This is a genomic window from Roseovarius sp. MBR-154, from assembly GCF_053628595.1.
This window is the reverse complement of record NZ_JBRJGR010000001.1, coordinates 113,011-565,714: the sequence shown is the minus strand read 5'-3', so window position 1 is coordinate 565,714 and position 452,704 is coordinate 113,011. Positions and strand designations below refer to the sequence as shown.

424 protein-coding genes, 1 tRNA gene, 1 pseudogene and 1 riboswitch (2 of these 427 running past the window's edge) are annotated in these 452,704 nt (G+C 63.8%); of the genes and pseudogenes, 198 read left to right on the top strand and 228 right to left on the bottom strand.

Annotation, left to right across the window (positions count from 1 at the left end):
• The 8 genes from ACSSV4_RS02665 to ACSSV4_RS02630 all read left to right on the top strand — a co-directional run.
• A protein-coding gene (locus ACSSV4_RS02665) for an AAA family ATPase (RefSeq protein WP_454273221.1) crosses the window boundary here: on the top strand, positions 1-271 show its 3' end. Its footprint begins 956 nt before the window's first position; 271 of the gene's 1,227 nt are visible here — the last part of the coding sequence; the start codon falls outside the window, past its left edge; the stop codon is at positions 269-271.
• 13 nt (positions 272-284) lie between these two features.
• Positions 285-1,724, top strand: coding sequence for a CpaF family protein (locus ACSSV4_RS02660; protein ID WP_454273219.1), 1,440 nt, complete (start codon positions 285-287; stop codon positions 1,722-1,724).
• A 5-nt stretch (positions 1,725-1,729) separates the two neighbouring features.
• On the top strand, positions 1,730-2,698 hold the full coding sequence (locus tag ACSSV4_RS02655) for a type II secretion system F family protein (protein ID WP_454273218.1): 969 nt from the start codon (positions 1,730-1,732) through the stop codon (positions 2,696-2,698).
• Positions 2,699-2,707: 9 nt separating this feature from the next.
• Positions 2,708-3,691, top strand: coding sequence for a type II secretion system F family protein (locus ACSSV4_RS02650; RefSeq protein ID WP_454273217.1), 984 nt, complete (start codon positions 2,708-2,710; stop codon positions 3,689-3,691).
• Between the two features lie 12 nt (positions 3,692-3,703).
• Positions 3,704-4,255, top strand: coding sequence for a tetratricopeptide repeat protein (locus ACSSV4_RS02645; protein ID WP_454273215.1), 552 nt, complete (start codon positions 3,704-3,706; stop codon positions 4,253-4,255).
• Positions 4,256-4,284: 29 nt separating this feature from the next.
• Positions 4,285-5,139, top strand: coding sequence for a tetratricopeptide repeat protein (locus ACSSV4_RS02640; protein ID WP_454273214.1), 855 nt, complete (start codon positions 4,285-4,287; stop codon positions 5,137-5,139).
• A 5-nt stretch (positions 5,140-5,144) separates the two neighbouring features.
• On the top strand, positions 5,145-5,645 hold the full coding sequence (locus ACSSV4_RS02635) for a prepilin peptidase (protein WP_454273213.1): 501 nt from the start codon (positions 5,145-5,147) through the stop codon (positions 5,643-5,645).
• Between the two features lie 97 nt (positions 5,646-5,742).
• Positions 5,743-7,053, top strand: coding sequence for an ATPase (locus tag ACSSV4_RS02630; RefSeq protein ID WP_454273211.1), 1,311 nt, complete (start codon positions 5,743-5,745; stop codon positions 7,051-7,053).
• A gap of 42 nt (positions 7,054-7,095) precedes the next feature.
• Here ACSSV4_RS02630 and ACSSV4_RS02625 read toward each other — a convergent pair whose 3' ends face one another.
• Positions 7,096-7,323, bottom strand: a complete 228-nt coding sequence (locus ACSSV4_RS02625; protein WP_454273210.1) for a DUF1150 family protein — start codon at positions 7,321-7,323, stop codon at positions 7,096-7,098.
• A 6-nt stretch (positions 7,324-7,329) separates the two neighbouring features.
• The gene (locus ACSSV4_RS02620) at positions 7,330-7,743 is read right to left on the bottom strand and encodes an Hsp20 family protein (RefSeq protein WP_454273209.1); all 414 of its coding nucleotides are present in this window, start codon (positions 7,741-7,743) and stop codon (positions 7,330-7,332) included.
• 163 nt (positions 7,744-7,906) lie between these two features.
• On the opposite strand from ACSSV4_RS02620, the gene ACSSV4_RS02615 reads away from it, so the two are divergent.
• The 3 genes from ACSSV4_RS02615 to ACSSV4_RS02605 are packed head-to-tail and all read left to right on the top strand — an operon-like array spanning position 7,907 to position 9,735.
• Positions 7,907-8,131: a YdcH family protein gene (locus tag ACSSV4_RS02615; RefSeq protein WP_080456032.1), complete on the top strand. Its 225-nt coding sequence runs from the start codon at positions 7,907-7,909 to the stop codon at positions 8,129-8,131.
• 46 nt (positions 8,132-8,177) lie between these two features.
• Positions 8,178-8,666, top strand: a complete 489-nt coding sequence (gene purE, locus ACSSV4_RS02610) for a 5-(carboxyamino)imidazole ribonucleotide mutase (protein ID WP_454273208.1) — start codon at positions 8,178-8,180, stop codon at positions 8,664-8,666.
• Positions 8,659-9,735 carry a 5-(carboxyamino)imidazole ribonucleotide synthase gene (locus ACSSV4_RS02605; RefSeq protein WP_454273207.1) on the top strand — a complete coding sequence of 359 codons (1,077 nt, stop codon included), beginning with the start codon at positions 8,659-8,661 and terminating at the stop codon, positions 9,733-9,735. The genes purE and ACSSV4_RS02605 overlap by 8 nt, the downstream gene beginning before the upstream one ends.
• 167 nt (positions 9,736-9,902) lie before the next feature.
• Here ACSSV4_RS02605 and ACSSV4_RS02600 read toward each other — a convergent pair whose 3' ends face one another.
• Positions 9,903-11,615 carry a bifunctional sulfate adenylyltransferase/adenylylsulfate kinase gene (locus ACSSV4_RS02600; RefSeq protein ID WP_454273206.1) on the bottom strand — a complete coding sequence of 571 codons (1,713 nt, stop codon included), beginning with the start codon at positions 11,613-11,615 and terminating at the stop codon, positions 9,903-9,905.
• 291 nt (positions 11,616-11,906) lie between these two features.
• On the opposite strand from ACSSV4_RS02600, the pseudogene ACSSV4_RS02595 reads away from it, so the two are divergent.
• Positions 11,907-12,944: pseudogene (locus ACSSV4_RS02595) on the top strand (cytochrome-c peroxidase); the annotation flags it as partial.
• Positions 12,945-13,029: 85 nt separating this feature from the next.
• On the opposite strand, the gene ACSSV4_RS02590 reads toward ACSSV4_RS02595, so the two are convergent.
• A complete protein-coding gene (locus ACSSV4_RS02590) occupies positions 13,030-13,746 on the bottom strand; it encodes a LytTR family DNA-binding domain-containing protein (protein ID WP_454273205.1) in 717 nt (238 codons plus the stop codon).
• A 275-nt stretch (positions 13,747-14,021) separates the two neighbouring features.
• Here ACSSV4_RS02590 and ACSSV4_RS02585 point away from each other — a divergent pair, with 275 nt between their 5' ends.
• On the top strand, positions 14,022-14,399 hold the full coding sequence (locus ACSSV4_RS02585; protein ID WP_454273204.1) for a PaaI family thioesterase: 378 nt from the start codon (positions 14,022-14,024) through the stop codon (positions 14,397-14,399).
• A gap of 26 nt (positions 14,400-14,425) precedes the next feature.
• On the opposite strand, the gene ACSSV4_RS02580 is transcribed toward ACSSV4_RS02585, so the two are convergent.
• The 6 genes from ACSSV4_RS02580 to ACSSV4_RS02555 form a co-directional block, all read right to left on the bottom strand.
• Complete coding sequence (locus ACSSV4_RS02580; protein WP_454273203.1) at positions 14,426-15,322, bottom strand: DMT family transporter; 897 nt, start codon at positions 15,320-15,322, stop codon at positions 14,426-14,428.
• Positions 15,322-16,044: an SDR family oxidoreductase gene (locus ACSSV4_RS02575; RefSeq protein WP_454273202.1), complete on the bottom strand. Its 723-nt coding sequence runs from the start codon at positions 16,042-16,044 to the stop codon at positions 15,322-15,324. Before ACSSV4_RS02575 ends, ACSSV4_RS02580 begins: the two co-directional genes overlap by 1 nt.
• Positions 16,041-16,931 (bottom strand): NAD(P)-dependent oxidoreductase, encoded by an 891-nt coding sequence (locus ACSSV4_RS02570; protein ID WP_454273201.1) that lies wholly within the window; start codon positions 16,929-16,931, stop codon positions 16,041-16,043. The genes ACSSV4_RS02575 and ACSSV4_RS02570 overlap by 4 nt, the downstream gene beginning before the upstream one ends.
• 54 nt (positions 16,932-16,985) lie before the next feature.
• Positions 16,986-18,581 carry a TRAP transporter large permease gene (locus ACSSV4_RS02565; RefSeq protein ID WP_454273200.1) on the bottom strand — a complete coding sequence of 532 codons (1,596 nt, stop codon included), beginning with the start codon at positions 18,579-18,581 and terminating at the stop codon, positions 16,986-16,988.
• Positions 18,581-19,390 (bottom strand): TRAP transporter small permease subunit, encoded by an 810-nt coding sequence (locus tag ACSSV4_RS02560; RefSeq protein WP_454273199.1) that lies wholly within the window; start codon positions 19,388-19,390, stop codon positions 18,581-18,583. The genes ACSSV4_RS02565 and ACSSV4_RS02560 overlap by 1 nt, the downstream gene beginning before the upstream one ends.
• 96 nt (positions 19,391-19,486) lie before the next feature.
• Complete coding sequence (locus ACSSV4_RS02555) at positions 19,487-20,500, bottom strand: TRAP transporter substrate-binding protein (RefSeq protein ID WP_454273198.1); 1,014 nt, start codon at positions 20,498-20,500, stop codon at positions 19,487-19,489.
• A 209-nt stretch (positions 20,501-20,709) separates the two neighbouring features.
• Here ACSSV4_RS02555 and ACSSV4_RS02550 point away from each other — a divergent pair, with 209 nt between their 5' ends.
• The gene (locus tag ACSSV4_RS02550; RefSeq protein WP_454273197.1) at positions 20,710-21,414 is read left to right on the top strand and encodes a GntR family transcriptional regulator; all 705 of its coding nucleotides are present in this window, start codon (positions 20,710-20,712) and stop codon (positions 21,412-21,414) included.
• Positions 21,401-22,246, top strand: a complete 846-nt coding sequence (locus ACSSV4_RS02545) for a fumarylacetoacetate hydrolase family protein (RefSeq protein ID WP_454273196.1) — start codon at positions 21,401-21,403, stop codon at positions 22,244-22,246. The genes ACSSV4_RS02550 and ACSSV4_RS02545 overlap by 14 nt, the downstream gene beginning before the upstream one ends.
• Before the next feature lie 44 nt (positions 22,247-22,290).
• Here ACSSV4_RS02545 and ACSSV4_RS02540 read toward each other — a convergent pair whose 3' ends face one another.
• From ACSSV4_RS02540 to ACSSV4_RS02525, 4 genes are read right to left on the bottom strand one after another with little or no spacing between them, the layout of a single operon-like run.
• On the bottom strand, positions 22,291-23,241 hold the full coding sequence (locus ACSSV4_RS02540) for an NAD(P)-dependent oxidoreductase (RefSeq protein WP_454273195.1): 951 nt from the start codon (positions 23,239-23,241) through the stop codon (positions 22,291-22,293).
• Positions 23,238-24,176 (bottom strand): 2-hydroxyacid dehydrogenase, encoded by a 939-nt coding sequence (locus ACSSV4_RS02535; protein ID WP_454273194.1) that lies wholly within the window; start codon positions 24,174-24,176, stop codon positions 23,238-23,240. The genes ACSSV4_RS02540 and ACSSV4_RS02535 overlap by 4 nt, the downstream gene beginning before the upstream one ends.
• A gap of 23 nt (positions 24,177-24,199) precedes the next feature.
• Positions 24,200-24,937, bottom strand: coding sequence for an SDR family oxidoreductase (locus ACSSV4_RS02530; protein ID WP_454273193.1), 738 nt, complete (start codon positions 24,935-24,937; stop codon positions 24,200-24,202).
• A gap of 9 nt (positions 24,938-24,946) precedes the next feature.
• Entirely contained in the window at positions 24,947-26,728 is a 1,782-nt protein-coding gene (locus ACSSV4_RS02525) for an IlvD/Edd family dehydratase (protein WP_454273192.1), read from the bottom strand.
• 401 nt (positions 26,729-27,129) lie between these two features.
• Here ACSSV4_RS02525 and ACSSV4_RS02520 point away from each other — a divergent pair, with 401 nt between their 5' ends.
• Genes ACSSV4_RS02520 through denD form a run of 3 tightly spaced genes read left to right on the top strand, consistent with a single transcriptional unit; the run spans position 27,130 to position 30,163 of the window.
• Complete coding sequence (locus ACSSV4_RS02520) at positions 27,130-27,729, top strand: LysE family translocator (RefSeq protein WP_454273405.1); 600 nt, start codon at positions 27,130-27,132, stop codon at positions 27,727-27,729.
• 15 nt (positions 27,730-27,744) lie between these two features.
• Positions 27,745-29,154 carry an FAD-binding oxidoreductase gene (locus tag ACSSV4_RS02515; RefSeq protein ID WP_454273191.1) on the top strand — a complete coding sequence of 470 codons (1,410 nt, stop codon included), beginning with the start codon at positions 27,745-27,747 and terminating at the stop codon, positions 29,152-29,154.
• Positions 29,155-29,194: 40 nt separating this feature from the next.
• Positions 29,195-30,163, top strand: a complete 969-nt coding sequence (gene denD, locus ACSSV4_RS02510; RefSeq protein WP_454273190.1) for a D-erythronate dehydrogenase — start codon at positions 29,195-29,197, stop codon at positions 30,161-30,163.
• 286 nt (positions 30,164-30,449) lie between these two features.
• On the opposite strand, the gene ACSSV4_RS02505 is transcribed toward denD, so the two are convergent.
• Both ACSSV4_RS02505 and ACSSV4_RS02500 read right to left on the bottom strand, forming a co-directional pair.
• Complete coding sequence (locus tag ACSSV4_RS02505; RefSeq protein ID WP_454273189.1) at positions 30,450-31,364, bottom strand: sugar kinase; 915 nt, start codon at positions 31,362-31,364, stop codon at positions 30,450-30,452.
• Positions 31,364-31,993 (bottom strand): bifunctional 4-hydroxy-2-oxoglutarate aldolase/2-dehydro-3-deoxy-phosphogluconate aldolase, encoded by a 630-nt coding sequence (locus ACSSV4_RS02500; RefSeq protein ID WP_454273188.1) that lies wholly within the window; start codon positions 31,991-31,993, stop codon positions 31,364-31,366. Before ACSSV4_RS02500 ends, ACSSV4_RS02505 begins: the two co-directional genes overlap by 1 nt.
• Before the next feature lie 75 nt (positions 31,994-32,068).
• Here ACSSV4_RS02500 and ACSSV4_RS02495 point away from each other — a divergent pair, with 75 nt between their 5' ends.
• From ACSSV4_RS02495 to ACSSV4_RS02450, 10 genes are all read left to right on the top strand, one after another.
• Positions 32,069-33,802 carry a sensor histidine kinase gene (locus ACSSV4_RS02495; protein ID WP_454273187.1) on the top strand — a complete coding sequence of 578 codons (1,734 nt, stop codon included), beginning with the start codon at positions 32,069-32,071 and terminating at the stop codon, positions 33,800-33,802.
• A complete protein-coding gene (locus ACSSV4_RS02490) occupies positions 33,799-35,133 on the top strand; it encodes a sigma-54-dependent transcriptional regulator (protein WP_454273186.1) in 1,335 nt (444 codons plus the stop codon). The genes ACSSV4_RS02495 and ACSSV4_RS02490 overlap by 4 nt, the downstream gene beginning before the upstream one ends.
• 121 nt (positions 35,134-35,254) lie before the next feature.
• A complete protein-coding gene (locus ACSSV4_RS02485) occupies positions 35,255-36,274 on the top strand; it encodes a C4-dicarboxylate TRAP transporter substrate-binding protein (protein WP_454273185.1) in 1,020 nt (339 codons plus the stop codon).
• A gap of 76 nt (positions 36,275-36,350) precedes the next feature.
• Complete coding sequence (locus tag ACSSV4_RS02480) at positions 36,351-36,983, top strand: TRAP transporter small permease subunit (RefSeq protein ID WP_454273184.1); 633 nt, start codon at positions 36,351-36,353, stop codon at positions 36,981-36,983.
• A 12-nt stretch (positions 36,984-36,995) separates the two neighbouring features.
• Entirely contained in the window at positions 36,996-38,396 is a 1,401-nt protein-coding gene (locus tag ACSSV4_RS02475; protein WP_454273183.1) for a TRAP transporter large permease, read from the top strand.
• Between the two features lie 84 nt (positions 38,397-38,480).
• Positions 38,481-39,329 (top strand): flagellar motor protein MotB, encoded by an 849-nt coding sequence (locus tag ACSSV4_RS02470; RefSeq protein WP_454273182.1) that lies wholly within the window; start codon positions 38,481-38,483, stop codon positions 39,327-39,329.
• Positions 39,330-39,425: 96 nt separating this feature from the next.
• Positions 39,426-40,727 carry a flagellar hook protein FlgE gene (locus tag ACSSV4_RS02465; protein WP_454273181.1) on the top strand — a complete coding sequence of 434 codons (1,302 nt, stop codon included), beginning with the start codon at positions 39,426-39,428 and terminating at the stop codon, positions 40,725-40,727.
• A 29-nt stretch (positions 40,728-40,756) separates the two neighbouring features.
• Positions 40,757-42,196, top strand: coding sequence for a flagellar hook-associated protein FlgK (flgK, locus tag ACSSV4_RS02460; protein WP_454273180.1), 1,440 nt, complete (start codon positions 40,757-40,759; stop codon positions 42,194-42,196).
• Positions 42,193-43,194: a flagellin gene (locus tag ACSSV4_RS02455; RefSeq protein ID WP_454273179.1), complete on the top strand. Its 1,002-nt coding sequence runs from the start codon at positions 42,193-42,195 to the stop codon at positions 43,192-43,194. Before flgK ends, ACSSV4_RS02455 begins: the two co-directional genes overlap by 4 nt.
• A 17-nt stretch (positions 43,195-43,211) precedes the next feature.
• Complete coding sequence (locus ACSSV4_RS02450) at positions 43,212-44,312, top strand: flagellar basal body P-ring protein FlgI (RefSeq protein WP_454273404.1); 1,101 nt, start codon at positions 43,212-43,214, stop codon at positions 44,310-44,312.
• A gap of 11 nt (positions 44,313-44,323) precedes the next feature.
• On the opposite strand, the gene pncB is transcribed toward ACSSV4_RS02450, so the two are convergent.
• Both pncB and ACSSV4_RS02440 read right to left on the bottom strand, forming a co-directional pair.
• Positions 44,324-45,616: a nicotinate phosphoribosyltransferase gene (pncB, locus tag ACSSV4_RS02445; protein ID WP_454273178.1), complete on the bottom strand. Its 1,293-nt coding sequence runs from the start codon at positions 45,614-45,616 to the stop codon at positions 44,324-44,326.
• A gap of 69 nt (positions 45,617-45,685) precedes the next feature.
• Positions 45,686-46,564 carry a LysR family transcriptional regulator gene (locus tag ACSSV4_RS02440; protein ID WP_454273177.1) on the bottom strand — a complete coding sequence of 293 codons (879 nt, stop codon included), beginning with the start codon at positions 46,562-46,564 and terminating at the stop codon, positions 45,686-45,688.
• 98 nt (positions 46,565-46,662) lie between these two features.
• Between ACSSV4_RS02440 and ACSSV4_RS02435 the strand changes: the two genes are divergently transcribed.
• The 3 genes from ACSSV4_RS02435 (at position 46,663) to ACSSV4_RS02425 (ending at position 50,653) form a co-directional block, all read left to right on the top strand.
• Positions 46,663-47,679 (top strand): D-cysteine desulfhydrase, encoded by a 1,017-nt coding sequence (locus tag ACSSV4_RS02435; protein ID WP_454273176.1) that lies wholly within the window; start codon positions 46,663-46,665, stop codon positions 47,677-47,679.
• 113 nt (positions 47,680-47,792) lie between these two features.
• Complete coding sequence (gene pheT, locus ACSSV4_RS02430; RefSeq protein WP_454273175.1) at positions 47,793-50,192, top strand: phenylalanine--tRNA ligase subunit beta; 2,400 nt, start codon at positions 47,793-47,795, stop codon at positions 50,190-50,192.
• A gap of 14 nt (positions 50,193-50,206) precedes the next feature.
• Entirely contained in the window at positions 50,207-50,653 is a 447-nt protein-coding gene (locus ACSSV4_RS02425; protein ID WP_454273174.1) for a YtoQ family protein, read from the top strand.
• Here ACSSV4_RS02425 and ACSSV4_RS02420 read toward each other — a convergent pair.
• The 3 genes from ACSSV4_RS02420 to ACSSV4_RS02410 form a co-directional block, all read right to left on the bottom strand.
• Positions 50,650-51,063, bottom strand: coding sequence for a universal stress protein (locus ACSSV4_RS02420; RefSeq protein ID WP_454273173.1), 414 nt, complete (start codon positions 51,061-51,063; stop codon positions 50,650-50,652). The two genes, ACSSV4_RS02425 and ACSSV4_RS02420, sit on opposite strands and share 4 nt — an antisense overlap.
• Before the next feature lie 161 nt (positions 51,064-51,224).
• Positions 51,225-54,026 carry a DNA polymerase I gene (gene polA, locus ACSSV4_RS02415; RefSeq protein WP_454273172.1) on the bottom strand — a complete coding sequence of 934 codons (2,802 nt, stop codon included), beginning with the start codon at positions 54,024-54,026 and terminating at the stop codon, positions 51,225-51,227.
• A gap of 79 nt (positions 54,027-54,105) precedes the next feature.
• Entirely contained in the window at positions 54,106-54,285 is a 180-nt protein-coding gene (locus ACSSV4_RS02410) for a zinc-finger domain-containing protein (protein WP_454273171.1), read from the bottom strand.
• Positions 54,286-54,359: 74 nt separating this feature from the next.
• Between ACSSV4_RS02410 and ACSSV4_RS02405 the strand changes: the two genes are divergently transcribed.
• On the top strand, positions 54,360-55,289 hold the full coding sequence (locus ACSSV4_RS02405; RefSeq protein WP_454273402.1) for an ABC transporter ATP-binding protein: 930 nt from the start codon (positions 54,360-54,362) through the stop codon (positions 55,287-55,289).
• A gap of 31 nt (positions 55,290-55,320) precedes the next feature.
• Here the strand turns inward: ACSSV4_RS02405 and ACSSV4_RS02400 are convergent, their stop codons facing one another.
• A complete protein-coding gene (locus tag ACSSV4_RS02400) occupies positions 55,321-56,136 on the bottom strand; it encodes a cyclase family protein (protein WP_454273170.1) in 816 nt (271 codons plus the stop codon).
• A gap of 104 nt (positions 56,137-56,240) precedes the next feature.
• Here ACSSV4_RS02400 and ACSSV4_RS02395 point away from each other — a divergent pair, with 104 nt between their 5' ends.
• Both ACSSV4_RS02395 and ACSSV4_RS02390 read left to right on the top strand, forming a co-directional pair.
• Positions 56,241-56,507 carry a hypothetical protein gene (locus ACSSV4_RS02395; RefSeq protein WP_454273169.1) on the top strand — a complete coding sequence of 89 codons (267 nt, stop codon included), beginning with the start codon at positions 56,241-56,243 and terminating at the stop codon, positions 56,505-56,507.
• A gap of 11 nt (positions 56,508-56,518) precedes the next feature.
• Positions 56,519-57,100 carry a DUF1523 family protein gene (locus ACSSV4_RS02390; protein WP_454273168.1) on the top strand — a complete coding sequence of 194 codons (582 nt, stop codon included), beginning with the start codon at positions 56,519-56,521 and terminating at the stop codon, positions 57,098-57,100.
• Between the two features lie 14 nt (positions 57,101-57,114).
• Here ACSSV4_RS02390 and ACSSV4_RS02385 read toward each other — a convergent pair whose 3' ends face one another.
• From ACSSV4_RS02385 to pdxR, 7 genes are all read right to left on the bottom strand, one after another.
• On the bottom strand, positions 57,115-57,987 hold the full coding sequence (locus tag ACSSV4_RS02385; protein ID WP_454273167.1) for a dimethyl sulfoxide reductase anchor subunit family protein: 873 nt from the start codon (positions 57,985-57,987) through the stop codon (positions 57,115-57,117).
• Positions 57,987-58,769: a 4Fe-4S dicluster domain-containing protein gene (locus tag ACSSV4_RS02380; RefSeq protein WP_454273166.1), complete on the bottom strand. Its 783-nt coding sequence runs from the start codon at positions 58,767-58,769 to the stop codon at positions 57,987-57,989. The genes ACSSV4_RS02385 and ACSSV4_RS02380 overlap by 1 nt, the downstream gene beginning before the upstream one ends.
• Positions 58,766-58,915, bottom strand: coding sequence for a hypothetical protein (locus ACSSV4_RS02375; RefSeq protein WP_454273165.1), 150 nt, complete (start codon positions 58,913-58,915; stop codon positions 58,766-58,768). Before ACSSV4_RS02375 ends, ACSSV4_RS02380 begins: the two co-directional genes overlap by 4 nt.
• Positions 58,912-61,734, bottom strand: coding sequence for a molybdopterin oxidoreductase family protein (locus tag ACSSV4_RS02370; RefSeq protein WP_454273164.1), 2,823 nt, complete (start codon positions 61,732-61,734; stop codon positions 58,912-58,914). Before ACSSV4_RS02370 ends, ACSSV4_RS02375 begins: the two co-directional genes overlap by 4 nt.
• A 132-nt stretch (positions 61,735-61,866) precedes the next feature.
• Complete coding sequence (locus ACSSV4_RS02365; protein ID WP_454273163.1) at positions 61,867-63,036, bottom strand: acetate/propionate family kinase; 1,170 nt, start codon at positions 63,034-63,036, stop codon at positions 61,867-61,869.
• Positions 63,037-63,040: 4 nt separating this feature from the next.
• Positions 63,041-64,816, bottom strand: coding sequence for a sulfoacetaldehyde acetyltransferase (gene xsc / locus ACSSV4_RS02360; protein WP_454273162.1), 1,776 nt, complete (start codon positions 64,814-64,816; stop codon positions 63,041-63,043).
• A gap of 250 nt (positions 64,817-65,066) precedes the next feature.
• A complete protein-coding gene (pdxR, locus tag ACSSV4_RS02355) occupies positions 65,067-66,533 on the bottom strand; it encodes a MocR-like pyridoxine biosynthesis transcription factor PdxR (protein ID WP_454273161.1) in 1,467 nt (488 codons plus the stop codon).
• Positions 66,534-66,672: 139 nt separating this feature from the next.
• Between pdxR and ACSSV4_RS02350 the strand changes: the two genes are divergently transcribed.
• The 6 genes from ACSSV4_RS02350 (at position 66,673) to ACSSV4_RS02325 (ending at position 73,482) form a co-directional block, all read left to right on the top strand.
• Positions 66,673-67,020 (top strand): antibiotic biosynthesis monooxygenase family protein, encoded by a 348-nt coding sequence (locus ACSSV4_RS02350; protein WP_454273160.1) that lies wholly within the window; start codon positions 66,673-66,675, stop codon positions 67,018-67,020.
• Positions 67,021-67,101: 81 nt separating this feature from the next.
• Positions 67,102-67,581, top strand: a complete 480-nt coding sequence (locus ACSSV4_RS02345) for a hypothetical protein (RefSeq protein WP_454273159.1) — start codon at positions 67,102-67,104, stop codon at positions 67,579-67,581.
• Positions 67,582-67,631: 50 nt separating this feature from the next.
• A complete protein-coding gene (locus ACSSV4_RS02340; RefSeq protein ID WP_454273158.1) occupies positions 67,632-70,055 on the top strand; it encodes a ligase-associated DNA damage response DEXH box helicase in 2,424 nt (807 codons plus the stop codon).
• Between the two features lie 41 nt (positions 70,056-70,096).
• On the top strand, positions 70,097-70,762 hold the full coding sequence (gene pdeM / locus ACSSV4_RS02335) for a ligase-associated DNA damage response endonuclease PdeM (protein WP_454273157.1): 666 nt from the start codon (positions 70,097-70,099) through the stop codon (positions 70,760-70,762).
• Between the two features lie 71 nt (positions 70,763-70,833).
• The gene (locus tag ACSSV4_RS02330; RefSeq protein WP_454273156.1) at positions 70,834-71,640 is read left to right on the top strand and encodes an alpha/beta hydrolase family esterase; all 807 of its coding nucleotides are present in this window, start codon (positions 70,834-70,836) and stop codon (positions 71,638-71,640) included.
• A gap of 63 nt (positions 71,641-71,703) precedes the next feature.
• Positions 71,704-73,482, top strand: coding sequence for an ABC transporter ATP-binding protein (locus ACSSV4_RS02325; RefSeq protein ID WP_454273155.1), 1,779 nt, complete (start codon positions 71,704-71,706; stop codon positions 73,480-73,482).
• On the opposite strand, the gene ACSSV4_RS02320 is transcribed toward ACSSV4_RS02325, so the two are convergent.
• Positions 73,454-74,527, bottom strand: a complete 1,074-nt coding sequence (locus ACSSV4_RS02320) for a LacI family DNA-binding transcriptional regulator (protein ID WP_454273154.1) — start codon at positions 74,525-74,527, stop codon at positions 73,454-73,456. The genes ACSSV4_RS02325 and ACSSV4_RS02320 overlap by 29 nt on opposite strands.
• A 183-nt stretch (positions 74,528-74,710) precedes the next feature.
• Between ACSSV4_RS02320 and ACSSV4_RS02315 the strand changes: the two genes are divergently transcribed.
• From ACSSV4_RS02315 to ACSSV4_RS02280, 8 genes are all read left to right on the top strand, one after another.
• Positions 74,711-76,027 carry an ABC transporter substrate-binding protein gene (locus ACSSV4_RS02315; protein ID WP_454273153.1) on the top strand — a complete coding sequence of 439 codons (1,317 nt, stop codon included), beginning with the start codon at positions 74,711-74,713 and terminating at the stop codon, positions 76,025-76,027.
• A 105-nt stretch (positions 76,028-76,132) separates the two neighbouring features.
• Positions 76,133-77,080, top strand: a complete 948-nt coding sequence (locus tag ACSSV4_RS02310; protein WP_454273152.1) for a carbohydrate ABC transporter permease — start codon at positions 76,133-76,135, stop codon at positions 77,078-77,080.
• Positions 77,077-78,015 carry a carbohydrate ABC transporter permease gene (locus tag ACSSV4_RS02305; protein WP_454273151.1) on the top strand — a complete coding sequence of 313 codons (939 nt, stop codon included), beginning with the start codon at positions 77,077-77,079 and terminating at the stop codon, positions 78,013-78,015. The genes ACSSV4_RS02310 and ACSSV4_RS02305 overlap by 4 nt, the downstream gene beginning before the upstream one ends.
• Positions 78,012-78,200 carry a hypothetical protein gene (locus tag ACSSV4_RS02300; RefSeq protein ID WP_454273150.1) on the top strand — a complete coding sequence of 63 codons (189 nt, stop codon included), beginning with the start codon at positions 78,012-78,014 and terminating at the stop codon, positions 78,198-78,200. The genes ACSSV4_RS02305 and ACSSV4_RS02300 overlap by 4 nt, the downstream gene beginning before the upstream one ends.
• Before the next feature lie 2 nt (positions 78,201-78,202).
• The gene (locus ACSSV4_RS02295; protein ID WP_454273149.1) at positions 78,203-79,300 is read left to right on the top strand and encodes an ABC transporter ATP-binding protein; all 1,098 of its coding nucleotides are present in this window, start codon (positions 78,203-78,205) and stop codon (positions 79,298-79,300) included.
• A complete protein-coding gene (locus tag ACSSV4_RS02290) occupies positions 79,293-80,291 on the top strand; it encodes an ABC transporter ATP-binding protein (protein ID WP_454273148.1) in 999 nt (332 codons plus the stop codon). Before ACSSV4_RS02295 ends, ACSSV4_RS02290 begins: the two co-directional genes overlap by 8 nt.
• 11 nt (positions 80,292-80,302) lie before the next feature.
• A complete protein-coding gene (locus ACSSV4_RS02285) occupies positions 80,303-81,928 on the top strand; it encodes a dihydroxyacetone kinase subunit DhaK (RefSeq protein ID WP_454273147.1) in 1,626 nt (541 codons plus the stop codon).
• A gap of 155 nt (positions 81,929-82,083) precedes the next feature.
• Positions 82,084-83,373, top strand: coding sequence for a PQQ-dependent sugar dehydrogenase (locus ACSSV4_RS02280; RefSeq protein ID WP_454273146.1), 1,290 nt, complete (start codon positions 82,084-82,086; stop codon positions 83,371-83,373).
• A gap of 41 nt (positions 83,374-83,414) precedes the next feature.
• Here the strand turns inward: ACSSV4_RS02280 and ACSSV4_RS02275 are convergent, their stop codons facing one another.
• The 3 genes from ACSSV4_RS02275 to ACSSV4_RS02265 are packed head-to-tail and all read right to left on the bottom strand — an operon-like array spanning position 83,415 to position 87,473.
• Positions 83,415-84,452: a lipocalin-like domain-containing protein gene (locus ACSSV4_RS02275; protein WP_454273145.1), complete on the bottom strand. Its 1,038-nt coding sequence runs from the start codon at positions 84,450-84,452 to the stop codon at positions 83,415-83,417.
• Positions 84,442-86,826, bottom strand: coding sequence for an FtsX-like permease family protein (locus ACSSV4_RS02270; protein ID WP_454273144.1), 2,385 nt, complete (start codon positions 86,824-86,826; stop codon positions 84,442-84,444). The genes ACSSV4_RS02275 and ACSSV4_RS02270 overlap by 11 nt, the downstream gene beginning before the upstream one ends.
• Entirely contained in the window at positions 86,823-87,473 is a 651-nt protein-coding gene (locus tag ACSSV4_RS02265; RefSeq protein WP_454273143.1) for an ABC transporter ATP-binding protein, read from the bottom strand. The genes ACSSV4_RS02270 and ACSSV4_RS02265 overlap by 4 nt, the downstream gene beginning before the upstream one ends.
• Before the next feature lie 201 nt (positions 87,474-87,674).
• Here ACSSV4_RS02265 and ACSSV4_RS02260 point away from each other — a divergent pair, with 201 nt between their 5' ends.
• The 4 genes from ACSSV4_RS02260 to ACSSV4_RS02245 all read left to right on the top strand — a co-directional run bounded on the left by ACSSV4_RS02260 (position 87,675) and on the right by ACSSV4_RS02245 (position 94,139).
• Positions 87,675-88,559: an MBL fold metallo-hydrolase gene (locus ACSSV4_RS02260; RefSeq protein ID WP_454273142.1), complete on the top strand. Its 885-nt coding sequence runs from the start codon at positions 87,675-87,677 to the stop codon at positions 88,557-88,559.
• Between the two features lie 36 nt (positions 88,560-88,595).
• Positions 88,596-90,272, top strand: coding sequence for a TIGR01244 family sulfur transferase (locus ACSSV4_RS02255; RefSeq protein WP_454273141.1), 1,677 nt, complete (start codon positions 88,596-88,598; stop codon positions 90,270-90,272).
• Between the two features lie 90 nt (positions 90,273-90,362).
• Positions 90,363-92,078: a SulP family inorganic anion transporter gene (locus tag ACSSV4_RS02250; protein WP_454273140.1), complete on the top strand. Its 1,716-nt coding sequence runs from the start codon at positions 90,363-90,365 to the stop codon at positions 92,076-92,078.
• 96 nt (positions 92,079-92,174) lie between these two features.
• Positions 92,175-94,139, top strand: a complete 1,965-nt coding sequence (locus ACSSV4_RS02245; RefSeq protein ID WP_454273139.1) for a sensor histidine kinase — start codon at positions 92,175-92,177, stop codon at positions 94,137-94,139.
• 57 nt (positions 94,140-94,196) lie between these two features.
• Here the strand turns inward: ACSSV4_RS02245 and ACSSV4_RS02240 are convergent, their stop codons facing one another.
• The 8 genes from ACSSV4_RS02240 to ACSSV4_RS02205 form a co-directional block, all read right to left on the bottom strand.
• The gene (locus ACSSV4_RS02240) at positions 94,197-94,808 is read right to left on the bottom strand and encodes a ferric reductase-like transmembrane domain-containing protein (RefSeq protein ID WP_454273138.1); all 612 of its coding nucleotides are present in this window, start codon (positions 94,806-94,808) and stop codon (positions 94,197-94,199) included.
• Between the two features lie 18 nt (positions 94,809-94,826).
• The gene (locus tag ACSSV4_RS02235; RefSeq protein WP_454273137.1) at positions 94,827-95,315 is read right to left on the bottom strand and encodes a twin-arginine translocation pathway signal; all 489 of its coding nucleotides are present in this window, start codon (positions 95,313-95,315) and stop codon (positions 94,827-94,829) included.
• A gap of 238 nt (positions 95,316-95,553) precedes the next feature.
• On the bottom strand, positions 95,554-96,732 hold the full coding sequence (locus tag ACSSV4_RS02230) for an MFS transporter (RefSeq protein ID WP_454273136.1): 1,179 nt from the start codon (positions 96,730-96,732) through the stop codon (positions 95,554-95,556).
• Positions 96,729-97,142 carry an ester cyclase gene (locus ACSSV4_RS02225; RefSeq protein WP_454273135.1) on the bottom strand — a complete coding sequence of 138 codons (414 nt, stop codon included), beginning with the start codon at positions 97,140-97,142 and terminating at the stop codon, positions 96,729-96,731. The genes ACSSV4_RS02230 and ACSSV4_RS02225 overlap by 4 nt, the downstream gene beginning before the upstream one ends.
• 183 nt (positions 97,143-97,325) lie before the next feature.
• The gene (locus ACSSV4_RS02220; RefSeq protein WP_454273134.1) at positions 97,326-97,754 is read right to left on the bottom strand and encodes a GlcG/HbpS family heme-binding protein; all 429 of its coding nucleotides are present in this window, start codon (positions 97,752-97,754) and stop codon (positions 97,326-97,328) included.
• Positions 97,755-97,776: 22 nt separating this feature from the next.
• Positions 97,777-99,924 (bottom strand): malate synthase G, encoded by a 2,148-nt coding sequence (locus ACSSV4_RS02215; RefSeq protein ID WP_454273133.1) that lies wholly within the window; start codon positions 99,922-99,924, stop codon positions 97,777-97,779.
• Positions 99,925-100,087: 163 nt separating this feature from the next.
• Positions 100,088-101,062, bottom strand: coding sequence for a quinone oxidoreductase family protein (locus ACSSV4_RS02210; RefSeq protein ID WP_454273132.1), 975 nt, complete (start codon positions 101,060-101,062; stop codon positions 100,088-100,090).
• Positions 101,063-101,196: 134 nt separating this feature from the next.
• The gene (locus tag ACSSV4_RS02205; protein ID WP_454273131.1) at positions 101,197-101,673 is read right to left on the bottom strand and encodes an Lrp/AsnC family transcriptional regulator; all 477 of its coding nucleotides are present in this window, start codon (positions 101,671-101,673) and stop codon (positions 101,197-101,199) included.
• A gap of 137 nt (positions 101,674-101,810) precedes the next feature.
• On the opposite strand from ACSSV4_RS02205, the gene ACSSV4_RS02200 reads away from it, so the two are divergent.
• Entirely contained in the window at positions 101,811-102,830 is a 1,020-nt protein-coding gene (locus tag ACSSV4_RS02200) for a 1-aminocyclopropane-1-carboxylate deaminase (RefSeq protein ID WP_454273130.1), read from the top strand.
• Positions 102,831-102,882: 52 nt separating this feature from the next.
• On the top strand, positions 102,883-105,276 hold the full coding sequence (locus ACSSV4_RS02195; RefSeq protein ID WP_454273129.1) for a transketolase: 2,394 nt from the start codon (positions 102,883-102,885) through the stop codon (positions 105,274-105,276).
• Between the two features lie 153 nt (positions 105,277-105,429).
• Here ACSSV4_RS02195 and gyrB read toward each other — a convergent pair whose 3' ends face one another.
• From gyrB to ACSSV4_RS02155, 8 genes are all read right to left on the bottom strand, one after another.
• Positions 105,430-107,847, bottom strand: coding sequence for a DNA topoisomerase (ATP-hydrolyzing) subunit B (gyrB, locus tag ACSSV4_RS02190; RefSeq protein ID WP_454273128.1), 2,418 nt, complete (start codon positions 107,845-107,847; stop codon positions 105,430-105,432).
• Positions 107,848-107,936: 89 nt separating this feature from the next.
• A complete protein-coding gene (locus ACSSV4_RS02185) occupies positions 107,937-108,557 on the bottom strand; it encodes a LysE family translocator (RefSeq protein WP_454273127.1) in 621 nt (206 codons plus the stop codon).
• Positions 108,554-108,985 carry a VOC family protein gene (locus ACSSV4_RS02180; RefSeq protein WP_454273126.1) on the bottom strand — a complete coding sequence of 144 codons (432 nt, stop codon included), beginning with the start codon at positions 108,983-108,985 and terminating at the stop codon, positions 108,554-108,556. Before ACSSV4_RS02180 ends, ACSSV4_RS02185 begins: the two co-directional genes overlap by 4 nt.
• Positions 108,982-110,091, bottom strand: a complete 1,110-nt coding sequence (gene recF / locus ACSSV4_RS02175) for a DNA replication/repair protein RecF (protein ID WP_454273125.1) — start codon at positions 110,089-110,091, stop codon at positions 108,982-108,984. Before recF ends, ACSSV4_RS02180 begins: the two co-directional genes overlap by 4 nt.
• Positions 110,092-110,144: 53 nt before the next feature.
• Complete coding sequence (dnaN, locus tag ACSSV4_RS02170; protein ID WP_454273124.1) at positions 110,145-111,263, bottom strand: DNA polymerase III subunit beta; 1,119 nt, start codon at positions 111,261-111,263, stop codon at positions 110,145-110,147.
• A 168-nt stretch (positions 111,264-111,431) separates the two neighbouring features.
• Positions 111,432-112,790, bottom strand: a complete 1,359-nt coding sequence (gene dnaA / locus ACSSV4_RS02165) for a chromosomal replication initiator protein DnaA (RefSeq protein WP_454273123.1) — start codon at positions 112,788-112,790, stop codon at positions 111,432-111,434.
• Between the two features lie 487 nt (positions 112,791-113,277).
• The gene (gene rpsT, locus ACSSV4_RS02160) at positions 113,278-113,541 is read right to left on the bottom strand and encodes a 30S ribosomal protein S20 (protein WP_454273122.1); all 264 of its coding nucleotides are present in this window, start codon (positions 113,539-113,541) and stop codon (positions 113,278-113,280) included.
• 202 nt (positions 113,542-113,743) lie between these two features.
• Complete coding sequence (locus ACSSV4_RS02155; RefSeq protein WP_454273121.1) at positions 113,744-114,562, bottom strand: sulfotransferase family protein; 819 nt, start codon at positions 114,560-114,562, stop codon at positions 113,744-113,746.
• 151 nt (positions 114,563-114,713) lie between these two features.
• Here ACSSV4_RS02155 and ACSSV4_RS02150 point away from each other — a divergent pair, with 151 nt between their 5' ends.
• From ACSSV4_RS02150 to ACSSV4_RS02140, 3 genes are all read left to right on the top strand, one after another.
• A complete protein-coding gene (locus ACSSV4_RS02150; protein ID WP_454273120.1) occupies positions 114,714-116,291 on the top strand; it encodes a DUF5928 domain-containing protein in 1,578 nt (525 codons plus the stop codon).
• Between the two features lie 8 nt (positions 116,292-116,299).
• Complete coding sequence (locus ACSSV4_RS02145) at positions 116,300-116,674, top strand: histidine triad nucleotide-binding protein (protein WP_454273119.1); 375 nt, start codon at positions 116,300-116,302, stop codon at positions 116,672-116,674.
• Between the two features lie 79 nt (positions 116,675-116,753).
• Positions 116,754-117,545: an ion transporter gene (locus ACSSV4_RS02140; RefSeq protein ID WP_454273118.1), complete on the top strand. Its 792-nt coding sequence runs from the start codon at positions 116,754-116,756 to the stop codon at positions 117,543-117,545.
• Here ACSSV4_RS02140 and ACSSV4_RS02135 read toward each other — a convergent pair.
• On the bottom strand, positions 117,530-118,495 hold the full coding sequence (locus ACSSV4_RS02135; RefSeq protein ID WP_454273117.1) for a GlxA family transcriptional regulator: 966 nt from the start codon (positions 118,493-118,495) through the stop codon (positions 117,530-117,532). The two genes, ACSSV4_RS02140 and ACSSV4_RS02135, sit on opposite strands and share 16 nt — an antisense overlap.
• 78 nt (positions 118,496-118,573) lie before the next feature.
• Between ACSSV4_RS02135 and ACSSV4_RS02130 the strand changes: the two genes are divergently transcribed.
• From ACSSV4_RS02130 to pheS, 5 genes are all read left to right on the top strand, one after another.
• A complete protein-coding gene (locus ACSSV4_RS02130) occupies positions 118,574-119,824 on the top strand; it encodes a sarcosine oxidase subunit beta family protein (protein ID WP_454273116.1) in 1,251 nt (416 codons plus the stop codon).
• A 70-nt stretch (positions 119,825-119,894) separates the two neighbouring features.
• Positions 119,895-120,182 carry a sarcosine oxidase subunit delta gene (locus ACSSV4_RS02125; RefSeq protein WP_454273115.1) on the top strand — a complete coding sequence of 96 codons (288 nt, stop codon included), beginning with the start codon at positions 119,895-119,897 and terminating at the stop codon, positions 120,180-120,182.
• Positions 120,179-123,112 (top strand): sarcosine oxidase subunit alpha family protein, encoded by a 2,934-nt coding sequence (locus ACSSV4_RS02120; protein ID WP_454273114.1) that lies wholly within the window; start codon positions 120,179-120,181, stop codon positions 123,110-123,112. The genes ACSSV4_RS02125 and ACSSV4_RS02120 overlap by 4 nt, the downstream gene beginning before the upstream one ends.
• Complete coding sequence (locus ACSSV4_RS02115) at positions 123,105-123,671, top strand: sarcosine oxidase subunit gamma (RefSeq protein WP_454273113.1); 567 nt, start codon at positions 123,105-123,107, stop codon at positions 123,669-123,671. Before ACSSV4_RS02120 ends, ACSSV4_RS02115 begins: the two co-directional genes overlap by 8 nt.
• Before the next feature lie 68 nt (positions 123,672-123,739).
• Positions 123,740-124,813 carry a phenylalanine--tRNA ligase subunit alpha gene (gene pheS, locus ACSSV4_RS02110; protein ID WP_454273112.1) on the top strand — a complete coding sequence of 358 codons (1,074 nt, stop codon included), beginning with the start codon at positions 123,740-123,742 and terminating at the stop codon, positions 124,811-124,813.
• Positions 124,814-124,878: 65 nt separating this feature from the next.
• On the opposite strand, the gene ACSSV4_RS02105 is transcribed toward pheS, so the two are convergent.
• The 14 genes from ACSSV4_RS02105 to ACSSV4_RS02040 all read right to left on the bottom strand — a co-directional run bounded on the left by ACSSV4_RS02105 (position 124,879) and on the right by ACSSV4_RS02040 (position 140,939).
• On the bottom strand, positions 124,879-125,841 hold the full coding sequence (locus ACSSV4_RS02105) for a 2-hydroxyacid dehydrogenase (RefSeq protein WP_454273111.1): 963 nt from the start codon (positions 125,839-125,841) through the stop codon (positions 124,879-124,881).
• A 3-nt stretch (positions 125,842-125,844) separates the two neighbouring features.
• Complete coding sequence (locus tag ACSSV4_RS02100) at positions 125,845-126,003, bottom strand: hypothetical protein (protein ID WP_454273110.1); 159 nt, start codon at positions 126,001-126,003, stop codon at positions 125,845-125,847.
• A gap of 15 nt (positions 126,004-126,018) precedes the next feature.
• A complete protein-coding gene (locus ACSSV4_RS02095) occupies positions 126,019-127,362 on the bottom strand; it encodes an amidase (protein WP_454273109.1) in 1,344 nt (447 codons plus the stop codon).
• On the bottom strand, positions 127,352-128,773 hold the full coding sequence (locus ACSSV4_RS02090; protein WP_454273108.1) for a TRAP transporter large permease: 1,422 nt from the start codon (positions 128,771-128,773) through the stop codon (positions 127,352-127,354). The genes ACSSV4_RS02095 and ACSSV4_RS02090 overlap by 11 nt, the downstream gene beginning before the upstream one ends.
• Entirely contained in the window at positions 128,770-129,354 is a 585-nt protein-coding gene (locus ACSSV4_RS02085) for a TRAP transporter small permease subunit (protein ID WP_454273107.1), read from the bottom strand. The genes ACSSV4_RS02090 and ACSSV4_RS02085 overlap by 4 nt, the downstream gene beginning before the upstream one ends.
• Before the next feature lie 78 nt (positions 129,355-129,432).
• Entirely contained in the window at positions 129,433-130,563 is a 1,131-nt protein-coding gene (locus tag ACSSV4_RS02080; RefSeq protein ID WP_454273106.1) for a TRAP transporter substrate-binding protein, read from the bottom strand.
• A gap of 262 nt (positions 130,564-130,825) precedes the next feature.
• A complete protein-coding gene (locus ACSSV4_RS02075; protein ID WP_454273105.1) occupies positions 130,826-131,242 on the bottom strand; it encodes a BLUF domain-containing protein in 417 nt (138 codons plus the stop codon).
• A 107-nt stretch (positions 131,243-131,349) separates the two neighbouring features.
• A complete protein-coding gene (gene mdoH, locus ACSSV4_RS02070; RefSeq protein ID WP_454273401.1) occupies positions 131,350-133,233 on the bottom strand; it encodes a glucans biosynthesis glucosyltransferase MdoH in 1,884 nt (627 codons plus the stop codon).
• Positions 133,221-134,726 carry a glucan biosynthesis protein gene (locus ACSSV4_RS02065; protein ID WP_454273104.1) on the bottom strand — a complete coding sequence of 502 codons (1,506 nt, stop codon included), beginning with the start codon at positions 134,724-134,726 and terminating at the stop codon, positions 133,221-133,223. The genes mdoH and ACSSV4_RS02065 overlap by 13 nt, the downstream gene beginning before the upstream one ends.
• Positions 134,723-135,952: an OpgC family protein gene (locus tag ACSSV4_RS02060; protein ID WP_454273103.1), complete on the bottom strand. Its 1,230-nt coding sequence runs from the start codon at positions 135,950-135,952 to the stop codon at positions 134,723-134,725. The genes ACSSV4_RS02065 and ACSSV4_RS02060 overlap by 4 nt, the downstream gene beginning before the upstream one ends.
• 36 nt (positions 135,953-135,988) lie before the next feature.
• The gene (locus ACSSV4_RS02055; RefSeq protein ID WP_454273102.1) at positions 135,989-137,365 is read right to left on the bottom strand and encodes a tetratricopeptide repeat protein; all 1,377 of its coding nucleotides are present in this window, start codon (positions 137,363-137,365) and stop codon (positions 135,989-135,991) included.
• 210 nt (positions 137,366-137,575) lie between these two features.
• Positions 137,576-138,046, bottom strand: a complete 471-nt coding sequence (locus ACSSV4_RS02050; RefSeq protein ID WP_454273101.1) for a DUF302 domain-containing protein — start codon at positions 138,044-138,046, stop codon at positions 137,576-137,578.
• 78 nt (positions 138,047-138,124) lie between these two features.
• A complete protein-coding gene (locus tag ACSSV4_RS02045) occupies positions 138,125-139,300 on the bottom strand; it encodes a CaiB/BaiF CoA transferase family protein (RefSeq protein WP_454273100.1) in 1,176 nt (391 codons plus the stop codon).
• A gap of 10 nt (positions 139,301-139,310) precedes the next feature.
• Positions 139,311-140,939, bottom strand: coding sequence for a thiamine pyrophosphate-binding protein (locus ACSSV4_RS02040; protein ID WP_454273099.1), 1,629 nt, complete (start codon positions 140,937-140,939; stop codon positions 139,311-139,313).
• A gap of 210 nt (positions 140,940-141,149) precedes the next feature.
• Between ACSSV4_RS02040 and ACSSV4_RS02035 the strand changes: the two genes are divergently transcribed.
• The 6 genes from ACSSV4_RS02035 to ACSSV4_RS02010 all read left to right on the top strand — a co-directional run bounded on the left by ACSSV4_RS02035 (position 141,150) and on the right by ACSSV4_RS02010 (position 144,953).
• A complete protein-coding gene (locus ACSSV4_RS02035; RefSeq protein WP_454273098.1) occupies positions 141,150-141,761 on the top strand; it encodes a ribonuclease D in 612 nt (203 codons plus the stop codon).
• Positions 141,762-141,805: 44 nt separating this feature from the next.
• Positions 141,806-142,378 (top strand): LPS export ABC transporter periplasmic protein LptC, encoded by a 573-nt coding sequence (gene lptC, locus ACSSV4_RS02030; protein ID WP_454273399.1) that lies wholly within the window; start codon positions 141,806-141,808, stop codon positions 142,376-142,378.
• Between the two features lie 26 nt (positions 142,379-142,404).
• Entirely contained in the window at positions 142,405-142,878 is a 474-nt protein-coding gene (gene lptA / locus ACSSV4_RS02025; protein ID WP_454273097.1) for a lipopolysaccharide transport periplasmic protein LptA, read from the top strand.
• Complete coding sequence (gene lptB / locus ACSSV4_RS02020; protein ID WP_454273096.1) at positions 142,875-143,639, top strand: LPS export ABC transporter ATP-binding protein; 765 nt, start codon at positions 142,875-142,877, stop codon at positions 143,637-143,639. Before lptA ends, lptB begins: the two co-directional genes overlap by 4 nt.
• 240 nt (positions 143,640-143,879) lie before the next feature.
• Entirely contained in the window at positions 143,880-144,443 is a 564-nt protein-coding gene (gene hpf, locus ACSSV4_RS02015; protein ID WP_454273095.1) for a ribosome hibernation-promoting factor, HPF/YfiA family, read from the top strand.
• Positions 144,444-144,488: 45 nt separating this feature from the next.
• Positions 144,489-144,953, top strand: a complete 465-nt coding sequence (locus ACSSV4_RS02010) for a PTS sugar transporter subunit IIA (RefSeq protein WP_454273094.1) — start codon at positions 144,489-144,491, stop codon at positions 144,951-144,953.
• A 105-nt stretch (positions 144,954-145,058) separates the two neighbouring features.
• On the opposite strand, the gene ACSSV4_RS02005 is transcribed toward ACSSV4_RS02010, so the two are convergent.
• From ACSSV4_RS02005 to ACSSV4_RS01985, 5 genes are all read right to left on the bottom strand, one after another.
• Positions 145,059-146,486 carry a sulfotransferase family 2 domain-containing protein gene (locus ACSSV4_RS02005; RefSeq protein ID WP_454273093.1) on the bottom strand — a complete coding sequence of 476 codons (1,428 nt, stop codon included), beginning with the start codon at positions 146,484-146,486 and terminating at the stop codon, positions 145,059-145,061.
• The gene (locus ACSSV4_RS02000; protein WP_454273092.1) at positions 146,483-148,192 is read right to left on the bottom strand and encodes a DUF5927 domain-containing protein; all 1,710 of its coding nucleotides are present in this window, start codon (positions 148,190-148,192) and stop codon (positions 146,483-146,485) included. Before ACSSV4_RS02000 ends, ACSSV4_RS02005 begins: the two co-directional genes overlap by 4 nt.
• A 19-nt stretch (positions 148,193-148,211) precedes the next feature.
• The gene (locus ACSSV4_RS01995) at positions 148,212-149,198 is read right to left on the bottom strand and encodes a glycosyltransferase family 2 protein (protein WP_454273091.1); all 987 of its coding nucleotides are present in this window, start codon (positions 149,196-149,198) and stop codon (positions 148,212-148,214) included.
• 140 nt (positions 149,199-149,338) lie between these two features.
• On the bottom strand, positions 149,339-149,890 hold the full coding sequence (locus tag ACSSV4_RS01990; RefSeq protein WP_454273090.1) for an ActR/PrrA/RegA family redox response regulator transcription factor: 552 nt from the start codon (positions 149,888-149,890) through the stop codon (positions 149,339-149,341).
• Positions 149,891-149,961: 71 nt separating this feature from the next.
• Positions 149,962-150,588, bottom strand: coding sequence for an SCO family protein (locus ACSSV4_RS01985; RefSeq protein WP_454273089.1), 627 nt, complete (start codon positions 150,586-150,588; stop codon positions 149,962-149,964).
• An 89-nt stretch (positions 150,589-150,677) separates the two neighbouring features.
• Between ACSSV4_RS01985 and regB the strand changes: the two genes are divergently transcribed.
• The 13 genes from regB to ACSSV4_RS01920 all read left to right on the top strand — a co-directional run bounded on the left by regB (position 150,678) and on the right by ACSSV4_RS01920 (position 168,541).
• Positions 150,678-152,063 carry a sensor histidine kinase RegB gene (regB, locus tag ACSSV4_RS01980; protein WP_454273398.1) on the top strand — a complete coding sequence of 462 codons (1,386 nt, stop codon included), beginning with the start codon at positions 150,678-150,680 and terminating at the stop codon, positions 152,061-152,063.
• 70 nt (positions 152,064-152,133) lie between these two features.
• Positions 152,134-153,654 carry a PAS-domain containing protein gene (locus tag ACSSV4_RS01975; protein ID WP_454273088.1) on the top strand — a complete coding sequence of 507 codons (1,521 nt, stop codon included), beginning with the start codon at positions 152,134-152,136 and terminating at the stop codon, positions 153,652-153,654.
• Positions 153,655-153,694: 40 nt separating this feature from the next.
• The gene (gene tsaE / locus ACSSV4_RS01970) at positions 153,695-154,171 is read left to right on the top strand and encodes a tRNA (adenosine(37)-N6)-threonylcarbamoyltransferase complex ATPase subunit type 1 TsaE (RefSeq protein ID WP_454273087.1); all 477 of its coding nucleotides are present in this window, start codon (positions 153,695-153,697) and stop codon (positions 154,169-154,171) included.
• Positions 154,164-155,174 carry an aminoglycoside phosphotransferase family protein gene (locus ACSSV4_RS01965; protein WP_454273086.1) on the top strand — a complete coding sequence of 337 codons (1,011 nt, stop codon included), beginning with the start codon at positions 154,164-154,166 and terminating at the stop codon, positions 155,172-155,174. Before tsaE ends, ACSSV4_RS01965 begins: the two co-directional genes overlap by 8 nt.
• Positions 155,171-155,854, top strand: coding sequence for a nucleotidyltransferase family protein (locus ACSSV4_RS01960; RefSeq protein ID WP_454273085.1), 684 nt, complete (start codon positions 155,171-155,173; stop codon positions 155,852-155,854). Before ACSSV4_RS01965 ends, ACSSV4_RS01960 begins: the two co-directional genes overlap by 4 nt.
• On the top strand, positions 155,847-158,786 hold the full coding sequence (gene addB / locus ACSSV4_RS01955; protein WP_454273084.1) for a double-strand break repair protein AddB: 2,940 nt from the start codon (positions 155,847-155,849) through the stop codon (positions 158,784-158,786). Before ACSSV4_RS01960 ends, addB begins: the two co-directional genes overlap by 8 nt.
• Complete coding sequence (gene addA, locus ACSSV4_RS01950; protein ID WP_454273083.1) at positions 158,783-162,139, top strand: double-strand break repair helicase AddA; 3,357 nt, start codon at positions 158,783-158,785, stop codon at positions 162,137-162,139. Before addB ends, addA begins: the two co-directional genes overlap by 4 nt.
• 60 nt (positions 162,140-162,199) lie before the next feature.
• Positions 162,200-162,520 (top strand): thioredoxin, encoded by a 321-nt coding sequence (gene trxA, locus ACSSV4_RS01945; RefSeq protein WP_454273082.1) that lies wholly within the window; start codon positions 162,200-162,202, stop codon positions 162,518-162,520.
• Positions 162,521-162,604: 84 nt separating this feature from the next.
• Positions 162,605-163,753, top strand: coding sequence for an amidohydrolase (locus ACSSV4_RS01940; RefSeq protein ID WP_454273081.1), 1,149 nt, complete (start codon positions 162,605-162,607; stop codon positions 163,751-163,753).
• 63 nt (positions 163,754-163,816) lie between these two features.
• A complete protein-coding gene (gene hslV / locus ACSSV4_RS01935; protein WP_454273080.1) occupies positions 163,817-164,371 on the top strand; it encodes an ATP-dependent protease subunit HslV in 555 nt (184 codons plus the stop codon).
• On the top strand, positions 164,368-165,675 hold the full coding sequence (gene hslU, locus ACSSV4_RS01930) for an ATP-dependent protease ATPase subunit HslU (RefSeq protein ID WP_454273079.1): 1,308 nt from the start codon (positions 164,368-164,370) through the stop codon (positions 165,673-165,675). Before hslV ends, hslU begins: the two co-directional genes overlap by 4 nt.
• A gap of 128 nt (positions 165,676-165,803) precedes the next feature.
• A complete protein-coding gene (locus ACSSV4_RS01925) occupies positions 165,804-166,829 on the top strand; it encodes a DUF4238 domain-containing protein (protein ID WP_454273078.1) in 1,026 nt (341 codons plus the stop codon).
• 488 nt (positions 166,830-167,317) lie between these two features.
• Positions 167,318-168,541 carry an MFS transporter gene (locus tag ACSSV4_RS01920; RefSeq protein ID WP_454273077.1) on the top strand — a complete coding sequence of 408 codons (1,224 nt, stop codon included), beginning with the start codon at positions 167,318-167,320 and terminating at the stop codon, positions 168,539-168,541.
• Here ACSSV4_RS01920 and ACSSV4_RS01915 read toward each other — a convergent pair.
• The 3 genes from ACSSV4_RS01915 to ACSSV4_RS01905 are packed head-to-tail and all read right to left on the bottom strand — an operon-like array spanning position 168,524 to position 170,816.
• Entirely contained in the window at positions 168,524-169,120 is a 597-nt protein-coding gene (locus tag ACSSV4_RS01915; protein ID WP_454273076.1) for a Smr/MutS family protein, read from the bottom strand. The two genes, ACSSV4_RS01920 and ACSSV4_RS01915, sit on opposite strands and share 18 nt — an antisense overlap.
• Positions 169,117-170,160 carry a murein transglycosylase A gene (mltA, locus tag ACSSV4_RS01910; protein WP_454273075.1) on the bottom strand — a complete coding sequence of 348 codons (1,044 nt, stop codon included), beginning with the start codon at positions 170,158-170,160 and terminating at the stop codon, positions 169,117-169,119. Before mltA ends, ACSSV4_RS01915 begins: the two co-directional genes overlap by 4 nt.
• The gene (locus tag ACSSV4_RS01905) at positions 170,157-170,816 is read right to left on the bottom strand and encodes a Tim44/TimA family putative adaptor protein (protein ID WP_454273074.1); all 660 of its coding nucleotides are present in this window, start codon (positions 170,814-170,816) and stop codon (positions 170,157-170,159) included. The genes mltA and ACSSV4_RS01905 overlap by 4 nt, the downstream gene beginning before the upstream one ends.
• Positions 170,817-170,924: 108 nt before the next feature.
• On the opposite strand from ACSSV4_RS01905, the gene ACSSV4_RS01900 reads away from it, so the two are divergent.
• Both ACSSV4_RS01900 and secB read left to right on the top strand, forming a co-directional pair.
• Positions 170,925-171,410 (top strand): FxsA family protein, encoded by a 486-nt coding sequence (locus tag ACSSV4_RS01900; RefSeq protein WP_454273073.1) that lies wholly within the window; start codon positions 170,925-170,927, stop codon positions 171,408-171,410.
• A gap of 65 nt (positions 171,411-171,475) precedes the next feature.
• Entirely contained in the window at positions 171,476-171,973 is a 498-nt protein-coding gene (secB, locus tag ACSSV4_RS01895; RefSeq protein WP_454273072.1) for a protein-export chaperone SecB, read from the top strand.
• 1 nt (position 171,974) lies between these two features.
• Here the strand turns inward: secB and dnaQ are convergent, their stop codons facing one another.
• Genes dnaQ through ACSSV4_RS01875 form a run of 4 tightly spaced genes read right to left on the bottom strand, consistent with a single transcriptional unit; the run spans position 171,975 to position 174,715 of the window.
• The gene (gene dnaQ, locus ACSSV4_RS01890; RefSeq protein ID WP_454273071.1) at positions 171,975-172,703 is read right to left on the bottom strand and encodes a DNA polymerase III subunit epsilon; all 729 of its coding nucleotides are present in this window, start codon (positions 172,701-172,703) and stop codon (positions 171,975-171,977) included.
• On the bottom strand, positions 172,696-173,289 hold the full coding sequence (gene coaE / locus ACSSV4_RS01885; RefSeq protein ID WP_454273070.1) for a dephospho-CoA kinase: 594 nt from the start codon (positions 173,287-173,289) through the stop codon (positions 172,696-172,698). The genes dnaQ and coaE overlap by 8 nt, the downstream gene beginning before the upstream one ends.
• Positions 173,286-174,119: a shikimate dehydrogenase gene (locus ACSSV4_RS01880; protein ID WP_454273069.1), complete on the bottom strand. Its 834-nt coding sequence runs from the start codon at positions 174,117-174,119 to the stop codon at positions 173,286-173,288. The genes coaE and ACSSV4_RS01880 overlap by 4 nt, the downstream gene beginning before the upstream one ends.
• Positions 174,116-174,715 carry a Maf family nucleotide pyrophosphatase gene (locus ACSSV4_RS01875; RefSeq protein ID WP_454273068.1) on the bottom strand — a complete coding sequence of 200 codons (600 nt, stop codon included), beginning with the start codon at positions 174,713-174,715 and terminating at the stop codon, positions 174,116-174,118. Before ACSSV4_RS01875 ends, ACSSV4_RS01880 begins: the two co-directional genes overlap by 4 nt.
• Positions 174,716-175,249: 534 nt before the next feature.
• On the opposite strand from ACSSV4_RS01875, the gene rho reads away from it, so the two are divergent.
• The 6 genes from rho to ACSSV4_RS01845 are packed head-to-tail and all read left to right on the top strand — an operon-like array spanning position 175,250 to position 182,031.
• Positions 175,250-176,521 (top strand): transcription termination factor Rho, encoded by a 1,272-nt coding sequence (gene rho / locus ACSSV4_RS01870; RefSeq protein WP_454273067.1) that lies wholly within the window; start codon positions 175,250-175,252, stop codon positions 176,519-176,521.
• 20 nt (positions 176,522-176,541) lie between these two features.
• The gene (gene mnmE, locus ACSSV4_RS01865) at positions 176,542-177,828 is read left to right on the top strand and encodes a tRNA uridine-5-carboxymethylaminomethyl(34) synthesis GTPase MnmE (RefSeq protein ID WP_454273066.1); all 1,287 of its coding nucleotides are present in this window, start codon (positions 176,542-176,544) and stop codon (positions 177,826-177,828) included.
• A gap of 12 nt (positions 177,829-177,840) precedes the next feature.
• The gene (gene mnmG, locus ACSSV4_RS01860) at positions 177,841-179,703 is read left to right on the top strand and encodes a tRNA uridine-5-carboxymethylaminomethyl(34) synthesis enzyme MnmG (protein ID WP_454273065.1); all 1,863 of its coding nucleotides are present in this window, start codon (positions 177,841-177,843) and stop codon (positions 179,701-179,703) included.
• Entirely contained in the window at positions 179,700-180,305 is a 606-nt protein-coding gene (gene rsmG, locus ACSSV4_RS01855) for a 16S rRNA (guanine(527)-N(7))-methyltransferase RsmG (RefSeq protein ID WP_454273064.1), read from the top strand. Before mnmG ends, rsmG begins: the two co-directional genes overlap by 4 nt.
• Complete coding sequence (locus ACSSV4_RS01850; protein ID WP_454273063.1) at positions 180,298-181,107, top strand: ParA family protein; 810 nt, start codon at positions 180,298-180,300, stop codon at positions 181,105-181,107. The genes rsmG and ACSSV4_RS01850 overlap by 8 nt, the downstream gene beginning before the upstream one ends.
• An 18-nt stretch (positions 181,108-181,125) precedes the next feature.
• Positions 181,126-182,031: a ParB/RepB/Spo0J family partition protein gene (locus ACSSV4_RS01845; protein ID WP_454273062.1), complete on the top strand. Its 906-nt coding sequence runs from the start codon at positions 181,126-181,128 to the stop codon at positions 182,029-182,031.
• Between the two features lie 6 nt (positions 182,032-182,037).
• Here ACSSV4_RS01845 and hemW read toward each other — a convergent pair whose 3' ends face one another.
• From hemW to rph, 3 genes are read right to left on the bottom strand one after another with little or no spacing between them, the layout of a single operon-like run.
• Entirely contained in the window at positions 182,038-183,228 is a 1,191-nt protein-coding gene (gene hemW / locus ACSSV4_RS01840) for a radical SAM family heme chaperone HemW (RefSeq protein ID WP_454273061.1), read from the bottom strand.
• Positions 183,191-183,799 carry an RdgB/HAM1 family non-canonical purine NTP pyrophosphatase gene (gene rdgB, locus ACSSV4_RS01835; RefSeq protein ID WP_454273060.1) on the bottom strand — a complete coding sequence of 203 codons (609 nt, stop codon included), beginning with the start codon at positions 183,797-183,799 and terminating at the stop codon, positions 183,191-183,193. The genes hemW and rdgB overlap by 38 nt, the downstream gene beginning before the upstream one ends.
• Positions 183,792-184,508, bottom strand: a complete 717-nt coding sequence (rph, locus tag ACSSV4_RS01830; RefSeq protein ID WP_454273059.1) for a ribonuclease PH — start codon at positions 184,506-184,508, stop codon at positions 183,792-183,794. The genes rdgB and rph overlap by 8 nt, the downstream gene beginning before the upstream one ends.
• Positions 184,509-184,624: 116 nt before the next feature.
• Here rph and hrcA point away from each other — a divergent pair, with 116 nt between their 5' ends.
• On the top strand, positions 184,625-185,689 hold the full coding sequence (gene hrcA, locus ACSSV4_RS01825) for a heat-inducible transcriptional repressor HrcA (RefSeq protein ID WP_454273058.1): 1,065 nt from the start codon (positions 184,625-184,627) through the stop codon (positions 185,687-185,689).
• A 9-nt stretch (positions 185,690-185,698) separates the two neighbouring features.
• Positions 185,699-186,259: a nucleotide exchange factor GrpE gene (locus tag ACSSV4_RS01820; protein ID WP_454273057.1), complete on the top strand. Its 561-nt coding sequence runs from the start codon at positions 185,699-185,701 to the stop codon at positions 186,257-186,259.
• Positions 186,260-186,274: 15 nt separating this feature from the next.
• Here the strand turns inward: ACSSV4_RS01820 and mutS are convergent, their stop codons facing one another.
• A complete protein-coding gene (gene mutS, locus ACSSV4_RS01815) occupies positions 186,275-188,893 on the bottom strand; it encodes a DNA mismatch repair protein MutS (RefSeq protein WP_454273396.1) in 2,619 nt (872 codons plus the stop codon).
• Positions 188,894-189,122: 229 nt separating this feature from the next.
• On the opposite strand from mutS, the gene ACSSV4_RS01810 reads away from it, so the two are divergent.
• Positions 189,123-189,989 (top strand): ribokinase, encoded by an 867-nt coding sequence (locus ACSSV4_RS01810; RefSeq protein ID WP_454273056.1) that lies wholly within the window; start codon positions 189,123-189,125, stop codon positions 189,987-189,989.
• Here ACSSV4_RS01810 and msrA (ACSSV4_RS01805) read toward each other — a convergent pair.
• Positions 189,980-190,648 (bottom strand): peptide-methionine (S)-S-oxide reductase MsrA, encoded by a 669-nt coding sequence (gene msrA / locus ACSSV4_RS01805; protein ID WP_454273394.1) that lies wholly within the window; start codon positions 190,646-190,648, stop codon positions 189,980-189,982. The genes ACSSV4_RS01810 and msrA (ACSSV4_RS01805) overlap by 10 nt on opposite strands.
• A gap of 153 nt (positions 190,649-190,801) precedes the next feature.
• Here msrA (ACSSV4_RS01805) and ACSSV4_RS01800 point away from each other — a divergent pair, with 153 nt between their 5' ends.
• Positions 190,802-191,710 (top strand): D-amino acid aminotransferase, encoded by a 909-nt coding sequence (locus ACSSV4_RS01800; protein WP_454273055.1) that lies wholly within the window; start codon positions 190,802-190,804, stop codon positions 191,708-191,710.
• A gap of 15 nt (positions 191,711-191,725) precedes the next feature.
• On the opposite strand, the gene ACSSV4_RS01795 is transcribed toward ACSSV4_RS01800, so the two are convergent.
• Together ACSSV4_RS01795 and puuE are read right to left on the bottom strand one after the other, a co-directional pair.
• The gene (locus tag ACSSV4_RS01795) at positions 191,726-192,220 is read right to left on the bottom strand and encodes an ureidoglycolate lyase (protein WP_454273054.1); all 495 of its coding nucleotides are present in this window, start codon (positions 192,218-192,220) and stop codon (positions 191,726-191,728) included.
• Entirely contained in the window at positions 192,217-193,632 is a 1,416-nt protein-coding gene (puuE, locus tag ACSSV4_RS01790) for an allantoinase PuuE (protein ID WP_454273053.1), read from the bottom strand. The genes ACSSV4_RS01795 and puuE overlap by 4 nt, the downstream gene beginning before the upstream one ends.
• 171 nt (positions 193,633-193,803) lie before the next feature.
• Here puuE and uraH point away from each other — a divergent pair, with 171 nt between their 5' ends.
• Positions 193,804-194,157: a hydroxyisourate hydrolase gene (gene uraH / locus ACSSV4_RS01785; protein ID WP_454273052.1), complete on the top strand. Its 354-nt coding sequence runs from the start codon at positions 193,804-193,806 to the stop codon at positions 194,155-194,157.
• Between the two features lie 29 nt (positions 194,158-194,186).
• On the opposite strand, the gene ACSSV4_RS01780 is transcribed toward uraH, so the two are convergent.
• Positions 194,187-195,092 carry a LysR family transcriptional regulator gene (locus ACSSV4_RS01780; RefSeq protein WP_454273051.1) on the bottom strand — a complete coding sequence of 302 codons (906 nt, stop codon included), beginning with the start codon at positions 195,090-195,092 and terminating at the stop codon, positions 194,187-194,189.
• A gap of 110 nt (positions 195,093-195,202) precedes the next feature.
• On the opposite strand from ACSSV4_RS01780, the gene ACSSV4_RS01775 reads away from it, so the two are divergent.
• From ACSSV4_RS01775 to murJ, 5 genes are all read left to right on the top strand, one after another.
• Positions 195,203-196,441 carry a urate hydroxylase PuuD gene (locus tag ACSSV4_RS01775; protein WP_454273050.1) on the top strand — a complete coding sequence of 413 codons (1,239 nt, stop codon included), beginning with the start codon at positions 195,203-195,205 and terminating at the stop codon, positions 196,439-196,441.
• Positions 196,442-196,571: 130 nt separating this feature from the next.
• A complete protein-coding gene (gene galU / locus ACSSV4_RS01770; protein ID WP_454273049.1) occupies positions 196,572-197,465 on the top strand; it encodes a UTP--glucose-1-phosphate uridylyltransferase GalU in 894 nt (297 codons plus the stop codon).
• Between the two features lie 21 nt (positions 197,466-197,486).
• Positions 197,487-198,470 carry a UDP-glucose 4-epimerase GalE gene (galE, locus tag ACSSV4_RS01765; protein WP_454273048.1) on the top strand — a complete coding sequence of 328 codons (984 nt, stop codon included), beginning with the start codon at positions 197,487-197,489 and terminating at the stop codon, positions 198,468-198,470.
• Between the two features lie 35 nt (positions 198,471-198,505).
• Positions 198,506-199,537: a glycosyltransferase family 2 protein gene (locus ACSSV4_RS01760; protein WP_454273047.1), complete on the top strand. Its 1,032-nt coding sequence runs from the start codon at positions 198,506-198,508 to the stop codon at positions 199,535-199,537.
• 87 nt (positions 199,538-199,624) lie between these two features.
• Positions 199,625-201,163 (top strand): murein biosynthesis integral membrane protein MurJ, encoded by a 1,539-nt coding sequence (gene murJ / locus ACSSV4_RS01755; RefSeq protein ID WP_454273046.1) that lies wholly within the window; start codon positions 199,625-199,627, stop codon positions 201,161-201,163.
• A gap of 13 nt (positions 201,164-201,176) precedes the next feature.
• On the opposite strand, the gene ACSSV4_RS01750 is transcribed toward murJ, so the two are convergent.
• Positions 201,177-201,863: a rhomboid family intramembrane serine protease gene (locus tag ACSSV4_RS01750; protein WP_454273045.1), complete on the bottom strand. Its 687-nt coding sequence runs from the start codon at positions 201,861-201,863 to the stop codon at positions 201,177-201,179.
• A 74-nt stretch (positions 201,864-201,937) separates the two neighbouring features.
• Here ACSSV4_RS01750 and trpS point away from each other — a divergent pair, with 74 nt between their 5' ends.
• The 9 genes from trpS to ACSSV4_RS01705 all read left to right on the top strand — a co-directional run bounded on the left by trpS (position 201,938) and on the right by ACSSV4_RS01705 (position 210,095).
• Positions 201,938-202,966, top strand: a complete 1,029-nt coding sequence (gene trpS / locus ACSSV4_RS01745; protein WP_454273044.1) for a tryptophan--tRNA ligase — start codon at positions 201,938-201,940, stop codon at positions 202,964-202,966.
• Between the two features lie 66 nt (positions 202,967-203,032).
• A complete protein-coding gene (locus tag ACSSV4_RS01740; protein ID WP_454273043.1) occupies positions 203,033-203,515 on the top strand; it encodes an RNA pyrophosphohydrolase in 483 nt (160 codons plus the stop codon).
• Positions 203,512-204,000, top strand: a complete 489-nt coding sequence (locus ACSSV4_RS01735; RefSeq protein ID WP_454273042.1) for a hypothetical protein — start codon at positions 203,512-203,514, stop codon at positions 203,998-204,000. Before ACSSV4_RS01740 ends, ACSSV4_RS01735 begins: the two co-directional genes overlap by 4 nt.
• 190 nt (positions 204,001-204,190) lie before the next feature.
• Positions 204,191-207,049: a monovalent cation/H+ antiporter subunit A gene (locus ACSSV4_RS01730; RefSeq protein ID WP_454273393.1), complete on the top strand. Its 2,859-nt coding sequence runs from the start codon at positions 204,191-204,193 to the stop codon at positions 207,047-207,049.
• A 1-nt stretch (position 207,050) separates the two neighbouring features.
• Positions 207,051-207,404 carry a Na+/H+ antiporter subunit C gene (locus ACSSV4_RS01725; protein ID WP_454273041.1) on the top strand — a complete coding sequence of 118 codons (354 nt, stop codon included), beginning with the start codon at positions 207,051-207,053 and terminating at the stop codon, positions 207,402-207,404.
• Positions 207,401-208,918 carry a monovalent cation/H+ antiporter subunit D gene (locus tag ACSSV4_RS01720; protein WP_454273040.1) on the top strand — a complete coding sequence of 506 codons (1,518 nt, stop codon included), beginning with the start codon at positions 207,401-207,403 and terminating at the stop codon, positions 208,916-208,918. Before ACSSV4_RS01725 ends, ACSSV4_RS01720 begins: the two co-directional genes overlap by 4 nt.
• A 14-nt stretch (positions 208,919-208,932) precedes the next feature.
• Positions 208,933-209,424: a Na+/H+ antiporter subunit E gene (locus ACSSV4_RS01715; protein WP_454273039.1), complete on the top strand. Its 492-nt coding sequence runs from the start codon at positions 208,933-208,935 to the stop codon at positions 209,422-209,424.
• Positions 209,421-209,690: a K+/H+ antiporter subunit F gene (locus ACSSV4_RS01710; RefSeq protein ID WP_454273038.1), complete on the top strand. Its 270-nt coding sequence runs from the start codon at positions 209,421-209,423 to the stop codon at positions 209,688-209,690. Before ACSSV4_RS01715 ends, ACSSV4_RS01710 begins: the two co-directional genes overlap by 4 nt.
• 12 nt (positions 209,691-209,702) lie before the next feature.
• Entirely contained in the window at positions 209,703-210,095 is a 393-nt protein-coding gene (locus ACSSV4_RS01705) for a Na+/H+ antiporter subunit G (protein WP_454273037.1), read from the top strand.
• An 18-nt stretch (positions 210,096-210,113) separates the two neighbouring features.
• Here ACSSV4_RS01705 and zapE read toward each other — a convergent pair whose 3' ends face one another.
• Both zapE and pip read right to left on the bottom strand, forming a co-directional pair.
• Positions 210,114-211,184 (bottom strand): cell division protein ZapE, encoded by a 1,071-nt coding sequence (zapE, locus tag ACSSV4_RS01700; protein WP_454273036.1) that lies wholly within the window; start codon positions 211,182-211,184, stop codon positions 210,114-210,116.
• A gap of 46 nt (positions 211,185-211,230) precedes the next feature.
• Positions 211,231-212,205 (bottom strand): prolyl aminopeptidase, encoded by a 975-nt coding sequence (gene pip, locus ACSSV4_RS01695; protein WP_454273035.1) that lies wholly within the window; start codon positions 212,203-212,205, stop codon positions 211,231-211,233.
• A gap of 49 nt (positions 212,206-212,254) precedes the next feature.
• On the opposite strand from pip, the gene ubiG reads away from it, so the two are divergent.
• Positions 212,255-213,004: a bifunctional 2-polyprenyl-6-hydroxyphenol methylase/3-demethylubiquinol 3-O-methyltransferase UbiG gene (gene ubiG, locus ACSSV4_RS01690; RefSeq protein ID WP_454273034.1), complete on the top strand. Its 750-nt coding sequence runs from the start codon at positions 212,255-212,257 to the stop codon at positions 213,002-213,004.
• On the opposite strand, the gene ACSSV4_RS01685 is transcribed toward ubiG, so the two are convergent.
• Genes ACSSV4_RS01685 through ACSSV4_RS01670 form a run of 4 tightly spaced genes read right to left on the bottom strand, consistent with a single transcriptional unit; the run spans position 212,988 to position 215,283 of the window.
• The gene (locus tag ACSSV4_RS01685; protein ID WP_050663809.1) at positions 212,988-213,428 is read right to left on the bottom strand and encodes a MarR family winged helix-turn-helix transcriptional regulator; all 441 of its coding nucleotides are present in this window, start codon (positions 213,426-213,428) and stop codon (positions 212,988-212,990) included. The two genes, ubiG and ACSSV4_RS01685, sit on opposite strands and share 17 nt — an antisense overlap.
• Positions 213,429-214,259 carry a carbon-nitrogen hydrolase family protein gene (locus tag ACSSV4_RS01680; RefSeq protein ID WP_454273033.1) on the bottom strand — a complete coding sequence of 277 codons (831 nt, stop codon included), beginning with the start codon at positions 214,257-214,259 and terminating at the stop codon, positions 213,429-213,431.
• A 4-nt stretch (positions 214,260-214,263) separates the two neighbouring features.
• On the bottom strand, positions 214,264-214,521 hold the full coding sequence (gene grxC / locus ACSSV4_RS01675) for a glutaredoxin 3 (protein WP_454273032.1): 258 nt from the start codon (positions 214,519-214,521) through the stop codon (positions 214,264-214,266).
• A 30-nt stretch (positions 214,522-214,551) separates the two neighbouring features.
• Positions 214,552-215,283: a double zinc ribbon domain-containing protein gene (locus ACSSV4_RS01670; protein ID WP_454273031.1), complete on the bottom strand. Its 732-nt coding sequence runs from the start codon at positions 215,281-215,283 to the stop codon at positions 214,552-214,554.
• Positions 215,284-215,298: 15 nt separating this feature from the next.
• Between ACSSV4_RS01670 and ACSSV4_RS01665 the strand changes: the two genes are divergently transcribed.
• Both ACSSV4_RS01665 and hemH read left to right on the top strand, forming a co-directional pair.
• Positions 215,299-216,117: a methyltransferase domain-containing protein gene (locus tag ACSSV4_RS01665; protein ID WP_454273030.1), complete on the top strand. Its 819-nt coding sequence runs from the start codon at positions 215,299-215,301 to the stop codon at positions 216,115-216,117.
• 60 nt (positions 216,118-216,177) lie between these two features.
• Positions 216,178-217,242 (top strand): ferrochelatase, encoded by a 1,065-nt coding sequence (hemH, locus tag ACSSV4_RS01660; protein WP_454273029.1) that lies wholly within the window; start codon positions 216,178-216,180, stop codon positions 217,240-217,242.
• 72 nt (positions 217,243-217,314) lie between these two features.
• Here hemH and ACSSV4_RS01655 read toward each other — a convergent pair whose 3' ends face one another.
• Both ACSSV4_RS01655 and ACSSV4_RS01650 read right to left on the bottom strand, forming a co-directional pair.
• Complete coding sequence (locus ACSSV4_RS01655; RefSeq protein ID WP_454273028.1) at positions 217,315-217,503, bottom strand: hypothetical protein; 189 nt, start codon at positions 217,501-217,503, stop codon at positions 217,315-217,317.
• Between the two features lie 145 nt (positions 217,504-217,648).
• Positions 217,649-218,251: a L,D-transpeptidase gene (locus tag ACSSV4_RS01650; RefSeq protein WP_454273027.1), complete on the bottom strand. Its 603-nt coding sequence runs from the start codon at positions 218,249-218,251 to the stop codon at positions 217,649-217,651.
• A 167-nt stretch (positions 218,252-218,418) separates the two neighbouring features.
• On the opposite strand from ACSSV4_RS01650, the gene ACSSV4_RS01645 reads away from it, so the two are divergent.
• Positions 218,419-218,937 (top strand): CAP domain-containing protein, encoded by a 519-nt coding sequence (locus tag ACSSV4_RS01645; protein ID WP_454273026.1) that lies wholly within the window; start codon positions 218,419-218,421, stop codon positions 218,935-218,937.
• Here ACSSV4_RS01645 and ACSSV4_RS01640 read toward each other — a convergent pair whose 3' ends face one another.
• The 5 genes from ACSSV4_RS01640 to hslO form a co-directional block, all read right to left on the bottom strand.
• Positions 218,938-219,438, bottom strand: a complete 501-nt coding sequence (locus ACSSV4_RS01640) for a L,D-transpeptidase family protein (RefSeq protein WP_454273025.1) — start codon at positions 219,436-219,438, stop codon at positions 218,938-218,940.
• 82 nt (positions 219,439-219,520) lie between these two features.
• On the bottom strand, positions 219,521-220,744 hold the full coding sequence (locus ACSSV4_RS01635; RefSeq protein WP_454273024.1) for a class I SAM-dependent RNA methyltransferase: 1,224 nt from the start codon (positions 220,742-220,744) through the stop codon (positions 219,521-219,523).
• Positions 220,741-221,886: a CCA tRNA nucleotidyltransferase gene (locus ACSSV4_RS01630; RefSeq protein ID WP_454273023.1), complete on the bottom strand. Its 1,146-nt coding sequence runs from the start codon at positions 221,884-221,886 to the stop codon at positions 220,741-220,743. Before ACSSV4_RS01630 ends, ACSSV4_RS01635 begins: the two co-directional genes overlap by 4 nt.
• The gene (locus tag ACSSV4_RS01625; RefSeq protein WP_454273022.1) at positions 221,883-222,506 is read right to left on the bottom strand and encodes a CoA pyrophosphatase; all 624 of its coding nucleotides are present in this window, start codon (positions 222,504-222,506) and stop codon (positions 221,883-221,885) included. The genes ACSSV4_RS01630 and ACSSV4_RS01625 overlap by 4 nt, the downstream gene beginning before the upstream one ends.
• Positions 222,475-223,470: an Hsp33 family molecular chaperone HslO gene (gene hslO / locus ACSSV4_RS01620; protein WP_454273021.1), complete on the bottom strand. Its 996-nt coding sequence runs from the start codon at positions 223,468-223,470 to the stop codon at positions 222,475-222,477. Before hslO ends, ACSSV4_RS01625 begins: the two co-directional genes overlap by 32 nt.
• Before the next feature lie 78 nt (positions 223,471-223,548).
• Between hslO and ACSSV4_RS01615 the strand changes: the two genes are divergently transcribed.
• Positions 223,549-223,992: an NUDIX domain-containing protein gene (locus tag ACSSV4_RS01615; RefSeq protein ID WP_454273020.1), complete on the top strand. Its 444-nt coding sequence runs from the start codon at positions 223,549-223,551 to the stop codon at positions 223,990-223,992.
• On the opposite strand, the gene ACSSV4_RS01610 is transcribed toward ACSSV4_RS01615, so the two are convergent.
• Positions 223,967-225,250 (bottom strand): PP2C family protein-serine/threonine phosphatase, encoded by a 1,284-nt coding sequence (locus ACSSV4_RS01610; RefSeq protein WP_454273019.1) that lies wholly within the window; start codon positions 225,248-225,250, stop codon positions 223,967-223,969. The genes ACSSV4_RS01615 and ACSSV4_RS01610 overlap by 26 nt on opposite strands.
• Positions 225,251-225,391: 141 nt before the next feature.
• Between ACSSV4_RS01610 and ACSSV4_RS01605 the strand changes: the two genes are divergently transcribed.
• A complete protein-coding gene (locus tag ACSSV4_RS01605) occupies positions 225,392-225,727 on the top strand; it encodes an Hpt domain-containing protein (RefSeq protein WP_454273018.1) in 336 nt (111 codons plus the stop codon).
• Here ACSSV4_RS01605 and ilvA read toward each other — a convergent pair.
• Entirely contained in the window at positions 225,724-226,962 is a 1,239-nt protein-coding gene (gene ilvA, locus ACSSV4_RS01600; RefSeq protein ID WP_454273017.1) for a threonine ammonia-lyase IlvA, read from the bottom strand. The two genes, ACSSV4_RS01605 and ilvA, sit on opposite strands and share 4 nt — an antisense overlap.
• Positions 226,963-227,067: 105 nt before the next feature.
• On the opposite strand from ilvA, the gene ACSSV4_RS01595 reads away from it, so the two are divergent.
• Positions 227,068-228,294, top strand: a complete 1,227-nt coding sequence (locus tag ACSSV4_RS01595; protein WP_454273016.1) for an argininosuccinate synthase — start codon at positions 227,068-227,070, stop codon at positions 228,292-228,294.
• Here the strand turns inward: ACSSV4_RS01595 and ACSSV4_RS01590 are convergent.
• Entirely contained in the window at positions 228,284-229,003 is a 720-nt protein-coding gene (locus tag ACSSV4_RS01590; protein ID WP_454273391.1) for a sulfotransferase-like domain-containing protein, read from the bottom strand. The genes ACSSV4_RS01595 and ACSSV4_RS01590 overlap by 11 nt on opposite strands.
• Positions 229,004-229,121: 118 nt before the next feature.
• Between ACSSV4_RS01590 and tmpT the strand changes: the two genes are divergently transcribed.
• Positions 229,122-229,760 carry a thiopurine S-methyltransferase gene (gene tmpT, locus ACSSV4_RS01585; protein WP_454273015.1) on the top strand — a complete coding sequence of 213 codons (639 nt, stop codon included), beginning with the start codon at positions 229,122-229,124 and terminating at the stop codon, positions 229,758-229,760.
• On the opposite strand, the gene ACSSV4_RS01580 is transcribed toward tmpT, so the two are convergent.
• Complete coding sequence (locus ACSSV4_RS01580) at positions 229,757-230,593, bottom strand: bifunctional allantoicase/(S)-ureidoglycine aminohydrolase (RefSeq protein WP_454273014.1); 837 nt, start codon at positions 230,591-230,593, stop codon at positions 229,757-229,759. The two genes, tmpT and ACSSV4_RS01580, sit on opposite strands and share 4 nt — an antisense overlap.
• Before the next feature lie 412 nt (positions 230,594-231,005).
• On the opposite strand from ACSSV4_RS01580, the gene ACSSV4_RS01575 reads away from it, so the two are divergent.
• Positions 231,006-231,989 (top strand): GlxA family transcriptional regulator, encoded by a 984-nt coding sequence (locus ACSSV4_RS01575; protein WP_454273013.1) that lies wholly within the window; start codon positions 231,006-231,008, stop codon positions 231,987-231,989.
• Positions 231,990-232,384: 395 nt separating this feature from the next.
• On the opposite strand, the gene ACSSV4_RS01570 is transcribed toward ACSSV4_RS01575, so the two are convergent.
• Genes ACSSV4_RS01570 through ACSSV4_RS01525 form a run of 10 tightly spaced genes read right to left on the bottom strand, consistent with a single transcriptional unit; the run spans position 232,385 to position 241,602 of the window.
• Complete coding sequence (locus ACSSV4_RS01570; RefSeq protein WP_454273012.1) at positions 232,385-232,735, bottom strand: RidA family protein; 351 nt, start codon at positions 232,733-232,735, stop codon at positions 232,385-232,387.
• 21 nt (positions 232,736-232,756) lie between these two features.
• On the bottom strand, positions 232,757-233,851 hold the full coding sequence (locus tag ACSSV4_RS01565) for an NAD(P)/FAD-dependent oxidoreductase (protein ID WP_454273011.1): 1,095 nt from the start codon (positions 233,849-233,851) through the stop codon (positions 232,757-232,759).
• Positions 233,848-234,876 carry a histone deacetylase family protein gene (locus tag ACSSV4_RS01560; RefSeq protein ID WP_454273010.1) on the bottom strand — a complete coding sequence of 343 codons (1,029 nt, stop codon included), beginning with the start codon at positions 234,874-234,876 and terminating at the stop codon, positions 233,848-233,850. Before ACSSV4_RS01560 ends, ACSSV4_RS01565 begins: the two co-directional genes overlap by 4 nt.
• Positions 234,873-235,334 carry an N-acetyltransferase family protein gene (locus ACSSV4_RS01555; RefSeq protein WP_454273009.1) on the bottom strand — a complete coding sequence of 154 codons (462 nt, stop codon included), beginning with the start codon at positions 235,332-235,334 and terminating at the stop codon, positions 234,873-234,875. The genes ACSSV4_RS01560 and ACSSV4_RS01555 overlap by 4 nt, the downstream gene beginning before the upstream one ends.
• A gap of 24 nt (positions 235,335-235,358) precedes the next feature.
• Complete coding sequence (locus tag ACSSV4_RS01550; protein WP_454273008.1) at positions 235,359-236,285, bottom strand: 3-keto-5-aminohexanoate cleavage protein; 927 nt, start codon at positions 236,283-236,285, stop codon at positions 235,359-235,361.
• Entirely contained in the window at positions 236,285-237,637 is a 1,353-nt protein-coding gene (locus ACSSV4_RS01545) for an aminotransferase family protein (protein WP_454273007.1), read from the bottom strand. Before ACSSV4_RS01545 ends, ACSSV4_RS01550 begins: the two co-directional genes overlap by 1 nt.
• 4 nt (positions 237,638-237,641) lie before the next feature.
• The gene (locus ACSSV4_RS01540; RefSeq protein WP_454273006.1) at positions 237,642-238,712 is read right to left on the bottom strand and encodes an ABC transporter ATP-binding protein; all 1,071 of its coding nucleotides are present in this window, start codon (positions 238,710-238,712) and stop codon (positions 237,642-237,644) included.
• A gap of 60 nt (positions 238,713-238,772) precedes the next feature.
• The gene (locus tag ACSSV4_RS01535; protein ID WP_454273005.1) at positions 238,773-239,915 is read right to left on the bottom strand and encodes an ABC transporter substrate-binding protein; all 1,143 of its coding nucleotides are present in this window, start codon (positions 239,913-239,915) and stop codon (positions 238,773-238,775) included.
• A gap of 35 nt (positions 239,916-239,950) precedes the next feature.
• Positions 239,951-240,736 (bottom strand): ABC transporter permease, encoded by a 786-nt coding sequence (locus tag ACSSV4_RS01530; protein WP_454273004.1) that lies wholly within the window; start codon positions 240,734-240,736, stop codon positions 239,951-239,953.
• Positions 240,736-241,602 (bottom strand): ABC transporter permease, encoded by an 867-nt coding sequence (locus tag ACSSV4_RS01525; protein ID WP_350141695.1) that lies wholly within the window; start codon positions 241,600-241,602, stop codon positions 240,736-240,738. The genes ACSSV4_RS01530 and ACSSV4_RS01525 overlap by 1 nt, the downstream gene beginning before the upstream one ends.
• Positions 241,603-241,711: 109 nt before the next feature.
• On the opposite strand from ACSSV4_RS01525, the gene ACSSV4_RS01520 reads away from it, so the two are divergent.
• The 4 genes from ACSSV4_RS01520 (at position 241,712) to ACSSV4_RS01505 (ending at position 246,963) form a co-directional block, all read left to right on the top strand.
• Positions 241,712-242,671, top strand: coding sequence for a LysR family transcriptional regulator (locus ACSSV4_RS01520; RefSeq protein WP_454273390.1), 960 nt, complete (start codon positions 241,712-241,714; stop codon positions 242,669-242,671).
• A 106-nt stretch (positions 242,672-242,777) separates the two neighbouring features.
• Positions 242,778-244,133 (top strand): bifunctional UDP-N-acetylglucosamine diphosphorylase/glucosamine-1-phosphate N-acetyltransferase GlmU, encoded by a 1,356-nt coding sequence (gene glmU / locus ACSSV4_RS01515; protein ID WP_454273003.1) that lies wholly within the window; start codon positions 242,778-242,780, stop codon positions 244,131-244,133.
• Entirely contained in the window at positions 244,133-245,956 is a 1,824-nt protein-coding gene (glmS, locus tag ACSSV4_RS01510) for a glutamine--fructose-6-phosphate transaminase (isomerizing) (RefSeq protein WP_454273002.1), read from the top strand. Before glmU ends, glmS begins: the two co-directional genes overlap by 1 nt.
• Before the next feature lie 11 nt (positions 245,957-245,967).
• The gene (locus ACSSV4_RS01505; protein ID WP_454273001.1) at positions 245,968-246,963 is read left to right on the top strand and encodes a hypothetical protein; all 996 of its coding nucleotides are present in this window, start codon (positions 245,968-245,970) and stop codon (positions 246,961-246,963) included.
• A 316-nt stretch (positions 246,964-247,279) separates the two neighbouring features.
• On the opposite strand, the gene katG is transcribed toward ACSSV4_RS01505, so the two are convergent.
• The 6 genes from katG to rpe all read right to left on the bottom strand — a co-directional run bounded on the left by katG (position 247,280) and on the right by rpe (position 254,558).
• On the bottom strand, positions 247,280-249,445 hold the full coding sequence (katG, locus tag ACSSV4_RS01500; RefSeq protein ID WP_454273000.1) for a catalase/peroxidase HPI: 2,166 nt from the start codon (positions 249,443-249,445) through the stop codon (positions 247,280-247,282).
• Positions 249,446-249,603: 158 nt separating this feature from the next.
• Positions 249,604-250,770: a lytic murein transglycosylase gene (locus tag ACSSV4_RS01495; protein WP_454272999.1), complete on the bottom strand. Its 1,167-nt coding sequence runs from the start codon at positions 250,768-250,770 to the stop codon at positions 249,604-249,606.
• A gap of 71 nt (positions 250,771-250,841) precedes the next feature.
• Positions 250,842-252,122 carry an acetylornithine deacetylase/succinyl-diaminopimelate desuccinylase family protein gene (locus ACSSV4_RS01490; protein WP_454272998.1) on the bottom strand — a complete coding sequence of 427 codons (1,281 nt, stop codon included), beginning with the start codon at positions 252,120-252,122 and terminating at the stop codon, positions 250,842-250,844.
• 91 nt (positions 252,123-252,213) lie between these two features.
• A complete protein-coding gene (locus ACSSV4_RS01485; RefSeq protein WP_454272997.1) occupies positions 252,214-253,176 on the bottom strand; it encodes an NAD(P)H-dependent flavin oxidoreductase in 963 nt (320 codons plus the stop codon).
• A 27-nt stretch (positions 253,177-253,203) separates the two neighbouring features.
• Positions 253,204-253,860 (bottom strand): phosphoglycolate phosphatase, encoded by a 657-nt coding sequence (gene gph / locus ACSSV4_RS01480; protein WP_454272996.1) that lies wholly within the window; start codon positions 253,858-253,860, stop codon positions 253,204-253,206.
• Positions 253,857-254,558, bottom strand: a complete 702-nt coding sequence (rpe, locus tag ACSSV4_RS01475; protein WP_454272995.1) for a ribulose-phosphate 3-epimerase — start codon at positions 254,556-254,558, stop codon at positions 253,857-253,859. Before rpe ends, gph begins: the two co-directional genes overlap by 4 nt.
• Positions 254,559-254,748: 190 nt before the next feature.
• Between rpe and ACSSV4_RS01470 the strand changes: the two genes are divergently transcribed.
• The 12 genes from ACSSV4_RS01470 (at position 254,749) to ACSSV4_RS01415 (ending at position 267,541) form a co-directional block, all read left to right on the top strand.
• Positions 254,749-256,392, top strand: coding sequence for a long-chain fatty acid--CoA ligase (locus ACSSV4_RS01470; protein ID WP_454272994.1), 1,644 nt, complete (start codon positions 254,749-254,751; stop codon positions 256,390-256,392).
• Complete coding sequence (locus tag ACSSV4_RS01465; RefSeq protein WP_454272993.1) at positions 256,389-257,414, top strand: phosphotransferase family protein; 1,026 nt, start codon at positions 256,389-256,391, stop codon at positions 257,412-257,414. The genes ACSSV4_RS01470 and ACSSV4_RS01465 overlap by 4 nt, the downstream gene beginning before the upstream one ends.
• Complete coding sequence (locus ACSSV4_RS01460; RefSeq protein ID WP_454272992.1) at positions 257,411-257,821, top strand: PaaI family thioesterase; 411 nt, start codon at positions 257,411-257,413, stop codon at positions 257,819-257,821. The genes ACSSV4_RS01465 and ACSSV4_RS01460 overlap by 4 nt, the downstream gene beginning before the upstream one ends.
• A 135-nt stretch (positions 257,822-257,956) precedes the next feature.
• The gene (locus ACSSV4_RS01455; protein WP_454272991.1) at positions 257,957-259,408 is read left to right on the top strand and encodes an aldehyde dehydrogenase family protein; all 1,452 of its coding nucleotides are present in this window, start codon (positions 257,957-257,959) and stop codon (positions 259,406-259,408) included.
• Positions 259,405-260,412 carry a membrane dipeptidase gene (locus ACSSV4_RS01450; protein ID WP_454272990.1) on the top strand — a complete coding sequence of 336 codons (1,008 nt, stop codon included), beginning with the start codon at positions 259,405-259,407 and terminating at the stop codon, positions 260,410-260,412. Before ACSSV4_RS01455 ends, ACSSV4_RS01450 begins: the two co-directional genes overlap by 4 nt.
• Before the next feature lie 20 nt (positions 260,413-260,432).
• Positions 260,433-262,088 carry a hypothetical protein gene (locus tag ACSSV4_RS01445; protein WP_454273388.1) on the top strand — a complete coding sequence of 552 codons (1,656 nt, stop codon included), beginning with the start codon at positions 260,433-260,435 and terminating at the stop codon, positions 262,086-262,088.
• On the top strand, positions 262,088-262,801 hold the full coding sequence (locus ACSSV4_RS01440) for a DUF3726 domain-containing protein (protein WP_454272989.1): 714 nt from the start codon (positions 262,088-262,090) through the stop codon (positions 262,799-262,801). Before ACSSV4_RS01445 ends, ACSSV4_RS01440 begins: the two co-directional genes overlap by 1 nt.
• Before the next feature lie 54 nt (positions 262,802-262,855).
• The gene (locus tag ACSSV4_RS01435) at positions 262,856-263,818 is read left to right on the top strand and encodes an ABC transporter substrate-binding protein (protein ID WP_454272988.1); all 963 of its coding nucleotides are present in this window, start codon (positions 262,856-262,858) and stop codon (positions 263,816-263,818) included.
• Between the two features lie 95 nt (positions 263,819-263,913).
• On the top strand, positions 263,914-264,957 hold the full coding sequence (locus ACSSV4_RS01430) for an ABC transporter permease (RefSeq protein WP_454272987.1): 1,044 nt from the start codon (positions 263,914-263,916) through the stop codon (positions 264,955-264,957).
• Between the two features lie 14 nt (positions 264,958-264,971).
• Positions 264,972-266,033 carry an ATP-binding cassette domain-containing protein gene (locus ACSSV4_RS01425; RefSeq protein ID WP_454272986.1) on the top strand — a complete coding sequence of 354 codons (1,062 nt, stop codon included), beginning with the start codon at positions 264,972-264,974 and terminating at the stop codon, positions 266,031-266,033.
• A gap of 126 nt (positions 266,034-266,159) precedes the next feature.
• Positions 266,160-266,945 carry an FkbM family methyltransferase gene (locus ACSSV4_RS01420; RefSeq protein WP_454272985.1) on the top strand — a complete coding sequence of 262 codons (786 nt, stop codon included), beginning with the start codon at positions 266,160-266,162 and terminating at the stop codon, positions 266,943-266,945.
• Positions 266,945-267,541 (top strand): hypothetical protein, encoded by a 597-nt coding sequence (locus ACSSV4_RS01415; RefSeq protein ID WP_454272984.1) that lies wholly within the window; start codon positions 266,945-266,947, stop codon positions 267,539-267,541. Before ACSSV4_RS01420 ends, ACSSV4_RS01415 begins: the two co-directional genes overlap by 1 nt.
• Before the next feature lie 3 nt (positions 267,542-267,544).
• On the opposite strand, the gene ACSSV4_RS01410 is transcribed toward ACSSV4_RS01415, so the two are convergent.
• From ACSSV4_RS01410 to ACSSV4_RS01395, 4 genes are all read right to left on the bottom strand, one after another.
• The gene (locus ACSSV4_RS01410) at positions 267,545-268,516 is read right to left on the bottom strand and encodes a glycosyltransferase family 2 protein (RefSeq protein WP_454272983.1); all 972 of its coding nucleotides are present in this window, start codon (positions 268,514-268,516) and stop codon (positions 267,545-267,547) included.
• 44 nt (positions 268,517-268,560) lie between these two features.
• A complete protein-coding gene (locus ACSSV4_RS01405; protein ID WP_454272982.1) occupies positions 268,561-269,310 on the bottom strand; it encodes an FkbM family methyltransferase in 750 nt (249 codons plus the stop codon).
• 126 nt (positions 269,311-269,436) lie between these two features.
• The gene (locus ACSSV4_RS01400) at positions 269,437-270,483 is read right to left on the bottom strand and encodes a glycosyltransferase family 2 protein (protein ID WP_454272981.1); all 1,047 of its coding nucleotides are present in this window, start codon (positions 270,481-270,483) and stop codon (positions 269,437-269,439) included.
• A complete protein-coding gene (locus ACSSV4_RS01395; RefSeq protein ID WP_454272980.1) occupies positions 270,480-272,345 on the bottom strand; it encodes a glycosyltransferase family 2 protein in 1,866 nt (621 codons plus the stop codon). Before ACSSV4_RS01395 ends, ACSSV4_RS01400 begins: the two co-directional genes overlap by 4 nt.
• A gap of 98 nt (positions 272,346-272,443) precedes the next feature.
• Here ACSSV4_RS01395 and ACSSV4_RS01390 point away from each other — a divergent pair, with 98 nt between their 5' ends.
• The 3 genes from ACSSV4_RS01390 to ACSSV4_RS01380 all read left to right on the top strand — a co-directional run bounded on the left by ACSSV4_RS01390 (position 272,444) and on the right by ACSSV4_RS01380 (position 276,538).
• The gene (locus ACSSV4_RS01390; RefSeq protein WP_454272979.1) at positions 272,444-274,450 is read left to right on the top strand and encodes a tetratricopeptide repeat protein; all 2,007 of its coding nucleotides are present in this window, start codon (positions 272,444-272,446) and stop codon (positions 274,448-274,450) included.
• Positions 274,451-274,771: 321 nt separating this feature from the next.
• Complete coding sequence (locus ACSSV4_RS01385) at positions 274,772-275,818, top strand: sodium:calcium antiporter (protein ID WP_454272978.1); 1,047 nt, start codon at positions 274,772-274,774, stop codon at positions 275,816-275,818.
• A 111-nt stretch (positions 275,819-275,929) separates the two neighbouring features.
• Entirely contained in the window at positions 275,930-276,538 is a 609-nt protein-coding gene (locus ACSSV4_RS01380; protein ID WP_454272977.1) for a hypothetical protein, read from the top strand.
• Between the two features lie 62 nt (positions 276,539-276,600).
• Here the strand turns inward: ACSSV4_RS01380 and ACSSV4_RS01375 are convergent, their stop codons facing one another.
• The 13 genes from ACSSV4_RS01375 to ACSSV4_RS01315 all read right to left on the bottom strand — a co-directional run bounded on the left by ACSSV4_RS01375 (position 276,601) and on the right by ACSSV4_RS01315 (position 290,268).
• Positions 276,601-276,939 carry a copper-binding protein gene (locus ACSSV4_RS01375; RefSeq protein WP_454272976.1) on the bottom strand — a complete coding sequence of 113 codons (339 nt, stop codon included), beginning with the start codon at positions 276,937-276,939 and terminating at the stop codon, positions 276,601-276,603.
• A 37-nt stretch (positions 276,940-276,976) separates the two neighbouring features.
• Complete coding sequence (locus ACSSV4_RS01370) at positions 276,977-280,156, bottom strand: efflux RND transporter permease subunit (RefSeq protein ID WP_454272975.1); 3,180 nt, start codon at positions 280,154-280,156, stop codon at positions 276,977-276,979.
• Positions 280,153-282,093 carry an efflux RND transporter periplasmic adaptor subunit gene (locus ACSSV4_RS01365; protein ID WP_454272974.1) on the bottom strand — a complete coding sequence of 647 codons (1,941 nt, stop codon included), beginning with the start codon at positions 282,091-282,093 and terminating at the stop codon, positions 280,153-280,155. Before ACSSV4_RS01365 ends, ACSSV4_RS01370 begins: the two co-directional genes overlap by 4 nt.
• A 93-nt stretch (positions 282,094-282,186) precedes the next feature.
• Positions 282,187-282,582 carry a hypothetical protein gene (locus tag ACSSV4_RS01360; RefSeq protein ID WP_454272973.1) on the bottom strand — a complete coding sequence of 132 codons (396 nt, stop codon included), beginning with the start codon at positions 282,580-282,582 and terminating at the stop codon, positions 282,187-282,189.
• A 54-nt stretch (positions 282,583-282,636) separates the two neighbouring features.
• Positions 282,637-283,533: an MBL fold metallo-hydrolase gene (locus ACSSV4_RS01355; protein WP_454272972.1), complete on the bottom strand. Its 897-nt coding sequence runs from the start codon at positions 283,531-283,533 to the stop codon at positions 282,637-282,639.
• A gap of 25 nt (positions 283,534-283,558) precedes the next feature.
• Positions 283,559-284,104: a carboxymuconolactone decarboxylase family protein gene (locus ACSSV4_RS01350; protein ID WP_454272971.1), complete on the bottom strand. Its 546-nt coding sequence runs from the start codon at positions 284,102-284,104 to the stop codon at positions 283,559-283,561.
• Between the two features lie 53 nt (positions 284,105-284,157).
• Positions 284,158-285,366 (bottom strand): ABC transporter substrate-binding protein, encoded by a 1,209-nt coding sequence (locus ACSSV4_RS01345; RefSeq protein ID WP_454272970.1) that lies wholly within the window; start codon positions 285,364-285,366, stop codon positions 284,158-284,160.
• Positions 285,367-285,412: 46 nt separating this feature from the next.
• Positions 285,413-286,315 carry a branched-chain amino acid ABC transporter permease gene (locus ACSSV4_RS01340; RefSeq protein WP_454272969.1) on the bottom strand — a complete coding sequence of 301 codons (903 nt, stop codon included), beginning with the start codon at positions 286,313-286,315 and terminating at the stop codon, positions 285,413-285,415.
• A complete protein-coding gene (locus tag ACSSV4_RS01335) occupies positions 286,312-287,175 on the bottom strand; it encodes a branched-chain amino acid ABC transporter permease (protein ID WP_454272968.1) in 864 nt (287 codons plus the stop codon). The genes ACSSV4_RS01340 and ACSSV4_RS01335 overlap by 4 nt, the downstream gene beginning before the upstream one ends.
• On the bottom strand, positions 287,172-287,888 hold the full coding sequence (locus tag ACSSV4_RS01330) for an ABC transporter ATP-binding protein (RefSeq protein ID WP_454272967.1): 717 nt from the start codon (positions 287,886-287,888) through the stop codon (positions 287,172-287,174). The genes ACSSV4_RS01335 and ACSSV4_RS01330 overlap by 4 nt, the downstream gene beginning before the upstream one ends.
• Positions 287,881-288,654, bottom strand: a complete 774-nt coding sequence (locus ACSSV4_RS01325; RefSeq protein ID WP_454272966.1) for an ABC transporter ATP-binding protein — start codon at positions 288,652-288,654, stop codon at positions 287,881-287,883. Before ACSSV4_RS01325 ends, ACSSV4_RS01330 begins: the two co-directional genes overlap by 8 nt.
• Positions 288,651-289,307, bottom strand: a complete 657-nt coding sequence (locus ACSSV4_RS01320; protein WP_454272965.1) for a TetR/AcrR family transcriptional regulator — start codon at positions 289,305-289,307, stop codon at positions 288,651-288,653. The genes ACSSV4_RS01325 and ACSSV4_RS01320 overlap by 4 nt, the downstream gene beginning before the upstream one ends.
• A gap of 145 nt (positions 289,308-289,452) precedes the next feature.
• A complete protein-coding gene (locus ACSSV4_RS01315) occupies positions 289,453-290,268 on the bottom strand; it encodes an MBL fold metallo-hydrolase (RefSeq protein WP_454272964.1) in 816 nt (271 codons plus the stop codon).
• A 184-nt stretch (positions 290,269-290,452) separates the two neighbouring features.
• Here ACSSV4_RS01315 and ACSSV4_RS01310 point away from each other — a divergent pair, with 184 nt between their 5' ends.
• Genes ACSSV4_RS01310 through ACSSV4_RS01290 form a run of 5 tightly spaced genes read left to right on the top strand, consistent with a single transcriptional unit; the run spans position 290,453 to position 298,232 of the window.
• Complete coding sequence (locus tag ACSSV4_RS01310; protein ID WP_454272963.1) at positions 290,453-292,168, top strand: PHA/PHB synthase family protein; 1,716 nt, start codon at positions 290,453-290,455, stop codon at positions 292,166-292,168.
• Between the two features lie 12 nt (positions 292,169-292,180).
• A complete protein-coding gene (gene fabI / locus ACSSV4_RS01305; RefSeq protein ID WP_454273387.1) occupies positions 292,181-292,939 on the top strand; it encodes an enoyl-ACP reductase FabI in 759 nt (252 codons plus the stop codon).
• Positions 292,926-294,344, top strand: a complete 1,419-nt coding sequence (locus tag ACSSV4_RS01300) for a bifunctional enoyl-CoA hydratase/phosphate acetyltransferase (protein WP_454272962.1) — start codon at positions 292,926-292,928, stop codon at positions 294,342-294,344. The genes fabI and ACSSV4_RS01300 overlap by 14 nt, the downstream gene beginning before the upstream one ends.
• Entirely contained in the window at positions 294,344-295,525 is a 1,182-nt protein-coding gene (locus ACSSV4_RS01295; protein ID WP_454272961.1) for an acetate/propionate family kinase, read from the top strand. The genes ACSSV4_RS01300 and ACSSV4_RS01295 overlap by 1 nt, the downstream gene beginning before the upstream one ends.
• Before the next feature lie 13 nt (positions 295,526-295,538).
• Positions 295,539-298,232, top strand: coding sequence for a cation-transporting P-type ATPase (locus ACSSV4_RS01290; RefSeq protein WP_454272960.1), 2,694 nt, complete (start codon positions 295,539-295,541; stop codon positions 298,230-298,232).
• Here the strand turns inward: ACSSV4_RS01290 and ade are convergent.
• The 7 genes from ade to ACSSV4_RS01255 form a co-directional block, all read right to left on the bottom strand.
• Positions 298,229-299,923: an adenine deaminase gene (gene ade, locus ACSSV4_RS01285; protein ID WP_454272959.1), complete on the bottom strand. Its 1,695-nt coding sequence runs from the start codon at positions 299,921-299,923 to the stop codon at positions 298,229-298,231. The two genes, ACSSV4_RS01290 and ade, sit on opposite strands and share 4 nt — an antisense overlap.
• 105 nt (positions 299,924-300,028) lie before the next feature.
• Positions 300,029-300,430 carry a hypothetical protein gene (locus tag ACSSV4_RS01280; RefSeq protein WP_454272958.1) on the bottom strand — a complete coding sequence of 134 codons (402 nt, stop codon included), beginning with the start codon at positions 300,428-300,430 and terminating at the stop codon, positions 300,029-300,031.
• A 90-nt stretch (positions 300,431-300,520) separates the two neighbouring features.
• Entirely contained in the window at positions 300,521-302,569 is a 2,049-nt protein-coding gene (locus ACSSV4_RS01275) for an ASKHA domain-containing protein (protein WP_454272957.1), read from the bottom strand.
• A gap of 122 nt (positions 302,570-302,691) precedes the next feature.
• Entirely contained in the window at positions 302,692-303,387 is a 696-nt protein-coding gene (locus tag ACSSV4_RS01270; protein WP_454272956.1) for a hypothetical protein, read from the bottom strand.
• 131 nt (positions 303,388-303,518) lie between these two features.
• The gene (locus ACSSV4_RS01265; protein ID WP_454272954.1) at positions 303,519-304,784 is read right to left on the bottom strand and encodes an ABC transporter permease; all 1,266 of its coding nucleotides are present in this window, start codon (positions 304,782-304,784) and stop codon (positions 303,519-303,521) included.
• Complete coding sequence (locus tag ACSSV4_RS01260) at positions 304,781-305,590, bottom strand: taurine ABC transporter ATP-binding protein (RefSeq protein ID WP_454272952.1); 810 nt, start codon at positions 305,588-305,590, stop codon at positions 304,781-304,783. Before ACSSV4_RS01260 ends, ACSSV4_RS01265 begins: the two co-directional genes overlap by 4 nt.
• Positions 305,591-305,676: 86 nt before the next feature.
• Positions 305,677-306,672, bottom strand: a complete 996-nt coding sequence (locus tag ACSSV4_RS01255) for a taurine ABC transporter substrate-binding protein (protein ID WP_454272950.1) — start codon at positions 306,670-306,672, stop codon at positions 305,677-305,679.
• A 440-nt stretch (positions 306,673-307,112) separates the two neighbouring features.
• Between ACSSV4_RS01255 and ACSSV4_RS01250 the strand changes: the two genes are divergently transcribed.
• The gene (locus ACSSV4_RS01250; protein WP_454272948.1) at positions 307,113-308,510 is read left to right on the top strand and encodes an aminotransferase family protein; all 1,398 of its coding nucleotides are present in this window, start codon (positions 307,113-307,115) and stop codon (positions 308,508-308,510) included.
• A gap of 46 nt (positions 308,511-308,556) precedes the next feature.
• On the opposite strand, the gene ACSSV4_RS01245 is transcribed toward ACSSV4_RS01250, so the two are convergent.
• The 3 genes from ACSSV4_RS01245 to ACSSV4_RS01235 all read right to left on the bottom strand — a co-directional run bounded on the left by ACSSV4_RS01245 (position 308,557) and on the right by ACSSV4_RS01235 (position 311,939).
• On the bottom strand, positions 308,557-309,729 hold the full coding sequence (locus ACSSV4_RS01245) for a type III PLP-dependent enzyme (RefSeq protein ID WP_454272946.1): 1,173 nt from the start codon (positions 309,727-309,729) through the stop codon (positions 308,557-308,559).
• A gap of 198 nt (positions 309,730-309,927) precedes the next feature.
• Positions 309,928-311,061 carry an NAD(P)/FAD-dependent oxidoreductase gene (locus ACSSV4_RS01240; protein ID WP_454272944.1) on the bottom strand — a complete coding sequence of 378 codons (1,134 nt, stop codon included), beginning with the start codon at positions 311,059-311,061 and terminating at the stop codon, positions 309,928-309,930.
• Between the two features lie 116 nt (positions 311,062-311,177).
• Positions 311,178-311,939, bottom strand: coding sequence for a DUF1013 domain-containing protein (locus tag ACSSV4_RS01235; RefSeq protein WP_454272943.1), 762 nt, complete (start codon positions 311,937-311,939; stop codon positions 311,178-311,180).
• A 115-nt stretch (positions 311,940-312,054) separates the two neighbouring features.
• Between ACSSV4_RS01235 and ACSSV4_RS01230 the strand changes: the two genes are divergently transcribed.
• Positions 312,055-312,705: a ribonuclease T2 family protein gene (locus ACSSV4_RS01230; protein ID WP_454272942.1), complete on the top strand. Its 651-nt coding sequence runs from the start codon at positions 312,055-312,057 to the stop codon at positions 312,703-312,705.
• Positions 312,706-312,782: 77 nt separating this feature from the next.
• On the opposite strand, the gene ACSSV4_RS01225 is transcribed toward ACSSV4_RS01230, so the two are convergent.
• From ACSSV4_RS01225 to ACSSV4_RS01210, 4 genes are read right to left on the bottom strand one after another with little or no spacing between them, the layout of a single operon-like run.
• Positions 312,783-313,331 carry a hypothetical protein gene (locus ACSSV4_RS01225; protein ID WP_454272940.1) on the bottom strand — a complete coding sequence of 183 codons (549 nt, stop codon included), beginning with the start codon at positions 313,329-313,331 and terminating at the stop codon, positions 312,783-312,785.
• Positions 313,328-314,434 carry an exo-alpha-sialidase gene (locus tag ACSSV4_RS01220; protein WP_454273385.1) on the bottom strand — a complete coding sequence of 369 codons (1,107 nt, stop codon included), beginning with the start codon at positions 314,432-314,434 and terminating at the stop codon, positions 313,328-313,330. Before ACSSV4_RS01220 ends, ACSSV4_RS01225 begins: the two co-directional genes overlap by 4 nt.
• A gap of 10 nt (positions 314,435-314,444) precedes the next feature.
• A complete protein-coding gene (locus ACSSV4_RS01215) occupies positions 314,445-315,428 on the bottom strand; it encodes an NAD(P)H-quinone oxidoreductase (protein WP_454272938.1) in 984 nt (327 codons plus the stop codon).
• Positions 315,429-315,446: 18 nt separating this feature from the next.
• Positions 315,447-316,136, bottom strand: a complete 690-nt coding sequence (locus ACSSV4_RS01210; RefSeq protein WP_454272937.1) for a COQ9 family protein — start codon at positions 316,134-316,136, stop codon at positions 315,447-315,449.
• 104 nt (positions 316,137-316,240) lie between these two features.
• Here ACSSV4_RS01210 and rpsU point away from each other — a divergent pair, with 104 nt between their 5' ends.
• Entirely contained in the window at positions 316,241-316,447 is a 207-nt protein-coding gene (rpsU, locus tag ACSSV4_RS01205) for a 30S ribosomal protein S21 (RefSeq protein WP_008207378.1), read from the top strand.
• A gap of 91 nt (positions 316,448-316,538) precedes the next feature.
• Here rpsU and ACSSV4_RS01200 read toward each other — a convergent pair whose 3' ends face one another.
• Positions 316,539-317,291: an FG-GAP repeat domain-containing protein gene (locus tag ACSSV4_RS01200; RefSeq protein ID WP_454272936.1), complete on the bottom strand. Its 753-nt coding sequence runs from the start codon at positions 317,289-317,291 to the stop codon at positions 316,539-316,541.
• Between the two features lie 4 nt (positions 317,292-317,295).
• Entirely contained in the window at positions 317,296-317,619 is a 324-nt protein-coding gene (locus ACSSV4_RS01195) for a 2Fe-2S iron-sulfur cluster-binding protein (protein WP_050662369.1), read from the bottom strand.
• Between the two features lie 129 nt (positions 317,620-317,748).
• Between ACSSV4_RS01195 and ACSSV4_RS01190 the strand changes: the two genes are divergently transcribed.
• From ACSSV4_RS01190 to ACSSV4_RS01180, 3 genes are all read left to right on the top strand, one after another.
• The gene (locus ACSSV4_RS01190; protein ID WP_454272934.1) at positions 317,749-318,117 is read left to right on the top strand and encodes an OB-fold nucleic acid binding domain-containing protein; all 369 of its coding nucleotides are present in this window, start codon (positions 317,749-317,751) and stop codon (positions 318,115-318,117) included.
• A gap of 38 nt (positions 318,118-318,155) precedes the next feature.
• A complete protein-coding gene (locus ACSSV4_RS01185; protein WP_454272932.1) occupies positions 318,156-318,686 on the top strand; it encodes a peptidoglycan-binding domain-containing protein in 531 nt (176 codons plus the stop codon).
• Positions 318,687-318,753: 67 nt separating this feature from the next.
• Positions 318,754-319,602, top strand: a complete 849-nt coding sequence (locus ACSSV4_RS01180; RefSeq protein ID WP_454272930.1) for a DMT family transporter — start codon at positions 318,754-318,756, stop codon at positions 319,600-319,602.
• Here the strand turns inward: ACSSV4_RS01180 and ACSSV4_RS01175 are convergent.
• Positions 319,592-320,035: an NUDIX domain-containing protein gene (locus ACSSV4_RS01175; protein ID WP_454272928.1), complete on the bottom strand. Its 444-nt coding sequence runs from the start codon at positions 320,033-320,035 to the stop codon at positions 319,592-319,594. The two genes, ACSSV4_RS01180 and ACSSV4_RS01175, sit on opposite strands and share 11 nt — an antisense overlap.
• 133 nt (positions 320,036-320,168) lie before the next feature.
• On the opposite strand from ACSSV4_RS01175, the gene ACSSV4_RS01170 reads away from it, so the two are divergent.
• The 3 genes from ACSSV4_RS01170 (at position 320,169) to ACSSV4_RS01160 (ending at position 323,807) form a co-directional block, all read left to right on the top strand.
• A complete protein-coding gene (locus ACSSV4_RS01170; RefSeq protein WP_454272926.1) occupies positions 320,169-321,854 on the top strand; it encodes a thiamine pyrophosphate-dependent enzyme in 1,686 nt (561 codons plus the stop codon).
• A gap of 82 nt (positions 321,855-321,936) precedes the next feature.
• Positions 321,937-322,665, top strand: coding sequence for an esterase/lipase family protein (locus ACSSV4_RS01165; RefSeq protein ID WP_454272924.1), 729 nt, complete (start codon positions 321,937-321,939; stop codon positions 322,663-322,665).
• Positions 322,662-323,807, top strand: coding sequence for an alpha-D-ribose 1-methylphosphonate 5-triphosphate diphosphatase (locus tag ACSSV4_RS01160; RefSeq protein WP_454272922.1), 1,146 nt, complete (start codon positions 322,662-322,664; stop codon positions 323,805-323,807). The genes ACSSV4_RS01165 and ACSSV4_RS01160 overlap by 4 nt, the downstream gene beginning before the upstream one ends.
• 6 nt (positions 323,808-323,813) lie before the next feature.
• On the opposite strand, the gene ACSSV4_RS01155 is transcribed toward ACSSV4_RS01160, so the two are convergent.
• The 15 genes from ACSSV4_RS01155 to thiD form a co-directional block, all read right to left on the bottom strand.
• Positions 323,814-324,509: an ABC transporter ATP-binding protein gene (locus tag ACSSV4_RS01155; protein ID WP_454272920.1), complete on the bottom strand. Its 696-nt coding sequence runs from the start codon at positions 324,507-324,509 to the stop codon at positions 323,814-323,816.
• A complete protein-coding gene (locus ACSSV4_RS01150) occupies positions 324,496-325,212 on the bottom strand; it encodes an ABC transporter ATP-binding protein (protein ID WP_454272918.1) in 717 nt (238 codons plus the stop codon). The genes ACSSV4_RS01155 and ACSSV4_RS01150 overlap by 14 nt, the downstream gene beginning before the upstream one ends.
• Positions 325,212-326,144, bottom strand: a complete 933-nt coding sequence (locus ACSSV4_RS01145) for a branched-chain amino acid ABC transporter permease (protein ID WP_454272916.1) — start codon at positions 326,142-326,144, stop codon at positions 325,212-325,214. Before ACSSV4_RS01145 ends, ACSSV4_RS01150 begins: the two co-directional genes overlap by 1 nt.
• A complete protein-coding gene (locus tag ACSSV4_RS01140; protein WP_454272914.1) occupies positions 326,141-327,067 on the bottom strand; it encodes a branched-chain amino acid ABC transporter permease in 927 nt (308 codons plus the stop codon). The genes ACSSV4_RS01145 and ACSSV4_RS01140 overlap by 4 nt, the downstream gene beginning before the upstream one ends.
• A gap of 22 nt (positions 327,068-327,089) precedes the next feature.
• The gene (locus ACSSV4_RS01135) at positions 327,090-327,707 is read right to left on the bottom strand and encodes a hypothetical protein (RefSeq protein ID WP_454272912.1); all 618 of its coding nucleotides are present in this window, start codon (positions 327,705-327,707) and stop codon (positions 327,090-327,092) included.
• Position 327,708: 1 nt separating this feature from the next.
• Positions 327,709-328,989: an ABC transporter substrate-binding protein gene (locus tag ACSSV4_RS01130; protein WP_454272910.1), complete on the bottom strand. Its 1,281-nt coding sequence runs from the start codon at positions 328,987-328,989 to the stop codon at positions 327,709-327,711.
• 92 nt (positions 328,990-329,081) lie between these two features.
• Positions 329,082-330,443: a hypothetical protein gene (locus tag ACSSV4_RS01125; protein ID WP_454272909.1), complete on the bottom strand. Its 1,362-nt coding sequence runs from the start codon at positions 330,441-330,443 to the stop codon at positions 329,082-329,084.
• An 81-nt stretch (positions 330,444-330,524) separates the two neighbouring features.
• The gene (gene tenA / locus ACSSV4_RS01120; protein ID WP_454272908.1) at positions 330,525-331,205 is read right to left on the bottom strand and encodes a thiaminase II; all 681 of its coding nucleotides are present in this window, start codon (positions 331,203-331,205) and stop codon (positions 330,525-330,527) included.
• Positions 331,202-332,134 carry an ABC transporter substrate-binding protein gene (locus ACSSV4_RS01115; protein WP_454272906.1) on the bottom strand — a complete coding sequence of 311 codons (933 nt, stop codon included), beginning with the start codon at positions 332,132-332,134 and terminating at the stop codon, positions 331,202-331,204. Before ACSSV4_RS01115 ends, tenA begins: the two co-directional genes overlap by 4 nt.
• Positions 332,131-333,114: a ThiF family adenylyltransferase gene (locus ACSSV4_RS01110; protein ID WP_454272904.1), complete on the bottom strand. Its 984-nt coding sequence runs from the start codon at positions 333,112-333,114 to the stop codon at positions 332,131-332,133. Before ACSSV4_RS01110 ends, ACSSV4_RS01115 begins: the two co-directional genes overlap by 4 nt.
• Positions 333,111-333,707, bottom strand: coding sequence for a thiamine phosphate synthase (locus ACSSV4_RS01105; RefSeq protein ID WP_454272902.1), 597 nt, complete (start codon positions 333,705-333,707; stop codon positions 333,111-333,113). The genes ACSSV4_RS01110 and ACSSV4_RS01105 overlap by 4 nt, the downstream gene beginning before the upstream one ends.
• Positions 333,707-334,477 (bottom strand): thiazole synthase, encoded by a 771-nt coding sequence (locus ACSSV4_RS01100; RefSeq protein ID WP_350141471.1) that lies wholly within the window; start codon positions 334,475-334,477, stop codon positions 333,707-333,709. Before ACSSV4_RS01100 ends, ACSSV4_RS01105 begins: the two co-directional genes overlap by 1 nt.
• Position 334,478: 1 nt before the next feature.
• Entirely contained in the window at positions 334,479-334,676 is a 198-nt protein-coding gene (thiS, locus tag ACSSV4_RS01095) for a sulfur carrier protein ThiS (RefSeq protein ID WP_454272900.1), read from the bottom strand.
• Positions 334,660-335,646, bottom strand: a complete 987-nt coding sequence (locus tag ACSSV4_RS01090) for an FAD-dependent oxidoreductase (protein ID WP_454272898.1) — start codon at positions 335,644-335,646, stop codon at positions 334,660-334,662. The genes thiS and ACSSV4_RS01090 overlap by 17 nt, the downstream gene beginning before the upstream one ends.
• Positions 335,643-336,437, bottom strand: coding sequence for a bifunctional hydroxymethylpyrimidine kinase/phosphomethylpyrimidine kinase (gene thiD / locus ACSSV4_RS01085; RefSeq protein ID WP_454272896.1), 795 nt, complete (start codon positions 336,435-336,437; stop codon positions 335,643-335,645). Before thiD ends, ACSSV4_RS01090 begins: the two co-directional genes overlap by 4 nt.
• Positions 336,438-336,484: 47 nt before the next feature.
• A riboswitch (TPP riboswitch) is annotated at positions 336,485-336,589 on the bottom strand.
• A 127-nt stretch (positions 336,590-336,716) separates the two neighbouring features.
• On the opposite strand from thiD, the gene ACSSV4_RS01080 reads away from it, so the two are divergent.
• Together ACSSV4_RS01080 and ACSSV4_RS01075 are read left to right on the top strand one after the other, a co-directional pair.
• The gene (locus tag ACSSV4_RS01080; protein WP_454272894.1) at positions 336,717-338,084 is read left to right on the top strand and encodes an MmgE/PrpD family protein; all 1,368 of its coding nucleotides are present in this window, start codon (positions 336,717-336,719) and stop codon (positions 338,082-338,084) included.
• Positions 338,081-339,052 carry a D-2-hydroxyacid dehydrogenase gene (locus tag ACSSV4_RS01075; protein WP_454272892.1) on the top strand — a complete coding sequence of 324 codons (972 nt, stop codon included), beginning with the start codon at positions 338,081-338,083 and terminating at the stop codon, positions 339,050-339,052. The genes ACSSV4_RS01080 and ACSSV4_RS01075 overlap by 4 nt, the downstream gene beginning before the upstream one ends.
• A gap of 85 nt (positions 339,053-339,137) precedes the next feature.
• Here ACSSV4_RS01075 and ACSSV4_RS01070 read toward each other — a convergent pair whose 3' ends face one another.
• The 4 genes from ACSSV4_RS01070 to ACSSV4_RS01055 form a co-directional block, all read right to left on the bottom strand.
• Entirely contained in the window at positions 339,138-340,250 is a 1,113-nt protein-coding gene (locus tag ACSSV4_RS01070; protein ID WP_454272890.1) for a DNA methyltransferase, read from the bottom strand.
• 102 nt (positions 340,251-340,352) lie between these two features.
• Complete coding sequence (locus ACSSV4_RS01065) at positions 340,353-340,973, bottom strand: ribonuclease HII (protein WP_454272889.1); 621 nt, start codon at positions 340,971-340,973, stop codon at positions 340,353-340,355.
• An 81-nt stretch (positions 340,974-341,054) separates the two neighbouring features.
• Positions 341,055-341,510, bottom strand: coding sequence for a hypothetical protein (locus ACSSV4_RS01060; protein ID WP_454272887.1), 456 nt, complete (start codon positions 341,508-341,510; stop codon positions 341,055-341,057).
• Positions 341,511-341,539: 29 nt separating this feature from the next.
• Positions 341,540-341,923, bottom strand: coding sequence for a hypothetical protein (locus tag ACSSV4_RS01055; protein ID WP_454272886.1), 384 nt, complete (start codon positions 341,921-341,923; stop codon positions 341,540-341,542).
• Positions 341,924-342,117: 194 nt separating this feature from the next.
• Here ACSSV4_RS01055 and ACSSV4_RS01050 point away from each other — a divergent pair, with 194 nt between their 5' ends.
• Both ACSSV4_RS01050 and ACSSV4_RS01045 read left to right on the top strand, forming a co-directional pair.
• The gene (locus ACSSV4_RS01050) at positions 342,118-342,351 is read left to right on the top strand and encodes a hypothetical protein (RefSeq protein WP_080458137.1); all 234 of its coding nucleotides are present in this window, start codon (positions 342,118-342,120) and stop codon (positions 342,349-342,351) included.
• A gap of 25 nt (positions 342,352-342,376) precedes the next feature.
• The gene (locus ACSSV4_RS01045) at positions 342,377-343,081 is read left to right on the top strand and encodes a winged helix-turn-helix domain-containing protein (protein ID WP_454272883.1); all 705 of its coding nucleotides are present in this window, start codon (positions 342,377-342,379) and stop codon (positions 343,079-343,081) included.
• On the opposite strand, the gene ACSSV4_RS01040 is transcribed toward ACSSV4_RS01045, so the two are convergent.
• From ACSSV4_RS01040 to ACSSV4_RS01025, 4 genes are all read right to left on the bottom strand, one after another.
• A complete protein-coding gene (locus ACSSV4_RS01040) occupies positions 343,082-344,092 on the bottom strand; it encodes a cytochrome d ubiquinol oxidase subunit II (protein WP_454272881.1) in 1,011 nt (336 codons plus the stop codon).
• A gap of 1 nt (position 344,093) precedes the next feature.
• Positions 344,094-345,479, bottom strand: coding sequence for a cytochrome ubiquinol oxidase subunit I (locus ACSSV4_RS01035; protein WP_454272879.1), 1,386 nt, complete (start codon positions 345,477-345,479; stop codon positions 344,094-344,096).
• A 101-nt stretch (positions 345,480-345,580) separates the two neighbouring features.
• Entirely contained in the window at positions 345,581-346,276 is a 696-nt protein-coding gene (locus tag ACSSV4_RS01030) for a GntR family transcriptional regulator (protein WP_454272877.1), read from the bottom strand.
• On the bottom strand, positions 346,269-349,199 hold the full coding sequence (locus ACSSV4_RS01025; RefSeq protein ID WP_454272875.1) for an FAD-binding and (Fe-S)-binding domain-containing protein: 2,931 nt from the start codon (positions 349,197-349,199) through the stop codon (positions 346,269-346,271). The genes ACSSV4_RS01030 and ACSSV4_RS01025 overlap by 8 nt, the downstream gene beginning before the upstream one ends.
• Positions 349,200-349,344: 145 nt before the next feature.
• Here ACSSV4_RS01025 and ACSSV4_RS01020 point away from each other — a divergent pair, with 145 nt between their 5' ends.
• The 6 genes from ACSSV4_RS01020 to ACSSV4_RS00995 all read left to right on the top strand — a co-directional run bounded on the left by ACSSV4_RS01020 (position 349,345) and on the right by ACSSV4_RS00995 (position 355,559).
• The gene (locus ACSSV4_RS01020; protein ID WP_454272873.1) at positions 349,345-350,529 is read left to right on the top strand and encodes a pyridoxal-phosphate-dependent aminotransferase family protein; all 1,185 of its coding nucleotides are present in this window, start codon (positions 349,345-349,347) and stop codon (positions 350,527-350,529) included.
• Between the two features lie 121 nt (positions 350,530-350,650).
• On the top strand, positions 350,651-351,625 hold the full coding sequence (locus ACSSV4_RS01015) for a TRAP transporter substrate-binding protein (protein ID WP_454272871.1): 975 nt from the start codon (positions 350,651-350,653) through the stop codon (positions 351,623-351,625).
• Positions 351,626-351,742: 117 nt separating this feature from the next.
• On the top strand, positions 351,743-352,297 hold the full coding sequence (locus ACSSV4_RS01010) for a TRAP transporter small permease (protein ID WP_454272869.1): 555 nt from the start codon (positions 351,743-351,745) through the stop codon (positions 352,295-352,297).
• Positions 352,297-353,577, top strand: a complete 1,281-nt coding sequence (locus tag ACSSV4_RS01005; protein ID WP_454272867.1) for a TRAP transporter large permease — start codon at positions 352,297-352,299, stop codon at positions 353,575-353,577. The genes ACSSV4_RS01010 and ACSSV4_RS01005 overlap by 1 nt, the downstream gene beginning before the upstream one ends.
• A gap of 9 nt (positions 353,578-353,586) precedes the next feature.
• Entirely contained in the window at positions 353,587-354,360 is a 774-nt protein-coding gene (locus ACSSV4_RS01000; protein WP_454272865.1) for an enoyl-CoA hydratase, read from the top strand.
• Entirely contained in the window at positions 354,357-355,559 is a 1,203-nt protein-coding gene (locus tag ACSSV4_RS00995; RefSeq protein ID WP_454272863.1) for a CaiB/BaiF CoA transferase family protein, read from the top strand. The genes ACSSV4_RS01000 and ACSSV4_RS00995 overlap by 4 nt, the downstream gene beginning before the upstream one ends.
• A gap of 530 nt (positions 355,560-356,089) precedes the next feature.
• Here the strand turns inward: ACSSV4_RS00995 and ACSSV4_RS00990 are convergent.
• Positions 356,090-356,902 carry a calcium-binding protein gene (locus tag ACSSV4_RS00990; protein WP_454272862.1) on the bottom strand — a complete coding sequence of 271 codons (813 nt, stop codon included), beginning with the start codon at positions 356,900-356,902 and terminating at the stop codon, positions 356,090-356,092.
• Between the two features lie 44 nt (positions 356,903-356,946).
• On the opposite strand from ACSSV4_RS00990, the gene ACSSV4_RS00985 reads away from it, so the two are divergent.
• Entirely contained in the window at positions 356,947-357,315 is a 369-nt protein-coding gene (locus ACSSV4_RS00985; protein ID WP_454272860.1) for a hypothetical protein, read from the top strand.
• Positions 357,316-357,468: 153 nt separating this feature from the next.
• On the opposite strand, the gene ACSSV4_RS00980 is transcribed toward ACSSV4_RS00985, so the two are convergent.
• A tRNA-Leu gene (locus ACSSV4_RS00980) sits at positions 357,469-357,554 on the bottom strand.
• A gap of 147 nt (positions 357,555-357,701) precedes the next feature.
• Between ACSSV4_RS00980 and ACSSV4_RS00975 the strand changes: the two genes are divergently transcribed.
• On the top strand, positions 357,702-358,685 hold the full coding sequence (locus ACSSV4_RS00975) for a complex I NDUFA9 subunit family protein (protein WP_454272858.1): 984 nt from the start codon (positions 357,702-357,704) through the stop codon (positions 358,683-358,685).
• Between the two features lie 3 nt (positions 358,686-358,688).
• Here the strand turns inward: ACSSV4_RS00975 and ACSSV4_RS00970 are convergent, their stop codons facing one another.
• A complete protein-coding gene (locus ACSSV4_RS00970) occupies positions 358,689-359,492 on the bottom strand; it encodes an undecaprenyl-diphosphate phosphatase (RefSeq protein WP_454272856.1) in 804 nt (267 codons plus the stop codon).
• Between the two features lie 217 nt (positions 359,493-359,709).
• On the opposite strand from ACSSV4_RS00970, the gene ACSSV4_RS00965 reads away from it, so the two are divergent.
• From ACSSV4_RS00965 to tdh, 10 genes are all read left to right on the top strand, one after another.
• Positions 359,710-361,143, top strand: a complete 1,434-nt coding sequence (locus ACSSV4_RS00965; protein ID WP_454272854.1) for an NAD(P)-dependent oxidoreductase — start codon at positions 359,710-359,712, stop codon at positions 361,141-361,143.
• Between the two features lie 108 nt (positions 361,144-361,251).
• Entirely contained in the window at positions 361,252-365,784 is a 4,533-nt protein-coding gene (gltB, locus tag ACSSV4_RS00960; protein WP_454272853.1) for a glutamate synthase large subunit, read from the top strand.
• A gap of 139 nt (positions 365,785-365,923) precedes the next feature.
• Positions 365,924-366,424 (top strand): DUF1269 domain-containing protein, encoded by a 501-nt coding sequence (locus ACSSV4_RS00955; protein WP_454272851.1) that lies wholly within the window; start codon positions 365,924-365,926, stop codon positions 366,422-366,424.
• Between the two features lie 51 nt (positions 366,425-366,475).
• Positions 366,476-367,195 carry a monofunctional biosynthetic peptidoglycan transglycosylase gene (gene mtgA / locus ACSSV4_RS00950; RefSeq protein WP_454272850.1) on the top strand — a complete coding sequence of 240 codons (720 nt, stop codon included), beginning with the start codon at positions 366,476-366,478 and terminating at the stop codon, positions 367,193-367,195.
• Between the two features lie 59 nt (positions 367,196-367,254).
• Positions 367,255-367,920: an FtsZ-binding protein FzlA gene (gene fzlA / locus ACSSV4_RS00945; protein WP_454272848.1), complete on the top strand. Its 666-nt coding sequence runs from the start codon at positions 367,255-367,257 to the stop codon at positions 367,918-367,920.
• Between the two features lie 60 nt (positions 367,921-367,980).
• Complete coding sequence (gene queG / locus ACSSV4_RS00940) at positions 367,981-369,033, top strand: tRNA epoxyqueuosine(34) reductase QueG (protein ID WP_454272846.1); 1,053 nt, start codon at positions 367,981-367,983, stop codon at positions 369,031-369,033.
• 50 nt (positions 369,034-369,083) lie between these two features.
• Positions 369,084-371,084 carry a hydantoinase/oxoprolinase N-terminal domain-containing protein gene (locus tag ACSSV4_RS00935; RefSeq protein ID WP_454272844.1) on the top strand — a complete coding sequence of 667 codons (2,001 nt, stop codon included), beginning with the start codon at positions 369,084-369,086 and terminating at the stop codon, positions 371,082-371,084.
• Between the two features lie 78 nt (positions 371,085-371,162).
• A complete protein-coding gene (locus tag ACSSV4_RS00930; protein ID WP_454272842.1) occupies positions 371,163-372,359 on the top strand; it encodes a glycine C-acetyltransferase in 1,197 nt (398 codons plus the stop codon).
• A complete protein-coding gene (locus ACSSV4_RS00925) occupies positions 372,356-373,291 on the top strand; it encodes a PLP-dependent cysteine synthase family protein (protein WP_454272840.1) in 936 nt (311 codons plus the stop codon). Before ACSSV4_RS00930 ends, ACSSV4_RS00925 begins: the two co-directional genes overlap by 4 nt.
• A 1-nt stretch (position 373,292) precedes the next feature.
• Entirely contained in the window at positions 373,293-374,315 is a 1,023-nt protein-coding gene (gene tdh, locus ACSSV4_RS00920) for an L-threonine 3-dehydrogenase (RefSeq protein WP_454273383.1), read from the top strand.
• A 4-nt stretch (positions 374,316-374,319) separates the two neighbouring features.
• Here the strand turns inward: tdh and ACSSV4_RS00915 are convergent, their stop codons facing one another.
• A complete protein-coding gene (locus ACSSV4_RS00915; RefSeq protein WP_454273381.1) occupies positions 374,320-374,799 on the bottom strand; it encodes a transglycosylase SLT domain-containing protein in 480 nt (159 codons plus the stop codon).
• 117 nt (positions 374,800-374,916) lie between these two features.
• Here ACSSV4_RS00915 and ACSSV4_RS00910 point away from each other — a divergent pair, with 117 nt between their 5' ends.
• On the top strand, positions 374,917-375,771 hold the full coding sequence (locus ACSSV4_RS00910; RefSeq protein ID WP_454272838.1) for an SDR family oxidoreductase: 855 nt from the start codon (positions 374,917-374,919) through the stop codon (positions 375,769-375,771).
• A 104-nt stretch (positions 375,772-375,875) separates the two neighbouring features.
• Here the strand turns inward: ACSSV4_RS00910 and groL are convergent, their stop codons facing one another.
• A complete protein-coding gene (gene groL / locus ACSSV4_RS00905; protein ID WP_454272836.1) occupies positions 375,876-377,519 on the bottom strand; it encodes a chaperonin GroEL in 1,644 nt (547 codons plus the stop codon).
• A 51-nt stretch (positions 377,520-377,570) separates the two neighbouring features.
• Positions 377,571-377,882, bottom strand: a complete 312-nt coding sequence (gene groES / locus ACSSV4_RS00900; RefSeq protein ID WP_454273380.1) for a co-chaperone GroES — start codon at positions 377,880-377,882, stop codon at positions 377,571-377,573.
• A gap of 660 nt (positions 377,883-378,542) precedes the next feature.
• Between groES and ACSSV4_RS00895 the strand changes: the two genes are divergently transcribed.
• Entirely contained in the window at positions 378,543-379,463 is a 921-nt protein-coding gene (locus ACSSV4_RS00895) for a manganese-dependent inorganic pyrophosphatase (RefSeq protein WP_454272834.1), read from the top strand.
• Positions 379,464-379,535: 72 nt separating this feature from the next.
• On the opposite strand, the gene ccrA is transcribed toward ACSSV4_RS00895, so the two are convergent.
• Positions 379,536-380,825 carry a crotonyl-CoA carboxylase/reductase gene (gene ccrA, locus ACSSV4_RS00890; protein WP_454272832.1) on the bottom strand — a complete coding sequence of 430 codons (1,290 nt, stop codon included), beginning with the start codon at positions 380,823-380,825 and terminating at the stop codon, positions 379,536-379,538.
• A gap of 139 nt (positions 380,826-380,964) precedes the next feature.
• Positions 380,965-382,335, bottom strand: coding sequence for a 1-acyl-sn-glycerol-3-phosphate acyltransferase (locus ACSSV4_RS00885; RefSeq protein ID WP_454272830.1), 1,371 nt, complete (start codon positions 382,333-382,335; stop codon positions 380,965-380,967).
• Between the two features lie 152 nt (positions 382,336-382,487).
• On the opposite strand from ACSSV4_RS00885, the gene ACSSV4_RS00880 reads away from it, so the two are divergent.
• A complete protein-coding gene (locus tag ACSSV4_RS00880; RefSeq protein WP_454272828.1) occupies positions 382,488-384,542 on the top strand; it encodes a methylmalonyl-CoA mutase family protein in 2,055 nt (684 codons plus the stop codon).
• A 19-nt stretch (positions 384,543-384,561) separates the two neighbouring features.
• Here ACSSV4_RS00880 and ACSSV4_RS00875 read toward each other — a convergent pair whose 3' ends face one another.
• A complete protein-coding gene (locus ACSSV4_RS00875) occupies positions 384,562-384,948 on the bottom strand; it encodes a DUF4168 domain-containing protein (RefSeq protein ID WP_454272826.1) in 387 nt (128 codons plus the stop codon).
• Positions 384,949-385,135: 187 nt separating this feature from the next.
• Between ACSSV4_RS00875 and ACSSV4_RS00870 the strand changes: the two genes are divergently transcribed.
• Positions 385,136-385,576 (top strand): N-acetyltransferase family protein, encoded by a 441-nt coding sequence (locus tag ACSSV4_RS00870; protein WP_454272824.1) that lies wholly within the window; start codon positions 385,136-385,138, stop codon positions 385,574-385,576.
• A gap of 10 nt (positions 385,577-385,586) precedes the next feature.
• On the opposite strand, the gene mbfA is transcribed toward ACSSV4_RS00870, so the two are convergent.
• Positions 385,587-386,564, bottom strand: a complete 978-nt coding sequence (gene mbfA, locus ACSSV4_RS00865; protein ID WP_454272822.1) for an iron exporter MbfA — start codon at positions 386,562-386,564, stop codon at positions 385,587-385,589.
• 167 nt (positions 386,565-386,731) lie between these two features.
• Between mbfA and ACSSV4_RS00860 the strand changes: the two genes are divergently transcribed.
• Positions 386,732-386,890 (top strand): hypothetical protein, encoded by a 159-nt coding sequence (locus ACSSV4_RS00860; RefSeq protein WP_454272821.1) that lies wholly within the window; start codon positions 386,732-386,734, stop codon positions 386,888-386,890.
• A 111-nt stretch (positions 386,891-387,001) separates the two neighbouring features.
• On the top strand, positions 387,002-387,619 hold the full coding sequence (locus ACSSV4_RS00855) for a TetR/AcrR family transcriptional regulator (protein ID WP_454272819.1): 618 nt from the start codon (positions 387,002-387,004) through the stop codon (positions 387,617-387,619).
• On the opposite strand, the gene ACSSV4_RS00850 is transcribed toward ACSSV4_RS00855, so the two are convergent.
• The 10 genes from ACSSV4_RS00850 to eutB form a co-directional block, all read right to left on the bottom strand.
• A complete protein-coding gene (locus ACSSV4_RS00850; protein WP_454272818.1) occupies positions 387,607-389,229 on the bottom strand; it encodes a GMC family oxidoreductase in 1,623 nt (540 codons plus the stop codon). The two genes, ACSSV4_RS00855 and ACSSV4_RS00850, sit on opposite strands and share 13 nt — an antisense overlap.
• 102 nt (positions 389,230-389,331) lie before the next feature.
• Entirely contained in the window at positions 389,332-390,522 is a 1,191-nt protein-coding gene (locus ACSSV4_RS00845; RefSeq protein ID WP_454272816.1) for an ABC transporter permease, read from the bottom strand.
• Positions 390,523-390,525: 3 nt separating this feature from the next.
• Positions 390,526-392,193, bottom strand: coding sequence for an ABC transporter permease (locus tag ACSSV4_RS00840; RefSeq protein WP_454272814.1), 1,668 nt, complete (start codon positions 392,191-392,193; stop codon positions 390,526-390,528).
• A 104-nt stretch (positions 392,194-392,297) separates the two neighbouring features.
• On the bottom strand, positions 392,298-393,413 hold the full coding sequence (locus tag ACSSV4_RS00835) for an extracellular solute-binding protein (RefSeq protein ID WP_454272812.1): 1,116 nt from the start codon (positions 393,411-393,413) through the stop codon (positions 392,298-392,300).
• Between the two features lie 123 nt (positions 393,414-393,536).
• On the bottom strand, positions 393,537-394,640 hold the full coding sequence (locus ACSSV4_RS00830) for an ABC transporter ATP-binding protein (RefSeq protein WP_454272810.1): 1,104 nt from the start codon (positions 394,638-394,640) through the stop codon (positions 393,537-393,539).
• A 228-nt stretch (positions 394,641-394,868) separates the two neighbouring features.
• Positions 394,869-396,239: an aminotransferase class III-fold pyridoxal phosphate-dependent enzyme gene (locus ACSSV4_RS00825; protein ID WP_454272809.1), complete on the bottom strand. Its 1,371-nt coding sequence runs from the start codon at positions 396,237-396,239 to the stop codon at positions 394,869-394,871.
• 78 nt (positions 396,240-396,317) lie between these two features.
• Positions 396,318-397,793, bottom strand: coding sequence for an NAD-dependent succinate-semialdehyde dehydrogenase (locus ACSSV4_RS00820; protein ID WP_454272807.1), 1,476 nt, complete (start codon positions 397,791-397,793; stop codon positions 396,318-396,320).
• Between the two features lie 108 nt (positions 397,794-397,901).
• Positions 397,902-398,375, bottom strand: coding sequence for an Lrp/AsnC family transcriptional regulator (locus ACSSV4_RS00815; protein WP_454272806.1), 474 nt, complete (start codon positions 398,373-398,375; stop codon positions 397,902-397,904).
• On the bottom strand, positions 398,372-399,361 hold the full coding sequence (locus tag ACSSV4_RS00810) for a cyclodeaminase (RefSeq protein ID WP_454272804.1): 990 nt from the start codon (positions 399,359-399,361) through the stop codon (positions 398,372-398,374). The genes ACSSV4_RS00815 and ACSSV4_RS00810 overlap by 4 nt, the downstream gene beginning before the upstream one ends.
• Positions 399,351-400,352 (bottom strand): hydroxyectoine utilization dehydratase EutB, encoded by a 1,002-nt coding sequence (gene eutB / locus ACSSV4_RS00805; RefSeq protein ID WP_454272802.1) that lies wholly within the window; start codon positions 400,350-400,352, stop codon positions 399,351-399,353. The genes ACSSV4_RS00810 and eutB overlap by 11 nt, the downstream gene beginning before the upstream one ends.
• A 165-nt stretch (positions 400,353-400,517) precedes the next feature.
• Between eutB and ACSSV4_RS00800 the strand changes: the two genes are divergently transcribed.
• The gene (locus tag ACSSV4_RS00800) at positions 400,518-401,702 is read left to right on the top strand and encodes a M24 family metallopeptidase (protein ID WP_454272800.1); all 1,185 of its coding nucleotides are present in this window, start codon (positions 400,518-400,520) and stop codon (positions 401,700-401,702) included.
• A 54-nt stretch (positions 401,703-401,756) separates the two neighbouring features.
• Here the strand turns inward: ACSSV4_RS00800 and ACSSV4_RS00795 are convergent, their stop codons facing one another.
• Complete coding sequence (locus ACSSV4_RS00795) at positions 401,757-403,154, bottom strand: aspartate aminotransferase family protein (protein WP_454272798.1); 1,398 nt, start codon at positions 403,152-403,154, stop codon at positions 401,757-401,759.
• 87 nt (positions 403,155-403,241) lie between these two features.
• The gene (locus ACSSV4_RS00790; RefSeq protein ID WP_454272796.1) at positions 403,242-403,937 is read right to left on the bottom strand and encodes a GntR family transcriptional regulator; all 696 of its coding nucleotides are present in this window, start codon (positions 403,935-403,937) and stop codon (positions 403,242-403,244) included.
• 143 nt (positions 403,938-404,080) lie between these two features.
• Between ACSSV4_RS00790 and ACSSV4_RS00785 the strand changes: the two genes are divergently transcribed.
• The 5 genes from ACSSV4_RS00785 to ACSSV4_RS00765 all read left to right on the top strand — a co-directional run bounded on the left by ACSSV4_RS00785 (position 404,081) and on the right by ACSSV4_RS00765 (position 409,684).
• Positions 404,081-405,169: a polyamine ABC transporter substrate-binding protein gene (locus ACSSV4_RS00785; RefSeq protein ID WP_454272794.1), complete on the top strand. Its 1,089-nt coding sequence runs from the start codon at positions 404,081-404,083 to the stop codon at positions 405,167-405,169.
• Positions 405,170-405,239: 70 nt separating this feature from the next.
• Positions 405,240-406,604, top strand: a complete 1,365-nt coding sequence (locus ACSSV4_RS00780; protein ID WP_454272792.1) for an ABC transporter ATP-binding protein — start codon at positions 405,240-405,242, stop codon at positions 406,602-406,604.
• Positions 406,601-407,491 (top strand): ABC transporter permease subunit, encoded by an 891-nt coding sequence (locus tag ACSSV4_RS00775; protein WP_454272790.1) that lies wholly within the window; start codon positions 406,601-406,603, stop codon positions 407,489-407,491. The genes ACSSV4_RS00780 and ACSSV4_RS00775 overlap by 4 nt, the downstream gene beginning before the upstream one ends.
• A gap of 55 nt (positions 407,492-407,546) precedes the next feature.
• Positions 407,547-408,362 (top strand): ABC transporter permease, encoded by an 816-nt coding sequence (locus ACSSV4_RS00770; protein WP_454272788.1) that lies wholly within the window; start codon positions 407,547-407,549, stop codon positions 408,360-408,362.
• Positions 408,359-409,684 (top strand): NAD(P)/FAD-dependent oxidoreductase, encoded by a 1,326-nt coding sequence (locus ACSSV4_RS00765; RefSeq protein ID WP_454272786.1) that lies wholly within the window; start codon positions 408,359-408,361, stop codon positions 409,682-409,684. The genes ACSSV4_RS00770 and ACSSV4_RS00765 overlap by 4 nt, the downstream gene beginning before the upstream one ends.
• A 242-nt stretch (positions 409,685-409,926) precedes the next feature.
• On the opposite strand, the gene ACSSV4_RS00760 is transcribed toward ACSSV4_RS00765, so the two are convergent.
• The 3 genes from ACSSV4_RS00760 to msrB are packed head-to-tail and all read right to left on the bottom strand — an operon-like array spanning position 409,927 to position 411,857.
• The gene (locus ACSSV4_RS00760; RefSeq protein ID WP_454272784.1) at positions 409,927-410,880 is read right to left on the bottom strand and encodes a DMT family transporter; all 954 of its coding nucleotides are present in this window, start codon (positions 410,878-410,880) and stop codon (positions 409,927-409,929) included.
• Positions 410,881-410,898: 18 nt separating this feature from the next.
• On the bottom strand, positions 410,899-411,411 hold the full coding sequence (gene msrA / locus ACSSV4_RS00755; RefSeq protein ID WP_454272783.1) for a peptide-methionine (S)-S-oxide reductase MsrA: 513 nt from the start codon (positions 411,409-411,411) through the stop codon (positions 410,899-410,901).
• Positions 411,408-411,857, bottom strand: coding sequence for a peptide-methionine (R)-S-oxide reductase MsrB (gene msrB, locus ACSSV4_RS00750; RefSeq protein ID WP_454272782.1), 450 nt, complete (start codon positions 411,855-411,857; stop codon positions 411,408-411,410). Before msrB ends, msrA (ACSSV4_RS00755) begins: the two co-directional genes overlap by 4 nt.
• Positions 411,858-411,982: 125 nt before the next feature.
• Between msrB and ACSSV4_RS00745 the strand changes: the two genes are divergently transcribed.
• Positions 411,983-412,501: a glutathione peroxidase gene (locus ACSSV4_RS00745; RefSeq protein WP_454272780.1), complete on the top strand. Its 519-nt coding sequence runs from the start codon at positions 411,983-411,985 to the stop codon at positions 412,499-412,501.
• A gap of 22 nt (positions 412,502-412,523) precedes the next feature.
• Here ACSSV4_RS00745 and ACSSV4_RS00740 read toward each other — a convergent pair whose 3' ends face one another.
• Together ACSSV4_RS00740 and ACSSV4_RS00735 are read right to left on the bottom strand one after the other, a co-directional pair.
• A complete protein-coding gene (locus ACSSV4_RS00740; RefSeq protein ID WP_454272779.1) occupies positions 412,524-413,279 on the bottom strand; it encodes a class II aldolase and adducin N-terminal domain-containing protein in 756 nt (251 codons plus the stop codon).
• Positions 413,276-413,719: a VOC family protein gene (locus ACSSV4_RS00735; protein WP_454273379.1), complete on the bottom strand. Its 444-nt coding sequence runs from the start codon at positions 413,717-413,719 to the stop codon at positions 413,276-413,278. The genes ACSSV4_RS00740 and ACSSV4_RS00735 overlap by 4 nt, the downstream gene beginning before the upstream one ends.
• Positions 413,720-413,803: 84 nt before the next feature.
• Here ACSSV4_RS00735 and ACSSV4_RS00730 point away from each other — a divergent pair, with 84 nt between their 5' ends.
• From ACSSV4_RS00730 to ACSSV4_RS00720, 3 genes are all read left to right on the top strand, one after another.
• Positions 413,804-415,288 carry an AMP nucleosidase gene (locus ACSSV4_RS00730; RefSeq protein WP_454272777.1) on the top strand — a complete coding sequence of 495 codons (1,485 nt, stop codon included), beginning with the start codon at positions 413,804-413,806 and terminating at the stop codon, positions 415,286-415,288.
• 131 nt (positions 415,289-415,419) lie between these two features.
• Entirely contained in the window at positions 415,420-415,707 is a 288-nt protein-coding gene (locus ACSSV4_RS00725; protein WP_454272775.1) for an HU family DNA-binding protein, read from the top strand.
• A gap of 133 nt (positions 415,708-415,840) precedes the next feature.
• On the top strand, positions 415,841-416,713 hold the full coding sequence (locus tag ACSSV4_RS00720) for a DMT family transporter (protein WP_454272774.1): 873 nt from the start codon (positions 415,841-415,843) through the stop codon (positions 416,711-416,713).
• 67 nt (positions 416,714-416,780) lie between these two features.
• Here ACSSV4_RS00720 and aroC read toward each other — a convergent pair whose 3' ends face one another.
• On the bottom strand, positions 416,781-417,884 hold the full coding sequence (gene aroC, locus ACSSV4_RS00715) for a chorismate synthase (protein WP_454272772.1): 1,104 nt from the start codon (positions 417,882-417,884) through the stop codon (positions 416,781-416,783).
• A gap of 265 nt (positions 417,885-418,149) precedes the next feature.
• Between aroC and ACSSV4_RS00710 the strand changes: the two genes are divergently transcribed.
• Positions 418,150-419,793 (top strand): ABC transporter substrate-binding protein, encoded by a 1,644-nt coding sequence (locus ACSSV4_RS00710; RefSeq protein WP_454272770.1) that lies wholly within the window; start codon positions 418,150-418,152, stop codon positions 419,791-419,793.
• A gap of 249 nt (positions 419,794-420,042) precedes the next feature.
• Here the strand turns inward: ACSSV4_RS00710 and arsB are convergent, their stop codons facing one another.
• The 7 genes from arsB to parE form a co-directional block, all read right to left on the bottom strand.
• Entirely contained in the window at positions 420,043-421,050 is a 1,008-nt protein-coding gene (gene arsB, locus ACSSV4_RS00705) for an ACR3 family arsenite efflux transporter (RefSeq protein ID WP_454272768.1), read from the bottom strand.
• Positions 421,047-422,315 carry an organoarsenical effux MFS transporter ArsJ gene (arsJ, locus tag ACSSV4_RS00700; RefSeq protein WP_454272766.1) on the bottom strand — a complete coding sequence of 423 codons (1,269 nt, stop codon included), beginning with the start codon at positions 422,313-422,315 and terminating at the stop codon, positions 421,047-421,049. The genes arsB and arsJ overlap by 4 nt, the downstream gene beginning before the upstream one ends.
• Positions 422,312-423,310 (bottom strand): ArsJ-associated glyceraldehyde-3-phosphate dehydrogenase, encoded by a 999-nt coding sequence (locus ACSSV4_RS00695; protein ID WP_454272765.1) that lies wholly within the window; start codon positions 423,308-423,310, stop codon positions 422,312-422,314. Before ACSSV4_RS00695 ends, arsJ begins: the two co-directional genes overlap by 4 nt.
• Positions 423,307-424,158 (bottom strand): arsenate reductase/protein-tyrosine-phosphatase family protein, encoded by an 852-nt coding sequence (locus ACSSV4_RS00690; protein ID WP_454272763.1) that lies wholly within the window; start codon positions 424,156-424,158, stop codon positions 423,307-423,309. The genes ACSSV4_RS00695 and ACSSV4_RS00690 overlap by 4 nt, the downstream gene beginning before the upstream one ends.
• A 126-nt stretch (positions 424,159-424,284) precedes the next feature.
• Entirely contained in the window at positions 424,285-424,416 is a 132-nt protein-coding gene (locus ACSSV4_RS00685) for a hypothetical protein (RefSeq protein WP_008281428.1), read from the bottom strand.
• A gap of 614 nt (positions 424,417-425,030) precedes the next feature.
• A complete protein-coding gene (locus ACSSV4_RS00680) occupies positions 425,031-425,852 on the bottom strand; it encodes a HEPN domain-containing protein (protein ID WP_454272761.1) in 822 nt (273 codons plus the stop codon).
• A 9-nt stretch (positions 425,853-425,861) separates the two neighbouring features.
• On the bottom strand, positions 425,862-427,817 hold the full coding sequence (gene parE, locus ACSSV4_RS00675) for a DNA topoisomerase IV subunit B (protein WP_454272759.1): 1,956 nt from the start codon (positions 427,815-427,817) through the stop codon (positions 425,862-425,864).
• A 233-nt stretch (positions 427,818-428,050) separates the two neighbouring features.
• Between parE and ACSSV4_RS00670 the strand changes: the two genes are divergently transcribed.
• Positions 428,051-428,770, top strand: a complete 720-nt coding sequence (locus ACSSV4_RS00670) for a redoxin domain-containing protein (protein ID WP_454272757.1) — start codon at positions 428,051-428,053, stop codon at positions 428,768-428,770.
• 19 nt (positions 428,771-428,789) lie between these two features.
• On the opposite strand, the gene ACSSV4_RS00665 is transcribed toward ACSSV4_RS00670, so the two are convergent.
• Genes ACSSV4_RS00665 through ACSSV4_RS00650 form a run of 4 tightly spaced genes read right to left on the bottom strand, consistent with a single transcriptional unit; the run spans position 428,790 to position 431,136 of the window.
• Positions 428,790-429,167: a type II toxin-antitoxin system death-on-curing family toxin gene (locus tag ACSSV4_RS00665; protein ID WP_454272755.1), complete on the bottom strand. Its 378-nt coding sequence runs from the start codon at positions 429,165-429,167 to the stop codon at positions 428,790-428,792.
• Positions 429,164-429,400 carry a hypothetical protein gene (locus ACSSV4_RS00660; protein ID WP_454272753.1) on the bottom strand — a complete coding sequence of 79 codons (237 nt, stop codon included), beginning with the start codon at positions 429,398-429,400 and terminating at the stop codon, positions 429,164-429,166. Before ACSSV4_RS00660 ends, ACSSV4_RS00665 begins: the two co-directional genes overlap by 4 nt.
• Before the next feature lie 46 nt (positions 429,401-429,446).
• Entirely contained in the window at positions 429,447-430,373 is a 927-nt protein-coding gene (locus tag ACSSV4_RS00655; protein ID WP_454272751.1) for a glucokinase, read from the bottom strand.
• On the bottom strand, positions 430,366-431,136 hold the full coding sequence (locus ACSSV4_RS00650; RefSeq protein WP_454272749.1) for an HpcH/HpaI aldolase family protein: 771 nt from the start codon (positions 431,134-431,136) through the stop codon (positions 430,366-430,368). Before ACSSV4_RS00650 ends, ACSSV4_RS00655 begins: the two co-directional genes overlap by 8 nt.
• Positions 431,137-431,320: 184 nt before the next feature.
• On the opposite strand from ACSSV4_RS00650, the gene ACSSV4_RS00645 reads away from it, so the two are divergent.
• Positions 431,321-432,220 (top strand): DMT family transporter, encoded by a 900-nt coding sequence (locus tag ACSSV4_RS00645; protein WP_454272747.1) that lies wholly within the window; start codon positions 431,321-431,323, stop codon positions 432,218-432,220.
• A 3-nt stretch (positions 432,221-432,223) separates the two neighbouring features.
• On the opposite strand, the gene ACSSV4_RS00640 is transcribed toward ACSSV4_RS00645, so the two are convergent.
• Positions 432,224-432,934 (bottom strand): GNAT family N-acetyltransferase, encoded by a 711-nt coding sequence (locus tag ACSSV4_RS00640; protein ID WP_454272746.1) that lies wholly within the window; start codon positions 432,932-432,934, stop codon positions 432,224-432,226.
• A 189-nt stretch (positions 432,935-433,123) separates the two neighbouring features.
• Positions 433,124-433,933, bottom strand: a complete 810-nt coding sequence (locus ACSSV4_RS00635; RefSeq protein ID WP_454273378.1) for a division plane positioning ATPase MipZ — start codon at positions 433,931-433,933, stop codon at positions 433,124-433,126.
• A gap of 174 nt (positions 433,934-434,107) precedes the next feature.
• Here ACSSV4_RS00635 and ACSSV4_RS00630 point away from each other — a divergent pair, with 174 nt between their 5' ends.
• Positions 434,108-435,637, top strand: a complete 1,530-nt coding sequence (locus ACSSV4_RS00630) for an AAA family ATPase (protein WP_454272744.1) — start codon at positions 434,108-434,110, stop codon at positions 435,635-435,637.
• Positions 435,634-436,353, top strand: a complete 720-nt coding sequence (locus ACSSV4_RS00625) for an SDR family oxidoreductase (protein ID WP_454272742.1) — start codon at positions 435,634-435,636, stop codon at positions 436,351-436,353. Before ACSSV4_RS00630 ends, ACSSV4_RS00625 begins: the two co-directional genes overlap by 4 nt.
• A 12-nt stretch (positions 436,354-436,365) precedes the next feature.
• On the opposite strand, the gene ACSSV4_RS00620 is transcribed toward ACSSV4_RS00625, so the two are convergent.
• The 5 genes from ACSSV4_RS00620 to dctP all read right to left on the bottom strand — a co-directional run bounded on the left by ACSSV4_RS00620 (position 436,366) and on the right by dctP (position 442,059).
• Positions 436,366-437,883 (bottom strand): malonate--CoA ligase, encoded by a 1,518-nt coding sequence (locus ACSSV4_RS00620; RefSeq protein ID WP_454273377.1) that lies wholly within the window; start codon positions 437,881-437,883, stop codon positions 436,366-436,368.
• Between the two features lie 11 nt (positions 437,884-437,894).
• Positions 437,895-439,139 carry a malonyl-CoA decarboxylase gene (locus ACSSV4_RS00615; protein WP_454272740.1) on the bottom strand — a complete coding sequence of 415 codons (1,245 nt, stop codon included), beginning with the start codon at positions 439,137-439,139 and terminating at the stop codon, positions 437,895-437,897.
• Positions 439,139-440,452, bottom strand: coding sequence for a TRAP transporter large permease (locus tag ACSSV4_RS00610; RefSeq protein WP_454272738.1), 1,314 nt, complete (start codon positions 440,450-440,452; stop codon positions 439,139-439,141). Before ACSSV4_RS00610 ends, ACSSV4_RS00615 begins: the two co-directional genes overlap by 1 nt.
• A complete protein-coding gene (locus ACSSV4_RS00605; protein WP_454272736.1) occupies positions 440,452-441,000 on the bottom strand; it encodes a TRAP transporter small permease in 549 nt (182 codons plus the stop codon). The genes ACSSV4_RS00610 and ACSSV4_RS00605 overlap by 1 nt, the downstream gene beginning before the upstream one ends.
• Positions 441,001-441,075: 75 nt before the next feature.
• Complete coding sequence (dctP, locus tag ACSSV4_RS00600; RefSeq protein ID WP_454272735.1) at positions 441,076-442,059, bottom strand: TRAP transporter substrate-binding protein DctP; 984 nt, start codon at positions 442,057-442,059, stop codon at positions 441,076-441,078.
• Positions 442,060-442,199: 140 nt separating this feature from the next.
• Here dctP and ACSSV4_RS00595 point away from each other — a divergent pair, with 140 nt between their 5' ends.
• Together ACSSV4_RS00595 and ACSSV4_RS00590 are read left to right on the top strand one after the other, a co-directional pair.
• Positions 442,200-442,856, top strand: a complete 657-nt coding sequence (locus ACSSV4_RS00595) for a GntR family transcriptional regulator (RefSeq protein ID WP_454272733.1) — start codon at positions 442,200-442,202, stop codon at positions 442,854-442,856.
• A 44-nt stretch (positions 442,857-442,900) separates the two neighbouring features.
• Positions 442,901-443,545 (top strand): RluA family pseudouridine synthase, encoded by a 645-nt coding sequence (locus tag ACSSV4_RS00590; RefSeq protein WP_454272732.1) that lies wholly within the window; start codon positions 442,901-442,903, stop codon positions 443,543-443,545.
• Positions 443,546-443,555: 10 nt separating this feature from the next.
• On the opposite strand, the gene ACSSV4_RS00585 is transcribed toward ACSSV4_RS00590, so the two are convergent.
• The gene (locus ACSSV4_RS00585; protein WP_454272730.1) at positions 443,556-444,140 is read right to left on the bottom strand and encodes a c-type cytochrome; all 585 of its coding nucleotides are present in this window, start codon (positions 444,138-444,140) and stop codon (positions 443,556-443,558) included.
• A complete protein-coding gene (locus tag ACSSV4_RS00580) occupies positions 444,140-445,396 on the bottom strand; it encodes a PQQ-dependent sugar dehydrogenase (RefSeq protein WP_454272729.1) in 1,257 nt (418 codons plus the stop codon). The genes ACSSV4_RS00585 and ACSSV4_RS00580 overlap by 1 nt, the downstream gene beginning before the upstream one ends.
• A gap of 301 nt (positions 445,397-445,697) precedes the next feature.
• On the opposite strand from ACSSV4_RS00580, the gene ACSSV4_RS00575 reads away from it, so the two are divergent.
• Both ACSSV4_RS00575 and ACSSV4_RS00570 read left to right on the top strand, forming a co-directional pair.
• On the top strand, positions 445,698-446,423 hold the full coding sequence (locus ACSSV4_RS00575; RefSeq protein WP_454272727.1) for a metallophosphoesterase family protein: 726 nt from the start codon (positions 445,698-445,700) through the stop codon (positions 446,421-446,423).
• 236 nt (positions 446,424-446,659) lie between these two features.
• Positions 446,660-447,835 carry an acetyl-CoA C-acyltransferase family protein gene (locus tag ACSSV4_RS00570; protein WP_454272726.1) on the top strand — a complete coding sequence of 392 codons (1,176 nt, stop codon included), beginning with the start codon at positions 446,660-446,662 and terminating at the stop codon, positions 447,833-447,835.
• A gap of 143 nt (positions 447,836-447,978) precedes the next feature.
• Here the strand turns inward: ACSSV4_RS00570 and ACSSV4_RS00565 are convergent, their stop codons facing one another.
• A complete protein-coding gene (locus ACSSV4_RS00565; RefSeq protein WP_454273375.1) occupies positions 447,979-448,884 on the bottom strand; it encodes a LysR family transcriptional regulator in 906 nt (301 codons plus the stop codon).
• Positions 448,885-449,076: 192 nt separating this feature from the next.
• On the opposite strand from ACSSV4_RS00565, the gene ACSSV4_RS00560 reads away from it, so the two are divergent.
• Entirely contained in the window at positions 449,077-449,520 is a 444-nt protein-coding gene (locus ACSSV4_RS00560; protein WP_454272724.1) for a DUF4399 domain-containing protein, read from the top strand.
• A gap of 6 nt (positions 449,521-449,526) precedes the next feature.
• Here ACSSV4_RS00560 and ACSSV4_RS00555 read toward each other — a convergent pair whose 3' ends face one another.
• From ACSSV4_RS00555 to arfB, 4 genes are all read right to left on the bottom strand, one after another.
• Positions 449,527-451,554 carry an FAD-dependent oxidoreductase gene (locus tag ACSSV4_RS00555; RefSeq protein WP_454272722.1) on the bottom strand — a complete coding sequence of 676 codons (2,028 nt, stop codon included), beginning with the start codon at positions 451,552-451,554 and terminating at the stop codon, positions 449,527-449,529.
• A gap of 142 nt (positions 451,555-451,696) precedes the next feature.
• Positions 451,697-452,005 carry a type II toxin-antitoxin system RelE/ParE family toxin gene (locus ACSSV4_RS00550; RefSeq protein ID WP_454272720.1) on the bottom strand — a complete coding sequence of 103 codons (309 nt, stop codon included), beginning with the start codon at positions 452,003-452,005 and terminating at the stop codon, positions 451,697-451,699.
• Positions 452,002-452,259: a type II toxin-antitoxin system ParD family antitoxin gene (locus ACSSV4_RS00545; protein ID WP_454272718.1), complete on the bottom strand. Its 258-nt coding sequence runs from the start codon at positions 452,257-452,259 to the stop codon at positions 452,002-452,004. The genes ACSSV4_RS00550 and ACSSV4_RS00545 overlap by 4 nt, the downstream gene beginning before the upstream one ends.
• A gap of 64 nt (positions 452,260-452,323) precedes the next feature.
• Positions 452,324-452,704, bottom strand: partial view of an alternative ribosome rescue aminoacyl-tRNA hydrolase ArfB gene (arfB, locus tag ACSSV4_RS00540; protein ID WP_454272716.1) — the 3' portion only. 42 nt of this gene lie beyond the right edge of the window; the window shows 381 of its 423 coding nt (coding positions 43-423); the start codon falls outside the window, past its right edge; it ends in the stop codon at positions 452,324-452,326.

The window sequence follows — 452,704 nt, the reverse complement described above, 5'->3', positions numbered from 1 at the left end:
AGGCCTGCCCGTCGAAAAGCTGCGTTATTGCCTGAATCGTGCACCGAAATTCACTGATCTCAATGGCAAGAGCCGGGTCAAGCGCATGGCAGAAAGCCTCGAAATCGGCATCGAGTTGCAATTGCCGGATGGCGGACGTGCTGTTTCGCAAAGTTGCGACCACGGGTTGCCGCTTGCCTCGAGCGCGGCCAAGAATCCGCTGCGTCGGGAAATCGCGAAACTTGCCCAATCGCTCCATGCCTTGGGCAAGGATGACGCCGAGGCGGCGTAGGAAAGGATACCACATGTTTTCGCGCTACAAGAAAACCCAGTCGGCCAACAGCGCGGCCAAGCCGGTCGTCGATACCACGCCCAAGACAGCATCGTTCGAGGCGGTGGCCGCGCAGTCCTTTCGCAAGCCCGCGCAGAAGGCCGCTGCCGTTCCGGAAGCTGTGGACAAGGACCGCAAGCGCAAGGAACGTATGGGAGAAATCAAGATCGAGTTGCATCGCGCTCTGCTTGATCACCTGAATCTCGCAGCGCTCGACACCGCAACCGAAACGGATCTGCGGGCCGAGATCAGCTCAATTGCCGGAGAGATCCTCGAGGAAAAGGGAATCGTGCTGAATCGCGAGGATCGCGGCATCCTCACCCAGGAACTCTATGATGAGGTCAAGGGTCTGGGACCGTTGGAAACCCTGCTCAAGGATGACACGATCAACGACATACTGGTCAACGGGCCACATCAGATTTTCGTCGAGCGCGCGGGCAAGCTTGAACTCAGCGACGTCACGTTCAAGGACGAGCGCCACCTGCTGCGCATCATCGACAAGATCGTGAGCGCCGTGGGTCGGCGCGTCGATGAATCGAACCCCTATGTCGATGCGCGTCTCGCGGATGGATCGCGTTTCAACGCCATGGTACCCCCGGTCGCGGTCGATGGCAGCCTCGTCTCGATCCGGAAATTTAAGAAAGACAAGCTTGGGATCGACGATCTCGTGCGCTTCGGGGCTTTCTCCGAAGAAATGGCGGCCTATCTCCAGGCCGCTGTCGCTACGCGGCTCAACATCATCGTCTCGGGCGGGACAGGTTCCGGCAAGACGACGACGCTCAATGCGCTGTCCTCGTTCATCGACAATGCCGAGCGCATCCTCACCATCGAAGATACAGCCGAACTTCAGCTGCAACAGGTCCATGTCGGCCGAATGGAAAGCCGCCCGCCAAACGTCGAGGGCAAGGGCGAGGTGAGCCCGCGCGACTGTCTCAAGAACGCGCTCAGGATGCGCCCCGATCGCATCATCGTCGGCGAAACGCGCGGTGAGGAAGTGATCGACATGCTGCAGGCGATGAACACCGGCCATGACGGCTCAATGACGACGATTCACGCCAACAACCCGCGTGATGGTATCAGCCGAATGGAGAACATGGTCGCGATGGCCGGTATCGAAATGCCGCTCAAGGCCGTGCGCAGCCAGATCGCGAGCGCCGTCAACCTCATCGTGCAGGCCAGTCGTCTGCAGGACGGCTCGCGCCGGATGACCTCGATCACCGAGATCACGGGTATGGAAGGCGACGTCATTTCAATGCAGGAAATCTTCCGCTTTCAGCGGGTGGGCCTGACCCCGGACAACAAGATCATCGGCCATTTCACCGGCACCGGCGTACGCTCCAACTATACCGAGCGGTTCCGTCTGTGGGGATATGATTTGCCCGCAGCGATCTACGAACCCATTGCAGCGGAGTAAGGCAGATGACCCTCAGTGCAGAACCGATCATTTATGGCCTCATCTTCGTCGGCGTCCTGGTGCTGGTCGAAGGCATCTATCTCACTGTCTTCGGTCGGTCCATCAGCCTCAACAACCGGGTCAACCGGCGCCTCGAGATGCTCGACAAGACTGGCAACCGCGAGGAAGTCATGGAGAAGCTGCGCAAGGAAATGCAGCAGCATCTCAATGCGCGCAGGGTGCCGCTCTACTCGATCCTGTCCGACAAGGCGCAGAAGGCTGCGATAGCCTTTACTCCCAAACAACTGATCCTTCTTATGGTCGGCCTAAGCATCCTGGCGTTTCTCGGCCTGACGCTAGCCACCGCCACCGCCTTGCCCGTGCGTATACTTGCCTCCATCGGCATGGGCGTGGGCGGGATCTTCACCTGGATCAGCATGAAGGCAGCCAAGCGCATGGCCATGCTGGAAGAGCAACTGCCCGACGCAATCGAGTTGATGGTGCGCAGCCTACGCGTGGGTCACCCATTCTCGTCCGCTATAGGTATCGTCGCCACCGAGGTCGGTGACCCCCTTGCGACCGAGTTCGGCATCATCGCAGATGAGGCGACCTATGGGCGCGACATGGGCGAGGCGCTCAAGGACATGGCAGAGCGGCTCGACATGCAGGATTTGCGCTTTCTCGCCGTGGCCGTCACGATCCAGCAGCAATCGGGCGGCAACCTCGCCGAGATCCTTGCCGGTCTGGCCAAGGTGATCCGCGCGCGCTTTCGCCTGTTCCGCAGAGTCAAGGCCATTACCGCCGAGGCAAAATGGTCGGGCAAGTTCCTGTCAGGCTTTCCGATCCTCGCGCTCATCGGCATTCAGTTGATCAAACCGAACTACTACGACGAAGCCATGGAACACCCGTTCTTCATCCCTGCCGTGCTGGTCGTTGGCGTCTTTCTGGTGCTCAACCTGATCGTCATGCGCGCCCTCGTGAACATTAAGGTCTGAGAGGTTCCAATGGAAATGCTCGTCACAGTCAACACCTGGCTGACCGACTCGCTCGGGCCGTTCGGGCCGATGATCGCAGTCGGCGGACTCGGGCTCATTCTCATTCTTCTGATGATCCCGATGATGATCAAGGAAAGTCAGGATCCGCTCGAGAAGCTGAAAAGAGACAATTCCAGCCGCGCACCAAGCAATGAGACCAAAACGAATCTCCGTGCCGGTGCAAAAAACAAGAAGCTCGATAAATACGCCGGGTTTCTTGAACCTCAGGACGCCAAGCAACTGAGCGCCATGCGCCTGACCCTGATGCAGGCCGGATATCGGCATCGCGACGCGGTGCGGTATTTCCACTTTGCGCAATTGACGCTCGGGCTCGGGCTGCTGGTGCTGGGATTGGGTTACTTCCTGCTCTTCGTGTCAAGCGACACGACCGGCCCCACCGAGATGGTGCTTTATGTGCTCGGGCCCGGTGGCGTCGGCTACATGCTTCCAAAATACTGGGTCACGAAACGTCAGCAGCAGCGGCAGGAGGAAATCCAGGATGGCTTCCCCGACAGTCTCGACATGATGCTGGTCTGCATCGAGGCGGGTCAGTCGCTCGATCAGGCAATCATCCGCGTCTCGAAGGAAATGCGCGCCTCCTATCCTGCCCTGGCCGACGAATTCGAAATCGTGGCGCTTCAGATCAAGGCCGGACGCGACAAGGCGTCGGTTCTCAACGAGATGGGCGAGCGCTGCGGCGTGCAGGACATCTCGAGTTTCGTCACGGTTCTCGTGCAATCGCAGACCTTCGGCACCTCGGTTGGCGAGGCGTTGCGTGTCTATGCCGCAGAAATGCGTGACAAACGTGTCATGCGCGCCGAGGAAAAAGCCAACAAGCTGCCGACCAAGATGACATTGGCCACAATGATGCTTACGGTGCCCCCATTGTTGATTATTCTTGTCGGACCTTCGGTTCTTGGGATCATGGAACTGATGGCAATGTCCGCTGGCTGATAATGGGGCGAAATGGTCATACGCGGGGCGCTCTTTCTTACGGTGACGCTTGCTGTAGCAGGATGCCTCACCCCGCCGCCGGATCGCGGGCCCTATGCCCCCGGACCGGCACCCGGAGGCGAGCCGGTGGACGGGCTGATCGTTGGCCATCGCCTGATGGATGCCGGGGAATACGAGCTCGCACAAAAGGCCTATGGCCGTGCGGCCCTGGATGATGGTATGACGACCGACGTCCTCGCCGGTCTTGGCAGCGCCAATCTAGCGCTCGGTCGTCTCGGCACGGCCGAACGCCTGTTGCGGCGCGCAATCGAGAGCGACGACGCCACGCCGGAGATCTGGAACAATCTCGGCGTCGTTCTGGTCGAGAAAGGCGCTTATGCCGAGGCAGAACAGGTTCTGCGCCGCGCCTATGCGCTTGATAGTGGTGAAAGCGACGCGATCCGCGACAATTTGCGTTTGGCCCTCGCAAAATCTGAAAATCCATCGTATGGTGATGGTACAGAGCAAGGTTACAAAGTGGTACGGCGGGGCAGCAGCGAATATCTGGTCCGAAAGATACCATAAAGAGGCCGAGGCAGTAAAAGGACGCAAGCATGCGCCACCCTTTCCTTTTTACCCTGTGCGTGACAGGTATTTTCGCGCTTTCCGCGTGTGGGCAATCGTCTGGCGATGAGGTCGATCGCGCCCTGCAAGACATAAATGTCGTGGACGAAACCAATCTCAACGACGTGATGCTCAGCGCCGCCGACCCCGATGAGGCGGCGTCCTATTTCCAGCGTGCTGCCAGTCAGAAGCCCGATCGCATCGACCTGCTGCGCGGTGTCGCGGTGTCAATGGTGCGCGCCAAACGCAATACCGAAGCGGTTTCGGCCTGGACGCGGGTTACGGATCACAAGGACGCCAGTGACGACGATCGGGTTAACCTCGCCGATGCCCTGATCCGCAACAACGAGTGGAAACGCGCCGCAGCAGTCCTCGACAGCGTGCCACCAACGCATGAGACCTTCAAGCGGTACCGGCTCGAAGCGATGATCGCTGACAGCGAGGAAGACTGGAGCAAGTCCGACAGTTTCTACGAGACCGCCGTGGGCCTGACGACGCAACCCGCGAATGTGATGAACAACTGGGGCTATTCCAAGCTCACGCGTGGCGATTTCGAAGGCGCGGAGCGGCTCTTTTCAGAGGCCGTGCGACAGGACCCATCGCTCTTCACGGCCAAGAATAATCTCGTGCTGGCGCGCGGGGCACAACGCAACTATGCGCTTCCTGTGCTGCCCGTAACCCAGGTCGAGCGCGCGCAGCTTCTTTACACGCTTGGTTTGTCGGCCGTGAAACAGGGCGATACCGAGATCGCCAAAGGGCTGATGCGCGACGCGGTCGAGACGCATCCGCAGCATTTCGAAGACGCCACACGTAGCCTGCGGGCGCTTGAAACCAATTCCGGCTAGGGCCCATGACGCTCGAGATCACCGCCCGTGCCGCGCTCTGGTTTCTGCCCTTTGCCGTGCCGATCTGCGCATGGGTCGCGCTGAGCGACCTGCGGCGCATGAAGATCCCAAACATGGCGGTTCTGGCGCTTCTGGCGGTGTTCGTGGTGGTGGGCGTTCTGGCCCTGCCCTTCTGGGATTACGCCTGGCGCTTTGCGCATCTAGCGATCCTTCTCGTTTTGGGCATTCTGGCCAACATGATCGGCCTGATGGGAGCTGGCGACGCGAAGTTCATCGCGGTGGCCGCTCCATTCGTCGCACTTGGTGACGCGGCAATGGTCTGCCTGTTGTTCGCGGCGGTTTTGATCATCTCCTTTGCCAGCCATCGGATCGCCATGCACAGTCCGCTGCGGCGTATGGCACCGGACTGGACAAGCTGGCAGATGACCAAAAAGTTTCCCATGGGACTGGCGCTTGGGCCCACGCTCGCGCTCTATCTCGGGCTCGGGGCTATGCACGGCAGCTGAATGCGCCCCCGATCCGCCCGATGCCGACCTTAATTTCTGCACGATTGCCGGGCAGGGTTGGAAGCGAGTCCACCAGCATGCAGGACAGGCAGAACCAATGAACATGCAAGCCCCGACCGGTGTCCAGCCGCCGCCGCCGCCTACGCGCATCGAGGACATGCGGCTTCCCATCGTGATGATGCGCGATATCCTGCTCAAGACCATGTTCCGCAAGAACCTCGACATGGTCACCGACCTGGCCGAGGCGATTTGTCTGCCGCGTGCGGTCACACAGGAATTGGTCGACATGGCCCGTACGCAGCGTCTGGTCGAGGCGACGGGCACGCTCAATGCCAATTCCGGCGGCGAAATGGGGTATCAGTTGACCGATGCCGGCAAGGCGCGCGCACTGGATGCGCTCAGCCAGTCGGAGTATTTCGGCGCGATGCCCGTGCCGCTCGACGTCTACCGCGAGCAGGTCGCGCGGCAATCGATCCGCAACATCCAGATCACGCGGGAGCAGTTGACCAATGCCATGGGCCATCTGATCCTGCCCGACAACCTGCTCGACCATCTCGGGCCTGCCGTGAGTGCAGGGCGCTCGGTGCTGATGTATGGCCCGCCGGGTAACGGCAAGTCCTCGATTTCTAACGGAATTCGCGACGCCATGGGCGACCGGATCTATGTCCCCCGCGCCATCGAGTATTCCGGACAAGTCATCACCGTCTATGATCCGATCATACATTCATCGGCCGAGGTGGAGGTGGACGATCCCAATTCGCTGCGCCGCAAGCGCACCTTCGACACGCGCTATGTGCGTTGCGAGCGGCCCACGGTGATCACCGGCGGCGAACTCAGCCTTTCGATGCTCGATCTGGTTTACAACCCCACGGCGCGCACTTATCAGGCCCCGCTTCAGCTCAAATCCACGGGCGGCATCTTCATCGTTGACGACCTTGGCCGTCAGGCGGAACCGCCGCAGTCGCTGGTCAACCGCTGGATTGTGCCGCTGGAGGAATCCAAGGACATTCTTGCCCTGCAATCGGGTGAAAAGTTCGAGGTTCCCTTCGACACGCTGGTGATCTTCTCGACCAACTTCCACCCCAACAAGATTTTCGACAAGGCCGCTTTGCGCCGGATCTTCTACAAGATCAAGATCGACGGGCCGTGCCAAGCGGATTTTCTGAAGATCTTTGCCATGGTCGCCCGCAAGAAGGGGATGCCCTTGGACGAGGGCGCACTGATTCATCTGATCAAGGAGAAATATCCGACAATCGACAATGTCTACGCCAATTATCAGCCGGTCTTTCTGATCGACCAGATGATCGCGATTTGCGAATTCGAGGGTATTCCCTACCAGATGACACCCGACCTCATAGACCGGGCGTGGGACAACATGTTCGTGCGCGAGGAAGACATCCTGCACTGAACCCGGCGTGCGGCGCATCACCGCGTCACACGCCGATCACTATCAATGGACAGTAACGGGCTCCATGTTGTTCTGACGGGCCAGCAGAAAAGCCAGCTTGCGGTCGCGAACCACTGCCAGCCGCTCACCCTCGGTGCTGTGCACCGCATAGAGCGTGGTCAGATCGCCGACCTGCTCGCGCATCTCCTTGGGCAGTTCCTCAACCTTGACGGGACGCACATAGACGATGGCCCGGTCTTCGTTATCCCCGAAATCATATCTGGTATCCATGATGGCTTACCCCTTGTTGATCCTGATTTTCTGCACCACCGGTTCAGGTTGGGCGCGGGTGAGGTCCACGTGCAAAAGCCCGTTTTCCATGATAGCTTCGCCCACCTCTACCCCGTCTGCTAGCACGAAAGAGCGCTGGAACTGGCGCGCTGCGATACCGCGATGCAGGTAGATGCGGTCGTCGGCCTCCTCGCCCTGACGGCCCCGGATGACCAGTTGCCGATCCTCGACAGTGATTGCGAGATCGTCCTCGGAAAACCCGGCCACAGCCAGTGTGATCCGATAGGAATTCTGCGAGGTCTGTTCGATGTTGAAGGGCGGATAGCCCTCGTTGCCCGACTTGGCGCTGCGTTCCAGCATCCGTTCGAGCTGTTCGAATCCCAGCATGTAGGGATGCGACCCCAGAGTAAGCTTTGTCATCGACACGTCCTTGACTTTAAGCGACCGTCCATTGCGCAAGGCCCCGTTACGGCAGCCTGCCGCAGAAATATGGGCATTGCATATTACATGCACAAGGGCTTTGCGAATGAGCTTGATGCCTCTATCTTGTGGGACCACGCCCCTTTTGGAGGAATCGCTTGCCATGAACGCCTATAGCGACCTTTCGATGAAATCAGAGGATGTGCTGCGCGTGGAACTTGAAGAGTTTCGCCGCGAGCATGGCGATCTCGATGCGGCCATTCGAGCGTTGCAGGAGAAAGGGACCGCCGATCAGCTGACCCTGCAACGGCTCAAGAAGAAAAAACTCTGGCTGCGCGACATGATCGCCCGGATCGAGGACCGGCTTTATCCCGACATCATTGCGTAACCCCCCTTGATGGGTATAGTGCGCGCTTCAAAACGTGAGGCGTGACATGACAGGCGTGAAAATCGGCATCATCATGGGCAGTCAGTCGGACTGGCCGACCATGCGCGAAGCGGCGACGGTTCTCGACGAATTGGGTGTCGGATACGAGACGCGCATTGTCTCGGCGCATCGCACGCCGGACCGGCTGTGGGACTACGGAAAGACCGCCGTTGAGCGCGGGTTGCAGGTGATCATCGCCGGTGCGGGCGGGGCGGCGCATCTGCCGGGCATGATGGCGTCGAAAACCCGCGTGCCGGTGATCGGCGTGCCGGTACAGACCCGCGCGCTTTCGGGTGTCGACAGCCTCTATTCCATCGTGCAGATGCCAAAGGGCTTTCCCGTGGCGACCATGGCGATCGGGGCGGCCGGGGCCGCCAATGCCGGGCTCATGGCCGCCGCAATCCTCGCGAATTCCGATGCCGCCCTCGCGCAGCGCCTCGACGACTGGCGCGCCACCCTCTCTGCATCTATTCCTGACGAGCCTAGCGATGACTGATCCTCTCTCTCCCGGCGCGACCATCGGTATTCTGGGCGGCGGCCAGTTGGGCCGCATGCTCTCGGTCGCTGCCGCGCGCCTCGGCTTCAAGACCTGCATTTTCGAGCCGGGCGGCGATTGCCCTGCCAGCCATGTGGCGAATTTTCATTTCCAGGCGGAATATACAGACGAGGACATGCTGCGACGGTTCGCCGAAAGCGTCGATGTCATCACTTACGAGTTTGAGAACATCCCGGCGTCCGCGCTCGACGTGATCGAGCGGAGCAAGCCCGTCCATCCGAACCGCCGCGCCCTCAAGGTCAGCCAGGACCGTCTGACGGAAAAGGCGTTCCTCTCGGATCTGGGGCTGGCAACCGCCCCCTTTGCCGCCGTCGATGACGCCGAGGATCTGGCCGAAGCGATGGCCGAGATCGGTCTGTCCGCGATCCTCAAGACTCGCCGCTTTGGCTATGACGGCAAGGGGCAGGTGCGGATCATGGCCCGGGAGCAAGCCGCGCAAGCACTTGCGGACATGAACGGGCTCGACGCGATCTACGAGGGGTTCGTCGAGTTCAGTCACGAGGTGTCGGTCATCGCCGCGCGCAACGCCGCCGGTGACGTGGCCTGTTACGATCCGGGCGAGAACGTGCATGAAGGCGGCATATTACGCACCACCACCGTGCCCGCACGCCTGACGGCAGCACAGCGCACCGATGCAGTTCTGCTGGCGGCCAAGATCCTGAACGCGCTCAGATATGTTGGTGTCATGGGGGTGGAACTGTTTGTGACGCCCAAGGGTCTGATCGTCAACGAGATCGCGCCGCGCGTCCACAACTCCGGGCATTGGACCCAAGCGGGATGCAGCATTGACCAGTTTGAGCAACATATCCGCGCGGTCGCAGGATGGCCTCTCGGTGACGGTTCGCGCTACGCCGATGTGGTGATGGAGAACCTGATCGGGGATGACATGGACCGCCTGCCGCAAATCAGGCAGGAGGCCGGGGCTGCGATTCATCTTTACGGCAAGGCCGAGGTCAAGCCGGGCCGCAAGATGGGACACGTGAACCGTGTGTCCCCCCGGGTACGCTGAGCGTTTGGTCTCATGGTGGCCAAGGACCGACGCGCCTCGACATGAGAGAGTCGGGCAAAGCATCGCGGAATGAAGTCAGCGAGATCGCGGACATGTTCGCACCGCAAACGAAACGGACCGCCCCGTCAAGGGCGGCCCGCCCCCGTGAACGACGCCGCATCATGTGATCATCCCACGATGAGGCCCATGGACTCGAGTTTCAGAATGACCTGATGTGCGCAGTTGTCGACATCGACATTCTCGGTCTCGACGCGCAGTTCCGGGGTTTCAGGCACGTCATAGGGGTCGGAAATGCCGGTGAATTCCTTGATCTTGCCTTCGCGGGCCAGCCTGTAGAGCCCCTTGCGGTCGCGGCGCTCACATTCCTCGAGCGTGGTGGCCACGTGAACCTCGATGAAGGCACCGAACTGTTCGATCTCCTCGCGCACTGCGCGGCGTGTGGTGGCATAGGGGGCGATCGGCGCACAAATGGCGATGCCGCCATTCTTGGTGATCTCGCTCGCCACATAGCCGATGCGGCGGATGTTGAGATCGCGATGCTCCTTGGAAAAGCCCAGCTCGGAGCTGAGATTCTTGCGCACGATATCGCCATCGAGCAGCGTCACGGGACGCCCGCCCATCTCCATCAGCTTGACCATCAGCGCGTTGGCGATGGTCGACTTGCCCGAGCCCGAGAAGCCGGTGAAGAAGACGGTGAAGCCCTGCTCGCTGCGTGGCGGACGGGTGCGGCGCAGCTCGTTCACCACCTCGGGGAAGGAGAACCAGTCGGGGATCTCAAGCCCTTCCTGCAGGCGGCGGCGCAATTCGGTCCCCGAGATGTTGAGGATGGTGACGTTGTCCTTGTCCTCGATCTCGTCGATCGCCTCGTATTGGGCGCGCTCCTGCACATAGACCATGTGTTTGAAATCGACCATCTCGATGCCGATTTCCGCCTGATGCTCGCGGAAGAGATCCTGCGCCTCATACGGCCCGTAGAAATCCTCGCCCGCCGAGTTCTTGCCGGGGCCCGCATGGTCGCGCCCGACGATGAAATGGGTACAGCCGTGGTTCTTGCGGATCAGGCCATGCCAGACCGCCTCGCGCGGGCCCGCCATGCGCATCGCCAGATTGAGCAGGCTCATCGTGGTGGTCGAGCCCGGGTATTTGTCCAGCACCGCCTCGTAACAGCGCACGCGGGTAAAGTGATCGACATCGCCCGGCTTGGTCATGCCGACAACGGGATGGATCAGCAGGTTGGCCTGCGCCTCCTTGGCGGCGCGGAAGGTCAGTTCCTGATGCGCGCGGTGCAGCGGGTTGCGCGTCTGGAACGCCACCACGCGGCGCCAGCCGAGCTTGCGAAAGAGCGCGCGCAATTCGTTTGGGGTGTCGCGACGGCCGCGGAAATCGTAATGCACCGGTTGCTGAATGCCGGTGACCGGACCGCCGAGATAGACCGGGCCTGCCGTGTTGTGCAGGTAATTCACCGCCGGATGCGCGCTGTCATCGGCCCCGAACACCTTTTGCGCCTCGTGGGATTTGTCAGGTGTCCAGCGGTCGGTCACGGTCATCGTGCCAAGGATCACGCCCTCCTGGTCGCGCAGCGCGATATCCTGACCGATCTCGATGCCTTCGGCGAATTTCCCGCTGACATCCAGCGTGATCGGCATCGGCCAGAGCGTGCCATCCGTCAGCCGCATGTTGTCGACCACGCCATCATAATCGGCCTCGCTCAGGAAGCCCTTGAGCGGGTTGAACCCGCCATTCATCAAAAGTTCCAGATCGCAGATCTGGCGCGGTGTCAGGTCCCAACTCGTGAGATCGGCCGCCTCGACCTTGAGTTTCTGGGCGCTTTCGTATGAGACGTAAAGTTCCGGAACGGGGGAAAGGTTGGGCAGTTGCATTGTGAGCCTCGGGCAATTCGCGGATTTGAATGATGTTGCAGCGCAACAGGGTTGGCCGGGGATTAGCCCCGCTTGGGACATAACTTCAAGGCATAGCCGGTTTGTTTGGTGAATTGAGACAAAAATAACGCGAGAACCCGCCGGCCTGGAACAACAACCGCCATTCCCGCAAGATCGCCACTTATCGGTTCCAGACGCGGTGTTGTCTTGAGATAGATCAAAACTGCCTTTTCTCATAAAGCTTAGAATAGTTCCAAACGCGCGAATCCACGTAATCCAAGGAGAAATTCCTTGGCACGTCCCCTCAAACTCATTCTCGGCACGGTATCCTCCCTCGCCCAGGTCGCCGCCGCATCAGACTTGCGCGAGCGCGCACAAGTGACATTCGCGCCCCTGCCCTCGACCATTCCCGCCCTCAACGACAACATCATCACCCACGAAAAGGTCGATCTCGGCAAAGCGCTGTTCTTCGATCCGCGGATGTCGGCTTCGGGCGTGTTTTCCTGCAACTCGTGCCACAACCTCGCCACCGGCGGCGACGACGACATGGAGACCTCGATCGGCCATGCCTGACAAAACGGCCCGCGCAACTCGGCCACCGTGCTCAACGCCGTGTTCAATGAGGCGCAATTCTGGGATGGCCGCGCCGCCGACCTTGCCGAACAGGCCAAGGGGCCGGTAGAGGCCGGTGTCGAGATGGCCAACACGCCTGACAACGTGCTCGCTACCCTCAATTCCATACCGCAACATGTGGAGTGGTTCGAGGCGTCCTTCCCCGAAGAGGCGGCTCCGGTCAGCTTTTACAATTTCGCCAAGGCGATCGAGGCCTATGAGGCCACATTGATCACGCCTGCGCCGTTCGATGCATGGCTCAACGGGGTCGACGGCGCGCTCTCGGACGAGCAGGTGGTCGGGCTGGAACTGTTCATGGACAAGGGCTGTTCGGCTTGCCACAACGGCGTCAACCTCGGCGGCAATTGCTATTATCCCTTCGGCCTGATCGAGAAATCTGGGGCAGATGTGCAGCCACCCGATGACCGCGGCCGCTTTGCCGTGACCGAGACGGCGGATGATTCCTACGTGTTCCGCGCCGCGCCCTTGCGCAATATCGACCAGACCGCGCCCTATTTTCACTCCGGCAAGGTCTGGGATCTCAAGGTCGCGGTGCAGATCATGGGCACCTCGCAGCTTGGCACCGAGATCAACGAGCAGGAGACCGATCAGATCGTCGCTTTCCTAGGGGCGCTCACCGGCAGGATGCCCGAAGTGGTCTACCCGGTGCTGCCCGCCGAGACGTTGCAGACACCTCGGCCCACGGGCGATGTCCGGTCGTTGAGGCCAAGTGACGGGCGGATGGGCGGCAACAAGCGCCCTTCCACCCCCGTCAGAGGCTGCCCCGGGCCAACGCTCCGGGTCAGCCGCCCTGCCCGTCCGCCCTGTCGATGAGGCCTGCCTGTTCCAGTCTGGGGCGATACTTGCGGCTGACAGGCACCCGGTCGCCATTGCGCAGCACAACAAACAGCCGCGCGCCCTCACGCTCGATCTGTTCGATTGCACTGATCGCCACCCAATGCGAGCGATGCGTGCAGATGCCCTTAACCGGCTCCATTTCGTCAATTGCGTCGCCCAATCGCAGGCGCACCGTCTCCATGCCTTGCGAAGTCGCCACTTCGACAAAGTGATCATTGGCGGACAGGCGCAGGACCTCGGCATCGGGCCAGTCAGAGAGGCGACGATGCAGCCGGGTCCGCGGTGCCTTGGACACGCGGGCGGAGACGTCATAGCTGGCCGGCAGTTCCACGCCGAATTGACGACGCAACACGAATACCGGACCGACAATGAGAAGAGTATTTAGAGAGATGCTGAACAGGCTCAGGTCCGCACGGCTGATCTGGGGATCAAGCGCGCCCCGCAGGAGCCAGATCACCGGGGCGAGAAACAGGCTTGTCAGCAGGCTCACAACCGCATCGAAAACCGCCGGGTGCGGCCTGACACAAACGGTCTTCTTGATCGCCCGCACAACGCTGCCGATCAGAATACCGATGCTCGCCACAAGAACCCAATAGGCGAGGCGCGTGGGCCACATCATCGTGTCATAGGTGCCGAAAGGCCCTGCAACCACCGCGATCACGCAAACCGAAACCCAAATAGACAGTGTCAATGGAGAAAGCAGACCGTCCCGCGTCTCTGCCATATGCCGTCTAAACTCAGACCAATACAAACCAAAACCCTTACTCTTAATCGCCAAACGTGCATTTATCAGTGAGATACATCAAATCCAAGGTAGCAAATCACATGCAGGGCACTTTACCGTGAGATGAACAGCGCGAGGGCAAAATGGGAAATTCAGCCAGGTTATCCCCCGACATAGAGGCGCGAGTCAGACAGAGCTTTGCTGCGCAGGCGATGATGGCAACGCTCGGGGCGACTCTGGAAGACCTTTCTCCCGGGCACGTGCGCATCGAGGCGCCGATCCTGCCGGGCAGTCGCCAGCAGCACGGCTACGCCCATGCCGGCCTGACATTCGCCATCGGCGACAGCGCTGCGGGCTATGCCGCGCTCAGCGTGATGCCGGAGGGGTTCGAGGTGCTGACCACCGAAATGAAGATCAATCTGCTGGCACCGGCACGGGGCGAACGGCTGATCGCGCGCGGGCGGGTGATCAAAGCAGGCCGACGGCTGGTGGTCGTGCAGGCGGATGTCCATGCGCTCGACGAGGGCCGCGAAACCCATGTCGCGCTGCTGACCGGCACGATGATGCCGCTTGCGCCAAGCCTGTCCTGATTTGCGCTGATATCTCGGGGGTTCCGTCAACGGCGCCGCTCGCGCCACCAGATATAGAGCCCAGCCCCGGCGATGATCAGCCCGCCACCCAAGGTCCAGACCGTGGGATAGACCCCGAAGACGATGATGCTCGCCACCGCAGCGAGAACGATCTGGATATAGACGATCGGGGCCAGGATCGAGGCATCGGCCATGCGATGCGCATAGGTGGCGGAAATATGCCCGACCCCGCCGAATATGCCGATCAAGAGAAACGGCGCCCAGTCAATTGCCGCCGCCGGCCATTGCCAGACCCGGACCGCGAAAGGCGCAAGACAGACCGTCGCCAGGCCCGAAGCCCATAGCTGGCTGGTGGCGTTGCTCTCGGTCCCGGCCAGCATGCGGGTCATGATGAAATAGAGCGCCGCGAGGGTCATGGCGGCAAGGTTCAACAGCATGGCCGGGTGAAACTCGGCCCCCCAGGGCTGCATCACCACCAGCACGCCGACGAACCCGGTACACACCGCCGCGAACCGGTGCAGGCCAACCCGTTCCCCCAGAATCGGGATCGCCAGGACCGTCACCGCGATCGGACCGGCGAACATGATCGTCGTGGTCACCGTGATCGGCAGGAATTGCAGGGCAGTGAAATTGCAGATCGTACTGCCGAACAGACAGGACGAGCGCAACAATTGCCGACCCGGCGCATTGGAACGCAGCGCGGTCGGGCCCTCGCGGGGCAAAAACAGGGCAAGTGCCAGCAGGAAATGCACCGCATAACGCACGAACACCACTTGGATCGCGGCAAGGCCGGCGGTCACCAGCCACTTGGCCGAGGTGTCGATGCAGGTGAAGAACAGCACGGCCAACGCCATCATCGCCACGCCGAGGCCCATGCGGTTCTCTCGTTGGGCGACGGCGTGGTTCGGCTGGCCCACAGGCATCAGGCGGCGGCCCAGCCACCGTCGATGACATGCGCCTGCCCGGTCGTGAAGCTCGAGTCGTCCGAGCCCAGATAGACCGCGAGATGCGCGATCTCCTCAGGCTGTCCGATCCGGCCCATCGGTTGACGTGCGACAAAGGCGGCGCGCGCGGCCTCGTAATCTCCGGTGGCGCTGAGCCGGTCCTGCAGGCTCGGGCTCTCGACGGTGCCCGGACAGATGCAGTTCACCCGCACGCCCTTGGTCACGTAATCGACAGCCACCGATTTGGTCAGCCCGATGATCGCCGCCTTCGAGGTGCCGTAGATGCAGCGCCCGGGCGCGCCGATGATCGAGGCGACCACCGAGGCGATGTTGACGATCGAGCCGCCACCACGCTCCAGCATGCCCGGCACGGCAGCCTGCATGGCGTGGAACTGGGATTTCACGTTCAGGGTCATGGCGAAATCGAACTCGTCATCGCTGGCCTCGAGCAGCGTCCCGGCATGCACGAACCCGGCGCAATTCACCAGAATATCGGGCGCGGCGGTGCGGATCGCGTCTTGCAGCGCCGCCTTGTCGGTCACGTCGAGCGCGAAGGTCTCGGCCTCCAGACCGCTCAGCAGGTCAGCCTTGAGGTCGGTCGCCGTGACCTGCGCACCCTCGCGGATATAGGCCTCGGCAATTGCCCGGCCGATGCCCTGACCGGCGGCGGTGATAAAGGCGCGTTTGCCCTGCAATCTCATGCTTTCTTCTCCAGGTTTCGTGTCATCCAGTCGACCATCTCGGGCACCATCAGATCGCCCTCGCCGCCATCGCGCGCGCGCCGCAAGGTGGCGTCCGCCGCCCCTGACATGGCGCTGTCGAGGCCGAGCGCGTCGGCCATCTGCCGGTAATACCCCACATCCTTGGCGGCATTGGCCACCGAGAATGCCAGATCGACCTTGCCTTCGACCGCGTAGTTGCGGATGAAATCCATCATCCCCGAATGGAGCGGCCCGGCCGCCATCACGCCGTGGAGCGCGTCCCGGTCTATCCCCGCCGCATCGGCAAGGGCAAAGGCCTCGGACATGGCGCAGGCCGTCGTCATCGCAAAGAAATTGTTGATCAGCTTGATGGTGTGCCCATTGCTCAGCTTGCCGAGGTGAAAGACATTCTCGCCAAGCGTGTCGAGGATCGGCTTGACCCGGTCATAGGCGGCCTTGTCGCCCGCGCACATGATGTTGAGCTTGCCCTCCTTGGCATGGGATGGCGTGCGCCCGAGGGGCGCGTCGAGATATATCGCCCCCTTTTCGGCGAGTGCGGCGCCGATCTTGAGAGTCGAGTCCGGTAGCGAGGTGCCGAAATCGATCACCACCTGCCCGGCGGTGGTCCCCTCCAAAACGCCATCCGCGCCGAAGATGCGCGATTCCACCTGATCCGACGTGCCGACGCAGAGCATGACGATATCCGACCGCTCCGCCAGATCGCGCGCCGATTGCGCCTCCTGCCCGCCGCGCGAGATCGCCGCCTCAACGCCGCTGCGGTCGCGATTGCCCAGCACGACGACCGGATACCCGTCCTCTTGCAGACATTCGACCATGGCCCGGCCCATCAGGCCGAGACCGATGAATCCGATGGTTTGCTTGCTCATGCGAGCCTCCTTTCGTGGACCGGCGTGACATCATGTCCGCCGGTCGATTTCAGGTTAGAGAAACAGCGTGACGATGGGTGGCCAGATCAGCAGAACCGACAATGCCAGGAGTTGCAACGCAATGAACGGGAGAAAGCCGCGGAAAATATCCGTGATCGAGATGTCCGGCGGCGCCACCGATTTGAGGTAAAATGCGGCTGGGCCGAAGGGCGGCGACAGAAAGCTCACCTGCATGTTCATGGTAAAGACCACCCCGAACCAGATCGGGATATAGCGCGCATCGACCGAGCCGAGCCAGCCGATTTCCTCGGGCGGCAGCTTGACCACGATGGGCAGAAAAACCGGCATGATCAGCAGCACGATGCCGATCCAGTCCATGAACATGCCCATCACCAGAAAAATCGCCATCATCACCAGGATGATCCCCATGGTGGGCAATTCGGCACCGATAATCATGTTGGCCACATAACTCGGGCCTCCGACCAGCGTGTAGGCGGCGGCAAGCGCAGCGGCACCGATGGTGACCCAGATGATCGTGCCGGTGGATTTCAGGGTCCGCATCAGGCTGTCCCAGACAATGGTAAAGGTCATCTCGCGACGCAACAACCCGATCACAAAAACCGCGATAGCCCCCATGCCCGCCGCCTCGGTGATGCCGGTGATGCCGCCATAGATCGATCCAAGAACGACGCCGATCACCACGATCGGCGCGACAAGGCCCTTGCCCATCTCCCAGCCCCTTGCCGTGCGCGCACGCCCGACCACGAGAAAGATCACCGCCAGCGAAATCACAAAGGCTCCCACCAGCCAAGGCAGATCCGACACCATGCCGAGCGGAATGGGATCGGTACCCTCACGCACGGCGTTGTCGCCGGTCAGCGTGAAAAACACAGCGCGCAATGTGAGAACGCCGGTAATCCAAACCAGCATCCGCGACACGAAGCCCAGAAACATCAGCCCCTTTTCACGCCCTCTAGGGTCGTCCGGATCATCGGGCGGCAGGGGTGCCAGCGACGGGTTCAGGTTGGTGCGCAGGATTATGTAGATCAGAAAAAACGAGGCCAGCATGAAGCCCGGCAGGAACGACGCGGTAAACAGCGCCTTAATCGAGGTCTCGGTCACCAGCCCGTAGAAGATCAGCACGATCGACGGCGGTATCATCGTGCCGAGGCTGCCCGAGGCGCAGATCGTACCCACGGCAAGATTGCGGTCATAACCAAGCCGCAGCATCTGCGGCAAGGCGATCAGGCCAAGCAGAACCACCTCGCCGCCGATGATGCCAGACATCGCCGCCATGATCACCGCCATGATCGAGGTGACGATGGCGATCCCGCCGCGTGTCCGGCTGAGCCATTGGTTGAGCGAGGAATACATGTCCCGCGCGATTCCGGATCGCTCCAGCAGTGCTGCCATGAAGATAAAGAGCGGCACCGAGATCAGCACATAATTCGTCATCTGCCGGTAGACCGCCTGCGCCAGTACCGAAAGCGGGCCGCGCCCGAAGGTGCCGAACAGCAGATCGAGGTCGAATTTGAGCGCCAGCGTCACCACCGCCAGAAAGGCCGAGGCAAAGCCGAGCGGCATGCCGATGGCCAAGAGGGCGAACATCCCGAAAAGCAGGATCAGGCTGAGCGTGCCGATATCTATCATCAGGCCCGGTCCTCCAGGGTGCGGCGGATGGATTCAATCTCGACCTCGTCGATCTCGTCGGCGTGCAGATCGGCAGCCTCGCGGTTCCAGTCAGCGATCAGGTTCGAGACCGCCTGCACCGCCACCAAAATGATCGCAATGAGCAGGAACGGCTTGACGGTACCCGGCAAAGGCGGATCCCAGGCGGTGCCAAAGGTTTCCATCCGCAGAAACCGGGTCTCGGCATCGTTATAGCCGCCCCAGACCAACGCAAGGGCAAATCCGACAATGAGCAGCACCGACAGCGTATCCGACGCCTTGCGCATCCAGCGCGGCATGCTGTCGTAGATCACGTAGATACGGATATGGCTGCGCTGCTGCATGGCGTATTGCCCAGCCAGCAGAAAGACGAAAGAGGCCAGCCAGAGCGAAAGCTCGTTGGCCCAGAGGGTCGGTTGCGAGAAAACGTAGCGCGAAACCACCTCGTAGAACATCACCAGCACGATCAGGGCCACGAGGATCATTGCCGCGCGGCTAAGGACCAGGCTCACGATGTCGAAGAAGCCCTTCTTCGCAGGCTCGATGTGACCCTTGAAATCCGACAGGTAGAGTGAGGCAAAAACCAGCGCGCCCAACAGGGTGGCCAGCATAAGCTTGACCATCGGGCGGCCCTCGGGCCGGATCATCTCATACATGCCGATGGTGGTGTCCGGATCCATGATCCGCGCCGCCACGAGCCAGACATAGAGCAGAAGCGCAACACCGCAAAACCCGATCATCGCCAGCTTCACGGGTCGGCGCGCGCGTCCAAGCCAGACACTCTTGCTCATGATATTCGGTCTCCCACACCCGCGCCGCATGGAACGGCCCGTTCACTGACTGGAAGAAGACGGACCGCGAAGGCCCGCCTTGCGCTATGGGTCGGTTTATTTCAGAAGACCAAGTTGGCGCAGATAGGTCTTGTGGCTCTCGAGAATGGCGCGCGCCTGCTCGTTCTTGTCGCCCCAACGTTCCCAGGATACCTGCGCCGCCTCCCGGAACACCTTCCGATCCTCATCCGACCAAGCGTGCAGGGTCACGCCCTGTTCCTCCAGCTTGGCTGCGGCCTCGGCATTGGCGCGCTCGTTGGCGAGTGCGATGTGAAAGCCCATCTTTTGCCAGGCCGTGTCGACGATCCGGCGCTGCGATTCCGTCAGCCCGTCCCAGACGTCCTTGTTGCACGCAAGGTGATCCGACGGCATCGAGTGAAAGCCGGGATAGGTCGCGTGGTCGACGATATCATAGATCCCGAGCCCGACATTGTTGGCCAGACCCGAGGCATCCGCCCCGTCGATGATGCCGGTCTCGAGCGCGGTGAAGATCTCGGTAAAGTCCATCACGATAGGCGAGGCCCCGAGTTCCTCGAAAATCTCGGTCTCCATGCCGGGGGGCGAGCGGAATTTCCAGCCCTTGAGATCCTCGGGACCAGCGATCGGCTCGGAAGACGACAGCGATTCCTGGCCATAGATGGACCAGCCTATCAACTGCATGTTGTGTTCGTTATAGAGTTTCTGCGCCGCCTCGTAGCCGCCACCATAGTAGAGCCAGGAATATTGCTGCCAGGGTGTGTCATAGCCGCCCATGAAGTCGCCGACGAACTGGAAGGCAGGGTTCTTGCCGGTCTGATAGGCGCCACCAGTGGCGTCGCAATCGAGAATCCCGTTGATTGCTGCGTCGAAGGTTTCGGTCGTGGCGACGACGGCCGAGGAATAGAACATCTCGATCGCGATCTCGCCCTCGGACATGGTCTCGACATCGTCGATGAATCGCCCGAGCGCCTGGCCGGTGGGATGCTCCGTGGCGTAATGGGTCTGCATCCGCAGGGTCACCTCCTGCCCGAGGGCACCTGTGGCCAGTAGCGCGGCGGCAGCGGTAGATGTGAGTAGTGGCTTCAAGGTCATTGGTCTTTCCTCCCTGTCACGGCTTCTGTGCCGTCTCCTCCTTTGCAGGATCGCTCTGCAATAAATGGTATACCATTCTGGAATGGACGGTAAACAAACTGAATTTCACAATCAACTTGTTTTGGTATACCAAATCTAGAATTATGAACGCGCAACCCGACGCGGACTAACAGACCCCGGAAATGCACAAGTCGAGGAATTTCGTCGCGATGTCAGGACCAACGCTCGCAAATCGCATCGCCAACGAGTTGCGCCGCAGCATCCTGCGCGGCGAGCTTGTGCCGGGCGCGCCGATCAAGGAACGCGATCACGCGGCGACCATGGGCGTCAGCCGCACGCCGATGCGAGAAGCGATTCGCATTCTGGCCAAGGAGGGGCTGGTCGTGCTCAGCCCGTCGCGCAGCCCGGTCGTGAGCCGACCCACGGCGAAAGAGCTGTGCGATCAGGCGGTCGTGCTGGTGGCGCTCGAGAAACTCTCCGGCGAACTGGCCTGCGACCATGCAACCGACTCCGATCTCGACCATATCCGCGAGGCGGCACGTCACATGGAAGAAACCTTCTACACCGCCGAGCGGATCGACTCTTTTGAAATGGACATGGCGTTTCACACCACCATCGCCGAAGCGTCGCGCAACACCGCGCTCGCGCGCACGCACCGGGCCTATCTCGCTCGACTGTGGCATGCCCGCTACCTGACCTCGCGCATGCGCGAGAACCGAGAGCGCGTGTTGACCCAGCATGGCGGCATCCTCGACGCTATCCTGCGGCGCGACAAGGCCGCGCTTGTCACCGCGTTCGACGCGCATCTCGGGAACCTGCCCAAGGATCTCGAGAACCTGATGATCTCGCAAACGCGGGACAAACCCAAGACACCGGAAGAATCCGGAGAAGAGGAGACCCATGAAACTTCTTAGAGTTGGCCCGCACGGCGCGGAACGGCCTGCAATTCTCGATGCCGACGGACAGCTGCGCGACCTGTCGGGCCAAGTGCCCGATTTCGCCGGCGAGGCGGTGTCGCTCGACGCTCTCGCGCGAATTGCGGCGCTCGATACGGCGAGCCTTCCGGTGATCGAGGAACCGGGTCGCATCGGCCCGTGCCTGGGATGGGTCCCGAATTTCATCGCCATCGGGCTGAACTACGCCCAACATGCCGCGGAGACGGGGGCCAAGGAGCCAGAGGAGCCGATCATCTTTTCCAAGACCACAAGCTCCCTGTCGGGACCCAACGACCCGGTGCCGCTGCCGCGCGAGTCGAGCAAGGCCGATTGGGAGGTCGAGCTTGGGGTCATCATCGGACGTGACACGCTCTACGTCTCGGAGGAGGATGCACTCGATCACGTCGCGGGATATTGCGTGATCAACGACGTCTCCGAGCGCGCCTTCCAGATCGAACGCGGCGGTCAATGGATCAAGGGCAAATCCGCCCCCGGTTTCGGGCCGATCGGCCCCTGGCTGGTCACCGCCGACGAGGTGCCCGACCCGCAGAGCCTCGACCTGTCGCTGGCGCTCAACGGCGAGAAGGTGCAATCCTCCAACACCTCCGACATGATCTTCGGCGTAGCCGAGATCGTGTCGTATCTCAGCCGCTTCATGCTGCTGCGCGCGGGGGATATCATCGCCACCGGAACGCCCTCGGGTGTTGGCCTCGGCATGTCGCCGCAACGCTTTCTGAAACCGGGCGACGTTATGGAGCTGACCATCGAGGGCCTTGGCGATCAGCGCCAGGAGGTGATCGCGGCCAACTAAGGCACCGGGCCCGGCGACAACGGATCGCCGGGCCCGTCCTCACGTCAGCCGCGGCCCTTTTCGACCTCCGCGCCAAGATCGAGGCCATTGAGCGAGGCCACGTGATCGGCCAGCATCGGCATGTAATCGGCTCCCTTGCCCTGTGCCACGGCACTGGCAAAGGCATTGCGGATCGTGGCGGACATCGGATTGGCCATGCCCGCCGCCTGCGCCATCAGGCAGACATAGCCGATATCCTTGGCAGCATTGTCGAGACTGAAGACATGCGCCTCGCGGTTCCGGTCGCAGACCCATTGCGTGTAGGTCTCGAAGAACCCGCAACCCATGCGGCTGCCGCCGATCACCTCGCGGACAAGCTGCGGCGCGAGCCCGACCTTGGCGCCCATGGTGAACGCCTCGGCATAAAGCGCGGCATAGCCGGTGCCGAGGAAATTCATCACCAGTTTCATCTTGTGCCCCGCGCCCACCGGCCCGAGATGCGTGACCGTTCCCGCCCAGCAGTCGATCACCGGCCTGACCCTCTCGAACACCTCCGGCGCGGCCCCGACCATGGCGTCGAGCGTGCCGGCCTCGGCCTCCTTGGGCGTGCGGCCAAGCGGGGCATCGACCATATGCATGCCGCGCGCCTCCAACTCGGCGGCTAGCGCCTCGGTCGAGACCGGGTTGGCGGTGGTGGTATCTACCACGATCAGCCCCGGCTTGCCATTGGCGATCAACCCGTCTTCGCCCCTGATCACCGACTCCACCTGTGGCGAGTTCGACAGGCACAGAAACACGATGTCACAGGCCGCCGCCATCTCGGCGAGGCTTGCGGCCTCCTGCGCGCCCATAGCCGTCAGGCTTTCGACGGGCGCGCGGTTGCGGTTGCCCTTGACCATCAGGTTATAGCCGCCCTTGAGAATATTCTTGGCCATGCCGTGGCCCATATAGCCCACGCCGACAAAGCCGATCTTTGGTTGATCCGTCACACTCCTGTCCTCCCTGATCCGGTTCACGCGACCTGCGTTAAAAGCGGCTTGCCCGCCATGAAGGCCGCGACGTTGTCGCGTTGCAATCTTCCCATGGCCGCGCGCGTGACATGCGTGCCAGAGCCCTGATGCGGTTGCAGGATCACGCTGTCGAGCGCGGCAAAGCGCGGGTCGAGATCCGGTTCGGAGCGGAACACGTCAAGCGCGGCACCGCCCAGGCGGCCATCCTCCAGCCGGTCGAGCAACGCGCCCTCATCCACCGTCGAGCCGCGCGAGATGTTCACCAGCACCCCTTCCGGCCCGAGCGCATCCAGCACCTCGGCCGACACCATGCTCTCGGTCTCCGGACCACCGACAAGGGCCACCACCAGGAAATCCACCGCCCGCGCGAGGGACGCGGGATCGTCGTGATAGGTCCAGCCCGGCGTGTCCTTTTCGATGCGCGACCAGTAGTGCAGATCCATCTTGAACGCCGCCAGACGGTCCGCGATCTCGCGTCCGATCCGGCCCAGCCCGAGAATACCCGCGCGCCCGCCCGACATCTTGCGATTGAGCGGGAATGCCTGCCCGGCGGCCCAGGCACCGGAGCGGGCATGATGATCGCCCTGCACCATCCGGCGGCATTGCGCGATCATCATGCCAACCGCAAGATCCGCGACATCGTCATTGAGCACATCGGGCGTGTTGGTGACCGCAATGCCCCGGGTCTGCGCATCGGCCACGTTGATCGCGTCATAGCCCACGCCGTAATTGGCGATCAGGCCAAGCGCCGGGAAGAGATCCATCAACGCCCCGTCAAAACGCGTATGTCCCTTGAAGGCGATGGCGCGAACCGCGCCGCGACTCTCTTCGTGCAGCGCCGCGGCGACGTCGAGGCTGTCCACGATCCGCGCGCCGAGGTCGCCTTGCAGGGCGGTCTCGTCCACCTCGCTGAAGGATCCGATTGCGAGGGTTTCGGTCATCTGTTCATCTCCCTGAAGAATGTTCAACCACGTCCGATATAGGGCATGGCGCTGGCCATCACGGTCATGAATTGCACATTCGCCTCGAGCGGCAAGGAGGCCATGTACAGCACCGATTGCGCCACATGGGCCACATCCATCACCGGCTCCACCGCCAGCGATCCGTCCGCCTGCGGTACGCCTTGGGTCATGGCCTGCGCCATCTCGGTCAGGGCGTTGCCGATATCGATCTGGCCACAGGCGATGTTGAAGGCCCGCCCGTCGAGCGAGAGTGTGCGCGTGAGCCCGGTGATCGCGTGTTTCGAGGCGGTATAGGGGGCCGAACCCCAGCGGGGCACATGGGCCGAAACCGAGCCGTTGTTGATGATCCGCCCGCCCTGCGGATCCTGCCGCCGCATCTGCGCAAACACGGCGCGGGCGGCGATGAACGCGCCCGTGACATTTACGTCGATCAATGTGCGGATCTCGTCGATATCCAGTTCGTCTATCGGCGCGCCCTTCATCGCGACACCGGCATTGTTGAAGAGCGCGTCCACCCGGCCCCATTTCCCCGTGGCGCGCGCCACCATCGCCTCGGTCGCATCTGCGTCGCTCACGTCGCAGGGCAGGACAAGCGCCGCACCGTGGCCTGCCGCCGTCTCTTCGAGCGCCTCGGCGCGGCGTCCGACAAGGCCGACCTGCCATCCCGCATCGAGAAAGACCCGGGCGGTGGCGCGTCCCACGCCGCTGCCCGCACCGGTGATGATGATGCTCTGCGCCATGGCTCCCCCTCAGTGATTGTCGCGCGGCAGGGTGCGGGCGACACGCTGATAGGCGGTCGCCAGTTCGAGACACCCGCCCTCGGCCAGTTGCCCGACATGACGGCGATAGATCTCTTGCCAAGGGGTCTGATTCTCAATCTCGGGAGCGGTCCAGTCGGCCTTGCGGCGCGTCCATTCCTCCGGATCCACCAACGCCTCCATCGAGGCGGTGTTGAGGTCGAGCCGCACCCGGTCACCGGTCTGAAGATAGGCGAGGCCCCCGCCGACCACAGATTCGGGCGAGGCGTTGAGGATCGAGGGGCTTTCGGAGGTGCCCGATTGCCGCCCGTCACCGACCGTGGGCAGGTGATGCACACCGGCACGCAGCACCGCATCGGGCGGCTGCATGTTCACCACTTCGGCCGCTCCGGGGTAGCCGACACAACCGACATTGCGGATGAACAGGATGGTTTTCTCGTCGATGCCGAGGCTCTCGTCATTGATCCGGTCGTGGTAATCCTCCGGCCCCTCGAACACCACGGCCCGGCCTTCGAATATGCCCTCCGCGCCGGGGGTGGAGAGGAACCGGTTGCGGAAGTCGGGCGAGATCACAGCGGTTTTCATCAGCGCGGAGTCGAACAGATTGCCCGAGAGCACGATGAACCCGGCATTCTCGCGCAGCGGGCGGTCATAGGGGCGGATCACGTCATGATCGACGCTGACGCGGCCCGCCAGATTCTCGCCCATCGTCTTGCCGGTGGCGGTCATCACGTCGCCATGCAGCCGACCGGCCTTGTGCAGTTCAGCCATCACCGCAGGCACGCCGCCCGCGCGGTGGAAGCTCTCGCCGAGATACTCTCCGGCGGGTTGCATGTTGACCAGAAGCGGCTCTTCGAAGCCGACCGTCTGCCAGTCCTTGACCTGCAATTCCACGCCCGCATGGCGCGCGATGGCCTGCAGATGCGGCGGCGCGTTGGTCGAGCCACCGATGGCGGTGTTGGTCTTGATCGCGTTCTCGAAAGCCGCGCGGGTCAGGATGTCGGAGGGCTTGAGGTCCTCCAGAACCATCTCGACGATGCGCTTGCCGGTGGCATAGGCCATTTCCATCCGCTCGCGGAAAGGCGCGGGGATCGCCGCAGCACCGGTGAGTGTCATGCCGAGCGCCTCGGCCATGGCATTCATCGTCGAGGCGGTGCCCATCGTGTTGCAATGCCCCAGCGAGGGGGCCGAGGCGCAGGCGCGCTCCATGAATTCCTCGTAGTCTATCTTGCCCTCGGCCAGCAGGCGGCGGCCCTCCCAGACCACCATGCCCGAGCCCGCGCGCTTGCCCTTGTACCAGCCGTCGAGCATCGGGCCGCCATTGAGGGCAATCGCCGGAAGGTCCACCGTCGCCGCCCCCATGAGCTGCGCCGGGGTGGTCTTGTCACAGCCGGTGGTCAGCACCACGCCGTCGATCGGATAACCGTGCAGAACCTCGACCAGGCTGAGATAGGCAAGATTGCGGTCGAGCGCCGCCGTCGGCCGCTTGCCGGTTTCCTGGATCGGATGGATCGGAAATTCCATCGGGATGCCGCCTGCGTCACGGATGCCCGCCTTGATCCGGTCCATCAGGAAGATGTGGATCTTGTTGCAGGGTGCGAGATCGGAACCGGTATTGGCTATGCCGATCACGGGCCGGTCGCTCTGCAGTTCCTCGCGGGTGAAGGTCTGGTTCTGATAGCGCTCCAGATAGAGCGCGGTCATGCCCGGATTGTTGGGATTGTCGAACCATTCCTGCGAGCGGAAGCGCTTGTTGGCGCGGGTGTTGCTCATGCTGTCCTCCTCGAGACGTCCGCCTGCCCGAGTGCTGTCGCGCGGCGTTTGCGGCAAGCATCGAATTTGGTATACCAAAATGCAAGCCAAAACATGGAGCCTTTGAAATACAAGGCGCAGTGCCCGCCGCAGACACCTTGGCACCAGGATACAGCGCCCGCATAGGCGGTGGCGTCACGCCCGATCTGACCGCCTGAAACCGTCAAGGGCACAACGCGATTCGGTCGGTGGATGGCGGCCGTCCCGCCAACCCACAGCATGTCATCCGATATGGTCCAAATCGCTGTTGACCTTTGGGACGTGCTGGCACTAGTCAAATGGTATACCATAGTCGGCACGGCCACGGACCGAGCGGGAGAGCGGATGCACGCGCGCATGACGACGACGGACAGGGCGCGCGGATGCTGACATTCGCGCTTGCCGTGCTGTTCCTGATCATCACGCCCGGTCCGGGGGTCTTGTCCACCGCCGGTCTGGGATCGGCCTACGGGTTCAGGTCCGGGCTGGCCTACGTCACCGGGCTGTTCATCGGCACCAACCTTGTCGCGCTTGCGGTGATTTCGGGCCTTGCAGCGATCCTTCTGGCCGAGCCGGTGATCCGCACTCTCCTGATGGTCGCCTCGATTCTCTACCTGCTCTATCTCGCCACCAAGATCGCGCTGGCCGGGTCGCGCATCGCCTTCATCGAGGCACGTCGCGCACCCGGGATCGGGGCCGGGATCCTGCTTCAGGCGATCAACCCCAAGGCCTATGCGGTCAACACCACGCTGATGGCGGGCTTTCCCTACGCGCCCGAAAATCTGCTGTTCGAGACCGCGAGCAAGCTGGTCATCATGAACCTGATCTGGATTCCCATTCACCTCGGCTGGCTCTGGGCCGGGGTGGCGCTGCACCGGCTGAACCTGTCCGAGCGCGCACATCGCCGGATCAATGTCGCGATGGCGGCCTCGATGCTGCTGGTGGTGGTGCTGGCAACCCTTGCCGCACTAAGATCGGGCTGAGAAAGGACCGACACCATGACCCTCGATACCCCGTCCGCCCATCCCTCCGCGATTGACGCGCTCCGCACTCTGCTGGGGGACCGGCTGGTCACGACAAGGGCCGATCGCGACGCGCATGGCCGCTGCGAGACATGGTATCCGCCCACCCCGCCCGAGGCGGTCGCCTATCCCGAGACCACCGAAGAGGTCTCGGAGATCGTCAAGCTCTGTCAGGCGCATCGCTGCCCGGTCGTGGCCTACGGTGCGGCAAGCGCACTCGAGGGCCAGCATCTGGCCGTCCTGGGCGGCCTCAGTCTCGACATGACCCGGATGAATCGCGTGCTTGCGGTCAGCGCCGAGGATCTGCATGCGGTGGTGCAACCGGGCGTCACACGGCACGCGCTCAATGAAGACCTGCGCGCGACCGGGCTGTATTTTCCGGTCGATCCTGGGGCCGATGCCTCGCTCGGCGGGATGGCCGCGACACGCGCCAGCGGCACCACCGCCGTGCGCCATGGCACGATGCGCGAGAACGTGCTGGCTCTGGAGGCGGTGATCGCTGATGGCACGATCATCCGGACCGGATCGAGGGCGCGAAAATCCTCCACCGGCTATGACCTCACCCATCTGCTGATCGGATCCGAAGGCACGCTCGGGATCATCACCGAACTGACCCTGTGCCTGCAGGGCGTACCCGAGGCGGTGCTGGCCGCGACCTGCCGGTTCGCGACGGTCGAGGATGCGGTGACCTGCGTGATCACGACCATCCAATCGGGCCTGCCGATAGCGCGCATCGAGCTGCTGGACGAGATGATGGTGCGCGGCTTCAACCTCTATTCTGACAGCGGCCTGCCCGAGCGCCCGCATCTCTTTCTCGAATTCACCGGCACCCCGGCGAGCGTCACCGAGCAGAGCCGCAGTTTCGCGGACATCGCCGAAGAGTTCGGCATGCAGGCGTGGCAGACGGCCACCAGGACCGAGGACCGCAACGCGCTCTGGTCGATGCGGCACAAGGCGCATTATGCCAGTCAGGCGCTGGGCGGCCCTGGCACGCAGCTCTACGTGACCGATGTCTGCGTGCCGATCTCCCGACTGGCCGAGGCGGTGACCCATGCCCAGAGCCGGGCGCGCGATCTCGGGCTTGTCTCGACCATCGTCGGCCATGTCGGCGACGCCAACTTCCATTGCGGCGTCAGCATCGACCCGAGCGACCGCGACAACCTCGCCCTCGCCTCGGGGTTCGGGCATGAGCTTGCGGAGATGGCGCTGCGGCTCGGCGGAACGGTGTCGGGCGAACACGGCATCGGCATCGGCAAGCGCGACCTGATGCACGCCGAGCACGGCGCGGCGGTCGATGTCATGCGTGCGATCAAGATCGCGCTCGACCCGCAGGACATTCTCAACCCCGGCAAGCTGCTGCCGCCCGAGGAGGGCGGCGCGGCTTGACCCGGGCAACACCCGCAACACGACACCAAAAGGACGCAACATGAACATCACCATCATCGGCGGCGGCGGATTTCTGGGGCAAAAGCTGGCGCGCGCACTGGTTGCGCGGGGCATGCTCGGCGGCAGGCAGATCTCGCGCATCACTCTGGCGGATGTGAACGATCCCTCCAGGATGGAGGATGCCACGGTGCCGGTCGAGACCGCGCGGTGCGACATCACCGATCCGGCCTCGGTGGCGCGGGTGGTCACTGGTGAGACGGACGTGATCTATCACCTCGCCGCTGTCGTGTCCTCGCATGCCGAGGAGGAGTTCGAGGAGGGTATGCAGATCAACCTGCATGGGACGCTCAACATATTGGAGCGGTGCCGGGCGCTGGGCACGGCGCCGCTGTTGGTCTTCACCTCGTCTTTGGCGGTTTACGGTGGCGAGGTGCCGGACCCGATCACCGAGGTGTCGCTGCTCAATCCGCAAAGCTCTTATGGCACGCAAAAGGCCATTGGCGAATTGTTGGTCAACGACTACGCGCGCAAGGGTTATATCGACGGGCGCGGCGTGCGCCTGCCTACGATCTCGATCCGCCCCGGCAAGCCGAACCGCGCGGCGTCGAGTTTCATGTCGTCGATCCTGCGTGAGCCACTGAACGGGCAGACGGCCAATTGCCCGGTGGATGAGGATTTCCGGCACTATTACCTGAGCCCGCGCAAATGCGTCGAGAACCTGATCCGGGTGGCGGAGATTTCGGCCGCGGATCTGGGGGGTAACCGCATTCTGCAGATGCCCGGGCGGACCTTGTCGATCCGGCAGATGATCGACGCGATGACGGCCGTGGCGGGGCCGGAGCCCGCGACGTTGATCACCTGGCAGCCGGAAGAGGCGGTGCGCCGGATCGTGGGTGGTTGGCGGTTCGACATCCATGCCGACCGGGCGCTTGCGCTGGGGCTGGAGGCGGATGGCAGCTTTGAAGAGAATGTGCGGGCCTATATCGAGGATGACCAGCCTGTGGGGTGATTTTGGGTCAGAGGATATGCGGGTTTTGGCCTATTTCTGCCGTTGCCGCATCCCGCGCGAAACGCACCGAAGGTGCCGCGCGATCGCCGGGCCGCCCTGCAGCCTGGCGATTTGAGGGGTTGCGCAACGTGTCGAGGTTAAAATGACTTGGCTGGGATTAAGTACCCGCCACGAGCGTTGCATCGCCAGTCCCCAGCCCTGCGATCACGCGGCACCTTCTACGGGTCATGCAAGGACCGCAACAGGCCACTCACGCTCCTTCGCCCCGTGTTTCGAGGCTCGCCACCTAGGGCGTGGAAAGAACCGCCTCCACGTCCGCACACCTGGGGATCGGGGCAACGGCACCGTAGCCTTGAACCGCGATAGACGCTGCCGCGTTGGCATAGGCGGCGGCGGTAAAGGGATCGTCCCCGGCGATGATCCGCGCCAGAAACGCGCCGTCGAACGTGTCGCCTGCACCGGTGGCGTCCACGACCGCAACCGGCCGTCCCGGCACGCGCATCCGTTTTTCAGGCGTGGCTACCAACGTGCCCTCGGCCCCGAGTGTCAGTGCGACGATCCCTGCCCCGAGCCCGAGGTAAAAATCTGCGATCCTGTCGGGGTCGGTGAGCCCGGTCAAAGTCTCGGCATCCTCGAGCCCCGGCAGGGCGATATCGGCCATCGCCATGCCCGCATGAATGATCGCCCGCGCGCGGTCGAGCGGCCAGAGCTTGAGCCGCAGATTGCTGTCATAGGACACGCGCCCGCCCGCTGCGCGCAAAATCTCCATCGCGGCGAATACGGTATCGGCGGCGCTTTGGGAGATAGCCTGGCTGATGCCCGAGACATGCAGGATTTGCGCGGTCTCAAGAGCGGCGCGGGGCAGGTCTGCGGGGGTCATGCGGCTGGCCGCAGACCCGTCCCGAAAATAGCTGAACTCGTGCCCGTTCAGCCCGTGAGTGACGAAATAGATGCCGGTCTGGCCGCCCTCGACCTCGCGCACGGTGGTGGTGTCCACGCCTTCGGCCTGCCACAGGTCGATAAAGGAGCGGCCAAAGGCATCGGCCCCGACATGGGTGAGATATCCCACATGCGCACCCTGCCGCGCGGCGGCGATGGCACAGTTCGAGGTGTCGCCGCCATGGCCCGGCAGGTAGCGCCCGTCGGGCTGCTGGTTGAATTCGAGGATCGGCTCGCCGAGGCAGAGGAGATCGACGGCCATCAGCGCACTCCGTGCAAAGCTGCGCGGATGAGATCGCGCGCCGTGGCCTCGTCACCCGCCTCGAGGGCGGCAGCGGGCAGCAGGTTGCCGCCCATGCCGACGCAGAGCGCCCCGGCGGCCAGGTAGTCGGTTGCGTTACCCGGTGTGATGCCGCCGGTCGGCATGAGTGCAATATCAGGAAAAACCGCCCGGAGCGCCTTGAGAAACCCCGGACCGCCTGCGGCGTCGGCGGGAAAGACCTTGACCACATGCGCGCCCGCCTGTGCGTGATGGATCACTTCGCCGGGTGTCATGGCGCCAGGCAGATAGGGGATCTGTGCGGCGCGACAGGTTGCCGCCACAGTGTCGCACCAACAGGGCGAGACGACGAATTGCGCGCCCGAGGCGATGGCCGCCTGCGCCTGTGTTGCGTCAAGAACGGTGCCCGCCCCGAGAATGACATCGGGGTGTGCGGCACCAAGGCGCTGCAAGAGCCCGTTCGCATCCGGCACGGTCATGGTGATTTCGAGGACGCGCGCGCCTTCTTCGACGAGCAGGCGGCAGGCGGTTTCGGCGATGGTCGTGTCGGGATGGCGGATCACCGGAACGACGCGGGCGTCTTTCAGGGCGTGGGTCAGATGGTCGGTCATTGCTCCTCCGGCGTTGCGCGTCCGGGCCATGCTTTCGCTTGCGTGAACCCGCAAAGATACCGATACCTGTTTCCCATGCGACTGACCACCACCGCCCTTGCCGCCGTGACCGCGCTTTGCGTGATGATCGGCGTGTTCTGGCTCTCGCTCAGCTTTTTCCAATCCGAGGAAGAGGCCAAGGCGCGCGGGCGGCTGTCGCTGTATCACAGCACGGTTCGATCGGAACTGGAGCGGTTTTCGCACCTGACCTATGTGCTGGCGCGCGACAGTCATGTGATCGACACCGCCACGGGTGGACCGACCGGGCGGCTGGATCGCAGGCTCGCGGCCTTTGCGGAGCAATCGGGGCTAGAGGCGATCTATCTGATGCGGCCTGACGGGATGACGATTGCCGCCTCGAACGCGGGGCGACCTGGCACCTTCGTGGGGCAGGATTATTCCTTTCGTCCCTATTTTCAGGCGGCGCGGGCCGGTCTGCAGGGGCGGTTCTACGGCATCGGGGCGACCACGGGATTGCCCGGTTATTTCATCGCCGATGCGGTGCGCGATGCGGATGGCGGGTTGGCCGGGGTGATTGCGATCAAACTCGATCTCACCGATCTGGAGGAGTCATGGCGGCGCGCCGGGGAGCAGGTCTTGCTGGCCAATCGGGATGGCGTGGTGCTGCTATCCTCGGACCCGGGCGGGCGGTATCGCAGCCTTGCGGATCTGAGTGCCGAACAGCGGGCCCGGATCGCGCAGGACCGGCAGTTTCCGGGGCAGGCTCTTGCGCCGCTGGACTGGCAGCCCGTAGAGGGTGCGCGCGCTATGATTGACGGGACGGAGCGCATTCACCTCTCGGCCTCGGTCGCGCCGCATGACTGGGTGCTGCATTACTTTGCAGATGACAGCGCGGCGATGACGCGCAGCTGGCTGCTGACAGGGCTGGTGATTATCCTTACAGGCGCGGGATTCCTGGTGTCGCAGGTGCGTCGGACGCAACGCATCGGGGCGGCCTTGCGCCGGTCCGAAGCGGAGGAGGCCCAGTTGCGCGAGGCCAATGAACGGCTGGCAGTGGAGATCGAGGAGCGCCGAACCGCCGAGCGCCGGTTGAAGCGGACGCAGGATGAGTTGGAGCGCGCGAGCCGCCTGGCGGCACTCGGGCAGTTGGCGGCCTCGGTCACGCATGAGTTGGGACAGCCCATCGCGGCGATGCGCAACCACCTGACGGCGGCCGAGATCGGCGGACAACCGGCAGCACGGATCATCCCGAGGATCACCGGAATCGTGGATCGCATGGAGGGGATCACCCGGCAATTGAAGTTCTTTGCCCGCAATGACCGCGAGGAGTTCGGGCCGGTCGATCTGGGGGCGGTGGTGCAGGCGGCGCTGTCGCTGGTCGAGCCGAATATCGCCAAGGTCGGGGCCACGACATCGATTGATGCGCCGGATAAACCCGTTCTGGTGCGCGGCAATCAGTTGCGGTTGGAACAGGTGCTGACCAATGTGTTGCGCAATGCCGTCGATGCGGTGGAGGATTGTGCCGCGCGACGGATCGATATCACGTTGGGACAGGGCGATGGCGCGGGCTGGGTCGAGGTACGCGATACCGGGCATGGGCTGGGACAGGCGAGCCTTGACGAATTGCAGGAGCCATTCGTCACCACCCGCGAGAGCGGACGTGGCATGGGGCTGGGCCTTGCGATTTCGGCGAATATCGTCAAGGCGCATCAGGGCAGTTTCAGCGCCGATACGCTTGCCCAAGGCGGGGCAATGTTCCGGATCGAGATCCCGCAAGAGGGGATGGACGAGGAATTGAGCGCGGCATGAGCAGCACCCCCCGTATCCTGATCGTCGAGGATGATCGCGCGATGCGCCTGTCGCTAATCGACCTGCTGGAGGCGTCTGAGTGGTGCGTCGAGGCGCTGCCGCGCGCAGAGCGGCTGGCTGACCGGCTGGAGGCGTTTCAGCCGGATGTGATCCTGTCGGATGTGCGGATGCCGGGCATGTCGGGGCTGGAGTTGCTGGACAGTCTCGACCGCGATCTGTCGCCGCCGCTGGTGCTGATTTCGGCGCATGGCGATATCGCCATGGCGGTCGATGCGATGCAGCGCGGGGCCTACAGCTTTGTCGAGAAACCCTATGAGCCGCGCCGCTTGCTGAACATCCTGCGCCATGCCGCCGATCAGCACGCAATGCGACGCACGACCGAGCGGTTGAAATCGCGGTTGATGCAGCTGTCGGGGCTGAACCGGGTGATGCTGGGGCAGACGCGCGAGACCGTGGCGCTGCGCGAGGAGGTGCTGGACCTGTCGCAAAGCGGGGCGGCAGTGATACTGCAGGGCGAGACCGGCACCGGCAAGGAGCTGGTGGCGCGGGCGCTGCATGATCTGGGTGGCGATGCGGTGGGACCGTTTCTGGCGCTGAACTGTGCCGCGCTCTCGGTCGAGGGATTCGAGGCCGAGATGTTCGGGGCCGAGGGCGGCACCAAAGGGCGATTGCAGGGCGCTGATGGCGGCACGCTGTTCCTTGATGAAATCTGTTCCTGCCCGATGCCGGTGCAGGCCAAGCTTTTGCGGGTGATCGAGGACAAGCAGGTATTGCCACTCGGGGCCGGCGCCCCTGTGCCGCTGGCGTTCCGGGTGATTTCGGCGACCAACGAGGACCCCGATCTGGCGGTGCGCGAGGGGCGGCTGCGGGCCGATCTACTGTATCGGCTCAATACCACCGTGATCGTCCTGCCCACCCTGCGGCAGCGGCGCGATGACGTGATGCTGCTGGCGGCGCGGTTTCTGGACGAGTTTGCGCGCGTCTACGAGACCCGCGCGCCGGACCTCACGCCCGAGGACAGCGCCGCCCTTCTGGCGCATGACTGGCCCGGCAATGTGCGCGAGTTGCGCAATGTGTGCGAACGCCGGGTGCTGAGTGCGCGGCGCGGGGGCGGCTCGATGGCGCAGGCGCTGCGCCGCGACGCGCTGGCCGATGATGTGCCCGACACGCTGCGCGCCGCCGTGGCGGCCTTTGAGCGGGAACTGATCGCCAAGGCGATCACCGCGCATGAGGGAAAGATGGAGGCGGTGGCCGAGGCGCTCGGCATCGGGCGGCGCACGCTCAACGAGAAGATCGTCAAGCTGGGGCTGGACAAGGAGGCGCTGCTGTAGTCACCTTGCGGATATCCGCAGGGCGGCTGCCGGGGCATGCGCGGTTTTTTTCATAGCCATTGTGCCGGGGATGACCCAAGGTAGCGCCCATCATAAAGCATGACATCTGGGAGGAGAAACCATGCCGAAATTTCTGAGTTATACCGCTGTGGCCGCGATCAGCCTTGCCTTTGCCGGTGAGGCGATGGCGACCGAATGGAACGTCTCGCTTTGGGGCAAGCGCCGGGCGTTCACCGAGCATGTCGAGAAGCTGGCCGAACTGGTGAGCGAAAAGACGAATGGCGATTTCACCCTGAACATCAGCTATGGCGGCCTGTCGAACAACCGCGAGAACCTTGACGGGATTTCCATCGGCGCCTTCGAGATGGCGCAGTTCTGCGCGGGTTATCACCGCGACAAGAACCCGACGATCACGGTGCTGGAACTTCCGTTCCTCGGCGTCGAGAACCTTGAGCAGGAAACCGCGCTGTCGATGGCGCTCTATGACCAACCGGCGGTCAAGGCCGATCTGGCGCGCTGGAACGCGACGCTGCTGATGCCCTCGCCGATGCCGCAATACAACCTTGTGGGTCTGGGTGACGCGCCCCGCAGCCTTGACGATTTCAAGGGGCTTAGCGTGCGCGCGCTCGGTGGAATCGGGTCCGCGATGGAGGCCGTAGGCGCGGTGCCGACCTCGATGTCGGCGACCGAGGTGCGGCAGGCGATGGATAGCGGCGTGGTCAAGGCCGTGAGCTTTGCACCTCATGCGCATATGTCCTTCGGCACCATCGAGAACGCGAAATGGTGGACCGAAAACCTCAACCCCGGCACGGTGAATTGCCCGGTCGTGGCGAACACCGACGCGCTTGATGCGCTGTCGGATGAGCATCGCGAGGCGCTGTTGGGCTCGATCGACGAGGCGCTCGATCACTACATCGACAACTATCAGAACAACACGATGGAGGCGTGGGGTCCGGCACTCGAAGAGCGTGGGATCGAGGTGATCAGTTTTGATGAGGAGTCTCTGAAGAAGTTCGAAGAGGCGGTGGCCGGTCCTGCCGCTGCGTCCTGGATCGAAGAGATGGGCAATCGCGGTATTCCCGCGCAAGAGCTCTATGACTTTGCCACGAGCACGCTTGCGGAGCTCAAGGGCGACTCCTGAGCCTCTGACCATCGCGGCCTGCCTCGGATCATCCGGGGCGGGCCAATCCCCTTGCGCATGATCCGGGAGACGACCCATGGCGGGAGCGGCCTCTGTCCTGTCCGACGACAGCAGCCTGAGCAGGCTGGATCGCGGCCTTTACCGGATCGAGCGGCAGCTTGCGCTCTTGAGCGGGATCGCGGTGTTCTCGCTGATGGTGCTGGCGGTATTCTCCGTGGGCGGGCGCAATTTCTTCAATCAGCCTATGCCCGGATATGTCGACTGGATCGAGCAGATCATGCCGCTGATTGCCTTCATGGGCGTGGCCTATACGCAGCGCGATGGCGGGCACATCCGCATGGATATCTTCGTCGGGATGTTTCAAGGTCGCGCGCTGTGGCTGATCGAGTTGATCACGACGCTGGCAGTTCTGCTTTTGATGCTGCTGCTGGTCTGGGGCAGCTGGGCGCATTTCGAGCGCAGTTTCGACTGGAACGCGCCGCTCTGGAGCCGCGACAGCACCATTGATATCGCCCTGCCGATCTGGCCTGCAAAGATCCTCGCGCCGATCGCCTTTGGCGTGCTGTCGCTGCGGCTGATGCTTCAGGCCTGGGGGTTCGGACACGCGCTGATCACCGGGGCAGACCGGCCGGTCGCCGTGCCGCTGATCGAGGATGCCGCAGCACAGGCCGCGCGTGAGGCGGCGCAGCTGAGCGGGCATGATGAATAAGGATGTCACCTGATGGAGCCGATTGATATCGGGCTGGTCGTGACCGGCATGATGCTGGTCGTCGTGATCCTAGGCATGCGTGTGGCCTTTGCCGCCGCCCTTGCGGGCACGGTCGGGCTGATCTGGATCTTCTGGTCCAAGAAGGGCTATGCGGGCGACGAATTCGTCTGGGCGCTGACCGTCGCGGTAAAGACCGCCGGTCAGGTGCCGCATTCCAAGGTCAGTTCACAGGCGCTGAGCCTCATTCCGACATTCATCATGATCGGCTATCTCGCCTATTACGCGGGGCTGACCAAGGCGCTCTTCGAGGCGGCGAAACGCTGGATCGCCTGGGTGCCGGGGGGGCTTGCCGTCTCGACCGTGTTTGCCACGGCAGGCTTTGCCGCCGTGTCGGGGGCGAGCGTGGCGACGGCGGCGGTGTTTGCGCGCATCGCCATCCCCGAGATGCTCAAGATCGGCTATGACAAGCGCTTTGCGGCGGGTGTCGTGGCTGCGGGCGGCACATTGGCGAGCCTCATTCCGCCCTCGGCATTGCTGGTGATCTACGCGATCATCGTGGAGCAGGACGTGGGCAAGCTGTTGCTTGCCGGGTTCATTCCCGGCGTGTTTTCGGCCTTTGTGTATGCGCTTTTGATCATCGGATTAGCGCTGACCATCAAGGGGTTCGGCCCGCCGGTGGGGGGCTTTACCTGGCGCGAACGCTTCGTGTCGCTGCCCCCTGCCCTACCCATCGTCTTTGTCGTCGTGACGATCATCTTTTTCGTCTACAACCCGTTCGGCGGCGACGCCTGGGGCACGCCGACCGAAGGCGGGGCGATTGGCGCGTTCGTGGTGTTCCTGATGGCACTTTATCGCGGCATGCGCTGGCCCGAGTTGAAGGATGCGCTGCTGGAGACGGCGAAGCTGTCGGTGATGATCTTCACGATCATCTGGGGGGTGCTGATCTATGTGCGGTTTCTCGGCTTTGCCGATCTGCCCTCGGCCTTTGCCGACTGGATCACCTCGCTGAGGCTGTCGCCGATGCTGATCCTGATCTGCATCCTGCTGGCCTATGCGGTGCTGGGCATGTTCATGGACGCGATCGGCATGCTGCTGCTGACGCTGCCGGTGGTCTATCCGGCGGTGATGGCGCTCAACGGCGGGATCAATGTCAGCGCGGCGGACAGTGCGTTTGGCATGAATGGCCAGATGTGCGCGATCTGGTTCGGGATCCTTGTGGTCAAGATGGCCGAGTTCTGCCTGATCACGCCGCCTATCGGGCTCAACTGTTTCGTAGTGGCGGGTGTGCGACCCGACCTGAGCGTGCAGGACGTGTTCAAGGGTGTGATGCCGTTCTTTTTCGCCGACGCGGTGACTATCGCCCTGCTCGTGGCGTTCCCGGCAATCGTTCTGTGGTTGCCCGGCCTGGCCTAGCGAAGTCCCTAAAACTGAACATGTTAACAGGTCGGTAATCCATCACATGCTACCCCTTGGGTCGGGTGAGACAAGGTGGTGAGTATGGATGCGCGCAGCAACGCGGCACCGGTCATCATCAAACGGAAGAAGATCATTGCGAGTGGCGGGCATCATGGCGGTGCCTGGAAAGTGGCCTATGCCGATTTCGTCACCGCGATGATGGCCTTTTTCCTGCTGATGTGGCTGTTGAACGCGACAACGGAACAGCAACGCAAAGGAATCGCGGACTATTTCAGCCCCACCTTGCCGGTCAACCGCATCTCCGGCGGTGGCGACGGCGCGTTCGGCGGCGACAGCGTCTTCTCCGAGGAAATGCTTGCCCAAAACGGCATCGGTGCAACCAACACCTATACCAGCGATAGCCGCCAGGCCCGCGGCGACCAGGGCCTTTCGACCGACATATCCAAGGCGCAGCAGCGCGCGGTGGAGGATGCGGCCTTCACCCGAGTGGCCGATATGCTCACCGCAAGCAGTGGCGAAAGCCTCGTCTCGGACGAGATACTGCAACACATCCGCACGCGCGTGACCGATGAAGGGCTCGTGATCGAACTGTTCGACCTTGGCCGATCGGTGCTTTTCATCGACCGCGCCCAGCCAACACAACTGCTCAAGGCTCTCTCGGCTCTGATCGCGCAGGTTGTTCAACTGGTCGAGAATGACATGGCCATCGAAGCGCATTTGAGCGCGCGGCCCGTGACCTTGATCGACAATCCTGTCTGGGACGACTCATCGGAGCGCGCCAATCGGACGCGTATGCTGCTTGAGGAGGACGGTACCGCGCCAGCACGCGTCAAGCGTGTCACCGGGCACGCCGACCGCAGCCCCGCTGTTGCGGATCCGATGGCACCGCGCAACAACCGGATCGAGGTGATCCTCCTGCGCTCTGGCTGAGACGCACTGCGAATGTCGCGGGCGTTAGCCGCATGTTAAAGATACGCGCTTATGACGGACGTCGAGATTTGGTCGATACAGCAGAAAGGCGTGATCATGACGATATCCTCCTCCTTGAACGCAGGCGTGGCTGGGCTCAACGCCAACGCCTCCCGCCTCGGTGCGATTTCCGACAATATCGCGAATTCCTCAACCTTCGGATATCGCCGGGTCGAGACGAGCTTTGAATCGCTTGTGGTCTCGGACGGGGGCGCGACATTCGCGGCCGGCGGCGTGCGCGCCAATACCCAACGCCGGATCGATCAGGGCGGCGCGCTTGTCAGCACGTCGAATCCGACCGATCTGGCAGTGCGCGGCCGTGGCTTTCTTCCCGTCGCCCTGTCCAGCGACGTGGCGATCGGCAACGGAGACCCGCAGATGCTTCTGACCTCGACCGGATCGTTCCGCACTGATTCCACCGGGCGCCTCGTGACCGAATCGGGTCTTGTACTTTTGGGCTGGCCCGCGAATGCCGATGGCACGGTGCCCCCCTTCCCCCGCGACACAAGCCAAGGGTTGGAACCGGTGCAGATCAACGTCAACCAGCTCACCGGCGAACCGACGACCAGCATCAATCTTGGCATCAATCTTCCTGCCACCGACACCGAGGCGGGTGGCGACGGCACTGCACAACAGCTTTCGGTAGAGTATTTCGACAATCTCGGCAGGTCCGAGACGATCCAGATCGCCTTCACACCGACCGTGCCCGCAGATGGCACGTCGAATGAATGGACAATGGCCCTGTCGGATTCCGCCCAGGGCGGCGCACTTATCGGAGAGTATCGCCTCACCTTCGATGACGCGCGCGCCACAGGCGGAACCCTCCTCGACGTGACCGATGTCAGCGGCGGGCCCTATGACCCGGCCACGGGACGGGTGATCGTCAATGTCGAAAGTGGACCGGTCGAGATCAACATCGGACGACCCGGCACGTCCGAAGGGTTGACCCAACTTTCAAACAGCTTCGCTCCGCTCGCAATAACCAAGGACGGCTCGCCGGTCGGCAACATGACCTCTGCGACTGTAGACGAGAACGGGTTCGTGCATGCGACATTCGATACCGGAGCAAGCCGGGTAATCTACCAGGTTCCGCTTGTTGATCTGCCGAACCCGAATGGCATGCGATCCCTGGATCAGCAAACCTTCCTGCCCTCGACCGAAAGCGGCTCGTTCTTCCTTTGGGATGCCGGGGACGGCCCGACAGGTGACATGGTTTCCTTCGCACGCCAGGAGTCCGCAACCGATATCGCACGCGAACTCACCGACATGATCCAGACGCAACGGGCCTACTCCTCGAACGCGAACGTGATCCAGACCGTCGACGAGATGTTGCAGGAAACCACGAACCTCATTCGCTGAATCGGCAACACCCGTGAAAGGTACATGATATGACGATCTCGGCGGCCCTGTCCAACGCGCTGAGCGGATTGAACGCCGGTTCCCGCATTGCTGAAACTGTCGCCGGCAATATCGCGAATGTTCTGACAGAGGGCTTCGCCCCGCGGGACGTTGCGCTTGAATCGCGGCAAAATGGCGGCGTGTCCCTTGTCGGCATCACGCGGTTCGTCGATACCGCCCTGCTGGGCGATCGTCGGCTGGCTGACAGCGCGCAGGCGGCTGCCGAAACGCGGGCCGATTTCGCGCTGGCCTTCGAACGCATGATCGGGGCACCCGGTGAAGAGGGCGCACTCTCAACCCGGCTTGTCACATTCGAAACCGACCTCATTAGCGCCGCCACACGGCCCGAAGACCCGAACCGTCTTCAGGCGGCGGTTGACGCAGCCGCCGCGCTGAGCGCCGACATCAATACCATCTCTGGCAGAATCCAGGATCTGCGTGCTCGCGCGGATGCCGAGATCGCCGCAAATGTGGACAGTCTGAATACAAATCTCGAGACCGTTGTCGCCCTGAACCTGCAGATCGCGCAGGCATCCGCGAACGGGCGCGATGCGACAGGGTTCGAGGACCGGCGACAGGCGGTGATCGACGATATCGCGCAGATCGTGCCCCTTCGCCAACTGTCCAGAGACAACGGTGCCGTGGCCCTCGTGACCACCGGCGGTGCCGTGCTTGTCGACGGGCGGGCGGCCCACCTGGAGTTTGACGCGTCGCGAGTCGTTGCGCCACATATGACCCGCGAGAACGGTCTGCTCTCGGGCATACGCATTGCCGAGCAGGAAATGTCTCTTGCCGATCCCGGGCCCCTGGCAGGCGGCAGACTGGCCGCGCTTTTCCAGAGCCGGGACGAGATGGGCACAGGCGCCCAGGCCGGACTCGATGCCATCGCGCGGGATCTGATTGAACGATTCTCGCAAGCCGATCTCGATCCGACCCAGGCGCCCGGCGCACCGGGGCTGTTCACCGATTCCGGGGGCGCACTGCTCGCCGGGACCGAGACCGGACTTGCCGCCCGCCTTGGCATCAATCCCGTGGTCAATCCGCAATCCGGCGGCTCAGTCTCGAGATTGCGTGACGGTCTGGGGGCAACGCAGCCCGGTCCGTCGGGCAATGCCGACCTTCTGCAGCGCATGAGCGATGCCTTGACATCCCGCCGCCCGCTCGGCCCGGAGTCAGCGATCCGCGATGAGAGCGGCCATATCGCCGATTTCGCAAGCCAGTTGGCCCAGAACCGCCTCACCGCAGAGCGTGAGCTCAGCTTTGCCACGAACCAGTCCGGCGAATTGCGCACGATCGAGCTTGAGCACGGGGTGGATAGCGATGCGGAGTTGCAGCGCCTTTTGCTGGTCGAACAGGCGTTCACGGCCAATGCGCGCATGATCCAGACCATTGATGATCTGATGCAGACCCTTTTGAGGATAGGAACATGACCATGCAATCCATTGGCGATCTGGCGCAGAATTTCACCCTCCGTCGCCAAAGCGTGGAGATCAACCGGCAAATGGATCGCCTGACCCGAGAACTGTCGACCGGCAGGGCTGCGGATATCTCGGCGCATCTTTCGGGAAATCTCGTCCAGCTGGACGAGATCGAACGCGCGCTGAGCGTACAGACAGCGCTTCGCGATGCCGCGCGCGGTGCCGCGACTGACGCCGCGGTTATGCAGCTGTCGCTTGAACGAATCCAGGACTCGACGACGTCTCTGGCATCCACTGCGATTCTGGTCGGAGCCGATGCCGGCAACTCCGCTATATCAACGCTTGCCACCGAAGCACGCGGCGCCCTGGACAGCATCGTGTCCAGCCTCAATGGCTCCTCGGCGGGCCGATCCCTCTTCGCCGGAAACCGGGTCGCTCAACCGCCATTGAACAGCGCCGACCTTCTGCTCGACCAATTGCGCATCGCGCTGTCAGGGGCCACGTCTCCCACCGAGATGCGGCACAGGCTCGACACGTTCTTCGACGCTCCGGATGGGCCTTTTGTCACATCTATCTACCAGGGCGGAAGCGCAGATCTGAGCGCCATTGCCCTCGGCTCCGGTGAATCGGTCCGTTTGAGCATACGCGCGGATGACCCTGTGCTGCGGACACAGATCAAGGAGGTCGCTCTGAGCGCGATACTGGACGATGGCGTGGTCGCGCCTGGTCTGCGCAACGAACTGGCCCGCAGCGCGGGGGAAAATCTTCTCGGGTCGCAGGACGACCTGACGCGATTGCGCGCCGATCTCGGCTTTGCCGAAGAGCGCGTCGCCCAGGCCGAAAGCCGCATATCAGCTGAGATCAGCAGCCTCGGAATTGCCCGGAATAGCCTGACCTCGGTCGATGCGTTTGCGACCGCCAACGAGCTTCAGCAGGTCCAATTCCAGTTGGAGGCTCTTTACACACTTACTGCGCGGGCGTCGCGGCTGAGCCTGGTGAATTTCCTGTGACGTGGATCGTTCGGTTGATCCGGGCGCTGTGCCTGGGGCTTGCGCTTCATGTGCTTGTGCTGCCCGTGGCCGCAGGTCCGGTCCGGATCAAGGACCTGGTGGAATTCGACGGCGTGCGTGGCAACGATCTTGTGGGCTACGGCCTCGTGGTCGGGCTCAACGGCACAGGAGATGGTCTGCGAAACTCCCCTTTCACCGAAGAAATCATGACGAACATACTCGAGCGGCTCGGGGTGAATGTCACGGGCGAACAGTTCCGCCCCAAGAATGTGGCGTCGGTTCTGGTCACCGCCGAATTGCCGCCTTTTGCGAGGGCAGGCGGACAGATCGATGTCACGGTTTCCGCCATCGGCGACGCCGATAGCCTCCTCGGAGGGACACTCATCATGACCCCGCTGAACGGCGCGGACGGGCAGATCTACGCGGTTGCGCAAGGCACGATCATCGCCGGTGGGGTCGCCGCCGAAGGTGAAGGCGGCGGGATCGTCCAAGGTGTGCCGACCTCGGGAACGATCCCGGCAGGGGCCCGGGTGGAACGTGAGATCGCATTTGATTTCGCAAGCCTCGACAGGATTCGCCTCGCCCTGCGCGAGCCGGATTTCACCACCGCCGGGAGGATCGAAAAGGTCATCAACGGAGCCGTCGGCCATGGCGTCGCGGCGATGCTGGATTCCGGTACGGTCGGTGTCGATATCGCGAGGATGAAAGCCGCGTCACCCGCCCACGCCCTGGGCCGGATCGAAAACCTGCTGGTCGAGCCGGAACGACGGGCGCGCGTGGTCGTCGATCAGCGCTCTGGCACAATCGTCATGGGACAGGATGTGCGGATCTCGCGGGTTGCGGTGTCGCAGGGCAATCTGACCTTGCGGGTCCAGGAAACGCCACTAGCCGTGCAGCCCAACCCGTTCGCACGAGGCGAAACAGTAGTGGTGCCCCGCACCGACGCCGGGATCGCGGAAGAGCCAGGCATTGGCCTGGCCGAAGTGCCTGCAGGAACCTCGCTGTCCGAGGTGATCGCAGGGCTTAACGCGCTTGGTGTCGCCCCTCGTGACATGATCGACATTCTCAAGAGCATCAAGGCGGCAGGCGCCCTGCATGCCGAATTCGTGGTGCGCTAGCCTGTGCGGCGTCACACGATCACGTCGAGCACCTCTTGCTCGCCGACGCCGAACACGCGGCGATAGCGCGCGATCTCATCCTCAGGGCCCATGGCCTTGCGCGGGTTGTCCGAGAGTTTGACCGTGGGTCGCCCGTTGGCCGACACCGCCTTGCACACCAGAGAGAACGGCGCGAGTGCGTCATCCTCGGTCAGACCGCGGAAATCATTGGTGAGCAGCGTGCCCCAGCCGAAGGAGGTACGCACGCGCCCGGCGAACTGCGCCTGCAACTCGATGATCTTGTCGACGTCGAGCCCGTCGGAGAAGATCACCATCTTCTGGCGCGGGTCTTCACCGCGGTCTTGCCACCAGCGGATCGCGGTTTCGGCCCCGGCCTCGGGCGCGCCGGAATCGACGCGAATGCCGGTCCAGCCCGCCAGCCAGTCGGGGGCGTTTTCGAGAAACCCCTTGGTGCCGTAGGTGTCGGGCAGGATGATGCGCAGGTTGCCGTCATGTTCCTCGTGCCAGTCCGACAGCACGTCATAAGGGGCCTGCGCGAGGGCCGCATCGTCGGGCGCGAGGGCCGCGTAGACCATCGGCAATTCATGGGCATTGGTGCCGATCGCCTCGAGATCGCGGTTCTTGGCGATCAGGCAGTTGGAGGTGCCGACGAAGCGTTCGCCCAGCCCCTCGCGCATGGCCTGCACGCACCAGTCCTGCCACAGAAACGAATGCCGCCGCCGCGTGCCGAAATCGGCGATGCGCAGCCCGTCGATAGGGCGCAGCCGCTCGACCTTTTCCCAGAGCTTGGTCATGGCACGCGCGTAGAGCACCTGAAGCTCGAATTTCTTCATGTGGCCGAGCACCGCGCGAGCGCGCAGTTCCATCAGCACGGCCAGCGCGGGGATTTCCCAGAGCATGACCTCGGGCCATTTGCCTTCGAAGGTCAACTCGTATTGCCCGTCACGCACCTCGAGGTGATAGGGCGGCAGGGTCAGCCCTTCGAACCATTCCATGAATTCGGGCGTGAACATCTGGCGCTTGCCATAGAACATGTTGCCGCGCAGCCAGGTGCTTTCACCGCGCGACAGCGAGAGCGAGCGAATGTGATCGAGCTGTTCGCGCAGCTCTCCCTCGTCCACCAGTTCCGCCAGCCGGATGGATTTCGTCCGGTTGATGAGCGAGAACGTCACGGTCGTATCAGGCCGGTTGCGAAACACCGACTGGCACATCAGCAGCTTGTAGAAATCGGTGTCGATCAGGGACCGAACGATGGGGTCCATCTTCCAGCGATGATTGTAGACGCGGGTTGCGATGTCGACCATGATGCGGCCTCCGACAGGGGTATCGCGGAGGTTAAAGCAAAGGGGGCAGGGCTGTGCAAGGCGGAACGCTCAGCCGGGTTGCCCGAGGGCGGTCACGAGTCGGGACCAGTCGCGCGCCCAAGGGGCGGTTCCGCTTTCGGTCAGCCGTATCATCCAGAGCGCCATGTCGAGCGCGGGCAGCGCGTCATCAAGGCCGATCAGCCGCCCGCTTGCCAGATCGTCGCGCGCCATGCCTTCGGGCAACCAAGCCACTCCGATGCCGCGCCGGGCATATTCATGCGCGGCAAGCGTGAGCGCGGTTTCCGCGCGACGGCGCAGCACGCGGGGGGCAGGGATGCGCGGCAGGATCGCGCGCGCCATGACCTGACCCAGGAACACGTCGCCGGGATAGGCGATGTAGGGCAGGTCGGGGCCCTGCATGAGCCGCGGAGTGGCTACCGGCAGCAGGCGTTCGACCCCGAGCGAGACCCGGTCGAAGGCGCGGCCGAGGGTCAGGGGGGCGACCTCGGGCGCGGCATAGACCACCGCGAGATCGGCCTCGCCGGACAAAAGGCGGAGCAGGCATTCCTCGCGGTTGTCCGAACGCACGCGCACCGCGCGGCCACCCTGCGCGGTCAGAATGCTGACGATGGCGGGCGAATGGGTCGTGGTGATCGCGTGCTGACAGGCCAGTGTCAGGCCGCGCGCGTCCGACGTGTGCGCCAGCGTTTCGCGCAGGGTGCGCAGTTGCGTGGCGAGGCTGCGCATTTCGGGGATTTTTGCCGCAACATCTGGCAGCAGGGTGACGGGTTTGCGGCTGCGGTTGAGGAGCGGGGTGCCGAGCGCCTCTTCGATGGCGCGCAGGCGGCGGGTGAAGGCCGATTGGCTGACATGGCGCATCTCGGCCGCTCGGGCGAGCGAACCGGTGTCGGACACCGCCATAAGATCGTCGAGCCAGTCCAGTCGCATATTGCGTACCTTGCATAATATATGGCAAAAATAGCATTAGACGATGGGAATGTCCCGACTTACCCTGCGTGAAACGCATGTTTTATGGAGGACCTCAAATGCATCTCGCCCGTTATCCCCGCCACTTCATCGCCCATCTGCCGACCCCGCTGGAGCGGCTGGACCGGCTGACCAAGGAATTGAACGGCCCCGAAATCTGGATCAAGCGGGATGATTGCACCGGTCTGTCCACGGGCGGCAACAAGACCCGCAAGCTGGAATTCCTGATGGCCGAGGCGGAATTGCAGGGTGCGGATATGGTGATGACCCAAGGGGCCACGCAATCCAACCACGCCCGTCAGACGGCGGCCTTTGCGGCCAAGCTGGGGCTGGATTGCCATATCCTGCTCGAGGACCGGACCGGCTCGAACAATGCCAATTACAACAATAACGGCAACGTTCTGCTGGATCACATGCATGGGGCCACGACCGAGAAGCGCCCCGGCGGCGGTGACATGAATGCCGAGATGGAAAAGGTCGCCGACAAGTTCCGCGCCGAGGGGCGCAATGTCTACACCATTCCCGGCGGAGGGTCGAACCCGACGGGCGCGCTCGGTTATGTCAATTGCGCCTTCGAGATGCTGGCGCAGTTCAATGATCGCGCGCTCAAGGTCGACCATATCGTGCATGCAACAGGTAGTGCGGGCACGCAGGCGGGGCTGATTACCGGGCTCAAGGCGATGAACGCGCAAATCCCGCTGTTGGGGATCGGGGTGCGTGCGCCCAAGCCCAAGCAGGAGGAAAACGTCTATAACCTCGCCTGTGCCACAGCGGAAAAGCTGGGCTGTCCGGGTGTGGTGGCGCGCGAGGACGTCGTCGCCAATACCGATTACGTGGGTGAAGGCTATGGCATCCCCACCGAGAGCGGCATCGAGGCGATCCAGATGTTCGCGGAACTCGAGGCGATCCTGCTCGATCCGGTCTATTCGGCCAAGGGCGCGGCGGGTTTCGTCGACCTCATTCGCAAGGGACATTTCAAGAAAGGCGAGCGGGTCGTGTTCCTACATACCGGAGGGTCGGTTGCCCTCTTCGGCTATGACAGCGCGTTTGATTTCGCGTCCCGCTGGACGAGTTGAACGGCACGGCGCACTGATCAACAGCAAAGCCCCGCAGCAATGCGGGGTTTTCCATGTCCGACATATCCGGTAAAGCGCAGTCGGACCCACGTTTCGCAGTCGGAAGAGCACGCATGAAATTCACATTGTCCTGGCTGAAAGAGCACCTCGCGACCACCGCGTCGGTGGCGGAGATCGCGGAAACCCTTACTGACCTGGGGCTGGAGGTAGAAAGCATTTTCGACCCCGCCGCGCGGCTGGGGGATTTCACCATTGGCAAGGTGATCCGTGCCGAGAAACACCCTGATGCCGACAAGCTGCGGGTCTGTCAGGTGGCGACGGATGCTGGCGAAACGCAGATAATCTGCGGTGCGCCCAATGCGCGCGAGGGGATCACCGTGGTGATCGCCAAGCCGGGTGTCTACGTGCCCGGCATCGACACCACCATCGGCGTGGGCAAAATCCGCGGGATCGAGAGCCATGGCATGATGTGCTCGGAACGCGAAATGGAACTCTCGGACGAGCATGACGGAATCATCGAACTGCCGTCGGGGGAGGTCGGCGAGCGCTTTGTCGATTGGCTGGCCGTGCATCATCCAGCCAAGGTCGATCCGGTGATCGAGATCGCGATAACGCCCAACCGCCCGGATGCGCTTGGCGTGCGGGGCATCGCGCGCGACCTCGCGGCGCGTGGTCTTGGCACGATGAAGCCCGCCCCCACGGCGGATATCGAGGGCCAGTTCGCCTGCCCGGTCAAGGTGACGATCGACGAGGATACGACCACCGGCGGCTGCGAGGTCTTTGGCGGTCGTTTGATCCGCGATGTCCAGAACGGGCCATCGCCCGCGTGGCTTCAGGACCGGCTGCGCGCCATCGGGTTGCGCCCGATCTCGGCACTCGTGGATATCACCAATTTCTTCACCTATGATCGCAACCGCCCGCTGCATGTGTTCGATGCCGACAAGGTGACCGGCGATCTGCGGGTGCACCGCACCACGGGGGGCGAGACGCTCCTGGGGCTGGATGAAAAGGAATACACCTTTGGCCCCGGGCAGGTGGTCATTTCCGACGAGACCGGGATCGAGAGCATCGGTGGCATCATGGGCGGGCTTGCCACCGGCTGCACCGAGCAGACGGTGAACGTGTTTCTCGAGGCGGCGGTCTGGGACCATATCCAGATCGCCACGACGGGCCGCGCGCTCAAGATCAACTCCGACGCGCGCTATCGCAACGAGCGCGGGATCGACCCGGCCTTCAACATGGAGGCGCTGGATCTTGCGACGCAGATGATCCTCGATCTGTGTGGCGGTGTACCCTCGAACCGGGTGACGGCGGGCAAGGTGCCGGATGTAAGCCGCGCCTACAAGCTTGATCCGGCGCGGGTGCAGTCGCTGGTGGGTATGGACATCCCAGAAAGCGAGCAGCGCCAGACGCTGACGGCGCTCGGCTTCAAGCTCGAGGGCAACATGGCGCATGTGCCAAGCTGGCGGCCCGATATCCTGGGCGAGGCCGATCTGGTCGAGGAGGTGGCGCGGATTGCGTCGCTAACCAAGCTCAAGGGACGGCCGATGGCGCGTGTCGATGCCGGTGTGCCCAAGCCGATCCTGAGCCCGATGCAGAAGCGCGAACAGATCGCGTGGCGCAGCATGGCGGCACTCGGTTATAACGAATGCGTCACCTACAGCTTTATCGACCACGGCTCGGCCACCCTCTTTGGCGGAGGTGACGCGTCCACGATGCTGGCAAATCCGATCAGCTCGGAAATGAGCCATATGCGGCCCGATCTGTTGCCGGGGCTGTTGCAGGCCGCGGCGCGCAATCAGGCGCGCGGGATCATGGAACTGGCGTTGTTCGAGGCCGGTCATGCGTTTCAGGGCGGCGAGCCGGGCGAGCAGCATTTGCAGATCTGCGGCGTGCTGATCGGGCGGACCGGGCCCAAGGATGTGCATGGCACCTCACGCGCCGTCGATCTCTATGACGCCAAGGCGGATGCCGAGGCGGTGCTGTCAGCGATCGGTGCGCCCGCCAAGGCGCAGATCCTGCGCGGTGCGCCAGACTGGTGGCATCCGGGGCGGCATGGCATGGTCTGCCTTGGCCCCAAGAAGGTGATGGGCGTCTTTGGCGAGTTGCACCCTAAGGTGCTGCGCGCGATGGATGTGAAGGGGCCGGCGGTGGCCTTTACCCTTTGGCCTGCAGAGGTTCCGCTGCCGCGCAAATCCTCGGCCACGCGCGGGGCGATGGCGATCAGCGATCTGCAGACGGTGGAGCGCGATTTTGCCTTTGTCGTCGACCGCGAGGTCGAGGCGCTGACGCTGGTCAATGCGGCGGCGGGGGCCGACAAGGCGCTGATTGAGGATGTGCGCATTTTTGACGAGTTCATCGGCGGCACTCTGGGCGAGGGCAAGAAATCGCTGGCGATGACCGTGCGCTTGCAGCCGCGCGATACCACGCTGAAAGAGGCTGATATCGAGGCGGTTTCGGCCAGGATCATCGAGAAGGTCACCAAGGCCACGGGCGGCACGCTGCGCGGCTAAGAAAGGAGCAAACGATGCTGAATGTCTATCTGTCAGGCGAGATACACACCGATTGGCGTGAGCAGATCATCGCGGGGGCCAAGGGACTTGATGTGTCTTTCTCGTCCCCGGTGACGGATCACTCGGCGAGCGATGATTGCGGTGTTGCGATCCTGGGCGAGGAGCCCGAAAAGTATTGGCACGACCACAAGGGCGCGATGGTCAACGCGATCCGCACCCGCAAGGGGATTGCCGATGCCGATATCGTGGTGGTCCGTTTTGGCGACAAGTACAAGCAGTGGAACGCGGCATTTGATGCGGGCTTCGCGTCTGCCTTGGGCAAGTCGCTGATCATCCTGCAACCGCCCGAGCACGACCACGCGCTCAAGGAGGTGGATGCCGCAGCCCTCGCCGTGGCGCGCGAGCCGGGGCAGGTGGTTGATATCCTGCGCTATGTGCTGGAGGGCAAGCTGCCCGCTTAACTGCGCACCACGTAGACCGAACATTCGGCATGGGTCACCACGTGGCTCGCCGTGGTGCCGAGCAGGTAATCCTGTACCTTGGGGTTGGCGGATTCCATCACGATCAGGTCGACCTTGCGCTCATCCGCGAGCTTGACGATCTGGCGATGCACAGCGCCCTTGCGCACGATCAGTTCCATATCGACCCCTTCGGCGGGGTGGGCTGCGACGAATTTCCGGAGTTCATCGCCCCAATACACATCGGAATTGTAGATATTCATGTTGCGCTCGATCTCGGGTGCGACCGTCGCCACGATGAGCTTGGCCCCGCGTCTCTGGGCCATTTCCACAGCCTCGGTATAGGCGTTGTATTCCACCTTCACGTGTCGCAGGTTGACAGGGCAGAGGATGAGCTTGGTCTGGCGCGGCATGGTGATTTCCGAAATTGAGAACTGGCCGAGGCCTAACCCGATTCGTCTGCGGACATGCGCCCCCTATGCGACCGTTGCGTTGCGGCTGCGACGCGAACGTAGGGTCGATCTACCGGCATGCTCTGAAAAAGTCACGTCCGGGTCGATCTTGGTGCGCGGCCTCAATGCGCCTCGGCCCAGTTGGTGCCCTGTCCCGCATCCACCACCAGCGGCACGTCGAGATGCACCGCCGGGTCCGCGGCACCCTGCATGACGTCGCGGGCCACGTCGATCAGGCGGTCGATGCTGTCCTCGGCCACCTCGAAGATCAGTTCGTCATGCACCTGTAGCAGCATCTTGCAGGGCAGGCCCTCGATCGCGTCGGGCATGCGGATCATGGCGCGGCGGATGATGTCGGCGGCGGTGCCCTGAATCGGTGCGTTGATCGCGGCGCGGCGGGCAAAGCCTGCGCGTGGACCCTTGGCCGAGATCTCGGGGGTATGGATCTTGCGGCCAAACAGGGTCTGAACATGGCCGTGTTCCTTGGCGAAGGAGACGGTTTTGTCCATGTAATCCTTGATGCCGGGGAAGCGTTCGAAATACCGATCGATGAAGCCCTGCGCCTCTGACCTCGGGATGCGCAGGTTGCGGGCGAGGCCAAAGCCGGAAATGCCGTAGATCACACCAAAATTGATCGCCTTGGCCTGACGACGCACCTCGGGTGTCATCTCGTCCATCGGCACGTTGAACATCTCTGACGCCGTCATGGCATGAATGTCCAGGCCGTCGCGGAACGCCTGTTTCAGGCTGTCGATCTGCGCCACATGGGCGAGGATGCGCAGTTCGATCTGGCTATAGTCGAGACTGACAAGGCGATTGCCCACCTCGGCGACGAACGCCTCGCGAATGCGGCGACCTTCCTCGGAGCGCACGGGGATATTCTGCAGGTTCGGGTCGGTCGAGGCGAGCCGTCCCGTATTGGCCCCGGTCTGCACGTAAGAGGTATGCACACGGCCGGTGTCGGGGTCGATGTGATCCTGCAACGCATCCGTGTAGGTCGATTTGAGTTTCGAGAGTTGCCGCCAGTCGAGCACGCGGGCAGGCAACTCGTGCTCCGTCGCAAGATCCTCCAGCACATCCGCGCCGGTGGCATAGGCCCCGGTCTTGCCCTTCTTGCCGCCGTCGAGGCCCATTTCATCAAACAGGATCTCACCCAACTGCTTGGGCGAGCCGACATTGAAGCTACGCCCGGCCAGTTCGTGGATCTCAGACTCTAATCCAGCCATTTTCTGGGCGAACTTGCCCGACATGGCGCGCAGCGTCTCGCGGTCGACCTTGACCCCGTGCCGCTCCATCCGGGCGAGGACCGGAACAAGCGGGCGTTCGAGCGTTTCATAGACCGTGGTGACGCGGGCGCGGTGCAACTGCGGCTTGAAGATATGCCACAGGCGCAGCGTGATATCGGCATCCTCGGCGGCGTATTTCACCGCCTCGTCAAGCGGCACGCGGTCGAATGTGATGGCGGATTTACCCGAGCCCAGAAGCGACTTGATCGGGATCGGATCATGGCTGAGATAGCGCTCCGACAGCGTGTCCATGCCGTGCCCGTGCTCGCCCGCATGCAGCGCGTAGGACATCAGCATGGTGTCGTCGATGGGGGCAATGGTGATGCCATGCCCCGCGAGTATCTTGGCATCGTATTTCATGTTCTGCCCGACCTTGAGGATCGCGTCATCCTCGAGCACCGGTTTCAGCGCATCCAGCACGTCCTGCATCGGCAACTGCCCCTCGGCCAGCGTATCGGAGCCAAAGAGGTCATCCGACGCACCGTCCTTGTGCCCAAGCGGGATGTAGCAGGCGGTGCCGGGCGCCGTGGCCAGCGAGATACCCACCAGATCGGCCTGCATTTCATTGAGCGAGGTGGTCTCGGTGTCGATAGCGACAAAGCCCTGCGCGCGGATCGCGGCGATCCAGTCCTCCAGCTTTGCCATATCGCTGATGCGTGTGTAGGCGTCAGGCTCTATTGCAGGCCAATCGGGGGCCTTGGGCGCGTCCTCTGCTGCCTGTGCAGTGGGTTCGGGGATCACCGGCGCATCCTTGCCCAGTGCGTCCGCAATCCGCTTGGAGAGCGTGCGAAACTCCATTTCGGCCAGAAAACCGAGCAGCGTGTCGGGATCGGGGTCGCGCACCTCGAGATCGTCGAGCGTGAAGTCGAGCGGCGTGTTACAGTCAAGCTGCACCAGACGTTTCGACATTTCGATCTGCTCGCGCTTGGCGATCAGGGTCTCGCGGCGCTTGGGCTGCTTGATTTCTTCGGCGCGGTCGAGCAAATCTTCAAGGGAGCCGAATTCGTTGATCAACAGCGCAGCCGTCTTGATCCCGATACCGGGCGCGCCCGGGATGTTATCGACACTGTCACCGGCCAGGGCCTGCACATCGACCACCTGCGCCGGGTCCACCCCGAATTTCTCCCGCACGCCATCAACATCGATGCGGCGGTTCTTCATCGCGTCGAGCATCTCGACGCCGTTGCCGACCAGCTGCATCAGGTCCTTGTCGGAACTGATGATCGTCACCCGCCCGCCCAGATCGCGCGCCTGACAGGCGAGCGTGGCGATGATGTCATCAGCCTCATAGCCCTCGATTTCCTCGCAGGCGATGTTGAAGGCGCGGGTGGCGTCCCGCGTCAGCGGGATTTGCGGGCGCAGATCCTCGGGCATCGCCTCGCGATTGGCCTTGTAGGCGTCATAGAGGTCATTGCGAAATGTGTGGCTGCCCTTGTCGAAGATCACCGCCACATGAGTGGGGGCATCATGGCCATTGTTGCCCTCGACATAGCGTTGCAGCATGTTGCAAAAGCCCGACACGGCCCCAATCGGCAACCCGTCGGATTTCCGCGTCAGCGGCGGCAAGGCGTGATAGGCGCGGAAGATGAAGGCGGAGCCATCGATCAGATGCAGATGACAGCCTTTTCCGAATGACATGGCTCGCCCTCCCGATCAGGCTTCATCGTTCTAAAAATACTCAAACTCCGATGCCCGGCAGGGGCGCGGCGGCGGTCGGTCAGACCTTGCCCTCGAAATCGTGGTGAATGAGCTTGGCATCGCAATAGGGGCATTCGACATAGCCCGTCTCGCGCGGGATTTGCAGCCAGACGCGGGGATGACCCAATGCGCCCTCGCCCCCGTCGCAGGCGACACGGTAACTGTCCACGATACGGGTTTCCGGGGCCTGGGTGACCATGGGGGCGTTTCCTTTTGCCGTGCTTTCCACTAGGTGCGAATATGAGTGAAGCCAAGCCGAGGGGCAAGAGCAGCATGGCGGCAAATGCCATTGAAATCCGGGGATTGACGAAAACCTATGGCGGTCAGGGCAGAAGCCCTGCGAAACAGGCGCTCAAGGGGGTCGACCTGGCTATCCCGCAGGGCTCGGTCTTTGGGCTTCTGGGGCCGAACGGGGCGGGGAAATCGACGCTGATCAACATTCTGGCCGGGCTGGTCGTGAAAACCGCCGGTCAGGTGACGATCTGGGGCTTTGATCAGGACCGCAATCCGCGTCAGAGCCGTGCCTCGATCGGGGTTATGCCGCAGGAACTGAACCTCGATCCGTTCTTCACACCGCGCGGCGCGCTGGAAGTTCAGGCCGGGTTATACGGCGTGCCGCGCGCGCAGCGTCGCAGTGACGAGATCCTGCGGCTGATCGGGCTCGAGGACAAGGCCGAGGCCTATGCGCGCACCCTTTCGGGCGGGATGCGGCGGCGGCTCTTGCTGGGCAAGGCGCTGGTTCATCATCCGCATATCCTGGTGCTGGACGAGCCGACGGCCGGCGTCGATATCGAGTTGCGGCAGATGCTCTGGGAAAACGTGCGAAAGCTCAACCGCGAGGGGATGACGATCATCCTGACCACGCATTACCTTGAGGAGGCCGAGGAGATGTGCGACGAGATCGCGATCATCAATCTGGGCGAGGTGGTGGCGCGGGATTCCACGGCCAACCTCCTGGGTCGGCTCGATATCAAGACGATGATCATTCAGCCCGAACGGCCCGTGGCGGCCCTGCCCGAAGGCCCGGGGCTGACCGTGACTCGGCGCGAGAGCGGCGCGCTGGAAATCACCTATCACTCCGCCGACACTCCAGCCGAGGCGGTGTTGGCCGCGGTGCACGAGGCCGGGATCTCGATCCGCGACGTGAAGACCGAGCAGGCCGATCTGCAGGATGTGTTCCTAGAGTTGACGCGCAGCCGATAGGGCCTGCCTGCTTGGCCGCGCGCCGGCTTCCTCAGATCAGCGCGAAGATGCGCGCCGGACCACCGGTGCCGCCGCGATGCTTGGGCGCGCCAATGACCACGGTCGCCCCCGCCGCAGGCACCTTGTCGAGATTGGCCATGCATTCGATGCCGAACCGCCCCGTCGGCAGCCAGGCGTAGTGCGTGGCGAAATCCGCCGAGGGCCCGTGATCGAGCGACAGCGTGTCCGTGGCAATGGAGCGGGCCCCGGTTTGTTCGATCAGCATCTGCGCCGCATCGACGTGAAAGCCCGGATAATGCTGCACTTCGCCGTCAAAGCCCCTGAAGGCGTCGCTGCCGGTCTTGGCCCCCCAGCCGGAGTAAAGCGCCACACACGCCCCGTCGGGGATGTCGCCATTGGCCGAAATCCACGCCGAGAGATCATCGGGTGTGAGCAGCGCATCGGGATCTTCTGCCGCGCGCGCCGCGATATCCACGACGCAGAGCGGGGCCACGAGATCGCCCACCGGGATTTCGTCGACCGAGGCGCCATCCGCGGAGAAATGCAGCGGCGCATCGACATGGGTGCCAGTATGCTCGTTGATGGTGAGCGTGAGCAGGTTGAAGCCGTGTTCGGCAAAGTTGAAACTCTGCTCGGTCGAGATGCCGGGCGCGCCGAAATATGTTGGGAAGCCGACATCATAGGCATGGGTCAGGTCCGCGACCGCGCTATGGCTCATGGCCATCGCGGGTTGTGCACCCACAGCCGACAGAGCAGTCGCCGCTCCGGCCCCGGCAGCGGTGGAAAAGAAGGAGCGGCGTGACAGCATCCTGTCCTTGACCGCATTGATTACGCAAGCATCACACATGGCATGTCCTTTCCGGTTTCGTTGCATATGGGGTGCAGCCTAGCATGATTCTGCGCTATGCAGGGGTGCGGCTTTGGTCGGGAACCCGAATTAGGAGTATTTGGATGCTGGCATTGATGCGATTGCTGATCTTCGGGCTGATCGCTCTGACAGCGCTCTATCTTGGGATTTCCTGGTATTCGCGGTCCGTGCGGCGCAAGAAAATGGCGCGCGACTGGGAAGAGGCGGGTCGTCCCGGCGACCGGGATGCCTATATAGAGGCCGGGATGGCCCAGTACGAGCGCTCGCTGCGAAAGCGCTTGATCTGGCTCGTCTATATCGTTCCGGTGACGCTGATCGGCGTCACCATCTATGTCACGAATTTCATGTAAGGGGGCCACGCATGGTCTATGTCAAATGGGTATTCTGGGGCGTGTTCTGGTCGGTGTTGATCGCCTTTCTGCATTACACGCTGCCGCAGCATGACGTGGTGCGGATCACCGACACCTACGAAAAGCGGGTCAATCCGGGCGATAATGCGCTGTTCTGGTCGAACGCCGATACCGGTGAGGATCCCACGGCGGCCGAGCGCGACGTGTTCTTCATTCAGGCCTTCCGCGCCAATGACAAGCCGATGATCTATCGCAACGAGGATACCGGCTGGGGCTGGCCACCTTATTTCAAGTTCGACACGTCCAATTTGCAGGCCGAAGCGTCAGACATGGTGTCCAAGAAGAACGCCGAGAATGCGCAATGGGTGGTTGTGCGCCATTATGGCTGGCGCAATGAACTGTTTTCGATCTATCCGAACGCGGTGAGCATCCGTGAGGCGACGGGGCCGGACGAGCAGATCATTCCTTGGGTCAAGATCGTGATTCTCGTGCTGCTGGCTGCGTCGTTCTGGGCGATCCGCGTGCGCTGGAAGCGCTTTCGCAAGCGGCGCATCGAGCCGGTGATGGACGAGTGGAGCGAGGGGGCCCGCTGATCCCCGCGCGCCACTCAGCGCTTGCCGTAATATAGCCCGACCACGTGCTCGGCCTCGGCAAAGAACAGCCAGCGTGAGATGGCAATGCCTGCGACATGGGTCAGCACCGCGACCAGCGCCAGAAGATGCGAGAACGGCAGCAGCAGGAGCGCGACGGGCAGCACATAGCCAAGCCCGAAGGCGATGACGCGCAGTTTCACCGCATGCTTGCGCCCGATCTGATGCACCATTTCACGCAACAGGTAGTTGGTGCCGGTATGCGGTGGCTCGAACGAGCGCACGGTGCCGATGTTGCCGAGACTGGTCGCGGTCGCCATGTCGGTGCCCGATGCGGCAAAGGCCCCGTCGCCGCGCACCCACCACAGGATTTGCAGCACACCGGCGATGGGAATTAGGATCAGCGCGGCGCTGATTTCCCCGGCCAGCAGCGCGCCCCCGGCCAACGAGATGGCAATCAGCAAGGCCGGTGTCAGAGCGGTGTTCCAGCGCGGCACGGTTTTCATCTGCGTGTAAATCATCGAGGTGGTCAACACCGTACCGAGCGACAGCACGGCACCGACCCAACCCAGTAGCGCCAACCGCGTCTCGAACAACACCAGCCCTGCGCCGTAGGCGGCCATGACCGGAAGTGCGGCGACGGCGCAAACACCCTCGCGCGACAACCAGCTTGAGCGCCACTGACTGAACGCTTTCCACGCGCGTTCGGGATGCCCGAGGTGAAAGGTCGAGGCCAGGAGACCGCCCACGGCGAGCGCATAGGCGATGGCGAAGAAGGCGAAAGCAACCCAGCCGGTGACGGCAGGCAGGCCAAGGCCCAGCCAGATCAGCAGGCCGAAGCCAAGCCCCGAGAGGGTGGTGAAGACGATGACAGACGGGGCGGGATGCATCAGATCTTCTCCAATGTACGGTCGAGCCAGCCGAGAAAGCCCTTGGGTTCCTCCATCACCGACTCCAGAAACGGGGCGAGCACGTCGATCTCACCCGCCGGTTTGGGCTGGTCGAGCGTGTCCTTGGGGCGGGGCGGCAGATACTGGTTGACGGGGCGTGTGCCCTGTTCGGGCATGAGATCCATGCCGCCGCGCTCTGCCACAAGCTGGCTCACGTCGCTGTCGGGATCGCCGAGATCGCCGAAATGCCGGGCCCCGGCGGGACAGGTGCGCACGCAGGCCGGCACGCGATCCTCCTCGGGCAGGTTGTCGTTGTAGATGCGGTCGACGCAGAGAGTGCATTTCTTCATCACCCCCTCGGCCTGATCCATCTCGCGCGCACCGTAGGGGCAGGCCCATGCGCAGAGCCCGCAGCCGATACAATCGCTCTCATTGACCAGAACGATGCCGTCCTCCCCCCGCTTGTAGCTGGCTCCTGTCGGGCAGACGGTGACACAGGGCGCATCCTCGCAATGCAGGCAGGATTTGGGGAAGTGGACCAGTTGCGCGGCGGGGTGCGGCATGGCTGATGTTGCCAGCGGCTGCACCTCGTAGCTGTGCACGCGGTTGAGGAATGTGCCAGATGGATCGGCGCCATAGGGGGCCTGATCGGAGAGCGGCGCGCCGTAATTCTCGGTGTTCCAGCCTTTGCAGGACACCACGCAGGCATGACAGCCGACGCAGGTATCGAGGTCGATGACGAGGCCGAGTTTGCGGGTCGTGGTTTCGGGAAGCGTGGTCATGCGGGGCGCTCCTCAAGTATGTGGGGGCGAGTGCTCACTGGCTCTTCGCGGGACTTGTCCCATGTGGCAATGAACCAGATGAACGAGCCGACGCCGAAGGCAATAAAGGCCAGAATGGCGAGCAATGTCAGGGTCTTGCCGCTCATTCGCCAACCTTCCATTCGAGGTGGTCGGGGCCTTTCCCGACCGGCGATTTGATCGGCGCGAAGGCGGGTTGCGCCTCTGCCGGGACGATGGATTTCTCGATCTTCACCCGCAGGTCGAACCACGCCGCCTGCCCGGTGATCGGATCAGAGTTGGACCAGCGCAGCCCATCACCCTTTGGTGGCAAGAGCTCATGGATGAGATGGTTGAGCAGGAAGCCGCGTGTCGCCTCGGGCGCATCCTCCGACAGCGCCCAGGCCCCCTTGCGCTTGCCGATGGCGTTCCATGTCCAGACGGTGTTTTCATTGAGCGCGGCCATATGCGCCACCGGCACGGTGATCTCGCCATGCGCCGAGGTGACGCGCGCCCAATCGCCGTCGGCGAAGCCGTGCTTCTCCCACAGCTTGGTGGGCAGGTAGAGCGGGTTATGGCCATGGATCTGCCGCAGCCAGGCGTTTTGCGTGCCCCAGCTGTGATACATCGCCATCGGGCGCTGCGTCAGGGCATGGATGGGGAATTCGTCGGTATCAATGCTCGTATCCTCGAATGGCGGATACCAGATCGGAAGCGGGTCCATCGTGGATTTGATCCGGTCGCGCAGGTGATCGGGCGGTTGACGGTCGCCATGGCCTTCGGCGGCGAGTTGGAACTTGCGCATCGGCTCGGCGTAGAGATCGAAAATATAGGGCTGCGGTTTGTCGAATATGCCCATGCCGACGGCCCATTCCTGATAGGCCATGTTCCACGGCTTGTAGTAATTGGCACCCTCGGGGATGTGGCTGACGAAAAAGCCGCCGTTTTCGATATAGCGATCGATCTGCGCCGGGTTGGGCGCGCCGCGGCCCGTATCCGTGCCGTCCCCGCGAAAGCCCATGAGCGGGCCGATGCCCGGCTTGCGTTCATGGTTGACCATGTAATCGGCGTAATCAGTGTAGCGCGGTGTGCCGTCCTCGGCGGTAAAGCCGGGCAATTTCAGCCTGTTGGCCAGTTGCACCAGCACGGTCTGAAATCCGCGCACGTCGCGGTCGGGCTCGATCACCGGCCAGCGGATCGCGTCGGCCGCCGCATCCGCCTCGCATATCGGACGGTCGAGCAGCGAGATGCAGTCGTGGCGCTCCAGGTAGGTGGTGTCGGGCAGGATGAGGTCGGCATAGGCGACCATCTCTGAGCTATAGGCGTCCGAGTAGATGATGCGCGGGATGACATAGTCGCCATTCTCATCGGTGTCGGTCAGCATTTCCATCACGCCGCGCGTATTCATCGAAGAATTCCACGACATGTTGGCCATGTACATGAAGAGCGTGTCGATCTTGTAGGGGTCGCCCGCATGGGCGTTGGAGATGACCATGTGCATCAGCCCATGCGCCGACATCGGGTTTTCCCATGTGAACGCCTTGTCGATACGGGCGGGGCTGCCGTCGTCCTTGAGGGCGAGATCCTCGGGGCCCCGCACAAAGCCCAGATGCGGGCCATCGAGCGGTTGGCATGCCGCGTATTTACAATGCGGCGTGGGATGGGCGCTCACGGGTTTGGGATAGGGCGGTTTGAACCGAAAGCCGCCGGGCACCTCGACCGTGCCGAGGATGATTTGCAGCACATGCAGCGCACGGGCCGTCTGAAAGCCGTTGGAATGGGCCGATATTCCGCGCATGGCGTGAAAGCTGACCGGGCGGCCGGTCATGGTCTTGTGCGTCTCGCCGCGGAAATCGGTCCATTCGTGGTCGAGCGTAAACGCCTCGTCAAAGGCCACGCGCGCGATCTCGGCGGCGATGCGGCGGATCTTGTCGGGCGTGATGCCGCAGCGCTCGGCCACCGCCTCGGGGGCGTATTGCGGGTCAAGGTAACGGTCGGCCATGAGGTGCATCACGGGGCGGTGCGTGATCCCGTCAGCCTCATGCGTGGCGCTCAGGTCAGGGCGCACGCCGGGGGTGTCGAACGCCATAACCTTGCCGGTCTTGCGGTCTATGACTGTCGGTTTTCCGTCGGTATCGCGTAGGAAAAGCCCGTGCTCGGGCGAGTTCGGATCGGCATTCACCAGCACCGGCGCGTTGGTGTAGCGGGCGAGGTAATCGAGGTCGATCTTGCCTGCGCGCATCAGCTCGTGAATGAGCGAAAGGATGAAGAGCCCGTCCGTGCCCGGCGTGATGCCCACCCAGTCATCCGCCACGGCGTTATAGCCCGAGCGGATCGGGTTCACCCCGATCACCCGCGCGCCTCGCGCCTTGATCTTGCCGATGCCCATCTTGATCGGGTTGCTGTCATGGTCCTCGGCCACGCCGAACAGCATGAAGAGCTTGGTATGGTCCCAATCCGGCTGCCCGAATTCCCAGAACGCGCCGCCCATCGTGTAGATGCCACCAGCGGCCATGTTGACCGAGCAAAAGCCTCCATGCGCCGCGAAATTTGGCGTGCCGAAATTCTGCGCCCAGTAGCCGGTGAAGCTCTGTGACTGATCGCGCCCGGTAAAAAAGGCGAGCTTGGACGGGTCGGTCTTGCGGATCGGCTCGAGCCAGTCGCAGGCGATTTGCAGCGCCTCGTCCCAGGTGATCTCCTCGAACTCGCCCGAGCCACGGGGGCCGACGCGCTTCAACGGCGCACGCAGGCGCGAGGGGGCGTTGACCTGCATGATCCCCGCCGACCCCTTGGCGCAGAGCACGCCCTTGTTCACCGGGTGGTCGCGGTTGCCCTCGATATAGGCCACCTTGCCGCCCTTCATGTGGACGTTGATCCCGCAGCGACAGGCGCACATGTAACAGGTGGTCTTGCGCACCTCGTCCGAGACGTGGGGCGAGGTGTCGATATGTGGTTGATGATGCGTCATGTCAGGCCCTTGTCCTTGGTCGGCGTCACGTTAGGGCAGACGATGTCTGGCCGCGACCGTTTTCTGAGATCTTTGCATTTCCTGAACATCCGTCTTGGAAATCCCGAAGACAGCGGTTCATCGTTCCGGTTTTCATGGCGGTGATACATTCAAGAGATGAAGCGCATCGGCGGCGATCATGCGTTCCTCCTGCGCGGGCACGATCCAGCCGGTGATGGCGGAGGTGTCGGCGTGCAGGCGTGTGTCGCCGCGCGTGTTCGCCGCCTCATTCAGCTGCGCGCCAAGCCACGCGAGGCCCTGAAAGATGCGGGCGCGGATGGGGGCCGCGTTCTCTCCGATACCGCCGGTGAAGGCCACGGCATCGACCCCCTCCATCGCCGCGATCAGCGATCCGGCATGGCGGATGGCCCAGTAGCAGAAGTGATCTATGGCAAAGCGCGCCTCTGCCGTGTCCGCCTCCAACAACGCGCGCATGTCCGACAGCCCGCCCGAGAGGCCGCGCAGCCCGCTTTCTTTGTTCATGAGGTGATGGGTGGCCGCGATCCCGTCTTCCTCGGCGAGGCGCAGCACGGCGTTACCGTCGATCTCGCCGGTACGGGTGCCCATGGTCAGCCCGCCAAGCGGCGAATAGCCCATCGTGGTGGCCAGTGATTGCCCGTCGCGGATGGCACAGATCGAGGCCCCGTTGCCCAAGTGAAAGGCGAGCAGCCGCTTGGGCAGGGCCGTGCCGGTGAGGCTCGGCATGTGCCGCACGAGCGAGGCGTAGGAGGTGCCGTGAAATCCGTAGCGCCGGATGCCGCGCGCCTCGATCCCGGCGGGCACGGCATAGCGCGCAGCCACCTCGGGGTTTGTCGCATGAAAGGCGGTGTCGAATGTAGCGGTTTGCGGCAGATCGGGGGCAAGGCGCGCCAGCGTCTTTATGGCGGCAAGGTTATGCGGGTTGTGCAGCGGCGCGAGCGCCGAACAACGATCAATCGCCACGATCACCTCAGGCGTAACGCGCGCAGGTTCGGTCAGGTCCGTGCCGCCATGCACCACCCGGTGCGCGGCGGCGCGAAAGCGGCTGAAGGGCAGGCCGTTCGCCTCCAACCCCGAGAGCACCGCCTGCAGGGCGCTTTCATGGTCGGGGAAATCCTGAGCGGTCTTCTTTACGGTGCCCAGTTTCAACTGTCCCGCGCCGCCAATCCCCTCGGCGATTCCGGTCAGTTTCTCGGTCAGATCGCCGTCGAAAACTGCGAGTTTGATCGAGGAGGATCCGGCGTTCAGGACCAGTATGAGATCGCTATCCGCCGGATCACTCATAGTCTCAGACCCGCTGCTCGCGCATATCAGCCGCGTCTATCCCTGCAACGGCGACGGGTTTTTTCATCGCGTCACGGCGGAACGGATCGCCGAGTTCCTGATTGAGCAGCACCTCGATCAGCGTCGTGGTGTTGTTCTCCATCTGATCCTTGATCGCCTGATTTAGCGCATCGGTGAGCGCATCCATGGTCTTGACCTGCACGCCCTTGAGACCACAGGCCTGCGCGATCCCGGCATAGGACACTTTGGTATCGAGTTCCGTGCCGACGAAATTGTCGTCAAACCACAGCGTCGAGTTGCGCTTTTCCGCGCCCCACTGGTAGTTGCGGAAGACGATCTGCGTGACCGGCGGCCACTCCTCGCGGCCAATGGCGGTCAACTCATTGACGGCGATACCAAAGGCGCCATCGCCCGCAAAGCCCACGACGGGCACGTCCGGCTGGCCGATCTTGGCGCCGATGATCGACGGCAGGCCATAGCCACAGGGGCCGAAGAGGCCCGGCGCAAGGTATTTGCGCCCCTCCTCAAAACTGGGATAGGCGTTGCCGATGGCACAGTTGTTGCCGATGTCGGAGGAAATGATCGCCTCTTTCGGCAATGCGGCCTGAATGGCACGCCACGCCATGCGCGGGCTCATCCAGTCGGGCTTGTCGGCGCGGGCGCGTTCATTCCAGTTGGTGCCGGGGTCGTCCTCTTCGTGATCCATCGAGGAAAGCTGCTGCGCCCAGGTGGATTTCGTCTGTGCGATCAGGGCCTTGCGTTCCTCGCGGCCGGCGTCGCCGGCGCTGTCGGCGAGGGTGCCGAGGATTGAGGTCGCGACCTTTTTCGCGTCGCCCACGATGCCCACGGTGACCTTTTTGGTCAGCCCGATACGGTCGGGGTTGATATCGACCTGAATGATCTTGGCCTCCTTGGGCCAGTAGTCGATGCCATAGCCCGGCAGGGTCGAGAACGGGTTGAGCCGCGTGCCGAGGCAGAGCACGACATCGGCCTTGGCAATGAGTTCCATGCCCGCCTTGGAGCCGTTATAGCCAAGGGGACCGGCGAAAAGCGGGTGCGAACCGGGGAAAGCGTCATTGTGCTGATAGCCCACGCAGACCGGCGCATCGAGCCGCTCGGCCAGTTGGCGAGAGGCGTCGATGCCACCCGCCAGAACGACGCCCGCGCCGTTTAGGATGACGGGGAATCTGGCGTTGCTCAGCAACTTGGCCGCCTCGGCAATCGCCGTCTCGCCACCCGAGGGGCGCTCGAATTCGACGATGGCGGGCAGATCGACATCAATCACCTGCGTCCAGAAATCGCGGGGGATGTTGATCTGCGCGGGGGCTGAGGCGCGCTTGGCCTGAAGGATCACGCGGTTGAGCGTTTCGGCGATGCGGGTGGGGTCGCGCACCTCTTCCTGATAGGCGACCATATCCTCGAACAGCTTCATCTGCTCGACCTCCTGAAAACCGCCCTGACCGATGGTCTTGTTGGCGGCTTGCGGGGTTACGAGCAGCAGCGGCGTGTGGTTCCAGTAGGCGGTTTTAACGGCAGTCACGAAATTGGTGATGCCGGGGCCGTTCTGCGCGATCATCATCGACATCTTACCGGTCACGCGGGTGTAGCCGTCGGCCATCATGCCCGCGGAGCCCTCATGCGCGCAGTCCCAAAAGGTGATTCCCGCCTTGGGGAAAATATCCGAGATCGGCATCATCGCCGAGCCGATGATCCCGAATGCGTGTTGAATTCCATGCATTTGCAGAGTTTTTACAAAGGCTTCTTCGGTGGTCATTTTCATGGGTTTCATCCTTCGGGTCGGGCGCAATCCGGCGCCGGGCGTGACTATATGCACGAACCCTAGCCGCGCGGGCGGGGCAGTTCTAGGGCCAGATGATTATGTCAGATAGCGCCAAGAACGCAAATTAATGAGAACGATAGTATCAATAACATAATATTTTACCGTGTCGGAGCGTGAGGTGAATCTGCAAAATTGGCCGCCAAGACTCTGATATAAAAACAAGAGTGCCTCTCCCGGTTAGCTCCGTGGTTTACCCGGAAAAATCCGCCAATTCGCGTGCCAGTAGCGCGATGCCGGGGGGGATACGCTCTGAGGGGATAGAGGAATAGGCGAGGCGGTAGAAATTGCGCGGGCGGCGGTCGGCGTGAAAGAATGGGGCACCCGGTTCCACCAGAACGCCACGCTTGCGCAGCCGCGCGTCAAGCTGGCCCATATCGATATAGGCGGGGGCCTCCATCCATATGGACGAGCCGCCAAAGACCCCGCGCCCGGCGACGTCGAGACCGTGTTCGGAAAGCGCCTCCTCCATCACCTTGCGGCGGCGGCCAAAGACCTGGCCCATCCTCCGCACGAGGCTGTCGTAATGCCCCAGTGACAGGAAATAGGCCGCCGTGCGCTGGATATGGCCCGGCGGGTGCCGCAGCACCGAGGCGCGCAGGGCCCGACATTCGCGGATAAACGCTTTGGAGCCAACAAGATAGCCAAGGCGCAGGCCGGGAAAGATCGACTTGGAAAAGCTGCCCACATAAATCACCCGCCCCTCGGTATCCAGCGATTTGAGGGCTGGCAGGGGCGCGCGGAGAAAGGAGACCTCGAACTCGTAATCATCCTCGACGATCAGCGCACCCATATCTGCCGCCTTGGCCAAGAGCGCCTCGCGCCGGGCGCGGGGCATGGTGGCGTTGGTCGGGGCCTGATGGCTGGGGGTGGTAAAGATCACATCGGCCTGATCCGGCAGCGCCTCGGGGGGCAGACCGTCGCGGTCGACGTTTACCGGCAGAAGATGACAGCGCGATTGGGTGAGAATGTCGCGCAGCGCGTGGTAGCAGGGGTTCTCGATCACTGCCGTGCGGCGCTGTGTGAGCAGCACCTGCGCGGTCAGCCAGAGCGCGTTTTGCGCGCCCATTGTGACAAGGATCTCAGTGGGTTGCGCAATTATTCCGCGACGCGGCAGGGTATGGCGGGCGATGAATTCGATCAGTTCGGGATCGTCCTGATCGTAGTAGTCGGCGGTCAGCGCCTGAAAGTCCTTTTGCCCGAGCGCGCGCAGGGCGCAATGCCGCCAGTTGGTGTGATCGAAGAGCGCCGGATCGGTCTGGCCGTAAATGAACGGATAGGGGTAGCGCGCCCAGTCCTGCGGCTTCTCAGGCGTGTCGCCGCCGGTAAAGCGACGCCCCAAAGCGCGCGTCCAGTCGATCGTGTCGGCGCGCGGCGTGGGTGTGGTGAACGCAGGCGGTTCGGGTGCGTTTTCAGACACATAATAACCTGAGCGGTCGCGCGCCTCGAGATAATCATTGGCCTGCAATTCGGTCAGCGCGAGGGTCACGGTGATCCGGCTGACGCCCAGATGCGCGGCGAGTTTGCGCGACGAGGGCAGCTTTTCGCCCTTGCGGAAACGGCCCGAGAGAATACCCTGCGCGATCATCTGCTGGATCTGCGCCTGCAAGGTGCCCTCTGCCTCGGGGGCGAGAAAGAATGTCTCAACCGGAATCGCCATGGCGCAAGAGTAGACTGGACTTATGACTCGCGCAATCTGGTCTGAACGCGAATTGACAGGTTGTAAATGCCTGGCCGCGCTTCCTACAAAAGGTCAGGTTCTGCGCAGCCTGTGCGGGACCGGGAAAAGGAAAGCAGAGATGATCGCAATCATATTCGAGGTGGAACCGGCGGAGGGGCAGAAAGAGCCCTATCTGGAAATGGCGGCGAAGATGCGCTCGCTGGTCGAAGGGGTCGAGGGGTTCATCAGCGTCGAGCGGTTCCAGAGCCTGACCAACCCCGGCAAGCTCCTGTCGCTGAGTTTCTGGGAGGACGAGGCGGCGGTCGAGCGGTGGCGCACCCTGCACGCGCATCGGCAGGCGCAGCGCGCCGGGCGCGAGGTGATGTTCGACGACTACCGCCTGCGCGTCGTCAGCGTGATCCGCGACTACGGCAAGCACGACCGCGCCGAAGCCCCGAAGGACAGCCTTGAGGCGCATGGCGGCTGACACATGTCTCGCCAAGCCGTGATTTGATCGCGGGAAATTATGCCGCTAGCCAGAAGGCATCCGGAACGGGGGTCTTACGAGATGACGTTAAACGACAAGATCATCCTGTCGCCGCAGGACAAGCTGGACGGGCTGGCCCTGCTGGTGCTGCGGCTGGGACTGGCGTGGTTCATCTTTCTGTGGGCCGCACACAAGGTGATCACGCCAACGCAATACCAGAACCTCGCGCGGCATTTCGATGGCGTGGATGTGAGCCTGACACAGGTCTACGCGATGGGCGGCCTGCAGATTGTGCTCTGCGTGCTGGTGGCGATCGGGCTGTTTCGGTACTTCAGCTACGGCAGCCTGCTGATGATGCATTTCTTTACCGTCACCCGCCGGTGGGAGGGATTCTTCGATCCCTTCGCGGTGAATGACCGGGGCTTTCCGGTCAATCGAAATCAGGTGATCGACCTGGCGGTGCTGGGCGCGTTCATCGCGCTGGTGCTGCTGATCCGGCGCGATCATTTCAGCCTCGGCGGCTGGCTGGCGCGGCACGACCGGCTGCGCTGGTGGATGTGAGGCGCGGCTGAGCCTTTGCCTTGCGCGGGATCGCGTCTAGATTTGCGGTCATGCTCACCCTGCCCGCCCCTCTTGACCACTGGTTCGCCGCGCGCGGCTGGCAGTTGCACCCGCATCAGGCCGAAATGCTGGCGCGCGCCGAAGACCCCGCGACGCTGCTGATCGCGCCCACCGGCGGCGGCAAGACGCTGGCGGGGTTCCTGCCGACGCTGGCCGATCTGGCGCAGGGCGATCACGCCGGGTTGCATACGCTCTATATCTCGCCCTTGAAGGCGCTTGCAGCGGATATACGGCGCAATCTCACGCGTCCGGTCGAAGAGATGGACCTCGCCATCCGGATCGAGGATCGCACCGGCGACACCTCCTCGCACACCAAACGCCGCCAACGCGCCGATCCGCCGCATATCCTTCTGACCACGCCCGAGAGCCTTGCGCTGCTGACCTCCTTTGAGGACGCGCCGCGCCTCTTTGCCGGGCTGAAGCGCGTGGTGGTGGACGAGGTGCATGCCCTGGCCGAATCGAAACGCGGCGATCAGTTGATGCTGGCGCTGTCGCGGTTGCAGACGCTCTGCCCCGAGATGCGACGCGTCGGCCTTTCGGCGACGGTCGAAGACCCGCCCGCACTCGCCCGCTTCATGGAGCATCGCGATCACCCTTGCGACATCCTGCACGCCGATCCCGGCCCTGACCCCGATATCGCCATGCTGGAAACGGCCGAGGCGCCGCCGTGGTCCGGCGGCGGGGCCGCCTATGCAATCCCCGCCGTGCTCGATCAGGTGCGCCGCCACAAGACCACGCTGATTTTCCACAACACCCGCGCGCAGGCCGAGATCTTCTTTCACAACCTCTGGCTCGCCAACGAGGACGCGCTGCCCATCGGCATCCATCACGGCAGCCTTGACCGGGTGCAGCGCGAGCGGGTCGAGGGCGCGATGGTGCGCGGCGAGTTGCGCGCTGTGGTCTGCACCGGAAGCCTCGATCTGGGGCTCGACTGGGGCGATGTCGATCTGGTCATTCAGGTCGGCGCACCGAAGAACGTCAAACGCCTCGTGCAGCGGATCGGGCGGGCCAATCACCGCTACAACGCGCCATCCAAGGCGCTCCTGGTGCCCGCCAACCGATTCGAGGTGGTGGAATGCCTCGCCGCGTTGCAGGCCGTCAAGGATCGCGATCTCGATGGCGAGCCGCGCGGACCGGGGCCGCGTGACGTACTCTGCCAGCATATCCTGATCCGTGCCTGCGCCGGGGCTTTTGAGGCGGATGATCTCTATGCCGAGGTCGCCTCTGCCGGGGCCTACGCCACGCTCACGCGCACAGAATTCGACGCCTGCCTCGAGTTTTGCGCCACGGGCGGCTACGCACTCCGGGCCTATGACCAATGGCAGCGGCTGAAACAGCGCCCCGACGGTCTTTGGCAGCTGCGCGATCCGCGCAGCCCGCGCCTCATCCGGATGAATATCGGCACGATTCAGGACACCGACACGCTCAAGGTGCGGATGCGCCGGGCGCGCGGCGGTAAGCCATTGGGTGAGATCGAGGAAGGCTTTGCCGCCACGCTCAGCCCCGGCGATACCTTTCTGATCGGCGGGCAGATCGTGCGCTTCGAGAGCTTGCGCGAGATGGTCGTCGAGGTCAGCCGCGATCCTGGGCGCACGCCGAAAATCGCCACCTTCATGGGCACCAAGTTCGCCACCTCGACGCAACTCTCTGAGCGCATTCTCGCGATCCTCAATCAACCCGACTGGCCCGACCTGCCCGCCCATATCCGCGACTGGCTGGAGTTGCAGCGCACGCTCTCGGAAATGCCGCAGGCGGGCCGCCTGCTGATCGAAAGCTTTCCGCATGAGGGGCGCGAGCATGTCTGCATCTACGGCTTTGCGGGCCGCAACGCGATGCAGACGCTTGGCCTTCTGGTCACCAAACGGATGGAGGAAGAAGGCCTTGCGCCCTTGGGCTTCGTGTCAACCGATTACGCGACGCTGATCTGGGGGCTGGAGCCGCTGACCGATGCCGCCCCGATCTTTGCCCGAGAGGCGCTGCGCGACGGGCTTGAAAGCTGGCTGATGGGCAATGCGGTGATGAAACGCACCTTCCGCGCCTCGGCCACCATCGCGGGTCTCATTCAGCGCAACAGCCCGCAGGCGCGCAAGACCGGGCGGCAAACCACGATGTCGTCGGATATCCTCTATGACACGCTGGTGAAATACGACCCCGGCCACCTGCTGCTGGACATCACGAAGTCCGAGGCGATGCGCGGGCTGGTCGATTTCGGCCGCATCGAGGAGATGCTGGACCGCATCAATGGCCGGATCACCCTGCGCCGTCTCAAGCGCGTAAGCCCGCTTGCGGCCCCGCTCTTCCTCGAAGCCGGGCGCACCCCGGTCGAGGGCGCGGCACAAGAGCGTCTCCTGGCCGAGGAAAGCGCCCGGCTGATGCAGGCGGCAGGGCTGGTCTCGGTCGATCAGGCAGGTTGACCGGCCTTGCCATTCCGCGCGCGCCGCGCCACCAATACGGGATGGACGGTTACGCCTTCACCCTTGCCGGGGCCGCGCTCACGGCCCTGCCTTCGGGCGCGCTCTACTGGGAGGCGCGCAACCTGCTCTGCGTGTCGGATTTGCATCTGGGCAAGACGCTGCGCCGCGCCCGTCTGGGTGAGCCGCCCCTGCCCCCCTACGAGACGCGCGATACCCTCACCCGGCTGGAAGAGGACCTGCGCCGCACCGGGGCGGCCACGGTGATCTGCCTGGGCGACAGTTTCGACGACAGCGCCGCCGCCCATGCCCTGCCCGAGGCCGAAAAGCTGTGGATCGCCAAGCTGCAGGCCGGGCGTCGCTGGGTCTGGATCGAGGGCAATCACGATCCCGGCCCGGTGGATCTGGGCGGCGCGCATATGGCCGAATTGCCCAATCCGCCGCTGGTCTTTCGCCACATCGCCCGGGCCCGGCAATCGGGCGAGGTGTCAGGCCATTACCACCCCAAGGCGCGGCTGGCCCTGCGCGGCCGCAGTCTCAGCCGTCCGGCCTTCCTGATTGACAGCGACCGGGTGATCCTGCCCGCCTACGGCACCTATACTGGCGGGCTGTGGAGCGATGACGCCGCCTTTGCCGGGCTGATGCGTCGTGAGGCGATCGCGCTCCTGACCGGGCCGATGCTGCATGCGGTGCCGATGCCGCGCGCCTGACAGGCTTGTGACATGACATTTCAGGCGGCCCGGCTAGGTTGGCCTCGAATGCCCGAGACCCCGGAGTGCCCATGCGCCTGATCCCGTTCTTGCTGTGTCTTCTTTGGCCTGTCACCGCCCTCGCCTCCGAGCCTGAGCACGCCGCCTGTCACGCCGAGGTGCCCTGCCCGCTTGGCGCGCGCTCCTACCATGTCAAGGAACCCGATGAGTGGGACGGCACATCACCCCTGCCGGTGCTGCTGCATTTCCACGGCTGGATGCGGCAGGGCACGCTGATCGTCAAACATGGCCGCATCTCGGGGGCGACACGGCGGCGCGGGGTTCTGCTGCTCGCGCCCAACGGGCAGGGCAAGACCTGGAATTTCTGGACCAATGAGACCGATGACGTGGCGTTCGCCAGTGCGGTGATCGAGGACGCGGCCAGACGCTATCCGATCGACCGCAGCCGGATCTACGTCTCGGGCTATTCCTACGGCTCGGCCATGGCCTGGCGCTATGCCTGCGAGAGCGGCAATCGCGTGACCGCGCTGCTGGCAGTGTCGGGCACGCTGCGACAGTCTGAGACCTGCCCGGAGGCCCCGCGAGAGGTGCGCCACGTGCATGGCACCTCGGACAATGTGATGGATTTCCCCTTTGGCCCAAGCGGCGAGGTGACAGGGCCGGTCCGGCTGTGGCGTGAACGCATGAGCTGTACCGGGCCGGGTCGCGACGCGGGGGCGTGGAGCGTCACCAAGCATGACACGTTCATCCGCACCACGTGGGCCTGCGCCGAGGGGCGCATCGCGCTCGATGTGCACGGGCGAGGCCATTTCATCCCGCGCGGCTGGATCGCCCGGCAACTGGACGAATTGCTGGACCTGCCGCGCAGCTATCCGTGATGACGCGGGCAGCGATTGCCTCTATGACGGGGGTCGCGCCTTTCCAACCACGGCCCCGCCCGCATGTCCAAGCCCGACCAAACCGCCAAAGCGCCGACCGTCTCGTCAAGGGACCGCTCCAACCTGCGCTGGTTCTGGCGGCGCTACCTGCGGCGGCGCGCGCCCTGGCTGATCCTGGTCCTGGGCATGATCCTTGTGCAGGGGTTGGTCTATCAGCAATTCCTGTCGATCACCGAGACCGGGTTGCGGGTGATCTTCGAGCGCGGCACGCTGCGCGAACTGGCGGTGATCTGCCTGGCGGTCCTCGGCCTTTTCGTGCTGCGCGGGGCGATGGCCTGGCTGGTGCCGCGGATCGCGGCGACGGTGTCGAATGGCGCGATTCACGAGATGCGGGGCGATCTGATCGGCCATGTGCTGCGGCTCGACCTGGCCTATTTTGACCGCACCGGCAGCGGCGACATTCTGCACCGGATCGTGACGCAGACGCAGACGCTTGGCCATTTCATCGGGCTGTCCAGCGTGAACGCGCTGCGCGACGCGGTGACGGTGGTGATCGTCTCGGCCTATCTGATCTGGATGAACGCCCTTCTGTTCGGCGCCGCCGTTCTGGTGCTGCCGGTCATCGTCTGGGTGATGAACCACGTCTCGGCGCGGGTGAGAACCCTGCAAGGCGAAACCGACCGCGCGCTCGGGGGCTATATGAGCGCCGTCGAGGAAACCGTGAGCGCGATGCGCACGGTCAAGATCGCCGGGCAGGAAGAGGTCGAGGCGGCGCGGCTTGAAAAGGACACCGCCACGCTGCGCGATCTGTCGCTGAGCCTGCAACGCGCGCAGGCGCTGGTGATGCCGTCGATCGACCTGTCCTCGGCGGTGGTCTATGTGCTGGTGATCGGCGGCGGTGGCTACATGGTGCTCAGCCCGTCCTTCGACATGGACGGCGCGGGCATCATCACCTTTCTTCTGGGGCTGGTGCTGGTCTTCGATCCGGCGCGTCTGCTGGCGCAGTATCTCGCGCATTTTCAGGCCCATATGGTGGTGCTCGACCGGCTGCGCGCGCTGATGGACACGCGGCCCGCGATCACCGATGCCCCGGACGCGGTAAGCGCGTTCGACACCGGCGGCGACATCGTGTTCGACGAGGTCAGGTTCGCCTACGGTGCCGATCAGCCGCTTTTCGACGGGCTGTCGATGCGCTTTGAAGGTGGCAAGGTCTCGGCCATCGTAGGGCCCACCGGCGCGGGCAAGACGACCGTGCTCTCGCTGCTGTCGCGGCTCTACGATGTGCAGAGCGGGCAGATCTCCATCGGCGGCACCCCGATCCGGCACCTGCATATTCGCGCCTTGCGTTCGTCCTTTGCGGTGGTGGCGCAGGATATCGTGATCTTCGACAATTCGATCTGGGAGAACATCCGCTATGTCAGGCCGCAGGCCAGCGAGGCTGAGATCCGGCAGGCCGCCGAGAATGCTGAGATCGCCGAGTTGATCCACAGTCGCGGCGACGCGCCGGTCGGGCCTCGGGGCGCGCAACTCTCGGCCGGGCAGAAACAGCGGATCGCGATTGCGCGCGCGTTTCTGACCGATGCGCCGATCCTGCTTCTGGACGAGGCGACGAGCGCGCTCGATCAAGGCACCGAGGCGCGGATCAGGTCGGCGCTGCGGCGGCTGACCAAGGGGCGCACGACCATCGTGGTGGCGCATCGCCTCGCCTCCATCGCAGATGCCGATTGCATCCATGTGCTCGAGGCCGGGCGGCTGGTGGAACAGGGCCGCCATGCCGATCTTGTGGCATGCGACGGTGTATACGCGCGGCTGCTCAGGGCTCAGGCGAGTGACGGCCGCTGAGCGGCTGCCGGACCCGCGTGCCGCCGATATTCTCCTTCAGCAGGATCTCGATCCGGATATCGTCCTGGGTGGCGAGCGGCTGGCGGCCGTCGCAACGGCTCTTGAGCAGGCGCACCGCACTGCGCACCACATGGCCCGGGTTCTGCACGATCAGCGCATCCAGCCGGTCACGCTCCAGCAGGTCTAGGGTGCTCTCGGTGCGCTCATGGGCGATGATCGTCAACTGCTCGTGCCGGTCGTGGCGCAGGATCGCATCAAGCGGCGCGGCGGCCTCGGAACTCATGACATAGACCCCGACAATATCGGGAAAATTGCGAAAGGCGGCGGTGACGATGGTCTGTGCACGCGCCGGATCGCCATGAGTCTCCAGCGTGGGCAGGGCGGCAAGCCCCGTGAACCGCATGTTCAGCACATGATCGAAGCCGAGCCGCCGCTCGGCGCTGTCGAGCGAATTCATCGATTCGGTGATCGCGAGGACATGACCCTGCGGGTGTTGACAGAACCCGCCAAGCAGCCGCGCCGCCGTGGCCCCGGCGGCATGGTTGTCGATGCCCACGAAATCGAAGGGCCGCACGCCGTGCTGCCCCGAGATGAACTGCACCACGTGGATGCCCCGCTCGTTCAGGCGCAGGGTGGCGTCGCGGACCTGCGGGCTTTCAGAGGCCATGATCGCCACGCCTTCCACCTCGTCAGGCGAGAGCGCGGCGAGCGTCGCCACCACCTGATGCGGGTCGCGCTCGAGCACGCGGCGGGCGCGGATCTCGACGCTGTCGGCGCGCATCTGTCGGCCATGGTCGCGGATCTGCGTCTCGAGTTCTGCGAGAAACTCGCCACCCTCACGCGGCAACAGGAACTCGAAGCGGTAGACCCGCCGCTTGGCGAGGTTGGCCGCCGAGAGGTTGCGCTCAAAGCCGAGCCGGACAATGGCCTCCTCGACCGCTCGGACGGTCTTTTCCTGCACGCCGGGGCGGCCATTGAGCACGCGGTCCACGGTGGCGCGGCTCACCCCCGCCTCGCGGGCCAGATCCTTGGTCGTGGGGCGCATGTGGTTTGATTTCCTCACTCGAACTCACCCAATTTCGGCAATATTCCAGCGTCATGCAAGGTATTTGAGGCACGTGCCTCAGCTTTTTTTTTCTTGCTCTGACGCACGTGCGTCACCTAAGAAGATTTCACTACCGAGTCGCTGCGAGGAGGCTGCGACATCACTCTTGGGAGGAGTTTCGGAATGAAAAGCACACTCGCATTGACCGCAGCGGCGGCGCTCACCCTCGGCACCGCACCGGCGGCGCAGGCCGAGGATCTGACGCTGTGCTGGGCGGCCTGGGACCCGGCCAACGCGCTCGTTGAGCTGAGCAAGGACTTCGAGGCGCAGAGCGGTCATGACTTGAGTTTCGAATTCGTGCCCTGGCCCAATTTCGCCGACCGGATGCTGAACGAGCTGAATTCAGGCGGGCAGCTCTGCGACCTGATGATCGGCGACAGCCAGTGGATCGGCGGCGCGGCGGAAAGCGGGCATTACATCAAGCTCAACGATTTCTTCGCGCAGGAAGGCATCGATATGGCGGATTTCATCCCCGCCACCGTCACCGGCTATTCGGAATGGCCCAAGGGTACGCCGAATTACTGGGCCTTGCCGGCCTTTGGCGACGTGGTCGGCTGGACCTATCGCAAGGACTGGTTCGAGCGGCCTGACTTGCAGGCGGAGTTTCAGGAGAAACACGGCCGCGCGCTCGATGTGCCCAAGACGCTTGAGGAGTTGAAGGACATCGCCGAGTTCTTTCAGGGCCGCGAGATCGATGGCACCACCGTCTACGGTGCCGCGATCTATACCGAGCGCGGCTCGGAGGGGATCACCATGGGCGTGACCAATGCGCTCTATAATTACGGGTTCGAATACGACAATCCCGACAACCCCTATGAGCTTGACGGCTATGTCAACTCGGCAGGCGCGGTGGAAGGTCTCGAATTCTACAAGACGCTTTACGATTGCTGCACGCCGCCGGGCTCGTCCAACTGGTACATGGGCGAGAATATCGACGCCTACAAATCCGGGCAGGTCGCGCTTCAGATGAATTTCGCCTTTATCTGGCCGGGTGTCGAGGCCGATGCCAATGTGGGCGGCGGCAAGTCGGGCTATTTCCCCAATCCGGCAGGTCCCGGCGGGCATTTTGCGCAGCTTGGCGGGCAGGGGATCTCGGTCGTCGCCTATTCGGAAAAGCAGGATGCGGCGCTTGAATATATCAAGTGGTTCGCGCAGCCCGAGGTGCAGCAGAAATGGTGGGAATCGGGCGGCTATTCTGCGCTGAACGCGGTGGTCGAGGACCCCGGCTTCGCCAGCAGCCAGCCCTATGCGCAGACGTTCCTCGACTCGATGGCCATCGTCAAGGATTTCTGGGCGGAACCGGCCTATGCCGATCTGCTGCTGGCGATGCAGGATCATGTCCACAACTACGTGATCGCAGGCAGCGGCACGGCGCAGGAGGCGCTCGATGCGCTGGTCGAGGACTGGACCGTGATCTTCGAGGATGAAGGCAAGCTCTAGGCCCATCTCCCCGGGCGTAGGACCGCGCCCGGGACCACCACCCGACCCGCTGTCACAGGATCGCCGCGCCGCAACCCGAGCCCGGCGCAGGAGGATGCTCAGCCCATGGCCAAGTCACCGATTATCGGGGCCGCCCGCGCCACGCCGGAGCCCGTCGCGGCCCGCGTGCGCGGGCTGTCGGACCGGGCGATTGCGTGGATCTTCGTGGCACCCACGATCTTTCTGCTGCTGGCAGTCAATATCTTTCCGCTGATCTGGACGATCCGGCTCAGCTTTACCAATTACCGGGTCAATCGCCCAAACCGAGAGATCGACTGGATCGGGTTGCGCAATTACGAGCGTATCCTGACCGATGCGGATGTCTGGCAGACCATGCAGGCGACCGCGCATTTCCTGATCTGGACGATTGTATTGCAGGTGCTGATCGGCTTTGCGCTGGCCTGGCTGATCAACAGCAAGTTCCGGAGCAGCAATTTCTGGACCACGGTGATCGTGCTGCCGATGATGCTCAGCCCTGCGGTGGTCGGCAATTTCTGGACCTTTCTCTATCAGCCGCAAATCGGGCTCTTCAATCATGTGGTGGCGTTTTTCACCGGCGTTGACCCGGCGAGTTTCTCGATGATCGGCGATGTGCATCTGGCCCCCTGGGCGATCGTCATTGCCGATACCTGGATGTGGACGCCGTTCGTGATGCTGATCTGTCTTGCCGGTCTGCGTTCGATCCCGCCCTCGATCTACGAGGCCGCCGAATGCGACCGGGCCAGCAAGTGGCGCCAGTTCTGGACCATAACCGTGCCGATGGTGCTGCCGTTCCTGATGCTGGCGGTGCTGTTTCGCGGCATCGAGAATTTCAAGATGTTCGACCTGGTGGTGCAACTGACCGGCGGCGGGCCGGGCAACACCACGACGCTCACTTCCATCGACCTCAAGCGCGAGGCGTTCGAGCGCTGGCGCACCGGCTATGCCTCGGCCTATGCGGTGATCCTCTTCGTCACCGTCTTCGGGCTCGCGTCGATCTACGTCAAGGCGCTGAACAAGGTGAAGGAAAGATGAGCTATTCGGTCACCGACCCCTCGCCGCTGTCACGCTGGATCGCCGGTGTCACGGTGGTGCTCTATGCGCTGATCACGCTGCTGCCGCTTCTGTGGATCATCGCCACCGGATTCAAGTCGCCCGAGGATTCCATCGCCTATCCGCCCAAGGTCATTTTCGAGCCGTCGCTGGAGGGCTATGTCAACCTCTTCACCACGCGCACCCGGATCAGTGAGGAGGAACAGGCCACGCTACCCCCCGCCGAGACATGGTACGAGCGCATCGTGCGCGAACAGGGGCAGAGCATCGCCGGGCCGTCGCGCTATGGCGAGCGGTTTCTCAACTCGGTGATCATCGGCTTCGGCTCCACTTTCCTGTGCATGGTGCTGGGCACTGCCGCAGCCTATGCGTTCTCGCGCTTTCGGGTGCCGCTGCGGGATGACCTGATGTTCTTCATCCTGAGCACAAGAATGATGCCGCCCATCGCCGTGGCGATCCCGATTTTCCTGATGTTTCGGCAACTGGGCCTCAACGACACGCATCTTGGCATGATCCTGCTTTATACGGCGGTGAACCTGTCGCTGTCGGTCTGGCTGCTCAAGGGCTTCATCGACGAGATCCCGGTCGAATACGAAGAGGCAGCGCTGATCGACGGCTATACCCGGTTTCAGGCCTTTACCAAGGTGGTGCTGCCGCAGGCGGCCACGGGCATTGCCTCGACCGCGATCTTCTGCCTGATCTTTGCCTGGAACGAATACGCCTTCGCGGTGCTGCTCACCTCGGGCACCGCGCAGACGGCACCGCCCTTCATCCCGACCATCATCGGCGTTGGCGGCAAGGACTGGCCCGCCGTGGCCGCAGGCGCCACGATCTTTCTGGTGCCGGTCATGGTGTTCACCATCCTCCTGCGCAAGCATCTGCTGCGCGGGATCACCTTCGGGGCGGTGCGCAAATGAACAATATCCTCAAAGCCTTTCTGCGCCTGCGCCGCGGCCCGTGGGAGATGCTGGCCTCGATCCTCATCGCGGTGGGGGTGGTGATGCTGATGCAGCCGTTCTTTCTCTGGCTCTACACGTGGTCGTTCATCGTGATCCTCGCGGGTACGGTGATGTTCCTCGTCGTCAGCCATTTCCCGGAGTGACCATGGCCCAGATCAGGATCGACCATCTGCGCAAGGATTTCGGGGCTTTCACCGCCGTGCAATCCTCAACCTTCACCGTCGAGGATGGCGAGTTCTTCATGCTGCTGGGGCCGTCGGGCTGTGGCAAGACCACGACGCTGCGGATGATGGCGGGGCTCGAGCTGCCCACCTCGGGAAGGGTCTATATCGACGGTGAGGAGGTCGGCCAGAAACCGGCGAGCCAGCGCGATATCGCCTTCGTCTTCCAGATGTTCGCGCTCTACCCGCATATGAACGTGCGCCGAAACATCGCCTATCCGCTGGTCAGCCAGGGCATGAAACGCGCGCAGGTCCGCGAAAGGGTGGCCGAGGTGGCGCGCATCCTCGGCATCGAGGCGATGCTCGACAAGCCGGTGGGCGGGCTGTCGGGCGGCGACCGGCAGCGGGTGGCGCTTGGCCGGGCGATCGTGCGTGAGCCAAAGGCGTTCTTCATGGACGAGCCGCTTGGTGCGCTCGATGCCGAGTTTCGTGAGCGCATGGCCGAAGAACTGCGTGCGCTGCACGACCGGATGGGGGCGACCACGGTCTATGTCACCCATGATCAGCTCGAGGCGATGCAGATGGGCGACAAGATCGTGGTGATGAATCACGGCGTCGTCGAACAGTTCGGCGTGCCGCAGGATATCTATGACTGGCCCGCCACCATGTTCGTGGCCGATTTCATCGGCGCGCCGCCGATGAACATGCTGCGCGGGCATGGCATGCTCGGGGTGGGTGCCGATCACGTGACCTTGGGCGACGCACAGCTTTCCATGCCGACGCTGCGCGAGGGGATGGCGGGCGATTTCGCGCTCGGCGTGCGACCCGAGCATGTGCGGCTGAGCGACAAGGGTGCCCTGCGCGGCGAGGTGCTGGCGACCGAATATCTCGGCACCACGCAGATCGTCACGCTGCGCACGGAATTCGGCGAGGTGAAGGCGCGCATTGCCTCGGACCGGATGGTGACACCGCACGAGACCGCCGGGCTCGATCTCGATGCGCGCACGCTGTCTGTCTTTGACACCGCCACCGGGCGGGCGCTGCGCTCGGCCGGAAACGAGGGGGTGCTGGGCGATGGCTGAGATCGACCTGCGCGGCGTCACCGTCCGCTACGGCACCACCACCGCGCTCGACGCGCTCGACCTGCATGTGCCCGACGGCGGCTTCATGGTGCTGCTCGGGCCGACCGGGGCAGGCAAGACCACGACGCTGCGCGCGGTCTCGGGCCTCACCCGGCCCGATGCGGGCGAGGTGCGGATTGGCGGGCAGGCAGTGACCGGGCTGACGCCCGCGCAGCGCAACGTGGCCATGGTGTTCCAGCAATATTCGCTCTACCCGCATCTGACCGTGCGCGAGAACCTGGAGTTTCCGCTTAAATCGCCGCTCTTGCGCACGCCGCGCGACGCGATGACGCAAAAGGTCGCGCGCGTGGCCGAGACGCTTCAGATCGCGCACAAGCTCGACAACAAGGCGACCGAGCTTTCGGGCGGCGAGATGCAGCGCGTCTCGATCGGGCGCGCGCTGGTGCGCGACCCGGTGGCCTATCTGATGGATGAGCCGCTCAGCTCGCTCGACGCCAAGCTGCGCGCCGACCTGCGGATCGAGCTGAAATCCATCCAGGCGGATTCGGGTGCGACGATCCTCTATGTCACCCATGACCAGATCGAGGCGATGACCATGGCCACGCATGTGGGTGTGCTCGACGAAGGCAGGCTGGTGCAGACCGGCACCCCGCGCGAGATCTACGAGGACCCGGTCAGCATCTATACCGCCAGCCGCCTGGGCCTGCCCCGGATCAACATCCTGCCCGCCGATCTCTTCGGCACCGCACCGCCGGGCGCGCGCTCCATCGGGCTGCGGCCCGAGCAGATCCGGCAGGGAGAGGGGCTGGACGCACTTGTCACGCGGGTGGAACGGCTGGGCGATCAGACCCGGTTGCATCTGAGTTTTCGCGACCACGACATCGTCACCGTGACCGACCCGCATACCGCCCTGCGCAGGGGCGACGTGGTCGCCATCACACCGCACAATCCGTTTTTCTTTGCCGCCGACGGGGCGCGCATCCGGGCCTGAGGAGAGAGACCATGACCCAATTCATCAACCGCAAGGAAGATATCGTGCAGGAGGCCATCGACGGGCTGATCGCCACCTCGGGCGGGCGGCTGGTGCGGCTCGACGGCTATCCGCATATCCGCGTGGTGATGCGCGCGGGATGGGACCGGTCGCGCGTGGCGCTGGTGTCGGGCGGCGGCTCGGGGCACGAGCCGGCACATGCGGGCTTTGTCGGCGAGGGGATGCTGACGGCGGCGGTCTGCGGCGATGTCTTCGCCAGCCCTTCGGTCGATGCGGTGCTGGCGGGCATTCTGGCGGTGACCGGCGAGGCGGGGTGCCTCCTGATCGTCAAGAACTATACCGGCGACCGGCTGAACTATGGACTGGCGGCGGAACGCGCACGCGCCTTCGGCCTCAAGGTCGAAATCGTGATCGTCGATGACGATATCGCGCTGCCCGATCTGCCGCAGGCGCGCGGCGTGGCGGGCACGCTCTTTGTCCACAAGATCGCCGGTGCCCTGGCCGAGGACGGCGCACCGCTCCACGAGGTGGCGACGGCGGCGGCGCGAGTAGTGGCGGGCACCCGCTCCATCGGCATGTCGCTTGATACCTGCACCGTGCCGGGCGCGCCGAGGGAAGAGCGGATCGCACCGGGCAAGGCCGAGCTTGGCCTCGGCATCCATGGCGAGGCCGGGGTTGAACAGGTGGATTACACCGATGCCCGTTCGGCCATGCATATGGTCGCCGAAAAGCTGGCGGGGTTTACCGCGCCGGATGCGCGGCATGTGGCGCTGCTCAACAATCTGGGCGGGGCTTCGGTGCTGGAGATGGCCGTGCTGGCGCATGAACTGGTACAATCACCGCTCGGGGAACGCCTGTCGCATGTGGTGGGACCGGCGGCGATGATGACCTCGCTCGACATGCGGGGCTTTTCGGTGTCGCTTTACCCGGCGAACGCGGCAGATCTGGCCGCGCTCACCCGGGCGACACCTCTGGCCGCCTGGCCGGGGGTGGCCGAGATCGCCCAGGTGAGCACGGTCGAACTGCCCGACGGGTTGCGTCCGATCCGGCCTCTGGCCTCGGATCACGGGCCGACACGGGATTTTCTGACCCATTGCTGCGAGATCCTGATCGACGCCGAGACCGATCTCAACGCGCTCGACGCCAAGACCGGCGACGGCGATACCGGCTCCACGCTGGCGACGGCGGCGCGCGCGCTGATTGCGGCGATGGACCGGCTGCCGCTGGCCGATCACACACAGCTTTATCGCGCCATCGGGCAGGAGTTGAGCGAGACCATGGGCGGCTCTTCCGGGGTGCTGCTTGCGATCTTCTTTGCCGCAGCGGGCGATGCCGCCTCGAGCGGGCAGAGCATGGGCGAGGCGCTGGAGGCGGGCCTCACCCGGATGCAGGAGATCGGCGGCGCGCGGCCCGGCGACCGAACCATGATCGACGCGCTTCAACCCGCGCTCGCAGCACTTCCGCAGGGATTGGCGGCGGCGGCAGAGGCGGCCCGCGCGGGCGCGGACCGGACTGCGGCAATGGAACGGGCCCGCGCCGGGCGCGCCGCCTATATCAACACCGAGCAATTGCGCGGTCATGTCGATCCCGGGGCCGAGGCGGTCGCGCGTCTGTTCGAGGCGCTGAGCGCGCGCTAGCGGCCCCTGGACAACCTTTCATGGGTGACGCGTGGGCGAGGCCGCGTTGCATTTCGTGATCTCGCCGGTGTTGCGATACACGCATTACGGGTTATCATGCGACTCTCACACCAGCAAGTGCGACCGTGGAAACCGGTCGCTGAAGGGAGGAGATCATGACGATTGAAACAACCGACCGCGCCTTGGCCAGCCTGGTCGCAGGGGCCATCGCCACCGTGATCGGAGCAAGCCCTGCGCTTGCGCAATCCGGCATGAACACCACGAGCCTGCAACATGAGGTCGTGCTCGACGGGCTCGACAGCCCGTGGGACATGGCCTTTCTCGATGACGGCACGATGCTCTTCACCGAGAAATGCGACGGGCTCTCGGTGCGGATGCCCGACGGCACCGTCAACGCGCTTCTGGGAATGTCGGGCAGCGAGGATTATGCCGCAACCGCCGAGGATCTCGTCTGCGAAGGGCAAGCGGGCATGATGGGCGTCGCGATCGACCCGGATTTCTCCGAGAACCGCAGGATCTATGTCTATTCGACCTCCGAGAAATCCGATCCGCGCACCAATCGGCTGATGCGCCTCGTGGTGAACGAGGATTTCACCGAGGTGTCGGAGCGCACCGACATTGTCGATGACGTGCCCTACAAGGTGGAGGCCAGCGATCACCCGTTCGGAGGCCCCGGCGCGCATAATGGCGGGCGCGTGCGCTTTGGCCCCGACGGAGCGCTGTGGCTGACCACGGGCGACAACCACAATCCGGAGATCCCGCAAAGTCCGACGATGATGGGCTCCAAGGTGCTGCGGCTTGACACTGACGGCAACGCCCATCCCGACAACACGCCGCCCGAAGGTTTTGACACGCGGACCTACACCTATGGCCATCGCAACGTGCAGGGCATCGCCTTTCACCCCGGCACCGGGACACCGATCGTCGCCGAACATGGCCCCTGGCATTCGGACGAGGTCACCGTGTTGCAGAATGGCGGCAATGGCGGCTGGGATCCGCGCGACAACATGGCCGGGCGCGGCGACTGCCCGGACGGCTATTGCGGTTACATGCCCAACCAGTCGGAGGGGATGAACCGCTACGAGCGCGCCTCATTCATGCCGATGACCGATTTCGAGACCTATCCCGACGCGATGCCGCCGATCTGGACCAACAATGGCTGGTCGCAGGGCACCTCGGCGGCGGCCTTCCTGGAGGGTGAGCAATGGGGCGACTGGGACGGCGCCCTGGCGGTCAGCCTGATGGGCATCGGCTTTGGTGGCACGCCGATCGGCCAACGTATCGACGTGATCGAACTCGACGAGGAGATATCGGTGGTCGATGTCACCGAAATGACCCTGCCGATGCAATCGGGCCGCTTCCGCGCGCTGGTGCTTGGGCCCGATGGCAGTCTCTATACTGCCATGGAAGAAGGCTCGATCCACAAGCTCACGCCGGGCGGCTAAGGGCCAACCGGTCACGCCGCAGATCGCGCGGCGTGACCGGATCAGTCATCGTAGCCAGTCATTTCCAGATAGCCGGTGCCGGTGTGGCTGCCGCTGATGGTCACTGGCCCTTCCCAATAGGGCACCGAGGTGGTCATCCAGGCATCGGGATTGATCGCTGTCACCGTCGCGTCCAGGCCCTGTTCGGGCAGGCGCACTTGCCATTCGACCGGCACCTTTCGTCCGGCCACCTCATGCCATGAGAGCGGCGTCGCGGAAAAGGCCCCGTCGGGCAGTGCGGTCGTCGCGCCTGCGGCAGTGATCCATGTTCCGGCGGTGAAATCGCTGGCCCCGCGCAGCACGAAGCCCATCAGCTTGTCATCGCTGTCGAAAGAGAGCGAGAACCAGTCCCAGCCCTTCTGATCCTCGGCCAAGGGTTGCGAGGACCATTCCCGGTCAAGCCACGCCTGCCCGGTGACCGTCACATCGCCTTCGGGCAGGGTCAGCGTGCCGGTGAGATCGTAGAAGGGCTGCGAATAGTAGTAGCTGGCCTGACCCGCCGCCGATTTGACCGAATATCCCTCTTGCCCGTGCAGAACCAGCGGGCCGGTAGCTGCGAGATCGACATCATAGGCGAAATCCGCGCCCGACGCGGTGAGAGTGAGGGTGTCGAAATCAGGGCCCTGCATGGCCCAATCGTCGATCCACGCCTGAAACGGCGCGGGCTCCACCCCCGCCTGCCCGATGCCGCCGCGCGCCAGCCGCTCGGCCACGTGATGCGCCTCGGGCGTGGTCACGGCCGCATGGCCCATCCAGAGCTGCGGCGTGTCCCATCCCTCGCCATCCCTTGGGGCGAGGGCGGAGCGGAAGAGCGTCCACTGCAGCCCGTAGGCCGTGCCGTCGGGGCCGGTCATGTTGGCGGTCAGATACCACCATTCGATGCGATAGGCGGGGTGCGGGCCGTGATCGGCGGGAAACTCCAGCGCGCGGCCCGGCTGCGGCGTGGCAAAGCCGGCGGCAGTGGTGCCGAGCCCGGCAAAGCCCTGCGCCATGGCCTGCGCGGGCAGCAAAAGCAGCAGAAAAAGCGTCTTAACGTTCATTGCGGAACACTCCCAGCAATTGCGCGGGCGGTGTGCGCGACAGCCGCCAGGCGGGCCAGCTTGCGGCCAGTGCCGCCGCCAGCAGGCTGAGCCCGGTCAGGCGCAGGTAATCGAGCGGAAAGAGATACATCGGCAGCCGCCAGCCGAACGCCTCGACATTCACGACCGCCAGCAGTGCCCAGGCAAGCGCCAGGCCCAGAGGCAGGGCAAGCGCGGCGGTGAGCGCGGCCAGCACCACCGCGCGCAGCAGGTCGAGCCGCGCGAGGCTGCGCCGGGTGAGGCCAAGCGCCCAGACCGGGGCCAGTTGTGGCAGGCGCATCGCGGCAAGGGTCAGAAGGCTCATCAATATGGCAAAGCCCGCCACCGCCAGCGTCAGCACGTTGAGCGCGGTGGTGACGTTGAAGGTGCGCTCGAACACCGCGAGCGACATGCGCTTGAGCGCGGCCTGATCGGTGATCGCGGCCTGTGGGATACCGGCGCTCTCCAGGGCTTGGCGCAGCGCCCGGACCCGACCGGGATCGCTGCGCAATCCGAAGCGCAGGGCGGTCACCTCGGGGTAGAGATCGCGAAAGAGCCGCTCGGTCACGATCACCTGCCCAATGGAATTGCCGTAGTCGCCATAGATTCCCAGCACTGGCAGGCGTGTGCCCGATGCGATGCTGACTTCCTCGCCAAGCGCCAGCCCGGCGCGGCGGAACATCTGTTCGTTGATCAGCACGCCTTCGCCGCGCGCCAGCCGCTCCCACGGGTCAGGCGCGGCATGCAGGAACTGCCAGTTGTCGCGATAGGTGGCGTGATCGCGGGCGCCGTAGATCTCGGCTGGCAGTCCGGCGACCTGCCGGTCGGTCGACAAGAGCGGCAGGAATGCGTCGGCGTGATCGCGCGCCACCTCGCGGATCACCTCGGCCTGTGCGGCATCCTCGGCGCGAACGTAAAGTTCCGACGCGAGGCGCTGATCGAGAAAGCCGGTGAAGGTCAGGCGGAAGGACGAGACCATGGTGGAGACGCCGACATTCGCCGCCATCGCCAGCAACAACGCCATCAACGCCAGCGACAGCCCTGGCACCTGTTGGCGTGTGTCGGCCCAGAACCATTCCGCCGTCGCGCTGCGCGCGGGTCTCTCTGCCCATCTCAGCACCAGCCCCAGCAGGGGTGGCAGCGCCAGTGCCCCGCCGATCAGCAGCGTGCCCAGCATCGCAAAACCCGCGAGCAGCCCCTCACCCCAGAGCGCGAGCCCGGCGGCGACCAGAAGGAGGAGTGCGGCGACCGCCGCCTGACCGCCCCCCGAGCGCGCCATCATCAGCGCCCTTGGCTGCGCCCCGCTCAGAAGCGGCATGCGTGCCAGCGACCAGAGCGCACCGCTCGCCGCCAGGGCCGTGCCGCCCAGCGCAATGCCCAGACCCGAGAGCCACCAGACCGGGCGCAGATTGAGCTGGCCCGAGAGATTCGCGCCGTAAAGCCCGCGCAGGGTGGCCGCCACATCCGGGAGGAGGACCGCCGCGATCACATAGCCGAGCGCCACGCCAATGCCCCCCGCGATCAGCGCAAGCAGCGCCAGTTCCACCGCCATCAGGACAATCAGCCGCCGCAGCGGCACGCCGAGCGCACGCAGGGTGCGCACCATCGGGCGGCGCTGCTCGAAGGCCAGACCGATCGCGCCCTGCACGATGAAGAGGCCCACCGCAAAGGACAAAAGCCCGAAGGCGGTGAGGTTGAGGTGAAAGCTGTCGGTGAGCCGCGCCACGTCGCCACCCTCTTGGGGGGCGCTGCGGATGAGGTCGGGGGCGACCTGCTCCAGCGGGGGCTGCGTGAGCGGCTGAGCGGGCAGGACGATCAGCCGGTCGATCTGCCCGGGCCGCTCCAGCAGACGCTGCGCCACGCCGATATCGGTCAACGCAGTGTTGGGGGCCACATCGGGGGCGGTCACCGGCTCCGCGCCCTGATCAGGCAGGCGGGCGAGCGTGTCGGCGCGGGCAAAGACCTGCCCAGCACCCGACAGGAACGCGCCCAGATCGGCCCCGCTCCCAGCCCGCACCGCCCCCAGCCCGCCGGGGGCCGTCAGCGGCTCCAGCCCGATGAGGCGCACGCCGTCGATGCGGCCCTCGATCACCGGCGAGACGGCCCATCCGGCGCGGCGCAGCGCGACATACGTGTCTTGCGGGATCGCGCCGCCGTCGCGTGCGGTGATCTGCGCATATTGCCCGTCGCCCAACGTGGCCGCCGCCGCGTCATAGCTGGCGCGCGCCTCGGCATTGATCGCCTGCACGCCGGACCAAAGCGCGGTGGCGAGCGCCAGACCGGCCAGCAATGTGATCAGTTGCAACGGGTTACGCCGCCAATGCGACAGCAGCACCGAGAGGATGACGCGGTTCACGTCAGCCGCCCGGCGCGCAGGTGCAACCGCCGAGGCAGGCGCGCGGCGAGGCGTTCGGAATGGGTGACGAGGATGAGACCTGCGCCGGTTTCCTCGACCAGTTCCTGCAAGAGAGTCATGACCGCATCCGAGCTTGCCTCGTCGAGATTGCCGGTCGGCTCGTCGGCCAGAACCAGCTTCGGCCCGGCGGCAAGGGTGCGGGCGATGGCCACGCGCTGTTGTTGGCCGCCCGACAACTGCTCGGGGTATTTGTACAGGTGATCGTCCAGCCCGAGGCGCGCCGCCAGATCCGCATCGCGGGCCGGGTCATGCCGCCCCGCCAGCCGCGCCTGAAAGGCGATGTTGCCCGCCACGCTCAGCGACGGAATCAGGTTGAACTGCTGAAAGATCACGCCCAGGGTGCCGCGCCGCAATGCCGCGCGGCCCGCATCGTCAAGCGGGGTGAGATCGGTGCCGTCAATGCACACCCGCCCGCCATCGGCGGTGTCGAGCCCGCCGATCAGGTGCAAAAGCGTGCTCTTGCCCGATCCGGACTCGCCGGTGAGAGCGAGCATGCCACCCGCGTCGAGGGTCAGTGAGACCCCCCGCAGCACCGCCGTCTCGGTGCCGGGATAGCTCTTGGTGATATTCTGAACCTCAAGCAACATGCGATCTCCTTCGTGACGCCAGATAATCCTTAAGGCAGGGATGGGAAGGCGGAAAGGTGGCCCCGACACTTCAGGGAACGTCGCCGTGGGTCTTATATTCTAATGATGGAATGTTTGTGATCTTATCACCGAACATCCCGGCCCTACGCTTTATTCGTCGTGCAAACGTGACTTGCATCCCGGAGCAAAGGAGAAAGCATCATGGCCGATTACCCCGTGAACATGGAGGTCAAACCCGAGGTCGAGGCGTTCTTTGACGACGCCACGAACACGATCAGCTATGTCGTCAAGGATCCCGGTTCAGATGCCTGCGCCATCGTCGATTCGGTGATGGATATCGACTATGCAGCGGGCCGTATCACCTATGGGCATGCCGACGCGATGATCGCGGCGGTGGAAAAAGGCGGTCTGAGCCTCGAATGGATCATCGAGACGCATGTGCATGCCGATCACCTGAGTGCGGCCCCCTACATACAGGAGCGTCTCGGCGGCAAGATCGGGATTGGCGAGAATATCCTGATCGTGCAGGATGTCTTCGGCAAGGTGTTCAACGAGGGCGCCGAGTTTCAGCGCGATGGCAGTCAGTTCGACCGGCTGTTCAAGGATGGCGACAGCTACACTGTGGGCGGCATGCAGTGCTTTGCCATGCACACGCCGGGCCATACCCCGGCCTGCATGACCCATGTCATGGGCAACACGGCTTTTGTCGGCGATACGCTCTTCATGCCCGATGGCGGATCGGCGCGGGCGGATTTTCCCGGCGGCGATGCGGCCACGCTTTATGACAGCATTCAAAAGGTGCTGGCGCTGCCTGACGCCATGGGCCTCTTCATGTGTCACGATTACGGCCCGAATGGCCGGGACATCCAGTGGGAAACCACGGTGGCCGAGGAGAAGGCCCATAACATCCATGTGGGTGGCGGCAAGACCAAGGAACAGTTCGTCAAGTTCCGCACCGAGCGCGATGCGACGCTGGACATGCCGCGACTGATCCTGCCGTCGCTGCAGGTCAACATGCGCGCGGGCGAGGTGCCGCGCGACCGCGACGGCAATCCGATGCTGAAAGTGCCGGTCAACGCGCTCTGATTTCAGCGCAATCGACCCCAAACGGGAGGACATGCGATGCAATTCAACAAGGTGACCGCCGCGCTGTCGGTCAGCCCTCAGATCGGTGCCGATGACATGGCCGCGATCCGTGATGCGGGCTATCGGGCCATCATCTGCAACCGTCCCGATGGCGAGGGGGCCGACCAACCGACATTCGACGAGATCGAGGCGGCAGCGAACGCGGCAGGGCTGGAGGCGCGCTATCTGCCCGTCACCTCGGGCATTGTGCAGGATGGCGATGCCGACGCGTTCGGTCAGGCACTGATGGAACTGCCCGGCCCGGTTCTGGCCTATTGCCGCACCGGCACACGCTCGGCCACGCTCTGGTCATTGAGCCAGGCCAAGAGCCGCCCGGTGCCCGAGATCCTCGCCGCAACCAAGGCGGCGGGCTATGACATGGCCGGGGTGGCCCGGCGGATCGTGAATGGTGGCAAGACCCCCACCGACACAGGTGATGCGAAATTCGACGTGGTTATCGTCGGTGGTGGCGCGGGTGGGATTGCCGTGGCCGCGAGCCTCAGGACGCGCAAGCCAGGGCTGGAAATAGCCCTGATCGACCCCACCGAAATCCATTACTATCAACCCGGCTGGACCATGGTGGGCGGCGGCATCTTCGAGGCGCCCGAGACCGCCAAGACCATGGGCAGCCTCATCCCGCACGGCGTGCATTGGATCAAACCCGCCGTCGCCGCGTTCGAGCCCAAGGACAACGCCGTAATCCTTGATGGCTGCCGGGTGGTGAAATACGACCGGCTCGTGATCTGCCCGGGGCTCAAGCTCGACTGGGCAAGGATCGAGGGTCTGGAAGAGACGCTGGGGCGCAACGGTGTCACCTCGAACTATCGCTATGACCTGGCCCCCTACACGTGGGAACTGGTGCAGGGGCTGAAAGAGGGCCGCGCACTGTTCACACAGCCGCCGATGCCGATCAAATGCGCCGGCGCGCCACAAAAGGCGCTCCATCTTTCGGCCGATCACTGGTATCGCACCGGACGGCTCAAGGATATCGAGATCGGGTTCTGCAATGCGGGCGGCGTGCTCTTCGGGGTCAAGGATTACGTGCCCGCGCTGCAATCCTACATGGACAAGTACGTCGCATCGCTGAATTTCTTTCACAATCTAGTGGCTATCGACGGGCCTGCGCGCAAGGCGACGTTCGAGGTGAAGAAACCTGATTGCGACCCGGCGCGCGTGACCCTCGATTTCGACATGATCCATGTCTGCCCGCCGCAGGTGGCACCGGATTTCATCCGCGTCTCGCCCTTGGCCGATGCCGCCGGGTGGATCGACGTGGATCAGACGACGCTGCGCCACAAGGCCCATGACAATATCTGGTCTTTGGGTGACGTGTTGAACGCGCCCAATGCCAAGACGGCGGCGGCGGCGCGGATGCAGGCCCCCGTGGTGGCCGAGAATATCGTCGCCGACATCAACGGCCGCGAGCCGGTGGCGCAGTATGATGGCTATGGATCGTGCCCGCTGACCGTGGAGCGCGGCAAGATCGTGCTCGCCGAATTCGGCTATGGCGGGGTGATGAAACCGAGCTTTCCGAAGTTTCTGATTGACGGCACGAAACCCAGCCGCCTCGCCTGGCTGCTCAAGGAAAAGATGCTGCCGCCGATCTACTGGAAGGCGATGCTGCGCGGCCGCGAATGGATGGCGCGGCCCGAAAAGATCAGCGCCGGGGGGTAAGCCCGCGCCTGAGTCTATCCTTGACGGCCCCGGCTCATCGCGCCGGGGCCTGTTTCCTTACTCCACCCTGCACCCGAAAGACCGCCGCCCATGCCCTCTCTTGCTCGCTATTTTCCACCCCTCGATTGGGGCCGCAACTATAGCCGCGCCACGCTGACCAACGACCTCGTGGCGGCAGTGATCGTGACGATCATGCTGATCCCGCAATCGCTGGCCTATGCGCTTTTGGCGGGGTTGCCGGCGCAGGCCGGGATCTATGCCTCGATCGTGCCCATCGTGCTTTATGCGCTGTTCGGCACGTCGCGCGCGCTGGCGGTGGGGCCGGTGGCGGTGGTCTCGCTGATGACGGCGGCGGCCATCGGGCAGGTCGCCGAGGCGGGCAGCATGGGCTATGCTGCGGCCGCGCTGACGCTGGCGCTCTTGTCGGGGGCGATGCTCTTGGGGATGGGGCTGCTGCGGCTGGGCTTTGTCGCCAATTTTCTCAGCCATCCGGTGATCGCGGGGTTCATCACCGCAAGCGGGCTGCTCATCGCCACGAGCCAGCTCAAGCATATCCTCGGGGTGCCTGCGGGCGGGCATACGCTGGTCGAGATGCTGCGGTCGCTGGCGGCGCATCTGGCTGAGGTGCATCTGGCCACACTGGTGATCGGCACGCTGGCGGCGGCGTTCCTGTTCTGGGTGCGCAAGGGGCTGAAACCCTTGCTGATGCGGATGGGTCTTGCCCCGCGCATGGCCGATATCCTCGCCAAGGCGGGGCCGGTGGTGGCGGTGGCGCTGAGCACGGCAGCGGTCTGGCTGATGGGCGTCGAGGCGCGCGGCGTGGCCATCGTCGGGGCGGTGCCGCAGGGGCTTCCGCCGCTCACGATGCCTGATCTCTCGGCCGATCTTCTGGGCGCGCTGCTGGTGCCCGCGCTGCTCATTTCGGTTATCGGCTTTGTTGAATCGGTCTCGGTGGCGCAAACGCTCGCCGCCAAGAAACGCCAGCGCATCGACCCCGATCAGGAACTGATCGGGCTGGGTGCCGCCAATCTCGGCGCGGCCTTCACCGGCGGCTATCCGGTCACCGGCGGCTTTGCCCGTTCGGTGGTGAATTTCGATGCGGGCGCCGAGACCCCCGCCGCGGGCGCCTTTACCGCCATCGGTCTGGCCATCGCCGCCGTGGCGCTGACGCCGCTGATCTTCTTCCTGCCCAAGGCGGTGCTGGCGGCGACGATCATCGTCGCGGTCCTCAGCCTGGTCGATTTCTCGATCCTGCGCAAATCCTGGGCCTACTCAAAGGCCGATTTCGCCGCTGTTCTGGCCACCATCCTGCTCACGCTCGGGATGGGGGTTGAGGCGGGCGTGTCCACCGGGGTGATCCTGTCGCTCGCGCTGCATCTCTACAAGACCTCGCGCCCGCATGTGGCCGAGGTGGGGCTGGTGCCCGGCACGCAGCATTTCCGCAACATCCTGCGCCACGAGGTCGAGACCGATCCGGCGCTGCTGACATTGCGGGTGGATCAGAGCCTTTATTTCGCCAATGCGCGGTTTCTGGAGGATCTGGTGCAGGACCGCATCGCCGAGGATTGCGGGCTGCGCCACGTGGTGCTGATGTGCTCGGCGGTGAACGAGATCGACTTCTCGGCGCTGGAAAGCCTCGAGGCGATCAATGAGCGGCTGAAGGCGGCGGATATCACCCTGCATCTGAGCGAAGTCAAAGGCCCGGTGATGGACCGTCTGCGCCGCAGTCATTTCCTCGACGAAATGACGGGGCAGGTATTTCTGTCGCAATATGACGCGTGGCGGGCGCTGACCCCGGCCCGGTGACGCCCGGCCCGTTCCGAAATCCGTTTATCTTGTCCGGCCTGCGGTCCATAATGCCAAGTTGCGCATCCTGGCCATGGGGAGGAAACGGTCTCGAACATGCTGAAACAGCTTTTCTCCTCCGTGCGTATCCGCCTTCTGGTCATCGCGCTCTTGCCGATGCTGGTCCTGCTGCCGCTTCTGCTGGGCGGCACGACCCTGCGCTGGACCAGCCGGATCGACGATCTGCTGATCACCAAGGTCAACGGCGACCTGACGATTGCCGACCAGTATCTGAAACGGCTGCTGGAGAATTCCGGCGAGCGGCTGGATGCCATCGCCGCCTCCGTGGCCCTGCGCGAGGTGATGGAAAGGCCACAGGCGCGGGCGGCTCTACTGGAGGCGGAGCGTGAACGGTTGGGGCTGGATTTTCTCTACCTGACCGATGGCGAGACACCGCAGGCCGGGTTCAACCCGGCGGATTGGCCGGTGGTGCGCAGCGCCTTGCAGGGCCAGTGGCGCAGCGCGGTGGATATTCTCTCGCGGGATCAGATGACCGCACTCGCGCCTGGCATGGCCGAGCGGGCGGCGATCCGCCTGGTCGAGACGCGCGCCGCCGTGCCGACCGACCGCGCGGTCGAGGATCGCGGCATGATCATCCATTCCGCCGCGCCGATCCCCCTGCCCGACGGGCGACCGGGCGCGCTGGTGGGCGGCATGCTGCTCAACCGCAATCTCGATTTCATCGACACGATCAACGCGCTGGTCTACCGCGACCAGAGCCTGCCCGAGGGCAGTCAGGGCACCGCGACGCTGTTTCTCGACGATGTCCGCGTCTCGACCAATGTGCGCCTTTTCGAAAACGTGCGCGCGCTCGGCACACGGGTCTCGGCCGAGGTGCGGGCGCGGGTGCTGACCGAGGGGCAGACCTGGCTCGACCGGGCCTTTGTCGTCAATGACTGGTACATCTCGGCCTATGAGCCCATCGTGGACAGCCGCGGCGCGCGGGTCGGCATGCTCTATGTCGGGTTCCTGGAGACGCCGTTTCAGGCTGCCAAGACCAGCACCATGATCGTCCTTGCCGCGCTGTTCCTGCTGATCGCCATCCTGTCGGTGCCGATCTTTCTGCGATGGGCGGGGCATATCTTTCTGCCACTGGAACGCATGACCCAGACCATCGCCCGGGTCGAGGCAGGCGACATGGACGCGCGCAACCGCCCCGAGGGTGACACTGGCGAGATCGCCCAGGTCGCCGCCCATCTCGACGAATTGCTCGACCAGATACAGGAGCGCGACCGCCAGTTGCGCGAATGGGGCGAGCGCCTCGAACAGAAGGTCGAGGCCCGCACCCGCGATCTGCGCGAGGCCAACCGCAAGCTGGAAAAGACCACCGAACGGCTGATCATGTCGGAAAAGCTGGCCGCCGTGGGCGAGATCACCGCCAGCGTCGCGCATGAGATCAACAATCCGATCGCCGTCATTCAGGGCAATCTGGAAGTGGCCCGTAGCACGCTCCGACATAAGGCCGACGCGGTGAAAACCGAATTCGATCTGATCGACGATCAGGTCTACCGGATCAGCGCCATCGTCTCGAAATTGCTGCAATTCGCCAAGCCCGAGGAATATTCCGGGGCCAGCAGCACGATCAGGCCGGACGAGGTGGCGCGCGATTGCCTCGTGCTGACGCGGCACCAGATCGAGGCGGCAGGCGTCAAGGTCAGGCTGAATCTGGAAAGCGCGCGCACCGTCCTGATGGCGCGCACCGAGTTGCAGCAGGTGATTGTCAACCTGATCCTCAACGCGGTGCATGCGATGGCCGGGGGCGGCACGCTGACGATCCGGGTGTTCGATGAGGGGGACGGCGTGGCGATCCATGTCGAGGATACCGGCCACGGCATCACGCCGGAGGTGCGCAAGCGCATCTTCGATCCGTTCTACACCACCAAGCAGGCCGAGGGCACCGGCCTTGGCCTGTCGATCAGCCAGACCCTGATCACCCGCGCGGGCGGGCAGTTGAGTGTCACCTCCACCCCGGGCGAGGGCAGTTGCTTTCGCATCCACCTGCCGCAAACGGCGCAGGCATAATACGGGTCCGCCGGATCAGGGGGGTAAGCGTTCTGTGTGAACGCCCAAGCGCTCTGCCTACCTTCGGCGGCGCATCCCCGATGTCCAGACCCGCCGGTCGGCGATGACCTTGGCGAGCGCGATCACCACCAGCAGGCAGAGCAGGGATTTCGAGACGGTCTCCATCGTGCCCTGGATCAGCAGCGCATGCACGACCGTGCCCGCCACGACCACCAGAACGGCCCCGGTATGCGCCAGCCGCCAACTGCGCAAACGCCAGGGCCAGCGGCGGCGGAGGACGCCTAGAAGCGCGGCGAGGAACACCATCCACATGGCGATGACACCCCAGGCCGAAAACGGCGTGGGCGAGGTGAAGGTCAGCGCGTCGATGACATCCGGCGGGCTGGTGATCCAGAGGCCCGCGACATGCACGATCACCATCCCCACCAGAAGTGTGCCGACCAGCCTGTGCAGGCGCCGCCGCCGGGTCTGCGAGAGGCCCGGCAGGTAGCCGCCGATCAGCAGGGGTTGCAACAGGATCAGGACGAGACCGATCACCCCGGCGAATCCCGCCACGATATAGACCGGGCTGCGCCAGGCCAGAAGCGGGCTCAGACCGGCAGCGATGACCGGGATCGCGACCGTCAGAAGAAGCGCACCCCAGATCAGGATGGTCCGGATATGCGGCACGTCCTTCAACCTGCCGGATCAGGCGGGTTGCAGGACGAAATGCGCCTCGAGGCTGGTGTCGTTCGCGCTTGGCATGACGGGGCGGAGGAACACGGTCTCGAACCCCGCGCTGTCATAGGCGAGATGGCCATGCGGCTGACCGAAAGCCGGAACGATCTGGGGCATTTCGAGCCGGAATTGGCCGTTTTCGTCGGTGAGCGTGGCGCCGTGGCTATGTGGGTCGCGTTCGTGGCCTTCGGTGGTATGCGCCCAGATCTGGATGCGCTGACCGGGCAGCGGCGCGCCGTCGCCTGCGCGGCGCACGGTGCCCGTCATCCAGAAGCCGCCACCGCCGATCCGGTCGACGATGGGCGCATCGGGCAGGTAATTGTTCGCGCCGCCGCGCATGGTTGGGGTGGGTTCGAGCCCCGCCGCGCGGGCGGGAACGATGAGGCCGGACGCCCCGCCCCCGGCGATGGCACATCCGGCGGCGATGAAGGCGCGGCGGGTAAAGAAACGGGTCGGCATGTCGCGTCCTTTCTTCGGGGTTGGACAAATCCCTGATCGGTTCTAGCGTCCAATATAGCGCATTCCGGCGTGATTCCGAGAGTTTGCGGCGCGGAACCGGCGAGGTCGCGCGCACAGATCCGTGACGCGCACCCTGTTGCACCTTATCCTGACGCTTGGGGCCTGGCCGAAATCGTGCAGCATGCGTTGAGGGCGGGGGCGTATTGCGCGCCGCCAGTGGCCAGTCTGCGGATCAGTATCACGAAGGCTCCTGAACGGTGTCGGCGACCGCCCTCGTCCTGAGCATGCCGAACAGAACTGCCACGGGCAGGACAAGGGCAAAGAGCACGGCACCAAACAGGATGGCCGCGCCAGGCGCCCCGGTCCGGTCGAGGAGCCAGCCTGCGACCGGAGGGCTTGCCGTCATGATGGCATAATAGACAGTGAAAAACACACCCATGCCGAAGGCGCGTCGCTCGGGTGCTGCGGCCTGACCCGCCAGCGCCATGATCACCCCGGCAGGGGCCATCCCGACAAGGCCGAAAAGCAGGCTTGCCGCCAGCCCCGCGCCAGGCAGACCGAGCAGCATCAGCGCCATCACCGCACCCGTCATGCAGGCGGCAAGCACCGTATCGCGCCGCCCGAACCGGTCCACGATCTGACCGCAGGCGGTTCCCGACAGGATCATCAGCCAGCTTCCGACGCTGATCACCGAGGCCGCCGCAAGCGTGCCCATCCCCTGCGCCTCCAGCATGCCTGGACCGAAACTGAGGTAGACGACATAGCCCGCGTTGAACACGCCCCAGGCGATTCCGGCCAGCACGATCAGACCCCATTCGCGCGGCAAAAGCCCCCTGATCCGGCTTGCGACGCGGCAAGGCAGGTCATGCGGCGGACGGTAGAGGGTGAGAACGGCGACCGCCGCCAGTGCGCACCAGATCGCCGCCACGGCGAAGGGCGCGCGCCAGCCATAAAGACCCGCCAGCCAGGTGTGCCCGACCTGCCCCATGGCAATGCCAAAGGGCCAGCTCATCACCAGGATGCTCATCGCCGTGGCGATCTCGCGGCCCTCGAACCAGTCTGCCACCATCTTGGTGAAATAGAGCGTGGCGAAGAGGAACCCGGCCCCGCAGACGAGCCGCCCGACCCCGATGCCGACCGGATCAGACGCCATCGCCGTCAGCGCCCCGCCGAGCGCCAATGCCGCAAGCCCGAGCCCGGCCAGCAGGCGATCCGATGCGTACCGCCCGGAAAACCCCGCCGGCAGCGCCAGAACCAGACCCGGCGCCATGAACAGCCCGATCATCAGGCCGATCTGCGCATTGTCGAGGCCGAACGCGTCCGCGAGATCGGTGCCGACCGCACTCATCGTCTGGAACTGGACCCCCAGTCCGGTGCGGGCGGCGAAGAGCAGCGCCAGGATGTGCCAGCGCTTCACGCCCAGCCGAGTTGCCGCAACGCCTGCGCGTCGTTCCAGATCTTGGTCATATGCGCGAGCCGATCACCATCGAAGCGCATCACATAGGCATAGTCCGAGGCCACAGACTTGCCGGTGGGCGCGCCCGGTCCGCCCGCGCCGGTCTGGGTGCCCTGAAACACCGCCGTCGCCACGACCGTGCCACGCTCGTGGTCCGCCGCGAAGGCGGTCAGCTCATAACGCCCGTCCGGTATCGGACCCATGAGGCCCTTCATCCAGTCGGCATAGCCTTGCAGCGTGGTCGTATCTGCCAGCGCGTCGGCCTGACAGGAAAAGCTCGCACCATCATGACAAAATGCCTTGCAGGCCGCCCAGCCGCCGCCGGTCTCGCAGGCCTCGAAAAACGCGCGTGCTGTCTCTTTGATGGTCATCTGCCCGTCCCTTTCCTCGCTCTGCGGACAGGCTGCGCCGATTGCGGCGGGATGAAAATCCTGCATTTGCAGTAATTCGCACGCGTGAGCTGCAGTATTTTGTTACAGCATATGCAGGATTGTCGGCTTGCCGCCGGTGCAACACAGTGATGTGGAGCGTTCGATCACCGGCGCGGTCGTTGCCTAGTCTTCCGGCGTCAGGCCCACGGCCTCGATCCCTGCCACGGCGGCGATCACGTCATTGTCGGAACTGTCGCCGGTCACGCCCACGGCGCCGATGATCGCGCCGCGCTTGTCGCGCACCAGAACGCCCCCCGGCACCGGCACGACCTTGCCGCCATAGACGCCGTTCATGGCCGCCAGGAAATAGGCCTGCTGTTCGGCACGCGCCATCTGCGCGCGTCCCGCGATGCCCAGCATGATAGCGCCATAGGCCTTGCCCTGCGCGATCCCGAAGCGGCCCGGCGAGGCGCCATCCTCGCGCTCGAACGCCTTCACATGGCCACCGGTGTCGAGCACCACCACCGAGAGCGGCTTGAAACCTTCCTCGCGGCCCTTGGCGAGAGCCTTTCGGATGATCGTGCGGGCGCGGGTGAGCGAGAGTTCTGCCATAGGTGTCTCCTGTCGGTCGGGGTTACGAGGCTTGCGCGGCTTTGAGTTCCAGCCGGCGACGGTGCAGGACCGGTTCGGTATAGCCCGAGGGCTGTTCGCGGCCCTTGAAAACCAGATCGCAGGCGGCCTGAAAGGCGATGCCGTCAAAGCCGGGGGCCATGGGCTGATAGCCGGGATCACCGGCATTCTGCCGGTCCACCACCTGCGCCATCTTCTGCATCGCGGCCATCGCCTCTGCTTCGCTGACCACGCCGTGATGCAGCCAATTGGCGATATGCTGCGAGCTGATCCGGCAGGTGGCGCGATCCTCCATCAGGCCGATATCGTTGATGTCGGGCACCTTGGAGCAGCCAACGCCCTGATCAATCCAGCGCACCACATAGCCCAGGATGCCCTGCGCGTTGTTCTCGACCTCCCGGATGATCTGCTCTTTCGACCATTTTCGATAGGCGGCGACGGGAATATCGAGAAGTGTGTCGACAAAGGCGCGACGCCCCCCGGCCTTGAGCCTCTGCTGCACGGCAAAGACATCCACCTTGTGGTAATGCAGCGCGTGCAGCGTGGCCGCCGTGGGCGAGGGAACCCAGGCGCAGTTGGCCCCGGCCTTGGGGTGTTCGATCTTCTGTTCCAGCATGGCGGCCATCATGTCGGGCATCGCCCACATGCCCTTGCCGATCTGTGCCTTTCCGGACAGCCCGCATTCCAGCCCTATATCGACATTCTGGTTCTCGTAGCCGCCGATCCAGGCCTTTCGCTTGATGAAATCCTTGCGGCTGAAGGGCCCGGCTTCCATGCTGGTATGGATCTCGTCGCCGGTGCGGTCGAGGAATCCGGTGTTGATGAAGGCGACGCGGTGTTTGGCAGCGCGGATGCATTCCTTGAGATTGACCGAGGTGCGGCGCTCCTCGTCCATGACACCGATCTTGACCGTATGTTGCGGCAGGCCGAGAAACCCTTCGACCCGGGTAAAGATCTCGTCGGTAAACGCCACTTCCTCGGGGCCGTGCAGCTTGGGCTTGACGACATAGATCGAGCTGTGCAGCGAATTGCCGCTGTCGCGCTTGAGGTCGTGCATGCCGATCAGCGTGGTGATCGCAGCATCCATCAGCCCCTCAAAGATCTCGTTGCCCTCACCGTCCAGGATGGCCGGGTTGGTCATCAGGTGCCCGACATTGCGCACCCACATCAGCGCGCGCCCCTTGAGCGTCAGGTCGCTGCCATCGGGGGCGGTATAGTGGCGGTCGTCATTGAGGCGGCGGGTGACGGGCTTGCCGCCCTTGTCGAGCGTGGTCTCAAGCGTGCCCTGCATCAGGCCCAGCCAGTTGCCATAGGCCAGCACCTTGTCCTCGGCATCGACGCAGGCGACCGAATCCTCGCAATCCATGATCACCGTGACGGCGCTTTCCATCCGCACATCGGCCAAAAGCGCCTGATCGCGGCAACCGATGAAATGCGCCCGGTCAAAGATCAGTTCGACATGCAGCCCGTGATTGCGCAGCAGCACGGCATCGGGCGCGCGGGGATTGCCCCGGTAGCCCGCGAATTGCTCGGGCGACGCCAGCGGGCAGTCATCGACCAGAAGCGCGCCGTCCTGCACATGGTAGCGGCGCACATCGGCGTGGCTGGTGCCGACCAGTGGAAAGGCCTCGTCGAGAAACACCCGCGCCCGCGCCACGACCCGCGCGCCACGGCCCCGGTCATAGCCACCGCCCGGCGGTGGCGTGCCCATCGCGTCCGTGCCATAGAGGCAATCGTAAAGGCTGCCCCAGCGCGCATTCGCGGCATTGAGCGCGTAGCGCGCATTGGTGACCGGCACCACAAGCTGCGGCCCCGGCACCAGCGCGATCTCGGGATCGACATTCGCGGTCTCGATCTCGAAATCCGGGCCTTCCTCGACGAGATAGCCGATCTCCTCGAGAAACTGCTTGTAGGCCCCGTGGTCGTGCGGCTGGTTGCGGTGGCGGATGTGCCAATCGTCGATCTTGCCTTGCAACTCTTCGCGTCGTGCGAGCAGGGCCGTGTTCTTCGGTGTCATCTCCTCGACGAGCGCGGCGAAGCCGGACCAGAACTCGTCACCAGAAACCCCGGTGCCCGGCAGGGCCTCCTCATCGACAAAGCGGGCCAGTTGCTCCGCCACCTGAAGGCCATGCTTTTCGATACGCTGCACCATGTCTCGTTCCTTCGCTTGTGATCCGGTCAGGCATACAGTCGCATGCCGTCTTGCGGCTATCTATTCCGAAAGTTTTCGATAGACCACAAGATTGGCAAAGACTTTTTGCCAAAAGACCGGCAGAGCACAGGTTGAACGCGAGGGCCACGACCCAAAGCCGGGCTCAGATCTCCAGTATCGTACTGCCGGTTGTCTTGCGCGCCTCCAGCGCCTCATGCGCCTTTGCCACATCGCGCAACGCGAATCGCTGGCCGATATTGATTGTCACATCGCCTGCCAGCACCTTTTCGGCCAGATGCCGCGCCATGGCCTGACATGTCGCGTGGTCCGCAATATGCGTGAACAGCGTCGGACGGGTGATCTTGAGCGACCCCTTCTTGCCCAGAAGACCAATTTCGAAAGGCGGCACCGGCCCCGAGGCATTTCCGAACGAGATCATCATGCCCAGGGGTCTCAGGGACTCGAGCGATCCGTCGAACGTATCCTTGCCGACGGCATCCATCACCACGTCGACGCCTCTGCCGTCGGTCAGGCTACGCAGCTGCGCCACCCAATCGCCATGGCGGTAGTTCAGACAGTGGGTTGCGCCATGATCCAGTGCCAGTTGGCATTTTTCGTCGGTTCCCGCCGTGCCGATCAACGTGATCCCTTCCGAGCGCGCCCATTGGCAGGCCAGAAGGCCCACGCCCCCCGCCGCCGCGTGAAACAACACCGTGTCCCCTGACGTCAGAGGCGTCGTGCGATGGAACAGATACTCCACCGTCAACCCCTTGAGCATCATCGCGGCCCCTTCCTCGAAGGAGATGCCGTCGGGCAAGGGGCAGACCTGCGCGGCGGGCATGACCCGCGCCTCGGCGTAGGCACCGGGCGGATTAGAGGCATAGGCGGCGCGATCACCCACCTTCAGATGCGTGACCCCCTCGCCCACGGCCTCGATCACACCTGCAGCTTCCATGCCCATGGCATGGGGCAATTGCATCGGATAGAGGCCAGTACGCTGATAGACATCAATGAAATTCAGGCCCACAGCCTTGTGGGAGATGCGGACCTCGCCCTTGCCCGGCTCGCCGACATCGAGATCCACCAACTTGAACTGCTCCGGTCCGCCATGTGCTTCGATTATCGCTGTAAGTGCCATTTTCGATCCTCTCCTTATTTTCTGCACCATGAAGATAATTCTGCCAGGATGTCCAATGGTACTTGGTCCCGTTGCAGGCGCGTGCGCAATGCCGGTCCCGGACCGGACCAGCCAGGACGCTGCATGGCAGCGCTTCAGAAGGCGAGCGGGGCGTTCTCCTTGATTTCCTTCAACACGAAAAAGGTTCTGATCTGCCGGACGCCGGGAAGCGCAATGAGCATCTTGGTGTGTAAGGTGTTGAAGCTGTTCATGTCCCGAACACGGATTTTGAGAAGATAGTCGAAATCGCCTGCCACCAGGTGGCAATCGAGCAGTTCCTTCATGCCATCGACCGCTTGCTCAAATTCAGCAAAGCTTTCGGGCGTTGAACGATCAAGGATCACCCCGACCATGACCAGGGTACCAAGATCGACCGATGCCGGATTCACATGCCCCATCACCTTGGACAAGTGTCCGGCCCGAACCAGTGCCTGGGTGCGTCTGTGGCAGGTTGCGGGGCTGATATTGGCGGCCTTGGCCAGTTCCGCGTTTGTCAGCCGCCCATTGGCTTGCAGGTGTCGCAGGATGTTCTTGTCGATTCGATCCAGCGCGCCTCTGAGAGATTCTTCCATTTATCACCACCCTATGTCCCAGATCCGGAATAATCCTTTTCAGATTGCGGGTTGGTGTCAACTCGAAGGTCCGATTACGAAAGCACCTTTCGTCTTCTCTTTGTTACGCTTCGACCAGGAAAACTAGGAGAACGCCCATGTCGCTGCTCGACAAATTCGAACGCTACCCTCTGACTTTCGGCAAGACCGCCATCGAACATCTGCCGCGTCTGACCGCGGCTGTCGGCGCGGATGTGGAGTTCTACGCCAAGCGAGAGGATTGCAATTCCGGCCTGGCATTTGGCGGCAACAAGTTGCGCAAGCTGGAATATATCGTCCCCGACGCGATCGCGAGCGGAGCGGATACGCTGGTCTCGATTGGCGGGGTGCAATCGAACCACACCCGCATGGTCGCGGCCACGGCGGCCAAGATCGGCATGAAATGCGTGGTCATCCAGGAAAAATGGGTGCCCCACCATGATGCCGTCTACGACCGTGTGGGCAACATCATGCTGACGCGTCTGATGGGCGCTGACAGCCGGTTGGTGGATGATGGGTTCGACATCGGTATCCGCAAATCCTGGGAAGACGCGATCAAATCGGTCGAGGATGCAGGCGGCAAGCCATATCCGATCCCGGCAGGGGCATCCGTGCACAAGTACGGTGCTCTGGGCTATATCGGGTTTGCCGAAGAGGTTGCCGAACAGGAGGCCGAACTTGGCGTCACGTTCGACTACATCGTTGTCTGTGTCGTGACCGGTTCGACCCAGGGCGGCATGATCGTCGGATTTGCGAACCAGGGCCGTGCCGACCGTGTAATCGGTATCGACGCCTCGGGAACGCCCGATCAGACACGGGCGCAGGTGCGCGCCATCGTCGACAATACCGCAGAACTGGTTGGGCTGGGCCGCAAGGTGAGGGATGACGAAATCCACATCAACCCCGACTATGCCTATCCGGCCTATGGCGTCCCATCCGAGGAAACCAATGACGCGATCCGGCTGGCCGCGAAGACCGAGGCGATGATGACCGATCCGGTTTATGAAGGCAAATCCATGCAGGGCATGATCGACCTGGCCCGGAAGGGATTTTTTCCGAAAGGGTCCAAAGTTCTCTATGCCCATCTGGGCGGTGCCCCGGCGCTGAACGGCTATAGCTATTATTACAAGGACGGTTGAGCCGCTGTCAGACCGCAAAACCGTCGATGTCCATTTCAAAGGGAGGGGCCCCATGTCCAACGCGCATCTGAAAACTGTCGAACAACGCCTACTGTGGCTTTCGCATTGGATGATCCACAACGCGAACCACATCCGGCCAAAGGTTGACGGGATCAAGGTGGGCGGGCATCAGGCCTCCTCGGCCTCGATGGTGTCAATCATGACCGCGCTCTATTTCTCGGCTTTGCGGCCGGAGGATCGGGTGGCCGTCAAACCCCATGCCTCGCCCGTCTTTCATGCGATGCAATACCTGATGGGCAATCAAAGCCGCGAGAAGCTGGAGAACTTTCGCAGGTTTGGTGGCGCCCAAAGCTATCCCAGCCGGACCAAGGACACGGATGATGTGGATTTTTCCACCGGATCCGTTGGCCTTGGGGTCGGCATCACGGCGCTGGCATCCCTAGTCCAGGACTTCATTGCCGCCAAGGACTGGGGACGCGACATCGACCCTGGCCGGATGGTCGCCCTTGTCGGTGACGCCGAGATGGACGAAGGCAACGTTTACGAGGTTCTTCAGGAGGGCTGGAAGAACGGTCTTCGCAACACCTGGTGGATCATCGACTACAACCGACAGTCGCTTGACGGGATCGTGCGTGAAGGGTTGTTCGAACGGATCGAAAAGATCTTCGAGGCCTTCGGTTGGGATGTGGTGCGCGTCAAATATGGCATGTTGCAGCGCGCGGCCTTTGACGAACCGGGGGGCGACAAGCTGCGTGACTGGATCGATGCCTGCACCAATACCGAATATTCCGCGCTGACCTACATGGGCGGCGAGGTCTGGCGCAAACGCTTGATGGATGATCTTGGCGATCAGGGTGACGTGAGCGTGCTTCTGGAGCGCCGCAGCGATGCGGAGTTGGCGTCGCTGATGGAAAACCTCGGCGGCAACTGTGTGGCAACCATGGCCGATGCTTTCGCCGCCATCGACCACGACCGCCCGACCTGCTTTCTGGCATACACCATCAAAGGTTGGGGCACCCCGATTGCGGGTCACAAGGACAACCACGGTGGGCTGATGACCAAGGCGCAGATGGCCCAATGGCAGGCGGATATGGGCGTACCCGAGGGGCAGGAGTGGGAGCCATTTGCAAGCGTTGCGGATGTCGAGGCGCTGAAATCGTTCCTCTCGGATGTCCCCTTCTTTGCCAAGGGGCCGCGCCGATTTGCAGACGGCAAACTGTCAGTGCCGAAAATCGGCGTCTCGTCGGACCGTGAAATTTCCACGCAAGCCGCCTTTGGCAAGATACTCGACGAGTTGTCCAAGGGCGACAGTGATCTGGCCGCGCGGATCATGACGACCTCGCCGGATGTCACGGGCACCACCGGCTTGGGCGGCTTTGTCAATCGGCGGAAACTGTTCGCTCGGGACGCGCGGCGCGATGCTTATATCGAACACCGCATTCCCTCGACGGCGAAGTGGAATTTTGCGCCCGAGGGTCAGCACCTCGAACTCGGGATCGCCGAGATGAACCTGTTCTTACTGCTTGGCGCCGCGGGCTTGTCGCACAGCCTTTGGGGTAAACGGATCATTCCCATTGGAACCGTCTATGACCCCTTTGTTCATCGCGGGCTGGATGCGCTGAACTACGCCTGCTACCAAGACGCGCGCTTCATGATCGTGGGAACGCCCTCAGGCGTTACCCTCTCCCCGGAAGGCGGAGCGCATCAGTCCATTGGCACGCCGCTGACCGGAATGGCGCAAGACGGGCTTGCCAGTTTCGAACCTGCCTTTGCAGACGAGCTTGCCGTGATCATGGCCTGGGCGTTCGACTACATGCAGCGCGATGGTGAAGGGGACCCGGACGAGCGGACATGGCTGCGCGATGAAACCGGCGGTTCGGTCTATCTGCGCCTCACCACCAAACCATTGGAACAACCCGGAAAAAGGATTGACGATGCCTTTGTTCAGGGGGCGGTTGACGGGGCCTATTGGCTGCGCAGGCCGGGACCGAATTGTTCTATCGTGATTGCCTATCAAGGCGCCGTTGCCGATGAAGCCATCGCGGCGGCGGGCATGATTGGCGAGCGTCGCCGTGATGTCGGGGTTTTGGCGGTCACATCTGCCGACCGGCTCAATGCTGGCTGGACCGCCGCACAGCGCGAGCGCGCGCGGGGCAATCCCGACGCCCGATCCCACGTCGAAGCCCTGTTGGCAGGACTGCCGAACCATTGCACGATCGTCACCGTGATTGATGGTCACCCTGCCACGCTGTCATGGCTTGGCGCGGTCCAGGGCCACAGGACTATCCCGCATGGCGTAGAACATTTCGGCCAGACCGGAACCATAGGAGAGCTCGCCCGGCATTTCCGGATTGATCGCAATGCGATTGCCAATTCGGTTGGCGAACTGACGACCGGAGACAAATCTCCTGTCGCTGCTTATCACTCTCTATGGGCAGGGGCGTAGCGGACCCTTTCAGGTCCCCGAATTGGTCGCCACGTCAAAGCGGCGTCGTTTTCGCGGCCTGCACCCGCGATGTTCCGGTGCCTGCCGCCCGGCACATTTCAGCAGCGCCGCCCCTGCGCAAACACGCGCACGACCATGCGTCCCCATACCGGTTCAAAAATCGAGATTTTCCACGTTCAGCGCATTCTCCTGAATGAACTCCCGGCGTGGTTCCACCACGTCGCCCATCAGCTTGGTGAAAAGGTCATCCGCCTCGGCCACGTCGTCGATCTTGACCTGCAGGAACGTGCGCGCGTCCGGGTCGAGCGTGGTCTCCCAGAGCTGATTGGGGTTCATTTCGCCCAGCCCCTTGTAGCGTTGCAACGTAAGGCCCTTCTCCCCCTCTTTCAGGATCGCGCCCAATAGGTCGAGCGGGCCGAAGATGGGTTGTGAGCGGTCCTTGCGCAGCAAGGTTGCGCGCTCGGCATAGATGGCGCGCAGCTGTTCGGTCTGTTGCGCGAGGCGGCGGGCGTCGCCGCCGCGCAGCACCGGGCCGTCGAGCGTGCGCATTTCCTCGACCCCGCGCACGGTGCGGGTCAGGCGGATGCCCTGATCCTGTGTCGGGCGCCCCTGCCAGCCGCGCTCGTATTCGTTCGAGATCATGTCGAGCCGGGTGGCGATGGTATCGGCCACGCCTTGCAGATCACTGTCGACGCGCCCTGGCAGAAATGCCTCGGCGATGGCCGCCTGTTCAAGGATGTGGCGGGGGTAATGGGTCGGGAACGCCTCGAGGCTGCGCTTGGCCTGCCGCGCCTCTTCGACCACGCGCACCAGATCGGGCCCGGCGATTTCCTCGCCCGAACCAAGCCGCAGGGCGGCATCTGTGGTGCCCTGATCGATCAGGTAATCCTCGAGCGAGGGGTGATCCTTGAGATAGACCTCGGACTTGCCGCGCATCACCTTGTAGAGCGGCGGTTGGGCAATATAGAGGTAGCCGCCCTCGATCAGTTCGGGCATCTGGCGGTAAAAGAAGGTCAGCAGCAGCGTGCGGATATGCGCGCCATCGACATCGGCATCGGTCATCAGCACGATCTTGTGATAGCGAAGCTTCGAGATGTCGAACTCGTCGCGGCCGATGCCGGTGCCGAGCGCCATCACCAGATTGCCGATCTCCTGTGAGCCCAGCATCCGGTCGAAACGCGCGCGCTCGACATTGAGGATCTTGCCCTTGAGCGGCAGGATCGCCTGTGTGCCCCGGTCGCGCCCGGTCTGCGCAGAGCCGCCCGCCGAATCGCCCTCGACGATGAAAAGCTCGGTCTTGGACGGATCCTTGGAAGAGCAGTCCTTGAGCTTGCCGGCCAGGAAATTCACATCCATCGGGTTCTTGCGCCGGGTCAGGTCACGCGCCTTGCGCGCGGCTTCGCGGGCATGGGCGGCCTCGATGATCTTGCTCACGATGATCCGGGCGATCTGCGGATTCTCCTCGAACCATTCGGCGAGCTTCTCGTTGACGAGTCCCTCGACCGCCGGGCGTACCTCGGAACTGACCAGCTTGTCCTTGGTCTGGCTGGAGAATTTGGGATCGGGCACCTTGACCGAAAGCACGCAGGTCAGCCCCTCGCGCGCGTCATCGCCGGTGAAGGTGACCTTTTCCTTTTTGGCGATGCCGGTGGTCTGGGCGTAGTTGTTGATGGTGCGGGTCAGCGCGCCGCGAAATCCGGCCATATGGGTGCCGCCATCGCGCTGCGGGATGTTGTTGGTAAAGGGCAGCACCGTCTCGTGATAGCTGTCGTTCCACCACATCGCCACCTCGACGCCGATCTCGTCCCGCTCGCCGGTGATGAAGATCGGTTCCGGCATGGCCGGGGTCTTGTGGCGGTCGAGATACTTGACGAATTCCTTGACCCCGCCCTCGTAGAAAAGCTCGGATTTGAGCGGCTCTGTCGGGCGTTCATCGCGCAGGATGATGCGCACGCCGGAATTGAGGAATGCCAGTTCGCGCAGGCGCTTTTCCAGCGTCTCGAAGCTGTATTCGAGGTTGGAGAAGGTTTCGAGCGAGGCGAGAAAGCGCACCTCGGTGCCCTTGCGACCGTTCGCATCGCCCAGAACGCGTAGCGGCTCGGTGGTAAACCCGCCTTCGAACCGGGCATAATGTTCCTTGCCATTTCGCCAGATGCGCAGTTCCAGCCATTCCGACAGCGCATTGACCACCGAGACGCCGACCCCGTGCAACCCGCCCGAGACCTTGTAGGAGTTCTGGTCGAATTTGCCGCCCGCATGCAGCTGGGTCATGATCACCTCGGCGGCCGAGACACCTTCGCCCTCATGCATGTCGACGGGAATGCCACGGCCATTGTCGCTCACGGATACGCTGGAATCCGCGTGAATCGTGACGTTGACCGCGTCGGCGTGACCGGCCAGCGCCTCGTCGATACCGTTATCCACGACCTCGTAGACCATGTGATGCAGACCGGAGCCGTCGTCGGTATCCCCGATATACATGCCGGGGCGTTTGCGAACAGCTTCCAACCCTTTGAGAACCTTGATGGAATCGGCGCCGTATTCTTCGGGCACGATGGCGGGTTCGGACATGCGTGTGTTCCTTCGTATTTTTGTGATTTTATACGTTTTATTGGGGGGAATGTCACGCCCAACCGCTATATTTTGCGTAGGTTCTGCTGTCAGGTGAAGGGAATGACCAGCCCCACCAGAATCAGCAGCACGCCAGAGCCGATATTGAGCCGGGCAATCGCCTTTGGGCTCTGCAAAAGGCGGCGCGCGCGGTCGAGAAAGAAGGCGAGTGCAAGGTTGCCCAGCATCGGCACGATGGCCGAAACCGCGAGGATCGCGGCGATGTCGGGCACGGTGACGGTGGAGAGATCGAAGAAGCCCGGCAGGAAACCCATGTAGAAGAGGATCGCCTTGGGATTGCCGATCACCGCCGCCACGCCGACCGAGAACCCGGCCCAGATGCCGGGACGGGTCATGCGGCTGTCGGCGCTTGGCGGGCGCGAGGGCGCGCGGATCAGCAAGAGCCCCATCACGATGAACACCCCGGCCGCGATCCAGCGCAGCATCTCCAGCGCGTCGCCATAGACCGACAGCACCCACGCCAGGCCGAGAATCGCGCAGAGCGGCCAGATCAGATCGCCCAATGCGACGCCCACCGCCAGCGGCCAGGCCCCGGCCATCCCCCCCGAGAGCGACCGCGCGGTCAGCGCCACCCAGACCGGGCCGGGCACCGCCCAGAGGCCCGCCATGGCGGCGGCGTAGAGCATCAGATCGAAAAGGCTGACAGTCATGGGGCCTCGGGCAAGGTGAGGCTGCCATCGGGGGAGAGCGGCCAGAACGGGTTCATCGCCAGTTCCCAGACATGGCCGTCGGGATCGGCGAAATAGCCGGAATAGCCGCCCCAGAACACCTTCTCCGGAGCCTTGAGCGCGGTCGCCCCGGCGGCAAGGGCGGTGGCATAGGCGCTATCCACCTCGGCCTCGGTCATGAAGTTCTGCGCCAGCGTGATCGCGCCGGTGCCGAGCGCGGCACCGGGGCGGCCCTGATCGGCGGCGAGCTCGGATGTGCCGAACAGCCCCAGAACCAGCCCGTTCATCTGGTAGAAGGCGACCTTGTCCAGGGATTCTGCCGGGGTCCAGCCAAGGGCGGCGTAAAACGCCCGCGACCGGTCGAGATCCTCGACGCCAAGGGTGATGAGGGTGACGCGTTGCGGGGTCATGGGGCCTCTGTTGTGATCCGGCTGGTGCCGTCGGTGTCGGTGACGTGGACGTGTTGCGCGCGCGGGCCCAGTTCGGCGAAGAGTTCCGGCCCGGTGCCGGTCATCCACGCCTGAGCGCCGAGGCCGCAGATTTCGTCATAGAGCGCCGCGCGGCGGGCGGCGTCAAGGTGGGCTGCGACCTCATCCAGCAACAAAATCGGCGGCGCGCCGAAATCGCGGGCGAGCGCGCGGGCATTGGCAAGGATGAGCGAGACCAGCAGCGCCTTTTGCTCGCCGGTGGAGCAGTCGGCGGCGGGCACGCCCTTGGCGGCATAGACCCCGTAGAGGTCGGCGCGGTGCGGACCGATCAGGGTGCGCCCGGCGATGAGATCGCGAAACCGGCTCTCGGCCAATGCCTCGCGCAGATCAACGGCGGTCTCGGGCATCTCTCCCTCGGTCTGGGTCAGCTCCAGTTCGGCGCTGGGAAAGGCCGTCTCGGCCTGCATCTGCGCACCCGCGATGAGGGCAAGCGCGTGTTTGCGATTGGCGTGGATCTGCGCGCCGCTTTGGGCCATCTGCCGCTCCAATGCCAGATACCAATGTGCGTCGCGCACCTGATCCTTGAGCAGGCGATTGCGTTCGCGCATCGCCTTTTCATAGGCCAGCGACGCATCACCATGATCGGGTAGAAAGCTCATCGTCATCCGATCCAGAAACCGCCTGCGCCCCTCGGCCCCCTCGATCCAGAGCCGGTCCATCGACGGGATCAGCCAGAGCACCCGGGCGATCTGGCCCAGCGCCAGTTGGGTGACGGATTTCTCGTCGATGCGCACCTGCCGCGCCGCGCCTTCTTCCGACAGGATTTCGACCTCGTGAACACGGGTCAGCGAGTGCAGGAGGCCGGTGATCTTCCAACCAAGGGATTCAGGCCGGCGCGCCATGTCCTGCGCCGCCGCACGCCGCAGCCCGCGCCCCGGAGACAGGAGCGAGACCGCCTCGATCAGGTTGGTCTTGCCTGCGCCGTTGGGGCCATGGATCGCCACGGGACGCGAATCGAGCGAAAGCCGCGCCGATTTATGCGAGCGGAAATGCGAAAGGGTCAGGTCCGACAGGTAGAGGCCGGGCATTCACGGCCCTTTCATCGTTCCGAAAATACTCCCGCCGGAGGCTCCGACAGATGTCACACCCGCATCGGCATGACGACATAGACCGCCGTCGTGTCATTGCCTTCGCGCATCAGCGTGGGATCGCCCGAAGAGTTGAACAGGAACACGGCGTTCTCGCGATCGACCTGGCTGGCAATCTCCAGCAGGTACTTGGCGTTGAAACCGATCTCCAGCCGCTCGTCGCCATAGGCCACGGCAAGCTCTTCCTCGGCGGCGCCGCTGTCGGGGGCATTGACCGAGAGGATCAGACGGTCCTCGTCGAGCGACAGCTTGACGGCGCGCGAGCGTTCGGAACTGACGGTCGCCACGCGGTCCACGGCCTGCGCGAATTCGGCGGCGTCCACCTCCATCCGGCGGGTGTTGCCCTGCGGGATAACGCGGGTGTAATCGGGAAAGGTGCCGTCGATCACCTTCGACGTCAGCGTGATGTCGGGGGTGGCAAAGCGGATCTTGGTCTCGGACACCGACACCGCGATCTTCATCTCGTCATCTTCCAGAAGCTTGCGCAATTCGCCCACGGTCTTGCGCGGCACGATGACGCCAGGCATGTCGACGGCACCCTCGGGCAGGTCGGCGTCGATCCGGGCAAGGCGGTGGCCGTCGGTGGCGACACAGCGCAGCACGCGGCCACCATCGGCCTCCGAGACATGCAGGTAGACGCCGTTCAGGTAATAGCGGGTTTCCTCGGTCGAAATGGCGAATTTCGACTTGTCGAACAGTCGCCGCAGCACCGGCGCGGGGGCCGAGAAATTGCAGGCATATTCCGACGAGGCCATCACCGGAAAGTCTTCCTTGGGCAGGGTCGCGAGGTTGAAGTTCGACCGGCCCGCCTGCACGGTAAGACGCCCTGCTGCACCGTCATCGGCGAGCGTCACAAGCGCGCCGTCGGGCAGCTTGCGCACAATCTCATGCAGCATCACCGCCGAGACGGTGGTGGCACCGGCGCGTTCGACCTGTGCCGGGGCCTTGTCGACCACCTCGATATCGAGGTCGGTGGCACGGAAATGCACCGCGTCGCCGTCGGCCTCGATCAGCACATTGGCGAGGATCGGAATGGTGTTGCGCCGCTCGACCACGGATTGTGCCTGTGCCACGGCCTTGAGCAGCGTGCCGCGTTCGATGCTGAGTTTCATGCCCTCGCTCCTGTCAGGTGCCGGTCTTGCGCCGGGAGGGGCACGGTAGCAATATTCCCCTGCGGCTCAAGCGATTTATCGTGTTTTCGGCTGGAAATCCGGCAGCGTCAAGGGCCACACCCCCCGCGCCGTGCCACGCGGAGGGTGTTTGCGACGGCAAAGCCGCGCTCAGCCCTCGAGCGTGCGGCGCAAAAGCTCCAGATCGTCGGCGATCTGCGCGTCCTGGATGCGCAACTCCTCGATGCGCTTGACCCCGTGCATCACGGTGGTGTGGTCGCGCCCGCCAAAGCGGCGGCCGATCTCGGGCAGCGAGCGCGAGGTCATCTGCTTGCACAGATACATCGCCACCTGCCGCGGCCGCGCAAAGGCCCGTACACGCTTGGGCCCGATCATGTCAGACAGGCGGATGTTGTAGTGATCCGAGACCTTGCGTTGAATTTCCTCGACCGAGACCTTGCGCTCGGAGGCACGCAGCACGTCGGCAAGACAATCCTGCGTCAGTTCCAGCGTGATCGGCTGACGCACCAGCGAGGCGAAGGCGAAAAGCCGGGTCAGCGCGCCCTCGAGCACGCGCACATTGGTGCTGATCCGGTGGGCGAGGAATTCCAGCACCCCGTCATGCAGCAGCAGGTCGGGATATTGCTCGCGGTGACGCTCGACCTTGGATTGCAGGATGCCAAGACGCAATTCGTAATCGGTGGGGTGCAGATCGACGACAAGGCCGCATTGCAGGCGCGACTTGATCCGGTCCTCGAGATTGGCGATCTCGCCGGGGGCGCAATCGGCGGAAATCACGATCTGCTTGTTCTGATCGACCAGCGCGTTGAAGGTGTGAAAGAACTCTTCCTGGGTGCTGTCCTTGCCGGCGATGAACTGCACGTCATCGACCATCAGGATATCGACCGAGCGGAACAATTCCTTGAAATCCATCATCTTGCGGTCGCGCAGAGCCTGCACGAAACGGTACATGAACTGCTCCGCCGAGAGATAGAGCACGTTGAGCTCGGGGCTGGCGGAGGTCAGCTCCCAGGCGATGGCATGCATCAGGTGGGTCTTGCCCAGGCCCACGCCGCCATAGAGGAAGAGCGGATTGAAGGTCGTCGGCCCGCCTTCGGCCACGCGCTTGGCGGCAGCATGCGCCAGTTCGTTGGGCTTGCCCACGACGAAGGTGTCAAAGCGGAACCGCTCGTCCAGCGGCGCGGAGGGCAGGTTGCCGTCGGTCTTGCCCTGTGGCGAGGCCGCGGCGGTCTTGGGCGCAGTTGCAGCGGACGGGCGCGTGGCGCAATTCGCGGCCACCCGGAAATTGAGACGCCGCACCTTCGGGTCGATGCTGGCGATCTGATAGAGGATCAGATCACCGAAATGCTGCGAGACATAGTTGCCGAGAAAGCTTGTGGGCACCTGCAGTGTCGCGACGCCGTCCGACACCTCGGCAAATTCCAGCGGCTCGATCCAGTTTCGGAAATTGCTCTGCCCGACGGATTGCTGAATCTTCTGCTTCAACCGTCCCCATTGTTCTTGCGTCATGATACCCCGTTCCGCTGCTCTCTCGTCCCCGCCGGGCGGAGGATCCGCCGACAGGTTCACCCGTGGTGCGCGATTGACGGATGAGGGGCAAAAAACCATCCATGCCGTTGCGCCAGGCAACAGCCGCAAGGCCCTTCGACAGATCACCGTGCATTCCGAAAGCCTCGGGCATGAGCGGCCCGTCCCAACCGGCCGCGTTCCCATCGTCTTTCAAAATGCGTTTATATGGACAAAGCCAAAGCAATAATGCTTGTTCCAAACCCGGGCCAGATCGGTTTTGTCCCGACCCTGATCTGATACAGCCTGTCCCCCCAAGCGTGAATCGCAGGTCCGAAATTAGCAACGTCCCGGCCCGCTGGGCAACTGATCAATGCGCTTGACAGCAGCTTTGGCGGAAAAGAATCTGCCCGCCCTCACAGACGCCCTGGAAACAAAAAGGCACCGCGCGTGGCGGTGCCTTTATCCTTCAACGACTTAGGCGAACGCCTTAGCCGAGCGTCTTGACCCGCGCTGCGAGGCGCGAAATCTTGCGCGACGCGGTGTTCTTGTGGAAGACACCCTTGGTGACGCCGCGCATCAACTCGGGTTGCGCGGCGCGCAAGGCTGCCGTTGCGACATCCTTGTCACCCGAGGCGATCGCCTCTTCGACCTTGCGCAGGTAGGTACGGATCCGCGACCGGCGGGCTTTGTTGATGGCAAAGCGCTTTTCGTTCTGGCGGGCGCGCTTCTTGGACTGGGGTGTATTGGCCATGTGAATCAGACCCTTTCAAGGTTCGGTATCTAGGTGTGACGCACGGATACCCAACCGGGCCCCCGATCTCCGGGGTGATGATTCTTGCCTGAGCGGGCATCACGCGCATGTCTGGCGCGCCTTTTACGCCGATTGGCGCGGAATGCAAGTGCCCGCTTCTTTATGGATCAAATACTCATCTGCGACGCCTGGGCTTACCCGGTCACTCGCCCAGCTTGGCGTGAACCTCGTCAAGATCGATCTCGCCCACCGGCATCTTGTTGGCGGGATTGTCGAAATCGTATTTGAAGACCTCGAAATCGCGTTTGTAGATCTCGCGGATCAGATGCATCGACAGGTCGTCGAAATAATCCTCGACCGGGTGGGCACGCTTGGGCCCGTGGCCTTCGGATTCGTTAAAGCGCGGGATGGTCTTGAGATTGACCTTATGAGGTGTCTCAATCGACTTGAGCACCTCGGCCATGCCATCGTTGAACGCCTCGGTCCAGAAGATCTTGTCATAAGTGCCGCCATTGACGATGAAGGTTGAGACATGTCCCGACATGGCCGACCAGTGGATATCGGGCTCCATCGGGCGCTTGAACCGGATCGTGTCGCGGACGAACAGCAGGAAGCGGCGAAAGCTCTTGATCTGGTCGAACTCCTGCTTTCCGTCCTCGCCGCCCACCTCGATGCCGTATTTCTGGATCAGCATCGGAACCAGCTTGCCGCGATAACGGGTGCCGTTGCGCTGGATGCCGCAGATCTTGTCGAAGAACGAGGACAGGATGCGGGTATAGGGATTGCGCACGCAGGTGAACGCATAGGAGGTATGCGTGCGCACATTGGCGTTGATCAGCTTCTGGCTGTCCTCGCGCGCCCATTTGTGCAGCCCGGTGGTGGCATCATGGATGTCGCCCTCGAAGAATTCACCGTGATCGGAATAGTACAGGATCTGCCCGATGGTCGAGCAGGCGCATTTCGGCACCACGCGGTAGACCACGCTCTGGCTCTCGGTCATCCATGTTCCTGGAAACCCCATTGTCGCTGCCTCCGCACGTCCCGGCCCGGTTTTTATGGGCTCAGGAGTTTTGTAACCTGTTCAAAAAACCAAAGAAAGCCTGTTTATTCAGAGACCCTTCACGGCTATTGCTATACACAATCTCTGAAAAAAGGCTTGCACAGTTTCTGATATGGCAAAAATCGCGTTCATCCTGCTGTGCCATAAAGATCCCGAGGCGATCATCCGTCAGGCCGAGATGCTGACCGCGGCGGGCGATTACATGTCGATCCATTTCGACGCCCGCGCCAAGCCCGAGGCGTTCCGGCAGATCCGCGAGGCGCTTGACGACAATCCCAACGTGACCTTCGCGAGAAAGCGCATAAAATGCGGCTGGGGCGAATGGTCCCTGGTGCAGGCGACCCTCCATGCCGTCGAGGCGGCGGTCGACCAGTTCCCGCGCGCCACGCATTTCTACATGCTTTCGGGCGATTGTGCGCCGATCAAATCCGCCGCCTTCGCGCATGAGTTCCTCGATGCGCGCGATGTCGATTATGTCGAAAGCTTCGATTATTTCGACAGCGACTGGATCAAGACCGGGATGAAGGAAGAGCGGCTGATCTATCGCCACATCTTCAACGAACGAACCCAGCCCAAGCGGTTCTACGCCTCGTTCCAGTTGCAAAGGCGGCTGCGGCTGACGCGCGCGATCCCGCATGACATCCAGATCCAGATCGGCAGCCAGTGGTGGTGCCTGCGCCGCCGCACGGTCGAGTGGATCATCGAGTTCACGCGGCGGCGGCGCGACGTGATGCGGTTCTTCCGTACCACCTGGATTCCCGACGAGACGTTCTTTCAGACACTGGTGCGTCATCTGGTGCCCGAAGCGGAGATCGAGACACGAACGCTGACCTTTCTGATGTTCACCGATTACGGCATGCCGGTCACCTTCTACAACGACCATTACGACCTGCTGCTCAGCCAGGATTATCTCTTTGCCCGCAAGATCAGCCCCGAGGCGCTGGAGCTCAGGCGCCGCCTTGGTGCGCTCTACAACAACACCCGGGCCGAGTTCCAGATTTCGAACGAGGGGCGCAGCCTGTTCAAGTTCCTCACCGGGCGCGGTCGCGAGGGGCGGCGCTTTGCCCAGCGCTTCTGGGAGACCGAGAGCACGCTGGGCCGCGAGCGTGAGCTGATGATCGTGGTGTGCAAGAAATGGCATGTCGCAAAGCGCCTGCTCGACCGCATCCGGCAGGTCACCAACCTGCCCGCGATCGAGTATCTCTTTAACGAGGAGGGCACCGCGTTGCCCGATCTCGGCGGTATCCAGGGCACATTGGCCAAGCGCACCCGCCACCGCCGGGCGCTGATGCGGATGCTGTTCGACTATTACGAGACCGACCGCCTGATCGTCTGCATGGACCCGGGTAGCATCGACCTGCTACAGGATTTCTGCGGCGATCGGTCGGTGACCAAGCTGCTGGAAATCCAGTGCCATTTCACCGATGCCTACCTGACCGGGCACGCCATGCGTGTCGGCCTCGCCGGAGAGCAGACCCCGCCCGAGACGCTGGAGCGGCTGCTGCCGACGATTCGCGGTGCCATGACCCACGAAAGCGACCAAATCCGTGATTCCGAATTCGAGAACCACCTGATCCTGCGCGAGACCGACGATGCCGCGCGCTATCCCGATCTCTTGTCGCGGTTCCTTGATATTCCGCCCGAAAAGGCGCAGGAAATCGCCGCACTCGACCATCTTTTCGCAGATTGAGGACGTCCATGCCCTACACCTATGACGATCAGAACATCTTTGCCAAAATCCTCCGCGGCGAGATCCCCAGCAAGACCGTGCTGGAGACCGAGCACACGCTTGCCTTCGAGGATATCCAGCCGCAGGCCCCGGTGCATGTGCTGGTGATCCCCAAGGGGGCCTATGCCAGCTACGATCATTTCGCGGCCGAGGCCAGCGATGCCGAGATTGTCGATTTCAACCGTGCCGTCGCCGAGGTCTGTCGTCAGGCCGGGGTGCGCTTGGGCGATGGCGGATTCCGCGCGATCACCAATGCCGGCGAGAATGGCGTGCAGGAGGTGCCGCATTTCCACCTGCATCTCCTGGGCGGCCGCCCGCTGGGCCGGATGCTGCAGAAGATGTAGCACAGCCTGCCCCCGCTTGCGGTGCCCTCGTGCCGCGCCCATATGCAGCGCGATTGCAGCGCGAACCCACAGGCAGGCCATGACATTTCGAAGCCGTATCGGTGCCATTCTCGACACGCCGCTCTTCCAGAACACCATTCTTGGCGTGATCCTGTTCAACGCCGTGATCCTCGGGATGGAAACCTCCGAACCGCTCATGGCGCAGGCAGGCGGGTTGATCATCCTGCTGGACAAGCTGTGCCTGTCGGTCTTCGTGGTCGAGATCGCGGCCAAGCTCTATGCGCGCGGCATTGCCGGGTTCTTCCGGCGCGGCTGGAATATCTTCGATTTCATCATCGTCGGCATTTCGCTGGTGCCCGCGACGCAAGGATTGTCGGTGCTGCGGGCGCTGCGCATCCTGCGTCTCTTGCGCGTGGTGTCGGTCGCGCCCTCGCTGCGCCGAGTGGTCGAGGGGCTGGTGACGGCGCTGCCGGGGATGGGCTCGGTCTTTCTGCTGATGGGCATGATCTTCTATATCGGCTCGGTCATGGCGACCAAGCTCTTTGGCGCGGCCTTTCCCGACTGGTTCGGCGACCTCGGGCGCAGCGCGTACTCGCTTTTCCAGATCATGACGCTGGAATCGTGGTCGATGGGCATCGTGCGCCCGGTGATGGAGGTGTTTCCCTATGCCTGGGCCTTCTTCGTGCCCTTCATCATGGTCACCACCTTCGCGGTGGTGAACCTTCTGGTCGGTCTCATCGTCAACTCGATGCAGGACGCGCACCACGCAGAGGATGCGGAAAGGACCGACACCTATCGCGACGAGGTGCTGACCCGGCTGGCGGACCTGGAGGCGCTCATTCGTGAGCGGCGCGATCAGGAGGTGCGGTAGCGCGACGGCGGCTGGCCATATTCCGCGCGGTAGGCGCGCGAGAAATGCGAGGAACTGGCAAAGCCGGTGGCTAGCGCGACCTCGGTCAGCGACAGCCCCGAATTGCGCAACAGGTTGCGCGCCTTGTCGAGCCGCAGGCGGCGGTAATAGCCGTGGGTCGTCTGACCCAGATGCTGCCGGAACAGCCGGTTGAGCTGTCGTGGCGACAGCCGCGCGATCTGCGCCAGATGCGGCAGGGACAATGGGTCGGCGATATTGCCCTCCATCGCCTCGACCGCATCGAGGATCGCTGCGCTTTGCGTGCCGACACGTTCCACCAGGCTTGATCGTTGCGGGCCGGTGGGCGGGCGGATCTCGGTATGCATGAACCAGTCGCTGACCTCCCGCGCAAAGGCGCGGCCGTGATGCGTGGCGATGAGCGCGTGCATCATGTCCATCGGCGCGGTTCCGCCCGCGCAGGTCATGCGGTCGCGGTCGATGACATAGAGCGTGCGCTCGAGGCGCAGGTCGGGCGCGACCTCGGCCAGGGCGGCGGCATATTCCCAATGCACGGTCATCCGCCGGTCGCCCATCAGCCCGGCGCGCGCCAGGATGATCGGCCCGCCCGAGACCCCGCCCAGCACCACGCCCGCCCGCGCCTGCCGCGCCAGCCACGGGGCAAGCGCGCGCGCCGGATAGGTCGCGGGGTCGCCGCCCGCCACGAGAAAAAGGTGGTCGAGGTGCAGATCCTCGGCAAGCCCTGCCTCGGGCCTGACCTGCGCCGCGCCGGAACTGCACACCGGGTCAGGCGTCGGGGCGATATGGATCACCTCATAGAGCGTACGTCCCGCCAGCAGGTTGGCGGCGCGCAGCGGCTCGACCGTGGCGGCGAATGACATCAGTGCGAATCCGGGGATCGGCAGGATACCGATTCGATGCGGGCCGGGGGCATGTTTGTCCATATTCGTCATCTAAATGACTATCATGGGCAAGCATAGCCCACCCAAATCGGCCATGCTCGCGCCAGAGCGAGCCACAGGACAGACCCGATGCGCTATTCCGCCTTGAAAATCCTCCGCGAGGGGCTGACCGGCAATCGCGGCTGGCAACCGGCCTGGCGCGATCCCGACCCGAAACCCGAATATGATATCGTCATCATCGGCGGCGGCGGGCATGGTCTGGCCACCGCCTATTACCTCGCCAAGGAATTCGGGTTGCGCAACATCGCGGTGCTGGAAAAGGGCTGGATCGGGTCGGGCAATGTCGGGCGCAACACCACGATCATCCGCTCCAACTACCTGCTGCCGGGGAACGAGCCGTTCTACGAGATGTCGCTCAAGCTCTGGGAGGGGCTGGAGCAGGATTTCAATTACAACGCGATGGTCAGCCAACGCTCGATCCTGAACCTCATTCATTCGGACGCGCAGCGCGATGCCTTCGTGCGACGGGCCAATGCGATGTTCCTGGCAGGCGCCGATGCGGAACTGGCCGATGCCGATCAATTGCGCGCCGAGTTGCCGTTTCTCGATTTCGACAATGCCCGCTTTCCGATCAAGGGGGGGCTTTTCCAGCGGCGCGGCGGCACGGTGCGGCATGACGCGGTGGCCTGGGGGTATGCGCGCGGCGCCGATGCGCGCGGCGTCGACATCATCCAAAATTGCGAGGTCACCGGCTTCGACATCCGCGAGGGCAAATGCCGGGGTGTCGAGACGACACGCGGGGCCATCCGCGCGCGCAAGGTGGGGGTTTGCGTCGCGGGCTCCTCGGGCCGGGTGATGGCGCGGGCCGGGATGCGCCTGCCGATCGAATCCCATGTCCTGCAGGCCTTCGTCACCGAGGGGCTGAAGCCGGTGCTGCCTGGCGTCATCACCTTTGGGGCGGGGCATTTCTATGTCAGCCAGTCCGACAAGGGCGGGCTGGTCTTCGGCGGCGATATCGACGGCTACAATTCCTATGCGCAGCGCGGCAACCTGCCGGTGGTCGAGGATGTGGCAGAAGGCGGCATGGCGATCATGCCGATGATCGGGCGCGCGCGGCTCCTGCGCAGTTGGGGCGGCATCATGGACATGTCGATGGACGGCTCGCCCTTCATCGACCGCACCCCTGTCGACGGGCTCTATTTCAACGGCGGCTGGTGCTATGGCGGGTTCAAGGCGACCCCGGCGAGCGGGTTGTGCTACGCCCATCTGCTGGCCAAGGACGCGCCGCACCCGGTTGCCACCGAAATGCGTCTTGACCGGTTCGCGCGCGGGCACCTGATCGACGAAAAGGGCGTGGGCAACCAGCCCAACCTGCATTGAGGGGCGCGCGCATGACCTTTCATCGTTCCAAAAATACTCAAATCCAACCGCTGACGAAGGGCACGGACGCATGATCATCAATCACCCGCTTCTGGGCCCGCGCGATGCCGCCGAATTCGTCTATCTGGGCGATGCCGCGCTGATCGACCGGCCCGACTGGCAGGCCGAGAGTGCCGCCGAGGCCTTTCACGCCTATGGCTACCTGCGCGACAACCCGGCGGGGGCGCATCAGGAATTGTGGTATCACGAGCAGGGCGACCGGTCCTGGCTGGTGGTGACGCGCGACACGGTGAGCCACGAGATCACGGCAGTCGAACTGGCGCGCGACATGGCCCGCGCCCGGGGACGCAGCCGATGAGTCAGATCCATCGCATCACCGGCGGGCTGATCGACCGGTCCACCGAGGTCACCTTTACCTTCAACGGAAGGGCCATGCAGGGCCATCCGGGCGATACGCTGGCCTCGGCGCTGCTGGCCAACGGGCAGCGGCTGGTGGGGCGGTCGTTCAAGTATCACCGCCCGCGCGGCATCTTTACCGCCGGGTCGGAAGAGCCCAATGCGCTGGTGGAACTGCGCAAGGGGGCCGCGCAGGAGCCCAATACCCGCGCCACGGTGGCCGAACTCTTCGACGGGCTGGAGGCACGCAGCCAGAACCATCGCGGCTCGCTCGAATTCGATCTGATGGCGGTGACGGACCTGCTGTCGCCGTTCCTGTCTGCGGGGTTCTATTACAAGACCTTCATGTGGCCGCGCGCCTTCTGGGAAAAGCTCTATGAGCCCGCGATCCGCGCCTCCGCCGGTCTCGGGCGGCTGTCGATGGAGGAGGATCCCGACACCTACGACAAGGGCTATCTGCATTGCGACCTGCTGGTGATCGGCGCGGGGCCTGCCGGGCTGATGGCGGCGCGGGCGGCGGCGCGGGCGGGCGCACGGGTGATCGTGGCGGATGAGGATTTCGTCATGGGCGGGCGGCTCAATGCCGAGACGCTGGAGGTGGACGGTGCATCCGGGGCCGACTGGGCCGCCGGTGTTGTCGCCGAACTCGCTGCGATGTCGAACGTGCGCCTGATGCCGCGCAGCACGGTCTACGGAGCCTATGATCACAGCATCTACGGCGTGCTGGAGCGTTGCACCGATCACCTGGCCACGAGCGGCGGCAAGCCCCGGCAGGTGCTGTGGCGCGTCTATGCGCGGCATGCGGTTCTGGCGGCAGGGGCGACGGAGCGCCCCATCGCCTTTGGCAACAACGACCGGCCCGGCGTGATGCTGGCCGGGGCCGTGCGCGCCTATGCCAACCGCTGGGGCGTGGCCCCGGGGCGGCGCGTGGCGGTCTTTACCAATAACGACGACGGCTGGCGCACTGCCGCCGACCTTGCTGCCAAGGGGGTCGAGGTGCCCGCCGTGATCGACACGCGCGACGCGCCCGCTGTTTGCGATGTGCCCGGCGCACGGCATGTGCGCGGCGCGTCTGTGATGGACACGAAAGGGCGCAAGGGGCTGCGGCAGATCACGCTGACCGACGGACAGATGATCGACGTCGATTGCCTCGCCGTGTCGGGCGGCTGGAGTCCCAACGTGCATCTGACCTGCCATCAGCGCGGGCGGCCCGCATGGCGCGATGACATTTCGACTTTCGTGCCCGGGCATGACCTGCCGCCCGGCATGGTCGTGGCGGGCGCGGCCAATGGCGCGATGACGCTGGCGGCGGCGCTGCGCGAGGGGCGTGCGGTGGCGGGGCGACTGGGCTATGCCGACAAGAGCGATCTGCCCCGCGCCGAGGACGAGCCGCGCGACTGTGCCCCCGTCTGGCATGTGCCGCAGAGCCGGGCGCGCGCCTGGCTCGACCTGCAAAACGACGTGACCGTCAAGGACGTGAAACAGGCGCATCAGGAAGGCTTTCGCGCGGTCGAGCATCTCAAGCGTTACACCACGCTGGGCATGGCCACCGATCAGGGCAAGACGGCGAATATCCCGGCGCTTGCGATCATGGCCGAATGCACCGGCCGCACCATCCCCGAGACCGGCACGACGATCTTTCGCCCGCCCTATACGCCGGTGCCGATCGGCGCGCTGGCGGGCCGCGCGCGGGGCCGCGACTTCCGGCCCTATCGTCTGACGCCATCGCATCGCTGGGCCGAGGCCAATGGTGCAACCTTCGTCGAGGTGGGCAACTGGCTGCGCGCGCAATGGTTCGCGCGCCAGGGCGAACAGGGCTGGCGCGATTCGGTGGATCGCGAGGTGTTGATGACGCGCGGGTCGGTCGGCATCTGCGACGTGACCACGCTGGGCAAGATCGACATTCAGGGGCGCGACGCGGGCGAGTTTCTGAACCGGGTCTATTGCAACGGCTTTGCCACGCTGGCGGTGGGCAAGGTCCGTTACGGGCTGATGCTGCGCGAAGACGGGATCGCCTATGATGACGGCACGACCGCGCGTCTGGGCGAGCAGCACTACGTGATGACCACCACCACCGCCAATGCCGTCACCGTGTTCCGGCGGCTGGAGTTTGCGCGGCAATGCCTGTGGCCCGATCTGGATGTGCATCTGATTTCCACCACCGACGGTTGGGCGCAATTCGCCGTCGCCGGGCCGAACGCGCGCAACCTGTTGCGCAAGGTGGTGGACGAGGCGCATGACCTGTCGAACGAGGCGTTCCCCTTCATGGCCTGCGCTGAGGTCACCATTTGCGGCGGCATGCCCGCGCGGCTGTTCCGGATCTCCTTTTCGGGCGAGTCGGCCTATGAGATCGCGGTGCCCGCCCGCTATGGCAATGCCATGATGGGCGTGCTGATGGAGGCTGGGCGTGAGTTCGACGCCGTGCCCTACGGCACCGAGGCGCTGGGCGTCATGCGGATCGAAAAGGGGCATGCGGCGGGCAATGAGTTGAACGGTCAGACCACGGCGCATAACCTCGGCATGGGGCGGATGGTCAGCCAGAAGAAGGAGTGCATCGGCAATGTGCTGTCGCAACGGCCCGAGATGCTGCGCGAGGATGCGGTCAAGCTGGTGGGGTTCCGGCCCGTGAACCGCACGACGGGGCTGATTGCCGGGTCGCATTTCATCACCGACGGTGAGGCCGCGACGATGGAAAACGATCAGGGCTGGATGTCCTCGGTCGCCTATTCGCCGAGCCTGGGGCATTCCATCGGGCTGGGCTTTCTCAAGCGGGGCGATGCGCGGATGGGGGAAATCCTGCGCGCGGTCAGCCCGGTGCATGGCAGGGAGATGGAGGTCGAGGTGGTTTCGGCGCATTTCATCGACCCGGACGGGGAGCGGTTGCGTGGCTGAGTATACCTTGCAGGCAGAGCCGCCCCTGGCGGGCACGGAAATGGAGATTGCGGGCGTGCGCCTCTGGGCGCCCGGCGATCTGGCGCTGGTGTCGCTGGCGCTGCCTTTGGGGGGCGAGACGGCGGCAGAGCAGGCAGTGCAGGCCGCCTATGGCGTGGCCCTGCCCGGGATCGGCCGGTCGGCTCAGGCCGGGGATGGCACACGCCTCATCCGGCTGGCCCCGGATCTGGCCTTTGCGCTCTTCACCCACGCGACCCCCGATGCCGAGCGTGTCGTGGCGGAGCGGCTGAACGGCGCGGTCTACACCACCGATCAGACCGATGTCTGGGTGGCGCTGGCGCTTTCGGGTGGCAACACAAGGCGCGCGCTGGAGCGGATTTGCCCGATTGACCTGCACCCGGACGTGTTCGGCATGGATCACGCCGCGCGCACGGTGATGGAGCATCTGGGCGTCTTGATCCTGCGCACAGGGGATGATGACTACCTGCTTTTATCGGCGAGTTCCTCGGCCAAATCCTTCCTGCATGCGGTCGAGGTGTCGCTGCGCAATATCGCGTGACCGCCCCATATGCTTGCACGCACGCGCAAGGCGCGGTAACTCCCCCTGACATCAGCGGGATAAGAGCCATGAACGATCTGCGGGACAAATATCTGACGGCGATTGCCAATGCGGGCGACGAATCCACGCTCGAGGATCTGCGGGTGCAGGCCGTGGGCAAGAAGGGCGAGATCAGCCTCAAGATGCGCGAGTTGGGCAAGATGACCCCCGAGGAGCGGCAGGTCGCGGGCCCGGCGCTCAACGCGCTCAAGGACGAGATCAATTCGGCGCTGGCGGCCAAGAAACAGGCGCTGGGCGATGCCGCGCTCGATGAGCGGCTGCGGGGCGAATGGCTGGACGTGACGCTGCCGGGGCGGCCGCGCCGACAGGGCACCATCCATCCCGTCAGCCAAGTGACCGAAGAGGTTACGGCGATCTTTGCCGATATGGGCTTTGCCGTGGCCGAAGGGCCGCAAATCGAGTCTGACTGGTATAATTTCGACGCGCTGAACATTCCCGGCCATCACCCGGCACGCGCCGAGATGGACACCTTCTATACCCATCGTGCCGACGGCGACGACCGCCCGCCGCATGTGCTTCGGACCCATACCAGCCCGGTGCAGATCCGCACCTTGCAGGCCGAGGGTGCGCCCATCCGGGTGATCGCGCCGGGCCGTGTTTACCGCGCGGATTACGACCAGACCCACACGCCGATGTTCCATCAGGTCGAGGGGCTGGCCATCGACCGCGATATCTCGATGGCCAATCTCAAGTGGGTGCTGGAGGAGTTCGTCAAGGCGTTCTTCGAGGTGGACGACGTGGAACTGCGCTTCCGCGCCTCGCATTTCCCGTTCACCGAACCCTCGGCCGAGGTGGATATCCGCTGTTCATGGGAAGGCGGCACGCTCAAGGTCGGCGAGGGCGACGACTGGCTGGAAATCCTCGGGAGCGGCATGGTGCACCCCAAGGTCTTGGAAGCCGGGCACATCGACCCCAACGACTGGCAGGGCTTTGCCTTCGGCATGGGCATCGACCGGATCGCGATGCTGAAATACGGGATACCGGACCTGCGGGCGTTTTTTGATTCAGACCTGCGCTGGCTGCGGCATTACGGGTTCGCGAGTTTGGACGTGCCGACGTTGCATGGCGGGTTGAGCAGGTAAGACCTGAGAACCGTAGGGTAGGCCTCCTCCACCCGACGGTTCGTTACATCCGGGGCGCCTGCGCCTCAGACCAGACGGTCGCCCGGCGCATCCCCCGCGAAGAACGCGTCGAGATTGTCGAGCGCGCGGAACCCCATGGCGTCGCGCGTGGCGCGCGTGGCGCTGCCGATATGGGGCAGCATGAAGATGTTTTCATGCGCCGCAAAGGCCGGATTGCCGCCCGGCTCCACCTTGAAGCAATCCAATCCGGCAGCGGCGATGTGGCCCGATTCGATGCCCGCGACGAGCGCGTCTTCATCGACCAGCGCGCCGCGCGCGGTATTCACCACGACCGCGCCTTGCGGCAGCTTGGCGATACGCTCGGCATTCAGAAAATCGACCGTGTCGGGCGTCGCCGGGCAATGCAGCGACAGGAAATCGGCGACCTCGAGCAGGCTCTCCACATCCTCGTGATAGACCGCACCCTGCTCGACATCCGGGTCAAGTCGCGAACGGTTGTGATAATGGATTTCCATGCCGAAACCACGCGCCTTTTCGGCGAAGGCACGACCGACGCGGCCCATCCCCACGATGCCCAGCCGCGCGCCGGTGACCTGCTTGCCGACCATGAACGAGGGCGACCAGCTATCCCACTCCCCCTGCCGCACAAGGCGATCGCCGCGCACCGCGTGGCGCGCGGCGCCCAGCATCAGCAGCATGGCGATCTCGGCGGTCGCGTCCGACAGCACATCGGGCGTGTTCGTCACCACCACGCCCGCGCCTTTCAACGCCTCAAGATCACAGTGATCGACACCCACCGAATGGTTCGCCACGATTTTCAGCCGGGGATCGAGCCGCGCCACCACATCCGCGCTGAAACGCTCGGAGTGGCAGGGGATCATCCCGTCGACCTTTGCACTCATCGCGATGATGTCCTCGGCACTGCCGGGGGTATCGGCCTCGTTCACGATCACCTCGTAATCGCGGCGCGCACGCTCCAGCGTCGCATCCGACAGGCGGCGCGGAATCCAGATCACCTTTTTCGACATGGCCTAGCTCTTGTTCTTGCTGGAGGTGATGAAATCATAAGCTGCCAACCCGGCGGCAAAGACGGTCACGATCCAGAGGTCGATCTCGCCGATCTCGCTTGCCAAGATATAGAGAAACGCGGCCAGAACCGCGAAGGCGAAGAGTGCCAGTAGCCTGTTCATGTCGTCATCCTTTCGTCATTCCCCGGCCTGAAGCAGCCAGTCTTGAAACCAGTTCGCCGTGCGCAGGAGACGCGCATCGTTGCCGCGCGCGGCGACCATCTGCACGCCCATCGGCAGGCCGTTCTCGGCGGTAAAGGCGGGCACGGTCACAGCCGGCACGCCGGTCAGCGTCCAGAGCCCGTTGAAGATCGCGCTGCCGGTAAACTCCAGCCCCTCGGGCGCGGGCCCGGTGGCGGCAGGGCAAATGATTGCATCGCAGCGGTCGAATATCTCGTCCAGACCCGCATAAAGCACATCGGGCCAGTCGAGCGCCGCAATGTAGTCGCGTGCCAGGGTCGCGTTGCCCTTGCTCAGCGCCTCTTGCGTGCGCGGGCCGAGCGTGTCGATCTGCTTGGCATAGCGGTAATAATAGCGCGCCATTTCCGCGAAATTGATCCGCTCGCGGATCTCCGCCGCCTCATCGAACGCCCTGGGCAGCGGGGCCTCGAAGACCTGCTCACCAAGCGTCTCGGCCAATTCGTCGAAGGCGGCATGCAACTGCGGGTCGGCCTCATCCCAGCCCGGCGGTTTCACCAATGCAAAGACCGGCTTCACCAACGGTTTCGACTGCGCGATGTTCAGCAAGGCCGGGCTAGGCTGCGGCGATGTCGCCTTGTCCCCCGCATCATAGCCCATGAGCACCTCGCACAAGAGCGCCGCATCGGCGGGCGTGCGGGCAAGCACCCCAACTGTGTCGAGCGTGGGCGACTGCATCAGCACACCGGTGCGCGGGATCGCGCCAAAGCTGGGCTTGAACCCGGTCACGCCGCAGTAAGAGGCAGGCCGGATCACCGAGCCACCCGTTTGCGTGCCCACGGCCAGCGGCACCATCCCGTCGGCCACCGCCGCCGCCGAACCCGAGGACGAGCCCCCGGGCGTATGCGCGAGGTTATGCGGATTGCGTGTCTTGCCCGCCTGCATGAAGGCCAGCTCGGTCGTGACCGTCTTGCCCATGATCACCGCACCCGCCGCCCGGAGCCGTTCGACGAGCGCCGCATCCTTGATCGGCACGCGCCCCTGATCGAGGGCACATCCGTTCTCGGTAGGGATTTTCGCCGTGTCGATGATATCCTTCAAAGCAACCGGCAGCCCGTGCAGCGGCCCGATGGGCCGCCCCGCCTGCCGATGCGCATCGAGCGCCCTGGCCTGATGCCGCGCAAAGTCGGGATCGAACCACGCCCAGGCCTGCACCTCCGGCTCACGCGCCTCGATCCGGGCGATGCACGCCTCAATCAACTCGACAGCCTTGAGCGCGCCCGAGGCCAGACGCTCGCGCAAAGCGCAAGCGTCCAGTGAGAGCATGTCGATCTTATCCGCCATACATCAGCTCCGGCAGATAGAAGACGATCTGCGGGTAGATATACATCAGCGCCATGGAGATGAAGACGCAGAACAGGAACGGCATCACCCCGGCGAAGATCTGCGTCAGCTTGATTTCCGGTGGCGCGATCCCCTTGAGGTAATAGGCCGACATGGCCATCGGTGGCGTCAGAAAGCTGGTCTGCAGGTTGAGCGCCACGAGGATGCCGAAGAACAGCGGATCGACCTCGAAGAACTGCAACAGCGGCAGGAAGATCGGCACGAAGATGATGATGATCTCGGACCATTCCAGCGGCCAGCCGAGCAGGAAGATGATCAGCTGCGCCAGCAGCAGGAATTCCAGCGGGCTCAGGTCCAGCCCCTGCACGAATTCCGAGATGATATGCTCGCCGCCCAGATAGGAGAACACCGCCGAGAAGGTGTAGGAGCCGACGAAGAGCCAGCAGACCATCGCCGTGGTGCGCACCGTCAGATAGACGCTCTCACGCATCCGCTGCCATGTCATCGCCCGGTAGACGAAGGCGAGGAAGATCCCGCCAAGTGCGCCGATGGACGCCGCCTCGGTCGGCGTCGCGAGGCCAAACAGGATCGAGCCCAGCACCGCCATGATCAGAAACGCCAACGGCACGAAGGAGGTCACGATCATCACGATGAGCTTGGCCATCGGGATGTCGGGTATTTCTTCCTTGCTCGGTTTCGGCGCGACCGAGGGCTGGATGATCGCTCGACCGATCACGTAGGTCAGGTAAAGTCCGACCAGAACCAGCCCGGGCAAGAGCGCCGCCGCGTAAAGCCGCACGATGGACACGTTCGACGCCGCCGCATAGACGATCAGCATGATCGACGGTGGAATCAGAATGCCCAACGTGCCGCCCGCGCAGATGATTCCGCTCGCAAACGACGGATCATAGCGCGCCTTGAGCATCGCGGGCAGCGCCAAGAGGCCCATCAGCGTCACCACCGCGCCGACGATGCCGGTGGCGGTCGCAAACAGCGCGCAGGTAATGAGGGCGGCCACACCCATCGAGCCGGGCATGTTCTTGGCCGCGACGTTGAGCGTGGAAAACAGGCGATCCACGATATTCGCACGTTCGACGATATAGCCCATGAACAGGAACAGCGGCACGGCGGTCAGAACCTCGTTCGACATCACCGTGAAGGTCTGGTTCACGAACAGATCGAATATTCGGTTATTGAAGAACCCCTCCAGCCAGAGGGACCATTGATCCCAGGTGCTGGCCACCGTCTCATCGAGCCGGTTGAATTCGCGCCACATCCGACGCTCTTCGAAATAGGCGTAATAGCCAAAGCCGATACCCATCGCCATGAGCGTGAAGGCAATCGGAAAGCCCAGAAACACGAAGACGATGAACAGGCCCAGCATCATCAGGGCGATTTGCGGATCGGTCATGGATGTGCGTCCTTTTCGGCCTGCGAGGCCTTTTGCATCAACAGGTCCTCGGTCTCGAAGACGTCCTCGTCGGCGGGCAGCCATTCATTGGTGCGCATCGCCAGGATGCAGCGGCAGACCTGCGCCATGCCCTGAATGAACAGCAAGATACCGGCGGCGACGATCACCGTCTTGAACTGGTAGATCGGCACGCCCGCCGGGCTGTTGACCGACACCTCGCCATAGGACCAAGAGGCTGCGGCATATTTCCAGCCGGCAAAGATCAACGCGGTCACGCCTGGGAAGAAGAACAGGATATAAAGCACAAAGTCGATCTTGGCCTGATTGCGCGGCTGCCACAGTCGATAAAGGAAATCGCCCCGCACATGCCCGCCGCGCGACAACGTGTAGGCCCCGCCCATCATGAACAGCGTGCCATACATGATGAAGGACACGTCAAGCGCCCAAGCGGTCGGCGCGTTGAACAGGTAGCGAGAAACCACCTCATAGCCGGTGCCCACCGACATCAGGACAATGAGCCAGGCAAAAGCCTTGCCGAACCAGGCCGACAGGTTGTCGGCGAAGCGAATGAAACCGATCACGAGATGCCCCCGTTAGTTGGAAAGCGGCCCCGGCGTTTTCTGCGCCGGGGCCTGTTTCAATCAGGTCTTTGCCCGCACTCAGAGCTTGAGCTTGCCCGGGAAATAGTGATCGTAGGCCAGCTCCAGATCAGGCGCATTCATCAGCTCGTAGAAGGTGACCTGCTCGACCCAGGCGCGCTGGCTGTCGAGAGTCTTCTTCATGAACGGATCCTCTTCAAGCACGGGGATCAGCTTGTCCCATGCGTCGAGCTGCGCGGCAAGGATCTCCTCGGAGGTGCGGTGAACGGTGACACCGGCCTCTTCCTGAAGCCACTTGAGGTCTGCCGAGTAACGACGCATCGCCTTGGCGGTGTTCGCGGTCGACACGGCCTCGACGCCGTATTTCAGGATCGCGCGCAGGTCCGGGTCCAGCTCTTCCATGGTGAACTTGGAGAACAGGAACTCGAAGCTTTCCGATGCCTGATGGTAAGACGACAGGTAGTAGTTCTTCGCCACGTCATGCGCGCCGAAATCCTTGTCCGAGGACGGATTGTTGAACTCGAACGCGTCGATCACGCCACGCTCCATGGCGGGCACGATCTCGCCGCCCGGAAGCTGCGCCACCGACATGCCCATGCTCTGAAGCAGGTCCGCCGCAAGGCCCACGGTGCGATACTTGAAGCCCTCGAGGTCAGCGGCCGTGTTCACCTCGCCCTTGAACCAGCCAAAGGGCTGCGCGAACATCGGGAAGCCGAGATAACCATCGACATCCATACCCAGGATATCCTGCGTCAGCTCGTCATAAAGCGCCTTGCCACCCCCTTCGTAGAACCAGCTCAGCATCGTGGTCGCCGAACCGCCGAACACCGGGCCCGTGCCAAAGAGCGACGCCGCCTTGTTCTTGCCGTACCAGTAGACCGGCACTGAATGCGCGATGTCTAGAACACCGTCATTCACGGCATCGAGAACCTGGAACGCAGCCACGACGGCGCCCGCGGGCAGCACGTCGATCTTGAGACGGCCACCGGACATTTCCTCCACCCGGTCGGCATAGTCCTGTGCGAATTCCTGCCAGATGTTCCCGGCACCCCAGGATGTCTGCATTTTCAGCACGATCGGCGATTGCGCCAATACCGCTGGTGCCGCGAGGCTGCTCGCAGCCGCCACCGGTGCCCCTACCGCTGCGCGGCGCAGGAACGTACGGCGGTCAAACTTCGCCTTGTCTGTCATGGTATCCTCCCATTTATGCGTATGCATCATTCGTGTCCGATGGCAGGCGCACGTCAGTTGCAAAGGCGATTCGGTGCTGAATGCCTACCACACGCGCACCATCGTAAAGGTTGATGATGCAAAAACAAGTATTCTGGTAAGTTTATCTGACCAAAGTGCGGGATTTGCGGGATTTGATGGGCCTCGCCCCGTCCAGAGACGGGCCAGCTACGTCTTTAAGTGGTTACTCGGACTAATTTCACACGCTTAAGGATATTTCGCGTCACGCCTCACGCGGCGGCACCACGCCCTGATCCGCAAGCAGCTTGAAAAAACCCAGAACCTCGCCCTCGTTCGTCCGCTCTATCGCGCCGTCGCGCACCGCCTCGATGCTCCAGACCCAGCTCTGCGCCGGGTCGTCGCGCATCGCCCAGCCGGGAAACAGCCGCGTCTCGATACAGCGCTCCACCAGCCGCGTCACCTCGACATGACGATCATCCCGGCGGATACGCTGATAGGCCGCCGCGACCTTGTCGCGCGGCCCTTCCAGCAGTTGCAGGTAGAGATCGTGCCGCGCGATCAGCGCGCCGGTGATGTCGTCCCGCACATTGGCCCGGCGGGCATCCATCAGGATCGAAGACAATGTCGCCTGATCGAAGCCAAAGGGCCGCGAGGCATAGACAAGCTGGGTAAGCGGCATGACGCGACCCCTTTCAGAGGACAGCCTAAAGCGGTCGCGGCGCGCTGTCGATGCGAGAAACCGGACGCGCGCATAAATCCTGCACAGCCAAAGACACGCGGCGGCGCCTACTCCGCCGCGATCGGTTGCGTCTGTGCCGAGCGGAACAGCGCGCGATGCGTGCGGGCCAGCAGCAGGATCGGCGGCGTGTCGGTCATCTCGGGCGTGGCCATGACGTGGCGCAGCGCGCGCCATTCCCCCAGCCGCAGCCCCGACAGCATCGACAGCGGCACGGCGGCAATCAGGCTGATCGCGATCGGCAGCAGCCAGAGCGACACCACCCCCGCAGCCATCCCGACACAGAGCAACGCACCGCTCGCCGTTTCCAGCAAATGGAATTTCAGCACCGTTCCGGGGCTGTAATCGCCGCCCCTGCGCGCCTGCGGCGACCAGATCGGGCGCATGCCGATGACCGAGCGCAGCACCGCCACCAGCTGTTGCACCATCATGATCGGCGCATAGAGGATCGACAGCAGGATCTCCACCGCCAGCGACACGCCAAACCGCGCCGCCCCGCCAAAGCTACGGATCGGCACATCCGTCAGGCCAAGCGCCAATGCGCCCATCAGCTTCGGCGCCAGCAGCATGCCATACATGAAGAGCAGGATCAGGACCGAACTTACCCGGCTCATCTCCGGCCAGACCGGGTAGAGCGGGTTCTCCATCGAGAAATAGCTGATCACGCTGTCCGGCCCATTGCCCAGAAGCGCCCAGATCACCAGCAGGCCGAACCAGGCAGGCGACAGAAGATAGCTCATCGCGCCGTGAAACAGATGAAAGCGCGACACGGCGTGAAAGCCGCGCGTCGCCAGCAGGCTCAGATGTTGCAGATTGCCATGGCACCAGCGCCGGTCGCGCAGCGCATAGTCGATCAGGGTCGCGGGCGGCTCTTCATAGCTGCCCTTGACCGATGGCATGAAGCGCACCGCCCACCCGGCCCGACGCAACAGCCCCGCCTCGACGAAATCGTGGCTCAGGATCATCCCGCCCTGCCCGGTCAGCGACGGCATCTCCGGCAGCCCCGCACAATCGGCAAAGGCCCGGGTGCGCAAGATGGCGTTATGGCCCCAGTAATTGCCCTCGGACCCGGTCCAGCCCGCCAGCCCCTCGGACAGCAGCGTGCCGTAAACCGCGGCCGAAAACTGCTGCATCCGCCCAAAGAGCGTGTCAGACCCCACCACCATCGGCGCCGATTGAATGAGGCCCGCCGTGGGATCGGCCGACATCTCGTCGGACAGCGCAATGATCGCCTCGGCGCTCATCAGGCTGTCGGCATCGAGCACCAGCATCGCGTCATGCGCAGCCCCCCAGTTTTCCAGCCATTGCCCGATATTGCCCACCTTGCGCCCGGTATTCTGCACCCGGCGGCGATACCAGACCGCGCAATCGGGCGGCAGCGCGGCGCGCAGCGTGGCAAAGGCGCGGCTCTCGGCCATGGCGATGGTTGCATCCTGCGTATCCGACAGGATGAACAGCTCAAAGCGATGCGCGGGCCGCGCAGCACGCAGCGCCGACATCATGGCACTGGCATTGCCGAATACCTCTGACGTGTCCTCGTTATAGATCGGCACCAGCAGTGCCACGTTCAGCGGCGCGGGCGTCGCACACGCCTGCGCGCGCCTGTGCATCAGGTGACAGGCCAGCCCCAGCGTCGCCGTGCCCACGGCCAGCGCAATCCAGAAAAACGTGACCATCACCAGCGCCAGCAGCACCCATTCCAGCCACCACATGCCCCCGACCGACAGCCACTCGCCAAAGGCAAGACCAAGCGCGCCCGTGGTCAGCGTGGCAGGCAGGAACGTGGCGGCACGCCGCCACCAGTAATTCAGATTGGGCCGCCATGCAGGCGCGTTCGGGTCATGATGCGCGGCGCGCAGGCTCTGAATCGGATGATCCAGAGGGGCAGGCGGCGGCATCTGCCCCGCGCCGGGAAAGGCGGTCAGGCGGTCCATCTGTACAGCCACACTTCCGACACGCCGCGCCCCTCGTGGAAAAGCTGCGCCCGGATTTCAGCCGCCGTCACCTCACCCGGGTCGAACGAAAAGGCAAGGCGCGGACCGCCGGTTTCGGGATTGCGCTGCACGAAACCCCCGGCAATCTCCAACCGGCTGGAATAGACATAGACCACGAGGTCATCGTACGTTTCGGGCAGCGCGTCATGCGGGGCGAAATCAATCGTCACCACCTTGCGCATGTCATTGGGAAAGCCGCGCCCGATGCGGGTCTCGATCACCTGCGCCACCGGCTTTTTCTCCTCGATGCCGCCGGTCCATGTCATGGCATAGCTGAAGCTGTGCTCTGCGCCGTCTGCCAACGGCTCGCGGGGACGCCAGAAGACCACGATATTGTCGTAGATCTCCTTGTCGGTCGGAATTTCAACCAGCGTGATCGCACCGCGCCCCCACTCCTCGCCCGGGGTGATCCAGAGGCTGGGACGTTCGTGATAATGCGCCTCAAGGTCGTGGAAATCCGAATAGGCGCGCGACCGCTGCGCAAGGCCGAATCCTTGCGGGTTGTTATCCACGAAACTGGAGATCTGCAGATCGCGCGGATTGCCCAGAGGCCGCCACAGCTTCTCGCCATTGCCGTTGAGGATGCTCAGCCCGTCGCTGTCATGCACGCCGGCACGGAAATCGTCGAACCGGTGACGATTGGTCGCGTCGAAATAGAACATCGAGGTGAGCGGCGCGATGCCCACATTCTCCAGCGGCACCCGTGGCATCAGCGTGCAGCGCACATCCACCTCGGTCTCCACCCCGTCGGGCCGCAGGGTGAAATGGAAAAGCCCGGTCACCGACGGGCTCTCCATCAGGGCATGCACCTTGTGCGTGCTGACGCCCGCATCCGGTTTCTCGATCCAGAACCGGGTGAAATCGGGAAACTCCTCGCCCTCCGGCGCGCCGGTATTCACCGCCAGCCCCCGCGCCGACAGGCCGTACACCAGATCGCGCGCGATCACGCGGAAATAGCTGGCCCCCTGAAACACGGCGTATTCCTGAAAGATCCCCGGCTTCTCCAACTCGGCGCGCAGACGAATGCCGGAATAGCCCAAATCGCCCTCGGTCGGCAGATCCGGCACGATTTCGTGCTTTTCATAAAGCGACAGGTCGAAATCGAGCCGCCGCGTCTGACCGTTCTCGACCAGATTGACCTCGACCGCGCGCGGGAAATACAGGCCCGGCGGGAACACATCGAATTCAAGCGTCGTATCGGTGCCTGCCCAGATCGCCTGATCGGTATCGAAACGGATGGCGCGATATTGATCATAGGTCAGGTTGCGCCATGCCTCGGGCACGGTCGGACGCTCTGCATAAGGTTTCGCCGACACCTCGCGCGCGAGATCAAGCAGCGCCTCCTCGGAAAACGGCGTGCCGGACCCGGCCTGCGCCAGACCGGGCCAGAGCGCAAACGCGCCAAAGGACTTCAGAACGTCGCGCCGGATCATTTTGCGCCTCGCCAAGGATGTGATTTGAACCACGCCACCGAATAGGCCACGAGGATCAACGATGCGAACCCAACGCAGTTGGCAAGCACCATGTTCCATGTCGTTCGTCCGATCTGGTCCATGACAAAGCCCGAGAACCGCGCGAAGACCATCGAAAAGACGAAAACCGCCAGCGATTGCTGCCCGACCTTGAGGATCATCCTGAGCAAAACGCGCCATGCGCGCGCCACTACCCCGGTGCCCACCGCCCTCAGCCGCGCGCCGCCCTCACCGGCGGCAGCCCAGCATAGATAGGCCAGGCTGAGAAAATGCACGTAGCGCAGGATGCCGAAATCGGATTTGTTGAACAGTTCGCGATTGGCGATGCGCCAGTCGCGCGCCCAGTCGAACCCGAATTCGCGCACGCCGATATTGGACAGCGGAATATTGCCGATCACAATCACCAGCGCCAGCAAGATCAGCACAGGATGCACCGGCGGTTTCGGGATCCAGCCGCGCATGAAGGCAAAGCCGGTGAAGAACACCAACTGCCAGCCGAACGGGTTGAAGAACCATTTGCGATCCGACCACGGCTCTGCCGGAAAGCCCAGATGCAGGTCGACAAGACCCAGCGCGTCGAGCACGGCGCGTTGCGCGAAAAGCCAGATCAGACCTATCGCCGCGAACGCCGCCCAGACGCTGACCCGGCTCAGCGCCATCATCAGCGGCATCATCACCAGGATGACCATATACATCGGCAGGATATCGAAATAATTGGGCACATAGGTGAGGGTGAAAATCCCCACCAGTTGCGGCCCCGGATCGGCAAAGAACTTCCACAGGTTCAGCGTGCCGATATAGGTCTTGTCGAAATCGCCAAAGTGATCGAAGGCCGCGAGCAACGTGGCAATCGCAAAGAACATGCCGATATGTGCCCAATAGACCTGCCAGACGCGAAAGCCCACGCGCCCGGTGCCAAGCGTCCAGCCTGCCCGGTCGAAGGTGCGTCCAAACGCAATGGCCGAGGCCATGCCGGAGCAGAACACGAAGATCTCGGTGGCATCCGAAAAGCCCCAGCGCGCCGGAATCCAGCTGGTAAAGAAATTGCGCGGGGTATGGGCGCACAGGATGATGAACATCGCCAGCCCGCGAAAGAAATCCAGCCGGATATCGCGGGTCGTGGCGACAGGTGCCGTCGCCTTTCTGGCGCGGCTGTGTGGCATGGCCGGATCGGCAACACTCGTCATCGCGGTGTCGGCTCCTTGTGAAATGTCGTGCCGGGTTTACTCGGCGGGCAGGCGATCTGCCTCGTCCCAGTCCCCGCGCGAGGCGTTGATCAGGTCCAGCCGCGTGCTTGCATAACTGTCGAGACGCCCGGCGCGCTGCGTCGCGCGTTCCTGAAGGATGGTCTCTGCCTCGTCCAGGAAACCGCCCCGGATCGCGCAATCTATGGTGAGCCGCTCAAAGACATCACGTTGGGCATGGCTGCCCCCGGCCAGTTGCATGGAACGACGCGCCCTTCCAAGGTTGAGGAACGCCGTCTTGTAATCCCCTTCCCCGAAGGCCTCAAGCCCTGTCGCAGCGGACAAGCCGGGATTCGCCATGCGCGCCATCAGCTCTCCGGCATTGGTCTTCTTCGCGTCGCGGTGCAGCCGCGCCATCATCCGCTTGATCGCCACGTCGCGGGTGTCGCCGACCAATGCCAGAAGGTAATGCAGATCGGCAAAGATCAGGCAGGCATCCTCGGTCCGGCGCTCCGAGATGTCGGCCAGCTCTTCCCAGCGGTCGCCCACGTCATGCCCTTCCAGCTCCAGCCGCATCAGCAGCGAGGTGCCGTTCGAGATGTCGCGGAAATCGTCGGTCTTGTCGCGGCGAATCTCCTGGTCATAAAGGGCGAAAACCGCGTCGATCTCGCCCTGATCGAGATGCATCAGCGCCTTGTGCCACCACACGTGATAGCGGAAATTGTTGCAATGCGCCCAGGCCCCTTCGCGCCCCTCCAGCCAGTCGAGCCCGGCGCGCGCGTTGCAGGTCATGTCAAAGACATGCGCCACCGCATGCAGCCCCCAGGCATCGTCAGGCGACAGGCTCAACCCCATGCGCCCGGCGGTCTCGGCGCGGGCATAATCACCGGTTTCCTCCAGCGAAAAGGCGTGACAGCCGAAAAGATAGCCGCGCGCCGGGTTCTGCGCGTCATAGGCGGGCAACAGCGCCTCGAGCGACGCCCGCATGCCGTGCCGGTCGCCAAGGATGAACCGGGTCGCGTGGCCGATCTTCATCGCCAGCGCATCCTCGGGCCAGCGCGCCAGCACCGCCTCCATCTCGCGCACCGTCTCGGAGGGGCGCCCGTCAAGCCACGCGCCCAAGCCGCGCACATAGCCCATCTCGCGCGCCGTCGGATTGCCCTCACGCGCACAGGCGAGTGCCGACCTGTAGGCCTCCTGCGCGGTCTCGTTCATCTCCCTGCGGCCCAGCATCAGCAGGAACAGCCCCTTTGTGGCATGCGCCATCGCAAACTCCGGCGCCTCGCTCAGCACCGTGCCAAGATGTTCGGGCGTTGTCGCGGCATGGGCGAGAAAGGCCAGTACCAACTTGTCCCAGGCCGCAAGGGCAGTGGGGGACGATACGGAAATCTCGTACCCGAATTGATCATGACGCATGGCCCGGTATCCTTTTTCGGCAATCATTCAAGTCTCAGCTAGCCCGCTATATATGACACCCGCAACAAGAGCGGGGCGGACCTCACCAACACGTTATCCGCAGTTTAACTCATATCACGGGAACAGGGCAGCCTTGCTGCCGCATAAGACGAACAAAATAGGCGTCTTTCTGCCAAAAGGTGGAACAGGTCTCCGCCTGCCGCCCAAAGATCATTCGGCGGTGGCGGATTTCGCGACAGTTTCGAAAATTCCATCCAGTTCCGTGGCCAGATCGCGCAACATTTCGCCGCCCTCGTCGAAATAGGGGGCAAAGACCGCCGTCGGCGTCTTGTAGCTGAGGGTGGCGGTGCCGTCGGCGTCTTCAGTCACATACATCCGAATCGGCGCCTCGATCCCGGCGGCGATGCTCGCCTCCAGCATGCGGCGCGCGTAATCGTTGCGGTAAAGCCCGAAAATCCGGTTGCCGGGAATGGTGATCCCCTGCCCGCGCGCGCCGTCCGACGCGCTCGCCTGCGTGACGATGGCAATGGGTGCCTCGCTGACCGCGTCACGCACCGCCTGCACCAGATCGGCAAAGCTCTTGCTGGTGTCGTGGATCACCCAGCCCTCGCGCGGCTCCAGCGCCTGCGCGGGCGCGGCAAGGACAGTTAGAATTGCGAGAAGTTTCAGAAATCGTTGCATGAATAATCCTCCGGATTGATACGCCGAGGGCTACGCGACACCCCGAGTCGCAGCAAATCACGTGCCCGCGAGCCGAGGTTACAGTTTATCCCTGAGCCGCTTCAATACCGCCTCGGTATCCGCGCCCGTCGCAGGCGGGGCAGACCGATAACTGACCGGCGTACGCGAGAATTTGAGCGGATTCCCGATAAGCCGCACCTCGCCCGTCGCGGTCTGCGGCGCGGGCAGCGTGATGGTCATCCCCCGCGCCTGCGCCTGATCGCTTTCCAGCGCCTGTTCGATCGTGTTGACCGGCCCCACCGGCACCTTGCGCGCCTCCAGCCCGTCGATCACATCCTGCATTGTCCGCTCGGCCAGCGCCTCCGCGATCATCGGCACGAGGGTGTCGCGATGCGCCAATCGCGCTGTGTTCGTGACGAAACGCGGATCAGTGGCCCAGTCGGGTTGCCCCAGATAATCACAAAACCGGGCATATTGGCTGTCATTGCCCACCGCGACGATCACATAGCCATCCGAGGTGGCAAAGACCTGATACGGCACGATATTCGGATGCGCATTGCCCGCACGCGTCGGCGCAGTGCCCGAGGTCAGGTAGTTCAGCCCCTGATTGACCAGCCAGGACATGGTGCTGTCGACCAGCGCGAGGTCGATATGCTGCCCCTCACCGGTCGCATCCCGGTGCCGCAACGCCGCCAGAATGCCCGTGGCGGCATAAAGCCCGCAAACCACATCGGCCACGCCCACGCCCACCTTCATCGGCTCTTCGCCCGCCTCGCCGGTGATCGACATGATCCCGCCAAAGCCCTGCGCCATCAGGTCATAGCCCGGCTTGTCGCGGTTCGGCCCGGTCTGCCCAAATCCCGAGATCGAGCAATAGACAAGGCCCGGCCAGGCGGCGCAAAGCGTCTCGTGGTCGAGGCCGTATTTCCGCAGGCCCCCGGGTTTGAAATTCTCGATCACCACATCCGCACGCCCGGCCAGATCGTGCAGCATGCGCTGCATGTCCGGATCGGTCAGATCCACCGCCACGGATTGCTTGTTGCGGTTCGAGGACATGAAATAGGCCGAGAGGTCCGTCGCCTGCCCCGCCGCATCCAGCGCAAAGGGCGGCCCCCATTGGCGCGTATCATCCCCCGCCAGGCTCTCGATCTTGATCACCTCAGCCCCCAGATCGCCCAGAAGCTGCGTGCAGGTCGGCCCCGCCAGAATCCGGCTGAGGTCGAGAACAACGAGACCAGCAAGCGGGCCGGGCATGGGCATCTCCTCAGATACGATTGTCATAAGAGCCGCGGTCGATTTCCGCGGCGATGACGGTAAACCTGTCGGCCTGTTGCGCCTCTTCCAGCGCAGCGCGCAACTCCGCCCGGTTCGTCACCCGCACGCCATTGCCACCAAAGGCCCGGCCGATGGCCGCGAAATCGTGATGGCCGAAATCGACGGCGAGATTGAGCATCTGCCGCTCGCGCTGCTTCTTCTCGATCAGCGCAAGGCTTGCATCGACAAAGACGACGAAGATCATCGGCAGGTTCAGTTCCGCCACGGTCGACAACTCCCCCGCCACCATCAGGAACCCGGCATCGCCCGAGAAACTGACCACAGTGACCTCGGGCGTGGCAATCTTGGCCCCCATGGCCAGCGGCACGGCGCAACCCATGGTGCAAAGCGCGGTGGATTGCAGCACGCTGCGGGGATGGTGTGTCACCCACATCTGCGACAGCAGGATGCGATGCGCGCCGCTATCGACGGTAATTATGCAGTCCTCGGGCAACACCGCGCGCGCCTCGGCGATCACCGCCGCCGCGCCCCAGTCATCATCCCTCGGAAAGGCATGCGCCAGCGCCGCGCGCACCTCTGCCACCTCACCGCCGGGCCATGTGGTGCGGGGCGTCACCCCCTTGGCAATGGCCGCCAGCGACGGCCCGCAGGCCCCCACCACATTCATCGTCGCCTGATGCATGTATTGATCATTCGGCACGGCGGCGATGTCGATCACCCGCACCTGCGACGGATCCCAGATCTCGCGCCAGCCGGGGCGCATCTCGATGGGATCATAGCCGACGCAGAGGATCAGGTCGGCCCGCTCCACAAGCGGCACCAGAATGCCATCGGCCAAAGGCGACAGGCCCGCCCCGCCCAGACACAGCGGGTGCGTCTCGGGAATGATCCCCTTGGCCTTGTAGCTGGTAATGACCGGAATGTTCAGGCGTTCAGCGACCTCCAAAATCGTCGCGCCCGCCCCCTCGTTGACCGCATCGAGCCCCACGATCATCACCGGGCGCTCGGCCCCGGCCAGCCAGTCGCGCGCCTCCCCCGGCGCGGCGGGCACCATAGGCACCGCATCCGGGCGGCGGCGCAGGCGTGGCAGTGTCACGCGCATGTCAGCCACGGAAATCGGCACGTCGATATGAACCGGGCCCGGTCTCCCCTCGGTGGCGATGCCCACCGCCTTGTCGGCGATGATATCCGCGCCCTGCGCCGTCAGGCGAAACGTCGCCTTGGTGATCGGCGCCAGAACCGCCTCATGATCGAGGATCTGATGGCTATAGGTCAGCGCCTCATCGGCATCGACACAGCCGGAAATGACGATCAGCGGCACACGGTCCTGATGCGCGTTGGCGATGGCGTTCACGCCATTCAGCACCCCCGGCCCCAGCGTGGCAATAAGGATACCGGGCGCGCCGGTGCGGTGCCAGACCCCCTCGGCCATGAAGGCGGCGGCGTTCTCGTGACGCGCCAATGTCACCTCGATCCCGGCCCGCGCCAGCGCATCCATCACCGTCAGAACCTCGCCCCCCGGCATGCCAAATGCATGGCGGCAGCCCGCCTCATAGAGCCGCCGGGCAAGGTAATCGGCGGCGCGATTTTCGGTCTGATCGGAATGGGTCTTGGGCATGGGTGCTGTCTCCTCTTGCGGCACTTTGTGGCCGAGCACCGGGCCGACCGCAAGCCGCTTTGCCCCTCCCCGCTGCGGCCTGGGCTGGAATTCCCGCCATGGGCGGCTTAAATCCGGGTTGAGACAAGGACCGAAACGGCCTAAGCAAATCGGGATTTCGATCCCGTATGACAGTCAGCCCGCACGCCGTGCGGGACACAAGGATATCCGATGGCGAACCACCTTTACCAGAACGACCTGCCCGACGGGCTGGATCTCGGCCCCGTCGTGGCGATCGACTGCGAGACGATGGGCCTCAACCCGCATCGCGACCGGCTGTGTGTCGTGCAGCTTTCGGGCGGCGACGGCAACGCGCATCTGGTGCAGGTGGCCAAGGGTCAAACCAGCGCGCCCAACCTGGAGCGGCTGCTGCGCGACCCGGATGTGCTCAAGCTCTTTCACTTCGGGCGGTTCGACATCGCGGCGATGTACAATGCCTTCGGTGCGCTGGCCGAACCGGTCTATTGCACCAAGATCGCCTCGAAACTCATCCGCACCTATACCGACCGGCACGGGCTGAAATACCTGCTTCAGGAACTCTTGGGCGTCGATATCTCCAAGCAACAGCAGACCTCCGACTGGGGTGCCGAGGCACTCACCGAGGCGCAGCTCGATTACGCCGCCTCGGATGTGCTCTACCTGCATCGCCTGCGCGAAGAACTCGACAAGCGTCTGTCCCGCGAGGGGCGCAGCGACATGGCGCAGGGCTGTTTCGCGTTCCTGCCGATGCGCGCACGGCTCGATCTGGCCGGCTGGCCGGAAATCGACATTTTCGCCCATTGAGCATGGCGCGGGGCGGCGACACACATTCGCAGATCGTGACCGGGATGAAAATCCTGCTGCCCCTCGCCGCGCTGTCCCTGCTGTCAACGGTCTTCCTGATCTCGGAAACCGTCGATCCCTCGAAATCCATTCCCATCGCGCAGGTCGATCTCGAAAAACGGGCCGGGGATCCCGGCTTCACCAACCCGATCTTTGCCGGGGTCACGAACAAGGGCGACGAGATCCGCATCTCGGCCGCCATCGCGCGACCGGGGGACAGCGGCCTTGCGCAGCCGACCGCGGATCATATGGTCGTTCTGCTCCGCCTGCGCGACAGCACCACGGTGACGATCCGCGCCGAACGGGCCGAGGTCACGCCCGAAACCGTGACGGCGGAATTGCGCGACGGCGTCCGCATCACCACGTCGACCGGCTACGTGATCGAAACCGACCGCCTCGAGGCGCGGTTCGACACGCTCCGCGTCAGCACCTCAAGTCCCTTGTCGGCGCATGGCCGGTTCGGGCGCCTGTCTGCCGGAGGTCTGCTGATTCACGACGAAACCAGCCGCGGCGAGGTGGAATTGCTTTTCACCGGGGGGGTGAAGCTGGTATATCGTCCCGAAGACTTGGGGGATTGAGGCACGTGCTTGATTTGAAACCGTTTATGGCCGGGATCGTGATGGCCTGCCTGCCGCTGTCTGCCGCGGCACAGGGCGCGCAAGTCGCCTTTGGCAGCTCTCCGGGCGACCGCGACCTGCCGATCGAGGTGACATCTGACAGTCTCGACGTGAACCAGAACGACAATACCGCCGTCTTTGCCGGGTCTGTCGTGATCGCGCAAGGGGCAATGCGGATCGCCGCGCCGCGTGTGCTGGTGGTCTATTCCTCGGACAGCCGCAGCATCGACCGGATCGAGGCGACCGGCGGCGTCACCCTCGTCGACGGGGCCGACGCCGCCGAGGCGGCGCGCGCCGATTACAACATCGTGACCGGAATGATCGAACTGCGCGGCGACGTCCTCGTGGTGCAGGGCGCAGACGCGGTCGCGGGCGACGCCATGTTCGTCGATACCGAGGCGGGAACGGCGCGCGTCGTGGGCCGGGTCAAGACCCTACTGCAGGCGGAGACGCGCGAATGACCCGCCCGGATCTGTCTCTTGCCCATACCGCCGAAGACACCGGCCTGCGGGTCGATTGCCTGCGCAAGAGCTATCGCAAACGCGTCGTCATCCGGGATGTGTCGCTCTCGCTCGATCGCGGCGAGGTGGTCGCCCTGCTCGGCCCCAACGGCTCGGGCAAGACGACCACCTTTTACGCAATTGCCGGTCTGGTGCCGCATGAGGGCGGGCATGTCTATATCGACGGGCGCGAGGTAAGCAGCCTGCCGATGTATCGCCGTGCCAAGCTGGGCATCGGCTATCTGCCGCAGGAAATGTCGATCTTTCGCGGGCTCTCGGTCGAGGACAACATCCTGGCAATTCTCGACATGACCGTGAAGAACCGGGATCTCCGCCGCAAGCGGCTGGAGCAATTGCTGTCCGAATTCTCCATCGAGCATCTGCGCCGCGCGCCGGCGCTTGCCCTCTCGGGCGGCGAGCGCCGCCGCGTCGAAATCGCGCGCGCCCTTGCCGCCGAGCCGAAATACCTGCTGCTGGACGAACCTTTCGCCGGGGTCGATCCGATTTCCGTGGGGGATATCCGGCACCTCGTGACCGACCTGACGAAGCGCGGCATCGGCGTGCTGATCACCGATCACAATGTGCGCGAGACGCTCGAAATCGTGGATCGCGCCTATATCCTGCATGACGGGCAGGTGCTCATGTCCGGCAGCCCGAGGGATGTGGTGGAAAACGAGAACGTGCGCCGGGTCTATCTCGGCGACAGCTTTCGGATCTCGTGATCGCCGTCATCGGCGAATCCGCTCTGACGGGATGCAAATCAGATTGACAAAACGCCGGGAACGCGCGTCAATTGAGGCATGACATGTTGTATTCTCGCGCTGTTCCCCGAATGGCCCCCGCGACACGGGCCTGTCTTGGGACAATCGAAACACATGTCATTTATCAGCATCCGAGGCTAGGCTGGATCGCGGCGCAGGCGCGCCGCGCGCGGCCCCGGTTTCTCAAGCGAAGGAGACAAGATGCGTTATCAAATCAGTGGAAAGCAGATCGACATTGGCGAGGCGCTGCAAACGCATGTCAAGGAAGAGCTGGGCACGGCGGTCGCCAAATACGCCGAGCGTCCGACCGATGCAATTGTCGTCTTTTCCAAGAGCGCGAGCGAGTTTGCCTGCGAGGCGGTCGTGCATCTTTCCACCGGACTGACGGCACAGGCGAGCGCCAAGGCGCATGAAATCTATGCCGCCTTCGACGCGTGCTGCGACAAAATGGAAAAACAACTTCGCCGGTATAAACGCCGTCTGAAAGATCACCATCGCGAGCGTGCGGAGCCGGTTGAACTCTTCGGCGCGTCCTCTTATATCCTCGCGGCGAATGGCGAGGAGGTGGAATCGGAACCCGAGAGCCTGCAACCGATCATCGTGGCCGAGATGGAAGCGCAAATTCCCTCTCTCTCGGTCGGCGAGGCGGTCATGCAGATGGAGCTTGCAGGGGCACCAGTTCTGGTCTTTCGCAAAGAGGGAAAAGAGACGGTCAATGTCGTGTACCGCCGCGAAGACGGCAATATCGGCTGGATTGACCCTTAACATAAGGTGACGGGCGACAATTCCCCTGTCAGTGCGGCTCGACGAATGGACTTACCAATGATCCTCAAGCCCGAGGCAGTGCGCATCCTATACGGCGCCACCAGCAAGAAACGTCTGATGCAGGAGCTTGGGTTCATCGTCGAGGCCGCCTATGGCGTGCCGCATTCCCACGCTGTTGAGGCGCTGCTGGAACGCGAAAGCCTGGGGCCGACCGGCGTTGGCAATGGCGTGGCGCTCCCGCATGCGCGAATCGACGGGCTCGATCAGGTGGTGGGCGTGCTGACACTGCTGGAGAAGCCGATCGATTTCGATTCGGTGGACCGGCAGCCGGTCGATATCGCCTTCGCGCTTTTTGCCCCCGAGGATGCGGGGGTCGAGCATCTCAAGGCGCTCGCCCTGGTGTCGCGCACGCTGCGCGACACCTCGCTCTGCGCCAAGCTGCGCGCCAATAACGATCCCGCCACGCTCTACACCATCGTGACCGAGGCTCAGGCGGCACAGGCGGCCTGAGCACCGCGGGGTCAAAGTGATCGTTTGGCCTGAATCGGTCGTTGCCGCATCCCGCGCGAAACGCACCGAAGGTGCTATGTCCGCTTCAGGCCAATCCCGATTGTGCTACCGCCAGGCCCCAAACCCGAACAACACATAATCCCGCTGATAGACCGTGCGTGCCAGATCCTCGATCCGCGCGTCATAGATATCGGCCAGGGCAAATGGCATTTGCGATGCAGCGACCGGCGGCGTCGGCGGCCTCGCATAACCGACCTGCCGCGCCAGCGCGGCCAGATAGCCCGGCATTTCGTCCTCGCGCAGGATCATGTCGGGCGCGCCAAACTGCACCATCCCCTCGATGGCGGCGGCCTGGGTGCACCAATGGGCATCGACCCGGATCGACGTCTGCCCGGCGAGATTGGCCTTGAGAAACTCCAGAAACCCCAGAAACGCCGCCTTGTGCGCGGCCGGATCATAGCCCTCGTCGGGCAGGTTGCCGGGGATCGGCAGTTTGTGGAAATTGCGCAGCGTGCGGCGGATATCGCGATAGCACCCCGGCCCCTTGATCAGGATCTTGTCGCAGAACGCGGCATGGGCGCGTGCCACCGGATGACGCAGCACGGTGAACCGCCGATGCCCGGGCTTGTGCCGCATCCACTGGCGCAGCGCCTTTTGATTGAGCTTGGAGGGCAGCGTCTCCTCACCCACCTGATCGAGCGCGGCCAGCCAGGCGCGCACCTCCGCCTCGGGGCCTGACCGGATCGGCATATAGAGCAGCGGCGCGCGCACGGCGCTGACGAAGCCGGGCACGGCGGCGCCCCGGCGCGGCTCGAAATTCGGGGTGCGGGTCAGGTTGTAGGGGTCGCGCCCGGCCAGCGCATGCTCCATCTCCCTGAAATTCGACACCTTGTTCTCCAATGGTTCGGGGTTCTGCGGCTTGAGCGAGGCATCGAGCGCCTCCAGCCGTGTTTCGCAGCCCAGATACCGCGCCAGCCCGTTCATCACATCAAGGCTCTGCAAATCCTCATAGGCCACGTAGAACGCCGTCTGACCGGTCGCCTGAAGCCGGTTCAGCAGGAACACCTGAAACGCCTGCAACTTGGCGACATGTGTCTCGAACTCGCCGGGATCAAAGGCAATCGGCGCATCGCGGCGGCGTTTCACATTGGTCAGCTTCCACTGCCCCGTCGCCTGCGCGATCTTCCACGACACGTAACTGTCGACCGGATTGCGCGTCAGGATGATCTTGGCGCAGCGCAGATCGTCGAGCGCATGATCCAGAACGCGCGGGTCATGGTCGTGAAAGAACCGAAAGCCGCCGATACCCCGCGACTGCCCCTTGATCGCACCGATCAGGCGCGTCGGTTCCTCGTCGCGTTCCGCCTGTGTCAGCCCCAGCAATTCGGTCTTGTTGGGGTAGCCGATGAAATGCGGATTGAACGCCTCGCCATGGCATTCGATCCCGTCAAAGGCGTTCAAATTGCTTTCCAGAAAGTTGGAGCCGGTGCGCATTTCCGCGAACACGACGAAATAATCAAACGGGCCTGTCATTCACTCTTATGCACCAGATAGGGTTTACGCGCGCCCTGCTGCGGGCTGTGGATGCCCTGCTCGACCGGGAAATCGCCCATCAGATAGGGGTGCATCCCCTGGTTCTTGAGGTTCTGCAGGAATTGTCCGAATCCGGTCAGATCCGCCATGCGCGGCACCTCGGCCAGACCGCGCAGGTTCTGCTGGCCGATCTCGTCGATGATGGTCTGCAACGGCTCCATCGGGGCCTCGATAAATTCCGCCATGGTCCAGATCCGCACCCGCGCCTTGGTCCAGGGCGAGCGCAGCACCTTGAGATGCTGGCTCTCGATCTGTTGCAACAGCGCCGCCTCGCGCCGGATGTCCGAGAAATTGCCGTTCGACTTGAACAGCGGCACCGCCCAGGCCCCCGAGATCACCGAGACCTGCGCATTCGGGTCCTTGGCGATATACCACTCGATCTCCTCGATCATGTCGCGCGGCCCGAACTGGAAACACTGCCGCTCGCCGCGCGTGTTCCAGATCAGGCTGGCGAGAAAGGCGCGCGGGTTGTAGTCGCGCAACGCCGCACTGTCCGAAAGCGCCCCGTTCATGACCTTCTGCCCATCCGAGAACTCGGCCCGCTCCGGCGCGAAAAGATGCCCATGCACCCGCATCCCCGTCATTCGCGCCAGCCACGGCTCAAAATTCTCAAAGAGGTCGCTGAATCCCTGAAACACCGAATAGGGCGCGCAGGTCAGCCCGTTCTCGCGGGTCTCGACCGGAAAGCGGCTCTGCATGTAAAGGCCGGGCCGCCCGCGCGTGCGCCGCTCCACCGCCTTGGCAAAAATGCGGTCGATCTTGCCGGGGTTGGGCTCTGTGCGCTTCATCGCCCCCGCCGGATCGGTCAGAAACGCCTCATAGAGGCGATCGGCAAAGGGCCATATCTTGCGCGCCACGAAACAGTCCGACCGTCGCAGGAGTTGCAGGTGATCGTCGTAGAAAATATGCGGCTTGCCCTGATAGTCGAATTTCGACAGCGTCAGCGACCGACTCTCGATCTGGCGGGAATACTGGCGCGCGAGGGTCTGGAAATAGCTCTCGTCCGGAATCCACACCTTGGAGAAATAGCGGTCATAGTGGCGGCGCTCCGGATCATCGAGAATCGCCGACAGCGTCTGCCGCGTCAGACACCACCACTGGCTGCCCATATGCGGCACGATGCCGTTGGGAATGCGCCGCTTGAACCCGACAAGGCGTTGCAGCGCCACGTATTTGTCAAAGAGATAGCGATGGTTCCGCCATGAGAACGGAAACCGCAAGGTAAAGCGTTCATGATCGAGGCCGCCAATGGTCCAGGGCACGTCCGCCGTCGTCGCGCTCTCGATGAAATCGGTATGCGGGCGCTGGGCGAGATAGTCGATCAGCTCCTGCACCGGGCGCAGCGGCAGGCAGGATCCGGAGGCAAGATAGACATGGCGCACTGTCCTGAAGTCGCGCAGCATGATCTCGGCGGCGCCCTGCGTGGCGGCGACAAGACCCCAGGTGCCCCATTCACAGCGATGCCGGGGCGCAAAGCGGACATCCTCTATATCCGACAGGGCATTTACAAAGGCGTTGTAGGTCTTGCGCGGCACCGCCTTGTCGACATGGATCACCAGCGGACAGCCCGAGGCCGCCCAATGCCGCGCCACCTGTTCGGCCCGGCCAAAGGCGGTGTGGACCAGCATGATGATCCCGACGCTCATGCGTGTACTGCCCCGTTGCTCATGCCCAGTTCCCCTTGGACATCAGCCCGAGGATTTCCAGTTGCCGCCAGTTTATATATTTTTCCGACCATTTGCACCAAAGTTCGGGCTTGTGCTGAACCACCTCGGCATAGGCCTTGTACTCGACACTGCCGGCATAATGCTGGCGGCGGGTCAGCTCCTCGGCGGCCTTGACAGTGAAGGTGTCGAGAAACTTGGCGTGGAGCAGGATGCCGCTCGCCTTTTCGCCGCCCCACTCGTCATAGGTCAGGTTGAGCCCGCGCGGCAGCACCATATGGGTCGAGCTTTCATAGGCATAGCGCCGATGCCACTTGACCAACGGCGTCTTGTTGAGCGCGGGCGCCTTTTTCGGGTTGTCGGGAAAGAACACGCGGGCGCGCGGGCCGCCCTGAATCCACAGGTTGCCGAATTTCTTGTTCTTTTCGATCATGTAATTGCCCGGATCGAACCAGGCGGCAATCTCCATCGGGTTCTGCCCGGCGCGATAGGGCACCGCATCGATGCGGCCCTTGGGATACATATCCAGCAACATCGCCCCAAAGGACTTGACCTGAGAGGTGTCGAGCCAATCTGTCAGCGCGCGAATGGGTCGCGTGTCGCAGAACGGATAGACGAAAAACTCATCCGGATCGACCACCAGCGTCCAGTGCCCATGCCCATATTTCGATTGCAGCCAGTTGAGCCAGTCGACACCAAAGCGCGCGCGCTTGTAACTCGCCTTGGTGGACCACAGCGACACATCCTCCTGCTGCGCCAGATAATCCGCGCCGCCATCGGTGCTGTCATTATCGACGATCAGGAAATGCGAAATCCCAAGGTCGCGATAGTAGCGCAGGAAATAGGGCAGCCGGATATGCTCATCCCGCAGGGTCGAAAACAGCAGCACGTCTCCGGGTCGAATGCGGTCGGTGCGATCCACGACAGAGCGCAGTGAGAAATGCTTCCGAAAGGCACGCACCTTGGCCCGTTTGCGCCGCAGCCGCATCCGGTATGATTGCCACGCCCCCACGAGATCGGACCTCCGTTTATCGTTTTGGATCGTCACAGACTATCTAACGTCTGTTAACACAACCTTTTTCCTGAACAATCTCTGTTAAAATACGAAACTGTTGCCAAAATCGGCAATCAGCGGGGCGAGCGTTTCGCCAGAATGCGTTGCAGCGTGCGCCGGTGCATGTTCAGCCGCCGCGCCGTCTCGCTGACATTGCGGTCGCACAGCTCATAAACCCGCTGAATATGCTCCCAGCGCACCCGGTCCGCGCTCATCGGGTTTTCCGGCGGCGGTGGCAGGTCCGCGCCATTGGCCAGAAGCGCGTTGGTGATATCCGTGGCATCTGCGGGCTTCGACAGGTAATCCGTCGCCCCGATCTTGACGGCGGCCACGGCGGTGGCAATCGCGCCGTATCCGGTCAGCACCACGATCCGGCTGTCGGGCCGCTTTTCGCGGATCACCTCGACCACGTCGAGCCCGTTGCCATCCTCAAGCCGCAGGTCGCAGACCGCATAGGCCGGCGGCCGGGCGGTCGCTATGGCGCGCCCGGCGGCCACCGATCCCGCGGTCTCGACCTCGAAACCGCGCTTTTCCATCGCCTTGGCCAGACGCTTCAGAAACGCCTCGTCATCGTCCACCAGAAGCAGCGTCTTGTCGTCACCGATGTCCTGCATGTCCTCGGCCATGCCACTCCTCCTGTTTGCGCGCGGTTGCCAGATGTTCTAGCCCGCGCCCGGCCCCCCGTCAAAACAAACGCTTAGCTGGCTTCGATAAAACACTGCACCCGGTCGGCCATCTGCTCTGCCGTGACATCGCGGCGAAAGAACTCGACAAAGCCGTGCTCGGGCAGCGTCAGGTAGCTCATCGTCGAGTGATCGACGAGGTAGAACTCGTCATCGCCCTCGTCACGCGCCTGAAAGAAGGTGCGATAGGCCTTGGACGCTTCGTTCACCTGCGCTTCGCTGCCGGTCAGGCCCAGCATCCGGGGATGCAGGTAATCGGTGAACTCCGCCACCACCTCCGGCGTATCGCGCTTGGGGTCGATGGAAATGAACACCGGCTTCACCATATCGCCCCGCTCTTCGAGGATATCCACCGCTTCGGCATTGCGCGCGGCATCCATCGGGCAGACATCCGGGCAAAACGTATAGCCGAAATAGATCAGCGTCGGCTGGTCGATCACATCCTTGTCGGTGACCGTCTCGCCGGTCTCGCTCACCAGCTCGAATTGCCCGCCGATCTGCGCCGCACCGCCCGCCACGTTCGACGCCCGGCATTGCGCGAACTGATCGTCGTCGCCCGCCCCGGCGGATATCACGTAATAGGTCGCCCCGAGACCCAGGACAACGATTACGGCGGCGGCAATGGCGATCAGGCGGGTCATGTGGATTTCCTTGCGTTTCGGTGGACGGGGTGCAACCCTCCCTCTATCTAGCATCCCTGACCACGCACGCAATGGACATGCCCCCTGATATGACCGATACCGCGCCCGGTCTCTTCAAGGCCCGCGACAGGGGCAACTGGATCCGCCTGCGCACGCTCGTGCTGTTGCGCTGGTGGGCGATCTTCGGGCAGGCCAGCGCGCTGATCATCGCCGACCGGGTCTATCACCTCAATCTCGAATTGGGGCTGTGCTTTCTGGTGATCGGGGTGTCGGTCGCCTCGAACCTTGTCGCCGGCTTCGTCTTTGCCGAGAACAAGCGCCTGTCGGAGCAGGACACCTTCCTCGTCGTGCTTTTCGACATGCTCCAGCTTGGGCTGCTGCTCTATCTCACGGGGGGCATGCACAATCCCTTCACCATCCTGATCGTCGGCCCGGTCACCGTCTCCGCCTCGGCGTTGTCGGGGCGCTCGACCGGCTTTCTCGGCATGATGGCCATCGTGATCGTGACACTGCTGATGCAATTCTACTTGCCACTGCGCACCGAAGAGGGCTTCGTGCTGCGCGTGCCCGACGTGTTCCGCTTCGGCAGTTGGGTGGCGATCGTGATCGCGGTGCTGTTCCTCGGCGTCTATTCCCGCTGGATCGTGCAGGAAATGCGCGCCATGTCCGACGCCCTTCAGGCCACGCAGATGGCCCTCGCCCGCGAGCAGAAACTGACCGATCTCGGCGGCGTGGTGGCCGCCGCCGCGCATGAGCTGGGCACCCCGCTGGCGACGATCAAACTGACCAGCGCGGAATTGGCCGAAGAGCTCGAAGACCAACCCGAACTGCGCGACGATGCCCTCCTGATCCGCGAACAGGCGGACCGCTGCCGCGATATCCTGCGCTCCATGGGGCGGGCGGGCAAGGACGATCTGCACCTGCGCCGCACCCCCCTCACCGCGCTTGTCGAAGAGGCTGCCGAGCCGCATGTCGACCGCGGCAAGCACATTCATTTCGATCATGCCGCAGGCGGCGCGGATCTGCTCGACCAGCCCACCGTGTTGCGCCGCCCAGAGGTCATCCACGGGCTGCGCAACCTGATCCAGAACGCGGTGGATTTCGCCCGCGCCAATGTCTGGGTCGAAACCCGCTGGGGGGACAATACCATCACCTTGCGCATCATGGATGACGGGCGCGGCTATCCCGCCGACATGCTGGGCCGCATCGGCGATCCGTTCATCCGCCGCCGCGCCCCCGCAACCGACCCGCGCCGCCCGGAATACGAGGGCATGGGCCTCGGCCTTTTCATCGCCAAGACGCTGCTGGAACGCTCCGGCGCGGACCTGACCTTCGCCAACGGGGCCGATGCGACCGGGGCAGAGGCGCTCGATGCCGCCCGCAGCGGTGCCCTGGTCGAGGTGACATGGCCACGCAAGGCCTTCGAGGTGCCCGATACGCCCGCGCTGGGCGAAAACCAGCCCATCCGCGGCTGACCGATCGGCGTTAAGACGGTCTTAACCAGTTTGCGCCACCCTTGTCTGAAACGGCTCGACGAGGTGCCTGATGGCAACGATCACGATAACGGAAATCGCGGCCCTCCTCGCTGGCGCTGCGCTGGTCTCGCTCGCCGTGATCTGGCTCGCGGGGCTGCTGCCCGGCCCGGCCCGACGCCGGGCCGAACTTCCCGCCGTGCCGGAGTGTCATTTCCTGTTTCGCGGCGCGACCCTGATCGACCATGACGCCGGTGCCCTCTGGCCCGACAACAGCGATGCTGCCGATGACGACTGGTCGCGCTTTCGGGACTGGCTGGCCTTTCGCTTCGGCACCCTGCCCTCCGATCCGCTCAGCATCACGGCGGGCAAACCGCTGACATTCGACAGCACCCTGCCGGATGATCCCGCGCGGCTCGAACTGCAACTCAGCGCCCACAGCCTGCGCGCCACCCTGCACGAGGGCGGGCCGTCCTGCCCGGCGCATCTGCACGAAGGGCGACGCCGCCTGATGGTGCTGGATGTGCCCAAGGCGGCGCTGCACAGGGCACCGCAACCGGTCTGGATTCTGGGCCAGGATGGCAAGCTGATCTGGCAGAACGACGCGGCCCGCGCGTTCCGCCCCGAGAGCATCACCCGAATGACCGCCGCGCTCGGCCCGCTGCCCGAGCCGACCGAAACCCGAACCCAGCGCATCAGCGTCCCCGATGCCGACGGCACCGCACCGGATCGCTGGTTCGATCTCACCGTCACCTGCATGCAGGCGGGACACGCCTTTTACGCCTGCGATGTCACCGCGCTTGTCAGCGCCGAAACCGCACAGCGCGATTTCGTGCAGACCCTGGGGCGCACCTTCGCCGATCTGCCGACCGGGCTGGCGGTGTTCGATCATGCGAAATCGCTGGCGCTGTTCAATCCGGCCCTGATCGACCTCACCGGCCTGCCGGTCGGGTTTCTCAGCGCCCGCCCCAATGTCATGAGCTTTTTCGACATGCTGCGCGAGGCGCAGGTCATGCCGGAGCCCAAGAATTACGCCAACTGGCGCAGCCAGATCACCGATATGGTCGGCGCCGCGCGCGGCGGGCTCTATCAAGACTGCTGGAGCCTGGTGTCCGGCCAGACCTATCGCATCACCGGGCGGCCCCATCCCAACGGCGCCGTGGCCTTCCTGTTCGAGGATATCACGCTGGAAGTCTCCGCGTCGCGTCACCATCGCACTGAAATGGATGTCCGGCAGGCCGCGCTCGACCATCTGACCGATGCGGTCGCCGTGCTGTCGCCGGATCATCGTCTGATGTTCTGCAATACCGGCTTCGGCGCGCTTCTGGGCATGGACCCGGACAAAAGCCTCACGGACATGACACTGCGCGACGTCATCGCCGCCTGTCAGGCGCGGTTTCCGCAAACGACCGTCTGGCCCGAAATTGAGCAAGGCATCGCGACCGGATCTGCACTTTCACAAAGCGTGGCGCTCGCGAACGGGACCGGACGGATCAACCTGCGGCACATACCGCTGGGTCGGGGAAACACCATGCTGTCGCTCTGCCATCACGCAGCAAAAGGCGCGGCCCTGATGCACGAACGCACCGGCTGATCCGGCTTGCGGGCAGGCGTGGCGCGTGTAGTGTCAGGCCATGTCCGGACCCTGCCGCACCCTCACCCTTGCCAGCCCCGATGCGACCTGCGCCTTCGCGCAGGCGCTCGGGCGGCGGCTGTCGGCCGGTGACGTCCTGCTGCTTTCCGGCGGCGTCGGCGCGGGCAAAACCCATTTCGCCCGTTGCCTGATCCGCACGCTGCTGCCCACACCCGAAGACGTGCCCTCACCCACCTACACGCTGGTGCAGACCTATCCCGGCATCCCTTGCGAGATTTGGCATGCCGATCTCTACCGCCTCAGTAACCCCACCGAGGTGATCGAACTCGGCCTCACCGAGGCGTTCGAGACCGCCATCGCCCTCGTGGAATGGCCCGACCGCCTCGGCGATCTGGCCCCTCCCGGCGCCCTCACCCTCGATTTTGCACCCGGCAAGGCCGAGGACACACGCCACCTCACGCTCACATGGTCCGATCCGCGCTGGACAACGCGGCTGAAGGGGCTCACCGATGACTGACCGCAGCGCCGCCATGGCCGATTTCCTCGCCGCGACCGACTGGCACACCGCCGAGGCACGCCCGCTCGCCGGTGACGCCTCGAATCGCCGCTACCTGCGCCTGCATCGCCCCGATGGCGCGCGCGCCGTGCTGATGGATGCCCCCCCGGAGAAGGGCGAGGATACCCGCCCCTTCACTCGCATCGCCCGCTATCTGACGGGTCTTGGCCTCTCCGCCCCGGCCATTCTGGCCGAGGACGCAACCCGCGGCTTTCTCATCCTCGAAGATCTCGGCGACGCGCTCTTCGCCCGCGTTCTGGAACGCACGCCAGACGAAGAAATGCGGCTCTATACCGCCGCAACTGACGTCCTCGTCGCGCTGCACCAGCACGCCCCACCGGCCGACCTGCCGCCCTACTCCCCGCAACTCATGGCCGACATGGCCGCGCTCAGCTTCGACTGGTATCTCAAGGGCGCCACCGGTGAGGAAAGCCCCGCGCGCGCCAAATTCCACACCACGATGCACGACCGGCTTCAGCTCCACGCCCCCGAAACGGACGTGCTCATCCAACGCGACTATCACGCCGAAAACCTGCTCTGGCTGCCCGAGCGGTCGGGCATGGCCCGCGTCGGCCTGCTCGATTTTCAGGACGCGATGCGCGGCCACCGCGCCTATGATCTGGTCTCGGTCCTCCAAGACGCCCGCCGCGATGTCGCCCCCGCCACCGAATCCGCGATGATCGCCCATTACATTGCCGCCGCCGATATCGATCCCGACAGGTTCACCACCGCCTATTCCGCCTTGGGCGCCCAGCGAAACCTGCGCATCCTCGGGGTCTTCGCCCGGCTCTGCCTGCGCGACGGCAAGGCGCAGTACATTGACCTCATCCCGCGCGTCTGGGGTCTCTTGCAACGTGACCTCGCGCATCCCGCACTCGCCCCTCTCGCCTCCCTCGTGCACAGCACACTCCCCGCGCCCACCCCCACCATCCTGACCCACCTCAAAGAGCAGCGCGCGACATGACACTGCCGGTCATGCTCTTTGCCGCCGGGTTCGGCACACGGATGGGCGCGCTGACGAGAACGCGCCCCAAACCGCTGATCGAGGTCGCGGGCAAACCGCTCATCGACCACACGCTCGATCTCGTCACCGCCTACGGCCCGCCCCGTACGGTGGTCAACCTGCACTACCTGCCCGACCAGATCACCACCCATCTCGCCGGGCGCGACATCCTCTTTTCCCACGAAACACCCGACATCCTCGAAACCGGCGGCGGCTTGCGCGCCGCCCTGCCGCTCCTTGGCCCCGGTCCGGTCTTTACCATGAATACCGACGCGGTCTGGCAGGGCCCAAACCCACTTGTCCTCCTCGCCGAGGCATGGCAGCCCGACGAGATGGACGCGCTCCTCCTCAGCATCCCCAGGGCGCAGGCCATCGGCCATTCCGGCACCGGCGATTTCCAGGTCGCCGAGGACAGACGCGCCACGCGCGGCCCCGGCCTGATCTATTCCGGCGTGCAGATCATCAAACCCGACCTGCTGCACGAGATCGACGCCCCCGCCTTTTCGCTCAACCTCCTCTGGGATCGCATGCTGGCCAAGACCCGCCTCAGCGCCCTGCCCTATCCCGGCCAATGGTGCGACGTCGGCCGCCCCGACGGCATCGACCAGGCCGAGGCGATGCTGGGACAGCGCGATGTTTGACCCCTCCGACACCCCCCGCGTCTTCGGCCTCGCCCCCGGCGTGGACTTTCCGCGCGCGCTGGTCGAGGGGCTGCGCGCCCGCCATGCCGGTCAACCGCCCGAGACGCTCGCCCGGGTCACCCTCATCGTCAACACCCGCCGCATGGCCCGCCGCATCCGCGACCTTTTCGATCAGGGCCCGCCCTGCCTGTTGCCGCGCATCAGCCTGGTCACCGATCTCGGCGAAATGTGGGATCTCGCGCATATCCCCGACCCGGTGCCGCGCCTGCGTCGGCGGCTGGAACTGGTGCAGCTGATCTCGACCCTGCTCGACACTCAGCCCGACCTCGCCCCGCGCAGCGCGATCTTCGATCTCTCCGACAGCCTCGCCAGTCTGATGGACGAAATGCACGGCGAAGGCGTGCCGGCACAGGTGATCGAGGATCTCGACGTCACCGATCAATCCGGCCACTGGGCGCGGATAAAGTCGTTCCTGGGCATTGTTCGTCACTATTTCGAGGCCGATCCCGAGAACCCCGACGTCGAAACCCGGCAACGCCTCGTGATCGAGCGGCTGGCCGATCTCTGGGCCGAAAAACCGCCGGAATCGCCGATCATCGTCGCCGGATCCACCGGCTCGCGCGGGGCCACGCAACTCCTGATGCAGGCGGTGGCACGGCTGCCGCAAGGCGCGGTGGTGCTACCCGGTTTCGATTTCGACACGCCCGCCCATGTCTGGGACGCGCTCGCCGATCCGATGACCTCCGAGGACCACCCGCAATACCGCTTCGTCCGTTTTGCCCAAGGCGCGGGCATCGCCCCGCAGGACATCGCATCTTGGTCCGACGACACTCCCCCGCACCCCGCGCGCAACGCGCTCGTCTCGCTCGCCCTGCGCCCCGCGCCGGTCACCGATCAATGGCTGCGCGACGGGCCGAACCTGCGCGACCTCGCCCCCGCCATGGCCGATGTCACCCTGATCGAGGCGCAATCGACCCGCACCGAGGCGCTCGCCATCGCGATGCGTCTGCGGCAGGCCGCCGAGGACGGCCAGACCGCCGCCCTCATCACGCCCGACCGCACGCTCACCCGTCAGGTGACCGCCGCGCTTGACCGCTGGCACATCCTGCCCGACGACAGCGCCGGTCAGCCGCTGCACCTCTCCCCGCCGGGGCGGCTCTTGCGGCATGTGGCCGATCTCTTCCGCCACCCGCTCAGCGCCGAGGCACTCTTGACCCTGCTCAAGCACCCGCTCACCCATCGCGGCACCGCGCGCAACGACCACCTGCGCCTGACCCGCGATCTGGAACTGCACCTGCGCCGCAACGGGCCACCCTACCCGACCCGCGACAGCCTGACGGCGTGGATCGGGGAGGACCCCGACCCGTTCCTTGTCGATTGGATCGACTGGCTCTGCGCCTGTTTCACCGACCGCGCGCAGCCCGACGATGCCCCGCTCGACACCCGCGTCGAGGCACATGTCACGCTCGCCGAACGCATCGCGCAGGGCTGTCGCGAGGACGGATCCGGCACGCTCTGGCAAAAGGACGCAGGTCAAGACGCACTCAAACTCATCACCTCGCTGCGTGATGAGGCGGGCGTCGCGGGCGCGCTCAACGCCACGGATTACGCCAGCCTCTTTCACAGCATCCTCTCCGGCGAAGAGGTCCGCGACCCGACCGAACCGCACCCCCAAATCCTGATCTGGGGAACGCTCGAGGCGCGGGTGCAGGGCGCCGACCTGCTGATTCTCGCCGGTCTCAACGAGGGCAGCTGGCCCGAGGCGCCCAAGCCCGACCCCTGGCTCAACCGCGCGCTGCGCCATCAGGCCGGGCTCTTGCTGCCCGAACGCCGCATCGGCCTCTCGGCGCATGATTTCCAGCAGGCGGTTGCTGCGAAAGAGGTCTGGCTGACCCGCTCGGTGCGCTCGGACGATGCCGAAACCGTGGTGTCGCGCTGGCTCAACCGGGTGCAGAACCTGCTCTCGGGCCTGCCCGGTCAGGGCGGCCCCGAGGCGCTCGCCGCCACGCGCGCCCGCGGGCAGGCGTGGCTCGATCAGGTCGCAGCACTGGAATCCCCCGGCGAGGTGCCGCGCGCCCCGCGCCCGGCCCCCGCACCGCCCGCCGCCGCGCGACCCGATCACCTCAGCGTCACGGAAATCAAACGCCTGATCCGCGACCCTTACGCGATCTACGCGCGCCACGTCCTGCGCCTGCGCCCGCTCGATCCGCTGATGAAACTGCCCGACGCACTCCTGCGCGGAACCGTCTTGCACGAGATTCTGGAGAAGTTCGTCAAACATTGCATGCAGCACCCCGAACAGGCCACGCGCGCAACTTTGCTCGATATTGCAGAGACTGTTCTGGCCCAAAAGGTCCCCTGGGGCGAGGCGCGCGCGCTCTGGCTCGCGCGGCTGGAACGGGTCGCCGACTGGTTCATCGAGACCGAGGCAGAGCGCCACGCACAGGCAACGCCCGCGCGGTTCGAAGAGAAGGGCCGCGCCGAGATGCCGGAACTCGGCTTCACCCTTTCGGCCAAGGCCGACCGCCTCGATCTCGACGCGCATGGCCGGATGTATATCTACGACTACAAAACCGGCACGCCCCCCACGGCAAAGGAACAAAAGAACTTCGACAAGCAATTGCTGCTCGAGGCCGCGATGGCCGAACGCGGCGGCTTTGGCGATATCGGCCCGGTCCCGGTGATGCGTGCCGCTTTCATCGGGTTGGGCAGCACCCCCAAGGAAGTCTTCGCCCCGCTGGATGAGGAACCCCCAGATCAGGTCTGGTCAGAGTTCAAACAGCTGATTTCGGCCTATTCAGTCCCGCATAAGGGTTATGTCGCCCGGCGGGCCATGCACAGTTCCGAGGATCGCGGCGACTACGACCAACTCGCCCGCTTCGGCGAATGGGACGTGACCGATCCACCGGATGAAAGCGAGGTGGGCCAATGACCGCGCGCGACGCCGCCACGCAGGCCCAGGTCGATGCCGCGCGGCCCGACCTCTCCACATGGCTTTCGGCCAATGCCGGATCGGGCAAGACCCGCGTGCTCACCGACCGCGTGGCGCGCCTCCTGCTCGACGGGGTCAATCCGCAGCATATCCTCTGCCTCACCTATACCAAGGCCGCCGCGAGCGAGATGCAGAACCGCCTGTTCCAGCGGCTTGGCGCTTGGGCGATGCTGGGCAATCGCGATCTCTCGGACGCGCTGCGCGAGCTGGGTCACGAGGCCACGATCGACAACGACACCCTGCGCCGCGCCCGCCGGCTCTTTGCCCAGGCGATCGAGACACCCGGCGGCCTGCGCATCCAGACCATTCACTCCTTCTGCGCCGCCCTCCTCCGCCGCTTCCCGCTCGAGGCGGGCGTCTCGCCGCAGTTCACCGAGATGGAGGATCGCACCGCGCGCCTCTTGCGCACCGAGATCGTCGAGGATCTGGCCGCCGGCCCGCAGGCGGCGACGCTCTACGCCCTCGCGCGGCACTATTCCGGCGAAACGCTCGATGATCTGACCGCAGAGATCACCCGGCACCGCAGCGGTTTCTCCCGCCCAGTCAACGCCGCCGACCTCGCCGCTGCCTTCGATCTGCCCGAGGGGCTGAGCATGGCCGATGTCGAGGCGCGTGTGTTCCTCGGCAATGAATCCAGCCTGCTCGATCACCTCATCCCGGCACTTCAGGCGGGATCGTCCAACGACATCAAGGCCGCGGCCAAGCTCTCACGGATCACCACGCTCGATCACCGCGCCCTGCCGATCCTCGAGGATGTCTTCCTCACCGGCCCCGGCGCGAAATCGCCGTTTTCCGCCAAGATAGGCACGTTCCCGACCAAGGCCACGCGCGAAGCCCTAAGTCCCGTGATCGACCAGATCGAACAATGGATGCTGCGCGTCGAGGACACCCGCCAGACCCGCCTCGCCGTCCTCGCACTCCAGAAAACCCGCGCCCTGCACGACTTCGCCCACGCTTTCCTGCCTGCCTATGAGCACGCCAAGCAACTGCGCGGCTGGCTCGATTTCGACGACCTGATCCTGCGCGCCCGCGATCTGCTCACCGATCCCGCCGTCGCCGCCTGGGTGCTCTACCGGCTCGATGGCGGCATCGACCATATCCTTGTCGACGAGGCGCAGGATACCAGCCCCGTGCAATGGCAGGTCATCGAACGGCTGGCGCAAGAATTCACCAGCGGGCAGGGCGCCCGCCCCGACACCCGCCGCACGATCTTTGTCGTCGGCGACAAGAAACAGTCGATCTATTCCTTCCAGGGGGCCGATCCCCGCGAATTCGACCGCATGCAGCGCGACTTCGGCGCGCGGCTGGAGAACACCGGCACACCGCTGCAATCGCGGGTGTTGGCCTATTCCTTCCGCTCGTCCCGCGCCATCCTGACCACCGTCGATTGCTGCTTCGATCAAAGTGAGGATAGCGGTTTTACGCCGGAAGAGGGTCACAAAGCGTTTTTTGAAACCCTCCCCGGCCGCGTCGATCTCTGGCCCCTGATTGAGAAGCCCGAGCGCGAAGAGCCCCCCGCCTGGCACATGCCGGTCGACGTGCAGGCCACCAATCATCCGGCAATCATCCTGGCCCGGCAGGTCGCGGCGGAAATGCGCGCCATGCTCGACCGGGGCGAGACGATCCCCGACCGCGACGGTTTTCGCCGCATCCGTCCCGGCGATTTCCTGATTCTCGTGCGCCGCCGCTCGACGCTCTTTCACGAGATCATCCGCGAATGCAAGGCGCAGGGCCTGCCCATCGCCGGGGCCGACCGCCTCAAGGTCGGCGCGGAACTCGCAGTCCGCGATCTGGCCGCGCTGCTCTCCTTCCTCTCGACGCCCGAGGATGACCTGTCGCTCGCCACCGCGCTGAAATCACCGCTTTTCGGCTGGACCGAGACCCAGCTGTACGACCTCGCCCACCACCGCAGCCAGCGCTACCTCTGGCAGGCCCTGCGCGATCGCCCCGCAGAGTTTCCCGCGGTGCTGGAAATCATCGACGACCTGCTCAATCACGTCGATTACCTGCGCCCCTATGAGCTGATCGAGCGCATCCTCACCCGCCATGACGGGCGGCGCAAACTCCTCGCCCGCCTCGGGGCCGAGGCCGAAGACGGCATCGACGCGCTCCTGTCGCAGGCCATGGCCTATGAGCAGCGCGCCGTCGACAGCCTCACCGGCTTTCTCGTCTGGATGGAAACCGACGATCTCGAGATCAAGCGCCAGATGGACAGCGCCAGCGACCGGATTCGCGTGATGACCGTGCACGGCGCCAAGGGGCTGGAGGCGCCGGTGGTGATCCTGCCCGAAACCGGCGCCTGGCGCGCATCGCCCACGCCGCAGATCGTCGCACCCTATGACGTTCCGCTCTGGACCGGGCTCGCCCCCGATATGCCGACCGTGATCCGCGACGCCGTCGACCAGCGCCGCGCCGCGCAAGAGGCCGAACGCGACCGCCTGCTCTATGTCGCGATGACCCGGGCCGAGAAATGGCTGATCGTCGCGGCGCATGGCGACCTCGGATCAAGCGGCAACACCTGGTATGAAATGGTCGCGCGCGGAATGCAGACGGCGGGGGCCGCCGTCCACAGCTTTGCCCAAGGGCCGGGCTTGCGCCTGAAGCACGGGGTTTGGGCGGAAACAGAGACACAATCGAGCGACCAGCAGACGCGCAGCACGCCGCCCCTCGCACCTGTTTTCGAACGCCCCGTGCCGCCCGCGCCCGAACGGATCAAGACGCTCAGCCCCTCCGATCTCGGCGGCGACAAGGCCCTGCCGGGCGAGGACGGCCTCGATGAAGAGGCGGCGAAACGGCGCGGCCGTCAGGTGCACCGCCTGCTCGAATTCCTGCCGCAGGTGCCCGCCCCCGACTGGCCCGCCACAGCCGCCCGGCTTCTCTCCAACGGCCCCGACGCCGCGCAGGGTGAAGAACTGACCCTCCTCCTGGCCGAGGCCGAAAAGGTGCTGACCCGGCCCAGCCTTGCCCCGCTTTTCGCCGGTGATGCCCTGACCGAGGTGGCGATCACCGCCGACCTTCGCACCGCCCGCCTGCATGGCACCATCGACCGGCTGATCCTCGCCCCCGATCACGTGCTGGCGGTGGATTTCAAGACCAACGCGATGGTCCCCGACACCGTGGCCGACTGCCCCGATGGCCTCTTGCGGCAGATGGGTGCCTATGCCCACGCCCTCGGCCAACTCTACCCCGACCGGCGCATCGAGACGGCGATCCTCTGGACCCGCACCGCCACCCTCATGCGCCTGCCGCACGAGAGCGTGAGCGCGGCGCTCGAATCCGCCGGGATCGCTTGACGCGACCCGTTCGGCTCCATAGGTTCAGCGTCGAACCCCTGACCGCTAGGAGACATGCACATGGCCACCGTTGCCGTAACCGACGCCACTTTCGACGCCGAAGTCAAGAATTCCGATATCCCCGTCGTGGTGGATTTCTGGGCCGAATGGTGCGGCCCCTGCAAGCAGATCGGCCCGGCCCTCGAAGAGCTGGCAACCGAAATGGAAGGCCGGATCAAGGTTGCCAAGGTCGATGTCGACAGCAACCCGAACTCCGCCGTCGCCATGGGCGTGCGCGGCATTCCGGCGCTGTTCATCTTCAAGAATGGCGAAGTGATCTCGAACCGCGCCGGCGCCGCCCCCAAGGCCGCGCTGCAAAGCTGGATCGAAGACAGCATCTGACACCTTCAGGTTATTACCTCGTGAACTGGGGTCGCGCAGCGCGCGGCCCCTTTTCTTTGGCCGCAAGACGCGCATGATCGCCGCATGACCCTGACCAATTCCGATATCGCCGAGCTGATCACGCTGCGGCATGATCTGCACCGCCACCCCGAGATCTCGGGCGAGGAAGCCGAGACCGCGCGCCGCATCACCACGGCGCTCGCCGCCGCGCCGCCCGATACCCTGCTGACCGGTCTCGGCGGGCACGGTGTGGCCGCGGTCTATGCCGGGGCCGAGAGCGGCCCGACGGTGCTCTTCCGCTGCGAACTCGACGCGCTGCCCATCGAAGAGCAGGGCGATCTGCCACACTGCTCGACCCGTCCGGGCAAGGGCCATCTCTGCGGCCATGACGGGCATATGACCGTGCTGATGGGGCTCGCGCGACTTCTGTCACGGCAGCGCCCGGCACGCGGCCGCGCCGTGCTGCTCTTTCAACCGGCCGAGGAAACCGGGGCAGGGGCCGCCGCCGTGCTGGCCGATCCGCAATTCGAGACTGTTACACCGGATTATGCCTTTTCCCTGCATAACATGCCCGGCCTGCCCCTGGGCCATGTCGGCCTGATCCCCGGCCCCGTGAACTGCGCCTCGCGCGGCATGGCTGTCACGCTCACCGGCAAATCCGCCCACGCGTCAGAGCCGGAAAACGGCACCTCGCCGATGGCGGCGCTCTCTCACCTCATGCCGCGCCTCACCGCGCTCAGCCACGGCACACCAAAGGACGATGGTTTCACCCTCGCCACCGTGACCCACGCCCAGATGGGCGCGCCCGCCTTCGGCATCGCCCCGGGCGAGGCCACCCTTTATGTCACGCTGCGCACGCTGACTGATGATCGCATGGCCGCGCTGTGCGAGGCCGCCGAAACGCTCGTGCAGGAGGCGGCCAACGCCCATGGCCTGACCTTCGCGCTCACCTATCACGATATCTTCGCCCATTGCGAAAACCACCCGGATGCGACCCAAATCCTGCGCAACGCACTCGACTCGCTCAGTATCGCCCATGACGACAGCGGCCTGCCGATGCGCGCCTCAGAGGATTTCGGCCGCTTCGGCCACAGCGCCAAAGCGGCCATGCTGTTCCTCGGCGCGGGCACCGATCACGCAGCACTCCACAATCCCGATTACGACTTTCCCGACGATCTGATCCCCATCGGCGCGCAAATCTTTCACCGCGTGGCGCGCGACCTGCTCGGGTGACGTCACCCTTGCACCCATCTCCCACCCCTTCCATATAGGGCGGACCAGAACGGAGGCCCTGACATGAGCGATTTTCCCGGTTGGCACGGCACCACCATCATCGGTGTGCGCAGGGGCGGCGAGGTCGTCGTTGCAGGCGACGGCCAGGTCAGCCTCGGGCAGACCGTGATCAAGGGCAGCGCCCGCAAGGTGCGCAGGCTCAGCCCCGGCGGCTATGACGTGGTCGCGGGCTTCGCCGGCTCCACGGCGGACGCCTTCACCCTGCTGGAACGGCTCGAAAGCAAGCTCGAGGCCACCCCCGGCCAGCTCCAACGCGCCTGCGTGGATCTCGCCAAGGACTGGCGCACCGACAAATACCTGCAAAAGCTCGAGGCGATGCTGATCGTCACCGATGGCGATCAGCTTTACGTCATCACCGGCGCGGGCGACGTGCTCGAACCCGAGCATGATATCGCCGCCATCGGCTCCGGTGGCAACTTCGCCCTCGCAGCCGCCCGCGGCCTCGCGGAGAAAACCGACCTCTCCGCCGAGGACATCGCCCGCAAGGCCATGTCCATCGCCGCCGATATCTGCGTCTACACCAATGGCAACCTGACGGTGGAGAAAATCACAAAATGACCGACCTGACCCCGCGCGAGATCGTCTCGGAGCTCGACCGTTTCATCATCGGCCAGCGCGACGCCAAGCGCGCCACCGCCGTCGCCCTGCGCAACCGCTGGCGCCGCAAGCAGCTCTCGGATGACCTGCGCGACGAGGTCTACCCCAAGAACATCCTGATGATCGGCCCCACCGGCGTCGGCAAGACCGAGATCAGCAGACGCCTCGCCAAACTCGCCCGCGCCCCCTTCATCAAGGTCGAGGCCACCAAGTTCACCGAGGTCGGCTATGTCGGCCGCGACGTCGAACAGATCATCCGCGATCTCGTCGACAGCGCCATCGTCCAGACCCGCGACTACATGCGCGAAGACGTCAAGACCCGCGCCCAACAGGCCGCCGAGGAACGCGTCATCACGGCCATCGCCGGGGAAGACGCCCGCGAGGGCACCCGCGAGATGTTCCGCAAGAAACTCCGCGATGGCCTGCTTGACGACACCGAGATCGAGATCGAGATCTCCGACAGCTCCAACCCCTTGGGCATGATGGACATTCCCGGCCAGCCCGGCGGCCAGATGGGGATGATGAACCTCGGCGATATCTTCGGCAAGGCGTTCGGCAACCGCACCACCACCAAGCGCATCACCGTCGCCGACAGCCACGATCTCCTGGTCAGCGAGGAGGCCGACAAGCTGCTGGATGATGAGGCCGTGACCCGCGTAGCGCTCGAGTCGGTCGAACAGAACGGCATCGTCTTTCTCGACGAGATCGACAAGGTCTGCGCCAAATCCGACGCGCGCGGCGGCGATGTCTCCCGCGAGGGGGTGCAGCGCGACCTGCTGCCGCTCATCGAGGGCACCACCGTCTCCACCAAGCACGGCGCGGTCAAGACCGACCATATCCTCTTCATCGCCTCCGGCGCCTTCCACATCGCCAAACCGTCAGATCTGCTGCCCGAACTGCAAGGCCGCCTGCCCATCCGGGTCGAGCTGCGCGCCCTGACCGAGGCCGATTTCGTCCGCATCCTGACCGAGACCGACAACGCCCTCACCCGCCAATACACCGCCCTCATGGGCACCGAGGAGGTGACGGTCGGTTTCACCGAAGACGGCATCGCCGCGCTCGCCCGCATCGCCGCCGAGGTCAACCAGTCGGTCGAGAACATCGGCGCGCGGCGGCTCTACACGGTGATGGAACGGGTGTTCGAGGAACTCTCCTTCACCGCCCCCGACCGCGCGGGCGAGTCCGTGACGGTGGACGCGGCCTTCGTCGAGGAGAACCTCGGCGAGCTGATGCGCTCGGCGGATTTGTCGAGGTATGTGTTGTAAGGGTGGGGGTGGACTGCCTGTGCTAGACATTGTTCCCACCTTCAAAAAACAGTGATTTCCTTGTTCTGCCCTCGATTACGAATATAGATTGACCTATGAGTTAGTCCGAATTCTCAAAGGATGGGCTTTTGTCGGGAAGAAAGAACCACCATGTTCCCCAGCTTTTACAAAGAGGTTTCGGAACCAAGAGTAAAAAATCTGTCCAAGTTTGGGTCTATAGCAAGGACAAGCCCCCTTATCCTACGTCTACAGCGAATTTTGGAGCGGAGCGAGACTTTTACATCGAAGGTGAAGACACGCTTGCTGATGACCTGATCACAGAGTTTGAGGGCGAGATACACGGCTTTATTCGATCCGTAGTGAACGGTGAAGAGCAGGCTCTTGAGGATCGGTCGACCATAGCGTCAATTATTGCCCACCTTGAAATACGATCTAAGTTTTTGCGTGAGGAAATGATGTTTCTCTCGGATTCCCTCTTGGGGGAGTTAAGGCATTATCTCTCGAAACCCCAAAATATGTTGCACTATCTGCGGAGTGCCGCAGCAGATAACCCTGACGTAATCCAAAACGGCATTGACGAATTGGGATTGAATGACGAGCAGAAAGTGCTCGCCAACGCTTGGCTGAAAGCAAATCTCGACCAGTTTCTTGAAGAGAATACGGCCATGTTCATGGCTCAGTTTCAACCGATACTCAGCGTACTGACTAGTCGTTTGGGAGAGGCCGTCAAAGGAGGCCATTTGAAAGCGCTGCGAATGGATGTGCGAGAGATCGGTCGACGCGAAGCTTATCTCGATCTGTCCTATCAAGTCATTCACTTCGAAGAACGGGAACTCGTACTGCCGGATACTATGGTCGCATTCTTAAAATCCAACGGCCGTGTAACACCGTTCTTGGATAAATCTGATAAAGTTGAAGAGATTTACCTTCCCTTGACATCACAGACGGCGCTCTACGGCTATAAAGGTGTTCCAACGCGGCGGAAACTCAGCGCCGTGAACAGAATTCTAGCTTCTTGCGCGGCTCAAAGATTTATTGCCGAGACAAACGACCGTAAATTTATCGCTTTGGCGTCTAGGATCGGGAAAAACGCAAAAATGATCTCCAGAGCAGAAATGCGGAAGATAATTCGTTCTGCTACCCTTGAAGTGTAAAGTGTTCGAGCGCAAGCTGCGTGGGCAATCCCGCTCTCCCTCCCCGTCATTCCCGCGAAAGCGGGAATCTCTCTCGCGCATGCTCGCCCATGTGACGCCCGCCTCACGAGATCCCCGCCTGCGCGGGGATGACGTTTCTTTCCTGTGACGTCTCGTCCCCTCAGCGCCGTCCCGTTGATCCCTTCCGGGGTAGCGCGTGCCGCACCGACGCGAGACCGCTAGCTTAGGGTGGGCAGTCCTACCCACCACCGCCGTCATTCCCGCGAAAGCGGGAATCTCCCTCCCATGTCACACCCTCCTCACGAGATCCCCGCTTTCGCGGGCATGACGTCTCTTTGTTTGGACGTCTCCATTCCCCAATTCCCACCCCGTGACCCCCGTCCGGGGCCGCGAAACCGGCACCGACGCAATACCGACAGAATACCGACGCGGTACAGCCCGCGCGAAAACCGCTTTTCTCTCCCCCCGTTTCACGCAAGGAAGGGGACATGCCGATTCTCGCATTCCTCCGCGACAACGCGCCCTGGCTCACCGCCGGGGTGTTGCTGACCTTTCTCAGCAGTTTCGGGCAGACCTATTTCATATCGGTCTTCGCCGGCGAAATCCGTGCGGGATTCGGACTAAGTCACGGAGAATGGGGCGGAATTTATACCCTCGGCACCACCGCCTCGGCGCTGGTGATGGTCTGGGCCGGGGGCCTGACCGACCATTTCCGCGTCCGCGTGCTGGCCCCCATCGTCCTGCTGCTGATGACCGGCGCCTGCCTTTTCATGGCGCTGAACCCGGTCTGGTGGCTGCTACCGCTGGTCATCTTCGCCCTCCGCTTCACCGGCCAAGGCATGATGAGCCACCTCGCCGTCGTAGCCATGGCCCGCTGGTTCATCGCCAGCCGGGGAAAAGCCTTATCTATCGCGACCTTAGGCAACGCGGTGGGGGAGTCTCTGCTGCCCCTGATCTTCGTCTCATTACTGATTATCCATGACTGGCGCATGCTGTGGGTGGCCGCCGCGGTGATGGCCCTGATCGGCATTCCGCTCCTCCTCCTGCTCCTCCGCCGCGAGCGCACACCGCAAAGCTGGGCCCAGACCAGCCAGTCGCTCGGCATGGACGGGCGGCACTGGACACGGGGCCAGACGCTGCGGCATTTCCTCTTCTGGTTCATGATCCCGGCGCTTCTGGGGCCCTCGGCCTTCAACACGGCGTTCTTCTTTCACCAGGTGCATATCGCTGAAATCAAAGCGATTTCCCACGTCGAGCTGGTGGCGATGTTCCCGCTCTATACGGTGGTGGGGATCGGTGCGATGGTGCTGTCGGGCTGGGCGCTCGACCGGCTGGGCACGGCGCGGCTCTTGCCTTTCATGCAATTGCCGATGGTCGTCGCCTTCACGCTCTTTGCGTTTTCCGAGGGGACGGCGATGCTGATCCTCGGCTTCGTCTTCCTGGCGCTGACCACCGGCGCGAACAGCACCCTGCCCAATGCCTTCTGGGCAGAATTCTACGGCACCGCCCATATGGGCAGCATCAAGGCGATGGCGGCGGCAATCATGGTCTTCGGCTCGGCCATCGGGCCGGGGCTGACGGGGCTGGGCATCGACCTCGGCCTAGGGATCGAGGCACAGTTCCTGCTGATTGCGGGCTATTTCATCTTCACCAGTGTGATGATGGCCATTGGCGTGACGCGCGCCCGCCCGCAGCTATCGCTGACGTCGTAGATAGACGTAATAGGCCCCGCCGCCGCCATGTTTCAGATGCGCCTCGCTGATTTGCAGGACCAGCGGCGCGAGCGGCATCATCTTGAGCCATTGCGGCACGTTGTGACGCAGGACGCCGTGGCGCACCGGGATTGGCCCACCGGGATCGCGATGCTTGCCCTTGCCGGTGACGACCAGCACGAGGCGCAGCCCTGCGGCGTGCGAGCGCTGGATGAAAGTGTTGAGCGCGGGATGCGCCTGATCGAGCGTCATGCCATGCAGATCAAGCTTGGCCTCTGGCATCAGCTTGCCGCGTTTCAGGCGCGCATGCGCCTTCTTGTCCATCTTCACAGGGGCATTGCCGATGCGTTCGGCAATTCCGGGCAGCACGTCATGGCCATGCGGCTGATCGTTGGCGGATTGGCCAATTGTGAAGGGCGCGACCGGGGTGGCGCGCGGTGTGACAGGCTTGGGCTTGGGCCTTGCAGTGTCGGTCAGGGTGCCGGGCTGCGGCCTTCGTTCGGGCGCAAGCGGCGTTGCCTTGCGCGCCACCTCCTTCCAGAGTGCCAACTCATCCGGGCGCAGGCGGCGACGGCTCACGGCTCTTGCTCCATCAGCATGGCATAGGCGCGCTGAATCGGCATCAGCACGACCATGCGCCCCGGATCGCGCAGCTTGCCCGCGGCAAGACCTGCCGCATCGCCGGTGCCGAAAAAGATGTCAGCGCGCTGCGCCCCCTTGATCGCCGATCCGGTATCCTGTGCAATCATCAGGCGGTGGATGGGGTCGGCGCCCGCCTTCTCAATCCAGACAGGCGCGCCCAGAGGCACGTAGGCCGGGTCGACCGCAACCGTGCGCCCGGTGGTGACGGAGCGGTTCATCGCACCCAGCGGGCCGCGCTCGGCAGGCACCTCGTCAACCCGGCGAAAGAACACGTAAGACGGGTTGTGCATCAGGAGTTCGCGTCCCTCGACCGGGTTGCGGCGTACCCAGTTCTTGATCACCTGCGCCGAGACCTGATGCACGTCATAGACCCCACGTCGCACCAGTTCGACGCCAATAGAGCGGTATTCATGCCCGTTCGCCCCGCCATAGCCTACCCGGATCACGCGCCCATCGGGGAGCCTAATTCTCCCAGAACCTTGGATTTGAAGGAAAAAAAGCTCCACCGGGTCATCCACCCAAGCGATTTCGAGCCCCCGCCCGCTCATCACATCCGTTTCGAGTATCTCGCGCCGCGTTAGCCAAGGGTTGCTACGTTTTGCTTCGGGCGGTTCGCGATAGACTGGATAGCGAAAACGCGCGTCCGGGCTCAGGGCCCCGTCCAGTTCTGGCTCAAAATAGCCGGTGAAAAGTGCGGGTTTGCCATCGTTGATGACGACAGGGCGAAAGAACAGCTCGAAGAATGCGCGGGCATCGGGGCGCCGACTAGCCAGAGCGCAGAGCGCACGCCAGTCCGGATCATCCAGATCGGCGCAGGTATTGAGAAACACCTCAAGGGCGGCGGCATGGTCATCCGCTTCCCAGTCGTCCAGCTCGCTGAAATCCAGAATGTTGTGCTGAATTTCCTGTGCAGCGACGGGCGGGGCTTGCCCGAAAAGGGCCAGCACCAACGCGATCGACCGCAGCGCGTCCGTCATTCGCCCGTGGCAACAAGCCGCCAGTTCGGATCGTCGGAGCCCATGACGCGCTCGTAGGTCCAGATATCCTTCTGGCGTTTGCTTTGTCCGGGTGCGCCCTCGATGATCTCGCCATTTGCATCGCGGACTATGGAAATCAACTCCCCCACGCAACGCACGTCAATTTCTGCGCTCTTGGTATCGAAATTGAACCGGGCATCCACCAGCGCCAGATCGCGGACTCCGAGAAATTCCGCTTCAATGGTCAAACCCTGTTTCTCGCGCTCATCAACGACCTGTGCGAACGCCTCGTACACATCGCGATCCATGAACGGCATCACCTCATCGAGCTTGCCCCGCTCGAAGGCCATGAGGATCATCTCATAAGCGCCACGTGCGCCCTGCAAGAAACCTGTGACGTTGAAATCAGGTTCAATGCGCTTCATCTCGGCCAGCGCGGATGCGGCGTCGGAGTCTTCGGGAACGTGGTCGATGATGTCATGATCGGGCCCACCCTCGATCACCTCAAAATCCCGGCGCGGGGTCTGGCCGGTGCGGGGCTGAGTGCGGGGCGGGCCTTCATAGCCGTCCCGAGTGCCCAGAACGCTTTTCAGCCGCAGGATCAGGAATATGGCGATACCGGCGAGTACCAGTAACTGCAGAATGGGCGAATTCATGGGCACCTCATGTTGTGCGGGGCATGGTAAGCACGGTCACTCGTCCTTATGTAGGGGACGCGATGGACCAAGTCCACCGTGAGGACCGGAAAACCAAGGAGGTCGCGCATGTGGCTTTTGCTCGCATTCATCGCAATCCCGTTGATCGAGATCGCGTTGTTCATTCAGGTCGGTGGGCTGATCGGGCTCTGGCCGACGCTGGCAATCGTGATCCTGACTGCGCTGCTTGGCACATGGCTCTTGCGGATGCAGGGGGCGGTGGCGCTCGCAGACCTGCGCCGCAGCTTTTCAGAGGTCGAGGATCCATCCGAGCCGCTGGCACATGGTGCGATGATCCTTTTTGCCGGGGCGCTCCTGCTGACGCCAGGTTTTTTCACCGACGTAGTGGGTTTCTGCCTTCTGACACCACCGGTCCGAAGATGGATCTTCATCGAATTGCGTAAGCGGGTGCGTGTCGCTCGGTTCGAGACCGGGCCGGGATCACGGCCCGAGACCCGTCCTCAGAGAGGGCCGGAGATCATCGAGGGTGATTACGAGGATCTCGACCCTCAGAAAACCGGCACAGGCGGTCACTCCGGATGGACAAAGCATTGAGGCACCGCCCGACGCCTGCTATGGAACATGCGATATTGATTTGAGCCGTCTATCAGGAGACTCCCATGGCAGAGCAAGAAAACGGGGCCGCCGCCCAGGAAACCCCACCGCTGCGCATGCACATCATGACGCAATTCGTGCGCGACTTGTCCTTTGAGAATGTTTTGGCACAGCGCGGGACCGGTGGAGAGGTCCAGCCCGACGTCCAGGTCGCCGTCAATCTCGATGCCAAGAAACGCTCGACCGAGCATCAGTATGAGGTTGCGACCAAGCTCAACATCACCTCACGCAACAAGGAAAATCAGGAAGCGCTTTTCGTCATGGAAATGGACTATGTCGGTGTTTTCCATGTTGAGAATGTGCCGGAAGAGCAACTTCATCCCTTCCTTCTGATCGAGTGCCCGAGGATGATCTTTCCCTTCATTCGCCGCATTGTCAGCGATGTGACCCGGGATGGCGGCTTCCCGCCGCTGAACCTGGAAAACATTGATTTCGTGCAGCTTTACCGCAAGGAAATCGCGCGTCGTCAGGCCGAATCCGGCGCTCAGACGGCAGACGCCTAACCTATCGGGACCAGATTGCCGCATCGCCCATTCGCTCGACAAAGGCGCGATGGGAGGTGCTTTCGTCTTCGCTGAGGCGCGAGGGCAGGGGCTGAGGGCGCGGCGCGGTGCGCCAGCATGCGTCCACAGACTGCCCGGGGTGATCGGCCGCATGTCCGGATGACAAGACAAGATCGGGCTGCCGCCCACCAATCAATTCCAGATAGACCTCTGCAAGAATCTCGGAATCGAGCAACGCGCCATGTAGCGTGCGCGCCGTGTTGTCAATAACAAAGCGCCGACAAAGCGCGTCGAGAGAGGCAGGAGAGCCGGGAAATTTCTGCCGCGCGATGGCCAGGGTGTCGATGGCCTGAGCCCAGGGCAGTTGCGGCAGGCGGAGCCAGCCCAGTTCGGCGTTGAGGAATTTCATGTCGAAGGCGGCGTTATGAATGACCAGCTTGGCATCGCCGATGAACTCGACGAAGGCATGTGCCACATCGCGGAACACCGGCTTGTCCTTCAGTGTTACCTCGCCAGGACGAGGCGGGCGCGGCGTGTCCAGAAGATCGGGTCCGATACCGTGCACGGAGAAAGCCTCATCCGGCATACCGCGCTCGGGATTTATGTACTGATGAAACGTCCGTCCCGTCGGCATGTGGTTATAAAGTTCGATGGCCCCGATCTCAACGATCCGGTCGCCGCTTTCTGGGTCAAAGCCGGTGGTTTCGGTATCGAGAACGATCTCACGCATGAAGCCGGTTCCTTCTGATATCGTCAATGACAGCGCGGACCTGCTCGTGGGCATGATCCATGTTGTCGGTTTCGATCACATAATCTGCACGGGCCAGTTTTTCATCATTCGGCATCTGCTTTCGCTTGATTGCCTCGAATTGACCGGCATCCAGGGTATCGCGTGCCAGAACGCGGGCGCGCTGCTCTTCATCGGTCGTGAAGACGACCGCGGTCGCATCAAGATACCGCTCCGCCCCTGTCTCGAACAAGAGCGGGATATCGAGCACGCTGATCGGCGCGGTTTGTCTGTTGAGAAAGGCCTCTCGATCCCGGGCTACCAGCGGATGCACAATTGCCTCGATCTTCTGCAAGGCATCCGGTTCATGCCGGATAATGTGCTTGAGAACCTTGCGACACACAACTCCTCCGCTGACCGCTTCCGGAAAAACTTGCGCCATGGGTGCGGCCGCCCCTCCGCCTTTGGCGTAAAGTCCATGCACTGCCGCATCTGCATCCCAGACGGGACAGCCTTCTTCGGCGAACATTCTGGCAGTGGTGGATTTTCCCATACCTATAGAGCCGGTGAGCCCAAGTCGAAATGTCATCGCAAAACCGCCGCGCGGGTCGCAGCATCGACCGTCGGGCGGGCACCGAACCATCGCTCGAACGCGGGCACAGCCTGATGCAGCAACATGCCAAGCCCGTCGACGGTAATGCATCCGCGTGCCCGTGCCTCCCGCAGGAGCGGCGTCTCCAGGGGCGCGTAAACCAGATCGGTTACCACAGCGCCTTTGCGAAGGCCGTCAAGGGGAACGCGCAAGGGCGGACAGCCGACCATGCCAAGCGATGTGGTATTGACGACGGTGTGGGCCTCATCAAGCATATTGCCAGCCTGTACCCAATCGACAACGGTGATGCGACGGCCAAATTCCTGCTGTAATGCCTCGGCGCGAAGGCGCGTGCGGTTCGAGAGCAGAATCTCGGGAACACCGACATCCAGAAGTGAGGCGATCACCGCCCGCGCAGCTCCGCCCGCACCCAGAACAGCCGCCGGCCCGCTGTCAGGCCTCCAGCCGGGGGCATTTTGGCGGAGGTTCTGGATGAATCCGTACCCATCCGTGTTGTCGGCATGAATCTGTCCATCCTTGCGAAAGATCAAAGTATTGGCGGCGCCGATCAGGGTTGCCCGGTCAGTAACCAAATCGGCGATCGACAGGGCCTGTTCCTTGTGCGGGACCGTGACATTGACCCCGACAAACCCGGCGCGCGGCAAAGCTCGCAAGACCGGTTCCAAGTCACCCGCCTCGACATGCATCGGAATATAGAACCCCGGAATGCCAAGCAGTTTTAGCCAGTGACGGTGCAATTGTGGCGATTTTGAATGCGCAATCGGGGATCCGATGACGCCCGCAAGCGGTATCCTGGACTGACTCATGTCGGCAAATCTCCTCGCCCGATGAGGAAAGACAAGAGATCGAGGAGTGGCAGGCCCAAGATGGTGAAATAGTCGCCATCCACGCGAGCAAACAGACGCACGCCCTCGGATTCAAGCTGATACGCGCCAACAGCCTCAGCGATATCCGGCCAGTTGCGGTCGACATAAGTCTCGATCGAGTCATCGGAGAGGGGTCGCATGGTCATATGCGCAACGCCGACATGTCGCCAGACCGGTTGACCCTCGCGGCACATGACGGCTGCACAGAGGAGATCATGGCGTCGCCCACGCAAGCTGACGAGTTGATCGCGCGCATCATTCCGAGATCGTGGCTTGGACAGGATCCGACCGTCCAGATCAAGCACCTGGTCGCAACCAAGAACAAGGGAGTCGGGAAATTTCCGGCTGATTTTCAGGGCCTTTTGTTCGGCCAGAGCATCAGCGGTGTCTCTGGGCGAGGCGCTTTCCTTCTGGAGTGCCTTGCGAATTGCGTCTTCATCAATGCCTGCGGGCGTCACATCCACTTGGATGTTGGCGTTTTCCAGCAGGACACGGCGTATCCTGGACCTCGAAGCAAGGATCAGTTTCAAGGACATGTGTATAACCCCGAGAAGATCGCAGGTATTTCTCGTGAACCCGCTTGTTTGTAATCCATCCAATATGAGGGATATCTTCAATCGGGAGGATTTCGAAGAGGTTTTCGAAAGAATATCCCCTTGGGGACAAGTATAAGTTCCGTTCGTAAAGATTGGACATTTTTACAATTAATCAACAGGAACGGGAGCGGCATGTTTCGGGGTTAGCCATCCTAAACCATTCTTTGTAAACGGTAAAAGTTCGAAAATCCCGATCCTGTAATACTCATACCGAGATATCCTCGGTAATGTCCAGTTGTGGGCTAATCGTGGGACAGTTTGATCATCAACAGTTTTTCCAATACCTACGACCTCTATTAAATATAAATCTAATTATTTTTAGGAAGTGTGTTCTGGCATTTCTTTCAAACCGGACAGGTTGATTGACGCTACCCAAAGAGACACGTATGAAGAGGCTGTGCCCGTTCTGGGTATCGTGATTCCCCTTTTGAGACAGCTCCGCACCGGTCCACGGTGAAGGCACAGGATATGTACATGTCTGATGATCGTTTGAATCTTTCTGATCTCAAGGCGCTCAGCGCCAAGGATCTTCTGGCAATCGCAGAAGAGCTCGATATCGAAAACGCCTCGACCATGCGCAAGGGCGAGATGATGTTTTCGATCCTGAAAGAGCGTGCGGATGACGGCTGGATTGTCTTTGGAGATGGGGTGCTCGAGGTCCTTCAGGACGGGTTTGGTTTCTTGCGGTCTCCAGAAGCGAACTATCTTCCAGGTCCCGACGATATCTATGTGTCTCCAGAGATGATCCGCCAATATTCCTTGCGAACGGGCGATACGATCGAGGGGGAGATGCGTCAGCCTGATGAGAGCGAACGCTATTTCGCGCTGACCTCGGTTACACAGATCAACTTTCAGGAGCCGGAACGCGCCAAGCACAAAATTGCGTTCGACAATCTTACACCGCTCTATCCGGATGAGCGGCTAACGATGGAGATCGAGGACCCCACGATCAAGGACCGCTCGGCGCGTGTTATTGATCTCGTCGCTCCTATCGGGAAGGGGCAGCGATCGTTGATTGTTGCACCGCCGCGGACCGGCAAGACGGTTCTGTTGCAGAATATTGCGAACAGCATCGAAAAGAACCACCCCGAATGTTACCTCATCGTCCTTCTTATCGATGAGCGTCCGGAGGAGGTCACGGACATGCAGCGATCGGTTAAAGGCGAGGTGGTGAGTTCAACCTTTGATGAACCGGCGACGCGCCACGTTGCTGTGTCGGAAATGGTTATTGAAAAGGCAAAGCGGCTTGTTGAACATAAGCGGGATGTGGTGATTCTTCTGGATTCGATCACGCGTCTGGGCCGTGCTTTCAATACGGTCGTACCAAGTTCCGGAAAGGTTTTGACCGGCGGCGTTGATGCCAACGCATTGCAGCGTCCGAAGCGGTTTTTTGGGGCAGCACGCAATATCGAGGAGGGCGGGTCTCTGACGATCATCGCCACGGCATTGATCGATACAGGAAGTCGGATGGACGAGGTGATCTTTGAGGAATTCAAAGGAACCGGGAACTCCGAGATCGTTCTTGATCGAAAGGTCGCGGATAAGCGCATTTTCCCGGCCATCGACATTCTGAAATCGGGAACGCGGAAAGAAGACTTGCTCATTGATCGCAACGATCTCCAGAAAACCTTTGTTTTGCGTCGTATTCTCAATCCCATGGGAACAACCGATGCAGTGGAGTTCCTGCTGTCAAAACTGAAGCAAACCAAGACGAATGCGGAATTCTTTGATTCGATGAACACGTAAGCCCAAAGCGAGGTCGTGCGATGGATACGATCTTTGCACTATCAACTATGCGTGGCAAAGCGGGAGTTGCGGTAATCCGTGTCTCGGGTCCAGCTGTGCCTTCCGTGATAGAGGAAGTCTGTGGCGAAATGCCGTCACCGCGTTACGCGACACTGCGGGTGCTGCGCGATGCGTACGGCGGACGTCTGGACGAGGCGCTTGTTCTCTATTTCGAGGATGGCGCGAGCTTCACGGGTGAACCTGTTCTTGAACTTCAGACACATGGCAGTCAGGCAGTTGTTGCCGCAGTCTTGAAGCGCCTTGATGCGCTTTCGGGTTTGCGGGCAGCTGATCCTGGCGAGTTTACCAGACGCGCGCTTGCGAATGAGCGGCTTGATCTGACACAGGTAGAGGCGCTTGCTGACCTGATAGATGCTGAGACAGAAGCGCAGCGGCAGCAAGCGATTCGACTGTTGTCGGGAGAGCTTGGACGCAAGGCTGAGCAGTGGAGGCACGCGCTTGTCAGGGCTGTGGCACTCGTGGAAGCAACGATTGATTTTGTCGATGAAGACGTGCCCGTGGATGTGACTCTGGAAGTTGTCCCTGTTCTTCAGAAGGTTATCAATGATCTTGAGGATCAGATAAAAGGTTTTGCTGTGGCAGAGCGAATCCGTGACGGATTTGAGGTTGCTATCCTGGGGCCTCCGAACATCGGAAAGTCCACCTTACTGAACGCGCTCGCCGGGCGTGAGGCTGCTATCACGTCGGAATATGCAGGCACCACACGGGACGTCATTGAAGTACGGCTGGATCTGCGTGGATTACCTGTGACCTTACTGGATACTGCGGGTTTACGCGAAACGAAGGACGCGGTGGAGACGATCGGTATCGAAAGGGCGAAGCAGCGTGCTCATGCTGCGGATCTTCGTGTGTTTCTTACGGATGGAGATTTACCACCGGATGACCTGCTCCGCGACGGCGACTTGGTGCTGTTGGGCAAAGGCGACTTGCGGGGAGGTTCGGAAGGCACTGTCTCCGGTTTGACCGGGAAGGGCGTTGATAGTCTGATCAATAAAGTGGGTGAGATCCTTGAACAGAGATCAGGCTCTGTGGGGGTCGCGGTTCGAGCACGGCATGAGCAGGCAATGCGTAACGCTCTGATTTCACTGAAGTCTACTCTAGCGTTTATCGCTAAGGGAGAGCTATCCTTGGATATCGCAGCTGAGGAATTGCACAGAGCTATTCGGGCTCTTGATTCTTTGGTAGGACGGATCGATGTGGAAACGGTACTCGATGAAATATTCTCAAGTTTCTGTCTCGGCAAGTAAGGAGCGTTTCACGTGAAACATTTCGATGTGATTGTCATCGGTGGTGGCCATGCCGGTGCTGAAGCGGCACACGCCGCTGCTCGAATGGGCGCGACGACGGCGCTTGTTACACTTTCCGAGCGTGATATCGGTACGATGTCCTGCAATCCCGCCATTGGCGGGCTTGGAAAAGGTCATCTTGTGCGAGAGATTGATGCCATCGACGGCGTAATGGCGCGCGTCGCCGACCGGGCAGGGATTCAATTTCGTTTGCTGAACCGTCGCAAAGGTCCGGCGGTGCAGGGTCCCAGGGCGCAAGCCGATCGGAAGCTGTATCGCGATGCTATGCAGGTAATGATCAAGGGGCAGGACCGTCTGAAAGTTGTCTTCGGCGAAGTCGCGGATTTCATCATGAACAAGGAGAGAGTTGCCGGCGTCTGCTTGAGTGATGGTACCGAAATTCGTGCGGGCGCGGTGGTGTTAACCACAGGCACATTCCTGCGCGGCATAATCCATATCGGCGGCACGTCGAGGCCTGGTGGCAGACTGGGCGATCCTCCGAGTCTCCGCCTTGCCGCGCGCATCGATGGCTTTGGTTTCCCCATGGGGCGCTTGAAAACGGGAACGCCGCCGCGACTGGACGGGAAGACGATTAATTGGGATAGTCTCGATTCACAGCCTCCGGACGACGATCCGGTAATGTTTTCGTTTTTCTCGAAGACGCCGTTCGCTAAGCAGGTATCCTGTGGAATCACGCATACGAATGAGCAAACGCACGAAATCATACGTCAAAACCTGGCGCATTCAGCAATGTATGGCGGTCGGATTGACGGCATCGGACCGCGATACTGCCCGTCGATCGAGGACAAGGTTGTCCGGTTCGGTGAGAAGGAGTCTCATCAGATATTCCTCGAACCCGAGAGCCTTTCGGATGACACCATCTATCCCAATGGCATATCAACATCTTTGCCTGAAGCGGTGCAGGAGGCTTATGTGCGCTCCATTCACGGTCTTGAACAAGCAAGGATCCTTCAGCCCGGCTACGCTATCGAATACGATTACATTGATCCCCGAGCCTTGGACCAGCGTTTATCTACGAAGAACGTTCCGGGCCTTTTTCTTGCCGGTCAGATCAATGGAACCACCGGATATGAGGAGGCTGCAGCGCAAGGCCTTGTTGCCGGTCTGAATGCCGCGCTTTATGTTCAAGAGAAAGAGCCGATCCGTTTCAGTCGGTCTGAGAGCTATATCGGGGTCATGATTGACGATTTGATAACCCGCGGGGTGAGCGAACCCTACCGAATGTTCACGTCACGTGCCGAGTTTCGTTTGTCGCTTCGCGCGGATAACGCAGACCAGAGACTGACACCGCTGGCTATCCGGATTGGTTGCGTGAGCGAAGATCGAAAACGTGTGTTCGGGGATCGACTTGAACGATTGCAGGCGGCGAAGGCGTCTCTGGTATCGCAAACCTATACGCCAAAACAACTCGTTTTGGCCGGGATCTCTGTGAACCAGGATGGCAAACGGCGGACGGGATTCGAGATCCTGGCGTTTCCCGAGGTCGAATTCGAGCATCTTTGCGCCTTGAACTCGAGTTTGAATGGTGTTGATGCTGATATCCGTCAGCAACTTTCAAACGACGCTTTGTACGCCAATTACGTTGATAGGCAGGCGTCCGATGTCGCGATGCTACGTCGGGATGAGGCACAGGCCATCCCGCGCGACTTCGATTACGATCTTCTTCAAGGACTGTCGAACGAGTTGAGGAGCAAGTTGAGTACCGTACGACCAGAGAATTTGGCACAAGCCGCGCGTATAGATGGTATGACGCCTGCGGCTTTGACGCTTATTCTCGCGCGACTGCGGCAGGAAGCTCGGGCCAGACGCGCATGACATTTGATCTCGGTGTTTCACGTGAAACACAGGAGCGCTTGGAGATTTACGTAGATCTCCTCAAAAGGTGGAACGAACGAATCAATCTCGTGTCGAAAACATCTCTCAACCAACTCTGGTCCAGACACTTCCTTGATTCCGCACAATTGCTGGATCTTGCCCCGAAGACCGCTTCGACATGGATCGACTTGGGCTCGGGCGGGGGATTCCCAGGTCTCGTCGTTGCTATCATTGGCTCCGAGCGCCATGCTTCCCTGTCGTGCACCCTGATAGAAAGCGACACTAGGAAGTCCGCTTTTCTGCGCACGGTGATACGAGAAACGGGCGTTCAGGCGCATGTTATCACCGATCGGATAGAAGCCGTTTCACCTCAGATGGGCGACATCGTGTCGGCCCGCGCTTTGGCGGATCTGACCACTCTGCTGGGCTTCGCCAAACGACACCTGAATCCAAGAGGCCGGGCTTTGTTTCCCAAGGGGGAAAACTGGACGAAAGAGATAACGGCTGCTCAATCCAAGTGGCAATTCAACTACAAGATTGATAAAAGCAAAACAGAGACTGGCCCCGTCATCTTGAGTGTCACAGGAGTGTCCCGTGCCTGACCCGATCCGCAACGTAACGCCGAAGATCATCGCGATCGCCAATCAAAAGGGTGGAGTGGGCAAGACGACGACCACCATAAATCTCGGCGCCGCCCTGGCTGAGACCGGGATACGCGTTCTTATCGTCGATCTGGATCCTCAGGGGAATGCCTCGACTGGCCTTGGCATAGACCCGGAGGCGCGTAACTACACCACCTACGACCTCCTGCTCGATGACATCCCGCTCGATGAGATAATCCAGAAAACGGCGCATGAGAATTTGAACATCATTCCTGCCACGGTCGATCTCTCCTCGGCGGATCTTGAGTTGATGTCCAATGAGAAGCGCAGCTTTCTGCTTCACGATGCACTTCGCCAGCACGCTATGGACAGCTTTCAGCTTGACGTGATCCTGATCGATTGCCCACCGTCTCTTAATCTTTTGACGATCAACGCCATGGTCGCAGCACATTCCGTGCTCATTCCGTTACAGAGCGAGTTTTTTGCGCTAGAGGGGCTGTCCCAGCTCATGCTCACGGTGCGCGAAGTGCGCCAGAGCGCCAATCCGTCCTTGCGGATCGAGGGCATTGTTCTAACGATGGTCGACACGCGCAACAACCTTTCCGCGCAGGTCGAAAAGGACGCGCGAGATAATCTAGGTGATCTTGTGTTCCAGACTAGAATTCCCCGAAATGTTCGTCTGAGCGAGGCCCCATCCTACGCGCTACCGGTCCTCAATTATGATCCTCAATCCAAAGGCGCTCAGGCCTATCGGGATCTCGCCCGAGAGTTGATGCAGAAGAGTACCCCAGTCGCCGCCTGAGCAGGAAGGAACGTTGAGATGAGTAGCAAGAAGATGCAAAGTCGGGGGCTTGGCCGCGGCCTCTCGGCCTTGATGGCCGATGTCAACGAAACTGCCGCGAAACCCGATGGACACACATTGCGCCAACCCGACATGATGGTGCCCATTGAGCGGGTCCACCCGAACCCGGAGCAGCCGCGCCGCCATTTCGATACGGACTCCCTTGCGGATCTGTCGCGGTCCATTCGGGAAAAAGGTATAATACAACCGCTGATTGTTCGACAGAACCCGCGTCAGGCCGCTGCCTATGAGATCGTTGCAGGGGAACGCCGTTGGCGCGCGGCACAAATGGCGCAGCTGCACGAGATTCCGGTCATTGTACGAGATTTCAGTGACACCGAGGTTCTTGAGGTTGCGATCATCGAGAATATCCAGAGGACCGACTTGAACCCGGTGGAAGAAGCGACAGGCTATAGTCAACTCATGACCAAATTTGGCCATACGCAAGAAAAGCTCGCCGAAGTCCTAGGCAAGAGCCGAAGCCACATCGCCAACGCCGTGCGCCTCCTGAACCTGCCAGAGGAGGTGCTGACCTATCTGCGCGAGGGGCGGTTGTCCTCGGGCCATGCGCGGGCCCTCATAACATCCGAAGATCCGACGACATTGGCCCGCGAAGTCATTCGACGCTCTCTTTCCGTCCGTGAAACTGAAAAACTTGCCAAGTCCGACGTGGCTTCCGGCCAGGCCACGAAAAAATCCGGGAGCGCAAAGTCCGGCTCGACCGTGAAGGATGCCGATACCGTAGCGCTCGAGGAAGACCTTTCGGCGAATCTTACGATGTCCGTTTCCATTGACCACCAGCCAGGACAAGAGACCGGACAGATCACAATCCGCTACACGTCTTTGGAGCAACTCGATCGGCTTATTGGTATGCTCAGCGTGTGATGACTATCACTGGTCTGGCAAGATCTCGGTAAGGATCGTATTCAGCACGGGAATCCCTCGCCGTGTCGCCATCAGGCGCGTGCCGCGACGTTCTAGCATTCCAATTTCCTCAAGATGGCGCACACAATCCTCGTCCAGAGAGGATCCGTTCAGCGCGGTAAACCGGGTCATGTCAATCCCCTCGCGAATGCGGAGCCCCATGAGGAGATACTCAGCGGCTTGCGTTCCTGGCGAAAGTGGTGTGCTGCACCGCTCGGTTTGACCGCCCTCGGCCTCCGTAAGCCAGCGCTCTGGTTGCAGCCACGTTTCCGTCGCATACCTCTGACCTGCACGCGTCACCCGGCCGTGCGCACCGGGGCCGATCCCGATATAATCTCCGTAGCGCCAGTAATTCAGGTTATGCTTGGATTCCGCACCGGGTTTGGCATGATTAGAAACCTCATAGGCGCCCATGCCGGCTGCGTCGCAGATCTCCTGCGTTATAAGATACATGTCCGCAGCGAGATCGTTTTCAGGCAAACCTTTCAGGGTTCCAGCGGCGTGACGCATCCCGAAACCGGTACCGTCCTCAATGGTCAGTTGGTAGAGTGACAGATGCTCACCAGTCAAGGTTAACGCCTGTCTAAGCTCGTCCTGCCAATCTTCCAATGTCTGGTGCTGGCGGGCATAGATGAGATCGAAGCTCACCCGCTCGAAATGTGCCGCTGCCACATCCAGCGCCTTCTCTGCCTCTGCAACAGAGTGCAATCGTCCAAGCCTCTTCAGATCCGGATCATTTAGGGCCTGCACCCCCAACGACACACGAGAGACGCCTGCGGATGCATAGGCACGGAATCGACCTGACTCCACCGAACCGGGATTGGCCTCGAGTGTCACTTCAAGGTCGTTCGCGACCGGCCAGCGTTTACGGATGCGCTCCAGAATCGCTGCGACGGTTGCCGGGTCCATGAGGCTGGGTGTTCCACCCCCAAAGAAGACCGATCCGAGAACGCGGCCTGAAAGCGCGTCCGCATATCGGTCGATTTCAGCAAGATAGGCATCCCGCCAGCGTGCCTGATCAATTTCACGCGCGACATGGCTGTTGAAATCGCAATAGGGGCATTTTGCCTCGCAGAACGGCCAATGCAGGTAGAGCCCAAAACCCCCGTTCTGCCAGTCCTCAGCCAAAACAAGCCGCCACGAATTTCGAGAACGCATCGGCCCTATGGCTTATGCGGTTCTTCTGGTGGCCGTCCATTTCGCCAAAAGTCAGTTCATGACCCAGCGGTTGAAAAATCGGGTCATACCCATGCCCCTCCTTGCCGCGCATCGGCCACACGAACCAGCCCTCAGCGAACCCATCGAAGACTTCATCCGTTCCTTCCGGCCAGGCCAGTACGAGCGTGCAACAAAAACGCGCCGTCCAAGGCTGAGGCGCCTTGCCTGCCACCAGCTCGTTATGAGCCCGCGTCATTGCCATGACAAAGTCACGGCCAGTCTCTGTTTCAGCCCAATTCGCGGTATAAACTCCCGGCGCGCCGCCAAGGGCGTCGATCATGATGCCGGAATCGTCAGCCAAGGCCGGGAGGCCGGTGGCCTTAGCGGCCGCATGGGCCTTGATCCTGGCATTGCCGACGAAGGTCGCTTCGGTTTCCTCCGGTTCGCTCAGCCCCATCTCGGCGGCACCCTTAACCATGACGCCGAAGGGAGCCAGAAGCGTTATGATCTCTTCGAGTTTGCCGACGTTATGTGTGGCCACCAGAAGAGCATCTTCGGTAAACTTACGCACCGGTCGCCTCGCGCTGTTTTGCGACAAGACTACTCACTCCGGATTCCGCCAGGTCGAGCAACGTGTTCATTTCATCCCGACTATAAGTCGCTCCTTCAGCACTCATTTGCACCTCAATCAGTCGCCTCGTTCCGGTCATGATGAAATTTCCGTCGACGCCCGCTTCGCTGTCCTCCGGATAGTCAAGATCGAGGACAGGCTGACCGGCATAAATTCCACAGGAAACCGCCGCCACCGGATCGACCATCGGATCGCTGATCACATCCCCTGCCTTCATAAGTTTCGCGACCGCGAGACGCAGTGCAACCCAACCGCCGGTAATCGACGCACAGCGCGTGCCCCCATCCGCCTGAATGACATCGCAATCCACGGTAATCTGACGCTCGCCCAGTGCCACACGATCCACTCCGGCACGCAGCGAGCGCCCGATCAACCGTTGGATTTCAACCGTGCGGCCGCCCTGCTTGCCAGCCGTCGCCTCGCGCCGCATGCGGCTCCCGGTGGAGCGCGGAAGCATGCCATACTCCGCCGTCACCCAGCCCAATCCTGTTCCCTTCACGAAGGGCGGCACCCGGTCCTCGATTGTCGCCGTGCACAGAACATGCGTGTCGCCCATCTTGATCAGGCAAGAGCCCTCGGCATGCTTCAACACGCCGGTATCGATTGAAACTGGCCGCATTTCACTTAAATCTCTACCCGAAGGCCGCATTTCGTTCCCCTTTTCGCTTTGGCTCGGGGATACATGCGGCGGGCCCCGGAAGGCAAGCCCGATTGACCTTTGCCGCAGCCCGTCTTTAATGGCGGGTCAGACAGGAACCGTGCCGAATGAACGACGCCAGCAAGATTCTGGATCAGCTCAACGACCGCTCGCGCGAGGTGTTTCGGCGTGTGGTCGAGACTTATCTCGCCCATGGCGACCCGGTAGGCTCCCGTACTTTGACTCGAGACTTCAGCGAAAAAGTCAGCGCGGCAACGATTCGCAACGTGATGCAGGATCTCGAATATATGGGTCTTCTTGGAAGTCCTCATATCAGCGCCGGGCGCGTACCGACCCAAGAGGGGCTACGCATGTTCGTTGATGGCCTCCTCGAGGTGTCTGACCTCGAACTCTCTGACCGCCGCATGATCGACGCCACCGTCACCAGCAATTCCCAAGATGTGGGGGGCATTCTTGATCGAATCGGTTCGGCGCTCTCGGGGGTTACGCGTGGCGCATCTCTGGTTCTGGCACCCAAGCACGAGGCCCCGATCAAGCACATAGAATTCGTAAGCCTCGCCCATGACCGCGCATTGGTCGTGCTGGTGTTTTCCGACGGACATGTGGAGAATCGAATCTTTACGCCCCCACCCGGCCAAACGCCCAGCTCGATGCGAGAGGCTGCGAATTTTCTAAACGCGTTGATCGAGGGGCGTACCCTCTCGGATGTTCAGCGCGTCATCGCGTCCGAGATCGATAAACGCCGCCAGGAAATCGACACATTGGCACAGGCTATGGTCGATAGTGGTCTTGCGGTCTGGGACGGCGAGGGTGACAATTACGAGCGCCTGATCGTCCGCGGACGCGCGAATCTCCTCGGTGCCGGGGCCGAGGACGAAGAGCTTGACCGCATCCGCATCCTATTTGACGACTTGGAGCGCAAGCGCGACATTGCGGAATTTCTCGAATTGGCCGAGGAAGGCGAGGGCGTGCGCATCTTTATTGGCTCGGAGAACAAACTTTTCTCACTTTCGGGTTCCTCTTTGGTCGTCTCTCCATATATGAACGCTGACCGTAAGATCATTGGTGCAGTCGGGGTCATCGGCCCGACGCGCCTGAATTATGGGCGGATCGTGCCGATCGTGGACTACACCGCACAACTGGTAGGCAAACTGATCTCCGACCGGAGTTAGAGGTGATAAATGGCAGAGCCGAAAGAAGACAGCTTCCTTGACGATATCGAAGAGGCGGCGGCAGAAGAGCACGAATATTCCGGAGGCGAAATCTCCGATGAGGCTGCGGAAATAGATGCGCTCCGGGCCGAGCGGGACGCACTTCAGGACAAGTTCATGCGCGCACTCGCCGATGCCGAGAACGCGCGCAAGCGTTCTGAGAAGGACCGACGCGAGGCCGAGAATTACGGCGGCTCCAAGCTCGCACGCGACATGCTGCCCGTGCATGACAATCTCAAGCGCGCGCTCGACACGGTAACCGAGGACCAGCGTGCCGGTTCCGCTGCCCTGTTCGAGGGGATCGAATTGACCCTGCGTGAGTTGCGCAACGTCTTTGCCAAGCATGGCATCACCGTCATCGACCCGCAGGTTGGCGACCGGTTCGACCCCCAGCATCACGAGGCGATGTTCGAGGCCCCGCTGCCTGGTACCAAGGCGGGGGAGATCATTCAGGTCTCAGCCCAGGGCTTCATGCTGTATGATCGCATCCTGCGCCCGGCGCAAGTCGGCGTATCGTCCAATCGCGACTGACGACAGGGCGGGGCATTACCCCGCCTTGGCCGCCAACCCTTTCAATTCATAAAGCAGATCCAGCGCCTCACGCGGGCTGAGCGTGTCGGGAAGAATATCCTCCAGCCGCGTCTCCACCTCCGAACGGCGCAGCGGCACCGGGGCAGGGGGCGGCGTCGCGGCAAAGAGCGGCAGATCGTCGATCAGCGCCTTTTGCGCACTACCGCCCTCCCGCTCGCCTTTCTCAAGCGCGTCAAGCACCACCCGCGCCCGTGCGACCACAGTCTCGGGCAGACCAGCGAGTTTCGCCACCTGAACCCCGTAACTGCGATCCGCCGCGCCGCGCCGCACCTCATGCAGGAAAATTACGTCGCCGTCATGTTCCTTGACTGCCACGGTGGCGTTGTCCACCCGCTCGAGCTTGTCACTCAGATTGGTCAGCTCATGGTAATGGGTCGCAAAAAGCGCCCGGCAGCCATTCACGTCATGCAGATGTTCGAGCGTCGCCCAGGCGATGCTGAGCCCGTCATAGGTTGCCGTGCCACGCCCGATTTCGTCAAGGATAACAAGCGCATGATCGTCCGCCTGATTTAGAATCGCTGCCGTCTCGACCATTTCCACCATGAAGGTCGAGCGCCCGCGCGCCAGATCGTCTGACGCGCCCACCCGGCTGAAAAGCTGGCTGACCATTCCGATATGCGCCGATCGCGCGGGCACATAGCTGCCCATCTGCGCCAAGAGCGCAATCAGCGCGTTCTGCCGCAGAAAGGTCGATTTACCAGCCATGTTCGGCCCGGTCAGCAGCCAGATATCACTCTCTCCGCCGAGAGCGCAATCATTGGCAATGAACGGCGCGCCACCCTGCGCTCGCAAGGCCCGCTCAACCACCGGATGCCGCCCGCCTTCGATCTCCAGCGCACGGCTCCCATCTACCTTGGGGCGACACCACTGCTCGGCCTTCGCAAGATCAGCCAATGCCGTGGCAAGGTCGAGCTCGGACAAGCCACGCGCAACCTGCGCAATCTTTGGCGAAAGCTCCAGAATCGCGCCCTTCAGGCTTTCAAAGAGGCGCTTCTCGATCTCCAGCGCCCGCCCTCCGGCATTGAGGATACGGGTTTCCATCTCGCTCAGCGGCACGGTGGTAAAGCGGACCTGATTGGCCGTGGTTTGGCGATGCTTGAACGTCTCGTTCAGCGGTGCCGCCAGCATCTTCTCCGCATGGGTCGCCGTGACCTCGACGAAATAACCTAACACGTTGTTATGCTTGATCTTAAGCGAGTTGATCCCGGTCTCGCGGATATAGTCGCCCTGCATGGCCGCAATCACACTGCGCCCTTCATCGCGCAGCTTGCGTGCCTCGTCGAGATCGGTGTCATATCCCGGCGCGATGAACCCGCCATCGCGCGCCAACAGTGGCGGTTCCGCAACAAGCGCCCGATCCAGCAGATCAATCAGCGCGTCCTGCCCGGTCAGAGCCGAGGTGGCCTCGGCCAGCAGGGGCGGCAACTCGATGCCGTCCAGACGTTCCGCGATCTCCGCCGCCTGTCCCAGCCCGCTCCGAACCGCCGCCAGATCGCGCGGTCCACCCCGGTCCAGACCCAGCCGAGATAACGCGCGGTCCAGATCTGGAACCCGGCGCAACGTCTCACGCAAATCTGCCGACATGCGGCCCTGTTCCACAGCAAAACCCACCGCCTCCAGCCGGTCCTGTACCACCTCCAGCTCCCGGCTCGGGCTTGAGAGCCGCCGCTCCAGCAGCCGCCCGCCGCCCGCGGTCACCGTCCGGTCAATCGTTGTCAGCAGCGATCCTGCTCGCTTGCCATCCAGCGCATGCGTGAGTTCCAGATTCCGCCGGGTTGCGGCATCAATCTGCATAACCCGTGCCTGCACCTCTCGGACCGGCTGGCGCAGCAATGGCAGCTTGCCCTTCTGCGTGATCTCCAGCCATTCGACAATCGCCCCCATCGCCGCAGTCTCGGGACGGGTGAATTGCCCATAGGCCTCCAGTGTACCGACGCCAAAAAGCGCGCAAAGCCGCTTCTCACCTGCCGTGCTGTCAAACGCGGCCTGTCCCAAAGCGGTCAGCGACGCACCGCAATCAGACACCGTATCGGCCAAGTTCGCCTCATCTCCCTCCGACACAACCACTTCCCGCGGGGTCAATCGCGCCAGTTCGGGCCCAAGCCGCGCGGCAGATAGCGGCATGACGTGAAACGCACCGGTGGAAATATCGACCCAGGCCAGCGCCCCGTCGCCGCGCACCTGCGCGAAGGCCGCAAGGTAATTGTGCCGCCGCGCGTCAAGCAGGCTTTCCTCGGTCAGCGTACCGGGGGTCACCAGCCGCACCACCTCGCGCCGCACCACCGATTTCGAGCCGCGTTTCTTCGCCTCCGCCGGGTCCTCCATCTGCTCGCAGACCGCGACCCGAAATCCCTTGCGAATGAGCGTCAGCAGATAGCCCTCGGCGGAATGCACCGGCACCCCGCACATGGCGATGTCTTCGCCCAGATGCTTTCCCCGCTTGGTCAGCGCGATATCAAGCGCCTCGGCCGCCGCCGCTGCGTCATCAAAGAAAAGCTCATAGAAATCGCCCATCCGGTAGAACAGCAACGCCCCTGGATATTCGGCCTTGATCTCCAGATATTGCGCCATCATTGGCGTCACGGCCGCGGCTGCGCTGGTCACTTTTGCCCCCTGATCTGCTTGCGGCTGACCTTACAAACCCGCAGCCACGCGCGAAAGCCCAAACCGCGTTTCGGTTGAGCGCCGCGCAAGCCCTCGCTATGCAGGATACAGCTTGGTCAAGCCTGGGCTCGAAGATGTGGAAAACGGATCCGAACCCGGTTGGCGCCCATAAGATCAGCTTTATGATGTAGGGTAACGCATGATCTATTCATTCGGCTCGATCAATGTCGATCACGTCTATCGCCTGTCGCGCTTGCCCGCCCCGGGCGAGACGCTGGCGGCGGATACCTACACACGCGTCTTGGGCGGCAAGGGCGCCAACCAATCCATTGCCACCGCCCGCGCCGGTGCATCTGTGGTGCATATCGGAGCGGTCGGGCAAGACGGAGACTGGATGCGCAGAACGCTCGCAACAGAAGGGGTGAGTGTGGACCACCTCGTTACGCTCGATACCGTGTCGGGTCATGCCGTGGTCATGGTCGATGCGTGCGGCGAAAACGCCATCGTGCTCCATCCCGGGGCCAATCGCAGGGTGCCGGTCCCGTTGATCGAGGCCGCGCTAGGCCACGCACGGCCCGGCGACTGGCTGCTGATGCAGAACGAAACGAGCGGCCAGGTCGAGGCCGCACAGCGTGCCCGCACCCTGGGTCTGCATGTCGCCTATTCCGCCGCACCGTTCGATGTGGCGGCGGTGCGCGCCGTGCTGCCTTTTGTGTCGCTCCTCATCCTAAACGCGATCGAGGCCGGACAGCTCTCACAGAAGCTTGGCGCGGTTGACGTGCCGCTGATGCTCGTGACCCGAGGGGCCGATGGTGCGGAATTGTTCAACGCGACATCGGATGAAACACTATTCGTTCCCGCCTTTTCCGTTACTGCGATTGATTCGACCGGCGCCGGCGACTGTTTCGCAGGATATGCGGTGGCGGGCCTCGCCGCTGGTCTTGCGCCGAGTCAGGCGTTGCGCCGCGCCTCTGCCGCAGCGGCGCTTCAGGTCCAGCACCCCGGCGCGTCGGTGGCGATTCCGACCGCAGCGGAGGTTGATGCCTTTCTTGCCGCTCAGGACTGACCGGCAAAGGGCGCCTCATTACCCCAAAGCTCTTTCACTCGCGCATCGCGTCCGCAGGCGTCACGGTAGAGCTTGTAGGCGCTCGCCTTGGTGCGGGGCCCGAACCGCGTCAGCACGATATTGCCGCTCTTGTAATAATCCTGATGGTAGGCATCGGCTGGCCAGAAGCGATCGAGCGGCAGGATGGGTGTGACAATGGTTTGGCCCAATGCGTCGGTCGCATTCTCCTTTGCCGTTTTTGCGAGCCTGTTTTCTGCTTGATCAGAGACGAAGACCCCGGTCTCATAACTCTCGCCCCGATCACAGAACTGGCCGCCGTCATCTGTCGGGTCGACCGAGCGAAAGAAGAGGTGGAGCAGTTGTTCGCGCGTCACCCGCGTGGGGTCGAAGGTGATTCGAACCGCCTCCAGATGGCCGGTGCCGCCGCTGGTCACCTGTTTGTAGGTGGGATTCTCGACCGTGCCGCCGGCAAAGCCCGACTCGGCCTCGATCACGCCCTTCACCTTCTCGAAATCGGCCTCGACGCACCAGAAGCAGCCGCCCGCCACAACGAGCGTTTGCGTGTCTGCCGCGCGCGCCTCCTTCGCTTGCAGGCAGAGGCCGACCACGATCAGCGCCGCTAGTGTCGCCGCCTTGAGTTCCCGAAGATATGCCACCATTGAAATGCCCTCCTGTTCGCCTTCAGTCTGACGCAAAACCGGCCTCACACCAATCGACGAGCCTGTGAGGTCACGCCCTGTTGAGCGATATTTCGCCCTTGGCACCGGATTTCGGCGGACATACGCTGCACCGAAAACCGTGAGGGGACCACGATGACCGACCACCAGACGACCCATGCCGCGCAAGAGGACGCGCGAAATGAAGAGATTCTGATCTGGCTTAACGGGCGCATTGTCCCCAAGGCCGAGGCGCTGGTGAGTGTTTATGACAGCGGCTTCATGCTGGGCGACGGCGTGTGGGAGGGGATGCGCCTCTATAACGGCAAATGGGCCTTCGTCGACGAGCATCTGGATCGCCTCTTCGAGGCCGCGCGCGCCATAGATCTCGATGTCGGTATGACCCGGAATGAGGTGTTTCAGGCCATCACAGACACACAGCACGCAAATGGCATGACCACAGATGCCCATGCGCGCCTCATGGTCACAAGGGGGATCAAGACGCGGCCCTTCCAGCATCCGTCGCTCAGCCAGCAGGGCCCGACGGTGACCATCATCATGGAACACTCACAGCCGAAAATTACCCGGTCGATTCGCCTTGCCACCGTGCCGCATATCCGAGGACTGCCGATGACGCAGGACCCCAAGCTCAATTCCCATTCCAAGCTCAATTGCATCCTCGCCTGTATTGCGGCGGAAAAGGCCGGCGCCGACGAGGCGCTGATGCTTGATATCCACGGGTTCGTGAACACCACCAACGCCTGCAACTTCTTCATCGTGCGCAAGGGCGCGGTCTGGACGTCCACGGGGGATTACTGCATGAACGGCATCACCCGGCAAAAGGTGATCGACCTTTGTCGCGAGGAAGCCATCCCGGTTTACGAGAAGAACTTTTCCCTGGTCGAGGCATATGGTGCGGATGAGGCGTTTCTCACCGGCACGTTCGGGGCACAAACCCCGGTCAGTGAAATTGACGGGCGGCAGATCGGAGATGGCGGGCAAGGGCCGATGACCAGCCGCATTCAAGAACTCTACAACGCTCTGATCCAGCGGGAAACGCGGTAAGGCGGCACATTTGCGCTAGGTGGATGTGACGATGTAGGGAGTCTCGAACCAGAATTCCTCAAGGTTGGCACCGGGGCCGATGCGGTCGATAACGGCGAATTGCCCTGCCTCATTCAGCGGGGTCAGCACCCCGTGCCAGACGCCGCGATGCAGGTTGATCGCCTGCCCGGGTTTGGTGATGAAGGCGCGCGGCGCGCCGGGCGCTCCTTCTGCATCCTCTGCCACGATCACGAGGCACGTCAACGGCCCCAGCGGGAGGAAAGCCTGACTGCCCAAAGGGTGCCGCTCGACCATCTCCACGACATGCGGCAGGTGGCGGGCCTCTGCGTCGAACAGGCTTATTCCTGCCCGCCCGTCGCTGAAATCGAGCTGCGCCAGATCGCTATGCCGCGCGCAGAGGCCCTGATTGATCATCGCGGTCGGCGTCGCCCGGGGCTCTATCACGTCGCCGAAGGGTGCGAAGTCACAAGCTGTCAATGGCGCAGCGGTGAGGGGGATGGGGTCGCTCATGTCAACATGTCCCGCAGGCGCAGGGCGGCGATGCGCTCGACCTGTCGGCAGGCCTCGGCGAACTCGGCCTCGCTGTCCTGGACCAACCGCCGCTCCATCGCGGCGAGAATGCCTGCGGTGTCGTGGTCACGGACCGCGATGATGAAGGGAAAGCCGTGCCGCGCCATGTAATCGGCGTTGAGCCGTTCGAAGGCGGCGCGGTCCGCATCGCTGAGCCGGTCGAGGCCCGCGCCTGTCTGTTCTGCCGCGCTCTCTGGACTCACTCGCCCGGCGGCGGCCAGTTTTCCCGCCAGATCGGGATGCGCGCGCAAGACACCAAGTCGTTCCTCGTGGCTGGCGTTGCGGAACGCGCGGCAGAGCGCGTTATGCACCCCCGCCGCGCAATCATACGCCGGGCCGAGTTCGAGCGCATGGGCGCGCTCGGCCACCCAGCGCGAGTGTTCGAATACTCCGCCGAAGCGCGCGACAAAGCGGGATTGATCCATTTCGCTGGGGCGTTCGGGGTGCGCGGGCGGATGCGTGCGCGCCCAATGCTCGGCGATGTCGATGCGGCGCGGGCACCAGACGCCGTCGAAGCCCTGGATATGCTCGATGAAGCGGCGTAGCCCGGCAATCTTGCCGGGCCGTCCGATCAGGCGGCAATGAAGGCCCACGGTCATCATCTTCGGCGCGCCCGCCACGCCTTCGGCATAGAGCGTGTCGAACGTGTCGCGTAGATAGCTTTCGAACTGCTCGCCGGTGATCCAGCCGGGCGAGGTGGCGAAACGCATATCGTTGCATTCGAGCGTGTAGGGAATGATCAGTTGACCGCACCCGGACACGTCTACCCAATGCGGCAGGTCGTCGTCATAGGCGTCGGAAATATAGGCGAATTGCCCTGTCTCGGCGGCCAGCCGCACGGTATTGGTGCTGCAACGCCCGGTATACCAGCCGCGTGGCGGCGTGCCGGTGACCTCTTCGTGCAGACGAATCGCCTCGGCGATGGCCGCGCGCTCTTCGTCCTCGGGCATGTCCTTGTGCTCGACCCATTTCAGGCCGTGGCTGGCGATTTCCCAATTGGCCTCCTGCATTGCCACCACCTGCTCGGGGCTGCGGGCGAGGGCCGAGGCGACGCCGTAGATCGTCAGGGGAATGCCCGCGCCGGTGAAGAGGCGATGCAGCCGCCAGAACCCGGCGCGCGCGCCGTAGTCGTAGATCGATTCCATGTTCCAGTGGCGCTGTCCGGGCCAGGGGGCGGCACCGGGAATATCCGACAGGAACGCCTCCGAGGCGGGATCGCCATGCAGCACGCAATTCTCGCCGCCCTCTTCGTAGTTGAGGACGAATTGCACGGCGATGCGCGCCCCGCCCGGCCAGTGCGGATCGGGGGCGTTCGGGCCGTGGCCGCGAAGATCACGAGGGTAACGTTGCATCAGTCTCCACCGGTTGTTGCGCGCCGGGTGCCCGGCGGTGTCAGTCTAGGGCAAGCAGATCAAAAGCACTTTCCAATATCACTTGAAAGAGTTGTTTCCGAATATGCGTGCCGCCACCTTGTGCAGGGCGCATGGCCTGAGCCATGTTACGACTTGACGAAGGGGGTCGAGATGACTGGCTATCTGACGACGCATGTTCTGGATACGGCACGCGGGCAGCCCGCTGCCGGGCTGACGATAGAGCTGTTCCGGATGCAGGGCGAGACGCGCACGCATATCCGCACGCTGACGACCAATGGCGATGGCCGCACCGATGGGCCGATCCTCCCCGAGGACGCCTTCGCGCCCGGCACCTATGAGCTCGTGTTTCATGCCGGAGCCTATCTGGAGGCGGTGGGTTTGGCTGCAGATGGCCCCCGGTTTCTCGACCTGGTGCCGATCCGCTTCGGCATAGCGGAGGCCGCGCATTACCATGTGCCGCTGCTGCTGTCGCCGTTCGGGTATTCGACCTATCGGGGGAGTTGAGCCGCGTGTCGGCGCGCCGCCGCCGACATTCACTCCGGCATCGCCGCCAGGATACGCTCGATCATGAATTCGATCAGCAGCCGCGCCTTGGGGTCCTGCCGTCGTTTATGCGGATAGAGACAGGCCATCTGGATGGGCACCGGCGACTCACTCTCCAGCACCGGGACAAGACGGCCCGCCTCGAGATGGTCATGCACCTCGAACCGGGGTTTGAGGATGATGCCGTGCCCGTTGAGCGCCCACTGCGTCAGCGCATCGCCATGATCCGACTCAAAAGGGCCAGAGACCGAGATGCGCCGTACTCCGTCGGGCGTGCGTAGCGGCCACTGGAATTCGGGCGCGCCGGCATAGCGCAGGTTCAGACAGTCATGCGCGCCCGAGGCGAGGCTTTCGCTGGATTCGGGCAGACCCTTGCGCGCGATATAGGCGGGTGCAGCGCAAAGGATGCGTTCGCAATCGGCAATCTTGCGGATGCGGAGCGACGAATCTTCGGGCACGCCGAGAAAGAACATCGCATCGAGCCCCTCGGTTGCCAGATCGAGCCTGCGGTCGGACAGGCGCAGGCGGATGTTGATCAGCGGATAGAGCGCCTTGAAGTCAGGCACGGCGGGCGCGATGATTCTTTGGCCTAGGCCAAGCGGGGCCGCAATGTGCAGCGTGCCGCGCGGGCTGCGGGTGACCTGCCCGATTTCGGCCTCGGCCTCGTCCACCGCCTCGATGATCCTGAGTGCGCTGTGATAGAAGAGCGCACCCTGCTCTGTCGCATTGAGCTTGCGCGTGGTGCGCTGAAACAGGCGGATGTCGAGATGTTCTTCGAGAGCGGCGATGCGTGCCGAGGCCACCGCCGCTGAGATCCGCTGATCGCGCGCGGCGGCGGACATGCTGCCCAATTCATAGACGCGCACGAATGTTCTGATATTCTCCAGATAGGCCATGCGCCGAGATTATTAGCGTATTCTTGAAACAGCTAGGGATTTTTCCCGGATGCAGGGCAATCGCGTCTTGTGGCATGCAGGGGGTGCGAAGAGACCAAGGAGATCGCGACATGCTCGATCCTGCCATCATCTGGGACTGGCTCGGCTTTGCGCTGCGCTGGCTGCATGTCATCACGGCGATGGCGTGGATCGGATCGTCGTTCTATTTCATCGCGCTCGATCTGGGGCTGCGGCGGGCGGATGACCTGCCCGAGGGGGCGCAGGGCGAGGAATGGCAGGTCCATGGCGGCGGGTTCTATCATATCCGCAAATACCTCGTGGCCCCGGCGCGGATGCCCGAGCATCTGACCTGGTTCAAATGGGAGAGCTATTCGACATGGTTGTCGGGGGCGGCGCTCTTGATGGTCATCTACTGGGCGGGGGCCGAGATCTACCTGATCGCCCCCGAAAGCGGGCTGAGCACGGGGCAGGCGATCGCGATTTCCGCGGCCTCTCTGGGGCTTGGCTGGCTGATCTATGACCGGCTGTGCAAATCGGGACTGGCGGGGCGGCCGACGCTGTTGATGCTGGTTCTCTTCGTGCTGCTGGTCGCGATGGGCTGGGGCTATACGCAGGTGTTCACCGGGCGCGCGATGATGCTGCATCTGGGGGCCTTTACCGCCACGATCATGACGGCGAACGTGTTCTTCGTCATCATGCCCAATCAGCGCATCGTGGTGGCCGATCTCAAGGCCGGGCGCGTGCCGGAGGCCAGATATGGTCGCATCGCCAAGCTGCGCTCGACCCACAACAATTACCTCACCCTGCCGGTGATCTTCCTGATGCTGAGCAATCATTACCCGCTGGCCTTTGCCACGCAATACAACTGGATCATTGCGGCGCTGGTTTTCCTGATGGGGGTGACGATCCGGCATTTCTTCAACACCATGCATGCGGGCGGCGGTTATCGCTGGTGGACATGGGCGGCGACGGTGCTGCTCTTTGCCGCGATTGTCTGGCTCTCGACCGCAGCCATGCGCCATGACGCGATCGAAGACAGCGCCGCTCGCGCCCTCACCCCGCGCGAGCGGGTCTTTGCAGAGGCCGACGGCTTTGACGAGGTGATGGCGATCGTGCCGGGGCGTTGTTCGATGTGTCATGCACGTGAACCGTTCCTTGAGGGCATCCGTCATGCGCCAAAGAACGTGCTGCTTGAAACCGAGGCTGACGTCGCAGGCGCTGCCCGTGCGATTTTCTTCCAGGCTGGGATGAGCCATGCCATGCCACCGGCAAACGTGACTTACATGGAGGAATCGGAACGGCGAGTTTTGCGTGACTGGTACCGCGCCGCAACCGACCGCGGCGCCTGACCCCAATCAGCCTGCCGACTTCGATTTTCCCCGCCATGGCCAAAAAAAGACTCAATTCTCTGCCTTAGCGTTATACAAACCAAAGCGGCTTCATGTATGACAAGAAAAACAGAGATTTGAGGAGCAGGTGATGCGTCGGAAAGTCGAAAAAGCAATTTTTCCGGTTGCGGGTTTGGGGACGCGGTTTCTTCCGGCGACGAAATCGGTGCCCAAGGAGATCATGACGCTGGTGGATCGTCCGCTGGTGCAATACGCGATTGACGAGGCGCGAGCGGCGGGGATCAAGGAGTTCATCTTCGTGACCTCGCGCGGCAAGGGGGCGCTGGAGGATTATTTCGACAACGCCCCGCAATTGGAGCAGGAACTGCGCAAGAAAGGCAAGGACGAGCTGCTCGAGATCCTGAAATCGACCAATATGGACAGCGGCGAGATTGCCTATATGCGCCAGCACAAGCCGCTCGGTCTGGGCCATGCGGTGTGGTGCGCGCGGCGTTTCATCGCGAACGAGCCCTTCGCCGTGATCCTGCCCGATGACGTGATCGCCGCCGAGAAGCCGTGCCTGCAACAGATGGTCGAGGCCTTTGAGGAGGTGGGCGGCAACATGGTCGCCGCGATGGACGTGCCGGATGCGGCGACGCAGTCCTATGGCATTCTCGACGTGAAGGAGGACATGGGCAGCATCGTGTCGACGCAAGGCATGGTGGAAAAGCCCGAGCCGGGCAGCGCGCCGTCGAATCTGGCGGTGATCGGGCGCTATATCCTGACGCCCACGGTGTTGCAGAAGCTCAACAAGAAGCAGGCGGGCGCGGGCGGCGAGATCCAGCTGACCGATGCCATCGACGCGGCGCGCGCGGAGGGCGAGGAGGTCTATGGCTATCGCTTTCAGGGGCAGCGTTTCGATTGCGGTTCCAAGTCCGGGTTCCTGCAGGCGACGGTGGCCTTCGCGCTGGCGCGCGACGACCTGCGCGACGATCTGTGGAATTACATCTCGGATGTGGTGCATGCCGAAAAGGCCGCGCAGTAGACTGAGGCACGGGGGCGGCTTTTGACGAATGTTCTGGTTACCGGAGGTGCGGGCTATATCGGCAGCCACGCCTGCAAGGCGCTCAGCCGCGCAGGCTATACGCCTGTTACTTATGACAATCTGAGCACCGGCTGGGAAGACGCCGTCAGGTTCGGCCCGTTCGAGCAGGGCTGTCTCACGGATCGCGCGCGGCTCGACCGGGTGTTCGCCGCCTACCGGCCGCGGGCGGTGATGCATTTCGCCGCCCTCAGCCAGGTCGGCGAGAGCATGCGCGCGCCAGAGCTTTACTGGCACAACAACGTGGCGGGCTCGCTCAGTCTGATGCAGGCCTCGGTGGCGGCGGGCTGTCTCGACATGGTGTTCTCTTCGACATGCGCCACCTATGGCGATCAGGACAACGTGCTGCTGGATGAGGGATGCGCGCAGCATCCGATCAACGCCTATGGCGCCTCGAAACGCGCGATCGAGGACATGCTGCGCGATTTCGAGGTGGCATACGGCCTGCGCCACGTGATCTTTCGCTATTTCAACGTGGCGGGGGCCGATCCCGAGGCCGAGGTTGGCGAGTTTCACCAGCCCGAGACGCATCTCATTCCGCTGATGCTGGATGCGATCGATGGCAAGCGCGACGCGCTGACGATCTTCGGCACCGATTACGACACGCCTGACGGCACCTGCATCCGCGATTACGTGCATGTCTGCGATCTGGTGGATGCCCATGTGCTGGGGCTGAACTGGCTGGAAGAGGGACGCGGCAGCCGGGTCTTCAACCTCGGCACCGGGCGCGGCTTTTCGGTGCGCGAGGTGATCGAGCAATCGGCGGCGGTGACCAATCGCGCCGTGCCCATCATCGAGGGGCCGCGCCGTCCGGGCGATTGCACGCGGCTTGTCTCGGGGTCCAGCCGGGCGACGGCGGATCTCGGCTGGCAGCCCGCCCGCTCGACGCTGACGCAGATGATCGGAGATGCCTGGCGCTGGCATCAGTCTGGACATTACGCGAAATAGCACCGACCCTGCCGGATGGGGATCAAGAGGGCCGCATGGGCAGAGGCGACGGGATACGCGACATGGCGATGGCCTATCGCCTGCGGTGGAAGCGCCGCCGCCTGCTCTGGCGCAGTGTCCGCAAGCGTCGGCAGTTGCGCGCGGTTGCCGACCGCACGGCGCAGATCGGGCGCGGCGATATCCTGTGTTTCAGCACCATGCGCAACGAGGCGCTGCGGCTGCCATACTTCCTTGAACATCACCGGCGACTGGGTGTGCGGCATTTCCTGATCGTCGAGAATGCCAGCACCGACGGCACGCGCGAGTATCTGGCCGCGCAGCCCGATGTCTCGCTCTGGAGCGCGGCGCAGAGCTACAAGCTGTCGCGTTTCGGGGTCGATTGGCTGACCTGGTTGCAGATGCGGCACGGGCATGGCCATTGGTGCCTGACGCTCGATGCCGATGAATGTCTGCTCTATCCCTATCATGAAACCCGGCCTCTGCCTGCGCTGTGTGACTGGTTGGAGCGGCAGGGGCGGGCGTCCTTCGGGGCGCTGATGCTGGACATGTATCCCGAGGGGCGGCTCTCGGCGCAACCTTACCTGCCGGGGGATGATCCGTTCGAGCGGCTGTGCTGGTTCGATGGCGGCAATTATTCGATGCGGCGCAAGCCGGACTTGGAGACCCTGTGGATACAGGGCGGGCCGCGTGCGCGGATGTTCTTTGCCAGCGATCCGCGTCGCGCGCCCACGATGGGCAAGGTGCCGCTGGTCAAGTGGAACCGGCGCTATGCCTATGTCAGTTCCGCGCATTCGCTGCTGCCCCGGCGGTTGAACCACGTCTATGACCGGCAGGGGGGAGAGTTGACCTCGGGGGTGCTGTTGCACAGCAAGTTCCTGAACACGGTCGTGGACCACTCTGCCGAGGAAAAGGCAAGGCAGGAGCATTTTGCCAACAGTGCCCTTTACGAAGGCTATTACGACGCGCTGACCGGGGACCCGGAGCTGTGGTGTGACGCCTCGACCCGGATCACCGGATGGCGGCAGCTCGAAGCGATGGGACTGATGTCGCGCGGTGGTTGGATCTAGCAGATCGCGGGCGGTGGACCGGCCCCTTTCCCGATGCCGCCGAATGGGCTAAGCCTGCCGCGTGCCGTCACCCCGGAGTTGCCCCGCATGAAACCTGTCCGCCTGCTCACCGGGATCCTGACCGTGGGGGGCTGGACATTGATGAGCCGCATTCTCGGCTTTGCGCGCGATGTGATGATCGCGAGCCTGATCGGTCCGGGCATGGTGATGGACGCCTTTGTCGCGGCCTTCCGCCTGCCCAACATGTTTCGCCGGTTCTTTGCGGAGGGTGCCTTTAACGCGGCGTTTGTCCCGATGTTCTCCAAGCGACTGGAGGCGGAGGACGACCCGCTGGCCTTTGCCGCGCTGGCGCTGTCGGGCCTGGGGCTCGTTCTGCTGGTGGTGACCGCGCTAGCGATGATCTTCATGCCCGCGCTGGTCTGGGCCACCGCCGAGGGGTTCGCGGGCGATGCGCGCTTTGGCATGACGGTGGATTATGGGCGCATCGTCTTTCCCTACGTGTTCTTCATCTCGCTTGCGGCGCTGTTTTCGGGCGTGCTGAATGCCGCCGGGCGATTTGGCGCCGCCGCCGCCGCCCCGGTGCTTCTCAACGTGTTGCTGATCGGGGCGATGACGGGCGCGATGTATCTCGGCACCGAGGTGGTTCGGGCCGTGGTCTGGACCATTCCGGTGGCCGGGGTGGCGCAACTGACGCTGGTCTGGCACGCCGCGACGCGGGCCGGGCTGCGCATCCGTCCGGTGCGCCCGCGCTGGACAACCGAGATGGCCCAATTGGTGCGGGTCGCGGTGCCCGCCGCGCTGGCCGGGGGCGTGGTGCAGGTCAATCTTGTGGTAGGACAGCTGGTTGCCTCAAATTACGAAAAGGCGGTGAGCTGGCTCTACTCCGCCGATCGCCTTTATCAGCTGCCGCTCGGCGTGGTGGGCATTGCCGTCGGGATCGTGCTGCTGCCGGATCTGTCGCGCCGCCTCAAGGCCGGAGATGATATTGGCGCGCGCTATGCCCTGTCGCGCGCGGGAGAGGTGGCGTTGGCCCTGACCATCCCCTGCGCCGTAGCGCTTGTGGTGATCCCGCTGCCGCTCGTCTCGGTCCTGTTCGAGCGCGGGGCGTTCAACGCCGAGGATACCGCCGCGACAGCACTTGCCGTGACGATCTACGGTCTCGGATTGCCCGCCTTCGTGCTGCAAAAGATCCTCCAGCCGCTGTTTTTTGCGCGCGAGAACACCAAGAGCCCGTTTCACTACGCGCTTGTGGCGATGGTGGTGAATGCGGTTCTGGCGGTCGGGCTTGCCTATGTCGTGGGCTGGCTCGCGGCAGCGATTGCGACCACCACCGCCGCCTGGGTCATGGTCTGGCAATTGGCACGCGGGGCGCACGGATTTGGCGACGTGGCGCGGTTCGACAGCCAGTTCCGGCGCAGGCTTTGGCGCATTGTGCTGGCCTCGGCGCTGATGGGTGCGGTGCTTTGGGGCATGAGCGCAGTTCTGGGGCCGGCCTTCGGCATGGCGGGGTGGCGGTGGCTGGCGATGCTGGTGCTGATCGCCGTCGGCACGGCGGCCTATGGTCTCTTCGGTCAGGGCCTCGGGGCGTTCCGGCTTCAGGAGATCCAGACCCGGTTGCGGCGCTGACCAACGGCCACGGTCACTCGTGCCGGATGCGCGCGCGCAGCTTGGCGAAACCGCCGGGGCTGAGCACGAATGAGGCGAGAAAGCCCACGACAAAGCCGCTGACATCGGCCACCCATGTGGCATTCGCGCCGAACAGCAGGCCGAACACCAGTTGCAGCCCCATCAACACGCCAATCAGCGTAAAGGCCCGCGCCTGATTGCTGCCCAACTCCCCAAGCCGCAGCCACATGATATAGGTGAAGCCGCCGATCAGGCCATAAACGCCTGGGAACGCCCCGATCAGCCACGGCCGATCCTGCACCACCAGGCCAAAGACCAGCGCACCACCGACCGTGCTCAGCAGGAACAGCAACAAAACCGCCCAGTGGCGGAACACCTCGCTCAGGAATTTGCCCATGGCCAGCAGCAGCACCCCGGCAAAGAGCGCGTGGGTGAAACTGCCATGCACGAAGGCATAGGTCACGAAGCGGCGCAGATGTTCCGTGGGCCAGACGTTGTTCTGCATCATCCATGTCAGGATATCGCCGTTGAACCCGTAATCCTCGATCGCGCCCGCGCGCCAGCCGATTGCCTCGGGTCCGCCGATCATGCCGCGCGCGCCGAGCGAGAACATCGCCTCGACCCCGATGATCACCAGAAACAGCGCGATCAAGAAGGGCGGCACCGGGTTGAGCGGGCTGGGGCGCTTTGGGTCATGCATTGCGGCTCTCCTTGACGGGGCAATGGCGCATGGGTAAGCGAGGCGGGCACAGAAATCCACCACGGAGTTGAGTCATGACCGAGGCGGCCTTTACCCCCCGCGTATTTTCGGGAATCCAGCCCTCGGGCAACCTGCATCTCGGCAATTACCTGGGCGCGCTCAAACGCTTTGCCGATGCGCAGAACCAAGGGGTTCAGACGCTCTATTGCATGGTCGATCTGCACGCCATCACCGTCTGGCAGGAGCCCGCCGATCTGCGCCACGCGACCCGCGAACTGGCCGCCGGGTTCATCGCCTCGGGTCTCGATCCGGCCCGCTCGATCCTGTTCAACCAGAGCCAGGTGGCCGAGCACGCGCAGCTGGCCTGGGTGTTCAACTGCGTGGCGCGGATGGGCTGGATGCAGCGCATGACGCAATTCAAGGACAAGGCGGGCAAGAACGCGCAGAATGCATCATTGGGGCTCTTTGCCTATCCGGCGCTGATGGCGGCGGATATTCTTGCGTATCACGCCACCCATGTGCCGGTGGGCGAGGATCAGAAACAGCATCTCGAGCTGACCCGTGATATCGCGATCAAGTTCAACAACGATTTCGGCGTTGATTTCTTCCCGATTCCCGAACCGGTGATCGAGGGTGCCGCGACGCGGGTGATGAGCCTGCGCGACGGTGCCAAGAAGATGTCGAAATCCGATCCCTCGGACATGAGCCGGATCAACCTGACCGATGATGCCGACACGATTGCGAGGAAGATTCGCAAGGCCAAGACCGATCCGGAGCCGCTCCCGCTCGATGCCAAGCGGCTGGAGGATCGTCCAGAGGCGCGCAATCTGATCAATATCTACGCCGCCCTCGCGGATATGAGCGTGGATCAGGTGATGGCCGAGGCCGGTGGCAAGCCGTTTTCCGAGTTCAAGCCGAGGCTGGCCGATCTGGCGGTCGAGAAGATCGCGCCGATCTCGACCGAGATGTCGCGACTGATGCAGGACGTGACCGAGATCGACCGCATTCTCGCGAATGGCGCGGACCGGGCCCGCGCCATCGCGGCCCCGATCCTGCGTCAGACCTATGAGATCATGGGCATGGTTGTCAGCCGCGAGGTCTGACGCTTTCACTTGCTTGACGCGCGGCGCGTGACGCCGCAGGATTCGCACGCTCAGGAAAGGCCCGCCATGACCCCCGAAGAGATTGCGAACCTACCTTACCGCGCTTGCGTCGGCGTGATGCTCGTCAACCGTGCAGGACATGTCTTTGTCGGGCAGCGCATCGACAATGACGCCCCCGCCTGGCAGATGCCGCAGGGCGGGATCGACCCCGGCGAGACCCCGCGGCAGGCCGCCTTGCGCGAGTTGTGGGAGGAGACCGGCGTCACCGCCGACAAGGTCCGGATCGAGGCCGAGGCGGAGGGATGGCTTTACTACGATCTGCCGCATGACCTCGTGCCGCGCATCTGGAAGGGGCACTATCGGGGACAACAGCAGAAATGGGTGCTGATGCGGTTTCTGGGGCAGGATACGGATGTGAACATCGCCACCGATCACCCGGAATTTTCCGAATGGCGCTGGCTGCCGCCTGTTGATCTGGTGGCGAGTATCGTGCCGTTCAAGCGCGCCGTCTATAGTGCCGTGCTTGACGAATTCGGGGCGCTCTTGTGATCCGCGCAGGCCTCATCACGCTGCTTTGCGCGCTCTCCGGTCCGGCGCTCGCTCTGTCCTGTCTGCCGCCGGATGTGGCCCGGACCTTTCAGCAGGCTGCCGAGGCGGACGAGGCCTATATCGTGGTGCATGGCCGGCTCGAATTTGACGCTGACGCCTTGCCGCGCACCGATTGGCAGGATCAGGCGGCAACCCCGCCGCATACCCTGATTCCGGCCCGAATGACCGGGCAGGCCCTGACCAAGACCGGGTTCGATCTGCCGTTCGATCGCCGGATTACCCTCGATGCGCAATGCTTCGGGCCGTGGTGCGCGGGTGCCTCCCCCGGCACCTCTTATCTCGCCTTTCTGCAACGCACGGAGACCGGTTACCTGCTCGCGCTCGACCCCTGCGGCGGCATGGGCTATGCCGATCCGACGTCCGAAGCACTGCGCCGGGTCGAGACCTGCTACAGCGGCGGGATGTGCGCGCCTCAAACCCCCTGACCGCGCCCATGATACGTGTTTTGCAAGGCACTGATCCGAAATCGACCGGAATCGCCTTGTTGCGGGCAGGAGCTTCAATATATTACCGATGATCAATCGAGATGGCCTGACCTGCGTCGCATGACCTGCGCAACGGGTAGCGGGCCACAGGGACGGGACAGGGGGCAGGACACGCATGGACAGTGCCGCAATCTATTTGCCGATCATTGCGGCATTGCCGTTCTTGGGCGCGTTCTTTCCGGGGTTGATGATTCAGGCGGGCCGCAACACCTGCGCCGCCTTCACCGCGTCGGCCACCAGCCTCGCCCTTATATTGCTGCTGCTCTGTGCTCCCGCCGTGATGCGCGGCGAGGTGCTGACCTATCACATCGACTGGCTGCCGTCGCTTGGGCTCAACGTCAATTTCATGCTGGATGGGCTGGGGCTGCTCTTTGCCGGGCTGATCCTCGGGATCGGCCTTTTGATCATCCTCTATGCGCGGTTCTACCTCTCGCGAGAGGACCCGATGGGGCAGTTCTATACCTATCTGCTGCTCTTTCAGGGCGCGATGGTGGGGATCGTCCTCAGTGACAACATCCTGCTTTTGCTGGTCTTCTGGGAATTGACCTCGCTCTCGTCCTTCCTGCTGATCGGGTATTGGAAGCATCTGCCCGAGGGGCGGCAGGGCGCGCGCATGGCGCTCACGGTGACGGGCCTGGGCGGGCTGGCGATGATCGCGGGGATGCTCATTCTGGGCAATATCGCTGGCAGCTATGACCTGAGCGTGATCCTGACGCAGAAGGACGCCATTCAGGCGAGCCCGATGTATCTGCCCGCGCTCATTCTGATCCTCTTGGGATGTTTCACCAAATCGGCGCAATTCCCGTTCCATTTCTGGCTGCCGCACGCCATGGCCGCGCCCACACCCGTCTCGGCCTACCTGCATTCGGCGACGATGGTGAAGGCGGGGCTGTTTCTGATGGCGCGGATGTGGCCGGTGCTCGCGGGCACACCGGAATGGTTCTGGATCGTGGCCTCGACGGGCCTCATCACCATGGTGATGGCCGCCAAGATCGCGCTTTTCAAGGACGATCTCAAGGCGCTCTTGGCCTTCTCGACAGTCAGCCACCTGGGCCTGATCACCATGCTCCTGGGCCTTGGCACCAAGGCGGCGGCGGTGGTGGCGGTGTTCCACATCATCAACCACGCGACGTTCAAGGCGGCGCTTTTCATGACGGCGGGGATCGTCGACCACGAGGCGCATACCCGCGATATCAAGCGCCTTGGCGGTTTGCGGCATCTGATGCCGATCACCTTCACCATCGCCACCATCGCGGCGCTGTCGATGGCGGGCATTCCGCCGCTCAACGGGTTCCTGTCCAAGGAAATGATGCTCGCCGAGGTGGCCGAGACGCATTGGGTCGGCCCCTACTGGCTCATGGGCGCGGTGGCGACGCTTGGCGCGCTGTTCTCGGTGGCCTATTCGTTCCGCTACATCGCGCATGTGTTCCTCGGCAAGGAACGCAGCGATTACCCCGCCAAGCCGCATGACCCCGGTTTCGGCATGTGGGCGGCCCCTGCCTTCCTGACCGTGCTGGTCCTGCTGATCGGGTTCATGCCGATGACCTTCGCGGGCGATCTGGTGAAGGTGACGGCGCAGGCGGTGACGCAGGCCGATCCCTACGTCAAGATCTACCACTGGCACGGGCTGGTGCCCGCCTTGTGGATGTCGGTGATCGCGGTTCTGGGCGGCGCGCTGCTGCTGGCGCTGCATGGCCCGCTGATGCGGATGTGGAACGCCACGCCGCGCCCCGAGGCCAAGGCGATGTTCGACGCGGTGACCCGCGCGGCGACATCGCTCTCGACCGCGCTGACCGATGGTATCCACAACGGCGCGCTCACCCGCAACGCGGCCGTCTTCATGGTCGCGGTGATCATCGCCGGAGCGCTGGCCTGGTCGGGCGGCAATTCGCTCGGCCCTACCCGCGAGGCGCTGCCGATCACCTTCATTCCGGCCATCGGCTGGCTGCTTCTGGTGCTGGCGACGATCTGCCTCGTCGCATTTCACCGCAACCGCTTCCTCGCCTTGGTGCTGATGGGGATTGTCGGGCTGATGGTCTCGATCGGCTTCGTCTATTTCTCGGCCCCCGACCTCGCGCTCACGCAAATCTCGGTCGAGGTGGTGACAATCATCCTGCTGTTGCTGGCGCTCAACTTCCTGCCACGCGAGACGCCAGCCGAGAGCAGCCCGGCGCGCCGTCTGCGTGATGCAGGCATCGCCATTGTCGGCGGCGTGGCGGTCACCGGCCTGACCTATGCCATCCTCGTGCGTGATTTTGCACAGGAGAGCATTTCCGCCTTCCACCTCGCCAATTCCTACAAGGGCGGCGGCGGCACCAATGTGGTCAACGTGATCCTCGTGGATTTCCGGGGCTTTGATACCTATGGCGAGATCATCGTCCTGGGGATCGCGGCGCTGGTGATCTACGCGCTGACGGAAACCGTGCTCAAAGGTCCGGGCGGGCGCTGGCTCGCCAATTGGGACGCGCATCGCTATGCCGAGGCGGGCGACCGGCACCCGCTGATGATGGTGGTCGCGACCCGCGTGATGATGCCGATTGCGCTGATGGTCGGGGCCTTCATCTTCCTGCGCGGCCATAACGAGCCTGGTGGCGGTTTCATCGCCGGTCTGATCGTGGCCACCGCCTTCCTGATGCAATACATGGCCTCTGGCTTTGCCTGGGCCGAGTCGCGGCAGCGCGTGACCTACCACGCCACCATCGGCTTTGGGGTGCTGATCGCGTCCGTCACGGGAATCGGGGCATGGCTGAACGGGCGGCCGTTCCTGACATCGGATTACGGCTATCTGCATTTTCCGCCCATCGAGGAATTCGAATGGGCGACCGCCATGGCCTTTGACGTGGGCGTGTTCCTGACGGTGGTGGGCGCGGTGATGCTTGCGCTCAACAGCCTGTCGAGCATGGCGCGGCGCTCGGGCGAGACGGTCAACGTCTTCCCGATGGACATCAACCCCGCGCGCGAGGACGCACCGAAAGAGGGAGAGGCTTGATATGGAACTTCTGTTCGCAAGTGCTATCGGGCTTCTGACCGCCGCCGGGATCTACCTCGTGCTGCGCCTGCGCAGCTTCCCGGTGATTATCGGCGTTTCGCTGCTGACTTATGCGGTCAATCTCTTTCTGTTCGGCACCGGCCGACTGGTGGTCAACATGCCCCCTGTCCTGCGCAAGGGGGTCGAGACCTATACCGATCCGCTGCCGCAGGCGCTGGTTCTGACCGCTATCGTGATTTCCTTCGGGATGACGGCGGTGGTGGTGATGCTGGCACTCGGGGCGTATCTATCTGGCCGCGAGGACAGTGTGAACATGGATGACAGCGCCGCGCCCGATCAGGAGAAAGAGGCATGAACCACTGGATTATCGCCCCTGTTCTCCTTCCGGCGGTTCTCGCGGCGGTACAGACCCTGACCATGCGGCACCATCCGCTCCTGCAACGGGTTTTCTCGCTTGCGGGGGTGGGGGCGGTGCTGGCGGTGGCGCTTGGCCTGATGTTGCATTCGGCCACCGGCGCGATCGAGGTCTACGAGCTGGGCAACTGGCCTGCTCCCTTCGGCATCGTTTTGGTGCTCGACCGGCTCTCGGCGCTGATGGTGTTGCTGACGGCGGTGCTTGCCGGGCTGGTGCTGCTCTATGCCATCGGCTCCGGCTGGGATCAGCGCGGCAACAATTTTCACCCGCTGTTCCAATTCCAGCTTATGGGTATCTTCGGCGCGTTCCTGACCGGCGATGCCTTCAACCTCTTTGTGTTCTTCGAGGTGCTGCTGATCGCCTCTTACGGGTTGATGATCCACGCAGGCGGGGCGCGCAGGCTCAAGGCGGGCGTGCAATATGTCATCTACAACCTGCTCGGCTCCACGCTCTTTCTCTTTGCGCTTGGCACGCTTTATGCGGTGACCGGCACGCTCAACATGGCCGATCTGGCGGTGCGCGCGGCCGAAATCCCGGTCGAGGACAGCGCGCTTTTGCGCGTCGGCGCGATGCTGCTGTTTCTGGTCTTCGCGATCAAGGCCGCGCTTTTGCCGCTGCATTTCTGGCTGCCCGAAACCTATGCCGAGGCCCCGGCCCCGGTGGCCGCGCTCTTTGCCATCATGACCAAGGTTGGCGCCTACGCGATCCTGCGGATGTACACGCTGGTCTTCGGCCCCGATCTGGGGGCCACGGCGGAGCTCATCGACCAGATGATGATTTACACTGCCCTCATCACGCTGGCCGTGGGTATGATCGGCATCCTCGGGGCCAAACGTTTGGGTCGGCTCGCGGCCTTCGCCGCCATCGGCTCGATGGGCACGCTGATGATCGCTATCGCGGGGTTCCGCCCCGAGACGACGGCAGCGGCGATCTACTACATGATGCATTCCACCCTCGCCGGGGCGCTTCTGTTTCTCGTGGTCGATCTGGTGCGCGAGCGGCGCGGAGAGATGGGCGGCGCGCTGCGGTCCGGACCAAAAATGGCGCAACACGGGTTGATCGCGGCGCTGTTCTTTGGCGCGGCGATTGCCTCGGCGGGCATGCCGCCGCTCTCGGGCTTCATCGGCAAGCTCCTGGTGCTCGATGCGGTGCGCGAGATGCCCGAGGTCTGGCTGATCTGGACCGTGATCCTCGCCACCTCGCTGGTGGCGATCCTGGGCTTTGCACAGGCTGGCAGCATGGTGTTCTGGAACCTTGCCCCGGTCACGGATGACACCCCGCAAGAGGCCCCGGCCCCGCAACCCGCATTGCCGCTGGTCGCGGTCTGCGCGATGCTGGGGGCGATCATCGCTCTGTCGGTCTTCGCCGGTCCGATGATGGGCTATATCGAGGCGACGGCCACGCAACTGCATGCACCGGGTGGCTATATCGCCGCCGTGCTTGGCATAAACTGAGGAGGGACAAGACGATGCTCCGCAAACTGCTGCCCCATCCCTTCCTCACGCTCACGCTGATCGTTGTCTGGCAGATGTTGGTCAACAAGCTGACCCTCGGCAACCTGCTGCTCGGCACTATTCTGGCCTTGTTCATCCCGGTCATCACCTCGCCCTACTGGCCCAACCGGCCCAAGCTGCGCAGCGCGCCGCGTATCGTTGAATACATCCTCGTGGTGCTCTGGGATATCTGCGTAGCAAATGTGCAGGTCGCCTATGTGATCCTGTTCAAGACTAACGCCAACACCAAACCGGCGTGGATTTCCATCCCGCTCGAGTTGCGCACCCCCGAAGCGATCACCGTGCTGGCGGGCACCATCACCATGACCCCCGGCACCGTATCGAGCGACGTCGCCGCCGACGGGCGCAGTCTTCTGGTGCATTGCCTCGACGCGCCGGACCCGGACGCGGTGCGCGACGAGATCAAGGCGCGCTACGAGGCCCGGCTGAAGGAGATTTTCGAATGATCGAATACGCGCTCTATTTCGCCTTCGCCTGTTTCGGTCTCGGCCTCTTGATGAACATCTACCGGGTGATCAGCGCGCCCGCCGTAGGCGACCGCATCCTGGCGCTGGATACGATGGTGGTGAATGTGATCGCGCTGCTGGCGCTCTATGGCATCCACAAGGGCACGACGGTCTATTTCGAGGCCTCGATGATCATCGCCATGACCGGCTTCATCTCGACCGTATCCTACACGCGCTTCCTGCTGCGTGGCGACATCATCGAATAAGGGGGAAAGATCATGCTCATCGACATCCTCATTTCCGTCTTTCTGGTGATCAGCGGCATCTTCGGGCTGGTGGGGTCGTTTGGCCTGATCAAGCTGCCCGATCCGATGATGCGCCTGCATGCGCCCACCAAGGCGACGACGCTCGGGGTGGGCGGCGCGCTGATCGCCTCGATGCTTTACTTCTACTTCGTCGTGGGGAATTTCTCGTTTCACGAGTTGATGATCACGCTGTTCTTGTTCCTGACAGCACCCATCACCGGGCATTTCATCGCCAAGACGCATCTCCACCTGTTGCACAAGCCTGCCGACCTGCCGCCCACCGGCACCGACCGCCCTTGGGCCAGCTATGAAAGCGACGCCGAACGGCAGAGGATCGAAGAGGCGGCAAAGGCAGGGGAGGCCTGACGCACGACTGGCATCGCGTCAGGCGGGCGCGCGGTCGTCCCCCCAACCTTCGGATTGCATTTCCTGCAAACGGCTGGCGGTGCGTTCGAATTCGAACGAGCCTTCGCCCTCGATATAGAGATATTCCGGCTTTGCCGCCGCCGAGCAGATCAGCCGCACCCGCGCCTCGTAAAGCGCGTCGATCAGGGTGACGAATCGCCTGGCCTCGTTGAAATTGCTGCGCCCGAGTTCCGGGATGTTTTCGAGGATCAGCACGCGGGCCGCCTCGGCCAGCGCGAGATAATCGGCGGGTCCGAGCGGCTGCGCGCAGAGATCGTAGAACGTCGCCCGCGCGACCCCGTTGTGAAATGCCCGGATCTCGATCTTGCGCTTGTTGACCACGATGTCATGCGGGCCACCTTCGCCGCCGGTGAGATCTTGCCATATCGTCTCTATTGCGGCCCGACTCTCGGAATTGATCGGCGTGAAATAGGTCTGGCTGCCGGCGAGGCGATCCTGGCGATAATCGGTGGGGCCGACCATTTCATGCACGACCATGCGGTCCTTGAGCAAGGCGATGAAGGGCAGGAAAAGCTGGCGGTTCAGGCCGTTCTTGTAGAGATCATCCGGAACCCGGTTCGAGGTCGTGACAACCACCACCCCTGCCGAAAACAGCGCCTCGAACAGTCGTCCCACGATCATCGCATCGGTGATGTCGGTGATCTGCATCTCGTCAAAGGCCAACAGCCGCACGGAATTTGCGACCTCGGCGGCAACCGGGGCGAGCGCATCGGCCTCGTTGCGGGCGCGCGCGGCGTGCAGCCCGGCATGGATTTCCTGCATGAAGGCGTGGAAATGCACGCGCCTGTTGGGCACCTCGAGGGTCTGGACGAACATGTCCATCAGCATGGATTTGCCGCGCCCGACCCCGCCCCAGATATAAAGCCCCTTGGGCGGCTCTGGCGCGCGGCGAAACCAGCCCTTGCGCGGCGCATCGGCGAGGGCGGCGCGAATGCGCTCGAATTCCGGCAAGACCGCCTCCTGCGCGTCATCGCGGGTCAATTCACCCTCTGACACCAGGCGGTCATAGAGTTGGGGCAGCGTTTCCATACCCTTCGGAATATCGCGATGCAGGGCGCGGGAAAAGCGCGAATGCTCAGGCGCGGCGGGCGAGTTTCTGCATCACACCCACCAGATCGGCGCTGATTCCCGGCTCTGACAGCGCGTGACCGGCGACCGGGATCATCCGCAAATCGCATTTCGGCCAGAGCGCGGCCACCTTATGCGCGGTGATCGGCGGGCAGATCATGTCATAGCGGCCCTGCACGATGGTGCCGGGCACGTCGCGCAGCCGGTCCATGCGCGCAAGGATATGCCCGTCTTCCTCGAGAAAGCCGCGATGCCTGAAATAGTGGTTTTCAAGCCGGGCGAAGGCGCGGGCGTAATCCGCCGGGCTGTCGCCGCCGACACCGGTGGATTGCACCGTGGCAAGCGCATTTTCCCAGGCCGACCACGCCTTGGCATGGGTGATCTCCTGTGCCAGATCGCCGGAAAAAAGCCGCTTGTGATAGGCGGCGATGAGGTCGTCGCGTTCCTCCTCGGGGATGAGCGCCACGAAGCGCACCCAGGTTTCCGGCCAGAACGCCCCGGCGCCACCGCCATAGAACCAGTCAAGCTCGCCTTCTGTCATGGTAAACACGCCGCGCAGCACCAGATGCAGCGCACGGTCGGGATGGGTCTGGCCATAGATCAGCGCCAGCGTCGCGCCCCAACTGCCGCCGAAGACGATCCAGCGGTCGATGCCGAGAGTTTCGCGAATCTGCTCGATATCGCGCACCAGGTGCCATGTGGTGTTGGCCTCGACGCTGGCATGCGGGCGAGAGCGGCCACAGCCGCGCTGATCGAAGAGGATGATTCGGTAGATCTCGGGATCGAAATAACGCCGCATCGCCGGGCTGCATCCGCCGCCCGGCCCGCCATGCAAGACAACGACCGGAAGGCCATCAGCCCGGCCCGACTGCTCCACGTAGATCGTGTGACCGTCGCCCACATCAAGCATCTGCCGGTCGAAGGGTTCGACCGGCGGAAAGAGATATTGTACTGCGCTTTTATGGCCCGAGACTTTATCCATGAATGTCCTATATATCGCACGTCACCAATTGAGCCATAGGGAGACCGGAATGCAAGCCGCGCAGAGCACCATAGATGCCGCCGAGGTCGCCAAATTCGAAGCGATGGCCGCCGAATGGTGGGATCCGAACGGCAAATTCAAGCCGCTTCACATGCTGAACCCTTGCAGGCTGGACTATATCACGTCGCAGATCGCGGCGGAATTTGATCGTGACCTTCAGGTGAATGCGCCGTTCGAGGGTTTGCGCATCCTCGATATCGGCTGTGGTGGTGGCTTGCTGAGCGAGCCTATGGCGCGGCTTGGGGCCTATGTCGTGGGGGCCGATGCCGCCCCGCGCAACATCCCCGTGGCGCAGGTGCATGCCGAGCAATCGGGGCTGGAGATCGACTATCGCCACACCACGGCTGAGGACATGGCCGCCGAGGGCGAACAGTTTGACGTGGTGCTGAACATGGAGGTGGTCGAGCATGTGGCCAACCCGCTGGCCTATCTGACCGCCTGTCAGCAGTTGCTCAAACCCGGCGGGCTGATGGTCTGCTCGACGATCAACCGCAACCCCAAGAGTTTCGCCATGGCCATCGTGGGCGCGGAATACGTGATGCGCTGGCTGCCCAAGGGCACGCATGAATGGTCAAAATTCATCACCCCGGACGAGCTATGCGGCCTGATTTCGCAGGCCGGGCTGACGCCGGTGGATCGCAAGGGCTTCGTGTTCAACCCGGTGACATGGCAATGGCGCCTTTCGGATCGGGATCTGAGCGTGAATTACGTCACGGCGAGCGTCAAATCTCCAGCCTGATGCGCAATTCGCGCAGCACCGGCAGGCTGGCGCGCACGCGGTCCTCGCCCAGATCGCGAATGAGGTCCGACACCATAGGCGTGATCGCCGCCATTGCCGCGTCGCGCGCCTGACGGCCCGAGGGGCTGATCGCCACCATCTTGCGCCGCGCATCGTCCCAATCGGGGCGGATATGCACGTAGCCGGCCCATTCCAGTTTCGACAGCGTGTTGGTCATCGCGCCGCGGGTGACGTGAAAACTCTTGGCCAGTTGCGCCGGGCTGCGTTCATCGCCGATGCGGGCAAGATGGTTCAAAACCGAGAAATGCGAGATTTCCATACCCTTAGGCAGCACACGGCTCAGCCGGTTGCGGATCAGCTGCTCATTGGTGAGGATCTCGCTAAAGAGCGCCACCGCAAGGGAATTACTGGTTGTCTCGTCCATTCAGGGGCCATCAAACACGCGGTCATGGCGCAGCGAAGGCACGCGCCTGCGTGCTTGTGCCACTTGCCGGGGGTCAAGATCAACCATCACGATCCCGTGATCGGTGCCGCCATCAGCCAGAACCTCGCCCCAGGGTGCGATCGCCATGCTGTGGCCATACGTGGTTCGGGCCCGTCCCCTTGTGGTGGCATGGGTGCCTGTTTGTGCGGGGGCCAGCACGAAGCACCCCGTTTCGATAGCGCGGGCGCGCAGCAGGGTTTCCCAATGCGCGGCACCGGTCACGGGGGAAAACGCGGCGGGCACGGTCAGGATATCGGCCCCGGCATGGGCGAGGCGGCGATGCAGGGCGGGAAAGCGGATATCGTAGCAGATCGTCAGGCCAAGCTTGCCCCACGGAGTGTCTGCCAGCACCGCGCGCGAGCCGGGCCGAAAGCCATCGGATTCGCGATAGGTTTCCTCGGGCGTCACATCGACATCGAACATGTGGATCTTGTCATAGCGCGCCTGAACGCCGCCCTGCGGGTCGATCAGGAAAGAGCGGTTGGCAAAGCGCCCGTCGGGATCATCGGTCTTGAGCGCGAGTGAGCCGATCAGGAGCCAGACGCCATGCCGGGCGGCCTCTGCCCTCAATCTGGCCAGAACAGGGTCTGTTTCCGCGGGATGCAGCACCGCGTTCTGGTGGCTGCGGCTGGTCGAGACGCAATTCGTGACCTCGGGCGTGAGGATAAATTCCGCGCCCTGCGCTACGGCCCTCTCCATCATCGCGCGGACCGTGGCCAGATTGTCGTCCGGCTGGTCGCTGCTGGTCAGTTGCAGGAGGGCCGCGCGCATCGGATCAGCCCTGGAGCATCGGATCGAGCTTGCCCGCGCGTTCCAGCGCATAAAGCTCGTCGCAGCCGCCGACATGCGTCTCTCCGATGAAGATCTGCGGCACGGTATGGCGGCCATTGGCGCGTTGCATCATCTCGGCCTTGCGCTTGGGCTGCGCCAGAACGTTGATCTCGGAGAAAGTCACGCCTTTCTGCTTCAACAGGCGTTTGGCCGCATGGCAAAAGCCACAAAGCGGCGAGGAGTAGATTTCGACTGATTGCATGCTGGTAATCCCGTTCTGTTTGACGGGAATCTAAGCATCCTTGGCGACACGCGCCAGTGTCAGAATGCACACATCCTGCGCGCCAGCAGCGAAAGCGGCCTGCGCTGCGGCCGAGAGCGTGGCACCCGAGGTCATCACGTCATCGACGATCAGCACCGGACGATCCATGATCAGAGCGCGGCGTGCCGGGTTGACGCGGATTGCATCGCTGAGCATGGCGTGGCGTGCGGCGCGGTCGAGGCCCTTGAGGGTTTGCGTCCGCCTGGTGCGATGCAACAGATCGAGGCAGTGAGGCTGCCCGGTCTCGCGCGCAAGCGCCTGCACCAGCAGGGCGGATTGGTTGTAGCGACGCCGCAGCATGCGCGTCCAGTGCAGCGGCACCGGCGCAAGAACGGTGCCGGGCTGCAAGAGCGGTGCGGCAGCGCGCGCCAGCCATTTCGCCGCCGGTCGTATGACATCATGCCGGTCGCCATGCTTGAGCGCGAGCACGAGACGGCGGCCATTCTCGTGATAGAGCAGCGCCGCGCGCCCACGTGACCAGGGCCGGGCATGGGTGAGACACTCATCGCAGAACTCGGCCTGCGCGCCCGCCTCGCCGGGCAGGGGTACACCGCAGGCATCGCAGACCAGCCCGGAAATGAATGGCGTATCGCGCCAACAGGGGCCGCACAGGCCGAAATCGCTATCGACAGTCACGCCGCAGAGCGTACAACGCGACGGATAGATCAACCGGATCGCTGTTTGAAATGCCGCTATGTGCACCCTAGTCTCCTGCTTATGACCCAGACACCGCTCACCGACCGTCCTGCCCTGATCCGCAACCGCCTGCGCGCGGCGCGGGCCCCGGCGCTGTTCCTGCACGAGGTGGCGGCGGATGAGATCGAGGATCGTCTGGCGGTGGTTAACAAATCCTTTACCGCGCCCGCCGTGGTGACGGGTTTTCCCGAATTCTGGCAGGCGCGCCTGCCACAGGCGCGGGTGATCGCTGATGACGACACGCTGGCGCTGGAACCTGGCACGCATGATCTGGTGATCCATGCCATGTGCCTGCATTGGGCAAGCGATCCGGTGGGACAGCTCATTCAGATGCGGCGCGCATTGCGGCCCGACGGGCTGATGCTGGGGGCGCTGTTGGGGGGCGGCAGTTTGCAGGAATTGCGCGCGGCCTTGGCGCAGGCCGAAGCGGATGTGACCGGGGGCCTCTCGCCACGTGTTCTGCCGATGGGGGAAATCCGCGATCTCGGCGCGCTGTTGCAGCGGGCGGGCTATGCCCTGCCGGTTGCCGACCGGTTGCCGCTGAGCGTCGAGTATCGCGATCCCTGGCACCTGATGCGCGACCTGCGCGCCATGGGCGAGACCAACGCGATGACCGCCAGGCCCAGGCGGATGATGCGGCGCGCGATCCTGAACCGGGCCTGCGACATATACGCGCGTGAATTCGGGACGGGCGCTGGCCGCATTCCCGCAACCTTCGAGATGATTTTCCTGACGGGCTGGTCGCCTGACGAAAGCCAGCCGCAGCCCTTGCGCCCCGGAACGGCCAAGGCACGGCTGGCAGACGCGCTTGCTGCCGAGGAAAAACCGCTGAAAGATTGACCTTGGCCTGCGAACCTATATGTCACCCCTGACCCGAGACTGACAGGATTGACCAAAGCCATGCTCGATGCCAGCCGTGATGCCGCACGCCCCGCCCATGCCCCTGCCGATCACCCCAAGGTGCCGAGGGCCAAGACCGGTGTGCTGCTGGCCAATCTCGGGACGCCCGATCATTACAGCTATTGGCCGATGCGCCGCTATCTCAACGAGTTCCTGTCGGACCGGCGGGTGATCGACTACAGCCCGTGGAAATGGCAGCCGCTGTTGCAGCTTATCATCCTGACCAAGCGGCCCTTTACCAGCGGCGAGGCGTATAAATCCATCTGGAACGAGGACAAGGGCGAAAGCCCGCTGATGACCATCACCCGCGACCAGACCGCGAAGATGGCCAAGGCGATGGAAGAGCGCTACGGCGATCAGGTGATGGTCGATTTCTGCATGCGCTACGGCAATCCCTCGACCAAATCCAAGGTGAGGGCGATGGTCGAGGCGGGGTGCACGCGCATCCTGTTCTTTCCGCTCTACCCGCATTACGCGGGGGCCACCTCGGCCACGGCCAACGACCAGTTTTTTCGCGCGCTGATGGACGAGACATGGCAGCCGATCGCCCGCGTGGTCGAGCCATATTTCGAGAACCCGCTCTATATCGAGGCACTGGCCCAATCCGTAGAGCGCGCCTATGCCGATATCGCGAAACGGCCCGAGATCCTCGTCGTGTCGTATCACGGCATGCCAAAACGCTATCTGATGCAGGGCGACCCCTATCATTGTCACTGCCAGAAAACGACGCGCCTGCTCAAGGAACGGCTGGGCTGGGAGGATACCGAGATCACCACCACCTTCCAGTCGGTCTTTGGCCCCGAGGAGTGGCTCAAGCCCTACACCGTCGATGAGGTGGCGCGGCTTGCCCGCGAGGACGGCAAGACACGCATCGCGGTGATGGCCCCGGCCTTTTCCGCCGACTGCATCGAGACGTTGGAAGAGATCAACGAGGAAATCCGCGAAAGCTTTGAGGAGGCCGGTGGTGAGGAATTCACCTATATCCCCTGCCTCAATGATGACGACGCGCATATCAAGGCGCTGTCCTCGATCGTGGAAAACAACCTCAAAGGCTGGCTCGACTGAGCTGCTCAAGACCAACGAAACGAAAAAAGGCAGCGTGAACCGCTGCCTTTTAACAATTCAGTGCTGGTACGATCAGTCGATCGCGATCACAGCCGCCACAATGGCGAGCAGAACCAGCGGAACCCAGACTGCGGCTGCGGACGAACCGTTGTTGGTTTCCTCAACGATCACCGGCGCCTCGATTACAGGCTCTGCAAGCGTACCGGCAAAACCGGTCGAAGCGGCTGCGGAGAGGGCGGTGGCGAGAACGAGCTTCTTCATTATTATCCTCCAGAAATCGGCCTGACACTGCAACAGCACAACGGCAGGCATCCAAGACTTACCTCGTGTTATTTTTGTAAACAGCAATTCGTGAAGATTGCAATTGCATCTTGACAGCCCGGGCACCGGCCCGGGCGCTTTTTCGTCAAATAAGCAACACTTGTGTGCCGACTTTGGTCAAAGCGAAGAGTTCCTGGATATGTTCGTTGTAGAGTCCCACGCAGCCGTTCGAAGAGCGCCGACCGATCTTGCGCGTGTCGTGCGTGCCGTGAATCCGGTAATACGTCCAGCTGAGGTAGAGCGCGTGGGTCCCGAGCGGGTTGTCCGGACCGGGCGGCACGTAAGGCGGCCATTCCGGATTACGCTCGAGCATCGAGGGGGTCGGACGCCAGCTTGGACCTTCGACCTTGCGCACTACCGAGGTGCGGCCCCGGCGGGTGAGATCCTCGGTCAGCGGTACGGAGGAGGGGTAGAGTTTGTAGACACTCTCGTCCTCGCTCCAGAAATGCACGGCGCGCGAATCGATGTCCACAAGGATCGCTCCGTTGCGGAGATTGGAGAAATAGGGTTGCCACTCCAGCTTGCGAAACGCCGAAATATTACGGCGCACGGTCGTTGTCACGTCGCGCTCAGTCTCGACGGTCCCGGGACCATCCACGTCTTGGGCGAAGGCGGGCGCACTAATCAAGGCGGCGCTTCCGGCCAGAAAGGAGCGCCGATTCCATGCGTTCCGGATATCAGAAGTCATTTTTGCTCTCCCGTCGAACTTGTTCGATACCAAGCTAATATATGGCGGAAAGGCCGCAGTCGCAATTCAAACCGCGTTCACGGGGCGTGGTTTCGCTGATGTGGGTTTGAAGTGCAACGCAAGCCGGGCTAAAGCGGAAGACGCAACAATCAGGGTGGTTTGGCATTATGGCGCGTCTCTTTATCATTTGTCTGTCGGCTTTGTTGGCCCTTGCGGCCTGTGCGGCACCGCCGCCGCCGCCGCCGCAGATCGGTGCCGATGGCAAGCCGCTGCCGCGCGTCTACCAGATCCGCGCCGGGGACGAGCGCGAAATCCGGTTTCGCATGCTCGATTCGGTCAACGCGCTGCGTCAGGCCGCCGGTGCCGGACCTCTAATTCTTGACGAAAAGCTAACCGCTGCGGCTGCCACCCATTCGCGCGACATGTCGGTGCAGAACCGGCCTTGGCATTTCGGCTCTGACGGCTCGTCGCCGGTCGATCGCATCCGCCGCGTCGGTTACGAGGGCGAGCTTGTCGGCGAGACGATATCGGAGACCTACGAGACCGAACTCCAGACGCTCGCCGCCTGGATGGAGGAAGAGGTCACGCGTCGCGTGATCCTAAACCCGGACGCGACGCGCATGGGCTTTGACTGGCTACAGGAACCGGGCGGCAAGATCTGGTGGACGATGGTGCTGGGCAAGTGATCACGCGTGGAGCAGGATCGGCGTGCCGGTTCGGACCATCGCATAGACATCCTCCATCTCGCGGTTTTTCACCGAGATGCAGCCCGCCGTCCAGTCCGGGCCGAATACCGCGAGCGCGTTCGGCTCGCCATGGATGAAGATATCGCCGCCAGGTGATTTGCCAAACGCCTTGGCATAGGCGATATCGGCCTCGTTCGGGTAGGAGATCCCGAGCGACAGGTGAAATGAACTGTTTGGATTGCGCCGGTCGATCACGTATTCGCCCTCGGGCGTCCGGCCATCGCCCTCGAAGTTCTTGTGCCGCTCGGGGGCAAAGCCAAGATCGACCTCGTAGCGTTTCAGAACCTTTCGGTGGTGCAGCAGAAACATCTCGCGGTCGCCCTTGTTGACGACGACTTGGGTCACCTCCGGGCCGTAATAGCTGCGGAACTTGGATTTCTGCGCGCATCCCGCGAGCGTCGCCGCCCCTGCGAGTAGTGCGAAACGTCGTGTGAGTGTCATGCCTGTCACCGTGTTACTGCTCGGTTGTTTTCAACCATTTTACACTGTTTCGCCGGTTCTGCGGTAGCGATTTTTTCACCGATTATGCCCTGTCGAGTGAAAAACCTGCAACAAGCTCGACATGCGCCGACCAGCGAAATTGATCGACCACGCGCACCGGCCCGATCTGATAGCCCTGTGACAGCAGATGCCGCGCGTCGCGGCCAAAGCTGACCGGGTTGCAGGACACATAGGCCAGGCGCGGCAGACGGGCGCGGGCAATCTCGGCGACCTGCGCCTCGGCCCCGGCGCGGGGCGGGTCGATCACCGCGCCGTCAAAGCCGGACAGTTCATCCGGCAGGAGCGGACGACGAAACAGATCGCGCGCCTCGGTGGTGACGGGTTTGAGGCCCTGCGCGTGTCGCCAGCCCGCGTCGAGCGCCACGGTCATGGCGCGATCTCCCTCAACCGCATGAACGGGTGCGCGACGCGCCAGCGGCAGGGCAAAGGTGCCGCATCCTGCAAAGAGATCCACGACGCGGGACGCGCCCTGTAAGATCGTCTCTGTTTCAGCCAAAAGTGCGGCTTCGCCCTCTGCGGTGGCCTGAAGGAAGGCCCCCGGCGGTGGTGTCACGAGGGCGGGGCCGAATTCGTGTTGCGGCGCGCGGCGGGTGACAATGACCTCATCGTCCCAAGCCAATCGTGCCACATCGTGTTTCTGCGCCAGCCCCGCCAGCGTGACACGCAACGGTCCGTCCAGCGGCTTGCCCCCACGCACCGCCACGTCGAGGCCACCGAGAGAGAGCGTGATACTCACGGCAAGCGGCGCCTTGCGGCTTGTCCCGTCCAGCGCAAGATCCTCGGCCAGCGGCAGGGCCGCCATCAACCCGGGATGCAGCAGGCGGCAATCGGGGATCTCGATGATCGTGTCGCTGCCGCGCGCGTGAAAGCCCGCCATCGCGCCCTTTTTCGTGCGCCTTGCGGCCAGTGTCGCGCGGCGGCGGGAACCGGGTGGAGAGGTCAGAACAGGCCCTATCTCGGCGGAAATACCATGCGCGGCGAGCGCGGTTTCGACGACCTGGCGTTTCCAGCGGGCGGTAAAATCCTCCGATGCGTGCTGCAACTGACAGCCTCCGCAGGATTTGAAATGCCGACATGGCGGCGTCACGCGATCGGGCGAGGGGCTGACAATGCGGATGTCGCGCAGGGTCTGGCCATCGGGCGTGCCGGTTATCTCCTCACCCGGCAGGGTGAGCGGTGCGTAAAGCGGACCCTCGGCGATTCCGTCGCCCTGATGGCCGAGGCGGGTGATCTGATGGGTCGTCATAACAGATCCTCACGGCTCAGCGTGAAACCCGAGGCGATCCAGCGATCCTCCAGTTCTTGCAGCCTTTGGCCAAGGGCGGGACCGGTGTAATCCGGCATGAGATCGGCAGGCTTGACCGGAAACGTGGCATGAGCACCGCGTTCGAGAATGTCTGAGGCCTTCGGATCAAGCGGAGTATCAAGAAGTGCGGCGCGCAGGAGCAGCATATCCATGCCATCCGTCACGCCGTAACGATAGCCAATCTCGGCGGGCGGTATGGTGGCGGACGCGCCGTCGCGCAAGAGGGCGAGCCGCCTGGCCTCGGCCCGCGACAGGCGCAGGCGGTTTGGGATATCCTCTCCGCCCAGGGCAGCAAGACGGCGCAGGGCGTTCGGGGCCGTATTCGTCTCTGATTCAAGATGCACGAGCGGCGCGAGCGGCCGTGCATCTGCCCCCGGCAGGATCGCCGAAAGCACGCCAGCCCTCTGCATCGCGGCCAGCGAGGGTGCAGGATCGGGCGCGGCAAGCAGTTTGCGCATTTCGGCCCCGACACGCTCGCGCGAGAGCCCGGCCAGCCCGTCGAGATGCGCCGCGCAGGCAGCGAGCGCGTCGGGATCAAGCCCCGCCTCGGCATCGCCATAGCAGGCATGAAAGCGGAAAAAGCGGAGGATGCGCAGGTAATCCTCTTTGATCCGTGTCGCGCCATCGCCGATGAACCGCACGCGGCGGGCGATCAGATCGCCAATGCCGCCCAAAGGGTCGATCACGCTGCCGTCGGGGCGGGCGTAAAGCGCATTCATCGTGAAATCGCGGCGGCGGGCATCGGCATGCAGGTCTGTGCCAAAGGCCACCTGCGCGTGACGCCCGAACGTATCCACGTCCTCGCGAAAGGTGGTGACCTCATGCGGCTTGCTACCCGAAACCACGGTCACGGTGCCGTGGTCGATACCGGTGGGCACGGGTTTCAGCCCGGCATCGGTGGCAAGCCGCATCACTGCTTGCGGCAGGGCATCCGTGGCGATGTCGATATCGGCGACCGGCACGCCCAAAAGCGCGTTGCGCACGCAGCCGCCGACGAAAAGCGCCTGATGCCCGGCCTTTGTCAGCGCGGTGCAGACCGCCTGCGTGGCGGGTGCGGTGATCCAGTTGCCCGAGACTTTCATCGCGGCCCCGCCATCTCGGCCATGTTGCGCAGGATGCGCGCGGTCGCCCCCCAGATATAATAGGGGCCGAACGGCACCGCGTAATAGCGCCGCCAATCCCCGCGCCAGCGGCGTTTTTCGACCCTGAACCGGGCTAACTCCAGCAGATGTGCGAGCGGGACCTCGAACACTTCTTCAACCTCTCCGACCTCTGGCACGGGCGTGAAGGGCACGGAGATACGGGCCAGAACCGGGGTCACGTCAAAGCCGGTCACCGTCTCGTGCCGGGGCAGAAAACCGAGCGTTTCGACATGGGCCGGATCGAGGCCGATTTCCTCCTGCGCCTCGCGCAGGGCGGTGGCGGTGATATCGGGATCGCCCGCATCCTGCTTGCCCCCCGGAAAGGCGATCTGACCGGGGTGATGCTTGAGCGCGGAGGACCGCTTGGTCAGGATCACACGCGGCGCGCCCCCGCTGCAAAGCACCGGCACGAGCACCCCCGCCGCGCGGAGTTTGCGCCCGGGCGGCAGGCGCACCTCTGGGTTCAGATCATAATCCGACGACCCCGCGCGCCCGGATCCGAGCGCGGCGAGGATCGGGGCAAGCGGATCACGCACCGTCACCGGGCCCCTTTGGCGCATCGAACCCCAGCGTCGCGGGATCGAGCCGGTAATGCGCGCCGCAGAACTGGCAATCAGCAGTCACGATGCCGTCATCGGTGGTCATCGTTTCGATGTCCTTGGTCGAGTAGATCGACAGGCTGTTGCGCACGCGTTCTTCGGAGCAGGTGCAGCCAAAGCGCACCGGTTGCAGATCGAAGACGCGCGGCGCCTCTTCGTGAAAGAGCCGCACGAGCAGGTCCGTGGGCGCCACCGACGGCCCGATCAGCTCGAGATCCTCGACCGTGTCGAGCAGCATGTTGGCGCGATTCCAGTTCTCGGCATCGTCACCATCGACGATATCGCGTGCCTGCAAAAGTCCGTCTTCACCCGACCCGCCGCCGGTGGCGAAGGGCGAGGCCTTTGGCATGTGCTGCAACATGACGCCCCCGGCGCGCCAATGCTCGACCCCGCCCGCCTCGCGCGATTTGCCAAAGCTGAGGGCAAAGCGGGTGGGCAACTGCTCGGATTGGGCGAAATACGCCTCGGCACAGCTGCGCAGCGCGTCGCCTGCGACCGGGGTAATACCCTGATACGGTGCCGTGCCCTGACCCTGATCGAGCAGCACGGCAAAATACCCCTCGCCCAACTGTTCGAACGGTGTCCCGTTGTCGAGCCGGTCACGATCAAAGCTGGCATAGGCGCGCATGCGGGCGGGTTCGCCATCCTGGGGAGGGCCGTAGTAATCAGTGGCGATCATCCGCACCGCGCCCTTGGTTTGAACCTGAAGCGAGAGCTTCCATCGCAGCTTGATTGTCTGCCCGATCAGCGCCGTCAAGAGCGCCATCTCCGCGATCAATGCCTCGACCTGAGGGGGATAGTCATGCTGTTTCAGGATGCCATCGAGCACCCCGTCGAGCCGCGCCACACGGCCCCGGATATCGGCCTGATCAAGCTGGAACGGCAGGATCGTATCGTCCCAGGCGATTTTCTGTCCAAGAGTCATGGGGTTTCCTTATGCGCCTTGGTTCGGCATATCGCGTGTATGTAGGCAGGACAAGACAAGGCACCAAGGGGGCAAGCCATGATCCGGAGATTCGGCGAGGCACCGCGCCACGATATCCGCTATCGGTTGCGGCCGGGGGTCTATGCGATCCTGCCGCAGGCGCGGCATCTGCTGGTGACGCATCAGGCCGAGCCGGTGCCGGAACTGCAACTGCCCGGCGGCGGGATCGACCCGGGCGAGCATCCGCTGCGCGCGCTGCATCGCGAGGTTTATGAGGAAACCGGCTGGATCATTGCCCGGCCCCGGCGGATCGGCGCGTTTCGACGGTTCACCTATATGCCGGAATATGGGTTCTGGGCGGAGAAACTCTGCATGATCTACCGCGCCGATCCGGTGCGTGCCCTGGGCGCGCCGACAGAGCCCGGGCATCGCGCGGTCTGGATCACGCCCGCGCAGGCGGCAAGGCAGCTTGGCAATTCAGGCGACCGGCACTTCGTCAGCCGGGCATTGGGTCTGGTCTGAATTCCAGCAGGACGGCGGAGATATCATCCTGAAAATCGGCGTCCTCGGCAAACTCCGAGAGTTTCCAGATCAGTGATTCGAGAAAAGCGCGCCCGCGTGTCTGGCGCAGGTCGCGCAGGATGCGGGCCAGCCCTACCTCGTCGAGCAGAGAACCATCGCGCGCCGCGCATTCGGTGACCCCGTCGGAATGGATCAAGAGCCGGTCGCCAGGGGCCATCATCGTTTCGAATTGGTGGAACGTGGCGCCGTCGATCAGGCCCACGGGAAAACCGCCCTCACCAATAAACTCCACCACGCCACAGGCTCGCTGCAGCGCGGGATAGGGATGACCCGCCTGTGCGATTATGACATGGCCACTCTGCAAATCCACATCGGCGAGCGCGATGGTGAAATAATGTTCGGTCTCCATCTCCGACATGATCACGCGGTTGAGCATGCCGATCGCCTCGGCGGGGGGGCGCGGGGCAAAACCGCCACGGCGCGTTTTCTGCAAGGCCAGGTTCTGCTCGGGCACCGACGATGACAGATACCCCGCCAGCCGCGCCGTCATCAACGCTGAACTGATGCCATGTCCGGACACATCGATCCCATAGAGACCGATCCGACCCTCGGAAATCGGGAACATTCCCACCAGATCGCCGCCCACATGACCCGCCGATTGCAGAAGCAATGACACCTCGGCGGTGCCAAAATCGCGATAGCGTTCGCTGACCAGTGATTGCTGCAGCTTCTTGGCTTCGATCAGATCGCTGTCGAGCGAATCATAAAGCGATTGCAATTCATCGAGGGTGGACGTGATCAGCCGGTTCTTCTCGGTCAGTTCCCGCTCCATTTGCAGAATCCGCGCCCCGGCGGCGATGCGGGCGCGCAACTCGGCGGCGTTGACCGGTTTGGTCAGAAAGTCATCCGCCCCGGCATCGAGACCGAGCGCCACCTCGTCCTTGTCGCTCTTCGACGTGAGCAGGATGAAATACCCGTAGGCCTCGCGTGGCATGCCCCGGAACGCACGGCAGAATTCGAGCCCGGTCATGCCCGGCATCATCCAGTCGCTGAGCACAAGATCAGGAACATATCCAGCGCAGATATCGAGTGCGGCGGCGCCCGACTCGGCCTCGCGCACATCGAAACCCCATCGCTGCAACGATGCAGTCAGAATGCGGCGCTGCGCGCGGCTGTCATCGACCACGAGGACGCGACGGATGACGTTTCCACCCGTCTCTACCGGTCCGCTTTCTGTTCTCGGCACCCGCACGATCATTCCTTTGGCCTGTTCTCGCTTGCGATAGCGCGGGCGGGCTTAACGGTGCGTAAATGTTAAAATTTTGCGGGTTTCGACGCATGATTTAACACTATGGAAGGGATTGCGGGGCATCTTGGCACGATCAAAGGAGGGCGGATCATGATCGACTGGAACCGCGTTCGAAACTTGCGGGATGAAATCGGGACCGACGCGTTCGAAGAGGTTGTCGCGCTCTTTATCGAAGAGGTCGAGACCGAGATAGAGAAGCTGCGCGCACCGGATGAGACGCTCGACATCGAGGCACAGTTGCATTTCCTCAAGGGCAGCGCGCTCAATCTCGGCTTTGGCGATTTCTCGGATCTCTGTCACCGCGGCGAGGGGACGGCCGGCACGGGAAGGGCCGCCGACGTGAACCTGGAGGAAATACTCGACTGTTTTGACCGGTCCAAGACGGCGTTTCTCGCCGGGCTGACGGCAGAGGTGGTCGCCGCCTAGATCAGGAACTCCGCCAGCACCTCGTCGCGGGTGATGTCGCGGTAATCGAATCCGGCATCGTCCAGCTTGCGCAGGATATGAACGAAATTCTCGGGTCGCGTGGTCTCGATCCCGATCAGGACGGAGCCGAAATTGCGCGCCGATTTCTTGAGATACTCGAAGCGCGCGATATCGTCCTCGGGCCCAAGTATTTCAAGGAAATCGCGCAAGGCCCCGGGGCGCTGCGGCATGCGCAGGATGAAGTATTTCTTGACCCCCGAGTAGCGCTGCGCGCGCTCCTTGACCTCGGGCAGGCGTTCGAAATCGAAATTGCCGCCCGAGGTGACGCAAACCACGGTCTTGCCCCGGATCGTATCACGCATGTCCTTGAGCGCATCGACGGCGAGCGCCCCCGCCGGTTCCAGAACGATGCCCTCGATGTTGAGCATTTCCAGCATCGTGGTGCACAGCCGGTCCTCGTCGATCACCCGAGCCTGCGCCGGATCAAGATCGGCGAGCCGCGCAAAGGTGCGCACACCGATCTGTGCCACGGCGGCGCCATCGGCGAAATTCTCGACATGGCGCAGGCGCACCGGTTCCCCGGCGGCAAGGGCCGCGGCAAGACAGGCACCGCCCGCAGGCTCGACCAATGTGAGGTTGACGCTATCGCCCATGTAGCCGCGCACCCCGGCCGATAGCCCCCCACCACCCACCGGCAGGATCAGGTGATCAGGCATGCCGCCCAACTGCGCCTCGATCTCGACGGCGACGCTGGCCTGCCCTTCGATCACGTCCTCGTCGTCGAACGGCGACAGGAAATGCCCGCCCACCTCGGCGCAATAGGCCTGGGCGGCCTGCAGCGTATCGTCGAAATAATCGCCGGTCAGGCGGATCGACACCGCATCGCCCCCGAATTTCTCGGTCTTGCCGATCTTTTGCTGCGGTGTCGTCACCGGCATGAAAATCACGCCCTTGACCCCGAAATGCCGACACATGAAGGCCACGCCCTGCGCGTGATTGCCGGCACTGGCGCAGACGAATTGCGTGGTTTCGGGCCGCGCCGCCAGAGCCTTGCGCATTGCGTTGAACGCGCCGCGCAGCTTGTAGGAGCGCACCGGGCTCAGATCCTCGCGCTTGAGCATGATCTCGGCCCCGTACCGTTCCGACAGGTGATCGTTGCGTTGCAGCGGCGTCGGCTCGAACACGGCGCGCATGGCGGCCTCGGCGGTGCGGGCGTTATCCTGAAACTCGGTCATCCCGTTTCAGTGCCGCAATCGGGGCGTGCTGGCAAGGGGCGCACCTTGCCCCGGCACGGAAAACCGGCTAAGCGCGCTGCGATATCCGCGAGAGAGGGGAAACACATGTCCGCGCCCAAGAAAGTTGTTCTGGCCTATTCCGGGGGCCTCGATACCTCGATCATCCTGAAATGGCTGCAGACCGAATATGGCTGCGAGGTGGTGACGTTTACCGCCGATCTGGGGCAGGGCGAAGAGCTGGAGCCGGCGCGGGAAAAGGCGAAACTCCTCGGGATCAAAGAGGAAAACATCTATATCGAGGATGTGCGCGAGGAATTCGTGCGCGATTTCGTGTTTCCGATGTTCCGTGCCAATGCGCTCTATGAGGGGCTCTATCTGCTGGGCACCTCGATTGCCCGGCCGCTGATTTCCAAGCGTCTGGTCGAGATCGCGCACCTGACCGGGGCCGATGCCGTGGCGCATGGTGCAACCGGCAAGGGCAACGATCAGGTGCGGTTCGAACTGGCGGCCTATTCGCTCAACCCCGATATCAAGGTGATCGCGCCCTGGCGGGAATGGGATCTGACCAGCCGCACGCGACTGCTTGAGTTTGCCGAGAAAAACCAGATCCCGATCGCCAAGGACAAGCGCGGCGAAGCACCGTTTTCGGTCGATGCGAACCTGTTGCACACGTCAAGCGAGGGCAAGGTGCTGGAAGACCCGGCAGAGGCCGCGCCGGACTATGTCTATCAGCGCACAGTCAGCCCCGAGGCGGCTCCCGATACCCCGGAATTCATCGAGGTGACGTTCGAGAAGGGTGATGCCGTGGCCATCAATGGCGAGGCGATGAGCCCGGCCACGATCCTCACGAAGCTCAACGAATTGGGCGGCAAACATGGCATCGGGCGGCTCGATTTCGTGGAAAACCGGTTCGTGGGCATGAAATCGCGCGGCATTTATGAGACCCCGGGCGGCACTGTCCTTCTTGAGGCGCATCGCGGGATCGAGCAGATCACGCTCGACAGTGGCGCGGGGCATCTCAAGGATTCGCTGATGCCGCGCTATGCGGAACTGATTTACAACGGCTTCTGGTTCAGCCCGGAACGCGAGATGTTGCAGGCGGCCATCGACAAGAGCCAGGAACATGTCAGCGGCACGGTGCGGCTCAAGCTCTACAAGGGGTCGGCGACGACCGTCGGGCGCTGGTCCGATCACAGCCTCTATTCCGAGGCACATGTGACCTTCGAGGAGGATGCCGGAGCCTATGACCAGAAGGACGCGGCGGGGTTCATTCAGTTGAACGCGCTGCGCCTGAAATTGCTGGCCGCGCGCAACCGGCGTCTCAAAGGTTGAGGGCCACGTCGCGCAACCGCTCATAGGCGGGCATCGCCGCCTCGGCCAACGCAGCGCGCGCACCATCAAGCGCGGGCGGTGGCCCCTCGGCGGGGGCAAAGCCGGTGCTGTCATGCACCGCCCCGTACCAATGCGCCGCCCAGACGCCATCATCGGCATGGCCACCGCGCGGCCACGCGAGCATGGCGGGCGTCCAATTCAGGCCGATGGCGGCGCAGAGCCGTTGCAGCATGGTCTCGGGGGCACGGCGGATATCGGCGGAATCGATGACGACGGGCGATTGCCCCACGGCTACCAATTGATCATAAAGTTCGACCTGCTGGACAAAGCCGATATCGGCGAGTGTCGGGTTGTCATACTTGGCCGAGAAACTGGCGGCGACGCGCGCCGGGTGGCGGATGAGAAAGACGTTGGTCAGCTCATTCACCCAGTCGCGCGGCATGCCTGGGATCATGTGCTGGGCCATGTGTTTCTGATAAAAATGCGGCTTTTGCGCCGGAACAGGGCCTAACAGCCGCTCTACCACGCGCATGGGATCTCGCGGCTGCGCGGTCATGATCGCGTCGCGCATCGGGTGATCGAGCCCGGTCTGCGCGAGATAGGCGGCATAGAACGGCTCATCCACCACGGCGCAATCGCCACGCGCGGCAAAGCTGTACATCATCGCGGTGGACAGGTTCCGTGGCCCGGACCACATGGCGATGCGCATGTCAGCCCCGCCCGGCAATGTGATCATTCGTCATCGTCAATCGCCCGTCCCCCATGTTCACGGCATGCTAATCCTGTCTAGGATCGTCGAATCACCGATGCAACAAGAGAGGCAGGCAATGGACGCGAAGTTCTGGCACGATCGCTGGCAAGAGGGGCGGCTCGGCTTTCACGAGGGCACGGTCAACCGGATGCTGGAGGCGCATATCGGCGCGCTGGCGCTGGGCGAGGGGGCGCGGATCTTTGTCCCGCTCTGCGGCAAGGCGGTCGATATTCCCTGGCTGTTGTCGCGCGGCTATCGCGTGGCCGGGGCCGAGTTGAGCGAGATCGCGGTGCGCGACCTCTTTGCCGAGATGGGCGTGACGCCGGAGGTCACCGACACGGGCGCGCTTCGGCGCTACGCGGCGCAGGGGGTCGAGATTTTCGCGGGCGATATCTTCGATCTGACCGCCGAAAAGCTTGGCCCGGTGGATGCGGTCTATGACCGCGCCGCGCTCGTGGCCCTGCCGCAGGAGATGCGCCGTCGCTATGCCGCGCATCTGGCCGAGATCACGGAACGCGCGCCACAGCTTCTGGTGACCTTCGAATACGACCAGTCGGTGATGCCGGGGCCACCCTTTTCGCTGAGCGAGGCGGAGGTGCGCACCTGTCACGACGCGCGATTCACAATCTCCCAACTGGCGGATGAGGAGGTGCCGGGCGGCCTCAAGGGCATATGCCCCGCGCGCGAAAAGGCGATGCTCCTGCGGCCGCGCTAAGGGCCTGACACTGACCCCAAGGCCATGTGGCGGTTGACATCCTTGTAGAGCAGGTAGCGGAACGGCCCCGGCCCGCCCGCATAGCAGGCCTGCGGGCAGAAGGCGCGCAGCCACATGAAATCGCCGGCCTCGACCTCGACCCAATCCTGGTTGAGCCGGTAGACCGCCTTGCCCTCGAGGACGTAGAGCCCGTGCTCCATCACATGGGTCTCGGCAAAGGGGATGACGCCGCCGGGCTGAAAGGTGACGATGGTCACATGCATGTCATGGCGCAGATCCTCGGGGTCGACAAAGCGGGTCGTGGCCCAGACCCCGTTTGTGTCGGGCATCGGCGTGGGGGCGATGTCGCGCTCGTTCAGGATCAGCGGTTCGGGCGCGTCGAGCTCATCGACCCACTGATACCGCTTGCGCAGCCAGTGAAAGCGGACAGCCTGATCGCCGTGATTGCGCAGCGACCATGTGGCACCGGGCGGGATATAGGCATAGCCGCCCTCGGCCATGTCATGCGTCTGGCCTTCGATGGTCAGCCGCAGCGCTCCCTCGACCACGAAGAGCACCGCCTCGGTGCCTGGTTCGGTCTCGGGGCGGTGGCTGCCACCGCCGGGCTGCACCTCGGCGATATATTGCGAGAAGGTTTCGGCAAAGCCTGATAGCGGCCGTGCGATCACCCAGAAACGCGCCTTGTCCCAGAACGGCAGGAGGCTGGTGACGATATCGCTGAACGTGCCCCGGGGAATGACGGCATAGGCCTCGGTAAAGACGGCACGATCGGTCAAAAGCTGGGTCTGCGGTGGCAAGCCGCCCTTCGGGGCGTGGTAGCGGGGCGGGTGCATCTCGGGCCTTTCGTGATCCTGTGTTGCGCGTCTTATGCCATGCCATGCGGAGCCGGGACATCCCCCGGAATAATTGAAAGCCTATCAGTAAAAGCCGTAAACTGCGCTGTAGCGATCCGGTTCTCACTCCCGACAGTTTTCCTCGCGCGGTTTCGGCAGATCGGCTGGCGCGCGCGGCTGCGCTGTCCGTCATGGATAGGTCGATCCCGTGATCGGTGCGCTCGGCGTGCATTCAGAAGCTGGAGCGCAGGTAAACTCGGCATGCGGAACTGTCCTGAGGCGTTTGACGCCGCGCTTGAAAAGCTGCACAAACTGGGTGACATCGAGGTTAATGTTGCATGGCCCATCAAGGGGCCGGATCTTTCGAAAACGTCAGGACCCGTCCGAACAGCCCAGAGTCTGAAAGGCAAACGTGACTATCGCCAAGCACCGCACGACGGTTTTCGAGATTCTCGTGCAAAAACACTTCTGTGATATCGAACTGGCTGCGGTGGTCCACACATTGCAGACAGCGAACATGGTGCTCGGCAGCTCTCGTTACGACTGGCGGATCATTTCGGACAAGCCCGGTTTCGTGCAGGGGGCCGGGGTCTGCCTCGTGCGCGCCGCGCCGGTCATTCCAGACCACTGCCTAGCGGATTATCTGATCGTGATCGCGTCGAAAAAGCGGGATCCTTCTGTCTGGTTGACGCGTGTTCGCAGCATGCGGCGCCTTGGCAAGGCCGTGATCCTGCTGGCCGATGCTGCGACGCAATTCATCTCGCGCACGCAGACCGAGACCGGGGCGGTGACAACGCATTGGGCTGATGCCGTGGTCCTGCGCGAGACCCAGGACCTGCCGCGCCTGACAAGCAACCTGTCGGAAATGTCCAATGGCATCATCACGGCTGCCGGACGCACGGCCACGCCAGAGTTGATCCTTGGCCTTCTGGCGGGCGAACTAACCGTGTCCGAGATCACCGATATCGGTCGGCACCTCTTGTTGCCGAGCATCCGGACAAGTTCCAGCACCCAGCCTTTCGCCCATACCGCCTTTCAAAAGTTCTATGACAAGGCCGTGTCGGATGCCCTGGCGTTGATGGAAGCGAACCTCTCCGAGCCATTGTCGATCGCCGATATCGCAGAGCATGTCGAGACCTCACAGCGCTGTCTTGAACGGCGCTTTCGCGCGGTGCTCGAAACCTCACCTGGCCAATACTACAAGCAATTGCGCGTCCGGCGGGCGCATCGGCTGGTCCAGGAAACAAACCTGCCCCTCATCGACATCGCCATCGCGACCGGTTTCGGCTCGACAGGAACGCTGTCCACCAGCTTCAAGAAATTCTACGGCGTGACGCCCTCTGATTTCCGGAGCAAACACAGGGACCGCATCCTGGATTATTCAGAACAGATGTGACGGATCAGGCAGAGTCGTCCCGCCAGATCATGTCTGCCAAGGGCGAGACTTCGGAGACAGCGTTCATCGGAGAGGGCAGGGGCTTCTTCTCGACCAGGCGTCGAGCCAGAGCTTTTCGAGGTGCATCTTGTACAGCGGGTGCCGCGGGCGGTTATTCACCGCGTCAGTATGATGGATCGCCAGCCCTCACCAGCAGGGCTGGACGATCTCGCCGTTATCGTGACGTATCTCTTCCAGTTCAGCCATCAACGGGCGCCGGGAGCCAAGATATCAAGCGCCTCGGTCCGCTTGGGATCGAATTCCGGGTTCGAATACTCGTTTTGGCGCCACGTGATGGTTGTCCGCCCCCCAAGGGCGCGCGTCCGACATGCAGGACGGCGGGCGGCCGACTGCCGTTATCCCTGCGCCGCCGTCACGATCAGTTCCACCTTATACTCGGGCGTGGCCAGCTTTGCCTCGCCACAGGCCCGGGCGGGGGCATGGCCTTCGGGAACCCAGGCATCCCAGACGCTGTTCATTTCCGCGAAATCGCCCATGTCCGCCAGCCAGATCACGCATTGCAGGATGCGCGTGGCGTCTGATCCGGCCTCGGCCAGCAGCTTTTCGACCTTCTCGATGCAGGTGCGGGTCTGGTCTGCCACGCTGTCGCCCGGATTGCCGACCTGCCCGGCCAGATAGACGGTGCCGTTATGGGTGACGGTCTGGCTCATGCGCTGGCCAGTATGGTGGCGGGTGATATCGCTCATCGGTGGGTCCTTTCGGTTGGATCAACAAAAACGCTCGGGGGCGAGCGCGGCGCGGGTGGCCGCGTCGAGCACGGGTGCGCCGCCAGTCAGCAGCGCGGCACTGAATTGCGATAGCGCGGGCGCGGTCTGAACGCCATAGCCGCCCTGCCCCGCCAGCCAGAAAAAGCCTTGGCGGCGCGGATCGAAGCCCGCCACCGGCGTGCGGTCGGGGGCGAAGGTGCGCAGGCCGGCCCAGCTATGCTCTAGCCGCGTGACCTCATGGGTCACCGCCTGCTCGAACCGGTGCAGCCCCTCGGCAAGCACCATGTCCTCGGGCCAGGCATCGTGCGGATCGACCGGATCTTCGTCGGCGGGCGAGACCATCAGCTTGCCCGCCTCGGGCTTGGCGTACCAGGTCTCGGCGATGGAGCCGAAGATCGGCCATCGCTCGGTGTCATGGCCCTCGGGGGCCGGGATGATCGCGGCGGAGCGGCGATAGGGCTGCAGCCCGAGGCGCGGCAGCCCGGCCAGTGCCGCCACCTCATCGGCCCATGCGCCTGCGGCGTTGACCACGGTAGGCGCACTGAAGGTGCCCTGCGCCGTGTCCACGTGCCATTGCCCGGCCTCATGGCGCAGCGCCTGCACTTGCGCGCCGGTGACGATCTGCCCCCCGCGCCCCCGCAGCATCCGTGCATAGCCCTGCAACAGCAGATCCACGTCGATGCCACGCGCGTCGCGTTCGATCATCGCGCCCGCGATGCGCTCGGGGCGCAGGATGGGGACGATCTCGGCGGCCTCACGGCCTGTCAGCCGCTCCACCCCCACCGCGCCGTCGAGATAGGCGTCGAGCACTGGCAACTCCTCCTCAGAGGCAACCATCAATTCGCCGCGCGGGCTGAGGATCGGTGTGTCGCTGATCTCGCCGGGGTGCTCGAAAATCGGCTCGGCCACGGCGTTGAGGGCGCGCAGCGTGGCATTGCCGTAATTGCGGATGAAGATCGCCGCCGAGCGCCCCGTCGCGTGATAGCCGATCTGCGGCTCGCTCTCCAAGACGGTCACGCGCGCCCCGTCGCGGGCGCATTCCGCCGCCGCACTGACCCCTGCGATGCCGCCGCCGATGACGATGATATCGGTCATAGCTGCGCCTCCTCGAAACCGGTCAGCGTGGCGGTCAGGTTCTGGCCCAACTCCTCGCAGAGATAGCCGCCCTCCTGCACGAACAGCGTGGGCAACCCGAGGCCCGCAATGGCCGCACCGATGCGCCCGAAGCCCGGCGTGGTGATCGCCAGCCCCTGGAACGGATCGCCCTCATAGGCATCGAGGCCAAGCGCCACGACCACCGCATCGGCCCCGAAATTCACGATCCGCTCCAATGCGCGATCCAGCGTCCTCAGATAGTCGTCATCGCCGGTCTTGCGCGGCAGCGGCAGGTTTAGGTTGTACCCGATGCCGCGCCCCGCGCCGCGCTCGGACGCATGGCCCCAGAAGAACGGGTAGAACCGTTCGGGATCGGCATGGATCGAGACCGTCAGCACGTCGTCGCGGTCGTAGAAGATGCCCTGCGTGCCGTTGCCGTGATGCACATCCACGTCGAGGATGGCGGTGCGCAACCCCGCCATACGCAACCGTTCGGCGGCGATGGCGGCGTTGTTGAGAAAGCAGAATCCCCCCGCCAGATCGCCGAAGGCATGGTGCCCCGGCGGGCGGCAGAGCGCATAGGTGGCGCGCTCGCCGCCGCGAACAAGATCGGCCCCCGTCACGGCGCTCTGCGCCGACCAATAGGCCGCCTCCCACGTGCCCGCGCCGATGGGGCAGGCGGTATCGGCCTGATGATAGCCCGCCTGCCCAACGGCGGATTTGGGGTAGCCATCGCCGCGCGTGGCGGGGTGGATGTTGGGGATCACCTCCGGCCCGCCGCCGTCGATGCGCTGCCAGCGGGTGTGGATGTTGCGCAGGAAGGTCACATATTCCGGCGAATGGAGCGCGGCGATGGGGCCAAGCCCGGCATCATTGGCGGCGATCATCTCGCAGCCCGCCGCCTTTGCACCGTCAGTCAACCGCGCGATACGCTCGGGCTGTTCCGGGCTGGGCTTAATGACGCCGTTGGCCATGAAATGCTGCGGGTCGTGCTGCCACTGGCGGTCGTCGAAAATGGCCTTCATCTGCCCTCTCCCTTCAGTCTGTCAAAGCCCGCCCGTGGCAGGCGCATCTGCGTCACGCGGTCCTGCGGCGCAAAGCCGAGGCGCTCGTAGAAGCGGCGCGAGGCGGTGCTGTGGCCATAGACCGCCAGCGTCATCCACGCTGCGCCCCACTGGATGCCTGCCCGGCGCGCCACCTCGGCCAGCAGGTGCCGCCCGGCCCCCTGCCCACGGGTCGCCGCATCGACCCAGAGGTCCGAGACATAGACCCCCGCCGCCCCCTGCGCGGTGGAAAAAACCGGGCTGTAGAGCGCCGCGCCGATCACGTCCCGCTCTACCGCCAGAAGCCCGTAGGCCGCTGGCGTATCGCCCATCAGCCCCGCGCGCAAGGCGTCGAGCCCTGCCCGGTGCGTATCGCCCAGATCATCGCTGAGCGCGCGCAGGGCGCGATCCAGCAGGACCAGATCCGCCTCCGTTCTCACCGCGCGAAACTCCGTCACCATGTCTCAGATCGCCGTCCGATCCGCGCCCTTGAGGCGCAGCAGGCGGCGCGCGCCCTCGGCATCCACCACCTCGCGGCCCATGGCCTCGACAATGCCGCGCACTTTCTCCACCTGCTCGGCATTCGAGCGCGCCAGCGTGCCGCGCGCAATCGTCAGGCTGTCCTCCAGCCCCACGCGCACATGCCCGCCCATTGCCGCCGCCTGCGCCGCCATCGGCATCTGATGCCGCCCGGCGGCCAGCACGGAAAACATGTAATCCCGACCAAAGAGCTTGTCCGCGATGCGCACCATATGCGTGAGGTTCTCGGGGTCCGCGCCCATGCCACCCAAGACACCAAAGACGAACTGGATGAAATAAGGCGCGCGGATCAGCCCGCGATCCGCGAAATGGCGCAGCATGTAGAGGTGGCTCAGGTCGTAACATTCAAATTCGAACCGCGCCCCGCGTTCCTGGCCCAGTTCCGTCAGGATGCGGGCGATGTCTCGGGGGGTGTTCTTGAACACCAGATCATCCGAGCCTTCGAGAAAGGGCTGCTCCCAGTCGTGCCGCCAGTCGGTGATCCGCTCTGCCATCGGGTAGAGCGCGAAATTCATAGTGCCCATGTTGAGCGAGGCCATTTCCGGCGCGGCCTCGATGGGCGCGGCCAGCCGTTCATCGAGCGTCATGGTCGCGCTGCCCCCGGTCGAGAGGTTGAGCACCGCATCGCAGTCCTGTTTCAACCGGGGCAGAAAGGCGCGGAAATGGGCGGGGTCGGCAGAGGGCCGCCCGGTTTGCGGATCACGCGCATGCAGGTGCAGAATGGCCGCCCCCGCCTCTGCCGCCTCGATCCCGGCGAGGGCGATTTCGCCAGCCGTGATCGGCAGGTGCGGCGACATCGAGGGCGTGTGGATCGAGCCTGTCAGCGCGCAGGTAATGATAATCTCGCGCATTACACGGCCTGCTCCAGCGCGGGGCGGATTTCGTCTGTAAACTCTGCCAGCGAGGCATCCAGCATCTCGGTAATCTCGTCCAAGTGCGTCTCGGTCGCGATCATCGGCGGGGCGACGATGATATGGTCGCCCTCCACCCCGTCGCGGGTGCGCCGCGAATAGACGATCAGACCCTTGTCATAGGCGATCTGCACAAAGCGGTTGAAGGCTTGCAGGTGCCTGGGCAGTGGCGCCTTGCTGCCCCGGTCGGCCATGAATTCGAACGCCGTCAGCAGCCCCTTGCCGCGCACGTCGCCGATGATGGCATAGCGCTGCATCAGCCCCTCCAGCCGTTCCTTGAGTTTCACGCCCATGCGCGCGGCGTTGCCCACCATGTCCTGCCGCTCGATCTCGTCGATCACGGCCAGACCGGCGGCACAGGCCAGCGGGTTGCCGGCATAGGTATAGCCATGCAGGAAACCGCCCGCGTCCAGCACCGCCTCGACCAGCCGTTCGTGTGCCACCATCGCGCCAAGCGGCACGTATCCGGCGGCAAAGCCCTTGGACATGACGACGATGTCGGGGGCGAGGTTCCAATGCTCTGAGGCGAGGAATTTGCCGGTCCGTCCTGCACCGGTCATCACCTCGTCCAGAATGAAGAGCACGCCGTATTTGCGGCAAATCTCTTGTATGCGCTCCATATAGCCGCGCGGCGGCACCAGCGCGCCGGTCGAGGCGCCGCCGATGGGCTCGACCACAAAGGCCAGCACGCTTTCGGGGCCTTCCTCAAGGATCTTCGCCTCCAGCATGTCGGCGTAATGGTGGCCGGTCGCCTCGTCCTCGGGGTCGAGCCCGTCGAGATAGGCGCGGGGCGCGGGCACCTTGGGCATGGCCTGCATCATCGGCGCAAATGGCTCGGTCAGCGGCGCATAAGAGGTGATGGCGAGCGCGCCGAGCGTGCAGCCGTGATAGGACGGCGCGCGGCTGATGATCTTCCAGCGGCTGCCCTCGCCGGTGGCGAGCGCGTATTGCCGCGCCAGCTTCAGCGCCGATTCCACCGCCTCGGACCCGCCCGAGACGAAGAACACGCGGTTGAGGCCCGCAGGGCACAAGGCGGCGGTCTTGGCGGCGAGTTTCTCGGACGCCTCGGTCTCGAAATGCAGGCGATACCCAAAAGTGGATTTCTCCATCTGACGGCGCATCGCCTCGAGCACGTTCTCGTTTGAATGGCCGATATTGCAGACCATCGCGCCGCTTGAGCCATCCAGATAGCGCTTGCCATCCACGTCCCACATATAGACGCCGCGCGCCTGATCGAGCACCGGCTTGCGCTCGCGCCCCTGATAGAAAAGATGAGAGGGTTTCACGTTCATTGTCTTATCCCGGAAGTGCTGCGCAGTCCTGCGGGCGCAAGTGCAGATGGACCGTGTCGCCCGCAGCAAAGGGGTGTTCGTCGATCATGTTGATGGCTTGCAGCTGTGCCTCGCCCGCGCGGACGAAATAGCGCACCGCCTGTCCCTGATAATCCACGGTTTCCACGGTGGCGGGAATCGAAATCACGCCCTCGGGGGCGGCGGTTTTCGACAGCAACAGTTTCTCGGCGCGCACCACCAGCTTGGCCGCGCCTGTGCCGGTCAGATTGGGGGCCTTGGCGGCAGGCACCGTCACCTTGCCGAAGGTCGCATCCTCGACCACCACGCTCGCGCCATGCTCGATACAGTGCGCCTCGGTGATGTTGGACGCCCCGAGGAAATTGGCGACGAATTCGGAGGCGGGGGTGTTGTAGACCTCTTCGGGCTTGCCCACCTGCTCCACCCGCCCCTCGGACATCACCACGATCAGGTCCGACATGGCGAGCGCCTCGGATTGGTCGTGGGTGACAAAAACGGTGGTCACCCCGATACGCTCCTGAATGCGCTTCAACTCCACCCGCATATCCTCGCGCAGGTTGGCGTCGAGCGCCGAGAGCGGCTCGTCCAGAAGCAGCACGTCCGGCTCGATCACGATGGCACGGGCGAGGGCGATGCGCTGTTGCTGGCCGCCCGACAACTCCTTGGGGTAGCGGTCGCCGACATTGGGCAATTGCACCAATTCCAGCGCCGCCTGCACCTTGGCCGGGATCTCGGATTTCGGCACGTCGCGGTATTTGAGGCCAAAGGCCACGTTTTCGGCAACGGTCTTGTGCGGAAAGAGCGCGTAGTTCTGAAAGACGAGGCCGAGATTGCGCTTGTGGATGGGCACGTCGTTGACGCGTTTGCCGCCGATCAGGATTTCGCCCTCGCTTGGGTCGAGCAGCCCGGCGATCATCCGCAGGTTCGTGGTCTTGCCACAGCCCGACGGCCCCAGCAGCGTTACGAACGCTCCTTCGGGGATCTCCAGCGTGGTGCGATGCACGGCGGTGAACGTGCCGAAACGCTTGACGATGTCTTGCAGGGTGACGGCGCTCATCTGCGGACTCCTGTCAGGAAAAAGACCCCGCCCCGGGCGATGCCGGGGCGGGGCATTGACTTAGTAGCCGCGCTGCACGCGGCTGAAGGTCTCGGACCAGTCCGCCTCGTTGCCGTTCCAGTAGTTCGGATCGGCGAAGGTGAGCGAGTCGAGCGTGCCGGTCGGATCATAGGCCGGCAGGGTGGGGATCTTGTCGCCCAGATCGACCTTGGTGCCGTCAAGCGCGGGCGGATAGTTCTGCCCCTCGGCCACGGCGATGGAGGTCTCGGGCGCCAGCATGAAGTTCAAGAGTTCCTCGCAGGCCTCGACCGGGCTGCCCTTGAGCACATGCAGGCATTCCTGCCACGCAAAGCTGCCGGGCGCGTCGTAATAGCCGATATCGTGGCCCTGCTGCTGCAAGGCGGCGATGCGACCCGACCAGCCTTCGGTCACGTAGATCTCTTCCTCCGCCAGAAGGCTCATCAGTTCCGCGCCCGACGACCAGTATTTCAGCGCCAGATCGCGGTGGCTGCGGATCGCGTCCCAGACCGCCTCCATGTCCTGAATATTGTTGGGATCCTGCCCGGTCTGCAACGCGCCATACCAGATCCGCGTGCGCCATTCCCCCCAACCACCGATCTTGCCCTTATAGGCTTCGTCGATCAGGATGCTGGCGCCTTTCTCCTTCATCTCCTCGTCCGAGATATACTTGCGGTTATAGGCCAGCCCCGTGGTGCCATAGTCATAGGGCACAGCCGACAGGTAATCCGGCGTCACACCCCGGAACGCATTGGTCAGCGCATCCATCACCAGCGACATGTTGGGGATGTTGTCGAGGTTGAGTTCCACCGTCAGGCCGAAATTCACGTAGCGGGCGTAATCGAACACGCCCGACAGATGCGCGATGTTGTATTCGCCCTCTTGGCTGGAGCGGACCTGCGCCAGATATTCGTCGCTGCCCGCAAAGGTGCCGTCCACAACCTCGATGCCGGTCTTCTTGGTGTATGGCTCGAACGCATGCTCGCGGAACGCCTCGGACACCACGCCGCCCCAGCCGTCAAAGCGCACCTTTTGCACGTCCTGCGCATGGGCGAACTTGGCAAAGGGCGTCTGCACGCCATAAGCCAGGCCCGCAGCCCCGATCAGCCCCAGAAAATTGCGCCGGTCCAGATCGCCGTTGCGATAGCGGTCCAGAAGTCGTTCATAACGTTTTGTATTGTCCATCTTTCATATCTCCTTGTTGAGGGTTGGTGCGGTTCTTAAGTGCCGCTTTTCATGGCGAGTTTGCGGGCCACCGCCGCACCCAGCAGCGGCAGACCCACGGTCATCACGATCATCACCGTGCCAAGCGCGTTGATTTCCGGGCTGATCGAATTGCGCAGCATCGAGAAGATCTGCGTCGGCACGGTCTCCACCCCGCCGGGCTTCCAGAAGAGCGTGCCGGTGATGTCGTCAAAGCTGATGGTGAAGGCAAAGAGCGCGCCGGCGGCCACCGCGGGCAGCATCAGCGGCAGCGTGACCGAGAAAAACGTCTGCACCGGCGACGCCCCGAGGCTCAGCGCCGCCTCTTCCACGTCGCGCTTGATCGACACCAGACGCGCCTGCACCACGAGGATCACGAAGGGCAGGGTAAAGATCACATGGCCCGCCAGCAGCAGCGCAAAGCTCTTGCCCAGACCGAGCCAGTTGAGAAACAGCAACAGCGCCACCGCCAGCACCACCTCGGGCACCAGAATGGGCGCGATCAGCAGCGTGGTGATCGTGTTGCGGCCGGGGATCTTGTAGCGCACCAGCGCAAGGCTCGCGAGGATACCCAGCGTGGTCGAGATCACCGCCGTCATCAGCCCCAGCACGATCGAGGTCTGAAAGGCCCGCATCACCGCGTCGTTGTTCCACAATTCCACGAACCAGCGCAGCGACATGCCGGTCATCGGGAAACTGCCGAACTGATTGGCGTTGAACGACAAAAGAACCACCACCGCCACCGGCAGGAACATGAAGCCATAGACCAGCACGGTCCAGATGCGGATCGCCTGCCAGCCCATCACCCGAGCCCCTTCGCCAGTTGCGCCATGCCGAGATAGCGGTTGTAGATGCCCACCAGCACGCCCAGCACCGCCAGCAGCAAGAGCGACAGCGCCGAGCCGAGCGGCCAGTTGAGCTGCGTGATGATCGCCTCGAACACCAGGTTGGCGAACATCGCATCGGTCGGCCCACCGAGGATCACCGGGGTGATATAGGTGCCCGCGCCCAGCACGAAGCACAGCAATCCGCCCGCCGCCAGACCGGGCAGCGACAGCGGCAGGGTGACTTGGGTGAACGCCTCCCAACGGGTCGCTCCGAGCGAGGTGGCGGCGTCTTCGAGATTGGTGTCGATACCCTCCAAGCTGACATAGACATTCAGCACCATGAAGGGCAGCAGGAAATGCACGAGGCCGAGGATCACCGTCGCCTCGTTATAGAGCATCTGCATCGGCTCGCTGATGATCCCCAGCGTCATCAGCAAGGTATTGAGCGCGCCGGACGTGCCGAGGATGTTGATCCAGCTCATCGTGCGGATGATGTAGCTGATCCAGAAGGGCAGCATCAGCAAGAGCAGCAGGATCATCTTGTTGCCCTTGGACCGCGCGATGAAATACGCCGCCGGATAGCCCATCAGCCCGCAGATCAGCGTGGTGATCGCCGCGATCTTCAGCGTGTTGAGCAGGATGTCGCGATAGAACCGGTCGCTCAGCGCCTTTTGCCAGTTGTCGAGGTAGAACCCCACCTGATCTGCGCCCATCGCCGAGCGCAGCCAGAACGAATAGACCACGATGAACATCAGCGGGATGATCAGCAGAAAGAGCACCGCCCCAAGGGCGGGTGACAGCAATATCCACGGCTGTCTTGCCTCGCGGGCTTCGACCGACATGCGTCTCCCTTTCCTGCGCGTCCCGTTCAGTGCGGGCTTGCGAGCAGGGTGCAAAGCGGGCAATCATTAATCAAATAGATAAGAGGAATTGTGACAATAGATGAAATCTATGGATAGCCGCCACAGCCCCGAACGAATCATGCGCGAGATGGATTGGAACCTCTTGCGCACCTTCGTCGTGCTGGCGCAATCACGGTCGGTCACAGATGCCGCAAACCGGCTACGCCTGACGCAGCCTTCGGTTTCTACCGCCTTGAAAAGACTGGAGGATCGGGTGGGCAAGCGCCTCATTCACCGCTCGCCTGGGCGGTTCGAGCTGACCGAGGCGGGCGAGGTGCTTTATCGCGAGGCGCTGGATATCCAGGGCTCGATCCTGCGGCTTTCGACCCTGATGCGCAACATGACCGACGAGGTGACAGGGCATGTGCGGGTGTCCTTGGCAAGCCATGTCATCTGCCCGCTTTTTGATCAGGTGCTGGCCGAATTCCACGCCGAGAACCCGCGCGCCACCCTCTCGATCGAGGTGCATTCCTCGGCGCAGGCGATCGAAACGGTCTCGGCGCGGTCAGCCTCCTTCGCCATCTGCCTCGTGCATCAGCGCAACCCCAAGCTGGAGTATCTGCGGCTTTACCGCGAATTCTTCGGCCTCTTTTGCGGCCCGCCGCATCCCCTCTTTGGTCGTCGCGAGTTGACCCGCGCCGATCTGGCGGGCCAAAGCGCCGTTAGTTTCGAGACCGACCGCCTGCAGGACGCGCTCAAGCCGGTGACGCTGATGCGCGCGCAGGCGGAACTCGGCGACCAGATCATCGCCACGTCGAGCCACCTGGAGGAGGTGCGGCGCTTGATCATCGCGGGGGTCGGCATCGGGCCCTTGCCGCTGCACGTGGCCGAGCGCGATGTGCGCGACGGGCTGCTCTGGCAATTGCCGCCCTATGACCAGACGGCGGCGGTCGATGTGCATGTGGTCTGGAACCCGCGGGCGGTGCTCAACCGCGCCGAACAGTCCCTGCTCGACCGGCTCTTGCGGCGGATCGACGAAACACCGATAGAAGCACGGACCTATCGTTGACACCACCCCGCGACGGGGCTGGTCAAGCATCGTGATTGCGCGCACTCTTGCACCTGAGCGGTGACCCGATACAACGAATGCGTCTTGAGAGCGCAGAGGAGTCCTCATGTCGATTGCACTCATCATTCTGGCGGCGGGCAAGGGGACGCGGATGAACTCCGATCTGCCCAAGGTTCTGCACCGGATCGCCGAGGCCCCGATGCTGGTGCATGCGATGCAGGCCGGTGCCGCGCTTGATCCCGACCATACCGTGATCGTGGCAGGGCACGAGGCCGAGGCGGTGGCCGAAGCAGCGCAAGAACATGACGAGACGGCGCGCATCGTGCTGCAAGAGGAACAGTTGGGCACCGCCCATGCGGTGGCGCAGGCGCGGGAGACCTTGGCGGGCTTCACCGGCGATGCGCTGGTGCTCTATGGCGACACGCCATTCATACGGCCCGAGACGCTGGAAAAGATGGCCGCCGCGCGCACCGCGCATGACGTGGTGGTGCTGGGGTTCGAGGCCAGTGATCCGGCCCGCTACGGGCGGCTTGTGGTCGAGGGCAGCGCGCTCACGCGGATCGTGGAATTCAAGGATGCAAGCCCGGCAGAGCGCGCGATCACGCTGTGCAACAGCGGCGTGGTGATGGCCCCCGCGCCCCTGCTGTTCGATCTGATCGCAGAGGTCGGCAACGGCAACGCCTCGGGCGAGTATTACCTCACCGACATAGTCGGGCTGGCCCGCGCGCGCGGTCTCTCGGCCACCGCCGTCACCTGCGACGAGGCCGAAACCATGGGCATCAACAGCCGCGCAGAGCTCAGCATGGCCGAGACCGCCTTTCAGGCCCGCGCCCGCGCCGAGGCGATGGAAAACGGCGTGACACTGGTCGCGCCCGAGACTGTCTTTTTCGCATATGACACCCATCTCGGCCGCGATTGCCTGATCGAGCCGAACGTGGTCTTCGGCCCCGGCGTCACCATCGAGACCGGCGCGCATATCCGCGCCTTCAGCCATCTTGAGGGCTGTCACGTCGCGCGCGGCGCGGTGGTCGGGCCCTATGCCCGGCTGCGCCCCGGCACCGAGTTGAGCGAGGACAGCCGCATCGGCAATTTCGTCGAGGTCAAGAACGCGCTCATCGGCGAGGGGGCCAAGGTCAATCACCTGAGCTATATCGGCGATGCGCAGGTCGGGCGCGACAGCAATATCGGGGCGGGCACCATCACCTGCAATTACGACGGCGTGATGAAGCACGAGACTCGCATCGGCGAGCGGGTCTTCATCGGCTCCAACACCATGCTGGTCGCCCCGGTCTCGGTCGGCGATGAGGCGATGACCGGCTCGGGCTCGGTGATCACGCAGGATGTGGCCCCCGGCGCGCTCGCCATCGCACGCGCCAAACAGGTCGACAAGCCCGGTTTCGGGCGCAAGCTGATGGAGATGCTGCGGGCCAAGAAGGCGCGACAGGACAAGGAGCGCGGGTAATGTGTGGAATCATCGGGGTCCTCGGCAACCACGAGGCGGCACCGACGCTGGTCGAGGCGCTCAAGCGGCTGGAATATCGCGGCTATGACAGCGCCGGGATCGCCACGCTGAACGACGGGCGTCTCGACCGGAGGCGCGCCGTGGGCAAGCTGGTGAACCTGTCGGATCTGCTGGTGCATCACCCGCTCGCGGGCAAGGCCGGGATCGGGCATACCCGGTGGGCCACGCATGGCGCGCCGACCGAGGCCAACGCCCATCCCCACAAGGCCGGGCCGGTCGCCGTTGTGCATAACGGCATCATCGAGAATTACCGCGAGCTGCGCGCCGAACTCACGGAGGCCGGCATCGGACACGAGACCGAGACCGACACCGAGACGGTGGCGCTGCTCGCGCATCACCACATGACGCAGGGCATGAGCCCGGAGGCCGCCGCGCGCGCCACCGTCGCCCGGCTGAAGGGGGCCTATGCGCTGTGTTTCCTCTTCGACGGCTATCCCGATCTGCTGATCGCCGCGCGCAAGGGCAGCCCGCTCGCTGTGGGTCATGGCAAGGGCGAGATGTTCGTGGGCTCGGATGCCATCGCGCTTGCGCCGATGACCGACCGCATCACCTATCTCGAGGAAGGCGATATCGCGGTCGTGACCCGGCAAGGCGTGACCATCACCGACGCGACCGGCGCACAGGTCACGCGCCCGGTCAAGACCATCGATAGTTTTGATGCGCAGGTCAACAAGGGCGGGCACCGGCATTTCATGGCCAAGGAGATCGCCGAGCAGCCCTCGGTGATCGGCACGGCGATCACCCATTACCTCAGCGCGGACGGGCGCGACATCGTGCTGCCCGAGGGCATGCCCGATCTGGCCGAGGTTCCGCGACTGAGCCTGGTGGCCTGCGGCACCGCCTATTATGCCTGCCTCACCGCGAAATACTGGTTCGAGCAATTGGCGGGCCTGCCGGTGGATGTCGATATCGCCTCGGAATTCCGCTACCGAGAGCCGCCGCTGGTGCCGGGGACCGTGGCACTCTTTGTCAGCCAGTCGGGCGAGACCGCCGACACGCTTGCGGCGCTGCATTACTGCAAGGGGCGCGCCGATGCGATCGTGTCGCTGGTCAACGTCACCGAAAGCTCGATCGCGCGCGACAGCGATCTGGCGCTGCCGATCCTTGCCGGGGCCGAGATCGGCGTTGCCTCGACCAAGGCCTTCACCTGTCAGCTGACGGTGCTGCTGCTCCTGGCGCTCAAGGCGGCGCATCTGCGCGGCCGGATGAGCAGCGACGGACTGGCCGACATGCTGTCGAAACTGCGCGCCCTGCCCGCCACGCTGAACACCGCGATGGAGACCGGCCCCGCCATCCGCGCCGCCGCGCGCGATCTGTCGGGCGCGCAGAGCGCGCTTTTCCTGGGCCGGGGCCTGATGTATCCGCTGGCCCTCGAAGGGGCGCTCAAGCTCAAGGAAATCAGCTATATCCATGCCGAGGCCTACGCCTCGGGCGAGCTCAAGCACGGGCCCATTGCTCTGATCGACGAGACACTGCCGGTGATCGTCATGGCCCCTTGTGATGCGCTTTTCGACAAGACCGTGTCGAACATGCAGGAGGTAATGGCGCGCGGCGGGCAGATTCTGCTGGTCTCGGACGCCAAGGGCGTCGCGGCGGCGGGCGAGGAGACATGGCAGGCCATCACCCTGCCAGATGTCGATCCGGTGCTGGCCCCCATCCTCTACGCGCTGCCCGCGCAACTGCTGGCCTATCACACCGCCATCGCCAAGGGCACCGATGTGGACCAGCCGCGCAACCTCGCGAAATCCGTGACGGTGGAGTGAGGTCAACACGCATGCTCTGGCTTCATATCGGCATGCCCAAGACGGGCACCACGGCGCTTCAGGGGTATCTGCATGCGCAGCCGGGGTTTCTGGAGGGTCACGGTATCCGCTACATGACCACAGGCCGCGACCGGGGCACCGGGAAAGCGCGACTGATCTGCCACAACGCCATGGCCATTCACATGAGCCGCGGCTGGCAGAATGCGCCCGAAGAGGAACCCGAGGGTTTTGCCGCAGAATATGCCGGGCAAGACGCACAGCACTGCATCCTCTCGAGCGAGATGTTCTTCGGCCGCGACCTGACACCGCTACAGGACCGTTTCCTCAGCCGAATCGACGCGCCCGTGCGCATCATCCTCTATCTCCGCCGCTTCGATGATTTCATCGAGGCCGATTACAAGCAACGCGCCAAGAACGCGATGCAGACCGGCGGGGTCGATGCCTTCGTGGCCCGGAGGCTGGAGCAGATTGAAAGCGATCCCGATTACATGAATTTCGCCAGCCTCTTCGCGCGCATTGAGGCGCAGGTACCGGGGGCCGAGATCCGGCCTCGCCTCTACCTGCGCGACGAGATGGCAGGGCAGGACGTGATACCCGATTTCCTGTCGGTTCTGGGCGTCGACCCCGAGGCTGTGACCCTGCCGCGCGTCGCCGCCAACCGGTCGCTGTCACGTCTCGCCAGCGAGGCGCTCGGTCTCTTCGACGAGCGGGCCGCCGGATATGACAAGAAAGCGCGCCGCCGCATCGGGCGGCTGCTACAGCAGAGCGAAGACCCGAGGTTCTTTGCCAGTGGCGACGTGCTGACACCGGACGAGCGCCAGCAGATCAACGACACGCTGGAGGCGCGCAACGCGGTGATGCGACAGCGGTATTTCCCGGATCGCGACAGGCTCTTTCCCGCGCGCGCCGATTTGCCAGAGCATCCGCCGCGCGGCCATGCGGGCGAGGTGGTGGAGTTTCAGCACGCGGTGCGCGCCATCCTGAAACTGATCCGGCGCGAGAGCTGAAGCGCGGCGAAAATGGCGTGTTGCTGCCGTTGCCGTTGTGCCCCTGCGCGGAATCAAGGGCGAAGCCCGCCGCGCATCGCCGGGCCGCCCCCCGGCACGGCGATTTGGCTGCAACCTGCTGTGCGCTCAGAGGTTTTTTGGGCTTGGCTGAGATAAAGCGCTACAAAACTGACGTTGGATCGCCGCACCGCGGCCCGTCGATGCGCGGCTCGCGGCAACGACAGCTCAAGGTCAATCTCCACGCTCCCCAAAAGAAAGCCGCGCGGCCCGTGTCGGGGCCGCGCGGCAGGGTTTCATCTCGGGCTGTGACGCCCGATCAGGTCAGATCGAATCGGTCGGCCTCCATCACCTTGGTCCAGGCGGCGACGAAGTCCTGCACGAACTTCCCGGCATTGTCGTCTTGCGCATAAACCTCGGCATAGGCCCGCAGGATCGAGTTGGAACCGAACACCAGATCGACGCGGGTCGCGGTGAACCTGGTCTCTCCCGACTTGCGGTCGACGATGTTGTAGCGACCATCCCCCACAGGCTCCCACTTGTAGCCCATGTCGGTGAGCGTGGTGAAGAAATCGGTCGAGAGCGCACCAGGCTTGTCGGTGAACACGCCATGCGTCGTGCCGCCGTAGTTGGTGCCCATGACCCGCATGCCCCCGATCAGCGCTGTCATCTCATGCGCCTTGAGGCCCATCAGTTGCGCCCGGTCGAGCAGCATTTCCTCGGGGGTGACGATGTAGTCCTTCTTGACCCAGTTGCGGAAGCCATCGGCCAGCGGTTCCAGAACGTCGAAGGAGTCGGCATCGGTCATCTCGTCCGTGGCGTCGCCACGTCCGGGATGGAACGGCACCTCGACATCGAATCCGGCGGCCTTGGCCGCCTGCTCGACACCGACATTGCCGGCCAGCACGATCACGTCGGCAAGGCTTGCGCCGCTCTCCTTCGCAATCGGCTCCAGCACACCCAGAACACGGGCCAGACGCTCGGGCTCGTTGCCTTCCCAATCCTTTTGCGGCGCCAGACGGATGCGCGCGCCATTGGCACCGCCGCGCATGTCAGAGCCGCGATAGGTCCGCGCGCTGTCCCATGCGGTGTTGACCATGTCCGACAGGCTCAGCCCGCTATCGGCGATCCTGGCCTTGACGGCGGCGACGTCGTAGTCGGTCGCCCCTGCCGGGATCGGATCCTGCCAGATCAGGTCTTCGCCCGGAACGTCGGGGCCGATATAGCGCGCCTTGGGGCCCATGTCGCGATGCGTCAGCTTGAACCAGGCCCGCGCGAAGGTCTCCGAGAAATAGGCCTCGTCGGCCATGAACTTCTCGCAGATGGCGCGATAGGTCGGGTCCATCTTCATCGCCATGTCGGCATCGGTCATCATCGGCATCACGCGCTTGGAAGTGTCGGTGGTGTCGACCGGCATGTCCTCTTGCCGGATGTCGACGGGCTGCCACTGCCACGCGCCTGCGGGGGACTTGGTCAACTCCCATTCATAGCCGAAGAGCAGCTTGAAATAGCCCATGTCCCACTGCGTCGGATGGGTCGTCCACGCGCCCTCGATCCCCGAGGTGATCGCGTTCGTGGCCTTGCCGCCGAGGTTGGGGTTGACCCAGCCAAAGCCCTGCGTCTCGACATCCGCGCCCTCGGGTTCGACCCCGAGCGTGGCTGCATCGCCGTTGCCATGCGCCTTGCCGACGGTATGCCCGCCACAGGTCAGCGCCGCAGTTTCCTCGTCATCCATCGCCATGCGCGCAAAGGTCTCGCGCACCTGCGCGGCGGTCTTGAGCGGGTCGGGCTGGCCGTTGACGCCTTCGGGGTTGACGTAGATCAGGCCCATCTGCACGGCGGCCAACGGGTTTTCCATCGTGTCCGGCTTGCTCACGTCGCCATAGCGGCTGTCGGACGGGGCCAGCCATTCCTTTTCCGCGCCCCAGTAGATGTCCTTTTCGGGGTGCCAGATATCCGCGCGGCCAAACGCAAAACCATAGGTCTTGAGGCCCATGGACTCATAGGCCATGTTGCCCGCCAGAATGATCAGATCGGCCCAGCTCAGCTTGTTGCCGTATTTCTTCTTCACCGGCCACAGCAGACGCCGCGCCTTGTCGAGGTTGCCGTTGTCGGGCCAGGAATTGAGCGGCGCAAAACGGATGTTGCCAGTGCCCGCGCCACCGCGTCCGTCAGCCAGGCGATAGGTGCCCGCCGCGTGCCACGCGAGACGGATCATCAGCCCGCCATAATGCCCCCAGTCCGCAGGCCACCAGTCCTGGCTCTCGGTCATCAGCGCCTTGACATCGGCCTTGACCGAGTCGAAATCCAGATCCTTGACCTCTTCGGCATAGTCGAAGTCCGGCCCCATCGGGTTGGTCTTGCTGTCATGCTGATGCAGAATGTCGAGATTGAGCGTGCTGGGCCACCAGCTTGTGACGCTCGTGCCGCTCACGGTCAGCCCACCATGCATGACAGGGCATTTGCCCATATCGTTGCCGTCCATCTTGTCCTCCAATTCAGGTTGGGTCTGCGGTATTCGCTGCTGCGCACCAGGCGTGCCCGTCGCTTTGACCACAGGATATAGAATCATTCTAACGAATGCGCAACATTAGGGGAAGTTGTCTTTTCTGATCAAAACAATAGCTTTTAGTTATCATGAGACTAGAGACGGCTCAGCAACTCCCGCGTTGGCCAGGCATCGACCGGCAGGCCCAATTTGGCCTGCATGTCGCGCACCGCCGCGCGGGTATTGGCCCCGAGGATGCCATCCACCCCGCCGACGTCATAGCCGCGCGCCGTGAGCTTGCGTTGCAGCGCCTTCATCTCTTCGCCCGAGAGGCCCGGCGCGGGATTGCCCGCGTCAAACACCGGCGCGCCCTCCAGCCGGTTGGCGAAATAGGCGGCGGTCAGCACGTAGGTAAAGCTCTGATTCCATTCGAAATAGACCCGGAAATTGGGATAGGCGAGAAAGGTCGGCCCGCCCTTGCCCTGCGGCAGGATCACGCTGGCGGGCAGGTCCGCGATCTCGCCATGGCGCGGGCGCAGGCCGATGGCGGCCCAGCCGGCACCGCCCTTCGTCACCTCCAGCCCCGATTGCGCCCAGTCGAAACCCTGCGGCAACGTCACCTCCTGCAACCACGGCTCATCCGCGCGCCAGCCCAGCCCCGAGAGCATCGACGCCCCGGACAAGAGCGCATCGGGGGCCGAGGTTTTCAGCCGCACATGCCCGTCGCCATCGCCATCGGTGCCGTGCTCCAGAATGTCCTCTGGCAGCATCTGCACCATGCCGATTTCCCCGGCCCAGGCCCCTGTAGTGCGGGCGGGGTCGAAATCGCCTTGTGCATAGAGCTCGATCGCGGCAAAGATCTGCGGGCGGAAAATCTCGGGGCGGCGGCAGTCATGCGCCAATGTGACGAGCGCATCGCGGGTGTTGAAATCGCCCTGCACCGCGCCGTAATCGGTCTCGAAGGCCCAGAAGGCCAGGAGCACGCCCCGGCTGATGCCATAGTCACGCTCGATCCGGTCAAAGGTGCTGTCGTAACGCTCGGCCATCTGCCGCCCGCGGTTGAGCCGGTCGGCGCTGATCAAACGGCGGGCGAACTCGGTGAAGGGCAGTTGGAACACGCCCTGCCGCCGGTCGGCGCGCAGCACGGCCGGGTCTTGCCGGACACCGGAAAAGAACCGCTGCACCGTCGCCGCGTCATGGCCCCGCGCCTGCGCCTCCTCGCGCAAATCCGCGACGAAGGCGTTGAAATCGCCGCCGCAGGCGGCTGCTGCCCCGCCCGCCGTCAACGCCCAGAACGCGCCCGCCGTCATCATCCGCCGCATGTCACACCTCACAGTTTCCAAACGCGGCTATGAAACAGGATCACCTGCGCGCCCGCAACCGCGAAAACCGGCTAGCCGCTCAACAGGTCTTGCAGGGCGAAGGCCATCACCCGCGCCGATTGCACCATGTCATCGACGCCCACATATTCATCCGGCTTATGCGCGAGATCGAGAATGCCGGGCCCATAGGCGATGCAGTTCTTCAGCCGCCCGATGCGGTCGATATGTTTCTGGTCATAGGTGCCGGGGCTGACCACGTAATCAGCCGCGTGGCCGAACACCTCCGCCACCGCCCGCGCCACCGCCGCGACCACCGGCGCGTCGCGCTCGGTCATGGTGGGCAGGACGCGGTGCAATTCGCGGATCGTGTAGTCAAAGCCGGGCCGTCCATCGCGCACCGCCTCGAGCACGGCGCGCACTTCCGCCTCGACCGCGCCGATATCCTCCTCGATCAGGAACCGCCGGTCGATCACCATGCGGCAGCGGTCGGGCACGCAAGGGCTGGGCAGGCCGGTATAATCGGCGTCCTGTTCCGGCTCGCCGCCATGGATGGAATTGATGTTGAGCGTAGAGTGCCGCGCGCCCTCGGGCACCACCGGCATCTCGGTGCGGCGCGCAGCGAGCGCGGGGAAGAGCCGCGCCTCCATCGCCTCGATCACCGCGCCCATGTGGCGGATCGCGCAATCGCCCAGAAACGGCATGGAGCCATGGGCAATCTCGCCAAGGGTCTCGATCTCGGCCCACCAGACGCCGCGATGACCCAGACAGATCCGATCCTTGCCCAGGGGTTCGGGGATGATCACGTGATCGACGCGGTCGGGGCTGAAATAGCCGCGCTCGGCCAGGTAGGCGACCCCGCCGAAGCCGCCCGATTCCTCATCCGCCGTGCCGCTGATTTCAATCGCCCCGGCATGGTCGGGGCAGGTGGCGAGGAACGCCTCGACTGCCACGATGCTCGCCGCCAGCCCGCCCTTCATGTCGCAGGACCCGCGCCCGTAGATACGGCCGTCGCGCAGTTCACCGCCAAAGGGGTCCACGGTCCAGCCATGGCCAACCTCGACCACGTCGATATGGCTGTTGAAATGCACGCAAGCGCCGGGGCGCGTGCCCTCGCGTCGCGCGACGATATTCCAGCGCGGATGCCGGTCGCTGTCGCCGGGTGCGCCATGGGCGCGGATCATCTCCGTCGCGAAGCCTGCCTTGGTCAGCCGCCGGTCCAGATAGTCGCAGATCTCGCGATAGTTCACGCCCGGCGGGTTCAGCGTCGGGATGCGGATCAGGTCCTGCGTCAGCGCCACCAGATCCGCCTCGCGCGCCGCGATCTCGTTGCTCAGCCGGTCCTTGAGGGTCATCGCCTCACCTCCGCCGGGCAGATAGCACCAGCGCGCATAATGACCATGACAGCCGGTTTCTTTATGGCATAAATACTCATCTTGCCCGGTCTCACCCCAGCCCTGTCCTTTGCCGCAGCAGCGCCTCGGCCTGCCCCACCATGGCTGCGATGATCTCGGCCACCGGCGGGCGGTCATGGATCAGCCCCGTCGCCTCGCCGACGAAGGTATTGGCGCGCGCCGGGTCTCCCTCGGCCCAGCCCGCCGCCCAGTCGGCCTGTGCGCCCCGGTCGGCGCGCAAGCCATCCGGATCATCATGCCAGCGGTCCGTGATCGGGTTGCGCAGCACCCGCGCGGTGTAGCGGTTGGGCCAGCGCAGGCCCCGCGCGGCATCCATCACGGTGGAGCGGATGGTCTGATCCCCGGTGGCGGCAATCGCGGCATCGCTCATCGCCGCGCTCACCTGCGCCTCTGCCGAGGCCCAGAGGCGCGAGCCGACGAGCACGCCATCGGCCCCCAGCATGAGGGCCGCCGCCAGCCCGCGCCCGTCGGCAATGCCGCCCGCCGCGAGGAGCAGCACATCGGGCGCGTGGCCCGCCAGCCAGTCGGCCACCTCGGGCACCAGCGTGATCGTGCCGCGCCGCTCGCCATGGCCGCCGGCCTCGGAGCCCTGCGCGACGATCACCCGCGCGCCGCACTCCGCCGCGCGCTGCGCGTCGCGCAGGGTCTGCACCTGCGCGATCAGCGGCACGCCCGCCTCGGCAATGCGGGGTGCAAAGGGCGCGGGGTCGCCGAAGGACAGGCACAGTGCTGCCGGATCGTATGCCAGAACCTGATCGAGCACCTCCGGTCTCTCGGCCATCTTCCAGGTGATGAACCCGCAGCCGACCCGCGCATTCCCGGCCTCGGCAATGGCCCCATCCAGCCAGTCGGCATCGCCATAGCCGCCGCCGATCAGGCCCAGCCCCCCGGCATGGCTGACGGCAGCCGCGAGCCGCCCGCCCGCAGCAAAGGCCATCGGGGCCGAGACGATCGGATGGGTCAGGTCAAAGGCATCGGTGAGACGGGTGCGCATGGGCGCAGTATGCGCCCAGGGCGAGGCTCAGGACAAGAGGTCCGCGACGATCCCCGGCAATTCGGCGAAATCGTCGAAGGCGCGGTCATGGGCGATGTCCGCCACCGGGCCCTTGCGGTAGCCTTGGGTATAAAGCGCGAAGGGCAGGCCCGCACGCGCCGCCGTTTCGGCATCGACCTCGCTGTCGCCGACATAGACCACGTCGCGCGCGCCAAGGCCTGCCACCGCCGCGCGCAGCGGGGCCGGGTCGGGTTTGCGCACCGTCAGGCTGTCGCCGCCGATCACCACCGGGAAATGCGCATCGAGCCCGAGATGCGCCAAAACTGCGCGCGTCGGTCCGACCGGCTTGTTGGTGCAAAGCCCAAGCGCGTAGGGTTCGGCGGCGAGCGCCGTCAGCGCGTCGGCGACGCCGGGATAGACCTGCGTCAGCGTCACCGCCGTCTCGTAAAGCTCGATGAACTCCGCGATCAGCTGCGCGCGCAGCGCGGCATCCCCGGCCCGGTCGCGGGCGCGCAGGCAGCAGGTGATGAAATGCGGCACGCCGCTGCCGATGAAACTGCGCGTCTCGGCGGGTGTGAAGGGCGCGAAACCGTGCCGCGCCATCAGGGTGTTGGCGGCGGCGTGGATGTCGGGCGCGCTGTCGATCAGCGTGCCGTCGAGGTCGAAAATGACCGCGCGACTCATGCCATCGCGCCGGTCGCGGCCTCTGCCGCTTGGCGGATGCTGCGGATGTTCTCACCGTAAACGCCCGGGTTGTCCACGCTGCCACCCTTGAAGACCGCCGATCCTGCGACCAGCACATCGGCCCCGGCGGCGGCCATCAGGGGCGCGGTCTCGGGCGTGATGCCGCCGTCGATCTCAATATGGATGGGCCGGTCGCCGATCATCGCGCGCAGGCGTTTCACCTTGTCGATCTGGCTATGGATGAATTTCTGCCCGCCGAAGCCCGGATTCACGGTCATCACGCAGATCAGATCCACCATGTCGAGCAGGTGTTCGACCGCATCAACCCCGGTCCCCGGGTTCAGCGCCAGCCCCGCCTTGCAGCCCGCGCCACGAATGGCCTGCAATGTGCGGTGGGTATGCGGCCCGGCCTCGAGATGCGCGGTCAGCACGTCCGCGCCCGCCTGTGCGAAGGCGTCGATATATGGATCGACCGGCGCGATCATCAGGTGCACGTCCATCACCGTCTTGATATGCGGGCGGATGGCGGCGCAGAGCGGCGGGCCGAAGGTGAGGTTGGGCACGAAATGCCCGTCCATCACGTCGACATGCACCCAGTCGCAGCCCTGATCCTCGATCGCCCGGATCTCGGCCCCGAAATTGGCGAAATCCGCCGAGAGGATCGACGGTGCGATCTTGATGGAACGGGTGAAGGTCATGGCGTGGCTCCTCTCACGGCTGGATGTGGGGGAAATGCGCGCTCGGGCCGGGAAGGTCAAGAGCGGCCCGGTTGCCGTGTCCCTTTATCCGTCACCCTCCGGCTTGACCGGAGGATGACGGACCACGCGATTGATCCCTCTCGCCTTTCATGCAACCGTCGCTGGGCGAGGGACGAGAGAGGAGCGCAGCATGCAGGGCCAGATGATGCACCGCGACCTGCGGATCATCGACATCCTGACCCATGCCGCTGAGGCGCATGGCGATCAGGGCATTGTGTCGGCCCGGGTCGAGGGGGATATTCACCGCCAAACCTACGGCCAGACGCTGGCCCGCGCGGCACAGCTGGCGCATGCGCTGGGGGGGCTGGGCGTGGGCATGGGCGACCGCATCGGCACGCTCGCGTGGAACGGCTATCGGCACTTAGAGCTGTATTACGCGGTCGCGGGCATGGGGGCGGTCTGTCACACGATCAACCCGCGTCTCGCGCAGGAACAACTGCTCTATATCATCCGCCATGCGGGCGACCGGGTGCTGTTTCTCGATCTGACCTTCGTGCCGCTGGTCGAGGCGCTGGCGCCCGATCTGCCGCAGGGCCTGCGGTTCGTGCTGATGACCGACCGCGCGCATATGCCCGAAACGGTGCTAGATGCGCTCTGCTATGAGGAGGTGCTGAAGGGCCAGCCCGAAAGCCATGACTGGCCCGAACTTCCCGAGGAAACCGCCTCGGGCCTCTGTTATACATCGGGCACCACGGGCAACCCCAAGGGCGCGCTTTATTCGCATCGCTCGACGCTCTTGCACGCGATGCAGGTGCCGCTCTGCCAGACCAGCAGTTTTCGCGCGGGCGCGCGTATTCTGCCGGTGGTGCCGCTCTTTCACGTCAACGCCTGGGGCCTGCCCTATACCGCGCCGCTGACCGGCATGACGCTGGTGATGCCGGGGCCGCATATCGACGGGCCGAGCCTGTTCCGGCTGATGGAGGCGGAGCGGGTCTGGTCGGCCTGGGGGGTGCCCACGGTCTGGGCCGGGCTGCTGGATGAAATCGAGGTGCAGGATCGCGTGCCCGAGGGGTTTGGCGACCTTGTGGTCGGTGGCTCTGCCGCGCCCAAGGTCATGATCGAGGCCTACGAGGCGCGTGGCGTGAATGTAGCACAAGCCTGGGGCATGACCGAGATGAGCCCCATCGGCACCCATGGCATGCTGCCTGCCGCGCTGGACGACGCCCCGCAGTCCGAGCGCATCGCCGCGAAATGCTGGGCCGGGCAGCGGCTTTTCGGGGTGGAGTTCAAGATCGCGGATGATGATGGCCACCGCATGCCGCATGACGGGCAGGCGAGCGGAGAGCTTTACGTGCGGGGCAACACGGTGATCAGCGGCTATTTCGAGAATCCGCATGCGACGCGCGACGCGATGGACCCCGAGGGCTGGTTCGGCACCGGCGATGTGGCCTCGATCAGCCCCGAGGGGCGTCTGATGCTCCGCGACCGGGCCAAGGACCTGGTGAAATCGGGGGGCGAGTGGATCAGCTCCATCGACCTTGAAAACGCCGCCCTCTCGCATCCCGGTATCCGGACCTGCGCGGTCATCGCCGTGCCGCATCCGAAATGGGACGAGCGCCCGGTTCTGGTCGCGGTGGCGGCGGCTGAGAAACGCCCCACCCTCGACGAAATCTGCCGCCAGATGACCGCGCAGTTTCCTGCCTGGCAACTGCCGGATGACATCGTCTGGCTAGACAGCCTGCCGCTCACGGCAACCGGCAAGATCTCCAAGCTCTCCCTGCGCAGGCAACTCGCCGACTACGTCCATCCCGACCTGCGCGGGGACGGCGCATGAGCGCGGACCTGGACACCGCCCGCGTCGCAGACTGGCTGGCGGGACACCTGCCAGGTTTCGACGGGCCGGTCGAGGCCGAGAAGTTCAGCGGCGGGCAGTCGAACCCGACCTATTTGCTGAAGACGCCCGCGCGCAATTACGTGCTGCGCCGCAAACCGCCCGGAGTGCTGCTGAAATCCGCCCATGCGGTGGAGCGCGAATTTCGCGTGCAGCGCGCGTTGGCGGGCACAGACGTGCCGGTCGCGCGGATGCATGTGCTGTGCGAGGATGAGAGCGTCATCGGCGCGCCCTTCTACATCATGGACGCGGTGCCGGGCCGCACCTTCGATGCGCCGTCGCTGCCCGGGCTGGAGCCTGTCGAGCGCGCTGCCGTGATCGACGAGATGAACAAGGTTCTGGCCGCGATCCATGCCGTCGATCTGGAGGCGACGGGGCTGAGCGATTACGGCCCCTCGGGCAATTACTATCGCCGTCAGATCGACCGCTGGACGGCGCAGTATCACGCCACCGCCACCGGGGACCTGCGGGAGATGGAGGCGCTGATCGTCTGGCTGGATGGTCATGTACCGCCGGAGGACGGGCAACGCTGTCTGGTGCATGGCGATTACCGGCTCGACAACCTGCTCTTCGCGCCCGACGGCACAGACTGTGTCGCGGTGCTGGATTGGGAGTTGTCGACCATCGGCCACCCCTATGCGGACCTTGCTGCTGTCATCATGCAATGGTCGATGCCCGCCACGACCGAGGGGCGGGGGCTGGCGGGGGTGGATCGCGCCGCCCTTGGCCTGTGGTCGGATGAGGATTTCATCGCGCGCTATTGCGCGCGGCGGGGGCTGGCCCCCATCGAGGGGTTCAACTTCTACCTCGCCTTCACCTATTTTCGCATGGCGGCGATCCTGCAGGGGGTGAAGAAACGCGCGATGGACGGCAACGCCTCGGACCCCGCACGCGGTCTGGCGCTTGGAGAATATGTGCCGGAATTCGCGCGCGCCGGGCTGCGGACAGCAAAGGATGAGACATGAGCGACAAGATCGACCCCGCGCTGCTGGAGGAACCGTCGGCGCTGCAAACCCATCTGGGCTATCGCCTGACCGAATGGCGCACGGATTTCGCGCGGGTGGAATTGCCGCTGACGCCTGTGCTGATGAACCGGCAGGGGCTGCCACATGGCGGGATGCACGCGACGCTGCTCGATACCGCGATGGGCTTTGCCGGGTGCTATACCGGTGATCCGGAGCGGACGCAGATGGCGCTGACGCTCTCGCTCACGGTCAATTACCTCGGGCAGGCGCGGGGGGCGCTGTTGATTGCCGAGGCACGGCGCACGGGCGGCGGCAAGAGCACCTATTTCGCCGAAGCCACGGTGCGCGACGAGACCGGCAGCGTGATCGCCACGGGCACGGGCGTGTTCCGCTACCGGCGGCGTTGAATTTCAGGAAATCTGAAATTTTGTAAAGAAATTTGCGATTGATTTAATCATCTGCGCCTCGCAAGCTGCGTGCCTGAGATTTACCGCGACCCTGCGCACCGCGCGGTGGTCGGCGGCGCAGGGCAAAGGACAGGCATGACACTGGAGACGCGCAACTTCATCGCAGGCCAATGGCAAGACGGTGCCGCCACCGTGGAAAACCGCAACCCGTCGGATCTAAGGGACGTGATCGGCCACTATGCGCAGGCCGATGCGGCGCAGCTTGACACGGCCCTGTCTGCCGCGCGCGCGGCGCAAGCGACATGGGGTGCCACCGGCCCGCAGAGGCGCCACGATGTGCTGATGGCGATCGGCACCGAGCTCATGGCCCGCGCCGGGGAAATCGGGACAATGATTGCCCGCGAAGAGGGCAAGCCGCTGGCCGAGGGCAAGGGCGAGACCTATCGCGCCGGGCAGTTCTTTACCTATTTCGCCGCCGAGGCGCTGCGCCAGCTTGGCGAGACCGCCGACAGCGTGCGCCCGGATATCGAGATCGACGTGCGCCGTGAACCGGTGGGCGTGGTGGCGATCATCAGCCCGTGGAATTTCCCCATCGCCACGCCTGCGTGGAAGATCGCGCCGGCGCTGGCCTTCGGCAACGCGGTGATCTGGAAGCCCGCCAACCAGACGCCGGCGAGTGCTGTGGCGCTGACCGAGATCATAGCCAGGCAGGACCTGCCCGAGGGCCTCTTCAACCTCGTGATGGGGCCGGGGCGCGATGTAGGGCAGCGTCTGGTCGAAAGCCCGCAAGTTGACGCCATCAGCTTCACCGGCTCGGTCCCCGTGGGGCGTGGCATCGCGGCGGCGGCGATGGTCAACATGACCAGGATCCAGATGGAAATGGGCTCCAAGAACCCGATGGTGATCTGCGACGATTGCGATCTCGATCTGGCGGTGGCCCACGCGACGAACGCGGCCTTCGGCGGCACCGGCCAGAAATGCACCGCCGCCTCGCGGCTGATCGTGCAGGAGGGCATCCACGACGCCTTCGTCGAGAAACTCGTCGCCGCCACGCAGGCGCTCAAGGTCGGTCACGCGCTCGAGGAGGGCACGCAGATCGGGCCGGTGGTGAGCGATGGGCAACTCAGCGGCAACCTCGATTACATCAGGCTGGGCCAATCCGAGGGCGCAGACCTCCTCTGCGGCGGCACCCGGCTGGAGCGCGCGACGAGTGGCTATTACATGGCCCCCGCCGTGTTTGCGGGCACCGACAATGCCATGCGCATCAACCGCGAGGAGATGTTCGCGCCGGTCACCTGCATCCTCAGGGCGGGCAGCTATACGCAAGCGCTCAGCATGGCCAACGACACCGAATTCGGCCTGACGGCGGGGATCATGACGCGCGATCTCGCCCGCGCCACGCATTTCCGCCGCAACGCGCGCGCGGGCTGCGTGATGGTCAACCTGCCCACCGCAGGCACCGATTACCACGTCCCCTTCGGCGGGCGCGGCGCATCGAGCTATGGCCCCCGCGAACAGGGCCGCTTGGCGCAGGAATTCTATACCACGGTCAAGACCTCCTACATCCATTCGGGGGTCCCCGCATGACACCACCCCGGATCGACGCCCTGCAATATGCCAACTGGTCGGAGGATATCTTCCGGCAGATGCGCGCGGGCCCTGTCGATGCGGTGCATGTGACGATCACTTACCACGAGAATTTCCGCGAGACGGTGCTGAATATCGAGGCGTGGAACCGCTGGTTCGAGCAGTATCCCGACCTGATCTTTCAGGGCTTTACCGCCGACGACATCGCCGTTGCGCAGGCCACGGGCCGCACCGCGATCTTCTTCGGGTCGCAGAACCCGAGTTGCATGGAAGACGATATCGGCCTTGTCGAGGTGCTGCACCGGCTCGGCCTGCGCTTCATGCAACTGACCTATAACAACCAATCCCTGCTCGCGACCGGGTGCTACGAGGCCGAGGATACCGGCCTCACCCGCATGGGCCGCGAGGTGGTGGCCGAGATGAACCGGGTAGGCCTCGTGGTGGACATGAGCCATTCCTCTGAGCGTTCCACGATTGAGGCCATCGAGCATTCGACGCGCCCGATCGCCGTCACCCATGCCAACCCCGCAGGCTGGCACCCCGCCCGGCGCAACAAGTCCGACCGCGTGCTCGACGCGCTGGCGGAAAGCGGCGGGATGCTGGGCTTTTCGCTCTACCCGCATCACTTGCGTGGCGGCGGCGACTGCACGCTCACGGAATTCTGCGCGATGGTCGCCCGCACCGCCGAGCGGATGGGCATCGACCGGCTCGGCATCGGCTCGGACCTGTGCCAGGATCAGCCCGACAGCGTGGTCGAGTGGATGCGCTCTGGTCGCTGGACCAAGACCGTCGATTTCGGCGAGGGCAGTGCCGACAGGCCCGGCTTTCCACCGATGCCCGACTGGTTCCGCGACAATCGCGATTTTGGGCAAATCGCGCAGGGTTTGCGCGCTACCGGCATGAGCCATACAGAGGTGGCGGGCATCATGGGCGGCAACTGGGCACGGTTCTTTGCCGAAAGTTTCGGCAGCGTTGCGCCCCGCTACAAGGAGGCCGCGCAGTGAGTTGCGAGAGCCGGAACCCCATGCCGCAGGCGGCAGCGTTCCGGCGGCCGCCCGCTGAAGTGATGCGCCTCGACCGGATGGGATGCAGCCACCCCACAAGGCTGTCGTTCCTGCGCCAATTGCTGCGCCGGATCGAGGCCGAGGGCTGGGTGTTCGACCGTCCCGTGTGGGAGATGGACGCGCATGGCGTCGGGCGGGCGGTCTACCGGATGCGCTTTGACGGCGGCAGCCTGAGCCTCGTGGCCTTTGCCCATGACCTGCCCGCCGATCAACGCTCCGACCGGGTGATCGCGACCGCGTGGGACGCGACATTCGCGCTGTTCGACGGCACGCCGGATGCCGATGATCTGGACCGGTTGCAGGCCAATGTGCCGCTGCAGGAGGCCGGGCGCGTCAGCCCGAAAGAGTTGTCGCTCAGCCGCGCCAACCGCTCGGTGCGGCTCTTCGATCACGTGGTCGAGCGGCTGGCGGCGGGGCAGCAGCCCGATGCGCAGATGCTGCGCGAAACCGGCTATCTGATGCGGACCACCGCCGTCTATGGCTCGGGCAAGTTCGGGGCAGCGGATCGCGCGATGATCGCCGGGCGGCCTGCTCTGAGCTCCCCGTTTCAGGCCGAAATGCTGTCGGTCTGGCTGACCCGCGCCTTTACCGTCGATCTGGTCGAGCATCTGGCACGCGCGCGCGGCGGCGCGGCGGCGGTGCCGCTGCGCGAGGATCTGCGCCGGGGCCTCGGCGTGGGCAATTCCACCGGCCTCGGCATGGCACCGTTTCTGGTGCGGCACCCGATTCTGCTCAACAACTGGATGATGGCCCGCGAAGAGGCGCTGGCGCGGGTGCGGGCGCAAGCGTCGGCGGATGAGATGACGCTGGCAGGCTTTCGCGCGACGCTGGCGGCGGCGGTGCAGAACGCGACCGACTGGCAGACCGCGCACCCCATCCAACAGGCCAAGCTGACCGATCTGCGGGGTGGTCTGGCCCGGCTGGATCGCTTCGTGGCAGAGGGCTGGGACGCAAGCGCGCCGCAGCCCTGGGACGCGCTCTGGCACTGGGGGCAGGCCGACCTGCCGCTCGAGGCGCAGGAGGCGCTGCTCGCCGCGATGCTGGAGCCGCACGGGCCGCTGATCGACGGGCTGGGCCAATGCATGCAGGCCGATGAAGAGGCGCATTTCGGCATTGACGGCGCGATGCGCGTGGCCGAACTGCGCGACATCCTGCAAGCGCAGTACGACTGGGCCATCGACACCGACTACAGCGACCCCGCCCATTGCGCCCGCTTCTGGTATATCTCCGAGGAAAAGCTCGAGCCGCGCCTTGGCGAGCGGTTTGAGGAGGAGGACGCAAGCCGCGAACTCCCGCTCGATACCGGGCGGCAGGCGGCGGCGCTGTGGCACGCCTTGCAGGAGGAGGACGGTGATGGCCCGCTTGCGCACTTCCTGCTGGCCCATCCCGAGCATCGCCTGATGGTGCGCCGTGTGCAGACCACCGTGCGGCACCCGTTCGCGGAAATCCGCGACAACCTGATCGACGCGGACATGCTGCCCATCGACCTCTTGCGCTGCAAGCTGGCCTTCTTCGGGGCCACGCGGTTCGATCCGCGCTCGGACCGATGGGTGCGCATCAGCCTGTTTCAGGGCGCGCCCTATCCCGACGACCTGAACCGGGGGGACGCGCCGTGATGATGTCGCCCAACGATCCCACCCGCTCTGCCTCGGCCCCCGAAATGCAGCACCCGGCGCGCGTCTGCCTGTCGCTGTCGGAGATCAACGCGCTGTGCTTCAAGGCGGCGCGCGGGTCCGGGCTGAGCTGGGGCGAGGCGGAAGAGGCGGGATGGGCCGCCGCCTGGCTCACGCGCGCAGGATTGCCCGGACCCTCGATCATGCTGCACTGGGTGCAGGACTGCGCCACGCTGGCCCGCCCCCTGCCCGCGCCCGGCCATTGGCAGGCCCGCATGGGGCCGCTTTGCCCGCTGCGCACGGGGCTGGCTCTTGCCGATTTTGCGGCGCTGCCCGAAGGGCCGGGCAACGACGGCCTGCGCATCGACACCGTCGCGCATCCGCGCCTCATCCTGCCCTTCGCCGCGCGCGCGGCCACGCGGCTTGACCTGCCGCTGCGGATCGGATGGAGGGGCGCTGAGATCACGCTCCGACCGGCGGGCACAGAGCCGCTCACCCTGTCCCTAGGGCAAGAGCACGAGGCCCCCGCCGATCTGCGCCTCGTCACTCCGGACCGACGCGATACCGACGCAATACCGACAGTTTACGGCGTGCCCGTCCAAGGCATCGCACTCACCGACTGGCAGGCGCTCGATGCTTTGGCATTGCGCGTCACCGTCCCGCCTTCGGACGCCTCGCGCGCCGGGGCGGGGGCTGCGGGGGATGACAATGATTGACCCGCGATCAAACGACCTACCATGACAACGATCACTCAACCGGGAGAAAAGACCATGAAAAAACTGACACTTGCACTGGCCTTCGGCGCGCTGACCGCGCCCGCGATGGCGCATGCAGACTGCGGCGAAGTCTCCGTCGCCGAGATGAACTGGGCCTCGGGCTCGATCATCTCCAAGATCACCGAGTTCCTGATGGAGCAGGGCTATGGCTGCGACGTGACGCTCGTGCCCTCGGCCACCACCACCGCCATCACCTCGCTCGCCGAAAACAACGAGCCCGACGTCGTGCCGGAGCTTTGGGTCAACTCCGCCCCCGCCTATTTCAAGCTTGAGCAAGAGGGCAAGGTGGTCAAGGCCGCCGATGTCTTCTCCGAGGGCGGCAGCGAGAACTGGTGGGTGCCTGACTACCTTGTGGAAGAGCACCCCGAATTGGCCACCATCGGGGGCGTGCTGGCCAATCCAGAACTCGTGGGCGGTCGCTTCCACAATTGCCCCGACGGTTGGGGCTGCCGGATTGCCAATGACAACCTCGTCAAGGCGTTCGACTTCGAGGGCCACGGCATCGAGGTGTTCAACCACGGCTCGGGCGACACGCTGCCCGCCGCCATGGCCTCGGCCTACGAGAACAAGGAACCGTGGTTCGGCTATTACTGGGGCCCGACCGCCGTTCTGGGCCGCTACAACATGGTGGCCGTGGACATGGGTCCGCACAAGCCCGAGGTGCATGCCTGCAACCAGACGCAGGATTGCGACAATCCCGGCAAATCCGCCTACCCTGCGGCCCCGGTGCTGACCGTCGTCACCTCGGATTTCGCGGAGCGGAACCCTGAAGTGTTCGAATTGGTGAGCAACATCTCCTTTGGCACGCAGGAGCTGAGCAACCTTCTGGCATGGCAGGCGGATAACAGCGCCTCGGCAGAAGAGGCCGCCGTCCACTTCCTGACGCAGAACAGCGACACATGGAAAGGTTGGGTGAATGACGCCGCTGCCGAGAAACTGAGCGGCATCATCAAGTAAACGATGCCTTCGGGCGGGGCCGTGCGACATGCGCGGCCCCGTTTGCCCAATAAGCACGACAAGGCCCGCCAAGGGCCTGCGCAGGGAGAGCCGACATGGCGACATATGATTTCATCTTCAACGGGCTCGGCTTGCGCGAGTGGTGCGACAAGGATGCCACCACCGGCCCGATGAGCATGGCCGACCTTCTCGCCCAGGGCTCGGGCGGCGGTGAAAGCACCCCCATCTGGGAGTTGCCCTTTCCCTCTCTCGATGCGCTGAACGAGGCTTGCCCGGCGATTGCCCGGACCCGCGACCTGACCAAGGGGGTCGAGACCAGCTTTCTGGATATCAAGGATTCGCTCAAGGTGGTGCTCGATCCGATCACCCAACCGCTAAGCTGGTTTCTCGAAGGCGCACTCTACGCCTTCCAGAACACGCCGTGGTTCATCATGATCCCGATCCTGCTGGGGATCGTCTGGTTCGCGTCGAAATCCGTGAAGCTGGTGGGATTTGTCGCGTTTTCGATCCTCTTCCTCGCCTTCATCGACCATTACAATTTCGCTATGCAAACGCTGGCGATCATCTTTGTCTGCGCTTTTCTATGTGTGCTCTTGGGCGTGCCCATAGGCATCGCCATGTCGCGCAGCGACACGATGCAACGGCTGACGATCCCGGTGTTGGACATGCTCCAGACGCTGCCGCCCTTCGTCTATCTCATTCCGCTGATCTTCCTTTTCTCGGTGACCGAGCCGAAACTCTACGGTATCGCGATCATCCTCTATGCCATCGTGCCGGTGATCCGCCTGACCGATCTGGGTATCCGGCTGGTCGACAAGGAGGTTATCGAGGCCGCCGAGGCGTTCGGCATGACCGACCGGCAAAAGCTCTACGGGGTGCAGATCCCGCTCGCGCTGCCCAACATCATGGCGGGGGTGAACCAGACCATCATGATGAGCCTTGCGATGGTGGTGATCGCCTCGCTGGTGTCGGCGCCGGGTCTGGGCGTGCTGGTGCTGCGCGGCATTCGCAATCTGGAACTGGGCGTCGGTCTGATCGCCGGTCTGGGCATCGTGCTATTGGCGGTGATCCTTGACCGGGTGACCAAGGCGGCGCTGGCCCGTGTCAATGCTGCAAGTGCGGTGCAGAGAAACTCATGAACGGGGCCGCTGCAATGGAAAAAGACGTCAAGATTTCGATCCGCAATCTCTACAAGATCTTCGGGTCGGACCCCAAGGGCGCGCTGGAGCATGTGCGCGCCGGGATGGGCAAGCCGGACCTGATGGAGAAGCACCGCCATGTGCTGGGCCTTCAGGACATCAATGTCGATATGCGCGGCGGCGATATCACCGTAATCATGGGCCTCTCGGGATCTGGCAAATCGACGCTGATCCGCCACCTCAACCGGCTGATCGAGCCGACGGCGGGGCAGATCCTGCTCGATGGCGAGGATGTGCTGGCCTATGGCGAGCGTGACCTGCGCCGCCTGCGGCGCGAGCAGATGTCGATGGTGTTTCAGCATTTCGCGTTGCTGCCGCATCGCACCGTGCTGGAGAACACCGGAATGGCCCGCGCCGTGCGCGGTGAGACCAAGGCCGATTTTCAGGACGATGCGCTCAAATGGCTGGATCGCGTGGGTCTTGGCGGGCAGGGCGGGCAGTATCCGCATCAACTGTCGGGGGGAATGCAGCAACGGGTCGGTATCGCGCGGGCGCTGGCCTCGGATTCGCCGATCATGCTGATGGACGAGGCGTTCTCGGCGCTCGATCCGCTTATTCGCACCGACATGCAGGACCTGCTGCTGGAGTTGCAGGAGGAATTGCAGAAGACCGTGGTGTTCATCAGTCACGACCTCGACGAGGCGCTGAAACTGGCCGATCACCTGGTCATTCTCAAGGACGGGCAGGTCGTGCAGCAGGGCGAGCCGCAGGAGATCCTGCTGCATCCCAACGACCCTTACATCGTGGATTTCATCAGCGACATTAACCGCGCACGGGTGCTGCGGGTGCGGTCGGTGATGGAGGAAACCAAGGCGCAGGACCGCGAGTTCGCGGGCGAGGTCGGCCCTGACGACACGCTGGAATCGGTCATTGCGATTTCCGAGGGCAATACCGGGCTGTGTTACCGCGTCATGCGCGACGGCCAACAGGTGGGCGCGCTGGAGATGCAGAAACTGGTGCGCGCGCTGGTGCCCACCGGGGCGGCAGAGGGCGGCATGCGCGACCGGGCCGTCTGAGGCGGCATTTACAGGGCTGTAATGCCGCGCGGATGTGCTATTGTCGCGTGAATAGCAGATAACAGAGGTGGCAGGGCATGCCCCGCCACCCACCCACAGGCCGTTACCAGAACAGAGACCCGCGTCATGAGCACCCAAGCCTCCGTTACCCGATCCGTCCACGATGCGGAGGGGGCGGCGGTGATCGACGCCTTCATGCGCCCTTATGAGACTGACACGCCGCTGATCCGGATGGGCGATTTTGGCGATGGCGGCTACCTGTTGCCCGATGATCTGCGCGGGATCGCGGCGTGCTACTCACCCGGCGTGTCAGAGCAGGCGAGTTTCGAGATGGACATGGCCAAGCGGGGCATTGCGTCCTTCATGGCCGACGCCTCGGTCGAGCGGCCCCCGCTGAACGTGCCGGGGGCAGAATTCCTGCGGAAATTCCTTGGCGACAAGGATGAGGGCGAGGTCATGACGCTGGCCTCTTGGGTGGCGGCGACCGATCCCGACCCCGGGTCGGACCTGCTGTTGCAGATGGATATCGAGGGGGCGGAATATGCCACTTTGTTTGCCGCGCCGCGTGACCTCTTGCGCCGGTTCCGGATGATCGTGATCGAATGGCACCACCTGCCCTCGATCCTGACCAAGCCGCGCTTCATGGGCCCGGCGCTGGCCGCGATCGAAAAGCTGCGCGAGGATTTTGTAACGGTGCATCTGCATCCCAACAACGTGTCGGGCAGTGTCGAGATCGATGGCGAGCCGATCCCGCGCGTGGTCGAGGCGACGCTGTTGCGACGTGACAGGGCGCAGGGCCTGCGCCCGGCGACCGCGCTGCCGCATCCGCTCGACCGGCGGCACAACCCCAGAAAACCCGCCCTCGCACTGCCGGGGCGGTGGATGCGTGACCCGGTGAAGGAGTGCAAGTGATGGACAAGGCGGTTCTGGAACGCCCCGAATTGACGTTTTCGCCCGAGGTGGGCGACTGGGTGCGCGAGACCTATGCAGCCTCCAAGGTCATTCTCGAATATGGCAGCGGCGGCTCGACCGTGCTGGCCTCGGAAATGACCGGCAAGACGGTCTTTTCGGTCGAGAGCGACCGCCGCTGGACACGCCGCCTGCAGGCCTATCTCGATGAGGCGGGCGCGCCGTCGCCGGTGCATCTGCACTATACCCCGATCGGCAAGACCGGCAAATGGGGCCGCCCGGTGGATAGCAGCGGCTATCGGCGCTATCACGAATATGCGCTCGATATCTGGGATCACCCCGAGTTTCAGGCCCCCGATACGGTGCTCATCGACGGGCGTTTCCGCGAGGCGTGCTTTTACGCGGTGATGCTGCGCTGCACCCGCAAGACTGTGGTGCTGTTCGACGATTACGGCGACCGGCCGCGCTATCATGCGGTGGAACGCTTTGCCAAGCCGGTCGAGATGCGCGGACGGATGGCCCGGTTCGAGTTGAAGAAGATGGCCCTGCCGCGCGAGGACCTGACCCAGATCATCGGCGCGTTTGCCAACCCGTTCTGACGGTTAGACCGCCGTCTCTGGCAAGAGGCCCTGCACCAGATCGCTGAAATCGGGACGCTCGCGCAGTTCTGCGATCAGCGCGCGGTGATTGTCGCAGCAGGCCTCGTGGAGGCGGCGCAGGGCCGGGTCGGACAGCAAGTTATCGTAAATCTCGGCCTTGCGCGGGCGGATGCCATCGATGCTGCGATCCTCGATCCGGTTGTGGTTCATCTTGTTCCAGTAGTCGAGGCCAAGCGCCTCGCCGCCGTGATGGGCGCGGCCCCGGGCTTTTTTCACCAGATAGGATTCGCAGGATTTGAGCGCGTAGTGATTGAGTTGCACCAGATCATAGCCGAGCGAATCCGGCCCCGAGCGCCAGCTGCCTTCCATGTAACGCTCGGGCATCGGCTCGCCCGAGCCGTTGTACCAATGGGTTTCGGCAAAGGTGTCGACCGTGGGCCGCTTGGGCCGGTGCACGCCGATATGCCCCCACAGGTCGCGCCGGAACATGGTTTTCAGCCCCCAGGCCTGCGGCGGGCGTCGGGTCATGTCGGCGGCCGCCATCTGGAACTGATCGGCGAGAAAGGCATCCTCATAAGCCGCGACCCCGGCATTGCCGAAGAGCCGCCATGTCATCGACAGCGTGCGCGCTTGCGGTAACGCACCCGTCAGGGCGCGCAACGTGTGATCGCCGGTCTTGACGTTGATGTATTCGTCGGCGTCGATCGGGATCACCCAATCCTCGGGTCCGGCGAGATCCATCTTGAGAAACCGGCGATAGGCGCGGCGCTGCGGCGCGGGCTTTTTCGAGCTGTTATCGACATGATGCAGCTTGCCCATCTCGTGCAACCGGTCGAGCAGGGCATCCGAGCCATCGGTGCAATCGTTCGAGAAGATCGCCATCTCGTCCACGCCGATGGCCAGATTATGCGCGACCCATTCCAGAATGAACGGCCCCTCGTTCTTCATCGGGGTGACAATGACAAAGCGTCCCATCGGATATGCGCCGTCCTTTCGGTCAGAGAGTGCCGGGCCGCACGTCAGGTGCCCTGTGCGGCGGGCAGGCGGGTCTTGCGGAAGGTTTCGGAGATGAACACCGCATCGCCGAACCGCAACTGCCCGTTCTTCAGCCGCCGTGACGGGAAGATGTCGTAGAGAAGGTAGCCATGGCCGCGCATCAGGGTCAGGATTTCGTCCAGCAGGGGCACGCCGTCATAATGCGGAATGGCGAACCATTCGAGCATGATGATGTCGATAGCGTCGCGCGACAGCAGATCCTGCGCCCCGATGAGGATGTTGAATTCGCTGCCCTGCGTGTCGAGCTTCATGCAGGTGATGTGATCGACCGCGTTCGCCGCGCACCAGTCATCGAGGCGGTTGGTCTCGACGGTGATCGTCTCGGCGGCGGAGTGGCCGGAATGCTGCGCGGCCTCCTCGCCGGTATTGGTGAAGAGCGATGAACTGCCGACATGATCGGCAAGGTGGAAATCGCTCTGCCCGGTCTCGTGCGAGAGGGCCAACTGATGCACCTCGACCGTCGGAAACCGAGAGAAACGCTCGCGCACGTAGTCGCATTGCGCCGGGATCGGCTCGATCAGGTAGATCGGCATGTCGCAGAAGAGGCGGCACAACGGCAGCGCCATGGTGCCACGATTGACGCCGACATCGAGCACCGCGCCGCGACGCTCGGAATATTTCGACAGCCGCGCCACAGCCCCCATCGGTCCGCCCTTGGCGATGATCTTGTCGCGGTGTTTCTTCTTGGGATGAAGCATTGGATCTGCGTTCATGCGAATGGTCCTGTAAAATGTCCGGGACGCGATGCCGCGCCCTCACGACTGCTGCCCGCCGGTTGTCACGCTTGTAAACCGCAAGATCACCCGGCATCTCATCAAGCCGGCAGGCCCGCGTTTTTGTCAATAATCTTTCTCGGTGACCTCGTCCTTTGTCTCGATCTTGTTGACCTTGAGCCACCCGAGGAATTCGTCCCAGCCGGGGCGGTCCTTCAATTCGGCGATCTTGGCGCGGTGCCAGTCGCAGGCCTCGCGGTGCAGGCGGCTCAGAACCGGATCGGCCTTGAGCGCGTCGAGCACCGGGCGTGCGCGTTCGGCATGGGGCAGGATACTGCGATCCTCCGTGCGGTTGACGTTCATATCGGACCAGTAATGTTCGGTCTGCTCGCGGGCGATGTGATTGGTGCGACCCCGGTCGCGCTTGACCAAGAAGCTGTCGAGCGAGCGCACCGAGTAGTGATGCAGCCGTGCATAACGGTTGCTGAACCCCGACCATGCGCGCCAGCCGATCTGCCCCATCGGGCGCAGGTTGCCGCCGCAATCGGACCAGCGCACCGCATCCTCGCGCCCCTCGGGGACGCCCTTGGGGCGGTGCGGGTTGTATTTGCGAAAGAGGCCGTTGTTGCGGAACATCGTCTTGAAGCCGATGGCGCGCCCGTTGGCCGGATCATCCTCGATATCCGTGAGAAAGAATTGATCGGTCACGGGGGTGTCGGCGTACTCCTCGACCCCGCCACAGCCGAACAGTTTCCAGACAAAGGACACCGCATCGCAATCGCCCATGACGGCGATCATCTCATCGAGCGTCTGCACGCCCTCGCGCAGGTTGATGAACTCGTCCACATCGAGACAGATCAGCCACTCGGCCCCCGTGACCCACGGATGGGCGGTGGCGCGGCGCAGCGCCTTGTGCTGCGGCGGCGAGCCGTCCGAGACGTCGTTGGGCCGGTGACTGCAATAGCCCAGCTCCTCCAGCCGCTCGGCCATGAGGTCGGTGCCGTCGTCGCAATTATTGGTGAAGATCACGAAGCCGGTGAAGCCGATGGTCAGGTTATAGGCGATCCATTCCAGCAGGAAGGGCCCCTCGTTCTTCATCGTCGTCATGACGACATGGCTGCCGCCAAGGGCGGGGACGGGAAGGGCGGCGGTGATCGCTCCGGGCTTGGTCATTCGGCGGCCTGTCTCTTGAGTTTGCGAAAGGCGGGGCTGACGATTCGCGCCAGCTTGTCATGGCCGCGCTCTTGCAGGTTGGTTTGCAGCGCCTTGCGATACCACGGCAGAAAGCGGCGGTCGCGATACATCTTGTAAAAGACCTGCGGCGTCAGCGTGTCGTCGAGCGCGTGCTGCATCAGCGGCTTGAGCAGCCCCGCACGGCGCAGGAACACCGGCGAGAAATGCCCCGAACACCAGGTCTTGAGCCGGATCACGTTGTCGCCCTCCAGCCGGTCGACATGGCGGCGGTCGGGCTCGAAGAACGGATCGTAGAGCACGAAGGCCTTTTCGACCTCGTCGATCTCGAAGGCGCAATCGCTATGGGCCAGCGACCAGTCGCGCGCGCGTCCCATGCCAAAGCGTTTTTCCCAGGGCACCAACGTTTCGTCGAGCGTTGTCTGCGGGTTGAAGCTGACGACCGTGGCACCGGGCGCTAACGAGGCGAAGGCCAGCGCCGCGAAGCCACCCATTGAGGTGCCGGTCAGGATTACCTTTTCAAACTCGGCAAAGACCCCGTCCGCGGCCAGCTTTTCGAGATGGGCGATCAGTTGCGGGCAGCGATACCAATCCTTGCGCCGCGCCATCACCGCCATGTGCGACCAGCCATTGTCGCGCACGAATTTATAGGCCCAGGGTTCGCGCTCGGGCGAGAGATCGTTGACGTTCGAGAGGTTGTCGAAACTCACTACAAGGCGCGACGGATCGCGCCGGATGCAGACCAGCGCGTGATTTTGCAGCCTGGTATAGAAACCCTCGTTTTCGCCCCCGGTATGGATTTCGGCGAACCATGGCGGCAGAGCGGCGGAGGCCTCGGGGCGCATGTCGTCATCGGGCTCGATGCCATCCTCCTTCGCCTCGGGACGCGGCGCAGGCGGGGCTGCCTCGACCGGTGCGTCGGAGGCAGTGGCCTCGTGCAGCCGGTCGCCCAGAGCGCGCTCCTCGGCGCAGAGCGCCTCTTGCGCCTCGGCCAGACCGGGCAAGGCCATCAGCGTTCCCAGCACGCGCGCGGTTTCTGCCAGATGCGGCGACAGGTCAGGGCCTTCGCCCTTTATCGCGCGATAGCTTTCCAGCCGGTCACGCAGAGCCTCGGCATCCGGGCGCTGTTTGGTCGGCAGAGCCTCTTGCCTCAGATGATAGGTTGCGGCACTCGGCGCGGGAATTTTCAGGATCGTCGCCTTTGCCGTGCCGCGCGTCGCGGCATCTCCGATCCATGTCAGGCGGCTGTGCGGTTCCGGCATCGGCGCGCTGTCGCCATTCCTCCATTTGAGCGCCTGTTTACCTTGCGCCGGACCGGTCGGCACCTCGGGGTTGCGTGCGCCAAACAGGCCAAGCCGGACCACGCTGCGCAGCGGTGCATCGGACGTCACAGGCGCCGCCATGCGCGCATCGAAGAGGACCGACCCAGGCTCCTCTGCCTCAGTTACGCCCGCCACCCGCACCGGGGTCGAGAGCACATCCGCCCCACCCGAGGCGCGCATCAGCGATTGGACGCTTTTGGCGCTGCTCATGATGCAGAAGTACTCGTCCGCCGCGAGGTAGAGGCCGTAACCGCCGCTCTCCTCGGCCTCGAGGCGCCCGGCGCGCAACGCGGAATTATGGATCTCTTCCTTCATGTCGGGATCGACCGCGACGGGTACGATGCGCAGCACACCCGCCGCCGCAAGCGCGTCAAATAGCGGTTGCTTGCCGGATTGTCGCCGATCCGTGAACACCACGACATCGGTTGCGCCAATCGCGCGGTGATAGGCCAGCCATTCCAGAAAACAGGCATCAGGCTGCGCCACATAGGCGCTCAGCACCAGTTTCGGCCCGGTTGTCATGAACTCACCAACTCCTTCGCCACGGCCCGGCAGCGGGAGCGCTTGCGACTGTTTCCAGTGAGTGTATAAAATTTCCATGATATAGAAAAGGTTGATTTATGTCGACGGGTGCCGAAAACGGGCGCGGGTGGTTCATCGGGTTGCGCAAGGATCAGCTGGGCGCGCGCCTGCTGATGATGCTCAACAGCATCCGCCTGGCCGAGGATTACGGCACTGATTTCCGCATCAACTGGTTCCCGCGCGGGGCGATGGCCCCGAAACTCGACACGCCGTCGGATCTTTTCGCGCAGGAATTCATCGACCGGCATTTCATCGACAACGAGAGCTTCGAGGCGCTGGACAGCCTGACCAAACCGCTGTGGTCCTTTCTCAAGGACAAGACGCCCAAGCGGCTGGAGGCGCATCTGGCCGAGGGTGGGCATGTCCTGCTCGACGAGGGGTTCGAGATCGTGGCCTTCCCGTGGGAGGATGAGGCCGACCTGCGCGGTCGGTTTCGCGGTTTCATCTCCCATATCGGTTTTAACCCGGTGGTGCAGCGCCATATCGAGGCGATCGAAGCGGCGATGGCGCAGGGCAGCGGGCGCGTCGTGGCCTATCACATCCGGCGCGGTGACATCCTCAATGAAGACCCGTGGAAGCACAAAGAATGGCCCGCCAAAATCGAGCCGGATGAGCTTTATTCGGCCTACCTGGAAAAAAACGCAGGCGCAGGCGCGCTGGTGTTCTCCGATCAGGCCGAGAGCATCGCGCGTTTTACCACCGCGCAGAGCCACGTGCGCAGCATCACCGATCTGGTCGATCTGGTCGATTGCAAGCCGGTGCAGCGCGATTTTCTGGAGCTCTTCGCCATGTCGCGCGCCTCCGAGATCGTGGCCCCGCCGATCAGCGCCTTCAGCCGCGCCGCTGCCCGCCTGAGCGGACAGGAGCGCAAATGCTTTCACGAGGTGATGACCCTTGCGGAACGCGACGCCGCCTATGAGCATCTGGTGACCCGGTTCAACGCCGGTGTGGATAATTTCATCACCCCGAGCGAGGCCGCGCATGTCTATGTGAAACTCGCCCGCCGCCTGCAGGAAACCGGGCGCGAGGCCGAGGCATGGGAGATCGGTCAGAGCATTCTGGATGCGGGTGCCGACAATGCCTTCATGGCGCTGATGCATGCCACCAACGGCATCTATCTCAGCAAATGGGATGAGGCGCTGACGCATGTGGAGACCGCCCTTGCGCATCCGAACCAGTGGCAGGAGAACTATATCTCCGGCCTCGCCATCCGGGCGCATATCCTTGGGGCATTGGGCAAGCGGTTCGCCGCGCGGCGGTCGTTCCTGCGCGCCTTCTGGCAAAAGCCGATGCTGCCGGATGTGACGGTGCTGGGGTCGTTCATGATCAAGCGCGGGCGGCTCAAGCCCGGCGCGACGCTGCCGTTTGACCGTGCCACGCTGATGGCCCTGCCGGTGCGCTATCAGCAGACCAACATCGTGGTGCAGCAGGGCAAGATCCTGCGGCGTCGCGCGGCGGATCTGTCGACCATCGCCATCGAATGGCCGTGGTTCCCGCTCGATGGCAAAACCGGGCGGTTGTTGCAGTCGACGCAGGAACTGGAAGCGATGCGTAAGCGGCTTCTGGCGCATGAGACCTGCGTGCCGGGGGCCGGGCCGTTCAGCTTTTGCGCGCTGCTCGAGGCGCGGATGGGGCGGCTTGATGATGCGTTTGCGCGCAATACCAAGGCGGTGGCGCAGGCCCCCAACGATCCGCTGGTGCGCAAGCGGCAGGCGGAGATCCTGCTGCTGCGCGGCGATCACGAGACGGCATTGGTCGAGATGGACGCCTGCCGTGCCCATGCACCCGATCATGCCTTCTGGCATTTTTTGATCGGGCAAATTCATGAACAGGCGGGTGACATGGCTGCGGCGCGCACCTACTTCGAACAGGCCTCGTCGATGGATGACAGCACCGCCGAACTGCACGCCTATCTCGCGGAGGTCTGCCGCAGGATGGATGAGGAGGACGCCGCCGTCGCCGCCCTCGACCGCGCTGCCGAAATCGCCCCCAACCAGCAACGCTATAGGAACCGGCGTGACCGGCTGTCGCGAAAGCAGGCGTGAGGCCTGCGCAACGGGATGGTGTGACGCGGATCTTCGCCGTTATGCCCCTGAGTGTACTCAAGGATCATCCATCGTCCAAGACGATACCGCTGCAACGGCGTAACGGCATGATTTGCAAGCTCCTGTCAGGTCAGGGTTTCGCGCACACCCACTCGCTACCGGTCAGCGCAAAAATGCACATGCGTGCGGCCTGCAAAAAATCGGGAGCGCACTGATCTTCAAGCCGACGTTGAGGGATGATACAGTCAAGCCATGTTGCGATCGCAGCGAAGACGCCGCACAGGCCTGACCACGCGTGAGACGTAGAAAGGACCGCGCCCGATGTTTGCCAGCTGGTCGATCCCGTATCTGGGCGCAGGGTTTCTGCTGGCAGCGGTGATCGTGCTGGTCAGTGGCCTCCGCATCACCCGTCTCGTAGACAAACTGGCCGACCGGACCGGTATCGGCGAGGCCCTCGCAGGTGCCGTTCTGCTGGGCGCGGCCACCTCCCTGAGCGGCATCATCGTGTCGATCACCGCCGCGCTTGATGGGCAGGCGTCACTTGCCTATTCAAACGCGATCGGCGGCATTGCCGCGCAGACCGCCTTTCTTGCTATCGCCGACCTGGTCTATCGCAAGGCCAATCTGGAACATGCGGCAGCCGATCTCGGCAACATTTTCCAGTCAATCACGCTGATAGTGCTGCTGACGCTGCCGCTGCTCGCAGCCAGCGGAACGGAAACCGCCCCGTTTGCCGTTCATCCGGTATCGCTGCTGATTCCGGTTGTCTATATCAGCGGGCTGTTCGCCACCCGTGCGCTGCGCGAAAAGCCGATGTGGCAGCCGGTATCGACCACCGAGACACGCGAGGACCGCCCCGAAGAAGAGACCGAGACCGACCGCCGGAAAAGCACCGGCCGGCTCTTCCTCGAACTGGCCCTGCTGATGCTCGTCATGGGCAGCGCGGGTTGGGTCATCGCCAAGACGGCCGGTGCGATCACCGGGCGCCTGTCGCTGTCCGAATCGCTGGTCGGGGCGTTGGCGACCGCCGTAGTGACATCCTTTCCCGAACTCGTGACCACGGTCGCTGCCGTGCGGCGCGGCGCGCTGCAACTGGCGGTCGGCGGCATCATCGGCGGCAACAGCTTTGACACGTTATTTCTCAGCGCGGCAGACGTCTCGTTCCGCGACGGCTCGCTCTATCACGCGGCAGGCGCGGGCGACCAGGTCTGGACCCTCACTGCGATTCTGATGACCGCAGTCCTGCTGGGCGGGCTGGTCCTGCGCCAACGCGTCGGACCAGCCCGCATCGGGGCCGAAAGCGTGGCGCTGCTCGGAATCTATGCCAGTGCCATCGCGATGCAGATAACGATGATGGCCGGACCGTGATCCGCATTCGAATGGGTGCGACCTTGCCGAAATGCCGGTCAGTTTGCGCGATAGCACATGGACGCAGGACGGCGTGATCCACAGACGTCTTGCAGGAAACGGAGGGAGTTCATGCCATTTCAGAACCGTGTCGCGCCGACGGGCGCGCTACACGCCGTCCCGTCCAAGGGAACGCTGATGGTTAATCGCGGTATCCTTCACGACGCGGACGGTCGGATCGTCAGAACCCACGCGCATTGTAACTGGGTGACCTGCGCGTTACAATTCAAGGGCCGCAAACAGAGCCTGATGGCACCCGGACACTACACCCAGCTGTTCTTTCTCGACGAGGCGACGGCGCTAGCTGCCGGGCACCGGCCCTGTGCTACATGCAGGCGCTCGCGGTACCGGTCATTCGTCGATGCTTGGTGCGACGTGCACGGCCCTCCGACTGGCGGAGGATCCGCGCCGCAGGCTATCGACAGGGCGCTGCATGTCGCGCGGATTTCGAGGCAACGGGGAAAGATCATTTTTCGGGAAAGACTGGCCGACCTTCCGAACGGTACGATCCTTGCCGACCCGGATGGCCCAATTCTGATTTGGGACGGCGCTTTCCTGCGGTGGAGCTTTGCAGGCTATCACCCCATTGACTCAAATCTGCCGGAGGAGGTCAGCGTGTTGACCCCCAAACCGTTGGTCGAGCTCTATGCCGCAGGCTGGGTGCCCGACATGCGGGCCTGAAGCGTAGAGCGTTCGTGTCCAAGATCTCCGGCAGGTTCGGGGGCTGGTCCGCGCCCGCTCGATCATTCCATCGGCAGGAGCGCGCGAATGCCGAACATGCCGTCGGGGCCCTTTTCCAGCATCATCATCACCTTGTCACCCGGCGTGACCCCGTCCATTTCGGCCCCGTCGAGCAAAGTCATGTCCATGGTCATGGCAGGCCAACCGATATCGGGAATGGGGCCATGGCTGACATTCGCCATGCCCTCCGACAGGCTGTTCAATGTGGCCTCGGCATGCACGTCATCGGCCATGGTCGCGTGATCGCCCATGGTCATGCCGTGACCGCTCATATTGCTCTGGGCGAGTGCCGCGGGGGCCGGCAGAGCGGCCAAGGCCAGGGTCAGGATAAATTTGCGCATGGTGTCCTCCATGTTTGAGCGCGAAAGAACAGCCCGGTCATTCACCGGGCTGTGGGGTAGAAAAGGGGCGGATGGGCTGCAAGTCCTGCCGGTTGATCCGGGCCAAGGCCAGCCGCTTCCAGATGACGAAAGTCGCTGGGATGACGAACAGCGTCAGCAGCGTCGCCGTGGCCATGCCGCCAATCATCGGGGCGGCGATGCGCTGCATCACCTCTGATCCGGTGGCGTCGCCATACATGATCGGGATCAGCCCGGCGAAGATCGTGGCGACGGTCATCAGCTTTGGCCGAAGCCGCAAAAGCGCGCCGTCGAACACCGCCTGCTCGATATCGTCGTGGGTCACCGCGCGGCCCTCGTCCTTGGCCGCCAGCAGGCGCCGGTCCCAGGCGAGGTTGAGATAGAGCAGCATCACAATCGCCGTCTCCACCGCCACACCAGCGAGCGCGATGAACCCCACCAGCACCGCGACCGACACGGCATAGCCCAAGACCCAGATCAGCCAGATCCCACCCGCCAGGGCCACGGGCAGCGCCAGCAGGATGATCGCCACCTCGGTCACCCGGTTGAAGGCCAGAAACAGCATCAGCGTGATGATCAGCAAGGTCGCGGGCGCGACCATGCTCAACCGTTCTTGAACGCGCGCGACATATTCGTATTGCCCCGCCCATGTCAGCGAATAGCCTGGGGGCAGATCGACTGCGTCGGCCACCACCGCGCGCGCCTCTTCGACATAACCACCCAGATCGCGGCCCGCGATGTCGATAAAGACAAAGCCGGTGCGCCGCGCGTTCTCGGACCGGATCATGCCCGGTCCGTCCGCTAGCCGCACCTCGGCCACCGATCCCAGCGGGATATGCGCGCCCGAGGGCGTCACCATCGGCAGATCCGTCAGCCGGTCCGGGCTGTCTCGCCAGTCGCGCGGGTAGCGCAGGTTGATCGGGAACCGCTCCAGCCCCTCGACCGACTCTGCAATCGTCTGCCCGCCGATGGCGGTCTGCACCACCTGCTGCACGTCCGCGATCGACAGGCCATAGCGCGCCGCCGCCATCCGGTCGATGTCGATCTCGATGAACCGTCCGCCGATGGGCCGCTCGGCATAAGCCGAACTGGTGCCGGGGATGCCCGCCACCGCGCGCTCCACCGCCACGCCGATCTCTCCGATCACATCAAGATCGGCACCGGATATCTTGACGCCCACTGGCGTCTTGATGCCTGTGGCCAGCATGTCGATCCGGTTCTTAATCGGTTGGATCCACACATTCGTGACACCCGGCACCTGCACACGCGCATCGAGCTCATTTCGGATATCCTCCATCGTCACATCAGGCCGCCAGTCCTCGCGCGGCTTCAACTGCACTGTGGTCTCGATCATCGTCAGGGGCGCGGGGTCTGTCGCCGTCTCGGCGCGCCCCAGCTTGCCATGCACCGTCTCGACCTCAGGCACCTGTGCGATCATCCGGTTGGTCTGTTGCAACACCTCGCGCGCCTTGCCGATGGAGACACCGGGATAGAGCGACGGCATGTAGAGGAAATCGCCCTCGTTGAGCTCCGGCATGAACTCGGTTCCCAGACGCTGTGCCGGATATAACATCGAGCCGACCAGGATCCCCGCCAGCAGGACCGTCGCCCAGGGCCAAGCCACCGCCGCATCGAGAAACGGACGGTAGAGCCATTGAGTGACCACATTGAGCGGATTGCGCCGCTCCTGAACGATCCGCCCCCGGATAAGGTAGCCCATCAGCACCGGCACCAGCGTCACCGACAGGATCGCCGCCGCCGCCATCGCATAGGTCTTGGTGAAGGCAAGCGGCTTGAACATCCGCCCCTCCTGCGCCTCGAGCACGAAGACCGGCAGAAAACTCACGGTGATGATAGCGAGCGAGTAGAAGAGCGCTGGCCCCACCTCGGCCGCCGCCTCGCCCGCCGCGCGCCAGCGCTCCTCAGCGCTCAGGCGCTTGCCTTCCATCTTGCGGTGCATCGCTTCGATCATGACGATGGCCGCATCCACCATGGCACCGATGGCAATCGCGATCCCGCCCAGCGACATGATGTTGGCGTTGATCCCCTGAAGCCGCATCACGGTGAACGCGGCCAACACGCCCAGGGGCAGAAACAGCACGATCACTAGAGATGAGCGCAGGTGCAACAGGAACGCACCGCAGACCAGCACGACTACGATGAATTCCTCGGTCAGCTTCTTCTGCAGATTGTCGATGGCCCGCTCGATCACGCCCGAGCGGTCATAGGTGGTGACGATCTCCACACCCTCGGGCAGCGAGGCGCGCAAGCTCTTCAGCTTTTCCTCCACCGCCTCAATGGTGGCGAGCGCATTCTCGCCCCAGCGCATGACGACGACACCGCCCACGGCGTCGCCGATCCCGTCAAACTCACCCACGCCCCGACGCATTTGCGGGCCCAGCCGGATCTCGGCCACGTCGCCAAGGGTCAGCGCCGCGCCGCGTTCGTTCACTATCAGCGGGATCTGTGCCAGATCATCGATGCCGTCCACGTAACCCGTGGCGCGGACCATGTATTCGGCCTCGGCCATCTCGATTACGCTGCCGCCAGTCTCTGAATTGGCGTCCTCGATGGCGGTGCGCAAACGGGCCAGCGGAATGTCGAACGCGCGCAGCTTGCCCGGGTCCACGACCACCTGATACTGCTTGACCATGCCGCCGATGGTCGCCACCTCCGAGACGCCGTCGACCGTCTGCAACTCGAATTTCAGGAACCAGTCCTGCAGGCTGCGCAACTGCGACAGGTCATGCCCGCCGGTGCGGTCTATGAGCACGTATTGATAGATCCACCCCACCCCGGTCGCATCGGGGCCAAGTTCGGGGCTGACGCCGCGCGGCAGGTCGGATTGCACCTGTGCGAGGTATTCAAGCACCCGCGACCGCGCCCAGTAGAGATCGGTGCCGTCCTCGAAGACGACATAGACGAAACTGTCGCCAAAGAACGAAAAGCCGCGCACATCGACCGCCCCCGGCACTGCCAGCATGGCGGTGGCGATGGGATAGGTCACCTGATCCTCGACCACCTGCGGCGCCTGGCCCGCATAGGGCGTCTTGATGATCACCTGCACGTCCGAGAGATCCGGGATCGCATCCACGGGCGTGTTGCGCAGCGACACGACCCCCGCCGCCGCCAGCATCAGCGCCAGAACGATCACGATGAAACGGTTGGCCAGCGACCAGCGGATGAGCGCGGGGATCATTGGCTGAGCTCCCGGATACCCAGCACGGTGAGCGAGAAATCCGCGCCCTGCGCCATCTCGATCACCGTCTCGCGCCCGATGGGCAGCGTTGCGGGATCAAGCCCATCGGCCAGCGCGAACTCCATCGTCATGCCGGGCATTCCGATGGCGGCGATGGGGCCGTGGGTGATGTTGGCCATGCCGTCCGATACGCCGTTGATCGTGCCGGTTACGGTGATCGGCGCGGCCTCGGTCTCTGGCACCTCGGGCTCCGCCCCGGCCCCGTCCTCGGCGCGCAGGGCCACGATGACGAACATCCCGTCCGCGCCCTTGGCCAGATCGAAACTGACCGTCGCATCCAGCGGCACGGTCGCCGGATCGACGCCCGCCACGTCGAAGTCCATCCGCATCTCGGGCCAGCCGAGCGCCGGGATCGGATCGTGGCTCATTGTCAGCTTGCCGTCCGCGGTCACCGCGTGCACCACCCCGCGCCCGGTGGCGGCGATGCCGTCGTCGCGGCCCAGATCGGTCAAAGCCATGAGGCCATCGGCCCCGCGCACGATCTCGAAGCGCAGCGCGTCATCCGGGGCCAGCCCCTCAATCGCCACATCGGCGCGCACGGTGAACACCGTCTCCATCGCGGGCCAGTCAAGCGCCTCGATCACGTCATGGCGGATGCGCGCGCGCCGGGTTTCAGGGTCAAACGACACGAGCACTCCCCGCCCAGCGACAGGCTCGGCCTCGGTCGGCGCGAACCGCATCATGCCCGCTTTGAGCGCGCTCTCGCTGTCAATGAGGAACTGCGCCGAGGCCACGACCTCCTCGCCCGGCTCCAACCCCTGCACGATCTCCGTCCGTCCCCCCGCGCCGAAACCACCGCGCAAACCCGTGGTTACCAGCCGGGGCCGGAACGTGCCCTCGGGGCCGCGCAGAATCACCCGCTCGGCGCGCCCGGTGCGGATCACCGCCTCCGACGGCACGGTCAGCGCCTCGCGACCCTCGGACGGGACAAGCGCCACATTGGCGAACATGTTGGGCCTAAGCAGCCCCTCGACATTGCCGAACCGCAGCCGCAGCTTGAGCGTGCGCGTCTCGGGATCGAGCTCGGGAAAGATATAATCGATCTCGCCGGTAAAGACCCGCCCCGGCAAATGTTCTATCCGCGCTTCGGCGCGCATATCCGGTGTAATCCGTCCCATGTCGCGCTCGAAAACATCCACGATCAGCCAGACCGAGGACAGATCGCCCAGCGACAACGCTCGGGTTTCGGGCCGTAGGAACATGCCATCAGCCCCGGCAAGAGCGATCACCACTCCGTCCTGCGGCGCGTAATAGCGGATGCGCTGCGCCGGAATATCTGCCTGCGCCATCTCCTCGATCTGCCGCGCGCTTACTCCGAAATTACGGAGTTTCGTGCGCGCGATGGTGATTTCCTGCGCGTTCTGCCGCCGCGTGGCGCGCATCAACTCAGAGCTCGCAATGGTGATCTCGGGCGCGAACAGGTCAAAGAGAAGATCGCCCTCGGCGACCGGATCGCCCACGGCACGCACCGCCAGCCGCTCGATCCAGCCCTCGACGCGCGTGTGAATATGGCTTGTTGCGTGCTCGTCATAGGTGACAAAGCCCACCGTCTCGACGCGCTGCGCCACCTCCTCGACGCGGGCCACGGCGCTGCGCACACCGATGGCATTGACCTCCACCGCGCTCAGCCGCAGCTCGGATGGGTCGCTTGCGGTCGTCTCGCCCTCATAGACCGGGATCAGCTCCATCCCCATCGGAGATTTGCCCGGCCCGTCCTTGCGGAAACTCGGGTCCATCGGGGCCACCCAGTAGAGGATCTCCGGCCCGCCCTCATCGCCTGTTCCGGCACCGACCGCGCGTTCGCGCTCGATCCCGATTCCGACGCCTAGTCCGGTGAAGAGTGCCAGCACGGTCAGCGCCGCGTATCGTCCACGCATGTCATATACCTGTCTTCAGACCAGCCGGGACCACAGGCCACGGCCAAACCATGCCAAGGCGCGCGGGGCGCACTCAGGCGGTGGGGAAAAAGATCAGGTTCGTCTTGGGGGTTTGTCGGCGCGGTTAGGGGCAGGCTGCAAGGCGGGGTTGGCCGCCACACCGGCAAAATGTGCAGTCATCGCTACGCCCGAATGATCCGCGCAAGGCTCTTCGACATCCGCAAAGCAGCAGACGGCCATCGCGCAATCGGCATCCATGGTCTGCATGCCGCCTGTGCTGCCCTGCGTGTCATGCGTCATGCCTGCCATGTCGTGCATCTGATGGTGTGAATGTACATCACCGCTTTGCGGCGCTGCATGGCTCATGGTACCAAGCCCAAGGTCGCCCACGAACACTGCGAGCACCAGCATGAGCGTCACCAGACGCGATATGATTGGACGCAGGCCGATCATGCCCGCGATCATACCGCCGGGTTCGGGATTGTCCATGACGTGAATGCCGCAGGCCCAAGTTTGTTCAATCAGCCGATGCGGGCCTGCCGATCAGGCCCTGTCCTGTCTGTCCGGTGCCTGCGCGAGATCTGGCGGATCAAAACAAACCTGCTCGCCAAAGCAGAGCGCCAGATCGTTCTGTCGCGCCACCCAGTCCGCCGCCAGGGTGACTTCACCGCTCTGCGTCCATTGCTGCTGCGCCTGCCCTGCCATCCAGTCATCGGGCGGCCCCAGCGTCGAGGCGCGATGCGTCACGTTCCAGATGAAATAGTGATGCGGCACGATGACCTTTGGCCGCAGCCGCTCGCGGATCGTCTCGACCTGCTCATAGCCCAGCACATGCTGCGAGCCGTCGATGGGCAAGAGCGCCACATCGACACGGCCCAGCCGGTCCCAGATCTCTGGTGGCGGGTCCGGGCGGTTGTCGCCCCAATGCAGGATACGCAGTCCCCCCGTCTCGATCAGCAGCAGCGTGTTGTCGAACGAGCGCCAGTTGTCGGGCGGCACAGTCTCCATCGGGGTGAGCTTGCGGGTAAGACCGGCCCAGTCCACATCCGCGTGTGCGGTGTCCGAGACATGCTTGTCGGCAATCCCGGTGACCGCCACATCGGCGAATTCATAGCGCCCGATGAGCCGGTCGAGCAAGGTGCTCGCATGCAGGCGGTGCAGGGCATCATGATCGAAATGGGCGTGGGTCGAAAGACCGATATCCACCTCGACCTCGGGGAAATCGAACAGATACCAGTTCCACGTGCCCCAGGGCGGGTTGCGCCACGGGTCGATCATCAGCGTCAGCCCCGAGGGTGTGGTGATCCGGAACGCCGAGCCGCCGAAATAGGCCAGCCGCACCGGCCCTTCGGCGGGCGCGGCCTGCTGTCGCGCAATCATGCGGTTGTTGTTCTCGCTCTGCTTCCAGGCCCAGAGCCCCTCGTTCAGCTTATCTGTCATCCCGGTCCTCCCTTGCCACGGCCCTTTAGGCCATCATCTGCCCGACCCCCTCTTCGGTCTCGATCTGAAGAGAATCGTTGAACCGGTTGAAAAAGCCGCACAGCGCGATGCGCAGGGTCAGTTCGACGAGCTGCTCCTCAGTGAAATGGCGCTTCAACTCGTCAAAGATAGCATCCTTCATGGTGTTGAAGCTGTTGGTCACCTGCACGGCATAGTCGCGCACCAGCAAATCGACCGCGTCGAACCCTTCAGGCTCATCGGCGAGAATATCCTCGACCGCCGCCGCGCTCAGCCCGTGCGACACCGCGCGCGGCGCGTGATGGCCGATGCAATACTCGCATTTGTTGATGGTTGAGACGGTGACCAGCGCAATCTCGAGGTAGCGCTTGGGCAGCACCGCCTCGTCGTGCAGCTCCAGCAGGAGCCCCATGATATGCTTGACGGCGGGCGGCCGGTGGGCAAACACCTTCACCTGATTGAGAAAGGGGCCGTAGTCGCGCGCGTAGCGCTCGTAGATGGGTCGCACCTCCTCGGGCACCTCGTCGATCTCGACATCTCTGACACGGGCCATGTTACCTCCATTTTAGCTGTGAGAGAGGGGTCGCGCCCCTCTCCCGTGGGATTTCAGAATTCAAGGCGTTGCAGGACCACATCCTTACCATCCTGAATTTCAGAGAGCTGGAAATCTCGGCCGAGCACCATGCCCTCCTCGTCGAATTCAAGGCTGCCGGACGCGCCGGAATAGTTGATCTCCTCACCCGCGCGCAGCGCCGCCAGACCATCGGCGATGTTGTAGACTGTGGTCTTGCCCTCGCCGGTGGTCACGTCCCAAACGGCGCGGGCCACGGCGGCGCGGTCGGTCGTCCCGGCCTTTTCGATAGCCAGCAGCAGCGCCGACATCTGATCGCGCCCGGCGGTGCCGAACGGGTGCTGCACCGAGCCGGTGTCCTCCAGCCCGACCTCTCCCAGGTATTGCTTGTAGGCGGGTGAGGAAAGGGCAGGGACGGGAAAGCCGTGGATCACCCCGTCTCCCGCGGCGCCGACCGTGTCCTTGAACTGATCGCCGGTCGAGAGCGAGGTGGTGATGACCGCCCCTTCATAGCCCTGTCGGAACAGCTCTTTGTAGACGGCGGTAAAATCGGTGACGTAGGACGGGATGAACACGGCCTGCGGTGATTTGTCGATCAGTTGCGTCACCTCCGAGCGATAGGACGATTGCCCGGCATTGTAGTAGAACGGCTCCTGCACGAGCGCGTCCTGCCCCACCTTTTCGATGAAGCCTTCCATCATCGAGCGGGTGAAATCATTGTTGAGCGCCATCAGCGCATAGCTCTCGATGCCCCGGCTCAGCACCAGATCGGCGATCGCCCGGCCCCAGATCGGCGACAGCGGCTGAAAATTGAACACCAGCCCCTTTTCGTCGGCCACCGGGATGTCGGAGCTTGACGAGGTGCACATCTGGATCACGCCCGCGCTCTGGCATTTCGGCATGATCCCCAGCGTCACCGAGGAGGACCACGTGCCGATGATCCCCAGCACCTGATTGACGTTGATCAGCTTGTCGGCGGCGCGCACGGCTGTTTCCGGGTTGGTCTCGGAGTTCTCCTGATAGAGCCGGATCTGCCGACCCAAGATGCCGCCCGCGGCATTCACCGCCTCGGCCACCCGCTTGTGCGAGGCGGTGATATTGGGGCCAAAGGGCCCGCCGCCGCCGGTATTGGGCGTGAGCGAGCCGATAGCGATCTCGCCGTCCTGCGCGCGCAGGACCGACGGCGTTGCAAACGCGGCAACGCCGCTGGCGAGCAGGGTTCGTCTTGTCCATTCGATGTTCATGTATATCTCCTTGTTGGATGGGGTCATGCGCCTTCTGCCGGGCGCCTCAATCGGAAGAAACCTTGAATTTACGCTCCGGTAGAAGGCCGCGCGGACGCAGCCGAAGGGTTACGATCAGCAAGAGCCCGATCGCGATGATCCGCAGCGCCGACATCTTTTCGGCATCCAGCGCATCGGTGAAATCGCCGACAAAGCGGGTGCCTTCGAGAAAAACCATCACCGCCCCCGCGCCGAGCAAGATGCCGCGATTGTTGCCCGCGCCGCCAACGATGACGGACATCCAGATGAACATGGCCACCACCGGCATGAACACCTCGGGGCTGATATTCTGCACGTAATGGGCATAGAGCGCGCCCGCGAGCCCCATGAAGAACCCGCCCACGGCAAAGATCTGCACCCGGTGCAACAGCACGTTCTTGCCCAGCACCCCGGCCACCACGTCATCCTCACGGATCGCGCGCAGGGTGCGCCCCATCGGCGCGCGCCGGATCGCCTCGCAGACCGCATAGGTCAGCAGCACAAAGGCCGCGACAAGGCCGAGATAGAAGAGCGGGTAAAGGTCGGGGCCGATGATTTCGCCGAATGGCCGCGCCTCGATCCGCAGCCCACGCGGGCCTTCGGTGATCTGATCTTCGTTGAGCACGATGAGCCGGATCATCTCGCCCACGCCCAGCGTCACGATGGCAAGGAAATCCTCGCGCAATCGCACTGACAGCAGCGCCACCGCCGCCCCCATGATCAGACCCGCCACACAGGCGGCGCTGATGGCAAATCCCACCGGCACACCCAGCTTTACCGACAAGAGCCCCGACGTATAGGCACCCAGGGCATAGAACCCGGCGATGCCGAAATTTACCATCCCGGTGATGCCCCATTGCAGGTTGAGCGCCAGCGCCAGGATCATGAAGAACCCCACATAGGTGCCCATGGAGATGAGATAGGCGCTCATTTCTTGATCTCCGCCGTCCCGAAGAGGCCCTGCGGGCGCACCAGCAGCAGTACCGCGATGATGACGAAACCCACCGCGATCTTGTAGGTCGAGGGCAGCACGAGAATCGTCGCCTCCTCGGCCAGCCCGACCAATACGGCACCCAGGATCGCGCCATAGGGCGAGCCGATGCCGCCGAGGATCGCCGCGGCAAAGATCGGGATCGTCAGGTTCCAGCCCACCAGCGGCTCGATCACCAGATCCAGCCCGGCAAATACCCCCGTCAGCCCGAAGAGCGCGCCGCAAAGCGCGGTGGTGAAAGCCGTGACTCGGGCCGCGTTCACCCCCCGGATCGCCGCCAGCATCGGGTTGTCCGCCACCGCCCGCATCGCCCGACCGATGCGGGTATGCGCCAGCAGCAGGTGCAGCATGACCCCGATGGCCAGGCTCCAGCCGATGATCTCCACCTGTTCGGGGGTGATGTGCGCGCCGAATACCTTCCACGGGCGTTGCAGCGGGATGTCAAAGCCGCGCACATCCGCCGAGAAAAACAGCCGGACCACGTTCTCTAGGATCAGCGTCACCGCGACCGACACCACCAGAAGCGTGATCGCCGACTGACCCTGCATCGGGCGGAACACCGCCACATGCGCGCCCCAGACGACCAGAGCGGTGAACGCCATCGCCCCCGCCGCCGCCAGCGGCAGCGGCAGGCCCAGCGGCACGTTGAGCGTATAGGCGGCGAAGGCCCCCACCGTGATATACCCGCCGATCGCAAAATTCGGGAACCGCAGGATGCCGAAGAGCAGCGAAAAGGCCATCGCGGGCGGCGCGATCAGGGCGGCGTTGACCAGCGCGTTGACGATCATCTGAAGGCTCATGCGCGCGTTCCCAGGTAGAGGTCCGATACTTCGTTCGAGGCAAGCAGAGATCGGGCAGACCCTTCTAGCGCGACCCGGCCCGCCGCCATGACGATGCCGCGATGCGCGATGCGCAGGCCCTCGATGGCGTTCTGCTCGACCATCAGGATCGCCACGCCTTCAGCGTTGACCCGGCGCACGATGTCGAACATCTGCCGCACCATCAGCGGCGACAGCCCTGCCGAAGGCTCGTCCAGCAACAGCACCCGTGGGTCCAGCATCATCGCCATGCCGAAGGCCACCATCTGCCGTTGCCCACCCGAGAGGTTGCCCGCCCGCACCCGGCGCAACGGCTCCAGATCGGGGAACATCGCGTAGACCCGCGCGCAGGCGGCCTCGGCCCGGCGCGGATCGGTCCAGGCCCCCATGGTCAGGTTTTCATGCGTGGTCAGTTGGCGAAAGACATTGGCCTCCTGCGGCACATAGGCCATGCCCGAGCGCGCGATGGTGGCGGCGGGCAATCCGGCAATCTCGCGCCCCGCAACGCACACGCTGCCGGACATGGGGCGCACCACCCCGGCGATGGTCTTGAGCAGGGTCGACTTGCCCGCGCCATTGGGCCCGATGATGCAGGTGATCTGCCCCGCGCACAGGTCGAGCGTCACATCCTGGCAGATCACCGCCTTGCCATAGCCCGAGATGAGGTCGCGCGTGGCGAGCACCGTTTCAGCCATCCACCACACTCCCCAGATAGGCCTCGATCACTGCCGGATCACGGCGCAGATCGTCAAAGCGGCCCTTGGCCAGCAGACTGCCCTGCGTCATCACCACCACCGGGTCGCAAAGCTGCGCGATCATGTCCATGTCATGCTCGACGATGAGAAAGGTCTTGCCGTGCTCGCGGTTCAGGCGCCGGATCATGTCCGTCAACGTGTTCATCAGCGCCGGGTTGACCCCCGCCCCCGGCTCGTCGAGCAGGATGAGGTCGCAGTCGATCATCAGCGTGCGCGCCAGTTCCAGAAGTTTCTTCTGCCCGCCCGAGAGATCACCGGCGTAATCGTCGCGCAGATGCGTCAGCGTGGCGATCTCCATCACCTCGCAGGCGCGGCGGTAAACCTCCGCCTCCTGCGTGCGGACCGCGCCGGGGCGCAGGAAGATCGGCCATAACCGCTCGCCCAGTTGCGCCTGCGGAGCCAGCATGAGGTTCTCCAGCACGGTCATGCGTTGAAACTCGCGCGCAAGCTGAAACGTGCGGATCAGACCCAGCCGCGCCCGCCGCCACGGGGCCAGCCGGGTGATGTCCTGCCCATCAAGGCGCACCTCGCCCGCATCCGCGCGGACAACGCCGCTGAGCAGGTTGAACAGCGTCGACTTGCCCGCGCCATTGGGACCGATCAGGCCGGTGATCGTACCCCGCTCCACCTCGATCGACATGTCGCGCACCGCCTGCACACCGCCAAAGCTGCGGCTCATGGCGCGGGCATGAAGCAACGGGCTCATGCCCGGCCCCCGTCCGCAAGGCGCTGCCGGATCAGGTCTGCCAGGAGGGCCAGGGCCGCCCGCGCCTGCGCTGCGTCAGGCTCGATCATCTGACCCACCCGCAACCCGCGCAGCGACGAGGTCACCACCAGCATCAGCGTCTCGGCCTCGTCACGGCGCGGCCCCGCCGCGCCGAACACCTCGCGCGCGGTTTCGCGGTAACTCGCGAACATGCGGCGCATCCAGCCCTCGACATGCTGGCGCAGATCCGGATCGCCGCGCGACGCAGTCATCATGTCGATGGTGACCGACACATAGGTATCGGTCATCAGCCCGGTCCATGCCCGCTCGATGAACTGCTCTGCTGTAAGGGTGCGCTCGCGGTGATCCGCGCGAATGCCCGCAGACGCCTGGACCACCGACGCCCACATGCCACCGGTGGCGCGTTTTACCAGATCCGCCCTCGTGTCGAAGTGGTGCAGGATCGCCCCGCGCGACACACCGGCGCGATCCGCGATCATCGTCATGGTAATATTGGCATAGCCAACTTCCGCGATCAGGGTGACCGTCGCCGCACAGATCTTCTCGGTGGTCGCGGCAGAGCGTTCGTCCTGGGTCCGGCGGGGCGCGGTCTTTTTGCCCTGTTGTTCAATATCGCTCCGACTCGGCTTCATGCGGTCCCCTTTCGGAGGAAGCACAGCACAGCTCGCCGATTCTTTCAACTTACAATCATGATTGTATGTAAGTTAACGCACTAAGGATCGAAGCCTGCCCATAATTCGTGCGGGTCAGCTGACGCACGCACCTCAGACAGACGCGCTATTCCTCCTCGCGCAGATAGGCCGGGCGCAGAACCACGATGGTCGGGCGGTCCGGCAGGCTGCGCAGCGAGACCTCGATCTCGCTCACCCCGGGACGGGTGATCGCGAACTCCCCTTCCATCCCGGCCAGAAACCGCTCCAGCGTGCTGTCGGTGAACCAGTGCATCGGGATCACCACGCTGGCGCGCACCCGGCGCAGCACGTTCATCATGTTCTCGATATTCATGGTAAAGCCACCATCGACCGGGGCCATCACCACATCCATCCGGCCAATCGCGGCATATTGATCGTCCGAGGGCTCGTGATGCAGGTGGCCCAGATGCGCGATGCACAGCCCGTCGGCCTCGAAGACGAAGATCGAATTGCCCTTCGGCTCCATCCCGCCGCCCGAGCGGATATCGGTCGGGACATTGCGCACCAGCATGCCGCCGAGATCGAGGTGATGGTCGATGCCCTGACCGAATTCCTCGCCCCAGCCCGGCAGCACATGCGGAATCGCCGGATCGGGATTGGCCGTCCAATGGGTCGAATGGGCGTGGTTCATGGTGACGATATCGGGAATGAAATCGGCATTACCTACAAAGCCCGTAAAGTCGGTCACGGCATTGTATCCGCCCGCTTGAATCAGAAAGGAGGCATGCGCGATATACCGGATGCGCGCGGTGAAGTCGGGCAGGGGATCGCGAAATCCGGCCTTGTGCAGGTACTGAAATCCCGGCGCGGATTGCGCAAGCGCGATACAATGACTCGGGCGACGGTCCTGCGCGGAGGCCGGAGCGGCAAGCATCAGAATCACAAGACACAGTCGAAACATGGGCGACCCTCCTTTTGACCGGCGTCAAGATAGCACGGATTGACGCCACGTCAGCGCTTGCTGCCCCAAAAACACCCAATGCACAGATGAAACTGCGGGAGTCCGCCTCAATTTTCTGCACCTGCATTGTCGTTGTTACATTGATCTGCGAGGGGACGACCTCAAGTGAAACGAGAGGAAGGTCATGTTCGCAAGACAGAAGTTAAGTGAACCCCGCAGCGACTATCACGACTTCGCAGACCGCGTCTGGCGCCTTTCGATTGCGCAACTGACGGGGGGCATGGCCCCCTCGACGGTCTGGACAGCTATGACCGACTGGTCGTGTCACCTTGCGGCCTCGCCGGGCAAGCAGGCGCTGCTGGCCGAAAAGGCGATGCGCGCGCCAACGCTGGTGGCGCAGCGGCTGCTCGACCCCGAGACCGCGCCGGATACGCCGAAGGATAGGCGGTTTTCCTCCGGCCTCTGGGATCATCCTCCTTTCGCCTTGCTCCGTGACAGTTTCCTGCTGACCGAGGACTGGTGGCAGACCGCGACCACCGATGTGCGCGGCATGACCCCCGCCAACGAGGCGGCGCTGAGTTTCGCGGTGCGGCAGGCGCTCGATACGCTGGCACCGAGCAACTTTCCCCTCCTCAACCCCGAGGTTCTGGCCCGCGCCCGCGACACGCAGGGGGGCAGCGTCATGCAGGGGTTGATGAACATAGTTGCCGATGTCGCGGCCCCCAAGGGGGCATCGACCGATCTGAGGCTGGGCAAAGAGATCGCGGCGACGCCCGGCAAAGTCGTGGGGCGCAGCCATCTGGCGGAACTGATCCAATACAGCCCGACCACCGACACGGTGCATCCCGAGCCGATCCTGATCGTGCCCGCATGGATCATGAAATACTACATTCTCGATCTTTCGGCGCATAATTCGATGGTGCGCTGGCTGGTGGCGCAAGGGCATACGGTCTTTGTCATTTCTTGGCGCAATCCGGGGGCCGAGGATCGCGATCTGGGGATGCAGGGCTATCTGGATCAGGGGCCGCGCATGGCGCTTGACGCGATTGGCGCGATCACCGGGGCGGAGCGCGTCCATGCGGCGGGCTATTGCCTGGGCGGCACGCTGCTGTCGATCCAGGCGGCGGCGATGGCGAAGGCGGGCGACTCCCGGCTTGCCTCGATGACGCTACTGGCGGCGCAGGTCGATTTCTCGGAGGCCGGAGAACTGGCGCTGTTCGTGTCGGAGGCGCAGGTGGCCCTGCTGGAGGATCTGATGTGGCATCAGGGCTATCTGACCGGCGATCAGATGGCCGGGGCCTTTACCATGCTGCGCTCCAATGATCTGGTCTGGTCGCGGATGATCCATGAAAAACTGATGGGCGAGCAATCCGAGCCGAATGACATGATGACATGGAATGCCGACTCAACACGCATGCCCTACCGGATGCATTCGGAATACCTGCGCGGGTTGTTTCTGGAAAACCGGTTGTCACATGGCAAGTACCGGCTCGACGGGCAGGCCCTGTCGCTGACCGATCTCGATCTGCCGATCTTTGCCGTGGGCACCGAGACCGATCATGTCGCCCCGTGGAAGTCGGTCTACAAGATCCATCACCTCACGGACGCCGATGTCACCTTTGCCCTGACCAGCGGCGGGCATAATGCCGGGATCATCTCTGAACCCGGCCACCGCCACCGCCATTACCGTATCGCCACCCATCCGCATGAAGGGCGCTATCAGGATCCCGAGGCGTGGGTTGACGCCGTGGCCCCGCAAGAGGGGTCATGGTGGAAGGGCTGGGCCGACTGGCTTCAGGCTCGCTCGGGCGCGCGCGTCGCACCGCCACCGATGGGGCGGCCCGAGGCGGGATATGAGGCGCTTTGCGACGCACGCGGCAATTATGTGTTTCAGAGGTGAGAACAGGCCATGATGCTCAAGGATAAGGTCGGTCTCGTGGTCGGGGTGGCCAATGATCGCTCCATCGCGGCGGGCTGTGCTGCGGGTTTTGCGCGCGAAGGAGCGCAGTTGGCCTTGACCTACATGCACGACCGCGCCCTGCCGCATGTGGAGCCGGTGGCGGAGGCGGTCGGGGCCGAGGCGCTGTTGCCGCTCGACCTCACGCAGCCCGCGCAGCTTGATGCGGTGTTCGATCATATCACCGCGCTCTGGGGGCGGCTTGATTTCCTGCTGCATTCCGTGGCCTTCTGCCCGAAGGATGATTTGCATGGGCGGGTGGTGGATTGTTCGGCGACCGGGTTCGGGCAGGCGATGGACATTTCGTGCCACTCTTTCCTGCGTCTGGTGCGAAAGGCCGAGCCTTTGATGCAAGGCGGTGGTAGCCTGCTCACCGTCAGTTATTACGGGGCCGAGAAAGTGGTCGATCATTACAACATCATGGGCCCGGTCAAGGCCGCGCTGGAGGCGGTGACCTGCAATGTCGCGGCGGAACTGGGGCCGCAGGCGATCCGCGCCAATGTGCTCTCACCCGGGCCGATCGCGACCCGCGCCGCCTCGGGGATCGAGGATTTCGATGAGCTGATGGAGGATGCCCGCAGCCGCGCCCCCGAACGGCGGCTGGTCACGATAGACGAGGTCGGCGCGGTCGCGGCCTTTCTCGCCTCGGAGGGCGCATCAGGTGTCACCGGCACCATCACCCATATCGACGGAGGACGCCATGTCAGGATGTGACGCGAAACCCCAGATGATCGAGAACCGCACGCTGGACGAGTTGCGCATCGGTGAGAGCGCCGAGATGGTGCGCGTCTTGGCGCAGGAGGATATCGAACTTTTCGCGGTGATGTCGGGCGATGTGAACCCTGCGCATCTCGATGCCGCCTATGCCGGTGACACCCCGCTTCACCACGTCATCGCGCATGGCATGTGGGGCGGCGCGCTGATCTCGGCGGTACTGGGCACGCGACTGCCGGGGCCGGGCACGATCTATACCGATCAATCGCTGCATTTTAGGCGGCCCGTCGCCATCGGCGACAGCATCACCGTGCGGGTGAGCGTGGCGCAGATCGACCTTGAAAGCGGCCATGTGACGCTCGATTGCCAGTGCCGCAATCAGCACGGGCAGGTGGTGATCGAGGGTCAGGCCGAGGTACTTGCGCCCCGGCAAAAGGTCAGCCGCGCGGTCACCGCCTTACCGATGGTGCGCCTGCACAATCCGGGCGCGCGCTTCCGGGCGCTGGTCGATCAGGCGCGGGCCCTGCCGCCGCTGCCCACGGCGGTGGTGCATCCCTGCGACGCGCTGAGCCTGACCGGCGCGCTGCAGGCCGAGGCCGCGGGTTTGATCGCGCCGCTCTGGGTTGGGCCCAGGGCCAAGATCCTCGCCACCGCAGCGGAGGCGGGTGTCACGCTCGACGCCGACCGGATCATCGACGCGCCGCACAGCCACGCCGCCGCCCGTGCCGCCGTGGCACTGGTGCATGAAGGCCGCGCCAAGGCGCTGATGAAAGGCAAGCTGCATACCGACGAGTTGCTGGAGGCGGTTCTGGACCGCGCCCACGGTCTGCGCACCGAACGCCGTCTCAGCCATGTCTTTGCCCTCGACGTGCCCGATCACGAGCGCATGCTGTTCATCACCGATGCGGCGATCAACATTGCCCCTGATCTGCCCGCGCTGGCCGATATCGTGCAGAACGCGCTCGATCTCGCGATCGCGCTCGGCATCGAGGTGCCGCGCGCCGCGCTCCTCTCAGCGGTCGAGACGGTGACGGCGAAACTGCCCTCGACCCTGCTGGCCGCGTCGATCTGCAAGATGCATGACCGGGGCCAGATCACCGGTGGGCTGGTCGACGGGCCATTGGCCTTTGACAACGCCATTTCTCCCGAAGCGGTGGCGGCCAAGGGGATCGTGTCGGAGGTGGCGGGGCGCGCCGATGTTCTCGTGGCACCCAATCTCGAAAGCGGCAACATGATTGCCAAGCAATTGATCCACCTGGCCGATGCCGAGGCGGCGGGCGTGGCGCTTGGGGCGCGGGTGCCGATCATGCTGACCAGCCGCTCGGACAGCGCGGCGGCGCGGCTCGCCTCGGCGGCGCTGGCGCGGTTGCTGGCGGCGGCTGCGGAGCCGGTCGAGGCCAGCTGATGCGGCGCGCCCTGCTGATCCTCAATACCGGGTCCTCGACCATCAAGTTCGCGCTGCACAGTGACGATGGCGAGACCCGGCTTGCGCATGGCCTGATCGACGGCGTGGGCCGCGCACCGCGTCTCATCCTGCACCGCGCAAGAGAGACGCAGGAGGTGCACCCTGACCTTGCGGAGGATGCTGGAACAGAGGCGCTGATCGACTGGCTGCTGACGGTGCTGAGCGACGCGGTCGGGCCGATGGAGGTTGCAGGTGCCGGGCATCGCGTGGTGCATGGCGGCCGCGAGTTCGCGGCCCCCACGGAGATCACTGAGGCGGTGATGGCAAAGCTGCGCACGCTCTGCCCGCTGGCCCCGGGACATCAGCCCTACAATCTTGCCGGGATCGAGGCGGTGGCGCGGCACTGGCCCGGCACGCGCCAGATCGCCTGTTTCGACACCGCCTTTCACCGGAGCCGCCCGCGCGTGGCTCAGCTATACGCCCTGCCCCGCGCGCTGAGCGACGCGGGCATCCTGCGCTACGGCTTTCACGGGCTGTCCTATGCCTATATCGCCGGGCGTCTGCCCGACGTGCTGGGCGAGCGGTTGGCACCGGGCCGGGTGATCGTGGCGCATCTGGGCAGCGGGGCGAGCCTGTGCGCGCTGCACGGCGGCAAGAGTGTCGAGACCACGATGGGGTTCACCGCGCTGGACGGGCTGATGATGGGCACCCGCTGTGGCCAGATCGACCCGGGCGTGTTGCTCCACCTGATGCGCGAACACGGCATGGATGCGGAGGGGCTGGAGCGGCTTCTGGGTCGTGAGAGCGGGTTGCTGGGCGTCTCGGGGATCAGTCCCGACATGCGCGATCTGCTGGCCAGCCCCGCGCCCGAGGCGGTGGAGGCCGTGGCGCTCTTCGTGCATATGATCCTGCGCCAGATCGGCGCGCTCACCGCCACCCTTGGCGGGCTGGACGCGCTGGTCTTCACCGCCGGGATCGGCGAACATGCGGCCGAAATACGGGCGTGGGTGATGGCCGGGCTGGGCTGGATGGGTCTGCTGCCGGACGAGGCCGCGAACCATGCGCAGGCGCAGGTGATCTCCGCCAAGGGCAGCCGGGTCGTCGCCGCAACCATCCCGACCGACGAGGAGGCGGTGATCCTGCAGGCGCTGCTGGCGAGGGATGACGCCGCGCGCGACTGAAAGGGACGTAACAGTGCAGGATAATCAGGACCTGAAAGACCCGCACGCGTTGACCTGTGAGGAGGCCTTGACCGCGCTCGCCGCAGCTCAGGAAGGGCTGAGCGAGGCCGAGGCCTCGCGTCGGCGCGGCATTTACGGGTCAAATGCACTGCCGCAGCCGCCGTCGCGCGGCCCGCTCTGGCGCTTTTTGACGCAGTTCCACAACGTCCTGATCTATGTCCTCATTGGCTCGGCGACGGTTACCGCCGCTTTGGGCCACTGGGTCGATACCGGTGTGATCCTGACCGTCGTTCTCATCAACGCGATCATCGGCTTCGCGCAGGAAGGCCGGGCCGAACAGGCGATGGCCGCGATTCGCGGGATGCTTGCGCCGCGCTCCCCGGTGATACGCGACGGTCAGCGCAAGAGCACCGATGCAGCCGACCTCGTGCCCGGTGACATCGTCCTGGTCGAGGCGGGCGACCGGGTCCCGGCGGATCTGCGCCTGATCGAGGCGCGCGGGCTCAAGGCCGAGGAGGCCATCCTGACCGGCGAATCCGTGGCGGTGGACAAGGCCACAGCCCCGGTGACGCAGGAGGCGGCCCTGGGCGACCGCAGCCCGATGCTGTTTTCCGGCACGCTGGTCGCGGCAGGCACCGGGCGAGGCGTGGTGACCGCGACGGGTACGCACACCGAAATCGGCCGGATCAGCGGCCTTTTGTCCCGAGTCGAGACGCTGACCACACCTCTCGTGGCGCAGATGGATCGCTTTGCCCGGTGGCTTACGGTCTTCATCCTGATCGTGGCCGGAACGCTGCTGGTCTATGGCCATTTCGTCGGGCATCTCGCGTTTTCCGAGCTGTTCATGGCGGTGGTCGGCCTTTCGGTCGCGGCGATCCCCGAGGGGCTGCCTGCGGTGCTGACCATCACCCTTGCGGTCGGGGTGCAGGCGATGGCCCGGCGCAATGCCATCGTACGCCGTCTGCCCGCGATCGAGACGCTTGGCTCGGTCTCGGTCATCTGTTCAGACAAGACCGGCACGCTGACCCGGAACGAGATGATGGTCCGTGCCCTGATTGCCGCCGGTGAGGTCTATCACGTCACGGGCACGGGCTATGCCCCCGGGGGGGTATTGCAGCGCGATGGCGATACGGCCGCCCCGGCCCAGGAACCGCATCTGACCGAGATCGCCCGGATCGCGGCGCTGTGCAACGACTCGTCGCTGCTGCACGGCGATACGGGCTGGCAGGTCGAGGGCGATCCGATGGAGGGCGCGCTGCTGGCACTTGCGGGCAAGGTCACGGGGCCGACGGCCTTCGACGGCTGGACACGCACCGATGCCATCCCGTTTGACACCGCGCATCGCTATATGGCGACGCTCGACCAGGATGCGCAGGGGCAAGCCCATATCCATGTCAAGGGCGCGCCCGAGGCGGTGCTCGCGCTCTGCGCCGATCAACGCACAGCAGGCGACGGCACCGAACCGCTTGTCGCGGGTGGCTGGCAGCGGCAACTGGAGGCGCTGGCGAGCGACGGGCAAAGGGTGCTCGCGGTTGCAACGCGCCGCATGCCATCGAACCACGCACAACTTACGCCCGAGGATATCGACGGACGCCTGACCCTGATCGGCCTGATCGGCCTGATCGACCCACCGCGGGTCGAGGCAATCGACGCCGTCGCCGAATGCCACGCCGCCGGGATCCGGGTGAAGATGATCACCGGCGACCATGCCGCCACTGCCCGCGCCATCGCCGAGCAGATCGGGTTGAGAAACCATGACCGCGTGCTGACCGGATCGGATGTCGAGGCGCTGGAGGACGCGGCGCTTGCCGAGGCGGTGATGGAGACGGATATCTTCGCGCGCACCTCGCCCACGAACAAGCTGCGGCTGGTGACCGCGCTGCAATCACGCGGGCTGACCGTCGCGATGACCGGCGACGGTGTGAACGACGCCCCCGCGCTCAAACGCGCCGATGCCGGCATCGCCATGGGGCACAAGGGCAGCGCTGCGGCGAAAGAGGCGGCCGAGTTCGTGCTCGCCGACGACAATTTCGCCTCGATCGCGTCGGCGGTGCGCGAGGGGCGCACGGTCTATGACAATATCAAGAAGGTGATCAGCTGGACCCTGCCCACCAATGCCGGCGAGGCGTTGACGATCGTTTTCGCGCTCTTTCTCGGCATGGCCCTGCCGATCACCGCCGTGCAGATCCTGTGGATCAACCTGATCACCGCCGTGACGCTCGGGCTGGCGCTCGCCTTCGAGCCGTCCGAGCCCGGCACCATGCGGCGGCCCCCCCGCCCAAGGGATGAGCCGCTGCTGAGTGGCACCCTGGTCTGGCATATCGTGCTGGTCTCGGGGCTGTTCCTGGTCGCGGTCTTCGGCATGTATTTCTATGCCATCGACCGGGGCTATCCGGTGGCGCTCGCCCAGACCATCGCGATGAACACGCTGGTGGTGCTGGAGATCTTTCACCTGTTCTTCATCCGCAACATCCACGGCACCTCCTTGACCTGGGAAGCGGTCCGGGGCACGCGGGTGGTCTGGACATGCGTCGTCGCGGTGACCGCCGCGCAGTTCGCCGTCACCTACCTGCCACCGCTGCAACGGATCTTCGGCACCCATGCGGTGCCGCTATTCGACGGGCTGCTGATCTTCGGCACCGGCCTCGTCTTCTTCGCGCTCATCGAGATTGAAAAGCAGATGCGGCTCGCGCTGCGCAGCGCCTAGCCGATCAACTCGAACCGCGTCACATCAACCAGCCCACGGTCGGTAATCTTGAGCGCCGGGATCACCGGCAGCGCCAGAAACGCAAGTTGCAGGAACGGCTCCTGTAACGTGACACCAAGCGATTTCGACGCCGCTCGCAGCTCTTTCAGCCGGTCGCGCACCTCCTCGAACGGCGCAAGGCTCATCAGCCCCGCCACCGGCAGCGGCAATTCGGCCAGCACCCGGCCCTGATGCGCCACGACAAAGCCGCCCTCAATCTCCGACAGCCGGTTCACGGCGAGGGCCATGTCGTCATACTCTACCCCCACGCAGGCGATATTGTGGTGATCGTGGCAAACTGTCGAAGCGATGGCCCCAGCCTGCAACCCGAAACCACGAACGAACCCGGTGGCAATATTGCCATTGCGGCCGTGCCGCTCGATCACCGCGATGCGCACCAGATCGCGGGCGGGATCAGGCCGCTTGTCGCCATCCTGCGGTGCAATCTCCTCATGCAGATGCTCGGTCAGGATCTTGCCTTCGAGAATGCCGATCACGTCGGTTTCGGCGCGGTTGCCGGTGTGGCGGAAATCCTGTGGCGTCACTTTGGGGACCTTGACCGAATGGCGACCCACCGGCGCGATGCTTCCACGTGCGGCAAAGGCTGCGTCATCCGCCACCACGCCGCCACAGAGCACCAGCCGCGCATCGCACGCCTCCAGCGATCCGACGGCGACGATATCCGCCCGCCGCCCGGGCGCAATCAGCCCCCGGTCGCGCAGCGCGAACGCCTCGGCCCCCGACAAAGACGCCGCGCGATAGGCGGCAAGCGGCGACACGCCCCGCGCGATCAGCACCCGGATCATATGATCGAGATGCCCCTCCTCGGCGATATCGAGCGGGTTCCGGTCATCGGTGCAGAGGCACATGTAGGGCGCGGTAATGTCCGAGAGCAGGGGGCTGAGCGCCTCCAGGTCCTTGCTGACCGAACCTTCTCGGATCAGCACGCGCATGCCCTTTTGCAGCTTCTCGCGCGCCTCCTCCGCCGTCGTCGCCTCGTGCTCGGTGCGGATACCCGCCGCGCAATAGGCGTTGAGATCGCGGCCCGAGAGCTGCGGGCAGTGCCCATCCATATGCCTCCCCTCGAAGAGGCGTAGCTTGGCCATCATGCCGGGGTCGCGGTGGATCACACCGGGATAGTTCATCACCTCGGCAAGCCCGATGCCCGAGGGATGGCCCATCACCTCCTGCAGGTCGTCAGCGCCGATCTCGGCCCCCGCCGTCTCCATGTCCGTCGAGGGCACGCAGGACGAAAGCTGCACCTTGATATCCATCACCGTGTGCTCGGAGGCGGCCTGAAAATAGCGGATGCCGTCAAGCCCCATCACATTGGCAATCTCGTGCGGATCGCAGATCGCGGTGGTGATCCCGCGCGGGGTGACGCAGCGATCAAACTCAAACGGCGTGACAAGCGAGCTTTCGATATGCAGGTGCGTGTCGATAAAGCCGGGCACGAGGATGAGACCGGAGACGTCGATCACCTCACGGCCCTCATACGCGGCCCCGATGCCGACGATGGTGTCGCCGCAGATAGCAACGTCGCCCGCGATCATCGCGCCGGTGATGAGGTCGAACACCTCGCCCCCGCGCAGCACCAGATCGGCGGACGCGTCGCCCCGCCCTTGCGCGATCCGTTCTTCCAGTTCCGCCATGATGTACCCTCCGATTTGCCGCGAATCACTGTCGCGCGGCAGGGGCCAGAGGGCAAGCCCGCAGGCCGGGCTATACCCCCCGGCCCCCTCTCCAGCAGACCGTCCCTAGTCTTTTGCGACAGCCTCGGTCTCGGTGCTGTCTTCGATCTTTTGCAGGCGGATTTCCGGCTCACAGCCCTTGCCGTTGTACCGTGTCACCAAACCTTCGTTGCGGCGCTGGAAGGCCCGCGCCTCGTCGCCTGCCGCACCCTTGAGATCCATGAAGAACAACGGCACCAGCAAGAACGCCCCGGTTGTCCCGGCGACAAGGTTTTGCGCGGTCTTCTGGTTCTTTTCCTCTACCAGCCCCTGGATCGCCTTGGTGTTGGCGTTGATCTCGTTGCGCAGCTCGGCGCAGTTCAGGGCCGCGTCTCCGGGCTGGACCTCGGTCACGGGGTCAGGCTTGCGCCCGGCACATCCCGAGAGAACCATGACCGCGACGAGTGCCGGGACAATGACAGTCTTCATGACTTTTTACCTTTTCAACAGGAGGATAGTGGGCAGCCCATAGCCCGCTCACAATCCCGTGAAAAGGTCGAAAGCTAAGGCGCGCCGCTTTTACGCCCGCCTGCGTCTGCGCCGCCCGCCATCACCGCCAGAGCCGTCGCCATGGGTGTTGAAGGACGGGTTGGGCAGCGACACGATCTTGGCCAGTTCCGGGAACGGGTCGGTCTTGTGCGGGATCGCGTTGGCGGCGACGAAATGCTCCTGGAATTTCGGCTCGATCGCGGTCTCGACCTTGGTGATCTCGCCCACAACGCGCTCGATCTCGCGCCGCGCGGCGACGTTGCAGAGCGCGATACGCGCGCCGGTTCCGGCGGCATTCCCCGCAGACGTGACCTTTGCCAGAGGCACATCCGGGATCATCCCCAGTACCATCGCATGCAGCGGCGAGATATGCGCGCCAAAGGCCCCGGCGAGCACCACGCGATCCACCTTGTCCACCCCGCGTTCGTCCATCAACAGACGCGCGCCCGCATAAAGCGCCGATTTGGCAAGCTGGATGGCGCGGATATCGCCCTGTGTCACGGTAATGCGAGGCCCGCCATGCTCTGTACTGTCATGGATCAGGTAGGCATGGGTGCGGCCCTCGGGGATCATCCGCGCGGTGCCGGTGGCCTCTGCCGAACCGAGCAGGCCACTTTCGTCCAAGAGCCCCGCCATTCGCAGTTCCGCCACCGCCTCAATGATGCCCGAGCCACAGATGCCAGTGATGCCGCCCTCGCCGACCTCGTCGTCGAAGCCGTCTTCGTCCGACCACTTGTCGGACCCGATGACGCGAAAGCGCGGCTCCTTGGTTGCCGGGTCGATGCGGATCGCCTCGATCGCCCCAGGTGCTGCACGCTGCCCCGATGAAATCTGCGCGCCTTCAAACGCCGGGCCGGTGGGGGAAGAGCAGGCCAGAACGCGTGTCTTGTCACCCAGCAGGATCTCGGCATTGGTGCCCACATCGACGATGAGCGCGAGATCCTCGGATTTTCCCGGCTCTTCGCTGAGCGCCACGGCCGCGCAATCCGCCCCCACATGGCCCGCGATGCAGGGCAGGATATAGACCTGCGCGCGCGGGTTGACGGCGGTAAGATCAAGCTCTTTCGCGCCCAAGGTCATGCTGCTCGAAGTGGCGAGCGCAAAGGGCGCCTGCCCCAGTTCCACCGGATCAATCCCCAACAGCAGGTGGTGCATCACAGGGTTGCAGACGAACACCGCCTCGACGATCAGGCTCGCATCAATCCCCGCCTCCTTGGCGATCTCCTCGGCCAGCGTGTTGATCGCATCGCGCACCGCCGCCGTCATCTCCTTGTCGCCGCCGGGGTTCATCATCGAATAGCTGACCCGGCTCATCAGGTCCTCGCCAAAGCGGATCTGCGGGTTCATGATGCCCGAAGAGGCCTTGACTTCGCCTGTCACCAGATCAGTCAGATGCGCGGCGATGGTGGTGGAACCAAGGTCGATGGCGAGACCATAGAGCCCGTCCTCGTGCAGCCCCGGCCAGATTTCCAGCACCTGCGCCGGGTCATCGGCGTGGCCGCGATGCAGGGCCACCGTCACCTGATACTTGCCCTTGCGCAGCACCGGTTGCAGCTTCGAGAGCAGCGTCAGATCGGCGCGGATGGCGTCGATGCCCCATTCAGCTTTCAGCGCCCGCGCCAGCCGTTCCATGTCACCTGTCGGCTCGTGCATGTCGGCCTCCTCGACCTCCACGAAATAGAGCTTGGTCGCAGGGTCCATCTCGATCACCCGGGCCGAGGCGGCCTTGCGCACCACCTGCTTGTGGACCTGGCTTTCGGGCGGCACGTCGATTACCACATCGCCCATCACCTGCGCCTGACAACCGAGACGACGCCCCGGTTTCAGCCCGCGTTTCTGGTCATAGCGTTCCTCGACCTTGTTCCACTCCGACAGCGCCCCCTCCTGCACCGTCACGCCATGCTTGGAAAACTCGCCATAGCCCGGCGTGATCTGGCATTTCGAACAGATCCCCCGCCCGCCGCAGACCGAATCGAGATCGACCCCCAATTGTCGCGCGGCGGTCAGAACCGGTGTGCCCTTCGGAAAGCGTCCGCGCTTGCCCGAGGGGGTGAACACGACGAGAGGATCGGTGGACATCTGGCTGTTCCTGTTGCTGACGCGGATCGGTGACTTGCGCGGAACATAAGCCATATGGTGGGATCGAACAGCCTGCAACCGTCAGAAAATGGCCACGGCGCGGCATCGCACGCCGATCTCTCTCAGAGCCGCGGCATCTGCCAGCCGAAGAGCCAGATCGCCAGCGGAATCGGCGCTGTGGCGATCACGATGGTCAGCACCGTGACCGGAAAGCGGAAGACTCCCGACAGACCCGAGATCAAGGCAATTCCGCCGCCACCGCCGATCACCGAATTGCCGGGAACGTTGATCAGCACGGCGAGGTTCACATAGCGGTATTTGACGATCCAGCCGCAATAGCGCTCCGGCAGAAAACTGTGGACGAAGGCCGCGCGTTCCGCAGGCGGCACCGCCTCGAACCGGGCGATGATATCGGCGGCCCCGGTCAGGTGCAGATCGAGCAGGAACCGGTGCAACCATCGCAGCGGCACGAAACAGCCTACCATATAGGCCAGCGTCAGGCCGGTGGCCGTTGCCAGCCAAACCAGCGGTGCGATCTCGGGCCCGCCCGCCGCCAGCACGCTCAGCCCGATCTCGACACCGGGCACGAAGGGGATGGCGATCAGCAGCGCATAGATCAGCAGCACTGCAACCAGCAGACCCGGCATCGCCCAGCCATACTCGCTCTGCAAAATCCAGCCTTCGGCCCAGACAAAAACCCTGTGCAGAATTACCGCTAGGACCGCGATCAGCACCAGCCGCACCAAGGTGCGCGCCAACCCGATCTTGACTGGCGGGGGCACGGGTGGGGCATGTGCTGGGGTGGCGCTGTCATCCATGCACCGACTCTACGGCTTATGCCGGGGCGCGCACAATCCACCTCACGTGCGGATCACGCTGATTTCAACCAAAAATGGCAAGGGAGCCGCGATACAGCCCCTTTGCCCACATGCTGCTCGGGGCAAGCGGATCAGACCCGGCCCTTCCACGGCACCAGCCAGTTTTCCGCCTTGCGCATCAGGATGTCGATGCCATAGCCGATGATCCCGATCAGGATGATCCCCATCAGCACGATATCGGTCAACTGAAAGCGCGAGGCCACCATGATCATCATGCCTGCGCCCTTTTCGGCAGCCACCAGTTCGGCGGCTACCACCGTGCCCCAGCAGACCCCCATGGCAACGCGTGCCCCAGTAAAGATCTCGGGCAGGCTGTTGGGCACTATCACGTGTCGCATCAACTGCCACTTCGAGGCCCCGAGCGAATAGGCGGCATGCACCTTGGATATCGCCACCCCCGACACGCCCGCACGCGCCGAGATGGTCATGATCCAGAGCGCCGCGAGGAATAGCAGGATGATCTTTCCCGTTTCCCCGATGCCCGCCCAGATGATCACCAGCGGAATGAGCGCCAAAGGCGGCACTGGCCGCATGAATTCCACAATCGGATCGAACCAGCCGCGGAACCAGTCCGACAGCCCCATGGCATAGCCCAAGGGTATGCCAACAGCGGCCCCGAGCGCGAACCCGACGATTACCCGGAACAGTGACCAGTAGAGATGCTCCCACAGAGTGAAATTCTGGTAGCCCTCGCTGGCAATCTCGCCCACGCGCTTGACCACGTCCTCGGGCGGGGGCAGCCAGATCGGCTCCATCTGCATGCCGCCTGCGGGGCTGAAATTGAGCGACCCCTTGGAGGTGACGGCGACCTTGCCCGCCGCGACCGAAACGGTCTCACCCGCGCTCACCGGTTGCCCGTCGATGGCCACGACCTTTGCCCCGTCATCACGGGTGATCTCGTCGTTCTTGTCCATCAGGATCAGTTCCGACCGCCACGCGCCGACCACCGTGGTGTCATTCTTGGCAAACCCATCGCCCGGCTCGATCTCGGGGGCTTCGACCTCTTCGCCTGCCCTGAAGACCCGTACGACCACGGTGGCGTCGTCGCGCTCGCCGTTCGGGGACTCCAGCGTGTACGTGAACTCGGCATCGCCCACGAAGGGGCCGGGGGCATGAACAGGCACCCATTTGGAACCGGTGAACGCCCCCCAGAGAAGGAAGATCGTGACCACGGAGATGACACTTGCCCAACGGTCCGGGCGCACCGCGCTCTCGTCCCCGAAGGTGACGGTTTTGAGCGAGGTGAAATCCTTCATCTGCCGGAACTTGCGCACGCCAAAGCGCACGACAAAGAATGCCGCAACGAAGATCGCAATATAAATGACGAGGATGATCATGCGTCGGCCTCCTCTGTGCGGCCCATGATCTCTTCCTCCATGTCCCAGATCATCGACAGGATCTCCTCGCGCTTGACCCCGAACTCCGGGTTCTTCTTGACCTCGCGCAGATCCTTGCCCACGCCGTCATCGGCAAAGGGCAGGCGGTATTCCTGGTGGATGCGGCCGGGGCGCGGCGCCATGACCAGCAAACGCTCGCCCAGAAGCAGCGCCTCCTCGACCGAATGGGTGATGAGGATGATGGTCTTGCCGGTCTCTTTCCAGAGCTTGAGCACCAGGCCCTGCATCTTTTCGCGGGTCAATGCGTCAAGCGCGCCCAATGGTTCGTCCATAAGGATCACGTCGGGATCATTGGCGAGACACCGGGCCAGAGCCACGCGCTGCTGCATGCCGCCCGACAACTCATAGACCGCCTTGTCCTTGAAATCCTGAAGACCCACCACATCAAGCAGATGATCGACCGTGCCGCGCCACTCCTTTTCACGCTTGCCTGCCATGCGGGGCCCAAAGCTCACATTGTCGCGCACGCTCATCCACTCGAAGAGTGCGCCTTGCTGGAACACCATGCCGCGCTCGGCATCCGGCCCGGTGACCTTGTGACCGTTCAGCGTGATCTGGCCTTCGGTAGGTGCAAGAAACCCGGCGAGGATGTTGAGAAGCGTGGTCTTGCCGCAGCCCGAGGGGCCCAGCACGCTCATCAACTCGCCGGTCCTGAGTTCGAGCGACACGTCCTGAAGTGCCTGAACATGACTGCCATTCGGCAGGTCGAACCGCATCGAGATGTGTTCGATTGATAGTGTCGACATCCCCACCCCCTGTTGTTCTTTGGGTTTGTTGGGCAAAGGCCCGCCCTCGCGTGCGGGGCGGGCCTCGTTGAGAGTGTCTTCTGGGGTCACATGCCGTTGGCTGCAGCCAGCGGTCCTGTGTTGACGTTGCTCTCATAGGTGGCCAGCGCCGAATCGATGCTGCCCGCCTCGACAAAGACCTCGGCCACGCCCTTCATGAACTCCTGCGCGCCGCCGCCCAGCCATTTCTCGGTCAGTTGCTCTTCGACGGTTGGAAACACGAAGGTGTCGATCGTGGCCGCGGTGGCCTCGACATCCATGCCGCTGTCCTTGGCGATCACCGGCAGCATCTCATCGCGATTCGCCGGGTCGGCCCACATCGCGTTGGCCTGCGCCGTGACGGCCAGGAACTTGGCCACCACGTCCGAATTCTCGGCGATGTAATTTGCGGGACCAGAGGTCACGTCAAACACCAGAATGCCCAACTCTTCCTTTTCCGCCCCGGTCAGCAATACGTTGCCATGCTCCTTTGCGCGACGCAGCGAACCGCCCCAGCCACAGAACATGTCAACCGCGCCCTGCGCGATGGCGGCGGCACCCTCGGGCGGCGCCATGTTGACCACTTCCATCGTCGAGATATCGACGCCGAAATGGTTCATCTGCTTGAGAAATCCGTAATGCGCGGCAGTGCCAAGCGGCACGGCGACCTTCTTGCCTTCCAGTTCCTTGGCACTGTCCTTGTCGATCTCCAGCGTCTCTGCGACGACGCAGTTGTCATTGTCCGCATAGCTGACCGCCACATCGACGACCTGCAAATCCTGACCGGCGCTGGTGGCGACCACGAAGGGTGGCACCCCCTGGCTCACCGAAAGCTGGATATCTCCGCTCGCCATCGCCGCGCTCATCGCCGTGCCGGTGTCAAAGGCACGCCAGTTTACCTTCATGCCCATGGCCTCTTCATACATGCCCTTTTCCTTGGCATACTGGAACGGCATCGGCCATTCGAGAAAATAGGCGACGGTAATTTCCGCCTGCGCGGCACCCGCGCTTGCCGCAAACGCCGCGCCAGCGACGGCGGACATCAGTTTTGCCTTAATGTTCATGTGTGTGGTCTCCCGTTGGTTATGTTGACAGGCTTTGCGCCTTCTTAATTGTCCGGCGCGCCGGGGCATGTTTTCCCGACACACCCGCATTGATGAGCCCGACCGGCCCATGGACCGCCCACTGCATGAAAGAGTGAACCCGATCCATGCGTCCCGATCAACGCCATAGTGCAAAGCCTAGAGGCATTTCAGTAAATTCGAAAAGAGGTTTTCGGATCGCCCGAAAGAGGGCGTCGAGGCAGAGGGAAAGGGGAAAACTGCTTTTTTTCAGGGGATTGATTGCGGATCCTCCGCAGATATAGACAATCTGGATATAATTAATGCGTACATTTGGCCCTATTGCGTGCCTAAATTTCAAGGCTGATATGAAGCATGAACAAACGCTGGTACAGTCTTGGCTCCGCGCGCCTGCGCCGGGCCCCAACCTGATGGAGCACCCCATGGACGGTAAACTTCGCGACAATGACATCAGCCACGTGGTCGAGGCGGACCGCGCCCATGTCTGGCATCACCTGATTCAACACGCGCCCTGGACCGGGCCGGACCCCAAGGCCGATCCGCGCATCATCATCGAGGGGCGCGGGATGCGCGTCTGGGACCAGAAGGGCCGCGAACATCTCGACGGCGTCTCGGGCGGGGTCTGGACGGTCAATGTCGGCTACGGGCGCGAGCGGATCGCCAACGCGGTGCGCGACCAGCTCATTCAACTGCCCTATTTCGCAGGCTCTGCGGGCTCGATCCCCGGCGCGCTCTTCTCCGAGAAACTGATCTCGAAAATGCCGGGCATGAGCCGGGTTTACTACACCAATTCCGGCTCCGAGGCGAACGAGAAGGCGTTCAAGATGGTCCGCCAGATCGCGCACAAGCGCTATGGCGGCAAGAAGCACAAGATCCTCTACCGCGACCGCGACTATCACGGTACCACCATCGCCTGCCTCTCGGCCGGCGGCCAGGACGAGCGCAACGCGCAATACGGCCCCTACACGCCAGGTTTCGTGCGGGTGCCGCATTGTCTTGAGTATCGCGCGCAATGGGATCTGGAGGGCGAAGAGTACGGCATCGCCGCCGCCAACGCCATAGAAGAGGTGATCCTCGCCGAAGGCCCCGATACGGTCGGCGCGCTCTGTCTGGAGCCGGTGACGGCGGGGGGCGGCGTGATCGTCCCGCCCGAGGGCTACTGGCCCCGCGTGCAGGAAATCTGCCGCAAATACGACATCCTGCTGCATATCGACGAGGTGGTCTGCGGTGTGGGCCGCACCGGCACCTGGTTCGGCTATCAGCATTACGGGGTCGAGCCCGATTTCGTGACCATGGCCAAGGGCGTGGCCTCGGGTTATGCCGCCATCGCCTGCTGCGTCACCAACGAGCGGGTGTTCGACCTCTTCAAGGACGACGCCACCGACCCGATGAACTATTTCCGCGATATCTCCACCTTCGGCGGCTGCACGGCGGGGCCTGCGGCGGCGCTCGAGAACATGGCGATCATCGAGGAGGAAAACCTGCTCAAGAACACCAACGCCATGGGCGATTACATGCTCGATCAACTGCGCGCGCTTCAGGACAAGCACGCGGTCATCGGCCATGTGCGCGGCAAGGGTCTGTTCCTCGGGGCCGAACTGGTCGCGGATCGCGCGACCAAGGAACCCGCGCCTGAGAAGATGGTGCAGGCCGTGGTTGGCGACTGCATGGCCAATGGCGTGGTGATCGGGGCGACCAACCGCTCGCTGCCGAGCTTCAACAACACGCTGTGCTATTCGCCCGCACTCATCGCCACCAAGGATGACATCGACCAGATCGTGTCGGCCACCGACGCCGCGCTGACCCGCGTGTTCGGCTGAAACGCAAACCGCCCCGACGCTGGATGCTTCTGGGCGGTTCTCGCTTTCAGATCACCACCACATCCAGCGGCGGAAACCCGTTGAACCCGACCGAGGAATAGCTCGACGTATAGGCGCCGCAGGCGCGGATGATGATCCGGTCCCCGGCGCGCAGGCCCACCGGCAGCGCGACGGGGCGTTTCTCATAAAGCACATCGGCGCTGTCGCAGGACGGTCCGGCCAGGATGCAGGGCCCCGTCGCCTCGTGATCGCGATCAGTCAGGAACTGGTAGCGGATCGCCTCGCCCTCGGTCTCGGCCAGCCCGGAAAAGCGCCCGATATCGAGATAGACCCAACGGCACAGATCCTCGTCCGACTTGCGACTGACCAACAGCACCTCGGCGGCGATCATGCCCGCCTCGGCCACCATGCCGCGCCCCGGCTCTGCCATCACGCGGGTGGCCCCGGGAAAGCGCGGCTCGACCATGGCCATCACCTGGGCGGCATAAGCCTCCGGGGCAGCAATCTCGTCGCCGTAAAAGGCCGGAAAACCACCGCCGATATTGATCACCGACAGCGCATGCCCGGCAGCACGCGCCTCGGCCCAGACACCGCCCACCTGATCGAGCGTGTCGCGCCACATCTCCGAACGCCGCGTTTGGCTACCGACGTGAAACGACAGCCCCACGGGCCGCAGGCCAAGCGATGCGGCCTCATCCATCAGCTCCACGGCCCGCTCCGGCGCGCAGCCGAACTTACGGCTGAGCGGCCAGTCGGCCCCCGTGGCCCCCACCAGCAGGCGAATATAGACCTGCGCGCCCGGCGCATGCTCGGCGATCTTCTCCAGCTCCATCTCCGAATCCGCCGCAAAAAGCGTGATCCCTGCCGCATGGGCAAAGGCGATGTCGCTGGCGCGTTTCACCGTGTTGCCGAACGAGATATGCGCAGGCTGCGCGCCAAGGCTCAGGCACAGCTCGATCTCGCCGCGTGAGGCGGCATCGAACCGGCTGCCCTCGGCAATCAGTGTCTCGATCACCTCGCGGGCGGGGTTGGCCTTGACCGCGTAATGGATATCGGCACGGCCAAGCCCCGCCTTCAGCGCACGGTAGTTCTGCGCCACGATCGCGCACGACAGCACCAGCGTGGGGCGGTCGAACGTGTTATGACGGATGAAATCGACAAGGGGCGAGGCTGCAAAAACGGCATCGCCGCCCGCGACGGGGGTTACGTAAGCGTTCATGGTCATCTCCGATCAAGACCCGGGCTTTTACCCGACCAGTTCCAAAAGGAGACGTTACCGTCGCTACGTAAACACGGGTGGCGAACCACCGGCCAGAGGCGCGTGCGTTGGCGTCTATGAAAATCGCAGGTAGGGCTTTGCACCGACTCGCGCAAGAGATTTCTGAGGCCTGCCGAAAATAATCTACGGCCGCGGATATCACGCCATGGCGGGCGTATCCCCGACCACACCGTCGGTGATCAAAAAGGCCCCGAGACGCCCCAACTCGTCACTGCATTTCGCGCCCCGCCCACAGCCCGCCGTGGCCACGCCAACCCGCTCGCTCACCATCTCGATCCGCGCCTCGTCCTCGGGGGTGAATGTGGTCACGCAGGCCACGTGGCTCACACCCAGGATCGCCAGATCGGGCATCCGCTCGCGCAGCTGCGCCTCCAGCCCGGCGGCCACTTCCGGATCACCACCCGAGCGGAACCAGTCGCTGATCTCTGCCCCCGATCCAAGCACGCGATCCACCGGATCACCGCCCATCTTGAGATAGACCCGCCCGTCGGGATACCGGATCGGCGGCAACAGGTATGGCCCGTCGTCATGCGCGTGCAGGTAGATCAGCGGCGGCATTGATGCGAGACGCGCAACCACCTCCTCGTCCACCTCGAAAAGCGCTACCGTGCGCGCCATCACCGTCAGCGGCAGCGGATCGGCGAGCAGCGTGTTGGTATAACCTCCCGCCGCGATCAGCACCCGGTCGGCGCGGATTTCGCCCGCCTCGCTGCGGATGCGCACGCCCTGCCCGTCCTCCTCGACCGCCTCGACCCTCGCACGAAGGATCCGCGCCCCGGCCCGCTCAGCCGCCACGCCCTGCGCCGCGACAAGGGCGCGCGGGCTGATGAACCCCGCTTGCTGCGTCTGGTGAAAGGCGCAGGTTCCGGACGCAAACCGGAAATATCCGAACCGCGCCGCCAGCCCGGCATCATCCAGCCGGTCATGCGGCACGCCGTCCCGCACCGCGACCTCACCGATCCGCTCCATCGGCGCGCTGCCCTCAGGCCCCGCCATGACGACGCCCCGCTCGGTATAAAACCGAATACCGCTCGCCGCTTCGATCTCGGCATAGCGCCCGATCGAGGCACGGCTCACCCGGCTCCAGAACGGCGCGGGATCAAGGCCCCTCGTGATCCGCCCCTCGTCGTAATGGCTGGCGAAAACGCCCCGGTGGCTGGCCTTTTGCTCCGGCTCGTCAGGCCCGATCAGCACCACATCCTGCACCGCGCGCGCCAGATGCCGCGCCGCCGCCGATCCGATTAAACCCCGGCCAATGACCGCAACGTTCATACCCGCCTCCCGCTTGCTGCGCGCATAGTCGAGCGCGCCGCCGCGCCCGCGTCAAGACAGGAAAAGGCCCGGCGCAAATGCGCCAGGGCCTGTCACCTCTCCAAGGTCAGCCGCGTTCAGCGCTGATCGTCCTCGTCCTCGTCATCATCGTCACCCTCCGGCAGGTTGAAGACGCTATCGACGTTGTATTCCTTTTCCGGCGCGTCCTCGTCGTCATCCTTGTCCTGACCGAGGGTGAATGTCTCCAGCCCCTCGATCGCCGTAGGCATGCGCGGCTCGGCCTCGGCCCCGAGGCTCTGCTCGGTACTCAACAGCTTGCGACGCTCATCATCGCTCAGCGCGGCCCCCTCCTTGGCCTTCTTCGCTGCGGCCTTCTGCACGGCGGTATCAAGTTCGGATTGCTTGCACAGGCCAAGGGCGACCGGGTCGATTGGCTGCATTGCGGAGATGTTCCAGTGCGTGCGCTCGCGAATCGAGGTGATCGTCGGCTTGGTGGTGCCGACCAGCTTGGCGATCTGGCTGTCGGCGAGTTCGGGATGGAACTTCACCAGCCACAGGATCGCATTGGGTCGGTCCTGCCGCTTCGACAGGGGCGTGTAGCGCGGACCGCGCCGCTTTTCCTCACCCTGGGCTGCGGCATAATGCTTGAGCTTGAGCTTGTGCAGCGGATTATCCTGCGCGCGGTTGATTTCATCCTGCGTCAACTGGTTGTTCGCAATGGGATCGAACCCCTTGACGCCCGCCGCCACATCGCCGTCAGCGATGCCCTGCACTTCCAACTCGTGCATGCCGCAGAAATCGGCGATCTGCTTGAAACTGATCGTCGTGTTGTCCACCAGCCAGACGGCTGTGGCCTTGGCCATGATCGGCAATGACATGTCTCAGGTCTCCTTTACCCAAATCTTCCCCGGCGCCTGAAAGGCGGTTCCGGCGGGCCGGAACGGTTTCCATTGTCGGGGAACTTGGCCGCTATATACTGCCCTGAACGGCAAAATGAAAGACCAAAGAATGCGCCTTGTCCTGCTGACTTGTCTGGCCCTCACGGCCATGGCCGCCTCGGCACAGACACATCGCGCAGGCGTGTTCGACTATTATGTGCTGCCGCTCAGCTGGTCGCCCACTTGGTGCGCGCTCGAAGGCGCGGCACGCGGCGCGGCTCAATGCGACCCGCAGGCCGATCACGGCTGGGTCTTGCACGGGCTCTGGCCGCAATACCATCGCGGCTGGCCCGAGCATTGCCAGAGCCCTCACCGCCCGCCCTCACGCGCGATGACCCGTGACATGGCCGATATCATGGGCAGCGCGGGCCTCGCCTGGCATCAATGGAAGAAACACGGCACCTGTTCCGGTCTTTCCGCTCCCGGTTACTATACGCTCTCGCGCGAGGCTTACGCCCGCATCACCCGGCCAGAGGTATTCCGAAACCTCAAAAAACCGGTGAAGCTGCCCGCCAGCGTGGTGGAAGAAGCGTTTCTCAAGGCCAACCCGGGATGGCAGGCCAACATGCTGACCATCACCTGCCGCGCGGGCCGCATTCAAGAGGCGCGGCTCTGCCTCTCCCGCGACCTCACCCCGGTGCCTTGCGGGCGCGACGTGATCCGCGACTGCCGCATGAAAGACGCGCTTTTCGCCCCCATTCCCTAAAGCGTTTCAAACTTTTCTGAAATTGCTTGAGGATTTCTTTATGGCCAAAATACTCAAATCCCACCCGTAGCCACGGCTCACAAGACCTGCAGGATAAGCACCACACCCGCCACCGGGACCAGCCCCGCGTGCAACACGTGATCGAACCAGTTGCTGCTGCCAAGGCCCGCCACCCATAACGCCTGCCCCAACACCGCCACCAGTGGCAGGAACAGAGTGCCCGACCACAGCCCATAGGCACAGACAGCCAGGACCATCACCGCCACCGGCACAGGCGCATAGCCCAAACGGTAGATGTCGACCGGCACCACGCCCAGGACCGAGGCGAGAAACCCCAGGTAGGCCAGCAGGAACACCGCCAGGTCCCAGATGCCGAGCGCCTCTACCGGCACGCCCCAAGCCGCCGCCACCTGCCGCAGGGCAAGCGCGGGCAGAATCACACCCAGGGGCGAGATGAGCGCCATCAGCCCGGCCAACGGCCGGGTCCGGCGCGCGAGAAGGGTCAATGCACCGACCGCCAGCCCAATCCCAAGCGCCACATCCGAGCCAGCCCAAGGCCCGGTCAGGGCCTGCCCGACCCAGCCCAGAAGGATGGCGAGCCCGAGCCACTCCAGTGCGCCGGTCATTGCCCCGCCACCCATGCCGCGTTGAACAGATGCACGGCGATGCCGCGTTTCGTGCCGGTGGAATAGGTCAGCGCCACGCTGTCGCCCACCCGGCGCAGCATCGGGTAGCGCCGCGCGCCCGGCCCCCTAAACCGGCGCAGCGCGCGCCATGAGCGCCCGTCATCCTCGGACAGCGACAGGACCAGGTCGCCGGGCGCGTCGGCATCGTCATTCGCCACCATCACCATGCGCCCCGCCCCGAGCCAGAGCGCGGCGACGGGCGCATGCGCATTGGCGCGCTCGGTTGGTATGGGCTGCGTCCAGCTTTGCCCGCCATCCTCGGTCACACTGCGCCAGAGCACGCCAGTCCCGCCCAGATCCCGCAGAAAGGCCACGGCGCGGCGGGCGTCGAGCGGCACGATCATCGGCTGTATGAGCCGCGCCCCCGGCGCGCGCAGGCGGCGACGATCTCGCACCCGCCCCGCCGCATCAAGCCGGACCAGCACGCCATGGCACCATCCCATCTCGAAATAGGCGGGCAGGGCAGGACTGCCGCCTTCATAGGCCAGCATCGGCGATTTCACCAGAAAAGAGCGGTTGAGCATCGGCGAGAGGTTGAGCTTGCGGGCGCGCAGCGGCCCGTCCGGCCCCACCTCGACATCGGCAATCGCGGCCATCGCCCATCCGCCAAGAGAGACCGGCGTTGTATAAAGATGCCCCGCCCGTCCCTCGTTCTCGATGGTGTTGCCGAGGGTCACGACACGCTGCGAGGGGTCGAACGCGGCCTCCAGCCCGGCGCGCGTCAGGACCGGCCCCGGGGGGGAGGCGCGCCACCCGCTCCCGTCCTGCCGGATCTCGACCCCGTGGATATCAACATCTGCCGCCGCCTCCTTGCTGCCCTGGAACCAGAGCACGTCAAAGCCCCCCGCGCGCAGCACGATGGCGGGCGCATGCGCCTCGCCCTCAGGCACCTGGTATTCGAAAACGGTCTCGAAGCGCGCAGGCACCGCCACGGGCAGCGGTGTGGGCAGGGCAAAGCGCCACTCCAGCGGCGCGTCGCGCAGGATCGCCACCACGGTCAGGCACAGGCTCAGCGCCGCAAGGCCCAGAACTGTCAGGGGCACGAGGCCCAAATCAACCGACCTTCAGAACGATCTTGCCTATATGCCCGCTCGATTCCATCCGCGCATGCGCCGCCGCCGCCTCGGTCAGGGCAAACTCGGAATCCATAACCGGCGCAACCTTGCCCGCCTCCAGTAGCGGCCAGACATGGGCGCGCAAGGCCTCGGCGATCCGCGCCTTGGCCAGGTCGCTTTGCGGGCGCAGCGTGCTGCCGGTGATCGTCAGCCGCCGCATCATCACCTGAGCGAAATTCAATTCCACCTTGGGCCCCTGCAGGAACGCGATCTGCACCAGCCGCCCGTCATCGGCGAGCGCCTTGACATTGCGCGGCAGATAATCGCCGCCCACCATATCGAGGATCAGATCGGCCCCGCCTTCGGCCTTCAACACCTCGACAAAGTCCTCCTCGCGGTAATTGATGGCCCGTTCCGCGCCCAGATCGGTGCAGACCCGGCATTTTTCGGCACTGCCTGCGGTGGTGAACACCCGCGCCCCGAATTCACGGGCCAGTTGGATGGCCGTTGTGCCGATACCGCTTGATCCGCCATGCACCAGAAACCGCTCACCGCCCTTCAGGCCGCCACGCTGAAAGACATTCGACCAGACGGTGAAAAACGTCTCAGGCAGGCAGGCGGCCTCGCGCAGACCCAATCCCGCCGGAATGGGCAGGCAATGTGCGGCGGGCGTGGCCACGTACTCGGCATAACCGCCACCGGGCAACAGCGCGCAAACCTGATCGCCGATGGCCCAATCGCCGACACCCTCGCCAAGCGCCACGATCTCGCCCGCGCCTTCCAGCCCCGGCAAATCGCTTGCCGTGGGTGGCGGCGCATACATACCCGCGCGCTGTAACGCATCGGGGCGATTGACCCCGGCATAGGCCAGCCGGATCACCACCTCGCCCGCGCGCGGCGCAGGAACAGTCCGCGTGGTCGGCTGCAACACCTCCGGCCCGCCTGCCTCGGTGATCTCGATTGCCTGCATGGTCTCGCTCATCGTCTGTCCTTCTTTGCTTCAGTTTGGTCCGGTCCAGCGCCCCGGCATGCCGGTCTGTTGCCGCGCCTGCGGCGCGCGCACACGGCCGAGAAAGGCCAGCGGCCCGGCCATCAGCCCCGACACGACCCGGTTCTCGCGCGCCTTCGCCTTGAATTTCTCGATCTGCATCACATCCTCGATGCGACGGTCAAGAAACTCCCAGGTGCGCGCGCTGCCGTCGCTGTCATCGCCCAGCCAATAGAGCACCGTCGCCCCGTAGACACCCGACAGCGTGGCGCGTTTCGTGTACCAGTTCACGTCGCCCGAGGTATCGCCAAGCGCGGTCCAGATGTGATCGCAGGTCTGCCAGATCGCTTTCGCACCGTCGGCGGCGTGATTGGGCAGGGAAAAGAGCGTGGTGCCGCGCCGCACCAGTTCGCGGTCCTCGACCGCCTCCAGCCGCGCGCGCACGGCAAACGCCACCCGGTCGCGAAAGCGCATCGCGCTCAAATCGGTCTCCTCCAGCCGCCGGAGCATCGCGGCATCGCCCTCGGCATGATAGGCCAGCGCCAAGTCGACCGCCCCGCGCGGGCAGATGGCGGTGACCAGACCAGGCGCGATATCGGCATCCTGCGCGGCCAGCCTCAACGTGGTCTCGCTCCATCCGTCAAACGGCACATGCGGCTTGGCGGCCTCCAGAAGACGGCTCATCAGATCGGTATCGGGCATCGGTTTTCCTCTCTGCGGCGCACCCTAGACAACTCCGGGACGCTTTGCTATATGAACGCTTCCTGCAATCTTGCAACTTTAACTTAGGAAGGTGGTGACACCACATGCAGGTTAGTGTTCGCGACAACAATGTCGATCAGGCGCTCCGCGCCCTGAAGAAAAAACTGCAGCGCGAAGGCGTTTTCCGCGAAATGAAGCTCAAGCAACATTTCGAGAAACCGTCCGAGAAGAAAGCGCGCGAGAAGGCCGAAGCGATTCGCCGTGCCCGGAAACTGGCACGTAAGAAAGCGCAGCGCGAAGGCATGCTCTGAGAGCTTTCCCCGCAGTTTCTCGCGGCACGAGTTGACGACCCCCGGGCATCCGCTTCGGGGGTTTGTCGTTTTTAGGCGTCTGATTTTCTGGTCAGCGGCAGGCCATCGCCCTGTCAAACCCGTCCGGTATCGCCTCGATGTCCAGCGTGCGGAGTGAAAGACGATCACCCTCAAATTCGACCGCGACAAGGGTGTGAAACCCGGCATCGGCCAACACCATCTCGGGCCCTTGCCCACAGTCGCGCAAGCCACCCCAGATCACCTCGTCGCCGATCCGGTGGTTGGTCACTCCGCGCAGGCTGGCAATCTGTGTGAGCCCGCCGGGGGCCCAGCTCCAGACGCGCAGGGTCTTGCCCAGATGCGGCGTCTCGACATAGGCGATATCAGTCACGCCGTCGCCGTTGAGATCGGCAATCGCGGCAGGGGCGAGCCAGCGAAACCGCGTGCCGATATGCGGCGTGGCGGCGAATTTCACGAGGCCGCCCCGGCGCGGCGTGTAAACGGCCAGTTGCGCGCCCTGGCGCGGGCTCGATTCGACCAGCACCACGTCGTTCTGCCCGTCGCCATCGGCATCGACGACACGCGGTGCGATATCCTCGAAGACATGGTCGGGGTCGGGGCCATCGCGCAGATCGAGCCGTATCTCGCGGCCCGTAGCATCGCGCACCGCCAGCACGCGGCGCTCGGGGATGGTGCCCATGATGCGATGCGGATAGCTGTCGTCGGGGGCCTCAAACCGCGCGGCGGCGATGCCTGCGCCGGGGGCGGTGACCCATGCCTCCCCGGCCGCGCCCGCCGTGGCGAGCGTGGCCCCGAGCGCGGCGATGAGGACCGCCGCGCGCATTGGCTCAGATCTGCTTTTCGGGCATCTGCACCACGAGACCGTCAAGCGCGTCGCTGACCTTCAACTGGCAGGTCAGGCGCGAGCGCACGGCGTCGGGCTCATAGGCGAAATCGAGCATGTCCTCTTCCATGTCGTCCTTGGCGGGCAGTTTCTCGACCCAGTCCGGCGCGACATAGACATGGCAGGTGGAGCACGCACAAGCCCCGCCGCAATCGGCCTCGATGCCGGGGATGTTGTTGTCGCGTGCGCCTTCCATCACGGTGAGGCCATTGGCGACCTCGACCTCGTGGCGGGTTCCGTTGTGCTCGATATAGGTGATTTTGGCCATACCCGGCATGCTCCCTTTCATCGCGTGTCACGAGGCTACCTAGCCAAGCGCCCCGTCCGAGACCAGCCCCATTTGTGACGCGGGTGCAAAAGAGTTGCGACAAATCGTGTATGTTCTATATTTGTTCTTATGACATATCCTTTGCCCCTCCCCCCCTCTGCCCTTGTCGCTGCGCGGCTCGACGCGCCGCGCCCGGGCGCGCGGGTCACGGTGGCGGGGCTGGTCCTGTTGCGCCAGCGTCCGGGCACCGCGCAGGGCGTGGTTTTCGTCACGCTGGAGGATGAAACCGGGGTGGTGAACGTGGTGATCTGGCGCAAGGTGTTCGAGCGGTTTCGCCGTGCGATCATCGCCGGGCGGCTGTTGCGGGTGACCGGGCGGGTGGAGCGGCAGAACGGCGTGGTGCATGTGGTGGCCGATCTGATCGAGGATCTCTCGCCGCTGCTCGACCGGTTGAGCGATCCGGACTGCGCGCTTTCGCAAGGGGCCGAAACCGGTTAAGCTCCGTGCAAAAGACCGCCCCACCGAGGCCCGAGCCGATGATACGCCATTCCCTCCATGCCGTTCTGGCCATCCTGACCGTGCTGTTCCTCATCGGCTGTCAAAGCACCCTGTCCAATCCGTCAGAGCCCGCGCTCGTCACCCGGCAGGGCGAGGCCCCGCCGGGGGCACCCCCCGGCACCTGCTGGGGCAAGCATGTGACCCCGGCCGTGATCGAGACGGTGACCGAACAGGTCCAGACCGCACCGCCGGAGATGGACGAGACCGGCCGCGTGATCCGCCCTGCACGCTACGTAACCGAGACCCGGCAGGAGATCGTCAAAGAACGTACCGCCACCTGGGTGGAGGTGCCTTGCGCCGACCTGCAAACCGCCGATTTCATCGCCTCGGTCCAACGTGCGCTGATCGCGCGGGGGCTCTACAAAGGGCCGGTGACAGGACGTATGGACGCCCGGATGCGCGCTGCCATCCGGCGCTATCAGGCCCCGCGCGGGTTCGACAGTGGCATTCTCTCGCTGGAAACGGCGCGCGAGCTGGGATTGGTAGCGGTGGAACGGCCCGAAGCGTGATGGAGTGGCGACTGGCCACACTCAGCTGTGACTATACGTCCGTCCCGGCCTGCGTTATGCCTGCGTCATGCGCCTCTTTCTTCTGACCGCCCTCACCATGATCGCGTTTGCCGCCAATTCGGTGCTGAACCGGATGGCGCTCGCCGGTGGCAGTATCGACGCCACCAGTTTCGGCACAATCCGCCTGATCGCGGGGGCGGTGATGCTGGCCGCGCTCTGCCTGGTCCTGCGCGGGGGTCTGCATTTAAAGGGACCGGGGCGCGTGGCGGGGGTGCTGGCCCTGCTGGTCTACATGTATGGCTTTTCCACCGCCTATACCGTGCTCGATGCGGGCTTGGGCGCGCTCATTCTCTTCGGCGTGGTGCAGATCACCATGTTCGTCGGCGGCCTTGTCGCGCGTGAGGCGATGCCGCCCCGTCGCTGGAGCGGCGCAACGCTGGCCTTCGTCGGTCTCGCCTGGCTGCTCTGGCCTGGCGCGGGACCGCAGATCAGCGTGCCGCATGGGTTGATGATGGCCGCCGCGGGCGTCGGCTGGGGTATCTATTCGCTGACCGGGCGGCTCAATACCGACGCGCTTCAGGCGACGGCGGCCAACTTCATCTTCGCCGCGCCGCTCGGGTTGCTGATTGGCTTTGCCCTGCCCCTCGGGCCTCAGGGCACGCTGCTCGGGACCGAGGGAATCGTGCTCGCCATCGTCTCGGGGGCTGTCACCTCGGGGCTTGGCTATGCGCTCTGGTATCAAGTGTTGCCGGGGCTCGCCTCATCGGTCGCGGCGGTGGCGCAGCTGACCGTGCCGGTCATCGCGATGGCGGGCGGCATGGTCTTTCTGGGCGAGAGCCTGAGCCTGCAAATCATCCTCGCCAGCGTGCTGGTTCTGGGCGGTGTCGCGATCTCGGTGCTGCCTTTCAAGGCGTGACCAGTACCTCCAACGGATCGTATCCCATGCCCCGCGCAAAGGCGACCCGGCAGAGGCTGTCGGGCTTCACCCGCAGTCCCGCCATCTCGTCATGCGTGACCCAACGACGGCGGCTGACTACCCCTTCGGGATCGCGCCACTCCTCACTCAGCGCGCCCGCCGATACCCGACAGCGAAAGAACACCTCGACCTGATGAAACCCGGTCTCAGGAGCGTGAAACTCGTTGATCAGGCAGGGCGGGCCCACCTCGATCACCAACCCGGTTTCCTCATGAACCTCGCGCCGCAGGTTTTCGGGCAGCGACGCGCCCGCCTCCACCCCGCCGCCCGGCGCACACCATAACGTGCTGTCTGCGGCGGCAAAGGCATTGACCAGCAACAGCCGCCCCTGCTCGACGATCACGGCGCGGGCGGCAAGGCGGGGGCTGGGCATGGACGCTCCTGTCATGGCATGAACCGCGCCGACTATGACCGCGCAGCGCCACTCCGGCAAGCCGACCGGAATGGGGCTTGTCTTTCCCCTGCCCGTTGGGCCAGCCTGCGCGCAACAACGGAAAGGATCGGGCATGACCCAAAACACGCGCCATGGCGGGCAATTGCTGGTGGACTGTCTCGTGGCGCTTGGCGCGCGGCACTCGTTCGGCGTGCCGGGCGAAAGCTATCTGGCGGTGCTTGACGCGCTGCATGACACCGCCGGTCAGCTCGATTTCACGCTCTGCCGACAGGAGGGCGGTGCCGCCTACATGGCCGCCGCCTATGGCAAGCTGACCGGCCGTCCCGGCATCGCTTGGGTCACGCGCGGCCCGGGTGCCACCAATGCCTCGATCGGGGTGCATACCGCGATGCAGGACAGCGCGCCGATGCTCCTGTTCGTGGGGCAGGTGGCGACCTCCATGAAGGGGCGCGAGGCGTTTCAGGAACTCGACTACCGCGCTGTCTTTGGCAGCATGGTCAAATGGGCGGTCGAGATCGACGATGTCGACCGCATCCCCGAGATCACCGCCCGCGCGTGGAAAACCGCCCTCACGGGCCGCCCCGGCCCGGTGGTCGTGGCCCTGCCCGAGGACATGCTGACGGCCACCACCTCGACGCCCCCCCTCACCGGCCCCGGCCACTATCCCGAGGCAGAGCCGAGCGCCGAGGCGATTGCCAGAACCCGCGACATGCTCGGCGCGGCCAAGCGCCCGCTCATCCTCTATGGCGGCTGCAACTGGTCCGCCGCGGGGCGTGGGGCGCTGCAATCCTTTGCCGAAGCCTCCGACATCCCCGTCGTCTCGATCTTCCGCTACCAGGACAAGTTCGACAATCACTCGCCCTCTTTCTGCGGCGAGGCAGGGGTGGGCATGATGCCCCATGTCCGCGCGCTGATAACCGGCGCCGACGTGATCCTCGCGATCAACAATCGGTTTGGTGAAAATTCCACCGATGGCTATTCCGCCCTGAGCGTGCCGCAGCCCGCGCAACGCCTGATCCATGTCCATGCCTCTGATCTGGAACTGGGCAAGGTCTATCAGCCGGAACTGGGCGTTCAGGCCGGTGCCAACGCCTTCATCCGCGCGCTTGATGCGGCGGGCCCCGTGCGCGGCGACTGGTCCGACTGGCGCACCGAGGGGCGGAAATCTTACGAGGCCGCATTTGACCTGCCCGATCAGCCGCCCCCCGTCGATATGGGCCGCGTCACCGCCCATCTGCGTGAGGTGCTGCCCGAGGATGCGATCATCACCAACGGCGCAGGCAATTTCGCGATCTGGTCCGGGCGGTTCCTGAAATACGGGCGCGACATGCGACTGCTCGCCCCGCAATCGGGCTCGATGGGCTATGGTATCCCCGCCGCCATCGCCGCCAGGATCGTGCATCCCGAGCGCCGCGTGGTCTGTTTCGCGGGCGACGGCGATTTCCAGATGAACTGTCAGGAACTCGCCACCGCCGCACAAGCAGGCGCGCAGCCGGTGATCCTGATCCTCAACAACGGCATTTACGGCACGATCCGCGCCCATCAGGAACGCAACTATCCCGCGCGCGTGTCGGGCACCACCATGGTCAATCCCGATTTCCCGGCTCTCGCGCGCGCCTACGGCTTTCATGCCGAACGCGTCGAAACCACCGAGGATTTCGCCGCCGCCTTCGCCCGCGCCTGCGCCTCGCCCACCGGGGCGGTGCTCGATCTCGCGATCTCGCCCGAGGCGCTGACCCCGCGCATGACGCTGAGCCAGATGCGCGCGTCGGGGCTGGAGAAGGTAGCGAAGGGATAAGACTCGGAACGACCGGGCCGCCGCTGGCACAACCCGCAACGTCGCTATTCACAGCCCGTCCATTTCCGCCTATGTCACCCGCATGATCCGTCTCGCCCTCATCATGGTCCTGACCCTCGCCCCCGCACTCGCGCGGGCCGATTGCGTCGTGCTGCTGCATGGGCTGGCGCGCAGTGATGCCTCATTCCTCGTGATGCAGGAGGTGCTGGAGGCGCAGGGCTATGACGTCTTCAGCCCCGATTACCCCTCGACCGAGGAAGACATCGCGGAACTGGCCGATGAAACGCTGCCTTACGCCCTGCGTGTCTGCGGTGAGACGCGCATCCATTTCGTCACCCATTCCATGGGCGGCATCCTGCTGCGGGTCTGGCTGGCCGAGAACCGACCCGAGACCATGGGCCGCGTCGTCATGCTCGCCCCGCCCAATCACGGCAGCGAACTGGTGGACGAACTGGGCGGGCTGGAGCTGTTCAAATGGCTGAACGGCCCGGCGGGGCTGCAGCTTCAGACCGGGCCGGGCGGCGTGCCCGAGAACCTGCCGCCGGTCGATTTCGAGCTGGGCGTGATCGCGGGCACCCGCTCGCTCAACCCCTATTACTCGTCGCTGATCGAGGGTCCGGACGATGGCAAGGTTTCGGTCGCATCGACGAGGGTGGACGGCATGGCCGATCACCTGACCCTGCCGGTGACGCATACCTTTCTGATGAACAACCCGCTGGTGATCGCGCAGGTCGAGGAATTTCTCGAGCATGGCCGGTTCGATCACGACCTGACCCTCGGCGATGTGATTTTCGGGCGGCGCGGCGGATGAGCGCGGCCCTCACCCTGCAGGGCGCGCAGGTGCTCTGGCCCGACGGGCCGGAGGTGCGCGACCTGACCATCGCCGATGGCCGTGTCACCGACGCGCCCGCGGGCCGCAACGTTGACCTGTCGGGCTACATGATCCTGCCCGGCATCGTCGACATCCACGGCGACGGGTTCGAGCGGCACCTCGCCCCCCGGCGCGGCGCGATGAAGGACGTGGATCAGGGCCTCATTGCCACCGAGGCCGAACTGGCCGCCAACGGCATCACCACCGCCACTCTGGCGCAATTCTACAGCTGGGAAGGCGGCATGCGCGGGCCGGAGTTTGCCGAGAAGGTCTTCGCCGGGCTCGCCACCATCCGCCCGCAAGTGGACACCGACCTCTTGGTGCAGTTGCGCTTCGAGACCCCGATGCTCGACGACTACGCCGCCGTCGAAGAGATGATCGCCCGCCACACCATCCCCTACGTGGTGTTCAACGACCACCTGCCGCATGAGGAGCTGAGCAAGGGAAAGCGCCCGCCCCGCCTGACCGGTCAGGCGCTGCGCATCGGACGCAATCCCGAAAAGCACCTCGCCTTCATGCAAGACCTGCGCGCCCGGATGCACGAGGCGGAGGCCGCGCTAGACGGGCTCAGCGCGCGGCTCATCGCGGCGGGCGTGCGCCTTGGCAGCCATGATGAGGCGACCGCCGCCGACCGCGCGAGAAACCGCGCACGCGGCATCCGCATCGCAGAATTCCCCGAAACGCTGGCGGCGGCCGAGGCCGCCCGCACAGGCGGCGACAGCGTGATCATGGGTGCCCCCAACCTGGTGCGCGGCGGTTCGCACAAGGGCAATGCAAGCGCACTCGAGATGGCCGCCATGGGCCTCATCGACGCGCTCGCCTCGGATTACCACTACCCGTCGCTGAAGCGCGCAGCGTTCCTGCTGGCCGATGGCGGAGTCTGCGATCTGGCCTCCGCCTGGCGGCTGATCTCGCTTGGCCCGGCGCAGATCCTTGGGCTGGAGGATCGCGGCGAATTGCGCCCCGGCCTGCGCGCCGACCTGACGGTGATCGACCCGGCAAGCCGCCGCATCGTGGCGACCATGGCGGGCGGGAGCATCAGCTACATGACCGGATCCGTAGCGGCGCGCTTCATCGGCTGAGCGCCGTCACACCCCCAGATAGCGCGCGGCGATGGTGCGGTCTTCGCGCAGGGTGGCGGCAGGGATCAACGGGCCGTTTTTCCCATCCTCCAGAAAGGCGATCCGGTCGGCCACCGACAGCACCGCATCGAGCCGCTGTTCCACCAGCAGCACCGCCACCCCGCGCGCGCGCATCGTGGTGATGACCTCGCGGATGGCGGCGATCATTGAGGGCTGCAAACCTTCTGTCGGCTCATCAAGCAGCAGCACCTGCGGCGCAAGGCAGAGCGCCCGCGCCATGGCGAGCATCTGCTGTTCCCCGCCCGAGAGCGTCTGCGCCGCCTGACCCAGCCGGTCGCGCAGGCGCGGGAAAAGGTCGAGCACCTCCTCGCGCGTGGCCATACCCTGCGCACCTGCCATCAGCCCGATCTCCAGATTTTGCGCGACGCTCAGACCCGAAAACAGCCTGCGCCCCTGCGGCACGTATCCCACGCCCGCCCGCGGCACCTCGTGCGGCGGCAAATCGCTCAGCGTCACACCCCCGAGCCGCACCGCGCCCGACATCAGCGGCAACAACCCCATGACCGTGCGCATCAGCGTCGTCTTTCCCGCCCCGTTGCGTCCCAGCAGGCACAGGATTTCGCCCGGGGCAACGTCGAGCGACACGTCGCGCAGCACCTGCGCGCGCCCGTAGCCTGCGCCGACCCTCTCAACCTGCAGCATCGGCCCCCCCCAGATAGGCAGCCTGCACAGCGGCATTGGAATGAATTTCCTCAGGCGTACCCTCGGCCAGCACCCGCCCTCCGTCGAGCACGGTAATCCGATCGGCAAGCGCCATGACCACCCGCATGTTATGCTCGATCAGCAGGATCGTCGTCTCCTGCGCCAGATCGCGGATCAGGCTCTGAAACGCCTCGATCTCGCCCTCCGAGAGGCCCTGCGTCGGCTCGTCAAGAATGAGCAGGCGGGGACGCTGCACGATGCCCATGGCCAGTTCCAGCAGACGCTGATGCCCGTAAGCCAGATCGCCCGCCTCCTGCTCTGCCCGCGCGCCCAGTCCCACGCGATCAAGCGCCTCTGCCACAGCCTTGCGCGCCGCCGAGCCATGCAGGTGACGACGCGCGGCAAGGCCCACATTCTCGGCCACGCTGAGCCGCGCAAAGACCGAGGTGATCTGGAACGTATAGGCCATGCCGCGCGCGATGCGGCGATGCGCGGGCAGACGGGTGATATCCTCGCCCTCAAAGATCACGCGCCCGGCACTTGCCGTGATGCGCCCCGCGATCATGCCGACCAGCGTCGTCTTGCCCGCGCCGTTGGGGCCGATCAACGCACGGATCTCACCCTCGGGCAGGTCGAGATCGACGCTCTCGACCGCGTGCAATCCGTCGAACCGCTTGGAGAGACCGCGCACCGACAAGAGCATCACGGCAGCCCTTTCCACAGCCTGCGGCGCAATTCGCCCATGATCCCTTGCGGCGCAAACAGCGTCAGCACCACCAGCACCACGCCCGCAATCAGCATATAGGCGGTGGTGATCCCGGAACTGAGGTCAATCAGGTAGAACATGAAGAGCGTGCCGATGAACGGCCCGATCACCGTGCCCGCCCCCCCCAAGAGCACGTAAAGCAGCGGCAGGATCGAATATTGCACGGCGGCGAAACTGGCCCCGACATAGCCGAAGAGGATGCCGTAAGCGGCCCCCGCAGCCGCGGCCATGGTGCCCGAGATTGTCAGTGCGGCAAGTTTATGTGCGAAGGTGTCGTAGCCCAGCATGCGCACCCGCTCCTCATTCTCGCGGATCGCCACCAGCACCCGGCCAAAGGGCGCGCGCACCAGCCAGAGGCTGAGCATAAGGCAGAGCGAGAAGAGCGCCAGCGCCGCGAGATAGCGCGCGTTCGGGTCGCTGAGATCGACCCCCCAGAACATGCGCCCCGCCTGCGCCAGCACGAAGCCCTCATCGCCGCGGGTCCACTCTGAGAAGTGCAGTATCGTCAGGTATCCCGCCTGCGCGAACATCAGCGTCACGATCATGAAAGCCACGCCACTCGTGCGCAGCGCCAGGAGCGCCAGCGCGCCCGAGACCACGGCGCCCGAGAGGACTCCGATCAGCATTGCAGACCCGGCGCTCAGCCCAAGATGCTGCACCGAGAGCCCCATGCCATACATCCCAGCCGCGAAGAACAGCGCGTGGCCGAGGCTTAGCAGGCCGGTATAGCCAAAGAGGATGTTATACCCCATGGCGAAACTTGCCAGCACCATGATCCGCGCGAGATTGCCGTGATGATATGTGGGCAACACGAAATGCAGCGCCAGCAAAACGGCCAGAACGCCCAGATGCAGTGCCAGCGCTCTCATGCCGCGCGCGTCCCGAACAGGCCCTGCGGGCGGAACACCAGCACCAGCGCCACCAGCAGCGTCGCGATGATCTTGGCCAGCGTCGGTGAGAAGAAGACCGAGATGATCCCGTCGCTGAGCCCGATCAGCACGGCGGCCAGCACCGTGCCGGGCAGGCTGCCCAGCCCGCCAATGATCACCACGATGAACGACAGCAGCAGCGGATCGGCTCCCATCAGGTAATGCGCCTGCTGGATCGGCACGATCAGCACCCCGGCCAGCGCCGCCAGCCCCGCGCCAAGACCGAAGGTGATGGCATAGACCCGCTCCACCGGGATGCCGAAGGCCAGCGCCATCTCGCGATCCGCCTGCGTGGCGCGCATCACGAGGCCCAGGCGCGTGCGCGCCATCACCGCCCAGACCCCGCAGAGGAGCAGCACCGCCGACCCGATCACCGCCAGCTTGTAAGAGGTGGTGCCCAGCCCCCAGGGCCAGATCATCTGCCAGCCCTCTGGGCCATGCTCAAACCACGGGATCGCGAGGCGCGTGTTGAACGGTGCCTCGACCGGGCGCGCCTCGGGGCCATAGCCCATGAGGGTGAGTTGCTCGATGATGTAGAGCAGGCCGATGGTAGCGACGATGGTCCGCTCCGGGTCATAACCCAGCCGCTTGAGAATGGTCATGTCGGCCGCCATGGCGAGCGCGCCGACGATCAGGGGTGCGGCGATCAGCGCCGCTCCGAAGCCAAGTGCCGGGTGCCCGCCGATGCTGGTCGCCACCCACCACGCCAGCACCGCGCCCAGCATGAAGAACTCGCCATGCGCGATATTGACCACCCGCATCACGCCAAACACGAGGCTCAGCCCCACGGCGGTCAGCGCCAGCACCGCAGCCGTCACCGCGCCTTCCAGTGTGGCGAGCACGAGATAGGGGCCAAGATCCATCAGGCTGTCTGGTCTCGCAGTGTCATTGCGCTGCGTACTCCACCCCGCCTACGAGGAGTCGTTGATCGTCGGTCAGCGTCACGATCTGGCCGTGCCTGCGCTCGAGCGCGCGAGCCACAACCTCGATGCGCGGCTCCCAGTCGTACATGCGGTCTTCGCGTACGCCCACCCAAGTCAGCCGCCCGCCCTTGCGCCACGGATCGAGCACAATACCCTCGTCATAGGAGTCGCCTCGCGCGCTGATGATCGCGGTGCTGTGTTCGAGGCGAAAGGCATTGTCAGCACCGGCCACCGCGCGATGCAGGTCGAGCGTCTGGAACTCTTCCCGTGCCAGCCGATCCTCCATGTCGCGCGCCCAGTGCCAGCACAAACCACGGGGCTTGAGCCCCATATTCACCTTGGTGTTATGCACGATGGGCGGATCGGTGATCTGGTATTCGAGTGCCAGATCATGGGTGTGCCGATAGGCTATGCGCGCGGCTTGGTCGGCCTCCTCCGGGTCCACATCCGGGCCAAGGCTTCGGATCGCGGCAGCAAGGCGGCTGACTTCTTGCGGCTGCGCCGGGGGCGGCGCGCCGCAGGCCGCGAGCAACAGAATCGTGCCCGTCAGCATGCCCCGCAAGAGCGCCGCCAGTCCCATATCAGAACGCCTGCGTGGTGTAATCGACCATATCAGGATAGACCGAATCCTCGATCGCGGTGGTATGCACACGCACGAGCCCGCCATTCTGCACCTGGCTTATATATTGATGACCAAAGACCTGATGGGTCTTTCCGTTGAACCGCTTGGCCCCTTGGGGATGCGCGCGCGACAGGGGCATATCGGTCATAGCCTCGACCGCTTCGATCAGCGCGGTGCGATCTTTCGGGCCGCGATAGCCTGCCGCCTCCATGCCCGCCTTGATCACGTGCAGCGTTTCCCAACAGCCGAACATGTGGCCATAGGTCGACACATCCGCCGGATCGTTCACCGACGCGCCGCGCGCATCCACACCCACAGCCTCGCGATAAAACGCCTCATGAGCGCTCTCGTCGGGCTGTTGGTGGCGGCACATGCCTTCCCAGAAATGGCTGCCTTCGAGGAAGTCGAGCCCGGGGCTGTCGATCGCCACCGCCTCGAGGCTGTCGATGAAGCCGAAAAGCTGCGGCCCCTGCCCGCCGAAGAATTCGCCCAATTCCTTCACGAAGGTCAGCACCGCAGGTCCGACCATGACGTGATAGAGCACCTCGGTGTCGCGCGGGATCTTGGGGAAATACTTGGTAAAGGAGGTCTCAGAAGGCGGGATGGCGATCTTGGCCAGCACTTCGCCGCCATGTGCCTTGATGGCCGGGGCAAGCGCATCGCGGTGATCATAGCCAAAACCGTAATCGGGAAAGATCATCGTGACCTTCTTGCCCAGCGTATCGGTGATGAAGGAGGCCATGGCGATGACCTGGCTGCGCACATCCGTAATGCCCGGCTGCAACGTGTAGCGGTTGAGCATGCCCGACGAAACATGCGTGCCCTCCGATACCACGAAATAGGGCAGTTTCAACTCTCCGGCGCGGGGGGCGGAGCCAATCACCACATGGCTGAAGAGCGTGCCGAAGCCCACATCGCAGCCATGCTGATTGGCGAATTTCTCGACCACCTCGGCACCGCGCTTGGGGTCGGTGCCGTCATCCTCGGCGATGATTTCGATGGGGCGACCATTGATGCCGCCATCCGCGTTGATCAGTTCCACCGCCGCCTCGGTCGCCCGACCATACCAGCGCCCATAGGCCGCGCCGATGCCGGTGCGGTGCTGTTGAAACCCGATGCGAATGGGTTCGGCGCTTTGGGCGTAGGTGTAGCGGGCCCAGAGCGGCAGGGTGGCGGCGGCCCCGCCTGCCAGTGTCTTGAGCGCGCCGCGACGGGTGGCGTTTTTCGTCGGGGTGGTCATGGGCGATCCTCCGATCAGTCAGAACTAGGGCCGCAAGGCCCGGTTGCTCGCAAATTGCGCAACAGCGGCCTGCATGTCCAGCCCTTTAGCCCTCAGGCCCCGCGCGGCGTGGCCAAGAGCCACAGGCCAAAGACTGTATAGCCCACCATGAAGAGCGCAAGCGGGGCCTGCGCCAGTGTCGCGCGCCGCATGCTCTGACCAGCGCGTATGGCGATGGCATGCGCCAGCAGCAGCGCGATCACATGCCCCGCGACCACCACGCCCGCCTGCGTCATCCAGATCAGCCGCACCGGGCCGGGGCTGTTGAGAAACCCCGCCGTGACATGGACATGCCCCGCGCCCAGCGTCTCGGACAGCCAGCCCAGCACATATTGCCCGTCGAGCAGGAAACTCGTCAGGTAATGGGCGATATGATAGGCCAAGGCAATCGGCAGGAGCGTGGCTGCATAGCGGCGGATGAGCAGGCCCATACCCGCCTGCTCTTTTGCGAGCCGCGCACCAAGCCAGAGACAGAGTGCAAAGACAGCGATCAGCCCCAGATTGTTGAGCAGCAACCCAAGGAGGTTAGACCCTATTACGGCGGAACGGCCCGGAAACTCCAACGGGTTGAGACCGAGCCAGCCCATCCAGAGAAAGGTCTCGTTCAGCCCGTCGAAACTGCCGCTCCCGAGCAGGATCAGCATCAGAACCGCAAGGCTGAGTGATGGCATCGGTCGGGCCAGCACCTGCCAGCCGGGCAGGCCCAGCGCCAGCCGCCCACGCGCCCGGCCCAAAAGCCCCATCCGCGCATAGCTGCGCATCAGCAGCGTCATCCCCTCGGCGCGCAACAGCCACGCGCCGCCGAAGAGCAGGACTCCCGCCATGTGGATCGCCCAATAGACCGCCACCGCCAGTGCCAGCCGCGCCGGATCGGCAGGGGCGGGATCGGCCAGCAGAAAACCCGCAAAGGCCAGAAAGCTCAACACGCCGGGCCAATGCCCGAGCACCCTCGGATAGCGCATAGGCGCGCGACACCCTGTGATCCGGGCAAAAAGTGTGGCCATACCGGACCATGGGTTGATCTCGTGCCAGAGATCGCCGATCAGCCCCTGAAGGCTGACCAGCGCGATCCAGAACACCACCCAGACGCTCAGCGATAGCGGGTTCAGCATCGGATCGCGCGGCCCTGACAGACCCCGCCAGATCAGCCACAATAGGACACCGGTTGCCACAAGACTGAGCATGTGGTGCGGCCTTGGCCGTGAGGCGGCCAACGTCACAGGTCGAAAGAACGCCCCTGCCACACCGCCCGGCAGCACCGCCAGAAGTGCCACGGTCAGCGCCACCGTCGCCCCGCCCGCCGCGATATAGACATCGGTGGGCAAGAGCAGAACGAAGCCCTGTTCCGAGGCATGCGCCCAGACCGCGCCGGTCGTGAGACCCAGCAGCAACGCGCTCAGCATGAGCCTCACCATGTTCCGGTCACTCCCCCACCTTGGCTTTACGCCAGTCTGACCCATTGGCCGAGCGTGGGGAAGGCACAACGCGCCGCGCCGCTACCCGAAGGATAGCCCCATGTCCCAGAACGCGACCTCCAGCCGCGTGGCGGTCGTGAAGCGGTGGCAGAGCCGGTCCCATCCGGGGGTGGCCGTGGGGTCATCGCCCAGACGACGCGCAACCGCCCCGTCGAAAAGCGCGCCCGCATCACGGCAGACCTGCTGATAGTCGTCGCCCGCATAGGTGCCAATCCAATCGGCATAGGGGTGATCGTCAGGCACCGGCCCCAATCGTGCGCCGATTTCGCCATAGCCCATGACGCAGGGCGCAAGCGCCGCCAGCAGGTCGAGGAAATTCCCCGAGTGCCCGGCATCGAGCACGTAGCGCGTATAGGCGAGATTGGCGGGGTGTTCCTCGGCGTTGTAGAGGTCGGCCTCTGACAGCCCCTCCTCGGCGCAGGTCTTTACATGCAGGCTAAGCTCGTGATTGACCAGCGCATCGACGGTGGCGGCACAGGCGCGCATTTCCTCAAGCGCGTCGGCCTTGGTCACCGCCAGTGCCCAGGCCCGGGCGAAATGGATGAGAAAAACGTAATCCTGCACCAGATAACCCAGAAACGCCTCGCGCGGCAGCGTGCCCGCGCGCACCCCCTCGACAAAGGCGTGATGGGTGTAATCCTGCCAGACCTTGCCCGCCGCATCGCGCAGGCGGGGAAAGCTCAGTCCGTAGTCATGGGTCATTCCGCGTTCAGGTCCATTGCGAGGCCCGAAACGGGCGTGTCATTCTCGATCATTCCCGCCTCCAGCAGGAATTGCTCGAACCGCTTGTAGCGCGCGTGATCGAGCGCGGCGGGGCGGGTGGCAAAGCGCGGGAAAGTGTCGACCCAGGCTTTCTTGTTCAACTCGTCCTGCAACTCGCGCGACGTGCCCGCGAAAATCTCCCAACTCTCTTGCGGGTGATTCATGATGTACTGTGTCGCGCGCTCGGTAGCGAAGAGGAAGCGGCGGATCATGTCGGCATTCATCCGGTCGGGATTTGCGACATAGATCAGCTCGTCATAGGCGGGCACGCCCTCTTCCTCGATATAGAAGCAGCGACCCGGCACGCCCTCGATCTCCATCTGATTAAGCTCGAAATTGCGATAGGCCCCGATCACCGCATCCACCTGCCCCGACATCAGCGAGGGCGAGAGCGACCAGTTGACGCTCACCAGTTCGATATCATCGAGGCTATGCCCGTGCTGCGCGAGGATGGTCGAGAGCAGCACCTCCTCCACACCCGCCACGGAAAACCCCACCTTGCGGCCCTTGAGGTCTGCCGTGGATTTTACGGGGCCGTCCTTCAGCACCAGAAGGCAGTTGAGCGGGGTGGCGACAAGCGTGCCCACCCGGCGCAGCGGCAGCCCGTTCTCGATCTGCATGTGCAGCTGCGGCTGATAGGAGATCGCCAGATCCGCCTGCCCGGCGGCGACCATCTTGGGCGGATCGGAGGGATCAGCGGGGGCAATTACCTCGACCTCCAGTCCGGCCTCCTCGAAATAGCCAAGTTCCTCGGCCAGGATGATCGGCCCGTGATCGGGGTTCACGAACCAGTCGAGAATCAGGGTCATCTTGTCCTGCGCCATGGCCGGGGCGGCCAGAAACGCGAGGATCAGGGTGATGTATCTCATGTCTGTGTCTCCTGTTGAACATCGCCGAGGGCGATCAATGCAATCTCTCCGTCCCAGTGACCGCGCAGTCGCGTCGCGGCCTGCCAAGAGCGCAGGCCTGACCGACAGGCCAGCACGGCGCGTGGGCCTTGGGGAGTGGTGTCCGGTTGGTCGAAATCGGTGACCGTCCGCCGTGTCGCGTTTGGCAGGGCAGGGCCGGATTCGTCCTCTGCCCGCAGATCGACGAGCCAGTCATCGGGCGCAATTTGCGCAGACGCAATAAATCCAAAGCCGCAGTCGGGCTCAGGCGCGCCGTCGAAACGGAAGCCACCAAAGCGGTGGCCAATGGCCTCGAAACTGACGAGCTGCCCGAGGGGTTCTGGCTCTAATCCGGCCAGAACGGACATGGCCATCTGTGCCTGAAGGCTACCGATGACGCCGACGGCGGGCCCCAGAACGCCATCTGCATCGCAACTGCCGAGACGGTTCGGTAGGTCGGGGAATATCGCGCGCAATGACGGAGCGCCACCGCAGAACCCGCCGCAATAGCCCGATGTGCCCACCACCGACGCGCTGATGAGCGGCGTGCCCTGTTCGAGGCAGGTGTCGGACAGCACATAGCTTGCCGCGAAGCTGTCGGCGCAGTCGAGCACCAGATCGGCGACGGCGACACGTTCGGGTGCATTCTGCGGATCAAGCGGCTCTAACACGGCGGAAATTTCGGATTCCGGGTTGAGTGCTGCCATATGAACGGCGGCGATCTGCGCCTTGGGCAGGCCGATGTCAGACATGCGAAACAACGTCTGCCGGTGCAGGTTGCTCAAGGACACCCGGTCGCCATCCATCAGCGTGATCCGGCCCACGCCCCCGCCCACGAGGTATTGCAACACGGGTGCTGCCAACCCGCCAGCGCCAACAACCAGCACATGCGCCGCCGCCAGCCGATCCTGACCGGCTGGCCCGAACTCGGGCAGGGCGATCTGGCGAGCATAACGGGTCATTTCGTGGCCTCGATCCATTGCCGCACCCGCGCCTCGGGGTCAGCGTTCAGCGTGATGTCGGTAACGGCAGAGACCACATCGGCACCGGCGTCGAACGCGCCCTGCGCCCGCTCCACCGACATGCCGCCGATGGCGATGAGAGGGATATCACCGATCAGCCGCTTCCATTCCGTCACTTTCCCCAGACCCTGTTCGTGCCATTTCATTTTCTTGAGGATGGTTGGGTAGACCGGGCCGAGGGCAACATAGCCGGGATCATGCGACAGCGCGCGATCGAGTTCGGCATGGTCATGGGTGCTGAGGCCCAGCTTGATCCCGGCGCGACGAATGGCTGGGATGTCGGCGGTGTCCAAGTCCTCCTGCCCGAGATGCACCCAATCGCAGCCAAGGTCGATGGCGATCTGCCAGTGATCGTTGACGACAAGGATAGCACTAGTCTCGCGACACAGGCTCTGTGCCTGCGCAATCTGTTGTTTCAGCTTTTCACCGGTCAGGTCCTTGATCCGCAATTGCACCAGCCCAACGCCAAGCGGCAGCAGACGACGCAGCCATTCGGTATTGTCGAATATCGGGTAGAAACGCGGCAAGGTCATCAGGTAAACGCCCTCCCCAGCACCGGCGTCGAAGGCGCGGCCATGTCGCGCGGCTCCATCGGGTCGGCCTCATAGCCTAGACGCCCGGCCTCCAGCGCGCGGGCAAACCCCTCGGCCATTGCCGCCGGATCACCCGCCTTGGCCACTGCCGTGTTGAGCAGCACCGCGTCATAGCCCAGTTCCATCGCATGGGCGGCTTGGCTTGGCACGCCGAGCCCTGCGTCAATCACCAGCGGCAGGTCGGGGAAATGCGCGCGCAAGCTGCGCAGCCCGTAGATATTGTTGAGCCCCAGTCCAGTGCCGATAGGCGCGCCCCAGGGCATCAGTACCCGGCACCCGGCCTCGACCAGCCGTTCGCAGAGCACCAGATCCTCGGTGCAATAGGGAAAGACCTGAAATCCGTCATCGGTCAGGATGCGCGCCGCCTCGACCAACCCGAACGGGTCGGGCTGCAACGTGTCGGCATGGCCAATCACCTCCAGCTTGATCCAGTTGGTGTCAAAGAGTTCCCGCGCCATCTGCGCCGTGGTCACGGCCTCACGCACCGAATGGCAGCCCGCAGTGTTGGGCAGGACATGAACGCCCAAGTCACCAATCATGTCCCAGAACGCCTGTCCCGCGCGTTCGCCCCCTGCCTCACGGCGCACCGAGACGGTGGCAATGCCCGCACCGGAGCGTTTGAACGCCTCGGCAAGGATCTTGGGCGAGGGGTATTGCGCGGTGCCCAGCATCAGGCGCGATGTGACCTCAGTGTCGTAATACGTCGGCATGTCAGCCCCCTTGCCGCGGGGCCACGATCTCCACGCGATCCCCGTCTTTCAGTCTCTGTTCCAGCCTGAGAGCGGCAGGAACGAAATTCTCATTCACCGCCGTCGCGACCTTGGCCTCGCCGTAGCCCTGCTCGATCAGCAGCGCGTCGAGTGTCTCGGCGGCGGTCTCCTGCGCGGTTCCGTTAACCGTGATCTTCATGATAAAACTCCGGTTTTTCATTGTCGCGCATCACCAGCCCGGCGGTCATCCGTGCCACCGAAGGTGACAAGAGAAAGCCGTGGCGGAAGAGGCCGTTGACGTGGATCGTGTCGCCTCTGCGGGTGACGCGCGGCAGGTTGTCGGGAAAGGCCGGGCGCGCGTCCGCTCCGATCTCCAGCACTTCGGCTTCGCCAAAGGCCGGGTGCAGCGCATAAGCCGCCGAGAGCAGTTCCATCACCGACCGGGCCGAAGCGCGGCCGCGCTCCTCACTCTCGATCTGCGTCGCGCCCAGCATAAAAATGCCGTCGCCGCGCGGCACGATATAAAGCGGAAAACGCGGATGCAGCAGGCGAACGGGCCGTGTCAGGGTCACATCAGGGCTGCGCAGCACCACCATCTCACCCTTTACGCCGCGCAGGTCGGGCAGGCTGTCCTGTGCCGCCAGCCCGCGACAGTCGATCACCGGGCCGGTGGGGGCAGCATCCTCTTGCTCGAACCGCGCACCCGTATCCTCCAGGCGCTTGCGCAGATGCATCAGCGCCGCGCGCGGGTCGATATGCGCCTCGTCTGCGAAAAAAAGCGCGCGGTCGTGACGATCGGCGAGATGCGGCTCTAACACGGCCAAATCCTCGCCGGTGACCAGCCGATGCCCGGTGGTGCGCCGCGCGAACTGGTCGAGCTCGCGGCGGTCGCGCTGCAAGGTCACCACCAGCGATCCGCGTCGGATCACCGTGACACCCTGGGCCTGCCACCAATCGGCGGCCTGTTGACCCAGCCGCACCACCGGCTCTTCGGCGGTGAATCCTTCGCAATAGGGTGCGAGCATGCCACCCGCCCACCATGAACAGCCATGTGCGCCGGGCTCGGGCGCGGGATCGCGCAGGGCGACGGGGACGCCCCGGTTGATGAGTTCGATGGCCACGCACAGGCCGACAATGCCCGCGCCGCGGATTGTGACAGCTTCGGTCATCTCCAAACCTCGTGAAAATGATGCACCGGGCCATGGCCCTGCCCGATTTCCAGCCGGTCGGCGGCAAGGATCGCGCGGTGCAGCCAGTCATGGGCGGCCTCGACGGAATTTGACAAGGTCAGTCCCTTTGCCAGCCCCGCCGCGATGGCAGATGAAAGCGTGCAGCCGGTACCGTGGGTGTTGCGGGTGGCGATGCGAGGCGCGTCGAAGCGCGTCACCTCATCGGCGATCAGCCAGTCGGTGCAGGTTTCACCCTGCCCGTGGCCGCCTTTCATCAACACGTTTCGCGCCCCCATGCCTCGCAGCCGCGCGCTTTGGTCCTGCATATCGGCGTCGGTTTCGGCCTCGGCGCCGCCCAACAGCGCCGCCGCCTCGGGCAGGTTCGGAGTCAACAGGTCGGCACGCGGCACCAGATGTGCTGTCAGCGCCGCCCGTGCCGCGTCGGGCAAGAGCCGCGCGCCGGATTTCGCCACCATCACCGGGTCGAGCACCACGGGGCCGCGATACCCCTCAAGCGCCTGCGCCACCGTCTCGATCAGCGCGGCATCGCCCAGCATACCGATCTTTATGCAATCGACCCTGATATCGCCCAAAACCGCCGCAATCTGCGCCGCGACCGTGGCGTTGGGCACAGGGTGCACATCGGTCACGGCCCGTGTGTTCTGCGCCGTCACGGCGGTGATCACGCTGGTGCCATAAACGCCCAGCGCCGAAAAGGTCTTGAGATCGGCCTGAATGCCCGCGCCGCCACCGCTGTCGGAGCCTGCGATTGTCAAAGCTGTGGCAACCATCTGCCGTTCCTCTCAGTCTATGCCGGGAACGGACGGGGGGCGCGCGAGGCGTGCGACGGTCCGTTCCCTACGCCGGTGTTAGCCGGATCAGGTTCGATGGGTTGGCGCATCGCCTCTCAGCCCGTGCATCCCGGGCACCCCAACGGAGTTGCCAAATAGGTAACAGTCAGAATGGGCGCTCGCAAGGGGGAAAGCGGGACAGGAAATGTCGCAAACCACCCGCAAGACACCAGCAGCCTGCGTCACGATGGAGATGAGCCGATCCTGAAAGGTGCGATCATGTCCTACGCTGCCAATCCGTTACAGTTCGATCCGATCGCGCGCTTCGCACTCGATCCCGCCCTGGCCTTGCCCGAAGAGGTGCTGACGCAGACTGCGACCTTGCTTATTGACACATTGGGGGTCGCGGCAGGGGCGGCGTCGCTCGATGTGGGGCGGATCGCGCGCAATTTCGCCTGCGATTTTCATGGCGCGGCGCGCGAGGACCACCGTGCGACGCTGCTTTTCGACGGGCGGCACTGTGCCATGCCGGGGGCGGCCTGGGCGCTGGCCACGCAGATCGACAATCTCGACGCGCATGACGGGCTGAACGCGACCAAGGGGCATATCGGCTGCGCGCTGGTGCCCGCGCTTTTCGCCTTTGCCGAAGCGCGCCCCGATTTGACCGGGCGGCAGGCGCTGACAGCACTTGCCATGGGCTACGAGGTGGCGGCGCGCGCTGCTGTGGCGCTGCATGCCACGGTGAGCGATTACCACACCTCCGGCGCATGGAACGCGCTGGGTGTGGCCGCGCTCGGGGCGCATCTGCGGGGCTGCGACGCGGGTGTGCTGCGCCACGCGCTGGGCATCGCCGAATATCACGGTCCGCGCAGCCAGATGATGCGCGAGATCGCAAGCCCCACGATGTTGCATGATGGTTCTGGCATGGGGGCATTTGTCGGAATTTCGTCTCTGTTGCAGGCCGAACGCGGCTTTACCGGCGCTCCCGCGATCACAGTCGAGGGCGCTGAGGTGGCGCATGTCTGGGCTGATCTTGGTCGCCACTGGACAGTGATGCGCAACTATATCAAGCCCTATCCGATCTGCCGCTGGGCGCATGGGGCGCTCGAATGCCTGCGGGTTCTGGTCGAGGAACAGGGCGTCAGCCCGGATCAGATCGAGGCGCTGGAGGTGGGCACTTTCGCGCAATCCGCCGCTCTGTTTCCGGGCATCCCCAAAACCACGAGCGAGGCGCAGTATTCGCTCGGTTTCGCATTGGCGGCCCGGCTTGTGCATGGCCGCCTCGGCCCGGAGGAGATCACCGGAGACGCGCTGCGCGACCCGCGCGTGACGGCGATGCATGCCCGCATCACCGTGTACGAGGAGCCGCGCCATTCCGCACGGTTCCCCGAGGGGCGGTGGTCTGATGTCACGGTGCGGCTCAAGGACGGTCGAGCGGTGCTCTCGGGCGATTGCAACGCGCGCGGCGGACCCGAGGCACCGATGCCCGAGGCCAATATTCGCGCCAAGCTATCGGTGATGGCCGAGGGGGCGCTCTCTGAGGCACGGATCGAGGCGCTGTGGGCGATGCGCCACCGATTGCTTGACCAAGGCACCGAATTCTCGCAGCTTGCGTGCCTTGTATACCCCGAACCGGACAGGCCATGACCGAAGCCCCGCGCATCCTCATCCATACCAGCGACCCCGCGCCGATGCTGGCACGGCTGACCGAGGTCGCGCCCGAGATCGAGGCGCGCGGGCATGACAGCTACGAGGGTCTTGAGCCGGTGCTGGCCGAGTTTCGGCCCGATATCGCCTATTCCGTCGCCTTCCACGGGCGCAGGGGCTATCCCCGCGAGGCCCTGCTGGGCGCGCATGGCCCGCGCTGGATCGCCGTGGGCGGGGCCGGGGTGGATCATTTGACACCTTGGGACAGCGGTGCTGTGACGGTGAGCAATGCCGCCGGGGTCGCCGCCGCGATGATCGCGGAGTACGTGTTCGGCGCGGTGCTGCATTTCACGCTCGATATCGACGGAATGGCGACAGATCGCGCCGCGCGGTATTGGCCGCCTAATCGGCTGATGACGCCGCTCAAGCGCAAGACCATGCTGATCGTCGGGCTGGGCCATACCGGTCAGGCAGTTGCGGCACGGGCCAAGGCGTTCGGCTTGCGGGTGATCGGCACCCGCGCCCGGCCGCAGCCGATGGAGAATGTCGACGAGGTGCACCCCGCTACGGCGCTGCCCGGCCTCTGGGGCAAGGCGGAGATCGTGGTGCTGTCGGTGCCGCTCCTGCCCTCGACCCGCAGCCTCGTGAACTCCCGCGCCCTGATGGCGATGAAGCGGGACGCGATCCTTGTCGATGTCTCGCGCGGCGGTGTCCTGGACGGTGCGGCGCTGGTCAACGCGATGCGCGTGGGGCACCTGCGGGGGGCGGCGCTCGACGTGTTCGAGACCGAACCGCTGCCCGCAGACAGCCCGCTATGGCGGCTCGACTCGGTGATCCTGTCGCCGCATTGCTCGGCGGTGCATGCCGATTGGGCGATGCAGTCGTTTGACTTGTTCCTCGAAAACCTCGGTCATTGGCGCAAGAGAGAAAGCCTGTTCAATATCGTCGATCCGGATCGCGGCTACTGACACAAAAAAGGCCCCGCCATAGCGGCGGGGCAGGTCAGTGGTGCCCGATCAAGTCAGGCCTCGGGCACCGGTGGTGACCATTTGATCAGTTCGGCCGATCGGCCATTTCCGAACGGATCTGCTGGCGCAGCACGTCGATGGGCACGGTCTTGCCGTCGCGGCGATAGCACCAATAGGTCCAGCCGTTGCACGAGGGGGCACCTTCGAGATGCGCCCCGATCTGATGGATCGAGCCGTTGATACCATCGGCCACAAGCGTGCCGTCGGCGCGGACCTTGGCCGCCTTGCCGTTGATCGACGTCAGCACCTCGCCGGGGCGCAGCATGCCGCGTTCGACCAACTGACCGAAGGGCACGCGCGGCTCGGCCCGCTTGGAGGTCGAGACCTGAAGCGCATCGCGGTCGTATTTGCGGATATTGGCGAGCCGCTTTTCGGCCACCTTGCGATAGGCGGCCTCGCGCTCGATCCCGATATAGTCGCGGCCCAGCATCCTGGCGACGGCCCCGGTGGTGCCGGTGCCGAAGAACGGATCGAGCACCACATCGCCCGGATTGGTCGATCCCACCAGAACGCGGTGCAGCAGGCTTTCAGGCTTTTGCGTCGGGTGCGCCTTGTCGCCATTGTCATCCTTGAGGCGTTCATGCCCGGTGCAAATCGGCAGCACCCAGTCGGAGCGCATCTGGATACCGTCATTGAGCGATTTCAGCGCCTCGTAGTTGAAGGTGTATTTCGCGCCCTCTTCCTTGCTGGCCCAGATCATCGTCTCATGCGCGTTGGTGAAACGCTTGCCGCGGAAATTCGGCATCGGGTTAGATTTGCGCCAGACCACGTCGTTGAGAATCCAGTAGCCCGCATCCTGCAACGCGGCGCCCACGCGAAAGATGTTGTGATAGGAGCCGATGACCCAGATCGCGCCGGTGGGCTTGAGGATACGCCGCGCCGCCGTCAACCATTGCCGTGTGAACAGATCATAGGTGGCAAAGCTGGCGAACTGGTCCCAGGCGTCGTCGACGGCATCAACCTGGCTGTTGTCGGGGCGGTGCAGATCGCCGCGCAGTTGCAGATTATAGGGCGGGTCGGCAAAGATCAGATCGACGCTGGCCTCTGGCAGGCCATTCATCACCTCGATGCAATCACCGTCCAGAATCGTGTTGAGAGGGAGCGCAGGCGCGCTCTTTTTCTTGGTCATCGTTTTCATCTTCTGCCTCTGTCCCGGCGCTCATGCGCTCTGGTGTTATTGGGGACAAAGATGAGTCAAACCCGATTCGCCGTCAATTTCTTTTTTGAATCAGTGGGTTAGTTATTTCTCTTGATACAAGATATTGTGGACCGGTTTGAAGGAACGTCTATGGTGTGGGGTCACGCCGAGATTTAGAAGGGCTGCCTTGTGGCTTTTCGATGGATAGCCCGCGTTCCGCTCCCAGCCGTAGCCGGGGAACTGTTGCGCCAAATCCCGCATCAGCTGATCGCGCCATGTTTTCGCCACAATCGAGGCCGCCGCGATCGACAGTGACGCGGCATCGCCCTTGATGATCGCGCGCGCCGGAAGGGTCAGGCCGCGCGGGATCAGATTGCCGTCGATCAGCGCCATGTCAGGGGCAGGCTCAAGTCCCGCAATCGCCCGTTCCATCGCCAAATGCGCGGCGCGCAGGATGTTGATTTCGTCGATTTCCGCGACCGTCGCATGCGCAACCGAGACCTGCGCGCAGCCCATCAACGCGGCACAGAGCGCCTCACGGCGGGGTGCGCTCAGCTTCTTGGAATCGTTCAGCCCGTCGGGGATGCACGCGGGGTCGAGGATCACGGCGGCGGCGGTCACCGGCCCGGCAATCGGGCCGCGCCCGACCTCGTCCACCCCCGCAATGCGCAAATAGCCCGCCGCGCGGGCCTCGGTTTCGTACAAGAGATCGGGGCCTGTCATGGATCAGGCAGATGGCACGCCGCCCCGGAAAATGCAAAGGGAAGGCGCAGGCGCCTTCCCTTCGACACATAAGCGGATGGATCAGTAATAGCCGTACTGGTTCAGACACCGATCGCGATAAATGGTCCGGTGATGACCACCGACATGCACGGCGCATGCAGATGGCAGGGCGGCATGGCTGTAACTGTACCCGCGCAGACAGTTGCCCGAATAGCCCGAACGATGGCCGCTATTCACGCGGCAAGCCCCGGGCAGGTTGACCCTCTTGCTATGGCCGTAACCCGTGTCATGGCCCCGCGAATGCCCACCCCGAAAGCTGTCATCGCGATAGCCATCGTTGCGATAATTGCGAGAGACGGAATGCCCCCGGTTCCGGCTCTTGTTGCTGTCATTGGCGATCAGCGCACCGATCACGCCACCGGCAATCAGCGCCCCAAAGATTTCCGCCGTATCGTTGTCGGCTCTGGCGGGCGCGGCCATACCGGTGCCGAGGACAAGCGCGCCAGCCGTCAGGAGAGAGGTGAATTTCGCAAACATGAGACTGTCCTTTCCTTTTTTCCAGGTGTTTACCGACCGTAGCCGTAGCGGTGATAGGCATTGTAGCCGCCATGGCGGTAGCCGTAGGGACGGGCCCCATGCGAGCGTTGCGGGCGATAGCCATGCGACCGATACGGGCGATAGGATTGGCTCTGATGCGTCCGATAGTTCGGTGCCTGGTAGCCGCGGTGCTGGCGCGGGGCGTAATGGCGGGTTTGATATCCGTGCCCGCGCGAGACATGGCCTTTGTTCTTGCGGTCGCTGGCCAGCGTGGCGCCGACAATGGCCAATGCTGCAACACCTGCGACGATGGCGGCGGTCTCGCCCCGGTCACGGGCTTCGACCGGCGAGGCGGCAAGGCTGGTGACCGTCATGGCCGAACCGATGATGAAGGCGATGAATTTTCGGTGCATGGTCTTTCCTTTCAGGTATGTTGGGTCTTTGTCCCTGCGTCTGGCCCGAGTGACCGTCCGCTGTACCCTGAAGCTGGGCCATGTCTGCCCAGACAGGCAATATCGGCCTAATGATATCAGATAACAGGCTCTCAATGATTCATTTCCCGTCACAGGATATTGAATAGCCGCGGGGTTCGGCGCATCTTGCCGCCATGACACAGATCACACGCCTCACCATTGCCGCCCTTGGCCTGTCGCTCATGGCCGGGGCAGCGCATGCCGCCTGTCAGGTGGAATACAAGGCCAAGCGCGACAAGCCGCTTGAGCTTTACTATGATGTGACCACGGTCAACGCACCGTGTTCGCAAGCCGAGGCCGCGCTGCGCTCGCAATTGGCTGCGCGCGGGTTGACCCTGCTCAAGGTGTTGTCGAAGAAGGAAAAGTGACGGTGAGTGACGCAAGGGTGCGCCGATGCGCGGGATAGATGCCACGGCGGCGGATGCGCGCCGCTCCGGCAACCGGGTGGTGGTCTTCGGGGTTATCGCGATTGTCGCGATACTGACGCTCGCCGCTGTGTTCCTGTTTCTCAGCCTGCCCGACGCCAATGCCTTCAACGCACGGGTCGAGCGGATTTTCATCGAGAACGACGCGCTGACCGGCGAGGGCGAGATCAAGCTGCTGGAGATCCTCGCGCTCTCGGGCACGGCCTTCTCGGAGACACTTGTCAGTTACCGGATGGTCATATTCGTGCTGCTGGTCTTTGCCACCGCCCTGTTGGTGGCCGCATTGGTCTTTCTGGTGATGCTGATCACACTCAATCGCCGCATGGCGCAGATCGAGCGGTCGGGCATTCAGGTCAGCTCCCTGCTGATCAGCCGCGACGAGAAGACCGTCTATCTCAACAATATGGGCTTCAAGCTGACCGATGCGGCGATGGAGACGCTCAGCGTTCTGGCCGAGGCGCGGCTCGATGACGATGTGCTGACCGGGGCGGAAATCGAGGCGGTGATCTCGGGTCGCAAGAGCGAGGATTGCGAGGAGGCGGCAGGCGCCACCCGGATCAAGCGCCTGCGCGACACCCTCGGCAATCAGTTGGTGAGCGAATTGCTGGTCAAGAATATCGCGCGGCGCGGCTACATGCTGGCCATCGACAAGGACGTGATCCGGGTGATCTGATCACTCGTAACTGAGCGCCGTCGCCTTGCCCCGGAACACCCGGTACGACAGTGCCGTGTAGCCCAAGATCATCGGCAGCACGAAGAGCGTGCCGATCAGGATGATGAACAGGCTCTCGGGCGCGCTCGCGGCCTCGTAGATGGTCAGTTTCTCTGGGACCACATATGGATAGAAGCTGTAGGCCATGCCGCAGAACGCCAGCGCGAAGAGCGCGATGCTGACCGCGAAGGGAAACCACGCGAAACTGTCGTCGCTTGTGGGCAGCCGCCGCAGCGCAATCCACAAAAGGGCCACCAGCGCGGCCGAGATGATCGGCAGAGGGGCCAGAAACAACGCCTCGGGCATCGCGAACCATTTGCCGAAAATGCGCGGGCTGACCAGCGGCGAAGCCAGTGACACTGCCCCAAGGCCCAGGATAAGCCCCCATATGCCACCTTTGGCCCAGCCGACCGCCTTGCGCTGCAACGCGCCTTCGGTCTTTAGGATCAGCCACCCCGCCCCGATGAAGCTGTAGCCCACCGTCAGAAAGACCGCCGTCAGCGCGGCAAAGGCCCATGTCGCGGGGCGTTGTTCCAGACCCATGATATACATGCCTAGCATGTAACCCTGCGACAGCGCGGTCATCATGCTGCCCGCGTAAAATGACAGGTTCCACAATCCCTTACGCGCGGGCGGTGCCTTGGCCCTGAACTCGAACGCCACACCGCGCAGGATCAGACCGATCAGCATGATCGCCACTGGCAGATAGAGCGCCGTCAAGATCGCGCCGTGTGCAGCCGGAAAGGCCACCAGCAGGATGCCGATGGCCAGCACCAGCCAGGTCTCGTTCGCGTCCCAGAACGGCCCGATCGAGGCAACCATGCGGTCTTTTTCGGCGGGTTCCGCGAAGGGAAACAGCACGCCAACACCAAGGTCGAACCCATCGAGCACCACGTAGATCAGGATCGACAGGCCCATGAGCGCGGCAAAGGCGAGCGGCAGCCAGACTGCGGGATCTCCGAAATAGGTCATGTCATTCTCCGGGAACATCTGCGGCCATCGGCTGGCCGCGCGGGGTGGTGGTCTCAAGCGTGTCCCCGTGCGCCGCGTTGCGCGCGAGGTAAAGGATCGCGCTGATATAGGCGATCAAAAGCGCCGCATAGACCGAGAGATAGGCAATCAACGTGGTGGCGACCATCGGCGCATGCACGGCGGCCACCGCTTGATCAGTGCTCAGCACGCCGGTCACAAGCCAGGGCTGACGCCCGATCTCGGTCGTATACCAGCCCGCCAGCGTGGCGACCCAGCCCGACAGCGCCATCGGCACCATCGCCCAGAGCACCGGGCGCGGCAGCCCCTCGACTCCGGCGCGGCCGCGCGTCATCAGGATCGCGGCACCCCAGCTGAGAAACAGCATGGCAATGCCACTGCCAACCATCACCCGGAAGCTGTAAAAGACCGGCGCGACGGGCGGATGGGTGACGGTGCCATCCTCGCCGACGAAATCGTTGAGCCCCGGCACCACGCCCGCCGCGTGATGCTTGAGGATGAGCGAGGCACCATTGGGAATGCCAATCTCGAACCGGTTTTCGCGCGCCTCCTCGTCCGGCACGGCAAAGAGCAGCAGCGGTACGTTGCCCCGCGTTTCCCAGTTGCCTTCCATCGCGGCCACCTTGGCGGGCTGATGCTCCAGCGTGTTGAGGCCGTGAAAATCGCCCGCGAGGATTTGCAGCGGGATGAGGGCCGCACCGACGAAAACCCCGGTGCGCAGCGTCGCGCGCACTGCCTCTGAGCGGTCCCCCCAGAGCCAGCGCAACGCCGAGACGCCGGCGATCAGGAACGCCACGGTCAGCCCGCTCGCCAACAGCATATGCGTCAGCCGGTAGGGCATCGAGGGGTTGAAGATGATCGCCAGCCAGTCGGTTGCATGCGCCACGCCGTCGCGCATCTCGAATCCCACTGGCGTATGCATCCAGCTGTTGAGGACGAGAATCCAGAACGCTGACATGGTGGTCCCGAAGGCCACGAGGAACGTGGCCAACGTGTGCAGCCACACCGGCACCCGCGACGCCCCGAAGAGCATGATCCCGAGGAACACTGCCTCAAGGAAGAACGCCGTCAGCACCTCATAGGCCAGGAGCGGCCCCGCGATATTACCCACGGTTTCCATGAAGCCGGGCCAGTTGGTGCCGAACTGGAACGACATGGTGATGCCCGACACGACGCCCATGCCGAAACTGAGCGCGAAGATTTTTACCCAGAAGCGATAGGCCTCCATCCACTTCTCGTCGCCGGTGCGCTGCCACGCCAGCTTGAACGCCAGCAGCATCCAGCCCAGCCCAATGGTGATTGTCGGAAACAGGATATGGAACGAGATATTCGCCCCGAATTGAATACGCGACAAGAGCAGCGTGTCCATGACGTGACCTCCGGTATGGGTTCACGTCTTTAGCATAGTTCTAGAAAAAATGAATTCGCCCCCCTGCGACAGAGTGCACACGGTGCGCGCTCGGCGCTGGTTCAGGCCTGCTGCGCCTTGCCGCGGATCGAATGGAACTTGCGCAGCAGGTGCTCCTTCATGAGCTTTCCCGACCGCTCGGCATCGCGGTTGCAGAGCGCCTCTGCGATGGCCTCGTGCTCCTCGACCGCCGCGCGCCAGCGTTCCGGCGTGAGATTGGCCTGATAGCGCGCCCGCTGGACGCGGAAGGCCAGCAATTCATGCGAACGCAGCAGCGTGTCATTACCGGTGGCCGCGAGGATGGCATTGTGGATCGCCTGGTTGATACGGAAATAGGTCGGGCGGTCCGCCTGCTCGAAGGTGCGGCGTAATTCCTGTGTCAGTCGCATTATTTCCTGCAGGATCGCATCCGCTGCCTGTTCCGCCGCGAGTTCCCCCGCCAGCCCTTCGAGGGCGGCCAGCACGCGGAACACCTCGGCCAGTTCGGCCTCGCTCTGGCGGGTGATCACCGCGCCACGATGCGGGATGAGATCGAGTAGACCTTCGGCCGCCAACACCTTGAGCGCCTCGCGCAGTGGCGTGCGCGAGACGCCGAACTGCTCGGTCAGGGCCTTTTCGTTGATTTTCTCGCCGGGCTGCAACTGGCCTTCGAGGATCATCTGGCGCAGGCGGTTGGTGATCTCGACGGCGAGCGCGGTGCGGCCGATCGGATCGGGTTTGAGGGCGGTCATCGGGGTCTCTTGGCTTTGGTCATCCATCGTTGCGGACCTCCCTTACAGCATTTTCCGACGCCCTGTCGAAGATTTCCGCGATATGCAGCGCGCGTCGGTCTGTGCCATCGGCGATCTGGTGACGACAGGATGTGCCGTTGGCGATCACAAGGTCATCGGGGGCAGCCGCGCGCACGGCGGGCAGCAGGGACAATTCACCCATTTTCTGCGAAACCTCGATGGTCTCCGCCTGATAGCCGAACGCGCCTGCCATCCCGCAGCAACTGCTCTCGATGTTTTGCGGATCGAGTTCGGGGATGAGGGCAAGCGCCTGGCCCATATCCCCCATCACGCCTGCCGCCTTTTGATGGCAATGGCCGTGGACATGGGCGGTCTGCCCGAGAGAGGAAAGCGTCAGGTTCAGCCTTCCGGCGCGGGATTCGCGGGCGATGAACTCCTCAAAGAGAAAGGCGTTATCTGACAAGAGGCGCGCGTCCTCGCCGGGCAAGAGTGTCAGGAACTCGTCGCGCAGGGTCAGGAGGCACGAGGGCTCCAGCCCGACCAAAGGCACGCCCGCGCGGATATGCGGCAGGAGCGCGTCGAGCGTGCGCCGTGCCTCGGCGCGGGCTTTGTCGATCATCCCCGCCGCCAGATAGGTGCGGCCACAGCAGAGAGGGCGACCGGGGGCATGGGCGGCGATCACCTCGTAGCCTGCCCGCGACAGCACACGCAGCGCGGCGCGGGGAATATCCGGCTCCATCCAGCGGTTGAACGTATCGGTGAAGAGAATGACCTTGCCCGCCTTGGTCGAGGCGCGGGCGCGCTTCACCTCCGCATCGCGGAAATAATCCCCCCGAAACATCGGCAGGGACCGCGCGCGCGCCAGCCCGGTGATGCGCTCGCCCAATGCGGCCAGAAACGGCACGCGGTTGCGCAGGGCAATGAGGCCACGCAGCGCGACGGCGAGGCGCGCATAGCGCGGCATCTCGGCGATCAGTCGCGCCCGCAGACCGAACCCCAGTTTCTGGCCGCGCTGATAGAGCACCTCGGTTTTCATTTTGGCCATGTCGACGCCCGTGGGGCATTCACGCTTGCAGGCCTTGCAGCCCACACAAAGCTTCATCGTCTCGGCCATCTCGTCCGAGAACAGCGCATCCTTGCCCAGGCGACCCGAGAGCGCGAGGCGCAGCGTGTTGGCGCGGCCCCGCGTCACGTCGCGCTCATCGCGCGTCACCCGGTAGCTGGGGCACATCGCGCCGCCGGCCAGCTTGCGGCAGGCCCCGTTGTTGTTGCACATCTCGACCGCACCCTGAAATCCGCCACCCTTTCCGGGCCAGGCAGACCAGTCATGCCCGGTCTTGAGATCGGCGAAATCATAGCCCGGCGGATAGCGCATCAGGCTGCGGTCATCCATTTTCGGCGCATGCACGATCTTGCCGGGGTTCAGGCGCGAGTCGGGATCGAACGCCGCCTTGACCTCCTCAAACGCGCGCAGGATACGCGGACCGAACATCGCGCAGTGAAACTCGGATCGCACGATGCCGTCACCATGTTCGCCGGAATGCGAGCCTTTATACTCACGCACCATCTCGAACGCGGCTTCGGCGATCTCGCGCATCTTGCGCACATCGTGTTCCAGCTTGAGGTTCAGGACCGGGCGCACATGCAGGCAGCCCTCGGAGGCATGGGCATACCATGTGCCGGTGGTGCCATGCGCATGAAAGACCTCTGTCAGCCGGTCGGTGTAGTCAGCCAGATGGTCGAGCGGCACGGCGCAATCCTCGACGAACGAGACAGGCTTGCCCGCCTCTTTCATCGACATCATGATGTTGAGCCCGGCCTTGCGCAATTCGCCGATCTCGGCGGCAAGGGCCATGTCCCAGACCTCGACGACGCCGCCCTCGTGGTTGCCGCCCTTGCCGAACCCATAGCCAAGATCGGAAATGGTATCGGACAGGCGCGCCATGTTCTCTTCGTTCTCAGACGGGCTGTCGGCGAATTCGACCAAGAGCATCGCCGCTGGCTGCCCGCGCACGAATTGCTCCAGCGTTCTCGCATAAAGCGGGATCGCGCGGGCGAGGTCGATCATGGTGCTGTCCACCAGTTCGACCGAGGTGGGGCCAAGCGCCACCAGCGATTTCGCGGCCTCCATCGCGGCGCGGAAGGTGGGGAAATGGCACACGCCCAAGACGCTGGTCTTGGAGGGCAGGGGCGAGAGGTCGATCTCGATGGCGGTGGAGGTGGCGAGCGTGCCCTCGGAGCCGATCAGAAGATGGGCGAGGTTGATCGGCGTGTCGCCTGGCACCAGCGCGTCGATATTGTAGCCGCCGACGCGACGCTGCACCTGCGGGAAGCGCGCGGCGATCTCCTCGGCCTCGCGCTTGCCGAGGTCGAGCATCTGCCGCAAGAGCGCCTCTGGCACGCGATTGCCCGATCCGGGGCCAAAATCGAACGGCGTTCCATCGGCGAGATAGCCCTCGATTCGGGCGACATTATCCCGCGTCGTGCCGTAACGCAGCGAGCGGGATCCGCAGGAATTGTTGCCCACCATGCCGCCGATGGTGGCGCGCGAGGCGGTGGAGACATCGACCGGAAACCAGAGCCCGTGCGGTTTCAGCGCCCGGTTGAGGTCATCCAGCACGATCCCCGGCTCGACCACGGCACGCCGCCCCTCGACATCCAACTCGAGGATGCGATTGAGGTGCTTGGAGCAATCGACGATCAGCCCGGAATTCACCGTCTGCCCGCATTGCGAGGTGCCGCCGCCACGCATGGTGAGCGGGATTTCAGCGCTACGGGCAGCCTCAATAGCGGCGGCGATATCATCGGGCGCGCGGGGCACGATCACGCCCGCAGGCATGATCTGATAGATCGAGGCATCGGTCGCATAACGCCCGCGTGAAAAGGCGTCAAAGCGGGTCTCGCCCCGTACCTCGCGGCTGAGGCGGTCTTGAATGGCGCTGTCCAGCATGGTCCCCCGATCCGGTGGTGGCTTGAGATAATGTCTTGACAGAATATTGAATTCAGAATTCAATTCAACAAAATTCACCTGCCTCCGAGTCTTCGCCACTCGGCCCCTCGCGGGCGCAGGTGCCGTCATCTTGGGGAGGAACGACATGCCTGCTGGCCGCCATTTTCTGCAAATTCCGGGGCCGTCGAACGTGCCCGACCGCATCCTGCGAGCGATGGGCTATCCGACGATGGATCACCGTGGCCCGGCCTTTGCCGATGTCGGGCGCAAGGCGCTGGAAGGGATGAAGAGCATTTTCAAGACCGAGGGCCGCGTGGTGATCTACCCGTCCTCGGGCACCGGCGCGTGGGAGGCCGCAATGGTCAACACGCTGTCGCCCGGCGACACGGTACTGATGTACGAGACCGGGCATTTCGCCATGTTGTGGAAGAAACTGGCCGAGAAGCTGGGCCTGAACCCCGTTTTCATCGAGGGCGACTGGCGTGGCGGGGCCGATGCGGCGGCCATCGAGGAGCATCTGCGCGGCGACACAGGCCAAGACATCAAGGCGGTTTGCGTCGTGCATAACGAGACCTCGACCGGCTCTGTCACCGATGTGGCCGCGGTGCGCCGCGCCATCGACGCAGCGGGGCATCCGGCGCTCTTGATGGTGGATACGATTTCCTCGCTCGCCTCGGTCGATTACCGGCACGACGAGTGGGGCGTGGATGTCACCGTCTCCGGCTCGCAAAAAGGGCTGATGCTGCCGCCGGGCCTGTCCTTCAATGCCGTCAGTGACAAGGCGATGGCGGCGTCCGAGAGTGCGGGGCTGATCCGGTCATATTGGAGCTGGGCCGAGATGGCCGGGCCGAACGACACCGGCTATTTCCCCTACACGCCCGCGACCAACCTGCTCTACGGTCTCAACGAGGCGATCGACATGCTGCACGAGGAAGGGCTGGAAAACGTCTTTGCCCGGCATCGGCGGCATGGTGCTGCGGCGCGCGCAGCGGTCGAGGCCTGGGGGCTGGAGGTGCTGTGCAATACCCCCTCCGACTGCTCGCCGGTGCTGACCGCCGTGATGATGCCCGAGGGGCATTCGGCCGACAATTTCCGAGCTGTCACCTTGCGCAATTATGACATGTCGCTCGGCAATGGCCTGTCGAAGGTCGCCGACCGGGTGTTCCGGATCGGGCACCTGGGCGATTTCAACGATCTGATGCTGATCGGCACGCTGGCCGGTGTGGAGATGGGCCTGCGCGATGCGGGCGTGCCATATCGCGCGGGCGGGGTTCAGGCCGCGATGGAGGTTCTGGGTCAGACCGCCCAGGCCAATCGCGCCGCCGCCTGACGGCGGACGTTCCGCGCGGGAGGAGGAGCTTGCGCGGAGCGCACCCGAGACATTCGGGCAACGCAAAGACCACCGCTCGGAAGAAGCCGTGCGGGACACTGAAACCAAGGGAGGAAAGATAATGAAAAATACTCTGATTGCAGCCGTTGTGGCCTCGTTCGCGGCGGTGCCCGCCACGGCGGCCGACACGACGTTGAAATTCGGCCATGTCGGCGCGCCGGGCTCGCTCTTCGAGGCGACGGCCAACCATTACGCGGGCTGTGTGGCCGACAAGTCCGACGGCTCGGTCGAGGTTCAGACCTTCGGATCGTCGCAACTTGGCAAGGACAAGGAGCTGTTGCAGAAGCTCAAGCTGGGGCAGGTCGATTTCGCGCTGCCCTCGTCGGTGATGTCCTCGGTCGACAGCGTGTTCGGCATTTTCGAGATGCCCTATATCATTAAGGATCGTGACCACATGCGCCGCGTGCAGGACGCGATGATGGACACGTTCCAGACGGCGGCCAACGACAACGGCTATCATATCGTCGGTCTGGCCGAGAACGGCTTTCGCCACATCACCAACAATATCCGCCCGATCAACCAGCCCGAGGATCTGAACGGCATCAAGCTGCGCACGCCCAACGGTGAATGGCGCGTGAAGATGTTCCAGGAGTACGGCGCCAACCCGACCCCGATGGCGTTCTCGGACGTGTTCACCGCGTTGCAGACCGGCGTGATCGACGGGCAGGAAAACCCCTATGCGCAGATCGCCTCGGCCAAGTTCCAGGAGGTGCAGAAGTATCTCTCGATCACCGGGCATGTCTACACGCCCGCCTATATCCTCGCCTCGGAAAAGCATTTCGGCAAGCATTCCCCCGAGGTGCAGGCGATGCTGAGCGACTGCGCGGCAGAGACGCAGACCTTCACCTATGAGAAGGCGGCGGAGCTTGAGACCGAACTGCTTGACGTGATCAAGGAAGCCGGGGTCGAGGTGAACGAGGCCGACAAGGACGCCTTCATCACCGCCTCCAAGCCGATCTACGAGGCCTTTGCCGCCGAAGTCGATGGCGGGCAGGAGATGATCGACAAGGTGCTTGCGCTCGGCAACGCCAGCTGAGCGCCGGTCCGGTGGCCCTGACCGGGGCCGCCGGATGATCCCTGACACATGAATGACGGCCCGGTCCCGGCGCGCCTGCGTGACGGGAGGGGTTGATGCAGCGCAAGACAGGCCCGAATGAACGCTCTCCTTCACCGAACGAACCGGATCGCAAGCCGTCTTCTGGAATGGACCACCGTTCTGCTGATGGTCGGCCTTACCGCCATCGTGATCGTGGCCGTGCTCGCCCGCCTGATGGGGCAGAGCTTTTCCTGGTATGACGAAGTGGCGGCGATCATGCTTGCATGGATCACCTACTACGGCTCGGCGCTTGCGGCGCTGCACCGGCGACATATCGGCTTTGACACGGTGCTGCTCGCCATTCCACCACGCGCGCGAATGCTGGCGGTGCTGGTGGGCGAGGCGTTGGTGCTGACATTCTTCGTCCTGATGGCGCGGGCGGGCTTTCAGGTGCTGGAGGTGCTGGAGGGTGACAGCCTGACCTCGCTGCCCTGGGTGCCGGTGCAGTTCACCCAATCGGTCATTCCCATCGGGGCGGTCCTCTTCATCATCTGCCAATTGCTGAGCCTGCCGAATTACTGGGCCAAGACCGCGCAGGGCATATCGCTTGAACATGCCGAGATCGAGGAAGAGGTCGAAACCGAAATGGAAAAGAACAAGGAGCGCGGCTGATGCTGATGCTGGCGATTTTCCTGGCCCTCGTGGCGATGATCTGCATCAATGTGCCGATTGCCATCGGGCTGGCCCTTGCGGGTGTCATGGGCCTTCTGGCCACCGAAGGGGCCGATAGCCTCGTGACCATCGCCCTCGACATGTATGACGGCTCGACCAAGTTCTCGCTGATCGCGATCCCGATGTTCGTGCTGGCAGGGGCGATCATGAATGCGGGCGGCATCACCGACCGGCTGATCAACTTCGTCTCGGCGATCATCGGGTTCGTGCGCGGTGGCCTCGCCATGGTCAATATCGGCGTGTCGCTGTTCTTTGCCGAAATCTCGGGCTCTGCCGTGGCCGATGTGGCGGCGATGGGCTCGATTCTCATTCCGCAAATGAAGAAACGCGGCTATTCCAAGGAACTTTCGGCCGCCGTCACCTCCTCTTCGGCCTCGTTGGCGATCATCATTCCGCCGTCGATCCCGATGATCCTTTATGCGGCGTCGGCCAACACCTCGGTAGAGCAGTTATTCGTCGCCGGTGTGGTGCCGGGCCTTCTGGGGGCGTTCGGGCTGATGATGGTCGCCTATATCTTCGCGCGGCGCTACAACCTGCCCACCGAAGAAGCGTTCAACATGCCCCGCCTGCGCGAGACCTTCATCGACGCGCTGCCCGCCTTCACCCTGCCGGTGATTATCCTCGGCGGCATCTTCGGCGGTTTCGTCACCGCGACCGAAGCGGCGGGCCTTGCAGTGATCGCGGCCATTGTGGTCTCGATCTGGTATCGGCAGATCGACATCGCGCATCTGCGCCGGGCCATGCTGGATGGCGGCATGCAGACCGCTGTGGTGATGCTGCTGGTCGCGGCCTCGGTGCTGATGGGCGGGTTCCTGACCCGCGCGCAGATCCCGCAGCAACTGGCGCAGGGCATTCTCAACATCACAGATCAGCAATGGGCGATCCTGCTCATTCTCAACTTCTTCTTCTTGGTGATCGGGTTCTTTCTGCACTCGGCTGCGGCGATCATCCTTGTGATCCCGATTGTCATGCCGCTGATCACGGTGGCGGGCATCGACCCGGTGCATTTCGGTCTGGTGGTCACGCTGAACCTTGCCATCGGTCAACAGACCCCGCCCGTGGCCTCCGTGCTGATCACCGCCTGCGCGGTGGCGCGGGCCAATATCTGGGAAGTGTCCAAGGTCAATATCTGGTTCATCATGGTGCTCCTAGCGGTGCTGATGCTATGCACCTATGTGCCGTCGGTGCCGCTGTTCCTCGTCGAATACTTTTACCGGTAAGGGGCTATCATGAGCGAGATCACGACGACGGCTCGGGGCCAAACGCTCTGGATCACCTTCAACCGCCCGCAGGCGCGCAATGCGCTGACCTTCGAGATGTATGAGGGGCTGGCCACGCTGTGCCGCGAGGTGCCGACCGATGGCAGCATTCGCGCCCTGGTCATTCACGGCGCGGGGGGCAAGGCGTTCGCGGCGGGCACCGACATGACGCAGTTTCGCGCTTTTGACAAGGCGCAGGATGCGCTTGATTACGAGGCCCGGATCGAGAGCGTGCTGGAGGCGGTGGAGCGGTGCCCGTTGCCCACGGTCGCCGCCATAAACGGGGCCTGCACCGGCGGCGGGGCCGCGATTGCCGGGGCGTGCGATATCCGCATCGCGACCGCCAATCTCAAGTTCGGCTTTCCCATCGCGCGCACCCTTGGCAATTGCCTGGCTGCGGCCAACCTGGCGCGGCTGTCGTCGCTGATGGGAGCAGGACGCGTGCGCGAGATGATCTTTACCGCCCGCCTGATCGGTGCGCAGGAGGCGCAGGGCTGTGGCCTCGTCACCGAGGTTCTGGAAGACGAAGATGCCTTGATGGCCCGTGCCGGGGAACTGGCCGACACGCTTGCGCAGCTGGCCCCCCTGACGCTGCGCGCCACCAAAGAGGCAATGCGCCGGGTAAGCGCAGCCACAAGGGTTGAGGACGCCGACCTGATCGAGATGTGCTACATGAGCCGGGATTTCCGCCACGGGCTGGAGGCGTTCCTGGCCAAGGAAAAACCCGAATGGAGTGGGACATGACGGAACAAGGCCCACTTGCGGGGATGAAGGTGATCGAGTTGGCGCATATCATGGCCGGGCCCGTCTGTGGCCTGATGCTGGCCGATATGGGTGCCGATGTGATCAAGGTCGAAAAGCCCGATGGCGATGACAGCCGCCGGTTTGTCCCGCCTGCGATTGAGGGCGAATCCGCCGCCTACATGATGATGAACCGCAACAAGCGGGGAGTGGCGCTGAACCTCAAGGATGCGCAGGCGGTCAAGGCGCTGCACCGCCTTCTGGAAGAGGCCGATGTGGTGATCGAGAATTACCGCATGGGAACGATGGAACGGCTGGGGCTGGGATATGAGGACCTGCGTGCGATCAATCCGCGGCTTATCTATTGCGAAATCTCGGGCTTTGGCCGGACCGGGCCCTATGCGCAGCGCGGCGGCTTCGACCTTATCGCGCAGGGCATGTCGGGGCTCATGTCGATCACCGGCGAGGGACCGGGGCGGCCCCCGGTCAAGACCGGCGCGCCGGTCTCTGACATCACAGCCGGAATCGTGGCGGCCATGGGCGTCTCGGCAGCCTATGCGCGGATGTTGCAGACGGGTGAGGGGCAAAAGGTCGACACATCGCTTTTCGAGGCAGCGATCACCCAGACCTATTGGCAATCGGCGATTGCCTTCGCCACCGGCGTGTCCCCCGGCCCGCTGGGCTCGGCGCATCCCCTGAACGGCCCCTATCAGGCCTTCGAGACGGCGGATGGCTGGATCAATGTGGGTGCCGCCAATCAGCGCAACTGGCTGCGCTTTCTCGACGTGATCGGCGCACCGGAGTTGAACGACGATCCGCGCTTTGCCTCTAACCACGACCGGATGCAGCATCTGAAAGAGCTGGAGGAGATCCTCAACGGCTATCTGCGTCACGAGTCCTCGGCAGTCTGGCTGGAACGGATGGAACGCGCCGGACTGCCCGCCGGGCCCGTGCTGGATATACTTGAAATGCAGGCCGACCCGCAGGCTCTTGCCCGCGAGATGATCGTCGAGGTGGATCATCCGGTGGCGGGCCGCATCAAGACCCTGGGCCATCCGGTCAAGTTCAGCGAGACCCCGGCCAGCCTGCGTCGCGCCGCGCCGGTTCTGGGTCAGCACAGCCGTGAGGTGCTGCAAGAGGCGGGGTATGACGCGACAGAGATCGAGGCGATGGTCGCGGCTGGTGCGGTTATCGCCGCTTAAGTAGTTATGAGCGGCTATGTTCGGGGAAATTGATGCCCAGAATGCGGGGCAAATCATTGTTTCATATTGTTTTTATTTGTTCGTCTTTTACATTAATCGCTTTTTAACTTGGCTCAATGTGTCCTCGGATACCTTGCTCTGTTCGCCTCTATCAACAGTCTAATGTGGATATTTGGGTGCCCTCTAGATCGAAGACACTCATATCCGCGTCTCCGACAAGCGTGCGACCCTGCTGGTCGTCATCGCGCGCAACGTCACATGGGCCTATCGTTTCGCAATCCGCGCCATGGCCAGAAAAGTCATGTCTCGACAACGCCGACGGCAGACGCGAAAAGACCTGGTTTCGAACCGGACTCGATGCTCTGCGGAACTGGATACGCAATCAACCCGATCAGGCCCTCAACTCATGGAACAACCTGACCAATGAGGCCCGTAAAGGGCGTCGCATAAACCAAGTCGTGTACCATTTGGGACAGAACCGGGCTTGGGTCGCGGGACTATCTCCCAAGAGCCCTGCGGCTTCATTTTCGTCACGATAACGGATCGAGATCGCTGCTGCCGAGGCTGGTGACATCCTCGAACAGGATCCGCAGCGTGCCGCTTGCGTTGAAACTCAGCTCGAGGAAATCGGCGGTCGCGGTGACATTGCTGGTCAGCGCCGCGTCGTTCGCGTCGATCACCCCGTCCCCGGTCACGTCGAAATCCGAGAAACTGTCGAAGCCCGGGGTCAGCCCGAACACCCGCGCCACGTCGCCACCGCCGAAATCGGTGATCACGTCCTCGCCGAAGTTGTCGCGGAACACGAAGATATCCGCACCGGCCCCGCCGGTCAGCAGGTCGAACCCGTCGCCGCCGTCGATCGTGTCCTGACCCGTGCCGCCGTCGATCACGTCGCCGCCGCCGTTGATGGTATCGTCGCCCGCGATGCCCTGCAGCACATTGGCGTTGCTGTCGCCGGTGATCAAATCACCAAGCTGGCTGCCAATGACATTCTCGAAGTTCGCCAGCTCGAAGTTCGCCAGCGCGACCGTGCGAACGCCGGACGCACCCCTATCCACCGTTCCGGCATCCAGAATGATCACCCAGGCAGCGGACAACTCGTTGCTGGCATCGAAGAGGTCGGTGCCAGTGCCGCCGTCGAACAGGTCGCCTTCCAGGGTGTCGGTATCGCCGACCACGTTGTTGTTCTTCACGATGAAGGTGTCGTCACCGGCGTTGCCCTCGATCAGGCCGCCGCCGACGGCCTCGATCGTGTCGTTACCGTCGCCGCCGAAGATCGTGTCGGCCGCAGAACTGCCTGTGATTGTATCGTCGATGCCGCTGCCCTGACCGCGCCAATTCAAGCAATCGTGGCCTCCGCCGCGAGCTGGTCGCGAGAGGTTCCAAAATGAACCAGCTTACCATCGTTCCTACATTCCCTGCTCTCCGATCCACGGTGCTGGATCGCCTTTTCGATTATCTCGACGACCACGGCGAAAGCCTCGACAGCGTGTTTCGTCAGATCCGGGCGGATCCCGATGTCGGCGAACAAGCAGCCGTTCGAGAAATCGCTGAACAGGTTCAGGCGACCAAAGGTGGCCGGACCCTCACGCTGCGTCTGCAGACCGTCATGGATGAGCTTCTCTGCGTGACTGGTGCGCCCCTCGCAGAAATCGAGGAAGCGTACTACGGCCCGGAGTTCGACACGGCGCTGAGCTGGCACGCTGCGCGGCTCACTGATCCGGAGCGGGACATCAAGTACGCATTTCGCGTGTGACCAGCCCACTGCCATCGTCATCATAGAAGAAATCCCCCTCGTCGGCTTTCATGTCGGCGGGGCGCGTGTGGGTCAATGTGTGGGGCAAATTCTCTTAATCATTCACCCAAAACCTCAGAAAATCAACAAATTCCGGGTTTTAGGATTGACTAGTGGTGCCCAGGAGAGGACTCGAACCTCCACGGCCTTGCGGCCACTGGCACCTGAAGCCAGCGCGTCTACCATTCCGCCACCTGGGCAGGTGTCGTGAGGCAGGCGTTTAGAGGCGGACCGATCCGGTGTCAACGGCGATTTTGCGCGATCTGTCGCAATCGTCTTATCATCTTGTCCAACGCCGTGTTGGTGGATAGGAAAGGGGTTGAACGCGCGCATTCCGGAGGCTTCTCATGTCAAAGCTCGTCACCATATATGGCGGATCAGGTTTCGTCGGCCGTTACATCGCGCGCCGCATGGCGCAGGCGGGATGGCGGGTGCGGGTGGCGGTGCGGCGGCCCAACGAGGCTATGCATGTCAAACCCTATGGCAATGTCGGTCAGGTCGAACCGGTCTTTTGCAATATCCGCGACGATGACAGTGTGCGCGCGGTGATGCACGGGACCGATGCGGTGGTGAATTGCGTCGGCACCTTCGACCGCAAGGGGCGTAACAATTTCCAGGCCGTGCAGGCCGAGGGAGCCACGCGCATCGCGCGGCTGGCCGCCGAAGAGGGTGTAAGCCACCTCGTGCATCTGTCGGCCATTGGTGCCGATGCGCAATCCGACAGCGAATACGCCCAGAGCAAGGCCGCCGGAGAGGCCGGAATCCTTGCGCATTTTCCGCAGGCCGTGATCCTGCGCCCGTCGGTCGTCTTTGGCCCCGAGGATCAGTTTTTCAATCGTTTCGCGGGAATGACGCGCTTCGGCCCTGTGCTGCCCGTGGTGGGTGGCGACACGAAGTTTCAGCCGGTCTATGCCGATGACGTGGCCCATGCTGCAGCGCTAGGGGCGAAGGGTCAGGCGGCACCGGGCATTTACGAGCTTGGCGGACCGGAGGTGGCCACGTTCAGTGAGTTGATGCGCGTAATGCTCAAGATCATACGCCGACGGCGCTTGATCGTGAACATTCCGTTTGGCGTCGCCGCTGCGATGGCTCGGGCGATGGAACTGGTGCAGACGGTGACATTCGGTCTCGTTCCGCCGCAGATCACCCGCGACCAGGTACGCAGCCTGCGGGTGGACAATGTGGTGAGCGAAGGGGCCAGGGGCTTTGCCGATCTGGGTATCACACCTGCGGCGATCGAGGCCGTGCTGCCTGATTATCTCTGGCGCTTTCGGCCTGCGGGGCAATACGAGGCGATCAAGGAATCGGCCCGAAACCTGCGCAGTCTCTGACTGTCAGCTATAGGCTACTCCCAGCAGGAACACACCAAGCACGAGCCGATAGATCACGTAGGGCGTATAGCTGACACTCCGCAAGAGCCGCATCATCAGGCCGAGTGCGGCGAGAGCCGCCACAAAGGCGAAGGCGGCGGCGGTCGCGGCACTGATGAGGGTAGACGGATCGGCCTCTATCGCCGCTTCGGTTCCGAGCAGTACGGCGCTTGCGACAATGGTTGGAATCGACATCAGCATCGAGATGCGCGCTGCTTCCTGCCGCCGATAGCCGAGGAAACGCGCGCCGGTTATGGTGATGCCAGAGCGCGACGTGCCCGGAATGAGGGCGATGGCCTGCCAGACACCTATTACCATCGCATCGGTGATATTCCAGTCCTCGGTGGTTTTCTTGCGTCGACCGATCTTGTCGGCCCAGTAGAGCACCAGCCCGAAGATGATCGTGGCCCAGCCGATCACCTCGATCGAGCGCAGGCTTTCATCATAGCCGGAGAGCTTGAGCAAGGCGCCGAAGGCGATCACCGGGATTGAGGCGACGAGCAGAAGCTGCGCCAGTTGTGCACCGGGCGTGTCGGCCCGCCCCGCAAGCGCGCCAGGCAGGCCGATCAAGGCCCCCCGTACGTCGGACCAGAAGTAGATCACCACGGCGAAGAGCGTGCCGACATGCACCGCGACGTCGATCATCAATCCCTGATCCGCCATGCCGGTGAGTTTCGGCAGCAGAATGAGATGACCGGAGGAGGAGATCGGCAGAAACTCGGTGATTCCCTGAATGACGGCGACGAGGAGGATGTGAAATAACGTCATTCTTGAAGGCCCTGCTTACTACGAGTGCAGCTATAAACCTTTGTGTTTGTGGCGCAATCGACAATACGAGTCCGAATCGGACCTAGTATTCATGAAATTTTTACTTTTATCAAAACTTCCATGTCGTATTTATGCATATAGGTCATATCTTCTGACTTTTAATCCAGTAAGTGTTGGAGTAGAGACGTGCGGTGCAAAGACTTTGGGAGGGCACGTTGTGGCAAAGCAACCGATGCTGAAATTCGTGACGGTCGGGCGGGACATGCCTGAGAAACGGGCGGCAGAGGCGCGTCGGCAGGATTTCCATGAAATCTATGCCGAATATGCCGATGCCAAGGCCAAGGAACAGGCCGGACGGTGCAGCCAATGTGGCGTGCCCTATTGTCAGACGCATTGCCCGCTGCACAACAATATCCCTGACTGGTTGCAGCTGACCGCTCAAGGCCGCCTTAAGGAAGCCTATGAAATCAGTCAGTTGACCAATACCTTTCCCGAGATTTGCGGGCGTATCTGCCCGCAGGACCGGCTGTGCGAGGGCAACTGCGTGATCGAGCAATCGGGTCATGGCACGGTCACGATTGGCGCGGTGGAGAAGTACATCACCGACACGGCTTGGGAAGAAGGCTGGGTCGAGCCGATCAAGCCTGCGGTGGAACGTGTTGAATCCGTTGGTATAATCGGTGCCGGCCCCGGGGGCCTTGCCGCCGCGGATGTGCTGCGGCGGGCGGGCGTTCAGGTGACGGTCTATGACCGCTATGACCGGGGCGGCGGGCTGATGACCTATGGCATTCCCGGCTTCAAGCTGGAGAAGGACGTGGTCATGCGCCGGGTCGATCAGCTGGAGCAAGGCGGCGTCGAATTCGTGCTGAACTGCAATGTCGGAACGGACATCACCTTTGAGGAAATTCGTAACAAACACAATGCGGTAATGATCGCCACCGGGGTCTACAAGAGCCGCGATCTGCAAGGGCCCGGATCGGGCGCGGGCGGTATCGTGCGGGCGATTGATTACCTGACGGCGAGCAATCGCGTCGGCTTTGGCGACACGGTGCCGGAGTATGACAGCGGCGAGTTGAATGCCTCGGGCAAGCGAATTGTTGTGGTTGGTGGCGGCGATACCGCAATGGATTGTGTGCGCACCGCCGTAAGGCAGGGCGCAAAATCGGTGACCTGCCTTTATCGCCGCGACCGAGAGAACATGCCGGGCAGCCAGCGTGAGGTGGCCAATGCCGAGGAAGAAGGCGTTAAGTTTGAGTGGCTTAGCGCGCCGATTGGCTTTGCCGGTGACCCGGTGACGAGCGTGAAGGTGCAGAAGATGCGCCTCGGCGCGCCGGATGCGACGGGACGCCAGAGCCCGGAACCCATCGACGGCGCCGAGCATGACGAGCCTGCCGATCTGGTGATCAAGGCGCTCGGCTTTGAGGCCGAAGACCTGCCAACCCTTTGGGATCAAAAGGAATTGGAGGTCACCCGCTGGGGCACCGTCAAGGCGGAGTTCACCACCGGGCAGACCGCGATGGAGGGTGTTTACGCCGTCGGTGACATCGTGCGGGGGGCGTCCCTCGTGGTGTGGGCGATCCGTGACGGGCGCGATTCGGCGGCGGCGATTCTCGAGTATCTGGGCGATGCGCAGGCCGTTGCGGCGGAATAGCGGTAAAACGTCGGTATCACGTCGGTATTGCGGCGGTGCCCCGGCGGAGTGCTTTGAGGCGATAAGACAGACAACCTGACCCACCGGGTAAAGGAAGGGTGAAGACCGATGACAAAATTCGATCAGGACTGGATGGCCAAGGAAGAGGCCAAGCGCGACTGGATGGCCGCGAACGGCATGTATGCCCATGAGGAGGAGCATTCGTCCTGCGGTGTCGGCCTCGTTGTGTCGATTGACGGGGAGCCGTCGCGCCGGGTCGTCGAGGCGGGGATCAATGCGCTCAAGGCGATCTGGCACCGGGGGGCTGTCGATGCCGACGGCAAGACCGGCGATGGCGCGGGTATTCATGTGCAGATCCCGGTGTCGTTCATCTATGACCAGATTCGCCGCACCGGGCATGAGCCGGACGAAAGCCGACTTGTCGCGGTCGGGCAGGTGTTTCTACCGCGCACCAATTTCGGCGCGCAGGAGCAGTGCCGGACCATCGTGGAAACCGAAGTGCTGCGCATGGGTCACACGATCTATGGCTGGCGGCACGTGCCGGTCGATATCACCTGCCTGGGCGAAAAGGCCAATGCGACCCGGCCCGAGATCGAGCAGATCCTGATTTCCGATGCCAAGGGGCTGGAGGAAGAAGAGTTCGAGCGCGAGCTTTACGTGATCCGCCGCCGGATCGAAAAGGCGGTCGCGGCCGCCGGGATCAACGGCCTTTATATCGCGAGCCTGTCCTGCCGGAGCATCATCTACAAGGGCATGATGCTGGCCGAGCAGGTGGCGGTGTTCTATCCCGACCTGATGGACGAGCGGTTCAAGAGCGCGTTTGCGATCTATCACCAGCGTTATTCGACCAACACCTTCCCGCAATGGTGGCTGGCGCAGCCGTTCCGGATGCTGGCGCATAACGGCGAGATCAACACGCTGAAGGGCAACACCAACTGGATGAAGAGCCACGAGATTCGCATGGCGTCTTCGGCCTTTGGCGAGCGGGCCGAGGATATCAAGCCGATCATCCCGCAAGGCTCGTCGGACAGTGCCGCGCTCGACGCGGTGTTCGAGGTGCTGGTGCGCGCCGGGCGCAATGCGCCGATGGCGAAAACCATGCTGGTGCCCGAATCGTGGTCGAAGCAACGCGAGGAACTGCCGCAGGCATGGCGCGACATGTATTCCTACTGCAACTCGGTGATGGAGCCGTGGGACGGACCGGCAGCCCTTGCCATGACCGATGGCCGCTGGGTCTGCGCCGGTCTTGACCGCAACGGGCTGCGCCCGATGCGCTATGTGGTGACGGGTGACGGGCTGCTGATTGCCGGGTCCGAGGCCGGGATGGTGCCAATCGACGAGACCAAGGTGAAGGAAAAGGGCGCGCTTGGCCCCGGTCAGTTGCTGGCCGTGGATATGGTCGAGGGCAAGCTCTATCACGACGCGGAAATGAAGGACAAACTGGCCAATGCACAGCCGTTTGGCGAGTGGGTCGGCAAGATCAACGAGCTGGATGACAAGCTGGCCGCCGTGACCGAGGTGCCGATCTACAAGGGCGGTGAGCTGCGCAAGCGGCAGATCGCGGCCGGGTATACCATGGAGGAGCTGGAGCAGATCCTCGCGCCGATGGCCGAGGACGGCAAGGAAGCGATTGCCAGCATGGGCGACGACACGCCGAGTGCTGTTCTGTCCAAGCAGTATCGCCCGTTGAGCCATTTTTTCCGGCAGAATTTCAGTCAGGTGACGAACCCGCCGATTGACAGTTTGCGCGAATATCGGGTGATGAGCCTCAAGACGCGGTTCGGCAATCTCAAGAACGTGCTGGATGAGTCGAGCGCGCAGACCGAGATCCTGGTGCTGGAAAGCCCGTTTGTGGGCAATGCGCAATGGGATGAGATGATCCGGCAGTTCAACGCCGATGTGGCGGTGATCGACTGCACGTTTAGTGCAGGCAAGACCGCGCTGCAAAAGGGGCTGGAGCGGATCCGGGCCGAGGCGGAGGATGCCGTGCGTTCGGGCACCGGGCATCTGATCCTGACCGATCAGAACCTCGGGGAAGCCCGTGTCGGCATGCCGATGATCCTGGCCACCTCGGCGGTGCATAGTCATCTGACGCAAAAGGGGCTGCGGACCTTCTGTAGCCTGAACGTGCGCTCGGCTGAATGCATCGACCCGCATTATTTCGCCGTGCTGATCGGTGCCGGGGCGACCGTGGTCAACGCCTATCTGGCCGAGGACAGCATCAGTGACCGGATCGACCGGGGGCTGATCGAGGGCAGCCTGACCGAGGCGGTGGCGCGCTATCGCTCGGCGATTGATCAGGGATTGCTCAAGATCATGTCGAAGATGGGGATCTCGGTCATTTCCTCGTATCGCGGCGGGCTGAATTTCGAGGCGGTGGGACTGAGCCGCGCGATGTGTGCGGAGTATTTCCCGGGGCTCACGAGCCGGATCTCGGGAATCGGTGTGTCGGGCATTCAGGGCAAGCTGGAAGAGGTGCATGGCCGGGCCTTCCGGGGCGGGCAGGATATCCTGCCGATCGGCGGGTTCTACAAGGCGCGCAAGTCGGGCGAGACCCATGCCTGGGGCGCGCAGACCATGCACATGATGCAGATGGCCTGCAACAAGGCGAGTTATGAGCTGTGGAAGCGCTATTCGGCGGCGATGCAGAACAACCCGCCGACGCATCTGCGCGACCTGATGGCGATCAAGCCGATGGGCGAGGCGATCCCGCTGGAAGAGGTGGAGAGCGTGACCGCGATCCGCAAGCGGTTTGTCACGCCGGGGATGTCGCTGGGGGCGCTGTCGCCCGAGGCGCATAAAACCCTCAATGTGGCGATGAACCGGATCGGCGCACGCTCGGACAGTGGCGAGGGCGGCGAGGACCCGGCGCATTTCACGCCGGAGGCGAATGGCGACAATCCGTCTGCCAAGATCAAGCAGGTGGCGTCGGGGCGCTTTGGTGTGACGGCGGAGTATCTCAACCATTGCGAGGAGTTGGAGATCAAGGTCGCGCAGGGCGCCAAGCCCGGTGAGGGCGGGCAGATCCCCGGCATGAAGGTGACGAAGCTGATCGCGCGGCTGCGGCATGCGACGCCGGGTGTGGCGCTGATCAGCCCGCCGCCGCATCACGATATCTACAGTATCGAGGATCTGGCGCAGCTGATCTATGACCTCAAGCAGATCAACCCGACGGTCAAGGTCTGCGTCAAGTTGGTGGCGCAGTCCGGCGTTGGCACGATTGCCGCCGGTGTGGCCAAGGCCAAGGCGGATGTGATCCTGATCTCGGGGCATAATGGCGGCACCGGGGCGAGCCCGGCGACGTCGATCAAATATGCCGGTTTGCCGTGGGAGATGGGCCTGACCGAGGCGCATCAGGTGCTGAGCATGAACAACCTGCGCGAGCGGATCACGCTGCGCACCGATGGCGGGCTGCGCACCGGGCGCGATATCGTCATGGCGGCGATGATGGGGGCCGAGGAATACGGCATCGGCACGGCGGCGCTGATTTCGATGGGCTGCATCATGGTGCGGCAGTGTCAGTCGAATACCTGCCCCGTGGGGGTCTGCACGCAGGACGAGGCGTTGCGCGAGAAGTTCACCGGCACCGCCGAGAAGGTGGTGAACCTCATCACCTTCTACGCGCAGGAGGTGCGGGAAGTGCTGGCAAGCATCGGCGCGCGCAGTCTTGATGAGGTGATTGGCCGGGCAGATCTGCTGACGCAGGTCAGCCGAGGCTCGGCGCATCTCGATGATCTCGACCTCAACCCGATGCTGATCACCGTGGATGGGGCCAAGGACATCCGCTATGACCGCAACCGCCCGCGCAACGAGGTGCCCGACACGCTGGATGCAGAGATTGTGCGGGATGCGCAGCGGTTCCTGAATGACGGTGAGAAGATGCAACTGCATTACGCGGTGCAGAACACCGACCGGACGGTGGGCACGCGGGTCTCGAGCCATATCGTGCGCAAGTTCGGGATGCGCAATACGCTGCAACCGGATCACCTGACGGTGAAGCTGACCGGCAGTGCCGGGCAATCGCTGGGGGCATTCGCCGCGCCGGGGCTGAAGATCGAGGTCAGTGGCGACGCCAATGACTATGTCGGCAAGGGCCTGTCCGGTGGCACGATCGTGGTGCGCCCGCCGATGGCGAGCCCGCTGGTGGCGGCCGAGAATACGATCATCGGCAACACCGTGCTTTATGGGGCGACGGCAGGCTATCTCTTTGCCGCCGGGCGTGCCGGAGAGCGGTTTGCGGTGCGCAACTCGGGCGCGCATGTGGTGATCGAGGGCTGCGGCTCCAACGGGTGTGAATACATGACCGGGGGTGCGGCGGTGATCTTGGGTGAGATCGGGGCCAATTTCGGCGCGGGCATGACCGGCGGCATGGCCTATGTCTATGACCCCGAGGGTCGCGCGCAGACGCTGGTCAACGGCGAAACCCTGGTAAGTTGCCCGGTGACGGAGCCGCATTGGGAGTCTGAGCTCAAGGGTCTGATCGAGCGACACGTGGCCGAGACCGGATCGCAGCGCGGGCAGGATATCCTGCAATACTGGGATCTCGAGAAGGACCGCTTCGTGCAGTTCTGCCCGAAGGAAATGCTCGACAAGCTGGAGCATCCGCTGGGTATCAGACACGAGGCGATTCCGGCGGAATGAGGCGGACGCGTTGCGCGTGACAGGCAGGGACCGGTTTTCGGTCCTTGCCTGCTGCGTTACTCTTGGCGACGCGGGCACGTGTCGGGGCTGATCCGCCCCGTCTTTGCGTGCCGCGCACAGCCGAGAGGAGAACGATCCCGTGTCTGACCTTCTGATCATTACCTTCGAGACATCTGACGGGGCCTTTGAGCTTGACGCGCATCTGCGTGGAATACGCCGCCTGCAAAAGCTGGAAACGCAGGACATCAAGTTGGCGACCCGTGATGAGACCGGCGCGGTAGAGCTTCACGGGCCTGCCAGTGTGCCGACGATGCAGGTGGTCGGTGGCACGATCTGGGGTCTGGTTCTGGGGGCGGCCTTTCTGGTGCCGGTCGCGGGCGCGGTGGCCGGGGCCGCAACGGGCGCGGTTGTGGGACAGTTCCGTGATCCCGGTATTGACAGCACATTCCTGAAAGAGATTGCCGAGTCATTGCCCAAGGGCGGATCGGCGCTTTGCCTGCTGGTGCGCGACATGGATACCGATGCTCTGCTAGAGGAGATTGCCGCCTTTCCCGAGACGGGCCATTTGATCCAGTCACCGCTTGACGGGGAAGAGGAGGTCCGGCTTCGGGGCTTGATCCAGACTGGTAAAACAGAGTGATGAAGATCAAAGCGGGTTTTGCCGCCCTTCGCCGCGCAGTATAGCTTACCCATGGCACGGGCACGCACATCCTCCCGCTCTTCGAAGCGGGCACGCATCCGACCGCTGCGCTGGCTGCGGCGGTGGGCGGTGTATTACGTGCTGCTTTCGGCGCTGGTCGTAACCGGGGTGATCGCCGCGCATCGGATCATCGAGCCGCCGCGCACCTATTTCATGGGACAGGAAGAACGGCGGCTGGGGCAGATCAGTCACGATTGGGTGCCGATGGCGCGGATCGCGCCGGTGATGGCGCGCTCGCTGGTGGCGGCGGAGGATGCCAATTTCTGCCAGCACTGGGGCTTTGACATGGGGGCGATTCGCACCGCGATTGCCGAAGGGTCCGGGCGCGGGGCCTCGACACTGAGCCAGCAGGTCGTGAAGAATGTCTATCTCTGGCACGGGCGCAACTGGGCGCGCAAGGCGCTGGAGGCGGTGATGACCCCGGTGGTCGAGACGCTGTGGCCAAAGCGGCGGATCGTCGAGGTCTATCTGAACGTGGCGGAGTTCGACGCGGGCGTGTTCGGCGTCGAGGCGGCGGCGCGGCATTACTTTGGCGTGAGCGCCGCCGATCTGAGCGCGGTGCAGGCGGCGCGCCTCGCCGCCGTGCTGCCCAACCCCAAGGATCGCTCGGCCGCATCGCCGAGTGCGGCGCTGCGCAAGCGCGCCGCCAGCATCATGGACGGGGCGGCGACAATTGACCGGGACGGGCGCGCCGCCTGTTTCGAGGATTGAAAATCGCCCCCAAAGGGGGCATGGAGGGGCGGTTTCCGTAACCTCGAGGTAGTCTGACGATGGCCAAGCTCTATCACGTTCCGCTTTCCCCGTTCTGCCGCAAGGTGCGGCTGAGCCTTGCGGAGAAGAAGATCGAATGCGAACTGGCCGAGGAACGCTATTGGGAACAGGACCCGGATTTTCTGCGCCGGAACCCGGCGGGCAAGGTGCCGGTGCTGAAGATCGACGGCAAGACCATGGCCGAAAGCGCGGCGATTTGTGAATATCTGGAAGAGAAATATCCCGAGCCCTCGCTGATGCCGAAGAGTGCCGAGGCGCGCTATGAGGTGCGGCGGCTGGTGGCGTGGTTCGATGACAAGTTCCACCACGAGGTGACCTCCAAGCTGCTCTATGAGCGGGTCAACAAGAAGGTGATGAAGCAGGGCTTTCCCGACAGTCGGAACGTCAAGGACGGCGCGCGGGCGATCAAGTATCACCTCGATTACATGGCCTGGCTGCTGGATCACCGGCGCTGGCTGGCCGGCGATGTGATGACGCTGGCGGATTTCGCGGCCGCCGCGCATTTGTCGTCGCTGGATTATATCTCGGATGTGGATTGGCACCGCTCTGAGGCGGTCAAGGATTGGTATGCCAAGATCAAGTCGCGCCCGGCGTTCCGGGGGATATTGGCGGATCAGGTTTCCGGGTTTCCGCCACCGGCGCATTATGCCGATCTGGACTTCTAGTCTGGGGGCGCTGCCCCCGTCGCCGCGAGCGGCGACTCCCCCGGAGTATTTGCCGGAACGATGAAAGATGGGCTGAAACAGAGACTGGTTGCGCAGGCGCGGGCCGAGGGGTTCGATGCCTGTCGGCTGTGTCGTCCGTGGGATGTGGGCCATGTGCCGGAGCGGCTGGCGGCGTTTCTGGAGCAGGGCTATCACGGGCAGATGGGCTGGCTGGAGGAGCGTGCCCATTGGCGCGGCGCGCCGGAGGTGCTCTGGCCTGAGGCGCGCACGGTGATCGTGCTGGGGGAAAGCTATACGCCGGAGGAGGATCCGCTGGCGGGGCTGGCGCGGCGGGATCGGGGCAATATCTCGGTTTATGCCCGCAACAGAGACTATCACGATACGGTCAAGAAGCGGCTGAAGCGGCTGGCGCGCTGGCTGATCACTGAGGCGGGCGGCGAGGTGAAGGTGTTTGTCGATACCGCCCCCGTGCCCGAGAAGCCGCTGGCGCAAGCGGCGGGGCTCGGGTGGCAGGGCAAGCATACCAATCTGGTGAGCCGTGATCTGGGCAGTTGGTTCTTTATCGGGTCGGTGTTCACGACGCTGGAATTAGAGACTGATCCAGCGGAAGTCGATCATTGCGGGTCGTGCCGGGCCTGTCTGGATATCTGTCCGACGAACGCCTTTCCGGCGCCCTACCAACTGGATGCGCGGCGCTGCATTTCCTATCTGACGATCGAGCACAAGGGGCCCGTGGATGAGGCGCTGCGGCCCTTGCTGGGCAATCGGATCTATGGCTGTGACGATTGCCTGGCGGTCTGCCCGTGGAACAAGTTCGCGGTCGAGGCGCGAGAGGTGAAGTATCACGCGCGCGAGGATCTGGTGGCCCCGACGCTGGCGGAATTGGCGGCGCTGGACGATGCCGGGTTTCGGGCGCGGTTTTCAGGGAATCCGATCAAGCGGATCGGGCGCGACCGGTTCCTGCGCAACGTGCTCTATGCGATCGGAAATTCGGGGGATATGTCATTGCGGGCGGTGGCGCAGGGCCATTGCGAGGATGCGGATGCGGCGGTGGCGGATGCGGCGCGTTGGGCGGTCAAGCGACTGGATCGTGACGCAAACGGGCTGGCATAGCGCGTGAAACCCGGTACACCGCTGGCAAGGCGGAACGGGAGTGCGGACGCATGGCATTGGCTCTGGGCGTGGATACGGGCGGCACCTATACGGATGCTGTGCTCATTCGGGATGAGCGCGAGGTGGTGGCGAGCGCCAAGGCGCTGACCTCACGGCATGATCTGGCGGTCGGGATTGGTGCTGCGGTGGAGGCGGTGCTGGCTGCGAGCGGTGTGGACGTGGCCGAGATCGGGTTGGCGTCGCTGTCGACGACGCTGGCGACGAATGCGCTGGTCGAAGGACAGGGCGGGCGCGCGGGGCTGGTCTATATCGGGTTTCGCGCGGCGGATTTGCAGGCGCATGGGCTGGCCGAGGCGCTGGGTGGCGATCCGTCGATTGTGCTGGCGGGCGGGCACAGCCATGCCGGGAGCGAGGCCGCAGCACTGGATCGCGACGCGCTTTTGGCATGGTTAGAGACCGATCCCGGCGCATCGGCCTATGCGGTGGCGTCGCTTTTTGCGACGCGTAACCCTGCACATGAGCTGGCGGCGGCGGCGATGATCCGCGAGCTCACCGGTAAGCCGGTGAGCCTGTCGCATCATCTGTCGGCCAAGCTCAATGGGCCGAAGCGGGCGTTGACGGCGCTCTTGAATGCGCGGCTGATCGCGATGATCGCGCGGCTGATTGATCGGGCGGAGGGCAAGCTGCGTGATCTGGGGATGACTGCGCCCTTGATGGTGGTGCGTGGCGACGGGGCCTTGATCAGTGCCGATCAGGCGCGGGAACGTCCCATAGAGACGATCCTGAGCGGGCCTGCGGCGAGCATCGTGGGCGCGCGCTGGATGACCGGGGCGGAGCATGCGCTGGTGTCGGATATCGGCGGGACGACGACCGATGTGGCGGTGCTGACCGGCGGGCGGCCCGCGATTGACCCGCAAGGTGCGCGGGTGGGACCGTGGCGCACCATGGTCGAGGCGGTGGCGATGCGCACCTTTGGTCTGGGCGGCGACAGCGAGGTGCATGTGCAGGATGCCGGGCTGCGGGGCGGTGTGACCCTTGGCCCGCGCCGGCTGGTGCCGGTGAGCCTGATGGCGGTGGAGGCGGGTGCGGCGGTGCATGCCGCGCTGGAGGATCAGCTGCGCGCGAGTGCGCCGGGCGAGCATGACGCGCGGTTCGTGCGGGCGGTGCCGGGGATCGAGTCCGGAGGGCTGGGCGAGCGGGAAACGGCGCTTTTGGGCCGGATCAGGGACGAAGTGATGCCGGTGGGCAAGGTGCTGCGGTCGCGGATGGATCATGCGGCGCTGGCGCGGCTGGTGCGGCGCGGGCTGGTGCAGGTGGCCGGAGTTACGCCGTCGGATGCGAGCCATGTTCTGGGGCGGCAGGCAGGCTGGGACGGTGAGGCTGCGCGGATGGCGCTGGAGGTGATGGCGCGCAAGCGGACGGGATCGGGCAACCGGTTGGCTGAGGGGCCGGAGGTGCTGGCGCGGATGATCGTGGACCGTCTGACGCATCAGACGAGTCTGGCCTTGTTGGAGACGGCTTTTGCGGAAGATGACGTGGAGTTTGGCCTGCCGCCTGAGGCGCTGGCGGCGCATGTGCTGATGCAGAAGGGCCTTGATGGGCATCACGGGTTGGTGCGGTTGAGCGCCGGGCTGGGCGTGCCGGTGGTGGGGCTGGGAGCGTCTGCCGCCTGTTATTATCCGGCGGTGGGCGCGCGGCTGGGCTGTCAGATGATCCTGCCGGAACATGCCGGGGTGGCGAATGCCATCGGTGCCGTGGTCGGCCGGGTGACGATCCGGCGCGGCGGGACGGTGACCTCGCCGTCGGAGGGCAAATACCGCGTGCATCTGGACAGCGGGCCGGAGGATTATGCAGGCTCTGACGCGGCGATGGCGGCGCTGGAGGCGGCGCTGCGTGCCGAGACCCGCGCCCAGGCCGAGGCGGCGGGGGCGGTGGATATTCACGTTACCGCCGCGCGCCACGTCAAAGAGGCGCAGGCCGAGGCACGGCGGGTGTTTCTGGAAGCGGAGATTGTGGTAGAGGCAAGTGGACGGCCACGGATCGCCGTCTGAAAGAGGGGGCGCTGCCCCCGTCGCCGCGGGGCGGCGCACGCCCCGGAGTATTTCGGGAACGGTGAATGGGAGGGGACCATGACGGCACGGGATCGGTTTGATGCGGATATGGCCGGGCGGCTCGAGGGGCTGCGCGAGGAGGGGCTCTACAAGACCGAGCGGGTGATCGCCTCGATGCAATCCGGCGAGGTGCGGCTTGCGGGTGGGGCAGAGGTGGTGAACCTTTGCGCCAACAATTACCTTGGACTGGCGGATGACCCTGAGGTGATAGCGGCAGCGCATGCGGCGCTCGACCGATACGGGTTCGGCATGGCGAGCGTCCGGTTCATCTGCGGCACGCAGGAGGAGCATAAAGAGCTGGAGGCGCGGATTGCCGGGTTTCTGGGGCAAGAGGATGCGATCCTTTATGCCGCCGCGTTCGATGCCAATACCGGTTTGTTCGAGACTATTTTAGGCCCCGAAGACGCGATTGTCAGCGATGCGCTCAACCATGCGAGCATCATCGACGGGGTGCGGCTGTGCAAGGCGCAGCGCTGGCGTTATGGCAATCGCGACATGGCGGATCTGGAGCGCTGTCTGAAGGAGGCGGCGGGGGCGCGGCATCGGTTGATCGCCACCGACGGCGTGTTCTCGATGGACGGGTATTATGCGCCGCTTGACGAGATCTGCGATCTGGCGGAGCGGTATGATGCGCTGGTGATGGTGGATGATTGCCACGCCACGGGGTTCGTGGGCGCGACCGGGCGCGGCACGCCGGAGCGGTTCGGGGTGATGGAGCGGGTGGATATCCTGACCGGCACCTTGGGCAAGGCGCTGGGCGGGGCTTCGGGCGGCTATACGGCGGCGAGCCGACAGGTCGTGGACTGGCTGCGGCAGCGATCCCGGCCTTACCTTTTCTCCAACACGCTGGCACCGGTGATTGCGGGCGCTTCGCTCAAGGTCTTTGACCTGCTGGAGGATGGCGCGACGTTGCGCGCGCGGCTATGGGAGAATGCGGCGTATTTCCGCGAGCGGATGGGCGCGCTTGGGTTCGAGCTCTTGCCCGGGGAACATGCGATCATCCCGGTGATGCTGCGCGACCCGAAACTGGCGCAGGAGATGGCGGCCAAGCTGAACGAGCGCGGTGTCTATGTCACCGCGTTCTCGTTCCCGGTGGTGCCGAAAGGGCAGGACCGCATCCGCACGCAGATGAGCGCCGCGCTGAGTCGCGACATGCTGGACCGGGCGATTGATGCGTTCGAGGCTGTGGGACGCGAGTTGGGGGTCATTGCATGACGCCGCTGCCGTCAGTGATCGAGGCGATTGGCGACACACCGCTGATCGAGTTGCATCGCATCGGCGCGGCGCTCGGCCTTGAGGGGCGGTTGCTGGCCAAGCTCGATTATCTCAGCCCCGGGTTTTCCAAGAAGGATCGCGCGGCGCGGGCGATCATCGAGGCGGCGCGCGCGAGTGGTGACTTGCGCGACGGGCAGGTGGTGGTCGAACTGACCTCGGGCAACATGGGCACGGGGCTGGCGATTGTCTGCGCGGTGCTGGGGCATCCCTTTGTCGCGGTGATGAGCGAGGGCAATTCCGAGGAGCGGGCGCGGATGATGCGCGGCCTCGGCGCGGAGGTGGTGCTGGTGCGCCAAGCCGAGGGCGCAAAGCCCGGTGAGGTATCGGGGGCGGATCTGGCGCTGGTTGAGGAGGAGGCGCGGAGGATCACGGCGGATCGTGGCGCGTTCCGGGCCGATCAGTTCGCGCGAGAGGGCAACCCGGAGGCGCATGCGCGTGGCACTGCGCCCGAGATCTGGGAGCAGTCGGGCCATGCGGTGACGGCGTTCTGCGATTTCGTCGGCTCTGGCGGCACCATCGGCGGCGCGACGCGGTTCTTTGCGCCACTTGGCGTGCGCTGCTACGCGGTGCATCCTGACCGGGCCGATCATCCGATACAGGGCGGCGGATACTCGATGCCCGACCTCAAGCATCTGCGCGGGGTCGATCTGGCGGGCGATGTGACGGTTACGGGGGAAGAGGCGGCGGAGCATGCGCGGCTGTTGGCCCGGACCGAGGGGATTTTTGGCGGCTATTCCGCCGGGGCCAATCTGGCGGCGGCGATCCGGCTGTTGCGAGGGCCGGAGCGGGGTGGTTGCGTGGCGTTCGTGGTTTGTGACAGCGGGTTGAAATATCTGAGCACCGATTTGTGGGGGCAGGGCAATGCAGAATGAAATGAAGGCGCTGGTAAAGGCGCGGCCCGAGCCGGGGCTATGGATGGAATACGTTCCGGTGCCAGAGCCCGGCCCGGCAGATGTGCTGATCAAGGTGAAGAAGTCGGCGATTTGCGGCACCGATGTGCATATCTGGAAATGGGACGAGTTCAGCGCCAAAACCGTGCCCGTACCGATGGTGGTGGGGCATGAGTTTGTCGGCGAGATCGTCGATTGTGGGCCTGCGGCGGTGAAATACCGGATTGGCCAGAGGGTTAGTGGCGAGGGGCATATCGTCTGTGGCACCTGCCGCAATTGCCGCGCGGGGCGGGGGCATCTGTGCCGCAACACGAAAGGTGTCGGCGTGAACCGGCCCGGCAGTTTCGCGGAATATCTCTGTATTCCCGAGAGCAACGTGGTGCCGATCCCCGAGGACATCCCCGACGAGATCGCGGCGATTTTCGATCCGTTCGGCAATGCGGTGCATACCGCGCTCAGCTTTGATCTGGTGGGGGAGGATGTGCTGGTCACCGGGGCGGGGCCCATCGGCATCATGGGCGCACTGGTGGCCCAAAAGGTGGGCGCGCGCAAGGTGGTGATCACCGACATCAACCCCTATCGCCTTGATCTGGCGCGGCGGATGGGGGTGCAGCATGTGGTCGATGTGGGCAATCAGCAGTTGCGCGACGTGATGGACGAGATCGGCATGACCGAAGGCTTTGACGTAGGCCTTGAGATGTCGGGCGCCTCGGCGGCGATGCAGCAGATGATCGCGCGGATGAACAATGGCGGCAAGGTCGCGCTTCTGGGGATCGCGCCCATCGAATTTGCCGTGGACTGGAACGCGGTGATTTTCAAGATGCTGCATATCAAAGGCATCTATGGCCGCGAGATGTTCGAGACCTGGTACAAGATGATCGCGCTGGTGCAATCGGGGCTCGATGTTTCGGGGCTGATCACGCATCGGATCGGGATCGACGCGTTCGAGGACGGCTTTGCCGCGATGATTTCGGGCAATTCCGGCAAGGTGGTGATGGACTGGTGAGGCGTCAGGCCGAACGCAGACCGGTCTTGACCAGAAGCCCCTTGCGCTTGGCCTCGTAATAATAGCCGCGCGCATACCAGCCGATCGCCTCGTCCGGGTCGCCGTCGGCCACGAGATAGGCGCCGCGCAGGTATTTGAGGCCGTATTTCAGATTGGTCTCGGCATCGAGCAACGCCTCGGGCGGGCCGCGATGGCCCATGGTGCGCGCGGTCTGTGGCAGGATCTGCAAGAGGCCGTAATACGGCCCGTTGCGCGCCCCCGGACGGTGCCTGCTTTCGCGGATCGCAAGGCGATGCACGAGGCTGCGCGGCAGCTCGTAGTGATCGGCGTAGCGGTTGATCAGGTGGCGCAGCTCCGGTGTCTCGTTGGGATGAAGCGGCAGCTCGGAGGGGGCGCTGCGGCTGACCTCCTGAGGTGCGGCGCAGGCGCCAAGCGGGGCTGCGAGGAGGAGGCCGAGGACAAGGCGGCGCGAGGGAAGGGGCATGGCGGCTCCGAGATGGGTTTGCGGGCAGAATGCCTGCGCGCGCCGCGCCATACCAGAGGCTTCATCCGCCACCGGCGAAACCTTGCCATTCCACGCGGGTCGCGCCATGTAGGACGCATGAGCAAGGTTCTTTTCTCCTTTGGCCATGGCTACTGCGCCCGCGCCCTCGCGGCGCGGCTGCTGCCGCAGGGGTGGCGCATCTATGGCACCACGCGCGATGCCGACAAGGCCGAGGTCTTGCGTGCCGAGGGTGTGGTGCCGCTGCTATGGGACGGCGATGACCTTGCACCCGCCCTGCACGAGGCCACCCATCTTCTGAGTTCCGCTGGCCCATCCGAGGACGGCGACCCGGTGCTGGCCCGTTGGCGGGGGGAAATCGCCGCCATCGCGCCACGCCTCGCCTGGGCGGGTTACCTGTCGACCACCGGGGTCTATGGCGACCATCAAGGGGGATGGGTGGATGAGGACACGCCCCTCACTCCCTCGACCAAACGCGGGCGGTTGCGGGTCGCGGCCGAGGCCGAGTGGCAGGCGATCCCCGGCCTGCCGCTGCATATCTTTCGCCTTGCGGGCATCTACGGCCCCGGGCGCGGCCCGTTCGAGAAAGTCCACCAAGGCACGGCGCGGCGCATCGTCAAGCCGGGGCAGGTGTTCAGCCGCATTCATGTCGACGATATCGCGCAGGTGCTGGAGGCGTCGATCATGGCCCCGCGCCCCGGCACCGCCTACAACCTCTGCGATGATGACCCCGCCCCGCCGCAGGATGTGATCGCCCATGCCGCCGAATTGCTGGGCGTGGCCGTGCCGCCGGAGGTGCGCTTTGACGAGGCCGAGTTGAGCCCGATGGCGCGCTCTTTCTACGCCGAATCGAAACGAGTCTCGAACCGGCGCATCAAGGAGGATCTGGGCGTGCGCCTGATCCATCCCGACTATCGCCACGGGTTGCGCGCGCTTCTGGCCGAAGAGGGCTGACCGGCCCTTTCACTGTTCCAAAAATACTCAGAATCCCGGCACCCCAACGAAAAAGGGCCGCGCAGTGCGCGACCCTTTCCTTGGCTGCAAAGCCGGGGGATGATTTACATCATGCCGCCCATGCCGCCCATGTCGGGCATGCCGCCGCCGCCACCGGCGCCTTCTTTCTGCGGCTTGTCGGCCACCATCGCCTCAGTGGTGATCAGGAGGCCGGCGATCGAAGATGCATCCTCGAGCGCGGTGCGGACAACCTTGGCCGGGTCGATCACGCCGAACTTGAACATGTCGCCATATTCATCGGTCTGCGCGTTGTAGCCGAACTTGAGATCGTCGCTTTCGCGGATCTTGCCCGCGACGACGGAGCCGTCGACACCGGCATTCTCGGCGATCTGGCGCAGCGGCGCTTCGAGCGCGCGGCGCACGATGGCGATACCGGCGTTCTGGTCGCTGTTGGCGCCTGTCAGACCTTCGAGCGCCTTGGCCCCTTGCACGAGGCTGACACCACCGCCGACGACGATGCCTTCCTGCACGGCAGCCCGGGTGGCGTTCAGCGCGTCATCGACGCGGTCCTTGCGCTCTTTCACCTCGGTTTCGGTCATGCCGCCAACGCGGATCACGGCCACACCACCGGCCAGCTTGGCGACGCGCTCCTGGAGCTTTTCGCGGTCATAATCCGAGGTGGTGTCCTCGATCTGCTGACGGATCTGGGCGACGCGCGCCTCGATTTCCTTCTTCTCGCCATGGCCGTCCACGATGGTGGTTTCGTCCTTGGTGATGTTGATCGTCTTGGCCGAGCCGAGCATGTCCATGGTCACGGATTCGAGCTTCATGCCGAGATCTTCCGAGATCACCTGGCCGCCGGTCAGGATCGCGATGTCCTGCAGCATGGCCTTGCGGCGATCGCCGAAGCCCGGTGCCTTGACGGCCGCGATCTTGAGACCGCCGCGCAGCTTGTTCACGACGAGGGTCGCGAGGGCTTCGCCTTCGACATCCTCGGCGATGATCAGGAGCGGCTTCTGGCTCTGGATCACCTGCTCGAGCAGCGGCACCATCGGCTGGAGGCTCGAGAGTTTCTTCTCGTGCAGCAGGATGAGGCAGTCATCGAGCTCTGCGACCATCTTGTCGGAGTTGGTCACGAAATAGGGGCTCAGATAGCCACGGTCGAATTGCATGCCCTCGACCACGTCGGTCTCGGTCTCGAGGCCCTTGTTCTCCTCGACGGTGATGACACCCTCGTTGCCGACCTTCTGCATCGCGTCGGCGATCTGACGGCCGATTTCGGCCTCGCCATTGGCCGAGATGGTGCCGACCTGGGCGACTTCGTCGGAGTTTTCGACCTTGCGGGCGGCGGCCTTGATGTGGGCCACGACCTTGGAGGTGGCGAGGTCGATGCCGCGCTTGAGGTCCATCGGGTTCATGCCCGCGGACACGGCCTTGACGCCCTCTTTCACGATGGCCTGGGCCAGCACGGTGGCGGTGGTGGTGCCGTCGCCGGCCTCGTCATTGGTGCGCTGAGCCACTTCCTTGACCATCTGCGCGCCCATGTTCTCGAACTTGTCTTCCAGTTCGATTTCCTTGGCGACAGAGACACCGTCCTTGGTGATGCGCGGCGAGCCGAAGCTCTTTTCCAGCACGACATTGCGGCCCTTGGGGCCGAGCGTCACCTTGACCGCATCGGCCAGGGTGTTGACGCCGCGCAGCATGCGGTTGCGGGCGTCGGTGTTAAAGCGTACGTCTTTTGCAGACATGTTCAGATGCTCCTGATTTCTATGGGTTCCGGATCAGACGAAGCGCGGCGTTCAGGCAGCCTTGGCGGCCTTGTCGGCGTCGATGATGCCCAGAATGTCGCTTTCCTTCATGATCAGCAGCTCTTCGCCGTCGATCGTGACTTCGGTGCCGGACCATTTGCCGAACAGAATGGTGTCGCCGGCCTTCACGGCCATCTCGATCAGCTCGCCATTGTCCTTGCGCGCGCCGTCACCAACGGAGACGACCTGGCCCTGCTGGGGCTTTTCCTTGGCGGTCTCGGGGATGATCAGGCCCCCGGCGGTTTTCTCTTCGCTTTCAACGCGGCGGACAAGCACGCGGTCATGCAGCGGTTTAAATGCCATCTCTGAGGCTCCTTGGCTCAAAGTTACTCCCTATGATCCCTACGCGGGGATCGTTAGCACTCCCCTCGGGTGAGTGATAACGGCGCATAGGTAGGGATAGGCCGTGGCCGAGTCAACACCCTTGATCACGAAAATCGTCGGTGTCGGATCAAGGCTGCCGGGTCGGCCTGATGCCGAACCGAGGTCAAGGCCGGGATTTGTCCTTGAGCTGCAGTTGCCGCATCCCGCGCGAAACGCACCGAAGGTGCCGCGCGATCGCCGGGCCGTCCCGCGGCCTGGCGATTTGAGGGGGCGTGCAACGTGTTGGGGTTACACGGGTTTTGCCGGGATAAAGTACCTCCTACACACGTTGCATCGCCAGTCCCCGGCCCTGCGATCACGCCGCACCTTCTGGCGGGGTGCTATGACCCACTCAAGGCCAAAGTCTCCCGCCCCACCTGCTGTGATCCACTCGCCTGTGCCTCGCTCCGCGTCATCCTCTGGCTTGACCAGAGGATCTCCGCCGCCAGAGACCCTCGGATCAAGTCCGAGGGTGACGGAGGAGCGGGAAGACCGAAAGGAACGCCTTGATTGCCGCAGTGCAGCATCACTGGGTGACAAACCCCGCGAGCGCGCCTATAAGGCGCGCCGAAGCATTCACGATCATTGAGGATACGCATCATGACCACCCTTGTTTTCGGCCACAAATCCCCTGACACCGATTCCACCGGATCGCCGATCCTCTGGGCCTGGTATCTCAACGAGGTGAAAGGTGGCGACGCCGAGGCCGTCCTGCTGGGCGAGCCCAATACCGAGGCCGCCTTCCTGCTGACCAAATGGGACCTGCCCAAGCCGCGCATCATCTCGAATGTCGAGGACGGTCAGGCTTGCGTCGTGGTGGACACCAACAACCCCGCCGAACTGCCCGCCAATATCAACGGCGCCGACGTGCAGGCGATCATCGACCATCACAAGCTGGTCGGCGGGTTGGAGACCAAGGGCCCGATCGACATCACCATCCGCCCGCTGGCGTGCACCGCGACGATCATGGTCGACCTTATGGGCGACGACGCCGCCCGCATGCCCGACTGGGCCAAGGGCGCGGCGCTGACCTGCATCCTCAGCGACACGCTGGAATTCCGCTCGCCCACCACCACCGACCATGACCGCGCCGTGGCCGAGAGCCTCGCCGCCGATCTCGGGATTTCGATCCCCGACTACGCCGCCGAGATGTTCGCCGCGAAATCCGACGTGTCGGCCTTTTCCGATGCCGAACTGCTGCGGATGGATTCCAAGGAATATGCGGTCGGCGGCAAGAAATTCCGGGTCAGCGTTCTGGAGACGACCGCGCCGGCCACCGTGCTCGACCGCAAGGCCAGCCTGATGGACAGCATGACCACCGTCGCCGCCGAGGACGGTGTCGATCAGGTGCTCTTGTTCGTAGTGGATATCCTGAATGAAGAGGCGACGCTGCTGGTGCCGAACGATCTGGTCAAAGCGCTCGCCGAGAAAAGCTTTGGCGCGACTGTCTCGGGCGATGCCGTGGTGCTGCCCGGCGTGATGAGCCGCAAGAAGCAGATCATCCCCAATCTCGCGCTCTGAAGTCAGAACGATCCACGAAAAAGGCCCGCGGGGGACACCTCCCGCGGGCCTTTTCATTGGCGGCGGGGATGCTCAGCCCCGACCGGCCTCGATCACATCCTCGACCGTGCGCAGCCCGGTGCGCGGCGCCTGAACCAGCACTGCCATGTTGCCGGGCTTGTGTTCGTTGTTCAGCATCTTGGTATGTGCCTGCGGGATCTCGTCCCACGGGAACACCTCGGACATGCAGGGATCGAGACGGCGCTCGACCATCAGCTTGTTGGCCGCCGCCGCCTGCTTGAGATGGGCGAAATGGCTGCCTTGCAGGCGCTTTTGGTGCATCCACATGTAGCGCACGTCGAAGGTGCAGTTAAAGCCGCTGGTGCCTGCACAGATCACCACCATGCCGCCCTTCTTGCACACCAGCGACGAGACCGGAAAGGTCGCCTCGCCGGGATGCTCGAAGACCATGTCGACATTGACGCCCTTGCCGGTGATGTCCCAGATCGCCTTGCCGAACTTGCGCGCCTCTTTCAGCCAGGCGTTGTATTCGGGCGTGTTGACCGTGGGCAGTTGACCCCAGCAGTTGAATTCCTTGCGGTTGATGACGCCCTTGGCCCCCTGATCGAGAACGAACTGCCGCTTGCTCTCGTCCGAGATGACGCCGATGGCGTTGGCCCCGGCGGTGTTGGCCAGCTGGATCGCGTAAGACCCCAGACCGCCCGAGGCGCCCCAGACAAGCACGTTCTGCCCCGGCTTGAGGTCATGCGGCGCGTGGCCGAAGAGCATCCGGTAGGCGGTGGCGAGCGTCAGCGTGTAGCAGGCGCTTTCCTCCCATGTCAGGTGCTTGGGGCGCGGCATGAGCTGCTGCGCCTGCACGCGGGTGAATTGCGAGAATGACCCGTCCGGCGTCTCGTAGCCCCAGATCCGCTGCGTGGGCGAGAACATCGGATCGCCGCCGTTGCACTCCTCGTCATCGCCATCGTCCTGATTGCAGTGGATCACCACCTCGTCGCCGACCTTCCAGCGTTTGACCTTCTCGCCCACTTTCCAGACGATGCCCGACGCGTCGGACCCGGCGATGTGATAGTCCGCGCCGTGGCCATCAAAGGGGCTGATCGGCTGGCCGAGACCGGCCCAGACGCCGTTATAGTTGACGCCCGCCGCCATCACCAGAACCAGCACCTCGTGGCTGTCGATCTCCCAGGTATCGACCACCTCCTGCTGGAACGAGGTTTCCGGCTCGCCATGGCGCTCGCGGCGGATTGCCCAGGCATACATATGCTTGGGCACATAGCCGAGCGGGGGCAACTCGCCGACCTCGTAGAGGTCTTTTTCCGGTGCGTCATAGGGCGCGATGCCCGTCTCGTTGTCCAAAGCCATAGTCAGCCTCCTCGTGATCGCGTGCCGCAGTGCAGAATCGCGGCGCTCTGACCTTGGGATACTGAGGGATTGGTAATATTGCAATAGCACGGAGTGCAAATTTTGTAATTTTATGACCGAGCGAGTGCAGAAAAATCGCTCATCCAGCGCTGCGACTGCGAAAAAGATGGGCGATGGAGGCGGCGTAATAGGTCAGCAGCGGGCGTTCGGCCTCAATGACGGAAAACGCGCCGTGACGCTCCTCGATCATCCCGCGTTTGCGCAACACGGTAATGCCAAAGCGGATCGCATAGGCCAGATCGTCGCGCGGCAGATGCAAATGCGCGCGCGGGGCCTCTGCCAGCATCGCCGCGATGCGGGTATCGAGCGCCTCGCGGCTCAGCGGCTCCTCGGCGAGCATCAGCGCGCGCGCCACCAGTGGCACCGGCAGCACCGGCACCTCGGCCCCGATCCGGGCCATCAGTGCGCGTGCCAGCCCCTCGACTCCGCCCGACGGGTGATCCACCTGATAGGCGCGCAGCGACATCGGCGCGCCAAAGCTGACAGCCGCATAGCCGTGGCGATGATAGCGCCCGCGCAGACGCAGCCAGCCCTGCCGCAGGATGAACCGCGCCACCACGCTGATCCGCGCCGGAAAGCGTCGGCCGCCCGCCTGATCGGCGGCAACCAGCAGCCGGTCCTCGAACACCCGGTCGTAATTCAGCGCCACGGGCACAAAGACCACATCACGTCCATCCGGCGTGCGCTCCTCGACAAGGTACTTGAGCAGGCCAAGGCGCGGTTCCTGCAAGCCGCCATTCAGGCTCAGCCCGCCCTCGGGGAACATCGCCTGCGTGACGCCGCCATCAGTGGCCATGCCCACATAGCGCGCCAGCACCCGACGATAGAGCGCGCCGCGCGATTTGCGGCGGATGAAATAGGCCCCCATGGCCTTGATCAGCCGCGACAGCGGCCAGACCCGCGCCCATTCCCCCACGGCATAAGACAGCGCCGAGCGTTCGGCGGCGAGCCACGTGACCAGCACGTAATCCATGTTGGAGCGGTGATTCATCACGAAGACGACCGTCGCGTCGCGGTCGATCCCGGTCAGGGTGTCGGCGAAATGCCCCAGACGGACGCGGTAGAGCGACCGGCTCAGCCATTTCGCCAGCCTGATGGCGATGCCGAAATAGGCGGTGGCGGAAAAGCTGGGCACGATTTCGCGCGCGTAGCCTTTAGCCTTCTCGAAGGCGACATTCTCGGGGATGCCTTCCTTGCGGGCATGTTCGGCGATGGCGCGGCTCACCTCGGGGTCGTAGATCAGGCGCTGGATCATGTCGTAGCGGCGCGCCAGTTTGAACGGCTCGATGGGCCGCTCCAGCCGCGCGTTGAGGCGGGCGACGGCGCGCTCCATCCGGCGGCGAAAGAACCAGCGGACGGAGGGAAAGAGGAAATGCGATGCAAAGGTCACGCCCGCGAAGGCGATCAACAACAAGAGCGCCCAAAGGGGCATGTCGACCGTTTGTGTCATTGCGCCAGATAAGCAGGGAACGCGGGGGCGGTAAATGGGGGGCGCGTCATCCTCTGGCTCGACCAGAGGATCTCTTGGCCGGGAGATCCTCGGATCAAGTCCGAGGATGACGGGGGAGAGGCCGGAGACGCGGGACCGGCGCATATGCCGCGATGCAGCGAATTGACAGCGCCAGTTTGTTGCCGCTACATTGCGCGGAACGTAAGAAAATTGCGCAACCTGATTCACGAGGCCCGTACATGTCGCAGACGCAGAAAGATCGCCCCTGGCTCATCCGCACCTATGCGGGCCATTCGACGGCGCAGGCCTCGAACGCGCTCTATCGCTCGAACCTCGCGCGCGGGCAGACCGGCCTCTCGGTGGCCTTCGATCTGCCGACGCAAACCGGCTATGACAGCGATCACGTGCTCGCCAAGGGCGAGGTCGGCAAGGTCGGCGTGCCGGTCTGTCATCTGGGCGACATGCGCGCGCTTTTCGATCAGATCCCGCTCGATCAGATGAACACCTCGATGACGATCAACGCCACGGCGCCGTGGCTCTTGTCGCTCTATATCGCGGTGGCCGAGGAGCATGGCGCGGATACCACTGCCCTGCAAGGCACGGTGCAGAACGATCTGATCAAGGAGTACCTGTCGCGCGGCACATACATTTGCCCGCCCAAGCCGAGCCTGCGGATGATCGGAGACGTGGCCGAATACTGCTACAAGCATGTGCCCAAATGGAACCCGATGAATGTCTGTTCCTACCACCTGCAAGAGGCCGGCGCGACGCCCGAGCAGGAGCTGGCCTTTGCGCTGGCCACCGCAGTCGCGGTGCTGGACGAGTTGCAGCCGCGCGTGCCGGAGGAGGATTTTCCGATCCTTGCCGGGCGGATCTCGTTCTTTGTCAACGCAGGCATCCGCTTTGTCACCGAGATGTGCAAGATGCGCGCCTTCGTCGATCTGTGGGACGAGATTTTGCAGGCGCGTTACGGCGTCGAAGACCCCAAGTTCCGCCGCTTTCGCTATGGGGTGCAGGTCAATTCGCTTGGCCTGACGGAGCAGCAGCCCGAGAACAACGTCTACCGCATCCTGATCGAGATGCTGGCGGTGACGCTGTCGAAAAAGGCCCGCGCGCGGGCGGTTCAGCTTCCGGCCTGGAACGAGGCGCTTGGCCTGCCGCGTCCCTGGGACCAGCAATGGTCGATGCGGATGCAGCAGATCCTCGCCTATGAGACGGACCTTCTGGAATTCGACGACCTGTTCGAGGGCAACCCGGCGGTGGATGCCAAGGTCGAGGCGCTGAAAGACGGCGCGCGGCATGAGCTGGCCAATCTCGACAGCATGGGCGGCGCGGTCTCGGCCATCGAGTACATGAAATCGCGGCTCGTGGACAGCAACGCCGAACGCCTAGGCCGGATCGAGCGCAACGAGACCGTGGTCGTCGGCGTGAACAAGTGGCAGGAGGGCGAGCCCTCGCCGCTGCAGACCGAGGATGGCGGGATCATGGTGGTCGACCCGGCCGTCGAGGCAGACCAGATCGGACGGCTGGAGGAGTGGCGGCGCGCGCGCAACGCAGGCGCGGTCAAGGCGGCGCTTGCGGATTTGCGGGCGGCGGCAGAGGCCGGGGAGAATATCATGCCCGCCTCCATCGCGGCGGCGAAGGCGGGCGTGACGACGGGGGAATGGGCCGAGCAGATGCGCGCCATTCACGGCGAATATCGCGGGCCCACCGGCGTCTCACGCAGCCCGTCGAACATGACCGAGGGGCTGGATGAGATCCGCGATGCCGTGGACGCGGTCAGCGACACGCTCGGGCGGCGTCTGAAATTCCTCGTCGGCAAGCCGGGGCTCGACGGCCATTCCAACGGGGCAGAGCAGATCGCCTTCCGCGCGCGCGATTGCGGGATGGATATCGGCTATGAAGGAATCCGCCTGACGCCCGAGCAGATCGTCAATGCCGCGCAGGACGAGGGCGCGCATGTGGTGGGTCTGTCGATCCTGTCAGGCTCGCACATGCCGCTGATGGAGGAGCTGATGGAGCGGATGCGCAACGCAGGTCTCGGGCATGTGCCGGTGATCGTCGGCGGCATCATCCCGGAAGACGATGCCCGCCGATTGCGCGAAATGGGCGTGGCGCGGGTCTATACGCCAAAGGATTTCGAGCTGAACACGATCATGATGGATATCGTGACGCTCGCCGATCCGCGCGCGGTGGCGGCGGAATGATCCGCCACGTCCGTGCGCGTTACTCTTCGCGCACTTCCGTGATGCGGGCGATGATGCGCTGATTGAGCGCCTCATTCTCACCGGCGGCGTTTGCGATGGCGATATAGCTGTCGATATCCATATTCTCGACCTCGCCCACGGCGGCAAACGCGGCTTCGTTCGCCTCCTCGACAAGTTCCTTTTGCGCGGCCTCGTCTTCGGTGGACTCGATCTGCGGGGTGTACTCGTTGCGCACCTCCTCGATGGCGAGGATCGCCTCGACAAAGGCGTCGACCTGCGTGTCGGTCACGTCTTCGGCGGCGATTTCAGGCACATCTGTCGGTTGCGCCTGTTGCGCGGCGAGCGGGGTGGTGAAGGCGAGCGCGGCGGCGCCGAGCAGCGTTGCAAGCTTGGTTTTAAAGGTCAAATCGGTCTCCTGTTGACTGGTCTGATGTCCCGCAGCGGGCGCGGGACGCCTGCCGCAACGTGGGGAAGCGGCGGCGGGGTGGCAACCCGTTCGGCGGAAAAATGCCGGGAGCGCGCACGGATCGGCTCTGGTCTTGCCAGCCCGGGTCGCGCAAGATGGCGCGCGTCGATAATGCAGGAGAGAGCCCTTGGCGTTGACCATCCGCCCCATCGAGACCGGCGACAAGCCCGCCTGGGCGCCGCTCTGGCGGGCCTATCTGGACTTCTACGAGACAACCCTGCCCGAGGCCGTCTATGACGTGACCTTCGAGCGGCTGACCTCGCCCATGCATCCCGATCAGAACGGTCTGATCGCCGTGCAGGACGGGGGCGCGGTGGGGCTGGTGCATACCATCTATCATCCGCATAACTGGCGGGTGGAGAAGGTGTGTTACCTGCAGGATCTCTTTGCCGCCCCGGAGGTGCGCGGCATGGGCGTGGGGCGGGCGCTGATCGAAGCGGTCTATGCGCGCGCGGATGCCGATGGTTGCCCGTCGGTCTATTGGATGACGCAGGAGTTCAACCACACCGCGCGGCGGCTATATGACCGGATCGGGACGCTGACGCCTTTCATCAAGTACAGCCGGTAGCGGACGGGCCCTAGCCGCTGCCGATCAGTACGCCTGCGGCAAAGACCAGCGCGCCGCCCAGGACAACCTGAAACGCCGCGCGGAAGAACGGGGTTTCCATGTATTTGTTCTGAATCCAGGCAATTGCCCAAAGCTCGATGAAGACGACGACAAAGGCGATGATCGTGGCGGTCCAGAAATCGGGGATGAGATAGGGCAGGGCATGGCCCAACCCGCCCACGGTGGTCATCACGCCCGAGGAGAGGCCCCGCTTGAACGGGCTGCCGCGGCCCGAAAGCTCTCCGTCATCGCTGGCGGCCTCGGTGAAACCCATGGAAATGCCCGCCCCGATGCTGGCTGCCAGACCGACGAGAAAGGTGGTCCAGGTGTCCTGCGTGGCAAAGGCGGTGGCAAAGATCGGGGCCAGCGTCGAGACGGAGCCGTCCATCAGACCGGCGAGGCCCGGTTGCACCCATGTCAGCACGAACTGCCGCTTGGCGGTGCGATCCTCGACGTCGCGGGCGTCGCCGCCGAGATGCTCTTGCTGTAACTCCTCGGCGCGGGTCTGGTGGCCCGCCTCGGCGGCGGCGAGATCGCCCAACAGCTTGCGGGTGGCGGCGTCGCGGCTGTGCTGTGCCGCCTTGAGATAGAAGGCTTCGGCGTCGCGCTCCATCGCCTCGGCCTCGTCGCGGATACGCTCTATCCCGAGGTTTTCCACCAGCCAGATCGGGCGGCGTGCATAGAAGCCCGCCACGTGTTCGCGGCGAATCAGCGGGATCACCTCACCAAAGCGAGAGCGATGCAGTTCGATCAGGCGCTGGCGGTGGCCGTCCTCCTCACGCGCCATGCCGTCGAACATGGCGGCGCTGTCGGGGTAATCGGCGCGCAGCATCTCGGCATAGGAGCGGTAGATGCGCGCGTCGTCTTCCTCGGACGAGATCGCGAGGGCAAGGATTTCCTGCTCGGACAGGTCCCTGAAGCGGCGGCGGGAGGAGAAACCGGGAATCATGTTGGGCCTCGATTTAGAATAATTCTAATCTATGCCATGGGGGATGATATTCAACCGGGATTTGCCATGCGCGAAAAAGTGAACCGAGTTGTTTAGTTTTGTCTTGATAAGTGAACTAGACTGTTTAGATATAAACTGAACCGAGTAGTTCAATTATGGAGTTGACCATGAAACAAACCCTCACCGTCATCGCCCTGTCGCTGTCGTTTGTCGCGGCCCCCGCACTGGCCTTCAGCGTGAACACCAGCACGCTCACCCCGACATTGACCTATCCCGAGCCCGCACCGCAGCCGGTCACCAAGGATCAGGGCGGGATCGCCAAGTAAATCCCGCCGGGCCGCCGGTCAGGCGGCCCGCTCATCCGGCGCGAACGCGGATCTGCTTGCGAACCTCCGCCCGGCCCGACTACACTGACCGGACCTGTCTGGAGGGGTGGAATGTCGGCACCGGCCGCGGAAATCAAGAAAGGTCGCAAGTTCGATCAAGTGCTTGACGGGGCACGGCGCATCTTCATGCGGGATGGGTTCGAGGGCGCAAGCGTGGACGAGATCGCGCGTGAGGCGCAGGTCTCGAAGGCGACGCTCTACAGCTATTTCCCCGACAAGCGGCTGCTGTTTTCCGAGGTGGCGCGGATCGAATGCAACCGGCAGGCCGAAGAGGCGCTGGACGTGATCGGCAAGGGCGCGCCGATCGAGCATGTGCTGCACGAGGCGGCAAACCGGATCGTGCGGTTTTTCCTGTCGGATTTCGGTCAGCAGGTGTTTCGCATCTGCGTGTCGGAATCACACCGCTTTCCGGAGTTGGGCAAGCGGTTCTACGCCTCGGGTCCGGCGCTGGTGCGGGAGCGCATGAGCATGGTTCTGACGCCTTATGTCGAGGCGGGTGTGTTGCGGATCGAGGATATGGATCTGGCCGCCAACCAGTTCGGTGAGCTGTGCAAGGGTGATCTCTTCATCCGCTCGCTCTGCGGCATGTGCGGCGAAGTGCGCGAGGCCGATATCGAGCGCGTGGTGAATGGCGCGGTCGAGATGTTCCTGGCGCGCTACCGGGCCTGACCTTCGGGGCCGCGCCCGGTCATGTCCCCGGCGATCTTTTCGGCGATCATGACGGTGGGGGCGTTGGTGTTGCCGCCGATCAGGCGCGGCATGATCGAGGCGTCGACCACGCGCAGCCCCGCGATGCCGTGCACCCGGCCCTGACCATCGGTCACCGCCATGTCGCCCCGCCCCATCGCGCAGGTGCCTACAGGGTGATAGATCGTGTCGGCGCGGGCGCGGATGTCAGCCTCGAGCGCGCTATCGCTGCCGTCATGGGGATAGAGCCGCTGCTTGCGCCACGTGGCGAGCGGCGGGGCGCGCAGGATCTCGTCCATCCGTCGGGCACCGCGCTTGAGCAGGTCAAGGTCGCGCGGGTCGCTGAGGAAGGCGGGGTCGATCAGCGGTGCATCGCCTGCGCGCACCGAGCGTAGCGTCACGCGCCCCCGGCTGTGGGGCCGCAGCACGCAGACATGGCAGGAATAGCCGGGCCGGAAATGCAGCTTGCGCATGTGGTCATCGACCACGCCGATCACGAAATGCAATTGCAGATCGGGGCGGTCGAGACCCGGTTTCGAGCGCAGGAAAGCCCCCGCTTCGGCATAGGGGGTGGTGAAATGGCCCTGGCCCGTCTTGCGCCATGCAAGGCCCGCCCGCGCCATCCGCCACAGCCCTTTTGGAGCGAGGCTGATCACGTCGTCGTTGACCGAGTGTTCCAGCAGGGTGTAGTCGAGATGGTCCTGGAGGTTCTCGCCGACGCCGGGCAGGTCGTGGCGCGGCGTGATGCCATGGGCCCGCAATTCCTCTGCCGGGCCTATCCCTGAAAGTTTCAGGATATGCGGTGAGCCGAAGGCGCCGCTGCTGAGGATCACCTCGTGCGCGGCCTGCACCTCATGCATCTGGCCCTTGTGGTGATAGCGCAGGCCGGTGGCGCGGTTGCCGTCGAGAAGGATACGCTCGGCCATGGCGTTGCGGATCACGGTCAGGTTTGCGCGCCGCATGGCGGGAAAGAGATAGGCTGCCGCGACCGAGCAGCGCTCGCCGCGGTGGGGGCCGTCGAAATTCTGCGTCACCTGATAGAGGCCTGCCCCCTCCTGCCGGGGGCCGTTGAAATCGGCGTTGCGGGGGATTTGCACGCTTTCGCAGGCGACAATGAACGCCTCAGAGACGGCGCGCGGGGTGTTCTGGTCGGCCACCTGAAGCGGGCCGTCCTGCCCGTGCAGGTCATCCCCAAGGCGCGCGTTGCGTTCGGCCCGGCGGAACCACGGCAGCACGCTGTGCCAGTCCCAGCCGTCACAGCCCAGATCGGCCCATTCGTCGTAATCGCGAGGGTGACCGCGCGTGTAAAGCATGGCGTTGATCGCGCTCGACCCGCCAAGCGCGCGGCCGCGTGGCTGATAGCCGCGCCGTCCGTTGAGGCCCGGCTGCGGCACCGTCTTGAGCGCCCAGTTGTTGAGGCGGGGCCGCCCCGAGACCATCGCCGCGACGAGTGCGGGGGCGCGGATCAGGATGTCGCGGCCGGAGCCGCCCGCCTCGATCAGGCACACCGTGACCGATGGATCCTCGCTCAGCCGTGCCGCCAGAACGCACCCGGCAGAGCCGCCGCCGACGATGATGTAATCATAGCGCATGCGCCCGTCCTCCTGCGGCAGAGCCTATGCCGAAGACCCCAGAACGCAAAAGCCCGACGCAACGTCATGCGCCGGGCCTTTGTGGAGTGCAGCGACGCCGTCTTAGCCGGGGCTCATCCCGCGCAGCCGCTCGGACCGGCGGCGCAGCATTTCGAGCGTGGCGAGAAGGATGATCGAAATCGTCACCAGGATCGTTGCCACCGCAAGGATTGTCGGGCTGATCTGCTCGCGCAGGCCGGTGAACATCCGCCATGGCAGGGTCTGCTGATTGGCCGAGCCGACGAAGAGCACCACGACCACCTCATCAAAGGAGGTGATGAAGGCGAAGAGGCCGCCCGAAATCACGCCGGGCAGGATGAGCGGCATCTGCACCCGGAAGAATGTTGTCACCGGGTCCGCGCCCATATTGGCCGCCGCGCGCGTTAGCGAACGGTCAAAGCCAACCAGCGTGGCCGTCACGGTGATGATCACGAAGGGAATGCCAAGTGCCGCGTGCGCCAGAACGACGCCGAAATAGGTGCCCTGCAACCCGATCCGGCTATAGAAGAAATACATCCCCGCCGCCGAGATGATCAGTGGCACGATCATCGGCGAAATCAGGATCGCCATGATCGCGCGGCGGAACGGCACATGTTCGGAACTCAGCCCGATGGCGGCCAGCGTGCCGAAGCTGACCGACAGGAGCGTCGCCACCGGTGCGATGGCCAGCGAATTGCGCAGCGCCTGCTGCCAGCCGCTCGAGGTGAAGAAATCCTCGTAATGCTTGAGGCTGTAGCCTGCGGGATCGAAGCGCAGCATTTCCGGTGTGAAGGTAAAGAAGTTCTCTGCATTGAAGCTGAGCGGGATCACCACGAGAATTGGCGTGATCAGGAAGATGAAGATCGCACCGCAGATCACCTTGTACGAGAAACTCCACAGCACTTCGCCAGCCGTGAAATAGGGCGGCAGATTGGCCCGGTACCGGCCCTCGCCGATCCAGTAGATGAACCAGGAAAAGAACCAGCCGAAGAAGCCTCCAAGCACAACGCCGGGCGTGCCGGCGAGCAGAACACCGACCACGACGAAGAGCGCGATGATGCCCCAGCGCACGGGCTTTTCCCTGTCCTTTCCCAGAACCTCGAGCGCAAGGTAGCCAAGTGCTGCCAGCGCCAGCGCGCCAATGAGGATGCCCATCAGGGTCGAGCCATGGGCGGTGCCGACGAAGAGCCCGGCAAAGCCCCCTGCGGCCCCGATCATCGGCAGGGCGAAGGAGAGGGGTTTCTTTTCGATGGGTGTCAGTGTGAATACGCTCATGGCTCAGCCCCCCAGCTTCACGTTGTCGATGCCGACGATTCGGTCATAGGCCCAGTAGAGGATCAGGACCACCGCCAGCAGGATCGACCCGAGTGCCGCCGCAAGGCCCCAGTTGAGCGAGGTCGAGATGTGATAGGCGATCCGATTCGAGATAAACGTGCCGGTGGTGCCGCCGACGATTTCGGGCGTGATATAATAGCCGATCGACAGGATGAAGACGAGGATCGACCCGGCCCCGATGCCGGGGATGGATTGCGGGAAATAGACCCGCCAGAAGGCGGTGAACGGTGTTGCCCCGAGCGATTTGGCCGCGCGCAGATAGCTGGGCGGGATGGTCTGCATCACCGAATACATCGGCAGGATCATGAAGGGCAGAAGGATATGGGTCATCGCCACGATGGTGCCGAACTGGTTGTTGATCATCACCAGTCGGCCTTCATCCGCGACAAGCCCCAGCCAGACCAACACGTCGTTGATGACGCCCTGCTGTTGCAGCATGATTTTCCAGGCACTGGTGCGTACCAAAAGCGACGTCCAGAACGGCAGCAGCACGAGTATCATAAGCAGGTTGGCCTTGCTCGCGGGCAGGTTCGCAAGGAGCCATGCAACCGGATATCCAAGCGCGATACAGCTGAGGGTGATGACCATGGACATGAACATCGTGCGCTTGAAGAGGATGCCATAGATGCGCTCGTCCTCGCTGCGCAGGGCGATGCCCTCGGTGGTCTTTTCCATGTCCACCGCATTGAGGAAATAGCCGGTGGTGTAGGGCGGCGAATAGGTCTTGATCACCTCCCAGAATTCGATGCGGTTCCAGTCCTTGTTGGACTCGATGAAGGCGGATTGCATGTCGACCTGCGGCAGGTCGGCCGCGGCAGCCTGGCTCAGCAGATCCGCGCCGGGACCGTCGTAATTGGCCAGCGCCGCCGCCGTGCCCGGGTCTTCGAGATCAATCGCGAGCGCGGCATAGACCGCCTCCCACGGCTCTTCCTCGGCGACGACATCCTCATCCACGAAATGGGTGAAGGCGGCAAAGGCGGCATAGGCGCGCGCGGTGTTGGGCAGGATATCGGAAATCGCGGCGCCCGGGACAAAGCCCACATCGCCGCTATAGGTGTCGGTTTCGAGTTGCTCCAAGCGACCGATCTGATTGGACAGCAGGCGCTTGTTGCCCTCGGCACCGTCGCCGCCCGACATCATGTCATACCAGAATTGCGCCTCTTCGAATTCGGGGCTGATCTCTTCGAGCGCGTCCTGAAACACCTCGCCCATGTCATCCACGTCACGGCCCGAGGTGCGAAAGAGCGATGACACGCCGCTTTCCTCGTAGTTCAGGCGGCTGCCCAGCCGGGTATGCTCCTTGGCCTCGGAGGCCAGGAACAGATCGAAAAACATGGCGCGGAAGACCTGCTCGTCCGGCAGGCCTTCGCCGTCCCAATCGCGCAGTTCCTCGACCGTCATCGGCACGGTGTTGCCGACGATCTGGTTCTCGACCGATCGAAAGAGCATGTCCGCGATGGGGGCGATGAAGGCCACCAGCACGAAGATCAGCAAGGGTGCGATCAAGGCAAGCGCCCGCAGTTTCTGCGCGCGCAGGGCGCGTCTCAGGCTGCGTTTCAGCGGTGTGCCATCTGCGGCAAGCACCGGGCCGGTGTCAGTGGTATCGCTCATGTCATCCCCGTCGGACAAATCTGGTTATTGAACCCTGGGTCTTGTGCCCGGTGATCAGGAGTGGAGGGGGCCGCGTGGGCCCCCTCTGGATCGTGTCGCCACGCTTATTGCGCGAGCCATGCCTGGAACTTGGCGTCCAGATCGTCGCGGTTATCCGCCCACCATTCGTAGTCGTAGATGTGGGGGTTGGTCGCGTTGGCCGGGTCGGTCGGCATATGCGGGGCCATCTCGATGCCCAGTTCCGCATGCTTGCCCACCAGCGGCGCCGAAGAGCTGCGCGCCGGGCCGTAGGAGATATACGCGGCCTGATCGGCGAGACGCTGCGTGTCGGTCGCGAACTTCAGGAAGTCCATGACGCGGGCCAGACGGTCCTCAGGGAGACCTGCGGGAACCACCCAGCCGTCAAGATCGAAGGACTGCATGTCCCACATCATGCCGATCGGCTGATCCTGCTCGGCGATGGCCGAGAACAGACGCCCGTTATAGGTCGAACCCATGAAGACCTCGCCATCGGCCAGAAGCTGCGGGGTTTCCGCACCGGCCGACCACCAGACCACCTGATCCTTGATCGTGTCGAGCTTGGCGAGCGCGCGGTCGACGCCCTCGTCGGTGCCCAGAACGTCATAGATCTCGTCCTTGGCGACGCCATCGCAATAGAGCGCCCATTCCATGTTGTCGATCGGACGCTTCTGCAGCGCGCGCTTGCCCGGATAGGTTTCCAGGTCAAACACGTCACAGACGCTGTCGGGCGCATCGACGCCTTCGGGCACCATGTCGGTGCGGTAGCCGAAGGTGGTCGAATAGACGATCTGCGGCACGAAGCAGTCGCTGACGATCAGGTCGCCGAAGTCGTCGCTGGCCGAGGTGCCATCGGGGGCTTCGGCCAGAACCTCGTCGTGATCGAGCTCCATCGCGAGGCCCTCGTCACACAGGCGCATCGCGTCCGAGGCCACCGCATCGACCAGATCCCAGGTGACGTTGCCGGCCTCGGTCATGGCGCGCATCTTGGCCACGGCCTCGGCCGAGCTTTCGTCCCAGGTGACGCTGACGCCGGGATTGGCCGCCAGGTAGGGCTCGACATAGGCTTTCTGCTGGCTTGCCTGATAGGCACCGCCCCAGGACACGAGCGTCATGCTGTCGGCCATCTCCTGCGCGGTTGCGGATGCGCCGGCAGCAACGGTCAGAGCCGTCGTCGCAAGCAGGGTTTTCGTGAGTTTCATGAACATACTCCCAGTTTTTTAGTCCCGTTCTTGGTGAATGGGCCCCGTGTCACGGGTGGAAACATCCGGGGCCTCTCTCAACCCGCGCCGACACCGAATGTCGACACGAATATTTCTGATGCCCTATGTCGCGTCGAGCGCGCGGCAATCCTCGGGCAGCCAGCCGATCTCGATCTGCTCGCCGGGTTGCAGGCGGCGCTGATCGGGGGCGTTGCGTGTCTTGATGATGAACTCATCCGTGCCCGCGACCCGGAGCCGCGTGCGGAAGATGTCACCCATATAGATGAACTCGACCACCTCGGCCTTGAGCGTGTGGGCATCCGGGCTGAGGCGTTCGCGGTTGAACTCCACCCGCTCGGGGCGGATCGAGATCAGCGTGCGGTCGCCCGGCTTTTGGACGTTCACCGGCTTGGCGTCGATCAGCCCGCCATCGTCGAGCTGCACGAGCGCAAGCCCGTTCTTGATTTCCTTGACGGTGCCTTCGAGCGTGTTGTTCTCGCCGATGAACTGCGCGACAAAGCTGTTCTGCGGGCTCTCGTACAGCTCGTCGGGCGGCGCGATCTGCTGGATCTTGCCATCGTTGAACACCGCGACCCGGTCCGACATGGTCAGCGCCTCGGTCTGGTCATGGGTCACGTAAACCGTCGTGATCCCAAGGTTATGCGCCAGATGGGTGATCTCGAACTGCATCTTTTCGCGCAACTGCTTGTCGAGTGCGCCGAGCGGCTCGTCCATCAGCACCAGCTCCGGCTCGAACACCAGCGCGCGCGCCAGCGCCACGCGTTGCTGCTGGCCGCCCGAGAGCTGCGCCGGGCGGCGCCCGCCGAATGCGCCCATCTCGACCATCTCCAGTGCCCGCTTGACCTTGGCCTCGCGATCGGACTTGCCGATCTTGCGCACCTCGAGCGGAAAGCTGAGGTTCTCGGCGATCGTCATGTGGGGGAAAAGCGCATAGTTCTGAAACACCATGCCGATGCCGCGCTTGTGCGGCGGGATGTTGTTGATGCTCACCCCGTCGAGCTTGATCTCGCCATGGGTGGCGGTCTCAAACCCGGCAAGCATCATCAGGCAGGTGGTCTTGCCGGAGCCCGACGGCCCGAGCATGGTCAGAAACTCGCCCTTGGGCATCGAGAGGTTGAGGTCTTTCACGACAAGCGTTTCGCCGTCGTAACTCTTCTGCACGCGTTCAAATGCAACGAACGCGTCGTTGTGTCCGGTCTCGGCCAATGCAGGCTCCCTGTTGTTTATGTGTCGTGAATTTTTCCACGTTCGGCAAAGACTAAAACGCCAAATTTCCAGTGATGCAAGTGAACAGCGACCCTTTTTGGAAGATTCCCGGCATCACAGGTCAAATTGACTGCAAGATCGTCAGATTCAGTCGAATGTCCTTCACTTTCACGCATCAGAAAGGGCCGCCGGAATGATCTCCGACGGCCCGATGACGGGGTTTGTGTCTTATCCGAGAACGGATTTGACGGCCTTGGCGGTCTTATCCACCACCTCGTCGGCCTCTGCCTTGGTCAGGCAGAAGGGCGGGGCGAATCCCAGGATATCGCCCTGCGGCATGGCCCGCGCGATCACGTGATCGGCAGCGAGCGCGGCAGAAATCTGCGGCCCGACCTTGTCGGCGGCGTCAAAGAAAGTGCGGCTGTCGCGGTCCTTGACGAATTCCACCGCGCAAAGCATGCCCTCGCCGCGCACCTCGCCGACATTGGGATGATGCCCGACCGCCTCGGTCATGGTGCGGTTGAGATAGCCGCCGACCTCGCGGTTATTGGCGATGAGGTTCAGGTCATCGAGCAGCTTGAGGTTCGCGACCCCCGCCGCCGCACCGATGGGATGCGCCGAATAGGTCCAGCCGTGGCCGATGGGGCCGTTCTCGTCGGTGCCCTGCTCCAGCACCTTCCACATCTTGTCACTGACAATGCTGCCCGAGAGCGGCGCATAGGCCGAGGTCAACCCCTTGGCGATGGTGATGAGATCGGGCTTGAGCCCGTAATGCTCCGAGCCGAACATGGTGCCGAGACGACCGAAGCCGGTCACCACCTCGTCGGCGATGAGCAGGATGTCGTGCTTTTCCAGGATCGGCTGGATCGCCGCCCAATACCCGGCGGGCGGTGGCACGATGCCGCCGGTGCCCAGAACCGGCTCGCCGATGAAGGCGGCGATGGTATCGGCTCCTTCGCGCGCGATCAGCCCCTCAAGCTCTGCCGCGCAATGGGCGACGAACTGGTCCTCGGTCATGTTCACATCGTCGCGGCGATAATAGTAGGGGGCCGTCGTGTGGACCACCTGGGCGAGCGGCAGGTCAAATTTCTGATGAAAGAGGTGCAGCCCCGTTAGCGAGCCGGTCATCAGGCCAGAGCCATGATAGCCGCGCCAGCGCGAGATGATCTTCTTCTTTTCGGGGCGGCCGAGGATGTTGTTGTAATACCAGATCAGCTTGATGTTGGTCTCGTTGGCGTCCGACCCCGACATGCCGAAATAGACCTTGGACATGTGATCGGGTGCGCGGTCGAGGATCATCTTCGAGAGCGTGATCGACGCCTCGGTGCCGTGACCGACATAAGCATGATAATAGGCCAGTTCGCGCGCCTGATCGGCAATCGCCTCGGCGATCTCCTGACGGCCATAGCCGACGTTGACACAGTAAAGCCCGGCAAAGGCATCGAGCAGCTTGACGCCATCGCGATCCTCGATGTGACAGCCGCTTGCCGTGCGGATCACCCGGTTCGGGGCCTCGCCGCGCGCGAATTGCGCGAGATGCGTCGAGGGGTGGAAGAAGTTTTCGCGGTCCCATTGATCGAGTTGGTCATTGCGCAACATTATGTTTCCTTTCGTTTGTCCCGAGACCCGGAATTTTTCAAAAATTCCGGGTCGAAATCTTTTCAAGATTTCGTCTACTCACGCCCAATCGCGGCAGACATACTTGATCTCCATGAATTCCTCCATGCCGCGCCTTGCCCCTTCGCGGCCCAGCCCCGACTGCTTGACCCCGCCAAAGGGAATGGGCGCGCCGGTGACCTTGGTGCGGTTCACGGCCACCATGCCGAATTGCAGCGCCCGCGTCATCCGGTAGATGCGGCGCGGGTCGTGGCTGTGCAGATAGGCAATCAGGCCGAATTCCGTGGCGTTGGCGCGGCGCACCACCTCATCCTCGGTGTCGAACGGCGTGATCGCCGCCACCGGGCCAAAGGTCTCGTCGCACATGATCGCCGCCGTATCCGGCACATCGGTCAGCACCGTGGGCTGATAGAAGAGCGGTCCGAGATCGTCGCGCTTGCCGCCGCAGGCCAGTTTCGCGCCGTGTTTGAGGGCGTCGGCCACGTGCTCTTCCTGCTTCTGCACCGCCTTCTCGTTCATCAGCGGGCCGATATCGGGGTCATCCATGCCGCGCCCGAGGGTCAGTTTCTGCGTCTCCTCGGTGAAGCGTCGACAGAATTCGTCATAGATCGCGCGCTCCACGTAGATGCGGTTGGCGCCGAGGCAGTCTTGCCCGGAGGTGGCGAATTTGGCCTTGATCGATTCCTCGACGGCAGTGTCCAGATCGGCGTTCCTGAACACGATCACCGGGGCGTGGCCGCCCAGTTCCAGCACCAGTTTCTTCACGGTGCCTGCGCATTGGCGATAGAGCAACTGCCCGATATTGGTCGAGCCGGTGAAGCTGAGCGCGCGCACGCGGGTGTCGCTTGTCCAGGGCTCGACCACGGTCGCGGCGCGGCCCGTGACCACGTTGAAGACGCCCGCCGGGATGCCCGCGCGTTCGGCCAGTTCCGCAAGGGCCAGCGCCGAATACGGTGTTTCTCCGCTCGGATGCGCCACCACGGTGCAGCCTGCCGCCATCGCCGCCGCCGCCTTGCGCGTGAGCATCGCGGCGGGGAAATTCCACGGGGTGATGAGGGCGGCGACCCCCATCGGCTCGAGCCACAATTCGACCTCGGCATCGGGCAGGTGGCTGGTCACGCCCTCGATATTGGGGCGTTTGGATTCCTCGGCGTAATATTCCACGAAACTCGCCGCATAGTCGATCTCGCCGCGTGCTTCCGACAGGGGCTTGCCCTGTTCCAGCACCATGATCCGCGCCAGATCCTCCTTGTGCTCGATCATCAGGTCGAACCAGCGGCGCAGGATGGCAGAGCGGTCCTGCGGCAGGGTCATCGCCCAATCGTCGAACGCATCTTGCGCGGCATCGACCGCCAGCCGCGCCTGATCGGCGCTGAGGCTGGCCACGTCGCCAAGCGCCGCCCCGTCGCCGGGATTGCGCACGGCGATGGTCTCACCGTCCTCGCCGGCCACCCATTTGCCGCCCAGATAGGCGAAGTTGCGCACGAGGCGCGTGTCGGTGATCCCGTTGCGGGTCCAGATTGCTGAATCAGACATTTGGCCCTCCTTTCACACAGAAGAATAGACTGTGTGCGCAGAGGCTGGGGCTGACATTGCGGTCGGTTGAAGATTTTTCTGGCGAAAAATCTTATTTTCAAAGACGATTCATCTGAAAAACATCTCCAACGGGGGCAGGCGCGGGGATTTGACCGGCTTGGTCACGATATAGGTGAAATAGCGCGCCAGTCCGATCCGGGCCTCGAGCATCTGGTCGATCAGCCGCTGATAGGCGTCGATGTCGCGGGTCACGATCTGCATCAGGTAGTCGAACCCGCCGCCCAGCGCCCAACAGGCCGTCACCTCGCCGTAATGCTGCACGCTGTCCTCGAAGGCGCGGAAAGACGCTGGCGTGTGGTCGGCCAGTTCGACAGCGACAAAGACCGTTACATGTGGCCCCAGCTTTTTCAGGCTGATGCGGGCATTATAGCCCTCGATCAGCCCCGCCTCTTCCAGCCGTTTCAACCGCTCCCAGCAGGGGCTGGCCGAAAGGCCGACGCGGCTGGCCAGTTGCGCCTTGGTGATGCGCCCCTCATCGGCCAGCACCCGCAGGATATCAAGGTCGCGCGCGTCGAGCCTCATGTATGGATCACCGTGCCCACGTCGCGGCCCGCAAGCTTAGCCATGACATGGGTGGCGATCGCCGTGTCCTGCGCGCCGGTGCCGGTGAGGTCGCAGATCGTCACCTCAGCGGCGGCGCGCCGCCCGCGCGCGCGGCCCCGGATGACGTCGCCCAGTTCCACAGGGCTATCCTCGGCCCAGAGCCCGGCCTCGAGCGCGGCGCGCAATTCGCCCAGGGATTGCGCCTGCGGGGCGCGATCGGCGACGTAGAGATCGGCCTGCACCAGCGCCTGCGGGTCGATCTCGTTCTTGCCCGCCTGATCCGATCCCATCGCAGTGATGTGCAATTTGGGGTGCAGCCACTCGGCCTTGATCACCGGTTCCCTGGCGGGGGTGGTGGTGATCACCAATTGGCTCTCGCGCACCAGATCGGCGGGGGTATCGACGACTTGAATATCGCAATTCAGGTCCGACAGATCACCGGCGCAAGCATGCGCCTTTTCGGCGTCCCGCCCCCAGATCAGCAGCCGCTCAAAGGGTCGCACCAGATAGGCCGCCCGTGCCTGAAGCCGGGCCTGCACGCCGGTGCCGATCACGCCCGCCGTCTGCACCGTCTCGGGGGCAAGATATTGCGCCGCAACAGCCCCCGCCGCCGCAGTCCGCAGGTCGGTCAGGTAGCCATTGTCGAGAAACACCGCCTCGACCAGCCCGGTTTTGGCGGAGAACAGGATCATCAGCCCGTTGAGGCTGGGCAGGCCCAGTTTGGGATTGTCGAAAAAGCCGGGGCTGACCTTGATGGCGAACCCGTCGAACCCCGGGATATAGGCGGTCTTCACATCGACCTCGCCATGCGCCTGCGCCAACTCCATCGACATCACGGGGGGCATCACCACCCCACCATCCGAGAGCGCGCCGAACGCCTGTTCGATCACCTTCACGGTATCGAGATCAAGCCCCACAGCGGCGCGCAATTCCGCCTCGGTCACGATCCGGATGTCATGTGCCATATGCTTTGCCCTCGATCACGGTGTCGCCCAGCTTCACGTCCTGCCCGGTGACGATCCGGGTGAACATCTCCATATCCAGATTGCGGCCGGTGATGATGGTGGCGGTCGGTCCCGTGACACTCACCTTGCCCGACAGCACCGCCGCCAGCCCCACCACGCAGGCCCCCTCGGCCACGATCCGATCCTCGTAATAGAGCACCTGCATCGCGTGGTAGATTTCCTGTTCCGTCACCAGCACCACCTCGTCCAGCAGATCGCGGCACATCGGAAAGCTCAGCCGGTTCTGCATGCCGATGCCACCGCCGAGGCTGTCGGCGAGGCTCGCCACTTCCTCGACCTCGACGGGGTGACCGGCGCGCAGGCTCTCGTGCATCGCGGCGCCGCGGTCCATGCTGATCCCAACCACGCGGAGCGACGGCTTGATCGCCTTTGCGGCCATCGCCACGCCGGCGGCCAGCCCGCCGCCCGACAGCGGCACCAGAAGCACCTCAAGATCAGGCCGCGCCGCCATGATCTCGAGCCCGATGGTGCCCTGACCCGCGATCACCAGCGGGTCGTCGAAGGGCGAGATTTCGGTCAACCCCTCTTCGCGCACCAGCCGTTCGGCCTCGGCCTGCGCGGCGTCCTGACTGCGCCCGATGATGCAGACCTCGGCCCCCAGCGCGCGGATGCCGTCGACCTTGGCCTGCGGCACCAGTTCGGACATGCAGATGACGGCCCGAATGCCCCTCTCGCGCGCCGCATAGGCCACGCCGCGCCCGTGATTGCCGGTGGAGCAGCAGGTGACGCCTGCGGCCTCGCGCACCCCCGCCACGGCATTCAATGCCCCGCGCAGCTTGAACGCGCCGATGGGTTGCATGTTCTCCAGCTTGAGCAGGAACTCATGGCCTGCCACGCCGCTCATATGGGGCGACGGCACCAGCGGTGTGGCGTCGGCCACACCGGCGATCACCTTTGCCGCAGCAAGAACATCGGCCAGTACCGGGCGCATCGCTGTCTCCTTCTTGCACGCTTTGCGCAATCTGCGCGCGGAGCAGCCTATCGTCAACTCCGCGTCATTGCGCGGCCTGAAAACGACATCATGTGGCGCATTTCTTGGGGCAGGACGCCCGGAAATCCCCTAGCCGGGCCTGATATCCAACCCACAGGCCCTGAAATGATCGAAAAAGACCTTCCCTTCTCCGACCAGGAGTATCAGCGTCGCCTCGAGAAAATCCGCGTCGCGATGGCGGCGCGCGATCTCGACGCGATCTTCGTCACCGACCCGTCGAACCAGCACTGGATCACCGGCTATGACGGCTGGTCCTTCTATGTGCATCAGGGTGTGCTGGTGTTTCCAGATGCCGATCCGATCTGGTGGGGCCGCAATCAGGATGCCAATGGCGGCGTGCGCACGGTCTGGATGACCGATGACCGGGTGATCGGTTATGCCGACAACTATGTCCAATCCTTCGAACGCCATCCGATGCAGGATCTGGCCGAACGTCTGACCGGCATGGGGCTGGCAGACAAGCGGATCGGCGTCGAGATGGACAACTACTATTTCTCCGCCAAGGCCATGCAGACCCTGCGCGAGGAACTGCCTGGGGCGACGTTCCTCGATGTGACGAGCCTTGTGAACTGGCAGCGCGGCGTGAAATCCGATGAGGAACTGGCCTTCATTCGCAAGGCGGCGCTCATCTCGGAAAAGATCACCGATGGCCTCTTCGAGCGGGTCGAGCCGGGTATCCCGAAGAACGAGATCGTGGCCGAGATCTTTCGCGACGCCATCCGTGGCGTTGACGGCGCGTGGGGGGATTATCCGGCGATCGTCCCGCTGTTGCCCTCGGGCAGTGACGCCGCCGCGCCGCATCTGACATGGAACGGGCGCGAATTTGCGACCGGCGAGGCAACCTTCTTCGAGATTTCAGGCTGCTACCGCCGCTATCACGCGCCGCTCTGCCGGACGCTGTTCCTCGGCAAGCCGCCGCAATTCCTGCTCGACGCGGAAAAGGCGCTGGTTGAGGGGCTGGAGGCGGGTCTTGAGGCTGCAAAGGCCGGTAATCGCGCCTGTGATGTGGCCAATGCGCTGGCCGCGCCGCTGGAACGCGCGGGCATCGAGCGCGGCGCGCGCTGCGGCTATCCCATCGGGCTCAGCTATCCGCCGGACTGGGGCGAGCGCACCATCAGCTTGCGCGCCGAGGACGAGAGCGTGCTGGAGCCGGGCATGACCTTTCACTTCATGCCGGGGCTGTGGATGTCCGACTGGGGGCTGGAGATCACCGAGTCGATCCTCATCAAGGAGAGCGGACCGGCTGAAACCTTCTGCAACCGCCCTCGCAAGATGTATGTGAAAGACTGAGGCCCCGGCTTCATTGTTCCGGAAATACTCCGGGGAGTGTGAGGGGCTGGCCCCTCACGCCGCAGCCTGCATCAGCCCGTCGGTCCGGATCTGGCGCTCGGCCTCGTCGAGCGACCACCAGGCGCGCTCGATCAGCGTGTCGATCTCGGATTTCGTGATCACCAGCGGCGGCGAGATGATCATCCGGTCGCCGACATGGCGCATCACCAGATTGTTGGCAAAGCAGCGCTCGCGGCAGATATATCCGGCGGTGCCCGGGTCGGAGGCGAATTTGGCACGGCTTTGCTTGTGCGGGGTGAGCGCGATGGAGCCCATCATGCCGACGATTCGCGCCTCGCCTACAAGCGGGTGTTCGGCAAGGCCGCGCCATTTTTCCTGCAGGTAGGGACCGGTGTCGTTCGCCACGCGCTCGACGATCTTTTCCTCTTCGAGGATGCGCAGGTTTTCCAGTGCCACGGCGCAGGAGACGGGGTGCCCGGAATAGGTGTAGCCGTGGTTGAACTCGCAGGCGTTCATCACCTGCGCCACCTTGTCCGAGACGATCGAGCCGCCGATGGGGGCGTAGCCGGAGGAGAGCCCCTTGGCGATGGTCATGATGTCGGGGCGGATATTGTAGGTCTGGCTGCCGAACCAGTTGCCGGTGCGACCGAATCCACAAATCACCTCGTCGGCGATCAGCAGGATGCCGTATTTGTCGCAAATCCGCTGGATTTCCGGCCAGTAGCTGTCGGGCGGCACGATCACGCCGCCCGCGCCCTGCACCGGCTCGGCGATGAAGGCGGCGACGCGGTGCGCGCCGAGCTCCTCGATCTTGGCCTCAAGCTGGCGGGCGCGTTCCAGACCGAACTCCTCGGGGTCGGTGTCGCCGCCTTCGGCGTACCAGTTGGGCTGGTCGATATGGTGAATGTCGGGAATCGGCATGCCGCCCTGCGCGTGCATGCCGGTCATGCCACCAAGGCTGCCGCTGCCGACCGAGGAGCCGTGATAGGCGTTCTTGCGGCTGATGATCACGGTGCGCTCGGGCTCGCCCATCTGTGCCCAATAGGTGCGCACCATGCGGATATTGGTGTCATTCGCCTCGGAGCCCGACCCGGCGTAGAAGACATGGTTGAGATCCCCCGGCGCCAGTTCTGCCAGCTTGGCCGAGAGCGCGATGACGGGCACGTGGCTGGTCTGGAAGAAGGTGTTGTAATAGGGCAGTTCACGCATCTGACGGGCGGCTACATCGGCCAGTTCCTCGCGCCCGTAGCCGATATTGACGCACCAGAGGCCGCCCATGGCGTCGAGGATCTCGTTGCCCTCGCTGTCGGTCAGGGTGACGCCACGGGCGCGGGTGATGATTCGCGCGCCCTTCTTTCCAAGCTCGTTGCCATGGGTGAAGGGATGCATGTGATGCGCGCTATCCAGCGCCTGAAGCTCGGCCGTGGGCATGTGGTTGGTGATCGTGTTCATGGCAATACCTCTCGCGAAAGACGGGCCCGACGCAGATGTGCGGGCGTTTCCCCAAGAATATGATCAAATTATCCGGTGTCAATCGAATCAGTCCGCGCGGCCCTGCGGCGCGATCGACTGGCGCACCTGCTCCATTCCCTGGGTCACATCCTCGCGGATTGCGCGCGCGGCGGCCTCGGCATCGCCCGCATGCATCGCGGCAAGCATATCCTTGTGTTTGTCCGGCAGATTCTGCGTTCCCATGCGCCCGCAGACCACCCGCAGCGAGGGGCCGAATCGCAGCCACAGCCCATCCGCCACATCGGCGAGGATCGGCGCGCCCGCCAACTCGTAGATCCGTTTGTGAAAGCGGTAGTTCAGTTCGAGATAGGCGCGCAGATCGCCCTGGGCGATGGCCTGATCCAGCTTGGTGTCGAGCGCGGTCAGGCGGGTCAGGTCCTCGACCGTGGACCGCTCGGTGGCGCGCGCGGTCAGATGAGGGTCAAGCCATTGGCGAGCAACAATCAATTCGCTGATATTGTCCGGCGTCAGGCAGGGGACGCTGACCCGTCTGTTGCCCTGGAATTCCAGCGCGCCGCCCGCGATGAGGCGGCGGATCGCCTCGCGCACCGGGGTCATGCCCGCGCCAAGCCGCTCGCTCAGCCCCTGAATGGTCACCGCCTGACCGGGTGCCAGATCGCCGAACAGCACCAGCGCGCGCAATTGCCGATAGATCAACTCATGTGCCGGCAGGCGCGAGTCGGGGGCAACGTCGTTGTTCAATTTCTGTGCGGTCTTGGGCATTGAGGGGCATCCCGATCACGGCGTTCAATCTCTGACCTTGCGAGTTTAGCGGCTGCATGAAAACATTACCATATTGCCATGCGCGGTATTTTTTGATCAAATCCGTGCCAAGGCAGAGAACATGCCGAAACCAACGGGAGAACATGATGCGACATCTGATGCTGACCACCACCGCCACGCTCGCGCTCGGGGCGTTTGCCGCGCAGGCCGAGGAGGTGCGGGTCTATAACTGGTCCGATTACATCGACGAGGACCTGCTGACGCAGTTCGAAGAGGAAACCGGCCTCGACCTGATCTATGACGTGTTCGACAGCAACGAGGTTCTGGAGACCAAGATGCTGGCCGGTGGGTCGGGCTATGACGTCGTGGTGCCCTCGGGCACCTTCCTGCAGCGCCAGATCCAGGCAGGCGCCTTCCAGAAGCTCGACAAGTCGAAGCTGCCCAATCTCGACAACATGTGGGACGTGGTCAGCAACCGGACCGAGCAATACGACCCCGAGAACGCCTATTCGATCAACTACATGTGGGGCACCACGGGGATCGGTGCGAATGTCGGCAAGGTGAAGGAACTGCTCGGCGAGGATGCGCCGCTCGACAGTCTCGAGCTGGTGCTCAACCCGGAGAACATGGAAAAGCTGGCCGAATGCGGCGTGCATTTCCTCGATGCGCCCGCCGAGATGATCCCGATGGCGCTCAAGTATATCGGCGAGGATCCCGACAGCCACGACCCGGACGTGATCGCCAAGGTCGAGCCGGTGCTGATGGCCGTGCGCCCCTATATCCAGAAGTTCCACAGCTCGGAATACATCAACGCGCTGGCCAATGGCGATATCTGCGTGGCTGTGGGCTGGTCGGGTGATATCCTTCAGGCGCGCGATCGCGCGGCAGAGGCCGATAACGGCGTCGAGATCGTCTATAACGCGCCCAAGGAAGGCGCGCAGATGTGGTTCGACCAGATGGCGATTCCGGTCGATGCGCCCAATCCCGACGGCGCGCATACCTTCCTGAATTTCATCATGGATGCCAAGAACATGGCCGCCGCGTCGAACTATGTCTATTACGCCAACGGCAACAAGGCGAGCCAGGAATATCTGGTCGAGGACGTAATCGGCGACCCGGCGATCTATCCGTCGCAGGAGGCGCTTGATAACCTCTTTACCACGACGCCCTACCCGGCGAAGGTGCAGCGGGTGGTGACCCGTTTGTGGACCAAGATCAAGTCCGGCACCTGATCGGACGGCATGACCGACCCGCGCGGGGCCAGCCCTTGCGCGGGTTTTCTCAATCCAGCCGGGGACAGGCATGTCACAAACCGTATTCGCGCCGTGGAACGATCCGAACGCCAAGCCGCTGATTCAATTCAAGAACGTCACCAAGCGGTTCGGCGAGTTCGTAGCGATCGACAATCAGAGCTTTGACATCTACGAAAAGGAGTTCTTCGCGCTGCTTGGCCCGTCGGGCTGTGGCAAGACGACGATGATGCGCATGCTCGCGGGGTTCGAGACACCGACCGAGGGCACGATCCTTCTGGGAGGGCAGGACATGGCGCCGATTCCGCCCAACAAGCGGGCGGTGAACATGATGTTCCAGTCCTATGCGCTGTTCCCGCATCTGTCGGTCTGGGAGAATATTGCCTTTGGACTGAAGCGCGACGGCAAATCGAAGGACGAGATCGCGGCGCGGGTGGAGGAGATGCTCAAGCTGACGCGGCTGGAGCAATTCGCGCGGCGCAAGCCGCACCAGATTTCCGGCGGACAGCGGCAGCGGGTGGCGCTGGCGCGCAGTCTGGCCAAGGCCCCGAAGCTGTTGTTGCTCGATGAGCCGATGGGTGCGCTCGACGCCAAGCTGCGGCAGGCGACGCAGTTCGAGTTGATGGATATTCAGGAAAAGACCGGCACGACATTTGTCATCGTCACCCATGATCAGGAAGAGGCGATGACGGTGGCGAGCCGTGTCGCGGTGATGGATACCGGCAAGATCATTCAGGCCGATACGCCGCAGGTGATCTACGAGGCCCCGGCGTCGCGCTATGTTGCGGATTTCATCGGCGATGTGAACCTGATCGACGGGGTAGCCGAGGTGCGGGGCGGTGCCGCTGCCGCCGCGCCCGCAGAGCCGGAGGCGGCCAAGCAGGCAGAGCCGGAGGCCCCCGCCGCAGCATCTGAACGCCGCGTGCCGCAACCCAACGCGCGTGGCAAGTGGCTGCATGACAAGCTGTTCAAATACATTCTCGGCCCGCGCGAGGATGCCCCCAAGCAACTGCCGCCGCCGACAGCCGAGGAGAGCAAGGCCGCCGCCGCGGCTGTGCCGCTGCCCGAGGCCGTTGCGCCCGGCGGGATCACCATTCACTGGGCCGAAGGCCAGCCTCCGCTTATTGTCAGCAATGGTGATCCGGCGCTGGCCGGGCAGCGCGTGACGCTGGCGCTGCGGCCCGAGAAACTGGGGATCTCCAAGGACCGGCCGGAGGCGGCCAACGCCCTCAAGGGCAAGGTGATCGACATTGCATATCTGGGTAACCTGTCGACCTATCATGTCGAACTGGCCAATGGCACGATGGTCAAGGCACAGTTGGCCAATACCCGCCGTGTCGCGCAGCGTGACATCACCTGGGACGACGAGGTCTGGATCAGTTTCCGCGAGACCGCCGGCGTGGTGCTGAGCGAATGAGGCGCGCGGCCCTCATCCTTATGCCCTATCTGTGGCTGCTGGCGCTGTTTCTGGTGCCGTTCGTCATCGTGCTCAAGATATCCCTGTCGGATATCGCGCTGGCGATTCCGCCCTATACGCCGACGCTCGATTTCTCGGAGGGATGGCGGGGTATCCGCGATTTCTTCGCCGGGCTCGATTTCGAGAATTTCGTGTTCCTCACCACCGACGATCTTTACTGGAAAGCCTATCTCTCGTCGCTCAAGATCGCGTCCATCGCCACGTTCTGCACGCTGCTGGTGGGCTATCCGATCGCCTATGGCATGGCCAACGCCCCCGATCACTGGCGCCCGACGCTGATGATGCTGGTGATCCTGCCGTTCTGGACCTCGTTCCTGATCCGGGTCTATTCGTGGATGGGGATCCTGTCGACCGAGGGCTATCTGAACCAGATCTTGCTCTGGATGGGGCTGATTTCGGAGCCTCTGACGATCCTCAACACGCCCGTGGCGGTCTATATCGGCATCGTCTACACCTATCTGCCCTTCATGATCCTGCCGATCTATTCGGCGCTGGAGCGGATGGACGGCTCGTTGCTGGAGGCGGCCGAGGATCTGGGCTGTTCGCGGATCAAGGCGTTCTGGCTGATCACCGTGCCGCTGTCGAAAACCGGGATCATCGCGGGCTGTTTCCTGGTCTTTATCCCGACCATCGGTGAATTCGTGATTCCCTCGCTTCTGGGCGGGTCGCAGACGCTGATGATCGGCAAGGTGCTGTGGGAAGAGTTCTTCAACAACCGCGACTGGCCGGTGGCGAGCGCGGTGGCGGTGGTGCTGCTGCTCATTCTGATCATTCCCATTGTGCTGTTTCAGCGCAACGAGCAGAAACAGCGGGAGGCCGAGGGATGACGCGACGCTTGTTGACGATTTCTTCTCAAGAAATCGGTAGCCCGGAGGGCAGTGCATGAGACGCCTGACATGGTTCAACGCCACCTCGCTGACGCTGGGATTTGCCTTTCTCTATCTGCCGATGCTCATCCTCATCGTCTACAGCTTCAACGAATCAAAGCTGGTGACGGTCTGGGCCGGGTTTTCGACCAAGTGGTATGGCACGCTGATCCAGAACGACGCGTTTCTTGACGCGGCCTGGGTGACGCTTCAGGTGGCGGTGGTCTCGTCGACCATCGCGACGGTGCTGGGCACGATGGCCGCATTGGTGCTGGTGCGGGCGGGGCGGTTTTATGGGCGCACGCTGTTTTCCGGCATGATCTATGCGCCGCTGGTGATGCCCGAGGTCATCACCGGTCTGTCGCTGCTGTTGTTGTTCATCGGGATCGGGTTGGACCGGGGGATCCTGACCATCATCCTCGCGCATACAACCTTCTCGATGGCCTTCGTGGCGGTGGTGGTATCGTCGCGGCTGGTGACCTTTGACCGGTCGCTCGAAGAGGCGGCGCTTGATCTGGGGTGTTCGCATTTCGATGCGTTCCGCCTTGTCACCCTGCCGATCATCGCGCCTGCGGTGATTTCTGGCTGGTTATTGGCGTTCACGTTGTCGCTCGACGATCTGGTGATCGCGTCCTTTACCGCCGGGCCGTCGGCCACGACGCTGCCGATCAAGATCTGGTCGTCGATCCGCCTGGGGGTCAGCCCCGAGATCAACGCGCTCTCGACCATCATGATCGGGATCGTCGCGGTCGGGGTGATCGCCGCGTCGCTGATCACCAAGCGTGCCAGCCTGCGCCAACAGGCCGACGAACGCGCCGCCGTGCACGCATGAGCCGCATCTATCCGGCGCATGCCTATGGCGAGGGGCCGCGCGCGCGCTGTTACTGGCCCACCACTGCGGCGCCGCCCGACTACCCCGAGGCGGAGGGCCGGATCACCTGTGATGTGGCGGTGATCGGCGCGGGGTTCACCGGGTTGTCGGCGGCGCTGCATCTGGCCGAGGCCGGGCAGGATGTGCTGGTGTTTGAGGCGCAGGTGCCGGGCTGGGGCGCCTCGGGGCGCAATGGCGGGTTCTGCTGTCTGGGAGGCTCTGCCGCGTCGGACACGATCCTGCGCAAGACCCATGGCGAGGCGGCGCGGCGCGAGTATCGCCGCGCCGAGGTCGAGGCGGCGCGCTTTGCCCGCGATCTCATTGCACGGCTGGGGATAGAGGCCGATCTGCATTCCGAGGGCGAGACGCTGCTGGCGCATACGCCGCGCGCGGTGGAGGGGTTTGCCGCGCGGGCCAAGCGCATCGAGGCGGATTACGGCGTGGTGCCGGAGTTCATCCCCGGCTCGGAACTGGTACAGATGGGCATGAATGGGCCGTTTCATGCGGCCCTGACCACGCCTATCGGCGTGGCGCTCAACCCGATGAAATATACGCTGGGACTGGCGGAGGCGGCGGTGCGAGCCGGGGCGCGTCTTCATGGCCATTCCCCGGTGACTGCGATCCGGCAGGAGGGGGCGTTTCACCTGACCACGCCGCAGGCGCAGGTCACCGCGCGGCGGCTGATCGTGGCGACCAATGGCTATTCCTCGGACGATCTGCCGGGGTGGATGCGGGCGCGCTATCTGCCGACGCAATCGAACGTGATCGTGACGCGGGTGATGAGTGATGGTGAACTGGCGGCCCAAGGCTGGACCACGCGGCAGATGTGTTATGACGACCGGTTCTTTCTGCATTATTTCCGGTTGATGCCCGATAACCGGATGCTCTTTGGCATGCGCGGGGGGCTGTTTTCCTCGGCCCGGTTCGATGCGCGGATGCATCGCACGATACGGGCGCATTTCGAGCGGATGTTTCCGGCGTGGGCCCATGTCGAGACGCCGCATAGCTGGAATGGGTTGCTGTCGCTGTCGCCCGATTTGACGCCCTATGCCGGGCCAATTCCGGACATGCCGGGGGCGTTCACCGGGCTCAGCTATCATGGCAACGGTGTGTCCATGGGGAGTTATGCCGGGGCGCTTCTGGCGGAACTGGCGATGGACCGGGTGCCGGGGCGCCTGTATCCGGAGATCCTGCGCAAGCCGCCGGGGCGCTGGCCTTTGGGGCGGCTGCGCCGGGCGATGCTCTGGCCGCCTTATGCTTTGGCGACGTTGACCGGGGGGTAGGCGGGGGTGTTTAGCCTGAAGCCGCCGTTGCCGCATCCCGCGCGAAACGCACCGAAGGTGCCGCGCGATCGCCGGGCCGTCCCGCGGCCTGGCGATTTGATAGGGCGCGCAACGTGTCGAGTTTAGACTGACTTGGCTGGGATAAAGCGCGCGCCACAACCGTTGCATCGCCAGTCCCCGGCCCTGCGATTGCGCGGCACCTTCTGGCGGGGTGCTATGTCCGCTTCAGGCCATTCCCTTCCCTATTCCGGCGTCCGCGCAGACCTTGCCCTATTGCGCCGGATCCCCAGCTGACGCTCGCGCCAGATGATGATGATCCCGGCCAGGATGACCAGCGACGCGCCTGTCAGCATGGCGCGCGTCGGCACCTCGTCGAAGATGAAATAGCCGATTCCGAGGGCGAAGAGGATCGAGGCGTAATCGAACGGCGCCACGACGCTCGCATCGGCGAAGCGGTAGGAGGAGGTGAGGAAAATCTGCCCCAGACCGCCCAGAAGCCCGGCGAGGATCAGAAGGCCGAACTCTGGCCCCGAGGGCAGCACCCAGCCGAACGGGATGGTGAGCAGCGACAAGCCGGTCGAGGTGATCGAGAAATAGAACACGATGGCGCTGGTCTCTTCGGTCTGAACCAGTTTGCGCACGTAGATCTGCGCCAGAGCCGCGCAGATCGCGCCGGTGAGGGCGAGCATCGCGCCTACGGCTTGCACTGTCTCGACCGTCGGGCCGCTCAGCGCCGTAAGGCGCGGGGCAAGCACGATCAGGACCCCGACAAGCCCGAGCGCGACCGCGCTGATGCGGAACACGCCGACGTCTTCATCGAGGAACATCGCGGCGAAGATCACCACGAGGAGCGGCGCGGCATAGGTCAGCGCCGTCACCTCGGGCAGGGGCAAGAGGCCAAGCGCGGCAAAGCCAAGACCCATCGCCGCCGTGCCCACCACCCCGCGCCAGACATGGCCCATCGGCGTGCGCGTTTTCAAACCGGTGCGCAGGTCGCCGCGCAGGGTCAGCCATACCAGAATGACCGGGATGGCGAAGAAGGATCGGAAGAACACCGATTCGCCGGGGGGCACGTGATCGGACACCGCCTTGATCAGCGATGACATGGTGATGAACAGCATCACCGAACACAACTTGAGCAGGATGCCGGTCAGGGGGCGCGTGTGCCTGGGTACATCGCCCCTCTGGCGTGTCATGTCGGTCTCGGGTCCGGCTCAGGCGTCGGTGTCCGCCTCGGTGCGGGGCAGCACCCAATCGGCGCGCGGGAAGTGGCAGGTATAGCCCTGCGGAAAGCGTTTCAGGTAATCCTGATGCTCCGGCTCCGCCTCCCAGAAGTCAGTGACGGGTTCGACCTCGGTCACGACCTTGCCGGGCCAGAGGCCGCTGGCCTCGACATCGGAGATGGTGCGCTGCGCCTCGGCCTTTTGTTCCTCGGAGCAATAGTAGATCGCGGAACGATAGCTCATCCCCACGTCATTGCCCTGCCGGTTGGGGGTGGTCGGATCGTGGATCTGGAAGAACACCTCGAGGATGCGCCGATAGCTGATCTTCGCAGGGTCAAAGATGATCTCGATGCCTTCGGCATGGGTGCCGTGATTGCGATAGGTGGCATTCGGCACATCGCCGCCGGTATAGCCCACCCGGGTCGAGATCACGCCGGGCAGCTTGCGGATGAGATCCTGCATGCCCCAGAAACAGCCACCGGCCAGAACTGCACGTTCGCTCATGTCACATCCTCCACCTGATCAAGATATGCGCCATAGCCTGACGCTTCCATGTCGTCGCGATGAATGAATCGCAGGCTTGCCGAGTTGATGCAATAGCGCAGGCCGCCCCGGTCGCGCGGGCCGTCGGGAAAGACATGGCCCAAGTGGCTGTCGCCATCGCGGCTGCGCACCTCGGTGCGGATCATGCCCATGGTGAAATCATGCTTCTCCGCCACATGCGCAGGCTCGATGGGCTTGGTAAAACTGGGCCAGCCGCAGCCGGATTCGTACTTGTCGGAACTGGCGAATAACGGCTCGCCGCTGACGATATCGACGTAGATGCCCGGCTCCTTGTTGTTGAGGTATTTGCCGGTGCCGGGGCGTTCGGTGCCGCTCTTCTGCGTCACCCGGTATTCCTCGGGTGAGAGGGCGGCGATCCTGTCGGGGTCTTTGCGGTATTCGGTCACGTCTCGCGCCTCCTGTGCTATGGTTCAGATTAGCAGATGGGGCGCGCGGTGGAAAATGGAATAGCGCGGCGTGGTGATCCGGTTTGGCTCCGCCGCCGTAAACCCATCAGGAATCGGAGGATAAAATGCGCTTGGTTCTTGGCCTCATGGCACTTGTGTTGGCCCTTCCCGCGGCCGCGCTCGATCTTGACGCGCCGTTCGGCAATATCGACGGGGGCGAATTGCGCCTGAGCGATTGGCGCGGGCAACCGGTGCTGGTGGTCAATACCGCCTCGCGTTGCGGCTTTACCGGTCAGTATGACGGGTTGCAGGCGCTTTACGACTCCTATCGCGACCGCGGTCTCGTGGTTCTGGCGGTGCCCTCTGACGATTTCCGGCAGGAATTGTCGAGCGATGCGGAGGTCAAGGAATTCTGCGAAGTCAATTTCGGCCTCGATATCCCGATGACGACGATCACCCCGGTCAAGGGGACGCAGGCGCATCCGTTTTACGCCTCGCTTGCCGATGAGACCGGGTTCGCGCCCGCATGGAATTTCAACAAGGTGCTGATCGGCCCTGATGGCGAGGTTGCGGGCACATGGGGATCGGTCGCGCGCCCGACCTCGCGCGAGATCACCGGGCGTATCGAGGCGCTGCTGCGATAGCAGACGCCCCGAAAGAAGCACCTCAGCTTGCGTAGTCCGACCCCTCGGCGTCGAGCAGGGCCTTGATCTCCGACAGGTGCCGGTCGGCCTGTTCGGGGTAGCTTTCGATCTCTTCGGCGGTCTTGGCGGCCACCTCGTGCGACAGTACCCGGAGGGGCCGCCCGGTCTGAAGCGCGCGAATGTAGGTCTCGGCCGCGCGCTCGAAATAATAGAGCCGGTTGAACGTGTCGGCGACCGTGTCGCCGATCACCATCACGCCATGATTGCCCATGATCATGACCTTCTGTTTCGGGTCATGGAAGAGCCGCGCGCAGCGTTCGCCCTCATCCTCGAAGGCAAGCCCGCCATAGCCCTCGTCCACCACGTGGCGTCCGTAGAACATTGCGCCGTTCTGGTCGATGGGCGGCAGGCGGCTGTCGGCGAGCGAGGCCAGAACGGTGGCGTGGGTTGAATGCACATGCATGGCACAGCGCGCATGGGCGCAATGCCGGTGCAGCCCGCCATGCAGGCCCCAGGCGGTGGGGTCGGGGGCGTCCGGCGCGTTCAGCGTCTCGGGGTCGTTGGCATCGACAACGATCAGGTCGCTGGCGCGGATGCGGGCGAAATGCATCTGGTTGGGGTTCATCAGAAAGCGCGTGCCGTCCTCGTTGATCGAGAGGCTGAAGTGATTGGCCACGGCCTCGTGCATGTTCAGCCGCGCGGTCCAGCGGAAGGCGGCGGCGAGATCGACCCGCTCCTGCCAATGTTCCATGTTGGGTTTGAGGTTGGTCACGCTCATGTCGCTGTCCTTTCATCATCGGTGAGGGGTCGCGATGCGACCCAAGCATAGCCGTTTTCGCACAGGATGCAGCATTCGCGCAGCCCGTGCGGCTTGTTGGTAGGGGCGTGCAGGATCATCCCGCCCGCATCTTCGGCGCGGGCGGCTGCGATGTCGGGGTCGCTGTCGAACATGTGCAGTGACGCGCCCGCGCCACGCGGCGGGCTCTCGGGCACAAGGCCAAGCAGCGGGTGGCTGCCATAGGTATGATCGGCATGCAGCTGCATCAGATGGCCGTGATAGGCGATGATCGCGAAATCGTCGTTGACGCGATGCGGCACCGCGCCGAAGACATCCGCAAGGAATGCCGCCTGCGCGCGCACGTCGCGCACGAGGATGTTGAGGCCAAAGCCCCGCAGGCTGGCCCCGAACTCCTCGGGGGTGACGGTTTCATAATCCATGGCGCGCCTCGCTTTGCCGCGCAGCTTGATCGTGCCCTTGGCCCGTGTCAACGTGTGCGCTCTGACCGATGACAGGATGTGCCCATGAGCCTTACCGACACAAACGCCATGATCCTGCCGCCCGACCTGCCGGGACCGGAGGCGTTCACCGATGCGCGCGCGGCGGTGGATCGGCTGTGCCTGCTTTACGACGGCGCGACGCGGCATCTGTGCGACGCCTTCGCCCGGGCGCTCAAGGGCGATATTCCGGCGCGGCGGGTGCGGGCGTTCTACCCTGAAATTCGCCTGACCACGACGACCTATGCCAAGATCGACAGCCGGTTGAGCTTTGGCCATGTGTCCTCTCCCGGCACCTATGGCGCGACGATCTCACGGCCGGACCTGTTCCGGGCCTATCTCGAACAGCAGATCGAATTGCTGATGGAAAACCACGGCGTGCCTGTGTCGATCGGCATTTCGGACACGCCGATGCCGGTCCATTTCGCGGTGGCCAATGACGCGGCCCTCACCGTGCCGCAGGAGGGGGCGGCGGAGTTCACCCTGCGCGACTATTTCGACGTGCCGGACCTGGCGACCACCAATGACGACATCGTCAACGGCACCTGGGAGCGGGGGGCGGACGGCATCGCACCGCTGGCCCCCTTCACGGCGCAGCGGGTGGATTACTCATTGGCGCGGCTGGCGCATTACACCGCGACCGATGCGGAACATTTCCAGAATTACGTGCTGTTCACCAACTACCAGTTCTATGTCTCGGAATTCGAGGGGTTCGCGCGGCGCATGCTGGCCGACACGACCAGTGGCTACACCGCGTTTGTCAGCACCGGCAATGCCCTGATCACCACCCCCGACGCGGCCCTGCCGGTGCCGGAGCGGCTGCCGCAGATGCCGACCTATCACCTCAAGCGGGCGGACGGATCGGGGATCACGCTGGTGAATATCGGGGTCGGTCCGTCGAATGCGAAAACCGCGACCGATCACATCGCGGTGCTGCGCCCGCATGCCTGGGTGATGGTCGGGCATTGCGCGGGGCTGCGCAATTCGCAGTCTTTGGGAGATTTCGTGCTGGCGCATGCGTATTTGCGTGAGGATCGCGTGCTCGATGCCGATCTGCCCGCCTGGGTGCCCATTCCGGCGCTGGCGGAAATCCAGATCGCCTTGCAGGAGGCGGTGGCGGAGGAGACCCAGCTTGAGGGGTTCGACCTCAAGCGGGTGATGCGCACCGGCACCGTCGCGAGTGTCGACAACCGCAACTGGGAGTTGCGTGACCAATCCGGCCCGGTGCAGCGCCTGAGCCAGTCGCGGGCCATCGCGCTCGACATGGAAAGTGCGACGATTGCGGCCAACGGATTTCGATTTCGGGTGCCTTATGGCACGCTGCTTTGCGTCTCGGACAAACCGCTTCAGGGCGAGTTGAAACTGCCCGGCATGGCCTCGGATTTCTACAAATCCCAAGTTTCAAGGCACCTGATGATCGGGATTCGCGCGATGGAATCACTGCGCCAGATGCCGCTCTCGCGCATCCACAGCCGCAAATTGCGTAGCTTTGAAGAGACAGCCTTCCTCTGACTCGACGGAAATCCGCACAAAATCCGCCAAAATTGCTTGCTTTTGCCCCCCAGACATTGTGTTTAACCACATCATAGCGTTAAATCACGCCCATGAGGCCCAAGAGACGGGCAGTTGAAGGAGACCAAGAAATGGCAAAACCCATGACCAAAACCCAACTCGTCGCCGCTCTGGCCGAAGAAATGGGCAGTGACAAGAAATCCGCAAGCGCCGCGCTTGACGCCGTGGTCAATGTGATCACCAAGGAAGTGTCCGCCGGCGGTGCCGTGACCCTGCCGGGCGTCGGCAAGATCTACTGCCGCGAGCGCCCCGAGCGCATGGTGCGCAACCCCGCCACCGGCGAGCAGATGAAGAAAGAGGCCGACAAGGTGGTCAAGATGACCATCGCCAAGGCGCTCAAGGACAGCGTCAACGGCTGATCCGCTCTGTCGAGTTTTTGCAAAGGGTCGCCTGTCGGGCGACCCTTTCGCGTGTCGGGACCGGTGATGCCGGGTTGCACCTGACCGCCAAATCCACAATGGTCGCGGCAAAACGAGGCAGACGGGACAGGGCATGGATATTCGGGCGATACTGATGGGGCTGGCCTTTGCGGTGATGTGGTCCTCGGCCTTCACCTCGGCGCGGATCATCGTCGCCTCGGCGCCGCCGCTGACGGCGCTCAGCCTGCGGTTCTTCATTTCCGGCCTTCTGGGGGTGCTCATCGCCCGTGCCCTTGGACAAAGCTGGAAGCTGACGCGCGGGCAGTGGCGCGCGACGATCGTTTTCGGGATCTGTCAGAACGCGCTCTATCTCGGGCTGAATTTTGTCGCCATGCAGACCATCGAGGCCGGGCTTGCCGCGATCATCGCCTCGACCATGCCGCTTCTGGTGGGGTTGGCGGGCTGGCTGATCTTTGGCGAGCGGATCGGTCCCATGGGGATATTTGGTCTTGTCGCGGGGGTGGTCGGGGTGACGATCATCATGGGCGCGCGGCTGCAGGGCGGCGTTGATCTCTATGGTTTGAGCCTCTGCGTGGTGGGGGTGATTGCGCTGACCTTTGCCACCCTGGCGGTGCGCGGGGCCACCTCGGGCGGGAATTTCCTGATGATCGTGGGCTTGCAGATGCTGGTGGGCAGTGCGGTGCTGGGGGTCGCGGCGGCGGGGCTCGAGACCATCGAGATCACCTGGTCCTGGACGCTGATCGCGGCCTTTGCCTATACCACGCTGGTGCCGGGGCTGGCGGCGACGCTGGTCTGGTTCTGGCTGGTCAACCGGATCGGGGCGACCAAGGCCGCGACCTTCCACTTTCTCAACCCGTTCCTTGGTGTGGCCATCGCCGCGCTGATCCTGAGCGAGACACTGAGCGCGCAGGATCTGATCGGCGTGGCGGTGATCATGGGCGGCATTCTGGCGGTGCAACTGTCGCGGCAGAAGCGCGTGGTGTAATGGGCGGATTGGGGGCCAGCCCCCAAGCCCCCGGAGTATTTTGACCAAAAAGAAACAGCGGGCCGGGTCAGCCGATGGTGCCGCGTGGGCCCTCGCCAACCTGCCCGCGATGCAGGAGCAGGTGATCGAGCAGCACGCAGGCCATCATCGCCTCGCCCACCGGCACCGCGCGGATGCCGACGCAGGGATCGTGGCGGCCCTTGGTGACGACCTCGATGGGGTCGCCATCGACGGTGATCGAGCGGCGCGGCGTGAGGATCGACGAAGTGGGTTTCACGGCGAAGCGCACCACCACCTCTTGCCCGGTGGAGATACCGCCGAGGATGCCGCCCGCGTGGTTCGAGGCGAATTCGGGGCCGGTCTCGCCCATGAAGATCTCGTCGGCATTGGCGCTGCCGGTGAGGGTGGCGGCGGCCATGCCCGCGCCGATCTCGACGCCCTTGACTGCGTTGATCGACATCATCGCGGCGGCGAGATCAGTGTCGAGCTTGCCATAGATCGGCGCGCCGAGGCCGGCGGGCACGCCGCGCGCCACGACCTCGATCACGGCACCCACCGAATCGTGGTTCTTGCGCAGGGCTTGCAGGTAGGCCTCCCACTCGGGCGCGGCGCTGGCATCGGGCAGCCAGAAATCGTTGCCGTCGATGGCATCCCAATTGAAACGGGCGCGGTCGAGTTGCATCTCGCCCATGGCGACCATGTAGCCCTTGACCTCAAGCTCCGGCATCAGTGTGGCCAAGGCCGCGCGCGCGACGCCGCCTGCCGCCACCCGCGCCGCCGTCTCGCGGGCCGAGGAGCGCCCGCCGCCACGCGGATCGCGGATGCCGTATTTGAGGTGATAGCTGATATCGGCATGGCCGGGCCGGAAGGTGCGAGCGATGTCGCCGTAATCGCGCGAGCGCTGATCGGTGTTCTCGATCATCAGCTGAATGGGCGTGCCGGTGGTCTGCCCCTCGTAGAGGCCCGAGAGGATGCGCACCGCGTCGGGTTCCTGTCGTTGGGTGGTGTTCTTGTTCTGGCCGGGGCGGCGCTTGTCGAGCCAGTGCTGCAGCATCGCCTCATTGAGGCGCACGCCCGGCGGGCAGCCGTCGACCGTCGCACCAAGGGCGGGCCCGTGGCTCTCGCCCCATGTGGTGAACCGAAAGAGATGACCGAAGGTATTGAGGCTCATGCGCGGGGCTCCTTTGTCGCTCATCTAGCCGTGGCCTGCGCCCGCCTCAAGCCATTTTGGCGGGCATTTGTCGCAAACAGGCGATATGGGCGGGGGAATCGCTATACTCTCTGGCCTCGGACCGGACGTGAAAAGGTGCAAAAACGACATCTGTCCGACCCTGAAAAAACACTGGCGCGGGGGATAATCCCTGCTAACACTGGCACCGGACCTGTCGGAAAACGACACCGGTCGACCCGGCCAAAGGCCAACACGGAGGACCAACATGACCCACTCACTTCCCGAAGAGAACGTGCGACCGATCGTGCGCAAACTGGCCGAGGACACCAAGGCCGGCAAGATGGACCGCCGCGAATTCATCGCGCTCGCCTCGACATTCGGGGCCTCGTCTGCTGCCGCCTATGGCCTGCTGGGGCTGGCCGTGCCGACCCCGGTGCAGGCGCAGGAGGGCAAGAAAGGCGGCGTGCTGCGCGTCGCCTCCCGCGTGCTGGAAATCACCGACCCGCGCAAGTTCGCCTGGACCGAGCCGGGCAATATCAGCCGTCAGTTCTGCGAGCCGATGGTGCGCTGGGCGTCGGATTTCAGCTTTCAGCCGATGCTGCTGGAGGGCTGGGAGGTCAGCGATGACGCCAAGACCTACACGCTCAAGGTGCGGCAGGGTGCTGTCTGGACCAATGGCGATGAATTCAACGCCGATGACATCATCCACAACCTCAACCGCTGGTGCGACAAGGCGGTCGAGGGCAATTCGATGGCCGCACGCATGGGCACGCTGATCGATCCCGACACCAACAAGGCGATCGAGGGTGCGATCGAGAAGGTGGACGACTTCACCGTGCAGCTGAACCTGCCGCGCCCCGACATCACGCTGATTGCGGGCATGTCGGATTATCCCGCGCTCTGCGTGCATCGCAGCCATGGCGATGACAGCGATCTGGCGCAATCGCCCATCGGCACCGGCCCGTTCGAGCTGGTTTCCATCGAGATCGGCACGAGTGCCGAGGTCAAGCGCCGTGAGGACGGCAAGTGGTGGGGTGGCGATGTCTATCTCGACGGCATCCGCTTCCTCGATTTCGGCACCGATAACGCCTCGATCGTGGCGGCGTTTGACGGCGACGAGATCGACATCAACGACGAATCGACCGCCGATTTCATCGAGGCCTATGATGCGCTCGGTCTGGTCAAGTCGTCCAAGCCCACCGCCAACACCATCGTCGCGCGGATGCGCGCCGACACGCCGCCCTATGACAGCAAGGAGCTGCGCAACGCCATTCAGCTCGCCTGCGACAACGAGGTGCTGCTGGCCATTTCGATCAACAACGAGGGGATTCCGGCGGAGAACCATCATGTCGCGCCGTTCCATCCGGAATATGCCGAGCTGCCGAAAATCGCGCCGGACCCGGCAAAGGCCATCGAAATGGCCACGGCGGCGGGCCATGCCGAGACCGAGATCGACATCATCTCGATCGACGGCGACTGGCGGACCACCACGACGGATGCCATCGGCGCGCAGCTGCGGCAGGCGGGGTTCAACGTCAAGCGCACGGTGATGCCGGGCAACACGTTCTGGAACGACTGGACGAAATACCCGTTCTCGACCACGAACTGGGGTCCGCGTCCTCTGGGCGTGCAGGTGCTGGCGCTGGCCTATCGCTCGGGCGAGGCATGGAACGAGAGCGGCCACTCGAACCCGGAATTCGATGCGCTTCTGGATGAGGCCCTGGGCGTGTTCGATGCCGATGAGCGGCGTGACTATTCGGCCAAGCTGCAGGCGATGTTGCAGGATAGCGGGGCGATCATTCAACCGTTCTGGCGCAATCAGGCGCTGCATCACACCGACAAGGTCAAGAATGTGAGCGCGCATCAGTTCCGCGAGATGCATTACGAGAAGGTCTGGCTCGACGCCTGATCGCTTATACTTGAAAAGACGGGCCGCCCTTGTGAGGGCGGCCCGATTGCGTTTCAAGGGTCGGGGCATTGGTGTTTCATTGTAACCTCGACACGTTGCACGACCCCTCAAATCGCCAGGCTGCGGGATGGCGTCATGCCGGAGGCATGCCTTCGGCATGGCGATCGCGCGGCACCTTCGGTGCGTTTCGCGCGGACAGGCTTCAACGGCAGCAACAGGCCATAATCGCCCCTCGCTCTATCCGCCGCGTCAGGCAAAGCGCGCCCGCGTCCGGTTGGCGAATGCCACGAGTGAGAGCATCACCGGCACCTCGACCAGCACGCCGACCACCGTGGCCAGCGCTGCGCCGGAATTGAGGCCGAAGAGGGAGATCGCCACTGCGACCGCCAGTTCGAAGAAATTCGATGTGCCGATCAGCGCGCAAGGGGCGGCGATGCGGTGCGGCACCTTGAGCATCCATGCTGCCGCATAGGCCAGCACGAAGATGCCGTAGGACTGCACGAGGATCGGCACCGCGATCAGGCCGATCACCATGGGCCGGTCGAGGATCACCTGCCCCTGAAGGCCGAAGAGGATCATCACCGTCGCGATCAGACCGATCACCGACCACGGCTTGACCCGGGACTGAAACGCCGCGATGCGGGCCTCGGATGCCAGCCTGCGCCGGGTCCAGATGCCCGCCGCGAGCGGCAGCGCCACGAAGAGCAGAACCGAGAGCAGCAGCGTCTGCCACGGGACGGTGATATCGGTCACGCCCAGCAGAAAGGCGACGATGGGCGCGAAGGCAAAGACCATCACCACGTCGTTCACGCTGACCTGCAACAGGGTGTAGCTCTCATCGCCCTTGGTCAGTTGCGACCACACGAAGACCATCGCTGTGCAGGGGGCCGCGCCCAGCAGGATCAGCCCGGCGATATATTGCTGCGCGTCGGCGGGCGCGATGAGATCGGCGAAGATGCCCTCGAAGAACAGCACCGCGAGGGCGGCCATGGTGAAGGGCTTGATCAGCCAGTTGACCGCCAGCGTGATGCCGAGGCCGCGTGGCTGCCGCAGCACGTCGCGCAGGCTGGAGGGATCGACGCCGACCATCATCGGATAGACCATCGCCCAGATCAGCACCGCCACCACGAGGTTGACGCGGGCCACCTCTGCCGCCGCGATGGCATTGACCAGCCCCGGGATGGTGTTGCCGATGGCGATGCCCGCGATCATCGCGAGGGCGACCCAGAGGGTGAGGTAGCGCTCGAATGTGCTCATGTCGGTGTCTCCGATCCTTGGTTGGCATCGAGCCGCCCTGCTGCCAGGGCCGAGGCCGCGATCATTGCGCTTGCCGTGCCCAGCATCAAGGGCAGGCCGCCCGCCTGATAGGTCAGCCCCGAGAGGACCGTGCCCAGAAGCCGCCCGCCCGCATTGGCCATATAATAAAACCCCACGTCCATTGTCACGCGCTCGGCTTGGGTGAAGGCGAGGATCAGGTAGGAATGCAGCGCCGAATTGACGGCGAAGATCGCACCGAAGGCCAGCAGCCCCGCCACCAGTGTCACCGTGAGCCATGTCTGCGGGCCATCCGCCGTTAGAGCCGCAACGGTCAGGCCCACCGGCACCGCCAGAAGCGCCAACGCCCAGCCCCGTGCCGCGCGGATGAGATCGCCTTCGGGGCGGGAGGCCGCGCGCATCAGGCGCGGCGCGCTGGCCTGCACCGCGCCGTAGAGGATGATCCAGCCCGCCATGAACGTGCCGATCATGAAGAACGCGGCGCGGTTTCCGGCCTCGGACCCGTCCGAGAGCACGCTGTAGAAATAGACCGGGATGCCCACCACGAACCACACGTCGCGCGCGCCAAACAGGAACACGCGTGCCGCCGAAAGCCAGTTGACGTTGGCGGATTTCGAGAAGACCTCGGAAAACTTCGCCCCCTTACGGCCCGTCGGCAGACCCGGCGGCATGGCGAGCGCCACGGCCACGAGGATCACCGCCAGCACCGCCGCCATCGCCCAGACCGCGCCGACAAAGCCGATGCCCGCCAGCAGCGCCGCCCCCAGCAGGAAGCCCAGCCCCTTGACCGCGTTCTTGGAGCCGGTGAGTGCCGCGACCCAGCGGAAAAGCCCGCCGTCGCCCTTGGGTGCCAGCAGCTTGACGGCGGATTTCGAGGACATCTTGGGGAGATCCTTGGCCACGCCGGACGCCCCCTGCACCACCATCACGTAAGCGACCGAGAGCGCGACGCTCCAGGCGGGATCGAGCTGCGCCAGCGCGATGAGGGCCAGCACCTGCAGGCCGAGGCCTGCATAGAGCGTCGAGGTCAGGCCGAAACGCGCCGCGATCCAGCCCGCGGAGAGGTTGGTCACCATGCCCGCGATCTCGTAGAGGACAAACAGATAGGCCAGCTGCACCGGGGTGAACCCGAGTGTGTGAAAGTGCAAGAGCACCAGCATCCGCAGCGCGCCATCGGTCAGCATGAAGGCCCAATAGGCCGCCGTGACGGCGATATAGGCGCTGAGGCCTTCGGGACGTGCCGTCAAACCGTGGCCCCCACCATCAGCGCTATATCGACGAGGCGATGCGCATAGCCCATCTCGTTATCATACCACGCATAGACCTTTACCTGCGTGCCATTGATAACCATGGTCGAGGGTGCATCGACGATGCCCGACCGCGTGTCGTTGGTGTAATCGGCGCTGACAAGGGGCCGCGTTTCATAGCCGAGGATGCCGGCAAGCGGCCCGTCGGCGGCGGCCTGAAAGAGGGCGTTGACCTCTTCCACGCTCGTCTCGCGGTCCATCTCGAACACGCAATCGGTGATCGAGGCGTTGAGCAGCGGCACGCGCACGGCGTGGCCGTTCAGGCGGCCTTTCAATTCCGGATAGATCAGCGTGATCGCCGTGGCGCTGCCGGTGGTCGTCGGGATCAGCGAGTTGAGCGCCGAGCGCGCGCGGCGCAAGTCCTTGGCCGGGCGATCGACGATGGTTTGCGTGTTGGTCACATCATGGATCGTGGTGATCGAGCCGTGCTTGATGCCGATGGCCTCGTGCAGCACCTTGACCACAGGGGCAAGGCAATTGGTGGTGCAGCTTGCCGCCGTGACGATGCGGTGGCGGGCGGGATCGTAGATGTCGTGATTGACGCCGTAGACGATATTGGCGGCACCGCTGTCCTTGACCGGGGCGGAGACGACGACCTTTTTCACGCCTGCGTCGAAATAGGGGGCGAGTTTCGCCTCGCTCTTGAAGACGCCGGTGCAGTCGATCACCACATCGACCCCCTCCAGCGGCAGGTCGCCCAGATCGCGCGTGCCGATGAAGGGCAGGCGCGTGCCGTCGATCGTGACGCTGTCGGCATCGTGCGCAAACACGGCATCCCACCGGCCATGCACCGTGTCGAATTCCAGCAGATGGGCGTGCATTTCGGCATCACCCACGGCGTCGTTGATCCACGCGATCTGTGCACCGCGCTCCAAGAGCGGCTTGAGGATCAGCTTGCCGATCCGGCCCAGACCGTTGACTGCGTAAACCGTCATGCCTCGGCCTCGTCCGCCGCGCGGCCGATCTCGTCGACGGCGGTCTGCAGGCTGACGCGGTCGAGCGTTTCGACGGGAAGCGCGGCGAAGGCGGTGATCCGGTTCTTGAGCGCGCCGTAGGCCTGTTGGAAGGCAAGGCTTTTCTGCGCGTCGGTGCCGGTGGCCAGCACGGGATCGGGGGTGCCCCAATGGGCGCTGACCGGTTGCCCAGCCCAGGCCGGGCAATCCTCGTTCGCCGCCCGGTCGCAGACGGTGAAGACGAAATCCATCACCGGGGCATCCGCGCCGGTGAACTCGTCCACATGCTTGGCGCGCAGGGCAGCGGTGTCATGGCCCTTGGATTTCAGCACCTCGAGCGCGAAGGGGTTGAGCTCGGAAAACGGCCGCGTGCCGGCGGAATAGGCGGTGAACCGGTCCCCCGCCATGTCGCGCAGGATGGTTTCGGCAAAGATCGACCGGGCGGAATTGCCCACGCAGATGAAGAGGGCGTTGTACTTTCTGTCGGCCATGTCCGGGCCTCCTTGCAGGGTTTGGGGCAGGGTTGAGGCGGGGGCGCAGATATCGGGCCGCCCGCGACAGCAATCATTGAGCAGGTAATCGAAGGTGCGACGCACCTCTGTCATGTTCATGGAATATCTGAGCGACGTGCCGTTACGCTCCTGCGTGACCAGCCCGGCGCGCATCAGCGCATTCAGGTAGGCGGAGAGGGTCGAGGGCTTGAGGCTGAGCGCCTCGGCCAGCTCGCCCGCCGGAACCCGGTCGGGATAGCGCCGCATCAGGAGCCGGAACAGCTCCAGCCGCTGCGGGTGGCCGAGGGTGGCGAGCCTGTCGGGAATCTCTTTTTCCATATTTCGTGAATATGTGAAATATATGGCAAAGGCAAGTGAAGGTTTGGTGACGGGGATGTGACGAAACGGGATGAAGGACGGACGCGCGGGGCCGGTGTTACCCTGCCCCGCGCGTGGCATTCGGGGTCACTTGACCGCTTTGCCCGCGATCACCGTGGCGTTCTTGCCGCTGTTGGAATTCGCGGTGGCGAGAACCTTGGGCTTTTCCTTCTTGGGCTTCTTGGCCTCGCGGTTGCTCTGGCTTTTTCCTTTGGACATGGGAGTGTCTCCTGAAAGATCCCGGTCAGGCAGGGTGCCGGGCCGGGTCGTGCTCAGGGGATCAGGGGGCCTGACAGGGTCAGGGCGATGAGCCCTCGGGCGCAGCAGGCACGGCGCGGGGCCGGTGCTGCATCATGGAAGATAAGCGGGCCGAGGGGCGGCGACAAGGGGCGTGATGGGGGCCCCACCCCCCTTCTCGGTCATCCCCGCGAAAGCGGGGATCTCATGCGGACTGTCGCGCGTTGTCCTCGGGAGAGGCAGCCGTGCGGTCTACGGGCCGCGGTCTGGCGAGGCAACGGTTGTGGCTGCCACTTTATCCCTGCCAAATAAGTGTGACCCCAAGACGGAGTGCGACGCCTCAAAATCGCCAGGCCGTCACGCCATAGGCGTGCCACTTATATCGGCGCACCTCCGGTGCGACAGGCGGCCCTGCGATCGCTCGGCGGCGCAGCAAGCTGAGCCTCGATTCCGCGCGAGGGACAGTCCACACCGCGTATTTAAAGGGTCGTCATCCCCGCGAAAGCGGGGATCTCTTGCAACTTTGCGCGCCCTATCATACAGAAATTTCCCGCGTTCGCGGGAATGACGGTGTTTATGGTTGGAAGCTACCCACGCTACACTTGCTGATCATCATCCCGACGCTTACCAATTTCCTTCCTTAACTGCACTCCCATCCATTTAGGCAAGGCGTGGTCAATCAACCAGTCAAGCGCCTTGGTTCTCTCCTCACCTCCAGTAAAGTTCAGATAAATTTCAGAATTTATTGCGGAGCCACCCATGCATATTTTTCCGTTTGCTACAGCATCTTCATAAAAGTAGGCAAAATTCCTCCATCGGAAGCCCTCATCAATCAATTCCTTTCCTCTTTTGTGAATATCGTTTTGAAATCCCATTTTGGGGTGAAGTTGAATTGATCTTTGATTTGCAAGGACCACTCGCGCAGTTTGGTTGTAACCTGAGACTAACATGTCCAACGGAAAAGCAACGCGTCGTAACATAAAGCACATGTGATCCAATTTATTGAGATCACCGAAATCAAGAACAATACTGTCTGAGCGATAACGGTTACCGGGGTTTCCCAACTTCTCAACTCGATTGATATATGCACAGGATGGCTCAAATAACGGAGAATGAAATAGGCGGACATCTCGTGGGAACCCGTTTGGCGGACATAAAACTATTGGAATAAGATCACCAGTCATTTCCATGACCGCACCAAACATACTCAGTAGATCGTGGTTGAAGTTTATCTTTTGGCCGTTCAATAGCAGGATTGCTTTGAGGTATTTTTCAATGGCTTGCTGCGAACTCCAGCAATACTGGAACTGAAGTCCCGACCGGGCTGCCATCCTCGCGATGAGATAATCTTCATCTGCAGCATCTCTAAACATTCGCCAGATGCTGGATCGAATGTATATGTTGGTGTCGGGTGTCATTCATCCCCCTCAAACATCCAACTCCTCCACGAACCGCGCATTCTCGGAAATATACTGGAACCGCAATTCCGGCTTTTTCCCCATCAGACGCTCCACCAGATCGCCGGTTTGGCCCGGTTCATCCTCGTCGATCGTCACGCGGATGAGCTTGCGCGAGTTGGGGTCCATCGTCGTTTCTTTCAAATCTTTGGCGTCCATCTCGCCCAGACCCTTGAAGCGGGAAACGTCGATCTTGCCTTTGCCCCCCAGCCCCTTTTCCAGCCACAGATCACGCTCGGCCTCATCGAGGCAATAGACCCGTTTTGACCCTTGGGTCAGCCGGTAGAGCGGTGGGCAGGCCAGATAGAGATGGCCTGCGTCGATCATCGGGCGCATCTGCGTGAAAAAGAACGTCATCAACAGCGCCGCGATATGCGCGCCATCGACATCTGCGTCGGTCATGATGATGATCTTGTCATAACGCAGATCATCGAGGTTGAACTTGCTCCCAAGGCTCACGCCAAGGGCCTGTGTCAGATCGTTGATCTCCTGATTGCTGCCCAGCTTGGACGAGGCTGCGCCCAGCACGTTCAGGATCTTGCCGCGCAGGGGCAAGAGCGCTTGGTTTTTGCGATCCCGCGCCATCTTGGCCGAGCCGCCCGCGCTATCGCCCTCGACGATGAATAGCTCTGTGCCGTCGCGGGTGCTGGAAGAGCAATCCACCAGCTTGCCGGGCAGGCGCAGCTTCTTTGTCGCGGTCTTGCGCTGTGTCTCTTTCTCTTGCCGCCGCCGCAGCCGTTCCTCGGCCCGCAGGACAAGGAAATCAAGGATTGCGCCTGCGGATTTGGTATCCGCCGCCAGCCAGTTGTCGAAATGGTCGCGCACCGCCCCTTCGACCATGCGCGCGGCGTCGGTGGTGGCAAGACGGTCCTTGGTCTGGCCCACGAATTCCGGCTCTCGAATAAAGCACGACACCAGCGCACAGCCGCCCGCCAACAGGTCTTCGCGGGTGATCTGCGCGGCCTTGCGGTTGTTGCTGAGCTCGCCATAGGCCTTGATCCCCTTGAGGATCGCCGCCCAGAACCCGGCTTCATGCGTGCCACCCTCGGGCGTGGGCACGGTGTTGCAATAGGATTGGATGAACCCGTCGCGCGCGGGCGTCCAGTTGATCGCCCATTCCACCTTGCCCGGCACGTTGTATTTGTCGCGGAAATCGACAGTGCCGGCAAAGGGACGCTCGGCATAGGTGGTGGCACCGCCCAGCGCCTCACCAAGGTAATCCGCAAGGCCACCGGGGAATTTGAACGTGGCCTCTTGCGGGGTGTCGCCATCGCTGATCTCGGTTTTCCAGCGGATTTCAACGCCGGAAAAGAGATAGGCCTTGGAGCGCGCCATCTTGAAGAGCCGCGCGGGCTTTAGCGTGAGCGAGCCAAAGATCTCGGGGTCGGGGTGGAAGGTGACGGCGGTGCCGCGCCGGTTGGGGGCCGCGCCCACCTTTTCCAGCGGGCCCTGCGGCAGGCCGCGCGAGAACGCCATGCGATACAATTCCCGGTTGCGCGCCACCTCGACGCTGAGATGATCCGAGAGCGCATTCACAACCGAAGAGCCGACCCCGTGCAAGCCGCCCGAGGTCTGGTAGCTGTCGCCGGAAAACTTGCCGCCCGCGTTGAGTGTGCAGAAGATGATTTCCAGCGCGGTCTTGCTCGGGTCCTTGGGATGCGGGTCAACCGGGATGCCGCGCCCGTTATCGCGCACGCTGACATGGCCATTGGCGTGCAATTCCACCTCGATCCATGTGGCATGGCCCGCCACCGCCTCATCCATCGAGTTGTCGATGATCTCGGCCACCATGTGATGCAGGGCGCGATCGTCCTTGCCGCCGATATACATGCCGGGGCGCAGGCGGACATGCTCCATATCCTCGAGCACCTGAATGGAGGAGGCGTCATAGTCGGATTTCGGGGTGGGCGAGAGAAGATCGTTCATGCCGCTGCTCTTTGCTTTTATGGGTTGGCGAGCATTATGACAGAGGGGGAGAGGTGGGGAAAGGGATTGTGCTCCCGGCACTCTGTTGCGCGATTGTAAGTTCTGCAACACCGCTTTGTGATAAACCGCAAGGTCGTTGCCTCAATTCAGCCACAGTTAACCAACAACCTCAGCGTGTAGTTTTACCGCTTCCTGTTTTGTTTGAACGAAACCTCAACGCGGAGACAGAGCAAATGAAATACTGGTCAGCCTCGGCGCGTGCCGCGGACAATTGGGTCGAAGTGCCTCGCGGATATCGCAAGGTGCATGCGTGGACGCCACAGATTGGCGATATCTTCCCGAATTTCAACGTGCCGAGCACGCAAGGCACGATCGCGTTTCACAACTGGGCCGAGGGGAACTGGGTGTACCTCTTCAGCCATCCGTCGGCCTTCACCCCGATCTGCACCACGGAACTGGCGTCCATCGCGATGATGTTGCGGGATTTCGAAGAGGCGGGCGTATCCGTTGCCGCCCTTTCGATGAGCGCGCCGGAGGAAACCGCCCGTTGGGTGGCGGATGTCGAGGATACGTTCGGTCTCGATGTGGATTTCCCGGTGATGTCCGATCCCGGCGGGCGGATCTCGCGCGAGATGGGCCTGATCCACGCCAAAGAGGATGCCGGCTGCACGATCCGCAAGAGTTTCATCATCGACCCGTCGCTGAAATTGCGGATGATGTTCGACTATCCGACCGCCGTGGGACGGTCGAGTGAGGAAGCCCTGCGCGCCACGCAGGCGCTACAGGCATCGGATCGCACATCGCTCGGGGTTCCGGCGGACTGGCAGCCGGGCGACGATCTTCTGGCGCGCGCCAGCGACTGTGGCGATGCGGATCTGGATTCCCGTTACGGCAGTAAATGGACGCGCATGTGCGATTACCTGAAGGTGGTTCACGCGGGGGCGGTGAGCTGACCGGCTGCGCGCGCGGGGCTCACCCCGCGCGCGCTCTGAGCCACTCGACCAGTGCGCCCGCGCCGATCTGGCCCTGGGCGAGGCGAATGATCTGCCGACCGGTGTCTTCGGTGTCATGGGTCAACACCACGCCATTGAGTTTCAAGCAGACGATCACCGTCCGGTAAGCCGTGCGCTTGTTGGCGTCATTAAAGCAATTCCCCTGCGCGATCGCCTCGGCATAGGCGGCAGCGAGGTCGAACACGTCCTCGATCATGCCATAGAGAATGCGGTTATCGACCCGCGCCAAGGCCCCGTCGAGGGACTTGTCGCGCGTCCTGCCCGGCAATTCTCCGAGGTTCAGTACGAGGTCATGCAGCGTCTCGACCTGCTCGACGGTCAGAAGTAGGAAGCTCATTTATCTTTAAGATAGTCGAGCACGGGCTGTGCCTGCGCACGCGTCTCGTCGAACGCGGCCATCGTCGCATGGCGCGGCTCGTCCTGGAGGGTGGCTTCCTCGGGCACGAGATAGCCGATGCATCTGGAGTTCTTCATGATTGCCACGGGCTTACCGCCCGCTGCGTCGAGCACTTTCTGGGGTTCGCGCAGTTCGGTCATGGTGCAGATCTGGTTGGTGAGAAGGCGTTTCATGGAAATCTCCAAATATTACGCATTGGAATATACACCTGAATGGGTACTACTTCAACATGCCGCGCAGGTGGTGCAGGCACCCAAGCAGCGCCGCGTGATCATCGGTGATGAGTGAGATGGGCATGTCCCGCATGATCGGCTCATACGGCCCTCTGGCGCAGAAATGGCGGTGACACTCAAGATCTGTGAAATGCGGTGCGATGGCACGGGCCAGTCCGCCGATCAGGTAGATGCCCCCGGTGCTCATATGAGTGAGCGCCAGATTGCCCAATACAGTGCCTAATATGTGTCCGAAGAGTTCGAGCGTGTGCCGTGCGTCGGGCATGCCGGTTTCATATCCGGCGATGATCCGGTCCGGTGTCTGTTCCTGCCCGGTGCGCAGACGGTGGATCCGCGCAAGCCCCGGCCCAGACAGAACCGCCTCATAGGGTTTGTGCGCCATTTCACGCGCCAAAGCGGCGACTAGGTCATTTTCTTCCACCCCCATGTGCGGCAGGCCGGAATGCCCGGCCTCGGCGGGAGGCACGTACAGCGTGGCGTTCACACGGTGGGCCACGGCGATATTGCTGCCGGTGCCCAGCCCCATCACCATGCGCGGGCCGTCCGGAACCGGCACCCCAGGCACGAGCGGCAGAATGGCGGCGGCGGGCAGATCATCGAGCGCGTGGGCCTGTGCCTGCAGGTCGTTCAGAAGATGCACCGCTTGCGCGCCGGTGGCGCGGGCGATCTCTGCAGTGTCGATGACCCAGTCGAGATTGGTCAGGCGCGCGGTGCCCGCGCGCACCGGCCCCGCCACCCCGGCGCAGACCGCATCGACCGGCGCATCCTCGAGATAGGCGGCCATCACGGGGGCCAGCCCCGAGAATTCGGCATTGGTGATGCGCCGCGCGGTCCCGGGACAGAGTCCCCGCCCCGTGCCGCGCGCCAGCCGTGTATGGCTCGCGCCGACATCGGCCAGCAGAAACTCAGCCATCGCGCCAGCGCGCCACGGTGGCGCGCGCCGCCTCTGCCAGCATCAGCACATCCGCCCCAACAGCGAGAAACTGTGCGCCCCAGTCGCGATAGCGCAGCGCCACCTCGTGATCGGTCGCCAGAATGCCCGCCGCCTTGTTCGAGGCTGCGATCCGGCCAAGCGCCTCCTGCATTGCGGCCTGCACCTTTGCTGCATCGGGATCACCGAGATGCCCCATGTCGGCGGCCAGATCGGCGGGCCCGATAAAGACCCCGTCCACCCCCTCGACGGCGAGGATATCGTCGAGCGCCTCGAGCCCCGCCCGCGTCTCGACCTGCACCAGCAGGCAGATCTGCGCATCCGCCGTCTGGGCATAACGCGCGATCCCGCCAAACATCCCAGCGCGCGCGATCATCGCCCCCGCGCCGCGGATGCCCGCAGGCGGATAGCGCATCGCGCGCACCAGAGTGCGGGCCTGGTCGGCGCTTTCGACCATCGGGATCAGAAGCGTCTGCGCGCCCGCATCAAGCGCCTGCTTGATCGCCCAGTCCTCGCCCATCGGCAGGCGCACCACCGGATGCGTCGGATATCCGTGCATCACCTGTAATTGTGCGGTGATCGTGGGCAGGTCATTCGGCGCGTGTTCACCGTCGATCACCAGCCAGTCGAACCCAGCCGAAGCCATCAATTCGGTGGCGTATGGATGAGCAAAGGCTGCCCAACAGCCATATTGCATGTCGCCGCGCTGCAAGGCGGCCTTGAAGGGGTTTTTCGGGGCGGACATGGCGCGCTCTCCTCTGTCATGGTCAGGCGCAGCATAGACCGCGCCAACGGGGAATGGCGAGGGGGCAGGTGGTTGCAATCCATACCAAAAGGCGGGGGGCCGTCCCGGTCTTACGCCCCCGCATGGACAGCGCCGCTGCTCTGTGGTCTGACTGCCCCCGGCAGACGGAAGGGGAAGGTGGCGCATGTCCGAACATCTGAAAGGCTTGTTGATCACCGCGCTCGGCGTGCTTTTCGTGGTGCCTGACTCGCTCTTTGTGCGGCTGATCGATGGGGATGCGGCGAGCATCGCGTTCTGGCGCGGCATCACGGCGGGGGGCGTGATCCTGCTCGGCGTACTGGCGATCAATGGCGCGCGCGGCTTTGCCGAGGTTGCGCGCACCGGGCGGCCAGGGTTGATCTATACGGTGCTGATCGGGGCCACCGCGCCCGGCTTTGTCTTTGCCGTGAGCCTGACCAGCGTGGCCAATGTGGTCTTTATCCTCGCCTCGATGCCGGTCTTTGCCGCGATCTTCAGCCGGGTGTTTCTCAAGGAGCCGATCAGCCGCCGGATGATCCTGACCATGCTGGGGGTGTTCGCGGGGCTGGCGGTGATCGCGCGAGGATCGGGTGAGACCCATGGCGCGCATTGGAGCGGCGATCTGGTGGCGCTCGGGGTCTCGGCCAGTTTTGCCGCCGCGATGACGGCGGCCCGGCAATTGCGCGCGGTGTCGATGATCCCTGCCATTCCGGTGGCGATGATCGGAGCCTCGTTGGTAATCTGGCCGCTGGCGCAACCGTTGGCGGTCTGGCAGGGCAACTGGCCGCTCATCCTCGCGCATGGGGCGTTCATCAGCGTCTCGACCTGCCTGCTGACGCTCGGGCCCCGTTATATCGCCTCGGCGGAGGTGGCGCTGCTCATCCTTCTGGAGTCGGTGCTGGCGCCGCTGCTGGTCTGGGCGGTGATCGGCGAAGACCCGGGCGGCTGGACCATCGTCGGCGGGGTGGTGGTGATCGGGGCGCTCTTCGTGTCGAACCTCTGGGCGCTGATGCATCGTCGCCGGTTGCGCACCCGGCCGCAGCCGCGCACCGGCCCGCCGGTCTGAGCCTCAGCTGTCGCGGTAGATCACGAAACAGGACCAGCCGTCGTCGCGATGCCCCCGGTCGTGATAGCCTGCGGCGCGCAGGCACTGCTCTGACGCGGGATTATCCGGATGTACGAAGGCCACCAGTCGGTAGAGCCAGTCATGATCGGCAAAGGCGCGCCGCGTGGCGCGGCGCACGAGGTCGCGCCCGAGGCCCCGCCCCCAATGCGTGCGCCCCAGCCAGTAGCTGAGTTCGGCAGTGTCCGTGCTGCTCTGGTCGGTGCCGAAGGCGAGGCGCATCTGCCCGATGGGTTCTCCATCAAGCGTGACGGCAAGCACGTCATGGTGCTCGCCCAATGCGGAAATCTCGATCAGGCCATGCGCCAGCGTCTCGGTCATCTCGCCGGGCCAGTCCTCGTGCATGTAGCGCCAGACTTGCGGATCGCCGAGAAGCTGACGATAAGCGGGAGTATCATCGCTCTGCCAGCGGCGGAAATCGAGCAGGCGGGTCGGCTTTGCCGTCCACGAGAGCGGCGCAGACGGCACGGCGTTGGGGCAGACAGCCTCCTTGTCGGCGATCACCCAGCCGATCTGCATCGGGTCGTAGGCCACCGGGATGCCGTTGGCCTCGCACCATGATTTCTGGTCGGGGTCAAGAAGGCCCTCCCATCGCGATGGAAGGGCCGAGCCGGGCTGGTATCGCTTTGAAGATATCTTGTCGGTCCGATCAGTCACGTCGCGGCCCCCCAGGCGGCAGTGCTAGGTCGTTAGCCTTCTAGATATGGGGTGCCACCTGCGCGGTTCAAGACTTTGTGAACGGTAAGGCGAGGGCTGGTCAGACCGGCCAGGCGGACGGATTTCTGCGACGAACTCCATTCAAGAAAATTCGCGAATTTTCTTGTCGCGCGCGGTTTGAGCGGCGTGCTAGAATTTCACCGTGACACCGGGCAGGTTCAGCGCCTTGATCAGGTCGCGCAATTCCTGGCGAGCGGCTATGTTCGAGATGTTGAGGCCCTTGACCCCGATATCCTTGAGATCGAGCAGCGTCAGGCCGCGCGGGAACAGCTCACGAAAGATCACCCGTTCATTGAAGCCCGGCGCCACGCGAAAGCCGATCCGCTTGGCGAGGTTCTCGATGGCGCGGCCCATCTTCTCCTTGTTGACCATGGCCTGCGCCCCCACCCGGTTGCGCAGCACGACCCAGTCGATCGCCTTCAACCCGGCCTGCGCGCGCAGTTGGCGGGCGTTCCAGACCATCTCTGAGTAAACCGAAGGCCCGAGGATCTTCTGCCCGTCGCTGTCGATGCTGGCGAGCAGGTCGAAATCGATGAAACTGTCGTTGAGCGGCGTGATCAGCGTGTCGGCAAGGCTATGCGCCACCTGGCTGAGGCGGGTATGCGAGCCGGGGCAGTCGATGACGATGAAATCGCTGTCGGTCTCCAGCTCCGCCACCGCCGCCGAGAGCCTGCGGTCATAGACGTTCTCGCCCGGCTTGAGCTGATCGGCGGCCACTTCGGGCAGGTCGTGGTAGCGCGGGCTGGGCAAGTCGAGCCCCTCTGCCTGAAGGAATCGCTTGCGGTTTTCGGCATAGCGGCCAAAGGTGCGCTGCCGCAGATCGAGGTCAAGCGCGCTGGTCTTGTACCCCATCCGGGCAAGCGCCGTCGCCACGTGCATCGACACGGTCGATTTGCCCGCGCCGCCCTTTTCATTCCCGACGACGATGATATGCGCCATGGTCCCGTTCCCCTTGGTCGCGGGGTGCGCGGCCTGTCCGCCCCCGGTCTTTTTGTGTGACATTACCTGTCTGTATCGCAATAGGGAAGGTGCGCCAGCCGGGTCAAGCGCCATCGACCCTGTGCTTGCGTCTTTCGCTGGCACCCGCCTCGCCCCGGCGCTAGGGTCGCGCGCATGACCGAAACCGCGCTGACATATTCCCCCGATCAGGCCGAGGCCCATGACCGCATCGCAGAGGCGCTGCGCGGTGTGGGCGTGGACCTTGACGAGGGGCTGCTGACGCCGCCGCGCGAGGGCAAGCAGGCGGTGCTGGCGGTGGTCGGCAAGGCCGGGTCAGGCAAGACGCTCTTGCTGGCCGCGCTCTACCGCGCGCTCGAGGAGGCGGGGGTCGATGTCGTCTCGGGCGATTGGGAAGGGCGCAGACGGCGCGACCGGCGCACGCTGGCCATCCTCGCCCCCACCAACAAGGCGGCGAGTGTGCTGCGCATGCGCGGGGTGCCTGCAACGACCATTCACCGCATTCTCTATACCCCGGTCTATGACCCGGAATATGAAAAGATCGCCGAATGGCTGGCGCGGAATGGCGACCGCCCCGAGGTCGAGGGGCTGACTGATCTGGCGCTCGACCGGGCCCTGGCGTTTTACCAAAGCAACAAGTCGATACCCGGCGCGCTTGCGGCGGCGGGGCTGCGCGGGTCGGATTTCATCACCGGCTGGAAGCGTCGGGAAGAGCCGCTCGATATCGGTTTCGTCGATGAGGCGAGCATGCTGGATGCCCAGCAATTCGAGGACTTGCAGGAAATCTTCCCGACGCTGCTGCTGTTCGGTGATCCCGCACAATTGCCGCCGGTGAAATCCAATGACGGCATGGTGTTCGAGACGCTGCCCGCCCCTGCCCGGCTGGAACTGAGTCGCATTCACCGGCAGGACGCCGACAACCCGATCCTCGATCTGGCGCATGCGCTGGCCGACCCGGCGCTGGAATTTCCTCATTTCGAGCGGATGATCGAGGACGCGGCCAAGCGCGATGAGCGGGTGCGATGGGCCGAGCGGGTCGAGGTCGATCTGATGGCGCGCTCACCGGTCCTCGTCTGGCGCAACGCCACGCGCATCCGGCTGATCAACGCGTTTCGCGCGGTGCATGGCGCGCCCGAGACGGCGCTTCTGGAAGGTGAGCCGCTGGTCTGCGACGGCATTGAGCTGCCGCTCAAGCATCGCAAGAAGCGGCTGGATCTGGAGGCGCGCGGGCTGATCAAGGGGGCGCAGGTGATCTATCTCGGGCCCGGCAAGCGCCCCGGCTTTTCGCGTCTGCATGTCATTGGGGCCGAAGATCCGCGCCTGTCGGCGGCGTCGATCGTCAAGATCGAGAAGCCCGACGAGGAAGAGCCGTTCATTCCCTATGCGGCCAATATGGGGGCGACCTTTCTGCATGGCGCGGCGGTGACGATCCACAAGGCGCAAGGCAGCCAATGGCGCGATGTGCAGGTGTTTGCCCCCGACATCTATGCCGCCGCCCGGATGGGACGATCCGAGGCCGGGCAACCGCTCTGGAAACGGCTGGCCTATGTGGCGATCACCCGCGCCGAGGAGCGGCTGCACTGGGTGGTGCGCAACCGGCTGTCGAAACCCACGGCACCGCTCAGCATCGACGATCTGCGCACCAAGCCGGTGCCCTTGGAACTCGAACAGGAGGAAGAGCCATGAAATCCGTTCTCGTCACCGGCGCAAGTGCCGGCATCGGCGCCGCCTGCGCACGCGTCTTTCTGGAGGCAGGCTGGCTGGTCGGCCTGATGGCGCGCCGCGCCGAGGCTTTGGAAGCGGTGGCCGAGGGCAGTGACCGCGCGGTAATTCTGTCCGGCGACGTGACCGATCCGCAGGACGTGGCGCGCTGTTTCGAGGATTTTACCGCCCCAACCGGTCGCCTCGACGTTCTCTTCAACAACGCGGGCAGCTTTGGCCGTGCGGCGATGATCGACGAGTTGGGCTATGACGAGTGGCGGCAGGTGGTGGATGTGAACCTGAACGGCATGTTCCTCTGTGCGCAAGCGGCGTTCGGGCAGATGCGGCGGCAATCGCCGCAGGGCGGGCGGATCATCAATAACGGCTCGATCTCGGCCCATGCGCCGCGCGAGGGGTCGGTTGCCTATACCACCACAAAACACGCCATCACCGGGTTGACCAAGACGCTCAGCCTCGATGGGCGTGCCTATGACATCGCCTGCGGACAGATAGACATCGGCAACGCGCGCACCGAGTTGCTGGACGGGATCATCGCCGCCAATCCCGACACCCCGCCCCCCACGATGGACGTGGCCGAAGTCGGGCGCGCGGTGCTGCATATGGCGGACCTGCCGCCCGAGGCGAATGTGCAGTTCATGACGCTGATGGCGACGAAGATGCCCTATATCGGGCGCGGCTAAGGCCCCGCCGCCTCAGGCCGGGGCGAAGAGTTCCGCATACTCGGTGCGCAGCACATTCTTTTGCACCTTGCCCATGGTGTTGCGCGGCAATTCCTCAAGCACGATAAGCTTGCGCGGATGCTTGAACCGGGCAAGGCTGTGCGACGCGGCCCCGGCAATGGCGTCGAGATCGAGCGTTTCGCCCTTTTGCGGCACCAGAAAGCCCACCACCGTCTCGCCGAAATCAGGATGCGGCACGCCCACCACGGCGCTTTCCAGCACGCCGGGCTGGTCGTCGAGCAGGATCTCGATTTCCTTGGGATAGATGTTGTAGCCACCCGAAATGATCAGATCCTTGTTGCGCCCGACGATCTGCACATAGCCCTGATCGTCAATCAGCCCCAGATCGCCGGTGATGAAAAACCCGTTCTCGCGCAGTTCCTCGGCGGTCTTTTCCGGCATGTTCCAGTAGCCCTTGAAGACATTGGGGCCACGCACTTCGATGAGGCCGATCTCGCCCTGCGGCAGGGCCTCGCCGGTCTGCGGGTCGGTGATCTTCAGATCCACCCCCGGCAGCGGAAAACCCACCGTGCCCGCCCGGCGCGCGCCGTCATAGGGGTTTGACGTGTTCATGTTGGTCTCGGTCATGCCGTAGCGCTCGAGGATGCGGTGTCCGGTGCGTTCCTCAAAGGCCACATGCGTTTCAGCCAGAAGCGGCGCCGAGCCCGAGGTAAAGAGCCGTATATGCGCCACCAGATCGCGGGTGAAGCGCGGATCGTCCAGCAATCGAGTGTAGAAGGTCGGCACGCCCATCATCGAGGTGGCGCGGGGCAGTTGCGCGATCACCGTGTCGACGTCGAATTTCGGCAGGAAGATCATCGACCCGCCCGCGAGCAGGATGATGTTGGTCGCCACGAAGAGGCCATGGGTGTGAAAGATCGGCAGCGCATGCAGCAGCACGTCCTCGGCGCTGAACCGCCAGTAGTCGACCAGAACCTCGGCATTGGACAAGAGGTTGGTCTGCGTCAGCATCGCCCCCTTTGACCGCCCCGTGGTGCCCGAGGTATAGAGGAACGCCGCAAGGTCGTCGCCCGCGCGCGGGGTGGTCCCGAACGTCTCGGGCAGATCACGTGCCGCGTCGGGCAACGTGCCATTGCCGCCTGCATCGAGCGTCATCAGCGCCGCGCCCGCCGCCTCGGCCATGGGGCGGAGCGCGTCGGATTTGGCCGGGTCGCACAGCAGCAGTTTCGCGCCGCTGTCGCTGACGAAATACGACAGCTCATCGCCGGTATAGCCAGTGTTGAGCGGCAGAAAGACGATGCCCGCCTGCACGCAGGCGGCATAGACCGCAAGCGCCTCGGGCGATTTCTCGATCTGCGCCGCGAGCCGGTCGCCGGGCGCAAGCCCCGCCGCGCGGAACGCATGGGCATAGCGCGCGGTCAGCCGCAGGAAGGCGTCATAGCTGAGCGTTTGCCCGTCGCCGAGGTGTATAATCGGGGCGCTGCGGCCCGCATGGCGACCGAAAAGCGTGTCATAGAGAGGATTGGCCATGGTCTTGTCCTTCATTCCGTCGTCTTGGCGGCTGCTGAGGCGAGGGCTGTCACCTCTGAGGAGGCGGCAATCTCGCCCGAGGCCGCAAATCGTTCGTGGTTTTGCGAAATCTGGCGCAGGTCGTAAAGGTAATTCACCATCACGCCGCCCGATTGCTTTTGCCCGTTGGGCGAAAGATCGGCACCGGCATGAATCGCATGCACCGACGCGCCGTTGCCGAGGTGAAACCGCGCCACCGGATCATAGGGCCCGCCCTTGTCGCGCTTGGCATGGAGCAGGTACTGCGCGGTAATCTGGCGGCGGGTGTCGGCGTCTTCGGGCATGGCTTTATCACACTCCGACAGCCATCGGGTTAGGCCCGGAATGGGCGAGAGCGTGACGAAGGTCTTGAGATTGGGCAATTCCTGCGAGAGATCCGCCACCACCTGTTTGATCAGCGAGTTGCCGAAGGAAATACCGGCCAGTCCTGACTGGCAATTGGAGATCGAGTAGAACACGGCGGTGTCGGCGGCGTCGGGGGCAATCGCCGCGCGCTCGTCCGAGAGCACGTCATGGATCGCGCCGGGCACCCCGCGCGTGAGCGCCACCTCGACGAAAATCAACGGCTCGTCGGGCATGGCCGGGTGGAAAAACCCGAAACAGCGCCGGTCGGTCGGTTGCAACCGGCGGCGCAGGTCGTCCCAACTGTCGATGGCATGCACCGCCTCGTAGGCGATGATCTTTTCCAGTACATCCGCCGAACTGGTCCAGTTGATCGGACGCAGCACCAGAAAGCCGCGATTGAACCACGAGGCGAAGAGGTGTTTGAGATCGAGATCGACGACCGAAAGGCCCGGATTGTCGCGCGCGAGGCGCAAGAGATCGGAACGCATCGCCACAAGCTGCGCCGTGGCCCCCGGCACCTGATTGAGACGGCGGGCAAGCTCCTGTCGCGGCGGCTCTGCCGCGCTCATGAAGGCGCGGTAGGTGTTGCGGTCGGGCGTGGTTTCGAATGCATCGAGCGTGTCGCGCACCGCCTCGGGATCGACGCCCATGTCCTGCGTCAGGAACTCGAAAAACGCCAGTTTGCCCGCATCGTCCATGCCCGCGAAACGATCAAGGATCAGCCGGGCGAGCGCCATGCCCGACACTTCGCCGGAACTGCCCAGAAGGTCACGGCACAGCGCCTCGATGCTGCGGTTTTGTCGGTCAGGTTCGGCGGCACCGCGATAGCGCCGCTCGAACACCGTTGAGAGAAGATCCGCAAGAACGCTCATCAGCCCGCTCCCATCACTGCATTCGGCAACCATGTGGCCAGCCCCGGAAAGAGGCACAAGAGGATGATCGCAAGAATCATGCAGCCAACATAAGGCAACGAGCCGTAGAGGATGGTCTTGAGCTTGATATCGGGGGCGATGCCGTTGATCACATAGAGGTTGAGGCCGACAGGCGGCGAAATCAGGCCGATTTCCATGTTGATGGTCAGCACCACGGCGAACCAGATCGGATCGAACCCGGCGATGGTTATGATCGGCAACAGGATCGGCGCGGCCATAAGGATCACCGCCACAGGTGGCAGGAAGAAGCCCGCGATCAGCAGAAAGACGTTGATCGCCCCCATCAGCACCCAGCGATTGACGTCGAGCGTGCCGATCCATTCGGCGATGGACTGGGTGATGAACAGCGACGACAGCATGTAGGAGAACACCCCCGCCGCCGCGATGATGAAGAGGATCATCACGCTTTCACGGGTGCTGTCGCGCAACACCACCCAGAGCGCGCGGGGATCCCACAGCTTGTAGATGATCATGGCGATCACGAGGCACAGAAGCGCGCCGACGGCCGCCGTCTCGGACGGCGTGGCGATGCCGCCATACATCGCATAGAGCACGCCGAGGATGATCGCGAGGAAGGGCAAGACACGGGGCAGGATCTCGAATTTTTGCGCCCAGGTGTAGGGGGTTACACGCAGCAGATTCACATCGCCCGAGCGCCATGTCTGGTAGAGCGACCAGGCCATGAAGAGCACCACAAGCAGAATGCCGGGAATGACCCCCGCCAGAAAGAGGCGGCCGATCGAGGTCTCGGTCGCGATGCCGTAGACGATCATGGTGACCGAGGGCGGGATCAGGATACCGAGCGTGCCGCCGGCCGCGATGGAGCCCGCGGCGACTGAATCCGGATAGCCGCGCTTGCGCATCTCCGGGATGCCCATCTTGCCGATGGCGGCACAGGTGGCGGGCGAGGAGCCCGACATCGCCGAGAACAGCGCGCAGGCCCCGAGGTTGGAGATCACGAGGCCACCGGGCACGCGGGTCAACCACCGCTCCAGCGCCTCATAAAGATCGGCACCGGCCCGGGTCGAGGCGATGGAGGCCCCCATGATGATGAACATCGGAATCGACAGGAGCGCGAAATTATCAAGCTTGCCGAAGAAGATCTCCGGCATGAGTTCGAGTGAGCGCATGCCGTCGAAGACGATCAGGAAGCCGCCCGAGACGATCAGCAGGCCGAGCGCGACCGAGACACCCGAGAACAGAACGAGGATGGTCACGATGGCGACGATAAGGCCAAGCAGAAGCGGATCCATCAGGCGTCCTCCAGTCCGAAAGGGGTGTCGATGTCGAGGATGAGGGCCACCAGATCGGCCACCAGTTGCAAGAGGAACAGGCCAAAGCCCACCGGGATGGCGAGATAGGGGATCCACAGCCGTACCGCCCAGACGGTGTCTGATGTCCAGCCGCGCGCCCAGGCGAAATGCCAGAATTCATAGCCGTACCAGAGCATGACGCTGACCACGGCAATCGACAGCGACAGCGTCAGCACCGCCAGCCCCTTGCGCATGCGGCGCGGCAGGGCGAGCGGAATGAGATCCACGTTCACATGCCCGCGCAGGCGCTGCACATAGGGCAGGCCCAGAAGGGTCGCGGCGATCATGAGGTAGATCACCGCCTCGGTCTGCCAGATGGTCGATCCGTTCATCACGAAGCGGATCCAGATCATCTGACAGGTGATCAGCACCGCCGCCACGATCATGCCCGCCGAGACCCAGCCCGCGAGGCTCGATATTGCGGCGACGGCGCGCAAGAAGGGGTTGTTGCCGGTGCGCGCTACGGCGCCCGAGGTCTGGCCAGTCATTTGGCACTCCTGATGGTCGTCGGGATTGTCATTCGAGGGCTGCCGCGCCCGATGAGGGCGCGGCACGGGGTCAGATCACTCGACGGCGAGCGCCATGTCGAGCAGTTCCTGCCCGTCGGGCACCTGCTCGACAAAGGCCTTGTAGGAGGTTTCCTGCGCAATCGCGCGCCACGCTTCGAATTCCTCCTGCGTCATGTGCGCGATCTCGACACCGGCCTTCTCGAATACCTCGACAGAGTCGGCATCCTCCTTTTTGGCCTCTTCGAGGTAGAAGGCTTCGGCCTTTTCCGCGCCTGCGAGAAGCGCGGCCTGCTGATCTTCGGTCAGCCCCTCGAAGGTGGTCTTGTTCATCAGGAGCGGCTGATACATGAACCACAATGCCACGTCGCCCGCAGGGGTATAGCAACTGACCTGCTCGTAAATGCGGTAAGAGACGAAGGACGAGGACGAGGTATTGGCCGCATCCAGAACGCCGGTCTGCATGGCGTTGTAGATCTCGGAGCTTGCCATCGAGGCGATGGAGGCACCCGCCCCCGCCAGCATCTGCTCGAATGCCTTGCCCGCCGCGCGGGTCTGGAGACCCTCGATATCCTCGGGTTTGGTGATGCACTTTTCCTTGCCGGCAAAGCCGCCCGCGAGATAGCCGTGCACCAGAACCATCACGTCATCCTCGGCCATCTTGGCCTCGAGCGCCTCCATGAAGGGGCTGTTCGAGAGGCGCGCGGCGTGGTCGTGGTTCTTCACCAGCCCCGGCATCAGCGTGAGGTTGTAGGCCGGTTGCTGGCCGCCTGCATAGCTAAGCGGTAGGACCGTCATGTCAAGCTGGCCACGGCTGAGCGGGGTGTATTGCTCGCGCGGTTTGAACAACGACTTGGAGCCGAAAATCTTGATCTCCAGATCGACATCGGCGGCGGCGACCTCGTCGGCGACGATCTGCGCCACTTTGTGGCGCACGTCGTTGTTGGACCACTGATGCGACAGGCGCAATTCGGCGGCGTTTGCCATTCCTCCCAGAAGCAGCGCGCTTGCGGCGGTGGCCGCATAGAATATGTGTTTCATGTATTCCTCCCATAACTGCCTTGGGCCAGATGACCCGTCAGCGTGGTGTCAGTCTTTGGTGTTTTGAATTCAGAGTCAATGTTTTTGTATACAAGAATTTCTGCCTTGCGCACAAAGCCTGCGCCACCTAGAGTTTGCACATGTCACGACGCCGGGCCGATATCATTGCGGATGCGCTGGAAGAGCTTGTCTTCACCGGCGGGTTCAGTGACGGCGACCGGCTCGACGAGATCCGGCTGGCGCGGCAATTCGAGGTCTCGCGCACGCCGATTCGCGAGGCGCTCGGACGGCTCGTGGCCTCGGGCCTGGCCGAACAGATTCCGCGCCGGGGCGTGTTCATCCGACAGCCCGGCCTGGTCGAGTTGATGGAGATGTTCGAGACCATGGCCGAGATCGAGGGTGTCTGCGCCCGGCTCGCCGCACAGCGCATCACCGAGGCGGCATTGCAGGAACTGGACGCGGCCAATGCGCGCTGCACGGCGGCGATCGAAGCGGGCGATACCGATGGCTACTACCGCGAGAACGAGCGGTTTCATCACATGATCTACCATCAGGCGGGCAATGGATTTCTTGAACAGGAGGCGTTGCGCCTGCATCGCCGCCTGAAGCCCTTTCGCCGCATGCAGTTGCGCCTGCGCGGGCGGATGGCGCAATCCATGGCCGAGCATGAGGCGGTCGTCGATGCCCTGCGCGCGGGAGAGGAGCAGCGCGCCGCCGAAGTGCTGCGCGGCCATGTCGCCATTCAGGGCGAGAAATTCCACCTGCTGATGTCGAGCCTGCGCGACGCGGCAGAGTGAGCGCGGCGGTGGCCCTTGCCCGCGCCGTGGTGTAAGGCGCGCGCATGTCAGATTATGCACCGCCCACCGATCCGCTCGACATCCTGCATCACGACCACGAAATCGTCGTGGTCAACAAGCCCGCAGGCCTGCTCAGCGTGCCGGGCAAGGGCGAGCATCTGGCCGATTGCCTGATGAGCCGCCTGCAAGACGCGTTCCCGACAGCCCTGCTGGTGCACCGGCTCGACCGCGACACCTCGGGCGTGATGATCTTTGCGCTGAGCCCGCACGCGCAGCGCCATCTTGGCCTGCAATTCGAGAAGCGGCAGGCGAAGAAAAGCTACGTGGCGCGGCTGGCGGGGCTGCTCGCGCCGAAGACCGGCGTGGTCGATCTGCCACTGACCGTCGATTGGCCCAACCGCCCGTTGCAAAAGGTCTGCCACGAGACCGGGCGCGCGGCATTGACCGAATGGCGGGTGCTGCGGCAGGGCGAGGACGAGAGCCGGGTGCGGCTAAGCCCGAAGACCGGCCGCAGTCATCAGTTGCGGGTGCACATGCTCAGTCTCGGGCATCCGATCCTGGGTGATCCGCTCTATGCCAGCGGCGCGGCGCGGGACTATCCGCGCCTGATGCTGCATTCCGAGGAGTTGCGCCTGCGCCACCCCGATGGCGGCGCAGGCGTGAAGTTTCGCGCCAAGGCCCCGTTCTGAGGCACGCCCCTCACTCGGCGGGCTTTACCTCGAACCTGACCGAGGAATACCACTCGGCCACGGCGCGGATCTCGTCATTGGTCATCTCGGTGGCGATGGGGCTCATCACCTCATGGGTGCGCTTGCCGGTGCGAAACGCCTTGAGCTGGGTGTCGATATACATGACCGTCTCGCCCGCCAGGTTGGGCGCATCCTCGATCTGCGCGATCCCGTCCGCTCCGTGGCAGGCGATGCAGGCCTCGGGCGCATTCGCCGGGTCCTGTCCGGGGCCAAGCGTCGCCACCGGCTCCTGCGCGCTGTACCACGCCGCGAGATCGGCAATCGCCTGATCGCTGAGGCTCTTCGCCACCACGCTCATCATCTCATGCACGCGCTGGCCGTCGCGAAAGGCGGTCAGCTGATGTTCGATATAGGCCGGGTTCTCACCGCCGATATGCGGCACGATGGGCATTTTCGCGTGCCCCTCGATGCCGTGGCAGGTGCGACACTGCGTGGCCAACTTACGCCCGGCTTGCGCGTCGCCCGTCACCTCCTGCGCGTAAGACATCTGGGCGAGGAAAACCCCGCCCAGTGCCAGCATCATGATCTGTCGCATCAATTGCCCTCGTAGGAGATCCGGTAGAGCGCGCCCGCGAGATCGTCGGATACGAGGATCGAGCCATCGCGCAGCTGCGCCACATCGACCGGCCGCCCGAGATACTCGCCATCCTCGGTCAACCAGCCCTCGGCGAAGGGCTCCATCGTGGCGTTGCCCTCGTCGTCGATGAAGGTCACCATCACCCGCGCGCCGACCGGATCGGTGCGGTTCCACGATCCGTGCTGCGCCGAGAAGATCGCGTTCTTGTACTTCGCCGGGAACTGGCTGCCGGTGTAGAAGGCCATGCCGAGATCGGCGGCATGTGCGATCGTCTCGACCGCAGGCATCACCACGTCGACGGGCACCTCTTCGCCCTTGTACTCGTTGGTGCGCACATCGCCGCCCCCGAACCACGGGTGGCCGAAATGCTGGCCCATCTCGGTCTGACGGTTCAATTCACCGGGCGGGATGTCGTCGCCCATCCCGTCGACCTGATTGTCGGTCCACCACAGTTCACCGGTTTCGGGATGGAAATCCTGCCCGACCGAGTTGCGCACGCCATAGGTGTAGACCTCGCGGCCGGTGCCGTCGGTGTTCATCCGGATGATGCCGCCGATGCCCCATTTCCTGTACTTCTCCAGCCGGTCCGCCGGGGCCACGTTGAAGGGCTGGCCAAGCGAGATGTAGATCTTGCCATCCGGCCCGATATCGCAGACCCGCGCGGTGTGGTTGAAGCTTTCCTCGTCCTCGGGGATCAGATCGCCCTTGGCCACCAGATTGAACGCGGCCACGTCGGGGCTTTCGTAAAAGAACTCGGCGGCGGGGAAGAGCAGAACGCGGTTCTGCTCCGCGATATAGAGAAACCCGTCCGGCGAGAAGCAGGGGCCGTTGGGGATCGAGAATTGCAGCGAGGGCGCGAAATCCTTGACCTCGTCGGCGACGCGATCCTTGTTGCGGTCGGTGACCGACCAGACCTTGTCCTTGCGGGTGCCGACGAAGGTCACGATACCCTGCGGCCCCACCGCCATGTGGCGGGCATCGGGCACGACGGCGTAAAGGTCGATCTTGAACCCCTCGGGCAAGGTGATCTTGTCTAGCGTGGCCTTGATCCCCTCGGCATAGTCGCCGCCCTGCTCGATAAAGGTGAATTCGGTGACGCCGGTGGTCTGGAAATTCGACAGCTTGTCGAGATTGTCCGGCACGTTCGCCGCCTGACCCTGTGCCAGACCGGCGGTAAGGGCGAGCGTTGCAATGGATGACAGCAGATGTTTCATACGGTTCCTCCCTGATACGTCTGTATGTCGGGCCACCGGATCGCCGGCAGGCCGATCTTCAGCATGTGACCTCACGATACTGAAACGGCGCGCGCTCTCCCCTTCGCACACCCGTGGCAAATACCGCTTGCGTTGTATTCACCGGACAGGAGCGTATCGCAGATTCCCCAAAGCGCAAGCGAATGCTGCGGCGATCCGACACAGACAAAAGGAGGGGGGTATGCCGTGTAGCGGGTGCGGTACGGTGCTAAGGTGCCGTCGGGGCTGGACATTCGCGCCGCATTCTGGCTCTAGATTCCGCATGACCCAGCCGATCTATGCCATCCCCGATATCCACGGTCAGGACGCGCTGCTTGAGGCCGCGCTCGATCTCGTGCACCGCGATGGCGGCGCCGAGGCGCGCATCGTCTTTCTCGGCGATCTGGTGGATCGCGGCCCCGACAGCCGCGCCGTGATCGACCGGCTGATGGAGGGACAGGCCCGAGGCCGCCCCTGGACCGTGCTCAAGGGCAATCACGACCAACTCTTTCTCGATTTCCTTGACGGCGGGGCAATCCGATCCGCGCAGGTACGCTCGGGGCTCACCTGGCTCAATCCCCGGCTCGGCGGCGACGCGACGCTGGCCTCCTACGGGGTCGCCGCGTCCGAGATCGCCCCCGCCTGGGAGGCCGCGCGCGCCGCCGTGCCGCAGGCGCATCGCGACTGGCTGGCCAGCCTCCCGCTCTTCGATGAGGCGGACGAGGTGCTCTTCGTCCACGCAGGCATCCGCCCCGGCGTTCCCCTCAGCCGACAGAGGGCGACCGATCTGATGTGGATTCGCGACGGCTTTCTCGACCACGCGGCGCCGCATCCCTGGCTTGTCGTGCATGGCCACACGGCGCTCGACTGGCCGCAGCATTTCGGCAACCGCGTCGATCTTGATGGCGGCGCGGGCTATGGCCGCCCGCTCTGGCCTGCGGTGTTTCACGGCCCCACCTGTCATCTGATCACCGAGCGCGGACGTGAGTTGCTTGGGCCGGAGGGATGATCCCTGTGCACGTCATCCCCGCGAACGCGGGGATCTCGCGTCTGGCAGTTCGAGGACAGCAGAGAGATCCTCGGATCAAGTCCGAGGATGACGGTACCTTAGGGGCGTGCGGGTGCTCCGGACAGCACGGGCTGTCGAAACGCGTGGTATCCGCGCGCTGACACCACGTTCGCGTTGCCTTTTGCCTCGCCCTGCCATTAGGGTCTTTTCAACGTAAACCTGGGGGAGGATGACCCATGACCGATATCGTTATTCTGGCCGGCTGCCGCACCGCCATAGGCACCTTCGGCGGGGCTCTTGCGGGTACGCCGCCCACCACGCTCGGCGCCACGGTGGCCCGAGAGGCGCTGGCGCGGTCTGGTGTCGAGGGCGGGCAGATCGGCCATGTGGTTTTTGGCCATGTCATCAACACCGAACCGCGTGACATGTATGTCAGCCGCGTCAGTGCCATGGATGCGGGTGTTCCCGACACGGCACCCGCGATGAACGTCAACCGCCTGTGTGGCTCGGGCGCACAGGCCATCGTCTCGGTCGTGCAATCGCTGATGCTGGGCGATGCGAATTTCGGCCTCGCGGGCGGTGTCGAGAACATGAGCCGCTCGCCCTTCATCATTCCCGACCAGCGATGGGGCGCCAAGATGGGTGACGTCACAACCCGCGACATGATGCTGGGTGCGCTCAACTGTCCGTTCGGCACCGGCCATATGGGTGTCACCGCCGAGAATGTCGCGGCCGAGCATGACATCAGCCGCACCGATCAGGATGCCTTCGCGCTTGAAAGCCAGCGCCGCGCGGCAGAAGCGATTTCAGATGGCCGGTTCACATCGCAGATCGTGCCGGTCGAGGTGCGCGTGAAACGCGACATGGTGGCGTTTGACACTGATGAACACCCCAAACCCACCACCGCCGAAGCCCTCGCCGGGTTGAAAACCGTGTTCCAGAAGGATGGTACCGTCACAGCCGGCAATGCCAGTGGCATCAACGACGGGGCCGCCGCCCTCGTGCTCGCCCGGGCCGAGGCGGCGGAGGCCGCAGGCCTCAAGCCGCGCGCGCGCATCCTCGGGTATGCCCATGCCGGTGTGCGCCCCGAGGTGATGGGCATCGGCCCCATCCCGGCAGTCGAGGCCCTGCTCGCCAGAACCGGGCTCTGCGTCGCCGATTTCGACGTGGTGGAATCGAACGAGGCCTTCGCCGCGCAGGCGCTTGCCGTCAACAAGGGGCTTGGTCTCGACCCGGGTCGCGTCAACCCCAATGGCGGGGCCATCGCGCTCGGCCATCCGGTGGGTGCGACCGGCGCGATCCTAACGGTCAAGGCGCTTTATGAATTGGAGCGGACGGGGGGCAAGCGCGCGCTGATCACCATGTGCATCGGCGGCGGTCAGGGCATCGCGTTGGCGATCGAGGCGCTTTGATGGGGTGAAGCGGGAAGTGTGTATGGCCTGGAGCGGACTTACGACTACCTGAGAAGGTGCCGCGCGATTGCGCGGCACCTTCGGTGCGTTTCGCGCGGGGTGTGGCAACGGCAGCTAAAGGCCATTCGCGACCCGCGTTACACTTACCAGTCCACCGGCCCCTTGTCGGCGAATTGATGCACCAGAAAATCAATGAAGGCGCGGACCTTGGGCTGTGTGAAGCGCCCCGGAGGGTAAACCGCGTAGATGCCCTGCATCTCGACCGGCAGGTCGGGCATCGCATCCTCGACCAGCCCCTGCGTCATCGCCTTGGCATAAAGGAACGAGGGCAGATAGGCGATCCCGAGCCCGGAAATCGCGGCATTGAGCAGCGATTGCCCATCGTTGACGCTCAGCCCGCCCGCCGTGCGGACCTGACGCTTCTCGCCCGAGGGCGCGGTCAGCTTCCAGACAGCGTTGCCGGCCTGGCTCGAGTAATGCAAGAGCTTGTGCTCGTTCAGATCGTCGATCTTCTGTGGCCGCCCGTGTTTCTGGAAATAGGAGGGGCTGGCGATCATCCGTTTGGTGGTCTCGGTTAGCTTGCGGGCGCGCAGCGTGCTGTCCTCCAACTCGCCGATGCGGATCGCCATGTCGAAACCTTCGGAGATCAGTTCCACATAGCGGTTGTTGAGCACCATGTTGACGGTGATGTCGGGGAATTCGTCCAGGAAAGACCCCAGGATCGGGCTGAGATGATTGACGCCGAAATCGGTGGCGACCGAGATCCGCAAGAGGCCCGAGGGATCGGATTGCATCGAGCTTACCAGCGCATCCGCCTCACCTGCATCATTGAGAACACGAAGCGCCCTGTCGTAATAGGCGAGGCCAATTTCGGTGGGGCTGACGCGGCGTGTCGTGCGGTTGAGCAGACGTGCGCCCAATCGGGCCTCCAATGACGAGACATGCTTGGACACGGCGGATTTCGAAATGCCCAGCTTGCGGGCGGCGTCGGTGAACCCACCCTGATCCACCACCGTGGCAAAGGCCTCCATTTCCGTCAGGCGATCCATACTCATACCTCTTCTTGCGTGTCAGGGCCTGTTCTGCCCAATAAATCGGGCACAACTGGGGCGTATGCCCGACAATATCTTGATATTCCGAGGATCGTTCCCGATGGGGAAACGCGGAAACACTAAGCTGTGAGTGTTGAAACACGACCATGTGGCGTAACCTGTGCTACTGTCCGGTCAGGAGGACTCATCATGAAACGTGTTTATACATTGATCTTCGCTGGCCTGATCTCTCTGGCTGGCCCCGTATTTGCCGGAGATACGCCCGCACCTGAAGGGGCAGTTGTCTATTTCGTCAACCTCTCGGACGGCGCGACGGTCGGGGCGCCGGTGACGGTGGTCTTTGGCCTCAAAGGCATGGGCGTGGCGCCTGCCGGGACCGAGAAGGAGAATACCGGCCATCACCACGTGCTGGTGAACCGTCCGCCCCTGGGCGAAGGGCCGGGCGGGGCAGAGGAGTTGAACACCAGCCTGCCCGCCGATGAGAACCACATTCATTTCGGCGGCGGTCAGACGCAGGTGAGCCTTGATCTGGCACCAGGGCAGCACACGCTGCAACTGGTTGTGGGCGACATGAACCACGTGCCGCACAATCCGCCGGTTGTGTCGGAGGTGATCACGATCACCGTGGAGTAAGCCGCCTCAGAGCGTCGCGGCCAGCCGCGTGCCCTGATCAATCGCGCGTTTCGCGTCGAGTTCGGCGGCGACATCCGCGCCGCCGATGACATGGCACGTCACGCCCTCGGCCTCCAGCGCAACGGCAAGGCTGCGCTCGCTCAACTGCCCGGCGCAGAGCACGATGGTATCGGCCTCGATCAGCGTCGGGTTTTCCCGCGCCTCTCCGAAGCTGACATGCAGGCCCTGTGCGTCGATGCGCTCGTAATTGACGCCGCTCAGCATCTCGACGCCCTTCATCCGAAGGGCGGCGCGGTGAATCCAGCCGGTGGTCTTGCCCAGTCGTTTGCCGGGGCGCTCGGCCTTGCGCTGCAACAGCGTGACCGCCCGGGCGGGCGGCCCTGGCTGCGGGCCCTTCGGGGCCAGCCCGCCGCGCACCTCTGCGGGATCGCCCACGCCCCATTCCTCGCGCCAGAGCGACAGGTTCTCTGTCGGTCTCTCGCCCTCATGGACGAGGAACTCGGACACGTCGAATCCGATGCCGCCCGCGCCCACCACGGCGACGCGCTTGCCTACGTGTGCCTTCCCGCGCAGCACATCGATATAGCTGAGCACGTTGGGGCCATCCTGGCCGGGGATACCCGGGTCACGCGGGATCACCCCGGTGGCGATGATCACCTCGTCAAAGCCTGCGAGGTCATCCGGCCCGACATCTTGCCCCAGCTCGACCGCGATGCCGGTCTCTTGAACCATCACCTCGAACCAGTCGACGAGGCCGTGGAATTCCTCTTTGCCGGGGATGACGCGGGCCATGTTGAGTTGGCCGCCAAGCTGAGGCGCGCGATCGAAGAGCGTCACCTTGTGGCCGCGCCCCGCTGCCGTGATCGCCGCCGAGAGGCCCGCAGGCCCGGCGCCGACAACGGCTATCCGCTTGATCTCGATCGCCGGGCCGACCACCAGTTCGGTCTCGTGGCAGGCGCGGGGATTGACGAGGCAGGTGGTCAGCTTGCCCGAAAACGTGTGATCGAGGCAGGCCTGATTGCAGGCGATGCAGGGGGCGATGGTGCGGGCGCGCCCCTCCGCCGCCTTCTTGACGAAATCCGCATCGGCGAGGAACGGGCGCGCCATCGAGACCATGTCGGCCACGCCCTGCGCAATCAGGTCTTCACCCACCTGCGGTGTGTTGATCCGGTTTGAGGTGATGAGGGGCAAGCCCACCTTGCCCATCAATTTCTGCGTGACCCAGGCCCAGCCCGCGCGCGGGACGGAGGTGGCGATGGTGGGCACCCGCGCCTCGTGCCAGCCGATGCCGGTGTTGAGGATGCTCGCACCTGCGCGCTCCACCTCCTGCGCCAGTTGCACCACCTCGGCATGGGTGCTGCCCTCGGGGATGAGGTCGATCATCGAGAGGCGGTAGATCAGGATGAAATCGGGGCCGACGGCCTCGCGGGTGCGGCGCACGACCTCAAGCGGCAGGCGCATCCGGTTCTCGTAGGAGCCGCCCCAGCGATCCGTCCGCTTGTTGGTGTGGGTGACGAGGAACTGGTTGAGGAAATAGCCTTCGGAGCCCATGATCTCGACCCCGTCATACCCGGCCTCGCGGGCGCGTTCCGCCGCCGTGACGATATCGGCGATCTGCTTCTCGATTCCGTCCTCGTCGAGTTCGCTGGGGGTAAAAGGCGAGATCGGCGACTTGACGGGGGAGGGGGCGACGCATTCCTTGCCATAGGCGTAACGGCCCGCATGCAGGATCTGCATCGCAATCAGCCCGCCCGCGTCATGCACCCGGTCGGTGACGATGCGATGATTGGCGATATCTTCGGGGGTGAAGAGGCCCGCAGCACCCGGAAACACGCCGCCCTCGCGGTTGGGGGCCATGCCGCCGGTGACCATGAGGCCGACGCCGCCGCGCGCGCGCGCGGCGTAGAATTCGGCCACCCGGTTCCAGTCGCGCGTTTCCTCCAGCCCGGTATGCATGGAGCCCATCAGCACACGGTTCTTGAGCGTGACATGGCCCAGATCGAGGGGGGCAAGAAGATGCGGATAATCGGTCATGGCTCTCTCCCTTGGCTTCTCCAAGTGATGCCGCAGGCGGGCGCGATTGTCACGCGTGAACGCTGCGTTACCGGGGGGGGAGGCGGGGCTGCGTCCTGGAGTTTGAGTATTTTAGACAAGAAGAAGCCGGGGCGGGTGTTTGTCAGTCCTGATCGTCTGCGAAACTGAGGGCCGCCCAGTTGCGCCGCTCATGCACCACGCGCAAGATCACGACGTCCGGTCCGACCATGCGGTAGAAGACAAGATGTCGACCAACCGGCAGCGACCGCGCACCCGGCACGAAGACGGACCGATCGCGCCCTGTTTCCGGAGCGGCGGCCGCGCGCGAGAAACAGGCGAATATCTCCGTGACATTGCTTTCCGCCCGCTGTTCGCCCCATGTTACCTTTGAATGATCCCAGATATCATCGAGGTCGGCCACCGCTGTGCGTGTCAGCCGAAATTCCGTCACGCTGAGGTTTTACGCTTGGCGGCAAGGAAGCTTTCCAGATCGACATCCAGAGCTTCGCCGTTCGCCGCTTGCCGGTCGGCCTCCTCAAGGGTGGCTTTCAGGCGGTCGAACTCCAGTTCCGCCTCCTGACGCTCCAGCATCCGCAGCCCCGCGCGCAGGACGTCGCTCGTCGAGGCGTAGCGGCCGCTTTCGACGGCGCGGGCGATGAAGTCGTTGAAGTGGTCGCTGAGCACGACCGAGGTGTTGCGGGGCATGGGCTGACTCCTTTGCGCGCACTATACCAATTATTGGTATCCGGATCAATTGGCGCTGGCGGGATCAGTCTTCGCCGTCCACGCGACCGCGCAATGCCTTGACCTCGCCGCGGACCTTCTTGGACTTGAGGCGGCGTTTCTTGGCGCCGAGGGTGGGGCGCGTCGGGATGCGGCGTTTGGGTTTGACCAGGGCCTGCCGGATCAGGTCTGCCAGCCGGTCGCGCACGATGTCGCGGTTGCGGGTCTGGCTGCGGGTTTCGTCGCAGTGCAGGACGAGCGCGCCTTCCTTGGTCCAGCGGCGGCCGGCCAGCCGTTTGAGCCGGGCCTTGACCGGGCCGGGCAGGTTGGGGGAGCGCTCGGCCTCGAAGCGCAATTCGACCGCGCTCGCCACCTTGTTGACGTTCTGCCCGCCGGGGCCGGAGGCCCGGATGAACTGCTCGGTCAG

Coding starts and splice junctions, on each gene's coding strand:
- ACSSV4_RS02660 (WP_454273219.1), top strand. CDS start 285: ATGTTTTCGCGCTACAAGAAAACCCAGTCGGCCAACAGCGCGGCCAAG.
- ACSSV4_RS02655 (WP_454273218.1), top strand. CDS start 1,730: ATGACCCTCAGTGCAGAACCGATCATTTATGGCCTCATCTTCGTCGGC.
- ACSSV4_RS02650 (WP_454273217.1), top strand. CDS start 2,708: ATGGAAATGCTCGTCACAGTCAACACCTGGCTGACCGACTCGCTCGGG.
- ACSSV4_RS02645 (WP_454273215.1), top strand. CDS start 3,704: ATGGTCATACGCGGGGCGCTCTTTCTTACGGTGACGCTTGCTGTAGCA.
- ACSSV4_RS02640 (WP_454273214.1), top strand. CDS start 4,285: ATGCGCCACCCTTTCCTTTTTACCCTGTGCGTGACAGGTATTTTCGCG.
- ACSSV4_RS02635 (WP_454273213.1), top strand. CDS start 5,145: ATGACGCTCGAGATCACCGCCCGTGCCGCGCTCTGGTTTCTGCCCTTT.
- ACSSV4_RS02630 (WP_454273211.1), top strand. CDS start 5,743: ATGAACATGCAAGCCCCGACCGGTGTCCAGCCGCCGCCGCCGCCTACG.
- ACSSV4_RS02625 (WP_454273210.1), bottom strand. CDS start 7,323: ATGGATACCAGATATGATTTCGGGGATAACGAAGACCGGGCCATCGTC.
- ACSSV4_RS02620 (WP_454273209.1), bottom strand. CDS start 7,743: ATGACAAAGCTTACTCTGGGGTCGCATCCCTACATGCTGGGATTCGAA.
- ACSSV4_RS02615 (WP_080456032.1), top strand. CDS start 7,907: ATGAACGCCTATAGCGACCTTTCGATGAAATCAGAGGATGTGCTGCGC.
- purE (WP_454273208.1), top strand. CDS start 8,178: ATGACAGGCGTGAAAATCGGCATCATCATGGGCAGTCAGTCGGACTGG.
- ACSSV4_RS02605 (WP_454273207.1), top strand. CDS start 8,659: ATGACTGATCCTCTCTCTCCCGGCGCGACCATCGGTATTCTGGGCGGC.
- ACSSV4_RS02600 (WP_454273206.1), bottom strand. CDS start 11,615: ATGCAACTGCCCAACCTTTCCCCCGTTCCGGAACTTTACGTCTCATAC.
- ACSSV4_RS02585 (WP_454273204.1), top strand. CDS start 14,022: ATGATGGCAACGCTCGGGGCGACTCTGGAAGACCTTTCTCCCGGGCAC.
- ACSSV4_RS02580 (WP_454273203.1), bottom strand. CDS start 15,322: ATGCCTGTGGGCCAGCCGAACCACGCCGTCGCCCAACGAGAGAACCGC.
- ACSSV4_RS02575 (WP_454273202.1), bottom strand. CDS start 16,044: ATGAGATTGCAGGGCAAACGCGCCTTTATCACCGCCGCCGGTCAGGGC.
- ACSSV4_RS02570 (WP_454273201.1), bottom strand. CDS start 16,931: ATGAGCAAGCAAACCATCGGATTCATCGGTCTCGGCCTGATGGGCCGG.
- ACSSV4_RS02565 (WP_454273200.1), bottom strand. CDS start 18,581: ATGATAGATATCGGCACGCTCAGCCTGATCCTGCTTTTCGGGATGTTC.
- ACSSV4_RS02560 (WP_454273199.1), bottom strand. CDS start 19,390: ATGAGCAAGAGTGTCTGGCTTGGACGCGCGCGCCGACCCGTGAAGCTG.
- ACSSV4_RS02555 (WP_454273198.1), bottom strand. CDS start 20,500: ATGACCTTGAAGCCACTACTCACATCTACCGCTGCCGCCGCGCTACTG.
- ACSSV4_RS02550 (WP_454273197.1), top strand. CDS start 20,710: ATGTCAGGACCAACGCTCGCAAATCGCATCGCCAACGAGTTGCGCCGC.
- ACSSV4_RS02545 (WP_454273196.1), top strand. CDS start 21,401: ATGAAACTTCTTAGAGTTGGCCCGCACGGCGCGGAACGGCCTGCAATT.
- ACSSV4_RS02535 (WP_454273194.1), bottom strand. CDS start 24,176: ATGACCGAAACCCTCGCAATCGGATCCTTCAGCGAGGTGGACGAGACC.
- ACSSV4_RS02530 (WP_454273193.1), bottom strand. CDS start 24,937: ATGGCGCAGAGCATCATCATCACCGGTGCGGGCAGCGGCGTGGGACGC.
- ACSSV4_RS02525 (WP_454273192.1), bottom strand. CDS start 26,728: ATGAGCAACACCCGCGCCAACAAGCGCTTCCGCTCGCAGGAATGGTTC.
- ACSSV4_RS02520 (WP_454273405.1), top strand. CDS start 27,130: ATGCTGACATTCGCGCTTGCCGTGCTGTTCCTGATCATCACGCCCGGT.
- ACSSV4_RS02515 (WP_454273191.1), top strand. CDS start 27,745: ATGACCCTCGATACCCCGTCCGCCCATCCCTCCGCGATTGACGCGCTC.
- denD (WP_454273190.1), top strand. CDS start 29,195: ATGAACATCACCATCATCGGCGGCGGCGGATTTCTGGGGCAAAAGCTG.
- ACSSV4_RS02505 (WP_454273189.1), bottom strand. CDS start 31,364: ATGGCCGTCGATCTCCTCTGCCTCGGCGAGCCGATCCTCGAATTCAAC.
- ACSSV4_RS02500 (WP_454273188.1), bottom strand. CDS start 31,993: ATGACCGACCATCTGACCCACGCCCTGAAAGACGCCCGCGTCGTTCCG.
- ACSSV4_RS02495 (WP_454273187.1), top strand. CDS start 32,069: ATGCGACTGACCACCACCGCCCTTGCCGCCGTGACCGCGCTTTGCGTG.
- ACSSV4_RS02490 (WP_454273186.1), top strand. CDS start 33,799: ATGAGCAGCACCCCCCGTATCCTGATCGTCGAGGATGATCGCGCGATG.
- ACSSV4_RS02485 (WP_454273185.1), top strand. CDS start 35,255: ATGCCGAAATTTCTGAGTTATACCGCTGTGGCCGCGATCAGCCTTGCC.
- ACSSV4_RS02480 (WP_454273184.1), top strand. CDS start 36,351: ATGGCGGGAGCGGCCTCTGTCCTGTCCGACGACAGCAGCCTGAGCAGG.
- ACSSV4_RS02475 (WP_454273183.1), top strand. CDS start 36,996: ATGGAGCCGATTGATATCGGGCTGGTCGTGACCGGCATGATGCTGGTC.
- ACSSV4_RS02470 (WP_454273182.1), top strand. CDS start 38,481: ATGGATGCGCGCAGCAACGCGGCACCGGTCATCATCAAACGGAAGAAG.
- ACSSV4_RS02465 (WP_454273181.1), top strand. CDS start 39,426: ATGACGATATCCTCCTCCTTGAACGCAGGCGTGGCTGGGCTCAACGCC.
- flgK (WP_454273180.1), top strand. CDS start 40,757: ATGACGATCTCGGCGGCCCTGTCCAACGCGCTGAGCGGATTGAACGCC.
- ACSSV4_RS02455 (WP_454273179.1), top strand. CDS start 42,193: ATGACCATGCAATCCATTGGCGATCTGGCGCAGAATTTCACCCTCCGT.
- pncB (WP_454273178.1), bottom strand. CDS start 45,616: ATGGTCGACATCGCAACCCGCGTCTACAATCATCGCTGGAAGATGGAC.
- ACSSV4_RS02440 (WP_454273177.1), bottom strand. CDS start 46,564: ATGCGACTGGACTGGCTCGACGATCTTATGGCGGTGTCCGACACCGGT.
- ACSSV4_RS02435 (WP_454273176.1), top strand. CDS start 46,663: ATGCATCTCGCCCGTTATCCCCGCCACTTCATCGCCCATCTGCCGACC.
- pheT (WP_454273175.1), top strand. CDS start 47,793: ATGAAATTCACATTGTCCTGGCTGAAAGAGCACCTCGCGACCACCGCG.
- ACSSV4_RS02425 (WP_454273174.1), top strand. CDS start 50,207: ATGCTGAATGTCTATCTGTCAGGCGAGATACACACCGATTGGCGTGAG.
- ACSSV4_RS02420 (WP_454273173.1), bottom strand. CDS start 51,063: ATGCCGCGCCAGACCAAGCTCATCCTCTGCCCTGTCAACCTGCGACAC.
- polA (WP_454273172.1), bottom strand. CDS start 54,026: ATGTCATTCGGAAAAGGCTGTCATCTGCATCTGATCGATGGCTCCGCC.
- ACSSV4_RS02410 (WP_454273171.1), bottom strand. CDS start 54,285: ATGGTCACCCAGGCCCCGGAAACCCGTATCGTGGACAGTTACCGTGTC.
- ACSSV4_RS02405 (WP_454273402.1), top strand. CDS start 54,360: ATGGCGGCAAATGCCATTGAAATCCGGGGATTGACGAAAACCTATGGC.
- ACSSV4_RS02400 (WP_454273170.1), bottom strand. CDS start 56,136: ATGTGTGATGCTTGCGTAATCAATGCGGTCAAGGACAGGATGCTGTCA.
- ACSSV4_RS02395 (WP_454273169.1), top strand. CDS start 56,241: ATGCTGGCATTGATGCGATTGCTGATCTTCGGGCTGATCGCTCTGACA.
- ACSSV4_RS02390 (WP_454273168.1), top strand. CDS start 56,519: ATGGTCTATGTCAAATGGGTATTCTGGGGCGTGTTCTGGTCGGTGTTG.
- ACSSV4_RS02385 (WP_454273167.1), bottom strand. CDS start 57,987: ATGCATCCCGCCCCGTCTGTCATCGTCTTCACCACCCTCTCGGGGCTT.
- ACSSV4_RS02380 (WP_454273166.1), bottom strand. CDS start 58,769: ATGACCACGCTTCCCGAAACCACGACCCGCAAACTCGGCCTCGTCATC.
- ACSSV4_RS02375 (WP_454273165.1), bottom strand. CDS start 58,915: ATGAGCGGCAAGACCCTGACATTGCTCGCCATTCTGGCCTTTATTGCC.
- ACSSV4_RS02370 (WP_454273164.1), bottom strand. CDS start 61,734: ATGACGCATCATCAACCACATATCGACACCTCGCCCCACGTCTCGGAC.
- ACSSV4_RS02365 (WP_454273163.1), bottom strand. CDS start 63,036: ATGAGTGATCCGGCGGATAGCGATCTCATACTGGTCCTGAACGCCGGA.
- xsc (WP_454273162.1), bottom strand. CDS start 64,816: ATGAAAATGACCACCGAAGAAGCCTTTGTAAAAACTCTGCAAATGCAT.
- pdxR (WP_454273161.1), bottom strand. CDS start 66,533: ATGGCGATTCCGGTTGAGACATTCTTTCTCGCCCCCGAGGCAGAGGGC.
- ACSSV4_RS02350 (WP_454273160.1), top strand. CDS start 66,673: ATGATCGCAATCATATTCGAGGTGGAACCGGCGGAGGGGCAGAAAGAG.
- ACSSV4_RS02345 (WP_454273159.1), top strand. CDS start 67,102: ATGACGTTAAACGACAAGATCATCCTGTCGCCGCAGGACAAGCTGGAC.
- ACSSV4_RS02340 (WP_454273158.1), top strand. CDS start 67,632: ATGCTCACCCTGCCCGCCCCTCTTGACCACTGGTTCGCCGCGCGCGGC.
- pdeM (WP_454273157.1), top strand. CDS start 70,097: ATGGACGGTTACGCCTTCACCCTTGCCGGGGCCGCGCTCACGGCCCTG.
- ACSSV4_RS02330 (WP_454273156.1), top strand. CDS start 70,834: ATGCGCCTGATCCCGTTCTTGCTGTGTCTTCTTTGGCCTGTCACCGCC.
- ACSSV4_RS02325 (WP_454273155.1), top strand. CDS start 71,704: ATGTCCAAGCCCGACCAAACCGCCAAAGCGCCGACCGTCTCGTCAAGG.
- ACSSV4_RS02320 (WP_454273154.1), bottom strand. CDS start 74,527: ATGCGCCCCACGACCAAGGATCTGGCCCGCGAGGCGGGGGTGAGCCGC.
- ACSSV4_RS02315 (WP_454273153.1), top strand. CDS start 74,711: ATGAAAAGCACACTCGCATTGACCGCAGCGGCGGCGCTCACCCTCGGC.
- ACSSV4_RS02310 (WP_454273152.1), top strand. CDS start 76,133: ATGGCCAAGTCACCGATTATCGGGGCCGCCCGCGCCACGCCGGAGCCC.
- ACSSV4_RS02305 (WP_454273151.1), top strand. CDS start 77,077: ATGAGCTATTCGGTCACCGACCCCTCGCCGCTGTCACGCTGGATCGCC.
- ACSSV4_RS02300 (WP_454273150.1), top strand. CDS start 78,012: ATGAACAATATCCTCAAAGCCTTTCTGCGCCTGCGCCGCGGCCCGTGG.
- ACSSV4_RS02295 (WP_454273149.1), top strand. CDS start 78,203: ATGGCCCAGATCAGGATCGACCATCTGCGCAAGGATTTCGGGGCTTTC.
- ACSSV4_RS02290 (WP_454273148.1), top strand. CDS start 79,293: ATGGCTGAGATCGACCTGCGCGGCGTCACCGTCCGCTACGGCACCACC.
- ACSSV4_RS02285 (WP_454273147.1), top strand. CDS start 80,303: ATGACCCAATTCATCAACCGCAAGGAAGATATCGTGCAGGAGGCCATC.
- ACSSV4_RS02280 (WP_454273146.1), top strand. CDS start 82,084: ATGACGATTGAAACAACCGACCGCGCCTTGGCCAGCCTGGTCGCAGGG.
- ACSSV4_RS02275 (WP_454273145.1), bottom strand. CDS start 84,452: ATGAACGTTAAGACGCTTTTTCTGCTGCTTTTGCTGCCCGCGCAGGCC.
- ACSSV4_RS02265 (WP_454273143.1), bottom strand. CDS start 87,473: ATGTTGCTTGAGGTTCAGAATATCACCAAGAGCTATCCCGGCACCGAG.
- ACSSV4_RS02260 (WP_454273142.1), top strand. CDS start 87,675: ATGGCCGATTACCCCGTGAACATGGAGGTCAAACCCGAGGTCGAGGCG.
- ACSSV4_RS02255 (WP_454273141.1), top strand. CDS start 88,596: ATGCAATTCAACAAGGTGACCGCCGCGCTGTCGGTCAGCCCTCAGATC.
- ACSSV4_RS02250 (WP_454273140.1), top strand. CDS start 90,363: ATGCCCTCTCTTGCTCGCTATTTTCCACCCCTCGATTGGGGCCGCAAC.
- ACSSV4_RS02245 (WP_454273139.1), top strand. CDS start 92,175: ATGCTGAAACAGCTTTTCTCCTCCGTGCGTATCCGCCTTCTGGTCATC.
- ACSSV4_RS02235 (WP_454273137.1), bottom strand. CDS start 95,315: ATGCCGACCCGTTTCTTTACCCGCCGCGCCTTCATCGCCGCCGGATGT.
- ACSSV4_RS02225 (WP_454273135.1), bottom strand. CDS start 97,142: ATGACCATCAAAGAGACAGCACGCGCGTTTTTCGAGGCCTGCGAGACC.
- ACSSV4_RS02220 (WP_454273134.1), bottom strand. CDS start 97,754: ATGGCAGAACTCTCGCTCACCCGCGCCCGCACGATCATCCGAAAGGCT.
- ACSSV4_RS02215 (WP_454273133.1), bottom strand. CDS start 99,924: ATGGTGCAGCGTATCGAAAAGCATGGCCTTCAGGTGGCGGAGCAACTG.
- ACSSV4_RS02210 (WP_454273132.1), bottom strand. CDS start 101,062: ATGGCACTTACAGCGATAATCGAAGCACATGGCGGACCGGAGCAGTTC.
- ACSSV4_RS02205 (WP_454273131.1), bottom strand. CDS start 101,673: ATGGAAGAATCTCTCAGAGGCGCGCTGGATCGAATCGACAAGAACATC.
- ACSSV4_RS02200 (WP_454273130.1), top strand. CDS start 101,811: ATGTCGCTGCTCGACAAATTCGAACGCTACCCTCTGACTTTCGGCAAG.
- ACSSV4_RS02195 (WP_454273129.1), top strand. CDS start 102,883: ATGTCCAACGCGCATCTGAAAACTGTCGAACAACGCCTACTGTGGCTT.
- gyrB (WP_454273128.1), bottom strand. CDS start 107,847: ATGTCCGAACCCGCCATCGTGCCCGAAGAATACGGCGCCGATTCCATC.
- ACSSV4_RS02185 (WP_454273127.1), bottom strand. CDS start 108,557: ATGACTGTCAGCCTTTTCGATCTGATGCTCTACGCCGCCGCCATGGCG.
- ACSSV4_RS02180 (WP_454273126.1), bottom strand. CDS start 108,985: ATGACCCCGCAACGCGTCACCCTCATCACCCTTGGCGTCGAGGATCTC.
- recF (WP_454273125.1), bottom strand. CDS start 110,091: ATGCCCGGCCTCTACCTGTCGGACCTGACCCTTTCGCATTTCCGCTCG.
- dnaN (WP_454273124.1), bottom strand. CDS start 111,263: ATGAAACTCAGCATCGAACGCGGCACGCTGCTCAAGGCCGTGGCACAG.
- dnaA (WP_454273123.1), bottom strand. CDS start 112,790: ATGACGCAAGAACAATGGGGACGGTTGAAGCAGAAGATTCAGCAATCC.
- rpsT (WP_454273122.1), bottom strand. CDS start 113,541: ATGGCCAATACACCCCAGTCCAAGAAGCGCGCCCGCCAGAACGAAAAG.
- ACSSV4_RS02155 (WP_454273121.1), bottom strand. CDS start 114,562: ATGGGGTTTCCAGGAACATGGATGACCGAGAGCCAGAGCGTGGTCTAC.
- ACSSV4_RS02150 (WP_454273120.1), top strand. CDS start 114,714: ATGGCAAAAATCGCGTTCATCCTGCTGTGCCATAAAGATCCCGAGGCG.
- ACSSV4_RS02145 (WP_454273119.1), top strand. CDS start 116,300: ATGCCCTACACCTATGACGATCAGAACATCTTTGCCAAAATCCTCCGC.
- ACSSV4_RS02140 (WP_454273118.1), top strand. CDS start 116,754: ATGACATTTCGAAGCCGTATCGGTGCCATTCTCGACACGCCGCTCTTC.
- ACSSV4_RS02135 (WP_454273117.1), bottom strand. CDS start 118,495: ATGACGAATATGGACAAACATGCCCCCGGCCCGCATCGAATCGGTATC.
- ACSSV4_RS02130 (WP_454273116.1), top strand. CDS start 118,574: ATGCGCTATTCCGCCTTGAAAATCCTCCGCGAGGGGCTGACCGGCAAT.
- ACSSV4_RS02125 (WP_454273115.1), top strand. CDS start 119,895: ATGATCATCAATCACCCGCTTCTGGGCCCGCGCGATGCCGCCGAATTC.
- ACSSV4_RS02120 (WP_454273114.1), top strand. CDS start 120,179: ATGAGTCAGATCCATCGCATCACCGGCGGGCTGATCGACCGGTCCACC.
- pheS (WP_454273112.1), top strand. CDS start 123,740: ATGAACGATCTGCGGGACAAATATCTGACGGCGATTGCCAATGCGGGC.
- ACSSV4_RS02105 (WP_454273111.1), bottom strand. CDS start 125,841: ATGTCGAAAAAGGTGATCTGGATTCCGCGCCGCCTGTCGGATGCGACG.
- ACSSV4_RS02100 (WP_454273110.1), bottom strand. CDS start 126,003: ATGAACAGGCTACTGGCACTCTTCGCCTTCGCGGTTCTGGCCGCGTTT.
- ACSSV4_RS02095 (WP_454273109.1), bottom strand. CDS start 127,362: ATGGCGGATAAGATCGACATGCTCTCACTGGACGCTTGCGCTTTGCGC.
- ACSSV4_RS02090 (WP_454273108.1), bottom strand. CDS start 128,773: ATGACCGATCCGCAAATCGCCCTGATGATGCTGGGCCTGTTCATCGTC.
- ACSSV4_RS02080 (WP_454273106.1), bottom strand. CDS start 130,563: ATGACAGACAAGGCGAAGTTTGACCGCCGTACGTTCCTGCGCCGCGCA.
- ACSSV4_RS02075 (WP_454273105.1), bottom strand. CDS start 131,242: ATGCCGCTTACCCAGCTTGTCTATGCCTCGCGGCCCTTTGGCTTCGAT.
- mdoH (WP_454273401.1), bottom strand. CDS start 133,233: ATGGACCGCCTGACCGCCTTTCCCGGCGCGGGGCAGATGCCGCCGCCT.
- ACSSV4_RS02065 (WP_454273104.1), bottom strand. CDS start 134,726: ATGATCCGGCGCGACGTTCTGAAGTCCTTTGGCGCGTTTGCGCTCTGG.
- ACSSV4_RS02060 (WP_454273103.1), bottom strand. CDS start 135,952: ATGACGAGTGTTGCCGATCCGGCCATGCCACACAGCCGCGCCAGAAAG.
- ACSSV4_RS02055 (WP_454273102.1), bottom strand. CDS start 137,365: ATGCGTCATGATCAATTCGGGTACGAGATTTCCGTATCGTCCCCCACT.
- ACSSV4_RS02050 (WP_454273101.1), bottom strand. CDS start 138,046: ATGCAACGATTTCTGAAACTTCTCGCAATTCTAACTGTCCTTGCCGCG.
- ACSSV4_RS02045 (WP_454273100.1), bottom strand. CDS start 139,300: ATGCCCGGCCCGCTTGCTGGTCTCGTTGTTCTCGACCTCAGCCGGATT.
- ACSSV4_RS02040 (WP_454273099.1), bottom strand. CDS start 140,939: ATGCCCAAGACCCATTCCGATCAGACCGAAAATCGCGCCGCCGATTAC.
- ACSSV4_RS02035 (WP_454273098.1), top strand. CDS start 141,150: ATGGCGAACCACCTTTACCAGAACGACCTGCCCGACGGGCTGGATCTC.
- lptC (WP_454273399.1), top strand. CDS start 141,806: ATGAAAATCCTGCTGCCCCTCGCCGCGCTGTCCCTGCTGTCAACGGTC.
- lptA (WP_454273097.1), top strand. CDS start 142,405: ATGGCCGGGATCGTGATGGCCTGCCTGCCGCTGTCTGCCGCGGCACAG.
- lptB (WP_454273096.1), top strand. CDS start 142,875: ATGACCCGCCCGGATCTGTCTCTTGCCCATACCGCCGAAGACACCGGC.
- hpf (WP_454273095.1), top strand. CDS start 143,880: ATGCGTTATCAAATCAGTGGAAAGCAGATCGACATTGGCGAGGCGCTG.
- ACSSV4_RS02010 (WP_454273094.1), top strand. CDS start 144,489: ATGGACTTACCAATGATCCTCAAGCCCGAGGCAGTGCGCATCCTATAC.
- ACSSV4_RS02005 (WP_454273093.1), bottom strand. CDS start 146,486: ATGACAGGCCCGTTTGATTATTTCGTCGTGTTCGCGGAAATGCGCACC.
- ACSSV4_RS02000 (WP_454273092.1), bottom strand. CDS start 148,192: ATGAGCGTCGGGATCATCATGCTGGTCCACACCGCCTTTGGCCGGGCC.
- ACSSV4_RS01995 (WP_454273091.1), bottom strand. CDS start 149,198: ATGCGGCTGCGGCGCAAACGGGCCAAGGTGCGTGCCTTTCGGAAGCAT.
- ACSSV4_RS01990 (WP_454273090.1), bottom strand. CDS start 149,890: ATGGCCGAGGACATGCAGGACATCGGTGACGACAAGACGCTGCTTCTG.
- ACSSV4_RS01985 (WP_454273089.1), bottom strand. CDS start 150,588: ATGACCCGCCTGATCGCCATTGCCGCCGCCGTAATCGTTGTCCTGGGT.
- regB (WP_454273398.1), top strand. CDS start 150,678: ATGACCGATACCGCGCCCGGTCTCTTCAAGGCCCGCGACAGGGGCAAC.
- ACSSV4_RS01975 (WP_454273088.1), top strand. CDS start 152,134: ATGGCAACGATCACGATAACGGAAATCGCGGCCCTCCTCGCTGGCGCT.
- tsaE (WP_454273087.1), top strand. CDS start 153,695: ATGTCCGGACCCTGCCGCACCCTCACCCTTGCCAGCCCCGATGCGACC.
- ACSSV4_RS01965 (WP_454273086.1), top strand. CDS start 154,164: ATGACTGACCGCAGCGCCGCCATGGCCGATTTCCTCGCCGCGACCGAC.
- ACSSV4_RS01960 (WP_454273085.1), top strand. CDS start 155,171: ATGACACTGCCGGTCATGCTCTTTGCCGCCGGGTTCGGCACACGGATG.
- addB (WP_454273084.1), top strand. CDS start 155,847: ATGTTTGACCCCTCCGACACCCCCCGCGTCTTCGGCCTCGCCCCCGGC.
- addA (WP_454273083.1), top strand. CDS start 158,783: ATGACCGCGCGCGACGCCGCCACGCAGGCCCAGGTCGATGCCGCGCGG.
- trxA (WP_454273082.1), top strand. CDS start 162,200: ATGGCCACCGTTGCCGTAACCGACGCCACTTTCGACGCCGAAGTCAAG.
- ACSSV4_RS01940 (WP_454273081.1), top strand. CDS start 162,605: ATGACCCTGACCAATTCCGATATCGCCGAGCTGATCACGCTGCGGCAT.
- hslV (WP_454273080.1), top strand. CDS start 163,817: ATGAGCGATTTTCCCGGTTGGCACGGCACCACCATCATCGGTGTGCGC.
- hslU (WP_454273079.1), top strand. CDS start 164,368: ATGACCGACCTGACCCCGCGCGAGATCGTCTCGGAGCTCGACCGTTTC.
- ACSSV4_RS01920 (WP_454273077.1), top strand. CDS start 167,318: ATGCCGATTCTCGCATTCCTCCGCGACAACGCGCCCTGGCTCACCGCC.
- mltA (WP_454273075.1), bottom strand. CDS start 170,160: ATGACGGACGCGCTGCGGTCGATCGCGTTGGTGCTGGCCCTTTTCGGG.
- ACSSV4_RS01905 (WP_454273074.1), bottom strand. CDS start 170,816: ATGAATTCGCCCATTCTGCAGTTACTGGTACTCGCCGGTATCGCCATA.
- ACSSV4_RS01900 (WP_454273073.1), top strand. CDS start 170,925: ATGTGGCTTTTGCTCGCATTCATCGCAATCCCGTTGATCGAGATCGCG.
- secB (WP_454273072.1), top strand. CDS start 171,476: ATGGCAGAGCAAGAAAACGGGGCCGCCGCCCAGGAAACCCCACCGCTG.
- dnaQ (WP_454273071.1), bottom strand. CDS start 172,703: ATGCGTGAGATCGTTCTCGATACCGAAACCACCGGCTTTGACCCAGAA.
- coaE (WP_454273070.1), bottom strand. CDS start 173,289: ATGACATTTCGACTTGGGCTCACCGGCTCTATAGGTATGGGAAAATCC.
- ACSSV4_RS01880 (WP_454273069.1), bottom strand. CDS start 174,119: ATGAGTCAGTCCAGGATACCGCTTGCGGGCGTCATCGGATCCCCGATT.
- ACSSV4_RS01875 (WP_454273068.1), bottom strand. CDS start 174,715: ATGTCCTTGAAACTGATCCTTGCTTCGAGGTCCAGGATACGCCGTGTC.
- rho (WP_454273067.1), top strand. CDS start 175,250: ATGTCTGATGATCGTTTGAATCTTTCTGATCTCAAGGCGCTCAGCGCC.
- mnmE (WP_454273066.1), top strand. CDS start 176,542: ATGGATACGATCTTTGCACTATCAACTATGCGTGGCAAAGCGGGAGTT.
- rsmG (WP_454273064.1), top strand. CDS start 179,700: ATGACATTTGATCTCGGTGTTTCACGTGAAACACAGGAGCGCTTGGAG.
- ACSSV4_RS01845 (WP_454273062.1), top strand. CDS start 181,126: ATGAGTAGCAAGAAGATGCAAAGTCGGGGGCTTGGCCGCGGCCTCTCG.
- hemW (WP_454273061.1), bottom strand. CDS start 183,228: ATGCGTTCTCGAAATTCGTGGCGGCTTGTTTTGGCTGAGGACTGGCAG.
- rph (WP_454273059.1), bottom strand. CDS start 184,508: ATGCGGCCTTCGGGTAGAGATTTAAGTGAAATGCGGCCAGTTTCAATC.
- hrcA (WP_454273058.1), top strand. CDS start 184,625: ATGAACGACGCCAGCAAGATTCTGGATCAGCTCAACGACCGCTCGCGC.
- ACSSV4_RS01820 (WP_454273057.1), top strand. CDS start 185,699: ATGGCAGAGCCGAAAGAAGACAGCTTCCTTGACGATATCGAAGAGGCG.
- mutS (WP_454273396.1), bottom strand. CDS start 188,893: ATGATGGCGCAATATCTGGAGATCAAGGCCGAATATCCAGGGGCGTTG.
- ACSSV4_RS01810 (WP_454273056.1), top strand. CDS start 189,123: ATGATCTATTCATTCGGCTCGATCAATGTCGATCACGTCTATCGCCTG.
- msrA (WP_454273394.1), bottom strand. CDS start 190,648: ATGGTGGCATATCTTCGGGAACTCAAGGCGGCGACACTAGCGGCGCTG.
- ACSSV4_RS01800 (WP_454273055.1), top strand. CDS start 190,802: ATGACCGACCACCAGACGACCCATGCCGCGCAAGAGGACGCGCGAAAT.
- ACSSV4_RS01795 (WP_454273054.1), bottom strand. CDS start 192,220: ATGAGCGACCCCATCCCCCTCACCGCTGCGCCATTGACAGCTTGTGAC.
- puuE (WP_454273053.1), bottom strand. CDS start 193,632: ATGCAACGTTACCCTCGTGATCTTCGCGGCCACGGCCCGAACGCCCCC.
- uraH (WP_454273052.1), top strand. CDS start 193,804: ATGACTGGCTATCTGACGACGCATGTTCTGGATACGGCACGCGGGCAG.
- ACSSV4_RS01780 (WP_454273051.1), bottom strand. CDS start 195,092: ATGGCCTATCTGGAGAATATCAGAACATTCGTGCGCGTCTATGAATTG.
- ACSSV4_RS01775 (WP_454273050.1), top strand. CDS start 195,203: ATGCTCGATCCTGCCATCATCTGGGACTGGCTCGGCTTTGCGCTGCGC.
- galU (WP_454273049.1), top strand. CDS start 196,572: ATGCGTCGGAAAGTCGAAAAAGCAATTTTTCCGGTTGCGGGTTTGGGG.
- ACSSV4_RS01760 (WP_454273047.1), top strand. CDS start 198,506: ATGGGCAGAGGCGACGGGATACGCGACATGGCGATGGCCTATCGCCTG.
- murJ (WP_454273046.1), top strand. CDS start 199,625: ATGAAACCTGTCCGCCTGCTCACCGGGATCCTGACCGTGGGGGGCTGG.
- ACSSV4_RS01750 (WP_454273045.1), bottom strand. CDS start 201,863: ATGCATGACCCAAAGCGCCCCAGCCCGCTCAACCCGGTGCCGCCCTTC.
- trpS (WP_454273044.1), top strand. CDS start 201,938: ATGACCGAGGCGGCCTTTACCCCCCGCGTATTTTCGGGAATCCAGCCC.
- ACSSV4_RS01740 (WP_454273043.1), top strand. CDS start 203,033: ATGACCCCCGAAGAGATTGCGAACCTACCTTACCGCGCTTGCGTCGGC.
- ACSSV4_RS01725 (WP_454273041.1), top strand. CDS start 207,051: ATGGAACTTCTGTTCGCAAGTGCTATCGGGCTTCTGACCGCCGCCGGG.
- ACSSV4_RS01720 (WP_454273040.1), top strand. CDS start 207,401: ATGAACCACTGGATTATCGCCCCTGTTCTCCTTCCGGCGGTTCTCGCG.
- ACSSV4_RS01715 (WP_454273039.1), top strand. CDS start 208,933: ATGCTCCGCAAACTGCTGCCCCATCCCTTCCTCACGCTCACGCTGATC.
- ACSSV4_RS01710 (WP_454273038.1), top strand. CDS start 209,421: ATGATCGAATACGCGCTCTATTTCGCCTTCGCCTGTTTCGGTCTCGGC.
- ACSSV4_RS01705 (WP_454273037.1), top strand. CDS start 209,703: ATGCTCATCGACATCCTCATTTCCGTCTTTCTGGTGATCAGCGGCATC.
- zapE (WP_454273036.1), bottom strand. CDS start 211,184: ATGGAAACGCTGCCCCAACTCTATGACCGCCTGGTGTCAGAGGGTGAA.
- pip (WP_454273035.1), bottom strand. CDS start 212,205: ATGGATAAAGTCTCGGGCCATAAAAGCGCAGTACAATATCTCTTTCCG.
- ubiG (WP_454273034.1), top strand. CDS start 212,255: ATGCAAGCCGCGCAGAGCACCATAGATGCCGCCGAGGTCGCCAAATTC.
- ACSSV4_RS01685 (WP_050663809.1), bottom strand. CDS start 213,428: ATGGACGAGACAACCAGTAATTCCCTTGCGGTGGCGCTCTTTAGCGAG.
- ACSSV4_RS01680 (WP_454273033.1), bottom strand. CDS start 214,259: ATGCGCGCGGCCCTCCTGCAACTGACCAGCAGCGACCAGCCGGACGAC.
- grxC (WP_454273032.1), bottom strand. CDS start 214,521: ATGCAATCAGTCGAAATCTACTCCTCGCCGCTTTGTGGCTTTTGCCAT.
- ACSSV4_RS01665 (WP_454273030.1), top strand. CDS start 215,299: ATGACCCAGACACCGCTCACCGACCGTCCTGCCCTGATCCGCAACCGC.
- hemH (WP_454273029.1), top strand. CDS start 216,178: ATGCTCGATGCCAGCCGTGATGCCGCACGCCCCGCCCATGCCCCTGCC.
- ACSSV4_RS01655 (WP_454273028.1), bottom strand. CDS start 217,503: ATGAAGAAGCTCGTTCTCGCCACCGCCCTCTCCGCAGCCGCTTCGACC.
- ACSSV4_RS01650 (WP_454273027.1), bottom strand. CDS start 218,251: ATGACTTCTGATATCCGGAACGCATGGAATCGGCGCTCCTTTCTGGCC.
- ACSSV4_RS01645 (WP_454273026.1), top strand. CDS start 218,419: ATGGCGCGTCTCTTTATCATTTGTCTGTCGGCTTTGTTGGCCCTTGCG.
- ACSSV4_RS01640 (WP_454273025.1), bottom strand. CDS start 219,438: ATGACACTCACACGACGTTTCGCACTACTCGCAGGGGCGGCGACGCTC.
- ACSSV4_RS01635 (WP_454273024.1), bottom strand. CDS start 220,744: ATGACGACCCATCAGATCACCCGCCTCGGCCATCAGGGCGACGGAATC.
- ACSSV4_RS01630 (WP_454273023.1), bottom strand. CDS start 221,886: ATGAAAGTCTCGGGCAACTGGATCACCGCACCCGCCACGCAGGCGGTC.
- ACSSV4_RS01625 (WP_454273022.1), bottom strand. CDS start 222,506: ATGCGCCAAAGGGGCCCGGTGACGGTGCGTGATCCGCTTGCCCCGATC.
- hslO (WP_454273021.1), bottom strand. CDS start 223,470: ATGACTCTTGGACAGAAAATCGCCTGGGACGATACGATCCTGCCGTTC.
- ACSSV4_RS01615 (WP_454273020.1), top strand. CDS start 223,549: ATGATCCGGAGATTCGGCGAGGCACCGCGCCACGATATCCGCTATCGG.
- ACSSV4_RS01610 (WP_454273019.1), bottom strand. CDS start 225,250: ATGATCGTGCGGGTGCCGAGAACAGAAAGCGGACCGGTAGAGACGGGT.
- ACSSV4_RS01605 (WP_454273018.1), top strand. CDS start 225,392: ATGATCGACTGGAACCGCGTTCGAAACTTGCGGGATGAAATCGGGACC.
- ilvA (WP_454273017.1), bottom strand. CDS start 226,962: ATGACCGAGTTTCAGGATAACGCCCGCACCGCCGAGGCCGCCATGCGC.
- ACSSV4_RS01595 (WP_454273016.1), top strand. CDS start 227,068: ATGTCCGCGCCCAAGAAAGTTGTTCTGGCCTATTCCGGGGGCCTCGAT.
- ACSSV4_RS01590 (WP_454273391.1), bottom strand. CDS start 229,003: ATGCGCATCGCCATGTGGTCCGGGCCACGGAACCTGTCCACCGCGATG.
- tmpT (WP_454273015.1), top strand. CDS start 229,122: ATGGACGCGAAGTTCTGGCACGATCGCTGGCAAGAGGGGCGGCTCGGC.
- ACSSV4_RS01580 (WP_454273014.1), bottom strand. CDS start 230,593: ATGCACCCGCCCCGCTACCACGCCCCGAAGGGCGGCTTGCCACCGCAG.
- ACSSV4_RS01570 (WP_454273012.1), bottom strand. CDS start 232,735: ATGAGCGATATCACCCGCCACCATACTGGCCAGCGCATGAGCCAGACC.
- ACSSV4_RS01565 (WP_454273011.1), bottom strand. CDS start 233,851: ATGACCGATATCATCGTCATCGGCGGCGGCATCGCAGGGGTCAGTGCG.
- ACSSV4_RS01560 (WP_454273010.1), bottom strand. CDS start 234,876: ATGAAGGCCATTTTCGACGACCGCCAGTGGCAGCACGACCCGCAGCAT.
- ACSSV4_RS01550 (WP_454273008.1), bottom strand. CDS start 236,285: ATGCGCGAGATTATCATTACCTGCGCGCTGACAGGCTCGATCCACACG.
- ACSSV4_RS01545 (WP_454273007.1), bottom strand. CDS start 237,637: ATGAACGTGAAACCCTCTCATCTTTTCTATCAGGGGCGCGAGCGCAAG.
- ACSSV4_RS01540 (WP_454273006.1), bottom strand. CDS start 238,712: ATGAGCGCCGTCACCCTGCAAGACATCGTCAAGCGTTTCGGCACGTTC.
- ACSSV4_RS01535 (WP_454273005.1), bottom strand. CDS start 239,915: ATGGACAATACAAAACGTTATGAACGACTTCTGGACCGCTATCGCAAC.
- ACSSV4_RS01530 (WP_454273004.1), bottom strand. CDS start 240,736: ATGGGCTGGCAGGCGATCCGCATCTGGACCGTGCTGGTCTATGGCTTC.
- ACSSV4_RS01525 (WP_350141695.1), bottom strand. CDS start 241,602: ATGTCGGTCGAAGCCCGCGAGGCAAGACAGCCGTGGATATTGCTGTCA.
- ACSSV4_RS01520 (WP_454273390.1), top strand. CDS start 241,712: ATGGATAGCCGCCACAGCCCCGAACGAATCATGCGCGAGATGGATTGG.
- glmU (WP_454273003.1), top strand. CDS start 242,778: ATGTCGATTGCACTCATCATTCTGGCGGCGGGCAAGGGGACGCGGATG.
- glmS (WP_454273002.1), top strand. CDS start 244,133: ATGTGTGGAATCATCGGGGTCCTCGGCAACCACGAGGCGGCACCGACG.
- ACSSV4_RS01505 (WP_454273001.1), top strand. CDS start 245,968: ATGCTCTGGCTTCATATCGGCATGCCCAAGACGGGCACCACGGCGCTT.
- katG (WP_454273000.1), bottom strand. CDS start 249,445: ATGGACGGCAACGATATGGGCAAATGCCCTGTCATGCATGGTGGGCTG.
- ACSSV4_RS01495 (WP_454272999.1), bottom strand. CDS start 250,770: ATGCGGCGGATGATGACGGCGGGCGCGTTCTGGGCGTTGACGGCGGGC.
- ACSSV4_RS01490 (WP_454272998.1), bottom strand. CDS start 252,122: ATGACCCTCAAGGACCGGCTGAGCAACGAGATCGCGGCGCGCGAGGCG.
- ACSSV4_RS01485 (WP_454272997.1), bottom strand. CDS start 253,176: ATGCGCACCCGTCTCACCGATGCCTTTGACCTGACCCATCCGATCGTC.
- gph (WP_454272996.1), bottom strand. CDS start 253,860: ATGAGTCGCGCGGTCATTTTCGACCTCGACGGCACGCTGATCGACAGC.
- rpe (WP_454272995.1), bottom strand. CDS start 254,558: ATGACCTTCACCCGTTCCATCAAGATCGCACCGTCGATCCTCTCGGCG.
- ACSSV4_RS01470 (WP_454272994.1), top strand. CDS start 254,749: ATGCAGGGCCAGATGATGCACCGCGACCTGCGGATCATCGACATCCTG.
- ACSSV4_RS01465 (WP_454272993.1), top strand. CDS start 256,389: ATGAGCGCGGACCTGGACACCGCCCGCGTCGCAGACTGGCTGGCGGGA.
- ACSSV4_RS01460 (WP_454272992.1), top strand. CDS start 257,411: ATGAGCGACAAGATCGACCCCGCGCTGCTGGAGGAACCGTCGGCGCTG.
- ACSSV4_RS01455 (WP_454272991.1), top strand. CDS start 257,957: ATGACACTGGAGACGCGCAACTTCATCGCAGGCCAATGGCAAGACGGT.
- ACSSV4_RS01450 (WP_454272990.1), top strand. CDS start 259,405: ATGACACCACCCCGGATCGACGCCCTGCAATATGCCAACTGGTCGGAG.
- ACSSV4_RS01445 (WP_454273388.1), top strand. CDS start 260,433: ATGCCGCAGGCGGCAGCGTTCCGGCGGCCGCCCGCTGAAGTGATGCGC.
- ACSSV4_RS01440 (WP_454272989.1), top strand. CDS start 262,088: ATGATGTCGCCCAACGATCCCACCCGCTCTGCCTCGGCCCCCGAAATG.
- ACSSV4_RS01435 (WP_454272988.1), top strand. CDS start 262,856: ATGAAAAAACTGACACTTGCACTGGCCTTCGGCGCGCTGACCGCGCCC.
- ACSSV4_RS01430 (WP_454272987.1), top strand. CDS start 263,914: ATGGCGACATATGATTTCATCTTCAACGGGCTCGGCTTGCGCGAGTGG.
- ACSSV4_RS01425 (WP_454272986.1), top strand. CDS start 264,972: ATGGAAAAAGACGTCAAGATTTCGATCCGCAATCTCTACAAGATCTTC.
- ACSSV4_RS01420 (WP_454272985.1), top strand. CDS start 266,160: ATGAGCACCCAAGCCTCCGTTACCCGATCCGTCCACGATGCGGAGGGG.
- ACSSV4_RS01415 (WP_454272984.1), top strand. CDS start 266,945: ATGGACAAGGCGGTTCTGGAACGCCCCGAATTGACGTTTTCGCCCGAG.
- ACSSV4_RS01410 (WP_454272983.1), bottom strand. CDS start 268,516: ATGGGACGCTTTGTCATTGTCACCCCGATGAAGAACGAGGGGCCGTTC.
- ACSSV4_RS01405 (WP_454272982.1), bottom strand. CDS start 269,310: ATGAACGCAGATCCAATGCTTCATCCCAAGAAGAAACACCGCGACAAG.
- ACSSV4_RS01400 (WP_454272981.1), bottom strand. CDS start 270,483: ATGACCAAGCCCGGAGCGATCACCGCCGCCCTTCCCGTCCCCGCCCTT.
- ACSSV4_RS01395 (WP_454272980.1), bottom strand. CDS start 272,345: ATGACAACCGGGCCGAAACTGGTGCTGAGCGCCTATGTGGCGCAGCCT.
- ACSSV4_RS01390 (WP_454272979.1), top strand. CDS start 272,444: ATGTCGACGGGTGCCGAAAACGGGCGCGGGTGGTTCATCGGGTTGCGC.
- ACSSV4_RS01385 (WP_454272978.1), top strand. CDS start 274,772: ATGTTTGCCAGCTGGTCGATCCCGTATCTGGGCGCAGGGTTTCTGCTG.
- ACSSV4_RS01380 (WP_454272977.1), top strand. CDS start 275,930: ATGCCATTTCAGAACCGTGTCGCGCCGACGGGCGCGCTACACGCCGTC.
- ACSSV4_RS01375 (WP_454272976.1), bottom strand. CDS start 276,939: ATGCGCAAATTTATCCTGACCCTGGCCTTGGCCGCTCTGCCGGCCCCC.
- ACSSV4_RS01370 (WP_454272975.1), bottom strand. CDS start 280,156: ATGATCCCCGCGCTCATCCGCTGGTCGCTGGCCAACCGTTTCATCGTG.
- ACSSV4_RS01365 (WP_454272974.1), bottom strand. CDS start 282,093: ATGCGTGGACGATACGCGGCGCTGACCGTGCTGGCACTCTTCACCGGA.
- ACSSV4_RS01360 (WP_454272973.1), bottom strand. CDS start 282,582: ATGGACAATCCCGAACCCGGCGGTATGATCGCGGGCATGATCGGCCTG.
- ACSSV4_RS01355 (WP_454272972.1), bottom strand. CDS start 283,533: ATGACAGATAAGCTGAACGAGGGGCTCTGGGCCTGGAAGCAGAGCGAG.
- ACSSV4_RS01350 (WP_454272971.1), bottom strand. CDS start 284,104: ATGGCCCGTGTCAGAGATGTCGAGATCGACGAGGTGCCCGAGGAGGTG.
- ACSSV4_RS01345 (WP_454272970.1), bottom strand. CDS start 285,366: ATGAACATCGAATGGACAAGACGAACCCTGCTCGCCAGCGGCGTTGCC.
- ACSSV4_RS01340 (WP_454272969.1), bottom strand. CDS start 286,315: ATGAGCGCCTATCTCATCTCCATGGGCACCTATGTGGGGTTCTTCATG.
- ACSSV4_RS01335 (WP_454272968.1), bottom strand. CDS start 287,175: ATGAGCCTTCAGATGATCGTCAACGCGCTGGTCAACGCCGCCCTGATC.
- ACSSV4_RS01330 (WP_454272967.1), bottom strand. CDS start 287,888: ATGGCTGAAACGGTGCTCGCCACGCGCGACCTCATCTCGGGCTATGGC.
- ACSSV4_RS01325 (WP_454272966.1), bottom strand. CDS start 288,654: ATGAGCCCGTTGCTTCATGCCCGCGCCATGAGCCGCAGCTTTGGCGGT.
- ACSSV4_RS01320 (WP_454272965.1), bottom strand. CDS start 289,307: ATGAAGCCGAGTCGGAGCGATATTGAACAACAGGGCAAAAAGACCGCG.
- ACSSV4_RS01315 (WP_454272964.1), bottom strand. CDS start 290,268: ATGTTTCGACTGTGTCTTGTGATTCTGATGCTTGCCGCTCCGGCCTCC.
- ACSSV4_RS01310 (WP_454272963.1), top strand. CDS start 290,453: ATGTTCGCAAGACAGAAGTTAAGTGAACCCCGCAGCGACTATCACGAC.
- fabI (WP_454273387.1), top strand. CDS start 292,181: ATGCTCAAGGATAAGGTCGGTCTCGTGGTCGGGGTGGCCAATGATCGC.
- ACSSV4_RS01300 (WP_454272962.1), top strand. CDS start 292,926: ATGTCAGGATGTGACGCGAAACCCCAGATGATCGAGAACCGCACGCTG.
- ACSSV4_RS01295 (WP_454272961.1), top strand. CDS start 294,344: ATGCGGCGCGCCCTGCTGATCCTCAATACCGGGTCCTCGACCATCAAG.
- ade (WP_454272959.1), bottom strand. CDS start 299,923: ATGGCGGAACTGGAAGAACGGATCGCGCAAGGGCGGGGCGACGCGTCC.
- ACSSV4_RS01280 (WP_454272958.1), bottom strand. CDS start 300,430: ATGAAGACTGTCATTGTCCCGGCACTCGTCGCGGTCATGGTTCTCTCG.
- ACSSV4_RS01275 (WP_454272957.1), bottom strand. CDS start 302,569: ATGTCCACCGATCCTCTCGTCGTGTTCACCCCCTCGGGCAAGCGCGGA.
- ACSSV4_RS01270 (WP_454272956.1), bottom strand. CDS start 303,387: ATGGATGACAGCGCCACCCCAGCACATGCCCCACCCGTGCCCCCGCCA.
- ACSSV4_RS01265 (WP_454272954.1), bottom strand. CDS start 304,784: ATGATCATCCTCGTCATTTATATTGCGATCTTCGTTGCGGCATTCTTT.
- ACSSV4_RS01260 (WP_454272952.1), bottom strand. CDS start 305,590: ATGTCGACACTATCAATCGAACACATCTCGATGCGGTTCGACCTGCCG.
- ACSSV4_RS01255 (WP_454272950.1), bottom strand. CDS start 306,672: ATGAACATTAAGGCAAAACTGATGTCCGCCGTCGCTGGCGCGGCGTTT.
- ACSSV4_RS01250 (WP_454272948.1), top strand. CDS start 307,113: ATGGACGGTAAACTTCGCGACAATGACATCAGCCACGTGGTCGAGGCG.
- ACSSV4_RS01245 (WP_454272946.1), bottom strand. CDS start 309,729: ATGAACGCTTACGTAACCCCCGTCGCGGGCGGCGATGCCGTTTTTGCA.
- ACSSV4_RS01240 (WP_454272944.1), bottom strand. CDS start 311,061: ATGAACGTTGCGGTCATTGGCCGGGGTTTAATCGGATCGGCGGCGGCG.
- ACSSV4_RS01235 (WP_454272943.1), bottom strand. CDS start 311,939: ATGTCATTGCCGATCATGGCCAAGGCCACAGCCGTCTGGCTGGTGGAC.
- ACSSV4_RS01230 (WP_454272942.1), top strand. CDS start 312,055: ATGAAAGACCAAAGAATGCGCCTTGTCCTGCTGACTTGTCTGGCCCTC.
- ACSSV4_RS01225 (WP_454272940.1), bottom strand. CDS start 313,331: ATGACCGGCGCACTGGAGTGGCTCGGGCTCGCCATCCTTCTGGGCTGG.
- ACSSV4_RS01215 (WP_454272938.1), bottom strand. CDS start 315,428: ATGAGCGAGACCATGCAGGCAATCGAGATCACCGAGGCAGGCGGGCCG.
- ACSSV4_RS01210 (WP_454272937.1), bottom strand. CDS start 316,136: ATGCCCGATACCGATCTGATGAGCCGTCTTCTGGAGGCCGCCAAGCCG.
- rpsU (WP_008207378.1), top strand. CDS start 316,241: ATGCAGGTTAGTGTTCGCGACAACAATGTCGATCAGGCGCTCCGCGCC.
- ACSSV4_RS01200 (WP_454272936.1), bottom strand. CDS start 317,291: ATGCGCGCGGCGGTCCTCATCGCCGCGCTCGGGGCCACGCTCGCCACG.
- ACSSV4_RS01195 (WP_050662369.1), bottom strand. CDS start 317,619: ATGGCCAAAATCACCTATATCGAGCACAACGGAACCCGCCACGAGGTC.
- ACSSV4_RS01190 (WP_454272934.1), top strand. CDS start 317,749: ATGACATATCCTTTGCCCCTCCCCCCCTCTGCCCTTGTCGCTGCGCGG.
- ACSSV4_RS01185 (WP_454272932.1), top strand. CDS start 318,156: ATGATACGCCATTCCCTCCATGCCGTTCTGGCCATCCTGACCGTGCTG.
- ACSSV4_RS01180 (WP_454272930.1), top strand. CDS start 318,754: ATGCGCCTCTTTCTTCTGACCGCCCTCACCATGATCGCGTTTGCCGCC.
- ACSSV4_RS01175 (WP_454272928.1), bottom strand. CDS start 320,035: ATGCCCAGCCCCCGCCTTGCCGCCCGCGCCGTGATCGTCGAGCAGGGG.
- ACSSV4_RS01170 (WP_454272926.1), top strand. CDS start 320,169: ATGACCCAAAACACGCGCCATGGCGGGCAATTGCTGGTGGACTGTCTC.
- ACSSV4_RS01165 (WP_454272924.1), top strand. CDS start 321,937: ATGATCCGTCTCGCCCTCATCATGGTCCTGACCCTCGCCCCCGCACTC.
- ACSSV4_RS01160 (WP_454272922.1), top strand. CDS start 322,662: ATGAGCGCGGCCCTCACCCTGCAGGGCGCGCAGGTGCTCTGGCCCGAC.
- ACSSV4_RS01155 (WP_454272920.1), bottom strand. CDS start 324,509: ATGCTGCAGGTTGAGAGGGTCGGCGCAGGCTACGGGCGCGCGCAGGTG.
- ACSSV4_RS01150 (WP_454272918.1), bottom strand. CDS start 325,212: ATGCTCTTGTCGGTGCGCGGTCTCTCCAAGCGGTTCGACGGATTGCAC.
- ACSSV4_RS01145 (WP_454272916.1), bottom strand. CDS start 326,144: ATGAGAGCGCTGGCACTGCATCTGGGCGTTCTGGCCGTTTTGCTGGCG.
- ACSSV4_RS01140 (WP_454272914.1), bottom strand. CDS start 327,067: ATGGATCTTGGCCCCTATCTCGTGCTCGCCACACTGGAAGGCGCGGTG.
- ACSSV4_RS01135 (WP_454272912.1), bottom strand. CDS start 327,707: ATGGGACTGGCGGCGCTCTTGCGGGGCATGCTGACGGGCACGATTCTG.
- ACSSV4_RS01130 (WP_454272910.1), bottom strand. CDS start 328,989: ATGACCACCCCGACGAAAAACGCCACCCGTCGCGGCGCGCTCAAGACA.
- ACSSV4_RS01125 (WP_454272909.1), bottom strand. CDS start 330,443: ATGGTGAGGCTCATGCTGAGCGCGTTGCTGCTGGGTCTCACGACCGGC.
- tenA (WP_454272908.1), bottom strand. CDS start 331,205: ATGACCCATGACTACGGACTGAGCTTTCCCCGCCTGCGCGATGCGGCG.
- ACSSV4_RS01115 (WP_454272906.1), bottom strand. CDS start 332,134: ATGAGATACATCACCCTGATCCTCGCGTTTCTGGCCGCCCCGGCCATG.
- ACSSV4_RS01110 (WP_454272904.1), bottom strand. CDS start 333,114: ATGACCCGTTATGCTCGCCAGATCGCCCTGCCCGAGTTCGGGCCAGCC.
- ACSSV4_RS01105 (WP_454272902.1), bottom strand. CDS start 333,707: ATGACCTTGCCGCGTTTCTACCCGATATTCGACAATACCGAATGGCTG.
- ACSSV4_RS01100 (WP_350141471.1), bottom strand. CDS start 334,477: ATGCCGACGTATTACGACACTGAGGTCACATCGCGCCTGATGCTGGGC.
- thiS (WP_454272900.1), bottom strand. CDS start 334,676: ATGAAGATCACGGTTAACGGAACCGCGCAGGAGACCGCCGCCGAGACA.
- ACSSV4_RS01090 (WP_454272898.1), bottom strand. CDS start 335,646: ATGACCGAAGCTGTCACAATCCGCGGCGCGGGCATTGTCGGCCTGTGC.
- thiD (WP_454272896.1), bottom strand. CDS start 336,437: ATGGTTGCCACAGCTTTGACAATCGCAGGCTCCGACAGCGGTGGCGGC.
- ACSSV4_RS01080 (WP_454272894.1), top strand. CDS start 336,717: ATGTCCTACGCTGCCAATCCGTTACAGTTCGATCCGATCGCGCGCTTC.
- ACSSV4_RS01075 (WP_454272892.1), top strand. CDS start 338,081: ATGACCGAAGCCCCGCGCATCCTCATCCATACCAGCGACCCCGCGCCG.
- ACSSV4_RS01070 (WP_454272890.1), bottom strand. CDS start 340,250: ATGAAAACGATGACCAAGAAAAAGAGCGCGCCTGCGCTCCCTCTCAAC.
- ACSSV4_RS01065 (WP_454272889.1), bottom strand. CDS start 340,973: ATGACAGGCCCCGATCTCTTGTACGAAACCGAGGCCCGCGCGGCGGGC.
- ACSSV4_RS01060 (WP_454272887.1), bottom strand. CDS start 341,510: ATGTTTGCGAAATTCACCTCTCTCCTGACGGCTGGCGCGCTTGTCCTC.
- ACSSV4_RS01055 (WP_454272886.1), bottom strand. CDS start 341,923: ATGCACCGAAAATTCATCGCCTTCATCATCGGTTCGGCCATGACGGTC.
- ACSSV4_RS01050 (WP_080458137.1), top strand. CDS start 342,118: ATGACACAGATCACACGCCTCACCATTGCCGCCCTTGGCCTGTCGCTC.
- ACSSV4_RS01045 (WP_454272883.1), top strand. CDS start 342,377: ATGCGCGGGATAGATGCCACGGCGGCGGATGCGCGCCGCTCCGGCAAC.
- ACSSV4_RS01040 (WP_454272881.1), bottom strand. CDS start 344,092: ATGACCTATTTCGGAGATCCCGCAGTCTGGCTGCCGCTCGCCTTTGCC.
- ACSSV4_RS01035 (WP_454272879.1), bottom strand. CDS start 345,479: ATGGACACGCTGCTCTTGTCGCGTATTCAATTCGGGGCGAATATCTCG.
- ACSSV4_RS01030 (WP_454272877.1), bottom strand. CDS start 346,276: ATGGATGACCAAAGCCAAGAGACCCCGATGACCGCCCTCAAACCCGAT.
- ACSSV4_RS01025 (WP_454272875.1), bottom strand. CDS start 349,199: ATGCTGGACAGCGCCATTCAAGACCGCCTCAGCCGCGAGGTACGGGGC.
- ACSSV4_RS01020 (WP_454272873.1), top strand. CDS start 349,345: ATGCCTGCTGGCCGCCATTTTCTGCAAATTCCGGGGCCGTCGAACGTG.
- ACSSV4_RS01015 (WP_454272871.1), top strand. CDS start 350,651: ATGAAAAATACTCTGATTGCAGCCGTTGTGGCCTCGTTCGCGGCGGTG.
- ACSSV4_RS01010 (WP_454272869.1), top strand. CDS start 351,743: ATGAACGCTCTCCTTCACCGAACGAACCGGATCGCAAGCCGTCTTCTG.
- ACSSV4_RS01005 (WP_454272867.1), top strand. CDS start 352,297: ATGCTGATGCTGGCGATTTTCCTGGCCCTCGTGGCGATGATCTGCATC.
- ACSSV4_RS01000 (WP_454272865.1), top strand. CDS start 353,587: ATGAGCGAGATCACGACGACGGCTCGGGGCCAAACGCTCTGGATCACC.
- ACSSV4_RS00995 (WP_454272863.1), top strand. CDS start 354,357: ATGACGGAACAAGGCCCACTTGCGGGGATGAAGGTGATCGAGTTGGCG.
- ACSSV4_RS00985 (WP_454272860.1), top strand. CDS start 356,947: ATGAACCAGCTTACCATCGTTCCTACATTCCCTGCTCTCCGATCCACG.
- ACSSV4_RS00975 (WP_454272858.1), top strand. CDS start 357,702: ATGTCAAAGCTCGTCACCATATATGGCGGATCAGGTTTCGTCGGCCGT.
- ACSSV4_RS00970 (WP_454272856.1), bottom strand. CDS start 359,492: ATGACGTTATTTCACATCCTCCTCGTCGCCGTCATTCAGGGAATCACC.
- gltB (WP_454272853.1), top strand. CDS start 361,252: ATGACAAAATTCGATCAGGACTGGATGGCCAAGGAAGAGGCCAAGCGC.
- mtgA (WP_454272850.1), top strand. CDS start 366,476: ATGGCACGGGCACGCACATCCTCCCGCTCTTCGAAGCGGGCACGCATC.
- fzlA (WP_454272848.1), top strand. CDS start 367,255: ATGGCCAAGCTCTATCACGTTCCGCTTTCCCCGTTCTGCCGCAAGGTG.
- queG (WP_454272846.1), top strand. CDS start 367,981: ATGAAAGATGGGCTGAAACAGAGACTGGTTGCGCAGGCGCGGGCCGAG.
- ACSSV4_RS00935 (WP_454272844.1), top strand. CDS start 369,084: ATGGCATTGGCTCTGGGCGTGGATACGGGCGGCACCTATACGGATGCT.
- ACSSV4_RS00930 (WP_454272842.1), top strand. CDS start 371,163: ATGACGGCACGGGATCGGTTTGATGCGGATATGGCCGGGCGGCTCGAG.
- ACSSV4_RS00925 (WP_454272840.1), top strand. CDS start 372,356: ATGACGCCGCTGCCGTCAGTGATCGAGGCGATTGGCGACACACCGCTG.
- tdh (WP_454273383.1), top strand. CDS start 373,293: ATGAAGGCGCTGGTAAAGGCGCGGCCCGAGCCGGGGCTATGGATGGAA.
- ACSSV4_RS00915 (WP_454273381.1), bottom strand. CDS start 374,799: ATGCCCCTTCCCTCGCGCCGCCTTGTCCTCGGCCTCCTCCTCGCAGCC.
- ACSSV4_RS00910 (WP_454272838.1), top strand. CDS start 374,917: ATGAGCAAGGTTCTTTTCTCCTTTGGCCATGGCTACTGCGCCCGCGCC.
- groL (WP_454272836.1), bottom strand. CDS start 377,519: ATGTCTGCAAAAGACGTACGCTTTAACACCGACGCCCGCAACCGCATG.
- groES (WP_454273380.1), bottom strand. CDS start 377,882: ATGGCATTTAAACCGCTGCATGACCGCGTGCTTGTCCGCCGCGTTGAA.
- ACSSV4_RS00895 (WP_454272834.1), top strand. CDS start 378,543: ATGACCACCCTTGTTTTCGGCCACAAATCCCCTGACACCGATTCCACC.
- ccrA (WP_454272832.1), bottom strand. CDS start 380,825: ATGGCTTTGGACAACGAGACGGGCATCGCGCCCTATGACGCACCGGAA.
- ACSSV4_RS00885 (WP_454272830.1), bottom strand. CDS start 382,335: ATGACACAAACGGTCGACATGCCCCTTTGGGCGCTCTTGTTGTTGATC.
- ACSSV4_RS00880 (WP_454272828.1), top strand. CDS start 382,488: ATGCAGCGAATTGACAGCGCCAGTTTGTTGCCGCTACATTGCGCGGAA.
- mbfA (WP_454272822.1), bottom strand. CDS start 386,564: ATGATTCCCGGTTTCTCCTCCCGCCGCCGCTTCAGGGACCTGTCCGAG.
- ACSSV4_RS00860 (WP_454272821.1), top strand. CDS start 386,732: ATGAAACAAACCCTCACCGTCATCGCCCTGTCGCTGTCGTTTGTCGCG.
- ACSSV4_RS00855 (WP_454272819.1), top strand. CDS start 387,002: ATGTCGGCACCGGCCGCGGAAATCAAGAAAGGTCGCAAGTTCGATCAA.
- ACSSV4_RS00850 (WP_454272818.1), bottom strand. CDS start 389,229: ATGCGCTATGATTACATCATCGTCGGCGGCGGCTCTGCCGGGTGCGTT.
- ACSSV4_RS00845 (WP_454272816.1), bottom strand. CDS start 390,522: ATGAGCGTATTCACACTGACACCCATCGAAAAGAAACCCCTCTCCTTC.
- ACSSV4_RS00840 (WP_454272814.1), bottom strand. CDS start 392,193: ATGAGCGATACCACTGACACCGGCCCGGTGCTTGCCGCAGATGGCACA.
- ACSSV4_RS00835 (WP_454272812.1), bottom strand. CDS start 393,413: ATGAAACTCACGAAAACCCTGCTTGCGACGACGGCTCTGACCGTTGCT.
- ACSSV4_RS00825 (WP_454272809.1), bottom strand. CDS start 396,239: ATGTTGCGCAATGACCAACTCGATCAATGGGACCGCGAAAACTTCTTC.
- ACSSV4_RS00820 (WP_454272807.1), bottom strand. CDS start 397,793: ATGTCTGATTCAGCAATCTGGACCCGCAACGGGATCACCGACACGCGC.
- ACSSV4_RS00815 (WP_454272806.1), bottom strand. CDS start 398,375: ATGAGGCTCGACGCGCGCGACCTTGATATCCTGCGGGTGCTGGCCGAT.
- ACSSV4_RS00810 (WP_454272804.1), bottom strand. CDS start 399,361: ATGGCACATGACATCCGGATCGTGACCGAGGCGGAATTGCGCGCCGCT.
- eutB (WP_454272802.1), bottom strand. CDS start 400,352: ATGCGCCCGGTACTGGCCGATGTTCTTGCTGCGGCAAAGGTGATCGCC.
- ACSSV4_RS00800 (WP_454272800.1), top strand. CDS start 400,518: ATGATCGAAAAAGACCTTCCCTTCTCCGACCAGGAGTATCAGCGTCGC.
- ACSSV4_RS00795 (WP_454272798.1), bottom strand. CDS start 403,154: ATGAACACGATCACCAACCACATGCCCACGGCCGAGCTTCAGGCGCTG.
- ACSSV4_RS00790 (WP_454272796.1), bottom strand. CDS start 403,937: ATGCCCAAGACCGCACAGAAATTGAACAACGACGTTGCCCCCGACTCG.
- ACSSV4_RS00785 (WP_454272794.1), top strand. CDS start 404,081: ATGATGCGACATCTGATGCTGACCACCACCGCCACGCTCGCGCTCGGG.
- ACSSV4_RS00780 (WP_454272792.1), top strand. CDS start 405,240: ATGTCACAAACCGTATTCGCGCCGTGGAACGATCCGAACGCCAAGCCG.
- ACSSV4_RS00775 (WP_454272790.1), top strand. CDS start 406,601: ATGAGGCGCGCGGCCCTCATCCTTATGCCCTATCTGTGGCTGCTGGCG.
- ACSSV4_RS00770 (WP_454272788.1), top strand. CDS start 407,547: ATGAGACGCCTGACATGGTTCAACGCCACCTCGCTGACGCTGGGATTT.
- ACSSV4_RS00765 (WP_454272786.1), top strand. CDS start 408,359: ATGAGCCGCATCTATCCGGCGCATGCCTATGGCGAGGGGCCGCGCGCG.
- ACSSV4_RS00760 (WP_454272784.1), bottom strand. CDS start 410,880: ATGACACGCCAGAGGGGCGATGTACCCAGGCACACGCGCCCCCTGACC.
- msrA (WP_454272783.1), bottom strand. CDS start 411,411: ATGAGCGAACGTGCAGTTCTGGCCGGTGGCTGTTTCTGGGGCATGCAG.
- ACSSV4_RS00745 (WP_454272780.1), top strand. CDS start 411,983: ATGCGCTTGGTTCTTGGCCTCATGGCACTTGTGTTGGCCCTTCCCGCG.
- ACSSV4_RS00740 (WP_454272779.1), bottom strand. CDS start 413,279: ATGAGCGTGACCAACCTCAAACCCAACATGGAACATTGGCAGGAGCGG.
- ACSSV4_RS00735 (WP_454273379.1), bottom strand. CDS start 413,719: ATGGATTATGAAACCGTCACCCCCGAGGAGTTCGGGGCCAGCCTGCGG.
- ACSSV4_RS00730 (WP_454272777.1), top strand. CDS start 413,804: ATGAGCCTTACCGACACAAACGCCATGATCCTGCCGCCCGACCTGCCG.
- ACSSV4_RS00725 (WP_454272775.1), top strand. CDS start 415,420: ATGGCAAAACCCATGACCAAAACCCAACTCGTCGCCGCTCTGGCCGAA.
- ACSSV4_RS00720 (WP_454272774.1), top strand. CDS start 415,841: ATGGATATTCGGGCGATACTGATGGGGCTGGCCTTTGCGGTGATGTGG.
- aroC (WP_454272772.1), bottom strand. CDS start 417,884: ATGAGCCTCAATACCTTCGGTCATCTCTTTCGGTTCACCACATGGGGC.
- ACSSV4_RS00710 (WP_454272770.1), top strand. CDS start 418,150: ATGACCCACTCACTTCCCGAAGAGAACGTGCGACCGATCGTGCGCAAA.
- arsB (WP_454272768.1), bottom strand. CDS start 421,050: ATGAGCACATTCGAGCGCTACCTCACCCTCTGGGTCGCCCTCGCGATG.
- ACSSV4_RS00695 (WP_454272765.1), bottom strand. CDS start 423,310: ATGACGGTTTACGCAGTCAACGGTCTGGGCCGGATCGGCAAGCTGATC.
- ACSSV4_RS00690 (WP_454272763.1), bottom strand. CDS start 424,158: ATGGAAAAAGAGATTCCCGACAGGCTCGCCACCCTCGGCCACCCGCAG.
- ACSSV4_RS00685 (WP_008281428.1), bottom strand. CDS start 424,416: ATGTCCAAAGGAAAAAGCCAGAGCAACCGCGAGGCCAAGAAGCCCAAG.
- ACSSV4_RS00680 (WP_454272761.1), bottom strand. CDS start 425,852: ATGACACCCGACACCAACATATACATTCGATCCAGCATCTGGCGAATG.
- parE (WP_454272759.1), bottom strand. CDS start 427,817: ATGAACGATCTTCTCTCGCCCACCCCGAAATCCGACTATGACGCCTCC.
- ACSSV4_RS00670 (WP_454272757.1), top strand. CDS start 428,051: ATGAAATACTGGTCAGCCTCGGCGCGTGCCGCGGACAATTGGGTCGAA.
- ACSSV4_RS00665 (WP_454272755.1), bottom strand. CDS start 429,167: ATGAGCTTCCTACTTCTGACCGTCGAGCAGGTCGAGACGCTGCATGAC.
- ACSSV4_RS00660 (WP_454272753.1), bottom strand. CDS start 429,400: ATGAAACGCCTTCTCACCAACCAGATCTGCACCATGACCGAACTGCGC.
- ACSSV4_RS00655 (WP_454272751.1), bottom strand. CDS start 430,373: ATGGCTGAGTTTCTGCTGGCCGATGTCGGCGCGAGCCATACACGGCTG.
- ACSSV4_RS00650 (WP_454272749.1), bottom strand. CDS start 431,136: ATGTCCGCCCCGAAAAACCCCTTCAAGGCCGCCTTGCAGCGCGGCGAC.
- ACSSV4_RS00645 (WP_454272747.1), top strand. CDS start 431,321: ATGTCCGAACATCTGAAAGGCTTGTTGATCACCGCGCTCGGCGTGCTT.
- ACSSV4_RS00635 (WP_454273378.1), bottom strand. CDS start 433,933: ATGGCGCATATCATCGTCGTCGGGAATGAAAAGGGCGGCGCGGGCAAA.
- ACSSV4_RS00630 (WP_454272744.1), top strand. CDS start 434,108: ATGACCGAAACCGCGCTGACATATTCCCCCGATCAGGCCGAGGCCCAT.
- ACSSV4_RS00625 (WP_454272742.1), top strand. CDS start 435,634: ATGAAATCCGTTCTCGTCACCGGCGCAAGTGCCGGCATCGGCGCCGCC.
- ACSSV4_RS00620 (WP_454273377.1), bottom strand. CDS start 437,883: ATGGCCAATCCTCTCTATGACACGCTTTTCGGTCGCCATGCGGGCCGC.
- ACSSV4_RS00615 (WP_454272740.1), bottom strand. CDS start 439,139: ATGAGCGTTCTTGCGGATCTTCTCTCAACGGTGTTCGAGCGGCGCTAT.
- ACSSV4_RS00610 (WP_454272738.1), bottom strand. CDS start 440,452: ATGGATCCGCTTCTGCTTGGCCTTATCGTCGCCATCGTGACCATCCTC.
- ACSSV4_RS00605 (WP_454272736.1), bottom strand. CDS start 441,000: ATGACTGGCCAGACCTCGGGCGCCGTAGCGCGCACCGGCAACAACCCC.
- dctP (WP_454272735.1), bottom strand. CDS start 442,059: ATGAAACACATATTCTATGCGGCCACCGCCGCAAGCGCGCTGCTTCTG.
- ACSSV4_RS00595 (WP_454272733.1), top strand. CDS start 442,200: ATGTCACGACGCCGGGCCGATATCATTGCGGATGCGCTGGAAGAGCTT.
- ACSSV4_RS00590 (WP_454272732.1), top strand. CDS start 442,901: ATGTCAGATTATGCACCGCCCACCGATCCGCTCGACATCCTGCATCAC.
- ACSSV4_RS00585 (WP_454272730.1), bottom strand. CDS start 444,140: ATGCGACAGATCATGATGCTGGCACTGGGCGGGGTTTTCCTCGCCCAG.
- ACSSV4_RS00580 (WP_454272729.1), bottom strand. CDS start 445,396: ATGAAACATCTGCTGTCATCCATTGCAACGCTCGCCCTTACCGCCGGT.
- ACSSV4_RS00575 (WP_454272727.1), top strand. CDS start 445,698: ATGACCCAGCCGATCTATGCCATCCCCGATATCCACGGTCAGGACGCG.
- ACSSV4_RS00570 (WP_454272726.1), top strand. CDS start 446,660: ATGACCGATATCGTTATTCTGGCCGGCTGCCGCACCGCCATAGGCACC.
- ACSSV4_RS00565 (WP_454273375.1), bottom strand. CDS start 448,884: ATGGATCGCCTGACGGAAATGGAGGCCTTTGCCACGGTGGTGGATCAG.
- ACSSV4_RS00560 (WP_454272724.1), top strand. CDS start 449,077: ATGAAACGTGTTTATACATTGATCTTCGCTGGCCTGATCTCTCTGGCT.
- ACSSV4_RS00555 (WP_454272722.1), bottom strand. CDS start 451,554: ATGACCGATTATCCGCATCTTCTTGCCCCCCTCGATCTGGGCCATGTC.
- ACSSV4_RS00545 (WP_454272718.1), bottom strand. CDS start 452,259: ATGCCCCGCAACACCTCGGTCGTGCTCAGCGACCACTTCAACGACTTC.